The organism is Natronoglycomyces albus (assembly GCF_016925535.1).
GTDB lineage: Bacteria > Actinomycetota > Actinomycetes > Mycobacteriales > Micromonosporaceae > Natronoglycomyces > Natronoglycomyces albus.
Map to the genome: position 1 here is coordinate 3111661 of NZ_CP070496.1, position 461373 is coordinate 3573033.

A 461373-nucleotide genomic window follows, 5' to 3' on the forward strand; every position below is an offset into this window, starting at 1 on the left:
CTCAAGGAATCGCGCTCGGCCGCGCTGGCCAGTTCGGCATTGGCCAAAGTGCGTTCGGTGTATTCGTGGGCGACCGAAACCAATTCCTGTACGTTCTCGATCCGGCCTTCGTCGCGAGGGTCGCGGCTGTCGGCCAGCCCTTCGAGATAGCCGGTGTCGGCGATGATCTTCTCAAGCACTACTTCCGGTGGATGATCCGCCGCCAGAGCGGACGCCTCGGACAGCAAGGCGTTGAACTTCTGGATACTTCCCTTGGCCCGGGGGCTCACACCGATGGCCTCTTCGACGCGGCGCAGCGCGGCGGGGAAAGAGATGCTTTCCCGGTCGGCTAGGACGTCAACACACGAGACCGCCTTGTCACCGATACCGCGCTTGGGAACGTTGATAACGCGCCGGGCGGCGACGGTGTCGTCTTCGTTGACGGTCAGCTTGAGATAGGCCAGCAGGTCGCGTACTTCCTTGCGTTCGTAAAAGCGCACTCCGCCGACGACCTTGTACGGTATGCCACGGCGTACGAACACCTCCTCGAACGCGCGGGACTGGGCGTTGGTGCGGTAAAAGATCGCCATTTGCGAAAACGTCGCCTTACCGGAGTCGGTAAGGTCGTCAATCTGTTTGGCAATCCATCCGGCTTCATCGTGTTCGTTTTCGGCCGCGTAGCCGAGGATGCGGCTGCCGTCGTCCTGGGCAGTCCACAGGTTCTTTTCGCGTCCTCGGTCTCCGTTGTGCCGGATGACCTTGTTGGCGGCTTCGAGAATCGTCTGAGTCGATCGGTAGTTCTGTTCCAGCAGAATGCACTTGGCGTCCGGGAAGTCGCGTTCGAATTCCAGGATGTTGCGAATCGTCGCGCCGCGGAAGGCGTAGATGGATTGGTCGGCGTCGCCGACCACACAGAGCTCGGCCGGTTCGACTTCTCCGCCGCTGTGGCCTACTAGCTCGCGAATGAGCATGTATTGGGCGTGGTTGGTGTCCTGGTACTCGTCGACGAGGACGTGTCGGAAGCGACGCCGATAGAACTGGGCCACGGCGGGGAAGGCACGGAAAAGGTGGACGGTCTCGACAATGAGGTCATCGAAGTCGACAGCTTCGGCTTGGCGCAGCCGCTGTTGGTATTGCGAATAGATATCGGCCACGAGCGTCGCCTTGGCGCCGTCTGCTTTGGCGATTGCCTGTTCGGGGTCGATCAGCTCGTTTTTGAGGTTGGAGATCTCGGCGGCCAGCCAGCGAGGGCTGTTCTTTTTCGCGTCGAGGCCCGCGTCCTTCACGATCTGGCTGAGCAGGCGGCGCGCGTCGTCGGAGTCGTAGATGGTGAAGTTGGTCTTCCAGCCCAAGTGGGCGGCCTCCCGCCGGAGGATACGCACGCAAGCGGAGTGGAATGTGGACACCCACATGACGCGAGAGCGGGGGCCAACCAGCGTTTCCACTCGTTCGCGCATTTCGGCGGCGGCTTTATTGGTGAAGGTGATGGCGAGTATTTCGCCCGGGTGGGCGTGACGCTCGTCGAGAAGGTAGGCGATGCGGTGGGTCAGAACCCGAGTCTTGCCCGAACCGGCGCCAGCCACGATCAAAAGCGGTGAGCCCGCGTGGGTGACGGCTTGGCGTTGGGGCTCGTTTAGCCCCTCTAGCAGGGCGTGGGGCCCGCTGCCGGGTGCGCCATCGGCGAACCTTGTCCGTGCGGTGTGGTCTGGTCCAGCGTCGAATTCAAGCCCAAAAGTCATAGCCCTTCGATTATGCCCGGTGCCGGTGACCTTATTCGTTTGGCATGCCCGATGCGAGCGCGACTGTGGCCACCGGCGTTGGTGGGATGGCCGTGACTCAAGGCCGTGCCTGCGCCCAGCGTGCTGTATGGCGCAGGCTCTCAACGTCGTCGGCTGGACCTGGACTTGGCTGGCGCGGCTCCTGGTCTAGAGCGGTCCGCGCCCGGCGCGCAGCAGCAGCATGGCCACTTGGGAGCCGTCTTCGCCCAAAGCGGTGCGGAATTTCGACATGATGGCGCGTTCGCGGTCAAGCACGAGGCGGGTTCCGCCTGAGGCCATGCGGAGCTGGCCGATGCGCTTGGAAAGTTCGGCCCGCCGGTTCCACATCTCGATGAGTTGGGTGTCGAGGGTGTCGATTTCCTCGCGCAGATTGTCCAGTTCGGCGGCGGCGTCCCCCGGAGAGATTCCGGCGGGGTTGGTCGACTCAGATGCGGTGGATGTCGCGGTGCTCACGGCTGTTCTCCCAATGGTGTGGTGGTTCGTTCCCCTCTGGTCAGCCCGTGGCATAGAAAAAGCCCCAGGCTTGGCGCCCGGGGCAGTAGGTCTGGAGGCTAGCGCGACCTACGGCCCGGACGTCCGGTGCCGTAGTAAAAGTAAAATCGCGCGGTTAGCTTCACGGGGTTAAGTATGCCATAGATTCGTCTTGGCGCAAGCACCTGGTGGGCCGAGACACAACATTTTGTTAATTCAGTGGCTTCCACGCAGTGGGAGACTAGGCAATATGTCAACTCAACGAGTCCGAGAATGCAGATTGGCGAGACGAACGCGAAGCGTTTGTCTCGCCAATCTGGCGCTGCGGGCTAACCGGTGGGGTCTGAGCCCGCAGCAATCGCGATATGTTCGGCGACCGCCCACGAGGCGGAAATGCCGTGTTATGGCTGGGCGGTGCCTAATTGTTTAGGCGTCGCCCCAGCTGGCAGCGGCCTTGCGGCGGCGCAGCATCACCATGGCGATCGCACCGGCGGCGAGCAGAGCCGCACCGGAGGTGGCCGCGATGGTCAGGCTGGTACCGGTGACGGGCAGCTTGGGAGCGGGCTCCTCCGGGGTCACTTCGAGTTCGAACTTGAACTCTTCGGAAACATCCTTTTGAACCGGCTCAGCCAGGATCAGCTTTTGACTGCGGGGTTCGTCACTCATGGTGCTAAACCCGCCATTGACGTGTTCCCAGTGGGGTTCCGGGTGGAAGGCGCGACCGATGGGGGTCACGAGCTTTCCCTCACCGCTGAGCTTGACGAGCTCGACACCTTCGTCGACCTGGATGTAGAACTGGTCGCCGTTGTACAGCGTCGTGGTCTCCTCGCCCTCGGAGTTGAGGATGACGCCGCCTTCGATTTCGAAGGTGATCTCACCGGAGTTGGTGTTGAGCTGGAACGGGCCGGCAATGTCGCCGTCCAGTTCGTCAGACTCACGCAGGTCTTCGATCTCCAGGAAGAGTTCCGAAGGGGGCTCTGGGAGGTCTTCGGCGTTCTCAACCAGGTAGTTGTAGACCGCGAAGACGTAGGCGCTCTCTTCGTCACTACCGTTGACGACCGCGTCCTGGTGGAGACGGAAACCGTCGGTGAAGTGCCAGATGGCGGCCTGGGTGCCCTTGTAGGCATTAACCTGGTTTTCCCGTTCCGTCCAGTCGCCGAGCTCGACGTCAGCGGCTTCGCCTAGGGCGACAGCATCGACATTGGGGTAACCGTTGTGCAGGATCCACAGGACCTTGCCCAGTTCGTCGACCCCGACCTCTTCCCAGCTCTGCTCGTACTGCCAGTACTTGGTCTCAAGGCCGGTACCGATGTCGATGCAGTAAATGACGTGCTCGTCGTCGCTGCCTTCGAGAGTGAAGGTTAGGTAGGAGCTCCGACCGTTGTCGTTGTCATCGCCAGTGGCGCTCTTTAGATTAACGCGCTCATGGGTTTCGACACTGCCCCGAGCCTTGTCATCGTGGTCATCAGCAATCGCCACCCCGGAAGATCCGAGGGCAAGCGCGGTACCGGCAACTGCCGCTACCGCGAACTTTAGTGATTTCTTCATGGAATAAAGCCGTCCCTAAGGAGATTTAGAGGGATTGACGTGTTTGCTCTACAGGAAGACACGTTACTCAGCCGCAAATGGTTGCGGTCGAGCACTGAGTTTCCATGAGCAGTCGCCAAGCTGGGATTTCGTTGTCGCGCAGGCAAGTTGATCTCCACGCCCCAGCGCAGACCGGGGGTAACAATTTGGCCACAAAGCCAACCCGGTGGCCACACTGGTTCACAGCGGTATCGATTATCTCAAAGCTTGCGACTGTGCGACGGGTTCAACCCATTGCCACAAGCGTGCTGTGGGGCTTAGCAAGCGTGACTTGACTGCGTTTTCGCTGTTCAATTGGGCTTGGAACTGCGTGCTCTTTCTTCTCGCAGTGGCGTCATCTTAGCGCGAGGCCTGATATCGCTTCGCGGTGCACGACTGGTGTCGCATTGTTTCCGCGACCCGCCCCAGTCGCGAAAACTCCACCCAGGTGTGGAATCACTCGCATATGGACGATCACGTGGTGCGGTTCACGAGGTGGCATCACGAATATTCCCAACCCCATGCCATTGCCCCATGGCAATGACGCTCAGTGTCGACGGTGTCTCCATGGATGGGTTCCGCCTGGGCCGTGGCGACTGCGCCTCTTCAGGCACCACGTTGGGGGCTAACCGAAAGTCTCCGGTTAGCCCCCAACGCCAGTTCGTCCTCTGCGGCAGAAATCGATGAGGAGGACATTCCACATTCAGTTCTCGGTTCTGTTTCGCCAGCGGGGCGAACACAAAAAGATGTTCGGTTGACAGGTCGGTAACCGTGACCTGTCAACCGAACATTGTGGCCCCTGACCGAGACAGCACCATCTCGGCCGACCTACTGCACCTACTCTTGCATCCGGGTCACGCACACGGCCCTCGCCTCGGCGGCCAGAACTTCACCCGCGTGGATAGTCGGGTCAGCGAAGTGGCTCGGGTATCTCCTATGGGTTGGGCGACAACCGTATGCGCGGGGCCTTCACCTGAGAATCAGGCTTTGGCGGCGTGGAAGCCGTTAGGAATTTTGCTCGGTCCTCGCCTCGTCCTCGGTACGCCGACGCATGACTACCAGCGCCACAATCCCACCGAGCAGCAATAGAGTTCCGGCGGTGAACAGCCACGTCAGGCTGGTACCAGTCACCGGCAGACGCGGGGCGGGCTCCTCGTCGGGCAGTTCCAACTTGAAGGCCCACTCGGCCGGAAGCTCACCTTCGCGCGGCTGAGCGAGGATGAGTTTCTGCGAAGCATCGCGAGCGGCGCTGACCTGCGGGTGATTACTGCTGGCCGCTTCCTCCGGCGTGATCGCCATGAAGACCCGACCAATGGGCAAATCAAACGAGGCATGGCCGTGGATGACGATCTCGGTCGCACCTTCCTGGAGCGTGATGTAGAAGCGCTCGCCGTCATCGACTGTCACCGCAGAGTCGCCATTCTCGGTCTCTAGCGAACCACCATCGGCTTCCAAGGTGACCGGCCCGGCCGTGGAGTTGATCCAGTAGGGCCCGAAGCGGCCGTCCTCGTAGACGGCCTCGTCGAAGCCGTCGAGCTCAATGAAGTAGTCGGACGGGTCCGGCAGTGGAGCGGCATTGTCGAGCAGGTACTCATAGATGCCAACGATCGCTTCGGCCACGTCTTCGGCACCGTCGCGTACCGGGTCCTCGGTGTTGAGCTCGAAGTCGTCGGTCAGGTTCCACACAGCTGCTTGAGTTCCCGCGTAGGCGACCTTCACAGAGGTTTCGTTGTCCCAGTCGGTGGGGGCGTCGAAGTCGGCGTGGTCGAACAACGACTCAACGCTCGCATTGGGGTATCCGTTGAAGAGCACCCAGCGCACCAACTCGAGGTTGGGCACCTCAGACTCCTCCCAGGTGCCCTCCATGTAGTCGAGGTCTTCATTGAGGAGGGTGTGAATGTCGATGCAGTAGGTCAGGAGCATGTCATTGCCAGAGGAGCCTTCGGGGAAGAGTCCGATGATCTTGGCTTCGAGGGAGAACGGACCATCGCCGGTGTCGCCGCGCAAGGTATAGCCCGGCTTGGTTTCCACCTCACCGGTGATGGGCTCCACGTTGTTGGTGCGCACTGCGTCGTCACCGTTCTGGGCAGCGGCGTCTCCCGCTCCCATGAGCACGAGCGCTCCGGCCGCCATCGCGGCCACTGCGCCTTTGAATCCTGTGCTCGTGAACATTTGTCGTTTCATTACGTCTGCCCCCTGGCAGGAGTCGGGTCGTCGTTATCTCCTTGCATCGGGGAAAACGAGCCGCTCCTGGCCCCGGCTCGGCCATTCATCCGAACATTTTTTTGAATCAACCGAAAGTACGATGCCAAAGCACCCCAAAACCGGAAATAACTTTCATGTTTCTCAACCGTAAACGCCGGGAAGCGCGATAACCGACGTATTCCGCGCTACCGGGCGCTTTCCACTGCGTGGCATATGTTTCCGCAGGTGAAAAAGCAAGCGCTTGCGCTAGCTGAGTTCGGCTCAGGCTGGGAGGTTGGGAGATTCACAATCCTCGCCGAGCCAGGACACACGCATAGGGCGCAGAGGCCATATAGTCGGTCGTATGTCAATCTCTAACGCCGCCGTTCGCGGCATCGTCGATGAATTCAGCCGCCGCACCGGCCCCAAGACCGGCCTGGTCGTCGGGGCAAGCTGGGGACATCCCGTCTTGACTGCGGCGTTGGAAACGCTCATGGGTTCGGACCACCTCACGGTCGTTGTCAACCCCGAAGACGTCAACTCCACCAAGGAAGGCATCGCCTCAGAGTGGCCGTGGACCTCCACCGGGGAAGAGGACGGCGCTGAGGCGGGCGGAATCCTATCGGGCAACGTGGAGGTGGTCGGTTCCCTAGCCGATGCGACCGCCGCCGATTTCGTCATGTTGGCCGCTCCTGTCACCAGCGAGGCCGAGGAATTTCTCAAAGATCTGGAACTGTTGCGGGACAAGGTCGCTCCCGGCGGCATCATCACCCTCGCCGCCACCCTCACCGCACCGGCTCGCGAAGAGATAGCCGAGCTGGTTTCCGAATACGGGGTCGGCACTGACTTGGTGGTGCGTTCATGGCCACCGTTGAAGATTCACCGCTTGCGCATGGGCACGGCCAAACCCGTCACCGCCGAACAGGTGGCACCAGGCTGGCGGCCCTCCTCGGTGCCGCTGACGAGCACCATGCACATCGACTCCAACGGAGTCATCGCCGCCGGGCTATGTCTGAGCGCGGCCGCACTGGTCAAGAAGGTCCGTCCACGTTCGAAAGCTTGGATGCTTCCCGCCGCCGCCGCGCTGCCAGTCGCCGCGTTCTTCCGCGACCCGGTGCGCGACGCCGATTATTGGCCCTGTGATGACGACCCGACCGCGGTGCTCGCGGCCTCCGATGGCAAGGTTCTGGGTATCGAGCACGTCGTTGACGAACGCTTCGGTGCCGCCACGGGTGCCGCAGGTGAGGAATGGCTGCGTATCTCGGTGTTCCTATCGGTGCTCGACGTCCACGTCAACCGGTCTCCCGTCGCCGGTCAAGTCGTGGACGTCTTCCGCGAGAAGGGTGGCTACGCCCCCGCGATGAAACCAGACGCCGAACACAATGTCGCCTGCTACACAGTCCTAGAGACCGCACGGGGCCGGGTGGCTGTCGCGCAACGCACCGGATTGGTGGCACGCCGCATCGTCAACCGGACCAAGGTCGGGGCAACGCTGGCCAAAGGAGAACGCTACGGGCTGATCCGCTTTGGTTCCCGCACCGACATTTACTTGCCGACCGACGCGGCCGAAGCCCTCGTCGCCCCCGGTGAAATCGTGCGAGGTGGCGAGACAGTCCTCGCCCGCTGGAACAGTTAGAGCCCAACGTTGAGGGCCGCGTCTCCCATCTGGGAGGCGCGGCCCTCAACGTGCGCTAGGGGACAATTCAGATCGACAGTGGCGACCCTTGGTGACGGCGGTGATGCAGCCACAGCAGGGGGCCGCTGGCCAGATAGACGCAGATGATCACCGTAAACGTCAGCTCGGCGTCGAGCCAGAAACCAACGATCGGCAAGCTCCACAAATACACTGGCAGCCGTGCCAAGTGCCCGACCTTCGCGTAAGGAAAGCCCGAGACCATAAACAGCGCGAGTCCGGCAACCATCAAGAACGCGGCAGGCTGCGGATTCGGCGAGATCAAGATCGCCAACGCCAGCACCATCGCGGCCAAGGTCGTTGGCACTCCTGAGAAGTAGCGCCCGTCCTTGGGAGAGATATTGAACCTGGCCAGGCGAATGGCCGCGCAGGCGGCGAGCAACGCGCAGGCGGGGGCGGCCACCCACACTGGTGTGTCTCCGTGCAGCCACAGCAAAGCCACCACAGGGGCCGCGACACCAAAGGAACACATGTCGGCCAGTGAGTCCATTTGCGCGCCGAAAGGACTGGCGACGCCGAGACGGCGCGCCAGTGGGCCGTCGATGCCGTCCATGATGACGCATCCGAGCAAAACGGTGGCCGCCCACGTGATGTGACCTTGGGAGGCCAGCAGGATGGCACTGACTCCAAGACCGATGGAAATGACGGTGCACAGGTTGGCCAACGCGAAGTAGAGGCGGCGGCGCAATGTCTGCCGACCGGGCAGAAGTGGGATGGGGGTGGGCGGGGCTTCGTCATCGGCCAGGGCGAAGTCGATGTCGGCGGCGGCCGGTGGGGAGGGCTGGGTGGCGATGGGGGCGGGACTGATGGGGGCGGCGGTGGGCGTTGTGGCCCAAGGGGGCCCCTCGTCAGGGTCGTGTCTGCGGCGTTTGACGCGGATACGGCGGGCGAGGGCGCGCGAACGGTGGCCGCGGGCGAAGCGGCCTTGCGTGCGGGGCCGTTTGGTGGCTCGTTCGTCGGTGCGGTGACGTCGCCAAGGGGCTGGACGCACTCTTCCTCCTTCGTGATCCAGCGGGAGGGCCATACTCCCGGCGGGGAGGCTTTGACCGGTCTGGGCACTATCTGCCCGGCCACTTAGGGTCCTACTGGATCGTCATTGCGCTGCGGGAACGCTTGTCTGCGCCTAATGGCGCCTTGGGCACGGGTTCGTGCGCCAGCGATGTTAGGCATGGGCGCGAACGAAAGACTCGCTGGAGATTTTTGGTCTCCTCGCGAAGTCTTCGTCCAGCCATGTGTGCAGGTTGTGGTTTGGATGGGTCGTGTCTTACCTGTCTATCTCCACAAACTACCCGACAAATCGTATGGGCGATAGCGCTGGAATGTGCGCTGGGTCTAACGGATGTGCCCTACAGCCTGTTGCGCGTGCGGATGACCGGTTGTGGCCGCTTGCCGGTTTTGGGCTGGTGATGATTGGCAACGGTGGCGTGGTTCGGGTGCTTGGGCCGATGCCGACTTACAATCGGCGATGCGGCGCGTTTGTGCTATTGGTCAGATTTCACTTCTTGTTCCTGGCTGGTGTGCGGCGCCGAATCGGCGGCCTTTTTCGCGTCGACTACTTTGAGGGCGTCAACGACCGCGGCGGTGAGTTCTTGCCGGTCCAGTTCACCGCGAGTGAACCAACGGGAGTCAGAGGTCGAGCCGCCAGCGGCCTCGACAACCTGAGCCGTCGACGGTTCGCTGACCGTGGCCTGATAGATGGCGCGGACACCATGCCAATCGAGAGGGTATCCCTCAGGGCCGATGGCGCGGCGGTGTCGAAACGACGTCACGTCGAGCAATTGGCCGATGATGGCGTGCTGACCAGTCTCTTCGAAAATTTCACGGGCAACGGCACGCCGGGGCTGTTCAGAGAAGTCCACGCCACCGCCAGGCAGGTGCCACCCGCCCGCTCCCGGGTAGCCGGTGGCGATACGGGCCAGGAGAAACATCTCGCCGGTCGGGTCAGTGACCAGTCCGTAGGCACCAAAGCGTTGGCCGCGTTTGCGGCGGCCTTTGCGCGCTTTGGTGGGTGGGGTGGGGCGTGGTTGTTGTGGCGCTTTGGGCTGGGCGACATCTGCCAGTCGCAGATCCTTGGTGCCCAATACGGCGGCGACGAAAGGCGAATGATCTTCAGCTGATGCCTGTTCGGGCGTAACCCATTGGCAGTTGCGGCGGGCCCGGCCCCCCTTAGGGTCGCTCGCGTTGTCGGCATTGGGTTCATCGAGCAGACGGACACGGTAAATGATGGCATTGGTGTGCACGTCGCGGCGCACCGTCGACACCGCCTGCAGCGGTGTTTCGGCAGCTACGGTGAAGCCAGTGTCGCGATTGAATTGGCGTACGACGGCGTCGAACGGGGCTTCTCCGTGTTCGAGGACCCCGCCCGGCAGGTGCCAGGGGCCGACCGACCCGTCTTTGCGGGTCGCGCGCGTCAAGAGCAGACGGCCGGCTTCATCTCGCGCTTCCCCGTATGCGGCTATGCGGAAGCTGGAAAACATTCTTCAAGCTTACGCGGCGCTTCCTAGTGGGGTCGGCAGGAAAAGCCCAGATGTGAACCACGATGGGGGCACTGTTCGCAAAGGGCACGTTGGGGTTCATATGCGGCAGCCCTGACGGCGTCTCGATCGAGGCACGCCGTCAGGGCTAAGCCACGCAGGCGATATGTCGGGGTCAGCGCGCGCCTGCCCCAGTTGTCCACATGTGGCCAACGTCGCCCCCTACGACGTTGACGCTGCGCGCGCGAGCTGCGGTGGACACGGCTGCCACCTAAAAACTCATCGCGACCGTGACGCCGGTGAGAACTGGTTCACGCGACGAGGCCGACTACTCCCATTCGATGGTTCCCGGGGGCTTGGAGGTGATGTCGAGCGTGACCCGGTTGACCTCGCGGACTTCGTTGGTGATCCGGGTGGAGATCCTGCTCAGCAGGTCGTAGGGCAGGCGTGACCAGTCGGCGGTCATCGCGTCTTCGGACGAGACTGGGCGCAGCACGATCGGGTGACCATAGGTGCGGCCATCGCCTTGGACTCCCACAGAGCGCACATCGCCCAACAGCACCACGGGGAACTGCCACACGTCCCGCTCCAGACCGGCCGCGGTCAATTCAGCGCGGGCAATGGCATCGGCGGCTCGTAGAGTCTCCAGCCGCTCCCGGTTGACCTCACCAATGATGCGGATGCCCAGACCCGGACCCGGGAAGGGGTGCCGCCACACGAGCGATTCGGGCAGGCCCAATTGCAAGCCAATCGTTCGCACCTCGTCTTTGAACAAGGTGCGTAGCGGCTCGACCAGGTCGAACTTGAGGTCCTCGGGCAGCCCGCCAACGTTGTGGTGGGATTTGATGTTTGCCGTGCCGGTGCCTCCGCCCGACTCGACGACATCCGGGTACAGCGTCCCTTGCACGAGGAACTCGATGTCTTTCTCAGCGCTGAGATCACGGGCGGCCTTTTCGAAGGTGCGGATGAACTCGCGACCGATGATCTTACGTTTTTGTTCGGGGTCGGTGACTCCCGCCAGCGCGCTCAGGAACTGCTCGGAGGCGTCGACGGTGCGCACGTCAATGCCGGTTATGGAGGCGTAGTCTTTTTCGACCTGTTCGCGCTCGCCCGCGCGCAGGAGCCCGTGGTCAACGAAGACGCAGGTGAGCTGGTCGCCTACGGCTTTGTGAACGAGAGCGGCGGCGACCGAGGAGTCCACTCCGCCTGAGAGGGCGCACAGGACCTTCTTGTCTCCCACTTGCTGGCGAATCTTCGCGACCTGCTCGTCAATGATGCTGTCGGCGGTCCAAGACGGGGCTAGGCCCGCGATGTCGTACAGGAAGTGACTCAGAATTTCCTGCCCGAAGTCGGTGTGGCCGACCTCGGGGTGGAATTGGACTCCGGCGAGGCGACGGGTGGTGTCTTCAAACGCCGCGACGGTGGCGCCGGCGCTGGAGGCGGTGACGGTGAAGCCGTCGGGAGCCACAGTGACGGAGTCGTTGTGACTCATCCACACTGACTGGGCCTGTGGGGTCTGGCCGAACAGGACCGATGGGCCACTGCGGTCTAGTTGGGTGCCACCGAACTCCGAGAGTCCGGTTTGTTCGACGGTTCCGCCGAGGGCTTTGGCCATGGCTTGAAAGCCGTAGCACATGCCGAACACTGGCACGCCCGCCTCGAAGATGGCCTTGTCAACCTGTGGAGCTCCCTGGGCATAGACCGAGGCGGGTCCGCCGGAGAGGATGATCGCCGCCGGTTCACGCGAGAGCATGTGCGCGGCCGACATGTCACTGGGCACTACTTCGGAATACACCTTGGCCTCACGGACCCGGCGGGCAATGAGCTGGGCGTACTGGGCGCCGAAATCAACGACGAGAACCGGATTCTTCATAACTCCCAGCTTAACCGCTGCGTAGTGGTGATTCGCCGTCACAATCCGCGGGGTGTGTCCGACCTTGCTTTCTGAATGGGTCCCCGTCGGGTTCGGCAAACCTCGATGAGCGAATTCCCTGGTGAAATGGGGTGACGTGAGGCGTGCCAAACCGTCTCATAACGCTGGTTTGGCTTCGCTGGTGGACGTATCATTTCAAGCGTGAGAACTACTGGGCTGCCTACTACGTACGCGAGTATGGATGTGGCTTGTGCCTTTGGTTCCCACCACATCGCCTCCGGTGCTGCGCGGGCAGACACTACCGATCGCGGCGGATTCGTTCTCACCTCTCCGTCGCAGGCTCGCCTCCGCGACGAAGGACGAGGCGATGGCTGAGCGCGGCATCGGGGATTCACCACCGGACCCTGCTCGAGGTCCTGGTGCCCCGGAACCTAGCCGGAGCCAGCGGCCAGCGGAGGCGGATGCGCGCCGCGACCGGGCCCCAACGGCATGGGGCGGCTCGGTGAAGAACCGTTCCAAACGCAATCAAAACCCTTCGTCCTCTGGCTTTGGGACGAAGCGCCGCAGAGAGAAGGTTCGCCGTGCCGCAACTCGGCATAAAATCTCTGAGCCCGAACCGGGCCATTCTCTCACCGGGCAGGGTTGGCAACGCTCCACTCTCATCGGCATCCGTCGCGACCTGACCGCCTGGTCCACTCGCGAGTTCCAGCCCGCGCTGGTGGCGCGTACTGCCCTTGGCATGGTCATCGTCGCTGCCTCGCTGCCGCTTTTTGACGGGGCGGGCTGGGTTATGGCCGCCATCCTCGGCGCGTGGGTGGCGGGCATGGGACTGCTGACACCGGGCACTCGCACCAGCGCTGGAGTGCCTTTGCTTATCGGCTTGGGCGCGGCCTTGAGCCTGCTGGCCGGGTCGGTCGAACCCAATTGGGTCTTTATTGTCGTCACCGCGGTATACGCCCTCGTTTTGACCTACATCAGCTCGGTGAGTAAAGCCGTTGGCATCATCGCCACCATTTGCGGTGTCCTTTTCTTCTTCGCCGACCAACTCACCGTCACCGCCACTCCCGGCCAAGCCGCGCTGGCGGTGTTGGCGGGGGCTGGCGTCCAGGCAGTGTTGACCCTTCTGCCGCCGTATTTTCGATACGCGGATGACCGCAAGTGTCTTTCCACGGCTTGGCGAGTTCTCGCCGCCGACGCGGAGTCGTTGAGCACAAATCACCACATCGCGCTGCAAACGAACCGCTTGCATAATGCTGTGGCGGAGCTGGATTCGCGTCGACGCCTCCCTCCTGCTTTGCGTGAGGCCCGTAACGACGTCTACGAGGTCTCGGGTGCGTTGACTCAGGTCAGTGCCGCCCGGCTGCGGGCGCAATTGGAAGGTGATGCGGCCTCGGCTGAGCTTTATGCCGAAGCGCTGAGTCTCGCCGGTCGTCTCCTGCTGTACCTGGCCAATACTGTGACCGCGCCCCGAGGGCGCCCGGTTGACTGGTCGAGTCTGCTCGATGAGCTCGGTGAGCGGGCCATCGCGACCCCGACTGGCACCATTCCTGGCGAGGTCACCGGTCTGCTGCGGATTTTGCATCGTTGCGACCAGTACGCCGAACGCATTACGAGGGGCGAATCGGGCATCGCCACGTCCAGCCCTTGGCGTCACTCCTACGCTCAGTTGCGGGCGGGGGCACGTCAGCTGGCCCGCAACCTCAAGTGGAGTAATCCGGCTGTGCGGTTCAGCTTGCGGCGCTCGCTAATCGTGGCCGGGGCCGTGTGGGCGGGAATCCTATGGCCGGGTAACTACGGCTACTGGATTCCACTTACTGCCTGGCTGGTGCTGCAAGTGGACTTCTACGGCACGATCACGAAGGGGTCGACTCGAGCCGTCGGCACGATCGCGGGCGTGGTGGTGGTCTCTGGGGTCGCCATTGTCTTGCCACATAGCCTGTGGGTTTTGACCGCCGCCATTATCGTGTTCGCGTCGCTGGCCTACCTCACCCAACCGGTTTCGTTGGCGGTCTTTTCCGCCGCGACGGCCGGGCTGACGGTGATGCTGGCCGACTTGGTGGGGGATGACGCGGTGACCGCGGCCTGGGAACGGGGGCTGGCTAGCACCGCTGGCGCTGTAGCCGCCATCGCCCTGTATGTGGTGGTACCGACCTGGCAGACCAGGCGGCTTCCGACGTTGTTGGCAGATCTGATCGACGCTTATTCTGACTATGCGCGGCTGGTGCTCGACCACCAAGCGCACCCGGCCGATCACAGCGCTAAGCGGATGCGTTTGGCGGTGGACGCGGTGCGCAGCAAGCGACTGGCATTGACCAACGCCGCCGAGCAGGCCGAGGCGGAGCCTTTGCTGTTGCGGCCCAAGGCCAGTGAGGCGATGGGTACCGAGGCTGCGCTCGCGCGAGCGGCGCGGGCTTTGATTTCGGTGAACGCGAGTGTGAAAGACGATGACACGGTCGAGCTTCCCGCCGTCGACGTGTGGGCCCAGGCTATTGACGCCTACTATGCTCGCTTGGCCGCCCTAGTGCGTGACGAGGGCGACCCACCGCCGCCGGTGGATTTGGAGGCGGCTTCGCGCGAGTTCGAGATGGCTGTGGCGACAGGGCCGCCCGAGACGAGGTCGCGGCGCAAGATCTTGCGGTGGGAGGCCGACCAGGTCGCCGATGCCTTGCAGGACGCCAGCTTGATCGTCAACCACTGGCGCAACGACGAGCGAGCTTCGTCGCTTGATCAACCTGGAGGGCACAGTCCGCACAGCTAGGTATCAATCTAGGTTTTGGGTCAGCCGCGCGCACGGTCTGGTCACCGTGCCGCTTGTGTCGGCTAGTACTCAACGGTGATGGTTTTGCGTTCCAGATCGAGGCGAATGGTTCCTCCGTAGGGGATCACCAATTGCGGGTCGGTGTGGCCAAGGTCGACATCCAGCACGACGGGAGCGTGTGGTGCGTACTCCCCCATTGCGGCCAGGACTGCCTTGTGTTGAGCTGCTCGATACTTGTTGCTTTGGGTGTGCGACAGGGTCCTCACAAAGCTCCATGTCTTGGGCCGCCCCATGATTAGCGCCGCGCACTGCTGTAGAAAGCCTCGTTCCCCGAGGTTGCGCAACGTACGGTAGACGGTCTTGTCGTCTGGCAGTTCCTCGGAGGTTTCGAAAAAGAGCACCCGGCCCGACAGTTCCTCAGGTTCGGGCAGGTACCGGTTGGCCATGGCCAACCACGAGACTATTTCCAGGTTCCCGCCCCAGCTGCGGCCTTCGATCAGTGGTGACTGGCGTTGTTCGGGGTTGGCGTTGTGCCACTGCCATCCGCCGCTGACAAACATTGAGGGTGGCTCGTCAAAGGTGCTCTCATCGCCCCAATCGCGGTCGCGGTCGTTGACCTCCTCGGCTGCGGTCAAGGCGAAGGCCCCGCCGGTGAACATCGCGGCGCGCAGTGATTCCTCGGTCATCGGGTGCATGGCTCCGGGGCGGCCAAACGCTGTCATCACTGTTGCCCCGTGGTAGCCGACTATGCCGAGCCGCTCCAAGTAGACCAGCAAGTTTGTGCAGTCGGAAAAACCGTAGAACTGTTTGGGGTTGGCCTGCAACAACTCCCCGACCAGGTGCGGCAAGACCGTGATCTGGTCGTCTCCGCCGATACTGGCGATGACTCCGGCGATATCGGGATCGGCGAAGGCCGCATGGATGTCGGCCGCGCGTTCCTGGGCAGACGAGCCCATTTTGCGGGTGGTGGGGTACTCGACCGGTTCCAGGTCGAAGTCCTCCCGCAGGCGCTTGAGCCCCAGCTCGAACGGGAGGGGCAACGCCCCTGGCAGTCCCTGGGATGGCGAGATGACGGCTATGCGATCTCCGGGGCGGAGACGGTTCGCAATGATGGGACTGGGCGGGGTAGCGGTGCTCATCACCGCAGACTAGTGCAAGAGCGGGCGCGCGTCACCCTGCAATCATCTCGCTAGGACTCACCGGGGCATCCACATAGATGAAACTTTCTCACCTGGGGCCCCTGATTTTATTGTTGCAACAGTGCGGTTTCGCCGTCAAGTTCCGATTCACCGCCTGTGGATAACTTCGCAAACGGTCGCACTCTACTAGTGATGGGGGACCGGCCTTTGGCCGGTCCCCCATCACTAGTAGCCTCGTTTAACTACCCAGAGCAGTTAGCGCAGCAGCGTGATGCCCGCGCGCTGGAATTCCTTCACGGTGGTGTAGCCGCACTTGGCCATGGAACGGCGCAACCCGCCAAACAAGTTCTGCGAACCATCGGGAACCTCAGACGGCCCGTACAGCAACGACTCCATGTCCGTGACGTGTTCGGTCTCCACCGGCGCCGGGCGGTAGTGGCCACGCGGCAACTTCGGGTGACTTGCCGCCGAATGCCACCAAGCACCACTGGCTGGTGCCTCTTCTGCGTCAGCCAGCGCCGCGCCGAGCATGGTCGCGTCGGCTCCGCAGGCGATCGCCTTGGCGATCGCGCCAGAGGTGGTGATGCCGCCGTCGGCGATGAGGTGAACGTAGCGTCCCCCGGTCTCGTCGAGGTAGTCGCGGCGGGCTGCGGCGGCTTCGGCAACGGCCGAGGCCATGGGAACGTCGATGCCAAGCACGGAATCGGTGGTGGACCAGTCGTCGGCTCCGACCCCGACGATGACTCCAGCGGCCCCCGTGCGCATGAGGTGCAGAGCCGTTTTGTAGTTGGTGCAGCCTCCGGCCACGACGGGGACGTCAAGGTCGGCGATGAACTGTTTGAGGTTCAAGGCTCCGTCGGTTGAGGAAACGTGTTCGGCCGAAACGATGGTGCCTTGGATGACCAGTAGGTCAACCCCGGCGTTGAGCACGGCTTCGGAGTAGGTCTGGGTGTGTTGGGGCGACAGTCGCACGGCCACGGTGACGCCCGCGTCGCGGATCTCGGCAATGCGTTCCGAGATGAGCTCGGGTTTCACGGCCTCGGCGTACATCTGTTGCAGCCGAGCGGTCGCCGTTTCTGGAGACAGCGTCGCCAGTTCCTTCAACAGTGGCGTGGGGTCGGTGTAGCGACACCACAGGCCCTCCCCGTTGAGCACGCCCAATCCGCCGAGTCTTCCCAACTCGATTGCGGTCGCAGGGCTCATGGTCGCATCCGACGGATGCGCCACAGCCGGGATCTCGAACCGGTAGGCGTCCATTTGCCATTCGGTTGAGACGTCGTCGATGTCGCGTGTTCGTCGGCCTGGCGCTAGTGCCACGTCTTGCAGTCGCCAGCCGCGCTGTGCGATCTTGCCTGGGCCGATCTCCACCATGTCCCGCAACGTTTGCTCCTCATCCCCGGTTCTGGTTCCGCTTCTAACGCGTGTGGTAGTTGGGTGCTTCGACGGTCATCTGGATGTCGTGCGGGTGGCTTTCCTTAAGCCCTGCCGCGGTGATGCGCACCAGACGTCCGCGTTCGTGCATCGCCTCGATCGTAGCCGCACCGGTGTATCCCATGGCAATACGCAGCCCGCCGACGAGCTGGTACACGACCTGGGCGAGGGTGCCCCGGTAGGGCACTTGACCTTCGACGCCTTCGGGCACGAGTTTTTCGTTGGAGGAGATGTCCTGCTGGAAGTAGCGGTCTTTGGAGAAGGACTTGTCCTGTCCGCGCGACTGCATCGCCCCCAGCGAGCCCATGCCCCGGTAGGTCTTGAACTGTTTGCCGTTCATGAAGATGAGGTCGCCGGGACTTTCGGCACAGCCGGCGAACAGCTGGCCCATCATGACGGTGGAGGCACCGGCGACGATGGCTTTGGCGACATCGCCGGAGTATTGGATGCCACCGTCGGCGATGACGGGGACGCCTTCGCGTCGAGCCACGGAGACGGTGTCCATGATCGCGCTGATTTGCGGCGCACCGACGCCGGCTACGACCCGGGTCGTACAGATCGCGCCGGGGCCAACGCCGACTTTGATTCCCGAGACTCCGGCGTCGATGAGCGCGCGGGCGGCCTCGGCGGTGACGATGTTGCCGCCGATGACGTCAGCTTTATCGCCGAAGTCTTTGACCACCGAGGAGATCATGTTGAGAACTCCTCGGGAGTGGCCGTGGGAGGAGTCGACTATGAGCACGTCGGCTCCGGCTTCGACTAGCTGCCCGGCCCGGTTGTATTGGTCTTCGCCCACCCCGATGGCCGCACCCACGCGCAGGCGACCTGAGTCGTCCTTCGTCGCGTCCGGGTACTGTTCGCGCTTGGCGAAGTCTTTGACGGTGATGAGGCCCTTGAGCCGCCCATCGGCGTCGACGATGGGAAGCTTCTCGATCTTGTTGGTCTTAAGCAGGTGTAGCGCCTCGTCGGATGAGACGCCCTGCGGCGCGGTGACCAGGTTGCGCGAGGTCATGACCTGGGAGACGGGGATCGAGAAGTCGTTTTCGAACCGCATGTCGCGGTTGGTGATGATGCCGACCAATATCCCGTCTTCGTCAGTGACCGGAAGGCCGGAGACGCGGTAACGAGCGCATGTCTTATCGACCTGTTCGAGCGTGTCGCCCGGGGCGCAGGTGATCGGGTCGGCGACCATGCCGGACTCGGAGCGTTTCACGAGGTCGACCTGTTCGGCCTGGTCTTCGGGCGACAGGTTGCGGTGCAGGATGCCCAGGCCACCCAGCCGAGCCATCGCGATGGCCATACGCGCTTCGGTGACGGTGTCCATCGGAGCCGTCAGCAGCGGTGTCGCGAGTCGAATGTTGCGGGTCAGTTGGGAGGCGGTCGCCACCTCGCCGGGGACGATGTCGCTTTCGCCCGGCAGTAGTAGTACGTCGTCGAAGGTGAGACCGAGCGGGATCGGGCCCGCCGAGCCCAGCGGTGTCGACGGTGCGACGCTGCCGGAAATTTCCCCACCTGAAAGTTCATTTACCCCTGTGTCACCTGAAAACGCCATATACCGATACTAGCCCCCGTCGTGGGGCACCTACCGGGCCGCACAAGGGGTGCGACTGGAATCGCACCCAGGCTGAGACGGGGGTCTCCTCCCAGCTCATGGGCGCGCGGATCGGCTGTGAAAGCGACGGGACCCGCTGGGGGCTAGCGCAACGCACGCGGGGAGCGGGCGCGGCATTCGCGCGGCTACTTGCGGCGAGCGCTACCCTAGAAGGGTGTCAGAGGAGCCTCGCGATCCATTTGCCGATGAGCCTGGAAACTTCGACGACGACTCGTGGCGAGACGACCCGGACGGAGAGTCCGAGATGCCTCTCAACGACGTCGAGCGCGCGGAGTTGCAGGAAGACATGGAACAGTTGCGCCTGTTCGAGCAGGTACTACAGCCGCGCGGCATGCGCGGGCTGGTAGTTGACTGTGCCGATTGCGACCAGCCGCACTATTTCGCCTGGGGTCTGCTGCTGTCGAACTTGAAGCACCTGCTGGACCACAATGCGACCCGGGTCCACGAACCGGCGTTTGATCCCAACCCCGACGAGTACGTCTCGTGGGATTACGCCAAGGGATACACCGACGCGTGGGATCACCTCAACTCCGAGGCCGAGGAATAGCCCTCTCCCACTTGCGAGGGAAGGGCTTATTCAAGGTGAGGCGACCAACCGGAGACCTTCCCAGCTCGGACCCAGTAACTCGCCTTTTGCTCACCTTGAATAAGCCCAGTGCCGTCCCTGGGCCGAAGGCCGCGCCAGCGTCATAGCCTCCGTTGTGCTTCTCCCAGGGGCAGCCCGACACCGCGTTAGGTCACCGGATCGTCCCGGCGGCCAACACGCGGTTGGCCAGCACGGCCCATCAGTGCACAATCCCCGCGCGAAACGCCTCGGCGACCGCGTGGGCTCGGTCTCGCGCACCAAGCTTGCGAAACATACGTCTGGCATGGGTTTTCACCGTGTCTTCGGAGACAAATAGGTCCCGCCCAATCTCGGCGTTGCTTTTTCCTTCACTCATGCCGCGCAACACCTGCATTTCCCGGGTCGTCAGATTTGAGCGGCTAGCCATCGCCGCGCGTTGACGCGGTAGGCCCTGAGCGGCTACCTGCGGGCAGACAAGCATGATCGCCTGGGTGAGGGCGACCAGTAGGTCATCGTTGTCGGCGCTGGCGGAGCGGATGACGCCTCGTGCCCCGGCCGCTACCACCATGGCAGCGGTGCGCGGGTCGGTCGGGCCCGCCATCACCACTGCGGTGCCGCGCGAACGCTGCCGCACTTCCCGGGTGAAGTGCACCGGGTCCGGGGTGGCTAGATTGACGTCGACGAGAACGACATCGATGGGGCGTCGACGCAGTTCCTCGTAGACGTCGTGGGTGTTGGCGACGGCGCGCACGGCCTGCGCCAAGCCCATGCGTGTCGCGCAGGCGGCGATCTTGTTTCCGGCCTGGGGAGTCTTCACGCACACTAGTACTGTTTTCACGGTTCCTAACCCTTCATGCCCTTAGGTGGAAAGTGGTCCTTACTGGTGACACGCAGCAGGGTGATTCGCATGACGCGGAAGGATGACTTTTTTCAAATAATTTTTCTCCCGGCGTTTTAGCTGCTAGTCATCCATTCGAGTGGACCTCACGTCACAAGCCGAAGAATTTTTCGCCACCGGAGAGCGCACACTCTGTTCGCGTCGCCGCAACACCAGGCCCCAACTAGTGCGACACTTCGGGAATGAGACGCTCTCCGCACCAACAGAAGCATCAGCGTTCCCGTCACGGAATGAAACGGTCCGACCGCCATTCTGATCACCGCTCATATCCACCTCGTCATAATCTGGATAACGAGCTAGTAGGTATGGACGGTACGTCCTATGGCCGATATAAATCTCTCCGCGGCACCTGGGTAACCGACGAGTACGAGCTCCTTATCCAGCGGGTGCAGTCCGACCCATTCGCGCCACCGAGCCGGGTCGCGGTGCGGTTGGACCCCGACCAGGCCGACCTGCTCCCCGAATGGTTCTCCACCGACCACCGCCGCCGCGCCATCGCCACCGTGCTGGTCAAGCGCGCCAAACAAGCCATGCGCGGCCTGCGGGACCTGCGGCTCGACGCGGGCGGACAAGAAATCTTGGACCGCTCCTCCTGCCAAGTGGGCACAGACGGCTCGGTGATCTTTCGTTTGGGGGCCCAGCTACCCGGAAAAGGCCGCCGCATCGATGGTCACCAAGCCAAACGGGTGCTGTGCGAACACATTCCCTCAATGGTCGACTTCGCGTTGGACCTCGAGGAGGATGAAGCGAAGCGATGGACCGACACCGCCGACGACACCGCAGCACTACGCTCGGCCCTGGTCGACCGTGACCTCATCGCATTCGTCGCCGACGGGGCCATGTTGGCGCGGCACTCCGGAGTCGATGACCGCCCCCTGGGCGAGGGAGTCCCGTTCACCGCGCCCGACTCTCTGGCCATGACTGTCGACCTGCCGCACGCGGGGTCCGTACGCGGCATGGGGATCAAACCGGGCGTCACTCTCATCGTCGGCGGCGGTTTCCACGGCAAATCCACCCTGCTACGCGCGCTCGAACGCGGCGTATACGACCACGTTCCTGGAGACGGGCGGGAACTGGTCGTCGCCAACCTCGACGCGGTTAAGATTCGGGCCGAGGACGGCCGCTCTGTGAGCAGCGTCGACGTCCACGCCTTTGTGGACCACCTCCCCAGCGGAGCTGACACCGCCACCTTCACCACCGAAAACGCCTCCGGCTCAACCTCGCAGGCGGCCGCGATCGTCGAAGCGCTCGAAGCCGGGTCACGCCTGCTCCTCATCGATGAGGACACCGCTGCCACCAACTTGATGATCCGCGACGCTCGCATGCAAGCACTCGTGGCTAAGGACCGCGAACCACTCACCCCGTTGGTGGACCGAATACGGTCGCTCTACACCGACCACGGTGTCTCCACCGTGCTGGTGATGGGTGGGTCCGGCGACTATATGGATGTAGCCGACCGGGTCATCATGATGGACTCCTATGTACCCCTCGACGTGACGGCCAAGGCGAAGGAACTGGCCGCGAACCCAACCGGGCGCCAGGTCGAGGGCGCGGCGTTCACCATGCCCCGGGACCGCATCATCGAACCCTCCAGCATCAACGCTGAGGTACGCGGCAAACAAAAGGTCAAGGCCAAGGGCACCGACGGGATTCAATACGGCGAACAAGACGTCGACTTGCGTTCGGTCGAGCAGCTGACGGACCTGTCGATGACCATGGGGGTGGCGTTGGCGATACAGGCGGCTAGCCAGCAAGGCTTTATCGATGGAACCGCGACGGTTTCGCAGGTGTTGGACCGTCTGGAGTCGGCTCTGGAAGCCGATGGCGTGGAAATGCTGGCGAAAATTCGCACCATCGACTTTGCGTTGCCGCGCAGGCACGAGATCGCCGCGGCGCTGAACCGAATGCGGGACATACGGATTCGACAGGCCACCTCGCAGTGACCAAGCACCGGTGTACTCCATGCTTCCTTTGCGGTAGCTGCGGGCCTCTCCCATTACTCGGCGGCGATCGGCATGGCTTGGACGCAGTGGTGGTTACCAGTCATCATCGGCCGGTACCCGCCGCTGTGTTACTCGGCGCGCTGGGCGGTCAATGTCGGTCACCGACGCAGAAAGGCAGCTCATCGGCTATCGAATGATGGCGAGGTCGATCGGTTTGGCCACGGCATGCCACCGTGGCTACTGGACGCAGAACTCGTTTCCCTCCGGGTCGGTCAACGTGTAGTGGTACTCGGGGAATAGTCCCCACTGTGTGTCCACCTTGCCGATGAGGGTGGCTCCCAGGGCGACGATTCGCTCCACCTCGCTCTCGACTTCCTCCCTGGTGGGAATACGCCCGGGAGTGGCGCTGATATCCAGATGAATGCGGTTCTTGGCGTCCTTGCCCTCGGGAACTTTCTGGAAGAAAAGTCGTGGACCCTCCCCCTTGGGGTCTTCGGCAATCGATCGCTGTAGCAGATCCTCTTCGGTGAGGCCGTTGGCCAATAGTTGCTCCCGCAGCTGGGGCGGGTATTCGGCTCGGGGGTAACCCAGCACGTCCGACCAAAAGTGCGACAGAGACCGTGGGTTGGCACAGTCGAATGTTATGTTGCCGATCTTCATGTCGACCTCCAAATAAGATGTGTGGGAGCGTGCTTGCCTGATATCAACGACGGCATGGCCGCATGAAAGGTCACGGGTACCCGCGCCGATCCATTTGGCGGCACCACTATTCGCAGTTCAGCGTGGTGCGGGATTGAATTGACGTTCGCAGATAACCCTACGATGCGCCTGTGACATTGCGGGCGGGATGTTGCTGCCGCCGGAGAGGGCGTGCGGCCTCACATCGGGGTTTGTGTGTCGCTGACACCGGATAGCCATCGCGGCCCCATCCTCCGCCCAGCAGCAAACGGAAGGGGTCTGCACCGGCCGCACATACGATGCGATCAGTCACGGAACGTGTGTGGACGGTAGGGCAATGAGCGGATGATCCCTAGACCCTGAGCCCCTTGGGATCGAAGGCCGGAGCAAGATCACGCGGTGGTTTGCGTGATCCAAACCGGCTTCAGGGCATAGTAAAGCCTTCGCGGCACCGATCCCCTTAGACCGCGAAGGCTCTTGCACCTTATCTAGAAACCAAGCGAGACTCTCACATTTGTCAGGTTTCTGACACTATAAAACCACAGTGTGAAACCGCAAGATCACTTTCAGCGCCCAGCCCGCTGGTTCCGTTGCCCCTCAATCCAAATGCCAACGACCTCGGTCCCAGATCCGGTTTTCCCCTAGCTAGACGACATCACTGGCTGACTCACTTTGACATCGACACCGACAAACGGTGGTGGCCCCCAAGCAAAGCTTGGGGGCCACCACCGTTGCTACGGCGAGTCAACCGCCGCCGGTGCGATCCAGCGCGCGGGTGTCGACCGCATTGAGTTAATTTCACAGAGCTAGAAGCCCGGTCCGTGCTGATGCGCGTGGCCATGTCCTCCGTGGGAGTGGCCATGAGCGTCTTCGTCGTCGTCCTCGGGCTTGTCAACCACAAGAGTCTCGGTCGTCAGCAGCATGCTGACAATCGAGCCCGCGTTGAGCAGCGCGTTACGCGTTACCTTCACGGGGTCGATGACACCGGCCGAAACCAGGTCCTCGTACACACCAGTGGTCGCGTTCCAGCCCTCGCGCCAACCCAGTTTCGCGACCTCGTTGGCAACTACGTCACCGGACTCGCCAGCGTTGAGCGCGATGCGGCTCACTGGAGCAGACAGGGCACGCGAGACGATCTCGACGCCGAACTGCTCGTCGGCAGCCACCTCAAGGTCCTCCAGCACTGAGCGGGCGTGCAGCAGAGCCGCTCCCCCACCGGGAACAATGCCTTCCTCCACGGCGGCCTTGGTCGCGTTGATCGCGTCCTCGATGCGGTGCTTGCGCTCCCGCATTTCCACCTCGGTGGCCGCGCCGACCTCGATGACGGCTACGCCGCCCCCGAGCTTCGACAGCCGCTCCTGCAGTTTCTCTTGGTCCCAGCTGGAGTCGGTCTGTTCCAGCTGTGTACGCAGCTGACGCATCCGCGCCTGCACGTCCTCGTCCGATCCAGCCCCATCCACAATGGTGGTCGAGTCTTTCGTGACGACGATGCGCCGGGCCCGGCCCAGGTGTGACAGGTCCAGGTCGCTCAGACCCAGACCAACCTCGTCGGAGACGACCTGTGCGCCAGTTTGCACGGCCAGGTCTTCCAAGATCGCCTTGCGGCGGTCGCCGAAGGCCGGAGCCTTGATGGCGCAGACCTTGAGAGTCTTGCGCAACGCGTTGACCGTGAGGGTCGACAGAGCCTGGCCCTCGACGTCCTCAGCGATGATCAGCAGCGGCTTGCCCGACTCGATGACCTTTTCCAGCAACGGAAGCAGGTCCTCGATCGCCGAGATCTTGCCGTTGGTCAGCAGGATGTGGGCGTCCTCGAACACGACTTCGCGCGACTCGGCGTCGGTCACGAAGCTGGGCGAGATGTAGCCCTTCTCCAGCTGCATACCTTCGGTGACGTTGAGCTCGGTGTGCAGGGTTGAACCCTCTTCCACCGTGATCACACCGTCGGTGCCAACCTTGTCCATCGCATCGGCGATGAGTTCACCGATCTTGGCGTCCTGCGCCGAGATGGTCGCCACTTGGGCGATCTCGGCGTGGCCGGTCACGTCGGTGGCCTTGTTCAACAGTTCATTCGAGACAGCCTCCACCGCGGCGGTGATGCCGGCGCGAATGGCGATCGGGCTGTTCCCGGCCGTCACCGCCCGTACACCCGCGTGGCTCATGGCCTGCGCGAGCACGGTGGCGGTCGTGGTTCCGTCTCCGGCCACGTCGTTGGTCTTGGTCGCGACTTCCTTCACCAGCTGGGCGCCCAGGTTGTGATAGGGCTCCTCCAGCTCCACTTCCTTGGCGATCGTGACGCCGTCGTTGGTGATGACGGGCGCGCCGAAGGAGCGGTCCAGCACCACGTTGCGGCCCTTGGGCCCCAACGTCACCTTGACGGTGTCGGCCAGGCGGTCCACACCGTGCAGCAGGTTCTGGCGGGCGTCGTCGGAGAAGCTGAGAATTTTCGGCATTTAATGTCCTTTCTCTCGGGCCTCGTTCGCCAGGTTTCACCGCTTGCGAACGAACGAAGGTCCCGCCTCCCGTCAAGGAGGCTCATTCACGTGGGTTCCCACAGGGCCGAAGGAGGAGACGTCTACCGATGGCAAACGGCCCGACCAGGGCCCGGCAGGTGTTGCCCTGAATGAGACTCGGGGAGGGCGAGACCTTACGTGAGGCTTACTTCTCGACGACCGCGAGCACGTCGCGCGAGGAAAGCACCAGGTACTCTTCTCCGGCGTACTTGACTTCGGTTCCGCCGTACTTGGAGTAGATGACGACGTCGCCGACGTTGACGTCGACCGGGATGCGGTTGCCCTTGTCGTCGACGTTGCCCGGACCGACAGCCAGGACGGTGCCCTCTTGCGGCTTCTCCTTGGCGGTGTCGGGGATAACGATTCCGGAGGCGGTGGTGGTCTCGGCCTCGTTGGCCTGGACTACGATGCGGTCGCCCAGTGGCTTGATTGCAGCCTTGCTCACTTTAACTCTCCAACGTTGATGTGTGGTTAGTTCGCCACCGATGCCTGGTGCGGCCGGGTCCGTCGTCGCGGGTGTCGAAACCGGCTGTGCGCAGGCGCGGTGAGCGCTCACATGTTCGCTTAATTAGCACTCTCGCACCGAGAGCGCTAATGACTATTGTAGCGCTTAGCAATCTCGGACTGCGAGTGCTAAGCCTAAGAGTAATACGCCTGGTAGAAAGCGTCAACGCCGCGTGCTGAACGTCGCACTCATCACTGCGTAGCCCTCCGGGGGGCGACCGATTCATTCCGGTTTGGGAGGGTACCTCGCCCTGCCTGATCGTCAGGGATGATGAAGAGGTGGACGAAGATCTCTTGGCGGCCGCCTCCCAAGCCTTGGCCGCTCATGGCAACCGCGCGGCCCTAGAGCTGCGAAAGAGCGTGACCGACCCACAGCTCGTGGCACAGGCACTCACATTCGCGCAACTGCGACAGCGAGCCGAGGGCAAATTCGCTCCCGCCGACGCGAAGCGGCTGCTATTCACCCGGGCGGGACTCGAGCAGGCAACCCGTGCCGTGGTAGCCACCCGGCGAGCCGAACGCTTTGCGCAGCTGGGAGCCACCCGGGTCGCCGACCTCGGCTGTGGGATAGGAGCCGACGCCTACGCTTTCGCGCGAGCGGGAATCGACGTGATGGCAGTGGAGGCAGACGCCCACACAGCCCAGCTCGTGCAACACAATGCCCACGCCCTAGGCCTGGAAGACCGCATCGAAGTGCGCCACGCTGACGCGATGGAGGTCGACCTCACCGGCTGCGACGCCGTCTTTAGCGACCCGGCCCGCAGAGGCGGAAAAGGCCGCGTCTTCGACCCCTCCCAGTACTCGCCACCCCTGGACGCCCTCCTCGAACGCTTGCGCCCCACCAGTGCTTTTAGCGGCGGTGTCGCCTTGAAACTCAGCCCTGGCGTGGATCATCGGTGGCTCCCACCGGAGGCCGAAGCCGAATGGGTGGCGGTCGAACGCGACGTCGTGGAGGCGTGTCTGTGGTTGGAACCGCCCACGTCCACCCAACGCAGAGCCGCCGCGTTCGTGGATGGGCGTTGGCATGAACTGACCGGAACCGGCCGCGATAGCGCCGAAGTCGGCCCCGTGGCTCGGTACCTATACGAACCCAACGGAGCAGTCCTGCGCTCGGGTCTAGTCGCCCAGTTGGCCCAGATCCTCAAGGCCCACCTGGCGCATCCGGACATCGCCTACATGTACGCCGATCAGGCACGGCGACATCCCTTGGCGCGAGTGTGGGAAGTCGAAGAAGTGTGGCCCTTGCAGCCTCGTAAACTGCGTCCGCTTTTGGCCCAGCGCGGAATTGGGCGGTTGACCATTAAACAGCGTGGCACCGGGATCGTGCCCGATGAATTCCGCAAGCAGCTACATCTGCGCGGGTCCAAGGAAGCCACTTTGGTGGCAACGCGCGTCGACCAACAACATGTGGCGCTGCTGTGCCGTGAGGTGTACTCACCGAAGGATCAGGGGCAAATGTACGCACCGGATGCGGCCCAGCCGGATCGTTAGACACGCCATTGCGGGGGCGCACCGTTATTCACACCCCGGTAGGGGTCGTCGTGACCGCTGCCTTGGCACCTATCGCCGGTGGTCTTCCAGCAACATGGTCCAGCCCTCCATTGCCCGCCGATACTCCTCCGGGCAATACTCCGCTCGTTCCTCGGTGAGAGCCTCGGCCTCAATGAGGTTCTGGCCCTTCTCACGGTCCGACCCATATAGATAGCACGCGTAGTTATAGGCGCGTTGGGAATCCAGCGAGTGGGTGTCGGCCAGCGCGTCGGTGTCGATCTGAGCATGCTCGCCATAGTGCAAGTATTGGTCGATGACATCCAGCAGAATGTCGCGATGGTCTTCCTCGGAGGCAAGGAGCTGGTAGGCGACGAACTGGTCGGCCACGTCTTCCTCATTGCCGGTGATGGGCAATTCCAGCTGGTCGATGAGCGCGTGCGCGATCTCATGATAGGTCGTCTCGGTGACTAGCGAGTGTACGAAACGATCAGTCGGCCGCTGATGGATGTCGGCACTGAGCCGGTATTCCTCGATGAGTTCGTAGCAGATGGTGACTTGACTGACTTGGGGGTCATAGTAGGCGTTGTTCGTGTCGCAGTCGGTGGCAAGCAAATGGAGGTCGTCGACCAGCCACAGTTCGGCGGCGAGCTCTTCGGCCGCGGTGTCCATGACCGCGCCCTCCACAAGTAGGTCTCGCGCTTGTGGATGCTTTTGTGTGGGTTCGTATTCGACGGTGATCGTGCCGGACTGGGCCGGGCCGCCGGGAGCGGCCGAACAGCCGGTGAGTACGACCGCGGCTAGAATCATCGCCACGGCGGCATGGCTAACCGTCTCGGTGGCGTGAGTCTTGTTCCCAGTTGCGGCCCGCAATGCCTCCGCCTTTCAGTGTTTTGATAGTGACAGTAGCGGCATTGTGCGAGCGGGGCCCAGTTGAGGCTTCCTCGCCTCGGGCCTGTGCCACCCGATGGACCACATGGGCCCTTGGCCGCCTCGGCTGAGATCTATTCGTCGGTTGCGGCTTTCTTGGTGGACTTCTTGGCCGCTTTCTTCGCCGTCTTCTTCGCGGCGGCTTTCTTCGCGGTTTTTTTGGCTGTCTTCTTCACAGCCTTCTTGGCGGCTTTCTTGGCGGCTTTCTTCGCGGTTTTCTTAGCCGCCTTCTTCACGGTCTTCTTGCCCACATCGCCCGAGGCGACCTTTTCGCGCCGTTCGGCTAGAAGTTCGGCGGCTCGGTCAATCGTCATCGCCTCGATGGTGTCGGTCTTACGCAGCGACGCGTTGGTTTCGCCGTCGGTGGCGTAGGGTCCGAAGCGCCCGTCTTTAATGACGACGTCCTTGCCGGTGACTGGGTCTGCGCCAAGTTCCTTCAACGGCGGGCGGGCGGTGCGACGTCCACGCTGTTTCGGTTCGGCCAGTAGCTTTTTCGCCTGTTCGAGAGTGAGGCTAAAGAGCTGCTCTTCCTCGGCCAAGGATCGGTAGTCGCGCTTCTTGACCACGTAGGGTCCGTGCGGCCCCAGGCCGGTGCGGATCTCCTCACCGTCCTCGTCGTGCCCGACCAGGCGCGGCAGGGTGAGAAGTTTAAGGGCGTCTTCCAAGGTGATCTCGGAGAGCTTCTGCCCGGTCAAGAGCGAGGAGGTTTTCTCCCCACTGGTGACATAGGGGCCGTAGCGACCAGTCTTGGCGTGAACGGGTTCGCCGGTCTCAGGATGGGTGCCCAGTTCCTGTTCCCCCGAACCGATCTCGTAGAGCTCCTCGACCTTGGCTCGGGTGAGCTCGTCCGGGGCAACGGAGGCGGGTACGGAGACGCGCTCTCCGGCCTCGCCGGGCTCCGCGTCGGCTCTCGTACGTTCCAGATAGGGCCCGTAGCGACCGACGCGCACCACGACGCGGCGATTTTCCTCATCGGTGTACAGCGGAATGGAGTTGACGCCCCTGGCGTCGATGCGCCCTAGTTCCTCATCGACCAGGTTTTTCAAACCGCCGGAGGAGGCCACGGAGCCTTCCTCGCCCTCTCCACCGAAGTAGAAGGAGCGCAAGAAGTTGATCGAGGCGGCGTTGCCGGTGGCGATCTCGTCGAGTTCCTGTTCCATCCCGGCGGTGAAGCCATAGTCGACCAGGCGCGGGAAGTGCTTCTCCATCAGACCAATAACGGCGAATGCCAGGAACGAGGGCACCAATGCTTGGCCGCGTTTGAAGACGTAGCCACGGTCCTGGATGGTCTGCATGATCGAGGCGTAGGTGGATGGGCGGCCAATGCCGCGCTCTTCGAGACCCTTGACCAGGGTTGCCTCGGTGTAACGCGCCGGCGGCTGGGTGGTGTGACCGTTGGGTTCGAGGCCGCGCTCGACCAGGGGCTGTTTGGCCTGCATCTCGGGCAGGCGGCGCTCAGCGTCGTCGGCTTCTCCCGAGGCGTCGTCGAGCGATTCGACATAGGCCTTGAGGAACCCGGGGTTGGTGATGGTCTTACCGGAGGCGGCGAAGTCACAAGCCTCCTCGGACAACGACACGGCCCGAATGCGCACCGACGTCGAGTTTCCGGTCGCGTCGATCATTTGGGAAGCGAGCGTACGCCGCCAGATCAACTCGTAGAGGCGGTGTTCTTCCGGCGTGAGGTGGGCGGCGACTTCCTTGGGGGTGCGGAAGTCGTCGCCTGCGGGTCGGATGGCCTCGTGCGCCTCTTGGGCGTTCTTGACCTTACGCGCGTAGCTGCGCGGTTCGGCGGGCAGATATTGTTCCCCGAAAAGCTGTGCGGCTTGTCTTCTGGCGGCCGCCACGGCTGTCTGGGACAGGTTTGTGGAGTCGGTACGCATATAGGTGATGTACCCGTTTTCGTACAGCCGCTGGGCTACCCGCATAGTTTGCGCCGAGGACAGGCGCAGCTTGCGCGAGGCCTCCTGTTGCAGCGTCGAGGTGATGAACGGGGCATAGGGGCGACGCCGGTAGGGCTTGGAATCAACCTTGGTGACAACGAAGTCGGTCCCGGCCAGGCGATCAGCCAGCCCGCGGGCTCCGGCCTCATCCAGCTGGACCACGGAGGACTTGGCCCGGCCGGTAGCCGCGTCGAAGTCCTTGCCAGTGGCGATGCGGTCGCCGTCAATGGCAATGAGGGTCGCCTCGAAGTTCGCGCCCTCGCCAGTGGCCAGACGGGCCTTGATGTCCCAGTAGTCAGCGGTCACGAACGCCATGCGAGAACGTTCCCGCTCCACGACAATGCGGGTGGCCACCGATTGAACCCGGCCAGCCGACAACTTCGGCATGACCTTCTTCCACAGCACCGGAGACACTTCGTAGCCGTAGAGACGGTCGAGGATGCGACGAGCCTCCTGGGCGTTGACCATGTCGGAGTTCAACTCACGCGGGTTGGCCACGGCCTCGGCGATGGCCTGTTCGGTGATCTCGTGGAACACCATGCGCTTGACCGGCACTTTCGGGTTGAGGGTTTCGAGAAGGTGCCAGGCGATGGCTTCCCCTTCGCGGTCCTCATCAGTGGCCAGGAGAAGTTCGTCGCTCTCCTTCAACGCGGCCTTGAGCTTCTTGACATGGTCCTTGCGGTCGGGGTTGACGATATAGAGCGGCTCGAAATTATCGTCGACGTTCACGCCCAACCGCGACCATGCCTTGTCCTTATATTTAGGCGGGATTTCCTTCGCCGAGCGCGGCAGGTCGCGGATGTGACCGAGGGAGGAGTCTACGGTGTAGCCCGCGCCCAGGTAACTGGCGATGGTCTTGGCCTTCGCCGGAGACTCGACGATGACCAGACGCTTCACGTCACTGGACTGCGGCACGTTTCATTCCCCACTTGGTCGGTTTATGCGTTCTCAACGCTAGCCATCGAGACTAGCTGTCACACCCTCACAACGTAGCTCAGCGGCAAAAACATTCTCACCTGCCGCCCGGCTTCGCCCGGTTTAGGCTTAGTTTGGGCCTTTGGCCAGCGCCTGTGCGGCGGCCGCGAGCCCCTTGGTGGGGCGTTTCGGTCTCTGTGTGGCGGGCTTGGAGCGTCCCGTTTGTCGCCCGCCCCTGGTTTCAGGAGTGTTGCGAGGGATGCCACAGGCATTGTCACAGGCCGGGCTGCACGCCGGTCGCACCGGGTTGCCGGTCGGCTCGGCGCGGTAAGGGTGCGGCCGGTTCCGGCCATCATCCTTGTCGCGTGGTCGGCTCGGACTGAGGCGAATCGGCAGGAGAGATGTGTTCACTTTGCATGAGTGTGAGCGATCCACAGGGGGTGACGGGCGCATGTTCGTTTCGACTCCCCCGCCAGCCAGAATGCTCTACTGCTGCCTCAGACACCAAATAGCTGGCCACCTAATGTGATGCATAACACGAACTTTCGAGCATTCTGGGGCTGAGGGGACGCAACGTCGGCTTTGAGGCGGTGCTGCTGCCCTTGATGTGGTCACCGCGCCGGTCTCAGCTGTTGGCCATTCCCGTGCGCGAGACCTCCCACACCGGTTCGGGGGTCTCGGCGACCTCGCCATCACCGGAGAACACCACGAATCGGTCAAAGCCGCGAGTGAACCAACGGTCGTGGGTCACGGCCACCACAGTGCCGTCGAATGCTCTCAACCCCACCTCTAGAGCCTCGGCCGAGGCTAGGTCAAGGTTGTCTGTGGGCTCATCCAGCAGCAAACACGTAGCCCCTGATAGTTCCAGCAGCAGGGCCATAAACCGGGCTTGCTGACCGCCCGACAAGGTGGCGAACTTCTGTTCGGACTGGCCGGTCAGTTCGTAGCGGTTGAGGGCGCTCATCGCTCGCCCTTGGTCGAGGGAGTCGCGGCGCACGTCGCCTTGCCACAAGATCTCTCGCAAGGTCTTATCGGCCAACTCCGGATGTTCGTGCGTTTGCGAGAAGTGGCCGGGAATGACCCGGGCGCCCAGGCGGGCCCGCCCTGAATGTCTTACGGCCGATAGCGAACGATCGGGTTGCCAACCTGGATCGGGGTCGCTGCCTCCGAGGGCCAGCAGGCGCAAAAAGTGGCTCTTGCCGGTTCCGTTCGCTCCCAGAACGGCGACCCGGTCGCCGTACCAGATCTCTAGGTCGAACGGGAAGGTCAGATCCTCCAACTCCAGTTGTTCGCACATGATCGCCCGTTTGCCAGTCCGTGAGCCACCCAGGTTGACTTTGATGTTCTGATCGCGTGGAGGCAACGGCGGCGGGCCAGCCGCCTCGAACTTGTGCAACCGGGTCTGCGCGGCCCGATAGCGTGAGGCCATATCGGAGTTGTAGGCGGCCTTGTTCTTGTACATCAGCACGAGTTCACGCAGTTTCTGATGGTCCTCGTCCCACCGGCGGCGTAGTTCCTCCAGTCGTTCGTGGCGAGCCAGTCGGGCCTCATGCCAGGTGGCGAATCCGCCCCCGTGGGTCCAGGTCTCGCCTGCCTCCAGCGTCACGATGGCCGAGGCGGTGTTGGCGAGGACTTCCCGGTCGTGGGAGACGAACAAGATCGACTTGGGTGACTCGCGCAGGCGTTGCTCCAGGCGACGTTTGGCTGGTACGTCAAGGAAGTTGTCGGGCTCGTCGAGAACCAGCACTTCGTCGGGCCCCTGGAGGAGCAGCTCCAAGGCGAAGCGTTTCTGTTCTCCGCCGGAGAGGGTCCGCAGCGGTCGAGACTTCGCCTCGTCCCAGGTTTGACGCAGCACCTCGACTGAGACGGTGTCACACAGGACATCGAACTCAAAGCCACCGGATTCGGCCCAATCGGCCAGAGCGTGAGCGTATTTCAACTGTGCCTTCTCGGCGGCAGTGGAGAATTTGCCGCGTTTCTCAGCCTGGTGCATCTGTGCTTCGGCTGCGACAAAGGTGGTGCCAATATCGCGCAGGGTGGGCGGAGCCAGCGAAAGCGCAAGCTGACTGAGCGTCTGCTCGCCCTCGCGCATGCCTACGATCTGGCGCATGACGCCCATGCCGCCAGAATGATTGATGACGCCTCGATCAGGGCTTAGCTCCCCGGTGATCATGCGCAGCAAGGTGGTCTTGCCGGTTCCATTGGCACCGATGAGGGCAACCTTTTCGCCTTCGGCGACCCGGAAACTGGCGTCGGCCAGTAGTTGGTGGCCGTCGTTGAGCGCATAGGCGACTCCGGCTACATCAATGAAACCCATGGCCACATTGTGGTGGTGGGCGATGCGTGGCGTCAAAAGGTTTTCGCACCCGGCGGTCTTGGTCGAGTCCGCTCTTTGGCGCAGACGAAACGTCGGTGGCCCCAGCCTGGCTGGAGACCACCGACGCTTTACCTACACGTCCGAGGCGCTACTTGGCGTCCGCGCTGGCTTTCTCGCCGTCTTTTTCAGACGTCGACTTAGCCGCGGAGTCCTCGTTGGCGCCATCGGTGTTGTCATCACCGGAGGTCTGAGCCGGAACCTCGCTGGCGTCAACGACGACCGGGCGACGCTTGCTCCAGATAATGGCGGCCACCAAGATGGCCAGGGCCACACCGGCAATGGTGTAACGCACCGGGTCAGAGGCCTCGTCGCCCAGGGTGTACATGACGATCGCCGGAGCGATGATCAGGCTGACCAGGTTCATGACCTTCAACAGCGGGTTGATCGCCGGACCAGCGGTGTCCTTGAACGGGTCACCAACGGTGTCACCGATGATCGATGCCTCATGTGCCGGGGAGTTCTTGCCCCCGTGGGCACCGTCCTCGATGTCCTTCTTCGCGTTGTCCCAGGCTCCACCGGAGTTGGCCAGGAAGATCGCCATGAGTACACCGACGGCGATCGCGCCGACTAGGTAGGAGGCCAGGGCCCCGATGCCGAGGCCGAAGCCCACGGCGATCGGGCTGAGGATGGCCAGCAGACCGGGTGTGGCCAGTTCACGCTGGCTGTCGCGGGTGCAGATGTCGACGACGCGCCCGTATTCGGGTCGCTGAGTGCCGTCCATGATGCCGGGGAATTGCGCGAATTGACGGCGCACTTCCTGCACGACCGATCCGGCCGAGCGGGCCACGGCGTTGATGGCCAGGCCTGAGAACAGGAAGACCACGGCGGCACCGATGATGAAGCCGACAATGTTGCGTGGGTCGGCCAGGTAGAGCAGCTCACCGATTTGGGCGGTGGCTGAGGCGAGGCTGTCTGCCGCGCCGCTGGAGACCAGCGCTGTGCGCACCGAGTCGGTGTAGGCGCCGAATAGCGCGGTCGCCGCCAGGACGGCGGTGGCGATCGCGATGCCCTTGGTGACGGCCTTGGTGGTGTTGCCCACGGCGTCCAAGTCCGTCAGGGTCTGGGCGGCTTCTTCGTCGACCTCTTCGCTCATTTCGGCGATGCCTTGGGCGTTGTCGGAGATAGGTCCGAAGGTGTCCATGGCGACGATGACACCGACTGTGGTGAGCAGACCGCAGCCCGCCAGCGCCACGGCGAACAGTGACACGATCATGACGCCGCCGCCTAGTAGATAGGCGCCGTAGACGCCGGAGGCGATGAGTAGCCCGGCCCAGACGGCGCTTTCGAGCCCGAGGCTCACGCCGGAGAGGACGACGGTGGCGGCACCGGTGCGGGTGGTCGCGGAGACATCCTTGGTGGGCTTGAAGCGTGCGTCGGTGTAGTAGCCGGTCAGGGTCATGATTCCGGCGGCTAGGGCGATGCCGAGGCAGACGGCGACGATGGCCAGTATTTGTGGTTCGACTGGGATCGAGGCGGTGTCGAAGTCGACGCCGAGTTCTGCCCAGGTGGCGGGCAGGTAGGCGAAGGCGGCGATGGCCGTGAGGACCGCTCCGATGAGCGCGGAGATGTAGAAGGCGCGGTTGATCGCGGTGAGCCCGGATTTATCGGAGGCGCGCATGCGGGTGATGACCACACCGATGATGGCGCAGACGATACCGATGCCGCCGACGATGAGCGGCAGGATCAGGCCGGGTTCGCCAAAGGCGGCGCGTCCGAGGATGAGCGAGGCCACCAGGACCACTGCGTAGGACTCGAAGAGGTCGGCTGCCATGCCAGCGCAGTCGCCGACGTTGTCTCCGACGTTGTCGGCGATGGTGGCGGCGTTGCGCGGGTCGTCTTCGGGGATATTGTTCTCCACCTTGCCGACGAGGTCGGCGCCGACGTCGGCTGCCTTGGTGAAGATTCCTCCGCCCACACGCATGAACATGGCCAGCAGGGCGGCTCCGAAGCCGAAGCCTTCTAGGACGATGGCGGCGTTGTCGGTGTAGAGCATGACGACGACGGATGCTCCGAGCAGGCCGAGGCCGACGGTGAGGAATCCGACGATTCCACCGGTGCGGAAGGCCAGGTGCATGGCGTTGTTCTTTTCGCCTTCACGGGCGGCGGCGGCAACGCGTACGTTGGCGCGGGTCGCCATATACATTCCTGCCCAGCCGATGAAGGCGGAGAAGGCTGCTCCGATGACGAAGAAGACGCTGCGTCCGATTCGCACGTCCATCCCGGCTTCGCCTACCGGTAGGAGCCACAAGAGCCCCATGGCGATGACGACGAAGACGGCGAGGGTGCGGAATTGTCGCCTCAGGTAGGCCGAGGCGCCTTCTTGGACGGCTTCGGCGATTTCTTCCATCCGAGCGGTGCCGGTCCGGGCGGACAAGACAGTCTTTACGAGGGCTGCGGCGAAGCCGAGCGCCACGAGGGCGATGACGGCTACAACGATGACAATGCTCAGGTTTGAGCTTGTCAGCGAGCCGGCGTTGCCTTCACCAAAGGCGAGCAACGTAGGTGGCATTCTTTCTCCTGCGATCGGGAGGCTTCGGCAAGAGGGTGGTGTTGGTCAGCTTCGGCTGGTGCGGTGGGATGTGGTGGGGTCCGGCCTCGTCGGTCGGTTTACTCCCGTGTGTTTCGTCCCGCTCGCATGTGCGTTGGCTGCCACGCTCTTGGTTTGGCCTCGTCGGTTCGCACCCAGGGGGTCGAATGGTGGGCAGTGTGCGGTGAGTGCCACGTGGCGAAGACTGCAAGCTAGTTCACACAACTTGTATGGGCGTCTTCGTCGCACTGTCCATATTCGTAACCTCTGTTGTGAATGTGAATCATCTTGTCGACTGCTAATCCGAGTGATGACTCATATTCGCCGCAAAGGCGTGCCGGGGGCGCGATATCTATAACGAGCGGAGTTTAGCGATCCGGCGTGTGTTCTAGCGCACGGCATATTCACCTTTTAGGTGGGTGTGGCGAACACTTTTGTGGGGCTGGAGTGACTACAGGGGCGACTTGTCACTGCTGCGGGACAGGGGCCAAGACATCGCGATCGTGGTCCCCACGCCGGTAGCCGACGGTGTCACTACCAGGTCCTCCACTAGGCCCGCGAGGACTACGAGAGTCACTTCTTCGGGGTGCTCCTCGGCTTCGTCGATAATTTCGGTTCGCTGCTGAGAAGATGGCATATTCGCCCGCAGTTCGCCTCCGGCACCGCCTACGGATTTCGATGCGCGCACATCATGCGCGCTATCTGTCACTTTCGCAATGAAACGATCACTAATCGAAAATTCTATGCGCACTTGCGCGTCTATGGCGTTTTCCTTATGCCGCAGAACAGCCCGCGAACATGCTTCACCGATCGCCTGCCGAATTTCGTCAAGCGCGTTCGAGGCCACCCCCGCCTTTTCCGCCACGTCGGCAGCCACCAGACGCGCCGCCCGCACATACGCGGCGGACGGGCTAAAAGAGAACCGAACAACGGTGGGATCGGTGGACGTGAAAGCATTATCGTTCCCCATACGTGCCATGAGCCTGACTAATTCGGTTTCGGACAGTTCATCTCGAATCGTGAGCACCTGGTCGAGCCCAGTCAGGCGCAAGAGCTTCATGATTCCGCTGTTGCTACACAGCACCACCAGATCGCCGCCCGATTCCTGCAGGCGTTTACGGGCCCCAATCAACACGCCCAAGCCAGTCGAGTCGCAAAACTCGACCTCGTTCATGTCCACCGCAATCGTCGGATGCCCCTCAGAAGCAAGCTGCTGGGTCACCTCACGCAGGCGCGGGGCCGTGTACACATCAATCTCACCACTGACCGCCACGACCGGGATCGACCCGACCTGCCGACGGCGCAGCTGCAGTTCCGGGCCCACCGCACCGGTATCCACGTCCCGTTTCACCACGCCCCCTCAGAGCCTGAGTAGTTAGCTGAAGCACGGACACTCCTCGCCGCCACTTGGACGACGCCGCACGCGCCACGTCGTGGCCGCTTCGAATCTGTCGCGAACCGGCCGATGACATCTCACCCTGGTCGGTCTTAACCTTAACGCCTTACGATCGGGCCATGCACCGCCTAAAGGTTAGACATCACCCAGACCATCAGGTGCGTCCGGGCCCACCACTCGGACACCGAACCTACTTCACTGTGGCGCAACCGCGCGCACGTCACAGTCATTCGGCATTATTAAAAGGTGCCACTTTCCCGCCTCCCGGTGCCGCTGGCACACCGACACCGGCCAAACCACAGGAGACATCCCTGAAACCCAGGCCCGCGCGCAATCGGCGAACCCACCTGAGCGCCGCAGCGCTCAGCCCGCGACAACTGGCGCAATCGCTGGCCCAGGACGCCCGGGCCGACAGCATGCGGCACGTCCACACGCTGCCCGCCCGTAGCGCCGTCACCGGGACCTGGCCCGACTGGGTCGAAGCCGACGTACGCGAACTGCTGGCCGACCAAGGCATCACGACTCCGTGGCCCCACCAAGCCCAGGCGGCCTCCTCGGCGTGGAACGGCCACGACACCATCATCTCCACCGGCACCGCCTCGGGCAAAAGCCTCGCCTACCACCTGCCGATCCTCGCCGAAGCCTCCCGCGCGGCCACGACTGACAGCGCCGGCGGCACCACCTTGTACCTCTCCCCCACCAAAGCGCTGGCCGTCGACCAGGCCCGAGCCCTGCGCGAACTAAACTCCCCGCACGTGGTCGACGCCGTCGTCGACGGAGACACCCCCTATTCGCACCGGCAATGGGCCGCCGCGCACGCCGGAGTCATCCTCACCAACCCCGACCTCCTCCACGCCTCCCTCCTGCCCAGGCACGCGCGGTGGCGCTCCTTCCTGTCACGCCTGCGCTTCATCGTCATCGACGAAGCACACCTGTACCGTGGCGTCTTCGGATCACACGTGGCCCTGGTAATGCGCCGCCTGCTACGCCTAGCGACCCACTACGGAGCCAACCCCACCGTCATCGCCGCCTCAGCCACCACCGGCGACCCCGCCGGATCTCTTCGCACCCTCACCGGGCGCGACGCCGTGGCCATAAGCGAAGACACCTCCCCCCACCCCGGCGCGACCGTGGTGTTGTGGGAACCGCCCATGATCGACGAACCCGAACCGCACCGCCTCTCCGCCCTCGCCGAAACCTCCAAACTGCTCGCCGACCTCGTGTCCGCCGGAGTACGCACCCTGGCCTTCGTGCCCTCACGCAGAGGAGCCGAGATCGTCGCCTCCGAGGCACGCGGCCGCCTCGGGGCCCACCCCAACGCCCACCGCATCGCCGCCTATCGGGCCGGTTACCTGCGCGAACATCGCCGCGACCTGGAAGCGAAACTACGGCGAGGGCAACTTCTCGGAGCCGCCACCACCAACGCTTTGGAACTGGGCATCGACATCACCGGACTAGACGCGGTGATTGTGTGCGGATACCCAGGCCGACTAGCGTCGTTTTGGCAACAAATCGGGCGCGCCGGACGCGGCACCGACGAAGCGTTGGCAATCATGGTCGCCAAAGACGACCCACTTGACACCTACCTGCTGGCCCACCCGGAGACGGTGTTCGAACGCAGCATGGAAGTCTCGGTATGCGACCCGTCCAACCCGTATGTCCTGGCCGGGCACGTGTGCCTAGCGGCAATCGAGAAGCCACTGACAGAGGAAGAGCTGGCCGGGTTCGACGGCTGGCAACCAGTTGTCGAACAACTGTGCGAAGACCGTCTGTTGCGTAAGCGGCCCGGCAACCGTTACTACTGGGTGGGCCGCTCCGAGCCAGTAGTGGGCCTACGCGGAGGGCTCGACACCATAGACATCGTCGAAACCGAATCCGGTGAACTCATCGGCACCGTCGATCGCTCCAGCGCCGACAAAATCGTCCACCCCGGTGCGCTTTACGTCCACCAAGGCGACACCTACCTGGTCGACGAACTGGACTTCGACGAACATCTAGCCCTGGTACACCGGGCGGCACCACCGTGGACGACCCAAGTCCGCGAAGACCACAGCGTCGCGATCGTCTCCGTGAGCGACCACGCCTGGTTTGGGCCCGTGTCCATCAACCTGGGCACCGTCGACGTCACCCGTCAAGTCACCGGATACCAACGCCGCCGCGCCGGCTCCGGCGAAGTACTGGGTAACTACACCCTCGATATGCCGCCGCAGCATTTGCGCACCGTGGCAGTGTGGTGGACTGTCGACGACTCCGCCCTCAACGGCATCGACGCCACCATCGACGCCAAGCGCATAGCCGGGGCGCTGCACGCGGCCGAGCACGCCTCCATCGGTATCCTGCCGCTCTTGGCCACCTGCGACCGCTGGGACCTCGGCGGCCTGTCCACCCCAGACCACCCCGACACGACCCTGCCCACAGTGTTCGTCTACGACGGCTACCCAGGCGGAGCCGGATTTGCCGAACAGGGGTTCCAACGCTGGCGCTCCTGGCTGCACGCCACCCTGGAGGCCATCGCCGATTGCCCCTGCCCGTCAGGATGTCCCTCCTGTGTGGTCTCCCCCAAGTGCGGAAACGGCAACGAGCCGCTGGACAAGGCCGGGGCAATCCAGGTGCTTAACATCCTGCTGCGCAGCTAACCCCCGCTGCTATCGCCAACGCACGCCCTACGAAGAGGAGAAAGCTATGGAAGGCCTCGCTGGCAAAGTCGGCATCGTTACCGGAGCGGCTTCGGGCATCGGTCGCGCGACCGCCCGGAAGCTCGCGGCCTGTGGGGTGTCGGTGGTCGTCTCCGACATCAATCTCGCCGGTGCCGAAGAGACCGTTCAGCTCATTGTCGAGGCGAAAGGGACCGCGATCGCCCAGCAGACCGATGTGGGCAGCGAACCAGCGCTGGCCGCCATGGTCGAAAAGGCAGTGGCTACCTACGGTGCGCTTCATCTGCTGCATAGCAACGCCGCGAACACTGAACTAGTCGAGCACGAAACCAAGGTCGCCCAGGCGGACGCGGACCTGTGGGACCTGACATTTGACGTCAACGCGCGCAGTGCGCTGCTGGGTGCCAAGTACGCCATTGGGCACATGATTACCGCCGGAGGCGGCTCTATTGTCAACACCTCATCGGCCACCGGTCAGTTCGGTGAACCGCACACCCGAACGGCCTATGCCGCATCGAAGGCGGCCGTCGATCAGCTCACCAGAACGATCGCCACCCAATATGGCAAGCAGGGCATCCGGGCCAACGCCGTAGCTCCCGGCGCAGTGAGAACCCCTAACTTTGACGATGGGATATCTGAGGAAGTTCTCGATCTGTGGAGGCGCAACCACCTCACCCCGGACGTGGGGAAACCGGAGGACGTCGCCAATGCCGTGGCGTTCCTTCTTAGCGACCTGGCGGGCTTCATCACCGGGCAGGTGCTCAACGTCGACGGGGGCCTTACCATCCACTCGCCGTTGTACTCCGAAATGCTGCTGGGGCGCGAGGCCTAGCAGCGGCCGCGCGGTGAACCCATGATTAGCCGGTGCCGCAGGTTGAGGTGGAAATTCTCGCGGCAACGCAATTCCTCGGCGGGCACCCGACGTCGCGAATCGGGCGCAGTCCCAACACCGTGTGGTGCTACCTCGCTGACGGCTCACAGCCCGGTCAACGGGATCGGCGCCACCAAAATCGCACGATAGAATGGCAAGCTGTGTCTGTTGTAAATCTGGTCAACCTCGAAGCCGTCTCCAAGTCCTACCCCAACCACCCCGTGCTCGACGCCGTTTCCCTCGGTGTCTCCGAAGGTCAACGTATCGGCGTGGTGGGTCGCAACGGTGACGGCAAGTCGACCCTGCTGCGGCTGCTGGCCAAAGACGACCAACCCGACTCAGGTCGCGTCGTCCACACCGGCGGCACCTCCATCGCCATGTTGGGGCAGCGCGACAGCCTCCGCGACGACGACACCGTGCACACTGCCCTAGTCGGCCAGCTCGACGAGCACGAATGGGCCGGTTCGGCCCACATCCGCGACTTGTTCGACGGCCTCTTCGGAGGCCTTCACGCCCCGGGGCTGCCCGAGGGACTGCACAGCCGTATCGGCGACCTCTCCGGCGGTGAACGCCGCCGAGTTGACCTGGCACGCGTGCTCATGTCCGACGCCGACCTGGTGATCATGGACGAGCCGACCAACCACCTGGATGTGGAGGGTATCGCTTGGCTGGCCTCCCACGTCAACGCCTCCCGGGGCGCCCTGGTGGTCGTCACCCACGACCGGTGGTTCCTCGACGAGGTGTGTAGCCGGATTTGGGACGTCCAACGGGGCAACGTCTTCGAATACGAGGGTGGCTATTCGGCCTATGTCTTGGCGCGCGCCGAACGCGAGCGCCAAGAGGCAATCGCAGAGGACAAACGACAAAACCTCGTCCGCAAGGAACTCGCGTGGCTGCGCCGGGGTGCCCCCGCCCGCACCTCAAAGGCCAAGTATCGGGTGGACGCGGCCAACGAGCTCATCGCCACCGAACCGCCTCCGCGTGATGACACCGAGCTGGTCACCTTCGCCACGGCGCGACTGGGCAAGACCGTGTTCGACCTCAATGGAGTCACGATCAAGGCTGGCCCGCATACGATCTTGGAAGACTTGGATTGGGTGCTAGCTCCGGGCCAACGCATTGGCCTGGTCGGAGTCAATGGGGCGGGCAAGACCTCGTTGTTGCGGGCCTTGGGTGAGGCCACTGAAGACAAGCAGCCAGCGGCGGGGCGAATCAAGGTCGGTAAGACGGTGCGTTTGGCCTGGCTGAGCCAGCACATCACTGAGTTGGACGGCAGTTTGCGGGTCTTGGAGGCTGTGCAGCAAATCGCCAGTCACGTGCAAGTGGGCAAGAAGGAAATGTCGGCCTCGCAGGTATGTGAGAAGCTCGGATTCGTCGGAGGTCGGCAGTGGACGCATGTGCGCGACCTCTCCGGCGGACAGCGCCGCAGGCTGCAACTGGCTCGTCTGCTTATGGCCGAACCGAACGTGTTGTTCCTCGATGAGCCGACCAACGACCTCGATATTGAGACGTTGACTCAATTGGAGGACTTGTTGGACGGCTGGCCCGGCACGTTGATCGTGGTCAGCCACGACCGGTTCTTCACTGAACGGGTGTGCGATCACACGTATGCGCTGCTGGGGAATAAGCAATTGTTGATGCTGCCCGGTGGTATCGAGGAGTACTTGCGGCGGCGCGCCCAGCAGCGTGTGGACACCCCGGATTCGACGGCGGTCTCGGAGTCCAAGCAGGTCAGTCAGGCCACGATTGACCGGGCCACGTCCAAAGAACTGGCCAAGATTGAGCGACAGGTCGAGAAGTTGGAGAAGAAGATCGCCGATGTGCACGCCGATATGGCCTCGGCGGCGATGGACCCGCAGAAGTTGACTGATTTGCAGTCAAAACTCGATGTGTTGCAGGCGGACTTGGACCAGAAGGAAGAACGCTGGATGGAGCTGGCGGGTTTAGAGCTCCAGGCGCAGGTTCTGATAGTCGGCCAGACTGGTGCCTACGTTGAGGGTGTCGGCATCGAAAAAAGTGGTGACGGCGACGACGTGAGTCCCGGCGGCCTTTGCGGCGGCGATTCCCGCTGGGGCGTCTTCGAAGACGACACATTCGGAGGGTTGGTAACCCAGCGCGGCGGCGGCCATGAGGTAGCCCTGTGGGTCGGGTTTGGAGCGCGGAACGTCATCGGCACTGTAGAGGGTGGCCGGTTCGGGGAGGTCCGCGATACCGATGCGCATGCGGGCCAGGTCATTCCAGCATGAGGTGACGATGGCCCAGCGTTGCGCAGGTATGGCTTGGAGGATGGCCTTGGCTCCGGGGATCGCGGTTATTCCTTCGCGACAGTTTTCTTCGGCCTCAACCATCCAGGCTAGTTCTTCGGGGGTGTTGAGGCGCGGGTCGATGGCGTTGATGGCGTCGTGGTTCTGACGGCCATGGGCGGTGGCGATGACGGCGTCCCCGTCCAGGCCATGCCGGGCGGCCCAGGCCCGCCAGGTGCGTTCGACGCAGAGGTGGGAGTCCACCAGGGTTCCATCGAGGTCAAACAGGGCCGCTTCGCATTCCAGCGTCCAAGAGTTACCTGCTGTGGTGTGGTGGAGTTTCATCGTTCCTCCGCATCTGTGGTGGTGCGCGTGCATCTGAGGCTACTTGCCACGTGGATCACCGTCACCCGCTGAGAAGTTTTCCCTTCTCGTGCGGCCCGCCCATATTCTCCATGGGGGCTGGGCGGGCCGGTCGGTTGTTCACCGAAATTTCGACACGAGTTTGAAGAGCAGCTGATGCGGAAGGCTGCGGGTGTGCATCTGATTGACGGAGCCGCATACATACAGGTCGTAGTCGCGTACGTAGTACAGCACGGTGCCGAACGCCCCGGAATGGCCGATCATGTCGGGAATCGAGGTGATCGGCGAGAGAAGACGCGGCACGCTACAGCGCATGATGCCTATGCCATAGGAGATGGGCACCAGAGGGGAAAACACCGAATTCCACCGCGCGGTCATCTCCTCCAAGTATTGCCTGGGAAAGAGGTCGCCACCGATAAAGGCGCGCAGAAACCGTAGCTGGTCGGCAGCGGTGGACACGATAGCTCCGTCGGGCGGGAACGAGGCGATTGTCTTGGGGGCGCGCAGAGGCCGGTTGCGATACCAGGTTTCGCTGACTTCCTCGTAGCGGTGCAGGTTTTGTGGGGTGAGAAGCCAGGTGTCACGCAAGTTGTGTGGTTGCAAAATTCGACTGTGCAGGGCCTGTTCGAAAGTGCCCGAGGTCAGCACTTCGATAATGCGGCCCACTAGCTGATAGTTGGTATCGCAGTATTGGGCTTTACCGGGCTTCGCTGGGGTGAATTGGCTTGGCAGCGCCCGAGCCATGGCGAGGAAGTCTTCAAAGGAGTAGGCGTCGTCACTGTTGAGCAGTGTGTCGAGGAAGGTGCTGCCGTCGGCGCGTTTCTGCTCGAAGTAGTCGGGCACTCCCGATGTCTGTGCCAGCAGCTGGCGCACGGTGACGAGCGATCCATAGTCGCGACCGTTGTGGACCACCAGGCCAGACATCGTCTCTTCTCCCAGAATCCGCGCGGCAGGCGTATCAAGGGTGAGTGCTCCTTCGTCGCGCAATTGCATAAGGAGGGCGACGGTGTAGAGCTTCGTAATGCTGGCCAGGAAGTACGGCTGGTCAGTATCGCCATAGCTCCAGGTGAAGCCCGTCGAAGGCTGTTCGATGGCAAAGCTCATGCTCGGCACGTTGGCCTTAGCCGCAACGGTGGAGGCGAGCCGGTCGAGGGTGGCGGGGGCGGGCTGTTTCATGGGTAGATCCGTTCTACGTCTCGTTTGGTGTTTTCTATCCAGGCGAGCTCGGCTTTGGCGTGGGTGATGCCGTTGGCCAGCGTGGCCATCCGCAGCACGTGCCCGAGGTCGCCGGGTTGGTCTGGAACATTGATCGCCTCTAGTACGGCGAGCCGTTGGAGTACTTCTTGGTGGTGCGCCTCCAGCAGTTCGGCGATGTCGGCCGCTGGTAGCCGGTCGGCGAAGAACAGCCGAGCCAGGAATGGTTCTCGCGATGGCCCCATCTGGATTGGTGAGCGCAGCCATTGCTCCAGCTCGGCTAGTCCGAGATCGGTCGGGCGGTGTATGTGCTGGTTGGGCCGCTCCTCCTGGACGACAGTGCGGCGGGTAGCCAGATTGTCTTCGACCAAGGCGTTGAGCGTGCGATAGATCTGCGATTGATCGGCGCTCCAGAAGTGGCCGACGCTTTCGTCGATGACTTTCTTCAGGTCGTAGCCGCTCATCGGCTCAATGGACAAGATCCCAAGGATGGCGTGACGCAAGGACATGAATAAAGGATAGCTCAGATATATGCATCGTCCTATAATGGGTGCCACATATATGCGCTACCTGCGCTTACGACACGCAAAAAGCCCGCAGTAGCTCCACTGGAGCTACTGCGGGCCTAAAATAGTCAGATCCGGCAATCCCCGGACAACGGGCCGACCGAAGCGCTACCCCTCGATGCGTTCCAGCCGGGCCGACAAGTGCGGCGTCATCGGCTTACCCTCAGCGGCCATCTCAATCGCGTACATCAACGCGCCCTCGACCAGGCCATAGAGCCGCTGCGAGGCCGTGACCTCCTTGGCGTGCGGGCTGCGCATGACCGCGTCGGTCGCCAACTCGATCTTCGTGCCGTCCACATGTCCGTAATACAGCTCCATGATCCCCGTCGGCTGCGCCAACAGCAGCTCCACCTCGGGACGCTTGGGGTTCTTCGACGAAATCGGCCGCCACCAACCGACTTCCTGCGCCGCCGGACGCACCGCCGTACCGTCAGGCTCAATGATCCAGCTGCGCGCCCGGTAGTACAGGAACGGACGCCCATCATGGGCGAACTCCAGCTCCTGGGCATACATAAAGTCATCGATATCCGGATAGCCGCCCTGGCCGCGCCCGCGCCACCGGCCCACCAACGGCAACAGCGGCAACAAGTCCGGGTGCAGGTCCGGGCCGTGACGCAAATTGCGCGTCTGTTCAAACGGATACTCCCCCACGCCCTGGAACGTCGAGGCGAACTCCGGCGGAACCTCGGAGCTCTCGTGTGCGGTCTCGCCCTCGTGCTGCGGTGAATCTGTCACTGATGCTTCCCTACCCGTATCATCCAATATCCCAGCCAGCCAGCCAACGCCCCACATGCGGCCACGATGACTGCCACTACTGCTGTTTCCATACCTGACAGCTTAAGGTGTTGTCATGACTGAATCGACAAATGCGAACCTGGTTGTGAAAGTTACCGCCGGAGCCGACGCGCCCGAACGCTGTGCGCAGGCATTCACCGTCGCCGCCACCGCCGTGGCCGCCGGAAAAACCGTGTCGCTGTGGCTGACGGGCGAATCGGCCTGGTTCGCCTTGCCCGGCAAGGCCGCCCAGTTCGACCTACCGCACTCGGCACCACTAGAAGAGCTACTGGAATCCATCCTCGAAGCCGGACAAGTCACGCTGTGCACCCAATGCGCCGTGCGACGAGACATCGAACAGACCGACCTGATCGACGGCGTGCGCATCGCCGGAGCGGCCGTATTCGTCGACGAAATCATGCGACCGCACACCCAGGCCCTCGTCTACTAGAGACCACCAGTTTGCGCGGGCACCTGGTTTCTCGACCTACGAGGTGGCACACTAGCTGCCATGAGTGAGCGCACATCATTTGAAAGCTGGCTGTCGGACATGGACGGCGTACTCGTCCACGAAGGCATCCCAGTGCCAGGGGCGAACAAGTTCATCGAACGCCTACAGGAAACCGGGAAACGGTTCCTCGTGCTGACGAACAACTCGATATACACCCCACGTGACCTGCACGTGCGCCTGAGCAATTCCGGGTTGAAGATCCCAGAGAGCGCCATCTACACCTCGGCGCTGGCCACCGCCGACTTTTTGAACAATCAGCGCCCCGGCGGCAGCGCGTACGTGATCGGGGAGTCGGGTCTGACCACGGCGCTGCACGATATTGGTTACGTGCTCACCGACTATCAGCCCGACTATGTCATTTTGGGCGAAACGCGGCGCTATGACTTCGTCGGCTTGACCACGGCGATCCGCCTCATCAAGGATGGGGCGCGCTTTATCGCGACGAATCCGGACGCGACCGGGCCCTCCCGCGATGGCATTTTGCCGGCCACCGGGTCGGTCGCGGCTTTGATCAGCGAGGCTACCGGCAGGAAGCCGTACTTCGTCGGTAAGCCCAATCCGCTGATGATGCGCCATGCGCTGCGCAAGATCGGGGCGCACTCGGAGTCATCGGTCATGATCGGCGACCGGATGGACACCGACGTGCTGTCGGGGCTGGAAGCGGGGCTGGAAACGGTCCTGGTTTTGTCGGGGTTGACTGCGACAATGGACGAAGTAGCGCAGCACCCCTTCCGCCCCAATCATGTCCTCAACTCCGTGGCCGACCTGATCGAATGGATCGATGACTGACCCCGCAGTAACCACCCACGCCGCCAACGACGACCCATATCCCCAGCCTGACGCAACTGAGGCGGAGGGCTCGGCGAATGCTGCCAGAGGCCAGTACTCAGGCGAGGCGTCCGAAACCACCACTCAGGGCGAGTGCGACCCTCCAGCGCGATCCGGTCAGGGCCGCGCAGGCGGTGTGGGCCAGCCCAGTGCGCCCGCCCAAAGCCGCGGGTATGACTCGCCCGAGGAGGCTGCGCCCGCTCGACGGACCACCCTCTCCCAGCTGCACCGGCGCGTTCTCGCCTTCGAGGCGCGACCGTGGAAATCCGAAGGTGCCAAGGCCAAAGCCATCGCGGAGGAATTCGACTGGTCTGTCAATCAGTACTATTTCCAGTTGAGCGCTCTACTGGATCAACCGGAGGCGGCCGCTGAGCAACCCGCTCTGATTCGACGGCTACGCGCGGTCAGGGACGAACGGCGAGACGTGCGCACTCGCCGGTGAAGCAAGATTGAACCCACTCTGGCATCTACGAAGGTGCGGGTTCCTCGCCGCAGGAGGCGCGGTTTGGGCTGCTAAACGCACCGAGGAGAAGCTGACGTGGCCTTCTGCGTCAGTCTCACAGCTTGGGCGCCACCGGTGAGCCATCTGGCCACCGCTGGCGTAGTCGCTGCTCGTCTGGCTCGATCGGGGCATACGAGGAGCGGAAAAACTCCCGGTAGGTCGCCGGAGGTATCCCAAGGATCTTGTTCTCGGGTTCCAGCCACGCCAGCGCCGGTGGGAATCGCATCGTCGCCCAGTTGATGCGCAAGATGAACCGCAGGATGAGGAAGCCGATGAAGATTCCGGCTGGCACATCGGAGACCCAGTGCCACGACAGCACGATCATGGCCACGGTGGCGATGATGGGTGGTGTCCAGCGGAGTGCGTGCCGCTGCCAGGACCTCATGTGTGAACCCACCAGGAGCACGATGAACCCGAACCAGACGATCGTGTTGAGCACATGCCCGGAGGGATAGGACATCGACGGTTCCAGGTTTGAGAACAAGAGTGCCTGGTCGACGTCGGCGAAGGGAAGGGTCGGGTCTGACTCGTCTTCCTTCCAGCGCGGGGCCACCCGATCCGATATGACTTTGAGGATCAGGATTCCGCCGGTGATCAGGTAGGTGACGATGAGGGCCAACAGTGGGCGGATGGTTCGCGACCGGTAGGCCACGATCGAGGCTAGGGCCAGGGCGACGACTCCCAGTAGCCCGAACTGGCCCGAAAAGATGAGGACCCGGGAGACATAGTAGGCCCAGGCGGGGCGGTGGGCTTCGACGAACTCGCGCATCCACACGTCGAATTCGACGACAAATGTGGGCCACACCAAAAGTGCTGAGAAGGCCAGGAAGGCCACGAGCAACCACAGGTCGGGCCACCATGATTTGGGCACGACGCGATAGGGCTTCCACGGCTTGGTGGAGGCACTCCGGTTCGCTGTGGACACACTCGTCACGGGAACTAAGCCTAGCTTCAATTCATTAAGACACCGGCAGCGCACGACCATGTTGAATCGTGCGCTGCCACAATCTAGCGATGATGACGCTGCTTGACGCACCTTAGGGGTGCGGCGAGTGTTTAGAGTCCAGCTACGTCGGCTTGCTTGGAGCGGACGGCTTCGGCGGCCTCTTTGAGACCGGCGAGTTCGTCGTCGGTCAGTTTGGTCTCGATGACCTTCTTGACGCCGGTGGCACCAATTTCAGCTTCGACGCCCAGGTAGACGCCTTCGATGCCGTATTCGCCATCGACCCAGGCACACACGGGCATGACGGCACCGGAGTCTTCGGCGACCGCTTTGGCCATGCGCGCGGCCGCGGCCGAGGGGGCGTAGTAGGCCGAACCGGTCTTCAGCAGACCCACGATCTCGGCGCCGCCCTTGCGGGTGCGCTCCACGAGTTCGTCGATCTTGGCCTGGTCGAGCAGGTCGCCCAGCGGCTTGCCGTCAACGGTGCAGTGGCTGGGTACGGGGACCATGGTGTCGCCGTGTGAGCCCAGGGTGAGGGTGGTGACCGACCCGACTTTGACGTCCAGCGCCTCGGCCACGAAGGTGGTGAAGCGGGCGGTGTCGAGCATGCCAGCCTGGCCCATGACCTGGTTCTTGGGGAGCTTGGAGGCGATCTGAGCCAGTGCGGTCATTTCGTCAAGCGGGTTGGAGACGACGATGATGACGGCGTTGGGCGAGGAGGCGACGATGGCCTCGGTGACGCCACGCACGATCCCGGCGTTGACTTCCAGCAGGTCCATGCGGCTCATGCCGGGTTTACGGGGAAGGCCCGCGGTGATGACGACGATGTCAGAGTTGGCGGTGGCCTCGTAGCCAGAACCGTCGGTGCCGGTGGTAGCCCCGGTGACCTTGGTTTCAAAACCTTCAATGGAGCGGGACTGGTTCATGTCCAGCGCCAATCCCTCGGCTTTGCCCTCCACGATGTCGGTGAGAACAACTTCGTCGAAGATGTTGTACTCAGCCAGACGCTGCGCGGTGGTCGAGCCGTAGAAACCAGCTCCTACAACGGTGACTTTCTTAGCCATGACGTGCTCCTCTTCACTGAGTAGATCTGTCACCGACCGTATGGGGTTCCTCAGAACAGCAGCGTAGGGGGTCGGCACTTTTGTGAGATGCTATCCACAACGGCACCACCGGTTAGGGCCGAGTTCCCCGCAGTTGCGTGGCTTGGAGGCTGGTTGCACGCTGCGCCACTTTCGGCGTGTCGTCACCCTGGCGGCGGCTCGTTTTCCAGCGACTATTCAGGCAGCGTGTCGCCTTGCCAGAAGTACCAGCTATATCCCCAGGGGTCGGTGACTCCGAAGGTGCGCGGACCATAGTCGGTGTCGCGAGGTGGGTCGGCCTCGACGCCGTTGGCCTTAACTGACTCATAGAGTGCATCGACGTCGTCGACGTGGACGATGAACAGCGAACCCTGGCCGTTACCGGGCTCGGGCTCGGCTGCGGTGAGGAGCATTCGCGTTGCTCCGGCATAGATGTCGGCGTATCCGATCGATCCGTCTTCCTCCCGATAGAAGCGGACGTCGCCAAAGCCCAACTTTTCGGTCAACCAGGAGGTGGCGGCCTGAATATCGCCATAGTTGATGAAGGGTGTGACTGCCTGAAAACTCATGCTGTGTCCTCTCGCCTGGGTGAAGTGCCGCCGAAGAGCCTGAATATGCCGCTACCCAGCGTTGAGAACAGTATGGGCGTCACCTACGACAATCCGCAGAAGTTCGGAGCGGGCGCTCGCAGGAACCTGCGGCGTCGTCATCTACTCGAGAATGAGGTACTCGGTAACTGATGTAGGGCACGTGTGCCCACAGCGGCCAGAGACAACACAGTTAGCGAGTGAAAAAGACTTCTAAGCGCCCGCTTGCGGGTTTAGTATTCAGAGCACGAAAACCCATGGCCGCGCAGAGGAGGACTCTCGACGTAAATACGTCGGGAAAGTTCGATACGTGATTTTGCTAGTCGCCAATAGCTAGCGATCGCAACTTTTCCAGTAGTTCATCACCACTGCTAGAGTTTCGCGCCAGCTCCACCAAAACATCTCGCTCCCACTCACTGACCACTACCTGGTCATCCACAACGGTGTAGACGAGATCTTCTAGAGCAACTTCTAGTTCCCCGCCAGCCAGCGTCCCCTCGAACCCGCTGGCGTACTTGTCGGGTATACGCGGCAACAGTGCACGCACGATCGCCTCGGTACGTTCGTCGAACTCTCGGTTGTCCATGAATCTAAGCCTCACCTTGGGTTTCGTTTTACGCCTGGGCCTTCTAGAGGCCATCCTGCCTCAATGCTTCCATTTGAGCGGACCACTGCCCGTATGGTGACACCTCGATGTTGGCCGTCGGCAAACCAGTTTCCACGGGGTCTTTCGTGAGTAACCGCCGGTGAAGTGGCTACGGCGCGAAGAGCCTGAGCTATATCCTCTTCATCCCAGCTGGCGGGGAATTCCGTCTTCCCAGGGCGGCCGGTGCCGTGCATGTGGCCGCCCTTGCGCTCGTTATCGGGGTCGCCGTGGACAATGTGCAGCAGGTCAGACCAGCTAACGTTATGGGGTTTGTTCACCGGGTAGCCTTGCGCGGGCCAAGTTTGGGGGTGCACTGGTGGTGGGCCCGACGATGCTGATGGGCCGCTATCGGAGCGGTTGCTAGGTCATGTCAATAGGTGACAGCCAAGCCCCGCCTCAAGCGATACGTTCCGCTCCTGCTCGCAGCTGTGCCATCTCTTCGGGGGTGGATTGGCGGGCGATGAAGGCGATCTCGCACATGTACTCACGTTGGTCCGGGGTGAAACGAGCGGCAATCTGGGCCGGGTCGTTCCTCAGCAGGCGATAGATCTTTGCACCCTCAGCGAAGAAGAGATCGACTAGCTTGAACTGGCCAGAGGCGTCTTTCATAACATTGTTCCGGTTAAGGTCCAGACCACCCCAGTACGGAATAGCTGACGCCGCTTCGGCGTCGAGTCGTTCGGCCTCTACACGCACCTGGGTGATCGGGTCGCCCGAGCAAACGGTGTCCCAGCGCTGAATAACCGCAGCGGCCTCCTCCCGCTCAACCGGCAGCAGGAATTCCATTGCCGTCAAACGGCCGCCGCCCCGCAACGGGACATCCACATCGACGCGGGGCAATAGGGGATGCCCCTCGAGGCGTCGACACAGTTCAACGAAGACCCCATAAGCCAGCTCGAATGGGCTCACCCGGGCTACTTGCGCGCCATCGGGCGAACGCCACACCGTCGCCCAGTCCCCAACGCCACACACATTCCAGCCATCGGCCAGCAACCGCCCGGCCGCTTCGCGATGGGATAGACCTTGAACAGCATCCAATACGCTCACGTTCCACAGCCTAGGTTCACGCTGCACACAGCGGTAGCGAATATCTGGGGGCAACCAGCTAAGCAATATGACCGACCGCAGTGCGACCGGCGCGAAGCCGCTGGCATCAAGCCGCAGCCAAAACGCAAACCGCGTTCTATGGACCGCGAGCTGGCAGCCGATAAGAGCCAACTCCAGTAGCGGAAGCGAGGTTCCCGTGGTTTCCACTAGCGGAGCTAGTGGAAACCCTGCCCACTCTTCTTCCACTAGCTCCGCTAGAGGAAACCACGCCCACTCTTCTTCCACCAGCTCCGCTAGTGGAAGAAGTGCCTCGTGCCCGTCACGTACATCGCCACGCCTGCCGCCTCGGCCGCCGCCATGACCTCCGAGTCGCGCATCGAACCGCCTGGCTGCACGACCGCTTTAACGCCCGCGTCGAGCAATACTTGCAGGCCATCGGCGAAGGGGAAGAATGCGTCCGAAGCCGCCACCGAGCCGTTCGCCCGCTCACCAGCGCGCTCGACGGCCAGTTTGGCCGAGTCGACCCGGTTGACCTGGCCCATGCCCACGCCCACCGAAGCACCGTCGGCGGCAAGCAGGATCGCGTTCGACTTCACGCTGCGGCAGGCCCTCCACGCGAAGGCGAGGTCCGCCAGCGTGGCTTCGTCGACGGCCTCACCGGCGGCTAGTTCCCAGGTGGCCGGGTCGTCTCCGGCCGCGTCGATGCCGTCGGGCTGCTGAGTTAGCGCACCGCCGGAGATAAAGCGCGTCTCGGCTTGCGTAGCGACCCATTCAGGGGCCCGCAGCAAGCGGACGTTTTTGCGTTTGGTGAGGGTCTCCACCGCTTCATCTGTATACGAGGGCGCGACAATGACCTCGGTGAAAATGTCCGCGATTTGTTTGGCGGCCTCGGCGTCGATGGCGCGGTTGGCGGCGATGACTCCGCCGAAGGCGCTGACCGGGTCGCATTCGTGCGCTTTGCGGTGTGCCTGCGCGATAGTGGCACCCACGGCGATTCCGCACGGGTTGGCGTGTTTGATGATGGCCACGGCCGCTTCGGGGAAGTCGTGCGCCGCCCGCCACGCCGCGTCGGCGTCAACATAGTTGTTGTAGGACATGGCTTTGCCGTGCAGTTGCTCAGCTTGAGCGAGTCCGGCTGGTGCCAGCGGGTTGACGTACAGCGCCGCCGCCTGGTGCGGGTTTTCGCCATAGCGAAGGTCGGCTTGTTTGGCCAAAGGTGCGGAGGAGAAGTCCGCCATGCCATCGCTGTCGGCCTGTTCGGCCAACCAGGTGGCCACTGTGGAGTCGTAGGTGGCTAGGTGGGCGAAGGCTTTGGCGGCGAACGCGAGCCGCTGAGCATGGGTGGTGCCGCCGGATCGCACAGCGTCCCGCAGCTGGTCGTAGTCGGCTGGGTTCACCACCACGGTGACGTTGGCGTGGTTTTTCGCCGCGCCGCGCACCATGCTGGGGCCGCCCACGTCGATTTTCTCGACGATCGCGTCATAGTCGGCACCGCTGGCAACTGTGTCGGCGAAGGGATAGAGGTTGCCAATCAGGAGGTCAAAGGGCGCGATGTCGAACTGTTCGAGTTCAGCTCGATGCTTTTCGCGGCGCACATCAGCGAGCAAACCGGCGTGAACCTTCGGGTGCAACGTCTTGACGCGGTCGTCGAGGCATTCGGGAAAACCGGTGATGTCTTCGACCTTGGTCACGGGCGTACCGGTTTCGGCGATGCGTTTCGCGGTCGAACCGGTGGAGACCAGCTCTACTCCGGCGCGATGCAAGTCGGCGGCGAGTTCGGTGATACCGGTCTTGTCGAACACGCTGATCAGCGCGCGACGAATCGGACGTACAGTGTTATCGGCGTTGGCCATTGGGCGCACTGCTCCTTTGAATCGGATTCAGCAGCCCAGGCGTTCGACTGGCACCGGACAGACGGTGCTCATTGTTCGTGTCGCTCCCCGGTGGTGCTCCACCTCAGGCTCGCCTCAGACGGGCCCGTTCGCCAGTTGCGACGCATCCGATCCTACATCAGCGCGGTCTTTCAACCCAGAACCCGAGCATCGACGGTGACTTGCGTCGGTCCTCAGCTGCCGGAGCGGATGGTCACCCGCTTGCCCTCAACGTCCCAGCCGTGGCGCAGCATGTCCCCCACCGCTTGAACCAACTGCCGCCGTTCGGCCACCTTGATGCGCTCGGTGAGGTCGTCGACAGTATCGCCATCCAGCACTGGGACCGTCGTTTGCGCGATGATCGGCCCCGTGTCCACGCCCGCGTCGCAGATGAACAGCGTCGCCCCGGCCACCTTGACCCCTGCGGCCAGCGCCTCGGCGGGGCCGTTCATGCCAGGAAAGGCCGGTAGCAGCGAGTTGTGGGTGTTGACGTAGCGGCCCGGGAATGCCTCCAGGAACCGCTTGCCCAGCAGCTTGAGGAACCCGGCGGACACCACTAGGTCGGGCCGATATGCCGATACGGCCTCGGCCATGGCTTGGTCCCACGCTTCCCGGTCGGCGAAGTCGCGCACGCGGTGTACGAAGGTGGGGATGTTGGCTTTGTGGGCGCGGTCGAGCCCGCCGATGCCGTCGCGGTCGGCTCCCACGGCGACAATGTCGACTCCGTAGTCTTCCTCGGCGCAAGCGTCGATAAGGGCTTGCAGGTTGGAGCCTGATCCGGACAGCAGAACTACGATGCGCGAGGTCACGACGTCACCTTAGCGCTGTTCGGGACTGTCGGCGGGGCTGGGGATGACGACCGTGTCGCGCCTGACTGCCTCGGCCTCTTCGGCGCGGCGGTGCACGGCGAACAAGCGGGCCACTAGCGCTGCGGCGAGAACGGCGAGCGCCATTTCGGCGGTGACTATTCCGGCCGCGTGCCATGGGTGCGGCCCCAGTTGGGCTAGCAGGCCTGTACCGGTGGAGCCGGAGGCGGCCCAGCTGAGTACGGCGATGAGCGCCCCGGTGGTGAGCGCGGCGATGAGGGCGGCGGTAATGACACGCGGAAGACGCAGGTCCGGTGAACGGTAGGTGAGCAGAATGCCCAACAGGGCACCGATGACCAGCGGTAGGCCCAGTAGGGCGGTTCCGTATTCGTGCAGGGGTTCGGCCGGCAGGGCGGCGAACCAGGGCAGCGGCGGCAGCGGGTTGAGGGTCACGTCGGTGACCTGCACGATCGTGCCGTCTCCGACGGCGAACCCGGGTCCGATGATGTAGGTGGCCGACCAGATGGCGATGTTGGGCAGGTACAGCAGGCACAACAGCCCGACGGCCCACTCCCCGTTTTCGTATCCGGTTAGCGATTCGCCGACCGAGCCGCCGTTGACGGCGACCGATACTCCGGCCACAGCCGCGCCGCAGGCGATGAGCGCGATGGCGGCTAGTGATCCGGTGCGCAGGCCGCGCCGCAACCACAGGGAGGCGCGCATCCAGCCCTCGTGCAGTACTCCGGATTCGTTGGCCGCGCCCCACCAGAGGCTGAGGATCGCCAATGGCACCGCGTAGGCCAGGGCGGGCAGGATCTCGATAGTGAACGGTTCGCGGTTGGAGTAGGCGACGACGGCGGCAAATACGGCTATGTATAGCAGCGAGGTGGCTAGGACGACGGCGCGGACGGCGGCGGCGTCGCGTCCGCCGATGGCGCGGATGGTGTGGGCTCCGACGCGGGAGAGCCGCCACGCGATCACGAGGGTCAGCAGTAGTGGGGTGAGGGAGATGGGGAGTTCGTCGATGACCACTGGTGCGCCGTGACCGGCGATCCAGATGGTTCCGGCGGTAGCGATAACGGTGTCTACTTCGGCCATACGTTCTGTGAGCCACCAGGCGAGGACGATCAGCAGCAATAGTGGTGCGGCGACGACGGCGAGATTCCAGCCCAGAGTGGCGGCAGCGGCGGAGAACAGGCTGCGGGCGCGGTTGCCCCCGCGTTTGGGTCCGCCTTTGCGCGAGGGTTTACTCCTGGCGCTGACTCCGCCGATGGCGACTGTCTCTTGCTGGGTGCCCGTGTCTTCTGGCTTTGCTGTATCCACACCTCGCTCCTTCACCGACTTAGTCTTGCACGTGTGAGCCTCAGAGGGGATCGACACGGTCACTCCAAAGTGGGTTGCTTCGCCCTCGGCGCTCGGGGAGGGATAGACCAAGGTGGCCACCTCTAGCGCCCCACTCTAGGAGCCACACCTCCCCGTCGATCTCATCGGCCGTCGTTGCTGGCGCATTGGTGCTGGGTTGACCAGCACAATCGCTTGCCTCGCAAGGGTTTGCCCTCGCCTGGCTTGGTCGCCCACTGCTTTGACACCCCTAGTACAGTAATCAGCAGTAACACTCCCATCGTTGAATGCGAAAAGAGATCACCGAATGTCCAACCCCCAGCAGCCCGGTGCCGGGCACGAGGATGAAGATGGCGGTACCTTCAAGCTGCGGCCTGCAGGTGGCTCGGCGGGTCAAACGCCCAACCAGCCCTCGCAGCCTGGTCAAGAGGCCATTGACTCCACGATGAAGATTTCCCGCGTCGGCCAAGGTGGCGCTCCACCGCCGCCGCAGACGCAAACTCCCCAAGCGCCGCAGGGTAATTTCCCCGGCGCTGGTGTGCCCGCCGCTCCCGGCCAGCCCCCGCAGGGCCAGCAGCCGGGTTATCCGCCGCAAGGGCAGCACATGCCGCCTGCGGCGCAACCGACCACGGCGATTCCGCCCCAACACCAGACCGGTTTCGCCGGTCAGCCCCCACAGCCGGGTCAGCCCGCCTTTCCTGGGCAGCCGGGCCCAGGCCAGCAGCCGGGCCACCCGGGTCAGCCTCCGCAGGGTCAACAGCCGGGCTACCCGATGCCGGGTCAGCCTCCGGCGGGCCAGGGGGGCATGCCGGAGAAAGTTAAGTTGCTGAGCTACCTGTGTTATGGAGCGGCAGCCAGCGCGGTGCTGACGATCCTGATGCTGGTGATGTGGCAGTCGCAAATCATTTCCAATATTGAACGCGAGTTTGAGGGCTTCGTCGTTGGTATGCCCTCGGCCTGGGACATTGGGGTCAATGCCTGGGTTTATCTGCTGCTCGGCCTCTCCTCGGCCGCGATCGGTTTTGTCATGACCAAACCGAGCATTAAGATTCCGAAGTTCAACCAGTATTCGATCGGTTTCTTCGGGGTTCTGGGTCTGTGGAGCCTGGTTAATATCTTCACGTCCGCCTCTACCCCAGATGAACTGCGTGACCCCGCGGTCAACCACCTAGTTCCCGGCTGGTTCCTCTTCTTGGGCCCCTTGTTGTTCGTCATCACCACCGCGCTGGTGGCCTACGGCATGTTTATTATCTTCAAGAATGAGGATGTGAAGAACTGGCTGGACAGCCACGGTGGCGACCCGTCCCCCGCGCAGATGCAGGGCGGCGCGGTTCCTCCTCCCGGCCAGCCGCAACCCGGCCAGCAGCCTGGTTTCCCCCCACCGGGCGGCCACCCGGGCCAACAGGGTTACCCACCCCACAACCAGCCGCCGTACCAGCGTTAAGACGTAAAGGTTAGGCTCAAATGGATGTTGGCCCCGGCATACTGGCCGGGGCCTTTGTGAGGGAGGTTCCATGGACGCGCCGGTTCGCATTGTGGTCGCGAAGGTCGGCCTTGACGGGCATGACCGCGGTGCCAAGGTTGTCGCGCGTGCCCTGCGTGACGCCGGAGTGGAAGTGATCTACACGGGTTTGCACCAGACCCCGGAGCAGGTGGTGGCCACGGCTTTGGCCGAGGACGCCGACTGTATCGGTCTGAGCATTCTCTCGGGTGCCCATATGACGTTGTTCAAGCAGCTGCGCGAGCTGCTGGTGGAGCAAGACGCGGGTGACATCCTGGTCTTCGGCGGGGGGATCATTCCCGACGAGGATATTCCGAAGCTCAAGCAGATGGGGGTCTCGGAGGTTTTCGGTCCGGGTGCGAGTACGCACGCGATCGTGGACTGGGTCGAACAGAACGTGGCCAACCGCTCCAACAGCTAAAACGCGAGACAGTACCCCAGGTTGCGACCTGGGGTAGTTTTTTGCCAACTTTTTTTCTGCGGTCCCGTAACTACCCTCAGACAGGCTCGTTTCTATAAGTGTCGGACAAACTACAGAACAACCGCACAGATAACCCTCTAGCGGACATTCTGGCCGACACTATGAACTTTACCCAGAAATTGTGAGGACGCCGAGGTCAGCTTGGTATTCGTCCTCCAATTACTGCCGATGTCCTGTCGATAAAGGGGTGGCGATAGGGCATCGTGCCTAAGGGGATCGAGCGTCTGAGGGGTGCGCTCGATCCCCATTTTCGCGTCTACGACCCGTTGCGTCACCGGCCCGCCGGGCTTAGCCGGCGTGACCGGCCCCGACCCACCTCGTCGTCCGCAGTTCGACCTCGCTGGTGAGCTGGGAATTCGCTTGAATCACCACATTCGGCTCTAGTCAACGCCAACCGTGTCACAGCAGACGTACCCTCCGCCGCATTGAGGTGGCCAATGGCGTTACGCTGCGAGAACGAGCCCAAAATGCCAGCGCACGCTCGCTGGGAGCACCGGGTTCGGTCAATGAAGACTAGGCTAGTGGAGCGGACTCTACAGTGGATCTGTACGAATACCAGGGCCGCGCACTGTTCGCCCGGCACGATGTGCCGGTGCTGGACGGCGGCGTCGCCACCACCTCAGCGGAAGCCGTGGAGCTCGCCGAGCGCCTCGGTGACCGGGTGGTTGTCAAAGCGCAAGTAAAAGTGGGTGGCCGTGGAAAGGCCGGTGGCGTTAAGCTCGCCGACTCGGTCGACGAGGTCAAGACTCACGCATCGAACATTCTCGGCATGGACATCAAGGGGCACGTGGTCGAAAAGATCATGCTCACTGTCACCGCCGACATCGACTCCGAATACTACTTCTCCTACTTGCTGGACCGTGCCAACCGCACGTTCCTGTCGATCGCCTCCACCGAAGGTGGCGTGGACATCGAAGAGGTCGCTGACAAGACCCCGGAGAAGGTCGTCAAGACCCCCATCGACGCCAATGTCGGTGTGACCGAGGAAATCGCCGCCCAGATCGTTGATCAGGCTGGCTTCCCCGCAGACCTACGCGACCAGCTCATCGACGTGTTCGTCAAGCTGTGGCACGCCTTCGTCGCCGAAGACGCCACGCTGGTCGAGGTCAACCCGCTAGTTCGCACCCCCGAAGGCAAGGTTTTGGCGCTGGACGCCAAGGTCACCCTCGACGAGAACGCGAACTTCCGTCACCCGGAAAACGCCGCGGACTTCGAGGACAAGAACGCCGTGGACCCGCTCGAACAGCGGGCCAAGGAAGCTGACCTCAACTACGTCAAGCTAGACGGACAGGTCGGCATCATCGGCAACGGCGCGGGTCTGGTCATGTCGACCCTCGACGTGGTCGCCTACGCCGGTGAGAACCACGGCAATGTCAAGCCCGCCAACTTCCTCGACATCGGCGGCGGAGCCTCGGCCGAGGTCATGGCCAACGGCCTCGAAGTCGTGTTGTCCGACCCGGACGTACGCAGCGTCTTCGTCAACGTCTTCGGCGGCATCACCGCTTGCGACGCTGTCGCCAACGGCATCATCGGCGCGCTGAAGGTCCTGGCCGACCGTGGCGAAACCGTCGACAAGCCGCTCGTTGTCCGCCTCGACGGCAACAACGCCGAGCTGGGTCGCAAGATCCTCTCCGACGCTGGGCACCCGCTGGTGACCCAGGTCGACACCATGGACTCCGCAGCCGACAAGGCCGCCGAACTCGCTCACCAGGGGGCCTAACATGGCGATCTTCCTTACCGAGAATTCCAAGGTCATCGTTCAGGGCATGACCGGCTCTGAGGGCATGAAGCACACCAAGCGCATGCTCGCGGCCGGAACTGACATCGTCGGTGGCGTCAACCCGCGCAAGGCTGGCCAGAAAGTCGACGTGGACGGCACCTCGCTGCCGATCTTCGGCTCCGTAGCCGAGGCCATGTCCGAGACCGGCGCTGACGTATCGGTCGTTTTCGTTCCCCCGGCTTTCTGCAAGGCCGCTGTGGTCGAAGCTATCGACGCCGAGATCGGCGTCGTCGTGGTCATCACCGAGGGCATCCCGGTGCATGACTCGGTGGCCTTCTGGGCACACAACGAGGCCAAGGGTTCCAAGACCCGCATCGTCGGGCCGAACTGCCCGGGTATCGCCAGCCCCGAAAAGTCCAACGCCGGTATTACGCCCGCCGACATTTCCGGCGCGGGCCCCATCGGTCTGGTCTCGAAGTCGGGAACGCTGACCTACCAGCTGATGTACGAGCTGCGTGACATTGGCTTCTCCACCTCCGTTGGCATCGGTGGCGACCCGGTCATCGGTACCACTCACATCGACTGCCTGAAGGCATTCGAGGAGGACCCGGAGACGAAGGCCATTGTCATGATCGGCGAAATCGGTGGAGACGCTGAAGAGCGGGCCGCCGAGTACATCCGCGACCACGTCACCAAGCCGGTCGTCGGTTACATTGCCGGGTTCACCGCTCCTCCCGGAAAGACGATGGGCCACGCCGGCGCCATCATCTCCGGTTCGGCCGGTACCGCTGACGCTAAGAAGGAGGCCCTGGAGGCCGCTGGCGTCAAGGTCGGCAAGACCCCCTCGGAGACTGCCCGTCTCATGCGCGAGGTCATTAAGAACCTGTAGGGCCGCAAAGGCGCTAGTTTCATTGGTTGTGGGGCATCTGCTCAGTGCAGATGCCCCACAACCATGTCCGGGCTCAGGTTGACCGTCTGTCTTTGCCCCGATACGCCACCTGGCCAGGTGGCGCTCGGATCTTCTCACCTAAGTGACCGTGTTTGGGTCAGTGAGTTGGCATCCGTGAATCACTGCGTCTGCGATGTGACCGCATCTTGGGGCCGCAGTTGTCCCCGGTGCTCAATTGTGGGTTGAGCGAAACGTTGTTCATGGGTTTAAAATCACCATTTCGATGTGAGTGATAGATAATTTCCCATTCTGCGAAAACCCCTATTCGGCATTGAGGCTTATGAAAAAGTGCGAACCCAAGGCCGCAGGAGCGAAGTTTACGCAGGTAAACGAGCAGACGAGATCACCGAATGCACCTTTTGCATAAGCCTCGTTATTTGTTCCCCTAGTCGTTGCCGAATATCCACACCGTTTTCCACCAGCTTTTACGTTCCGGCAGATATTGGAACTTCTTGCACGAGCGGCATCGCAAACAACGAAGGCGGAGTTTACCCAGGTAAACAAACCCAGGAGTACACAGAAGCCTCTTTATACACAAGCCTGTGGGAAAATTGTGCCCTTGCGGCTCTTAACAGCGCAATCCTCGTAAGTTACATTGATCGCTGTATTCAGATAGCTGCAATTGCGGCGGACAGCCAATTGGGGTATGTATTGGCAGGTGCCGACTACGGCGTTCGGGAGGTAAGTTCTCAATCTCGGACACTCGGGACATCACCCCTTATTGGCGATAATTGCACAAGGAACTGCCATGAGAACGCTAAGCATTGCCACCGTGTGCGCGACAGGTCTTTTCCTACTGGCCGCGTGCGGAGACGAAGATCAAGAGGCCCAGCAAGATAGTGCGGCTGACCATATTCAACAGGCCTGGAACAGTCATGTCTCGACATTGGCGGACATCCACAAACTCACCGCCAGGCTCGAAGACGAGTGTGCTCAGGCTCGCGGCGTGGACAATTCCCACGCCGCAGATGCCGCCAACGCGGTCTCTCGCGAGCTCACTCGTGAGGCGCTGATGGGCGTCGCCCAGCCCCGCATCGACCCCGAAACCGCCGACACGGTGGGCTATCAGCACATTCACCGTGAATTGTGGGCGGCGTTCAACCCCGTTGATGACTCCGCCGCGCCGCAGGTGCCCGACCATAATCAGGTGGCGGTCATGTTTGGGGAAGAATTCGCCACGGCCTATGTCGCGGCCGCAGACGCCGGGGGGCCGCTGGAGATAAACGGCGATACTCCCGGCATAGAGAATGTTCACCTTGATGGCGCGGCGACCTATATCGAATACTTCACCGACGGCTGTGCGGGCGCGGTGGCCAATGAACTATATGAAAACGACCCAGAGTCGTATTTCATTCAAGCGTTGGAGGTCGCCCCGAATTTGAATCCGTACTTGCTCACAAATGCGAAGTATCTCGCCATTGAGCAGGAATGGGCGGAATGTATGCGCCACGACGGCTATGACCTCAGCTATTTTGGGCGTGAATCTCACCTCCTCGCCGAATATTACGCAGATGATCCCACTACTTTTGAGGAGCGACAAAAGGAACTGGCCGCAGCGGACGCCAGTTGTGTCCGGCGTAAAGACGTCAACAAACGCAACCGGGAGCTGTTCGAATCTGTGGTGGTGGACTATTTTGAGTCCCACGAGCTCGAATCGAAGCTGGCCGACATGCGCGACGTCAACGAGGCCGTGCTTCAACGCGGCAATGCGATCGTCGGCGATAGCCTCCGATGGCAATAGCATTGTGGCTCGAATTAGGGCCGTCGGATGCGAAGAGAGGCGAAAAGGTGCCCTCCTTTTCGCCTCTTTCGACCGGCTGAATTCACTTCGTTCCTAGGCTGGCTCTAGCCACGGCGGGGCCGACCCGGGTGAGCCCATCGCTAATTCCGTTGACCTAACCGGTGCGCTTCATCGAGGATGATGGCCACGGCGAGTATCAAACTTAGAGCTCCTATCAGGTTTGTTTCCGTGGCGAGGATGGTGTGCTGTCAGTGCGTGGGGAGGCGGAGGCCCTTGTTCATACCCAGCGGGTATGGGCAAGGGCCGACAACGCGGCCAGGCGCGACAGCACACCACCGCAGTAGGAAGAGAAACCTGATAGGAGCTCTTAGTAGGCCGGCCTCGCCTTCCCGCCAACGGAAACGCATGAACACTATGGACGCAGCAAATCGCCGTAAGCTTGCCCTTCAGGCGCTCAAAGGCTATGTGCATGGCCCGGAAGCCTCAACCAAGGCCACGGCTCTTGCCATGGCTAAGGTCGACAGCGCCGCAGCGGTGGTGCTCGTTGAAGGCATCAGCGACCGCATCGCGGTGGAGACTGCCGCCATGGGCTTGGGTCGGGACCTTGAGGCCGAGCGGGTTGTCATCGCCCCCATAGGTGGGGCCCACGCCATCGGCCGCGTCCTGACCAGGCTGCGCCCGCTCGGACCACAGGTGCGACTAGCTGGCCTGTGCGATCAGAACGAGGAGGAGGTTTTCCGACGCGGGCTGATCGCCTCCGGCCTCGGCGCACCGCACACCCGCGCCCAGTTGGAACAGCTTGGGTTCCACGTCTGCGTCGCCGACCTAGAGGACGAGCTGCTTCGGGCCGTAGGCACCGCGCACGTCGAGGCGCTCTTCGACTCTCAGGGCGATGGCGATTCGTTCCGTTCGCTGCAAAAGCAGCCCGCCTGGCGCGGGCACGAAACCCAGGCGCAAATGCGACGGTTTCTAGGCAGCGGCTCGCGCCGCAAGCTGCGCTATGCCCGGTTGCTCGTCGAGGCGGCACTGGGCACGGGCACGTTGCCGCGCCCCCTCTCCGCATTGCTCCACGCCGTTTTATCTGCCGCGATCTCCTGGTCCCACGCGCCGATCGCGCAGGACCAGGAGATCGTTACGAGAACACCGGCAACCTCAGGGCTGGATCAGACCTTCGCCTGCCGGTGCACAATCTGTCCATCCTTCATCGACAAGGTGAGGTCGGTTTTGGCCGCCAAGCCCCGGTCGTGGGTGACGACTATGACCGTGGTGCCCTCCTCGACCAGCTGACGCAACAGACTCACGATGCGTTTGGAGTTGCGACTATCCAGGTTTCCGGTCGGCTCGTCGGCCAGAATCAACGCGGGTTGGTTTGCCAGTGCCCGGGCAATTGATACCCGCTGTTGTTCTCCTCCGGAGAGCTTGCCGGGTAGGCGATCTTGTTTGTCTCCATGCAAACCGACCCGATCCAGGAGGGACACGGCGTGTTCGCGGCGCTGTGAGCGGGAGGCCCCGGCGAATTCCATCGGCAACATGACGTTGCCGATGGCGCTGAGGTTGGAAACCAGGTGATAGTTCTGGAACACGAAGCCGATCCGGTCGCGCCGGTATATGACCTGTTTGCGAGCCGAGAGACCCGCCACGTCGACGCCGTCGAGGTGGATGCTGCCCGAGGTGGGCGAGTCCAGAGCTCCCAGTAGCGCCAGCAACGTGCTTTTGCCGCTGCCGCTGCGTCCCACGATCGCGCAGAATGTCCCGGTCTCGACGTCGAAACTCACGCCGTCGACGGCTTTCACCTGGCCCGCACCGGTGGAGAAGTGTCTGGTTACTTCGGATACGTGCAACATGGTTACTCTCCTTTGAGAACTTCGGCGGGGCGGACGCGGGCAATCAGCCAGGCGGGTGCCGCGCTGCCCAGCAGCGCGATTCCCAGGGCAACCAGTGCCCCGACACCTAGGGTGTCCAGGCCGACTGAGGCGGTGATCGAGCCGACCAGGTCAGAGGTGGCACTGGGGGCATCGCCTATCTGCGAGATGCCGTCGCTACTGCCTTGAACGACCGTGCTGTGCGCAATGGCCTCATCTTCTCCGGTGTCGCTGACGTTGGTGGCCACAAGCGCATCGGCGGTGAATCCCGATGACACGGCAGCAACCCCGAGGCCCAAAATCGCGGCCAGGAACACCAGCACGACTGCTTCGGTCGCGAATTGGGTGATGACCCCGCGATTGGTGCCGCCGATGGCTTTGATGACCCCGATTTCCTTGCGACGTTCCCGCACTGTCATGGCTAGGGTGAAGAAGACGACCAGCGCGGCGGCCGTGAGCGCGACCCAGAAGCCAATCGTCGTAATGTCGGCGACCGTGGTGAGCCCGGCGGAGACTGCCAGGAGCGATTGGGAGTCCGACCGGACGTCGAACGCCGCACCGAGGTCGGCGACGATGGAGTCGACGGCCGCCTCAATGTCGTCCACGTCGCGCACGTCGGCCACAATCGCGTCGTAGCCATCGTTTTCACTGATTTCTTGCACTGCTGGCACGGTCATGACCACGCCCACGGCATCGAATTCCCCAGCGGATGCGGCGATACCGACGATGGTGAAGTCCTCGTCATTGGCGCTGAAGGTGTCACCGATGCCGAGGTCATTGGCTTTCGCGATCTGTTCGCTGATCACCGCTTCCCTATCGCCGGTGGGCAGCTGCCCCTCAGTGAGCCGGTAGCGGGCCCCGGTGGCGTCGCGATCACCGGTTGTGCCGGTCACCGAGATGGGAAACGAGAACCCTTCTGGTAGGTCTAGGGCCTCACCGTCGAAGCCCGGTTCCAGGTCGGTCTGGGCAGGCTCGGCACCTGCGCCCAGTGGGGAACCAATCTGGAATTCGTCTTCGAAGTCGGGGTCTTGCCTCGGCTGCAACAGTGCTGACACGGTCGCGGTGGCGTCGGCGATCAGGGGGTTGCCGCTGACCTTGTCAAGCTCTTCTTCGGTCAAGCGTGGGATGTCTTCGAACTGGGTGCCCGGTTCAAAGCCGGGCCAGATGGAGACCGTGGCGTCCATGTCGGCGCGCAGCGTGTCCAGTTTGCCGCGCACGGCCTCACCGGCGACCAGCATCGACAGGGTCAGTCCGATCGCGACGGCCAGGACGAGGACTACCGCGCCAGTCCTGGCCTTGTTGCGTAGTGCGTTTCGCGCGCCCCGGGCGATAACGCTCATTGGGAACCTCACAGTGGGTTGGGGGAAGATGGGCGCCGAAGCGGTTGCCCGCTCTGGCCTGGCTAACCCAACCACCGAAAACACCGCTGTGGTAGGTCAGAGGGCACTTTCCCAGGCAACTCTGATGAGCAGCCCAGCGCTTCCTCACGAAAGCCGGGCATGATGATGGTTGTGTCACTTTCTTCTGAGCCCACGCTGATGACTTCGCGTCACGCCGACGGCAGCCCAATCCGGGTCTTGATCGCTGAGGACGAGGAGCTGCTTGCGGGCATGCTTGAGGACGCTCTCAACTTCGCTGGCTATGACGTGCGCGTCGCGCATACCGGCACCAAGGCCATGGGCGCGGTGGACCAGCATCGTCCGAACGTGATCTTGCTGGATGTCAACCTGCCTGACTTCAGTGGTTTCGCGATTGCCCAGCGGCTGCGCAATCGCCGTGATTCCACGCCGATCATTTTCCTGACCGCCCGGGACACGCCCAAGGATGTGCGGGATGGGTTCCTCGCTGGTGGCGACGACTATCTGACGAAGCCGTTTCGGCTTGAGGAGCTGCGTTTGCGCATGGAGGCGGTGTTGCGGCGGACGCTGGCCGGGCGGGCCGAGGACGCCCATCTGTTGCGCATTGGCGATTTGACGATTGACACGGATGCGCATCAGGTGTGGGTGGATGATTCTGAGGTGACGTTGTCTCCCACCGAGTTTCGGTTGCTGTCGCATTTGGCGGGCAACCCCGACCGGGTATGGTCGCGAGCCGACCTGTTGCGGCTGGTGTGGGGCTTCGCAGTCGACACCGATACTTCCCTTGTGGAGACGTATATTTCCTACTTGCGACGCAAACTCAACTCGAACCTGATTCAGACGGTGCGTGGCGTTGGCTACGTGGTGCGGACACCTAGGCCCTCATGACGATCAAGGTTCGGCTCATCGCGTCCATGGCGCTGTTGTTGTGTATCGCGGCGGTGGCTATCGGGGCGATCGCCATCAGCGCGGTCACGAACAGCATGACCGACCGGGCCGATGAACAACTGCGCGAGTATCTGGAACAGCCGGCAGTACAAACTACGGTGATTATTGGCGAAATGGAGCCGGTGCCGACCTCACCGGCCTCGCCCTATACCCCGGTTGCTCTCTTGGCGGTCACCGAAAGTGGCCAGGTCGTTGGCGAATTCTTGGCCGGTTATTCCACCGATCGGCTGGCGCGGCCGGAGGTGCCTGATCCGCTACCGACTCCCGGCCAGATCATCACAGTGCCAGCGGCGGACAAGTCGGTGGATTACCGGCTGATGTCGCTGGCCGGGACGCATACGTTGTCTTCGAACATGCACGAGGAACCCTTGCAACTAGTCGCGGCCTATCCGCTGACGGAGCTGGCGGCCATCCGCAACAATCTGGTGACAACGATGGTCACGGCCGTCGTCCTGGTCCTGCTGGCCAGCGCGGCGGCGAGTTGGTGGATTACACGCCGGGGCCTGCAACCGGTGGAGGCCATGATCGATACTGCTGCCGCTATTGCCGATGGAGACCTCAAGCGGCGGGCCGATGCGCCTGGGCACACCGAGATGGGGCGATTGGCGACGTCGCTGAATCGGATGGTTGGCACGCTGGTGAACACGATTGGCCAGCGGGAGGCCGAGCAGGCGAAGCTTCGCCGGTTTATCGCCGATGCCTCTCATGAGCTGCGAACCCCGTTGGCGACGGTGAGCGGTTACGCAGAGTTGTATGAGTCCGGTGGGGCCCAATCGGGGCCGGAGTTGGATCGGGCGATGAGTCGTATCCGGGTGGAAAATCAGCGGATGGCACGTCTGGTGGACGACTTGTTGTTGTTGGCCAGATTGGACGAGGACGCCGATGACGTGTGGGAGCCGTGCGACCTTGGCGACCTAGCTCGGGACGTGGTCGAGGATGCCACGGCGGCACACCCGGAACATCCGGTGACCGTATCGGTGCCGGACGATCCGGTCATGGTGCGCGGCGATGGTTTCCGGCTGCGGCAAGTGCTGGGGAACCTGCTCAACAATGCCCGGCAGCACACGCCGGAGGGCACGCCCGCGCGCCTCAAGGTGCGTCACGACGGCGCTGAAGCTGTGGTGACGGTGAGCGATGACGGGCCGGGGATACCGCTGGAGCATCGCCGAAGAGTTTTCGAGCGGCTGTACCGGGTGGACGAGTCGCGCTCGCGCGCCACGGGCGGGGCCGGACTGGGTTTGGCCATTGTGGAATCCATTGTGAGCGCCCATGATGGCACTGTGTCGTTGGCTGACACCTACCCGGATGCCCGGGCATCCCGATCACCCGAAGCACCGGGAACGAAGGTAACGATTCGCCTTCCCTTGGCACGGTGAGTTATTCGACCTGCCTCAACTTCGGGGAGGCCCGGCGCCAGCAACACTACTGGCTTCGAAAGCAGCGTCTAGTCAGGTACGCAGCAGTAAAGCAAGGCGGTCATGGTGGTCCCTGAGGTGATATCGCCAGCGTCGATGAGTCGGCGGTCCAGGTGGCGTCCGTCGGGCAGCTCAATATCAGCCGTGCGCCCGTGGACCCATTGGTCTTGGTACAAAGTTCGCTTGGAGTTGACCCGCCAGCGCACTACGCTCCCAACTCAGCTAGTTGGGAACCGGCCCGGTTCTGCCAGTCACGATTCACCACACGATCAAACCATCCGCGCGGCACATCTACGCCGCCTCGGCCACTTCCCCACCGGTGGCAGCGGTGAGGAACTGATTACTACCTCAGTCGTAGATGCGCTGGTAACACCACCCCTTCGCCGGCGATTCCTCCCAGTACAGGTTTGAACGCCTAAGTACACCCGGAAGCGGCATCAGCTCTAAATTGGGTCATCCAGTGTCGTGTGTACGACATTCGACACGGCGGAGGTGCGCCGGTCAGAGAATTGCTCGAAATAGGCTATATATGCCCTCATAAAGCAGTAACCCCGGGACATGCCGTAACAGAGGTCTACCGGGGCCTTCGGGAGGAATTTTACATGCCCCTGCCGAGGGGGCGCAAGTAACCATGCTGTCGAGAAAGAAAGGCATGGCTCACGGCCGTGCTTCCGCAGATAAATCCAGAATCCTCACCTCACCTCGACACTTTGTACCAACGTCTGTCACTCCCGCGCCTTAAAAGCTATTCAACGGCAGCTCAGAGCCCTATTGAGACTATGCGGCTGTACGACTGGAACATTGCAGCGTCGGCGGCCTTCTTCGCCGACCTACACAGATTCGAGGTCGTCCTACGAAACGCCCTACACTCCCATGCCGCCCGAGTCTTTTCAGAGAACTGGTTCGACCGCCCGGACTTGCTCACTGAAAGGGGTCGTGCGGATGTCAATAAGGTCAAGACCCGAATCCGAGGCCCAATCTCGTCGGACGCGATCGTGTCCGAATTGAGCTTCGGGTTCTGGAGGTACTTGCTGTCGCATCGCTACGAGCAGACGCTGTGGACCCCGGCACTAAGACATGGGTTTCCCCACCTCCATCCACAAGCACGCAAGGAAGTCGAGCGGCGGGTTAAGTACCTCAACGAGCTGCGCAACCGGATCGCCCATTGCGAACCGATACTCCGGCGCGATCTTGAGCAAGACCGAAACGATCTCCTCTTGGTGGTTGGCTGGATTTGCCCCGAAGCCCGATCATGGATCGAATCGACCAGCGTCGTCCGGCAGTGTCTTCAAGCGAGGCCCGGACGGCTTTGGACCAAGCGTTAGTCCACATCGGCCCGGTTCTGCCAGTCAGGATTCACCACACGATCAATCGTCCACGCGGCACATCTACGCCACCTCGGCCACTTCCCCACCGGCGGCAGCGGTGAGGAACTGATTACTACCTCGGTCGTAGATGCGCTGGTAACACCACCCCTTCGCCGGTGACCCCTCCCGTACCTCACTGGTACTGTCGGCGGTTAAATAAAGAGGCAACACGGACGTTCCCCGCGCGGGGATGACCCCGTCGTCGCGGGCACTTTGGCGGCGGGCAGGCAGGGCACACATCTTCGATAAGGACAATCGCACAGAATGTTTCGTCGCTTCCCCCCCAAACTGCTGTACGTACTGAGCACCTCCAGCTTGGCCGTACTGGGTCTCGCCGTGGCCCTCACCACGGCCCAGGCGTGGCTGGCCATCGCATTCGCGCTGGCCGCCCTGGTCCTGTCCTGGACGCAGCACCGCTGGGACGGTCTGGGAGAAAACCTCACCCCACGCTGCCTCGCGGTCGCGGCGCTCTTGACGACCACGCTGAGAACCTCCGACTCCGTCGACCTCCCGCTGCTGGTCACCGGCGTGATGCTGCTGGGAATCATCGCGCTGGAACAAGTTCTCTATGTCGCCGTCACGACCAATAACTTGCATACGTTGCGGTTGCCCATTGAGCGCACGGTGATGAGCCGCGTCATCGGCCCCCGTAACACCTACCGTCTCGTCACCGCGCTGACTGGGGTGGTCGCCGCCGCCACCATCGCGTCCTTGACTATCGGCTCGACGGCTCTTTCGCTAGCGGCCGGGGCCCTCGTGCTCGCCTCCGGGGTAGCGTTCCTCGCCTGCATGGCGCTGGCTTGGAAGCAGCGACGCAGCGCCGCCCACGCCGGGGATGCCGCCGTGTACCAGGCTGTGGCCGACTATCGCCCGCGGTTCGCCATCCACTTCGCCGGACCGGCCGGTTCGGAGTATCAGTTGCTCATGTGGCTGCCCTATTTCGACCAGTTGGGTGACAACTACCTGATCATCATGCGCGACCTGGTTTTGTTTGACCGCATCTCAAAAGCCACCGATGCGCCGATTGTCATCGCTCCGGGTATTTCCCAGGTCGAGAAGTTGCTGTGCCCGAGCGTGAAGTCGGTTTTCTACGTCAACCACGCGATGCAAAATTCGCAGTTGATTCGCTTCGGGCACTTGACGCATATTCAGCTCATGCACGGCGATTCCGATAAGGCGGTCAGCCGTAACCCGGTATCGGCCATGTATGACCAGGTGTTCGTCGCCGGGCAGGCCGGGATCGACCGCTATCACAACCACGGCGTGGATATCCCTGAGCGCAAGTTCCGCATCGTGGGCCGTCCCCAACTGCACCCGATCACTGTCGGGCCCCGCGCCCGGGCCGAGGGCGAGAAGCCCATCGTGTTGTATACGCCCACGTGGACGGGCCTGTCTGCGGACGCGAACTATTCGTCGTTGCATATCAGCCGTCACATCATCAAGGAGCTGTTGAGCCGCGATGTGGTGGTGTGGTTGCGCAACCACCCTTATACGACCTACAACGCCGCCTCGGCGCGGCAGCTGACCGAAATTGAGGAAATGCTGGAGGCTGACGCGGCCGCGACGGGCCGAGCGCACCGCTGGGGTGAGGCGACCTCAGGTGCGGTGTCGTTGGCCGATTGCATCAATGCCGCTGATGTGGCCATCTCCGATATCAGTGGTGCGGCCTCGGACTGGATGTATTCCAATAAGCCGTTTGCGCTGACCGACCCGTTGAATAAAGGGGATGACTACGAGAAGGACTTCCCCATAAGTCGCGCCGCCTATGTGATCGATTCGCAAGCGAGCAATATCGCCGCTGTCGTCACCGAGCTGTTGGAAACCGATTCGCTAGCCCAGGTTCGCAGCGAGACGCGGCTGTACTACTTGGGCGACATTGACCCCAACAAGTGCGTCGAGCATTTCCTTGACCACGCCCGGGCCACCTACGCAGCGGAGGCGACGCCTCGGTGATCGCTGAGGCCCCTCCTCGGGGTGGGCTTTAGGTGTCGCATTCGCGGTAGGCCAGGCCCGACCGGGACACGGTGATCTGGCACCGCGTAGGCGCATAGTGGCCCACGAGTACCATCAGGGATTACCTCACCTCCCCCTCGCCACACAACTAAGAGGGCTACTAGCTGCATAAACAGCCCATACTTTCGCAAATTTGTGGCAAACGGCGCTCTACGGGCACGTGACGAAACACCACCATCGCGCGGTAGGATCAATCCGGAACGTTCACACCATGGCGGTGTCACTCCGCGACCCCTTTGGGCGCGGACTCATTGACGTTATGGAGTAACCACAGTCAAGAGGAACCGCAGGACGGCGCTGCTAACCCGCTCCCACCTGGCCTGGCCTCCGATTGCGCGACTCCACCCAGAAGCAGGCCCACAAGGCCACATGCTGCGACTTCGCAAGCTGAGGAGCATAAGTTGTCCACGAAACCGACTGTCTATGTCGGGATGAGCGCCGACCTCATCCACCCCGGCCACATGAACATTCTCGCCAAGGCCGCACAACTGGGTGATGTCACGATCGGCCTGCTCACTGACGCCGCCATCGCCAGCTACAAACGACTCCCCCACATGACGTTCGACCAGCGCCGCGCCGTAGTCGAAAACATCAAAGGCGTCGAGCGCGTCATCGCACAAGAAACGCTGGACTACGTTCCCAATCTCAAGCAAATTCGGCCCGACTACGTCGTCCACGGCGACGACTGGAAGACCGGTGTCCAGAAGAAAACCCGCCAAAGGGTCATCGACACCCTGGCCGAATGGGGCGGCGAACTAGTCGAAATTCCCTACACCGAGGGCATCTCCTCCACCCAACTCAACGCCTCGGTCAAGCAAATCGGCACGACTCCGAACGTGCGCATGGCGCGGCTACGCCGCCTTATCGACTCCAAACCGATCGTGCGAGTCCTGGAGACCCACTCCGGTATCAGCGGCCTCATCGCCGAAACCGCCAGCACGCAACGCGACGGGCAGACCGTGGAGTTCGACGGCATGTGGTCCTCCTCGCTGACCGACTCGACCTCGCGCGGCAAGCCCGACATCGAAGCGGTCGACATCACCTCGCGTCTAAACACGATCAACGAAATCTTCGAAGTCACCACGAAGCCGCTGATCTTCGACGGTGACACCGGAGGCAAGCCCGAACACCTCGGGTTCACGGTGCGGTCGCTGGAACGCCTCGGCGTCTCGGCGATCATCATCGAGGACAAAGAAGGCCTCAAGCGCAACTCGCTGTACGGCAACGATGTGGCGCAGACCCAATCGAGCATTGACGACTTCTGCCACCGCCTCAAAGTCGCGAAGAACTCCCAAGTCACCCGCGACTTCATGGTGATCGCGCGGATTGAGTCGCTCATCCTCGAACAGGGCCTCGACGACGCGCTAGAGCGCGCGAAGGCATACATCGAGATCGGCGGAGCCGACGGGATCATGATCCACTCGCGGCAAAACGACCCACAAGAAGTCTTCGACTTCTGCGACGCCTACGCCAAGTTCGAAAACCGCAAGCCGCTAGTAGTCGTGCCCACCTCATTCCGGCAAGCCACCGAAGAGGAACTGGCCGCCCGGGGAGTCAACGTCGTCATCTACGCCAACCACATGATGCGGGCCGCCTACCCAGCCATGTCCAAAGTCGCCCACACCATCCTGGAAGCGGGCCGAGCCCTCGAGGCCGACCCGTACATCGCCAACATCAAAGACGCGCTGGCGATCATCCCGGAGAATGAGGCGTAATGATCGAACCGTACGCATTCGTTGACCAGCTGACGCGGCGCGGGGTGTCCCTGTACACGGGCGTGCCGGACAGCTTGTTGAAGCAGCTGGGCAGCCACATTCAGGCAACATTGCCGCGCGAACAACATGTCATCTGCGCCAACGAGGGCGCGGCGGTGGGCCTAGCGATCGGGCACTACTTGCAAACGTCCACCCCAGCGATGGTCTATTTGCAAAACTCCGGCTTTGGCAACCTGGTCAACCCGGTGTTGTCGCTAGCCGACCCGGACGTGTACGGCGTGCCAATGGTGATCGTGGTCGGGTGGCGCGGCCAACCCGGGGTCAAGGACGAGCCCCAGCACGTCAAACAAGGCAAAGTACAAGAAGCGCTGCTGGAGGCGTTGGATCTGCCATGGGCGATGCTGCCCAAGGACCCGGCCGAGGCGGAGAAGGCCGTCGACCTGGCCTATGACACGGCCATGGAGCACTCGACCCCGTATTTCCTGCTGGTGGAAAAGGGCACCTTTAGCGACGGAATCCAGGTCGAGCAGGCCACCCCGGAGCTACCCAGCCGAGAAGACGCACTCATCGCCGCAGCCGACGCGGTCGGCACCGAGTCCGCCATCATCTCCACCACCGGCATGCTCAGCCGCGAGCTGTTCGAGTACCGCGAGCGCGCCGGAGAATCCGCCGACCGTGACTTCCTCACCGTTGGCGGAATGGGCCACGCCTCATCAATCGCCCTGGGGGTGGCCAAAGCCGCCCCAGAACGCGAAACCTGGTGTTTCGACGGAGATGGGGCACTGCTGATGCACATGGGGTCGCTACCGGTGATCGCCGACCACGCGGGCGAGAACTATTTCCACCTGGTGTTCAACAATGGGGTCCACGATTCCGTTGGCGGGCAACCGACCTCAGCGGCCGCGATGGACATGGCTCAGACGGCGCTGGCGGTGGGTTACCGTTGGGCTCAGACCACCTCTGAGCTGTCACAACTCCCGAGACTGATCGCCCAAATGCGCGCCGCTGGAGGCCCCGCACTGCTGGAACTACAGGTAAAGCCGGGTAACCGCGCGGGTATTGGACGTCCCACGAGGACCCCACGCCAGACAAAGACCGCTTTCATGCAAGCTTTGCGTGACCATTGAGTCTGAGATGACCCCTACGACCATGATCGGGAAGTGACCTATGTCTGCCTTGGCCGACCGCGATATTCGCTTCGGAGACAACACGATTGCCATGGCCCCCAATGTGGTGCGTCAGCTTGGGGCGACCCGGGTGCTGGTTGTGTGTGGGAAGAATTCCTTCACCGCCTCGGGCGCGGAGGCGATCGTGCCGGAGCTGGAGAACGTGGCGCAGGTGCGGCGCTGGAACGACTTCCGAGCCAACACCGACGCCGCCGACCTCATCGTGGGTTTGCGCATCGTGGAAGAGTTCCAGCCCGATGCCATTCTCGCCGTCGGCGGCGGTTCGGCAATGGACATGGCGAAACTGCTGTGCGGATACCGTGGCGTGACCGATAAGAAGTTGCTTGAGGACGCGATCCGCGCCGGAGGCACGGTTAGTCGGACCAATACCGCGCTCATTCTCGCCCCCACCACCAGCGGCTCTGGGGCCGAAGCGACGCACTTTGGCGTGGTCTACATCGGCGCGGACAAGTACTCCATCGGCGGGCCCACGATTCTGCCCGATGTGGTGTTGCTGGACCCGTCATTGACCTTGAGCGGTTCGGATTACCAGCGAGCCACCTCGGGCGTGGACGCTCTGGCGCAGGCGATCGAGGCCCTTTGGGCGGTCGACGCGACCGACGAAAGCCACGCGTTCGCGCTCCAGGCGCTACCGTTGCTGGCTGGCTCGCTGGAAGCCTACGTGAAAAGCCCCTCGGCAAAGGCCGCCCGTGACATGGCCTTGGGATCGTACCTGGCTGGGCGAGCGATCGACATCGCCAAAACCACTGCGGCACACGCGCTCTCGTACGGAATCACGAAAACCTACGGGCTCAGCCACGGACACGCCGTCGCCGTCACTCTGGGGTCCTTTATCGAACAGCATGCCGAGGCTTCGGCCTCCCGGCTGCAAGACGCGGTGGACCCCATGGCACACCGCCAGGCGATGGATGAGGTCTTGGCGGCCCTAGGCGCGGCAAACGCCGCCGAGGCCAAGGAGTCGTGGGCGGAACTGTTGCAGCGCATCGGCTTGGACGCCAGCCTCACCAACGCCGGGGCACGCCGAACCGAGGACCGCCACAAACTGGCGAACTCGGTAAACCTAGACCGGCTGGGCAATAACCCGGTGAAGTTCACTCTCGATGAACTGGCCGAGCTGCTGATCGACCTGCCGTGACATCCACGGCCTCGATCCAACACTGAGCGACGCTGCGGTTTGAGCTCGGCTCGACAATCCGCAAAAGGGCTGAGCCCGTCGATGACGCAGTCACTTCGCAGGGTCCCGAATGCCAAGCACCGAGGCCGCACAACACATGCGGCCTCGGTCAAGTCTCCAGGCTTATGTAAAAGGGCGGCTTCATGACCGCAGGAGGCGACGTTTACTCAGGTAAACGAGCCGACGAGAACACCGAAAGCCCATTTGCATAAGCCTCGTCGTAGTCGCTCGGCCAGGACCGACCGATACCTATTCCTCTGAGGAAGACTTCTCGCTTAGTTCGGAACGAATCACGCCTACCAGCTCGGCCAGGATGATCTCGTCCTTGACGACCTCGCCGCCGAAGTTCGGCGGGCCCGGCCAGTCCGCGTCAACCCACGGTCGACCGAACGCATCCTTTGTGTACTCGTAGCGCGGCAAGACGTGAAAGTGAACGATGGGGTCCTTCATCATCAGGCATACCGCGTTGATGCGCACGGCTCCGAACAGTTCTTTTGCCACGTGCTCGGCCTCAGCCAGCATCGTGCCCATCTCCTCGGAGTCCTGCGAGTCCAGCTCCGCGAAAGTCTCATGCCCCAGTTTCGAACTGAGCACCATCGACCCGAGCGTGATCTGAGCGGGCCGCACCGACAGAATCCAGCGCTCGGATTCGTAAACGGTCAACTCATCGAGACGAAAGGCGCTACGGAAGGCATCAAGTTCTTTACTCATGTGCGGAGAATACCTTGCACATCTGGTTCAGAACGAGCCGTCGGCTCCAGCCATCACGCGAGTAATCCTCAATGGAGTTCGCGGGGGCCCAACGCGACGGGCCCGGTTTACTCCCCTGCGAGCAGCTTACGGCGCAGGGTGGAAGAGACGCCCTGCGTGTAGGGAAGGAACACGCAGTTCACGCCAACGTCCATAAGCTGTTTGCGGTAACCCTGGTACTTGTCGGAATCGAACCAGTCGTCGCCAACCACCCAAGTGTCAAACTGCAAACGCTCCCACATCTCGAACTTGTCTTGGGTGCGCTGCGGAATCGCCAGGTCCACGCCCTGGATATTGTTGACGATCTCCAACCGCTCTTCAAAGGGAATCGTGGGCCGGATGTTCTTGTAGCTCTCCACCAGCTCATCGGTGCTCACCCCGACGATCAGCGTCTCACCCAGTTCGGCGGCACTTTTGAGGATGCGTAGATGCCCGACGTGAAACAGGTCGAAAGTGCCAGCGGTGTAGACGACTGGGCGCTTCATAGATCAGGTCCCATCTGAGTTCGAGGTGGACGGCAGGAGCCAGATTATCACTGCGGCCATACGCAGTTGAGAAATAATTTCGATCCTTTAGGTGGGCCGAGAGCGCCACTGGTGACGGGTGCGAAGCACAAAGCCCCAGTTAAGGTGGCTGGTGCCAGCCCGGTGGCGGGGCGGCGGCTAGCGCTGGGACCTCGGTGTCCCGACCATCTACGTTACCGGGACGTAAGCCTTGAGGGAACGTAAGGTGTCGCTCTCCACGTTACCTGGGTCAAGATGGGGGCGAGCGCAGTCGCGAAACGACGTGACGCCGCACGCCCCAACCGTGCCATTACCGCCCGAAACTGCCCCTTTTCACCCATTCTCACAGCCGAGACAACCAGTCGCCCTCACCCTTGGCTTTCAACAACCGCCCATAGCGTTCGGTTTTGGCCCGCCAGCCATGGGCAATCGACTTCAACAGCTCGAAGTACAGAAGAGTGTCGAGAAAATCCGGGTCAGTGACCTCGACATTCGGGGCGTCGATTCGCGCGTCGAAGTTCGCATTGGGGGTATGCCAGTCGCCATAGTTGTCGTCCAAGTACATCTGGGGCACCGAAGGAACGTACTGACGCTGGCCCAAGAACTCCACCTCGGACAGTTCAAAGGGCCGGTTCCACCAGCGCGTGGAGGTCCCGTCATGCCAGATGCGCCCGTCTTCGCGGTAGTGCGGGAACAGGTCAACCGAGGTGCCGTTGCGGTGATCCAGGCGCAGTCGTTCAGAGTTGAAGTCGAGCCGTTTTACCAGGAAATGGTCGTTCCTTTCGAACGCGGCGGTGAGGTCGGCGGCGCTGATCTCATCAGTGAAAAAGCCCAGGTCAATGTCCTTGTCCCAGGCGATGAATCGACCCGAGCGAACGTATCCCAGTAGCGTTCCCGAAATGAGAAAGCCGCGCACGCCCAGGTCGTCTAGCTGGGAGTTCAGGTCAATGAGCGCCTCGGTGGCGCGCCGGGAGAACGGGTCACCGTGCCCCGGAATGAGCAGCTGTGAACGGGTGAACACCTTCTTGCCAGCCCGTTTGATCTGCACGGACGGTCGTCGCTGATGCCCGGCCGCCCGCAGGATCGCCTTCCGCAGCAAGTTCCGCGAATCGTCGTGCTCGCCAGCCACGCTGGCCGCCCGCGCCACCGTGCGCAGCAGCGGCACCCGATGATGGCACTTCTTGGGGCTCTCCAACCAGAGGTCTTTGATCTTCTCGTAATCGGACGGCTGCCGCATCAGAGACCACAGCTGCCCCCACATGCGGCGCGAGCCCCATTTACCTGAACGCAGACTGTCGACGGCAATGGCGAAAGCATCCGCCGATTTTCCCTGGCGGCGCGCCTGGCGCACAGCCTCCAACCATTCCTCGACAGTTGCCATAAACCACCCACAGATCTGGCCAATTCGTCTTCTTCGGCCATCGTCAACTCATCGCGCGCACCAACCATGTCACCCTCGACAAGGCACCGATACGCCCTTCGCAAAAAGTGTAGGCGCAGGTAGACCGGGTCAGTGGTCTCAACATTGGGCGCGTCGGCACCAATGAACGCGTCGAAGCCCGGATAGGGGGTACGCCAGTCGCCATAGTTCTCGGTCAAATAGGTCTCATGGTCCGAGGGGATGGGAAGGTCGGTGCCTTGGGCTCGTATCGTGTCGATGTCGAAGGCGGAGTTACGCCACCGCACGAATACCCCGTCATGGAAGTAGGAGCCGTCTTCCTCATAGAAGCGGAAGATATCGATGGGGGAGCCACCCCGGTGCCGGAGCCCGACTTTCTCGGTCAAAGGGTGGGTGACGATCTCAAAGCGCGGGTGGGCGCGGAATATCTCACTGAGCTTGTCCCGGTCGTAGTCGGCCTCGAAAACTCCCAGGTCGATATCGCCGTCGGCTGAGAGTGGGCGTCCCTCGCGCACCAAACCTAGCGCCGTTCCGGCCGCGAAAAAGTGCGGCACGCCTGCCTTGGACAAGGTCTCGTGCAAATCGATGATGGCGCTCCAGGCTCCCCGGCCACCCAGTTTGACCGGCGGCGACAGCTTCGGCGGGATATGCCCGTCCAGGACTAGGCGGATGCCGCTGCGGTAGGTCTCGATGGCCTGCTCAGTGAGACCCGCGCGGGCTGCGGCGGTGGCCAAGGGGCGGATCGTGCGCAAGAGATCCCCTGGCTCAGTGGTGGCGTGTTCCCACGCCGCGTAGATGCGCTTGTACTGTTCGGGAGTGTGACTCATGCGAGCGGCGGCACCGACGACCGTGTTATTGCGCGGCATGCGCCCCACGGCGGCTACGGCGACCTCATCGGCCTGGGCGATGTCAAGAGCCTGGTAGGCGGCTTGCACTTCCCGCGCCAACGCGCGCGCGGAGGAGGGTTGCAGCATCCGCGCCTGGCGGGCCAGTTCCAATGATTTCTGGTAGTCGCCGTGGTACCCAAGGAATTCCGAGTACAGGCAACGCGGCTCGACGTGTTCGGGGAAGCGGTCGATCAGCTGCAAGAGCGCCTCACGGGCGGCTTCATCGGCCCCGGCTAGGAACATCGACCGGGTGGCGCTCATAGCCACCGAGTAGTAGCGCAGCGGCACGCCACCAATGGAATCGATGTAGTCGGCCATTTCCTGGGCGGTGAGGCGCTCGGATTGGTATTTCAGCGCGGCGTAGGTGCGCAGCCCTCCGGGGGGTAGCACCTTGTAAGCGGGGAGCTTCGTTACCGCTCTTGCCACGACCTGTTTCAACTTCATACCCATCCTCTGCGTGCGCCGAGACCTGCTGCGTCGTCTCTCATGCGATCACGTGCCCACTGAGGCCAATCGGCCTGGGGTGGGCACGGCGTGAAGATGGAATTCTAGCTGGCCGGCGAAATATAAATGGTTTCACCTTAGCGGGAATTTCCCATAAAAGCACCCAACTGTCTAGAAACGCTCGACCATGCTCTTTTCTCATTAATTGTCCGAAAACTGGCACCGTCCTCATCGTCAGTCACCCGGCGGCCACAGACCGCACCACCTGCGGCGATGGCGACCTCCACCGGACAAAGCCAGCGCCGCGTCCGGCCGGTGACCTGCCCAACCGACGTGGTCTGGCCACCGGCGGGGCGTGTAAGATTCCAGCCGCACGCCAAAACCGTATGCTGCTCTCATTGCACCCGCGTTACCCGCATGTCACCACTGACTTCTCCACCGTCTGCCAGTGGCATCGCGACCGCGCCGCGGCGTTTGCGTCTTTGTTTCGCACCGGAGGGGCCAGCCGCGACGTCACCCGTTCCTCGCCATGGATCGATTCGGGCATTGCGCAGCAGCGACGGCCGCCGGTGCATCTCAGTAGCAGCCACCTTCCGCGCAGCATGGAGTCGTCCGTTGGTCAACTACCGAAAAGTCACCGCCAAGCTTAAGAGCGGCTCGGACAAGCTCAAATGGTCCTCAGCCGCCGCCGCCAGCGCCCTAGTGCGGCCGCTCAGCCGCGATAAGGCCGCTTGGTTTGCTCGACAGGGTGCCGCCGAGGCGCGTATGCGGCGTTGGGATGTCGCCGCAGAACACTACCGGCAGGCGCTCGCTGTGGAGAATCCGCAGGCGGTGTGGCATTTTCAGTTGGGGTATTGCCTTTTGAAGTCGGGGAATCTGGCGAGTGCGCGGGATTCGTTGCAGGCGGCGTGTGCGGCCCAGAAGCAACCTTCGTGGCTGATTCAGTTGGCGTTGGCCTCGTACGCGCTGGGCGATATTGAGGCAGCGATTGCGGCTTTGGACGAGTTGGGTACGGGTGTCGAGGTCCAGGAGGTGGAGACCGGCATCGAGCTGGCGGAGTTGTATGCCTCGATTGGCCGTTGGTTCGATGCGCAGGCGACTTTGAGTCGCCTGGTGGCTTCTCACCCCAAGCACGCTAATTTGCATCGTCGCCTGTCAGGGCATTTGGGCAAACTGGCGTTGTGGGGCGGCTCGTTTACCGAGGTGTCGGCAGACCGGGCGCAAGCGCTGTTTCAGTTCGGCAAGGGCGCGAAGGTGGCGAAGCCAGCAGCGGCGCGGCAGGTCATCGAGCGGGCGGTCAAGCTGGATCCGCGCCATGCGACGTGGCTGGCTCCGTTGGGCGATGCCCGCTTCGATGACGGTGACGTCGAGGGCGCGATCAGCGCCTATGAGTCGGCGGTGGAGGAGTGCGACCGCTCCGATGCGATGTGGGCGATCACCGCCAAGCACCGTTGGCAGTTCCGGCTGGAGCGAATGCGCTTTCTGCAAGGCCGACCACAGGCTGAGGATCCGTTGTTCGCCGCTACTACCGTCCCCAAGCTGGCAGCGTCCGTCAGCGCCGAGCCGGAGCCGGTGGTGGGCCTGTACGACCTACGGCCTTCGTTCTTGGGCCTGGTCGTGGACGGTTTCCTGGCCTCCTCGGACGCCGACCAGGTGGAGATCTGGCTCAACGGTGAGAACATTCGCACGGTGAATGTGTCCACCGACGGGTTCTTCGGGCAGTTTCGGTTCCATTTCCGCCGTAGCTCGGTGGAGATCATGCCCCAGGAGTTCACTCTCGAAGTGCGTACGCCCCAAGGTGAGTCGCTGTTGACGCGCACCGGTGGCACCGAGTATGAGGTTCGGTTGCCCAATAGCACCGGCCAGTTGGCGGCGGCTTTGGCTGAGGGTTCCAAGATTGACAAGAAGGGTGAGATTTCCAAGTCGCTGGCTGAGACGCGCGAGCGCCAGCAGGAATATCTGCGCATTTACGAGCAAGTGCGGGACTTTTTCGAGCAGCGGTTTGACCGTTCGCTGTTCCTTATGTATGGCACCTTGTTGGGTTATTATCGCGGCGGTGACTTCATCCCGACCGATGATGACTTTGACGCGGGTTACGTGTCGTATCGGACCAACCCGGCTGAGGTGAAGGCCGAGGCGCAAGACTTGGTCGTGGAGTTGGTGAAGGCCGGTTTCACGGTGAGCATCAACCGGCGCGGCAAACTGTTTCGGGTGCAGTTGGAACGTGGCGCGACCGACGGTTTCCACCTCGATTTGCGTCCACTGTGGTTCCAAGATGGGAAGTTGTGGGTGCATAACCACTGTTCCTATCCGTCGACTCCCGAGAAGTTCGTGCCGGTCGTTGACGGCCAGTTGCGCGGGACCCGAGTTTCGACCCCCGCCGACACCGAGGACTTTCTGCGCAATCACTACGGCCCGGGTTGGAAGACGCCCGACCCCGGGTTCATCTACTACGGTGACGAGGTAGATCCGCTGGTGCGCAAGAACTTGGAAGCCGCCTTCATCACCCCGGCCGAGTATCGCAAGCTGGAGGCGCGCGTGGCCAAGGAGATCGCGGGGGTTCCCGGCGCGGGTCGGCTAGTGTCAATTGGCGCGCAGAGCCTGTACCCGCTGGAAGACTGCATCAGCTAGGAGTAGCCGTGCCACAGAAGAAACGAACTGACTCGTTGTGGAAGCCGCTCAAGCGATCCCGGTTGTATCCGATGGTGTGGCGTTCGCAGCGTCGACGGTGGCGGCGATCCGACGATGTGGCGTCACGCTTGCACTTGCTGTACTGGCAGCGGCGCGACGACATGCTCCCGGCCTACTTCGCGAAGTTTGACCAATACGAGTGTCCACAGGGGTTCAAGGCGGCACTGCGATGGTACGCGTTGGACGTCGGCCTGGATTCGCTGCGGCAGGTCAAACGCTATGGTTCCCTGATTCGCACCCGCACCGGTATGTCGCGATTGCGTCAGCTGTGGCAGGTTTTGTGGTGGTCGGCCAAGGTTCCGATGACGCCGAAGACTTACTACCACAACGAGATGTACCGGCCCGAGGTTCGCCAACGCTACAACGAGTTTTTGCACCGCCATGAACTCAAAGGGGTCCTGTATTTGCTAGCAGCCCCGCAAGAGAACCTGGCCGACATCGCTCCGTTGAACGACAAGTCGGCTTTTGCCGACAAGGCCCAGGCCGACGGTCTACCGGTCGTGGGTACCGTGGCGCTCATTGCCGAGGGTGACATCACCAAGGCCCCCGACCAGATACCGCGAGCGGACTTGTTTGTCAAACCACGAGGAGCCAAGGGCGGCAAGGGCGCGCAGCTATGGATATACCAAGAAGCACCGGACTCCTTCACCAATTCCAAGCAACAACTGACTGTTGAACGCTCACAGCTACTGGAGCATCTCAGCCAAGACGACGCTGACTGTGTGGTGCAACGACGGCTCATCGCACACCCCGAACTAGCCGACCTGACCTTGGACGCGGTGCCGACCCTGCGCCTGATCACCTTCACCAACGAATCGGGAGACTCCGAAGTGGTCGCCGGCGCGTTCCGTATGCCCGCCAAGAAAGGCGCAGTCGTCGACAACTTCCACGCCGGAGGAATCGCCGCGCCCATCGATGTGGACACTGGCACTCTCGGCCCAGCCATATCGATGAAGCTCGACCCCGCCGGTAAGCACTCCGCGCACCCGGTCACCGGGGCGGCCATCGACGGACGGGTCCTGCCCGGTTGGGAGGACATCCTTGAGGTGACTCACCGGGCTCACCAAGCTTTCGCACCCCGGGTCCTCGTCGGCTGGGACATTTGCATGAGCAAAGACGGTCCCATCCTGGTGGAGGGCAACGAACAGCCCGGCATCGACCTCGTACAGCGTCTTTCCGGGCAGCCACTGGGGACCAGTCGTTTCGGGCAGCTGTTGGCTCACCACATCGACGCACACCTCGCCGCCACCAAGTCGGCCTAAGCCCCACCGCGAAAGGATTCCGCCGTGACAGCAGCCGCTCGACCCACGCCCGGCAGCACTGCCGAGGAGTTGCGGATCGACAGAGTCAGCCTCATCCAGTACTCCGGGCTGTCGATCCACGCCCGAGTATTGAACCCGCCGCTAGGGTTCCTCCTCGGCATCAAGGGCACACGAGGCGGCGAGGAATTCGAAGCCTGGGGCGAGGCCGCGGTTCCCGGGCGCGTCACGGCCCAGACCTGGCGAGCGCTGCACGAGACCGCCGCCGAGCTGGAAGGGTCGACGATCTCACTGGGCACGTGGGCAAAGCAGCCCCGCCAGCACGCACGCTTCTCCCCGTGGTGGACGAAGCATCGCTTCAGCAACCGCAACGCATACCGCTTCGCAAACCTGTTGATCGAATCGCTGGCGCTGGAGGTACTGGACCAGACCGGAATCCTTGCCTCCCAAGGCTGGGCGGTTGACGTGGACGAGGTGGCGGCGCAGCGCCGCCACCTGATCAAACTCCCCACTAAACCCACCGAGGCCCACCGCCAACGGCTGCACGGCCTCCTAGGCCCCACCGACGAGGAGTCCGACGAAACGCGTGCCCCAATCTATCGGGTCGAATGCACCGGCAATGTTGACGCCGACCTCGCCTTGCTCGCCCACATGGCCGACACCGACACCCTGCCAGCGCAGCGCCCGACGCTGTGGCTGACGTTCACCAATCCACTCGCCACCGCCACCGCCGAAGCCTATGTGGACAAGCTTTCGGCACTGCAAGTCAGCACTCCTTTGACCGGGCGCGTCATCGTTGAAGACGTGTTGCCCGGTCGCCGTCCCGCCCAGCTGGTGCGACTCCAGAAGCGCGCCGACGCGGCCTTGAGCCACTCCGAGGCAACCTTGAGCATTGCCGCTCGGCGCGACATCAACAGCGCCGCCGCCCTCAAGAAGCTACTGCGCTCAGGCCACATCGATGTCATCGTCCTCGACCCCAACGAATGGGGTTCCTTTACCGCCTTGCGCGACGCCGCTACCTCGACCAAGGAAGCCAGCGCTAACGTGCAAGTTTGGCTCAACGGCTCCGGCTTCGGCTGCGTCCTCACCCGACGGCGCGAGGCACAGCTTTTCGCCTCCACCGCCCAACTGGACGGTTACTGCCTCGACGACACCGCCGACAAATGGTCCACATTCCAACCCGGATGGGACCCAGAGAAAGCAATCGCGCCCCGAGTCGGACCCCAACAGCGCATCGACCTGCTACAGCTGGCCCCAAAAATCGACAAGTACCTGTCACTACCCGCCGCCGGGCCCAGTAAACAACCGCAAGCCAACGACTTCTCCTCAGATTTCATGCCGGGCCTACCCACCGGCATGGCCAAACAATGGCACCTGGAAATGTCCGCCATGCAAGCCGGACTCTCCACCCGCCGGCTGGGCCGCCACCTCTTCCTCATCGAACAAGCAGGTCGCGAACCAGTCGGGTTCACCGAATCCCAGCCCAGCACCACCTCGATGGCCTCTCGCGCGATCGCCCGGGAAAAAGGCATCACCCGAGCCCTATTGGACCATCACGACCTGCCCATCGCCCCAGGTTTCCTGCACCCGGCCGGCGACCCCGACGGAGCCGAAAAACGCGCCCTGGAAATGGGGTTTCCACTGGTGGTCAAACCCGAAGGCGGCAGTCAAGGGATGGGCATCACCACCGGCATCAACAATGTCGAACAGCTTCGGCGCGCCTTCGAGGCGGTCGAAAACTCCCGCTACGCGGGCGCGGACCTCATCATCGAACGCCATGTCACCGGAGCCGACTACCGCATCATCGCCACGCCCGATGAGGCGCTGGCCGTGATTCGTCGCGACAATGCCCGGGTATGGGGTGACGGGCGGCGCACGATCGAAGAGCTGATCCTGGAGGCGAACACGCTACGGCGGCGCAACCCGAACCTGTGTCGTCGCTTGATCGACCCCGATCAGCACCTGTTCGACACCTTGGAGAAGCAGGGCTACACGATCGATGAGATCCCTGCGGCCGACGTCGAAGTGGAACTGTCCACGTTGGCTAACCTTTCGCAGGGGGGCACGAGCACTGAAGTGTTCGAGGAAACCCATCCGACGATTCTAGACCTGGCAGTGCGTGCCACCCGTAGTCTCGGCCTGCCCTTCGCCGGGGTCGACCTGCTCATTCCCGACCATCGTGTGTCCGTGCACGACCAGAGCCTCACCATCACCGAGATGAACCACAACGCCGCCGTGCTGCTGCGTTACCCGATGTATGGGCCGCCACGCGATGTGTGCGAAGCGCTGGTACGTCAGGCCGGTAAGCGCGCGGGCATGGATATGACGCCACGGCAAGAGACTCTCAACATCACCGTCACCATCACCGGGCACCTAGCCGATACTGGCTATGGCACGTGGTTTGCCAAAGCTGCGCGCGCGTTGGCGCTCAACGGTTCAGTGCGCGAGGCGGGTGACACCGTGTCCGCCCACCTTCACGGCGAAGCGATGCGTGTCACCGGGATGCTGTGCCTGGCGCACAAGGGCTCCAAACGGTCGCTGCCGGTGGAAATACACACCCAGCCCACACCCAGCGCCCCGCCACGTGGATTCACAATCGACCGATAAGGACGACATTGCCCATGTCAGAGACCGTAACCGGACCGACCGATTCCACCACGACACTCTCGGCGCTATTGGAGAATGTCGCCAGGAGTCAACAGCGCCCCAATTGGCGACTGCAACATGACTTGCTGGTGGTTGCCAGTGGCGAGGCCGAACTGATTTTCGCTGGGCTGTCGGGTCCAAGCGTGACAACATTCAATGTGCGGCTCAGCTCGAACCCGGCCTGGATGGCCCGCCATGTGAGTAACCACGGCATTGACGCCGTTCCGGCCATTCAGATCCCCGTCGGAGGCTTCGACCATCTGGCCCGTTTCTCCGAGCAGCATCCAGGGAATCTGGCCGCGCACTGGGAGATGTTTCCTCAGATGAACCACCAGCTGGGAGCGGACACGCTGTACCGGGATTGGGAAGCCTTCACGGCGACGCAGCCGGAATACTCCGGCGACGTGGTGGTTCAACTCGCGCCCACGACAACGACGGTGACCGTCGCCGTCGCGTTCGACTCCGCGATCATCGACCCCCAAGCCAGGGTGGACGACGACCAGGCTGCCCAACTGGTGGAGGTGGCACGTCGCGCCATCGACACCTTTCCGCACGCGGCCTATGGCCTCGTGGTGATGGAAAACATCGACCAGCCTCGGGTGCGCGGAGTGGACCTACAGTTCGCCGCTTGGGCCGAAGAGGCCCCAACCCCATGGGCGAGTGACATTGCCCAAGCGCTGCTCGAAGGGGAAATCAGTCAAGCTAAAGCTGGTTAGTGTCCTGCCGCTGAGGTTTCGCAGGCCCTACTGAGGGGCGCGCAGCTGGTGGACCAGGTGCCAACCAATCTCGTCTTCGGCGTGGCCGAAGTCGGCCGCGAACGAGTCGGGCTCGTTGCAACGCTGGGTCAGTTGTTTGACCACGTCCTTGAACTCCCCGGGATGGACCGGACGGGTCTGGTAGTTCGAACGACGGTTGTCCAACATGATGGGATACAGCCGCAACAGCGCGCTCCCATAGGAGAAAGTCAGCCGCGCGGCTAGACCGTAGGGTGGAACCTCCAGCTTCCGGTAGCGACCTGGGCTATTGAACACGAAGTTACCAATGCCGTGGATCACCCATGAGCCGTGAATCTTTTCGATTTCCTGCATCATGTGACTGCCGTGTCCAATGATGAGGTCGGCTCCGGCGTTCATCAGCTGTGCTGCCGCGGTAGCTTGTTTCTCCGATCGCCACTGATAGTCCCGCCGCCAATGTGGACATACCACGACGAATTCGTGGGGGTGGCTGTCTTTGAGGTTGTGGATTCGTCGAGCTAGAGAACCGGCCTTGAGCGGGGCCGAGCCGGGCCGGTCAGTGTCAGCGTGCTCGAATACCGTCTCAGTGAACTGGCGACCGCCCTGATAGGCGTTAAAGAGCCGCATCCGAAACTTTTCCGGCTCGCCCTCCCCCGCAGGTGGTTTCAGTCGGGCCTGGACTTGGAGAGGTTCCTGAGCTTCCTTAAGCGTACGTCCCGCGCCCACGGCCGGTATACCGTTGGCGGCCAAGGCGTTCAGAGTATCGAGCAGCCCCTCCTCGCCATAGTCAGCCGAGTGGTTGTTGGCTAGCTTGACCGCGCCGACTTTGTGGGCACTCAGGTGTTTGATCGTCTGGGTTGGGTCAGACTTGTGCAACCAGGGCCGCATTCCCTCCAATGGCGACTTCTCCCGCGTCGTCAGCGGTGTCTCGAGATTGGCCACGACAAGGTCGACCTTGTCCATGAGAGGTGCGACGGCCTCGAGGCAGTACTCATAGCCACGGTCCTTGAGAATATTGGTACGTCCCTTAAGCTCCCGGGACTCCTGATAGTTCTCGCCAAATGATGTGTCTCCGACGATCAAGAGATCCAACGACTCCCGCTCGCCCGCATACTTGATCGTCTTTGAGCTGGTGCTGGCCGAGGACGACGTCGAGCCGAGCAGCCTGCGTTTGATTCTGCCCGCAACCTGGCGCGGCAGCCCGACCAGTCTCTTTGTCGCCGATGGTTTCTTCGCCACGAGTACTCCCTCGCAAACTAATGGGTATGAAAAACCGACCGTCTCCCTGCTCTACTTCGCGGGCAACATAGCGGGGAACGGTCGGGCGAATCACTGCCATTGAGCGATCCGCCCGAGCACGACGATCGGCGAAAGTATAAGGACTCTTCGTCAGCGACGTGCAGTCGTTGTGAACATGCCCGTACATAACCGGACCGGCAGTCTCCTACCAGATGATCTCGAAGCCAGTTCCCTCGAACCGGTCGACATGGGTCGCGTCCACCGACGTCGGTATGGCATTGCGGCTACCTCGTGAGGCGAGGTAAACCAGCGCTGATACTGGGTCGGCTGGGCCGTCCAGATAGATAGTCACCTGGTTTTCCTCAGTGTTTTCCACCGTACCGTTGACACCGAACTCGGTGGCGTACTTGCGTATCCATCGACGGTAGCCAACGCCCTTGACCTTGCCTTCGACCACAAGCTTGAGAGAGAGATGGTCCAATTGTTTCTCTGGCAGCTCGATGCCATATTCCTTGGCGCACTGCTCAAAGAATAGCTTCGCGACCGGGGTCGGCACCCCCCACATCGGGTACTGGGCACTGCCGATAGCCGCGTGCGCGTTCAGTTCGATGACGGTGGCTTGCTGCTGGCTGATGGGCTTCTTGTGGTCCTCGATCAACATGTCCAAGCCACAGAAGCCCAAGCCGGGGACAGCGTCGACCGCCTTAATAGCGGTCTCCACAATGGATGGGTGAAGTTCGTGGGCCACCTCAAAGCTATCGCCGCCTTGAGACAGGTTGGCCGAGTTCGCCAACGTCACTACCTGGCCCTTGTCCGGAATGGAGCCAAAGGTGAGACCCTGTTGCTCCAGCTGGAACTTCATCGCATCGGAGAACACGATCGGGCGGCTGCGCAGGTGCGGGTTGAGCTTGCGGAGGCGGTTCTTGTATTCAGCAAGGTCGATGACGGTGTGGATACCGTCGCCGGTCACGGCGGCAGCTTCGCGGACCACCGCAGCGACGACTTCGCCGCCGATGACGACAATCCGATAGTCCTCGCCAGCCACATGCTGCTCGATGACGAAGTCATCGTCGCCCAACTGGCTCTTCGAGTACAGCTCGAACGCCCGCACCAGTTCTTCGCGGCTGCCAATGTTGGCAATGACACCGATGCCGCGCAGACCGGCCACCGGCTTACACACCACTGGGTAGCCAATACGGTCGGCGTAATCGAGGGCCTTCTCAAACTCACCAGCGGCAAAAACGCGGCCCCGTGGAACGGGAACGTCGACCCGCTCCAGCAGGCGGCGGGTGGCCTCCTTGTACGTACAGATTGACAACGAAACTCCGCTGGCGATCGGCGAGCGACCCCACTTGAAGTTCAACTGGTTGCCATTCTCGTCGCTGGCGATGAAGGTGCCGTTGGGGAAGCGAGCGGAATTCATTCCGTAACGCAATGCCTCCCGCTCCAGCAGGTGCCCCTTGGTGCCATCCTTGGGTAGGTGGCCAATGAACTCAACGTCGTCGAACGAGTTGGCAACGTCGCCATTGATCTGCGGCAACGGCGGTTGCGGCGAGCACGCGTAGTGAGCAAAGTGCTCGATGTGCTTTTCGTAGAAGTCATTGAGGTCGCCCGTGTACCACTGACCCGCGTTGGACTCACCGGACTTTGCGCCTGCGGCCAATTCGACAAGCCCAGTCAGGGCTGCCCGGATGGCGCTGATCCCGACGAGCTTTTCCGGGTGCAAGTGCGGGTCCAGCTGCGCGCGAATGCGCAACAGCGAGTTCACCGAGTCGCGGGCGGCGCGGCGAATCTTCTCATAAGCGCTGCGAGGTTGGCCCGGTAGGTCGTGTGAGGCCTGCTGAGCCTGCCTCTTAAGCCGCGCCAGCGCTGGTTCGACAATCGCATCGATACTGTTCGCGTTGCCAGCTGTCAGCTGCTTGCCAATAAGCTCGTCGAGCATCGACTGGACAACGTCCCACGACTGGCGGCTGTAGTGGAAGGCATGCAGAGGTAGACGCAGCGGGGCCTGACCAAAAGCGAGCAAATCGCCCTCGGACGTGACAGCCTGGAGGTTCGCCACCGCTATGGGGGTGCCTTCATTTTCGGGGTCAGAGATGAGCATTGCCCGGGCGGCGACGATCTCGATGCCGCCTTCGTTCAGGTTCTTGGAGTTCACTTCGGCCAGCCTCAGTTACTTGTTTGGGTCTCGACACAGTAGGCGCGGTCCTCTAGCAGCAGGCCCGCCATGAGCGATTCGGTGAGGCGCGCGACTCCCGCTGGGGTCCCTTGGGCTGTCGCGTCGATCAGCCCCTCGAGGTCGTCGGCGACTTCCGCCGAGCCAGTGACGTCGAATTGCGAAGCCACGGTGGCGAATTGTTCGGCGATCTTGCCGGGTTCACGGAGGCCTTCGATACGCATCCGCACCTCGACGGCGTCAGCCGCGGGGGCGAGCGTTAGGCGCGCTTTGCCAGCTTGGAACGCGACGAGTGCATCACCGATGCGGTCGCCCAGTCCGGCTGCGGCTTCGTCATAGGTTTCGGAGCGGATACGTTCGGAGACGTCGACGACGGCCCAGGCCTGATTGTCGACGGGCTTCCTGTGGTCGGTGATGACGATATCGACCGAACCTACGGCGAGACCTGGGATGCTGTCGACAGCCTGCAACGCTGCCTTGTGCAAGCTGGGGTCGATTGATTCGGAGATATCGGCCGAGCCTAGCCCGGTTTCCGGGTCGAGCAGGACGGCTATGGGGTCACTGCCGGGGCAGGCAAAGACTCGGACGTGTTCACCTTCGAGGTGTTTCTCCACCAGGATGCGGCTCTTGGCGGGGGCGATCTGATTACCCTCGTCATCGAGTTCAAAACCAAAGCGGGTGGTGGCGTAGCCGGACACGCGCGGATTGGATCCGGGAGACCGGTCCGTGGCGTCACGGCGGCGCAACGTGTTCACCGCGGCGTGAAACTGTTCGACCGAAGCGATGCCAGCGACAGCTTCGGCGGGGTTTTCGCCCTGCATTTCTTTGAGGACAACAGGGAAGCCCAGTTCTCCGGAGGCCCACTCAATAGCGCGATCGAGGCGGCGGTAGCTGAAAGTCTGCCCGGTGGGGACGGGGATTCCGGCGCGGCTGAGCAGGGCGCGACGCAGGCGGCGGTCGTGAGCGAAGGTCACCGCGGAGACAGTCGAGGCTTCGGGGACACCGTGGGTAAACGACATCGAGGAGGGGACGACCGTGGTCTCACCGGTCAGTAGCACCTGTCGCGGAAGCGCCAGGATGTTGAGGCCATGGGCGAGCGCGGCCCGATGGACCTGGTAGCCATCATGCAAATAATCTGGCATAGGCGCAGTGGCCTGGAGTTGCGTCATCTTTTTCCCTGGTATCAACGGATAACTGGTGTCAAAGGTTATAGAGAGCCCACAAAGCGAGGTTGGACTGCGAAACCAGTTCGACCGGGGGCCGAACCAAACTTATCAGGCTCAGACCGCTAGCCCGCACAAGCATAGTCAGGACTGAATCTTTCTCATAGTGACGGTTCAACAGGCCTATTTTCGCTGCTCACCTGTGTTTCTTTAGCCTGTTTTCCGCCCACATTTGAGCCGGTGCCCTTCCGCCTCCTCGCCGAGAGTGCCATGCCGAACCACGCATGACCGACCGTGGGATTTCAACCTATTTCACCGTATTTGACGGCTCGGCATTTTGAGGGCGTCTATCGAGCTCCGCTGCGAGGATGGCCTCAGCGACCCGGCGAAGGTGCTCACCATCGACTTGTTTGGCCCATTCGACAAACGTGACATCGAGACCCACAATGCCCACGTCGCATGCGTGGGCACTTTGGTCCACGAATGCCACGGTGAGGACGCCACTGGCGAGGCCGGGCAGAACTCTGATCGCCTGTGGAAGGAGAACATGAATCCGGTCGACCACGGAAGCCGGCAGATGTGACAACGGGGCGATGACCGTTCCCGCTACGACCGGTATTCGTTCTGTGGGCCACGGGTTGCCCTCGCCGACGGGCGGCGGGGTCATGGCCGGGATTTCGCGACTGGAGAGGAACCGTCGCAGCCACTCGGGGTTGCGGGCCATTTTCCGAGCCACAGTGCTGGTGGAGACGCCAGCGAATCCGTTAAATATGAGGCTGGCATCCCGATCGCATCGTATGAGGACAGAATCGAGACGTTCAACGTCGAGACCTCGGTCTCGGGCTGCCTGTTGGAGACTGCGCGACAAAACCTGCCGTATTTCCTTGTCGGATACGTTCGTCACAATGCCTCCTTACGGCTCGTGCGAGAAAGTACTCATCTGGGATTGCCAAGAGCCCTCAGAAGGCTCCATTTCACGGTGCGGCCGAGGACCGGTCACGATTTTCGAATCCAGGAGGTACGACGGTGCTGACAGGTTGAGTCACGATCTCCTCGGGCCGCCCTTTCGCAGGCCCTTTGAAAGACAGCTTGAGCAGGTTAAGGACCTTCATCTGCGGGCCGCTGACCACAGCGGCTATGTCATCCCCCGTCGAGAACACCCATCCGTCCAGCCCAAGTTCGGTGGCGACCTTTGTCAACCATTCACAGAACCCGACGTTACGAACATGGCCCGAAATTCGCATTTCGACCGTCATATCGCCGCTGACGGCTTCGGTCACCTCGATGCCCGAACGTTGCGCGGTCAATGCCACCAGCTCGGCGACCACATCGACGCCACGCCCAAACATGGGATACAAGTGACCCAACGTGCCAGGGGCATTGTTGACCTCGATGACAGATGACTCCTGCGATTCCAGAGGCTTACGGTGGTCCTCCAGAAAGAAATCAATGCCCGCATACGGCATCCCGACAGCCTGCACGGCACTGACACTGGCGTCCAAGATCGACTGGTGTGTCTGGTCCAACAGCTCGGTCGACACGCCCCCTTGGCTAATGCTGTCGGAGCGGGCCAACCAGACCTCCTGGCCGGATTTGGGGACCGACGAGAAGTCGAGTCCTTGCTCAGCTAGAACGTTGGCGACAACGTCGAACTTGAACCGGATACGTGACAGGTTGGGGTTGGAACGGCGGATCGCACCGGCCCACACCATGAGCTCGGCAACAGTGTGTCGACCGTTGCCGATGACAGCGGCTCGGGTGCGTTTCATGACGCACAAGACCTTTTGGTCGGTCGCGAACACTCGGTAATCGGAACCTTTGACGTGGCGCTCCACGATAATGCGCCCGCTGCCGTATTCGGACTCGGCTATGCGGTCGATCGCCTGGTGAAGTTGCCCCATGCTCGTGATGTTCGCAGTTACGCCGTAGCCCATGTGCCCGCGAGCCGGCTTGGCCACCAACGGAAAACCCAGCTTCTGCACCTGGCGCTCGAACGCGTCCACGTCGGCACGCAGTTGTCTAGCGGTGAGGGTGAACCCTTGGGGGACCGGAACGCCAGCCGCGCCCAAGATTGCCTTGGCCACGAGCTTGTCTTTGACGACCGTGCAGCTAGGAATGCTGACGTGGGTGGAGTCTGCTGCGGAGAACCCAATGGATGCTTCGTTTCCCGGCTGCTCGGCTAGCAGGAAACGGTTCGAGTAACGGCGGGTGGTGAGCCCATATCGCAGCGCCGCCAATTCAAAGTAGTACAGCTGCGGCAACCCGTGCGGAGCTCCAGGCATACGGTGGCCGCTATAGGTGTTGCGCGGCGCCGGGTAGGGCTCCTCAGCCGGTGGGTAAACCTCGAACCAATCGGTGACTTGAGCCAATGTCTTGAAGTCGATTTCACTCGACGCGGTGCCAGCGGCGATGACCGTCGGCCATTTTGCCCCGGCTCGATCGCGTAGCGTCGCTGGCTCTTTAGCCTCACCACAGGCGCGTGCCACCAACCGTTCAATAGCTTGGCCCACAGCGGCACCGGCTGGGCCGTCACCTGCCAGTTCATTCCTTTGGAGGAGGTTGCGCCCTCGTCTGGTCCACAGAATGTCGCGCAGGCCACGACGCAATGTCAGTTCCCCGCCCTCCAGCTGAGAAGCCGCTTTCCGCAACCGTTCCCACTCTTTCTCACGGTGAACAGGGGACACCATGGCTTCCCCGAATGACTCCACCGAGGAACGGCCTGATTTATCTTCACGATGGCCGCGCAATCGTATGAGTAGACCGAGTGGTGGGGAAAGCCCGTTATACCCGCTTTTGGGCCCGTCGTATCCGTATAGCTGCACTTCATCGATTCGCAGCGAATCAGCGTGCTTCCGACTTATCGACATCACCAAATGGTAACTCAGATATCTGTTCGATAAATTAAGGGTTTATTTCACAACTAATGCCCTGCTCGACGCTTTACCCTTCGGCCCGATGGATCGACTCCGTTAGGCTGATTCGACTTCGCACAGCCCGACCACCTCGAACGAAGTTGCCCAACCGGAGAACGGAGGCCGCCGGTACCCATGACCACAAGAATCACCCTCATTAGGATGGCGGGCCCCGCGCTTTCCGACGGCCAAGCAGCGCCCGTGATCTTCCTCGTGGGAACAGGTGATTCATGGGCAACAGTGCGCATATGCGACCCCGATGCCGCCGGAGAGGAAGAACGCAGCGGCAACCGCTGGCGGCATCTCAACCAGGTGGCGCGTCAGCTGACGGCTACCCGAAATGAATCGGACCCCGGCACTAAGGCACGACCGGGGACAAACTGCGGCCAGACCGCGCCTTTCGCCCAGTTCAACGCCCACGAGAACGACCCGCTGGCCATCTCACTACGCCGCAACCGAACAGCCACGCTGGTCTCCATAGCCACCGACGTGACCGGCTTCGCTCTCTGGCCCGCCCCCACCCGCGCCATCGAGCCGACACCGAACACGTTTGCCGATCCGCTATTGCCCGACCCTCGGTTCGCCTCCAAGCAGGCCACGCTGCGCGAACTGGCGGCCCTGCGGTTGGGATTCTCCACCCAGAAGTTCCACAACATTTGTCTACTCGCCTGGCAACCCACCACCGGAGCAGGCGTCAGCTACAGGGGTTTTTATAGTTCCGGCACCAATGTTCCCGCCGATGCGATCGCCCGCGACAAGGACACCTCGCGCAGATTCGCGCAACACCATGGCCTGCCCGTACCGGCCGGGGTCGCCTTGGATGAAAAGACAGACCCCGTCCAAGCCACCAAGCGGCTACGTTCCCCATTGGTAGTCAAACCCGCCCAGGGAAGTTTGGGAACGGACGTAACACTCGCGGTTCGAGACTCCACGCAGTTGCAAGCGGCGATTAAGCGAGTGCGGGAGGGCGCGTACGCCGCAAGCGGCGTCATCGTCGAAGAGCAGGTCGAAGGCAATGACTACCGTGTACTCGCCACCGCCGAAGAATGCGTGTCGGTCACCCGCCGCATCGCCGCTGAAGTCGTTGGCGATGGGAGCAGCAACATCGTGGAGTTGATCCTCGCGGCCAACGCTGTGCGCTCAGCCAACCCTAGACTGCGCGACTTTCCTCTCCGACCCAACGCCGAAATGGACTCGTTTCTGGCAACTCAGGGACACACCATGGAAACCGTTCCAGCTGTGAATGAGACCGTACGTCTTCTTCGAGTGGCCAATATCGGGCGTGGAGGAAGCAATATCGAGGTCATCGAGGAAGCCCACCCCTCGCTGGGCGAACTGGCCATGCGAGTCTGCCGCCTACTCACGTTGCCGCTCGTCGGGCTGGACGTGATCCTCAACGACCATCGACGCGACCTAGCAGAACAACGCCACAGCATCATAGAAATCAATAGCTCACCGGGGATGCTGATGCACCCCTTCCCGCTATATGGTCCCGCCTGCGACCCTTACGCGGTCGAATTGGCACGCCTCCTCGACCACGTTCCACCTAAGCAAAGCGGCGATCAGCTCACCACCCGTCTCAGCATCCGTGGACACGTTCAGCAAGTCGGGTACCGGGCGTGGTTTCTCAACCGCGCCCGAGACGCCAAACTGACCGGATGGGTCCGCAACACCCATGACCCCGACCAGGTTGAAGCCCTCATCAGCGGCCCGGCCCAAGCCGTGGCGTACATGGCTGGCTTGGCACTGCGAGGCCCCGCACCGTCCTACCCCAACGAAGTGATCACTCGCCCGGTCACACAGACGCCCCCAACCGACTTTCGCATCCTAGCGACCGGCCCCTGAGGTGGCGATATACGACAACACTGCTGCCAGTTCAGCCAACTCGGCGGCAATCGGCTCACCACAAAATGGCGATGGCCTGGAAGCCAGCCAAAGTATTGGGTACGCTCGCCGGTGCTCCGCGCCGAACGCGGAGCCCGACGGTCCTCCTCCATACCCGTCACACCTGCGCCCCTCCGAAACGGACGCAAATACGCCCTCGCGACGGCGAGAGAAGTTACATTCTCATAAAGCCGTGAACCTCGCACGGCACATAAACACACCACGCGCATCGAACGACGAACCACACCACAACAAAACCGGTGGCATCTCCTCGGGCGACTTCGTCGGCACCACCTGCGTAGTCACGCGCGAGGAAAGCCACCTAGCGCAACGTCGCGCCAGCCTCATCACAAACGTCCTAGCCGCCGCACCACCTGCTAGTTGCCTCGCTCCGGACGCAAACGCACCCATCCGATCGCGCCGTGGCTCCGAACCTAAAGCGAAGCCTCACCTCATCTGACGATCAGGAAGGACCTCCGAGTGCTATTGCAACGCACTTCACAGGCACAGCTGCATATCGAGATTGGCAAAGTCACCGTGGCCAGGGAGCCCATTGAGGCACAGCAGCATAGCTTCCATCGGCCTCGGCAGCGCCTCCTTACTGCCATCCACCTCTGTCTCGACGGAGTCACGCACAAATTTTGGGGCAGCGCGAACGTGGAACCAGACAGCGCCGACCGGGCATGGAACGAACTTGCCACAGCCGCCCAGCGGCTACCGGGCCAACAGATTGACCTACTGAGTTGGAAAGCCACTTCAACCCATCCGGCAGTTGCCGAAGCCATCAACAACGCGCTGGCGGCTTTCATAGAGGAACATCATCCAAAGCTGCGGCGAAAGGCTGCCGTCGGTAAGACTCGCGATCCGCTGGAGGTCAATGAACGAGCCCTGGCCACGTCGGCCACAGAGTACTTTCTCTATCCTCCGATGCGCGCTCTCGACGGGCCCGATCAAAACAACTTCTCGGCCCATTTGCTGCCCGGGGCGTGGAACGGACCGAACGGCAGCGCATTGCGGGAGATGACGGCCCTGCAAATGGGGTTGAATGTGTTGCGCCTGTCGAAAAATGTGGTCGTTATTTCCGCTCCCGACCATAACTTCACTCTCATGTTCGATCACGGACGTTCGCCGCTAGTTGGGCACGGGGCCTCAACGGTCGCAGTCAACAAGGGTTTGACCCGCAAGCTACTGATTCGGCGTGGCCTTCCCGTCGCTCCAGGTTTCACCATCTCCACCAACCGCATGGACGATGCTGTGCGCAAGGCCGAAGAGCTGGGTTTTCCCTTGGTGGTGAAACCAGCTAAAGGCTCCAAGGGTGACGGCATCACCACCCGCATCAACAATTGGGACGCCTTTCACAGGGCTTTGAAAGTCGCGTTGGACTCTGGCTTTAAGGGCAACCGAGTGGTCGTGGAACGGCATATCGAGGGGTCCGATTTTCGTTTCCTCTCCACCGGAGAAAAAGTGCTGTCGGTGGCGCGGCGTGACCGGGCCGCAGTGGTCGGTAACGGCGAGCACACGATTTTGGAACTGATCACTGAGCACAACGCGGGCCGTAAACGGGTCCCCTCTTGCCAGGGCATGTTGGTCAACCTGACTGCGGAACTGGAATCGTGGCTGTTCAAGCAGGGCCATAGTTTGGATTCGGTTCCGGAACGAAACGAGCGGGTCTATTTGGCGGGCGTGAACAATGTCAGTCACGGCGGCGTCAGCGTGGAGGTGCTCGACCAGACCCATCCGTCACTGATCGAGGCCGCGAACGAGGCGGTACGGGCCTCGGGGTTGAAGCTGGGCGGGGTTGACATGATCATCCCCGATCACCGGCTCGGAATCGATGAGCAGGAGCTGGCGATTACAGAGGTGAACGGGACACCCAGCTTTATCGGCCATTATTTCCCTAACTTTGGGCCAGGCCGTGACGTGTTCGAACACGAATTGCGTGCTCATCTGAGCGAGGCCGGGCTTGAAGCTCAAGCCCCCACCGAGAAGCTGTGCGTGCGGACCGCCGTCGGCGGCACTGTCACCGGTGTGGGGTTCCGTGAATGGTTGGCTGATATGGCCCGCCAGCTGGGAGTCGACGGCTGGGTGCGCCACGATGAATCACGACGAGGAATCGAGGCCGTTCTCTACGGTGACGCGACCGCTGTGTCGGTCTTGGTCAGGCGAAGCATCGAGGGACCTCAGGAGGCGACCGTGTTGGAAGTGTTCACCCAACAGCATTCAGAGCTCCCCAAGCCTGGATTTGCCGTCCTGGACACCTACTCGGTTTGATTGTCTGGCAGAGAGGCACCCCGTGACAACGACCGACGAGTTTCTTTCCCAACGCATGGAGGCACTTGCCACACAGCGCGGTCTTGCCGTGTGGCGGGCGGCCTCTGATGTCATCGAGGTGAGCGTCGATGGGCAACGTTTGTACTTTCGAGGTGCCATTGGGCCGGGAAACAGCCAGGCGAGCGCCCGTATCTGCGAGCGTCCCTTTGCTTTGCGCCGGGTGTTGCAACAGGCTGGGGTCGCCACAGTCCCCACTACGGAACTACCAGCGCGGGCGACCTCAACGGCCCGCCACTTTGTGCGGCGACTCGGTACGGATGCGCGGTTGAGGCTGGTCGACCACCCTAGCGTCGAGAAAGTGGTGGCCGGTGAAGAGTTCGACCGGAAATGGGGCGCTTTTGTTGATGCCGCGCCGCAGCAACAGCCACTCATTCGGCTAGAACCGGCTGACCTGGGCCGGCAATGCTGCCACACAGTCGCTTTCGGGCAGGTCATTGGATCGGGCCCGGATCTGGCGCGTGCTGCGGTCGCGGCGTTGCCAGGTATCGAGGTGGCCGATGTCCTCCTCGGCCACGGAGCACATGAGGACCCCTGGGTTATTGGGGTGGACCCCGGCTTGCGCCGTCTAGCCGACTCCGCAACCCCCGCACCACATCGCGATCACGTTCTGAATTCGATCCTTGCGGGCGAAATTGCCCGATTGTCGCGTCCAGAGGTGAGCCGGTGAATTCACCACGTCATAGGAAGCTACAGGGATGTCTTTGATCATCAATAACGCCACTGATATTTGCGAATCCACAAACGCTACGCCGCTGTCGGCTCTGCTCGAAGCTACGTGCCGTGCGCGCGATCTTCGGGTGGATCGGCTGCGGTCAAACCTCGTGTCTGTGGCAGTGGGAGAGCATCAGCTGATCTTTGCTGGCTGTAGTGGCCCTTCCACTAGCCGTGTCGCCATCACGCTGGGCAAGGACATCGCGTGGCTACGACGAACGTTGGAGATCAAGGGTGTACCGGTGCCGCTGACGGTGAAGATTCCCGAGAAGGCCAGGGCGGTAGCCCGTACCTACCTGGAGGACTTGGGCGAGCCGGCCCGGGCCTGGTGGATCGACCAGCCACAGACGTCGGTGACGCTCACTGTTGAGGACTTCAAGACGGGTTGGAAGGAACTGCTCGAACACCGCCCCGAGGACCCGAAGGCACAAATCGTGTTCGAGCCCGCCGATCTGGGGCCGACCGAACCGGTCACGGTGGTTTTCGGTTCCGTGGTCAACGCCAGCGGCGATCTCACGAACGACGAGCGAGATCTAGCCATGCGGACCGTCAGCATTATTCCTGGTGCCGAGGTCGCTGAGGTTCATCTCACCCGCCTCCCAAAGGCGGGCACTTTGGTGTCTCATGTCGACATCAAGTTGGATTCTTGGAACGTCACGCCATACCGCGAGGGCAGCGAAAAAATCATCACCGCCATAGTGGACGGCGAATTCTCTCGTATCAACTAAAGGAGCCAATGGGCAATAGAGAGTAGGGGCGATATACCTAGAAATGTCGGAAATTTCGCAAATTAGGATATTACTACGCAAAGCATTGATGGCCTTTTGGTAACTGACGCCTGCCTAGCACGCGATGTCTAATCGGATAAGATGGCAACCCCACCCTCTCCGTAGCGCCACCCACATGCCTTCGGAGTACTTCCGCTCTGGAGATGCATCTTGGCTTTCCCTTTGCGCCTGCCCAGGCACGAGATCCACATCCAAAAAACCACGATCGCCCGTCACACCGGTGTCAAGCCAAGCCACGATACGTTCTACCCGTCTACCGGGTACCTACTTCGCATTGATGGCACGCTACGTAGGCGGGACGTGACATCCTGGGGAGAATGGATCGTCCCAGAAGATCGTTCGGGTGAACTGTGGCCCCATCTGGAAACATTGGCAGCAACGCTGGTCGGAAAAACTCTTCCATTGCGGATATGGGCTAATTCCGGTTCTATTCCCGGAATTAGCGATCCTAATACAGGGCCTAATCCAGCATTGCCGGTACTTGAGTCGGCTTTGTTTAACACATTGCCCAAACAGCTCAAAAAGCGTGACCGTACCATCCCCCACTACAATAAGCAACGGGTCCGCCTACCTCGCGACATAGCTGAACTCACCTCACGATCTGCACAAAAGCGTTATTCAAAACTTCTTGCAAAACATAACGCAGAGCTGTTGCACATACGCCCACAAGGTGACATTAAAGTAGACGTTGCTCGCTTGCGGTTTGCCCTCGACACATCTGCCAGTGGAAAGACTCTGTGGTTCGAAGGTCGATACCTTGATGTATCTGACGCCGCGCAGCTCGTACAAACTGCTGTCGACCACATTGGCCCAGATACAGCCCGCATAGTGTTCTGCGACCTCGTACCAGGACACCAGGCGCTGTCCAAACTTCAAACGATCATCTCTGGAGAGCCCGGTACGTCGCACGATAAAGTCTCGATCGCTACCCGCAAAGATGTCAACTCATCCGAACAATTCAGCCGCATCCGAAGTGAACACCCAGACCTCTGCGTTATCGTTGATCCACTAAAGTGGCGCTCACTCGCTGAATTCACCACTGAGACCCGCCTCTGGAATTCACGGGGGAAGAACATTTTCCTGTGGGCAGAGGCTATTCCATTTGATTCAGAGAGCGCTAGACGAATAGAGAGTCAACTCCTGAGGGCTGCTACGAAGGTAGACGCGACCATATCTAGCACCCGTGCCAAGAGTTGGCCTCGTCTAGAAAAGGCCGGGGCCGTAGATCTAAAGACATTGGCCAAGTACGCCGATCGATTCCAGACATTCCCGGTGCCCCCAAGGCCTAACGCAGTGTCTCCGACGGAGTACCTCGAAGAGTTCGTTCCTGGCGGCAGCCAAACACTCAAATCGGTATCGCTGCGGGAGGCACGCGCGCTCCAAATGGGTCTATCGGTTCGTACCTACGATGCCGAGATGATGATGCTCGAACAGCCCGGCTACGCAGCGCGAGCCGGATTCTACAAACTCACCGATCAAACTGTGGGCCGATCCAACGTGACTCTCACCGGCGATAAAGGCATTACCCGGGACCAACTCCAGCTCCACGGACTGCCGATCGCCCGTGGCATGACCTTCGGCGTCAACGATAAAGACGCGATGCTTAAACAAGCCCCTGAGCTGGGGTACCCGCTCGTGGTCAAACCCTCCAATGGCTCGAAGGGCCAAGACATCACCACTGGTATCACTTCCGTGGACGAGCTCGGGCGTGCTTTTGATCTCGCCGCTGCGGGAGCAAAGGCCCGCAATGGGGTTGTGGTCGAACAACACATAGACGGAGACGACTACCGCCTCCTTACTCTTGATGGCATCGTCGTTTCGGTCCTGCGCCGCGAACCTGGCTCAACATACGGAGACGGTGTCAGCACTGTCCTTGAACTTGTCATCGCCGCCAACGCGGCCCGGCAACGCAATCCGCACTTGCGCGGACGCCTGGTGAAGATCGACGCCAATCTCGACCGTGTGCTCGCCAAGCAGGGCCTCAACCTACAGTCGGTTCCATCGTTTGACCAAGCCGTGACACTGGTGCAAGTGGCGAACATCAGTCAAGGTGGCAGTAGCACCGAGGTCTTGCATGAAACCCATTCCTCGGTGCTAGAGCTAGCGGGCCAGGCCGCCCGAGTCCTGGGAATGCCCCAGGCAGGTGTCGACATCCTCATGCCCGATCACCGTAGACCTGTGGACGAACAGCGTCTCACAATCACCGAGGTCAACAGCAACTCTGATCTCAATATGCATACCTTCCCCTGTTTTGGGAAGGCTGTGGAGATAAGCGAACCAGTCGTACGTAACGCGGCGCGCGGAGCAGGTATGCGGCCGACGGAGTTGCAACCAGACCCTGCGGTCCGCCTGACCATTTTCGGACACGTCCAAGGGGTCGGATTCCAGGCTTGGCTTAAGAACTGCGCGCGAGAGCTTGACTTGCGCGGATGGGCGGAGAATCGGGACTACGATACGGTCACCGTGCATCTAGAGGGCCCCATCAAACGGATTGTCCATCTGGCAGCAATGGCCCGCCGTGGCCCAGCCAAGGCGGTAGTCGCAGAGTTGCTGACTGAACCAGTGCCCAGCGAGGGCTTCACTGAGTTCACTGCACTTTGACCTGACGGTCCCTACGAATAGAGGCAGACGCCCATGTTTCCTCGACCAAACCAAATCCAAGGTCACAATGTCACCATCGCCCGATTTGTGAATGCTGCCGGACCACGCCGCTTTTTGCCCGTAACGCATCTCGTCACAGGCCTTTCTGGAAGGTTTGCAAGCCGCCCGATGGAATTTTGGGGCGAACACGTCGACGTTGAGGAGTTCAATGATGGGCACTGGGCCAATGCCAAGAAACTTGCCGCGGAGCTGGTCGGCAACGTGCTTCCTATTTCGTCATGTAGCCCATTCGCTTCGCAGTTGACGGGCAAATTCCCCACCTCGAACCAGGAGATCCGCATATGAGCATCACTAGTATCGCCGTGGCTATTGCCCAAGACACAAAGGCAAGACCATTGTCCGCGCTCTTGGAGGCAGCCTGCCGTGTAAGCGGAGTCGAGAGCCACCGGCTACGGCCCACGATGGTCGCGGTGACACGCGGAGACGATCAACTGATCTTCTCCGGCGGTAGCGGGCCATCCAACAGCCGTGTGGCCCATGCGGTAGTACGCGACCCGTCATGGTTGCATCGATTGCTGCGAGCCGATGGCATCCCATCGGTCGAGGCCCTCAAAGTTCCCATCCGAAGTGTCGACGCTGCCTACGATTTTCTCCAGCGGTTGGGGGAACCAGCCGAAGCATGGTTCCGAGGAGAACCCTCAAACAAGCGCATCGTTGACGCAGACTCAGTCAAGCGGGAATGGGATGCGATCAAAGCTCTTCAGCCCAAAACGAAACCGGCTGACATTATTCTTAGGCCGGCGAATCTTGGCGACCCAAAGCGGGCCACGGTAGCCTTCGGAACTGTCATTGCCAGTGATAAAGGCGTCAGCCACGAAGAAAAGGCTCTTGCGGTTCGCGCATTGGGTGCGTTGCCAGCTGCGGCGGTGGCAGAGGTGACGTATGTTCAACGCCCCGAAGAATCGTCGAGAATTGCCAGTATTGACCTGTCGTTGAACAACTGGGACGTACAGCCGTACCGAGAGCAAGCGGGAGCTATCGCGCTAGCATCCCTGGAGGGTGAGATAGAGGCGGGCTGACCAGTCAGTTGACAGCAGGCTACCGAATAAGAAGTGGCATTTAGTAAGCCAGCTAAAACGTTACGGTCTACCAAACGCCTCCGGATTTACAGTGGACCAAACCGAACTCAATGTAGCCAAGGCTAAGGCGGCCATCCTCGGTTTCCCGCTCGTTGTGAAGCCCGCCAACGGTCATCACGGCACGGAGTAACCACGAATATTGGCAAGCATCGAGCTCCTCGACGTTGCATTTCCAACGGCGAATGACAGTGGATTCGCACATGACGGTATTGTGGTCGAGCGCCACATCATCGGAGATGACTACGGTTTTCTGACCATCGCTGACAAGGTTCCCTCAGTAGTCCGACGTTAGCCCGCGTCGGTACACGGCAACGGGGTGAACGCCATCTTGGAACTGGTCATCGCTGAAAACGCGGGCCGACATCTCAATCCGCATCCCATGAATCGACTGGTGGCAGTAGACGACCGGCTCGTGAAGTTCCTTAAGAAGAGTGGACGGACCCTAGACACTGTCCCCGATTTGGACGAGGACGTTGAGATCTCACAGGTCAAAAGCGTGAGCCAAGGCGGCAGGAACGTTGAGGTCATTCGCGAGACCCACGTCTCCATCATCGAGCTGACCATGAAGGCTGGCGCTGCTCTGGGTGTAATTCGGGCCGGAATCGATATCATCGACATGAACTTGGCGAACTGGAATGTTCTGCCGTATCGGGAGCAGGCCGAGCAACTGGCCATCACCTCACTGGAGGGCGAACTAGCCCGCATCAACCGGTGACCGGGTCCCCACGAAACCGCCGAGACCACGAAACACATGAGGCAGTGAACTATCATCGTTGTTCACATGCCCAACAATGTCCACTCAGACGATAGGTACGACCACTTAGAGTGATGACCACCTGGACAACCAGGGTCGCAACTGGTAAAAACAGCATAAGAGTCTATTAGCAGTCGCGGGCTTTCCGGCTCGAAATCGACCGCTGAGGGTACATCTTCACCCATCTGGCGAGCCTTCAGCTGGCCCAGGTTCAACGGCGGCACTCGGTGATGTCGAAGCTCCGTCGACCTGTGGCGCTATAAGCGCGAACAGTCAGAACGCACTGCCTGCAAGCCATCGGTCGTCCACGATCCCCCCTTTCTCACCGAGCTTCACGGTGATCACGCCCCTCTAACTAAATCCGCCGGAACCCGGGACTGGTTGCGTCAGCCCCCGGTTTCGGGAACTGGACGACAAGAAAGGTCACCTGTGCTTTGGTTGCCACGAAGAGAGCTCCACGTCGACAAAGTCACCCTTCTGCGGCACGTCGGCGTTAAACCCTCCGCCCTGAACCTGCAACCCACCCGGGGATACCTAGTCGGTCTCCAAGGCCGGTTCCGCAACCAGCCGCTCACAACCTGGGGCGAATGGATCAAAGGACTCGACAACTCAGAGGAAGACTGGGACACTCTTCGCAAAATCGCCCAGACCCTACCTGGCACCTCCATCTCGTTGAAAAAATGGGCCGCTGACCGCGAAAATCGACTCCCCTGGACCACCTCACTCGACGGAGTCGCGAACCTAGCGGTCGAAAGCGCCCTGTTCAACGGCCTCTGGGACACAAATATGATGTACAGCCCGCTGGCGAACACCGGACGGCTGCGAGCCCGAGTGCTGAGCACCCGCATCAAAGTCCCCCACTCCCCCACCGCTTTGAAGTCACGCACCCAACGGGAGAAACTGGCCGACAAACTCGCCCATTGCAACGCGAAAGTCCTGTTCGTTCGCGGAGTCGGCGACGTCGAATTGGACCGACTGCGGCTACGTTTCGCAGCCCGCGCGGCCGCTAGCGTCGCCCGAGGCCTCACCGTATGGCTGGAGCCTGCCGGACACTACAGTGTGGCCGACGCCCACTATCTGGTGTTGAAATCGGTGCGACTGATCAACAAGCTTCAGGACGGCCCGCGCGTCGTCATCGACCAGCCCTTGGAACGCACTTCCTTGCGCGAACAGCTAAAACTGCAAGAGGCCGCCGACGAGCATTCTGGCCCCACCGGCCAAAAACTATTCATCGCCTCCAATGCCGCCTCGGTTGAGGAGGTTGCCCAGTTCCGCCGTCACGCGCCTACCGTGAGTCTCATCTTCGACCCCGACGAGTGGGGTTCACTAGCCGCGATGGTGCCCGCCGCCCGCATGTACAAAAAGCATTCCGACATGGCCGGAACAATTTGGCTGCGGTCCTCTCGCTTCGATGACGGCCGAGTGGCCGCGGCGGAAAACCTGCTGATGTCATCGGCACCGGGAATCGACTTTTGTCTGCAACCGGAACGCCGCAAGGACTGGCCCGCCCTACACATCGCGGGTCAACCAGAATCAGAACTGGACCTGGCGGAAGTAGCCCCACTCGTTGACGCCTTCGAGACATACCCCCAGCCAGTGAAGTTGACCGTCAGCAAGCCCAATGACTATGCCGAAGAGGTATTGCCGGGCCGCCGCATCGCCGCCATGAACGACGCCCGCCGCGAACGGGCCGCATTGCAGCTAGGATTCTCCACCCAGCGATTCCGTAAAAATAACCTCATCATCACCCATCCAGGCAGCGGCGAAACCATCTCCTATCAAGGGTTCTCGACCTCGGAGAGCGCGGCTGCGTTCGAGGAATTCGCCGATGAACGCACCGCCGTGGAATCTGTGGCCTCACAGGTGGGCTTGCAAGCGTGCGAGCCACACCAAAGTACGACGACGTTGTTCCGGGTCCTGTCGACGCCGCAGGAGGTGCTGTCGGTGATCCGCATTGACCGCCCGCAGGTGGTCGCCGACGGGCACAGCACCATCGCCGAGCTAGTTCTGGCCGTCAACGCGGCCCGCAGCCGCAACCCGTGCCTGCAAGCCAGCCCCATCCCCTTGGACGACACGGTCACGGCTTATTTGCGCGAACTAGACCTGCGGCTAGACTCGATTCCGCCCCAAGACACGGTCGTTCCCCTAGCGTCGACGGCGCGTATCAGCCACGGAGCGATCACCACTGAGGTGCTCGACGAATGCCACCACACGGTCGCGAAGGTGGCCAAGCGAGTTATGGCTACCCTGCGCATACCCTTGGGCAGCATCGACCTGCTACTCGACGACCACCGGAAGTCCCTTGAGGAGCAAGAGGCGGCGCTGATGGAGATCAACAGCGCGCCCAACCTGCTGTCCCACAACTATCCGATGTATGGCCCCTCCCGCGATCAGTATCTGGCCGAACTACGACACTTCATCGGCCGACGCGAACTCGCTCAACCACCGTCCCGAGACACAGTGGCAGTGCACGTCACCGTACGCGGATTGGTGCAAAAGGTTGGGTACCGGCGTTGGTTCGCATCCCGAGCCGAGGAGTTGGGTCTCAGTGGCTGGGTCACCAACCGTGACGACCCAACGCAAGTCCAGGCGCACCTCAGCGGACCAGTGGAGGCCGTGGCTAGTTTGACGCGGCTGGCCATCTACGGTTCACGAGCCTCCTACCCCAGCGAGGTCCTCACAGAGCCAATCGACCCTGCGGAAATCGACCTCAACGGGGCCCAGTTTGAGATACGGCAATAGAGCTCAATATAGGGAAGTACGCCGAGGAAAGTCGGCAATACAATGTGCCGGACGCACCATATGCGTCCGGCACATTTACGTCACGGTGAGTTTGGGAATTCTACGCAAACGTGTGAGTTCAAGGCCGCAGGAGGCGAAGTTTACGCACGCAAACGAGCCGACGAGAACGCCGAAAGCGCCTTTTGCCTCGGCCTCTAGGTAAAGAACTTGTTGGCCTCGTCGAGGTCCTCGGCGAAATCGACTTCGATGACCTGGTGCTGCGAAATGTCGACAGCCTCCATTTGCACCCCATCGCGTTCGATGGCCAACTCGATGCCACGTTCGAAATAGTCTTGGTCCTCGCACTCTTCGAGCCGCTTGGCCAGCAAAGTGCGGTCGGTGGAGGAAATATAGTTGATGCCGACAGCCTCTCCGAGCGCTCCTTCGGAGACGGTCTTGGACAGCTGATTGATAAAGCCCTCGCTGTCCAACGTGTACTTGACCTCTTCCTCGGCGACCGAGGATGTGTTCACGGCGACAAAAGAGCGGTCCATGGCGATGTGCGGGAGCAGCTGGTCGAGAACCATGTCATCGAAGACGACGTCACCGTTCATCCACAAAACTCCCCCCGGTCCAAGAATCGTGAGGGCTTTGAGGAGACTCTTACAAGTGTTGGTGTCGCCGTATGCCTGGTTGTAGATGAAACCAACGTCAGGCACTTCCTCCATGATCATCTCTTTTTTGAAGCCGACGACCAGGTGGATCGAGTGGCGGTTGAAGCGAGAAGTCAGCTGGCTCAGCGCCCGGTGCAGAATCGTCTGGCCGCTGGTCAAGGGAGTCAGCGGTTTCGGATGGGGTTTCCCAAGTCGGGAACCGACTCCGGCGGCGAGGATGACGATATTGGTCGACATAGAGCCGACGAGGGGACTCGAACCCCTAACCTACGGTTTACAAGACCGTTGCGCTGCCAATTGCGCCACGTCGGCGGGCTGTGTTCAGTTGTGAGACGCGAGGGCGCACCTCGGGTGCGTCATAGCCGCTCAAGGCCACTATCCGCAGGTCAAGCCCGCGCGACGCCACGTTAGTGTACCCGTTTGCCAACGGCCACATGCGGGCGGTGGGGGCCGCCTGTGGCGCGGCTAAAACCGGCTGGAGACGGCCCGCCGATCGCGCTTCTCCTAAGCTTTTCCACTGGATCGACCACCCTCGCGCCGGCACTACCGCTAGGCCGCTCAAGAGCCGGATCTCCCGGCTAAGGGATGTCGCGGTAGGCATATACGCGCGGCCCCGCCTCAGTGAAACAGGCAATGCGCGTGTCGCTATAGGCACAAGGGTGATAGGCCTCAATGGTGCCAAACGGCTGCCGCGACCCATCGACCCCCAGCCCGACAAACTGGCCTTCAAAGGGGCTGGAGCCAAACGATGATGAGCCTTGAAACGGACGACTCAACAGGCTGGCTCCGTCGACCGACCAGAACTGACCGTCGACGTTCGTCACCTCACGGAAGTCGCTGTCGACCACCCGGGTGCGAAAGCTATCGCTGGTGCCCTCGTGAAACTGCATCGCTAGGTGCGTACCGACGGGGAAGACGTGTTGTACATCGTGGTTTTCATCGGAAGTGTGGACGAACTTTTCCTCATTGACGTCGAAGACGCGGAAGCTGGCAGTGCCATCTTCGTTCTCCTCCCGCACACATACCCGCGCCGAACCGCACGCGGTGATGCCGGTGACTTCCCCGGCGAAGTCCCGCACTCGTTCCTGCGCCACCGGGTCTAGCGTTTCCAGGTCATAGACGTTCAGCGTGTAGTCGGCGTCGCCGGAGGCGACGAACAGGTGGTCCTCAAACGCGAAGTACACATCGTGCGGAGCCTCGACTCGCGCCGAGGTGATCTCCTCGCCGGAGTTGATGTCATTGATGTGGATCGTGCCGTCCTCGGTCAAGACCCAAAATCGCGGGTCGTCGACCTCAACGGGGTTGCGGGGCATCACTTCGGTGTCCCAAATGTTCACACCGCCATAGGAGTGATACCCCTTGTCCTCGTCTGGGTACACCCATTGGGCGGCGACGTTGCCGCGCGCATCGTGGGCGGTGAGTCCACTGTCGTCGCTATCGACCGAGACACGGTACTCACCAACGCGCAATGACTGCCCATAGTCACGACGCTGCCGAGTGATTTCCGAACCGTCTTCCAGGTCAACGAACATGGCGACATAGCCACCGGAAATGGCGTTGTCACGCACCAACACGTACAGGTCTTCCCCGGCCACTGTTTCGTTGACCCAGCCATCGCCGTCAAACTCCGAGGACCATTCCAGTTCCCCCGTGTCAACATTGAGCGCTTGCACATACAGTTTCGGACTGGTCACCAATGGATCGTACTCATCGTCCACGTAGGCAAAGATCGCCAAGTCGCCACGGATACGGATGTCGGAAAAGGAATTCAGCGCCAATTGTTCGGGGTCGGTTGCGTAGGGAACCTGGTTATTGCCCACCGCCACTAGGTCTTCGAAGGGGCGCTGATCGTAGCGCTCACCGGTAAACCAGACGATGATCAATGGAATCGCGATGGCCAGCACGGCTGCGACCGCGCCCAGAGCGAATAGTTTGCGCCGGTCCTTCTTTGGTTGACCCAGCGGCACCGTGTGGTCGTAGGGCGGCTGGCCATGTGGATACAACTGGATGCCTTGCGGACCAGACTGCATCTGTTGCGGAGGCAAGCCCTGTTGCGGGGAGGAGGAGACGGGAGCCATGGGTGAGGTCCCGCCGGCATAGGGCGCACCCGAATGCGGCGAACCACCAAAACCCAGCGGCGGGGTAGTCGTCGGGGGTGGAGCCGTGGGCGGGGCAACAGCCTTCAGCGCTCCCTCGGCGACCGGTATCTCCGGCTGTTCGAGCACGGTGGGCGCGACCCCGAGTTGCGCATGCAAGAGTTTCGCGACCAACGGCATCCGGCTGGAACCACCGACGAGAAAAATCCCGGCCAAGTTCTTCGCGTCCAGACCCGACTGGCCGATCACGCGTTCGGTTTCAGCCACCGCCCTAGCCAATAGCGGCTTAGACACCTCCTCGAGTTCCGCGCGCGTCAAATGCAACGACACGTCAAGACCGGGCACCGTCACCGGAGCCACCGACGTGCGCGACAGCATCTCCTTGGCCCCACGCGCGTCATCCCACAACGACCGCCGCAGACGCAACTCGACCGGGCTAGAAGGCTGGTTGAGTCGCCGCCACGCCACTTCGTCGTGACTGGCGATCGTAGTGCCAAGGTGTTCGACCAGGGCACCGTCGATGTCGAGGCCGCCCAGGTCGTCTAGGCCGCCATCGGCTTTGACCGTCAGGCTTCCGTCATTGAGACGGGCGACAACGGCGATATCGAGCGTGCCGCCGCCAAAGTCAAACACGGCCAGCGCCTGTCCGGCGGGGAGTTGGTTGTTCAGGGATGTCGTGTAGTAGGTCGCGGCGGCGACAGGTTCGGTGACGAGCTGAGGGGGCCGGTATCCGGCCTGTGCTGCGGCGTCGAGGAGCACCGAGCGGCGCTGTTCGCCCCAGGCGGCCGGGCAGGTGAGCACGGCATCGGGCAGGCCACCGACGGCTTCCACCGCGTGGCGAGCCACACGGCTGAGGATGGCGGCGAAGGCTGTCGCCACAGTGATTTCCCGGTCGCCCAGCAGCAGCGTGCCTTCGTCGATGCGCTGTTTGGGGTTGGGTTCGAAGCGGCTGGGGTCTGAGGTGGCAAGGCGATGGGCGTCTTTACCCACGTGAATGGTGCCCGCGTCGTCGAGATAGATCCCGGAGGGCAGCACGGGGGAGCCGTCGAACAGCAGTGGGCGGCTGCGGCCGTCCGGCCAGTGCACGATGGCAACGGTATGTGACGTGCCGAGGTCAACACTGAGCAGGTAACCGGAGCTCATGGGGGTGCGTTCTCCCAGCGTGGGCGGTCGGGTTTTTCATGGGCTGGCGAGTGGGTGCCTCTGAGGTGTCGAAAGATTGCCGCCCGTGGTTCCTCGGGCGGCGCTGGAGACATGGAGACTCGCCGCTCGCTCTACCCTAGGTTAATCGCCCTTTGCCTCCTGATCTCTGAGAGGGCGACCGAGGCGGCCACGGAGGCGTTGAGCGACTCGGTCTCCGAGGCGATCGGGATGCGCACCCGGAAGTCGACCGTCTCGCTGACCAGGCGGGACACACCTCGTCCTTCATCGCCGACGACCAGAAGGATCGGGTCGGACGCGACGGGAAGGTCGTATAGTTCGGTGTCTCCCTCACCGTCGAGAGCGACGGTCATGATGCCTGCTTGCTGGGCGTCTTTGACTGCGCGGGTCATGTTGACCACTCGGGCGATGGGGAGGCGGGCGGCAGCTCCGGCGGAGCTGCGCCAGGCCACGGCGGTCATTCCGGAGGCGCGGCGGGTGGGAATGGCGAGGCCGTGTCCACCGAACGCGGCGGTGGATCGGACGATCGCTCCCAGGTTGCGCGGGTCGGTGACGCCGTCGAGGGCGACCAGTAGCGCCGGCTCGGGGGCGGCGGTGGCTTCCTCGATGAGGTCGGGCAGCTCCAGGTATTCGAACGGTTCGACTTCCAGGCCTAGGCCCTGGTGCATCGCACCTTTGGTGCGGCGGTCGAGTTCGGCTCGCGGCACCTCTCGTACTTCAAGTCCCCGGTTGTGGGCGACGCGGACGGCTTCGGCGACCCGGTCGTCGGAGTCGATTCCTTCGGCGACGAATAGGGTCGCGGAGGGCACTGAGGCGCGCAGCGCCTCGACCACGGGGTTGCGACCAACGAGCAATTCCAGGGCATCGTGGCTGCGTTTGCGCCGGTCGTTGCGGGGTTTAGCTTTGCCGATGTGGCTGACGCGGCCCTCTTCGGCGGCTTTGCGGCGTTCCTTCTCCTGCTTCCATTGGGTTCGCTGCGGCTTGTCCTCACCGGTGTATGACTTGTGCCATGGCCGGTCTTCGGCTTTGAGGCTGCGGCCTTGCGGTTGCAGGCCTTTCTTCTGCCCGCCGGAGCCCTTCTTGCTGCCTGCTTTGGATTGTTTGCGCTTACCTGGACGCTCGGAGTTGCCCTTGGCCATAATCGTTTCCTGTCTGTGGTCCCGGCCGCCGGTGCGGCGGTGGACGCGAAGTGCTGTTGTGTCCGCATTGTCAACGCGGGGCAAGCAATGCCTGTGTTTTCGCCAACCCCGCGCGGCTGCACAGACCACGAGGCCGGTGATGTGGCTAGGTGGAGGTGTCGCGCTGATTGGGCGGGTGTCGGTGCGGTTAGCCGACCGTCCAGCGCGGCCCCTGTGGGGTGTCCTTGACCTGGACTCCGGCTGCTGCGAGTTCGTCGCGGATGCGGTCGGCGGCCTCGAAGTCGCGGCGCGCGCGAGCGGCTTGGCGCTGTTCCAGTGCCAACGCTACCAGCGCATCCACCACTCCAGTTAGCTCTGTGTCCGATTCGGAGGCGGACCACTGCGGCGAGAGCGGGTCGAGGCCGAGGACGTCGAGCATGCTACGGGTGGTCGCGGCGGCGTGGGCGGCCGCGTCCCGGTCGCCATTGCCCGAGGCGATCGCGTCGAGGGCGGTGTTGCCTTCGCGGGCGCGTTCGTGGATGGCGGCGATGGCCATCGGTGTGTTGAGGTCGTCGTCCATCGCGCTTGTGAATTCTTCGGGCAGCTTGCCGCCGTTGACGGCGTCGGCTCCGAGGGTTTCGATGGCGCGCTTGAGGAAGTTCGTCAGGCGTCCGTAGGCGGCTTGGGCCTCGCCGAGGGCTTGCTCGGAGAAGTCGATGGCCGAGCGGTAGTGCGCGCTGACTAGGTAGTAGCGGATGTCGACGGGTCGGAAGCCCTTTTCGCCCAACGATTCGACGCTGAGCACGTTGCCCAGGGACTTCGCCATCTTGGTTCCGGCGAGGTTGAGCATGCCGTTGTGGACCCAGAAGTTGGTGAAGTCGAGCCCGGCTCCTCGCGACTGAGCGAGTTCGTTCTCGTGGTGGGGGAACATGATATCGGTGCCGCCGCCGTGGATGTCGAAGCCGTCGCCGAGGTAGCGGCGGGACATGGCGGAGCATTCGATGTGCCAGCCGGGGCGGCCGCGTCCCCATGGGGAGTTCCAAGCGGCGTCGAGCGGTTCGTTTGGTTTGGCGGCCTTCCACAGGCCGAAGTCGTGGGCGGCGCGCTTGTCGCCCGGTGCGCCGTCGCCGGCCGAGAGCATGTCTTCGGGTTTGCGGTGTGAGAGCGCTCCGTAGGCGGGGAAGGATTCCACGGAGAAGTACACGTCGCCGGAGTCGGTGACGTAGGCGTGCCCGGCATCGATCAGCTCGCTGATGAGGTCGATCATGTCGGGGATGTGCCCGGTGGCGCGTGGCTCATAGGTGGGCGGCTCGACGCCAAGGGCGGCGTAGGCGCGGCTGAGGACGCGCTCGTTCTCGTAGGCGATCGACCACCAGGGGCGGCCCTGTTCTTCGCCGCGCACCATGATCTTGTCGTCCACGTCGGTGACATTGCGGACGTAGGTGACGTGGTAGCCGCTGTGGCGCAGCCACTTGATCAGCACGTCGTAGGAGACGCCGGAGCGTAGGTGACCGATGTGTGGCGGGCCTTGCACGGTGAGCCCACACAGGTAGATGCCGACCTCGCCCTCTTTACGGGAGCGAAATTCGCGGACGGATCGGGTACCGGTGTCATAAAGTCGCAAGCTCACTCCCCCAGGATACAAAGACGGCCTGTTCAGGACACGGCAGGCGCGACGGGAGACCTGGGGTTCGCGCGTCTGGGCTTGCAAGAAGTGCCTACGGCCGGTGCCAGAGTCGACTGTGGTGACGCCCGGGACTACGGCAAACGTTTTAGCTGGGGTTTCACGTGCGGCGAGACGGCGAGAAGTCTCCGGCAAATGTGCAGCGGATGTGCGGCTCCGATGCGCTCACCGCGACGTCGGCATGGCCCGCATGGCTAGTTCCACGATGCCGAGGAGGTCCTCGGTCGTCGCGCCGTCGCGCGCTTGGGTGGACATGCCTTGAATGACCGCGGCGACGTAGGTGCCCAGTGCTTCGGCGTCGACATCGGCGGCGAGTAGGCCCGCGTCGATATCGGCTTGAATCCGGGCGATGAGCCCCTGTCTTGCCGCTTGCCGGATTCCCCGTAGCCGCTGTTCGACGTCGGCCGAGGCGGGCGCGCAGTTCACGGCGGCGGTGATGACGAGACAGCCAGGCGGGTGGCTCGGGTCGGCGTATTCCACGGTTAGGGCGCGCAGGTACGACTCGATCGCCTCATATGCGTTTGCGGCCCTGTCGAATGCCTGGTCGGCCACGTGCTGCCCGTATGTCTGGTAGCGCTCCAGGATGGTCTCGAAGAGCTGGCGTTTGTCGCCGAAGGAGGCGTACAGGCTGGAGGTGCGAATGCCCAATGCTTCGGTGAGCGCCTTGACTGACGTGGCGTCGTATCCGTGCCGCCAGAACAGTTCGGTGGCCTTCTGTAGGACGTGCTCGGAATCGAACGAGCGCGGGCGGCGTTCGATAAGGCACTCGGCGCACTCGGCGGCGCCCCCAGTGAGAACTCCGAAGCCACCGACGAAAACGGCCCCCGCAAGCTGGACATTCTCGTCAACAACGCCGGAGCGACGAGCGGGGGTGCCTTCACAGACACGACACCGACCGCGCTGGAAGAGGTGTTCGCCCTGAACGTGGGCGCGCCCTACTTCATCACCCAGCTGGCGCTGGATCGCCTGCGCTCAGGCGGGCGCGTCATCAACATCTCGTCGGGAGCCTCCCAAGTTCCCTGGACACCCGACCCGTCCTATGCCATGACCAAGGCATCGCTGGACTCACTCACCCGGTCGCTGGCCAGGGAGCTGGCTCCCCGGAACATCACCGTCAACTCGGTCGCCCCCGGAGTCGTCGACCCGGACATCAACGCCGCCTGGCTGCATGCGAGCCCGGAGGCGGAGGCCCAGGCGGCCGCGTGGTCAGTGTTCAACCGGGTTGGCCAGGTTGACGACATCGCCGACGCAGTCGGTTTTATCGCCTCGCCGCAGGGCCGGTGGGTCACCGGCCAGTTCATTGACGCCACCGGAGGATCGATGCTGTTCGGGGCTTAAGCCCGGTCATCGGGAAAAGCGCGGCCCTAGAACCCACGCCGGTTCCAAAGTCGAGAGGTTGCGACAAACCGAACATCTGAAACACAAACAGGGTCGCCGAACGCTGTTCTCATGAACACCGTTCGGCGACCCTGTTCTTCTTCAGCTCATACGAAGCGTTACTTCTTGGCCAGCTCCTGGGCCACCAGCACTGCCGTCTGGTGCGAGTTCTCGGCCGCGCCCTTCATGATGTTGTCGGCGACGACGAAGAAGTCCAGCGAACGCGGGAAGTCCAACGACTGGCGAATCCGGCCAATCTGGGTGCCCTTGGCTCCCACCGAGTCGATGGGCATCGGGAAGACCATGTTCTCCGGGTCGTCCACCACATCCACTCCCGGCGCGTTGCGCAGCACCTCGTGGGCGGCCTCAACCGTGACATCCTTGGCGAACGTGGCGTTCACCGCCTGCGAGTGACCGATGGCCACCGGCACCCGCACGCAGGTGGAAGACACAGCCAGGTCGGGCAGGCCGAGGATCTTGCGCGACTCATTGCGCACTTTCAGTTCCTCGGAGGTCCAGCCGCCGTCCTTCCAGCCTCCGACCTTGGGGACCACGTTCATCACCAGCGGCGCGCCAAAGGGAGCATTGAAGTCCTCCCCCAGCACCTCGCGCACCTCATGCCCGACCGTGCCCAGCCCGGTCAGCCCAGCGACCTTCCCGGCCTGCTCGTACAGGGCCTCCAGCCCTTCCTTGCCCGAGCCCGAGGCGGCCTGGTAGGAGGCCACCCGCATTTCCTTGAGCCCGAACGCCTCGTTCAAGGCGGCCAGAGACGGAATCAACGCCAAGGTAGTGCAGTTGGCGTTGGCGATGATGTTCTTCGGCCGATGCGACACATCCTGCGGGTTCGACTCCGGACACACCAACGGCACATCCGGGTCCATGCGGAAGTGGGCGCTCTTGTCGATGACAACGACGCCCTTCGCGGCGGCCACCGGCACCCATTCGGCGCTGACCTCATCGGGCAGGTCAAAGTGAGCGATGTCGACGCCGTCGAACGCTTCAGCGGACAGGGCCTGCACCACGATCGTCTCGTCGCCGACCTTCAGCTCTTTACCGGCCGAGCGAGGCGAGGCGAGCAGGCTGATCTTGCCCCAGCGGTCGCGGTCTTCAGCCAGCAGGTTTCGCATGATCGAGCCGACCACTCCGGTGGCTCCGACGATGGCTACATTTGGCTTACTCATATGTCCTAACTCTCTTAGTCTCCTGGGCCGCCCGGCCTCCGGTCACTCGCCACAACAGCGCACAGTCGCGGGCCTGGGCGGCCAGATGGCTCAACATCCACACGGATGGAGCCGCTTTTGCATCGGTTCGGCTAGCGGCCGGTTCCGGCGTACACAACGGCCTCTTCATCGCCGCCCAGTTCGAAGGCGTCGTGAACCGCTCGCACAGCCGTGTCCAATTCGGTGTCGCGGCAGACCACCGAGATCCGGATCTCCGAGGTGGAGATGATCTCGATGTTGACGCCCGCCTCGGCCAGCGCCCGGCAGAATGTCGCCGTCACACCGGGGTGGGAACGCATTCCGGCTCCGATGAGGGACACCTTGCCGATGTGCTCGTCATAGATGACCTTCTCGAAACCGACGCGGTCCTTGGCTTTCTTGAGCGCGGCGGTGGCGGTGTGTCCGTCCTTCTTTGGCAAGGAGAAGGAGATGTCGGTGTGTCCGTTTCCGGCGGTGGCGACGTTTTGGACGATCATGTCGATGTCGATCTCGTTGTCGGCGATGATCTGGAAGATCGCCGCGGCCGCACCCGGCTTGTCGGGCACGTTCGTCAGCGTGATCTTGGCTTCACTGCGGTCGTGGGCCACGCCGGAGATGAGTGCTTGCTCCACGGTTAGGTCCTCCATGTACCCGGCAACCATGGTGCCGGTCTTGTTTGAGTACGACGAGCGGACATGCAGGGGCATGTTGTAGCGCCGGGCGTATTCGACCGAACGCAGGTGCAGGATCTTCGCGCCGCAGGCGGCCATTTCCAACGTCTCTTCGAACGTGATGTTCTGAATGTGTTTGGCGTTGGGGACGATGCGCGGGTCGGCGGTGTAGACGCCGTCGACATCGGTGTAGATCTCACACACGTCGGCTTCGAGGGCAGCTGCGAGGGCGACCGCTGTGGTGTCGGAGCCTCCGCGTCCGAGGGTGGTGATGTCCTTGGTGTCTTGGCTGATTCCTTGGAAGCCTTGGACGATGGTGATGTAACCCTCGTCGATGGCGGTGCGGATACGTCCGGGGGTGACGTCGATGATGCGAGCGTCGCCGTGGGCGGACGTGGTGATCACGCCTGCCTGGGAACCGGTGTAGGAGCGGGCCTGGAATCCGAGGTTGTCGATGGCCATGGCCAGTACGGCCATGGAGATGCGCTCGCCCGAGGACACCAGCATGTCGAGTTCTCGGGGGTCGGGCACGGGAGTGATTTCGGCGGCTAGGTCGAGCAGCTCGTCTGTCGTGTCTCCCATTGCTGAGACCACGACGACGACGTCGTTTCCTGCCTTCCGGGTGGCCACAATGCGTTCGGCGACGCGCTTGACGCGCTCCGCGTTCTCCACTGAGGAACCACCGTATTTTTGAACGACGAGCGCCACGGGTTTACCACCTCTTACGTTTTTTCGGTGCTGTCGTGCCAGTGCGCGTGAGCGCGCGGCCCCCTAAGAGTAACGATCAACTTCGGCGAGTCTGGCAGGTGGAGGCGTCTTTGAGACGCACAATATGCCGATGCACCTGCGAATTTGGATTCCCGTCGCTATTTTGGCGACTCTCGCGGCCTGTGGGACATCTCACCCTACCCCGGCTGAGGAGCGTTCTCCGCGCCCAGTTAGCGCCGCTCAGGCGTTGACTGGCTTCGCGGCCTCGGCGATGGACGCTTCATTCACGGCGACCTATGAGTGGTCAGAGGGGGGCGAGGTGACAGTGTGGCGCGCCATGGACCGGACCTGGCGGGTCGACGTTCAGGGGTGGGCGCATGGGGGCGAGGTTGACGTGACGGTGGCGTGGACCGCCGAGGGGTTTTTCCAGTGTGCGCAGGATGAGTGTGTGCGCCTGGCGGGTATCACTGGAGAGATTCCGCGCCGATTCGATCCGCTGGTACAACGCCCGTTTACCGAGTGGCTGCCGGTCTTGCTCGACCGGCAGACGCCTTTTGCGGTCTCCTACACCGATGACGAGGTGGAGGCCGCGCAGGAGGCGCAGTGTTTCCGGCTCACCCCGAACACGGTGGTGGTGGAACCGCCGATTCCTCCGGGTCGCTGGTGCCTGTCGCCCTCCGGTGAGGTGGCGTCGGTGTCGAATGCCCAGGTGGGAACGTTGACGTTGGCCGAGGAGCCGCGCGCTGCGGTGGGGTCGGTGCGTTTGCCCGGAGAGATTGTCGAGGGTGAGGCGCTGGGCCGTTCGGCTCCAGAGCCAGAGGCCGACGAGGAGGAGGAAGAAGACGACGAAAGTGGCGAACGGGACAGTAGCGGCGCGGAAAATGAGTAAGGTACCACTACCTGTGCGTTCTCATGACGACGAGCGGCGTGTTTCATGGCATCCTGGATTGATGAGTTCCATCGACAGACACGCCTCCACAGCGGTGCCCATTCACCCGTTGTTGGCTTCTCGACACTCCACGCGCGCCTTCCAGCGCGACGTGAGCCTCACCGAACAGCAAACCACCGCGTTGCTGGAGGCGGCCCGCTGGTCGCCTTCCTGCTCGAACACGCAGCCGTGGCGGTTCCTCCTGGCTCATCGCGACACCCCGGACTTTAAGCGCGTCTTGGATTGCCTCGACCCGGGTAACGCGGCGTGGGCGCAACATGCCTCGGCGCTGATGATCGCGGTGCGCGCCAAGACCAACGCCAAGGGCGACATGCCGTGGGGGGCCTATGACCTGGGCCAGTCGGTCGCGCACCTGACGTTCCAGGCCGCAGCCGAAGGCCTGACCCTGCGACAGATGGCGGGTTTCGACCCTGAGGCGGTGTCCTCGGAGTTCCAGCTGGACGACAATCTGGCTCCGACGGCTGCGATCGCCATCGGGGTGCCCGGCGACCCGAACCAGTTGGACGAGGCCGTGCGCGGCCCGGACTTCTCGCCCCGCGAGCGCTTGGCGATCGAGGACATCATCCTGAACTAACGTCCACGTCGGATACCATTTCTGACTCGAAATCATGTGTTCGTCCCATGCTATGAATCCATTCATACATGGGACGAATTGTTTAAGAGAATAGCTCGTTTTATCTCACATCGTGAAAAGCGGCGAGGCCCCTTTTCATTCCCCATAACACGCTGTATTGTCTTTTCCAGTATGCGATTCTTCAGCATTATGCTTCCCTGCCGCTGCGGGGCCAATTAGTCGGCTCCCCGCTGCGGGGTTTCGTGTTGCGCCGGCTGAAGTAGAAATCCACCGGCGAATGACATGAGGAGCAGCATGGCTGTCAACGAACACGCCGCCCCAGTTGGAAGCACTTCGCAATCCGCGACATCATCTCAATCCAACTCCGGTTCCACCTGTGAGAACCCATCTGATTTCGCGCGCAAAGCGCGCCGCTACCAGCCTTACCATCAGCAGTTTCGCGTAAATCTGCCTGACCGGCAGTGGCCTGATCGCTATATCGAGACCGCTCCGGCATGGTGCGCGGTCGACCTGCGCGACGGCAATCAGGCGCTCATCGACCCCATGACCACCGAGCGCAAGAAGCGAATGTTTCAACTGCTGGTCGACATGGGGTACAAGGAAATTGAGGTCGGTTTTCCCGCCGCAAGTCAAACCGATTACGACTTCGTACGCTCCCTGATCGAAGAAGACCTCATCCCCGATGACGTCTCCATTCAGGTACTCGTGCAGTGCCGCGAACACTTGATTGAGAGAACATTCCAGTCTCTACGTGGAGCCAAACAGGCCATCGTTCACTTCTACAATTCGACCTCCACTTTGCAGCGTGAGGTCGTCTTTGGACTGGACAAGGACGGCATCACCGACATCGCCACGCAAGGGGCCCGGTTGTGCCTGAAATACGCCGCTGACCTCACACCCGAGACCGCGATCCGCTACGAGTACTCCCCCGAGTCGTACTCGGGCACCGAGCTGGAATACGCGCTCGAAGTGTGCTCGGCGGTAGCCGAGGTCATCAAACCCACACCCGAATGGCCGCTGATCATCAATCTACCGGCCACCGTCGAAATGGCCGGACCGAATGTTTACGCCGACTCCATCGAATGGATGCACCGGCACCTGCCCAACCGCGAATCGCTCGTGCTGAGTGTGCACCCGCACAACGACCGCGGGTGCGCCGTGGCCGCCACTGAACTCGCCGTGCAAGCGGGAGCCGACCGAGTCGAAGGCTGCCTGTTCGGCAACGGGGAACGCACCGGTAATGTCTGCCTGGTCACGCTGGGACTGAACCTCTTTAGCCAGGGCATCGATCCAGGCATCGACTTCTCCGACATCGACGAGATCAAACGCACCGTCGAACACTGCAACCAACTGCCAGTACACGAGCGGCACCCCTACGCGGGAGACCTGGTGTACACGGCGTTCTCCGGATCGCACCAGGATGCGATCAAGAAGGGCCTGGAGCACCTGGAACGCAAGGCCGCCGACGCGGGCCAGCCCGTGGACGACACAACGTGGGCCGTGCCGTATCTGCCGGTGGACCCACGCGACCTGGGCCGCTCCTACGAGGCGGTCATCCGCGTGAACTCTCAATCCGGAAAGGGTGGCGTGGCATATGTCTTGAAGACCGAATACGGCTTCGACTTGCCACGCCGAATGCAGCTGGAATTCAGCCACGTCATTCAACAACACACCGATGCTGTGGGCACAGAGGTTTCGGCCGAAGCGATTCACGACATCTTCCGCACCGAGTATCACCCCGATTACCAGCGTCAACAGCGTCTCGTGATCGGAGCCCAGTCAGCTTCATCCAACCGGGACGGCACAGTCGTGGTCGACGTGGACGTGACCGTGAACGGCAAGGAGCAAAAAATTAGCGGCTCCGGCAATGGGCCACTCTCGGCTTTCGTCGACGCCTTGACCGGCATCGGCATCAATATCGACGTACGCGACTACACCGAGCACGCCCTGTCGGCCGGGCACACCGCCCAGGCCGCGGCCTACGTGGAATGCGCCATTGACGGCCAGACCGTCTGGGGCGCAGGGGTACACCCCGACATCGTGCGAGCCACGATGCGAGCGGTGGCCAGCGCCCTCAACCGGGCCTGACAACCCGACAGCGTCTAAGAGGGGGAGGCATCATTCGATGCCTCCCCCTCTTCATGTCTAGGATCAATGATGCGCTAGGCCGCTGAAGTCCTGATGAGGGCTCGGAGGTCACTCCCGGTCATGGTCAGCAGCGGTGATCCGTCAGCAAGCTTCGAGTCGCGCACCTGGAAAACGCCGTCGTTGATCCGGGCTTCAACACACTGACCTTGATTGCCGCTGCGGCTGGCAATTGATCCCTGAGTTGTCATCACAGATATTCCAGCAAGGGCACTGCCCGGTCCTTAACGTTCTCAAATGCCCACTCATAGCGATACACCGCTTCAGCGCCTTCGACATAGCGGCAGCCGTCCAGAGCATCAATACTGACAATCGGCGGAAGTCCATCTGGCAGAGTGAACAGACAGAAGCCACCGGCCATTGCCGCGTGCTTTCTACTGATCACATAGATGTCGACGTTGGGCCTCGCCTGGGCACTCTTTAGGCTTGCGATCTGCTCGTCACGCTCCGGTGGGTCTAGGTCATCGAGCAACTCAATCGCCTTCGACCCTAGTATGAACTCGGTCTTCGGGGCTTCAGACCTGGCAAAGTAAGTCTCTCGGCGTAGCCGACGAAGATCCCGGACAAGCTTTCGGACCTCCTCCGGAGCTGGCAATTCCGCTTCCTGCAAGGCACGGACATAGGCGGGCGTTTGCAGCAGTCCTGGGATCAGCTCAATCTCCAGCGAACGCAGGTGTACTGTGTCCTGTTCTGCCTCTAGGAAGACTTGCAGGCTAGGCACGCTGACCTCTTGGCCGCCTGAGATGAGGTAGCCCTCCCACCAACCGCGTTCGTTGCCCCGAATTCGTAGAGAGTGCAATTGAGCGCGCACCTCGTCAGTTACTGCGAAGTGGGCACAGAGGCCATCGAGCTGCAAAAACTTCGTACCTTGTTGGCCCTTCTCAATACGCTCAATCGCCTTGTACTTGTACCCAATAGCTTCGGCAACCTGGGCGCACGTTTCACCACGGTCAATGCGAAGTTTTCGAAGCTTCGCGCCCAATGCACGCCTTGCCAGAGAGGGTCGTGGAAGCGCAGACATGCGGAAAGTATGCCATACCACCACTCCTAGTCGTTTTCACTCCGGTCGTTCCGACTGTAGTCAGAACGACTGTAGCGTTTCGGCTTCACTTTTGCGCGGCAGTACACCTATCGTCGGGTTACGTCCGAGTTCGTGCGACGGACGGGCCCTCGTGCCTGTGCTGGACGGCATGGGCTCACGTCTAGGCAACTGGCCGACTGGTTTCCTCCACAGAAACGCAGGCTGGCAATGACTTGTGACGTGCCGGGCGCGAATGCTGGCTTTGCGTCAGGCTCTCGATGGCCGCATGGCGCTGACCGGTAGCAACTCTCAAAAGGGTGGGGCAGCTACCGCGATGCGGCTGTCCAGTTGGGAACCAGCCAGCAAAAAGAGGTAGCCGGTCCGTCGACTCGCAATTGCCGGGACCGGCTACCTCTCCACAAACCACCAGAACGCTTGGAGCAATTCCCATGGCAGGACTCACTCTACGGGCTCAACCACCTCAAGAGCAGCAACCAATCAAGGTCAGCGCAAAGGGCTACTTTAGCGAATACACCGTCATTGACCGGCCCGTGCGATTCACCACTAACCCATCCGAATCCACTGTGCGCGTGACGATCACGACCGCCGACGAGTTCACTGTGACGATCGGGACGCTAACTAGAGCTGGCACGTCTCGCCCTCTCATGCGGATCGTTCCCGAGTTCAGCATTGAATACGGCTCCGAGGCGACCCGCAAGTTCCTGCGGTCGTTCGCCATCAACTTGTGGAGCCAGGTTCAAGAACTGGGGAAGGTGGGTCAGCCATCATGACGTACCGGCCGCTCGCCACCAGCCTTCAGAAACACGAAAGCGACCTCATCGGTCACCTCACAGACTGCCTCCGTTGCCGCAGCAGTTGGTCCATCCGCTGGTGCGGCATAGGGCGGATGCTCTCTCAACAAGTGAAAAAGGCACGAGCAGACATCATCCGACAGGCCTGAGATGCTTCTGGCATGCGAAGGGGCCAGCTGGCGCTGTGGCTACAAGATGGCCGCGCACGGCGTGCGGCGGCCCCAGCGGGCCCGCCCCAGGGTGACCTCGTCGGCGTACTCCAAGTGGCTACCCACCGGCGGGCCGCTGGCCAGGCGCGATGCCGTCAGTCCCGTCAGCCGCACCATCATCGACTAGCTTGCGCCACAGGCACGCACGGGGCCATTACCTTAGAGCTCCTATCAGGTTTCTCTTCCTACTGCGGTGGCGTGCTGTCGCGCCTGGCCGCGTTGTCGGCCCTTGCCCATACCCGCTGGGTATGAACAACAACCTCCGCCTCCCCACGCACTGACAGCACACCATCCTCGCCACGGAAACAAACCTGATAGGAGCTCTTAAGACATATGACGGGGAAGGTATCGACAGATACCTCCGTCCTCTGGTACACAGTGGATATCCTAGGCAATCGCCCCACCTCCCAGGAAGTTCCATCATGGTCAACCTAGTTGATACCGACCTCGCTGTTCTGCAACAGGCCTCCCACCGAACCCTCGCCGCCCACCAGACATTGCGCCGGGACACATCCAGCATCGACGCCATGTTGGCCTCTCTCGAAGACGCCTTCGAGGGGGACGCGGCCAACGAGTTGAAACATTGTCGCCAAGTACTGGCGCAAGAAATGAGCACGGTCAGCGAACGACTCAACCTGATCGGGAAGGCCCTACAAACTACGCGGGACGAATACGCCGCCACCGACGCGGCCAACGCGAACAACATCAACGGCCAACCGTCTTTGCTGGACTCCCTCCGAGGAGCAACCGTGAGCGTTAGTGGCGTTTCCGACGGCATCGGCGCCAACGCCACCAACGAGGCAGCAGTACCGGCCTGGAACGACGAGCGGCAGACCGGCAGCAGCGGTGAAGTGCCCGGAGTGTCAGGCGATACGCCGCAGCATCTCATCGACCACCCGGCGGTGCACGAAGGAGAGCGCCTCGCCAACGGTTTCGGAAGCGTTGTGGCCGAGCCGGTCCCCGACGGTCGGCGTTACCGGGCCGAGTGGGCAGCACTTAATCCCATCGCCGCCGCCAAGATGTTTATATCCATCGAGCCCGCCGTGCAAGAGGTCGCCGCAGAGTGGGTCGGCGAAAACGGGCAAGGCTGGCAGCTGGAGGACGGAACCGCGCATCCGGACCACACGGGGAAGTCGAACGCGTTCCGACACGCCTTGCTCTACGCCGCGATGACGGCGGACGGGATCGACGAGTCGACATCGATCGAGCTCGGCGTCGCCCACGAAATGGACGGCGACACTCCAGGCGAGGAGTGGGGCACCCACGACTCCTACTCTGACCTGGTTAACAACAAGGCCGGTGCCGCCATCGGTTTGGAACACCAGGGAAAGAGCGTCGAGGAGCTAGCGCCGATCATCGCCGAGATCGTCGAAAACGACGGCCACAACCCGTATGGAACGGACCTGGATCTCACCAGCCCGCGCGGCTGACCACAGGTCCGGAGTCAGCGTGGTTAATCCATGGTGCGGCGGCCAGAGAAGGCACGTCCGAGGGTGACCTCATCGGCGTACTCCAGGTCGCCGCCCACCGGTAGTCCGCTAGCCAGACGCGACACCGTCAGACCCATTGGCCGCAGCATCATCGACAAGTAGGTGGCCGTGGCCTCGCCCTCGGTATTGGGGTCGGTGGCGAGGATGATCTCTTTCGTCTCGCCCTTTTGCAACCGGGTCATCAGCTGCCGTATCCGCAGGTCATCCGGCCCGACACCTTCAAGTGGGTTAATGGCTCCACCAAGCACGTGGTAGCGGCCTCTGTATTCGCCCGTGCGCTCGATGGCGAGGACATCCTTGGGTTCCTCAACCACACATATTTGTTCTTCGGACCGACGCGGGTCCTGGCAGAGCCGACAGGTGTCCGTCTGGGCCACGTTGCCGCAGTTATCGCAAAAACGTACCTGCTCTTGGACGCTACGAAGCGCCTCAATCAGTCTCTCCACCTCGGGCTTGTCGGCCGCGAGCAAATGAAAGGCGAGCCGCTGGGCACTTTTCGGCCCGATGCCAGGCAGTTGCCCCAGCTCTTCGATGAGATCGCCCAGCGCCCCGTCATACATGTCTGTTCCTCACTACATTCCCGGCAGGCCCATGCCGCCGCCCATGCCGCCCAACGCCTCCGAAATGGGGCCAAGTTTCTCCTCGGCCACCTTCTTCGCCTCGTTGTTCGCCGCCTGCACGGCCGCTAGGACCAAGTCTTCGAGGGCCTCGACATCGTCGGGGTCCACTGCCTTCGGATCGATCTTGACGCCGAGAAGCTCGCCCGCACCCGAGACGGTGGCACTGACCAGGCCGCCCCCGGCCGAAGCCGTCACCTCTGACTCGTTTAGCTCCTGCTGAGCCTGCACATAGTCCTCTTGCATCTTCTGGGCTTGCTTAAGCAGGCTCTGCATGTCGCCGCCTGGAAACATTTCTCGCTCCTCGATCACTTTTGCACTTAGTACCAATGGAATCACGAAGCAGCTTCGGATGTGTTCGCGCACGAGTGGCGCCGACGTCCGAAGCGCCGAGGGGCCAGCCTACATCGGTCGCGCCCCGAAGGCGTTTCGCAACATCTGCACCGCCTGGTCATGACTCGTGCCTACTTTTCCTGGCAGATAGGCGTCCGCAGGGGAAGGCTCGTCCTCCGGCGGCGGCACGTCACCTCCCGAGGGTGAACCCTGCGCTTGCGGGGCCCCGGGTGGGGCGGCTGACGTGCCCTCCCAAGGGTCATAGTCGGCCTCGGCCGGGGGCGGGGAGGTGTGAGTGGGCGCGGCGGGCGGGCCGGTCGGCTGAGCGGGGGCAGGCGGGGCCGGGTTGGAGGTGGGGGCGGGCCGCTTGCGAGCAGCCGCCGCTTCAGCGACATCGCATTCGATTTTCCAGTTGCCGCCCAATACCTCGGCCAGCGCGTCCTCGACGACCTTCATCGCGCCTTTTTGCTGGATCGCGGTCGCGTGGAAGGCGTGTTTGAATGCCAGGGTGACCCGGCCGGGGGCCGCGTCAATCACAGTGCCCTCGACCAAGAGGGCCGCAACCGACCGTTTGCGCCCTTTGACCGCTTGCATGATGCGGTCCCATGAACGGCGGATGCCAGCCGCGTCCATCCCTTCCGATTGCCCCGACACCGCCGGCGCTGGGGCGGAGGCAGCGGCCGGGCTAGGGGCGGCGCTAGCTGGACTTTCTGACGGACTGGACGGGGCCGTGGCCACTGGCGGGGTCGCAGCAGGCGGCACCGATGCGGCCGCAGGCTGGGCCTTGGGTTGCTCCGTCGCTGCGGCGGGCGCGCTGGTCGGCTTTACCGCAGGCGTCGGGGTGGGCGCGGGTGATGAGGCTGCGGGCGAAGCAAAGCTGACGGCTCCGCTTTCCAGCCGGTCCAGCCGCTGCAACAGCCCGGGCAGGCTTTCTTCGCTGCCGGGCAGGATCGCCCGCACGCACGCCACCTCGAGCAGTAGTCGTGGCGCGGTGGCACCGCGCATCTTATCCAATCCGGTGCCAATGACCTCGGCCATGCGGGTCAGGGTGGAGGTGCCCATACGGGTGGCTTGGCTGGTCATCTTCGAAAGTTGTTCGGCCGGGACATCGATGAGCCCGGAGGTTCCCGCGTCGGGAACCTGGTTGAGGATCACCAAGTCGCGCAGACGTTCCAGCAGGTCGGCGGTGAAACGGCGCGGGTCATGGCCAGCCTCGATCACGCGATCGATCGTGGTGAGTACCCCTGCGCCATCGGCGGCGGCGAAGGACTCACACATTTCGTCAAGCAGGTTCGCGTCGGTCACGCCAAGGAGGCCCACCGCTTGCTCGTAGGTCACTCCCTCGTCGCCGGAACCGGCAATGAGCTGGTCGAGCACCGACAATGTGTCACGGATGGAACCGTCTCCCGCCCGGACCACCAGCGGGAATACTTCAGCGGCGACGGTGACGCCCTCTTTGTCGCACAACTTTTCGCACAGTTGGCGCATCGGCTGCGGAGGCACGAGCCGGAACGGGTAGTGGTGGGTGCGCGAGCGGATCGTGGGCAGGACTTTTTCGGGCTCGGTGGTGGCGAAGATGAACTTCACATACTCCGGCGGTTCTTCGACCAGCTTGAGCAAAGCGTTGAAACCCGCCGAGGAGACCATGTGGGCCTCGTCGATGATATAGATCTTGAAACGTGACTCCACTGGCGCGAAAACAGCCCGTTCGCGCAGTTCACGGGCGTCGTCAACCCCACCGTGGGAGGCGGCGTCGATCTCAATGACGTCGACCGAGCCGTGGCCGGTGGCCGAGAGGGCCTCACACGGGCCGCACTCGCCGCACGGCTCGGGCGTCGGCCCCTGGGCACAGTTAAGCGAGCGAGCCAGGATGCGGGCCGAGGATGTCTTACCGCAACCACGCGGACCGGAAAATAGGTATGCGTGGTTGAGGCGCTCGTTGCGAATCGCCTGGATCAACGGTGCGGTGACGTGTTCTTGGCCCACGACGTCGGCGAACGTCTGCGGCCGGTACTTACGATAGAGAGCTAGCGCCAAGGCTCCTGCCTTTCCCACTATCGACGAAATTTATGGCCCACCAGCTACGATACGGGCCGAGAGTGACAGCGGTGCGTCAACCCTGGCGCGGGTGAGACGCGACTTCTTTACGCATATTGGCGACCTGGCGTGCAGATGATTCCATTTCGACGGCAAACGCTGCGCGACTATGCCAATCGGGGAGGAAACGCGGCCAGCTTCCCATCCTCACCCACGCACCGGTCGCCTGCGGTATTTCACAACCGGACTCGGCGACATCACACGCATGAGCGTGCTTCATGTGGCAAATGCTCCCACAGCTGATCTGCGTGCCGCTGGTGACGCACCGCCACCTCTGGGAGACCCAGCTGCGCGGCAGCCAGCGACAGACCCCGATGCGCGCGGACCTCTTCGAACCGAAACGTGATCTGGGAGGCCAATTGCAACGCCTTCTCGAACAGCGCGCGTGCCTCGTGGGGCGCACCTAGCCGCAGTTGCCGAAACGCCAGCACGTTCCACACCGACACCTGCCAGATCGCAGAGTTATTCGCATTGGCCAAATGCAAGGCGCGCCTAGCGTAGCTCTCAGAGCGGTCCGCCTCCCCCACCTGATCCCAGATCGCGGCGGCATAGGCCAAAGCCAGCGACGTCATCTCGGTGGGCTGTTCGGTGTCGCACAAGGTAAGCGCTTGCTCGATCGCCTGCTTGGCTTGATCCAGGTTGTTCAGGCAAAAGTGCGCATTAGCCAGATAGACAAGGGCGTCAACCGGCATGGTGCCCCCTCGTCGGTGTCGCTCAAGAGACTCAGTCGCCCAGACAATCGCCTCCTCGAGGCGTCCCACGTGAATGTCGAGCATGGCCATATCCGCCAGCGACTTTGCCTCGGCTTGAACCATGGCGAACTCGCGTTTGAGCTCAATCGACCTCATCAGGTAAGGCCGGGCGAGGTCGTAGCGTCCCGCGTGCGCTGTCAGCAAACCAAAGACACCGGTGACATGAGCTTCGGACAACCGGTCGTCTTGGGCGCGACTGATCTCAAGGCTCTCAGAGCACACCTGAATTCCCCGGTCGAATTGTCCGACCTTCCAATAGGCAATACCGAGGTTGGACAGGTTGGCGCCCAGGTAGTCGACCTGGCCGATGCGGCGGGCGGAATCCACCGCATACTCGCCAATCTCCAGAAACTGCCGATGGAAACCGCGCGTCGTCAGATAGCAGAGGATATTGCGCGACAACAACATCGCATGCCAGGCCAGCCCCTCCCGATCGGCCAGGAAGATCGCGCCAATGACCGACTGATGATGGTCACCCAACCACGCCAGCGCCGAACAGTTGTCCGAGACCTCCGGCAACACCACTTCGGGCAGATTCAGCGGGTGGCCAAAGGAACGGCGACCGGGGAACATGACCCGGCTGACGTTGTCCGAGGCGGCCACATAGTAGTCCAACAACCGCACGATGCCCTCACGCAGACGCAACGGGTCATGTCCGCGGCGCACCTCGTGGGCAAAGCAGCGCACTAGGTCGTGAAAAGAGTAGGTGCCGGCCTTGTGTTGTTGCAGCAACTGCATGTCAAGTAGATGTTCAAGCAGCTCTTCGGCCGCGTGGGCATCTGTGCCCAGCAACGCTGCGGCCGAGGCCAGGTCGATGTCGTTGCTGGGGTGCAAGGACAAAAGCTGGAAGGCTTCCCGCTGGGACGAGGAAAGCACCTGGTAGGACATGTCGATGGTGTTGGTGACGGAGCGCATCTCGGAGGAAAGTTCGGCGATGCGGCGTTCGTCGTTGCGGAGCCGATCGACCAGGTATTCGAGGCTCCAGCGGGGACGGTTGCGCAGACGGGCGGTGGCCAGACGCAAAGCCAAGGGCAAACGTACGCACAAGTCGGCCAGTTCCGCGGCGGCAATGGGCTCGGCCGCAACTCGTTCTTGTCCTAGAACGCGGATAAGGAGGGTACGGCTTTCCTCAGTGCTCATGGCCCCCAGCGAAACCCAACTCGCCCCATCAATGTCGATCAGCCGCATTCGGCTGGTGACGAGGACCAGGCATTCGGTCGAGCCGGGCAACAGTGGCTGCACTTGCGCCGAGTTCGCGGCGTTGTCCAACAAGATGAGAATCTTGCGACCTGCCAGGGCGGCACGCCACGTGCCAGCTTTAGCTTCGAGGCCGTTGGGGATTTGCACACTGTCAAGTCCGATGTCGCGCAAGAGGCGGTCTAGGGCGGCCTCGGCAGACAGGGCGTCTTTATCGGGCGTGAAGCCTTGCAAGTCTATGTAGACCTGGCCATCGGGGTAGTGCTTGGCCAACTGATGGGCGGCGTGAACCGCCAAGGAGGTCTTTCCGCTGCCGCCCATGCCATCGATGGCGACGATGCGGGTGCCACAGTTGGGCTTTTGTGCCAGTTGGCGGATGCGGTCCAACTCCTCGCTACGGCCGGTGAAGTCGGCCAACGAGTACGGCAGGGAGGTGCGGATGGGCGTCGGAGAGGTTAGCTCACTTTGCCGCGAGCTTCCCCCGACCGACGTGGTTGCCGACGGGGCACTCAACGTGGGACTTTCTCGCAGGATGTCCTCGTGCAGCTTCTTCAGTCGCACAGAGGGGTCGATTCCCAGTTGTTCGGCCAACAGCTCCCGTACGTCCCGGAATTCATCGAGTGCTTCGGCTTGGCGTCCACAGCGGTACAGCGCGACCATCAAATGGGCGCGCAGGTTCTCCCGCAGCGGATGCGCGGTGATTTCTTCGCGCAGGTCACTGATGATCTCGCTTCCCTCGCCAAGCTGGAGGCGCAGATCGAAAAGTTGTTCCTTCGCGGCCAGATGTCTCTCGTCCCAGGCGATCGCGGCGGCGGTGATCACCTTGCCGCCTTGGTGGGCCAGTATCGGCCCGCGCCATAGGTTTAGCCCCTGTTGCAGCAGTTCGGCGGCGCGGCCGATGTCCCCTTCGTCGCTGGCGCGCCGGGATGAACGTAGCCAGTTGCGAAATTCGGCCAGATCCAATTCGTCGTCGTCGATGCGAATGCGGTAGCCGGGACCGGCCGTATAGATGACTTCGCCTTGCTTGGGGATGCGTTGGCGCAGGTCCGAGATCGCTTTGCGTACTTGGTGGCCAGCCGAGGAGGGAGGTTCGTTGTCCCAGGCCGCCTCGACCAGCCGCGAGACCGGGATGATCTTTCCGGGCTCCAGCAGCAGCATGGTCAGGACCCGTTCCTGAATTGTTCCCCCCAGCCGCAGCGGGTGTGAGCCATTCCAAGCCTCAATGGGGCCCAGGATGTTGAATCTGAGGGAATGCGCGCCTGAATTGTTCATTTTCATAGAGTTTCCTTGTGCGGGATGAGCACGGAGCACGGTCTCAATGAGGTTCACCTTGTGAGTGCAAGCGCATTCGCTGATGCGGAACCGATCCGGGAACGGCGTGGGAAGTCCTCGATGGATTCTCGGTTTGACAGGTAAATGCGACCGAGAGCCCGTCTGAAGCCATTTGATGCCGCTTTGGACGCATTGATTATATGGAAATTCATGTCCCTTTTCAAGCGGGCTCTCTTCCCAGCACATTCTCCACCCGACGTACCGACCGGTAATAGTCTTACTCAGAAATTCAAATAAAGTGACGTACGCAACATTGATTTGTTGGGATTGCCTTGATGTGGTCGCGAGAGATTTCTACCCGGCGGAGCAACCGTGAGAACCGCACACCCCAAAGAAAATACCCCACAGATTCAGCTGCGATCGGCCCTACCAGACCTCCTACGTGCACAAGTGCAACTACGAGGCGAATCAATAGTGGTTTCCGATGACCAGAAATCGCTTACTTATATTGAACTCGAACGGGCTTGTTCGCAATTGTCGTCTCACTTGAAAAGACTCGGCGTCAAACCTGACGACTGCGTTGGAATCTACGCTGATCCTTCGACCGACCTCATGACTGGCGTCTGGGGGATTCTCTTTTCCGGGGCGGCCTACCTACCCCTGTCCCCGGACTACCCGGTGATGCGCCTGCGCTACATGATTGAGGACAGCAAAACCCGGGTCATCCTTACGCAAAGCCACTTGCGCGAGCAACTATCCAATTTCATACCAAACGATACCATTGTTGTTGATATCTCCACAGTAGAAGAACTGGATAATGCGGACATTCCACTTAAGCCGGGGTCGGTCGACAGCCCCGTCATGCGCCAACTAGCCGCAGGCAGCACCCACCCAAAGAACCGAACCCCTTCCACAGTGGCCCGTGGATCGGCAGGTGCGACTCGCGATGGCCTTAGCCGTTCCCGTCTCGATACCGCTCGCGCTCGCAACCTGGCGTATGTGATCTATACATCCGGGAGCACTGGAAAACCGAAAGGTGTCGGTATCGAAAACCGCAGCATCGTCTCACAAATGCGCTGGATGGAATCATGCGGCTATGTAGGCTCATCCACCACAGTGCTACAAAAAACTCCCATGAGTTTCGATGCCGCTCAGTGGGAGATTCTCTCCCCGGCTATGGGAAGTCAGGTGGTCATGGGATCACCCGGCATGTACCGCGATCCTGAAGCAATCATTTCCGCCATTGTGAAAAACGAGGTCACCACTGTTCAATGCGTGCCTACGCTACTCCAGGCACTTATCGACACTGGTCAATTCCATTCCTGCGGCTCGCTCTCGCGCGTATTCTCTGGCGGAGAGGCACTCTCAAAGAAACTCGCGCGCACCATTTTGACTGAGCTTCCCTGGGTGTCGCTGGTTAACTTGTATGGGCCAACCGAATGCACCATTAACTCCACTTTCCACGCCATCGACAGCCTCGATGAACTCGATGGCCCCGGATCAGTCCCCATTGGGATTCCCGTCGATAACACACAGTGCTACATCCTGGACCACAACATGGCCCCAGTGGACGTGGGCGAAACTGGCGAGTTGTACATCGGTGGCGCACAGCTGGCGCGAGGCTACCTACATCGCGATCAACAAACTCGCGAGAAGTTCGTCCCCTCCCCGTTCGTCCCCTCCGAACGCCTCTACCGCACCAATGACCTGGCCTATTGGAACCCCGATGGAACCATCCAGTTCGTCGGACGTAGCGACAACCAGATCAAGCTACGCGGTTACCGAGTCGAACTGGACGAAATCTCCCTGGCCATCGAAGAACACACCTGGGTGCGCCGCGCCGCGGCCATCATCACCGACGACCCTCGGACAGGCCACCACAACCTGACCGCGTGCATCGAACTCAACCCGGCCGAAGCGGCCCTCATGGACCAGGGCAACCACGGCTCACATCATCAATCAAAAGAAAACAAGCTCCAGGTCAAAGCACAACTGTCGAACCCGGGGCTGCGTGAGGCCTCATCCTTGGCGACCAAGCCCGTTATAGCCCTACCTGGCAAAGAGGAATCACCTGAGCAGCGCAGCGCGGCATTCGGACGCAAGACCTACCGTTTCTACGAAGGCGGCGACGTCACCCGCGCCGATATCGAAGCCCTCCTGCAACCGCCTCCAGTCAACCCATACTCGCGAGACCTAGCGGACCTATCGTTGGCCGAATGTGGTGAGATATGGCGCTGGTTCGGCCAATTTCACTCCGAACAGCGGCTACTGGCCAAATACTCCTATGCCTCCCCCGGATCGCTATACGCTACACAGATGTACGTCGAGGTCAACGGCATTGCGGGACTACAGGCAGGCATCTACTACTATCACCCGGCCGATCACACCTTTGTAAAAATCGCTCCAGTTGACCGGTGCACCGGCAAAGGAAACGACAAACGATTGTCAGTGCACTTCATCGGCAAGAGGAGCGCCATCGAGCCGGTCTATAAGAACAACATCCTGGAAGTGCTGGAGTTCGAGACCGGACACATGGTCGGCGTCTTCGAGGAAATCCTGCCGCCACTAGGTTTGACAATTCGCCCAGGGTCGTTTCAACCCCAGGTCAAAGACGTCCTCGACGTCGCCGCCGAAGACTACTACCTAGGCACCTTCGACATCGATTCCAACGATGGAGCCGCGCACAACGACTTCACCGACGTGTTCGTGCAATCGCACCCCGGCCGCATCGCAGACCTGCCAGCAGGCCACTACCGTTACGTGGCTGGACAACTGCAATACCTAACCGAGGAGATCATCCAAGCCCGCCACGTCATCGCGATCAACCAGCAAGTGTGGAAGCGGGCAGCCTTCGGCATCTCGGCGATCTCGCGCGCCCCTCAACCGTGGCTGGAATACATCAGCCTCGGCACGAAACTGCACCACCTGCAACGACGCGGGCTCACTCGACCAGGCCTATCACTGGGCTTTATGTCCTCTGGTTACAGCTCCAAGACCGGCAATCCACTCCCTGCCTCACAACGCATCGACGACATCCTCGGTCGAGTCGACATCGACAGTGGAGCGTCATACTTCTTCGTGGGCGGCAAAGTGTCCGCAATGCAAATCGCCTCCGAGGGAATGCGGGAGGACACCGTCCACATGCAGGGACCCGCCGAGGTCATCCGGGAAGATCTGGCCAACGCGCTGCCCGACTACATGATTCCCAACCGAGTCATGGTGCTCGACGCCCTACCGCAAACCGACAACGGAAAAGTCGATGCCAAGGCGCTCACCCAGACCGTCACAAAAATGCAGCCCAAGGCAGCTGAGCATGTGGAGCCATCGACCCCGACCGAGCAATGGTTGGCCCGCATCTGGGCAGAAGCGCTCAAATACGATGAGGTGTCGATCGAGGACAACTTCTTCACCGTCGGAGGCAACTCACTCATCGCGGTGTCCATGGTCAACCGGATCAACCGCGAACGAAACACCACATTGCCATTGCAGGTGCTCTTCGACTGCCCTAAACTGCGTCAACTGGCAGCCCACCTCGATACCGAAGGTCCACAAACCTCGTCCCGGCTGATACGGCTCAACGATCTCCACGAGGGCAACCCCGTATTCTGCTGGCCCGGTCTCGGCGGCTACCCCATGAACTTGCGGACACTTGCCCAGCGCTGGAATGGGAATGGCCCATTCTTTGGTGTCGCGGCGCACGGAATCAATCCCAACGAGACGCCCTACGCCACCATCGGCCAGATGGCCGCGGCCGACATCGCCGAACTGCGAGGCGTGCAACCTGAAGGGCCCTACAAGCTATGGGGTTATTCGTTCGGGGCCCGCGTCGCGTTCGAAGCCGCATGGCAACTGGAACAAGCCGGGGAGCATGTCGAAGAAGTACTGCTGCTGTGCCCTGGCAACCCCCGCGTTGGGGATGGTGAACCACCAACCCGGCGCGAGTCCAGTTGGGACAACCGCACCTATGTGACGATCCTGCTCTCCGTGTTCACCGGCGCCATAACAGGTCCTCAGGTGGAACGCTGTATTTCGTCGGTCCACGATGAGGAGTCGTTCGCCCAGTTCGTGCATGAGCTGCTGCCGGAACTAGACCTCGCCCTCATCCACCGCATCCGGGCGATCGTGGCCGAGACATTTGAGTTCGAGTATTCCTTTCGGGAATTGAACGAGCGCTCGCTCAACGCCCCGGTACGGATCTTCAAGGCCCAGGGAGACGACTACTCCTTTATCGAAGGCGCTACTGGCTACTCGGCAACCCCGCCGCAGGTGTTCGAGCTGGAAAGCGACCACTATCAGGTGTTGAAGCCCGCCGGTGTCGACCAACTAATCGCGGCAATCGGCCAAAGTCAAAGCGGTTAAGACACGGCCACCCTCGCTCGGAGGGCATCATCCCCTTGGCTGTCCCCCCAACGCGAAGGGAGACCCACTAAAGGTGTGGGCGACTCGCGGTTAACCGCGAGTCGCCCACACCCGAAAATCTCGGCTCGACCGAAGCCGTGACCTCAACGGTGACCTTCGGCGGACATCGGTTCGATAACCACCTCAGCTTCGAAGCGATCCCCCAGCTGGCGCAGACGCCGTTCGCATTCCACTCGACTGGGAGCCGAGGCCACCGCCGCAATCAGGAAATCCGACGAAATGGCAGCGTCGCCCAACACCTGGCCGGGTTCGGCGAACAGACCACAAAATTCCACCCAATCCTCTGCCGGATACTGAGGCATCGCCACCACCCGCCCCGGCCGTTTCATCATCAATGCCTGGCCCGACATCTGCCGTGGGGCCATCCGCCCCTGCGCCGGTACGCCCGGCAAGTCCAGACCCACATGGGCCCGGGCCGCGTACTCCGCCGGGTTCACCCCAAACACCGCCGTCTGCGCCTCCCGAATTCGCGCCCCACCCGGACGACACGCCACCTCGCAAAACACCAATCTGTCATCGGGAGTATGGAAAATCTCGGCATGGAACGGATACGTCTGTGGCCCCTGAAGCGCCGTCAAAGCCTCATCGCACAGGGCCAACAAACGCGGCGTCAACGGGTCGTCCTCATCCAACGTCACGTCGATGCGCGCTTTCGGATCCTGCTGGAATGAGGCCAGATCATATTGATACTGCGAAGGCCACGCCATGACCGTGCGTCCTTGCGCCACCAATCCGTCCACATGACACATCTTGCCGGGGACGAACGCCTCCATCAACAAATCTTGGCGCCGCACCGCGCCGGTGGGATACTCCTGGCGCAATAGCTCGTCAAGTTCGTCCGAAGAGCGAACTATCCGCAACCCGATCGACCCATAACCGTCCCGACTCTTGAACACCAGCGGCAGACCGTGACGGTCGCCAAACGCCCGCACTCGCTCGACATCGGTGGCCAGTTCATGAGGCGCTACCTCAATCCCGGCCGCCCGCAAACGGCGCTTCATGAGCACCTTGTCTCGCCAACGCGGCACATCCGCCGGTTTCTGCCCCTCCAGCCCCAACTGGTCGCGCAGGCGAGCCGCCCTGATCAAGTCCGCCTCATGATAGGCGAGCACGTGCGTGACCTGGTACTTCTCGGCTAGTTCGAGGGCCCGAGAGTACACCGAGGCGCTGTCGAAATCGTCAAAGGCCTCAAAGTGCGCATACCCAGGTAGGGACACAGGGCACTCTTCACCTGCGGCAAGAATCTTATTCCGGTCAGCCAAGAGAACGACATCGCCGTCTGCATCGGCAACCCATGTCGCATAGTGAAACGGCTCCAGACCAAAACGGTGTAGAACAAGCAGACTCATCGGCGGGCCTCCACTGTGAAGCGCTCTGACTCATGTGGCACCGAGTGTGTCCGGACAGTGCTAGCGGCCAACTCAGGTCGGTGGGGTGCCTCAGCAGCGACTTCCGGAGCCGGTCGCAATAGCAACTCCGCCCGGGGACGAGTGCGGACCTCAAGCGTCTGGTTGACCAACTTCTCGCACAATGTGATGGCCGAGGCCGTATCCACATCACGCACCGCCACGTACCCGAGGCGGTCCCAATTGTCCGCCAAGGGCCTGACCGGGTCCCCGACTTCAACAGTGAGCTCAGAGGAAATCAGGTTCGGGTGGGCAGCCACGTCCTGACGGCCCTCGACGAGGGAGACAACTCCGCTGGGCCGCACAATAAAGCGCGTACAGGTCCCACCGGTGGGCACGGGCGCTTCGCGCAGCGGCGCGATGAGACCCATCGGCCAAGCCAACCCATAGGTGGTCAAGTCAATGCCATAGGCCTCTTCGACCAAGTCGGCAATAGTGCCCCCGCCGATGCGGTTGTGGGTTTCGATAATGACCGGCCCATCCGGGCCAACCCGCAGCTCAGTGTGCGTCGGTCCGTCTCTTACCTGCAACAAGTCAAGCAGACCGGTGACTGTGGCACGGATGTCAGATTCGGTTTGAGCCTCCAGCCGTGCCGGCAGCGCGTGCCCTAGTTCGGCGAAATGGTCCTCGTCGACGAGTTTTTCGGTGATGGCGACAATGACGTGTTGGCCATGGAAGCTCAACGCCTCAACCGAGTATTCGGGTCCGTCGATGTATCCCTCCATGAGGAACTGCTCGACGGTGAACAAAGTCGAACCGCGGTCAGTGCGAGTACCGGTCAACTCACATATGCGGTCCCATACGGGTCCCACGTCGGCGGGGCCCGAGACCTTCATGAGCCCGAACCCGGCCGTGGTCGCAGTCGGTTTGACGATGAATGGATACCCGGCGCTGGCTCCAAAGCGCAATAGCGAGTCGCGGTCGGTGGCGAGCTGGGCGGCAACCGTACGGAAATCGTTGGCGGCCAAATACTGTCGCATCTGCCACTTGTCGCGCATGCGGCGGATGGTCTCAACGCTAGTGCCATCGTGGCCGAATTCGGCGTTGAGTCGCGCCGCTGTCTCTAGGCCGCCTTCGGTCAAGGACAGGATCGTGGTCACGTCCCATACCCGCATCGCGGCGGCGGCGATGGGTTGGGTTTGTGCGTAGTCGGTGTAGTCGAGCACGAGAAGCACATCGGCTGCCTGGACTTGGTAGGGGTTGATCTTGTCTGGGTGCTGGATGAGGATCAGATGCGCTCCCAACTCCTTGGCTCGCCGTATATGTTGGTCGACGCCGCCGATAAGGAGCAGTGATCCTGCTGGTTTGGGGAGGTGTTGTGTCATTGTTCTGCCTCAGTGGGTCTGTTGCCGGGTGCGGTTGTGCTGGTGAGGTCGAGGATGGCCATCGCGGGATGTGCCTTAATGGCCGCTGGGAGTCAACCGAGCGATGTGGCCGGTCACTCCGGTGCGCCCTCCGGGTTGGTTCTGGTGTGGACTCCCAGGTGGGCCGTGACGGTCGCTATGCGTTCTTTGACCTCCTGTGGTGTGTCCCCTCCGACGACGACGTGGCCGTGGCGGGTCCCTGAATGCACAGCCGCTGGCAGCACCTCACCGGCAGTGAAGGGGAATTTCAACTCCCGTACCCACGGCCACGCCACGGCCGCTTCCCGATCGGGTTCGGCCGTGAGTTCCCCGGGCGGGAAACGAAAGAATCCGACCGCGCCATACTGGTAGGCCTTGATCTGGGGCAGCGGACGATGTGCCAATGACCTGAATATCGCGGCTTCGATGTCGAAACCGGTGGCAGTCTCGATGACGGCCGGAAGTCGGTCGCCGCCAAGCCGGGCCTGTGATTCGACAATCCGCACCCCGCGCTCGGTCAGGATGGCTTCGGTGTGGGCGGGCCCGAAGGTGTACCCGGCCAGGTCAAGTAGCGCAAAGGCGGCGTCTTTAAGCCGCGAGGTGTCTGCGGACGATAGCGGAGCGGGGTGGATATGCCCAGTCTCCACAAATGTGGGCGCGCCGGTGGTTTCCTTGGCCGTCACACCAATCAAATGGTGACGGCCTTCCACGGTGAGTGTCTCGATGGAGTATTCGGGCCCTGAGAGAAACTCCTCGACCACGAAGGGCCCGGTGATCTCGGCTGCTTCAACTCGGTGACGCCACTGTTCCAGGTCATCCATATCCCCGATGAGGCCAACCCCTCGCGAGCCCGAGGAGAGGGCGGGTTTGACGATGACGGGTGCCAATGTGGCCTGTTCGATGTCGCCCAACCCCTGGGAACATACCGCCACGGCCGCCTCAACGGTGTCGACCTGCTGGTAGACGACGCGATGCTCGGGGTGTTCGTTGAGGGTGGCTCTCATGGTGGCCTTGTCGTTGAGGATGCGTAGCGACTGCGGCCTATTGAGCGCGACCGACCCAGCGGCCTCAGCGGCTGCGACCATTGTCGCCTCAGCCCCCACATGTACAACCGCGTCAATATCGTGCCGCGTGACCACGTCTCGAATCAGGTCGGCAAGCCCCTCGAGGTCGGAAAAGTCCGCCAGATAGAGGCTGGCGTGTTCCTCCACCTGGAGCAAATAATCCTGGCTTTGCAAAGCCGGGTCCCAAATGGCCCATACCTCGAATCCCGTTTCGACGGCTTTGCGGGCCAGCTGGTGATAGGGCATGACCATGAGTAGGCGTTTGATATCGGTTGGCACAGTTCCCCCTATGTGGCAACAAGGTTGGATTCCCGCGCCGCGCGTTGTTCGCGGATGCGCAGAAGCGAGCGGTAGAAGGCGATGGCACCGATCCCACATAGTCCGTAGAGGATTGCCATCGTGTACGAAGGGACGAAGGCGCCCAGGATGACGCAGCCGGAGCCGATCAGCAACCCAATGCGCGCGTTGAGCCCATAGGCGGCAAGGTACTTGGTGCGCGCGTTCGGATCGACCAAGTCGGCCAACAACACCTGCTTGATCGGCACGTTGGAGATCTCACCGATGGTGAGCACCACGGCCGCGACTATGAGCAACCAGCCGGAATTACTGACGGCCCAAACCATGTAGCCAGCGGTGAAAAGCGTGATGCCGCCGTAGAGACGCCACCGGTCGGATAGCTTCCCAAACAAAACCCCGGCGAACAGTGCCAGCACGACGATGAGCACCGTATTGACCGCACGCAGGATTCCCAGCATCTCCACACCGCCGATGGCGGCCTTCCACTCCCCCCAAGAGACGAGCGTCTGGCGCGGGAATTCCTCAGCCAAACGCACTGCGATGTAGTAGCCAATCTGCACCTCGATCGCGCGGGTGAGAACGGCGGCGAGCATCAGCCGGAGGAAAACCGTGTCGCGCGCGACTTCGACGTAACCGCGCACCATGCCCAGGATGCCTCGGCGCGCGGCCTCGGTGATCTGCGGCATCGTCTCGGTGAGCCAAATCCAGGAAATGATCAACGTGACCAGGCAGAGAACCGCCGAACCGGCCAATAGCCACATAAAGAAGTTGCCGTAGAGGAAACCACCGGTGAGCGCGCCGCCGGTGAAGGCAAGGTTGATCGACCAATAGTTGATCGTGTAGACGAGCTTGCGGTTCTCCGGCGAGGAGGCGTCGATGAGCATCGACTCCCCCGCCGGGATCGCCACATTGCACACGACCTGGTTGAGCAGGAAGAATCCAAACACGGCCACACCGGAGTCCCACCAAGGTGAGACAGCCACAGTAAGGCCGACAAATGTGACCAGGGCACCCACTTCACCAAAGAGAAACAGCGGGCGGCGGCCGTGAATGTCGGCCAGGTGTCCGCCGACAAAGTTACTCACAATCGCCGCGGCGGCGACGATGAGAGAGAGCACGCCCGCGGTGGCAATACCGTACAGGCCGGTCAGATAGATGACCATGAGCGGCATCAGCATGATGGCAAGGAAGCGCTGCACGAATCCGACGCCAATGCGGATACGCAAGGTGGGGTCGAGGCTGCTCCAACTCATGATGACGTCCACATGGACAGGTACCGCTCACCAGTGTCAGGCAGGATCGTCACTATTGTCTTGTCCGCGTATTCGGGCTTAGCCGACAATTCACCACACACATGCGCGGCGGCCCCGGATGAGACGCCCGCGAGGATGCCCGCGTTTCGAGCCAGTGACCGCGTGGCCGCGGCGGCGTCCTCATCGGTGACGGTGACGATCTGATCTATCAACGAGGTGTCAGTGGTATCGGCAACGAACCCTCCATTGTAGCCGGGGATCTTATGCGATCCGGCTTCCCCGCCCGACAACACAGGGGAGCCAGCGGGCTCCACGGCGACAACATGCATCGTCGGCTGGTGCTGCTTGAGAAAGCCAGCGACTCCAGTGAGCGTGCCCCCGGTGCCCACCCCACACACCAACACGTCGATGTGGCCGCCTAGAGAGGAAATCGCTCCCCAAATTTCGGGCCCCGTCGTCTCGAAGTGAGCCCGCACGTTATCGCGATTCTCATGCTGGCAGGGAAACCACGAGCCCTCAGTGTCGCGATGAATCTCCACAGCCTTGTCGATCGCCCCCTGATAGCGCAGTTCAGCAGGCGTTTGCACAACCTGGGCACCCAAGGTCTTCAACAGCGCCACCCGCTCGGCCGTAGCATTGTCAGGCAGCACGACGACACACCGGTGCCCACGCGACGCAGCCAGCGCCGCCAACGAAATCCCGGTGTTGCCAGAAGTGGCCTCGACGATGACGCCGCCAGTGGGTGGCAGGTCGCCGCGTTTCTCGGCCTCCCGCAGCATGTACCAGGCGGCGCGATCTTTGATACTGGAGAGTGGGTTGGCCGCTTCCAATTTGGCGAAGACGGCCGTGCGCGGGGAAATGTGGGGCAACCGTAGCCGTATCAGCGGAGTGGAGCCCACCAGATCTTCGATGCCGTCGACGACCGGGAGAGCGGTATCGAGTGAGGGGTTGACCATGGCGTTTCTCCTTTAGGAACGCGATGCGTCGCTAGTGGCAGCCATGTGGACCAGGTGCGGCGCATCCTTGTGGTTAGCTTCGGCCTCGGGTGGAAGGTCAGTTCGATAGGGATGACTAGGGGGCTGCTCTGGGCTCGGGTGAGCGCTTCGGTAGATTTCCGCGTCGCCACTGTGGTCACCAGATTGGGCTGAGCCTGCGGCGATTTCGGTGCAAGGAGTCTGTTGTGGGCCAAAAGAGGTGTCGATGCTCTTGCCTTCTCCCACCGGGGCCAACACCCGCCACCGAGCCGGGATGTCGGTCACGACCAGCGCTTGAGCCCCCACGACGGCACCTTCGCCAATGGTGATGGGCCCGAGCACAGTGGAATTGGCCCCGAGAATCACTCCGTTGTGGACAACCGGATGCCTTCGTTCGCCGTCAGGGCGCGCGCAATCCCGCCACCAGCCGACAGCCCCAAGCGTCACCTGGTGGTAAATAGTGACATCGTCGCCGACGGTGGCCGTTTCCCCAATGACGACGGCAGCGCCATGGTCTATGAGAACTCGTCGCCCCAAGTGCGCCCCGGGGTGTATCTCAACGCCGGTTTGCGAGCGGGCACTACGGGCTAGCGCGCGAGCGATAAGTCTGAGGCCGCAACGGTATAGCGGATGGGCGATGCGGTGAGTCCACAATGCGGGTAGAGCCGGGTGGGTGAAGGCTTCGAAGATGTTACGCACCGACGGGTCTCGTTGCACGATGGTGCGGACATCCTCCCTAAGTACTGAGAAGAATCCCCCTGGCCTGAACATGGTGTCCTTTCCGGTGACGGTGCGGTTCTAGGCGACTGGGGCCGGAACTGGCTGACGCGAGCCACAGGGCTCCGGCGAGGGCAACGCGGCCAGAGTCGCGGCAACGAGACGGTCAAGTCGGGAGCGGACCTCCGGGTCGGTAAAGCACCCGCCGCTGCGTTCCAGAGCGAAAGCACCACCAATAGCCACCGGGTCGCACTCCACGACCCGAGCCCCACAGTTGGTGAGGACCTCCCGCAAACGGGGTTGAACATTTTCGCCTCCGGCCCGGCCCGGAGAGGCGCTGGCGATGGCGACGGGGAGGCCGGTCAGTGGGGAGTTCCCGCCGGGGCGGGAGAGCCAATCGAGGGCGTTTTTCAACACTCCGGGTGGGAAGCCGTTGTAGGCCGGGGAGGAGATGACGAGGGCGTCAGCGTGGCCAACGGTGTCTTTGAGAGCTTGCACATCAGTACCGATTCCAGCGGACTCGATGTCTTCGCTGAAGTGTGGGAACTGAGCGATGGGGACATTCACGACGGCAAGATCGCGGTGGTGGCGAGTGATGATGTCGGTGATCGTGGCAATCACGGCGGAATTGACCGATTCACGGCGGATGCTGCCTGACATCACGGCAATGGTGGCCATTTAGGTCGCTCCTCGGCTTGGTGATGGGAGGGCCTCGGCCAGTCCTAAGCGGCGTGGTCTAGCCCAGTGGCTGAGGTCTTCGGGTCTGGGCCAAGGATGATGCAGCGAGTTCCTGGACAGTTCCCAACCAATTCCCTTAGGCGAGGGTGGCCCGGCCGGGCACCGGGATTGTTTGGGAGGCAAAACCGGCTCATCGGCTCCCCGGCAACGCGAGTCGATGTAACCTTTAGTAATGAAAGAGCTACTTTCCGCCAATTGGCCTCTAGTGGTGGCCCGTGGTTTCCTCGCTGTGCTCTTCGGGGTGATGGCTGTCGTCTGGCCGGGAATCACGTTGCTGTCGCTGGTGTTCCTGTTCGGCATTTACGCCCTTATCGACGGTTTCACCAGCGTTTTCGTCGGCTTGTCTCGTCTCAGCGGTGAACGGTGGATTCCGCTGGCTTCAGGTGGCCTGGGAATTCTCACCGGTATCCTCGTGCTGGCCTGGCCGGGCATCTCCGCCGTGGTCCTGCTGGTATTCGTGGCCATTTGGGCCTTGATCATCGGCTTTAGTCAATTGTGGTCAGCGCTGCGATTGCACGGTGACTTCACCGGTCGCGCCCTCATGGCATTGAGCGGAGTGGCCATCGTGGCGCTGGCCGTCTATATGTTGGCGCAGCCGGGGCAAGGCGCGGTCGCGCTGGTGTTCGGCATCGGGTTCTTGGCCATCGTGTGGGGTCTGTTCACGGTCGCGCTGGGCTTCCGGATGCGTTCAGTGGCTCGGCAGTTGGAGCAAGTCGATACCACTGAGAGCTCGCCGGTCTTGTGAGAGTTCGGCCCTGTCGCATCGCGTTGGGGTCGAACTGCTGTACCGAGCTCTATAGCTCTTGGTCGTCCTCGTCCACAGATTCACGCTCAATGTCAGCGATGGCGCTATCGCGTCGTTTCAGGATCGAGGCCTGTTTGTCTCGCAGCCAATCGGCGCGCTCGCTGGCGCGCTGGATCGAATCGTCGGGTTCTGCGGGCTCAATCGGTACCCCGCGCCGCCCGGTCTCGCGCTGGAAGAGCTGATCCAGTTCGGGAATCAGCACCATGACCGGGCCGGTGAACCACCCCGTTTGGGCTTCCTTGGTGCGAATCCATCCCTTGTACTCGATTTCGCACAGCACCTGCTGCTGCCCTGCCTCGTCCTCGTCCATTGCCCGCTGGGCGGTCAAAGCCCAGATGGTGAACAGTGCCCCAACGGCTTTCTTCGACACCCACGCCCGCCCTGGTACTGGCGGAAGAGCCCCGCGCATGGACTCGGCGCAGCCATCGGTGATGAGGCGCGACACGATTTCGTCTATCGACCGGGTACGTAGAGCCTTAACTTTGTCCCACTTGGCAGTCCGGCCGTCGAAACCGATGAAGTCGGGACCAATATCGATGCGGCCGAAGCGATCGAGTTGATTGAGGAGGACGCCCGTACCACGACGCGGCTTTTCACCAGCGGTGATGAGCTGGCCCAGGCTCCAGTGCCAAGGCTCGGAAACCGGGTATGGGGGCAGCTGGACCCGCTGTAGCGTCGCTTTGACGTCCATTTCGTCGTAGGCGTTCTTAGCCGAAGCCCACGCCTGGGACACCGAAACACGGCTGTGTGCGGCAGTCTCGCGGGCACGCACGGAGGCCGACTGGGTCGAAGACACCACCGAGCCTGTGGCCGAGGTGGTCACGTCAGTTACTTTTTCGCCATAGGACTTTGAGGCTTCCCCAGCTTGCTTGGCCGCGTTCGAAAGCCGGTCCTTAAAACTCATGCAAGAAATATACCCATCTAAGGCAAGGACTTTTCCCAGCGCAAGACCTATTTGACGAGGGCGGGCGCTTCCACTGGCTCGGTGGGAATGTGCTTCATGTTCCGCAGCGGGGAGAAGAACACTCCCAGAAACGCCACGCTCAAACCCGCCCCGCCGATCCACATGGTCGTCTGTACCCCGAATGCCTGACCGAGGATTCCTCCGGTCAATCCACCGATGGGCATGGTTCCCCAGGCGATGAAACGGATCGTGGCATTCATCCGCCCCAGCAGAGCATCAGGGGTGATTGCCTGCCGGAAACTGACCTGCGTGACGTTGTAAATAACGATGGTGGCCGAGGAGATCGTCATCCCGGCGACAGCCAGCCAAAGTTTCCATCCTGGTTCGGCCCACGCCATCAACAGCATCATGGGGCCACCGACGAGGCACGATATCCAAATAATGCGCCCTTGGCCTATGAGAGCGGCCAGCCGCCGGACACTCAACGCGCCGAGTATGCCACCTAGACCGACTACGGAGGAGATGAGTCCGATCATCGCCGGGCTGAGGCCGAGATTTTCGGTGTAGTACAGCATGATGATGGACATGACCATGGACGAGGAAAAAACGAAACTGGCAATGGTGATGACCACGGCCCGCAAGATCGGATTTCCCACCACGAAGAAGAGACCCTCTCGAATCTCCCGGATCAGGTTTGCGTCAGGTTTTGGTTCCGGCTTAGGTTCCCGCTTGCGAATCCCCGCTACCGCCAGGGCCGAGCAGGCGATTCCCACTGCCGATACGGCCAGTGCGAACGGGGCGGTCAGGAGGGCGACGAGCTGACCACCTAGGCCGGGGCTGGCCACTTCGGATACAGCCCGCATCGACTCGAGTTTGGCGTTGCCTTCTGGCAAGTTTCTTCGCCCCACCAGGTGTGGCAGATAACTTTGGTAGGCCACGTCGAAGAAGACGGTCGCGCAGCCGAGGGTGAAGGCGACCGCGTACAGCTGCCACATGGTGAGTAGGTCGAGGGCCCACGCGGCGGGCACTGTCAGCAGGGCACCGGCCCGGATGAGGTCACAGGTGATGAGGACGCGGCGGCGGCGCATCCGGTCGACCCAAGCTCCGGCTGGCAGGCCGATGAGGAGAAACGCGGCTGTTTGGCAGGCGGCCAAGAATCCCATTTGCAATGGTGAGGCGTCCAGGGCGATGACCGCAGTCAGGGGGAGGGCGATCAGAGTGGTGGCGAGGCCGAAGTGGCTGGCCGAGGTCGATATGAACAGGCCACGGTAGTCGTGGTCGCGCAGGAGCCCGAGGCGGGTTCGGATGCTCATGGAGCCTCACTATCGGAGATTGAGAAATAATGTCAGCTTGACATCACAATAGCATCATTGCGGCGCTGAATATAGTGTCAGCATGATGCTTTCTGACGCGGAACGCTGCCACCTAAGGCTCAACGTGCGCCTACCGGCACCTTCAGCCGCTTTGGCGCGGCGAGCTTTTCTGCGGCTATTCCACTGACAGCCGCCAACGGACCCTCATGAGCGCACACGCAAAAACGCCCACCTAACAGTGTTTTAACTGCTAGATGGGCGCATATTGACTGTAGTCAGTGGAGCCGCCTGACGGAATCGAACCGTCGACCTATTCATTACGAGTGAATCGCTCTGCCGACTGAGCTAAGGCGGCTGGGCCCCTCGCGCACCCGCTAGAGCTCACTTATCCTTGCTGCCTTCCGGCCCTGGGGAGGTTCATAAGGTAACGCCGCACGAGGGACTCAAAAAGGGTACCTCACCGACAGCGCCCGCCACCGCCGGGGAGTAGCGACCCAGCTCACATTTTTGGGGCAACTTTGACGGTTTGGGGGGCCTCGCGGCCGCCGAGACCCATCCGGTAAAGTCTCTGGCGGAGGATTCGCCTAGTGGCCTATGGCGCTCGCTTGGAAAGCGGGTTGGGTGCAAGCCCTCAGGGGTTCGAATCCCCTATCCTCCGCCAACATTTGCAGGTTCACCTGCACGAAGAAGCCGGTCGACCTCGATGAGGTCGACCGGCTTCTTTCATATCTTGACCCGATGTAATCCGGTATTGTCCTTTGCTTAGGGCACGCAAGGGGCACACCTTGGGGACGCCATCACCTCAATCCCGGACGTTCTCCCGTTCCCCTCGCGACTGCTCTAGACCAAAAGCATGGCCGATGAAGGCCCGGATTCGTTTGGGCTGCTCGGCTTCCTCGCGGGTGGGTCCAGGCTTGGGGATCGTGTACGGCGGTTCGATCAGCTCATGGCGCAACGGCTTCACCGGCTCAATCCACGGATCCGCCGCGTCGCCGTCAGGGTTGGCTTTCCACTTACGGCCAGACTTCGGAATCCCGATGGGGTAGACGGTGACACCGTCCCGGTTAACCTTCAGCCGCAGAAAACACTTGGAATCGATGACGGACAGCCCGGCGAACAGTTCATTGGCGTTGACCCCATATCGGTTGGCCAAGAGCAGATACGCGCCAACCAGCCACACAGCGATCAGGCCCGCCAGACCTATATAGGCGATATAGGCGAGCGTGCCGGTGTAGTCCAGCCATCTCCACACTTGCACCCCGCCAAAGGCCAGGCCGATATGGGCCGCGCCGTGCCCTAGTCCCAAGACCCAATGCTTGATCATGCGCCCTCCGGCCACCGGCTGCGCGAACAGGGTTGCGATTCCCAACAGCCCAGCGCAGGCGGTCACCCCCGGCCCGGTCCCTTGTAGCAGGGAGACCAAGGCGATGAGATGAACGATGCCGAGGAAGGTCACGAATCCGGGGTTACGCCACGGCAACCGGTGGAAAATTCCGAAGCCGTAACGCCAGGACTTCGAACGGCTCGGGTAGGTTTCCACCAGCTGATAGTCACTGGAGGATTCCCCCACCTTGGAGACAGAGTCCTTCGGTGGCGCGGTGAGTTGAGTGGGCAGGTTGTGCGTCGGTGACGTGTAGGCCCCGCCACCCCCAGCCGTGACGAGTTGACGATCGCCATCGATCTCGGCATAGCGCGCATAGTGGTGACGGTCCCCGGTCAGAATCAGGGGAACGGTGGCTTCGCGAGGCTTGACGATCTTCTCTATGAAATAGTCGATGCGGTCGAAGGAGCGACGATCAAGCTCGGTCCACACCCACGATGGCTGCGGCACACACAGAATGACCTTTTCCCTGGGAAGCATCCGTTGGGCCGCTTCGCGGAAGTACTCTAGCTGAGGCTCATCCAAGTAGGCGTCGAATTCGGCGTCGATGGCGAATAGCCACCAATCGTGCGGAAGCTTCAGCGCAAAGTAGGAGCGCCGTTGTTTGGTCCGGAACCCGCCGAACTCACGGCGTTGCATGAAGAGGCGACTAAACGCGGTCAGTCCGTCATACCAGTCGTGGTTGCCCGGTATCGCGTACAAATCGGTGGGCCGCTGCGGGTTGGCCGCCTGGTAGGGGCCTTTGGTGCGGTTTTCGTATTCGCGCCAGTTGGCACTGGGATACACCTCGTCGCCGCCCATGACGAGGACTTCGCCACGCGGCAGAGTTTCGCCGTCGATGTCAAGTTGGCTCTGCGCCATCGTGTGGGCGACCGAATAGGTCGCGTTAAACCCATCGCCGAGGTCGGCGACATAGTCGATCCACAACTCGTCTTTTTGCGAATGGTCGAAAACCTCTTGAGGATAGAACCCCAACAGTTCGCGTTTGTCCAGATAGGCTCCGAGCGCGCGGGCAAGCCCGAGGCGGGCGGCGGTGTCGGCCAGAACGCGAGGCGACAGCCATTTGACTGATCGCTGGGGAAAAAAGCGAAGCTGGCTTGGGCTCATGTCTGAGGGGCGATCTCGCATAAGGGCATACTGGCACATACCGCGCGATGAGGGAAGAGTCAATTAACGTTGTGCCCCACGATCATTACGGTGTGCGACGAGATGTTCTACCCAAAACCGCTGGTACTCCACGTTTGGGCCCCGTGCGCTCCGCAGAGGATTGTTTCGCTCTTGATACCTCGGGCGCAGAAGCCTCGATGGGGATTTCTGCGGTCGCCTGTTGGGTGGCCGTACGAGGTTGATCGTTGCGCTTTGGCACCACAATGGCGGCGATGGCTGGTTCGGCTCCCACCGCTGGTGGAGGGTCGTATCGGGGCGGGTGTTTTAGTCTCGTGCGCGACTCGTCGTATATGGCGGCCGCGCGCGCGGCGATGTCACTGATGCGACCCGCATAGGGATTCCACAAGGCCGTCAGGTCCGGTTCCTTGGGCCTCCACAGCTGCACTGGGGTGTTGATCCATTGACGTAGCTCGTCGTTGGCTTGTTTGACTTGCCGCTGATGCTCGGCCACGGCTAGTTGTCGGGCCTGGTGCCATTCCTGCAAAACTTGGGCGATCTCAGCGCGCGCCCAGGCGGCGGTATCACACACTCGCTGCCAGGCCGATGCGTTTTCACGGGCCGCCTCCGAGGCTTGCCGCAATGCTCGCCCCATGCGGTCTAGTTCGGCGCACTGTTGCTGCGCAGCTTGACCCGACCACGACTCTTCCAAGCGTTGTCGAAGTTCTTGGGCACGCGCCAGTTTCTGCTCGCACGTTTGCGCGACTTTAACCCAGGCGTCGGCTTGCTGTTGCAACAGAGACTCATCTGCCATGGTGACCCCGTAGGTTGGTCAAATATTCGTTGGAACCGCCTTGCTCGGCTATCACTTCCGTGGCCCGCTTGATGGCCTGTGCCTGCTGCTCATCGAGCTCGCCAAGCGAACGCAATGAGTGCTCCATAATGGCACCAACCCGCCGAAAACCAACCTCGACCTCTGCCAAAAGCTGAACGGTGTCTTGGGCGAGGGTGCCATGGGCACGAACGATCGCCTGCTCGGCAGTGGTCGCCTGCGGAGTACCAAAATCCGCCTCGGAGGGCTCCCGCAAGAGAAACTGACCGACGCGCTCTCGTTGTTGGGCAACATCGCCAGCCTCGGCAGCCAGGGCATCACAAATCTGTGACACAGCCGTGACATCTACTTCGCTTCCGCGCCGATTATTGGTGGGAACAGCCATGCACCCAGTGTATGAGGACTCTGCCGCTGCGTCGTCGGACAAACGGACCAGTATTACAGCATTGTGGACGTCTGATTGCCACGACTTCGGCATAGGACCTGGTCGCCCACGACTATGCCCGTGCGTAATCGGCCGCCGCTGAACTGACGGGGCATGCGCGGCCATGAGAGGGGATGCATCCGTTGGCTACGATGAAACCTCTCCCCGCACCGAATTCTTAGGACGCATCCATGGCGACTACCCACCTCACCGGTTTGGCGCGCATCACGGTGGCGGCCCCGCAACGCCGCCTTGACCTGATGGTGCCCGAACACGTGACCGTAGCCGAACTCCTACCATCGGTCACCAAACACCTGCCGCCAGAGGCCCTAGCCCTGTTTCACCAGGCCGGAGGATACGAGCTACGCCGCCTGGACGGCACGCGACTGGCCGCTGAGAAGCCGCTGGCCGCCCACGACATCAAAGATGGCACGATTCTTCGCCTGGTGCCGATGGGGGCCAAGTGGGACGAGCCGGACTATGACGACATTGTGGAGACCATTGCCGACGGCTCCCGCAAGCTAAATCCACACTGGAATAAGATCCATACTCGCCTCACGGGTCTCGTCTTGACGATCACCACCGCCGTGATCGCGATGCTAGTTCTCATCTTCGGCAATGCCGAGTGGTTCACCATCGGAGTCACGAGCCTAGGGTTGGCCACGCTCCTGCTCGGCGTGGGCACCGCGCTCTCCCGTGCCCTGGGAGACTCGGTCGCCGGAGCCAGCCTGGGAATTCTGTGTTTGCCGTTTGCGGCCTTTGGCGGTTTCACGTTGCTGGGCGGGCACTACCCGCTCTTGCAACAGGGTGCCCCCCAAATCTTGCTGGGATCGGCCTGTCTTTTTGCCTTTGCCATCGGCGCGCTCATCGGCGTGGCTGACCTCCAGCGCTATTTCATTGGCTCGGCACTGGCCGGACTCGTCGGCATCGCTAGTGCGGGCCTGGCAATGTGGGGAGTGCCGACCGACGGGGTCGCGGCGGCCAGCGTCGCGATCGCGGTGGGCCTGATTCCCTTTATGCCCTTGCTGTCACTGCGCATTGGCCGCATGCCGCTTCCCGCAATTCCGATGGAGACCGACGACGTTCTAGAGGACTATCCGCAACCGAAGCGCGATACGGTATTCACCTCGGTGGAGCGCACCGACGAGTTGCTCAGCGGCCTAGCTCTCGGGGTGTCCATTGTCGCCACGGTAGCGCTGACGGCCGTGGCAATCGTGGGAAATCCTCCGGCAGGGTTCCTGCTTGTCATCGCCGGAACCGGAGTGTTCTTGCTGCGCTCACGTATGCTCCCCTCGCTGCGCCAGCGGATGCCCTTCCTGATCACCGGATATTGGGGTCTCACCGTCATCACCACTGGCGTGATCGTGGATCTCATCGACACTCAACATGTCGTCGTCACCCTCTTGATCCCAGTCGTGCTGATGACCTTGGCGATGGGATTGGGACTGCTCTACAGCCGAAAGACCCCGCACCCGATCTGGGGCCGGTTCGGCGACATTCTCGACATCGTCTGCATCGTAGCCGTAGTGCCGTTGGTGTGCTGGGCTCTGGGGCTCTTCGGCTACTTCTACGGCATGTTCGGATAGGCGACCGTCCATACTAGATCATGTGTCTACTTAAGAGTAATTAAGGCGTTTTCCCTTTTGACGCAACAGATTTGGCTAACCGTTATTGAACCGTGATCCGTAGTGGCACAAAATGGGGAGACAACGTTTGCCAAATCTGGCCTATGGTGTACACAACACAAACAAATATCTCACTCCTAATCCCAAGCCCCCGGGAACCCTCCGGGCAACCACTCATGAGGAGGCAAGGCTGTGGCACGCGTAGATGCAGAGCTCGCAGAACTCCACAACGCAGGAAACCAAACCCAGTCGACCGCTGGCGAGGTTCGCTCCAGCACGCAATCGGTACTGAGCGGAATCGAGCCCCTGAGCACGGGACTAGTCGGCGATGCCGGCGACGCCTTCAAGCTCTGGGTCTCCACCGTCCAAAGCGAAATGACCACCGTCGAGCAGAAGCTCGAGAAAATCGGTGACGCGATCAACCAGAGCGCCGAGAAGTACCAGTCGTCCGACTCCGAATCCGGTTCCAGCATCCGGGGCGTCGGTTCTGGCATGGACGGCATCGCCAGCCAACTGCGTTAAGCGAAAAGGAGACTATTGATGAGCAAGCTTACTTACGACTACGCCTCGATTGAACAGGCCGTGCAGTCGATGATCGAGTTCGTTTCGAGGCTGCGGTCTAACCTGCAAGAACTCGAAGGCATCCTCAACAAGCTCCAAGGAGTCTGGGAAGCCGAAGCGCAAATCGCATACCAGGAAGCCCAGGTCGCCTGGAACGAAGCCACCGAAACCATCGCGCAGGTGACCGAGAAGGTCCACCAGGCTGTGGCCGACGCAGAGGCGAGCATGAAGAGCACCGACAGCGCCAACGCGGCTCTGTTCTAAGCACAAACCGACTCCCTCGGAGTCGACTCCTTTGCTTACGCATTCGGGTTCCCTCGCCGGTCGCGAGGGGACCCATCGCCGTTTAGACCCAAGAGATTTACCCGCACTCGTGGCTCATCGTCCCAGAGCCGATCTCTCTTTCCCTCCAAGACCGAGCGTGGCCCTTATGAAAGCGCTTCCTGCGCCCCAAGCGCGCCACGGGAGACAGAGAGCGACCAACGACCTACCATTCCATAATGGACACGCAGTGGCACCTTTTGTACTTTCTGTTTTCCCTAGCACCCTCCAAGGAGTCTTGTCTTGAGTGACTGGGTTGACCTCGAGGAGATGGCCCTCATTGGAGGCTAGCTCTTTGCAGCGATCACCCTCACTGATTCCGACTCGCGACCGGAAACACCCATCCCGGTCCCCTAAACCCGCACAGCCCCACGAACACCATCGTAAAGGGACTCGCCATGGCTAACAAAGTAGACGCCGACCTCGAACAGATGCGTAACGCCGCCGACGAAACCGACAACGTCATATCCGAGCTTCGCAAGGATTCACAAAGCATCGACGTGGGGCTTTTCAACCTCGCCCAGAACTTCGAGGGCGACGCTGCGGACAACCTGATGGGCTTCCGAAACAGCTTTGCGATGGAGGCGGGAATGGTTCAGGCGCGGCTCGGGGACATCGTGATGGCGTTGCGCCAGAACATCGCCAACTATAGCGAGACCGACTCGGCCAACGCGGAGGGAATCACAGGAGCCAGTGGCGGCAGCGGGTCGCTGGCCGACGCCTTGCGCGACGGGGGCGCGGCTCGCGAAGGCGGAGGCTTCCACTCGCGGGGAGAAGTCGGAGGCGGAATCGATAGCCCAGGAGCCGCCCGGCCCGACGGCGAGGGCTTCCTCTCTCGAGCGGAAGCCAACAACGAGGCTCCAAGACGCGGCGCGGAGCCAGAAGAGGTCACCGAATGGTGGGACAACCTCTCCGAGGAGCAACAACAACACATCCTGGAGAACCGCCCCGAGAACATCGCGGAGCTTGACGGCATCCCCTTCGATGTCCGAAACGAGGCCAACACGGCACTGTTGGAATCCGAGCTGTCCGACATAGACACAAGGTTGTCCGATATTCGTTCCCAAATGGACGCGATGCAACCGCCAGAGGGCCAGATGGACGCCGCCCGCTACCGAGAGCTCGCCCAAGAGGGCCGCGAGTTGACCCAACGACAAGACGCGTTGGAGAACCTCCAATCGAAACTGGACTCCAGTACTCAATTGACCGATCAACCACATCTATTGCTGGCTTTCGATACTGAGGCTGACAACGTCATCATGTCCGTCGGAGATCCCGGCACGTCCGCATATATCGCCACATACGTACCGGGCACCGGAATGTCCATGTTGGACACCGATCGCTTTAATACCGAGCTGGGACGCTCCCGCAGCCTGGTGGACAGCGCCGAGCTGGAATACGGGGTAGGTAACGACACCGCAGTAATCATGTACGCCAACTTCGAAAACCCTCAGACCGTTTTCGATATCACCAACGTGACAGGTGGCTTTACGGGAGAGGCTGGCGAAGCCCACTACGTGACCAACGGAGCCGAGGGTCTGGCCACCTTTACCGAGGGCCTGGCATCAACCAGCGACTACCAGTCCCATACTGCGATCGGCCACTCCGCCGGAGGGGCCGCAGTCGGCACTGCGGCAGCCCTGGACAATTTTCAGGCCGACAATCTCATTTATGTCGGCTCCGCCGGAGCTGGCGACGGCGTCTACAATGCATCGGACCTGTCAGTGGACAACGTTTTCTCCACCGCCGCGCCTTCTGACTTCATAAACGTGCCCGGTCTTGGTTCAATCGGTGAAACTCACGTTCATGGCGGCAACGTCGTCAACCCGTCTTTTGGGGCCGATTTTTTCGGCAGCGATAACCGAGGAAATCGCTTTCAGATGGGCGAAAACCACCGCGGATACTTCGACTTCTCCCCCGACGGCGCCGATGGTGATCACAACCGAGGACTGGAAGGAATGACCGGAGTCATGGTCCACAACGATCCGCGCCATCCTGGTTCCAACTAAGGACCCCAGTTCCGATGCGACATTCGACAGAGCCCGGGGGCTCCCAATGATCAACCCGATCTCCGCGCAGCTGCGCCGAACTGACTACGACGCCTTTGCCATGGCCGAGGAAACTATCTCCGACGTGATCGCCCTCCTTTCGAATTTTGTGGGATTCCAGCGGCGGATGTGGATAGCGCACCCATGCGCTCACGACGGCCAGGTAAAACCCGACTCCGTCCATGCCGAAGTGACGTATGTGTTCGGCCCGGACGACTCGGCCTCTCCTGTTACCCGCAAGACATATGTGGAGATCCTTCGGCAAGCCTTGGCCACTGACGGACGCACCCTGTTTCGCGACGAGGCCACCAACCAAGGAACTCACCATTCGCTGGAAGCCACAACCGCCGAAGGCCTCAACCTGTACTACCGGGTCGCGCACTACGTTTACGTGCGAGTCCATTCCGGATGTGTCGTGCGTACCGACAGGCTCCCCAACCTTCCAGCCCTCGGCGGAGTAACACTCGACAACGACAAGGCACAGGCACTTATTCATCCCGACCGTTAAACCGTGATCGGGTAGCCGCCCGGTCCCCGCTCTCGCTAAGCCCCACGAGCACGACCTCGAAGGACCCACCATGGCCAACAAAGTTGACACCGACCTCGAACAGATGCGCAGCGCCGCCGACGAAACCGACCAGGTCCTAGCCGAAATACGTACTGACTCCCAAAGTGTCGATTCGACGCTATTCAACCTCATGCAGACCTTCAAAGGCCAGACCGCCGACGACCTCTCCGCCTTCCGCTTCACCTTCAGCATAGAATCAGCCCTCATCACAGGCCGTCTCAATGACATCGCCATGGCACTACGCCACAACATCCGAAATTACGGAGAAACCGACCAGGCCAACGCCCAAGGCATCACCGGCGCCAGCGGCGGCAGCGGCTCGCTAGCCGAGTCCTTGCGCGGTCCTGATGGGGCGGCCCGGCCCGACGGAAATGGTTTCCTATCGCAAGCTGAGGCCAACAACGAGGCACCGCCTGGCGGTGCCTCACCACAGGAAGTCGCCGACTGGTGGGACAGCCTCTCCGAAGATCAGCAACAACACATCCTGGAGAATAGCCCCGAAAACGTCGCCGATGTCAACGGCGTGCCCGCATCGGCGCGCGACATCGCCAACCGTGCGATTCTGGACGATAAGCTCACTCAGAACGCCATTGACTTGGAGGCGGTCAACCTCGACATTGCACAGCAGGACGAGGGGACCTTCCTCAATCCGAACCGGGAATTGGACGCGCTGATCGTGAAACGGGAGCAGCTGCAAAGCGAACTGGTGCGCATGGATAACTTGAAAAGCGAGATCGCAGAGCCCTACCTGGGCCTCGACCACCTCCTGCTTGGATTTGACGAATCCTCTGAATCGGGACGTCCCATTGTCTTCCTAGGCGATCCCGGCACCTCCGACCATCTGTCGGTTCACGTCACCGGCACGGACTCGAATCTTGATCCCGACAGCTTCAATGAGCTGATGGACCGTACCCGCAATCTGGCGGAAGACGCCATCAATGATAGTGGCGACAGTGTCGCAGTGGCGCTGTGGTTCGACTACGACGCGCCCCAGGGCATATCCAACGCGATCTCAGAACAACCAGCCTCAGAAGGTGCTCCCGGCCTGACCGCGTTCAGCGACGGGATGCGGGCGACCTCAGGATCGGACAGTGTCTCGTACCTGGGACACTCGTACGGAAGTACGATCATCGGCCATGCTGCCGCTTCTAGCGACGGCCTAAACACCGACCGGATTATGCTCATCGGTTCGCCGGGAGCCGGGGCCATACATGCCAGCGAATTCGGAATCGGGGCGGAGAACGTGTATGCCACCACCGCTTCCGGGGACATCATCGGATGGGCAGGCCTGCCTGGCGACAACGACGTCTTGGTTCATGGAACCGACCCGGTCCATGAAAACTTCGGGGCCCACGTCCTCGAGTCAGACAACCGGACAGGCGACGCAAAGAGTAAGGGAAACCACTCCGGATACTACGATCCCGGCAATCAATTCCGCGAAAACTCTTCCAATGTCATCACGGACAACGTGGGCAACTGAAAGTAGCCTCATTGGCCCGCCCGAAGGAGCTAAATGACTGACATCATTCACCCACCAAGGGAATTCGACCAGGAAGCTGCCTATCTGAGGGCCGAGACCGCGATCGGGCAGACCATCGCCGCGCTTCCAGAATTCCCAGGCTTTGCCACCCGAAACTGGCGCACAGCCCCTTGTTCACACGGAAACGAGGCAGAAGACACCGGCTTCGTCCAGGTTGAGGTGCTTTACACTTTCTCGCCCGTTTGGTCGGCCGAACCGCTAGTGCGCCAGACATATCTGTCGTCACTGCGTCAGAACTGGATGCCGCCTGAGTGGGAACTGCACCGTGATGAGGCGGGAGTGAACGGTATCCACTCGCTGGAGGCCATCCGCAAGGACGGAGTGAACCTCTACTATCGAGTGGCAAAGCTTGTAACTCTGCATGGACAGACAGGATGTGTAGAGCGAGCTGACGTGCCTTCGCTGGTCGCACCGCTTGGTGGTGTGGAAACCGAAAACGATTACGCACCCGACCATCTCCGGCGCCTCGCACGGCGAGCAGAGGCAGTTAGCTCAAAGCGCTAAAGGATCGGGCCCGCGCTTCGCGCGGGCCCTTAACACGTCTATTCCGGATCCATCGTTTATACCCGTTTGGCCAGGTATTGCCCTCGAAGGAGTCCTACTCCTCCGGCGGCAACCAGGCCATCTGTACCAACTGTGTGGCTTTGCGAGTGATGAACATGCCGCGGCCGGGCGGGTAGAGTCCAGCCTTAGTCAGCAGGTCGCCCTCTGAGCGAGGCACCGATCCCTGGAAGCCGGGCGTTCCTAGGTTCTTCATTCCGCCTATGAATCCGTCAAACAGCGACTTCGCCGCGCCACCACTACGGCGGGTGACGACGATGTGAAGTCCGATGTCACGTCCCTGCGGAATGAACTCCACCAATGGGGTCAGGGGGTTGTCGAAGCCGGAGGCGACGAGGTCGTAGTCGTCGATGATAATGAACATCTCCGGGCCCGACCACCAGCTACGCTCCCGCAGCTGCTGGGGTGTCACGTTGTCGGGAGGGAGCCGCTCACGCGAGACCTCCGTAACTGCCGACACCACCTCTTTGACGTGGCTCGCTGTCGAGCAGTGTTTTACCAGCTGCCGCGAGTTGACCGCGCCAAGCAGGGAGCGCCGGTAGTCGATGAGGATGAACTTCGCCTCCCGCTCCCCGGTGCGAGCTTGCACCGACGTCACGAGCTGGCGCAGGAAGGAGCTCTTGCCCGTCTCGGTGTCGGAGAACATCATAAAGTGCGGCTCGTTCGCGAAGTCTACATAGACCGGTTCGAGGTCGGCCTCGGCCAACCCCACTGGAATCCGCCACTTGTCCCGCTTGCCTTGGTACTCCTCCACGGGCAGGTCGGCGTATGCCAGTTCGTCGGGCAGCAGCCGCACTTTCGGCGCCGAGGCTTTCTTCCATCCGCCCTTAACCTTGGCGACCACGTCCTTGACCCCTTCAAGGAGGCTCTCAGGATCACTGTCGGAATCCACCCGCGGCAGCGCCGCCAAATACTGCAACTCGTCGGGGGTGACCCCGCGCCCGGGCTGACCGGCATTGACCAGTTTGGCCACTTCCCGTTTGACATAGGAGTCAAATGGATCGCCGACCTTTAGTTCCAGTTTGGAGCCAAAGAGTTCCTTAATCTGGACCTTGATTTCCGGCCATCGGGAGGCGGCTGCCAAGACGTGGATGCCGTAGGCAAGTCCACGCTGGACTATGTGCGCTATGACGGAGTGGACCGGATCGAACTCGTCGCGCAAAACCGACCAGCCGTCAACAACGAGAAAGACGTCTCCATAGGGGTCGTCGGTGACTGTGCCGTCGGCACGCATCTTGCGGTAGGTCGCCATCGAATCGATGCCCAGCTCAGAGAAGCGGCGTTCACGAGCCTCTAGGACGTTGACGACCTCGGCGACCGTACGCCGCACCTGGTCGGCGTCCAGGCGCTGGTAGACGCCGCCGACATGCGGTAGCTCTCGCAGGCTCGACAGGGCACCGCCGCCAAAGTCAAGGCAATAGAACTGAGCTTCCTCAGGCGTGTGGGTAAGGGCGAGGCTGGTGATGATGGTACGCAGCAGAGTGGATTTTCCTGACCGGGAGCCACCTGCGATAGCAAGGTTTCCGGCCGAACCGGTGAAGTCAATCCAATGGACGTCGCGCCGCTGCTCAAACGGCTTGTCCACGATGGCTACCGGGACACGGAGTTTGCCCCACAGTTCGGGCGAGTTGGCCATGTATCCACGCTTGTCGACCACTTCCAACGGCGGGAGAAGCTCGTCCATAGTGGGTGATTCATTGAGCGGGTCGAGCCACACCTGGTGGGCGGGCATTCCCTTGCCCTCCATTTTGCCCACCAGCAGGTCCAGCAAGGTCTCGGTGTCGGCTTCGTCGTCATCAGAGTCGTCCTCTGAGGGCTTGGGTTTGGGTTTGACGAAGTTGGAGGTGTAGGTCATGACCGGGTCGGAGTCGTCCGATTCGAGAACGAGCGGCCCGCTGGATCGCTTATAGGGCCCCGAAACATAGGAGGCCCGGAAGCGTTGCATGTCGTCCCCGGCAAAGGACAGATAGCCGTGACCGGGTTCCGAAGGCAGGTTGAAAGCGTCGGGCACTCCCAGCACGGTGCGAGACTCGGCGGCGGAGAAGGTTCGTAGCCCCACCCGATAGGAAAGGTGGTCTTGCAGGCCTCGCAATTTGGACTCTTCAAGTCGCTGGCTGGCCAGCAAGAGATGCACGCCCAGGGACCGGCCGACTCGTCCGATCTGGCCAAACATCTCGATGAAGTCTGGCTTGGCTTCGAGTAGTTCGGAGAATTCGTCGCAGATGATCAACAGAGTTGGCAAGGGTTCTAGGTCCTTGCCGGAGTTGCGGGCCTTCTCGTAGTCCTTCAGCGAGGCATAGTTGCCCGCTGAGCGCAGCAGCTCTTGGCGGCGGCGGGTCTCTCCAGCGATCGCGTCTTTCATGCGGTCGACGAGGACCAGCTCGTCGGAGAGGTTGGTGATGACCGCGGACGTGTGCGGAAGTTTGTCCAGTTTGGTGAACGTGGCACCGCCTTTGAAGTCCACGAGCACAAAGTTGAGGTATTCCGGGGAGTGGACGGCGGCTAGCGCCAAGGTCATGGTGCGTAGAACTTCGGATTTTCCGGAGCCAGTGGCACCAATGAGGAGGCCGTGGGGACCCATCCCGTTTTGGGCGGCTTCTTTGAAGTCCAGTTCGACGGGCAGCCCGGAAGGATCGACGCCAATGGGAACCCGCAGCATGTTGCGTTCAGACCGTTTACGCCAAGCATGGTCGGGGTCGTAACGCAAGGCATCGCCGATGGCGAGCAACTCGCAGAATCCGGGAGTGGCGCGGGAAGAGTCGTCGTCGACATCGGCGGTGTCCGCGGTTCCGCCAGAGAGTCGCACGGGCGCAAGCTCACGGGAAAGGGTTTCGGCTTCAGGCACCGACAGAGTGTCGGCGTTACCGATGTGGCCGGTGAGTTCGGCGCTGGTGAGGCGAAGAGTGCCATCCTCATTGAGGTCAATGACAGCCTCGCCGGGGTCGAGTACTGCCGGGGGCGTGTCGCCCAGAGTCAACATGGTGACGCCCTGAAGGTCGCCCGGCCCAGTGAACTGGCTGTCGCCGGAGTCTCCAGCCTTATCGGTGATGACCAGGAAGTGCGGGCCCTCAAACGGGGAGGCGTCGGGATTAAAGCGGGGCCGAGGTTCGAGTAGATCGTGCGCACGTTTGTCTATTTCGGAATAGGAGTTCCCAAACAGGCGGACCGCGCCCAAGGCGTCGGTGCGGTCGGGGTGAAGGTTATGAGGCAGCCACTTGACCCACTCCCAGGCAATGCGAGTGCGCTTATTGGCGACAACGCCGATCAGGAGGTCGTCGGGAGTGTGCCAGGTGGCGGCTTGAGCCAGGATCGCGCGGGCCAGTGACTTCTGTTGCTCATGGTCGCCATAGAAGTAGATGCGGCTATATCCGCGCAGATCCACGGCGATGGGGAGACCTTTGACGATGCCATACGTTTCGACGAACTTACGCAGCGCCAGCGCGCAGCCCGGTTCTAGGTCTGCCACGGGTTTGCTGGCCGGTAGCTTGAGTGGGGTGGCCAGTTCTTGTTCACCGGTGCCGATGCGCACGGTGGCGAAGTCGTCGTCTCCGGAGCGTCGTTCCCATAGTCGTGGTCCACTCACCACGGTCCACAGCGAGGAGGGATCGGGGTGGGTGTGGGTCATGTGGGCGTGTTGTTTGGTGGCGTTGTCTCGCACTTCTTGCCGGTGGCGGGAGAGAGTGCGCAGATATTTGCGCCTGAGGGCAAGCTGTTCGCGTTTGGAGCCGCCTTTTCCAGACCGGGAGATGGTCATGAGGACCATGGCGAGCATGCCGACCATGAAGACGGCGCCGACGATGATGCGCAGCGTGACGCGCGTGGAGTCGCCTCCGGTCGAGGTGAAGGCGAACATCATCATCATGCCGCCCACGCCCGCCATCATGGGGATGACCATGACGGCTCGCGACCAGTCTTTTCCGGTTGCGTCGGGAAGCTCGGGCGGCTCCTGTAGCTCGAGTTCGCCCTCGGGAAGGGCAGGTGGGCTTAGCCGGGGACGCCGCTTGAAAACTCGCAGGCCCAAAGTATCCTCCCGGGTTGGTCCGTGTGGGGTACGCGAACGCGATTCATCATCGGCACACGCTGGGGTGTGGATGATTCGGGCACTGTGGTGCCCCTCGCCTTGTGGAGTGTCCGCTCGCGTCAACGTCGCCTTTCGAACCGCTTTGAGCCGCGACCTGAAAGAGCTTTCTTGACGAACCCTTCTATCGTAGAGGCCAAGGCAAATTTTCCTCACCTGGCGATCTCTGTCAGCCCGGGAGCATATCCCCTGCTCACGTGCTGCTTCCTCCCCTGACGTGGCACTCGGGCAGCTAGGGGGAGAAAAACAGTTTGCCGCCAACTTGTAATACCGTCGGCAAAACTGTCCATAATGTTGCGACACCCACCCGTTAGGACACCATGGTTTCCAGGCGCGATCAGCTACTGAGCTATCAATTCACCATGCAAAGGGTCATCTCCGCCCTGGTGTACCGGCGTACCGATTCCCACTCCTCCCCCTTCCGCAAAGCCGGTGGCGCTTACATGGCTGGCGCGGCCCTAACCGTCCTTGTCCTCGGCATCACCACCCTCATCGGCTGGTTCGGCGGCGGTGGATCCACCAGTTGGCAAGAAGGCGGCACTGTCGTGGTGGAGAAGGAAACCGGAGCCGTATACGTGGTCTTGCAATACGGCGAGAATGACTTCGTTCTCCACCCGGCAGTCAACTACACCTCCGCAGTACTGGCCGCTGGTTCCAACAACACCACCAGCGTTAAAGCCAGTTCCTTTGTCGACATTGAGCGCGGAACCCCCATCGGTATCTACGGCGCTCCGGAATTCCTCGTCGAGGACGAACAACTCCTTGAAGGCGCCTGGTCAGCCTGCTCCACCGAAGTTCCGACCGCCCGCGCCAGCAGCATCGACACCTTCGTGTACGTCTCCGAAACTCCCACCGGCACCAACCTGGGAGAAACCTCGACGCTGGTGATCACCGAAGAAGACAACGTCTATTTGCTGTGGAACGGCTACCGCCACCACATCCCCAACCCCGAAACAGTGCTCGACGTCTTGCTAGTTGGTTCCGAACCGCGCCCCACCACCGAAGCTTTCCTGCAAAGCATTCCCTCCGGAGTGCCAGTACAGATGCCATGGGTGCCCGACATCGGCGACGAAAGCCCCATCGATGAGGTGCCGGTTGGCCAAGTCCTCGTCCGCTCCACTCAAGCCGGGGACGACCAGCACTTCGTTGTCATGAGCGACGGGGTCGCCGAAGTCACCACCTGGCAAGCCGAGCTGCTGCTCAATAACTCCGATATTCGCGACGACGCCTACGTCGGGGAAACCCCACAGGTCATCGCCTATCCACCCGGAGCGCCAACCGACTCCTCCTCACGCACCCTCATCCCCGGCACCGAGAACGCTCCCGGCGTGGATACCGAACGAATCCCGCCCGTGGCCAACGCCGACACCGACACTGTGTGCGCCAGTTACAGTTCCGGCTCCTCGGTACCCACCATCTCCGTAGACAACAACGTCGACGTGGAGGCGGGAATGCCAACTCGGGCCCAGACTGCGGCGAACACGGCTCTGGCCGACCGGATCATCGTGCCACCTGGGCAAGCGGCCGTCGTCCGAGTCGCCATCACTCCAGAGGCCGGGATGGGGGCGCTCTATTTGGTGACCGATGTGGGGGAGGCCTACCCGATCGCGCATCCCGACGTCGCCGCGACCTTGGGCTACACCAACCCGTCGAGTTTTGTCGCCATGCCCGCCGGACTGGTTGGTCTCATCCCGGTAGGGCCAAACCTTGACCCGAGCCAGGCCCGCCAACCGGCCGCGCTGGGCGGCTGAGGGTCATGAGCTCACGAAAGCCGAAATTCGCTCGACTCGCGCTGGTGGTTGCGCTGGCAGCGGGTTTGACGGTGGCGTTGCCGCAGCCAGCGCAGGCCGCCAATTGCCGCAATAACGCCGCGACCGGGGTCAGTGCCGAAAGCATTCCCGCCGAGATTCCTTGGAATCAGGCGCTGCTGGGAGCTGACCGGGCGTGGCCGCATGTCAACGGCTCGACCGTGACCGTCGCGTTGTTGGATACCGGGGTGGACGCGAGTCATCCGCAGTTGGCCGATCGCATCGAGGATGGAGCGAACTACGTTACCGATGACTCACTCGGTCTCCGTGGGGGCGGCAATGAGCCGGGCAACTTCGATTGTGAGGGGACGGGAACGTCGAATGCGGGCATCATCGCTGCCCGTACTTCCGATCTCAGCGCGGTTTCCGGCATCGCGGGGAACAAGGCTCGTGTCTTGCCGCTGCGGGTGGATACGATTCGTGGCGACGCCGACGGTGACGTGAGCGATCTGAGGCCCGACGATTTTTCCCCCGACGACTTCGCCGCCGCGCTGCGCTTCGCGGCGGCCCAGGGCGCGGAGGTCATCAGTGTCTCGATGCAGTACCGGGGGGACTATCCTGCTATTGAGAACGCCATTAACGAGGTGTTGGGCCAGGACATTGTGGTCATCGCGGCGGCAGGGGATGCGGGAAACGAATGGGAGTTCACCTATCCGGCGGCTTATGACGGGGTGGTTGCGGTGGGGGCGGTCGACCGAGGCATGGTCCGCGACCCACAATCCTCTACCGGGCACTGGATCGACCTCATGGCTCCGGGTAGTGACTTGGTGGCACTTCATCGGGCGCAGACGTGGCGGGCCAACCATGAGGGCTCGGCAGCGGCGGCAGCCCACGTGGCGGCCGCAGCGGCCCTATTGCGTTCGCAAAATTCCGACTGGAGCGCGCAAGAGGTGACCGAACAGCTCTTCAAGACCGCGGCCGGGGCGCCGGGCGGGCGCTATAGCCCGCAATATGGGCACGGCATCGTGGACCCGTACCGGGCAGTGACCAATCAGGTACATCCTGAGCGCGACAGGATCGAACTGCCGCAGATGGAACACCCGGTTCCGCATCCTGACGAGGTGGCTAGGGGACAGTTCCTCAGCCGCACCGGGGCCATAGCAGTGGCGGCCACGACGTCGATGATTATGGGCGGGGTGGCCCTCATGGTGGCGGTGGCGGCGATCAAGCGGGCCAACCGCCGCCGATGGGCGGCTCAGCGCCATCGGCCGAAGCTCAAAGAGGTGCAGGATAACCCGGCCACGGCCCGACTCTTCGACAACCTCTGGAAAGACCCAGGCTAAACCCGCTGTGAACCTGCCTCAATCAGAAGACAGTCTGGTTGACGGTGCTGAGGTCGCACGGCTTCAAGTGGACGTGGCGGAGCATAATGACATATGGACGGTGATGAACTTTTCATTCGGGGATTCGCGGTGGCGCTGATGGTCCTGCCATCCCTCTTCGCCGCGATCATGTGGATAAAGCACCGCAAGTGGATACGGGTGGTGGCGACCGTCCAGTCGTTGCGGAAACGAAAGAACCCTCAGGGCAGCCCGGACACTGTCGTTCACTACAAGTACACCGATCTCCATGGTCGCAACCACCGGGGTAGCTCCACTGGTTTTTTCCTGAAACCGAAGATCGGCGCAGAGACGCGGGTGATGTACCACCCAGAGGACCCCGGCGTGAGTGATCCCGCCTCCACCCAAGATCGCATTCTCTTCCTGGGCATAATCGTGGCCATGTTCGCCGCTGGCCTCTTCTTCCTCCTTATGCCCATGCGTATGGTCTAGGCTCCTCAATTTTGGTTCTTCGCCGAGGCAACGGGTAGGTGTTCGACTCAGGGCTGGAGACGTTGCCAGTTCCACTCCCGCGTCTGGTCGGTCGGCCGGTTGAAACGCAGACGCCGATGCATCCGGTCGGGACTGCCGTACCAGAACTCGACACTGTGCGGCACCAAGCGATACGCCACCCATGTCTCCGGGCGCGCAATCGGCCGGCCGCTCTCGATCAATGCCGAAACCCGCTTGCGCATCGCCTCCTCGTCATCCAGCGGCGCGCTCTGATGCGACACGGCCGCCGCAGCCTGCGCGGCCCGCGGCCGAGCCGCAAAATACTCATCGCATACGGAATCACTCAGCACCTCGACCTTGCCCGCAGCCGTAAGCTGCTGCAACGTCTCGCGCCAGAAGAATGTCAGCGAGGCCCACGGGTTGGCCTCCAGCTCACGCCCCTTGCGGCTGTTGGTCGAACTGTTGAAGATGAGGCCCCGCTCATCGACCTCCTTGATCATGAGCGTGCGCGTCGATGGATGCCCCTCGGCATCGACTGTCGCCAACGTCGCAGCGCGCGGCTCGCGCACCGACCGCTCATCGGCGATCGTCAACCATTTCCGCACCAGGGCCAACGGTGCTACCGGCGGGTGGTCGAACTCCGGTAGCTCCAGCGAGGTGTCTCCAGTCAGCGTCGGACGCCCCTGGCTCACTTACCCTCCTCAACCGGCACGTCGGCGTCCGGGTGCGGCTCCATGAAGTCATAGTCCAGCACGTAACGCATCGTGCCCTCGTCATTGGTGATCCGGAAGGTGCCGGTGATGTTTTGCAAGCCGTCGAGACCGGAGTCGGGCACTATGACCGCGTCAATGGTCTCGACATCGCGATTGACAATGCCGCGCTGCAGGCAGGCGAAAGAGCCCTTGTGCCCATCGATAGTGCCGTCAAAAACCTCCACCGCGACATATCCTGCGGAACCGGGCAACTGGGTGACCGTCTCCACCGTCAACACGGAGCTCTTTCCCTCTATGTCGCCCTTCCACACCTTGTTGACATCGCCTTGAATCACGCGAACCGTGATGAGGTCGACCTGCGGAATCGACTTCTTCTCGAAGGTGTAGGTGCCGGTTGCCTGTGGCATGGAGTCTCCTTAATGCGGTTGCGCCCAGCTTATCCACCAGGTTCCAGCTCGACATCGGCCACGGCGAACCTGCCGATGCGCCCTGCGCTCACTGGCGAGAAAAAGAAGTCGGCCCGAACCTCACACGGTGACACACACGAGGTTCGGGCCGGCATATCGGCACATCAGTCAGTGTGCCGACCTGCGGGTGAGGTTGACTCCACCTACGACAGTGAAGTCAGATTAAGGTCTAGCGTGCTGTGTTGCAGGTGGAAATCCACCACGTCAGAAAGCGGGTCGTTCGTGGTCAAGGTCGGGTGATTGGTGACCAGAGCCAAACCGATGCGATGCCCGTCGGGAATGATCACATCGCGTGGTTCCAGCTGGAAGTTCATCGCATATGTCTGGCCGGGTACCAGCGGCTGCTGGGCCGACAGCGACTCATAGTTTTTCCCATCGGCACCGTTATAGGTGATGAACTCGGCGTTTCCCGCCGGATCATAGGAGACCAACACCGCGCTGAGGGCCGTGGAGGAAGTCGACGACGTGAAAGTCAGGTCGACCTCCACAATCCCTGATAGATGCTGCGGTCCTTGGACCGGTTCGCTGAGGAACACCCGACGATTGTCACGGATTTCGGCCGGGTTGGAGACGATCTGCGCCTCAGTCGACACACTGCCGGAAACCGTGTGTGTGCCGGTGGCCGAGGGTTCGATGCCGAGGGTGCCCACCCCGTCCGCGCCCTCACCTAGGTAGAAGGTGATGTCCTCACCGGCCGGGTTCGGCCAATTGTCGTATGGATCCGATTGATTGCCACGGTCGACAATGACGTCCGGCTCATCCAAAATTCCATTGTCGATGCCTTTGAGGAAGTGGTCGAACCAGGCGTGGACCAGCTCTCGCCCAGCGGCGGACCCGGTCGGGTCGACGTGCGCGCCCGGGTGCAACCACAGCTTTTGTTCCACGTCGTGCTGGGCCAATTCTTCCCACCAACGGCCAGTGTGTGTGGTGTTGACGTTGAAGTCAGATTGGCCATGCACGTGCAAGACTCCGGCGTGGACCTGATGGGCGGTGTTGAGATAGTCCCGCTCGGCCCAGAAATCGTTGTAGTCGTAGGTGACATCATCGGCGTCTTCGACCATGTGGTCCCACAGGCCTTGACAGGCCTGTCGAGCTTCGGGGTTCGCCACATAGTTGGCCAACCACTTGACGTAGCCGGAGTCCCAGCCGCGTAGACCAATGCCTTCGGCGCGGGTGTAGTCATACCAGCTGGAGATCGCGGCGACCGGCACGATCGCCTTGACCTCGTCGATCCCGGTGGCGGCCACGGCGTTGGGCAACGTTCCGTTGTAGGAGGTTCCGATCATGCCGACCGACGGTTCGGCCCAATCGGCAACGGCCTCGCTGCCATCGGCATAGGTGGCGCTCGTGCGACCGGCTAGCCAGTCCACGACAGCCACTATGCTTTCGGTGTCCTCTACGCCACCGGTCGTCGGGCAGCCGTCGGACTGCGCCGTGCCCTGCATTTCCGGTTCGATGTAGGCGTAGCCTCGGGGGACGAAATAGTCATGGAACCAGCCAGAGAAATGGCGTGGGTCCATATTGGGGTCTATGGGGATGTTGTATTCGCTAGCCATCGCGATTTGCGCCGTGCTCAGGTCGTAGTACGGGCTCGGCTGCGCGATGACGGGGACTTCGAGTCCCTGCTCGGTTGCCGCGGGACGGACTATTTCCACCGCGATGCGGTCCAGTTGTCCGTCACCATCGGAATCCATGCTGGACTCCACAAACACGGTCTCGTAAATAGCGTCATCCATCGAGTGAGTAGGCTCGCTGGCGAGGTTCTCCGGGTTTGGCTGCTCGTGCGGCTGTGCCAGCGCGTTGGCTGTCCAACCGGTGACAACAAGAGAACCTGCGAGCGCGGCCGCCAGCAGGCTCCGAGACTTCCGGGGTGTCATTGAGTTCCTCCAAGTGGGTCGGGGTTCCCACTAGATTCCGCTGCGAAGAATTGACAGATGTCTCTTCTTTCATCTGTACGATATCGGCTCAAACTCGGTCAGCCCACATTCTTGGTTCGGCTTTAATTCACTGAATGCGGTTCTCGTCACCATGGCCGCACTATCCGTATACGTCACTGTGAACTCGCCTGCCACGCTAGGAGCATGACGGCGAACGGCCCGAACCTCGCGCTAGCGGCGCATGAGGTTCGGGCCGTTACTTCGACGCCAAGTGCGGCGCCGACCTGCGGGTGAGGTGAGTGAAGCCCTCAGGCTTCACGGGGAATAAAGACGTGAGGCGGCCTCAGGCCGCTAGCTTGATTCTAGCCCACCGGTGGAGGCCGAATATGGCCCGCACGGCTTTCCTAAAGGGAGGTCAAGGGGTGAGGTTGGGAAGATACCGCTTTCTTGGTCCGCATAGGTCCGCATTCCCGCGAATAATCGCGCTGGTGTTCGATTGCCGCTTGTTGGACGAGACATGTGCGACTGACGCCGCGACTAGTAGCTATCTGAAAGGCGACGAATGGGTAGCCAAGTGGCCTGGACTCCGGTACTTGTTATTGATAGCCCCCTATAAGCGGAGCCCTCACATGTCATTGATGCACCAGGCAACTACCTGTATTAGAGCCGACTGTGAGTCTGTGCGAAATGTCGCGGCCCGCGTTGAGGCATCAAAGAATTCCGTAGATGAGGTCATCCTCCGGTTTCAGAGACTCGGTGCCGTGTCTCAAGCTTCAGCGGCCGTGCGGATCGGCGAGGGACTTCATGAAGTCCTGCGCACGCTCACCACCATTTCCTCTGATTTGGAAGCTCTCGAAAAGCGGGCACACGCGTTGATCGACCATGGAATCACCAGATCTACCTCAGGATCGGTCCCACTTCCCAGGTCGCCTCTGTTTGCGCGTGGTGCCGCCAGAAGAGGCAATTCCAGTGGCAAAGTCGAGAAGCAACGGAGTCTTCGGCGCCAGAGTGAATCGGCCAATGTGCTCTCCACTGCTGGTTACGACGTTGATCAGAGTCCACCGACCAACCCGGCTGGGAAGAACCCTGACTTCAATATTGAAGGACGTGACTGGGACTGCTATGCCCCTTCGAGCGGAAAATTGGCCACCATCCGCCGGAAAATTCGGACGAAAGTGAAGACGGAGCAAGCGGACTCGATCATAGTCAACCTGAGCGACAGCGAGGTCTCCTCGTTGGAGCTACAGCAAAAATTGCGGCAAGATCCTGTCACCGGGCTTCGTGAAGTCAAAGCCATTGAAAACGGTCGCGTCGTTGACCTCGACATCACATCGAACAAGGAATCATAATGGCTCTACCTGCCTACTACCTCGAATACGCGACGTCGGTATCGGCGCGGGAGGCCATCGAGTTTTTCGCGGGCCGGCTAGGCGCGGACATTGTCGATGAGGGCGACCACGAGCCCGATCGTGCGTTGGAGGAGACAGCGCTTCGGTGCGTGCGCGGCGATCTTAGTGTCTATGCCTATGAGGACCCGCCGCAGGAGTTCAGCGACTATATCGTGGCGTTGGGCCTCGATATTGAAAAGATCCTCGTGGTGTCGTTCGATCCGGAAAAGCAGCTGACCCGCAGCCGGTCCCACCTGGCCATGGACGCAGAGATTGTCGACGCGGTCAAGCACTTTGTCACTGCCAACGAAGGCACCGGCTATTTCACAATGGACTTCACGTTCATGTTGGGTGACTTCACCGGCGATCGACCGGCCTTCGATGTTTCCCTTATGGAGAGAAGTGATTTCAACGCCGAGGGCGACTTCGATTCGATCTTGTCCGACGTCGAGGTGCGGCCACTGGAGAAATTGGAATGAGTCGCCTTGGGCGAGGATATCCCCGCTCCCGCAACACGCACGTGACGCCGTGCGCGCTTTGGGACTTGGAAGAACTCTACAGCGCTCCTCCGCGACCGGCGTCAAGGACAGATGCAGCGGCCTGTCACCCAGACGAAAAACGACCGCGTCGGACAAGGGAACGATATGGGCCAGTACCGCGCTGAGCGCTGTTGAGGCAGTGGTGGTGCTGAACCACACCTCAGATTCACCGTCGAGCCCATTCTCGGCATATCGTCCGGGAGTCCAGCAATCTTTTCGCCCCAAGCGCGTCATATGTCCCCTATTCCCGCGTCTAGTAAGTGTCCGATGCGTTTACATCGTCTACGTCTTCCACGCGGGAGTGATTGCCATGCAAAGCAGTAGGGACCTGCCCGGGATCGCGGGTCATCATCCTGATCGGGCCAAGGAGTACTGCACGACGTGCTCCGAAGGCAAGAACAAGTGCCCGTGGCCGTGTCCGACCGCTTTGGGGCAGCATGCCAATCGCAAGAGCCAGCGTTCGGGGTAAAACGGTGGCACGCGAGGGCGCCCTTTCGATGCCCCGGTGCTCGCCTCATCGACACTGATCTCATAACAGTGTGGCCACCACGGAAACTGTGGCGGCCACACTGTCTATATTCATTGTCCCGCAGGACTGTGCTCGTTTAGCGCGATTCCGGTTAAGAGACCGGGGTCAGGTGCAGGTTCAACACGCTGTCGCCCAAGTGGAAGTCCACGACATCCGAGAGCGGGTCATGCGTGGTCATGGTCGGGTGGTTCGTGACCAAGGCCAGGCCGATCCGGTTGCCGTCGGGGATGATGACGTCGCGCGGCTCCAGCGGAATATTCATCGTGTATTCCTGGCCGGGAACCAGTGCCTCCTCGGCCCACAGCGATTCATGATTCTTAGCGTCAGCACCAGCGTGGGTGATGAACGTGACCAGACCTTCGCCTGGGTAGTAGTGCACCAGCACTGCTGAGAGCGCCGTCGAACTACTGGAGGAGGTGAAGGTGAGGTCCAGGTCAACAATGCCTGACAGGTGCTGGTCGCCCTCGACCGGATCGGTCAAGAACACGGCGCGTTCGTCAATCTGCGTACCCGGATCGACCACGATCGTGTCGTAGTCGGGCACATCACCGCTGACAGTGTGTACGCCCGTGGACGAGTCGTCACCACTGAGAGTTCCAAAGCCATCGGCGTCCTCTCCCAAGTAGAGCTGCTGGTGCTCTCCGTTGGGGTTCGGCCAGTCCTCATAGAAATCGGCGGTGTCGGCGTCACGAGTGACTATCACGCTCGGTGCCTCGGCAACACCGTTGTCAACGCCTTTGAGGTAGTGGTCAAACCAGGAGTGGTACAGCGCGCGCCCTTCCAACGCCCACGGGCTGGCCGCGTTCGTGGTGGGGTCGGCGTGCGCCCCGGGGAATAGCCACATCGACTGGTCGACGTCGTGCTCCCCCAGAGCTTCCCACCAACGTCCAGTATGGGTGGTCTTAACGTTGTGGTCGTTTTGACCGTGCACGTGCAATACGGCGGCGTGAACCTGGTCGGCGTCGGTGGTGTAGTCACGCTCGGCCCAGAAGTCGTTGTAGTCGAACGTGACGTCGTCGGCGTCTAGGTCCATTTGCTTCCACAGATCGCGGCAGACCTCACGGGCGTTCTCGTTGGCGACGAACTCAGCCAGGTAGCTGACGTATTCGTCATCCCACCACCGCAGGCCAATGCCTTCGGCGCGGGTGTAGTCGTACCAACTGGAGATCGCGGCGATCGGAATGATGGCCTTGACTTCCTCGATGCCAGTGGCGGCCACGGCGTTGGGCAGCGTGCCGTTATAGGACGTACCGAGCATGCCCACGGACGGCTCGGCCCAGTCAGCGACAGCTTCGGTGCCGTCCTCGTAGGTGGCGGTCGTACGCCCGGCCAGCCAGTCGACCACGGCGGTGATGCTCTGGGTGTCCTCGACCCCTCCGGTGGTGGGGCAACCGTCCGATTGGGCGGTCCCCTGCATTTCCGGTTCGATGTAGGCGTAACCGTGCTCCACAAAATGGGTGTACTTCCAGTCCATGAAGTGGCGTGGCACGGTGTTGGGGTCGATGGGGATCTGTCGCCCGTCCTCTCCCTGGGAGAAAAGCTCCGGGATCGGAATGAGGTCGTAATAGGGGCTCGGCTGCGCGATGACCGGCACCTTAACGCCCTCATCGGTGGCGGGGCGAACGATTTCGACGGCGATCTTGTCCAGTTCACCGTCTCCGTCGGAGTCGAAGTCGCTTTGGACCCAGACCGTCTCCCAAACCGCGTCGTCGAGGTCGTACTCGGCTTCGGGAATGGGGTCAAGGAAGTCGAACGGCGCTTCGGGAGTTTCTTGGGTATTGGGGTCGGCGGCTGCGGTTGCCGCCCAACCCGTGATGGCGACGGCTCCGGCCAGGGAGGCGGCCAGAAGCCTTCGGGGTTTCCGGGGATTCATGTATTCCTCCAAGTGGGTTGGGGTTCCCACGAGATCTCATGTGAAGTATCGACATATGTCGCTCCGTTCCCCGAACCGTAGCCGAATTGTCCTTTGTGGTTCAAGAAGAAATTAGAACAAATCAGTGAATAACGTTGTGACTCTTCACATTCAGCACTTGATTGACTTCACAAGATCAATGCATTATGGCGTATCGGAGGGCGAAAAACGTCGCTGTGAACTGCCGCCAGGACTCCAGAGCAAGCCCAGTGATCCCTGTACAGGGCGCTACTTCGACTGGGGATCTTCATACCTTTCACAGGCCATCGAATGCCTGCTACGCCCGAGCGCCGAGGGTGGCTAGCGCGTCGCGTCTTCACCTCAGCGATGAGCCCGCTGCGTGGCCTGAGCACGGCCCGAGGGCCGCCATGGTCGTGGCGGCCCTCGGCATCGATACCCGCTATGTGAATACCGAGCTTCCGAGGTCTAGGCGGGAGTCAAGTGCAAGTTGAGCGCACTAGCTCCCAAATGGAAGTCGACTGTTCGCGAGTTCGAGTCGAATGTGGTCAGTGTGGGGTGGTTCATCACCAAGACGACGCCTATCCGGTGGCCGTCGGGGATGATGACATCGCGCGGTTGCAGCTCGAAGTTCATCTCATAGGTTGCGCCAGGTGTGAGCGCCTGCTGATTCCACAACGACTGGTAGTTCTTTCCATCGGCGCCATTGCGGGTGATGAACGTGGCGTTTCCGGCTGGATCGTATGACACCAGCACTGCCCCCAGCGCCGCCGAGGAGGTGGCCGAGGAGAACGTCACATCAATGTCCACAATGCCCGAAAGCTGCTGCGCGCCTCGCATCGGTTCGCTCAGGAAGACCCTTCGGTCGTTGCGCAGCTGCGTCGGGTTCGACAGCATCGTGCTCTCGTTTGGCGGGTTGGCGGTCACTCGATGCGTACCCCACGACGACGGGTTGGTCGACAACGTTCCCACACCCCGAGCGTCTTCGCCCAGGTAGTAGGTGACGTCGCTACCGGCCGGATTGGGCCAATGGTCGTAGTGGTCGGTTCCCGAGGCGCGATCGACGATCACGTCTGGTCCATCAAGGACGCCATTGTCAATACCTTTCAGGAAGTGGTCAAACCAGTTGTGCACCAGCTGCCGGTATGGCCCGGTGTTCGGCGGCTCGGAGTGCGCGCCTGGGTGCAGGTACAGCTTCTGGTCCACATCGTGCTGGGCCAGCGCCTCCCACCAGCGTCCGGTGTGGGTGGTCTTCACGTTGTGGTCGTTCTGGCCGTGGACGTGGAGTACTGCGGCTTGGACTTGGTCGGCGTCTGTGCGGTAGTTGCGTTCGTCCCAGAAGCGGTTGTAGTCGTGTGTGGCGTCGTCGGCGTCGGCGACCATTTGGTTCCACACGTCCTGGCACAGACTGCGGGCTCGTGGGTTGGCGACGAAGTCGGCCAAATAGCGTACGTATGCCCGGTCCCAGCCACGTAGACCGACGCCTTCGGCGCGGGTGTAGTCGTACCAGCTGGAGATGGCGACGACCGGGACGATCGCTTTGACTTCTTCGATGCCGGTGGCGGCCACGGCGTTGGGCAGCGTGCCGTTATAGGAGCCGCCGATCATGCCCACGGCTGGCTCGGCCCAGTCGGCGACGGCTTCGGTGCCGTCGGCGTAGGTGGCGGTGGTGCGCCCGGCTAGCCAGTCGACCACGGCGGTGACGCTTTGGGTGTCCTCGACTCCACCGGTGGTGGGGCAGCCTTCGGAGCTGGCCGTACCTTGCATTTCTGGTTCGATGTAGGCGTATCCGCGTGGTACGAAGTAGTTTCCGTACCAGCTGGAGAAGTGCCGAGGCTCGAATCCGTCGGCTAGGGGTATGTGGAAGTCGCTCTGTGCGCTCATGGAGCTGGAGCTGAGGTTGTAGTAAGGGCTGGGTTGGGCGATGACGGGAACTTTCGCGCCGTGGTCAGTTTCGGCCGGGCGCATGATGGCCACACCGATGCGGTCGGGTCGCCCGTCGCCATCGGAGTCCATGTCGGATTGGACGTATACGAATTCGGTGATGGCGTTGTCGATGTCGTAGGTCGGCTCGATGTCTGCGACATCATCGAAGGGGGTTGGTTCTGGAGTGGTTTCGGCGTTGGCGGCCACTGCGGAAGAGGCGATGATGATCGGGCCCGCCAGCGCGGCGGCTAGGAGGCGTTTGAGATTCCGGGGTTTCATGTGTTCCTCCATGTGGGTCGGGGTATCCCACGGGATTCTTATCGAAGAATCGACATGCGTCGTTCCTTGAGAAACACGATACCGAGGTTGGTAAGCGCCATACCAGCGTTGATGCGGGGGCACAATTCACTGAATACCGCCTGGGTGCTCGGTTGACTACTGTGTGCCAACAATGGGGAATCAGTTATCACTGTGGACACTTCCGTCGCGTTGTGGAGCACGCCGCGTAATAGGTGAGCGGCCGCCCCTTTAGAGGACGACCGCTTCTCACCTATGGAAACCGGCGGCTCTTTGACAACCCAGCGAACCGCGCGGCAAGGTCTAAGGCTTCCGCAAACAACGCCTTCGGCGTTGGGTTTAGCTCATTTTCCAATATGGGTCTCGCCTCGTACGGCTTTGAAAAAGCGCTCTTGCGTCATTCGCGCCGTAGAGCCAACCGTCGTTAGACGAAGACCTCCCCGATAGCTCCCAGTAGCTGGCGGGCGATGACGATGCGCTGCACCTCGTTGGTGCCCTCGTAGATCTGGGTGATCTTGGCATCACGCATCATGCGCTCAACCGGGTAGTCACGGGTGTAACCGTATCCGCCGAGGATCTGCACGGCCTCCACGGTGACTTGCATAGCCGTGTCGGAGGCAAAGCACTTGGCAGTCGCGCCGAAGTATGTCACGTCGTCGTCCCCACGTTCCGACTTGGCGGCCGCGGCATAGGTCAGTTGACGGGCGGCGGTGATGTTCATGGCCGCGTCGGCCATCTTGAACTGCAGCCCTTGGAACGAGGAGATTGGCTTGCCGAACTGCTGCCGCTCGGTGGAGTAGCCAGCCGCGTAGTCGAGCGCGCCCTGTGCGATGCCCAGCGCCTGTGCCGCGATCGTGACCCGCGTGTGGTCGAGCGTGCGCATGGCTAGCTTGAATCCCTCACCCTCGGCCCCGATCAGTCGATCGGCGGGGATGCGCACCTGGTCGAAGTACACCTCGCGGGTGGGGGACGCTTTAATGCCCAATTTGTGTTCGGGAGCCCCAAAGCTGACGCCTTGGTCGTTTTTTTCGACCACGAAGGCGCTAATTCCCTTACTGCCCTTGCCGGGATCGGTTACGGCAAAGACCGTGTAGTAGTCGGAGGTTCCAGCGTTGGTGATCCAGCGCTTGACCCCGTTGAGGACCCACTCCTCACCGTCACGCACGGCTTTGGTCGTCATGGATCCCGCGTCGGAACCAGCCTCGGGCTCAGACAGACAGTAGGAGAACATCGCCTCGCCAGCGGCGACTTTTGGCAGGTACTTCTGCTTAAGCTCTTCGCTTCCGCCCAGCATGATCGGCATGGTGCCGAGCTTGTTGACCGCTGGAATAAGGGAAGAGGAGGCGCAGGCACGGGCTATTTCCTCGATCACGATAGCCGTGCCCAAGGCGTCGAGCCCCGCACCGCCATATTGCTCGGGGATGTGGGGGGCATGTAGATCGGCCGCGCGCAAGGCTTCATAGGATTTTTGCGGGAACTGCGCCGACTCGTCAGCTTCCGTTGCCCGTGGAGCCACCTCGGCATCGCATACTTCCCGAGTTGCCTGCCGAATGACCGTATAGTCCTCCGGCAGTTGATAGAGGTCAAAGTCCTTGTTCGCGGTCATGGTGCTCCCATACTTATCCTGATTCCACTTGCGCACGACGCTCAAGGCGGCGGGCGCGTCCAGGCAACGTAGTTGGTGTCTGCTCGATCGCTACCGATCCTACCAACCGGTAACATAGGGCGGACGTTAGCTAGAACACATTCTCCATCACAGATGGCGTCCGCGCAGGCATCGACCGGTTGCGTGAGTCGCTGTTGCAACCGCTCCCACCACGTGGGCGTGTAAGGGGTGAGATAATGGAACGAAGACTCCCACCAGAACCGGGCACAGCACAAGGCACGCAGTCAGGAGCTTTACCCAGGTGAATCGCCTTTGCGAACCCGCAGGCAGCCACCTAGTCAAGCTTGAAACCTGCCGCAGGAGTCTCATGGAAGCCTCTCGCATCCATCCTGACCTCAGCCCGCCTATATCGGTCGAAACCCGCCGCACACCTTGAGGCTGACTCAGGTTGGCTGCCGAAACGCTCCTGCCGGGCCGTCCACCAACGTAGACTTCCCGAACCGGAGTTTGAGCCGACCCGACAACCTCCTTGTAATGAAAGGGACACGTCTTGACGACCTCGACAGACTCCCACTTGACGTCCACCCCCCGCCCCCGCCTGTCCTTCATAGGCTGCGGCTACCTCGGCGCCACCTACGCCATCTGTTTCGCCGAGCTCGGTTACGAGGTCATCGGCTTCGATATCGACAAGAACAAAATCGAAGACTTCTCATCGGGAACCGTGCCCTTCCACGAACCCGGCCTGCCTGACCTGCTTAAGAAGAACCTCGACTCGGGCCGTCTGCGCTTCACCACCGACAGCGGCGAAATCGCCGACTTCGCCGACGTGCACTTCATCTGCGTCGGCACTCCCCAGCGCCCCGGAGAAGCCGGAGCCGACCTCTCCTACATCGAGTCCTCCGTCTCCGACCTGGCCCGCAAGCTCACCCGTAAATGCCTCATCGTCGGCAAGTCGACCGTCCCGGTCGGCACCGCCACATGGGTGCAGGAAATCGTCGACGCCAACGCCCCCGCTGGGCTCGACGTCGAGGTCGGCTGGTCTCCTGAGTTCCTGCAAGAGTCCAACGCCATGCACGACGTGCTGCGACCCAACCGCATCGTCGCCGCCACGCAAAGCGAATGGGCCCGCAACCTGCTGCGCGCCGCGCACAAAGGCGTCATGGACCTAGCCGCGCTCGAAGATCGCGAAGTGCCCGTGGTCGAAACCGACCTGGCCACCGCCGAACTGGTCAAGGTCGCCGCCAACGCGTTCCTCTCCACCAAAATCTCCTTCATCAACTCGATGTCCGACCTATGCGAGACCACCGGCGGCAACATCACCGACCTGGCTCGCGCGATCGGCTATGACGCGCGTATTGGCAATAAGTTCCTCCGCGCCGGTATCGGCTTCGGCGGAGGCTGCCTACCCAAGGACCTGCGAGCACTGGCCGCGCGCGCCGAAGAGCTGGGAGCGGGCGACTCCTTCCGCTTCCTGCACGAAGTCGACCTCATCAACACACGCCGTCGGATTCGCGCCGTGCGCTCTATCGCGGAGCTGGTGGACCGGCCCGCCGGACCCGCTGGCCCCAACCTCGAAGGCATCAAGATCACCTGCCTGGGGGCGACGTTCAAAGCCGACACCGACGACATTCGCGACTCGCCCGCGCTGGACATCGCCCGCAAACTACACGCCGCGCGTGCCGACGTCACCGTCTATGACCCAAAGGGCCTAGACAACGCTGAAAAGGCGGCCCCGGAGCTCAACTACGTCAAGAGCCTGGCCGACGCGCTCAAAGACGCTGACGCGGTGTGCATCTTGACTCCGTGGGAGGAGTTCCGCAACCTCAACCCGGAGGCAGTCGCCTCCGAGGTATCGAAGCAGCGAGTCTTCGACGGGATGAACATCCTCGACGGGGCCACCTGGGTGGCCTATGGCTGGACCTATCGCGGAGTCGGGCACGACCTTTCGGTCACCGAATAACCTCATCGCCGATGGTGGGGCCGACGCTTCGCGTCGGCCCCACCATCGGCGTATCCCTATCATCGCGAACAGGCACCTTTCAGCCCACGCTCATCAGTAATCACTGACATAACACAGAATTACTCTCATCCCTTTCGACTCAGCTGGCCTGGCCGCGCAGAGCTGAACGAACGATTAAGTGAATTCAGAGTCACGAAATATCAGCAACTCGCTACTTAAGCTATTTCAACAGGGAAATTGTTCGCGCTAGGTGTACATAGGTTGGTATGTGCGCCCTTGTGAAACAACTCAATAGGCAAGCTCACAACAATTAATTGCCCAGGTGGTCCCGTCATGGGTGTTCAATTCCCGCCCGAGCTTCTACGCTTCATCTATGAACCGACGCCTCCTGATCCTCGGGGGCGCGACGGTCCTCCTCCTGGGTCTCGTGTTCAACCTCCCATTGACGAGCTCCCCCAGCGACGGCACAGGCTCCGACCACCCCGAGGTTGCCGCTACCCATAGGCCGGCCGAACCAACTCCGAGCGACGAAGACGACCAGCCAGATCACGAGCCTGAGGATGACTTCGACCAGGTTGAACCGCCCCGCCCCGATCTCAACGAGGTATACGGCGGAATATTCAACACCCGCAAGCTCACCGGGAGCGACAGCGTCGCCTTGACCTTCGACGACGGCCCACACCCAGAGTGGACGCCGCAAGTTCTCGCACAGCTGCGCCAACATGACATCAAGGCCACCTTTTGCCTCATTGGCAAATACGCCGAGAACCACCCAGACCTGGTCGCACAAATTCATGCCGACGGGCACACCCTGTGCAACCACAGTTGGTTGCACGAAATGGATCTTGGCGAGCAATCTCCCAACGTCATCCGCGAGAACCTGGAACGAACCAACGACGCCATTCGCGCGGCCGTCCCCGATGCCGAAATCCCCTACTTCCGGCACGCGGGCGGCAACTGGACCCTGCGGGTCGTACACATTTCCGAGCAGATGGGTATGGAGTCGATCCACTGGGACGTCGACCCACGAGACTGGGACGTCGAACACGAACGTGACGACATTTATGACGATCTGGTCGCGGCCACGGAGCCGGGCTCGATCGTGCTTCTCCACGACGGAGCCAGTAACCAAGAGGAGATGTACGAGGCCCTTCGCAAGGTCCTGCCGTATTGGATCTCCCACGGTCTTGACTTCACCGAACTGTGAGCGAGCGTGCGGTGTGCTGGCGACGTACGTTGTGAGAGAACATGTCTAACCCGAACATGCCTCGACAATGACAGCTTCGCCACCACCTGAACACCCAGGAGAGACCCCACCATGCTCCCCCACTACGCCGTCGACGAATCACAACGTGGATCCGACGCTGACACGATCGTGCTGGGAAACCCGTTGGGATGCACACTCGACATTTGGGATCAGCACATCGGCGACCTCACCGAAAAATTTCGGGTCGTCCGCTTCGATCTGCGTGGACACGGAGGATCAATCCAGAAAACTGGCAACTGGACGATTGCCGACCTCGCCTCTGATGTCCTAGCCGTCCTCGATGAGCTAGGAATCGACAGCGCCCATTACGCCGGAATGTCGCTGGGCGGAGCGCTGGGCATGCACGTGGCGATTCACCAACCGCACCGCATCAAGAAACTCGCCCTCATCTGCACCGCTGCCCAGATCGCCACACCTGAGTACTGGTATGCGCAAGCCCAAACCGTCCGCAACCATGGCCTAGCCGAGACCGCGGAGCGTTCCATGAAGTACTGGTTCTCGGAAAGCTTCATGCTCACTCACGCCACCCGTGTGGCTCAGGCGCAAAACATGCTGGCCAACATCGACCCGCCCGGCTACGCGGCTTGCTGCGAGGCCATCGCCCAACTGGACCTACGGCCCGATCTGCCCCGCATCGACGCCCCTACCCTCGTCGCAATAGCCAGCGCCGACCGGGTCACGACACTTAGCGATGCCGAGACACTGCTAGCGCGGATCGGGAACTCGGAGATGGAGGTTATCTCCGGGGCCGCTCACTTGGCCAACGTGGAACGCCCGGAGGCGGTCACGGACCTCTTGCTGTATCACTTCCTGTCCTGAGCCTCAGGCTGCGCTGCTGAACAAGCGGCGGTGGCAAATATGGAGGTTAGGGTGGAGAGATGAACCGACTCGCCGAGGCCATGTCTCCTTACTTGCAACAGCACGCCAACAACCCCGTCCATTGGTGGCCGTGGTCGGCCGAGGCTCTAGCACAGGCACAGACGCGCGACCTGCCGTTGCTGATCTCAGTCGGATACTCCACCTGTCACTGGTGCCATGTGATGGCGCGGGAGTCATTCGCAGACGCCGAGGTCGCCGCCATCATCAACGAGAACACGGTACCGATCAAGGTTGACCGGGAGGAACGTCCCGATGTCGATGCGATCTACATGCAGGCCACCATCGCGCTCACCGGTCAAGGCGGCTGGCCAATGACTGTGTTCGCTCTGCCAGACGGGACACCGTTTTTCGCGGGCACGTACTTCCCAAAGCCACAATTCATGCGCCTGCTGGGCGGCGTGAAGGAAGCGTGGGCGACGAAGCGTTCCGAGCTTACCCAGCAAGGCAACATCATTGTCGAGGCCTGTTCCTCGGCGGGACCCGATTTCGCGGACGTGACGGTTGCCTGCCCGCTGGAGGGACCGTGCCCTCCAGCTCCACCGATCGATGAACAGCTGCTGGACTCGGCCGCAGCGGAGCTAGTGGCCGCGGCGGACTGGGAACACGGCGGGTTCGGACACGCCCCGAAGTTCCCGACCACCCCAGCCTTGAACTTCCTGCTGGACCATTACCAGCGCACAGGGTCGAGGGATTCGGCTTCGGTGGTCGAACTGTCGTTGCACGGTATGGCACGCGGCGGTATCTACGATCAGCTCGCCGGCGGCTTCGCACGCTATAGCGTCGACGAGGCTTGGGTGGTGCCACACTTCGAAAAAATGCTGTATGACAACGCGGAGCTGTTGGCCCTGTGCGTGCGGATGGGGTCCGACCCCATCGCGCGCCGGGTCGCCGGGGAAACCGCCCGGTTCTTGGCCAGCGCGTTCGCCACCGATGAGGGCGGGTTCGCGGCGGCCTTCGACGCTGACACCGATGGCGAAGAAGGACTGACCTACGTGTGGACGCGCCGCCAGCTCATCGAGGTACTGGGCGAGGAGGACGGCACGTGGGCGGCGGATCTGTTCGCCGTCAACGACCACGTTCCCTCGTTCGAACATGGCACTTCGGTACTGCGACGGCTCACCGAACCCGATGACCCCGCCCGGTTCGAGACGGTGCGACAGCGGTTGCTGGAGGTACGCGACGGGCGACCACAGCCGCACCGTGACGACAAGGTGGTGGCGGCGTGGAATGCGCTGGCCATTACCGCCTTGACCGACTACGCGATCGACCAAGACGACTTGGAAGCGGCGGCGTTCGCCGACGAGGCGGCCCAGACGGCCGCGCAGTTGCTGGCGCAACGTCATATGAGCGAGGATGGGCGGCTGCTGCGGGTGTCGCGCGCAGGCGCGGTTTCCGACGCGGCTGGTGTGTTGGAGGACTACGGGGCGGTGGCGCTGGCGTTTTTGGCGCGATACCGGTCGGGCGCGGACGAGGTGTGGTTGCATCGGGCCTCGCGGCTGATCGCGTCGGCTCGGCAGTACTTTAGCGACGGCGAAGGCGGATTCTTCGACACTGCCTCAGATGCGGAGCAGCTGGTCAATCGTCCGGCGGACCCCCATGATGGTCCGACACCTTCGGGCTGGGCGTTGATGGCAAAGGCTCTGTTGGCCATGTATGAGGCTAGCCAGGATGAGAGTTATAAAGACGACGCGTGGAGGGCTGTGAAACGAGTCGAGCCGTTGATCGCGGCGAATCCACGCTTCACGGGGGGATTGGCTTCGGCGGCGGAGACGCTGCTGCGTTTGCAAACCTCCTCGTAGTCGTGGCACGGAAAACCGCGAGCCCCACACTGAAGCTAGTGCGGGGCTCGCGGTTTATGCAGGGGTTAGGCGCTTTGCGCTTCTCTTTGTCGGAACTGTTCTGGGGTTGGCCAGATGAGCACCAGCGCACCCATGACGCAGACGCCGACGATGCCCCACAAGCCCACAGCGGTCGGTACCGAGATTCCCGCTGAGACGACTAGGCCCACGCCGACCACCGACAGACCTTGGATGAGCGACATTCCGCCCATCATGATCGTGTTCGTGCGTCCTCGATATCCGTCCGGGACGGCTCGGTTGAACGTGGCGTTGAGTGAGGCCAGTACCCCGATCATGAGGTTGCACACGATCGCGATGCAGATGACGACAGCCGCTGGCGGGTCCAGCAGTGCGGGCACGAGCGACAAGGGGGCGATGAAGAGCATCGGCTTCATCATCTTTCGCCGGGTCGCTGGCTTGATGAACCGTGTGAACACCACCGCTGAGATGATCGCCGCTAGTGGAGAACCCGCCATGATGGAGCCTTGGAGGATCGCGCCACCGTCGAGGTGATCGGCCCACAGTACCGCCGCGCCTTCGGGCACGATGGTGAATGCCACGAGGAAGAACACCGCTAGCGCGATGGCGCATAGCATTTTGTCCGTGAAGACGAGTTTGAATCCGTCGACGGTTTCTATCAGGAGGTTCTTGCGTTCTTTCGGGATCGTGGCCGGTCGGTGGTCAACCAGCAATAGTACGACTATCGCCGCGACGGCGAACGCTGCGGCGTTGATGCCGAGGGCGATGTGTGGGTTCAGGGCGGCCAGCACTCCGCCCAGGAAGTATCCGGTCAGCTGGGAAGCTTGGCTGACACTCATGTTGAGGGCGATTGCGGTGGAGAGCTTTTCGCCTTTGAGGATTTGCGGCAGCATCGCGGTACGTGCCGCGTGGTAGGCGGGCAGCAGCATCGACGACAGGAAGACGATGATTATCAGCAGCGGGATCGGGATACCGGGGATGGCGGCGAAGCCAATGAGGATCGCCCGCACCACGTCCGCGGTGATCATGACCCTCTTATACGGGAAGCGGTCGGTGAACGCCCCGAGGACCTGCGCGAAACCCAGATATGGGGCGTAGGTGATACCGAAGGCGAGGGTGGCCAGAATGGCCGAGTCGGTGGCATTGAAGACGAGAAACGTCAATGCCACTCGCATCAGCATGGAGCCAGCGGTGGAAAGGCTGAAGGCCGCAAGCAAACCGGCGGCTTCTCGGTTGCCGAGGACTTCAGAGAACTTCGCGGCCTCTTCTTCATCGCTACCGGGGCTCTTGCCGACATCGCCGCTTTCAGCTCCGCCGTTCTTAGCGTGGGTGTCCGACACGAGGAGTGTGTCCTTTCTAGGGCGTGACACGGAGTCGGTCACGCCTGAGACTATCCGGAATGGGGTGTTTTGGGAAGGGAACCACAAGAGGGATATCGGGAACTCTTACCGCAAAGTGCCATCCGGTTTTGTTCGGGCCTGGTCGCTGCCAGGCAGTGGTTCGTTACCTCTTGTGTGTCTCTTCTCGACTATCGCGTGGCTCGTAGCGAGATCGGGTCCTCAAGTTCGTTTCAGGTTCTCGTTTCTGCCGCGGAGGCGACATGTCGCGCCTGGGCGACCTGGGTGGCTCGCCCACGCCCGTTGAGCGTGAGCTAGCGCCGCCGCCTGGCCAGGCACTGGCATCCCACCGTCCTCGTTGCGGGCCAAACCTGAACCGGGCTTTTGAGAGACGTTCAATCTCCTGATTAGAGACAAATCTATCGTCTTACTGTAGTGATCTAACGCGCTGATGTCATCTTTTCAGATGCCACCGCGCCGACTCTCGACGATACCCCCTCCCCCCATTGGCATCCCCCGGTGCGTCATCCCGCACATGGGGCGCTCGCGCCGTTACCGTATTGAAATGGCGACAGCAAGGACAGTGAGAACCATTCTGGCCCTGGGTTGCGTGGCGGCGCTTGGCGCTGGATGCGCTAGTGAGACCTCAACGTGGGAGCGCGCTCAGGCCGAGGAACACGGCGGCCAAGAACTCGACCGGCTTTACTACCTACAAGCGGGTGAGGACCTGTTCGAGCCGTGGAAGGTGCCTGAGGGGACCGAAGTCGCCTGGGTTGACGCCCATAACGACTTCTCCGAAGCCGTCGGGATCGTCACCGGCGACGCCTACGGTGTACTCCGCGACATGTGGGTGCAGTTGCTTGACTACGGTTATGGCCCGGCCGTAGCCGAAGCCCAAGAACACGTATGCCTGGTTGAGGCCGATGCGCTTGACTGCACCATCATGGGCGTCAACGAGTTCGACAACATGACCGTGTCATTTCGGCTCCGGGTCCAAGAAGTCGCCGAGCCTGGAGAGCCCGCCGCGCTCATGTCCCTGTACTCACTACCGAGCGAGCACGCCTCGCCGCTGAGGCCAATCGAGGGAATCACCCTCAACGCCGAGCTGCAAGACATGCTCGACGCCTATGAGGCCGCTGGAGTCACGGTCCCCGGCCCCGAAGAGTCCGCCCCGGTGAACACTCCGATGATAGAGACTGGGTTGCTCGATCCGCCCAGTCTCCCCCACGACCTCATCACTCGATAGGGGCCGCGTGGCGACGAATGCCTGGGCATAACGCGCCCGGACATCGGCTCCTTCACCAGCATCACCGTTCCGCATCACGGGATAAAAGGGGCGGTGCGCGGTGACGGAAGCTCTGAAAAGGGATTTTGCCGCACGCACGTGACCTCCACTCCCGCCAAGAGGCGAGACTCCCTGTCCCCACCTGCGATTTTGCCAACAGCCTGCCGTCTAGGATGTGGCAGGAGATCCACAACGCTGCCACAATGGTTACCATCCGTGGTCGCCCGTGTGGGCGGTTCAACGCCGTTGAGGATCAAAGCCACCACATACTGACGTTCGCCGCCACATCCACGCCCTTTGAGGAACTGCCCCGAGACACCCTCGCCCAGAGATGAGAGAAACCCAATGACTGCCACAGTCGACACGGCCACCGCTGAAGAACTGATCGAAAACCGCGCCCGCATCATCGATGTGCGTTCGCCCGGCGAGTTCACCGCCAAGCGCATCCCCGGCTCGCATAACGTCCCGCTCGATCTTTTGCAAAGGGAAAAGGCCAACCTGGCCGCTTCCCATGACGACACCGTAGTCCTGACGTGCGCCGCTGGGCCCCGCTCTCACCAGGCTCGCGAGATCCTGGTGGCACATGGCTGGCGCAATGTCGTGGTCCTCGATGGTGGCCTCCACGCCTGGGCTTCGGCCGGGAATCCAGTCGAAGAGTCGAAGGGTGGCACCTGGGACCTCGAACGCCAAGTCCGATTCACCGCTGGCCTTATCGTCTTGCTCTTCGTGTTGGGAAGCCTGGCGTTCGAACCGTTGAAGTGGGGCGCTGCCTTTATCGGGGCGGGCCTGGTCTTTGCGGCCATCAGCAACTTCTGCGGTATGGGCATCCTGCTGTCTAAAGCTCCCTGGAATCGACCGCGAGCCAACGCGGAGGCTCCGTCTTTGGAACCACTGACCAAAAGCGCCTAGCCACTCATCCCTCCTGTCGTAGCAGTAAGAGGCGGTCCCCACTCATCTGAACTGGTCCCCAGAAGTCGGAACTCATTTCTCAGTCCAACTTCCGGGGACCAGTTCACATCGTGGAGGACCGCCTCTTACCACTTGGCCTACATATGCGCAGTTTAGGGCGCCTGGGACTCGGGGCCTCTGGGAGCGACGATCGCGAACTACTCGCCCCCTCCACCTCCACCGTCGCCCGAACCGCTGTCGGAACTTCCATGGTCATGGGACTTCTCACGCTGCCCGCTCATTCCGGCCGCCGCACCATCGCCGCCCGAACCACGTTGCGGCCTTTGGTAGAACAGGTAGAAAACGATGCCCAGGACCGCCAGAATAAACAAAAGGGGCGCATACTCGTTCATACAAAACTCCTGCCAGGAACAGGGATTATAGGGATACCTGCAGCGTATCTGAGAAAAACTCTGAGGGCGATAGTCACATCACCCTCAGTTATCAAGAAAGCGATATCAGGTCCCTCCGCGAAGCTGTGCGCTGGGACGATCACTTAGAAAAATCTCAGTCCCGCCGAACCATTTCGGCTGAGGGCAAGATTCACCTAAGGCTCACAACATGTACGCCTCCGGCGGCGAGGCCTAGCGGACCCACTGTTGGACCGGCTCAACCACAGATGCGCAAGATCCTGCGACGTCCTCGACCCGTTATCGAGCGCCCTGAAGCCTCACAACCAGGTATGAAAGTCGTCTCTATAGGGTTCAAGAGGAACCCGGCCCTCGCCTGGCATCGGTCTCAACTGGCCGCCAACGACAATCGCTAAACCCACGTACCAAACGCGCCCCTGATATTGCTATCCAGCTGCTCACACCAGGCAGCCAGGCCAATGTCTAGCTGCTCGGCCAAGAACATGGCCGTATATGCGACCAACTGCGGCGTATTACTGACCCCACGCACCGGCACCGGGGCCATAAACGGCGCATCAGTCTCCACCAGGATCAATTCACGCGGCGCGGCAGCGACAGCCTGACGCAGCATCGCCGCGTTCTTGAACGTCACATTCCCCGCGAACGACATGTAAAAACCACGCCGACCACATTCGCGCGCGAAATCCGCATCGCCCGAAAAGCAGTGCATGACGACCCGCTCCGGAGCCCCCATCTCATCGAGTACCCGCAAAACATCCTCGTGCGCGTCACGATCGTGAATCACCAAGGTCTTGTCGCGACTCTTCGCGATCTCAATATGGGCGCGGAACGACTCCTCTTGTTGGGCCCGGCCCTGCGGCTCAGTGCGATAGAAGTCCATACCGGTCTCCCCGATGGCAACCACCCGAGAAAGCGAGGCGAGCTTATCGATCGCCGCCAAGTCTGAGGCAAGGTCCGAACTCAAGGGAGCCTCATTGGGGTGCAACGCGGCCGCCGCGACCACCCGCGAATCGAGCTCGGCCAGTTCAGCAGCCCACTGGGAGGAAGCAACCCCCGTACCCACCTGCACGGCCCCCTTCACACCCACCGACTCAGCGGCGTCGAGGAAACCCGTGATAGCCGGATTATTCGGCGCCGGAATGTCCTCGTGGCGCGGCGGCCACCCGGGCACCACCAGGTCGAGGTGAGTATGGCTGTCGACAATCGGCGCCGGTAGAGGCGGAGGTGGAGTAATCGTGCGCGGCTTCTTGGCTTTGGACATGACTCAACTGTGCCATGTGCGCCCCAGCCGGTCGAACGAATACTGGCCGCATGAGACCGGCAGCCAGGAAACAACGAAGAGGCTGGTGCAAAAGTGCGTATTCAAGGCCACAGGAGGCGAAGTTTGCGTTCCTAAGCGAGCTGGCGAGAACACCGAAAGCGGCTTTTGCATAAGCCTCTATGGTCCAGTGTCTCTCGAGGCAACGTTGTTCCTACGGTGTGGCATCCAGCCCCAGACACAACGTCGACATCTACTCAGATTGCGAGGCCGGACGCCAGCCGCATAGTTTGGCTGGCGTCCGGCCTCGCACAGGCTTAGAGCTCTTAGGCCAGACGCTCCAGCTCTTCGTCCACGATCGACGGGTCGAGTTTCGTGAACAGAGGCGTCGGTTTGCGCAATGGCGTGCCAACCGTGATAGGTACTGACTCCCACGCGGGGACATCAGAGTAGTCGCCGGTCAGGATCGAATACCGGCCGTCGTTGCCGACCGCACCGCCCTCATCCAAGTCCGTGACCTCCTCGATGCGCGGCATCGGGGCAAAAGTGCCCTCACCACCGAGCATTTCGTACACAACCTGCGACGAATGCGGCAAGAACGGGCTAAGGAGCGTCTTCAGATCCGAAACCGCCTGCAAGACGGTGTGCAAAACGGTACCCATCCGCTCTTTGTCATCCTTGAGCTTCCACGGAGTCGTGTCAGCCAGATACTTATTCGCCGTCGCGACTGTGCGCATGGCCTCACCGATCGCCGCCTTAATGCGATTGGACGCGATCAGGTCGCCGATGCGCTCAAAAGCCGCAGCAGTCGTGTCCAACAGCTCCCGGTCGATTTGCTCAAGCTCGCCAGGTTGCGGTATCTCACCGAAGTTCTTCGCAGCCATAGCCACCGAACGGTTAACCAGGTTGCCCCAGCTGGCGACCAACTCGTCATTATTACGCCGCAAGAATTCCGTCCACGTGAAGTCGGTGTCCTGATTTTCAGGGCCCGCCACGCAAATGAAGTAACGCAACGCGTCAGCTGAATAGCGCTCCAGGAAATCCCGAACGTAGATGACGATGCTGCGCGAAGAGGAGAACTTCTTGCCCTCCATGGTCAAGAACTCCGAAGAGACGACCTCAGTGGGCAACTCCAGTTCGCCGAGTTCTTCGGAAGCGGTGCCGCCATGCGCGCCCTTGCCGTTAGCGCCCAGCAGCATCGCCGGCCAGATCTCCGAGTGAAAGACGATATTGTCCTTACCCATGAAGTAATAGGCCAGCGACTCAGGGTTGTTCCACCATTTGCGCCACGCATCGGGGTCTCCCGAACGGCGCGCCCACTCGATGGAAGCGCTCAAGTAGCCGATGACAGCGTCGAACCACACATACAGTCGCTTATCGCTGCGGTCGGCCCACTCAGGCAACGGCACCGGCACACCCCAGTCCAGATCGCGCGAAATCGCGCGCGGCTGAAGGTCCTCCAGCAGATTCTTCGTAAACCGCACCACGTTGGGCCGCCAACCATCCCGCGTGTCAAGCCAGGAGTTCAGCACATCGGCGAACGCGCTCAAGTCGAGGAACAGATGTTCGGTCTCGATGAACTTCGGCGTCTCCCCGTTGATCTTGGATCGCGGGTCGATCAGATCAGTCGGGTCAAGCTGACGTCCGCAGTTGTCGCACTGGTCACCGCGGGCAGAATCGTACTCACAGTGCGGGCACGTGCCCTCGATATACCGGTCAGGCAGCGTACGACCCGTGGACGGGGAAATCGCTCCCTCGGTCACCTTCTGGGTGATGTAGCCGTTGTCCCACAACGCACCGAATAGCTTCTGCACGACCGCGTAATGGTTGCCAGTGGTCGTGCGGGTGAACAAGTCATAGGAGAGACCCAAAGCGTGCAGGTCCTCCACGATCACCCGGTTGTACTTGCTGGCCGCCTCTTGCGCGGAAATGCCCTCCGCGTCGGCCTGCACCAGGATCGGCGTCCCGTGCTCGTCGGTTCCCGACACCATGAGCACATCATGACCGCGCATTCGCATGTAGCGGGAAAAGACGTCGGCGGGAACTCCGAATCCGGCTACATGTCCGATGTGGCGCGGGCCATTCGCATAGGGCCACGCCAGCGCAGTCAATACATTGGTCATGGGATTAATCCTATAGGTAGGGACCTGATCTAATTTCAAGGCCGCAGCTTAGACCACATGCATGCCATCATGTGAGAAGGTCGCGCCCGTGGATACCCACGGTAGCCACGGGCGACGCTGCGTAGCGAAAAACACCGCGGATTCTATCGGCGACGATCGAGGGCGGGCCCGAGAAATATCCGCTATTTGAGGCATAGCCGGGCGATTTCCCTCCAAACAGGCATAGACAATGGTGCAATACCTATATGTCTGAAACCCGCCACACTCCCCCAGTCGAGGTCGCCGCACAACGACGGATCGGCGATCAGACCGACAGTCTGGACGCCATCCGGTCGGTGTGGGAGCGGGCGGGAGACAAAAACACTTTCAAACCGCCAAAGACCCCCAAGCCCACCGAACAGCGCATGCGCCGACCCCTTCTGGCCCTGCCGGGGCTGATCGTGATCGGGTGCCTCATGGTGTTCTTCGCCGTGGTCTCGGCCGAACCATTCTGGCTGGGCGTGGGCAAGTCTGAGTCCGGCACCGTCACGGTGGACAGGTGCGAAGGAGGCGACTTCGCCCCCCGCTGTATCGGCACATTCGACTCCGCCGAATCCGACCTGGCACTCGAACGAGTGAGGTTGACGGGAAACCCGACGTTGCCGGACGGTTCCGCCCTGGATGCCGGGGATGAGATCCAGGCAGTCGTGACGGGCTCCTCGGCCACCACCGCGTACAACGGCGACACCCTGGGTCTGCACTTGCGGTGGATTCCCGGGTTCACGCTGGTGTTGTTGGGGGGCTTGCTACTGGTGCCGATGATGGGGGCGTGGCGGCTGGACAAGCCCCGGCGCGCGCTAGCGGTGTTGTCGTGTTTTGCGGCCCCGGTCGTCCTCCTACTGGCAACGCTCGCCGTGACGTGGTGACCTCACCCACCTGCTCGGGCGCAATCGCGCGTGGCACGGCCCGCTAGCGTAAAGTTAGACCAGCTTCTCGTTGAGTCATGCGGAACTCGACAATCAATTCTTGGCGCCGTTGCCAGTAGCTTTGCCGAAGTGAGGATAACTCCATATCCCTGGGCAAAATACGAGGCTTTTCAAGTGAGCTCCTGTCGGCGGACTTCGGCAGAGCAAACGAGCTGATGGGAACGTCGCAAGTTTCCTCATGGAGCAGCCTCAAGTACTGCGACGTGCGGACAAGGCCGACGCGAACGCCGGTGTTGTTCACCGGCAAGCATGCACACCCACCGGCATGCGCCTCGACGAGGCCACACCACTCCTTGACATCACCTGTGAGCGACAGACTTGTGGGATCGAATTAAACCATTGGGGGCAGCAATGGGGGCAGCACGCACGACCACCTACACGACCGGACGTTGGCCCGGTCCTTCCACTCCTGCGCAGCGCCGAGCCCTGATGAAATTGGTTCCGTTGTCGATCACCTTCGGTCTAATCGCCGCCCTGGGCATCATGCCGGTCATCGTCACCGTCGGGTTCTTGGGCAAGGCCAGTGCTGAGGAGGTGCTGGAGCTGCCCGAGGACATGGTTTTGCCACCAGCGCCTAAGTCCTCGACTCTGTATGCCTCCGACGGGGTCACGGAGTTGGCCACATTTGGCGACCAATACCGCGTCGAGCTGGAGTATGAGGATCTGCCGGATGTGTTCGTGGAGGCGCTACTGGCCACGGAGGACGCGCGGTTTTGGGAGCATAACGGGATCGACGCGACCGGTGTTTTGCGCGCTGCGGTGTCAAACTATTCGGCCGGAGGTGTCTCACAGGGCGCTTCGACTATCACCATGCAGTATGTGCGACAGGTGTTGGCCTACAACGCCTTGACTCCCGAGGAGCTGGACCAGGCCACGGAGGACACTCCGGCGCGCAAGATTCGCGAAATGGCGTATGCGATGGCCGTGGAGGATGCGATGGAGAAGGAGGAGATCCTTCTCAACTACGTCAACACGGTGTACTTCGGCAATGGCGCCTACGGTTTGGGAGCCGCGGCTCAGCTCTATATCGGCAAAGACCCGCAAGAGTTGGATTTGAACGAGGCGGCTCTGCTGGCGGGACTGGTGCAGTCGCCCAGTGAGTACGACCCGATCAATGGGTCCTCGGAGGCGGCGAAAAACCGTCGCGACCATGTCGTGAATCGGATGGTCTCGGCTGGGGTGATCACTAGGGCGCAGGCCCAACAGGTCATTGATGAGGACCTGTCGTTGAATCCTCAACCGCGCCCGGCTGTCGGCGGCGGGGCTGCCGACTCCTCCAATTGGGGTTTCTTCACCGATTACTTCGAGAAATGGTGGTCCCAGCAGGAAGCCTTCGGTGCTTCTCCGGAGGAGCGTTTGGCTCGTCTGAACCGGGGCGGCTACGAGATCGTCTCCACGCTGGATGCGGATTTGCAGGCACGGGCGCAAACGGCGATTGAGGACCAGTTGGCGGTGGATTCGCCCTATGCGCTGGGTTCGGTGGTCGTGGAGCCGGGAACGGGCCGTATCGAGGTGATGGCGGTCAACCGGGTGTATTCGACGAACACGACGAACAACGGGCCGAACACGTCGGTGGACGGCGAGCTGGGCTCCTACCCCAATACGACGAATCCACTGCTGACCAGCGGGCCGGGTCTGCCCGGTTATCAGGCGGGGTCGACTTTCAAGCTGTACACGATGATCGCGGCCCTGGAGCGGGACATGCCGCTGTCGACTAACTACAACTCCCCCAATCAGTATCGGTCGCAGTACCCCATCAGCGGGGACCCCAATTGTGGAGGCATGTGGTGCCCGAGCAACGCCAATGAGTCGATGGCGGGCAACCACGATATGCGTTCGGGTTTCGGCGGCTCGGTGAATACGTACTTCGTGCAGCTAGTGGAGGCTGTGGGGGCGGATCGCGCCGTTGAGGTGGCCGAGCGGATGGGAATTTCGTGGCGGACGGCCGAGGACTTGGGCCATGCGGCGAACGCCCAGGGTTGGGGAACGTTCACCTTGGGCGTGACCAGTAACCACCCGTTGGAGGTGGCGAACAGCTATTCGGTGCTGCCAGCTGACGGCGTTTTGTGTGATCCTTTGCCGGTGGACGTGGTGAAGACAAATGATCGCGACATCGAGTTTGAGTCTGACTGCGAGCAGGTGATCGACGCTGAGGTGGCGCGCGCGGCGACCGATGCTTCTCGCTGCACAACCGGCTATGGGGCCGATTCGGGTGACTGTGGTTCGGCCACCGCTTCGTATATCGCGCCGATGGTGGGCGGCCCAGTGGCGGGCAAGACCGGTACGTCGGACAACTTCTCGACTGGCTGGTTCGCGGGCTTCACTCCCAATCACGCGATCGCGACGTTTATCGCCGACCCGGATTCTCCGCAGAACAACGTGGGGTCCTCGCGGACGCCGCTACCTGCGCAGGCTTCGGCGGAGATCTTGAAAGCGGCGTGGGAGTCGAATCCGACCGGTTCGTTCGCTCCGCCGCCGGCGGCGCTTCGCTAGTGGATCGAGAACGGCGGCGGGTTTTCGGGGAAGTTGACCATCAGACATGGGAATACTTCGATGTGGGGACCCCCGCTTTAATCCTCCCAAGTTGCCATAAACTACGCAAGCTACTCGTTGTGGCCTGTGGATAACTCTGTGGAAAACCGGCGGCCGCCCTCTGGTTCGGTCGTGACGCGCCGCTGCGGCACGTGGGAATCACGCCTTCGCGCCCAGCCGATAGCATGTGCGCAGTGAACACAGCCCACCGAAGCCACCTCAGCGACGCGCCGGTTCGTGCCCTCATCCCGCCGCGCGACTGGGAACCCATGCGCCCAGCTGGGCCCTCGACGCTCTTGCGGCGCAAACTCCAACCGTCTATCCCGCGCGGAGGATGGCTACTCACAGGGCTGATCACCGGCGTCGCCTTCCTGCTGCGACGTATCGGCATCTCCCACCCTCCCGGCCTCATGTTCGATGAGGTCTATTACGCCCAAAACGCCCATGAAATGTTGCAACATGGAGTTGAGTGGAACGCGCCCGAAGGCATGTCCGCCTATGTGGCACATCCTCCGCTGGGCAAATGGTTCATTGCCCTTGGCGAGGCGGTCTTTGGCTACAACGAACTGGGGTGGCGCATCAGCGCCGCCGTCGCGGGAACCCTCATGGTTCTCGTCCTCATCCGCCTGGCCTACCGCCTGACCGGTTCGCTCCTGCTTGGACTCACCGCCGGGCTGCTGCTCGCTGTCGAAGGCAGCCACCTGGTGCTGTCACGGGCGGCCCTGCTCGACATCTTTCTGGCGCTATTGATCCTACTGGCGTTCTACTGCCTGGTCCGGGACCGCGAATGGCAGCGGCAACGCTGGCTACGAGCGCTCGACAGCGGGCTCAACCCGTTGCGCAGACGCCCGGCCTTCGCCTGGCCATACTGGCGCATCCTCACCGCCGTCTGCCTGGGCGCGGCGCTGAGCGTCAAATGGTCTGCCGTGTGGTTCCTCCTCATCTTCGCCGCGCTCCTATGCTTGTGGGAATGGCGGCTGCGTGTGCACGTCGGTACCCGCAAGCCAATACGTGACACCCTCATCAACACCTATGGGCACCTCGTTTCGTTTTTCACCCTCGCCGGATTGACCTACCTGGCCACCTGGGCCGGTTGGTTCGCCAATTCGCAGGGCGCGTTCCGCCACTGGCTGGCCGATAACGGGCACAGTGAACCGCCGGTGATCGGCGCACTGATCAACTGGTTCCAGTACCACCTGGACATCCTGCGGTTCCACTCGAACCTGTCCACCGAGCACAGCTACCAGTCGACGGTCACCGAGTGGCTGTTCAATCTGCGGCCCGTGGTCTTCTACTGGTCATCGGATGTCGAATGCGAGGCCGAAAACTGCGCCGCCGAAGTTCTGCTGCTGGGTACGCCAGTCCTGTGGTGGTCGTTCGTCCCCGCCATGATCACGCTCGCCCTGTGGGGGCTGGCCAAGCGGGATTGGCGCGCCGGAGCGATCCTCGCCTCCGCTGCCGCCGGCATCGCTCCGTGGCTGTTGTATCCCGAACGCACGATGTTCTTCTTCTACACAGCCCCGGCTGTACCGTTCATGATTCTCGCGGTCGTCGTCTGCCTAGGGCTGATACTGGGTTCACCGACCGCTTCGATGGAACGCCGCCTCACCGGCGCGCTCACAGTGGGAGCTTACGTGGCCATCGTCGTTTTGTGCTTCACGTACTTCTGGCCCATCTACACCGGGACCCCGCTGCCATATGAGGACTGGCAAGCCAGAATGTGGCTGGGCTCCCGCTGGATCTGACCTTTGATCGACGAACTGGTCATCTCGACCACATTAGGGCCTGGCCGCGCCCTGGCAGGGCCGCCCGGTGTGTTAAAGTTGGCGCCGTTGCGTTGCTCGCAACCACAATCTAGGGGCTATGGCGCAGTTGGTAGCGCGTCTCGTTCGCAATGAGAAGGTCAGGAGTTCGAATCTCCTTAGCTCCACCAAAAAGTTCTTATCCGAACTTCGACCTTGATAGAGAACTTCCAGGGTTTACGCTTTGCTGGGCCGTCCATCGTGGCGGCCCTGATGTGTGTCCGCTCCTTGTCTCCTGCGGTCAACAACCTCGTCTTGATCCTGGCGAATTTGGTGTTGTTAGAACCAAACATCGCGGTCGGGGTAACGACATCGTCCTCAGCGATGTGCTAGGCGTTGCGATGCTCGGATGAGTTTCAGGGGAACAATGAGTTCGCTCTCGATGCGCCGGGCCGCCCCCTGACTGCCTGATTTGTCGAGTTCGGTGATGGCTGCCGCCACCAGTCCCGAAAGGCGGGCTACTTCGCCTCGAAGCTCAGCCAGTTCATCGTGTCGTGCTTGGGCCTCGGCACCACACCAACTTCGTAGCATCTCCCATTGGGGCGCGTACTTGCGACCTACCTCGATGCAGATTTCAGGCTCGAAGTGCTGGGTTCCTGAGCGTGAGGAGTAAAGCTGGCCGTAGAAACGAATGATGGCCGCGATGCTGTGTGCTCGGTTCCGAAACCGCGCTATCACGAGCGGAGATATGGGCTTGGCTTCCAACCACAGGCTCAAGCCGTGGATGTCGACATCAGTTCGGGCTCGGGACTTCTCGCTAGGGCCAGTCAAGACTGAAAAGTGATAAATCGGGATCGACATCAGCGTGCCGCTACATTGTGTGATGCGATGCGCCGCTTGGTGCGAATACACGTCTTCACCGAATGCTTTAGTTGCTTGTTTAGCTGGCGGCCCCGTGCGCATCGCGTGAACGCTGCGCACAGCCGGTTGGTCATTGCGGCCCGGTTGCAACGGCTGCAACGGTCCACATGCTTGGAGAAGGCGTGCCGTAGCCGGTCTGGCAAGAGTGCCGTCTCGGATTCGCTCATCGTTCACCCCATTGGTCTGTCTCAGCGTTCCCGTTCCCATGCCTATGCATGAGTGCGATCCATGTCATACGATCTAGATTCCTAGCGAATGGGCTGGTTGTCACCGTTGCGTCGTTGCGGCAACAAATTTCGGCAGGCAACCCCATGACAGTGAGGACCGGTTGATGGACGATCGAGGTTCACGCTTGAGAGCTGCGCGGCGCGAAGCGGGGATCGGTCTTGACACGATGGCGCGGCGGACGGGTCTGAGTAAGGGGCACTTGTCGCGGATCGAGACTGGGCAACGAGTGGCCACACCATCTGTTCTCTTGGCTTATCGTCAGGTCTGTCCAGACCTAGAGATCCCCACGAACTGGGACGACGTGAATCGACGGAAACTTGTCAGTAGCGGGCTCATCGCAATGGTGGGGGCGACGCTACCCAAGAGTGTGGACACCTCTGCGCTGGGCGAGGTCCCACGATCAGTTTCAGAAGCCGATATTCGCGATCTTGAAATCGCGATCTCGTCGTGGACAAACCAGGAACTCAGCGGCGGAGGTCGAACTGTATTGGCAGCCGGGACGGCTCTGTTGAACTGGGCTACCTCGTTGGTTCAAACCACCCGTACCGAGGCGGCTCGCACGCAGCTTCTCAGCCTCGCGGCGTACATGGCGGACCGCTGTGGCTGGGCAACGTTCAATGTGGGCCTTCACGACCACGCCACGGCGTTCTTCCAACAGGGACTTTCGCTGGCAACGGAAGCCGGGGACCCACACGTAACCGCTCAACTGCTCTCCGACATGGCCGGACACGCCGTTTACCGCCGGAGGCCCGCCGAAGCACTGGCTTGCGTAGAGGCAGCCCGTGATCTTGAGGTTGTTCCTACCCTCCGCGCGGCGCTCTACGCGGTTCGTGCCGAGGCATACGGAGTTCTCGGAGAACAGTCCCTAGTTGAACGCTGGACAGAACGAGCCGTCGCCGAAGCCACCGAGTCGCGGCCAGACCTTCCGCACCCGACCTGGCTACCGTCTTTCCGTGGGCCGGAAAGCCTCGATGCCTCGATTGGATTCGCCCACTACCTCACGTACCTCCGTAGCGGCGGAACTGACGCAGCAAACAACGCCCTCGAACACATGACCCGCGCCGCGCACGCGGGTGCCCCTTACCGCAGCCGCTCGACCGCGCTGTCAGCGCTGCGGGCCGCCGTCATCCAAATGAGCTTGGATAACGCGGACCTGGAGGCCGGTTTCGACTTGGCCTGGTCGACCTGCAACGAACTACCCGACGCCCGTTCGGTTCGCATCGGCAGGGAGCTAAAGTCCCTCGATGAGGCATCTTCGCAAGCTGGGCACCACGACGGTGTCCACGAGCTGCGGTCGACCATTGCCACACTTCGAGGCGGACCTGAGCCAGTCTGACCCGCCTTACGTTCCTCTATCGCTTAGGCAGGTTGATGAGACTTCACAGTGAAGGCTCGGCGGGCTCGGACGGCATCTTGTCGCGCTCAGCGTTCATCGCAGTTGGGGCGCTGTCCAGTCGCGTCACCGGATTCGTTCGCACGGCCGCCATCGGGGCGGCGCTGGGAGCGGGCATTGCCGGTGACGCCTACGCCACGGCAACAATGCTGCCAACGGTCGTCTACGAGATCGTCCTAGGCGGAATCGGTACGGCGATTCTCGTGCCATACCTCATGAAGGCGTTTGCGTCGGGCCAAACGAACGGCGCTCGGTTTGCCCAACGCCTTTTGACAACGACGGCGGCAGGCTTCGTCATTCTCGCCGCAGTAGCAACATTGACCGTCCCGTTCATCGTGCCGCTGTTGGGGGGCTCGGCGACCGAAGGCCGCAGCGCAGACCTGACGGTTGCTTTGGCGCTGTTCACCGTGCCCGCAATGGCTGCCTATGGCATCGGTGCGGTCGCCACTGCCATCTTGAACAGCCGGGGCTCGTTCGCACTCCCCGCATGGTCTCCTGCCGTCAACAACGTTGTGCTCATCGTGGCCGCTCTGGTCCTGCTGGCCACGGGTGTTTCTGACAACGACTCCGTCCTCATTGCGGTGCTCGGCAGTGCCCTCCTACTGGGAGCTATTGGGCAGTGTGGCCTGCTCATCGCGGCACTTCGACGGGTCGGTGTGCCGTGGCGCTGGCAGATCCAGCTGCGAGGCTTGGGACTGCGTCCCCTGGCAGGAACGATCGGGTGGATGGTCGTATACGTCACGGTTGGCCAGGCCGCGACCATTGCTGTCATCGCGATTACACGCGCCAACGCTGCCGCTGGCGGCCCGGGAACGTTGATTTACCACAACGCCTGGCTGTTGCTGATGATGGCGTTCGGAGTGGTCGCGCTCCCCGTGATCACCGCGCTCACCCCCGCAATGTCGAACAACGCCAACAACAACCCGCACGGAACGCTCGGGGCCTATAGTCGCGCGCTGAGATACATCACGGTCGCGGGCTTGCCGGTGACCGCAGGGATGCTGGTTCTCGGCATTCCCGGGGCCGTGACCTTGTTCGGCTGGGGAAACTACAGCCTCGAAGCCGCTGCCGACACCGGACTCGTGGTGGCTGTGGCCGCTTTGGCATTGATCCCATACGCCTTTAGCCACCTCCAACTCTTCGCCTGGCTGGCCCTCGGCGACCCGAAAACGCCAACCGTTGTTGTTTCTGTCTCTTCGGCGGTCAGACTTGCCGGTTGTGGACTCGTGTTCTGGCTAGCGCCTCTTGCATGGGTGCCAGCCGGACTGATGGCCGTCAACGCCGCAGGCTTCGTGCTCTCGGCGATCGTTGGCCACCTCATCCTGCGCCAACGCCTCGAGACTAGGCCCGTGTGGAAACCTGCCGTCATCGTCAAACTCCTCGGAGCCACTGTCCTCGCAGCGTTGGCCGCAGCCGTCGCCTCAACCGCATGCCAGCACCTTCTCGGCACCGGAAAGGCCGGAATGGCCGCCGCACTCATAGCTGGCGGAATAGTTCTCCTGGCCGTCTACGGCCTAGCAGTCTCCCGCATTCGACCCGATGTCTCCGACCACCACACCCAGCAAACCAGCCAAAGCCGGAACACCTAACTAGACCCGGTTTACCGACATTGGCAACAAGCAGCGCTTCAAAACAACGCAACGACGCAACGGTGACACGGGGCCAACTTCCCAGGAACCTAAACGGTGTTAGGCACGCGGCACTCATATCGAAAGTGCCTCGTGAGAGACCGCTACGGCACCAATCTGGAGGTCGTCATCATGCACCCCAACACCGTCGATTCCATCACGCCGTCCACCCGTCATGATCTAGCATTCGTGTGGTTGGAGATCACTGGCAAGTGCCAGTTGGCCTGCACACATTGCTATGCCGACTCCGGCCCCGACGGCACTCACGGTCCGATGAGGCGTGACGACTGGCTTGGCGTCATCGACCAAGTCGCCGATCTGGGAGCGGGAATGGTGCAGTTCATCGGAGGCGAGCCCACGCTTAACCCCGATCTGCCTGCTCTCATCGAACACGCCACGGCGCGGGGCTTGGAGGTAGAGGTCTTCTCTAACCTGGTCCACGTCAGTGACCAGTTGTGGTCCTCGTTCGGCCGTGAGGGTGTGCGCCTGGCCTGCTCCTACTACTCCGACAGGTCCAGCCAGCATGCCAGGGTCACTGGACGCAATACTCACGCCCGTACCAAGAACAATATCGCCGAAGCGTTGCGTCGTGAGATTCCGCTGCGCGTGGGTATCGTCAACCTCACCGACGATCAACGCACCAACCAGGCACACGAAGAACTAGCAGCGCTGGGAGTGACCGACATTGGTCACGACCACCTACGCGGAGTCGGACGCGGCGTATCGAACGGGAAGGCGGGCATTGACCAGTTGTGCGGTAACTGCACCAACGACGTCCTCGCCATCAGCGCCACCGGGGAGATGTGGCCGTGCGTTTTCTCCCGCTGGCTTGCCGTAGGAAACGTCCTGGAAGCTCCGTTGGGCGATATCCTCACCGGTAGGGATTACGCCCGGGTCCGCAACGAACTCGATGCCCACTTTGAGGCCAGGGGATCGCATCAGGCTCCGTGTGTACCCAACATGTGCAACCCGCAGTGCGGACCCAGCTGTTCACCGGCATGTCGGCCCACGGCGAACTGCCGCCCGGTGGGCACCTGTGCTCCCTCGTACCGACCCTGATCAAGAGAGGTCATCTGTGCTGGTAGAACGCGCATTCGTATCCGAAGCGCTCCTAGAGGGCCAGGACGTCGACGCCTGGCCCTTCACCGTGCCGTGCGTATCGCAACTCGTATCCGAGGGCATGGCGTTCTCTGCCCCGGTGACGTTCCTGGTCGGAGAGAACGGCTCGGGCAAGTCCACCCTGGTCGAGGCCATCGCCGAAGCCTTCGGACTCGACGCCTACGGCGGGCGAGCAGGCCGCAAGTACGGCAACGACCGGCCAAAGACGGCCCTGGGTGAGGTCATGAAACTCGACTACACCTCAGCCGGTTCCCGAATGCAACGCGGGCCCCGCAACAAGAAGAAGGGATTCTTCTTGCGCGCCGAAACTGCCTTCGGACTCCTCGCCACCGTCTCGGGGATGCCCGGCTACTGGGAAGAAGACGTCACAGCGCAAAGCCACGGAGAGGGTTTCTTGACCGTCTTCGCCGCACAATTTGGCGAACCGGGGCTGTTTGTGCTGGACGAGCCAGAAGGCGCACTGTCCTTTACTTCATGCCTCCAGCTAGTGGCGCTCATGCACGACTTGGCTAAAACCGGGGCGCAGGTGATCTGCTCGACCCACTCACCCATCCTGGCCGCTACCCCGGGGGCCGACATCATCGAAATCGGCGAGCACGGCTTCCACACCACCACCTGGGAAGAACTAGAACTGGTCGACCACTGGCGCAGATACCTCAACAACCCCAACGCCTACCTGCGCCACCTCACCACCGACGAGGAGGAGTAATCGGCATGAATTCCCAACTCGACACTGATGCGGCCGATGAGAACCACCAGGCTCTCATGCGATCAAGCCTCAACCACGCCGCCGAACACTTCGGACTCAACCTCAGCGGCGAACCGGTCTACGGTTGGCGGCTACGCACCATCGGAGCCGCCGCAACCGGTCCCCGACACGGAACATGCTGGCTACGTGTCGTCTCTGAATTCCCACAGTGGGCACACGGAGACACCTGGACGGGCAATAGCGACGCCAACACCCTCACCAACATCAGCAAGCCCCGCGTCCTGGACACGCACACATGGAACGAACATTGGAAAGTCATGCGAGCCGAGGTAATGACGTTGGTCAAGGATGCACCGTGCTCGCAAACTGAAGAACCACCAGCGGAACTCAACCTACCTAGCAAATGGTGGGAAACGCTGAGACGCAACCTTGACAGCCTCGCCAGCCAACCAACCCCCCGCAGCAGAGTCACCCAAGAAGAAGCGACCCGACGACTACAAGTGTTCTTCGGCGATCGCATCGACCCCACCATCACCCACTGGACTACCGCCCACGGTGACCTTCACTGGGCCAACCTCACCGCACCCGACCTGGCCATCATGGACTGGGAACACTGGGGAACCGCCCCCGCAGGATACGACGCGGCCACCCTGCTGTGCTACAGCCTCACCAACCCCGACCTAATCGCACAGATACGCCGACACTTCGCACACATCCTCGACACACCCACAGGCCACCTCGCACAACTACTAGTGATAACCCGCCTGCTACTCCGCATCGAAACAGGCGACCACCCCCACCTAGCGATCCCCCTCCACCACCACGCCAAAGACCTACTAGCTCGAGAAGCCCACTTAGTGATCCAAGCGCTCTACCGGTGCGTTTTAGGGCCTCCAGACGGATAGGTTTAAGAGTTCGTCCGAATCGAGTGAGTAAGCGGGATTTGAAGGGTTTACAGCAGATCAAGTCTCGACGCTGTGCCTCCCTGGAGTCGGGACGTGCCGATGAGAAATTTTGCCACATTGCCAACAGTGTAGATCGGGATACACAACCATGTTTCTCTGCTTGTATTCAGAGTTCTATGGTGACATCAATTGCTTTCCGACCCGATAGTCTCAACGTCGCCACCCGGATGCGGAACGTCTCGAAGCAATGGCCGTTCGTAGGAAAGACGAATCAGGTTGAAGGTTTGAGTAACTTCTCGATCGAGATTTGGAATACCGTTGTCTGCCACGAGGATTTGCATAGCGGGTGAGATTCCAGCAAGAGTATACAACCTCTGAGGCTTATGCAAAACGGTTTGTTGTTTGTTTAAGGAAGTGGGGTGTTTTGGTGGCTTGGAGTGTGTGGTTCCAGGTGTGGGGTGGGCGGCGGTAGTTGGTGTGGAGGATGCGTCAGTTTTTTGGTTGGGCGATGGCACGTTCAACGGGGGCGCGGAGTTTATTGATCTGGGAGTTCACCTGTTGTTGTGCGGTGGTGAGTGGCTGGTTTCGATAGTTCTTGTACGGGGTTAGGCATGGTGTTGCTTGGTAGCCTTTGTCTCCGATGGCAGTGTGCACTTTCCAGAATTGAGGCGACGTCGGGCCTGGTCGAGGCGGTTTTGTCGTGGGTGGCTCCGGGTTAGGAGTCGCAGATATACACTGTTTGGCCTTCGAGTGTGGAGATGACAGTCAGGGTGTGACCGGTGCGGTGGTGTTTGCCGTTGTACTTTTCTTTCTTTCCGCGCTATGACCGGGTCGGACACAGGGTTCCGTTGATGAGAACGACGGTGCCGTGTGCGGTTGATCGGGCTTCTTCCTTGGTGGGGATCATGGGGGTGAGTGCCTCGGCGATGGGGGGTGTGAGTGTGGTGATGGTGCCAAAGATGGTGGCTTGATGAACGTTGAACGTGGAGGCTAGAAAGCGTTGGGTGAGGTTATGGCGAAGGTAGGCGAGCGTGATCGCTACTGCTGCTGGTAGGTCTAGGGACCTCTGTCGTCCTGATGTCGCCTCCCACTGATGTTCCAGATGAATCGCCACTTCTTCCACCACCAGGTAAAACACTGATTCTTCAAGGCCCGTGATACCGTGAACCTGCAACGGTTTGCTTCTTGTTTTTTGCTTCACACTTAAAACAACGAACCGTTGCTTTTTTATGCTCGACCAGTCACCCGATCAGGGGCTTATGCATAAGCCTCTATATTAGAAAGCGTCCCTGTTCCATGCCTATAGATCCGCAGCTGACCGGATCATCGGGGAATAGCCTAAAACCTAGTTTGCATCAGCGCAGGGGCTTCGGCGAGGGTATCGCTGATGCAGTAGTAGCATCTTGATTCCGATTTTTGATCGGGGAATCGTCACTCTAAGTTTGAACTACGAATGCTCGACTAGCCATGCGGTCCTTATTGACTCTGGCGGTCTACTGGCCGTGTCCGCTGACGCACCAATGGCTGGCAACCGGAACGGCCGCAAGCGTCGAACGACTCTGGCACAGTGCATACTTGCCGGAGAGTTGATCTCATCGGCCGCCGTGCACCCTGAGTATTGGTTTCACGCCGCTTAGGCTGATCACGAACTGGTGTGCCAGGGCCGTCTGCGTTGTTCCTCGGGTGAATCGTTCGGCCAAGCTCTCTAGCTGTTCAGCGCTCAGCCGCCTCTTGATGGCATGTGGTGTGGTGGGATGCATGTGGGATTCGGGCGGCAAGGGGTCAGGTTTCTTCCTGGTCCGAAATTGGAGGTAATTGAGCTGACCGAGCAACGTCACTAGCTGCGGTTTTACGTTCGGAGAAGCTCTCTTTAGCTCCACCAAACCAGGGTGTTACCGCAGTTCAGGCGGTAGCGCCTTTCTTTTTGTCCGCAATTGGGCTGCTTCGAGTACGGATCTTGTACACATGGGATTCGCCTCCAGCCGCCAACTTCCAGTCACGCTTGCCTGCGGCTTCATCAAACCCCGGCGGGCATTGGCCCGCATACACCGAAGATGACCGACGCCGTCGATCGATATTGCCACCAACGGCCGCCAGAAACATTGGCACATCCTGTATCCAGCGCACACGCTGTGTGCGACTTCGCCCGATGTCGCACGCCTTTGCGTACGCCCCTCTCATGAGGTAGACCTAGGAACGAGCAACGTTTCTGTGTCTCGACAATTTATGTGGTGAATTAGTGAATACCCGCAGTAGGGAAAATACCCGGCAAGAAATCGCGAATGACGGCAAGTGGTCGACCCTTGCATTCGGCATCGTGGCCGTCGTCGGAATTGGGTTTATTGCCCCGTTTATCGGAATAGTCCTGACCATATTCCTAGTACTGCACATGTTCAACAAGACCCACAAAACAAAGTGGGTGTTCTTGACCAGCGCACTGGTCTTTAATCTGACCTTGCTTATAGCCAGGTATGTGACTGAAGAATGGATCCTCTGGTTCCGTTGACATTAAGTGGCCGCGTTGTGCGACGTTCTCCCCCAGCTCCTGGCCTTGCCCTTTGCCCGGTTAGACGTCCGCCGCTGCCTATCCGCTCAAGAAGGGTTTCGCCGCTGTGGAGCCAATCGGCTAGGTTCAAACGAAAGCAGTGCGCCCGCATCCAGCGGCATCCATGGTGAACGCATACGAGCGAGGAGGGCCCAGTTATGACCACTGCCGATGAAATGGCCACCTTGAGGAGACGAACCAGCGAAAAGTGGGCTGCCTACCCGGACGACGTTCTGCCCATGTTCGTGGCCGAAATGGACTTCCCCCTCGCCCCCGCCATCAAAACCACCCTGCAAGCGGCACTCGAGCGAGGCGACACCGGATATGTCAACGCGCGTGACGCTAGCGCCGCCGAAGCCTTCGCGCGCTTCGCCGCCGATACTTGGGGATGGTCCCCCTCCCCACAGCGCATGGGCTACACGACCGATGTCAGCGTCGTCATCGTCGAAGCCCTGCGCCGACTGATAGGCCCCGGCGACGGCGTCATCATCAACCCGCCGACGTACCCACCATTCTTCGACCTGGTGCCCGAAGCTGGCGGCACCGTGGTCGAGGTTCCGCTTCGCGACGACGAGCAAACCTACAGTTTGGACCTAGAGGGAATCGACCAGGCATTGGCCGCCGGTGCCCGCGCGGTGCTGCTGTGCAGCCCTCACAACCCGGTCGGCCTCGTCCACTCACGCCAGAGGCTTCTCGAGCTCTCCCGCATCGTCGCCCGGCATGATGCTGTCGTGGTCAGCGACGAGATTCATGCTCCCCTGACCCATCACGGCGTCACGTTCACCCCATACCTGACCGTGTCTGACGAAGCACGTGCGCACGGCATCGCGGCTGAGTCTGGAAGTAAGGCCTTCAACCTAGCCGGACTCAAAGGCGCGCTGTTCGTCGCCGAGTCGGACCGCATGACCCAGCTGATCCGTTCCCTGCCTGAAGAAGTCACCGCCCGGGCGGGCCTTTTCGGTCTCATGGCCACACGTGAAGGTTTCGACCACGGGCGCGAATGGCTCGCTGCCACGCTCGCGACCATCGAGAACAACTTTGCCCTTCTACAAAAGGAACTAGCGACCAAGCTGCCCCAGGCGCGGCTTCGTTCCGCTTCGGCCACCTACTTGGCTTGGCTCGACCTGCGTGGGGTCGGTTGGGGTGAGGACCCGGCCGCCTTCGCACTCGAACACGCCAAGGTCGCCCTATTGCCCGGGCATGCCTTCGGAGCCGAAGGCGCCGGGTATGCCCGCATGAATCTGGCCTGCGCGCCTGAGACGATCACCGAGGCGATCGATCGAATGGCGCGGGCTCACAACAGCCAAGGCTGATCGACTTATCCCTTACCGGGGACCGAGGCTATCGACGTACCGGATACCGAAGGTGAAGGGCCCGCTTTCCTTGAACGACAATCGGATCTTCAAGCAGTAGGTGGCCATCGTCAAGGCGGGAAAAATAGGGGATGCCCTCGCCAAAGAGCACCGGCACTAGACTGACGCAAACCTCGTCCACCGCCCCGAGCGCGAGTGCCTGCTGCGCCACGTTGGCACTGGCGATGACAACGTCTTTGCCACCAGCGAGCTCCTTCGCCTGCGCAATCGCTGGCGCGATGCCATCCACGAAGGTGGTGTTCGGCCATTTTTCGGCCTCGTCATCAGGCCGATGCGTGACCACGATAACGGGGGCCCCAACTGGATGCTGATCGTTCCATCCCTGGGCAATATCGAACAGTCGCCGGCCGGTGATGAGCGCCCCGGTGTTGCCGATCAGGTCGCTCAATACCTCCGCCCCTGCCGCATCGACGCGGAAGGAGTTGGCTTCGTCGCCCCCCGGCACGACCACCTCTCCGGCCTCATACCATTCGAAGAGCTCACCCACCTGGTCGTCTGGCTGCGCGATGTAGCCATCGAGAGACATCGTCATGTGAGTAAAGACTTTGGGCATCGTGCTTCCCTCCTAGGCAGTGCGCCAAATGACGTTGACGTTCGGAAGTATGACGAGCTGACAGCACGAAACTCATCGCCCCACTCCGGTGGCGATCGCCACCGAACCCACAGAGAGCGCGATATAAAGGGGCACATCGAGCCCCGCGACGCCAAAGGGCCCGATGCCGGAGGCCCCAGGGCCAGTTCGCGCTGGTAAACGAACAAAAAAGCAGCTTATGGGTGGCTTACGAGAGGGCCTTTTCGATCAGGAAGACTGAGGCCATGTTCTACTTCGACCGCCTCGACGCGCACACCCTTCGACCCACCGAGCATGTCAGCGGGGCATGGGCGGTCAAGGACCAACACATCGCGCCAGCTTTGGGCCTGATGGCCCACGAGGTGGAAACCGACCGCGACCGACGCCGCGACGACGGGCTTCGCCTCTCCAGGTTGTCCTACGACATCCTCGGCCCCCTGCCCATGGAGCAGTTCACCATTGACACGAAAGTGCTTCGGCCCGGGCGCACCATCGAACTTGTCGAATGCACCATCACGCACGCGGGCCGCCCGACAGTCGTATTGCGGGCGTGGCTCATGTCGACCAGCGACACTTCCATACTGGAGGGCACTGCGTACCCGCGTCTGCGCGCTCCCCTCGAAATGCCCACCTGGGACCCGGCCTCGATCTGGCAGGGTGGCTTTATCGCCTCAGCCCAGGTGCGCCGCGAACAGATCGAACCGGGTCGGGCCCAGTTCTGGGTCAACACCGACGTGCCCTTGCTCGCCGAACCCGTTAGCCCGCTGGCACGCGCCGCAGGCATGTTCGACGTCGCCAATGGTTTGACGGTGCGTGTCTCTCCCGAAGAGGTCGCCTTTCCCAATGTCGACCTGACCGCGCACCTGTTCCGTAGCCCCATGGATGGGTGGATCGGTTACGACACCACCGTGTCATTCGGGCCACAGGGTCACGGCCTAACCCACAGCACGATGCACGACGAGGCGGGGCCGTTCGGGGTCGTCTCGCAAAGCCTGACGGTACGGCCCCTTAACCCCTAGGGTGGGCGAGTCACGGTATTTCAGCGCGGCGGAGCATACTCCCCGTTTAGCCCCTCCACAATCTCGCGCAATGTCTGTTCGAAGACCGGTTCGACGTCAGTGAAGGCGAAGTCGAGCTGGCCCAGGGCCTCCATGCACAGCAGCCCGTATAGACGGGTCCAGCAGGTGAGGAACACGTGCGCCGCTGCTACGGGCAGGCAATCTCCGCGCTCGGCGACATAGACGGCCAGCTGTTCTCGCACCGACGCGTCCAAGCCCTCTAGTTCAGGCACGGGAAAGGGCGCCTCGCGCCATATCTGCACGAACAGGTCCAGGAATACGCCTTCGAATCGCGCCCCGGCCCGTTCGCGCTCGGAATCGTCCAGGGTACTGGGCACTGGCTTGGTAAAGATCCAGTTGAACTCGGCGGGATGCGCCACCACCCAGGTCCGCATGGCCCGGCAGACTTCCAGCAGCCTGGCGACTGGCGTCTCGGACGCCCTCTGGTCGCGCGCCTGGATCAAAGCACTGGTCAGTTCGCCATAGAACTGGGCCACCAGCGCTTCAACTAGCTCCTCATGCCCCGCGTAGTAGTGATATAGCGCTGGTCCGCTCAGGCCCATGTCCCGGGCGACGGCGTTGATGGTGACGGCGTTTGCGCCGCGTTCGACCAGCAATCGCCGCGCGGTGGTGCGTATTTCGTCCATCGTGGCTTGCCGCAGGCGCTGCTTGCGTTGGTCTGATCGCGTTGCCATTGAGTTGGGCTCCTCACCACTTCGTTTCCGGACGTCCGATTGATTGTATAGTGGTTCTCGAACCATTTATAGGATATAAATAAATTAAGTACCTATTGAACCTTAGTTCGACGCCACGATCCAGGAGGCAACCGTGAATAGCCGACCATCCACCCGCACCGCAACCCGCCGCAACCCGCTGGCGCGGCTGCTGTCCGACCACTACGCTCAGGGAACCGTCACCGAGGTCGACATGGTGACCGCGACCATGGTGCGGGTCCGCATTCATTCTGAGGAGGTGCCCAACTGGGATTACACCCCTGGCCAACATGTGCGGGTGCAGATCAACGACCCGCTGTCGCTCTACGGGATCTTTCGCCCCGGCGAGACGCTACGCACCTACACGATCTGGGACCGGTCGGTAGAAAAGTGCGAGTTCGAGCTACGCGCGCACCTGTACGGTGGCGACGGAATCGGCCTATCGTGGCTGCGCAATGTCGCTGTGGGCGATGAACTCACCTACTGGGGGCCGCAGGGAGACTTTGCGGTCAAGAACGCGCAGTTCCACCTCTTCGCGGTCGAGGAAACCGGCGCCTGCGGAATCGCTCCGCTGTTGCGCGAACTACCCGCCCAGGCACAGGTGTACGGCGTCATCGAAAGTGCTTCCCCAGACGATGAGCCTCCGGTTCCAGGGCCGCACCGCCTAGGCCGTGCTTACCGAGGAACGGCGTCGGCCGCCTCCTCAGAAGTGCTGCTAGCGGCGGTGAAGCAACTTGACCTCCCCACCGATGGAGGGGCCGCCTACCTGGTGGGAGAGGCACGAACCTGTCAGGCCATCCGCTCCCACTTGCTCAATGACCGCGGCTGGGACCGCAAAGCCATCATTGTCAAACCATTCTGGACCCCAGGCAAACGCGGCTTGCACCATTGAGGGAAGGCCAACGGTGCCCCCAGCCGGTGTGAACGGTCAGTCCGCGAGTCCAGCGCGGGCGAAGGCCAGTAGGTCTTCAGTCCGGCGGCTAGGGGCACGCCAGGTCAGGCTCGATATTGCTGTCACGACGGCATTGACGTGGCTCCAGCGCAGCAACCGGGCCGGGTCGATCTCCGTCAGCTGGGCTAGGCGGTGCGCGCGGGCTGTCATTTCGGTGGGGCCGCCTTCGGCGGCCACGAAATCGACCATGTCGAAGCATCGGTCACCGACGCACATTTTCGGGTCGATCGCGACCAGTCCTCGCTTCCCACCATGCAGAACGTTACCCAGATGTAGATCTCCGTGGATCACGACCTTTTCGCGGTCGGTTCGCAGCAATTCCCGACATGCCTCGACAATGCGGTTCCAAAGCTTGTCGGGCACGTGGTCGCGCACCGATGGCTTGCGCTGTCGGTCTGAGATGCGTTCGATCATGTCTTCGCAGCGGGCCCGAAGGGTGTCGGTGACCCCGGCCGTGGGCGCGCCGTGTAGGTCGCGCAGCAGGCTCGCCCAGTCCTCCAAAGTGGGGCGGGGTTGAGTCGAGCCGACTTCGTCCCCCGGGATGATGCGCTCCATCAGCACCCCACCGGCGCTCGGGTCGTGGGCAAAGATCTGTGGAACTCGCCCAGTGTCAGCGAGGTGGCGCAGCATAGTGACCTGTCGCGCCAGGAATTCCGTGTCCGGGCTGAGTTTGAGGACGGCGAGGCCGTGCTCCTGCGAGCTGACCGCTAGTGCGATCGAGGTCGCGCCAGAGGAATACAACGACTCGATTTGAACTCTCCAGCCTCTGGTGAGGTCGTCCACCAGGGCTGGGAGCGCCTGGCCGAAGGCATCGGCGCGTTCGGTTCCGAATCGGTCGTGCAGGGCGCTTCCCTGTTTCACAAGTTCTTCAGCGGTTATCACCGCTGAAAGTTAGCAGTTTCCGATCTGGATTGAACAGCTATTTTCGTTGATGACCGGGCCGAGTAGGCATTGTCGCCGTGATGCGCTGTTCCTCCGAGTTGGGAAAGATGTCGCCCGCTCGTGGGACCATGTCGCCATGAAGATCAATCACCAAGTTGTGGTATTCGACGCTGCTAATCTCGCCGAGGAGAGTGCGTTTTGGGCTGGCGTGCTGGGCGGCACTGTCGATGCCGAGGATGACTGGCATATGGTGCTCGTCGAGGGCAAGGCGCGCGTGGGCGTGCAGTTGGCGAGGGATCACTTGCCTCCCCAGTGGCCCGATGGGGAACGCAAACAGCAAGTGCATCTGGATTTGTGGGTGGAGGATTTTGAGGCCGCGCACGCGCAGGTGATGTCGTTGGGTGCGACGTTGTTGCAGGAGGCCGCCGATAGCCCCGAGCCCGACAGGTTTCAGGTGTATGCCGATCCAGCCGGGCACCCGTTTTGTCTGTGTTGGATCGCGCGGTCTCCGCTGGGGAGCTAGGCGCAAAGACGGCGAGTAAAAGCGCTGGAAGATGCGCTTTGGCGGCCGTAGGCTCTGGTCATGAGCACTATCGATGAACAAGGTCGGCCTGAGCCGCCTCCGAATGCTGATGAGCGGGCCACTTTGCTCGGTTTCCTCGACTTCCAGCGCGCCACTTTCGCCTGGAAGACTCAGGGGCTGGACTCATCTGGCTTGAGTGTCTCGGTCGGGGATTCGTCCATGACCCTTGGGGGAATGCTGAAGTACCTGGCCTGGGTGGAGCAGTATTGGTTTGCGTACTTTCTCCACGACCGTACCCCAGAAGCTCCTTGGAAAGATGTGGATTGGGAGGCCGATCGCGACTGGGATTGGAATTCCGCGGCTGAGGACTCGCCCGATCAGCTGTATGCGCTGTGGAATGAGGCGGTCGCACGCTCGGGCCAACTGGTGGATGAGGCCCTTGCCGATGGCGGGGTGTCAACCATGTCCGCCAAGGCGTGGCCGGATGGGACCCAGATTAGCTTGCGCTGGATGTTGTGCCACATGATCGAGGAAGACGCGCGGCATAACGGCCATGCTGATCTCATCCGCGAGACCATCGATGGGTTGACCGGGGAGTAGACGCGGTGGGGCCTCTTGTTGGGTCCCACTTCCCCTGGGCGAGTTCGCCGGGCTTTGGCCTGGTTCATCTGCGGCTAGCTTCTCTTGCGGGGTGGGCCAGAGACAGTCTTTGCTGAAAAATGTTCGAGTGGGATCAACCTATGCTAATCTACAACCAAATGGTTGTAGATGAATTGACCGACGAGGTCGTTGACGAGCTTTTCCACGCGCTAGCCGATGCCACCCGGCGTGACATCCTGCGCCGCTGCCTCGCCGGAGAGATGTCGGTGTCAGGACTGGCCGCGCAATATCCGATGAGTTTCGCCGCCGTACAAAAACACGTGGTCGTGCTCGAACGCGCCGGCCTGGTCACCAAGGAACGACATGGACGGGAGCAACGGGTGCGCACCGACCCCGAGGCCCTGCGCAAAGCCAAACTGGCCCTCGATCAGCTGGAGGCGACATGGCGCGGTCGCATCGACCGCATGTCGGCCCTCCTGGCTGAGGACTCAGGCCACAATCCACCGAAAGGGACGAAATCATGACTGTGACCAGTGTCGAGAAAGATCTCGACTCCTGCACGTTGACGGTGACCGCCGAGTTCACCGCTCCGATTGAAAAAGTCTGGGAGCTGTGGGCCAACCCGCGCAAACTGGAGAAATGGTGGGGACCGCCGACCTATCCGGCGACGGTCACCGAGCACGATTTCTCCCCTGGCGGCGATGTCGCCTACCATATGACCGGCCCCGAGGGAGATAAAATCCCTGGCCGTTGGCGCATCACCGAGGTTGACCGGCCGACCTCGCTGGAGTTCGTCGACAGCTTCGCGGACCAAGAAGGCCAGGAGGTCGAATCCCTTCCCCAATCAGCGACCCGGGTGAACTTCGAAGAACACAACGGCGTCACGTACATGCAGATGGTCTCCTCGTACGACACCCGCGAGCAGCTGGAGCAAATCGTCGCCATGGGGGCGATGGAGGGCATTAAACAAGCGATGGGCCAAATGGACGCCCTCTTGGACGAATAGAGGGAGACCGAACATGCGCACTTTCAAACTGCAAACCCAGGTCAGCGCCGACGGATACATGGCCGGTCCCAACGGCGAAATGGACTGGGTCTCGCACCCGTGGTCAAGCGACCTTAGTTCCTATGTCGACGCTTTGACCAAGCCCGTCGATTGCATTGTCTTGGGCCGTAAGCTCGCCGAGGGGTTCATTCCCCATTGGGCTTCGCAGCCGGAAGGCGAGCAACAGTCCACTATCGACAAATTCAATACGACGCCCAAGGTTGTCATTTCCGATAGCTTGACCGAATCGCCCTGGGAAAACGCCACGGTCAAGGGCGGGGACCTGGTGGAGACGATCAATCAGCTCAAGGACCAGCCCGGAGGCGACATCATCGCCTATGGAGGGGGAACGCTCGTCTCGGCGCTGCTGGCGGCGAACCTGGTTGACGACATTCACCTCTTCGTCAACCCGACGGCCATCGGCAAAGGCATGCCCGTGTTCACACCGCAGGGATATCAGCAGCTCGAACTGGTTACCGCCACCTCATTTGCCTGCGGTATGGCGGTGGTGAACTATCGTCCGCGACCGTGATCCACAGATTCCCTCGATGCCTTTAGCAACCGCTGGCGGCCTCATATCCACGCTTCGACACTGGGGCGCCTCGGCGGCATTCCTCATATTTGGGACGCCGCCGAGGGCTCGGGTTAATCAACTTGTGCCCCTAGCGGTCGCCGCCCTAGGCTGAACCGCATGTCTGTCATTGAAATCCACGGGTTCACCGTGGAGTATCTCGAGCCCACCGGGGAGCCGATCACAGCTGGAGGAGCCATCATCGACCTGATCGGCAATGCCTCGTTCAGTGGGGTGGACGTGATCGCGATACCTGTTTCCCGCCTCCACCAGGATTTTTTCGACCTCTCGACACGGACGGCCGGTGAGATCATGCTCAAGGGGGCCAATTACGGCGTAGCCCTGGCCGTGCTGGGCGATATCGAACCATGGCGACACGGCAGCGCGGCCTTCGACGACTTCGTACGCGAATCCAATCGCGGCACCAACATGTGGTTCCAGACCAACCGGGAAGAATTCGAAGCGCGCCTGGCCACCCGCCCAGCGCGACGCTAAGTCGCGGGCGGCCTCAAAGAATCAGGGCATCTGCTCTGGATGTGATACCTCGCCTCGCCGCAGCTGAGCGACAATGTCTCGCAACCGAACGCCGAGAACGACGCTCAGCACTCCCCATGCCACCGCGAAGACACCGAAGGTCGTCGCCACCGTCGCGAATGGAGCATCGGGGCGTACGGCCAACAACAACGCCAAGACCACTGTGATGAGACCGATCGCGCCGAACAAACTCATTGAGGCGCCCTCGCCCTTAGATCGATAGGCCAGCACCATGTATCCGATACCGGAGGTGAGGGCCCACGCCGCAGCCGTCCACAACAGTAGTGCAGTCGTTTTGTCCGGCCACGCGAGGATGAAGACCGCGATCAGGATTCCAACCCAACCTAGGACCAGCGGAATCCAACGATCCTCGCTGCGGCGCGTAAAACTGATGAAGATGGTGATGAGCCCATCGGCCAGCGCATAGCTCCCGAACAGGACGATCGCGGTGACGAGTGAGAGGTCGGGCCATGCGATCAGAAGCAAACCAATGACTACTGCCAGCAGGCCCCGGGCGACGATGAGTCGCCATTTGACGGTCAGTACGGTGTCCATTTCTCGAACGTAACCCGAGTGCGCCTGGCGCGGAGCCGAATCGCCCACATCGCGAGCGTTTGTCGCGATGTGGGCGATTCTCGGGTGTGCCAGGTTCCGCGCTGGTGTCAGGTGTTCGGTCAGGTCAGGGCTGGAACGTCCAAGACGAGGGTTCCCGCGTCGGCGTCGAGGGTGGCGGAAACGCCTAGGGGGATGGTCCAGGAGGGGCGGCAGTGCCCAAAGCGAAATTCCTCCACTATGGGCACGTTGTAGTCACCGAGGCGGTCGATCAGGACCGCGCGGATCTGCTCGTAAGAGGGACGACAGTCCGTCCACGAACCCGCGACGACGCCCGCGAGGTTGTCAAGCCAGCCAGTGCGCCGCAATTGGGTGAGGATGCGGTCGAGCCGATAGTCTTCCTCTTCCAGGTCTTCGATGATGAGGATGCCGCCCTCGGCGCGAGCGCGGGTTTCGGGCGTTCCGATGCCGGAGGACAACAGGCTGACGCAGCCACCGAAAGTTACGCCTGTGGCCCGTCCCGGCACCAAGGTGCGGGCGGTGGTTGGGGCGATTTTCTGGACGCTTTCGGGTTCGAACAAGGTCTGGCGTAGGTGTTCTTGGGTTTCGCCGTCTTCGATAAACACTGTCCAGGCGGGCATGGGGCCGTGAATCGTGGCGACTCCTAGCCGTACGTTGATCGCCTCGTGCAATGGGGTGGCGTCGCTGAACCCCACATATGCCTTCGGCTCGAGCTGTCGCAACGCCTGCCAGTCAACGTGTTCGAGCATCCGTTGAGTGCCATAGCCTCCGCGGGCGGAAATGACCGCCGCGAAGGTGGGGTCGCTCCAGGCGGCTTGAAAGTCTCGGCCTCGGTCGGCGTCGGTCCCGGCCAGATAGGAGAACTGAGGGTGAGTGTCGAGTGTGTGGTCCAACAGGACTGGCTCAAGTCCCCAGGAGCGCATGACGTCCAGACCCGCCTGGAGTTTGTCGGGCGGGAACGGGCCGCTGGGGCTGATGATCGCCACCCGGTCGCCGGCTACGAGGCGGCGCGGTCGTCTCAAGGAAGTCATGGTTGTAGTTTCACCTCGGTTCCGGTGGGGCCGTCGAAGCCGAATGTCTGGGCGTACAGCGAGTGTTCGGTCTCGATGGCGCTCTTGATGGTGGAGGCTCGCCGGAAGCCATGCTGTTCGCCCTCATAGGTGAGGTAGGCATGGGGTATGCCTTTACCCGCGATGCTTTCGAGGAGCTTTTCGCTTTGGATTGGTGGACAGATCGCGTCTTCGAGCCCTTGCAGGAGAACGAATGGTGCTGTGATTCGCTCGGCGTGGTTGACCGGGGAGCGGTCCCGGTAGCGGTCGGGCACCTCCGAGTAGGGCCCAATCAGGGTGTGCAGGTATTGGGACTCGAAGTCGTGGGTCTCATCGCCCATCCAGCCCGAGAGGTCGAGGATGGGGTATTGAATGGTCGCGCAGGCGTATAGCCCTGCGGCCGCTGGCGATGCCAATGACGCCGCCGATGTCCAGCCGCCGGCGCTGCCGCCGCGAATGGCGAGGCGATCGGGGTCGGCCTCTCCTTCTTGGGCCAGTTGTCGGGCCACTGACGCGCAGTCTTCGACATCGACGATGCCCCATTGGTGACGCAGCCGGTTGCGGTATTCGCGTCCGTAGCTGGTGGAGCCTCCGTAGTTGACGTTGACCACGCCAATGCCTCGGGAGGTGAAGTAGGCCAATTCTAGGTCGAGTGTGGCCCGCACGTTGCTTGTTGGTCCACCATGGACCCACACTACGTATGGGGGAAGCTCACCTTCTCGAGCGGTACAGCGCGGGTTGCGGGGTGGATAGACGTGGGCGTGGACTTCGCGCCCGTCGACCCCGGCGAAGGTGCGTGACTGTGGCTGCGGATAGTACGCCGGGTCGACCTGATCAGCGTGATGGTTGCCGATGACCTGCGCGGCTGTGGTTGTGGCGTCGACGGAGACGATCTCATAGCTAGTGGCCGGGCTGGCGGCGAGGCCGATGATGTCGTTTCTGTGCGCGGCGAGGGTGGGTGCCCACTCGGTCCAGGGGCCCTCGATGTTCTCGATCGTGCCCGTGGCGGGGTCCAAGATACCGAGTTTGCCTTCGCCTTTTCCGTGAATGGTGGCGATGCGCCCATCCTGGAGAATCTCGAACCAGCGCATACCAATGCTCCATAGTGGCCCGGCGTATTCTCGCTCGTCTTCGTAGAGGTTGACCGCCTTTCCTGTGTCCTCATCGAGGCGGTACAGGTTCCACCAACCGGTGCGGTCGCTCGCGTAGACGAGCGTGCCGTCGGGGGCCCACTGGGCTTGGGAAATGGATTCGTCCCCGCCTCCTGCCACCGTGCGGATATTGGCGAAGACGCCCTTATCTGACACTTCTGCCACCTTCAACTCGGTGGCGTCCCAAGGCATGTCGGGGTGATTCCAGGAGATCCACGCGGCGCGGCTGCTGTCGTGATTAAGGCGCGGTCCCGTGGTGAAGCGGTCCGTATCGTCGGTCAGTTCCCGAATCGCCGAGCGATCGGCGGCGGCCGAACCGTCCAAGGGAATGGCGACGATGAGGCGCCGCAAGTCGGTGGGTTTGGGGCTGGTGAACTCTTCGAGAACGGCCCACACTTCACCCAGTTCGGGCCGAATGACCATGTCGCACCAGCGCAGGCCCGCCGCAATGGCCGGATCTGGCGTCAGCGGACGCGGTTGCCCTCCCAGATCAGGTTCGAACACGTAGAGGCGCTGGTCGTCATAGTGGGTGAAGACCAGCAGGGGGCCGCCAGTGGGACGGGCGTGTCCCGCCCAAGGCTGGCCGCCGTATTCGTGGACCCGGTTGCGTACGTTCCACGGCGCGGGCACGACCGTCTTAGTGTCTCCCGTCGCGTCACGCCGCACCAGAGCGCGGCGTCCGCCTTCGCTGGGGCGCGGGACGGTCCACCAGACCTCGGAGCCCACCATGCCGAGGAAACCGGGGCGTCCGTCGCCCTCGGCGACCATGTCTACGGTGATCGGGGATGGCCAGGAACCGTATGGAAGCTCGGTGGTCATTGGTTTCGCCTCTCCTTAGCCGTGTATTGGCGTCGTCGCCGGGCGCGACGTCGCGCCGCAGCGTGGGCCTGGTGGCCCCATTGGCTGGGCGTTAGGCGCCTCGCAGCACATCTTCGAGCACCCGCACCCCAAAGTGCAAGCCCTCAACTGGCACTCGCTCGTCTACTCCGTGGAACATCGCCCCATAGTCGTAGCCGGGAGGTAGCAGCAACGGCGAAAAGCCATAGCCGATGATGCCCAGGCGGGAAAACTGCTTGGCGTCGGTTCCACCGGACATGCAGACCGGCACCGGGTGAGCCTCAGGGTCGAACGCTTTCAGCGAAGCACGCATCCGGTCGAATAGTGGCGCGTCCACTGGCGCGGACAAAGGCACCTCCCGATGGTGGAAGTCCCATGAGACAAGGTCCCCCGTCAGCGCGTTCATCGTTTCGATGAACTCCTCTTCGGTCCCGGGCAGCATCCGGCCGTCTACCTGAGCCGTGGCGAGTTCGGGAATCACATTGACCTTGTATCCGGCGTGGAACACGGTGGGATTGGAGCTATTGCGCACTGTGGATTCGACTAGTTGCGCCGCCGAGCCCAACTGGGCCAGCAGCGCGTCGATGTCGAAATCGGGTTCATCGAAGTTGGCCTCCACGCCATAGAGGGAGGCGATCTCGGTCAACGCCGCCCGCACGGTCGGAACCAGCCGCACCGGCCAGCGATACTCGCCAATGCGGGTGATGGCTGCGGCAAGGTGGGACACGGCGTTGTCCGCGTTGACTTTCGAGCCATGCCCGGCCCTGCCACGGGCCGACAGGTCAAGCCAAGCTGTGCCCCGCTCGCCAGCGCCGATGGGGTAGATACGCAGCCCCTCCTCGGCGTGGAAGGTATAGGCCCCAGATTCGCTGATGCCCTCGGTACAGCCCTCGAAGAGGTCGCGGTGTTGATCGGCCAGGAAACCGGCGCCGTATTCGGCCGAGGCTTCCTCATCGGCGGTGAAGGCCAGCACGATGTCTCGGCGGGGGCGTTGGCCGCTGCGCTGCCAATACCGGGCCACCGCCAGAATCATCGAGTCCATGTTTTTCATGTCGATCGCTCCGCGGCCCCACACGACGTCGTCGCGGATCTCCCCACAGAAGGGGTGGACCGACCAGTCGGCGGCCTCGGCCGGCACTACGTCGAGATGTCCATGGACCAGCAGGGCCTCGGCGCTGGGGTCGGAGCCGGCGATACGGGCCACGACATTGGAGCGGTTGGGGGCCATTTCGAGGATGGTCGCCTCGATTCCGGCCTCGGCCAGTTGCTCGGCCACGTATTCGGCGGCGGGCCTTTCGTTGCCGTCGCCACCGCCGCGATTGGTTGTGTCGAAGCGGATCAAGTCGGAGGTGAATCGGACAACCTCGTCCAAGGCGCGCTGGTCGACATTGCCGGTAGCGGGTTCGAGGTCAGCCATATTCTTCCTCCATCGCTGCGGATACCACTGTGGTCACTGCTTTGAAGCTGCGGATTGTCTCGTACATGGTCGCTGCGGTGTAGCCGATGCGCCGCTCCTGAGTTTGTTCCACCCCGGGGATGACGGTGGCGGCCCCGACTAGGTGGCTGGCGTCGAATTCGACTTCCATGGTGAAGGGGCCGCCGTTGATCGGCTCGTGCCGTACGGCCAGTGCCGCCGAGAGGCGCGCGGCATCGCTGATGTCGGCCGCGGTGCGTTCGGGAGGTCGGCACAGGGCCGCGTAGCGGGACACACAGTCTTTGACGGCGACGCCTAGTGCCGAGGCCGCGTAGCCTTTGGCGTCGTGGAGTGTCCTGTCGTCGCCGGTGATCAGGATGACCGGCACGCCGTATTCGGCCGCGAGGTGGGCGTTGAGGTGCCCTTCGGAGGCTCGGACGCCATTGAGCCATACCCCGGTGATGGAGTTGGCCAGGTAGGTATGCGCGAGGACGCCTTCGGTCCCCGCGCCGGTGTGATAGCCCAAGAAGACGACGCCGTCTATGTCCGGCCGCTGAATGCCCTCCATCATGGAGAGTTCCTTGTGGCGGCCGGTGATCATCTGCGCGCGCTCGTCTAGCTGTTCTAGCAGCAGGTTACGCATTGTCCAGTGGGCCTCATTGATAAGCACCTCGTCGGCTCCGCCGTCCATGAGGCCCCGAATGGCCGCGTTGACGTCGGAGGTGAACACCGGTCGCAGCCGCTCCCACTGTGGGCCGCCCGGCAGCACGTCGGCCGGGCACGTCACTCCGGTGGCGCCCTCCATGTCGGCGCTGATTAGGACTTTCACGACCGCACCTGTTGTTGGCGCAGAGCGTGCAAGTGGCAAGCGACCGCGTGCTCGGTGGAATCTGGCGACAGAATCGGCAGGTCCCGGCCCCGGCAGGAATCGATCACCGGTTGGGCCCGGCCCGAGGCCACTTCTTGGCAGCGTGGGTTGTACCGGCAGCCACCCGGCACGCTCGTGGCGTCAGGTAGTTCCCCAGCCAGCACGATCGGTTCGGGCAGGGGCGACTCGGGCAACACCGAGACCAACGCTTGCGTGTAGGGATGTTGTGGGTCGGTGAGAACCTGCTCGACCGGTCCTTGCTCCACAATGCGCCCCAAATACATGATGGCGATGCGGTCGGCGATGCTCCAAGCTAGCCCCAGGTCGTGCGTGATGACCAGAGCGCCAAGGTTCATCTCCTCCCGCAGCCGCAGCAGGAGGGCCAGGATCTCACCTCGCACCGAAGCGTCCAGTGAGGCGACGGGTTCATCGGCGATGATGATCTTCGGGTCCAGCACTAGCGCCCCGGCGATCACCGCGCGCTGCCGCTGCCCACCGGAGAGCTCGTGTGGGTATGACAAGAAGAAGTTTTCCGCCGGGCGTAGGCCAGCCCTCGCCAGCGCGTCGGCGACCCGTTCGGTCTCGTTGTCGGTGATGCCATGGATGCGCAGGCCCTCGGCCACCGCGTCATAGATGGTGTGGCGCGGGTTCAAGGCTCCGGAAGGGTCTTGCAAAATCAACTGCACCTTGCGCCGGTAGGCCTTCATGGCCCGCGTCGAGTGCCGCAACGGTATCTCTCCAAAGGAGACAGTGCCGCCGGTGGCTTTCTCCAACCCCAACAAGGTGCGGGCCAAAGTCGTCTTACCGCAGCCGGACTCACCGGCCAAGGCGACGATCTCTCCCGGGGCGACATCAAGGTTCACCCCGGCCACCGCCCGGGCCGTCCGGCCACCGGGAAGTCCGAACTCCACTCGAAGATCCCGGGCCGACAATAGCTCAGAGGTCACGATGTCTCCTTTATCCGCGTCGGCACGATACTGTCTCCGGCCTGGGAGACAAAACAGGCACTGAGCCGCTGGGCAGTCGTATCGGACGACTGGGATACCGGCTCCAGAAGGGGCGACTCGGTGGCGCACTTGTCGATGGCCACCGGGCAACGCGGCTGGAACGAGCAGCCGGCGGGCAGGTTCGCCGGGTTGGGCGGATCGCCTGCCAAGCCACCGGGACGTTTACGAGCCGACAGATCCCCGATAATCGGGAAAGCCGACCCTAGCGCCGCCGAATAAGGATGGCGGGCACTGGTGAACAGGTCATGAGCGTCGCCTTGCTCGACCACGCGCCCGGCATACATGACCGCGACGCGATCACACGTTTGTGAAAGCACCGACAAGTCGTGACTGATCATGATCATCCCAACATTGCGTTGCGCAATCAGCTGGGAGATCAATTGCAGCACCTGGGCTTGCACCATGACGTCCAAGGCCGTGGTCGCCTCGTCGGCGACAATCAAGTCTGGGTTACAGGCCAACGCCATCGCGATCATGACCCGCTGACGTTGTCCCCCCGATAGCTCATGGGGAAAGTTGCGGGCCCGCCACGCGGGCAGACCAACTTGTTCAAGCAGCTCTTGGGCTCGACGATGAGCCTCGGCGCGCGAGACGTCTTCATGCAACAAGATGGGTTCGGCCACTTGGCCGCCCACCCGCTGCACCGCGTTGAGCGAGTGCATGGCGCCTTGGAAGACGATGGACGCGCCCACCCAACGCACCGCCCGCAGTCGACCCCAACCCATGGTGAGGATGTCTTCACCATCGAGCAGAATCTCGCCGGTGATCTCGGTGCTCTTGGGCAGCAAACGCAACAGCGCCATTGCCATAGTGGACTTGCCACAGCCGGATTCGCCAGCGACGCCCAGAGTCTGACCAGCCTCAAGAGTGATATCAACCCCGCGCACCGCCGGGACCGTGCCACGTGAGCTGCGATAGGTCACGTTGAGATCGCGAATTTCCAAGAGTGTCATCGGCCTTCACCTCGCAGTCGGGGGTTGAAGACGGCTTCCAGTGCCCGCCCACACATCATGAACGCCGAGACAACAATCAGGATCGCCATCCCCGGAGGCAGCAAATACCACCACGCTTGGGCCGAGACGGCACCATTTCTCCAGGCGCGGTTGAGGATTGAGCCCCACGAGACAACATTGGGGTCACCCAAACCCAGCCACGCTAGCGACGACTCCAGCAGAATCGCCGAGGGCACCAGCAGGGTGGCGCTGGCCAGAACCAGCGGCATCACATTGGGAAGGATGTGCCGGGTCATCTGGTGCCAGTGTCCGCCGCCGAGCGCGCGAGCGCGCTCCAAATAGGGCCGGGCTTGCACCGACAGAGTTTGGGCGCGAATGAGTCGCGCGGTCCCCGCCCAGGAGACAATGGCGATGACGATGATGGTCGTCGTCGCGCTGCGCCCCAACACCGCCAGCAAAGCGATGGCCACCACCAGGCTAGGCAGAACCATGAACCAGTCGGAGATACGCAGCGCGATCCAGCCATACCAGCCACCAATGTGGCCGCTGGTCACCCCGATGAGCGTGCCGATGAAAATCGCCGCGACAGTGGCGGTCAGACCGATCAGCAGCGACAAGCGCGTACCCCACAGCGTCAAGGCCAGAATGGAGCGACCCGTCTCATCGGTCCCCAACAGAAAGTCCGAGTTGGGCGGCTCCATCCTGCCACCCGTGGCTTGGGTGACGCTCAATTGTGAACTGTCGATAAACAACGGGACGGCCACCGCGACCAGAACGATAACGCCCAACAGGATGAGGCCAACCATGCCTCCACGCTGCTGCCGGTAGCTGCGCCACGTGCGCTTCAGGGCCTCGCGGCGGCGCAGCCAAGTGACAGCGCGGCGCGAGGCGGGTTTCTCGAGTGCGCTCATGACTTCCGGACTCTCGGATCGATGAACCAATACAGAATCTCCGCGAACAACACCGCGATAATCGTGGCGCTGGAGAACAAGACGAACAGTGCCTGCAGCATCGGACGGTCAGGATAGAAGATCGACTGCACGAACAACCGCCCCAAACCTGGCCAGCTAAACACCGTCTCAGTGACGATCGCGCCATTGACGATGTTGCCAATAGCCAAGAACACCAGGGTGATAGTCGGCAGCAAGGCGTTGGGGATGGCGTGTTTACGCCGCACCTTATCGTCGCGCAGCCCTTTGGCCCGCGCCGTAGTCAGGTAGTCGCTACCGACCTCATCAAGAATCGAGGAGCGCATCACCATCAGGTAACCGGCATAGACCACCGCCGTGTACGTCAACACCGGCAAGACCAAGTGGTGACCGATATCCAAAGCCTGGGAGAAGAAATCGTCCGGAGTGTTCGGCGATCTCATTCCGTTGACGGGGAACCAACCCAAGTAGCGGGCGAAGACCAAAATGGCGAGCATGCCCAGCCAGAACGTCGGAGCCGAGTACAGCAACAGCCCAGTCGTCACCTGAGTGCGATCAAAGCGGCTGCCTTGTCTCCATCCGGCCTTCGTGCCCACGAGGAACCCCAGCGCCACCGCCAAGACCAATCCGGTGCCCGACAACAACAAGGTCGCCGGAAGCCGCTCCAAAATGAGTTCCAAGATAGGGCGGCGAAATTGCAACGAAATGCCGAAATCCCCGGTCAGCATGCCCGTTATGTAGTCGATGAACTGCGTGAACAACGGGTCGTTGAGACCCATTTCCTCGCGCATCGTCTCCCGTTGTTCGGGCGTGACGGGACGCTCCCGCGTCAATTGGTCGATCGGGTCCCCGGCGATGAGCCGGAAGATGAAGAACGACGAGAACAACACCAGCAGCAACGACACAATCGCGCCACTGACGTGCTTGAACAGATAACGGCCGAACCCGGTAGTCACCCGACCGGATTGGTCGATGCTCGCTTCCCGGGGCTGGTCGTCACGTTCCTCGCCCTCAACTTCCAGCGGCGAGGGCGGGTGCTCCGCGGACAGGTCTCGGTCAGGATTCCCGTCCGCGGAGTTGGATCTATCCCTCATGTGTGAGCGTCACTCCCGCTCATCGGCGGTGCTCCTGCGACGCAGGAGATAGAACGCTCCACCGGCGATCACAACGAGGATCGCGGCACCAATGGCGACCAGGACCCCAGTCGAGGTACCGTCGCCAGCCGTCTCACCGGTGGGAGTGGCCGAGTGATATGCCCACAAGAACCCCTGCTGACCAGTGATCATGCCGTTTTCGGACGGTTGCAGCGTCATGCCACTGATCTTGTCGCTGTTGTAGGCCTCCACGACATTCTGGTAGTACAACCAGATGACCGGGGCCTCCTCGTAGAGGATGCGCTGCTGCTGGTGGATCAGGTCGGCCCGGACATCCGGGTCAGACTCAACTTGCTGCGCACGGTGCAGCTGGTCGTAGTCCTCATTGCAAAAGAAGTTCTCGTGCGAACGCTCCGAACCGTCGGTGGTCTCCGGCAGCACGTCACAGGTGTGCTGGCCCAGAATGCTCGTCGGGTTCGGTCCCACACCCCAGCCGGAGAACGAAACATCGTACTCACCTAGGTAGACCAGGTCGTTGAGCGAACCTTGCTCAATCGGCTCAGGCAACGCCTCGACTCCGATCTCAGCCCACCACTCGGTGACGAACTGGACCACAGTGGCGTAGTCGGTGCTGTCGGCGTGGTGGTAGAAGCGGAAGCTCAGCTCCTCATCGCCATCGGGCATCGTGCGGATACCGTCGTCGCCCAACTCGTAACCGGCCTCGTCCAGGATGCGGTTGGCCTCATCGAGGTCGAACTGAACCAGCTCGTCGCCACCGTCCCAGTGGAAGTTCTCAAAAATCCTCGGCACAATTCCCACACCGGGGTCACCGTTGCCATCGAGAACAGTCTCAACCAGAACCTCTTTGTCAATCGCATGGTGCAGGGCCTGTCGCACGGCCTGGTCTTGCAAGGCTGGGTGGCCGTCACCGTAGCTGTCGCCGTCGGCGGTCCGGGCCCCATGGTTGAGAACCAGGGAAACCCAACGCCGGTTCTGGGCATTGTTGACGGTGATCCCGTCTTGGCCTTCCAAGGCGGCCGCCTGCGCCGGGTTGAGGTTATTGACAATGTCGACTTCGCCAGTCTCCAGCGCGGCCACGGCAGCGTCGGGCTCGTTGTAGTAGACGTAGACGACTTCGTCGAAGCCCGGAGCGCCATCCCAGTAATTCTCATTGGCTTCCAGGCGAATGAACTCGTCGGTGCGGTATTCGCTCACCTGGAACGGACCGGAACCCACTAGCGGCAGCTCGTCGTTGATGTTGTCATCGGCCGGGTCATCGTAGTTCTCCCAGATGTGCTTGGGAACGATGTAGGTGCCGGAGTTAAGGACCTCAGCCGGGGCGGGCTGGTTGAGGGTGAGAACGAAGGTGGTGTCATCGGGAGCTTCGGCGCTGGCTAGATTGCCCGCGAAGTCGATGTTCCAGCTGCGAACTCCTTCGTCTTCGATCAGCAGCTGGTAAGTGTAGGCGACGTCGTGGGCGGTAAGCGGTTCGCCGTCGGACCATTCAACGCCTTCGCGGATGGAGAAAGTCCAGGTCAGTCCGTCGTCGGATTCATCCCAATCCGTGGCGAGACCGGGCTCTGGTTCGTAGTCGACGGCGCTGGCGCGCACCAGGGTGTCATACGTCATCAGGTTCGTGTTGTACGTGATGATGAAACGCGATTTGAATGGGTTGAACGTGTCGACTTCCTGACCGGCGGCCACCAGCAGGCTATTTTTATCGTCGTTGTCGGCTTCAGCTGCGGCCTGCGTGGCCGTTGTGGCGAGAATGCTGGCGGTCATGACAGCCGCCGCCCCCGCAGCAACTAGCCGCCGCTTCATAGATCTCGTTTTCACGGGGAGTCCGTCCCTCACAATTGATTCCAAATTTCGCCGGGCCAGCGTCGGGAAGCCGCTTTCACGCAGCGCCGTGGGCCTGTTGTAAAGATCACTATGGGGTAAACCTTCGTCAAATGTCAACCAAATGAAGAGAATTTTCACGGTCGACACACAAATGCAATCAAGCCTCATCACAGCTGCGACCTGACTACTCCCCTTGCAGGAATCATCGCAGGTAAAGCCTGCTATTTGTCGTTGCGACGCGGATGGGGCGACCACAAAGCCAACGCGCGAGCGCCACCTGGCAGACCCCAGCGCACAAGTGAAATGGCAGCACATCGGGTGCTTCTGAGCCATTGTGGATGAAATAGGAGGAGGCAAGCCCCGGGAGGAGTTGGGGCTTGCCTCCGCTCTTAGCGGCGCCCTCTGCACTCCCCGTCAGGTCGCAACGCGGGAGGGCCGCCGCCACGTTTACTACAACTGTCCGGCTACGTCGGCGCGCATCGCCTCAAGGCTGATAGACGCCGGGTCGATCTTGCCGGTGGTGCTGGATTCGCGATGCCCGCGCGCATGTTCAGCATCGCGACCCAGCTGGCGCAGCACTGCGGCAGTGGCCCTCACCGATGCCAAGTACTGCGCGGCCGACACCTCTGGGGATACACCGTTGTAGTCGATTTCCCACCCGACCAGCATCGTGTTGCCGTCCCCAGTGAAAATGGGGCCAATGCCGCCGCTAACCCCGGCGTGATTGCACCGGCCTGCGGAGACGACGTGAAAGACGCCGTTGTAGTCGACCAGAGCGTGCGACAGCCGGCCCGGGAGCACTCACTTCAAAGACAAGGGCTTACCACCGCGCCAAGGGATCAGACTCTTGAGGCGCGGGCCAATAGATGCCCCCAATCGGTAGCCGCCCTGCCGCTTTAAGCCTTTTGGCCGCTGTGCCCTCATTAGTGGGTGCTGCTTCGCTCAAGCCCGTCGAGGATCAACTCAAGGCCGAACTCAAATTCCTGGCTGAAGTCATAGCCGGGCCGCAGCACGTGTTCGCGCGTGAGTTCGGCCAAATGCGGGTATTCGTCTTCGGGGAAACCGTCCATGATCCGCTCCGCAAAAGCGGCGGCCTCTTCGCCAGTCTCAAAGGGCAACGTCGCTTCTTGGATGGCGAAACCATAGATATAGCTGTCGATGAGGGCGAAGGCATGCGCGGCCATCGCGGGCGAGAAACCGCCTGCTCGCAAGCAACCAAGCACGGCGTCGTGATGACGCAGTGTTGCTGGCCCCGGTTCCTGGCGGTGATTCATCAGCGCCGCCGCCCACCGATGCCGGGCGAGTGCCAAACGGCAAGAGTGGGCTCGCCGGCGCATCGCCTCTGCCCAATCCTCACCGGTTGGCATATCTATTTCGCTGAAAACTAGGTCGACCATGCCATCGAACAAGTCGGTCTTGTTGGCCACATGGTTGTACAGCGACATGGCCTCAACCCCTAGAGCTTCGCCGACTTTGCGCATCGTGACCGCAGCGATGCCCTCACGGTCGGCGAGGGCTACGGCGGCGTGGAGGACACGGTCGCGGTTGAGCGGCTCGCGGGGTATGTCGTCGGAATCGTTGGCAGTTCCATTTGCCGAGGGCATATGGCTCCATTCGCAGATTGGCGGACCTGGAGGCGTCCGCTTGATCTTGACGTACTTACAACGTAAGCGTAATCTACTTACATCGTAAGTACTAAGTGACCGATCAAGGCAGCTTCACTCGCCGCGCACGGCCACGGGAAGCAGGACGACCATGACCGACCACACCATGCGCGCGATTGTGCAAGACCGCTACGGCACCTCAGCTAAGGAACTTCTTCGCCTCGCTCATATTGAGCGTCCCCAGCCCGAAGAAGATCAGGTCCTCGTCCGCGTTCACGCCGCCGGAGTCAGCCGCGCCACGTGGCACCTCATGACCGGACGGCCCTACCTGGTGCGCGCGGTCGGTTTCGGTCTGCGCGGCCCCAAACGAAGCACCCCAGGCGGCGATCTGTCCGGAGTGGTCACAGCAGTCGGCTCGCAGGTAACCGAGTTCTCCCCCGGCGACGAGGTATTCGGCTCGGCCGTCGGTGCCTTCGCCGAGTACGCCGTGGCTCGGACGCGCCACTTGGCGCTCAAGCCCGACAGCCTGAACTTCGTCGAATCCTCGGTCGTACCAGACTCAGCGTTGACGGCCCTGCAAGCCGTACGCGATCACGCCCGCATTCGCTCCGGCGAGAAACTACTAGTCATAGGGGCCTCGGGAGGAGTGGGTACCTACGCGGTGCAAATCGCGAACCATCTGGGAGCCGAGGTCACCGGAATGTGTAGTGGGCCCAAGGCTGACCTCGTGCGGTCACTGGGAGCCAGCGAAGTCATCGACTACGCCGATGAGTCTCCCCTGCCCTCAGCGGCATTTGACGCAATCATCGACATGGGAGGGAACCGACACCTCAGGGTGCTGAGACGGGCCCTGAAGCCCCAGGGGCGTCTCGTTTTGGTGGGCGGAGAGGAAAGCGGGCCGTGGTTGGGCGGAATCCAACGCAACGTGTGGGCCGCGCTGTGGAGCCCATTCATCGGCCAGCAGCTGACGGCGTTTATTGCCTCGGTGAACGCCAAGGACCTGCGCGAACTGCGAGAACTGATCGACTCCGGGGCGGTAAAACCGGCCCTGGAACGTACCTTCGAGCTGGAAGAGGCGGCCGAGGCACTCGATTATCTGGCCGCTGGACGAGTCCGAGGCAAGGTCAGCCTCACCGTGACCTAGGCGTCGATTCTCAACGAGGACACTAGGTCACGGGCAAAGTCCTCCAGTGGCGGAAACTGTTCGGGTTCGTTCAGGAAAGCCTCGAAGAAGCCTCGCTGAAAACACGCCCCCAGCAAAAGGGCGGCCACCGCCTCGGCGTCGATCTGGCTGGGCAGTCGCCCGCGTTCTTGCTCTGCGGTCAGGTAGCTGGCCAAGAGCCGGTTGGCCGCCATCGGCCCGGCTTCCCGTTGCCGCAACCCATCCCGATGGCGCTGCAACATCACCGGCTCGCTGAACAAGGACCCCAACATGGGCGAACCGTGGCGATAGAACGCGACCGCGTCGACGGACAAGGCCACCAAGTGATCATGAACGCTTCCTTGACCGACCTGATCTTGCATCGCGATCAACGAAGAGATGAACGGCGGGAAACGGTGCGCCAGCACAGCCAATAGCAACTCAGTCTTATCGGCAAAGTGCTTATAGAGCGTCGCCTCGGAATACCCCGCCACCCGGGCAATTTCCTTGGTCGTCGCGTGCGCCATGCCCTTGGCGTGCATGACTTCGGCGGCGGCATCGAGAATCGTGGCTCGGGTGCGCTCAGACCGGGTGGGTTCACTCATGGATTCGTTCGACCTCTCCGGCGACGCAACATGCGGTGACTGCGCACGATATCGCCAATGGCGTAAGAACCAACATAGAAAATAGTGATGACGACTCCGAAGGATACCCACACCAGCGTCACGACCCCGTCCTCGGCAATACCTTCTGCCCGGGCCCGTATCCACAAGGCGGAAACTGCGAGCCCAAACGCGGTGATGGCCAGTGTCCACAGCCTGGCTTGCCCCAAAGTGGCAACCGTATAGAGCGCCACCATCGGTGGAAGGAACATCCCCAATTCGTAATCGCGCAGCATGAAAGCCCCGTACATGACCATCGTCACCACCATCACTGGCACTGGACGATCACGTCGCCACACCAACGCCAGGCATCCGAGTGTGACGATAGTGAAAGCAAGCCAGTCGGTTGATGTTGTCTGCCCCCATCCCGGTACCAGGTTCAGCGGTTCAGACATGGCGGTCGCGGCCAGCTCAACGACCAATACCAATCCGGCTATCACCAGATCTGAGGCCCTGATGCCGGTGCGGCGCAGCATCGAGTGCGACTCGGTCGCGGTCAATGTGGACATACGCTTCCTCCAATTCTATGGTTAGTAAGTACTCACTAACCATATCATCGAGCCGAAACCCACCCTCTAGGTCGCCGCGACCGGAGCTCTCAGCCGCTTCGGCTCCCGTTGCCGCGCGGTACCCATCTGCGCCAAGACCGCCGCCGTGAGCACCACCGCTGCCCCCACCACCTGCCACAGCGTCAAGCTCTGCCCCAACACAACCCACCCCAGGCCCGTAGCCACCAGTGGGCTAAGCAGGCCCAGAAAGCTGACGTTGGCGGGAGGCAACTGCCTGATTCCTTGAAACCACACCGCATATGCCACCGCGCCACCGATGATGGCCAGATAGGCGTATCCGGCCACGTGTGTCGTCGTCAATGTCGGCGGCATCCCCTCATAGGTCAACATCAACGGCAGCATCAACAGCCCGCCCGCCAACAGCTGCCACGCGGCCAACGCCACGGGCGGCACGTCGGCGGCCCAACGCTTGCTCAACACCACCCCGCAAGCCATGGAGACAGCGCTGGCAAAGGCCGCCCCCACGCCAATGGGGTCAATGGCAGCCTCCGCCCGCAGCACCAAGAGCGCGACGCCAGCCATTCCCGCCAGCCCGAGAAAAATCGTCCGCAGACGCAGACGCTGCGACAACAGGCCTACGGCCAGGCCTGCCACTAGGAGCGGCTGGACAGATGCCACGGTGGCGGCGACTCCGCCCGGTAGCCGATACGCGGCGATGAACAACAACGTGAAGAACATGCCGATATTGAGGGCTCCGAGGACGGTCGCCTTGAACCACCACGAGCCCTGGGGCAGGCGACGCGCAATCACTAGGAGCAACAGACCTGCCGGGAGGGCCCGCAATACCGCAGCCAGAAGGGGGCGATCGGGAGGCAGGTATTCGGTCGTGACGAGATAGGTGGACCCCCACACGATCGGCGCGAAGGCCGTTGTGGCCACAATGTCCCAATTTTTACTTAGCACTAAGCTAATATATCTTAGTGCTAAATTATTTACAAATCTCACCGCTAAGATATAGTGCGCACATGGCAGATCACGTAGACCGAGTACTGACCCAATGGGCGCAAGAACGGCCCGACCTAGACGTCTCCCCCATGGGCGTCATCGGGCGACTATCGCGACTGTCACTCATAGTCAACGCCGAGCTTCGACGCACCTTCGAGGACCACGGCCTCGACGCGGCCTCCTTCGACGTCTTGGCCACCCTGCGGCGCAACGGCCTTGACAAACCACTGACCCCGGCCGCCCTCATGCGCTCATCAATGGTCACCTCGGGAGCCATCACACAGCGGCTCGACAAGCTGGAGTCACGAGGCCTCATCACTCGCTCCCGCAACCAGATAGACGGACGCAGCCAACTCATCCGCCTGACCGAGGCTGGTAGCGCGCTCATCGACCGGGCCTTGCCCGACCACCTCAACACGGAGGATCAGCTGCTCATCGCCCTGGATGCCGAACAGCGCGAACAACTGGCCGACTTGCTACGCACCGTCTTGGAATCCCACGGCGACGCAGACCCGACCGTCCCAGCCCAGCCCACAGCGCGGTAAGTCACCAACTGGCCACCACCAGCTACCCAAAGGACGCCCAGACCAACCCCTGAGGAGGAGCCGCGGCCAACCAACCCGCGATACGGTGTTTTTCCCCTTACGCGACTCATCGGGGTGGTTAATATGTTCGCGGTATTCGACCTGGAAACAACCGGTTTTTCCGCCCGAGACCGGGTCATCGAAATAGCAATAGCGCACCTAGACGCCGAGGGCAACCTCACCGATCAATGGGAGACGCTCCTCAACCCACGGCGCGACCTGGGCTCACAAAGCATTCACGGTATCCGGGCCCGCGATGTCCGACACGCACCGACCTTCGCCCAAGTCGCTGGAGACGTAGCCGCCCAGTTGGCAGGGCGGATTCCCGTGGCACACAACGCGAACTTCGACCTTCGCATGCTCAACCAGGAATACGCTCGCCTCGGGGTGACTATCCCCCACCTGAACGAGTACGCGATCTGCACGATGTTGTGGGCCACCCATTTTCTTCCCGGCGTCAAACGCAGCCTCACCGAATGCTGCAAAGCAGCCGGAATATCCAACGACCGCCCCCACGAGGCGATGTCAGATGTCATGGCCACAGCGCAACTGCTGAGCTTCTATCTGGACAACCTGCCCGCTGACTTTCCCTTGGAGCAACGGCACCACGAGGTCTCGCGATGGCCCTGGCCGACCTTCGCACCCAGTAACCGAACTCTGCGCCGTAGCGACGAATCCGAGCCTGGACAATTCCTCGACCGACTGGACCCACGCTCACCACATGCCCCAGGCCCCGAACAAGCACAGACGTATCTATCTGCCCTAGGCCAAGCTCTTGTCGATCTGCACATCTCGGCCACCGAGGCAGACCAACTGGTCGCGCTGGCCCAACGCTTGCGCATCGGGCAAGCAGAGGCCGCCGATCTTCACCTCAGATATCTGCGAGCGCTCCAGGCCGCGGCAATGCGACCCGGACCCATCAGCAAGACCCAGCGCGAAGAACTGAGACATGTGGCCGCGATGCTCGCGCTGCCACAGCAGGTTGTCGACGCGGAAATGGACTCAGTCGCGGAGGCCGAACCTACCGAGCAGATAGTGCCCTACCGCCTACGCCGAGGGAATATCGTCGTCTTGACCGGCTCGTTCGCAGAAACCAAGGAACACTGGGCCCAACGCTGCCGCCAGGCCGGACTCGTCGTAGCCGGGAACGTCACCAAGAAAACCCGCCTCGTCGTCGCGGCCGACCCCGACACGCTCTCAGGCAAAGCCAGGACCGCGCGCGGCTACGGCATCCCCGTCATAAGTGCCCAGACCATCGACGTGGTTCTCAGCCGCATGGAGCCCTGAGTGCCGATTCCAGCATGGTCGCCGCTGGCTCAAACACACGTGGAGCTGAACGGATGTCACTGCCAACGCAATGTCCCAGGCAGAGTCTAAAATCGCTGACCAAGCATCGCCAATTCGCTGGTCGCATAGCCCCGACCGGCCCAAGCCGCCATGGACATTGACATGACTACTAAGGCCCACCTACGTAAGAGCGCACTTTCCAACCCTGAGGTTGTCGAAGGCTCCCACAACGGGACCCCGATCTTTACCATCGCAGGCACCGAGTTCGTCTCACTGGACTCGGATTCGTCCGTTCGGCTAAGTCTGAGGCGAGCCGAGGCCGAGGAGTTGATCGCCCAGTTCCCGACCGCGCAATGGGACGGAAATGTGGCGCTGCTACCCATCGCTGACATCGACGGCCAAGCGCTCAACTACTGGATACGGCGCGCCTGGTTCACCTGTGCCCCAGATGAACTCGCGGCCCGAGCTTCCGCTGCCGATGAAGCCACACCAGGCACGGTCGGTGATTTGCCCAAGGCCATCGGGCGACCAGCCACTCAGGCACTAGCCAATGCGGGCATTACCACGCTCGAACAGGTAGCCCGCCTCACGGACGCGCAGCTAAAGGCCCTGCATGGGGTCGGACCAAAAGCAGTGAGAATCTTGCGAGAGAGCATCGACGGCCACTGACAAGTGCCAAATGCGCACCCAAGCTGTCCGATGTCCCGGACCTCTGCGGGTCGGGTTGGCCGGTGGCCGATCCCGAAGCACTAGGAGGCGGTGCGCCGGGTCGGGTTGAAGGGGTCGGCCGTCCAGATAGCCCAGATGATCGACCCCCAGCCAAACCGCATGTCACAAGCAATTGGGCAATGCTTTGAATTCGTATCCTTGCTCGATCATGTGTGGCACCACGATACTGACCGCTTCGACCGTTTGCGGGCGATCGCCTCCCGCGTCATGTAGGAGGACGTTGACGATGTGGTCGGCTCCGGCCACAAAGCCGAATGAACGCTTCTTCGGCGCGTGATTCTGTTGTGACACTATGGAAATAGTGAGCCTGGTCAGGTTTCGCACTGCGACTTTGGAGCACCAAAAATCCACTTTAGATACTGCATGCGGGTATCCGTTGGCCGCACTCGCCCCTTGATCTGGAACCCCTGCGACGAGGTTATGCACAAGTGCGAATTAAAGGCCGCAGGAGGCGAAGTTTGCGCTCCTCAACGAGCCGACGAGAACCCCGAAAGTGCCTTTTGCGCAATCCTCAATCCACGGGCAATGTCGGGGTGCGCCACTAGGCTGCACGGTCATGACACAACGACACCGGGTCATCGTGGAGGCCCATCTCATCTTGCGCCGGCGCAGCGCTGACGGAGTTGGCCGCGAGATCCTCTTTGGCCTCAGACACAACACCGGCTATGCCGACGGCCGCTTTCATTTGCCCTCTGGCCACCTTGAGGCCGGTGAGTCGATTGAGGAGGCTCTCATTCGCGAAGCGCGCGAAGAGGTGTGCCTCGACCTCACACCGCACGATGTGCGTTTCAGTCACGTGACTCACCGTTCCTGCGAAGGCGGCCGCATCGGCTACTTCTTCACCGTCGACTCCTATCAGGGCAAGCCCACCAATGGCGAGCCCGACAAGTGTCGCGAACTGGCCTGGTTTCGCGAAGACGCGCTACCTGGGTCACTGCTGGACTACTGCCGCCAAGCCCTGGCGCACATTAGTGAGGACCGCCTCTTCTCAACCTTCACCTGTCATTGCTGTTTAGGAATATGGCGTCACCACCGCCTCGCCCTCGGCTTGCGCCCCATCAACGGTGGTGATATCGAAGGCGAAAGTCCACTCCCCCTCCTCGGGGAGGGTGATCTCTCCTCCGAGAATGCCTCCGCGCAACTCCACGAGACGAATCGTCCGCATTTGGTCGCCTGACTGGCCGAACGATGCTTCCCACTCCTCCAGCGGCATCAAGTCGCCAGAGTCGGCCTCGTTGATGAGAATGCGAATCGAATTATTGCCCACCCGTCCGGGGTCCAAGGTGATCGTCGCGGTGAACTCATCGGTGTTGACGATCGTCGATAGTTCGGTCACCGCAGCCTGGTCGGCCTCATAGTTGGCCACTCGCGCGGGGACCGTCTGCACCAGCACCACCACGACCATGAGCACAGCCAGCGCGAGTGCCACCTCGATGGCGATCAGTCGACGCAGGAGAGTGCGCGCCTGGCCGCTTTGTTTGCGTACCACTCGGCGGGAGAAGAAAGCGACGAAGACAATCAGGCTTAGGCCTGCCGCCTTGGCCAGGATCATCTGTCCATATGAGGTGTTGAAAAGCGAGGTGATGCTGTCGATCTCGACAAACGAGTTTGCCACGCCGGCGGCGAACAGCGTGGCGATGAGGTATCCGGCCCAGGTGGACCAGGAGGTCACAACATTGTGGTCTCCTGGGCCGGCATATCGCAGCACGATCACCAGCAGCACGATGAGCCCGCCGAGCCACGCGGTCGCGGCTGCCAGGTGCAGGGTGTCGGCGCTAATGGCGGTGACGGGGTGGCCCGAAGCGATCGCGTGACCGGTCATGGGCCAGGTCGCGGACAGGGCTAGGGCAAAAGCGCCAAGTCCTAGTTTCATTGGCACAGGCTGGTCGGTCTCGGAGACGATGAAGGTGCGCAGTAGTGGCAATGCCATGAGCACGACTAGTAGCCGCAGCATGTGCCCGACCCCGACCCAGGACAGGAGGAACGCCTCCAGTGCCTCCCCAGTAACCCCACCTAGTGAGACACCGTTGGTGTAGGCGGTTTGGAAATAGATCCCGGCCATGGCGGTGGCGGCGACGGCGGCTAGGCCGGTGGCGATGAGTTTTCCGGCCAGCGCGCGTTGGCGCAGGTTACAGCCGACTAGGAGCACTCCCGTACCGAGTGCCAGTGCTAGGCCCAGGTAGCCGATATAGCGGTTGAGGTAGACGAACGCTTGGGTTGTGGGGTCGCCGTCGAGGCTGAGGGCGTCGGAGTCGGGTATGTCGCTGGTGTCGTTGATGGAGAAGGTGAAGGTTCCAGCGATGGGGTGCCCGTCGTCGGAGACGACTCGGTAGGACACGAGGTAGGTGCCGTCGGGCAGGTCTTCGCGAAGGGCGATGGACAGGGCGGTTCCGTTGTCTGTCGATAGGTCGCCATCGGCTAGGTCGGCCCGTTCTCCAGTGGGGGCAACGACGCCGGTCGCGGCGGCGATGGGGGTGACCTTCTCGTTGAATTGAATGTGGACGGCTTCGGGGACGTCGGTGACGACTTCGCTGGCTGCGGGGGTGGTGGTGGTGACAACGGCGTGGGCGGAGGCGGGGCTGGCGGGGAGGAAGGAAAGTATTCCGGCAAGAATCAACGCGCCAAGCGCATACGCCGCGAGGGGGACGAAACGGTGTACTTGGGGAGATCTCATATTTACGAAACTAACCTAACTATTAGACGGATGTCTATACGTTGTCGGCGGCCAACCCCGCCTGACGGCGGATTCGTTCCCCGAATGTCTATGGCACGACGCGCGAGGGGGACCCCGGCGCATGGCTCAGGTTCGTCACCCATAATGACGGGTAGCTAACCTGAGGCGCAGACTGACCGCTCCGGCAGTGAACCAAGAAGTGACTGCCGCCGCCGTCACGAACAATGAGCGCTTTGAGCAGGGAAAAGAGGGGACCCTACTCAATTAGCTCTTCCCCGGCGACAAGCGAGGCATCGTCTCGAAAGGTATTCGACGCCGGGAAGCACCAGGATGGCAGCCGAGACCACACTTCTACTCGGACGGCCCTGCGCCACCTCCACAGTCGACGCGGGGCCACCGGCCGCTACCGGGCGACCGAGCAAGAGCTCGGGTAGCGTGGCGGGCGGGCCGAGGCCCGCTCCGCCGGGTACGTCCAGGCTCGCGGAAGCGTAGTTTCTGGATGACCCTCTCTGACCCGCACATACCGTCCGGGTCATCAACGTCGAGTCGATATCGAGGAGCGACGCACAGCATGGGGAAGAAATCGGAACGCCGTGAGGCCGCGATGGCGATGCGCAAGCACCAAGAGGCGGAAGCGCGTCGCAAGAAGATCCTGTTCGGTGGGGCGATTGGGGCAGCCGTGCTGCTGATCGGTGGCCTCATTGTGGCAGGCATCTGGATGAACACCGAGGATGAGCGCGACGTGGTACAACCGGCTGCCTCCCACAGCGATGATGGTGGTTTGGTCCTCGGAAACGGGGAGACTGAACTGACCGTCTACCTGGACTTCAGCTGCCCGGGTTGCCAGTACTTCGAACTCACTTATGGCGAACAGATCAAAGAGTGGGTGAACAACGACCAGATCACGTTGAACTACCACCCGGTCAACTTCCTCACTCGGGTCGGCGACCAGTTCTCGCTGCGAGCGGGAGCGGCCTCGGTATGCGCCGCCGATGAAGGCGAGCAAGAATACCTCGACTTCACTTTGGCAATGTTCCAAAACCAGCCGGAAAGCGCCTCACAGAACGTGACAGACTCTGAAATCATCACGATCGGCGAAGGCGTCGGCCTGGGCCAGAGCTTTGCCGACTGTGTCAATGACGGTCGCTACCTGGGTTGGATTAGCGAAGGTTCGCAAGAGGCACGTGACGCGGGTATCGAGGGGACGCCGAGCGTCATCGTCAATGGCAACACCATTGGCAACGATGACGTGGTCGCCGAAGTGGAAGCCGCGATCGCCGAGGCCGGTGGCGAAGAGCCCACCGATGGCGAGGACACCTAATCACCGGCTGGGCACTCCTCAGAGTGACGCTTTAGTCCAGCTCCCAGTTTACGCCGTCACGAGGTCGTTGGGGCGGCAAAGGCTGGTAACACCAAGCGCGGGTTCATACCTAGTGGGTATGAACCCGCGCTTGGTGCTTCGGGAGGAGCTGGGCGAACATTGACTAGATCGAGCCCACTGGAAGTGGCGTCTAAGCAGGTAGACCAACCAGCTATAGCCTGGAACGTTTCGTATGCGCACGTTTCGATTTGCCACTCCTTTCGCAGGCCATCGGTAGGCGAAGCCATAGGCGTACAGCCGGGCTGAGGAATGCCTCGGACTCCACCATCCCCAATGGGCTTTTTAACCGAAGGCACTTCTGCCTTCCTCAATGGAGACAACAAGCCAATGTGGATTTTAGTAGTCGAGCACATCTCCACCCACATTGATAGCCAAGTGGCACAACGGATGGTAAAGAACTGTCCGTTCTCGCATAGGCGAGTATCCTGTTAGTAGGAATCCCCAACCCACCCAGTTAGAGACCAACCCCAGACTTCCACGCAGCAAAGGGAAACCATGAGCACCCCAGATTCCCCTGCCCAATTTGTCCTAAACGCTGACGACCTTGCCGCCTCGGGTGTGGTCGTGGACCTAGCTGAGCTCGACCTTTTCAACCAAAAGATGGGTGAGCTGCTGTCAGTACTCAGACAGGTAGACCACGCGCTGGAGAAACGGGACCTCTCCGTGCTGCCCGGATTCGCCTCACGGGCGGTGAATGCCGACATGACATCGCTACCAATCGGCACCTTCGAGGACGCGGTGGAGGTCAACCGCCGCTATCGCGAGTCCGTCTTCGCCCAGCGCAGAGACGAGATCGGCCGCATATTGTGGGGCACCGAGGTATGCGGGCATGTAGCCAAGAACTCCCGCGAACGCTATGCGGCTACCGAAGACCATTTGCGTGCCGAGCACCAAAACATCGAGCATGAGATCGACGCGATCAGGCGAGGAAAGAAACGCCAGATCACCTCGACGGCCCCCAGCGAAGTGGAGCCAACCCCGTGAGCAGTCCCCAGGGCAGCGGAAAAGGCTACGAGCACTACCGCAAGCTGCCGCACGAGAAGCTATTCGCGTCGATCATGTCCGCCGACCCAGACGCGGTGGAGACTATCGCCGATGGGTGGAAAGTGTCCGCAGAAGTCCTCGCGCAAGCGGAGTCCGATATGTCGATGGCACTGGATCGACTGATGGGCCAATGGAAAGGCGCGGCGGCCTCGGAGTTTCAGCGCCGCGTCGGCCTGTTGCGCGAGTACATGGCCGCCACTCAAGCCGAAATGCGCCATACCGACGACACCCTTAAATACATCGCATCCACCGCCCGCTGGGCGAAAGAGGAAGCGGCGAACAAGGCCGACCCCAACGACAACCTCGACCCCTCCGAATATCTGCGCGAGTTTGGGAACGACCCATTCGGGACGGCCCGTGAATTGCTGGAATCACACAACAAGCCCCGACACGATCGGCTAGCTCAGATCGTGGCCAAAGCTGCCGACGACTACCAGTACTGGATGGACGGCGAGAAGCCACCGCGCGTGCCGAGCCAGGAAATGCCAGGCGCGCCAAGCTATCCGGGGGCGGGGCAGTCTCCAGCCGCCGAGGACATCGTCGGTGGGCCCTACCTTGTCGACAGTGTGCCGCCAGCGATCGCCGACCGGTTCGAGAACCCGCCCACGCCAGGGGTAACTCCGGTTTATCCCGACGGTGGGCCTTATCCCGGTTCGCCCCCGGACCGCATTGGCAATTGGTTGCCGGTGGATGACCGAGGGATATGGGGCGGACCAGAACCGGCTTCGCCCCCACCCGGGATCGGTTTTGACAATCCGACCCCACCCGTGAGCCAGCAGCCGCCTCGCCCCGACCAAGGAATCATCGGCGGGCCCGCTCCAGGGGCGAGTTCACCGGGTTTTGGGACGAATCCGGTATCCCCGGGCCCATCGTCCCCGTCTCCTCAGCCGTCACCCGGATGGCCGACCCCAGGCCCCGCTGCGCCCTCAGGAGACGCTGCGGCTCCCCCGCCAACGGAGTCGCCCAATTGGTCATTCCCTTCGCCCTCCGAAGACCCACGAGACCGCCCTCGTTACTCCGACGGCCTCGCCTCAGGCACACCAGGGACAGGCGCGGCGCTCCCAGGCAGTGGTCCCAGTGGTGCCACAACCGCACCGGCTCCAGGTACCACCGCATCCGGTGCGAGCTCCGCCTTCGGCGGTTCGTCCCGCATGGGGGGCAGTTCCTCATCCAGCGGGAGCTCCCCGAATGCGGCGGGGCGCAGCAGCGTGCCCGGTTCGGCTTTCGGCAGTTCCGGCACGTCCTCTGGCAACTCTGGCACTGGGACAGCTGGGGGATCTCGCGGCACGTCCGGCCTGTCCAGCAATGCCGGGTCCGGTGGTTCTACTGGTGCCCGTGGCACCGGCGGGGGCATGATGCCCATGATGGCCGGAGCTGGAACCCAGGGCGGGTCAGCCGGGGGTGCGAAAAAAGGCCGTGGCGGCAAAGCGAAGTCCACATCCACCGATACGAAGACTCCCAAGTCCGTCGAGGCCAGTAAGAAAGCCGATGGTCTCACCAACGCCAAAGGCAATCCGTCGGGCAAGGGCAGCTCCAGCCTTAGTCTTCTCAACCACGGTGGTTCCAAGCAGAAATCCGAGGAAAAGAAGGCCGACAAGGCACGTGGAGCGGCTGCGGCTCAGGTGCCAGACATCAGACCGGACGACGGTATGAACAGTGGCGTCGACCTGATGGAGACTGAGTTCAACTGGATGGAATTCGACCCCGACGTTGGACCCGATTCGAACGACCCAAAGGACGTACTTATTTGGGAAATGAAGTATGACCTCTGGCTCGAAGAACAAAAGCAGGCAGATATCGACCAGCGCTGGAGCCAGAAGCAATGGCGAGACAGGTAGGGGTTCGTGTGAACCTCGATTTCGTCCGCGCACAAGTGACATTCTTATCTGGGGTGAGGCGGCTTATTTCCCGCCTTCCTGGAACTTAATTACCAGTGCTGAGCCCAAATCCCGAACACACGCTGTTTCGAGCAGCAATGGCCACACCCGCCCTTGAATGGAAACCCGGAGGCGAGTTCCGAAGGCTTGCTCCACTTCCCCCTATTCACCAGCATGTAGAAACCAGGAGACCGATGAGCGACGACGGCTATGACTACCCGATTGAGGAGATGCGCAAGGTTGCACGCGAGAACCTTCCTGACATCTCCGAGACGATATATGACGCGACAAATCAACTACAGGCCGTGCATAGATACACCGGCGCAGCGTTTCACTCCAAAGAGAGCACAGTTCTTGGAGTGCCCAATCCAAGAGGTCCAGCTCCCTCTTTTGCCGAAGTGCAGGAGAAATGGAGTACCGCGTTGCGGGAATTCACCAACACCAGCCTCACGTCTATGACCCGAATTGGTGGGGCTGCCACTGAGCTAAAGCGGCAAGCTGATGCCTATGACGAAGACGATGTCGAAGTCAGCAACGCCCTCCGTAAGATCACCGAACGCTTTGATCCGAAGTAGTGGAGGAGACACCACATGCCTACCAACGATGAGCTTTTTTACTCCGACACTGAAAACGCCTACGATCAGTTTCGGGAGGCTACCGAGGACAACCTCGGCTGGTCGGTAATCCACGGAATTCGCACTGAGGAATCCGAACTGCTCCTCCGTCGCTTTAACTGGTACTACGACTACTTCCGGGAGCTGGGAGCGATCTCCAACGGGACGCGTCCTATCTTGCGAGAGTTGCGAAACGAAGTCATGGTCACCATGAATGATTTCGTTCTTTCGGAGCGATTCAGTCCGACCGGCATTATCGATGACGAACTCACCGACTGGCGGGGACCTACTGGCAACAAGTTCCGCAACGAATATCTGAGGGACCTCAATAAGGCCTTGCTGACCAGATACGAGGCGGTCGGCTCATTGGCCACCATTATCGAAGTACACGAAGCCGTCATCAATCAAGCTCGGAAGAAATATCTCGACCTTCTCGATAGCACCATCGAAGCGATTGAGGGTATAACGGCCTCCCGGCAGTCCAATAGCGCCAAGCTGGTCGCGATCATAGCCGAAAACGCGATTCTTGCCCTCACTGCCGCGATTCCAGGGGGCACGCTGATTATCGCCGCACGCATCCTGATAGCAGTGAAGACTGCGGGCCAGCTCATCGACGCGGTCAGTACCGATGTGTCCGGGGACAACTGGTGGGACGTCATGGAACAGACTGTCGAGAAATGTTCCGACATCAAGAAAGCCGTCGAGGAGGCGACATCTGATGTTGCCGAAGACCTCGACCGAGCGCTGCTGTTCTTGGAGGGCCAACACATCGAGGAGGTTCTGCCACCGCTAGTGGCTCCAGAAGCAGATGAAGATATCACCGATGTGATCGAGGACCCAGCCACAAACTCAGCCGAAGGCGCTCAAAGCAACGTGGAGAATTCCGCTCCAAACACACCGGCTTCGATGCCGGTCCCCACGGCCCCGCAATAAAGCAAGCCACTTTGCAACCCAGCCGTAGACACTTCTCAGGCTCTTGCCAGGAACAGGCGAGCAAACTACCAGCTAGAGGCGGTAGAGTACGTAACCGTGAGTATTAAGCTGCAAGAGGGGGACGCGGCCCCTGAATTCACCCTGCCGACCGACACCGGTGATGAGCTGGCACTGTCGAGCCTGCGGGGACGCAAAGTGATCCTGTACGCCTACCCGAAGGCCATGACGCCCGGCTGCACCAAGCAGGCCTGCGACTTCCGTGACTCGCTGGCTTCGCTGCAGAAGGAGGGCTACGTCGTCCTGGGTATTTCTCCTGACTCCCCTGAGTCGTTGGCTAAGTTCGTCGAGCGAGACGCGCTGACGTTCCCGCTGCTGGCAGACGTGGACAAGAAAGTCCTCGCAGCCTATGGCGCGTTCGGGGAGAAAAAGAACTATGGCCGAGTAGTGCAAGGAGTCATCCGTTCCACCTTCGTCATCGATGAGGACGGCAAGATCGAGAAGGCTCTCTACAACGTCAAGGCCACCGGCCATGTCGAGCGACTGCGCAAGGAACTCAACGTCGCCTAAGGTGACACTATTCAGAAGCGTTGCGGTGCCCTATCGGGGCCCGCAACGCTTTTCTTTTCGCAAATGGGGCATTCGAGACGTAGTGCCACCTGCGGATTCACCGTCCGACACCGGGCGCGTTCGAGATTTGAGCCACCCGCGACAACGTTGGGTAGCCATATGACGGCCGCAAGCTGGGGTTTCATTTCGGATACGCCCGATAAACATGCGGTCTCAATCAGCGCCAGCGGCGGTCTTTGCTTGTACTCTTCGGTAGTGATCCTTTCAGGGGTGACGCGCGATCGTTTGGTTGTCCGCAGCGCGGCGGGCACTCACGCGCACCACCGGACTGCCGGGGTTGCCCTGGGCCGAAACTAGCGGCTCGCGGAGTCCTCCTCCTCGCCCGCTGCCTGCGTCCCACCCCTCTGACCCACACCGTGCGAGAGACAACCATAATGCGCGACCAGCACAACGACCTTCCACTTCCGCCAGAGAAGATCCGCCCTGGCGGACGCAAGAGCGTGAATAAGTGGTATTCCGATCGCGACCACGTGCGCCGGTTCGCCCCTCACTACTCCCCCATCAGCAATGAGATCATCGCGCTGTCCACTACCTTGTCCGCCGCGGTCACCGGTCCAGATGAGCTGGCGAAGGACCGTTCGAGCCGCCTGGAGCCGGACACGTCCAACCGCGAACGCGATGCCGTTCTCGACGTGATCCTCCTGCCCTCATCGGGTTTGCCGCTGCTGTTGGTCAACGGCGAGGTGGTCTCGCTGGGGCGCGGGCGCGCCGAAGTGATTCTGCCCGCCGGGCGGCACGTGGTGGAGGTGCAGGACAACCACAGTCACAGCATTGTGGTGGACCTGAAGTCAGGCTGCCGCGAGTTCATCGGCTACCGCTATGACTCAGATGACGAATCGGTCCTAGGGCGTTCTCCCAGCCTCGATGAGGCAATTCCCCCCTCCACGTGGCATGCCCGTTTCCGCTATTGGGCGGCCATTGGGGTGCTGGTCAGCTTGATCGGTTCGGCCGTCACGGGAGTCATCGGGCACAGCCTTGCGGTCTATTTGCTCGGCCTGGCCGGGGCACTCGCCCTCGTGGTCGGCCTGGAGGTGCTGGGTTCGTGGGCGATGAACCGGTCTAAGCCCGCATTGCATGCGGCATGGGAACGCCCCGCCCCACAACCATTCCCCTGGGGAACCGTTGACAGTCAGGCTCCGGTCTTCCTGGGCGGCGACCATCAGGGGCCAAAGAACACGCCGGGCGTCATTATCGACTTTCACTTGGATCGGCACGTAGCGACCGTTCCCTTTCACAAGTTCGTGCCGCCGCGCTGGGACGAACTGGCCGCGCAATCGGCCTTGCCTCCGCAATTGTGGATCGACGGCACCCCGAAGCCCGCTTCCTGGGGCCGGTGGTGGTACCCGCTTACGCCCGGAGAACACCAAATACAAGTCGTGGTGGACGGACGTCCCGGTCCCGATGTTGATACAGACCAGGATGACGCCGAGGACGTCATCAGCCGCTTTGAGACGGTTACGGTGCCAGTAGATGGCTGCGCGTCGCTGTCGGTGCGGGGCAGTGTCTACTTCGTCCGCAAGATTGCTTCGGAGGAAATGACGCACTTTCAGCCGCGCCTATGGATCGAGCAGAATTGACCCTGCGCGACCTCGGGCAGCTTGCGCGCCAAATGAGGCCGTTGAGGCTTATTTAGAGCTCCTATCAGGTTTGTTTCCTTGGCGAGGACGGTGTGCTGTCAGTGCGTGGGGAGGCGGAGGTTCTTGTTCATACCCAACGGGTATGGGCAAGGGCTGACAACGCGGCCAGGCGCGGCAGCACACCACCGCAGTAGGAAGAGAAACCTGATAGAAGCTCTACGGTAGCGCCATTGGCATGATGCTCGGGTCAGATGTCCGGCTCTTGCCTTGCGTGGCATACATGTCGCGTCGAGATCCTTGCCTGGGAGTTTCGAAACCATCAGCAGCACAGTAGACGCAAAGATACAGATTTGAGGCCATGTTGCCTGTCGAGCGGTGAACTACGTTGCGTACCCGGCGATACTAGTGCCTGGCCCGCAATTCCCGTGTTGGGAAACGACACCTCGACTTTCGGAGAGAACATGTTGCTAGCCGCTATCGCGGTCGCCCTCATCGCAGCGTTGGCGTGGTGGCTCTTTGCCCGCCGACGCCGAGCCGAGGTACCGCGCCCGAGTGGGCCGACGCCCTCGGCTCCGAAGCCCCCTGGTGAGGCGCGACCGAAGCAAATCTGGTGGGCTGATGTTCCCTTCTCCGACGGAACCGATTCGAAAATCCGGCCGTGCCTGGTGTTGGGCTACAACTCGCGCAACTACCGGATTCTCAAGATCACCAGCCAGGATTATTCCCACCGTGACGACCATGTCGAGATTCCGACGAAGGACTGGGACCCCAAGGCCGAATCCAATAGCTTCTTGGATTTGCGACCAATCCTCTTGAGTCCCAAGATGTTCAAGAACCAGGCTGGAACGCTGGATGCGAAAGCGTGGAATGCTGTTCGCGCTTATCACGACGAACGCTCGTGAAACGTTCCGAGCCGATTAGCTCGGCCTTTCACCGCATTGGCCCTAAATTGACTGTCCGCCGCACGTCTAGACCCGTGCGGCGGACATTTCATTATTGATCGAGGAAGTCCGGGCTCTCAGCGGTAATGGCTTGCTTAATCCATTCATCAAGCCTTTGCAAGTCGGTGCATTCGCGGACGCTCTGCGTCTGACTCTCGCTTAGCGTGAGACCCCGGCTGGCCAGGAGCAATAGCAAGGAATCAGCCTTTCCGCGAGCCTCCCCGCGAGCCTCGATTTCGTTGGCGGCATCTCCGAGGAGTTCACGGTGGTAGTCGAACTGTTCCAGTTTCACAATCCCCTCCATTACCATGCGTGCGGCCTCCGGCAAGATGCGAAGTGCATTACTAGCGTACTCAACGGCGCGATCATTAGGTAGTCCTCCGAATTCATGGTCCAAAATAGGAATGATGGTTGCCGCATGTGCGGGGTCATGCCCGTGCATGAGTGCCGACAAAAAGGTCAGCGCCAAGGCATCGGACCCCGCCAACGATTCAGTCGTCACCGGAACCTCGTCGGGGCCGATTACCCAAGGCGCAAAAACCAAATCTTGGTGCCCTATAGACAGAGGAGTCTTGGCCCACGCAGCCGTTGCCCGATCGAAACACAGCACGATCACATGGGTGGGGACCTGGTGACGACGCCATTGATTGGCCAAATAGCTCAGCCACGCGCCCGGTTTAAACCGGTCACGCCTCAGCTGCACCTCAACGATGACCGCTGCGACGGCTTCCCCTGCGGAGTCGTAGCAGACGTTAACCGCATCGCAAGTGAGCTCCGCAGGGTTCATTGTGGTCAAGGCCTCTGAAGCAGCTTTGACTGAGGTGTACTGGGGAAGGTCGATTTTCAATAGCCGCTGAACCAACGCGGGCCCCATAGCGGGGTCATCGCGCAAGAAGCTCAGGGGCATCTCGTGTTTGTACGTGACCATGATTCGAAATTACGCGAAACTCTATAAAGTTCGCGGCGACACGCAATCGCCCCAACCATAAACTAGAGTCACATTCACGACAGAATTCACGTTTGTCAATCTTTCAGTTCTCGCGAGAAAGGCCGCCCTGAGCACTGGATCCGACCACTCGTGACGCTCACGCTCGGGAGGCAGCCCGGCCCATCCAGTTCGCAATGATTCCGATTCCCGCTATCGCACTGGCGGGAACCCACAATGGGCTCGTTCCGACCTCGGCGGACCACGAGTGCCCTCCAATCATGATCGTGAGTATGGAAACCCCTAGCGCCCCTCCCAACAAGTTGGCAATGAACAGGGTGCTGCTGCCGGAGGGGACCAGTCTCGCCGGAAGGACGCGGAACAGCTCCGCCGCAGTGGGGCTGGCAATTGCGCCGACCCCGAGGCCAAGGAGAAAGGAGGAGCCCAACAGCGCGATAGTCGAAGCTTGCGGGCCGGCCACGAGCAGCGCAACGAGCCCCAGGAGAGTTGAGGCAGTGCCCGACCAAACCAGGTGCCGAACATCGATCATGTCGCTGAGCCGGCCTGCCAGCGGCATGGCGATAAGATTTCCGATCCCATAGGGAATCATCAAAGCTCCCGCTGTCATCGCACTGACTCCCATGACTTCCTGGTAGAGCTGCGGCAGACCAAAAAACAGCGGATAGACCGTAGCGCCGGTCATAGTCATGATCAGGATGGCCGGAGTGAAGCCGGGAACGCGAAAAGTCGAAATATCAACGATCGCTCGGTCACGTTGTCGACGTGCCCACTGCACGAACGCCATGAGCGCGATCCCGGCGGCGGCGATGAGGCAGACAGCCCAGATATCGAATCCGGCGGGGGTTGAAGCCCGGCTAAAGCCAAGCATTCCCAGCATTGTCATCGCTGCCACGAGAACCAAGCCTGGAAGGTCTAGTTTGATGGCCTTGGTTGGTTCTTCGCTGAGAACTATCACCGAACCGATCGCAATCGCGACTCCCGCCACTGCTGATGCGACAAAGATCCAACGCCAGCCCAGGGTACTCATGCCGAGTCCACCCAACGCCGGGCCTGCCAGCGGCCCGATGGACATGACGGCGGCCGCCATCCCCATGACACGACCCATGCGTTGGGGACCAGCCGCTCGCGCCAAAACGGTCAACATGATCGGCTCCAGCGCTCCCCCTCCAAATCCCTGAATGGCGCGGGCGATCACAAAGGTTTCGATCGTGGGAGCCACAGCGCTGCCGAGAGCGCCCAGCACGAACAATCCCAACGCCGCCATCCAGGTTGTGCGCACCCCGAATCGCACGCTAGCCCATGCGCTAATGGCGATTCCTAGCCCCGCTGCCAAGAGATATGCGGTAACTACCCACTGAGCTGAGGAGATGTTGGTGTCGAGGTCGGAAATAACGTCGGGGATCGTCACTCCGACGACCGTTGTGCTCAACAGCGCGAGCAACCCGCCGGGGATGAGGACCGACGCGGTTCGCATGAGGGTGGGTTCCGGTGAAACCACCTTAGTGAACTCATGGGTTTTGTTATTTGAACTCATGGGTAAAATATACACGCGAGTTCAAGTCTGCCAACTGACCAGTACAATTAGCCCATGACCGTGTCTTCTCGCACCCAGCCCGACAAGGCAGAACGGATTCTGATTGCGGCTCTGGAAGTGTTTGCACAGCAAGGTTTTGATAACGGCAAAATCGAGGAGATCGCACACCGAGCCGGAGTAGCCAAACCCACGATCTACAACCGGTTTGGCGACAAACGGACCTTGTTCACCGAAGCGGTCAACCGTGGAATCAGACGCTCGGGGGCCCGGGTGCTTGCGGCAATCGACTCTTTCGACCTAGAACCCAGTAATCTTCGCGCCGAACTCGAACACGTCGGACGCCAGCTCGTCGGCTGTTTCGCACATGAAGAGGGATCCAAAGTCATGCGCCTGCAAATGACCGAAGGACATCGCTTCCCCGAACTCGTCGACGGCAGCACTAACCATTCCCGGAACGTCGACGCCCTAGCGGGGAAGCTGGCCCAACTGGCGACCACTGGCTACCTGCGACTGTCGAATCCACAAAGGGCAGCCCGGCAACTCATTGCCCTCGTCACCTCAGACGCGCCAGTACTCAGCGGATTCGGCCGTCGGGTGCTCAGCGATGAGGAACTGGACGATCCGGTTAAAGACGCCGTCGACACCTTTCTGGCCGCCTTCGGCGTGCCCGCTGAGGCACAACGGCCGACCACATCCTTACCTGCCACCACCGCGCCCTCGTCCGCATAGAGCGGTGTGAGGTGGTGATGGCGGGGAGGTTCCCAGCTGCGGTGGTGTGATGCCCGGCGGGATACCGGTCGCATCGCCCGCCAGGTGATGTTGGGGGCCCGCCGCCCACGATCTTCCGAGCTGGCTCCAGCGCCCCCTTTATTCTTGGCGCGAACAAGCCAGCCGTCTAGACACACCGCCTGCGGCTTGATCACCCCTCCCCCATGGTGTTCGACCCGCAACATCACCTTGAGCCGGTCCCAGACCCCGACCTCACTAGCCCGCCAGATGTCGCTGTGTGTGCGTTGCTGATCGTGCTATTCGGTCGAGCGAACCCGCTTGCGGTGGGCACGGACCTTGGCGATGCTGCCGCATGAGCGACCGTCAGGTCCGCCCGCGGTCATCTTGCACCAGCGCTTGCTAGCGTTGCGACTGTGGTCGTAAAAGATCCAACGGCAATCGGGACAGGCTTTGAGTCGGTGCCAGTGCCGGCTCGCGACTGCCTCCAATACCGCGCAAACCAGATCTCCGGCCAGGCCGGCTTCGTGGCCGAAGTTCAGTTCTTCCTCCGCCACGCGCGGTTGAATCGCCAATCGCTCGACCCATGGGTTCACGACCTCGGCGGTTGGACCCGCTCGTTCGACTGCCATACGAAGGTCATCTCGCAGCGCCTTAAGTTGACTAAGTTGTGAGCGCGGCACGCTTGAACGCTCAACATATGCGTCGAGATGATCCTCGGGTTCGCGGGTGTCATTGGGGATCAGCCAGGTATTGAGCAGGAGGCGCACCGCCTCGAGGTCCCCTGGAGCTGCTTGGCCATTCGATCTGTTAACCACTGTACGATCATACCGCCAACCTGTTAACCTATGTAAATGATAGATGGTTACGCACTCACGGAACTCCATGCTCAGGGTCCTCACCCCGACCTCGAACCCGGATTGTCGCTTTTTGGCCAGTTCATCGGAACCTGGACCCTGCGGGTCCGCTTCTTCGACGCGGCGGGCGAGGTGTCCGTCGACGAATCTGGCACCTGGTCGTTTGGCTGGGTACTTGATGGCCGGGCCATCCAGGACGTCCTCACCTACCCGCGTGCCGGTAGCGCGCACCCAGGCGAACGGGGCATCGGCACATCCCTGCGGCACTACGACGCCACGACCGAGACTTGGAGCGTCTTCTGGCTCGGCGCGGTGTCGGGCACCCGGATCTTCCTGACCGCCAAGGCAACCGACGAGGGTATCCGCCTCGAGGGTCGCGACGTTGACGGCAGCCCATTGAACTGGGCCTTCACTGACATCACTCCCGACAGTTTCCACTGGCAGGGCCGAATCCAAGACCCTGAGGGCACCTGGCGCCTGGAACAGGACATGCTTGCCCGTCGCATAAAGGACCACTGATGAACCGTCAAGTAATGTGGACTGCCCGCGAGTGGCCGGGCTGCGAGCATCTAGATCTTCGCTTCAGCGCCGGCCAGATCATCGCCGACGGCGTTATCCTCGCCGCGCTAAAAGGAAGACCGATCCGGCTGGCCTATCGAATCGAAGCCGACCCGAGCTGGCGCACCAAATCACTCGCTGTGGATGTCCACGGACACCACCGCCGTACGCTCACCCACGACGAACACGGAGACTGGTTTGAAAACGGCAGTGCGCGCCCCGACTTGACCAACTGCACCGACGTCGACATCTCCCTGACGCCATTCACCAACACACTCCCCATCCGTCGCCTCGACCTCGCGGTAGGAGCCACAGCTCAGATTCGGGCCATCTATCTACGGTTCACACCCGAGCTGGACTTCACCGTCTCCAAACAGCGCTACACCCGCCTCGAAACCGGCTACCGCTACGAGTCCGAAGGCTTTCGCGCCGACCTGGACGTCGACCACGACGGCCTCGTCATCAACTATCCCCATCTGTGGGCCATGGAGTGACACGGCAACCATAAAGGCCCTGTCGGCAGGGCCTTCACTCTGTGCGTAAGAGGGACTTACCGAACCCCAGCTGGCCCACGTCCGTTAATCGGACACCAGCACCGAAACTCGCGTGGGCAACCATGCGGCCAACAACCACACCCCGGGCACGAAAAAACCTGTCGGGCTACCCGACAGGTTTTCCGTCTGTGCGCGAGGAGGGACTTGAACCCTCACGTCCGTAGACACAGGAACCTAAATCCTGCGCGTCTGCCAATTCCGCCACTCGCGCGAGCAAAGACTTCACCAAAGCGGTGCGGCAAAATCCGCTCATAAGTGTGCCATACCCGGGTGACCCCCGCACAGCTGGCTCTGTCCCCGGTGGCCGGGGTCAATGTCGCCGTTTACGCTTATGGGGATGACTCGAAGTGATAAACGCGCCGCCGACCAGCTGCGCCCAGTGAAGTTCACCCGTTCCTGGACCGACCACCCGGAAGGCTCCGTCCTGGTCGAGTTCGGCCGCACCCGCGTGCTGTGCACCGCCAGCGTCAACACCGGCGTACCGCGCTGGCGGCGAGGCTCCGGCGAAGGATGGGTGACGGCCGAATACTCCATGCTTCCCCGCTCCACCCACTCCCGTTCCGACCGCGAGTCGATCCGAGGCAAGATCGGTGGGCGCACACACGAGATCTCGCGCCTCATCGGCCGTTCCCTGCGCGCCTGCGTCGACTTCAAAGCCCTCGGTGAAAACACGATCACTCTGGACTGCGACGTGCTCCAGGCAGACGGCGGGACGCGCACCGCGGCCATCACCGGCGCCTATGTCGCGTTGCATGACGCTGTCACATGGCTGGGCGAAAAGAAGATCGCCCGCAAGCCCGACAAGGTTCTGGTCGACTCGGTGTCGGCCATCAGCGTTGGAGTCGTCGGTGAGGCTCCCCTGCTCGACTTGTGTTACGAGGAGGATGTGGCCGCCGCAGTGGACATGAACGTCGTCATGACCGGTGACGGCTCGTTCGTGGAGATCCAAGGCACTGGAGAGGAGCGTTCCTACACTCGGGACGAACTCAACCAGATGCTGGACCTGGCCGAGAAGGGTTGCAAGGAGCTTATGAGCCTCCAGGCCCGCACGTTCATGGAGCAGCTGACATGAAGATCCTGCTGGCATCCGGCAACCGTGGCAAGGTCACGGAGTTGCGCGCCATTCTCAGCGAGGTCGTGCCTGGCATTGAGATCGTCGGTTTGAAAGATATCCCCGCCTATCCGGAGACGCCGGAAACCGAGCTGACTTTCGCGGGCAATGCCCTGTTGAAGGCCCGTGACGGGGCTAAGCAGTCTGGCTTGCCATGTGTGGCCGACGATTCGGGTCTAGCGGTGGAGGCGCTCAACGGAATGCCCGGGGTGCTCTCCGCCCGTTGGTCGGGGCTGCCTAAGGACGACGAGCGCAACAACCGACTGCTGTTGGACCAGCTGGCGGATGTGCCAGAGGGCAAGCGGCAGGCGAAGTTCGTGTGCGCCGCGGCCATTGTGTGGCCCGACGGCAGGCACGAGGTAGTCGAGGCCGATATGCCCGGTCGGATCGGCTTTGACGAACACGGTGAGAACGGATTCGGGTATGACCCCCTGTTCGTGGCAGATGGCCAGGAGGTCACCAACGCCCAGCTGACGCCCGAGGTCAAGAACCGGTTGTCGCACCGGGGCCAAGCGTTTCGGAAGCTAGCCCGGCATATAGCCGGAACCTAAGCGATAAAGCGGCTCCTCACATCACGCTGAGGAGCCGCTTTATCATGTGGGCAGAAACTATGAGGTGCCCTCGCCCTGCGCGCGTTCGCGCAGGACTTCCAGGGCTCGGTCGGCGTGCACGCTCATGCGCATCTCGCTCTTGATCACTTCGATGACTGTCCGGTCGGTGTCGATCACGAACGTCCAGCGCCGAGTAGGGAGCGGACCGAATGAACGACGCACGTCAAAAAGTTCGGCCACCTCGCCATCCTCATCGGAAAGCAGCGGATAGCCCAGCGTGTTCTTGTCGGCAAACTGATATTGCTTGTCGACCGGGTCGGTGCTGATGCCGACGGGTCGGGCGCCCACGTTCGCGAAGTCCACAGACAAGTCGCGGAAGTGGCACGCTTCGACGGTGCATCCCCCACTCATGGCGACGGGATAGAAGAACAACACGACGGGCCCCGAGCTGACCAGCTCGGACAGGGTTCGATCCTCTCCTTTCTCGTCGGGCAAAGTGAAATCGGGGGCGATATCTCCGGTTCGCATACTTTTCACTTTAGCTCCCTCGAAACCAGGCAGTTGGGATACTGAGGGCAGTGAAATATCCGCGGAAGGAGGAACGATGTCAGCGCCTTCCATCGCCGCACCGACTGAGGCTTCGCACTCCCAAAAAGCCGGGGATCTGGTGCTGCAATACATGAGTCACAACATCGACATGCTCAACGGCGCTCTGGCGCGGGCTCAGCGGGCCGAAGCGGGCTCAGTGGGGCAAACTCGTGAGTCCACTCGTCGCATCCTCACCGCCACCGAAGGTTTCGGCCATCTTTTCACGGGAATGCCCGAAGCCGACCCGCAAATGCATCAGCTCATCGACTCGCTGCGGCGGGCCCACCATTTGGAAAGTTTGCAGGAGTATTTTGCCGACCGGTTCGACCAGCTGGGGTTGCTGGAACCGGAGTACCCAAGCTGGTATGCGCGGCTAGGAGAACAGACAAAGCTGGCGTATTTGGAAGTGGAGCGTCTGGCGACGCAGACGTGGGTGGCGAGGATGATCGCCCGCATCCGTTACTACACCGAGCACCCGCACTTGACCAAGGAGGGCAATCAGCCAGCCGCGACCTTGGCGGCCGTGTTGACGGCGGCGCGGATGCGACTGATGGATTCCTATCGGCGTCTCAACGCCGCTGCGGATGTTGATTTGGCCCGCGATCAAACTCGACAGATTGCGCGCCGGGCCCGGTACTTGGCCGAGGCCACGCAACCGACCTTGGCGTGGGCTGCCCGCGACATCATCATTCCCGCCGGGCAGATGCAACATTTGCTGGGGCAATATCGCAATGCGATTGCCGCCCGCAATTGGCTGTTGAGGCTGCCGGGGGCTGACCGGGCCAAGTCGTTGACGATCTCGCTGGCGCAGCTGGAACGCGAACATCAGCGGCAACTGGCCGCTGAGATCGACGCGGTCGCCAAAGAGATCTTCGAACGTTGGTGACAAACGGCTGGGGCTCGCCATTAACGCGAGCCCCAGCCGCTGTTACGGGAGATACTAGGCGCGTTCCTTGAGAATCCTGCGCAAGTTGTCCAGGCCGATGGGGCCCAGGTTGAGTGCTTTGGTGTGCCAGTCCTTCAGGTTGAAGGAAGCCCCGTCGCGGCTCTTGGCATCTTCGCGCGCGGCCAGCCAGGCCCGTTCGCCCATCTTGTAGCAGATGGCCTGGGAGGGCCAACCGAAGTAGCGCACGATCTCGGCTTCGGCTCGGTGCCCGGCGATGCGGCCACGCTGTTGCAAAACATCGAGCGCGACGTCGAAGTTCCACTTCGCGCCGTGACGCTTCGCCTCCTGCGCGGGAAGCGGCAAGTCAAGGTGGGTTCCGATGTCGATGACGACTCGGGCGGCGCGCATAGCTGAGGCCTTCAGTTGCCCCAGGCGCGCTCCTTCGGCTCGTTCGAACCAGCCCAGCTCGTCAGCAAGCCGCTCGGCGTACAACGCCCAGCCCTCGCCATAACCCGACAGGCTGCCGCTGGACTTCGCGAAACGGCTGAGCTTGTCGCCCACGACCTTGGTCTGCCCGATCTGCAAGTGGTGTCCGGGCACGCCCTCGTGGTAGACGGTCGTGTACTCGCCCCACTTGGCGAACTTCTCGCGCGGACCAACGGGCCACCAGGTGCGGCCCTTGCGCGATAGGTCCTCACTGGGGCCGGTGTAATAGGGCGACCCGGCCGAGGAACCATGCACAAGCTGCACGTCCACGCTCATCAATCGCTCGTCGATGTCGAAGTGCACTCCGTTGAGCTCATCGAGCGCCCACTGGTGTTCGGCGGTGAGCCACGCGAGGTATTCCTCGGGAGTGTCGATGAGGTTGGTCGAGTCCAGGTGCGCGATGACCTCGTCGAGGGACTTGCCGGGGAGGATTTTGGAGGCTTCGGTGGCCATTTCCTCCTCGATGCGATACAGCTCGGCCCAGCCCCACTCGTAGGCTTCTTGCGGGTCGAGATCGGCACCGAGCATCTGGCGAGCGTGGGCTTTGTACAAGTCAGCGCCCACCCCGTCGGCTTCACGGGCGTCAGGAGCGTATTCGCGCTGCAGATAGTTGGCCAGTTCCTCAAACGCCGCGTAGGCCTCCTGAGCGGCCCTTTCTAGCTCGGGGCGCAACGGGCCGTCGCCGTAAGCTTCAGCGTGCTGGTCGAAGACGCGCTTGTTGGCGTTGAGACGGGCCTGTTCGGCTCCCTTGAGAACCTGGAGGCGAGCCACGGTCGTGCCGTCGGCTCGGCCCACTTCAAGGGTGGCCCGCATACCGGATACCGTGCCCGGGATGGCCTTGATGCGCTCCAGCAGGTGAGCCCAGTCGTCCTCGCTCTTGCGCGGGGCTAGGTCAACGTACGTGCACATGTTTTGGATCAGGCCATAGGGCACGCGCAGGATGCGCTTCCAGTCGCCAGTTTCGTGCAGCTGGGTGCTCGCCTCCAGCCGCTCCCTCATGTGCAGTTTGGCTAGCTCATCGTCCGAGCCAGTCGGCTCCATCGCCTCGAGGCGGCGCAGGAAACTCACCTGGTGTTCGTGGCGTGCCGCTATCCCGTCGGGACTGTAGTCGGTGGCGACACCATAGTCGCCTTCGATGCCGACCATATGACCGAAGGCGGGGTCGACTTCGGCGCGGGTGCGGATGTATTCATCGGCAAGTGCAAAAATGGGTGTGGTCATGCCCCATAGCTTACCGGCCGGCTAGTCAACACGTTTACGGGTTCCCTGCGTTGCGATCATCACCGAACCAATCAGGGCACTCAGGAGCAACAGGGACAACAGTTCAAACGGCAACACCCAGTGGGCGAAGATCTGCTCACCCAACACCGCCGGAGAGCCCGGCTCGACACCTGCCAAGTCCACCCGGCTCCAGCCAATCGCGCCGGTGAAAACCGCCCCTAGGCCCAGGCCGACCCCGGCGGCGATGATCACGCCCGGCCAACGGTTGCGGTCCATCTGCGCCGAGGCGTCCGTCGGAGCCTGCGTCAACATCGTGGCAAACAACAACAGCACCACAATCGCGCCCACATAGATCAGCACCAACACCCAGGCGAGCAACTCGGCGGTCATCACCAACACCGAGGCGGCCACGCCAGCGAACGACACCGCCAGCCACAACCCGGCCCGCACAATACGGCTGGTGGTGACGACCGCCAGCGCGGCGCCGATGGCGATGAGGCCGAAGGCGATCAGCAGGATGTCGGCTATGGTCACGACTGGTCGTCCTCCGCGCTGGGCGTGTCAGTTTGGCCTGAGGCATCGCTTGGTTCGGTTGTTTTCTGGTTGGGGCGAGTGTTCTTGGCCGCTGGGTCGGTGGCTTCGGGTTCGAGAGTCTTGGCCACAGGCTTGTTCGCGGCTTTCTTGGCGGCGCGTTTGGGCGCGGCTTTGTCTTCTTTGGGCGCTGGCAGGTTGGCTTCGGGGACGGTGTCCATCCACTTGTTCAAGCCCTCTTTGTTGTGCAGGAGGTTGCGGATGTCGCCTTCGGCGTATTCGAATTCAGGGGACCAAAACAGCGCGTCGAAGGGGCACACGTCAATGCAGATGCCGCAGTACATGCACAGGGAGAAGTCGATGTCGAATTGGTCGAGCACGTTGACTTGGCGGGGGCGTGCCGCGCCTTCCTCTTGCACTGTTTCCTTGTGCGAGTCGATGTAGATGCACCAGTCGGGGCATTCGCGCGCGCACAGCATGCAGGAGGTGCAGTTGTCGATGGAGAGCGCGATGACGCCGCGGGTACGATCGGGTAGGTCGGGCTTGTTTTCTGGGTACTGTTCCGTGACGGCTCGCCGCGTGGCCGTCTTTGCGGTGGTGGCCAAGCCTTTCAGCAGGCCGGAACCCGGGAATGACATGTCACTCATACTGGCACATGAGGTGCCCTTGAAGCTAGATGTCTGGCCTGTGTGGGTGTGAGGAAATGGCTGGGCCGATCTGGCTAGATGTATTCCTCGGCGATGTCGCGGACCTCTGAGCGGGGGGCCCAGATTTGGTAGACGCCGCTGTCGTAGGGCTCTAGGCCCAGTTGCGCGGCGATGTCGGCGCGTCCGCCTTGGTATTCGAGGCGGAGCCAGTCTCCTGATTCTCCGAGGATCAGGAATGGGTTGTCGCGCCAGTAACAAACGGTGCGGACGTAGAAGAAGTCGTCGAGTTCGTCTGCGGGGACGCCTCGGCGGTAGCGGCCTTCGGAGACGGGGACGAACCCGGCCCCGGGGGTGGGTGAGTACAGGCGCACGTGGGCGCCGTCGGGGCTGGCGTCGTATTCGGCTCCGCGCCAACGAGCTACGTATCCGTCGCGCATGGTTTAGGCTCCTGTCCATTCGCGAGAGGTGAGGTGTGAGGACGAGTAGTCGCCTTCGCTTTGGCGGGGGATCACCGGGTTGGAGTCGAGGGAGGCTGGCCCTGACCCGATAGACGGACTCTCTCCTCTCCACGAGCGGGTGTCGGCGTCGTAGGAGGCTACGTGTGTGACGGCACCGTCGGCGGAGAGTTTGATCATTTGCGCGCCGTGTGGGAGGCGGGCGGAGTCGACCTTGTATTCGGGGATGTTGCTGTCGGGGTCTTCGGAGGCGGCGAATCCGTCGCCGCGGAATGGTGGGGCTTCGATGACCCAGCCTCCGCTGGCTTCCAGGTCTTGGAAGTTGTTGCCACCAAGGGCGGGTTGGTAGAGGTCGGCGCGGTAGCCCATCCAGCGGATGACGTGGACATCTGCGTCGGTGGGCATGAAGTTGTCGCTGCCGCGCAGGAGTCCCAGCGCCAGGTACAGCTGTGCGGGGGTGCGTAGTCGTTCGACGTCGGCGACGGGGTGGACGAATCCGGCGATGCGGTCGTAGCCGCGTTCGAGGAAGAATCCGACCTGGTGGTGGGGCACGACTTTCTGCCACATTTGCGGGGGTCGGCGACGGCTGGCTTCGCGGGCGGCGGCTTCGGCCGCGGCTTGGCGCTTTTCGAGTTCGGCGGCGAATTCGAGCAGTCCGTGGGCTTCGGCCCAGGTCAGCAGGGGCTTGATTTCGGGGCCGGACATGTTCGCGCCGACTTCGGTGCCGGGGTTGACGTAGAGGGCGTAGAGCTGTCCGGGCCAGTGTTGGCATAGCCAGCCGAAGGGGACGCGCACGTACGGCACGTCGCCTTGGCGGCTTTGGAGGCGTTCCACGGTGGTGTAGACGGTGATGCCGTGGTGTCCGTCGACCACATCGGAGGCCCAGCGGAAGGCGGGGTCTCCCACGCGGATGTCAACGGCGTTGACGTCGGCCACTGGTAGGTACACGAAGGTGCGTAGCAGCGTGTGCAGGAAGACGGCGGTGTCGCCTTGGCTGGCCGCGTGGGCCAGGGTGGCTTCGGCGTCTTCTTCGCTCAGCTCGGTGAGGTTTTCTCCGGCGTGGCTGGTGACTTCGGCGGGAGCCGGGGGGCGCTCGTAGGAAGGCCGGTCGTAGGTGGGGCTTTCGTAGCCGGGGGTGTCGCGGTAGGAACCGGGGCTTTCGTAACCCCCGCCGCCGTAGGCGCCTTGGTCGGCATGGCCGTAGGCGTCGAAGCCGGTGTCGGTGGGCTGGTATCGGCTGTCGTCTTCGTATCCGGAGGCGAATTCCCCGGCCTCGGAGTGGTAGTTGTCCTCAACGGTCGGGTAGGTGTCGCTGGAATATCCGCTGCGATCGTAGTTGGCGGTCTCTTCCGCCGGAGGCGGGACTTCGCCGCCGAGGTGGTAGTTCGCTCCCGGGGCGCGTTGTGGGAGGCCGCCTTCGGTGGTTCCGGAGCTGACTGGGGTCTGGCTGGGGCCCACTGGTGCGGCGGCGTCGGCGGGGTTGGGAGCCGAGGAACGCTTACCGAAGGCTCCGGCGAGACCGCCCCCACGTTCGGGGCGGCGTGGGGAGCTGGGGACGTCGGGCACGTCTGGGGCGGGCGGCATGAAGCTGCCGCGCTGCTGGTCGGTGGGGTATCCCTGGGAGCGAGCGGCTTGCTCGTAGGCGGTGCCGTCGCTGGGGGCGGGGGGCTGTCCGTAGAAGTCCTCGGGGCTGGAGTCGGCGTATTCGCCGCCGGTGTTCTCCTCGGGTACGGAGGTGTCGCCGTGGGCGACTTGGGCGACGAACCAGGCGGGCAGGTAGCCCTCGATGGGAAGGCCGGGGTTGACGGCGAGCCACCAGTCTTCGTTGGGCCAGGCGGAGGCGAGCTGGTCGTATCGCACCCGGCGGGCTGGGCCGGCGTTACCTCGCAGGCAGGCTTGCATCGCCGATTCGGAGGTGAACGACAGCACGTGGGTGCGTTCGTTGTCGGTCCAGGTGGCCCAGGTGTCGGTGGACCCGGAGGGGTGCGAGTCGTCCTGCGACAGCGGCAGGATCAACTCCATTTGCGACAAGATCTGGAAATAAGCGTCCTGGTCTTCGGCGCGCAAGGCTTCCCGAAGATGGTGCTCAGTTTCGTTACTTGGCTCCCACATCGATCCCACTAATCCTTTGCCTGCTCATACGTGATGCGCCTGGCGCGTTGAGCATCGTTGATGGTGCGCTTCCCCCACGGTGGGTCTTTCGAAAACATAGCGGCCGGGGGTGGTCGTGTCCACCTCTTGCGGCCACAGGCCGATACATTCTCGTATTTGCGCGCGTCGACAACGGTAACGCGCTAACCCGCATCACAAACGGTCAGCCGGGCAAAAATAACGAAATTGTAAAGGCGAAAGTGTGTCATTGGGCCAAAAGGGCGTGGGAACTATGGAACTATCACCAACTGATGGGCGCAATAGTACTTATATACAAGTCGTCTACCCGTTTCGGTTGGTTCTTGCTCGTCGCCATTCTCGCTGTGGCGACGATGGGCTTTGCCCCAGCTCACGCCCACCAACACCAATACTCTTGGCACATGCGGACCTTGGATGTGCCCGCGGCGTGGGAATTGAGCACCGGCCAAGGCATCACCGTCGCCGTGATCGATTCCGGAATCGACGCAACTCACCCCGACTTGATCAACGTCGTCCACCCCGGACGCAATTTCGTGCCCGATACTGCCCCACTAGAGGCCGAAGCGGGACTACATGAAGCCGCCCACACAGACCCAGCCGGACACGGCACCGCCATCGCTGGCCTTATCGCCGGAAACGGGACCACGACCGGATCAATCGGGATCGCCCCCGACGCGAGACTATTGCCGGTACGGGTCCTCGACGAACACAACCGCTACCACGACTCCACCGTCGTCGCCGACGCCCTCACCTGGGCCGTCGACGAAGGTGCCGACATCATCAACTTGTCGTTGGGGGGCGCGAACGACAACCGCGCTGTGGCCGAAGCCCTCGAATACGCCCGAAAGAATGACGTGCTCGTGATCGCCTGCACCGGCAACGTCCGCCAAGGCCGCGACAACCAAACCATCTGGTTTCCCGCCCGCAACGACAACACCCTGGCCGTGACCGGCACCGGCCGCGACGGACGACTATGGCCCTCCGCCCTCACCGGACCCGAAACCCAGCTAGCCGCCCCGGCCGCCGAGTTGCCCGCCGCCATCCCCGGCGGAGGACGCGGACACGTCACCGGGACGTCCTTCGCCACCGCCCTCGTCTCCGGTACAGCCGCCCTTTTGCGTTCAGCCAACCCCGACCTCGACGCGGCGGCCATAGCCACCCTCATGACCGAAACCGCCAGCTCCCCCACTTGGTCGACAGATCAGCTAGGAGCGGGAATCATCGACCCGGTCGCCGCATTGAGCGAGGACCCGGGTCGGTTCTCAGCCCCCGGTGAGGACCTGGGTTTGACGCTGGCGACCGACTCGGTGCCAGTGGCGATCTACGGGTGGCTCTCAGTTGTGGCCATCGCCGCTTTGGCGTGGTGGGGGATACGGCCACGATTGCGTAAACTAGCTCCATGGCCACCTCCAGGCAACCTCGCGTCCCCGCTGAACCACACCACGTTTCCGCCGACGGCTCCTCACCTTCGGAACCCGCGCGCAAAGGAGCTGGCAAAAGCTCCGCGACCCCGGTGAGGGCAAGCCGCCACGCTCGCATCGGCAAGGAGGAGTCGGCGCTGGCCAAGAAGCGTCGGGCCCGCAAGATTTCTCGGATTCTGGCCGAGGCCCACCCTGACGCGCACTGCGAACTGGATTATTCCAACCCCCTCGAGCTGGCTATTGCGACGATCCTGTCGGCACAGTGCACAGACGTGCGTGTCAACGCCACCACTCCGGCCTTGTTCGCCCGCTATAAGACCGCCGCGGACTATGCCGAGGCTGCCGCGGCCGACGTCGAGGAGATCGTCCGCCCCACCGGTTTCTACCGCAACAAGGCGAATTCGATAATCCGCTTGGGTCAGCAGCTCATACTCAAGCATGGGGGCGAACTTCCCGACACGCTCGAAGAGCTGGTGAAGCTGCCCGGTATCGGCCGCAAAACCGCCAACGTGATCCTCGGTAACGCCTTCGCGGTGCCTGGTCTCACCGTCGACACTCACATGATGCGCCTGGCCAATCGGTGGGGGCTGGTTGACGGCACCGACGCGGCCAGGAAAGACGCCGTCAGGATCGAATTTCAGCTCGCCGAGCTCATCGAGCGACGCGACTGGACCATGTTCAGTCATCGGGTCATCTTTCATGGCCGCCGCGTGTGTTCAGCTCGTAAACCCGCGTGCGGGGCCTGCCCGATCGCACGCCTGTGTCCTTCATACGGTGCGGGCCCGACCGAGCCAGACGAGGCCCGCAAGCTGCTCAAAGGCGATCGTGTCGCCGAGCTCATCGCGTTGGCTGAGGCCCAAGCATGAGGCGTTGGTCGACAGTGCTGGCCGCCGCCTGTGTCGCGGTCCTGGCCGCTAGCTGTGCTTCCGAGGCCGACACCGGCCAGACGACGGACGATGTGCTGGATACCGACTGGGCCGTGGCCTGCGCACCGGGCGAGGTTGACGCGGTCATCGACAACATCGGAGATATCGAATTGGCGTGCCTTGCCGATGGGGCCGACGTTCCTGTGGGCGTGCGCGATGGGCAGCCGCTTCTCATCGCGATTTGGGCTTCGTGGTGCCCGCCTTGCCACGAGGAAGCGCCGCATGTGGAGGCTTTCGCTCAGCTCGCCCAGGGCCAGGTGGCGGTGTTGGGCGTGGATTCGGAGGATGTTCTCTCCCACGGCCGGGCGTTCGCCGGTGAGTACGACTGGACTTTCCCCTCGGTTTTCGACCCTTCTGGCCAGGTACGCAAGTCATTGGGGGTGACTGGCGTTCCCGGATTCGCGTTTGTCGATGAGTCGGGGTCTGTAGTTCACTTGATTGGCCAGCAGGGCATTACGACGTCCGACCTGATCGAGGCGGCAAACGCACACCTCGATGTCGACCTGAAGGAGTAACCGCGCATGCGCGAGACGCTAAGGCCGAACCCGTCCGACGAGACCGCGCCGTTGCCTGGTTGGTTCAACCCGCTGTTGGGTGAACTGGACGGACTGGCCGAGTCAGACGTCCGGCCGGGGGTGCTACCGGTGCCACCACGGGAGGGCGAACCGAACAACTGGCATTCACAACCGGCTCGTCCCTCAGCGGTGTTGATTTTGCTTCAAGAGGGCGCCAATGGGGCCGGACCTCAGGTGCTTTTGCAGCGCCGCGCGGCCGGTCTGCGCCATCATGCTGGGGAGATCGCCTTTCCCGGGGGCATGATGGACTCCACCGACTCTGGTGCCGCTCAGTGCGCGCTGCGCGAAGCCTCCGAGGAACTTGGGGTGCGACGCGAATCGGTACAGGTCGTGGCGCAGCTGCCCAAACTGTGGATTCCGGTGTCAAACTTCGCCGTGACCCCGGTGTTGGGTTGGTGGCATTCCCCTCACGACGTGCGCCCCATGGGAGAGACCGAGGTGGCCTCCGCCCTGCACGTGCCATTGTCGACATTGGCCAACCCGGCGATTCGGGTGAGGGTGAAGTTTCCCTCTGGGCACTTCGGGCCCGGCTTCCAAACTGATGTTGGCCTCGTGTGGGGGTTCACCGGCGGAGTCCTGGCCTGGCTACTGGAGCTGGGAGGGTGGGCTCAGGAATGGGACACTTCGCGGCTGGTGGAGCTGCCAGCGCGGCCGCGCCCAAATCCTGTTTAGGGGCGCGAGGCGTCCTTTGGGCGTCCGTTCACCCTGGCGGGTCGAGCGCGCCGAGGGCGACAATCGCCGTGGCCATCGTCGATGCCGGGCCCTTCCGTAGGGTGAGATGTTCCCCTGAATTGCCTGATTCTTCCCCCACGTGGGGCTGGATGAGGACACAATCGGCTACTACCCTTGGGTGACCGACGCGCACCGCCGGGGCACAGCTGCGCAATCACGACTCGGGACGAGAACCAGGTCAGTTTGCTCAACCGCCACGGCACGCTCCGGTGCCAGGTGCGCAAAGCTTCGTCGGGCCATCGTCTGACAGCCGCTGCCAGGGGGAACTGGCCGTCGGCCATCACGCCGACCGACAAGCAGCAGTGTGCGCCATTATCGGCCTCACGGAAGAGAGGTACGGCTGTGACGATCACCAGCGGTGGACTCGTCGTCGATGTCATCATCATCGTCCTCGCGCTGCTGTTCGCCATCCACGGATACCGCCAAGGCTTCATCGTCTCGGCCGCGACTTTCCTGGGTTTCCTTGGAGGGGCGCTCTTGGGGGTGCAAATCGCCCCCCTGGCCGTAGACCTCTATGTCGATCCGCTGGCTAAACTCATCGTCGCGCTCTTGGTCGTCTTCACGCTGGCTCTTCTGGGGCAGGCGGTGGCGACCTTCGTCGGCTTGAAGCTGCGTAAGAAACTGCCGGGCAAGAACACCAAACGCCTCGATCAGCTTGGCGGTCCGCTGGTTTCGGTGGCCACGGTGTTGTTGGTGACGTGGATGGTCGCGGCTCCGCTGGCCATGTCGGGGATGCCCGCGGTCGCCAGCGCGGTGCGTCATTCGTTCCTGGTCGGCGGGATTGACCAGCACATGCCCTCGGAGGTGCGCGGGGTTTACGACGCGATGCGCGAATCGCTCAATACCTCCGATATTCCCGATGTGTTTGGTGGGGTGCATCCGACGCAGGTCAGGGACGTGGACCCGCCAAATGGGGAGTTGGCCGATGACCCGGCCGCGATTGAGGCGCAATCCTCGGTGTTGAAGGTGCTGGGTTCGGCCCCCTCCTGTGAGCGGCACATTGAGGGCTCCAGCTTTGTGTATGGGCCCGAGCTGGTGGCGACGAACGCGCATGTGGTTGCGGGGACGGACGCGGTTCAGGTGGAGTATGGGGACCGCCGCTGGTCCGCCGAGGTGGTCGTGTTCGATTCGAATCGGGACTTGGCGGTGTTGCATGTGCCGGGTTTGCCCGCGAATTCGCTGCCTTTGGCGTCGAGCACGGTGTCGTCGGGGGATGACGCGATCGTGGTCGGCTACCCGGGAGGGGGCGGCTATACGGCTTCTCCGGCGCGAGTTCGAGACGCGCAGACGGTGTCGGGGCCGGACATCTATAGCGCTTCGGACGTCACGCGCGAGGTATACCAGCTGTACGCGAACATCATTGGTGGAAATTCCGGTGGCCCGCTGTTGAACCCGGATGGTGAAGTGGTCGGAGTGATCTTCGCGGCGGCGGTGGATGACCCCAATACCGGTTACGCACTGACGTTGGAGGAGTCGCGTCCGATTCTGGACGAGGGACTCAATACGACCTCGCCGGTGTCTACAGGGGCATGTACTCAATGACCCTCTTTCAGGTGAAACCCTTCGGTGCCATTTTTGGTTCTTTTTTACGTCGTTGGCGTTTTTGCCGCGTTGTTCAATCCACTTGAGTGGATTGCGACAGTGAGTTGGAGCCTGGTTACGCTCACTATCGCCGGGGCTCATCGGGGAAACTGTGTGAAACTGGCGCATGTCTTATTTGTCGCGTACTCTGGTGATGCGTCAACTTTGAGCAGGGCATTTGGGGTAAATACCCAGTTGGAGGCGTGAGTCCTTGATCACCGTTTCTGAGAGAAAATAACGTACGCCACACTCGCGCACGCGGAACAATGTGCCTTCCACACCACAATGCCCCGTTTCAGCGTTAACGCCGAAGGCTGGAAATATGGGGGTCTGCCTCCCGCAATGCGGCAAAAGACCTACACTCAGAAGTTGCACGAGGTGTGCGTTAACGGAAAGGTGCCAGCGGACATGGAAGATGTATTGGCCAGGGCCGCCCTATTCAAGGGTGTCGACCCTGAAGCCGTCGAGTCTCTCATCAAAGAGATGGAGTACATCGACGTAAATAAGGGCCAGACCGTCTTCACCGAGAACGAGCCCGGCGACAGTCTCTATATCGTCATGTCCGGCAAGGTGAAGCTCGGCCGCCGTTCAGCGGATGGACGCCAGAATTTGATCGCGGTCATGGGGCCGTCGGACATGGTTGGTGAACTGGCCCTGTTTGATCCCGGGCCTCGCACCGCGACCGCCACGGCGCTGACCGACACTCGTTTGGCTCGCCTGTCCAAGACCGCGTTGCGGCCCTGGCTGGCCAACCGGCCCGAAATTGCCGAGCAGCTGCTGCGCGTGATCGCGCGCCGCCTGCGCCGGACCAACGACTCGATGGCTGACCTCATCTTCACTGATGTACCCGGTCGGGTCGCTAAGGCGCTTCTGCACATGGCTAGCCGGTTTGGCACCCGCGATGGCGGCGTGCTGCGCGTGACCCACGACTTGACGCAGGAGGAACTGGCGCAACTTGTCGGTGCCTCACGCGAAACGGTGAACAAGGCCTTGGCTGATTTCGCCGGTCGCGGTTGGCTGCGTCTGGATGGAAAGAGCGTCATCATCATGGACCCCGAGCGGTTGGCTCGCCGGGCCCGCGTCTGAGGCACGCGCTCTCCATCTCATCCGAGAACCTAATTCAGCTCCCCTCCGCATCAGCGGTGGGGAGCTGAATTAATGAAGTTACCTTTTTTGGACGTTTCCGGATAAACACCACCACGGGGTGCGGTCGGGGAGTGATGTCGGCCGCCTGCCAGGTGGTGCTGGTGTGTACGGCATGCCAACTGGTGTTTAGACTCGTCTGCATAGTCTCTCTTCGCCAGAAGCGAGGCCTTTCCCCCGGGAGAAGCCCGGGAGAGTACCGACGGGTCGCGACCCGGAAGTTATCGATATTCGAGGAGCGCTGTGGCAAACCTGCTGAACGTCGAGCTTGTGGCCGTGGAAGAGAAAGTCTGGTCCGGCCAGGCGACTTCGGTCTATGCTCGCACCACTGAAGGCGAACTGGGTGTTCTGCCTGGTCACATCCCCATGCTGGGCGAGCTGGCGTGTCCCGGTGACGTGCGGATCAACACCGAAGACGGTCAAACTCTGACGTACAAGGTCAACGGTGGTTTCCTGTCGGTGACCACCGAAGGTGTCACGGTACTGGCCGAGACCGCCGAGGTGTACGACGGCGCGACTGCCGCCGCCTAATCGGCTGACTCCCCTTGCGCGGGACGTGGCCTTCATACAAGATCTAGTGAGCTCGCCCCCTCAGGGCGGGCTCTCACGCCCAGGTAGTCCCTACCAATGGGCGATGTGAATGGAAAGGAGCGGGCCTGCAATGGTTACAGCGCTTATTATCGCTGCGTCGCTGGCGGCTGCGGTCGCTGCTTTCCTCATCTTGGTTTACGCGCGGCGTTACTGGCTGACCCGTTCGGGTTCGGTGGTGATGGCACTACGACTGTCGCGGCGTAGCGCTGGCCGCGGTTGGGCTCCGGGCTATGCGATCTACAACCAGGGCGAGCTGTGCTGGTATCGCATGTTTTCCCTGTCTTTTGGGCCGCGCGAAAAACTGAACCGCAACCGACTTGAGGTTTCGAACCGGCGCGACCCCATCGGGTTCGAAGCCCAGATTTTTCCCGCCGGGGTGCAGATTTTGCAGTGTCAGACGCAAAAGGGCACGATTGCCGAACTTGCGATGACATCGTCTGCCGTAACCGGCTTTCTTTCTTGGCTAGAGGCCGCGCCACCTGGCGCGGCCTCTTCTTATTACGACCGTTGAGCGGTGTTGACCGCTAGCGCTCCCGCAGCTTGCTACTGGGCCTTCTCGTCGCGGTCGAACCCGCCGCCGGGTTTCCATAGGATCTCCGAGCCGCCTTGGTTGGCGTAGCGGGACAGCACGAAGAGCAGGTCTGATAGACGGTTGAGATACGTCGCTGGCAGCTCGTGGGTGTTCTCGGCGTCCACTTCTAGGAGTCCCCAGGTGGATCGTTCGGCACGGCGGGCGATGGTGCACGCTTGGTGCAACAGCGCGGCGGCCGGGGTTCCGCCCCGGAGGATGAACGACTTTAGCGGCTCCAACTCGGCGTTGTATTCGTCGATCCAGTTTTCCAGCCGCGTGATGTAGTCCTGCGTGATCCGCAAAGGCGGATACTTCGGGTCTTCGGCGACAGGGGTGGACAGGTCCGCGCCCACGTCGAAGAGGTCGTTTTGCAGCTGTTGGATGACCTCGATGAGTTTCTCGTCTAGGTCCCCCAGCGCCACGGCCACGCCAAGGGCGGCATTGGTCTCATCGGCGTCCGCGTAGGCGGTGATGCGCGGGTGAGTTTTGGGGATGCGGCTGAAGTCGGCGAGCCCGGTGGTGCCGTCGTCGCCTGTCTTGGTGTAAATCTTGGTGAGTCGTACCGACATGACTCCACCCTAGTGCCACGCTCCCAAGTGAGGCTATGGCGGTAACCGCGCCCGGGCGGAAAATTGGTGGTCCTCAGCTGTGCAGCATTCGTCTGATTGGCTGGGCGGGGTAGCCCTTTACCTAACGAGCGTTTAGGCTCGTGAGTGCTCTCAACTTAAGCCAGGTACGAGGAGGTACTGCTGCATGTCGGGTCGTCTCATGGTCATCGGCTCCGGTCTGATGGGATCGGGGATCGCACAGGTCGCCGCCACCGCCGGGTGGAACGTCACCCTGTATGACAACAACGAGGAAGCCTTTGGTCGCGCTCGCGCCGGTATCGCGAAGTCGCTGGACCGCTTCATCAAGAAGGAAAAGCTGACGGCCGAGGAAGCCGCCGCGATCGAAGACCGCATCACCACCTCCACCAAGCTCGAGGACGCCAAGGGCTCCGACATAGTCGTGGAGGCCGTCTTCGAGCAGCTAGACATCAAGCAGGAGATCTTCCAGAAGTTGGATGTCATCTGTGGCCCCGAGACGGTGCTCGCCACGAACACTTCGGCCATTCCGATCACCCAAATCGCCGCCGCGACCTCTAGCCCGGAGCGGGTGGTCGGAACGCATTTCTTCTCCCCGGTGCCGATGATGAAGCTGTGCGAGCTGGTGCGCGGACTCAAGACTTCCGATGAAACCTTGGAGAAGGCCCGCAACTTCGCTGAGGCGGTTGGCAAGACCTGCGTCGTAGTGAAGCGCGACGTGGCTGGGTTCGTCACGACCAGGCTTATCACCGCGTTGGTCATGGAGTCGATCCGCCTGGTTGAGAACGGTGTTATCTCGGCCGAGGACTTGGACACCGCGTGCAAGCTCGGATTCGGGCACGCGATGGGGCCGCTGGCCACGTGTGACTTGACCGGGGCGGACATCCTCAAGCACGCCACTGAGAACATTTACAACGACACCGCCGACGAGAAGTACTTCCCGCCGGAGCTACTGGCCCGCATGGTCGAGGCCGGAGACTACGGACGCAAGACCGGTAAAGGCTTCTACGAGTACGACAAGTAGTCCCGCGCCTAAATTCTTTGCCAGTGTGGCCCTGGATCGTCCGATCCGGGGCCACACTCTTTTTGTGGAGTTGACGGGTTGTGTGGCAGCTCTTGGGGACTTGAATGTTCTTCATTCTTGTTAGGGTTAAGGGCGAGCAGCCGCGTGCTTTGGAGCCGTGTAGTCGCCATTTTTTGTAGTCCCATCCCCCGCTAGTCCCCTCTTGAGCCCTCACTAGTTTGTTAGGAACTCCTTTGCGTGTCATTGATAGACGCGGTGATCTCCCGCCTTGATACCAACGCCGAGGCCGTGCGCGAATGCGCCACCCAGGTTGCCGGTACCAAGTCCACCCTGGAAGACATCGCCACCCAGTTTGCATCCCTAGCCGCCCACGGCAAAACCACCCAAACTAACGCGGCCATCGCCCAATGCGACCACATCCTAGCCACCCTAGAAACCATCGCCACCCAACTAGAACAGACCCAAACCAAAGCCCACACACTCAAAACCACCGGCGGCGCGGCCGCTAGCTCCGCGAACCACGAGGCGCAGTCAAAGTTTGAGGTCACCACTGGTCTAGAGCGAAGACCTACACCGCTTGAGGCAGCACCGACCCATCTCAGGGAACCAGCCGCCAAGGTCGCAGACCCAGTCAAGCCAGTAGAAACCGAGCCAGGCAAGGACATCGGCATGTCTCGCGCAAGGAGGCTTGGCAGGAAGTCAGTTCGAGGTATGGACGATCTTAAGGAATTTGCCGAAGAGGTCGCACATCCCTACAGCGAACCATTGCTGGACAACTTCGATCCATGGGGTAAGGATTCACGTACGGAATCACATCTAACTGCGGCTCCCGCTCAGCTCCACAGTCCCCAGCACCAGGAATCGAGCACTCCCGACATCATTGGAACTATGGTGTTCGTAACGGCAGCTGGTATCGAAGCTAGCTCCCGAATATGGGACCGTTTCCGTCAGAGCCGCCGAGCATCGAAGGAGACGACAAATGACTGACCTCAACCCGTTCCAGCAAGCTGTCAAGGCACTAGCCCTCGGCAAGCCAGATGCCAACGAGCTTGCCCGGCCCTTGCTAGTCAACGAGACCGAACGATTCGCCCTTTACGTAACGGCTGTATTCGTCGGTATTGTCGAGCGTCATTTCAAAGACGACCACTCGCCCGCGGCCATTACGGGTTTCATGGAGGAGCTTCGTTACGCCTTTCGAGATGCGAACCCACCGCTGAAACCTCTCGCAACCGAGGCACTCATCAAAGCAGTCTGGGACGAAAATCATCCCATTGACGAAATCAGTTCCAAAGACCAGCATCTAAGCCAGCTCTCCGTCATTCGAATGATCACGCATGAGTCCGAAGAGATCCGTCACGACCTCGACGGATACTTGAGCGACGCGGAAACCTTGGCACAGGCGTGGATCAATGAGATCGAGGAAGAAAACAAAATCTAGTCCTGGTTGGTAGCGTACGCCAGGTTCAGCTTAAGAAAGCTCTTCTCCGAAGGCGGTGTGATCACCGCTGACCCCAGCAGCCAGTGGCGCAACGAAGTAGGCGAACCGCTCAAAGACCCCGAGGACCTGACAGAACCACGAGACGTTGGACGGGGAAAGCTAAGCAAGCTCGGCCGCAACATCGTTCGCAATAGCAGCGGGCTGAAGGGGCAAGCAGAGAAGTCAGCTAGCCATTCGACATCATTCACGATCAGTGATACTTATGACCCACTCCAAGGGTCATCAAGCCACTCGTTGGTCGACACCCGACCGCCAACATCAACCTCAACCACTACACCCGAAGTTCCGGTATCTGACATTGTTGGTACGGGTTTCATCGTCGCGGCCGTAATCGTAGAGGGAGCAAGCCGCTTGCGGGAAGGCGAACGTGGCTCGATTCTCTGAGGAGATCTCCACCTGCGAATGAGTGGAATCCGCTTGGGCTCGACTTGCCTACACGCATGCGTCGCGACTGCTTGCCTGCGTGCATGCAATTTCGTATACTGACTGTATGCGAACCGGAGCCGACGAAACGACCATACGTGTCACGAAGAAGAACCGTGATGCGCTCGCCTCCATTGCCCAAACTGAATTGGGTGGAGCAAGCCTAGACGAGGCATTGAGATCGGTGATTTTCGAGCACCAGACCCGTGCGGCCTTTGCCCGGATGAACGCCAGCCAATTGGCCGATTATCAGGCCGAAGCCCAGCAACTAGCCGACATTGACCCACAGGTCACCGAGTGAGCAAGGGCGATTTGTCACGAAAGGTGGCACCATGGCAGATTTGGTGGGTAAATTTCGATCCTCATGTCGGCCATGAACAACGAGGGCAACGCCCCGCGATCATTGTTGGCAGCCTGCTGTCCTGCGACCTTCCAAACGGGCTGATAACTGCCGTCCCCTGCACCTCCACTGACCGCCAACTGCCCATACACCCAGAAGTCATGCTCGGCAGGACCCGCAGCTTCGCCATGTGTGACCAGCTGAAATCCATCAGCACCAACCGGTTGATCTCTCCACACCGAGCAAAGCTAACCGAGGACGAAATCGAAGCCATCAGATTCGTCCTCAAACAGCTCATTGACATCTGAACAAACCTGGCTGTCGTAGTTGCGGATTAAAGATCGAATTCGTTGTCCTTGACACCTTCGATGAACGCGACCCACTCTTGCGGGGTGTAGACGATTAAGTCGCCCTCAGGGGTAGCGCGACACGAGGGTTGCTCTTGGCGGCTGGGGTTGAATTAGGCAGCCGCGTGGTTCACCCTGGTGTAGCTTCCCCTATGCGCATCACCCCTTCTTCGGTAAGGAAGTCCTGGCGTGTCATTGGTAGACGCGGTGATCTCCCGCCTTAATACCAACGTGGAGGCCGTGCGCGAATGTGCCACCCAGGTTGCAGCGTGATCCTGTCACGAGATTGCGTGAAGTCAAAGTAATCCACAACGACCGCATCTACGACCTTGACCTCAACGCGAACAGGAAACCGTAATGGCCGCACCTTCCTACCACCTTGAGTATGCAACGTCCGTAACGCCCAGGGAAGCCATCGAGTTCTTTGCCCGAGAACTCAACATGGAAATAGTCCCCATACCCGATGAGAGGGAAAGCTGCACCCGTCGCGAGCTCGACATCTACGCCTACGACGACCCGCCGAACGAATTCACCGAGTGGATGGAGGCGCTGGAGCTTGGAGTCGACAAAGTCCTCATCGTCTCGTTTTTCCCTGCGAAGTTCATGCCCGAGGGACACACCGAGTCAACCGTGGTCGCCAAGATTGTGGCTGCCTTGAAGCGCTTCGTCAGCGAAAACGACGGCCAAGGCTACTTCACCATGAACTTCGAAATTATGCTCGGTGACTTCACCGGCGAGCGCCCGGCTTTCGACCCCTACCTCCGAGACGAAATCGACTACAACTCAAGCGGCGACTTCGACACTGTCTTGTCCGACGTCGATGTACGGCCACTGATGAAACTGCCATGATCACATGGCACTACGACCGTCTACATGAAGGGCGGACCCGCGATGCGGGTCCGCCCTTAACGCTTGTGTTCGGTTGCTAGAAGTCGAATTCGCCGTCCTTGACGCCTTCGATGAACGCCACCCACTCTTGCGGGGTGTAGACGATCAGATCGCCATCGGGGGCGTGCGAGTGGCGGACAACCACCCGGCCCGAACCGTCCGCCAGCTGGCCGACCTCAACACAATTGCTGTTATTGTCACCGGTACTCTGAGTGCTCTTCTGCCACTTGATCCCGGCGATCTCGGCGGCCGTCAGATCTTGGTCAGTCTTCGGGAAAGTCATCAAGGCTCCTTAAAACAGGTCCGGGGATCGGATCAGTCTCTAGAAGTCGAACTCGCCGTCCTTGACGCCTTCGATGAACGCCTTCCACTCTTGGGGGGTGTAAACGATCAAGTCACCGTCGGGGTGGTGCGAATGACGGACAGCAACCCGGCCCGAACCGTCCATGAGCGGGCCAGCCTCGACACACTGGCCACCTTGGCTCTGACTCCGTGTGCTGGTCTGCCACCGGATTCCTGTCAGTTGCTCGCTAGACAGATTTCGGTTGGTTGTACCGCTCATCAGATTCTCTCCGCATACATCTGGATCAGGGATATCGAGTCAGCCTCTGAGAGTGCTTCCTCTTCCAAATCTTCCCATATTGACAGTACTCTGCCGATGGCGTCACCTTCGAGGTACAAGGCCCCGCCGATGGTTTCGACGTTTGCGACATCTGGATACGGTGACGGCATCCGGTAAAACACGAAGCTTCCTGTATGGGCGGCGTGAGAACCAGACTCAGTTTTGACAACACGTACCGTAATGTTGGGTTGCTGGGCCCGCTTGATGAGGTGCTCAAACTGATCTATCATCGTCTGTCGTCCGCCGACTGGCCGCTGAAGTACGGACTCTTCGATGATGCTGGCAACCTCAAGAGGTGTCTCACCGGCGAGAGCTCTTTGGCGTTCAAGTCTGAGGTCGACCCACCTCCTCATCTGTTCAGAGGTTGTACCAGGAGCTGCACGCTTCTTCACCAGTGCTTCGGCGTAGTCGCGCGTTTGAAGCAGGCCGTGTACGACCATATGCTCATAGTTGTTCACGCAATGGGCACGGCTTTCAATCCATGGAACATTGATGAAGTTTTGTCCCAGATCTTCACGGTGCTGGTCCCACCAGCCCTTTTGCCAGGACTCTTCGCAGAGCTGAATCAATTCATTACGTTCCTTCTCTTCCGACACGCCGAAGAGAGACAGCAAGGCCAACAGGTCCCCGCGTCTGACAGGGAAATGCCCAGCCTCGTACCTGCTGATAGTGCCAGCGTCTCGCTGGAGATAGTCCCCAACGAATTTCAAGGACATCTTGTTGCGTTTTCGCAGTTCTCGTAGCCGGTCTCCGACCCACTGCGTGCGAAGACTCGGGCCAGGGCCTGGGTAATTTGGCATATCTCATCCACAATTCTGTCAGCTAGACGACAAAGAAACCTGGCGAAACTTGCCTAAGCAAGATTGCGTAGACCATTTCCGTGTGTCATGCTATCAATCATCGTGAGAGTGACGCTACTGTCTGTGGCGGGATGTTCTGAAGGGCACCTCTTGCGAAGTTCACATAAGCCGACCGGGGCGGCACTGAAGTTGGTAGCTCGTTTCCGCCCCGGTCTCTAAATTCGGAGGTAGAACATGTCTACGCCCGACCCTGTCATTATCGCCCACGATGGCGATAAACCCAAACCCGATGCGCCCGAAGACAGGGCGCAATCTGTCCACGAGGAGCAACAGCCCTCGCAGACGATCTCCCTTACTGGAGGTCGCCATGAGTGAGGCACCGGTCTTTACCACCGTCAGCCCAGATACTGATCTGGAACGTTCTGTGTCTGCGTCTGGGCCGAAGACAACGCCGCAGGCGGTGGTGGAGTTTCCCTTCGACAATGCGCGGTTTATGATCTCGCCACACCCAGACCAGGGCTCGGCCCTGGCGTTGCGGATGCAGGGGCAGTGCATGGCCATCAACGTGGCCACCATCTGCTTTAGACGCGGCAAAATCACCCACACCCAATGGGAAACGCCTTTCTCCGGCCGCCCACCCGCATGGCAAGAAGCACTCCTGACCCATGTGGTCGCCAACGCCGACCCGGCCCTGCGGGAGGTGGGCTAGGCATGGAACCAGTGCGATTCAACCGGCCCATCATCAACATGCTTAACGGGCGCATCGCCCCAGCGGGCATACACATCGCAAACGGCCCTTCCGTTCTCGACCAGTGGGGAGCGCACATGGAACCCGGAAAATACTACGGACGTTTCTTGTCCGAGGGGACCTACTTCTACCTATACGGCTCCTGGAGAGGTGACTCGATCTCCATCCACCGCGAGGACAACCGCGACGCGGAACCCTACGCCCGCGTCTACCTCACCCCCCGGGGTGGATGGTGGATGCAACCCTACGTATGGGGCGCCAAAGCCGTCGGCCTAACCAGGCTAAATGACAACTTCCAAGCCTATATCAGCCAACACCCAGAACTAGGCAACCTGTAGCGCGCACAGGCAGCCATAAACCACAACGAAGCCACAATCGAATTCAAGAATTCAATCGCACAACCGCATAGCCACACAACTAAACAGCCTCACAACCACGAGGCTTCTGCGAAAAAACACTTTTCGGCGTTCTTGTCGGCTCGTTTAGGAGCGTAAACTTCGCCTCCTGCGGCCTTGAAAATACACTCTTGCAGAAGCCTCCACATAACTACACTTTTGGCTGTAGTGGGGGTGGCCCTGGCGCGGCAGCTGCGCGTCGGTCTAGATGGCCCTCACCCAACGGCACCGATCCCCGTTGGCGTGGAGACGACGAGACCCCCAACGAGTGCGATGTATCTAGAGCATCCGCACCATCGGGATTCCTCGACGGAGCGCACCGCAGCACCACCAGGCGCGCGGCAGCCACTCCACGACCAACGGGTCACAACTTCCTTAACTACTAAAAGGAAGACACCTTCGGCGACAGTTGCCGAAGGTGTCTTCCTATATCTAAACAGCCTCGTTGCCACTTCCGGGGAAACTGTCTACCTCTAGGGAAGCTAGGTAGTTACTTCTTGTCTGGAAAGAAGTCCCGCAAAGCGTCCGGGTTGGCAAGCGAATCCATCGACACCGCTTCCTCGGGTGGCGTGCCCAGCAGAATCTTCTTCACCGGAACCTCGACCTTCTTGCCCGAGAGCGTGCGCGGAATCGCGTTCACCTGCTCAATGCGGTCCGGCAAGTGGCGCGGAGACAGGTTGTTCTTAAGGTTCGCCCGAATCGACTTCTCCAAGTCGTCGGTCAACGTCGCCCCATCAGCCAACGCCACGAACAACACCAAGTCGTCGGCGTCGTCCTCGGTGAAGTGAACGACCAGCGAATCGGCGACCTCGTCGATGTTCTCCACCACCGCATAGAACTCTGCGGTGCCCATCCGCACGCCGCCCCGGTTGAGGGTGGCATCGGATCGGCCACTGATGACGCAGCTGCCGCGCTCGGTGATGGTGATCCAGTCCCCGTGCCGCCAGATACCGGGGAAGTCCAGGTAGTAGGTCGTCTCGTACATGAGCCCCTGCGCGTCGCCCCACAGCCCGACCGGCATACACGGCATGGGCTTGGTGATGACCAGTTCGCCTTCGCGCCCGATGCCGGGGTCTCCTACGGAGTCATAGGATTCGACGCGGGCGCCCAGGCAGCGGGCCGAGATCTCGCCGCGCCAGACGGGCACCGTGGGCGCACCGCCAACGAAGCCAGTGCACAGGTCGGTTCCGCCGGAGATGGATTGCAATTGCGCGGTCTGCGTGATGTGTGAATACACGTAGTCGAAACCGTCAGCCGGCAGCGGGGCACCGGTGGAGCCAATGCCATGCAGTTTGGACAGATCGGCAATGTCCTTGGGGGTGACCTCAGCTTTACGGCACGCCATGAGGTAGGGGGCCGAGGTACCGAAAAAAGTGGTGCCGGATTCTTCGACCAGCTCCCACATGTTCGTGACCGTGGGCGCTCCATCGAACATGACCATCCCGGAGCCGACCAGCAGGCTGGAGACTTGATAGTTCCACATCATCCACCCGGTGGTGGTGAACCAGAAGAACAAGTCCCCAGGCCCGAGGTTGTGATGCAGCCCCAAGGCCTTGGCGTGTTCGAGGATGATGCCACCGTGCGAGTGAATGATGGCTTTGGGAAGTCCAGTGGTGCCCGAGGAGAACAGCACATACAGCGGGTGCTCGAACGTCAATTCGGCGAACTCCAGCGGCCCGGCTTCGCTTAGCAACTGGTCCCAGGTGGAGCCGCCATCGGGAACCTCTGAGGTCAGGTAGGGCAGGTGGACGACGTGTTGCAGACCGGGCAGTCCGGCTTTGACCTCCGCGACCTGGTCGACGCGGCTGATGTCCTTGCGTCCGTAGCGGTATCCGTCGACGGTAACGAGGACCTTCGGTTCGATCTGCTGGATGCGGTCGAGCACCGCCCGCGGCCCGAACTCGGGCGCACAACTGGAGAACACAGCTCCCAGCGACGCCGAGGCTAGCAGCAAAACGAGAGTTTCGGGGATGTTGGGCATCCAGGCGGCCACGCGGTCGCCACGGTCGACGCCCAATTTCTTGAGGCCGGTGCGGCAGCGGGCGACGGCGTCGCGCAGCTCGGCAAGCGTCCACTCTTCTGCTTCGCGGGTGTCGGAGTAGGACTTGATGATGACGTCGTCATCGGCGACACCAGGTGCGGCGAGCATGTTCTTGGCGTAATTGACCGACTGGTCGGGAAACCACACGGGGAAGGGCATAGTTTCGTCGGTGAGGACGCGGTGATCGGCGACTGGCTCACCAATATGGAAGTACTCCCAAATGGAGCCCCAGAACGGGCCGATCTGGTCGACAGAGTATTGCCACAGGGCCGGGTAGCTGGTGAGGTCTGTACCAGCTCGCTTCGAGAGCCATTGGCTATATCTGCCAATGTTTGTGGTTTCGGCTGCATCGGATGGCGGTATCCACAGAACCTCAGTAGTCACTTTGCCTCCCATATCTCTCCACTCCGCTGTGGCATATAGCACTCATCGTGCCCTATCTAGGGGTGCGATTCGGCGGCAGGGTCAGGGGTTTTCCAATCGATCACACGCCCGAGAGTGAGCTGCGTTTGCCGCCAGCACCGTCGCACGAGCCCTGCCCCATGCCACCATCGACACCTGGTAATCAAACGCATACTTTCCCTTGCCGCCCAGTGGCAATACCAAGGGGCCGGAGAGCAAGGCCCGATTTCTGCCCGTTATTGCCTTTTAATCCAAGGATCTTGCGCTAGCTGGAATGTCTATCTCATGATGTGGAATAAGGAGGGCGCAGATGCACTACCGGCCCCCACGGCAAAAAATTGACACCCTCTGAGGTCGCCCGCTCACCAGCGCCCTCCCTTGGGATCGTCCCACCACCCTCGGGGACTCCTGAATATTTCCCCACCAACTGCGGACGACATGAATACTGGCATCCATTCGCATCGACCTTCATCAATGTCGCCAGATCAGCGCCATCAATGCCCTGCGCCAACCCTTGCCTTCTATTTTAATCCCCACGGCACATTTCCTCACCTTTAAAAAGTTGGGACATAAGACCAATTTTAATGTTTACTCCTCCTGATCTGACTCATAAACTTCCGCAGAGATTCATAAACGTGAATCTGGTTCAACAAAGACACTGCTGCCGTAACCCCTATTTTGAGGCGTGGCCAACTTTGCAAACCGACTTCGGCGGAGACCATTCTCTGATCCCCGCCGTTGGGCAAAGACAACCCCGCCTCGCCCGATAACCCACGGCCGCAGGACATTTAGAGGAGAACCCAGCACATGAGTAACAAAACATCCCTCCGCCAGCGGCTGCTAGCCGTCGGCTCGGCCGGGGCAATAGCGGCGGGCGCATTCGCCCTCGCGACCTCGCCAGCCCACGCCGAGGGCAACATCCTCGGCACCGACAACCCCGATGCCATCGAAGGCAGCTACATCGTCGTCCTCAACGAGAGCGAATTCTCCGCCCAGAGCGTCAACTCTCTGGCCACCAGCTACGACGCGACCGTCACTGCCGAGTGGGACCTCATCGACGGCTTTGCCGCCGAACTATCCGAGGCCGACGCCAAGAAACTGGCAGCCGACCCGGCGGTCAAGTACGTGGAACAAAACGCCGAAGTCAGTATCACCCAGGCAGGCGAGCAGCCAAACCCGCCAGCCTGGGGCATCGACCGCATCGACCAGCGCTCACTTCCGCTGGACGATCTGTATGCCTACCCCAACACCGGCGCAGGCGTCACCATCTACGTGCTCGACACCGGCATCAACCTGACTCACGAAGAGTTCACCGGACGCCTAGTACAAGGGCACGATGTGATCTCCCCCGGTGGCAACGCCAACGACTGCCACGGTCACGGCACCCACGTGGCAGGTTCGGCGGCTGGCACCCGCACCGGCGTGGCAAAGGAAGCCAGCCTGTCGCCGGTCCGCGTTCTCGACTGCAACGGTTCAGGCGCATGGGACGGCATCATCAGTGGCATCCAGTGGGCCACCGACGACATGAGCGGTCCGTCCGTGGCGAACATGAGCCTCGGCGGCGGCTACATTCAGTCGGTCAACGACGCGGTCAACGCCTCGTCCCGCGCCGGATTGACCCACGTGGTCGCCTCCGGCAACAACAACGCCGACGCCTGTAACTACTCTCCAGCCTCGGCCTCGGGAGCCATCACCGTCAACTCTTCGAATAGCCGCGACGCCAAGTCCAGCTTCTCGAACTTTGGAAGCCGCTGCACCGACCTGTACGCCCCCGGTGAGGCAATCTACGGGCCCTGGATCGGCGGCAACAACCGCTACAACTCCATTAGCGGCACGTCGATGGCCTCCCCGCACGTAGCGGGAGCGGCTGCTCTTTACTTGGCCGCCAACAACGGAGCGAGCCCCGAGCAGATTCGCAATGCCATCAACGGTAACGCCACCGAAGGTGTCATCTCGAACCCCAATGGAGACAACCTGCTGCTATACGTTGGCTTTATTGGCGGCGGCGACCCGGTCGACGGTTTCCGCGTCTCGGTGAGCCCCGATAGCGGCCATGTCGACGCTGGTGAATCCATTAGCGCGACCGTTCAGACCGAAACCACCTCTGGCGACGCTCAGGAAGTCACCTTGTCGTACTCCGGTGCCGGTGAGGATGTCACGGTCGAATTCGCCGAGGACACCCTCACCACTGGTGAATCCACTGAGGTCACCTTTAGCGCCTCGGCCGATGCCGCTGACGCCGTCTATGACATCACCGTCACCGCATCGGGAAGCGTGGACCGCAGCGCGAGCTACACCCTCAGCGTGGGCGATGAGCCGGAACCTCCGGCTTGCTACGGCGAGAACAACTCGGCCCAGCCCATCCAGTTCGGCTGGATGACCACGTCGAACCTGAGTGTCGAATGTGGCGACAAGTCCGGATCGGTGACCGTTGAGATCGACGTGAACCACAGCCAGTCGGCGGACTTGTGGTACATGCTGGTGGCTCCCAACGGCCAGACCTACACCCTGAAGAACGTCGGTCAACCCGACTCGGGTTCATACACGGTGAACGTCGGTGGAATCTCGGGCAACTACACGTTGCAGATTTTCAACCTGAGCTTCAGCGATGGAACTCTCAACGGCTGGTCCGTAGAAGGTTAGCCTTCCGCTCTGCGGGAGAAGCGCCCCTCACCTCTGGGTTGCTTCGCACCAAAGTGTGAAGCAACCCAGAGCGCTGAGGTTTCTCCACAGAGTTGAGGCCAGCGTAAGAGACGAGAGATCAAGCCCACGGCCAACACCGGGGTCCGGTGTATTCCGCGTGGCTACAGTGTCAAGACCGTCTAGTCGCCAGACCACCGGTAATTTTGCCGACGGCCAACTCTGACTCGTTTCAGGGGCCCGGCAATGGGAGGTTCCGGTGGTAGGTCGATTCGATAATGCGGTGTCATCGCCGGCCTTCGGAGGAATGGCCAGATACGCACTGTCTTGTCTCATAACGGCCTTGTGTCGCCACCGACCACGCGAGAACGTATCGGGTTGACCCACCGGCAGGATCTCTTCTGGCCCCCATCACCTACAGACGCGGGTGATGGGGGCTTCATCATGCCCAAGATTCGTACGAGCGCTCGTGCATACTTTCCCTTGCCACCCCCGCGAACCGTGCGGGGCTGGCCCCATGCGGGCCATTTCTCCCCCATATTTACCTTGTGATCGAAGGCGCATGAGAATCGAAGGACAAACGCCAAAACCTTCATTCCAGCCGAAGAAAACGGCTGACACCCTATCTGCGTCCATCGGATTTTGGCCGCACCACTGGACCCTATGACCTTTCTTTCAAAGGCTAGAACTTTTGGCAGCGCCTGAAAGTTAGTTTTGTCAGTACGCACATCGAAACATTTACATTTCGCCGTATCGAGGCTTATGGTTCCGCACAGATTCACAGTCATGAATCTAATTCATATAAATTCCCTGTCGCCGTACCCCGATCGGTCGACTAAAGCTGGTTCGCCAACCCCGGTCATCTCCGAATGACAAGGGCGGACCCACTTGAAGCGACACGGTGGCAGGACATTCAAGGGAGCACCTCTCTATGAGTAAGAAAACAACCCTGGGAAGGCGGCTGCTCGCAGTCGCCGCCACCGGGGCGCTCGCGGCGGGCTCATTCGCCCTCATCACCTCACCCGCGCACGCCGAGGGAAATATCCTCGGCACCGACAACCCCGAGGCCATCGAAGGCAGCTACATCGTCACCCTCAAGGACGGCGCCAGCACTGCCAGCGCCGGTTCGCTCAGCTCCACCTACGATGCGGAAATCACCGCTGAGCTGCCCATCATCAACGGGTTCGCCGCCGAAATGAGTGAGGCTGACGCCAAGCGTCTGGCCGCGGACTCCTCGGTGGACTTCGTGGAGCAAGACGCTATAGCGTCGGTGACATCGGCGGGCGTGCAACCGAACCCGCCGTCGTGGGGCCTGGACCGTATCGACCAGGTCAACTTGCCGCTGGACAACAGCTACTCCTATCCCAACCAGGGATCGGGAGTCACCGCCTACATCTTCGACAGTGGCATGAACCTGGGCCACGAGGAGTTCACCGGCCGTATCGCTGGTAGCCGTGACTACATCAGCTCTGGTGGAAACGGTGCCGACTGTAATGGTCACGGCACTCACGTGGCCGGAACCGTTGGTGGCACCCGTACTGGTGTGGCCAAGAACGTCGACTTCTTCAACATCAAGGTGCTCGACTGCGAGGGAAACGGTCCGTGGAGCGGCACCATCAATGGGCTGCAATGGGTGGCCAACAATGCCTCCGGTCCCTCGGTGGTGAACATGAGCCTCGGTGGCGGCTTCAACCAGTCGGTCAACAACGCTGTCAACAACACGGTGGCCGCTGGGGTGCCGGTGGTCGTGGCCTCTGGTAACAGCAACGCCAACGCCTGCAACTACTCGCCGGCCTCGGCCCAGAACGCCCTGACGGTCAATAACTCGACGTCTTCGGACGCTCGCCGCTTCGACTCCAACTTCGGTAGCTGCACCGATCTGTTCGCCCCCGGCGACCGGATCTACGCTCCGTGGATTGGTGGTAGCAACCGCTACAACACCATCGGTGGCACCTCGATGGCTTCCCCGCACGTGGCGGGCGCGGCTGCCATGTATTTGGCCGAGAACCCGAGTGCGACTCCGTCTCAGGTCTACAGTGCGATTACCAGCAATGCCAGCACTGGCTTGGTCTCGAACCCGGGTTCGGGTTCGCCCAACCGCTTGTTGAACATCGACTTCATTGGTGGTTCCGATCCCGGTGATCCAGAGGATGAGTTCTCGATCTCCTTGAGCCCCAGCAGTGGCACGATTTCAGCTGGAGAGTCGGTCACCGCGACCCTTTCGAGCGAAACCACCTCTGGTGACGCTCAAGAAGTGACGTTGTCTCACTCCGGTGCCGGAAGCGGAGTCACCGTCGAATTCGCCAACGACACGCTGACCACTGGCAACTCCACCGAGGTGACCTTCACCGCCAGCACCAATGCTCCGGCTGGGTCGCACTCGATCACCGTGACCGCAGCTGGTTCGGTTGAGCGCACCGCGGGCTACAGCTTGACGGTGGAAGGTGACAGCACGCCGCCGGAGTGCCGTGGCGAGAATTCCTCGTCACAGACCATTCACGCTGGATGGATCGCGGCTTCGAATATTCGCCTCGACTGCGGAAGCGCTAGGGGTTCGGTGACCGTGACGGTCGACGTGTCGCACGCCAGCAAGGGTGAATTGTGGTACCGACTTGTCGGGCCCAATGGCGCGAGCTATGACCTGAAGCCGTTTGGCTCAGCCGACCGTGGCACCTACACGGTCAATGTCGGTGGTAAGTCAGGTACCTACACCCTGGAGGTGTGGAACTTCTCTAACCGCAACGGAACTCTCAACGGCTGGTCCGTGGCCGGTTAGTCCACCTTGGGCAGGGGCTTGAGCCTCTGCCCAAGGAAACATTTTCTGGCAAGAGCGTTAGGTTCGCGGCGGTTACCGAGTTCGGTTCGGGGCCGCCGCGAATTCGGGCCTGTAGACGGGCTCTATGAGTTCGGGGCCGTGCCTAGCTCTGGGGAACTGTGTATTGCACGTGTTTCATTTCTAGCCGCACGTTTGAGCCCAGGTGCGGGTGTGTGGCCGATGGACCGGTTTCTCCTTCGGGTTCCTCGGCGGCACACGTCCGAAACTAGGTGGAATCGCAGAGGGTTGATTTGTGGCACGGTCGCTTTGCCGCCCCCATCACTGGAGTCCAATGGTGATGGGGGCTTTTTCGTGGCTTTGGCGATGGCCGAACTTGGGTAGCTAGGAATGGGTGCGATGAGCATGGAGGGCAAGGCTTGGGTTCGCCTAAGTGGACTTCGATGGGTACCTTGTGCGACAGTCAAAGGCGCCCGAGCCATGTGGAATTTTTCTTCACTCCAGGGTCAGACTTGGTGGAAAACTATTCACTGAATGCGGTTGAAACGTCAACAATCTCAACACAAATAGACAACCGCTCAATAAGTTCGGACGACGCGCCCATTTCAATATTTACAGGCGTGGATATGGCTCATAGGCTTCCGCATAGATTCATAAACGTGAATCTATTGCAAACCGAATCCGCAGCAGCCTTCCTCCTCCTTTGTTTGGCCACCACCAACCTGAACGCCCCATAGGCACCAACTAGCACTTGGTCATAAGTCCCTTGCGCGTGAGATCGGTTCCCGGTGCGCCACATGCCTCCGGTAGGGCTGCCGCCAAGATAGGGAGCATCCACCATGAAGACGAAGAAGACCCTTCGTGTACTTACCGCCCTAGGTTCCGCCGGCGCCATCGCCATCGGAACTCTGGCGCTATCGGCCACACCCGCGCAAGCCGAAGGAACCATCCTCGGCGCGGACAACCCCGACGCCATCGAGAATAGCTATCTCGTCACGCTCGAGAGCGAATTGTCCACACCGGAGATCGGCAGCTTCGCCGAATCCTTCAACGGCACCGTCACCTCCGAATGGGACGTCATCGACGGCTTCGCCGTCGAAATGACTGAGGACGACGCCAAACTGATGGCGGGGCACCCCGACGTCAAGATGGTCGAGCAAGACGCCGAAGTCAGCATCACCTCACCGGGCCAGCAACCGAACCCACCTTCGTGGGGCCTCGACCGAGTAGACCAGCGCAACCTGCCGCTAGACAACAGCTACTCCTGGCCTAACTCCGGCACCGGAGTGACGGTCTACGTTCTCGACACCGGCATCAACCTCACCCACCAGGAGTTCACCGGCCGCCTCGCCCGCGGATACGACGCTGTTACCCCCGGTGGCAACGCCAATGACTGTCAGGGACACGGGACCCACGTCGCTGGCACCATCGGTGGCACGCGGACCGGCGTGGCCAAGAACGTCACCCTCGTACCGGTGCGCGTCCTCAACTGCGCCGGCTCGGGAACCTGGGGACAGGTCATTGACGGCATCAACTGGTCGACCAATAACTTCTCCGGTCCTTCGGTGGCTAACATGAGCCTCGGCGGCGGCTCCAACGCCACCCTCGACGCGGCTGTCAACGCCTCGGTCAACGCTGGTTTGACCCACGTGGTCGCCTCCGGCAACAGCAATGCCAACGCCTGCAACTTCTCCCCCGCCGGAGCCGCCGGAGCTATTTCGGTGAACTCCTCCAACAGTGCCGACAGCCGTTCGTTCTTCTCCAACTGGGGAACCTGCACGGACCTGTTCGCCCCTGGTGAATCCATCTTCGGCCCCTGGATTGGTGGCAACAGCTCGTACAACACCATTAGCGGCACCTCGATGGCTTCCCCCCACGTGGCTGGCGGAGCCGCACAGTACCTCTCCTCCAACCCTGGCGCTTCCCCCGCGCAGGTACGTAACGCACTGACCAGCAACGCTACCCCTGGCGTCATCTCCAACCCCGGACCTGGTTCCCCGAACCTGCTGTTGTACGTGAGCAACTTCTAAACCTCAATCGCCACACAATGCGATAAGGCAGTGTCACCTTTGTGTCACAGGGCCCCGCTCAGGGAATTACATCCCCGGCGGGGCCCGTTGTCGTTAGTCGGCCAGATCCACAAACGTCAATCAGCGCGACCAGGCCCCTAGAACTTGCCCCAAAGCCATCTTCAGTAACACAACTGAACACTTACTCAATTTGTTCGCACTATTCATCCATTTCAATCTTTACAACCGAGGTCTTTCCTCTTACGCTTCCGCATAGATTCATGAACGTGAATCAATGCATACCGCATCCGCAGCAGTCCTCACCCCGACATTTGGCCGACGCCACCCTGGAAGCGCACCCGGCTCGCACCCTCACAATGCCCATGCCCATGCGCGAAGGCCGAACCCCGGCGCCACCTGTCGACGGCGTGCCTGCCGCAAAGATTGGGAGCACCCGAAATGAATACGAAAAAGACCCTCCGGCGACTCATAGCCCTCGGCTCCGCTGGCGCCATTGCCATCGGCACCCTGGCACTTTCCGCCTCGCCCGCCCAAGCCGAGGGAACCATCCTCGGCACAAATAGCCCCGGCACCATCGAAAACAGCTACCTCGTCACGCTCGAAGACGAACTGTCCACCTCCGAAATCAACGGGTTCGCCCGTTCGTTTCGTGGCACCATCACCTCGGAGTGGGAAGCCCTCAACGGCTTTGCCATCGACATGACCGAGCGCGAAGCCAAGCGCATGGCCGCCCACCCCAACGTCAAGATGGTCGAACAAAACGCCGAAGTCAGCATCGCCTCCGCAGGTGAGCAACCCAACCCGCCCTCATGGGGCCTCGACCGAGTAGATCAGCGCAACCTGCCGCTGGACAACAGCTACTCGTGGCCCAACTCTGGCACCGGAGTGACGGTCTACGTCATCGACACCGGCATCAACCTCAAACACGAGGAGTTCACCGGACGCCTCGCCCCCGGATACGACGCCGTGAACCCCGGCCGCAGTGCCAATGACTGCAATGGCCACGGCACCCACGTCGCCGGCACCATCGGCGGCACGGAAACCGGCGTAGCCAAGAACGTCACCCTTGTGCCCGTGCGGGTTCTCAACTGTTCTGGCTCGGGAACCTGGGAACAAGTTATCGACGGCATCAACTGGGCCACCGACAACTTCTCCGGTCCCTCGGTGGCCAACATGAGCCTCGGCGGCGGCGCCAACGCCACCCTCGACGCGGCCGTCAACGCATCAGTGGAGGCTGGCCTCACCCAAGTAGTGGCCTCCGGCAACAGCAACGCCAACGCCTGCAACTATTCGCCGGCTCGGGCCTCAGGCGCGATCACGGTGAACTCATCCAACAGCTCGGATGCCCGGTCATCCTTCTCCAACTGGGGAAGCTGCACCGACCTCTTCGCGCCAGGAGAGGCGATCTATGGCCCCTGGTCTGGCGGAAGTAAGGGCTACCGGACCATTAGCGGCACCTCGATGGCCGCCCCGCACGTGGCCGGAGGTGCGGCCCTGTACCTATCGTCGAACCCAAACGCCTCTCCCAGCCAAGTCCGCAACGCCCTGACCAACACCGCCACCACTGGCGTCATCTCCAACCCCGGAACCGGTTCTTCGAACCTGCTGTTGTACGTGAGCGACTTCTAATCGCGCATCTAAAAACTAGATAGGTCGTCGGCGTCGCTGCCATCACCTGGCATCGAATCCAGTGGCCCGGCACTGTGAGGTAGCTCTGTGAGACTGCCTCACCTAAGAGCTCCTATCAGGTTTCTCTTCCTACTGCGGTGGAGTGATGTCGCGCCTGGCCGCGTTGTCGGCCCTTGCCCATACCCGCTGGGTATGAACAAGGGCCTCCGCCTCCCCACGCACTGACAGCACACCATCCTCGCCACGGAAACAAACCTGATAGGAGCTCTAAAGATCTCGCCCTGGGCCCCATTGAGGTGACCCAGGGCGAGATTCATTGTGGGGCGAATGTGCCAGAGCAACCCCTGTCAGTAGGCAGTTCCATTCGTGGGTCGACCCGTAATGACACCGGGTGCGGCGACTCGGGCTATATATCCTCGCCCTGTGGCGCCGCCACCAAAGCCCGCCCACAACGATCTCGCGCCCGCAGCTTTACGGTGCCCAGAAACCTCCACTGTGCGATCACCCCGGTTTCGCACAGTAGGAATACAGAAAATCCGATTTATATACGCACATCCGTCAATGCTTGCTTTGAAAAGACGTCACAGAGTTCGTGGGCCCAATGCAGGGATTTCACCTCATCGTCCCCTATGTCAACTCGACTTAACACCCGCTAAATAAGTTGGATCTGTAAACGTATTTTATTGTTTACATTCATGGATTTGACTCTTAGGCTTCCGCTTAGATTCATGAATGTGAATCTGGTTCAACCGCGAATCTCATGCATTCACGGAGAAAAACGGCCGTTCGAGCACGCTCAATGCCCGAGCGACCAACGTGTCCCAACCTGAACTGAACAGGCGACTCTCCCCCGGTCGTCGCCGCCACACCTACACACGATCGCCCCGGTCTTGTGAGTCACCCTTTCAGCGGCGTCAGACAGAAAACGAGTCTTGCCATTCAGCACAGGCGGAAACGACCACTCCGTAACGCATGCGATTCACACCCCGCCGTCACTGCCCACCCCGAATTGGCCACAGCCAGCATCGAGCACTCACCGCCCCTGTGCCGACCATCGACTGAAACGGCTTCCAGGGTCGCCTGAGCATTCGAAGCTGTCCTGCCCAATGCAAATCCGGCAGTCGCTGCGGGAAACCCTGAAGGAGAACCCAGCACATGAGTACAAAGAAATCCCTCCGGCGCAGCGTTATAGCTGTCGCCTCGGCAGGGGCAATCGCGGTGGGCACCATAGCCCTCGCCACCTCTCCGGCCCAAGCCGAGGGAAACATCCTCGGCACCGACCACCCCAATGCCATCGAAGGCAGCTACCTAGTCACCCTCGAAAGTGACGTCTCCATCCAAAGCGTCGACACCTTCGCCGACACCTACGGCGCCGAAGTCACCTCAGAGTGGACATCCTTTAACGGATTCGCCGCCGAGATGACCGAGGCGGAAGCCAAGAAACTGGCCGCCGACCCGGCCGTCAAGTTCGTCGAACAAGACGCCGAAGTACACCTAGCCAGCGCTGGTGTGCAACCCAACCCGCCCGCCTGGGGCATCGACCGCGTCGACCAGCGCAATCTTCCGCTCGATGGGCAATACGCCTATCCCAACCAAGGCACTGGTGTCACGCAGTACATCCTCGACACCGGCGTCTATTTGAGCCACTCCGAATTCACCGGCCGTATGGTGCAGGGATTTGACGCGATCAACCCCGGCGGCAACGCCAACGACTGTCACGGACACGGTACGCACGTGGCCGGATCAGCGGCGGGAACTTTGACCGGCGTCGCGAAGAACTCCTACATTTCCCCGGTTCGGGTTCTCAACTGCCAGGGCTCAGGGTCGTTCGCTGGCATCATTGACGGAATTAACTGGGTTTCCAACAACGCCTCCGGTCCGTCGGTGGCCAACATGAGCCTGGGCGGCGGCTACAACGCCACCCTCAACCAGGCCGTGGCCTCCGGTGTCGCCGCTGGTGTCACGTACGTGGTTGCCTCCGGCAACAGCAACGCCAACGCTTGTAACTACTCGCCAGCCAGTGAAGCTACTGCCATTACCGTTAACTCCTCGACTCGCACCGATGCCCGTTCGGGATTCTCCAACTGGGGAACCTGCTCGGACATCTTCGCTCCGGGATCTGACATCTATGGACCTTGGATCGGAGGCAACAACGCCTTCCGTACCATTAGCGGCACCTCGATGGCTTCCCCGCACGTGTCCGGGGCCGCGGCTCTGTACTTGGCTTCCAACCCCAGCGCCACCCCGGCGCAGGTGAAGCAGGCTTTGACCTCGAACGCCACCCAGGGTGTCATTTCCAACCCCGGCAGTGGATCGCCCAACCGCCTGCTTTACGTCGGATTCATCGACGGTGGCCCGGGCGAGCCCGAGGACGAGTTCTCGGTTTCGGTCTCTCCCGACAGCGCCGAAATTGAGCCCGGTGACTCTGTCACCGCGACGTTGAGCACCGAGACGACCTCCGGCGACGCGCAAGAGGTCACCCTGTCGCACTCCGGAGCCGGTTCGGACGTGACTGTGGACTTTGCCGACAGCACCTTGACCACTGGTGAATCCACGCAGGTGACGTTCTCTGCCAGCTCCAACGCCAGCGACGCGACGCACTCGATCACGTTGACCGCCTCTGGAAACAACGACGAATCGACCACCTTCACTCTGACGGTGGGCGATGAGCCGGTTGAGCCTCCGCCGGGCGACTGCGTCGAGGAGAACAACAACTCGCAGACAATCCATGCTGGCTGGTTGGTCTCGTCGAACATTCTGATGGTCTGTGATGACGCTGGCTCGACGGCGACGATCAATGTGGACGTAACCCACTCGGCCACGCAGAACCTCGAATACTACGTGTTCGACCCTGCCGGTCAAGTGCACCTCATTAAGCCTCGGGGTCAGACCGACTCGGGCACCTACACGATCAACGCGGGCTCTGCTGGATGGGGCTACTACACACTCATCATCTTCAACTACGGCAATTCCGGCACGCTGAACGGTTGGTCGGTCGAAGTCTAGTGACTACGTCACGACATTGAATAGTTACCTACCGGTACAACAATTGAACAATGTGTATTCACTACTAAACTCAATGTGAATTAAAGGCCCACTGGCAACTTTATTGCCAGTGGGCCTTTAATTCACTGAATTACCGCTCAGTAATGTCTTACTCACTGCGCCAAATTACGCCGTGAGCAGGGAATACATCGAAGATGTGACCAATAGGGCCACCGTCAGAACAAATTGTTAATTCAGACATATATATTGTTCTGTTATCACATTTCACTGCCCGCACTAAATCCAAACTTGCTTATATTTACAGTTCTCGCCTATTCGAGTTAAGGTGCGACGTATGCCTCAAAAGATGAGGCAGGTTCGCCAAGAACCCTTCGGGCGCTGCTCCCCAGCCCACCCGGACTTTGAATACCGACCCTCCTCCGCGTCTATTCATAAGACGAAGAAGAGCTCACCCGCATAGGACACGATGCGCATTCGAAGTTGGGCTGGACACTCCAGTTGCGGCGTTCGTTGCAGACCTTCAGAGGAGAACTGCACATGCAAAAGAAATCCCTCCGTCGCGCAGCAATAGCCGTCGCTTCGGCCGGCGCACTAGCCGCGGGCTCCTTCGCACTCGTTTCGGCACCGGCCAGCGCCGACAACACAGCACCCACCGGCGACGTACTGGGCGTCGACAACACCGACAAGATCCACGGCGAATACATTGTGGTGCTCAACTCCGAGCTATCCACTATGAACACCGGCGCATACGACGTGGATATCACCGCCCAGTGGGAGTTCATGAACGGCTTTGCCGCTCAGATGACTTACGCTCAGGCGCAGAAGATCGCCGCCGACCCCAACGTCAAGTTCGTCGAGCAAAACGCCGTGGTCACGATCCAAGACGCTGGCAGCCAGCCGAACCCACCTTCGTGGGGGCTGGACCGTATCGACCAAGCGGACCTTCCTCTTGACGAGACCTACAACTACCCCAACACCGCATCAGACGTCACCGCCTACATCCTCGACACAGGTGTCAACTTGACCCACGAAGACTTCGCCGGACGCATGGTCGAAGGCTACGACGCCGTAACCCCAGGTGGCGACGCCGACGACTGTCAGGGGCACGGCACGCACGTGGCCGGCACCGTGGCGGGTACTGAATACGGAGTGGCCAAGGGCGCCAGCATCTCTCCAGTGCGGGTCCTCGACTGCAATGGTTCGGGCTCCTACGCTGGCATCATCGACGGCATCGAATGGGCCACCGAGAACGCCTCGGGTCCCTCGGTAGCCAACATGAGCCTCGGTGGACCGTCTGACGCTTCGCTTAACGCGGCCGTCGACGCCTCCTCGGCCGCTGGCCTGACCCACGTCGTGGCCGCAGGAAACAGCGGTGACAACGCCTGCAACTACTCCCCGGCCGGTGCGGACAGCGCCATCACCGTTGGTTCGACGACCAGCACCGATGCTCGCTCATCGTTCTCCAGCCTGGGCGAATGTGTTGACTTGTTCGCTCCTGGTTCGGACATCACCGCGCCTTGGATCGGAAGCGACACCGCCACCAACACCATTAGCGGAACCTCGATGGCTTCGCCGCACGTGGCCGGTGCCGCCGCCTTGTTCCTACAGGACAACCCGGACGCCTCCCCTGAGGACGTTCGCGCTCACCTGACCTCCACCGCTTCGGAAGGCAAGGTCGGCAACCCGGGCACCGGAAGCCCGAACCTGCTGCTCTTCGTCGGATAGCAGCGGTGCCTCACCAGGGGCCACCGAATTCTCGATAAACAAACGCACACCTTTCACAGTGGGGCCCGCCTGCGGCGGGCCCCACTTATGTATGCGCACAATTTCGGTGGACAGCTCAGTTACCCGAGGGCCTCGCCAAAGCTGGGGCAGGTGCACCGTCACCGTTCAATCGGCCCCTGTGGACTGCTGCGATCGGTACGCTAAGAGGATGCGATGCGTGGTGTTCGGGGGAACTGGTTATATCGGCGGGCGGCTCGTACCAGAGCTCTTGCACAATGGTTACAACGTGTGTGTCGTCGCTCGGCACCCCGAGAAACTGCGCGAAACGCCGTGGGCGTCATTGGTCGAGGTGGTACAGGGCGACGTGACCGACGCCGACAGTATCCGCACGGTCCTGGCCCCCGGCGATGTCATCTACTACCTCGTGCATTCTCTCAATCGGTCCGACTTTGTCTCACTGGACCGCGAAGCGGCTCGAAATGTGGCCCGCGCCGCTGAGGAAGCAAACGCCAAGCGCATCATATATTTGGGCGGCATCATGCCCGAAGGCAATGACTTCTCCGCTCATTTGGCCTCCCGTAATGAGGTCGGACGCACCTTTGTGGATAGCGGTGTGCCCACCACCGTATTGCAGGCGGCCGTCATCATCGGGTCTGGATCGGCCAGCTTTGAGATGCTGCGCTACCTGACCGAACGACTACCCGCGATGATTACCCCCCGCTGGGTCCACAATCGCATCCAACCCATCGCGGTGCGCGATGTGCTGCACTACCTGGTCGCCAGCGCTGTCTCCCCCGCGCGGGGGTCGCACGTGTTCGACATCGGCGGCCCCGAAGTGCTTTCCTACCTAGACATGATGCGGCGATATGCGCGCATCGCCGGCCTGCGTCGACGGATCATTGTTCCCGTGCCGCTGCTGTCGCCGTGGCTCTCAGCGCAGTGGGTGAACTTGGTGACTCCGGTGCCGCGCAGTATCGCGGTGCCCCTGATCGAGTCGCTAGTTCATGAGCTGGTGTGTCGGCAAGGCGAGGTGTCGGCTCATATTCCACCACCGGAAGCCGGTTTGACCTCATATGAGGATGCGGTGCGGTTGGCGCTGGATAAGATCCGCGCTTTGGACGTGGCGTCGCGCTGGTCGGACGCGGCCTGGCCGCAAGCCCCCTCCGATCCACTACCAACAGACCCTCAGTGGTCCGGTGGTTCGATCTACGAAGATGTGCGGCAGCGGCAGACCACTGCCGACCCACAGGTCTTGTGGGAGGTCATCGAGTCGATCGGCGGCGAGTCGGGTTGGTATTCGTTTCCCCTGGCATGGTCGGTGCGGGGCTGGGCAGATCGGGTGGTGGGCGGAGTGGGGTTGCGCCGAGGTCGAAGGCACCCGCACCGTCTGACTGTGGGTGAGGCTCTGGACTGGTGGCGGGTGGAAAGTCTCGAGCGTGGACGCCTGTTGCGGTTGCGAGCCGAAATGAAGCTGCCGGGCCGGGCCTGGTTGGAGTTGAGCGTGGAGACCGCTGAGGGAGCGGACACCGTATATCGCCAGCGCGCGATTTTCGAACCGCGAGGTTTCGGTGGTCACTTCTATTGGAAGGCAGTCTCGCCCTTCCATGGAATTGTTTTTGGCGGGATGCTGCGCAATATCACGTCTGCGGCGGAGGAGTCTCCGTAACAACCTGTGGATTGGGGCTGGCAAGGACCTGTGGGTTCCTTTCTTCACGTCCAGCCATTAAGAGCTCCTGTCAGGTTTGACGGCTCATCGCATTGGATGGAGTAAAGACGATGTGGCGGCTTTGGTAGCGGGCCGCCACATCGTCTTTGCTTTAGTTCATCTCGGGGCTTCGCACGGCGCTAGGTGATGTCGATAAAGCTCCGGTAAGTATCTATATTCGGCTTAATTCGATTGGGTAAGCGTTCTCAATCGGGCTAACTGGCGAATTTTCCCGTTGGCGGGCTTCACCTTTTTCTTTCCGCGACCAGGAGGTCCCCCATTAAGTGAGACCCGGGGTTACCCTGCTGCGCGTTCGCTCTTGGAACTGAGGTGAAAGACGTCGCCTGAATTCCTGTCGATTGCTTGACCATCTCAACTAAGAGCTCCTATCAGGTTTGTTTCCGTGGCGAGGATGGTGTGCTGTCAGTGCGTGGGGAGGCGGAGGCCCTTGTTCATACCCAGCGGATATGGGCAAGGGCCGACAACGCGGCCAGGCGCGACATCACTCCACCGCAGTAGGAAGAGAAACCTGATAGGAGCTCTAAGGAGGCTTACGCACAAGTGCACATTCAAGGCCGCAGGAGGCGAAGTTTACGACGGCAGACGAGTCGACGAGAACACCGAAAGCACCTCTTTCACGAGCCTCAATGATTCCTGTGACCACGGATGCGCTCTGCCCCATACGATTCCATGCCATCCATGAGTCATTTACATTCATCTATTTGTTGCTATGATTGGACAACGGCTACCCTGCCCAGCCTTCCCCATTGACCCCAGGAATGACCGGAATCGGCACGCCTTTTGCCACGAGACTGACCGCCAAAAGGAAAGGGTTAACGCTGCTGATACGAACGACGCGATAATGGCGTCGTCGCCACACATCTCAAGGCAGCTCGTAGCGAAAGAGCGACCCGATCGACGGCTCTCCGCAAACACTGGAGACCCCAACATGGCAGCAATATCTCTGCGGCGCACCAGCCTCGCTCTGGTTTCGGCCAGTGCGCTCCTCATCGGCGCGATGACCTTGGCCCCCACGATGGCTACCGCCGATGTATCCCAGGACCGAGCGCAAGTGCTCGGCATCGACGATCCCGACAAGATCCCCGGCAGTTACATAGTCGGTTTGCACAGTGAGCTTTCCACCACCAGTGTCGATCAGCTCGCCCTCCAATATGAAGCGACTGTATCCGCTCAGTGGAGTGTCATTGACGGATTCGCCGCCCAGATGTCTCACGCCCAAGCCGAACGGCTCGCGGCACACCCCGATGTCGAGTTTGTCGAACAGGACGCTCGCGTACACATTCCCGTCGGTGTCAAACCCACTCCGCCTGGCTGGAACCTCGATCGCATCGACCAGCGGTACCTTCCGCTGGATGGCATATACGATCCGTTGAACAACGGCGCCGGGGTTGACATCTATATCCTCGATACCGGCATCTTCGCGGGCCACAACGACTTTGGAGGACGAGTCGGTGCCGGATACGACGCTGTCGGCGGCGGCACCGACGACTGCCAAGGCCACGGCACCTTCATAGCCGGGATTGCCGGAGGCACCCACTATGGAGTAGCCGCCGAGGCCAACCTGATTCCCGTGCGGGTGCTCAATTGCCACGGCTCGGGCTCGGTCGCGGGCATCATCGACGGTATCGACTGGATCGTCAACGACGCTTCCTCAACTGTGATCGCCAATGCGAGCATTGGCGGCATGTTGAACACCTCCCTCAACAATGCGGTGGACGCGGCCTTCGCCGCAGGGGTGTTCTTCGTGACTGGAGCTGGCAGCTCCAACGCCAACGCCTGCAACTTCTCCCCCGCTAGCGCCCAGGGCGCATACGTGGCGGCGGCGACTAACATCAACGACACGGTTCCGCCGCAGTCGAACTGGGGCCCCTGCGTTGACATTTACGCGCCCGGAGTGAACATCACTGGGCCGGGTATCGGTGGACCCAATGACACGATAACCATGAGTGGTGGCTCATTCGCCGCGCCGCACGTGGCTGGGGCGGGGGCGATCGTGCTGCATGACAACCCTGGTTTCTCGGCCGCGGACATCGCCAGCTGGCTAAGCCAGAACTGCACCAGCGGCGTGATCGTGAATCCGAACGGCCCGGACTGCCTCCTGTATGTCGGCCAAGACTAACGACAGCGCCCCGTGAGGAGTAAGGGGTAGTCGGTGCGGCTGCCCCTCTTTTATTGCGCTCCTTAGAGCTCCTAGGTGGTAGCCGCCTTCTTTTCAACAGGCCGGTCGAGTTCATCCTCCACGTAGATATCACGCACGATGTGTCGACCGACGATGCTGAAGATGACGATAAGCGCGAACATGAAGATCATCGGCGCGTTCCATCCTCCGGTAACGCTGTAGAGGACGCCAACGACGAACGGTCCCAGCCCGGAGATGAGGTATCCGCCCGATTGTGAGAATGCCGAAAGCGCGGCGGTGCCCTCGTGAGTGCGGGCGCGCAGCCCGAACAGGGTCAGGCACAGCGGGAAAGATCCCATGCCGACGACGATGAGGGTAAGCCACACCAGGGTGAGCCAGCCGGGCGGTCCGGCCCAGAGCCCGGCCAGACCGATTGGCAACGCGGCGATGATGAAGTAATACAAGAGTCTCTGGTCGCGGGTACGTGAGGCGAGCATGGGGATGACCATGTAGATCGGCACGGACATGAAGGTCAGATAGCCGAACAGGAATCCCGCTTCGGCGGGTGTGAAACCGTTGTCGCGCAAGATTTGCGGCAACCAACCGAACATGATGTAGGCGAAGGCCGATTGCAGCCCGAAGAACAGCATCATGTTGCGCGCCAGCTTCGAGCGCCACAGGCTGCTCACGGAGCGGGCGGTCGACGGTGAGTCCTCGTGGCCTCCACTGGTGTCTTTCCACCACATCCAAGGAATGATCGCCAGCAGGGCGGGAATGGCCCATACGGCGATTGCGGGCCGCCATGAGCCGAACAGTTCGGCGAAGGGAACGGTCCCGGCCGCCGAGACAGTGGTTCCCAGCGCCAGGGCTGCGGAGTAGACCATCATGAGCGCACCGATGCGGTCGGGAAAGTGTTTCTTGATGACGCCAGGAATGGCGACGTTTCCGATGGCTCCGAAGGACAGGGCGACGGCGCTGAAGATGAGGAAGGTGACGGGGCCCTCGGCTACCGAGCGGGCGAAGAGCCCGATACTCATGATCACCAACGCGATCGAGATGACGTAGCGGTGGCCCCAGCGCCGGATGAGGGCCGGGGCGGTGATGCCGAACCCGGCAAAGGCCAGGACGGGCAAGGTGGTGAGGAGGCCAGCGGCAATAGGCGACATGCCCAGCCCGGTCTGCACTTCTTCCAAGACCGCACCGATGGAGGTGACGGCGGTACGCAGGTTGAGCGCGGCGAGGGCGATTCCGGCGATGAGCAGCCAGGCGGTGAAGGGGATGGTGCGGTTGCGCGGCCCAGCGATGGGGTTGGTGGCGGCTTTGATCGCCATATGGGCCTCCTTAGCGTGAAGTCAGTATGCCTAACTCAATCGATTCATAGAATCATGGGATGAATTTGGCCTAGCCGTACAGAATAACACTTGTGCTGTGAATTTTGATCTCGTCTGTGACTAGAGGCACCGGACAAGCTCCCATACTGTGGGAGAAACCCCAGCTAACAGAGATCAGAGAGGTGGGACTCTGCGGGAGCCCCACCACTAACGCCCCGCTGCTACAACGTCCAGGCGTTCACGCGCTGAGCCCAACGAAACCGCATCAGTCTTGGCATTCTGCCCACTAGCCGGGTGCTGATTGATTCTTTCGACCTCGGCTGAGGGACCGGTTCGATCAGGCGCGATTTGGTCCTCAATGAAGTTGGGCCGCAAGAGGTACCGACCGGTCAACAACTGGCCGAACACCAACAGCAGGATGATCGCAAACGGCACGGCCCAGCCGTCGGTCACCCCATAGCTCCAGCCCACCAGAAAGGGAGCCCCCGCCGCCAGCAGATAACCACTGGGTTGAGCGAATCCCGACAGTGCCGCCGTCCCATGGTGAGTGCGAGCCCGGGCGTTGAAAAACGTCAATGTCATCGGGAAGGTGCCCATGCCGATCCCCAGCAACGTCACCCACAGCCACATTTCCGGCCCCGTCAAACCAGCCAGAATCGCCACTAGCGCGATCGGGTAGCAGCTGATCATTACGTAGAAGACCCGCCGCGCCATCGTGGCGCGCAACGACAGCGCGGGCGTGGCCAGAAATACCGGGATGGTGACAAACACGAAGAACCCAAACATCGCCCCGGCTTCGGCCGGGCTGAACCCCGCGTCACGCAGCACTTGCGCCAACCACCCAAGCAGAATGTAGGAAGCTCCGTACTGACAGGCGCAAAAGAGCAAGATCATCTTGCCAATGGGGGTGCGCCATATCGAGGTGAACCGCAGGCCACCACGGGCGTTCCGGTTGGCTCCGGTATCGCTCTCAGGCCGCGGGTTCCACAGCAGCCACGGAACAATGGCCAGCATGGAGGGAATGGCCCACACCGCCAGCGCCGGTCGCCAATCCCCCATCAGCTGTTCGGCTGGAACGGTCAAGAACGCGGCGAGTGCCCCGCCCAGGGCCAGCGAAACGGAGTAGGCGGTGGTGATGGAACCGGCCCGGTGCGGGAAATATTTCTTGATGATGCCGGGTAGGGCCACGTTGCCGACGGCCCCAGCGGCCAGCGACATGAGGCTAAAGAAAAGGAAGAGGCCCGCGTCCTCGCTCATGGCGCGCAGTATCAAACCGGCGCTCATGGCCACCAGCGCGCCGGACATGACGCTGCGGTGTCCCCACCGACGGGTCATGACCGGGGTGATGGCCCCGAAAGCGGCGAAGGCGAGCACCGGCAAGGTGGTGAGCAGGCCGGTGAGTGCCTCGGGCATGGCTAGGCCCGTCCGAATCTCTTCCAGAATGACGCCGGTCGAGGTGACAGCGGTGCGGAGGTTCAGCGCGGCCAGGATGATGCCGGTGGCGAGCATCCAGAGGATGAACGAGGTACGGGCCGGGGAGTGACCGGAGGTGGGGTCGTCCTCGGGGATGTGGTGGGTCATGGTGCGGTCAAAGTTCTGCTGCGTCACTGTTTGTGAGGCCATTGCCGAGGTTCACCTCCGATTCACTTAGTCTGACGGGGAAGATCCTGCCTAAACATTGGATCTTGCGGGCACGTTAAGACTAACGCCGGAGTAGTGGCGCGGTAGACAATTTGTGATGTAAAAGACCGCTTGAACTTAGTGATGTGGCCCCTATGTCGCCACTTGTTTATACAGTTCGCAAATCATTGTATGAATATTCAGAACAATTTGCTAACTCAAGTTTACGTTTGGCTGGCGCGCTGGCGAACCACGTCCGAGGTCCGCCCATTGAGGTGGGCCAACTCATCTTCCAAGAACCGGTCTGAAGTGGCATACCAACCGGCAAGCAGCTGCCCCAGGCCCGCAGCCAGCAAAATCAACATGGGTACGCCCCAAGAGCCAGTCGCACCATATGCGGCGCCAATGACCAGCGGCGAGATCGCCGCCACCAGGTACCCGCCGGACTGGGCGAAGGCGGACAGCGCCGCAGTGCCCTCATGAGTGCGAGTCCGCAAGGCAAACAGCACCAAAATCAGCGAGAAAGTCGTCATTGACACGCCCAACAGGCCTACCCACACCCAGGTCAGCCAGCTCGGGCCCCCCGCGAACCACAGCCCGGCCAAGCTAAGCGGGAACAGGGACATGAGCGCGCACAGAATGCCGCGCTGGTTGCGGTGGCGAGCCGCTAGGACGGGAATGACCAGAAACATCGGAATCGCGATCACGTTGTAGAACCCGAACATGGCCCCGGCAGTCGCTGGCGAAATTCCCTGGTCTCGCAACAGCTGAGCCAGCCAGCCGAACAAGGCGAACGCGCCCCCGGATTGCAAGCCGAAGAAGATCATCATCATCCACGCCAGCTTGGAACGCCACAGCCCGCGCAAACGTTCGCCAGGCGGCTGCTCGGTCGTGGACACAGACTCTCGCCACAACAGCCACGGGATGGCAGCCAGTAGCGCCGGTAGCGCCCACACCGCAATGCCAAAGCGCCAGCCTCCCAACACATCACCAAAGGGGACGGTCAAGGCCGCGCCCAAGGTGGCACCCACCGTCAGAGCCGTCGAATAGGCAGTGGTCATGAGCCCGATATGGCCAGGGAAATGCTTCTTAACCACGCCAGGAATGGCCACGTTGCCGATCGCACCCGCCGCTAGCGCGACGGCACTGAACAACAGGAACCACCCGATGTGGCTCACAAAGGCGCGCGCCAACAGGCCGGCACTCATCAGCAGCAGCGACACCGATATCAGGAGGCGGTAACCACAGCGGCGCAGCAGGGCCGGGACGATCGCGCCTAGGGCCGCGAAGGCGAGGACGGGGAGGGTGGCGAGCACCCCCGCCATTAGCTCAGAGATGCCCAGGGCTGCCTGGACGTCCCCCATCACCGCCCCAACGGATGTCACCGCAGTGCGCAAATTGAGCGAGGCGAGCACGATTCCCGCCGCCAGCATGAAAGCAAATGTGGGAATCCCGTGACCCGATGTATGACGTTTTCCCGCAATAGGGGATATTCCGGTAACGTCTGAAGAAGCTGTCGTTGCCGTGGTAGCCACCTGCAACCCCCATTCTGGCCGATCCCGACACTCAGCAGCTCATAGAATGATGGGATGAATAGTAGACTAGCTTTACTGGCCTTCACATCACCAGCATGTCCAGCCACATGCTGCCTCAGCCGTAACTGACCCCTTGCTCAAGACGACCCCGGAGAGGTGTTCAACGTGGCACTCCGATCCGCCCGCAAATCGGCCCTGGTTGACCAGGTCATCGAGCAATTGCGAGCCCAGATTTCCAGCGGCGAGTGGCCGATGGGATCAAAGATTCCGACCGAAGCCCAACTGGTTGAACAGTTGGGAGTGGGACGAAACACCGTCCGCGAAGGTGTTCGGGCACTCGCCCACGCCGGGCTACTCCAAATACGCCAAGGCGCGGGCACCTTTGTGGTGGGCAACTCCGAGGTGGCCGGGGCGATGCGACGCCGGGTCGCCCGAGGGCGTTCCGGCGAAGCCATGGAAGTGCGGCGCGGACTGGAAATAGAGTCCAGCCGCCTCGCGGCCATGCGCCGCACCGACGAGGACATCGTCGAACTGCGCAAATACCTCGACATGCGAGAAGACGCCTGGAAGCGCAAGGACCGTGCGGCTTTTATCGCCGCCGACCTGCACCTACACCAGGCCGTCGCTGCGGCCAGCCACAATAAATTGCTGCATGACCTCTACTTGCACCTGGGCGACGCGATCGGCGACTCGGTCGAAGCGGCGCTAGGCGAGCGGATGGAAGAAGTGCCACATCTGGATCACACCGGTCTCGTCCAAGCCATCATCGACGGCGACCCGGTCGCCGCGGCCAACGAAGCCAGCGGATACCTGCACGAACTCATGGGAGACAACTAGGCGGGCCCGCTCTACCCCCTCCCGAATCAAAGCGCGTCTCATCTAGACGGTGACCTCACCGCAGGTGGCGGGCAGGACTGTGGGCCACCTGCGGTGAGGCTGTCACAATGGGCATATGCGTCTCTCAGCTCGGGTCGACTATGCACTGCGCGCCGCCATCTGTCTAGCAGATGCCGGTCAGGCCTGGACGCGTGCCGAACGCATCTCCGCAGGCCAGAACATCCCCTTGAAGTTTCTCGAATCCATCTTGCTGCAACTGCGCCACGGCGGACTGGCCGAGTCGCGCCGGGGGCCAGATGGTGGACACCGTTTGTTGAAGAACCCCGCTCAGGTGAGTTTGGCCGATGTCATTCGCATCGTTGACGGTCCGCTGGTGGGCGTGCGGGGTCAGCGCCCCGAACACGTCGACTATTCGGGCCCCGCCGAGGCGCTCTCGCAAGTGTGGGTGGCGCTGCGAGTCAACGAACGCAACATCCTCGAAGAGGTCAAGCTGGCCGATGTCGCCCAAGGGAAGCTGCCGGAGTCGATCACGCGACTATTGGCCGACCCCGAAGCCTGGACCAGCCGGTCACCGCACTGAGACCACCGCGTGACAAACCGATACGGTGTTGGGCCCCACATTCGTTTCCGCCTAGCCCGCAGCGGCGACCAGAATCGAATCACAGCATTCACAAAGCTGGCGGGCGGGCACCGGGCTTGCGTTCCTAACCGCCGACGCTGGCCACTAGGAAGTCATGTCCAGGAGCACCCATGATCGTCGTCATCATGCTCGCGGCCTTCGCCGCACAAGGGCTAGGTGGCAGTGTGGGTATCGGAGCGGATTCCATGCTGGCTTGCGCGCTGTTTGGCCTGGGGCTCACGCCCGCCGTCGCCATCACCACCCTTCACTTGAGCAAAGCCGGGGTCGGTTTGGGGGCCACGGTTGCCCACACACGCGCGGGCAATGTGCATTGGCCCACCGTTGCTCGACTCGCCATCCCCGGCAGTATCGCCGCTGGAATCACCGCCGCCGCCCTTGCCGCCGCGATCTCACACTCCGCCTCGACGGTGACGTGCTTGGCTTTGGCCGCATTGGGAGGAATCGTCCTGTTCCGGTTCGGTTTCGGGCCGCTTCCCTCCTTCAACCCGGCGCCGTCAGGCTGGGTGGCGCCCGCCGGTCTCATCGGAGGAGCCTTTAGTGTCACCAGCGGCCTGGGATGGGCCTCAGCCCCTGTGTCTGTCCTGCTGAGCACTACCCGGGCCGAACCACGACATGTCCTAGGCTCGACGGCGGCGGCCGGAACGATGGTGTCGTTCACTGCCGCCATAGTCCTATTTTGGAGGCTTCCGCAAGCGGGCATCGTGTGGCCGCTGGTGGCTGGCATCACCGTGGCCGGAGTGCTCGTCGCCCCATTCGTGGCTTGGATTGTCCGCAGGCTGCCTCCGGCCGTTCTCGGTGTCTCATCCGGTGCCGCGCTCATGGCGCTCAATCTGCTCTACCTGCGTCCGTCGATACCGGCGTGGGCGGCCCTGGCCGGGCTACTGGCCATCGCCGGCCTGTGGATGGTCGCTCTCGCCCACGCGATCAGGACTCATCGGCGAGTAGGGGGCGTTCAGGCCGCTCTCACCCCTGGCCACAGCTCAGAGAACGAGACCGACACCGGGCCACCGCGGCAGCGCGAAACCATTCCGTCGCTCAGAGTCGCCGGCCCTGAGCCATCCGAGGAATCGCACGAGCCTTCGCCGGCTCTACGGCGCAACGAGATCGGAAACCAGACCGGGTACGGTGACGATCCGCCTATGGTGGAAGGTAGTGGCCACAGGCACGTCACCAAGACCGGCTCCACGACGATCTAAGGATGTGGCACTTATGACGCCCGACCGCACGCGCGTCCGCTCGCTCCTGGCCTCGGTCGCCACCGGCGAGACCGAAGCGACCCAGGCACACGCCCAATCTTTGAAGAAAACCGAGCGCGCCTACTACTACCAGCTGGCCACGGCTTTGTTCACCGAAGCCTTGGCCGTTTACTTTCGGCGCGACCACTCGCTGGACGCCGTACAGGAATTTTCAATCCAGCTAGAGCGCGACGAGCGCGGTGGTGAACCGGCGATTTCCCGGCAGGACATCGAGGGGCTCATTCGGGCGATGATGGGTGAGGAGGAGCGCTTTGGCGACCTTACCCCCGAAAAGCAGTTCCGGGTGCAGCTGCTGACCATCAAGAAGGTCACCAGTGATTCAAAGACGTTCTGGACGCGGTTTGACTTCCACTTGGACGAGGCCGAAACCATCGTCCGCGAATGGTACGAGGACATGGGTCGCTCATGAGGCGAACGTAGTCGAGTCCAAGACCGTCAGCACACCGTAAGCAAAACGCAATGCGCTGTGCGGACACTGGTCTCCACACCGAATTCTCCCGCTTAGACGGGCAGAAAAGCTGGATAAGGAGACCACCATGACCGCTACCGACCGCCGCGCCTTCGAACGCCCCTACGGCTGGGACTCCCATTTGCTCGACCTGGGAGCCTATCTGCGCCGCATCGGCTATGAAGGTTCACTCGATCCGACCTTGGACACGTTGCGAGCGCTCAACACCGCGCACGCGGTCACCTTCCCGTTCGAAAACCTCGACGTCATGGCCGGGCTAGAGCCGCGGCTCGACCTCGAAGGACTTCAAGACAAAATGGTCAGACGCAGACGCGGCGGCTACTGCTACGAACAGAACACGCTCTTCGCCGCAGTACTGGAGCGATTGGGCTTCAATGTCACCGGTCTCAACGCGCGCGTCATGGACAGCCCCGATAGCTCCCTGTTGCGCGCCACCGGCCACGCCGCGATCAAGGTGGATCTCGATGGACGCGAGTGGTTCACCGATGTGGGCGTGGGCGACATGGGGCCACTGGAGCCGCTGGAACTGGTCGACGGCTATCACGCCGTCTTCGGAGCGGGCTGGCGCTACCAGATCAAGAAACTCGACTTCCAGATGTGGGCGATGCGCGAATGGAACGCCACCGAACAGCACTGGGTCAACATCCACCGTTTCGCCCTAGCGCCATCTTTTCGGGTTGACTACGTGGACGCGAACTACATCGCCGCGCATCACCCACGTTCACCGTTTAGAAAGAGCTACGTTTTGGCCCGCAATGGCCAAAGCGCCAAGCACGGGCTGACCGGCCTACAGCTGAAGACCAAGCGGCCAGATGGGACGGTCCAGAATAGGACCCTAGAACCGAAGGAAGTCCCCGACGCCATGGGCGACTTGTTCGACCTCCAGCTCAACGCCGCCGAGCGCTCAGAGGTCATCGCCCGCGTCAAGCCCATGGAGCCCGAAGAACTCACCGCCGACTAACCACCACCCACACAAGTGGGCCCCGAAGCTACGCTTCGGGGCCCACCTTCGTCAAGAGTGACTACTACTTGTTGTCCTGCTTGTCCTTGATCGAGTCCGACGGAAGCATCTTCCAGTCCGGGTTGGCGAAGAAGTTCTTCGTCTCCTTGACCAAAACCGGCGTCAGGATCAACAGACCGATCAGGTTCGGCAGCGCCATCAGACCGTTGAACGTGTCGGAGATGTCCCACACCAGGTCCAGGCTAGCCACCGCGCCCACATAGATCATGGCGACGAAGAGACCTCGATAGGCCAACGAGGCCTTGAAGCCGAACAGTCTTTCCAGGCAACGCTCGCCGTAGTAGGCCCAGCCGACCAGCGTCGACACAGCGAACACGATCAAGCCCAGCGTGACAATGATGCCAGCGCCGGCGTTACCCCACAGTCCTTCGACAAAGGCGACCCGAGTCAGCTCGGCGGCGGCATAGGACTCGCCTTCGCCGTCGACCATGCCCAAGGCGCCGGTGACGATGATGACCATACCGGTCAGCGTCACGACCACGATCGTGTCGATGAAGGTCTGGGTCATGGCCACCATGCCCTGTCGAACCGGCTGGTCGGTCTTGGCCGCGGCCGAAGAGATACCGGCCGTTCCCAGGCCCGCCTCGTTGGAGAACATGCCACGGGCGATGCCCTGTCGAACCACCGTCAGGATCGCCGCACCCGCGAAACCACCCACGGCGGCCGAGCCGGTGAAGGCTTGGCTGAAGATCGCGCCGAAGGCGGCGGGCAGGTCGGCGACATTGATCACCAGGACGAACAGCGCCGCCGAAATGTATCCGACGATCATGACCGGCACCAGCGCCGCCGAGAAGCGGCCGATGGCCTTGATGCCGCCCAGGATGACCAGACCGGCGATCACCATCACGACTAGGCCAGTCCACTGCGGAGCGATGTCCCACTGTCCCTCGACAGCGGCGGCCACCGAGTTGGATTGCGCCATGTTGCCGATACCGAAGCTGGCGATCACGCCGAAGACGGCGAAGGAAATCGCCAGTACCTTGCCGAGGTTGTTCTTGATACCCGACGATAGGTAGTACATCGGGCCGCCGGTGCGCAGACCCTTTTCGTTGACTTCTCGGTACTTGACACCGAGTACCGCCTCGGAGTACTTGGTGGCCATACCGATGACACCGCTGACCCACATCCAGAACAGGGCTCCGGGTCCGCCAATGGCGATCGCGGACCCAACGCCCGCGATATTTCCGACGCCGACCGTGGCGGCCAACGCGATGGCAAGGGATTGATAGTGGCTGATGTCGCCGTCTTCGCTGGCCGGTTCGTTACGTTTCACGATTCCCATATAGAGCCCGTAGCCGAGCTTGCGGAATTGAATTCCACTCAGGCTCGCGGTCAGCCAGACACCCACGATGAGAATGAGCGGAATAATGAGGAAGGGACCCCAAACAAAGCTGTTTGTGGTGTCGACAGCCGGTCTTATCGTGTCTTCGAAATTGTCAAAAGCGTTGGCGAGAATCATCGGGTCCTCCCAGTGGGGTGGTGTAGCGCCGTGTGGGCCAGGCGGCCCGGAGATGTCGCCACGAGCGGCCCAGACGCACAGTGATGGGGTCGTTCACGTGTAGGAACGACCCCAGTTGGCGTTTGTCCAGACGGCACTTGGCAAGACCTCCTTAGTGCGGACCGAGGGCGATCTGGTCGCCTCGGGCCATGCGTTCGCAGCGGACAAAGCGGAGCGCCTGAGCGTGAAGGGTGGGCAATGCCACGGTTAGTGGGATTAGTCAGCACGCCGACGACTGTTCCCTCCGTTGTGACAAATACCCGGCAAATCCGCTAGCAGGGTGCGCAAGCACGAACGCGGCAGTCGGTGCTCGACAAACCGCGTCTTTTAGCCTCGTGCGCAATGGACACTTGCGCACTGTGACTGATGTTACGCATTCCTGAACGGGAGTCTAGAACTTTTTTGGCCAATTATTAAGAGACACCGAAAAGCTTTACCGTTTTGTGAGTAACGCCCGCCACCTCACCGCCTCGGTGAGCTCATGCCACACTGCGCAAATGAGGGCAACCACCGGCGATGTCGGGGGCATCTCGTATCGTGCGAAGTATGAACGAGATTACGTGGTGTGAGGGTCCCTTGATTGGCTTCGACACCGAGACGACCGGAGTGCGCACGGACAGTGATCGCATCGTGACGGCGGCACTGACCCAAGACGCGGGCGCGCGCACGTGGCTGATCAACCCTGGCGTTCCCATCCCACCCGGTGCCTCAGCCGTCCACGGCATCACCGACGACATCGCCCAACGCGACGGCGTCGCCCCAGAGAAGGCCCTAGCCGAAATCAGTGAGCATCTCAACGCGGCCGCCGAGGACGGGACCCCTATCGTGGCGTTTCGGGCTGGGTTTGACTTGACGATGCTCTCCTATGAGCTAGACCGCCACGGCCTAGCTCAACTGCCCTGGGACCAACTGCGGGTCATTGACCCGTCAGTGCTGGATAAACAAGCAGATCGGTTCCGGCGAGGCAAACGCAAGCTGGAAAACGTCTGCGAACACTACGCGGTGAGCTTGCAAGACTGGCACACTGCCGAAGCCGACGCACAGGCAGCGGTGGCCCTCGCACGCGCGATCGGCCGCACCTTCCCTGACCTGGCCCGCCTGGCCCCGGCTGATCTTCATGCGGCCCAAGTGGGCTGGTTTGCCGAAGACGCGGCCTCCCTCGAAGCGTTCTTCCGGTCAAAAGGACGCGACGAGACAGTCGACCGGCGTTGGCCGCTAAGCCGCTGAGTAGATCTTCCCAGCACAAAGGTGGACCCCGACCGATCCGGTCGGGGTCCACCTTGCGTGTTTGGCGCGCTTAGCGCGGCGCGCTGCGCGAACGTCTCACCGCTTGTGGCTCGCGTGGGCCAGAGACGACCTAGGCCGACTCTCCGTTGTATTCCTCTTCGATCTCGAAGGGGTACAGGCACTCGTATTCGTCTTCGTGGAATCGTGGCACGTCGATGCAGTCGCGGTTCTGGGTTTCCAAGGGCTGACCCATGGGCACTCGCATTGTCACCGACTCGCCCGAGGCAAACGTGAATTCGAGGGTCAACAGCTGCCCGGAGGTGAAGTCCTCGTGGAGACCCTCCACTTGCAGGAAGAATTCGTTCTGTTCCAGGAGTGCTAGACGGCCAGAGGGGCCGATCTCCAGCGAGAAGTCGGACTCACCGGAGACGCTGTCGGCCTCGGTGGTCTCTGTTTCCTCACTGGCCTCGTCCTCGGTTGACTCCTGCTCACCGTTGTCGGTGCCGTTGTCCTCGCCCTCTTCGGGACCATTCTCCGTGCCGTTGTCCTCGTCGCCTTCGGCGTCGTCTTCCTCGGCCGGGTCTTCGTCGGGCTCGGGGGCCGAACCGGTCACGAGCGTGACGGCGTCGGCGTCGGGAGAGGTGACGTCAACCAGGCTGTCGCTCTCCTGCCCCCGGTTGGCGATGAACACGCGCAGGGGGGCATTGTCACCGGCCTGATAGCCCTCCAGCCCCGGGTACTCGACCTGGACGTCACGCAGGAACATCTCGCCAGCTTCGGCGTCCGCGCCCGCGATGGCCGGAGGTTTGGTGTCAGTCCAGGTAACCTGGCCCGCGCCGCAGGCGGACAGGGCCATTGCCGCTACGGCTCCTACCGCAATTGCAGATACCCGCGTCATGGAGTTTGCCGTAGCCACAGCACACCCTTTCTCGTTCGTTGGCACACGATGCGACGTCGATGACGTCGCAACCCGCGCTTGAAGGCAAGAATCCTCATTCGACCGACCACATTCGCACACCATCGCGGTGAACTATTCGATGCGGTCGCCGGAGGCTCTAGGCCGAATGGGGCTCAAGGTCTCTTCCTCCACGCGCGCGGAGGAGTTCAGGCATAGCCTAATAGAAGCCCTCGCCCCCTAGTAGGCAACCCGGACACCCCGCGTGGTCGCGGTCACTGAAAGCGCACGTGACGCGGTCGCGGGACTGCAATCTACGCCTCAATGCGGCGATCTGAGAACGATTCATACTCGCGCCTGCCGTAGAGTAATTGATCACATACGGGCTGACCTGCGGATTCGATGCACTGCGGTTACCCGATCCGGAGCGCTTACGTGTTACTCTAGACACAGCGAAAGGGGTTTCGATCCTATGGGTTTTAGTGTCGGCGAGACCGTTGTCTACCCCCACCACGGGGCCGCACTCATTGAAGCTGTCGAAACTCGCAACATCGGCGGTGTCGAACAAGACTACCTAGTGCTGCGAGTGGAACAAGGCGACCTGACGGTGAAAGTGCCAGCCAAGAACGTGGAAATGGTTGGCGTCCGCGAGGTAGTCGGTTCCGAAGGGCTCAATGAGGTCTTTGAAGTACTGCGTGCTCCGCACACAGAAGAACCAACGAACTGGTCGCGGCGTTACAAGGCGAACGTGGAAAAGCTCGCCTCTGGTAACCCGCTCAAGATTGCCGAGGTCGTCCGCGATCTCTGGCGTCGCGATAAGGAACGCGGTCTATCAGCCGGCGAAAAGCGCATGCTGACCAAGGCTCGCGAAATCCTCGTCGGGGAAATTGCGCTGGCAGAAGACAGCACAAAAGACGAAGCCGAGTCCCTGTTGGACAAGGTACTTCTGTCTGAAGCCCCGGTTGCATAGAGTAACTCCGGCGCCACTGTTCGCCATAACCGTGTATTGACCACACGGCGTTTCCCGTTGCGTAAAAGTAGCGAACGCCAGGCCAGAGCACACTGCGCCAGGTACGACGAACAGCGACAAGACCGGGTTCATCACTACAACGGCTACGGAACATCGGCTACAAGATGATGCCTACAAACGACGAGGACCGTGACTCACTTCAAGGTGATGTCACGGTCCTCATTCCTGCCGCTGGGCAGGGCCTGCGCTTGGGAGGAACCCTCCCCAAGGCCCTACGACTCCTGCGCGGACGCACCCTCCTTCAACACGCCGTTGACCGTGCCGCAGCAGCACCCTCGGTGTCCGCGATCATCGTCGCGGCACCACCCGGATGGGAGGAGCAGGTTCGCCAACAGCTCTCCTGGTGCCCACTAGTCACTGTCACCACCGGAGCGCAGAATCGCCAAGCCTCGGTGGCAAAGGCCCTCGCGTTGGCCCCCAGGGCCGATATCGTGCTCGTTCACGACGCGGCCCGGGCCCTCACCCCGCCAGCCATCTTCGAAGCAGTCGCCGCGGCGATCCGATCCGGAGCCGACGCCGCCGTCCCCGCACTGGCGGTAACGGACACCATCAAGGTCGTCGACGCCGAAGGCATCGTCACTGCCACCCCACAACGTGAAAACCTGCGTGCCATCCAGACGCCGCAGGGCTGTCGCGCCGACCTTCTGGCCCGAGCACACGCGGCCTCCTTCGATGTGGCGACCGATGACGCCGGCCTCATCGAACGACTCGGAGGCCGGGTTAAAACTGTCCCCGGCTCCCATATGGCCATGAAGATCACTCATCCGGCGGATATGGAATGGGCCCAACACCTACTCGATACAGTGGGGGACGCGAACCAAGGAGGCTAATTCACGTGGGCGACAACAGGGCAGAATCCCCTCAACCGCGCTTGGGCCGACCCGATCCGCACCAGCCTTCGCAAGCGGCCTCGTTCGGGGAAGCCGCCCCATTCGCCATCGGCCACGGCACCGATGTGCATCGTTTCGATGCGGACAGCGAGTGTTGGGTCGCCGGTCTCAAATGGGACGACACGCTCGGCCTCTCAGGGCATTCGGATGGAGACGTCGCCGCCCATGCCGCCTGCGATGCCCTATTCTCGGCCGCTGGCATCGGCGATTTGGGGTCTAACTTCGGCACAGCCCGACCCGAATGGGCCAACGCCGCCGGAGTCACCCTGCTCTCCGAAGCGGCCCGCCGCGTACGCGACCATGGCTGGGCCATCGGGAACGTGAGCATACAAATCATCGGCAATCGACCCAAGATCGGTACCAGGCGCGAGGAGGCGCAAGCCATCCTGGCCCAAGCAGTAGGGGCCCCGGTACGGTTGAGTGCCACGACCACCGACGGGCTCGGCTTCACCGGCCGAGGCGAGGGGCTGGCGGCAACCGCCGTAGCTCTTCTGTACCGCTAGATTCCGTGATGCGAGCGTATTGGGCCACATGACTGACGACGACTTCACCGGACTGACGATTCCCGAGCGCCTAGAACGCGCCGAACTCATGTATGACCTCGGCCAGCTGCCCGACGCCAAGCACGAGGTCGAGGCCGCGCTCCACATCGACCCGTTCCATACCGATGCCAACGCGATGAAAGCCGTCGTCGAACTGGCCGATGGCGACGCCGACAACGCCTTGGCCTCTGCCGGAACAGCGCTCCAGCTCGACCCGTACCACTCTCGCGCGATGATCACTCGTGGTTACGCCCTCGCCGCTCTCAAACGCCGCGACGAGGCCATGCAGGCCGCGGCCAACATCCTAGACACCGACCACTCTTCGTGGCTATATCAAGTGCACTATGCCCTCATCACTCGCCAAGTGAAGAACGGACAGCACACCATCGACGCGGCATGGAATGCGGTCCATCTTGCGCCCGATGAGCCCCGCGCGCATCTGGCGCTAGCGGTGGTCGCCGCCGATTTGGGCTTGGACGACCTGTCGAAGCGGGCCCTCGCAGCCGCGCAACGGCTTGACCCGGAAGCCATCACCAAGGTTGAGGACCTCGCCGAAGGACGCACGATCTCCTCGCGGGGCGCGGTCTCGGCTGACGGCACTGCCCAGTCGGCCGATGATGTCGCTGAGTCCTCCAGCGGTAAACGTCTGGGGAAGGGGGTGGCGCGGTTCTACGGCAATGCCCTCGGCACTGGCCAAGGCGCGGCGCATGATCCGCGGCAAGAACGCCGCCCGGCCGGCCGGCACAACCTGTTCACCGGGCCGATGTTGCCGCCGATCCTATTGGGCATCGGCTCAATCTTCGGTGTGGTCTTTCTGTTCTCCCTGGTGGGCCCCGACGAGTTGACAGGCGGGCGCATTTTCATGGGGGTTATCGCCGCAGCGGCGCTGATCGGCTGGTATTTCAAGCGCGAACCCCAGTCGGGCGATAGTTCCGAGCGCTGACTCCGTGGCCGAGGCTCCGGGGCCACAACAAGTGTCCTGAACCCGACTCAAGTACACCTTTGCGACCTAGTGTGTCGCATGAGAATTATGAGAATTTATACGTAGTTTTGCTCGTATGGTGACATACGAACACGAAATGCCGCTGACTCTACTGCGGCACCATCCCGAGAGCGGGCCAGCTCTTGTCACTCGGCTGCTAGGCCTCGAGCTACCGGCCTACACCTCGGTACAGCCTGCCTCAGAGGCGCTGACCACCACCTATCCTCCCGAGCTGAACTGTGACGGGGCCGGGGTCCTCTACGACGACGAGGGTAGGGCTGTAGCGGCGCTCATAGTCGAGATGCAGATGAGCCACGATCCCGACAAGCAATACACCTGGTTCGCCTACTTGGCGAACCTGTGGAGAAGAGTCAAGTGCCCCACTCACCTCATCGTGATCTGTCCGGGGAGAGGCACGGCCAAACGAGCCCGCGAAGCAGTGACAATCGGGCACCACGGCATGTGCTTCGCGCCAACTGTACTGGGACCAGACAACATCCCCGAGGTGATCGAACCGGTCACAGGGCCAGACAGCCTCCTGCTCACCTTCCTGTCGGCATTGGTACACCCCGACAGCGCTGCGCGGGAGGAAATCGGAAAGAACCTCAACGACGAATTCGGAGAACTCAGTGTTGACCAGGCAGTCGAGTATGCTAAATGTGCGCTCGCAACGTTCAAGGAACCGATGCGCATGGTTATGGAGGGGCTGATGAAAACGGAGAAGTACGACTATCATCGCGCGCTGCTGGGTGACTCAGCCGACACCTACCTGGCACGCGGCAAGGCTGAAGGCATTGCCGAGGGCAAAGTCGAGGGCAAAGTCGAGGGCAAGGCCGAGCTGATATTCGTCCTCATCGCATCGCGCGGAATCACGGTGACCGAAGAGCAACGGCAACGTGTTAGCCAATGCCGCGACAGCGAACTACTCGATTCCTGGGCAGTCAAGGCCATGAACGCCACCGAAGCCGCCGACATCTTCGGCTAATCTCCACATAGCATTCGCGGTGGTGGGTAGGCAATGAAATCGAAGTTGTCTCCCACTACCGATCACCTAAGCGGCCATTGGCTGACATGAGATCGTCATCAGCCTCGACCTGTGGCTTCATCCGCAGCCATTGATATGCCGGGACCTATAACGAGGCTCATGCGAAAGTGCACATTCAAGGCCGCAGGAGGCGAAGTCTAGGCAGGTAGACGAGCCGACGAGGACCCCGAGAGTGTTTTTGTGCGAACCTCGACCTGTGAAGTTCCCGATCTCAACCTCAGGCTCGGCATCCCTTTCCAAGAATTCGGTGAGCTGATCATCAAAGCGGCCAGGGCCGAAACGATCGCCCTCTGCGTTGAGGCTCGCAGCGCTCTCCCACTTCGCTGACCCATCGTCCACAGTGTTGCTAATCACTGTCACGAAGGAGACTCGTCTCTGTCGGTGAGCGCGCTGAAGTCATACCGTGGAGAAGTCTCGTCCATCGACTCGGGCAGCATGTGGACTTCGTATTTCGTAGGCATCGCCTCCAGCGGTTGGATCAACCGTTCACCTCGGAAACGGATTACAGCCCGACCTGGAGTCACACGAGGTTGGCATCGTCGCCGGTCTCGCATTGCCACGCCAACATTTCGGGAGCGACATGCCCTTGCCGCTGATCGTCCTCGCCATCGGTGCCTTCGGCATCGGGATGACCGAATTCGTCGTCATGGGCATCCTCCCCAACGTCGCCGAATCCCTCGATGTCTCCCTGCCCAGCGCCGGGTTGCTCATCTCCGCCTACGCCCTGGGGGTCGTGGTTGGCGCGCCCATGATCACCATGGTCGCCACCAAAATGGAACGCAAAAAGTTCCTACTCATCCTCATGGGCTGCTTTACCGCCGCCAACATGTTGTCGGTGATCGCACCCGACTACTGGACGTTGCTGGGCTCACGTTTCCTCTCCGGCCTGCCGCACGGGGCCTACTTCGGCGCCGCCGCCGTTGTCGGGGCGGGGATGGTCTCCTTCGACCGCCGCGCCCGCGCCATAGCCGTGATCATGTCCGGCCTGACCCTGGCCACCGTATTCGGCGTTCCGCTCGGGACGCTCGTAGCCCAGCAGACCAGCTGGCGCTTTACCTTCCTCATCGTCACCGCGATCGGCCTGATCACCATGATCGCCATCCATCGCACCGTCCCCAATCAGGCTGACCTGATTGCCCCGACCAGCCCGCAGGCCGAAGTCAGAGCGTTGGGAAACCGTCGGGTCGTCATGACACTGTTGACCGGAACAATCGGGTTTGGTGGCCTGTTCGCCTGCTACGCCTACATCACGCCGATCCTGACCGACGTCACCGGCTTCCGGCCCACGACCGTGGCGTTCATTCTCGCGCTGACCGGCATCGGATTCACCGCCGGAAACTTCATTGGCGGGCATGTGGCCGACCTATATCCGCAAAAGGGCCTATACGTCGCCTTTAGCAGCCTCGCGGTCGCCCTGACGGCGATGTATTTCAGCGTCGAAACCCCCGTGGCCGCCGTCGTCGCGGCGTACATCATGGCCAACACGGCCGGAATGATCAGCCCGATTCTGCAACGGCTCCTCCTCGACGCCGCACACGAAGCACCGTCGCTGGCCTCGGCCTTGCACCACTCGGCGTTCAACCTCGCCAACGCTCACGGCGCGTGGCTGGGTGGCATGGCCATCAGCCTCGGGTTCGGGCTAGCTTCCCCGATCCTGGTGGGCACCGCTTTGGCCCTGACGGGACTGCTGCTATCGGTCGGTGTCGCCTGGGCCCACCGCGATAAACCACCGCTGGGTGCCGCTCCAGCCACCTCGGAAGTCACTGCCGAGGCACAGCTCAAGGGCTGATACGAGCGCTCCTGTCCGGGGAAAGGTCGAGCCGCCGCAGCAGCTGCGCGTTCAGCGCCACCACGATGGTCGATGCCGACATCAGCATGGCCCCGATCGACATGGGCAGCACAAAACCCACCGACGCCAGCGCTCCCGCTGCCAGCGGCACCGACACCAGGTTGTACCCGGCGGCCCACCATAGGTTCTGTTTCATCTTTCGGTAGCTGGCGCGCGAGAGCTCGATGACCGACAGGACCGACCGTGGATCGTCGCTGGCGAGAATGACTCCGGCGGAGGCAATCGCCACGTCGGTTCCCGCGCCAATGGCGATGCCGACGTCAGCTTGCGCGAGTGCGGGCGCGTCATTGACGCCGTCGCCGACCATGGCGACCTTTCGTTTCTCCTCTTGAAGTTCCTTGACCTTTCCGGACTTGTCCTCGGGGCGCACTCGGGCGAACACGCGGTCAATGCCCAACTGCGCGGCGACAGACTGGGCAACGGCTTCGGCGTCACCGGTGATCATGACAACCTGGACGCCTCGCTCATGCAATGCCGAGACTGCCGCTTGCGATTCGGGCCGGATCTCATCGGCGAGTTTCACAGCCGCGATAAGCTCCCCATCGGCAAGGACGTGCAGGATGATCGCCCCGTCAGATCGCCACTGTTGGGCAATCGCCAGTTCAGATTGGCCTTGCTCTTCCAATAGGTAGGGCCCGCCGACGCGAACTTGTTGCCCAGCAACGGTTGCCGTGACTCCAACGGCTGGGGCGGACGTGAAGTCGGTGGCGGCGGGTATGGACAGGCCACGGCCTCGAGCGGCTTTGACGATCGCGACGGCCAGCGGGTGTTCACTGTCCATTTCGGCCGCTGCGGCAAGGGTGAGAACGTCGTCCTCTCGCCAGTCGCCCACGGTCTCAATGGCAGTCACGGTTGGTTCACCTTTGGTGAGCGTGCCTGTCTTGTCGAAAAGTACCGTGTCGACGGTACGCATGCGCTCCAGCGCGAGGCGGTCCTTGACCAGGATTCCGCCGCGGGCGGCGCGTTCGGTGGCAATGGAGACGACCAAGGGAATCGCGAGCCCCAGCGCGTGCGGGCAGGCGATTACGAGCACGGTGATGGTGCGAACTACGGCGGCATCGGGCACTCCCAATACCGTCCAGATCACGGCGGTGATGGCGGCGGCACTCAGCGCGAACCAGAACAACCATCCGGCTGCGATGTCGGCTAGCCTTTGCGCTCGCGAAGAGGAGTTTTGAGCGTCGGTGACGAGACGCTGAATCCCTGCCAGCGCCGTGTCGTCGCCGATCGCGGTCACTTCCACGCGAACGCCAGAGTCTGCCGCGACGGTCCCGGCTACCACGTGGTCGCCGACATCGCGGCGCACTGGGCGCGACTCGCCGGTGACCATCGATTCGTCCATGCTGGCCGAGCCGTCGATAATGCGGCCGTCGGCGGGCACCGTTCCACCCGGACGCACGACGATGACGTCACCGAGCTGGATGTCTGCCGGAGAGATGGTGACGATGTGGCTTCCTTCGACCCGTTCGGCTTCGTCGGGCAGTAGTGCCGCCAGGGAGTCGAGTGCCGAGGTGGTTCGGGCGAGCGAACGCATTTCGATCCAGTGGCCCAGCAGCATGATGATCACTAGTAGCGCCAGTTCCCACCAGAAGTTCAGTTGCCCATCGAGGATTTTGAGGCTGGCTCCCCATGAGGCGACGAAGGCGACGGTGATGGCTAGGCCGATGAGCAGCATCATGCCTGGTGCGCGGTTCTTGATCTCTCCGATCGCCCCGGTGAGGAATGGCTGACCGCCCCAGAGGTAGACGACGGTGCCTAGCAGGGGCGAGACCCAGGGCACCCAGGCCAGGTCGGGAAGTTGGTAGCCCAGGAGCATGGCGAACATGTCGTTGAATATGACCACGGGTATGCCCAGGGCCAGCATGATCCAAAAGAGGCGGCGAAACTGTCCTACGTGGTCTCCGTGTCCGCCTTGTGCGTGGTCGTGGTGGGAGTGGGAGGCGCCGGGCTGGTCGTCCGGGGCGCTGTGCCCCTGGTCGGGGTCGAGGTGACTGGCGTGCTGGGCCAGACCCGGGCCCGAGCGCGCTGAGTCGTGGTGGTGTGGCTGCTCCATAGGTACTCCCCCGTTCGATCGTACGGATCGGTTGAGCGCTGGTGGTGGTTTCGGTGTTTGTGGCCCGTGGCGAACCCTGGTTGTCCGCCACGGGCTAGTGGGTTAAGCCAACAGTGGCGTAGGCGGCGGGGTCTTCGTCGAACATTGGGCCGCAGGTTTCGCAGCACAGCCAGTACCGCTGTCCCAGGTAGTCGCGGTAGAGGCCTGCTGCTTCGGCTTCGCTTTTGATGACGGTGCTGCCGGGCATGACCGGGCAGTCGACGATGTCCTCGGCCTTGGTGGCGGCCAGCGTTTCGGCCGACGGGTGGTGGCAGCCGCTGGGGGCTGGTTGGTCGGGTTCGTGTGATGCCATAAGTTATTCCTCCTCCATATACCCACTAGGGGTATCCTTAAGACCTGTATACCCCATGTGGGTATTACCGACAAGGGGCTCGGCTAAGAATTCTGGTTGCCAGGTGCCGAAGTGAGTTCAGTTTCCTCTCGTGCCACACTCCCCGTCGGGGGGATATGCCGCAAGCGCGTGGCAGCGATGATCGATGCCACGACGGCGATACCAGCGGCCACCGCCGAGGCCACATTAAGACCACTAGCAAAGGCGGCCCGAGCTGCTTCCAGCAGCGAGACGCTGATGTCTGCCGACACTTGCCCAGCCCCGGCGATGGCACCGTCGAGGCTGTCTTCCGCTGCGGCCCGCACTTGGGCCGGCGTCTCAGAGGGAAGCGTGTCGGCTATCTCGGAGCGATAGGCCGCGACACCTATGCTGCCCACGACGGCGACACCCAACGAAATGCCTAGGTCGTTCGCGGTTGTGGCGAGGCCAGAAGCAGCGCCTGCCTTCTCTGGCTTCACTGATCCGACCACAAGATCAGTCGTCAATGCCATCGACGGGGCCACGGCCGGATAGAGAATGATGAAGCCTGCTAGAACCAGCGGCAGCCCAGAGGTGCTGTTCACTTGCGTCAACAACAGATAGCCAATGACTTGGACGGCCAAGCCCGTAGCGATCACATTTCCGGGCCGGACTCGCCGCGCCAGCATGGGCGAAGACACCGCCACCACGATGAGCAGAAGCGCCGCTGGCAATATCGCCAGCCCAGTCTGAAGCGGCGACAAGCCCATAACAAGCTGCAAGTGCTGTGTGAGCAGGAAATAGACCCCTCCCAGGGCTGCCGCCGACAGGATGAACACACTCAGGGCCCCGCTAACGGTGGGGTTGGCGAACAGTCGCACATCCAGCAAGGGCGCTGGCAGCCGCAGCTGGCGGGCCACGAACCAAATCCCGAAGGCCACCCCCATGGCGATCGCCGCAGCAGCTATCGCTACCGAACCGTCCCCAGCTAGGCGTTTAACGCCATAGATTGCGGGTAGCAAAGTCGCCAGCAAAATTGCGGCGCTCATAACGTCAAGTTTTCCCGCGTTCGGATCCCTATGTTCAGGCAGCAACAGCGGCGCGGCGATAAAGACCAGCGCCATTACTGGAACGGCCACCAGGAACGTCGAGCGCCATGAAAACAACTCCAGCAATACGCCGCTGAGCAATGGCCCGAGTGCAACTCCGGCCGAAATACCCGCCGCCCAAAGCCCGATGGCGACACCGCGCTGCTTGACGTCATTGAACATAGCGAAGATCAGCCCGAGGGTCGCGGGCATTTGGGCTGCGGCGGCAATACCGAGCACGGCCCGCCACAGGATCATCATCGACGGGTCGTTGGTGAAGGCGGCGAGGACTGACACCAGTCCGAACACCGCCGCCCCCGCCATGAGCAGCATCCGTCGCCCCACTTTGTCGCCCAGTACGCCCATGGCGACTAGGAAGCCAGCCATGAGAAACCCGTAAATGTCGAGAATCCACAGCAACTGGGTGCTGCTCGGGTGCAGGTCTGCGGCCATATGGGGTGCGGCCAGAAACAGGATCGTGAGCATCATGAACAGGAGCATCGAGGGAAGTATCAGTAGAGCGAGCCCCATCCATTCACGTCGCCCCGCTGTGTGGCCGGTCGCCAGATTCACATCAGACATCAGGTGCCACCTCGGTTTCACACCGTCGGTAAGTCATTGTTTCTCCTCAATTGAGATATACCCCTGGGGGGTAATGGCGAATTCATTTATACCCCCTATGGGTATATGACGCAAGGGCCCCAGGCATATCAGCGCCGCCGCCCAGACGGAGGGCGGCGGCGCTGATATGCCTCATTCAATTGCGGATGAAGGGCTGTCGAAGGTTCCTTAGGCGACTGCGCGGGCGAAACGGCGGCCAGACCAAACCACCATCAGCAGCGTGAATGCCCCAAGGATCACTCCGGCCTGCCAGACGACTGGGTCGTCATAGCTGCCAACGAAAAGGGCCCGGGCCGCGTTGACCGCGTAGGCGAACGGGTTGAAGGCGGCAAGCGTCTGCAACCAGCCCGGGGCCAATGCCATGGGCAACATGATGCCCGACAACAAAATCACCGGCTGCGTCACTGTGTTCAATAGCGGAGCGAGCGCATCTTCGCTCTTTGTCATCAAGGCAAGGCCGTAGGAAATCGCCGAGAGCATGATCGTGATCAGGACGACCAGGCCCATGAGCATAAAGAGACCTTCCCAGTAGATGGTGGTGCCAGCCAACGGAACACTGAGCAAGATCAACAGGGCCACTTGGAAGATCATGCCAACCACGATCGATCCACAACGCCCCAAGAGGAGCGCGAAGCGGGATACGGGCGTGACCCGCATCCGTTCGATGACGCCTTCGCGCAGCTCGGCTATGAGCGCAAACCCCACGGAGATGGAACCAAATAGCGCCATCATGATGAGCAGACCTGGGAGGAATGTCTCCATGACGCCGCGTTCGAAACCGGGCATGTCCTGCATGCCGTTCAGCAGGGGCCCGAAGAGGACGAGGTAATACAGCGGTTGGATGAGCATGACGAACAGCCATATGGGCTGTTTGATTTGCAAGAGGATTCGCCGCTCGAAGACCAAATAAGTGTCGCGGAAGAATTTCATTGGGTGTTACTCCTGAGTTGCTGCGCTTCCTCTAGAGGCGCAGGTGAAAGAGCGCGGTTCGTCTTCTGGCCTCGCGATGCGAAACATGACGCATGGGGCAACTCGACGTTCGCCCCCTGGGCAAAAGAGAGACCGCACCAGGGAATCGGCGCGACTACTCGTCGCGGAGGGACCGGCCGGTCTGCTTCAAGAAAACGTCATCCAAGCTGGGGCGATGCAACTCGATCGAAATCGGGGAAATGTCGGCGGCGTCGAGTTCACGCAGCAAGAGCGGGACTGCGGAGCCCCCCTCGTCCACATAGAGCCGCAGCGTGACGATGCCGGCGGGATCAGGTTCACTTGATTCGATTTCTCGCACAAAGGAGCGCTGCCGCAATAGTTCTTCGGCTCGGGGCGCATCGCCATTGACTCCAATAAGGACGAGGTCGCCCGAGACCTCTTGTTTGAGCTGGGCAGGGGTGCCTTCGATCACGACCGCCCCTTCGTCCACAATCACCAGGCGGTCGCATAGGGCGTCGGCCTCGTCCAGATAGTGCGTGGTGAGGACGACGGACGTACCCCAATCCCGGAGCCTGCGTACTTCCTCCCACATGTGGGCGCGCGATTGCGGGTCAAGCCCGGTTGTCGGTTCGTCCAGGAACAGCAACTGCGGCTCATGCATGATGCCCAGCGCGATGTCGAGCCGACGGCGCTGACCACCCGAGTAGGTCTTCGAAGGCCGATCGGCGAAGTCAGCCAGTTGGAAGGCCTGGAGGACCTCCCCGGCTCGCTGGGCGGCGTCTTTTTTACGCATGCCGTAGAGGCGCCCCTGGTGGACGAGCTCGGCTCGGGCGCTGACCTCGCCCCAGGTGCCGCCTGCTTGGCCGACGTAGCCGATGGATTGCCGCACTTTAGCGGGTGCGGCGAGTAGATCGTGTCCGCATACGGTCGCTTCGCCTGCGGAGGGCTCGATCAAAGTGGCCAGCATCCGCAGCGTCGTGGTTTTTCCGGCGCCGTTGGTGCCAAGTAGGCCGAAGATCTCGCCTTCCTTGACTGACAGATCGACGCCGCGAACGGCCTCGACACTCTTACCGCGGGTGGTGAAGGTCTTTTTTAGACCTTTGGTCTGGATCAACATGGAAACCTCAAGGGTGAACGATTCTGTTGGTGGGTGTTGGGCGGTGATGCCGTGCAGTGCCATGGCCTGCCTGGAGCGTTTCGAGCAAAGACACAAGTACATCCGTTGGGTACGGCATACACGACCACCATCATAGTCAACGTTGACTATAGCGGAGCGCTGCCTTTACCCGCAACCCATTTACCACTGGCGCGCCGATGGGAACACGGGCACGCAGGCAGCCAGCTGGACACTGATAGCTCTTTGTTCAGCTACGACAGCTGTTTTTCCATCACATCAATCCCAGCGGCAGCCAGGTCGCCCTACCTAACGCACCCACGCCGATAATCGCGACCAACAGACCATTTATGGATAAATTTGACTAAGATTCTCTAGTCCAAACAGGCATATAGACACCGGTAATCGCGTGGCAGAGCTGGACCCGCATAAGCGCGCCTCCCACACTGGCGAAAGCTACTCAAGCTTGACGTAAGCTGCGGCATATGTGGAGCACTCGACTTTTCGTTCTCGGCCTCGTACGGTGGCTGGGGCCCATACACGGCTACGACGTGCATCAAGAACTGACCAGCTGGAGCGTCCCCGGCCTCCACGAGATCAAGCCCGGCTCGATCTACCACGCACTCAAGAAACTCACCGGTGAAGGACTGCTCGAGGTCGACTCCACCGAGCAGGACCCCGGCCGCCCGGCCCGCACCACCTACCGCATCACAGCGGCCGGAGAATCCACATTTCACTCGATCCTGCGCCAACGGCTATGGGATGAAAACACCAACATGCACGACTTCGGCGTCGTATGGGCCTTCGCCCCAGCCCTGGCCGACTCCGAGGCCATCGCCGCCCTGCAACGGCGCGCCGAGTACCTCCAGACGCAGATGGATACGCTCACCGCCGATATCGCCGCTCGCTCCACCACATCCGACAAGTCCCGCTCGGATTACCTACCCCCACACGTGCGCTCTATGCTGCGACTAGTGATCCAGCAATTGGCCGTGGCCGCCGATTGGTGTGACGAAACGGCGGCGCGGATCGAAGCGGGTGAGCTTGATATCGGAACAGACCCTAGCGTGGAAGAGGCTCGTCTATGGCGTGAGAGCATCAGGCGAGAGAGAATGAAAAAATTCGACAAGGGAAACTAGCCACTAGCTACAAACCTTGTCCCCTAATGTCGGCTTTTGGGCACTTGCAGTAACCCTGTGTGGTGCCACTCACCCGATGCGGCCATTAGACTCCAGGCCGGACCCTCAGGAGGAAAAAGTGCGCAAGGTGCTCATCGCCAACCGTGGCGAAATCGCAATCAGAGTAATCCGCGCCTGCAATGATGCAGGCATCGCCAGTGTCGCCGTGTACGCGGATTCCGACCGCGATGCCCCGCACTCCCTGCTGGCCGACGAAGCCTACGCCCTCGACGGTCTCACCGCCGTCGACACCTACTTGCGCATCGACAAGCTGATCAGCATCGCCCAGCGCGCCGAAGTTGACGCCGTCCACCCCGGCTACGGCTTCCTCAGCGAAAACGCCGACTTCGCCCAAGCGGTCATCGACGCGGGACTCACTTGGATCGGACCCACCCCGCAGGCGATTCGCGATCTGGGCGACAAGGTCACCGCCCGCCACATCGCCGCCCGAGCGGGCGCGCCACTCGTACCCGGCACCAAGGACCCCGTCACAGGCTCCGATGAAGTCAAGGCCTTCGCCGAAGAGCACGGGCTACCCGTAGCGATCAAAGCCGCCTTCGGCGGCGGTGGACGTGGCCTCAAGGTCGCCCGCGAAATGGGCGAGATCGCCGACCTGTACGACTCTGCTGTACGCGAGGCCGAGGCCGCCTTTGGCAACGGGCAGTGTTTCGTCGAGCGCTACCTCGACCGCCCCCGCCACGTGGAAGCTCAGGTCCTGGCCGACACCCACGGCAATGTCGTGGTCGTCGGTACCCGCGACTGCTCGCTACAGCGTCGTCACCAAAAGCTAGTCGAAGAAGCACCCGCCCCGTTTCTGACTGATGAACAGCGGGAACGCATTCACGCTTCCTCCAAGGCCATCTGTCTGGAGGCCAACTACCACGGTGCCGGTACCGTCGAATTCCTCGTCGGCCAAGACGGCACCATCTCCTTCCTCGAAGTCAACACCCGCCTCCAAGTCGAACACCCGGTTTCCGAAGAAACCACCGGGCTGGACCTGGTGCGCGAACAGTTCCGGATCGCCGCAGGCGAGAAGCTGGCCTTCACCGAGGACCCCACGCCTCGTGGCCACTCGATCGAATTCCGTATCAACGGCGAAGACCCCGGACGTAATTTCCTGCCCGCCCCCGGCACGGTCACTAAACTGCGTCTGCCCTCAGGGCCGGGTGTCCGGGTTGACACCGGCATCGAAGAGGGATCGGTTGTCGACGGCAACTTTGACTCTTTGCTGGCCAAGGTCATCATCACCGGCGCCACTCGTGAAGAGGCGCTGCGCCGCTCCGCTCGCGCGCTGGGCGAGATGGAGGTGGAGGGCCTAGCCACCGCGCTCACCTTCCACCGCGCCATCGTCAAGGACCCGGCGTTCACCTCCGAGCCCTTCAGCGTCTACACCCGTTGGATCGAAACCGAATGGGCGGGCGTGGAGCCTACCGAGGTCACTCCCGTGGCCGCGCCGGAGGCTGAGGAACACACCAACGTGGTCCTCGAAGTCGGCGGCAAACGCATCGAAGTCAAACTGCCCGCCAGTTTCGCCGCCGCAGCCCCTGCCCCAGCGGCGAAGAAAGAGCGCCGTCAGCGTAAGAAGACGGGCGGCTCCGGTGGCGGCGCGGCCGTCGGCGGCGACGCGCTGCCCTCGCCGATGCAAGGAACGATCGTGAAGGTCGCCGCCGACGATGGACAATCGGTCGAAGCCGGTGACACAATTGTGGTGCTAGAAGCGATGAAGATGGAGCAGCCCATCGAAGCGCACAAGTCCGGCACGGTCACCAATCTCAACGTCACAGTGGGAGACGTGGTCTCGGCCGGAGTGGCGTTGTGCCAAATCGTCGACTAAGCACTCTCGCCCGTTAGGGCAAGTGCGGCGAACTGGCTGGTAGAGCCGCAACACGCAGCCCTACGATCCAACCCATGAGCTTGACTAGCAGCCTGGCGGTAACCACCCCAGGCTGCTTTTATGTGCAAAGCTCCCCACTTTGGGACAAGCGCGCCAGAGGCCATCGCTGTAGGGCACAATGGCACCGCAGCCGAACGACAACCACGGCCGATGGCCGTCGGAACTGGGGATTATCCATGCGATTCATCCACGATGTTCAACCCGAACACGACTTGACCTACGCGGACGTGTTCATGGTCCCCAACAAATCCGCCGTCAAGTCGCGTCTCGCGGTCGACTTGAGCACGTCGGACGGGACCGGTAACACCGTGCCGATCGTGGCCGCGAACATGACCGCGGTCTCGGGACGACGCATGGCCGAAACCCTGGCTCGTCGAGGCGGCATCGCCGTGATTCCGCAGGACATCCCACTCGATGTCGTCGCCGAAAACATCTCCTGGGTCAAGCAACGACCGCTCGAATGCGATACGGCGATCACGCTGCGACCCTCCTCGACCGTCGGTGACGCTCTAGCGCTCATCCCGAAACGCTCCCACGGGGCCGTCGTCGTCATTGACGAGGAGAATCGGCCCGTGGGCGTGGTGACCGAGGCCGACTGTAGTGGTGTTGATCGATTCACGCAGGTGTCCGAGGTCGCCTCGACCGACCTCACCACGATCGAGGCGGGGACGAAGGACGAGGAAGCCTTCGACACCCTCGACACCGCCAACCATCGCCTGGCTCCCGTCATTGACGCCAACGGTCGCCTGCAAGGCGTACTCACCCGCTCAGGTGCCCTGCGAAACACTCTCTACACGCCCAACACCGACGCGGCGAACCGACTGCGCATCGCGGTGGCCATCGGGATCAACGGCGACGTTGAGACCAAAGCCCGCCGCCTCGTCGAGGCCGGGGCTGACGTGCTGGTCGTCGATACCGCCCACGGCCATCAAGACCGCATGGTGGAAGCCCTCAAGCTGGTTCGCGGCGCGGCACCAAACGTGCCGATCGCAGCGGGAAACGTTGTCACCACCGACGGGGTGCGCGAACTTGTCAAAGCGGGTGCCGACATCGTCAAGGTAGGGGTCGGCCCCGGCGCGATGTGCACCACCCGCATGATGACCGGCGTGGGCCGCCCACAGTTCTCCGCGGTCATGGAGTGCGCGGCCACGGCCCGCAAGCTCGGCAAACACGCCTGGGCTGACGGCGGCATCCGCCATCCGCGCGATGTGGCGCTGGCGTTGGCGGCTGGGGCGTCCAACGTCATGGTCGGCTCGTGGCTGGCGGGAACCTATGAGTCGCCTGGGGACCTCAATCACGATGCTGACGGTAAGCCGTACAAGGAGAATTTCGGCATGGCCTCCGCCCGCGCCGTTCGGCTCCGCACTAGTGGTGACACCCCATACGAACAGGCACGAAAGGCCTTGTTCGAGGAGGGTATCTCCACGTCCCGCATGTATCTGGATCGCCAGCGCCCTAGCGTGGAGGACCTGCTTGATTCGATCGTCGCCGGTGTCCGTTCCGCGGCAACCTATGCTGGCGCGTCGAATCTGGAGGAGTTCCATGAGCGGGCGACGGTGGGTGTGCAGTCAGCTGCCGGGTTTACCGAAGGCGCGCCGTTGTCGACTTGGTAGCGCCGGAGGGTTTCTACTCTCCTGTGGTGCCATCGATTTTCTCTCGCAGTAGGTCAGCGTGTCCATTGTGGCGCGCGTATTCCTGGATCACGTGTACATAGATCCACCGCAAGGTGCTGTTTCCCTTTCCGAAGGGGAACGGAAACTGGTCGTCGAGTTCGTGGGCGGAGGCCCGCTGGCGGGAGATGGTCACCGACTCGGTGAAGTTGGCGAAGTCTGTGCCCGCGTCTGCCTGCGCGACGCCTTCGAAGCAGGCATCTGGTCGTTCCATGGTGTGGTAGTAGCCGGGTACCTGTTCGCCGTCGAGGTTGAACCGAAACCAAAACAGTTCCACGTCGGCTAGGTGTCGCACGAGGCCCAGCAGGGAAATGCCGGTGTGGTCGAGCGGGGTTCGCTTGAGTTCGGCGGCGTTGAGTCCGGCGCATTTCATCATGAGAGTGTCGCGCTGCCAGTCGAGCATGTTCTCCAGCACAGCGCGTTCGCCCCCGGAAAAGTTGATGGCGACGCGCTGGGCCTGCGGCGCCGTCCAATTGTGTTCGCTCATGGTTCTCCTCTAAGGCTTCTTGGTGGCGACAGGGTGACGATTTGGGCATCGATCGACGCGATGCCGTGGCCGGGCGATGCTTCCACATCCGGTGACACTCACCGTATGGCATGGACACACTCGAAGCTGTCGCCGATCCCACGCGACGCCATATCGACGAGCTGGTCGCCACCGGGCCATTCTCGGCCGGGATATCGCCAAACAATTCCCCATCAGTCGGCCCGCTGCCTCGCAGCATCCAAAAGTACTGGTTGAAGCAGAGGTATTGCATCGGCGGCATGCGGGCACACGCCGCCTCTACTCACTACGACCCCAGGCGCTGGAGGAGGTCTCCGACTGGCTGGAGGCGCCAAGGCAACGATGGAACCGCACGTTGGACGCGCTGGAACAAGCCCTGGACGACCAAGCCACCTCTGATCGCAACTCGCCCGAAGCCATCACGAAGGAAACCCATACGGAGAAGGGCTCGTCATAAACGATTTGGGCCCGCATTACGGCACTTTGGGAGTCGACCCGAACGGAGCGTTCCGGCCACACTTCCAACGCCAGCTAAACCACTCGGTCGCAGATGTTTGGAAGGCCATCACCAACCCGGTTGCGCTGGAGACGTGGATGCCTGGGTGCACATTGGAGACCAAAACCGGCGGCAATTTCCGGTTCGACTTCGGGGAAGAGGGCGTGGCCACGGGCGAAGTCATCGAAGCCACCGCGCCCGGTGACAGCGGCACCATCGTCCATTCGTGGAACTGGGAGGGCACTGCGACCTCCCACGTCACCTGGCATCTAGTTGCGTCTGACACGGGCAGCACATTGACCGTGGAGCACCTGGAGTTGCCAAGAGAACCGCGGTTGACTTCGCCACCGGCTGGCACGCCATCCTCGACACGATTGAGCTCAGCCTCGCGGGCAAGCCACTCGATGAGGCCTGGTCATCCGTCGACACTCACTTCGCGGCGTATCAGGCCCAAGCGGACCAACACTAAGCCACCGGCCACGGTGCCTCGTGGCGACTCACTGTGACGTCGCGGCAATGTCATGACGAAGCGGTTGGCGACTAGGCAGGTTGACCGGGCCGATATCAGTTCTCGTACTCGACCAGCTGCCGCGCCGCTTCCGCGATCGAACCAGAGAGCGAGGGGTAGATCGTCAGGGTGCGCGCCACCTGCTCGACCGTGAGGCGTTGCTCCACAGCCAATGCGATGGGCGTTATCAGTTCGCTGGCACGCGGCGCGACGATCACCCCGCCAGCTACCAGCCCCGAGCCAGCCCGACAGATGAGCTTGACGAAACCCTCGGTGCGTTCGGACATCTTCGCCCTAGCGTTGCTGGCCAAGGGCAGCATGACAACGGTGGCGTCAAGCTTTCCGTCGTCGACTGCCTTTTGGCTGACGCCCACCGAGGCCAATTCCGGGTCAGTGAAGACGTTCGCGGCCACATTCGAAAGTTTGAGGGGCCGAACTGCCTCGCCCAGGGCGTGCCACATGGCGATGCGCCCCTGCATCGCGGCGACCGAGGCGAGGGCTTGCACCCCGGTGACGTCACCGGCGGCGTAAATGCCAGGCAGATTTGTTCGCGACACCTTGTCGACGGTGATGTAACCGTATTCGTTGACGTGAACCCCGGCGGCTTCGAGATTCATATCGCGGCTGTTGGGAATGGACCCCACCGTAATGAGGGCGTGGCTGCCACGAACGATCGTGCCGTCGGTCAACTCGACCTCGACTCCGGAGTCGGTGCGACGCACCGCCTCGGCGCGGGAACGGGAACGGATGTCCATGCCCCGGTTTTGGAACACGGTCTCAATAGCTTGTGCGGCGTCGGCGTCCTCATGCGGCATCACATGTTCACGAGAGGAGATCAACGTCACCTCCGAACCCATCGCCAAGTACGCGGAGGCAAATTCGGCACCGGTGACACCCGAGCCGACCACGACTAGCCGTTCAGGCAGCTCATCGAGGTCATAGACTTGCCTCCACGTCAGAATGCGTTCGCCATCGGGCTTGGCCGAGGGAAGCTCACGCGGAGTCGAACCAGTCGCCAACAACACCACGTCGACATCGATCGTGTAGCCATCGCCGCTGGAAGGCTGCACCGACACGCGGTGCGTGAAGTGCGATCCGGTCGCATCGGCGGCATCGCGCATGGACTCGCACAACGAGGCCCGGCCATCGACCACCGTCACCCCGGCCGCCAAAACCTTCGCGGCGATGTCAGTGGATTGCTGCCGAGCCAATCGCTTCACACGGTTGTACAAGACGGTCGCGTCTACCTGCGGTTTCTCAACCATCACTCCCAGATCGGACGCCTCATGAATCTCAGTGAGAACATTCGAGGACGCAATGAAGGTCTTGGAAGGGACACAGTCGGACACAACGCAAGCGCCGCCGACTCCGGTCTCCTCAATGAGGGTGACCTCGGCATCAAGCTGGGCCGCCACAAGAGCCGCCTCGTAGCCTGCCGGTCCGCCGCCAATAATCGCTACCCGTGTCACGCGCGACCTCTCTTGGTATTGCCTGCTGTATAAATGGCCGCTTTCAGGGTATCGTCATGATGTGCTGCTTTACGCCGCGTATGGCTCGAATCTAGACCCAGCTCGCATGCAGGCGACCTGTCCGCGATCACCCTTGGTCGGGACTGGTTGGCTAGAGGGCTGGAGACTGACCTTTGCCGGGGCTGATTTGGGGTGGGAATCGGCGGTCGCGACCGTCGTGGAATCCCCCGGGGAACGCACCTTCGTATCTTTGTACGAGCTACACCAGCTCGACAAGTCGGTACTGGACGACCTCGAAGGGTGCAATTCGGGACTGTATCGAAAGATCCAGACCCAAGCGGCCACGCTCGAAGGCAACCGTGCGGTATGGATGTACGTCTTCGATGGATTTGAAGACGGCCTACCCAGCGCCTGGTATCTCCAGGAGCTGGCACAGGCGGCCGAAAAGGCGGGTGCCCCGTCGGACTATGTGGCGTCGCTGTTGAAGCGTCCCACCACGCCCGACGAAAACGGCTAAATCTCCGCCCAGTGCCTCACGTCCGCACGCCCGCTGATGTGACATCAGCAAGCCTGGCTTCCCGCATGCCCACAAACCGCTGAGCCCGACCAGGGGGCGTTTCCCGCCCGCGCCCTACTCAGCACACCCCATAGGCCACGCTGTCCGACAGGCTCAAAAGTCCCCCGGCGCCACCTGCAAACATGTGAGCCCAAGCTCACGCCACATCGCGACTATGGCGTCTCGATCATCCAGCACACACTCGACCCGAAAACGCCCCCGCACTTTACGCTGGTAAATCTCCCGCTTCACCTCAACGTCAGCTCTGTTATCACCGTCGCCACGCATATGGAGCTGGCTGATCTGAGCGTTGACGTGCGCATGTAGCCAAAAGTCCGTTGCCGGGCGGCAGACCTCACTGCGTCCCGACACGCACACAATCGCGTACCCGGCCGCCGCCAGCGCCTCCACCACCGCGATGACTGGCCGGTTTGGGGTGTCCTCCCCGACTCGAGACCAATCGTAGGGGCTGCGGTCGGCGCGCAACGCGACCGTGCCATCAATATCGACAATGACAGCATCGGGTAGCGGGTCGGTCATGAAGAACACCATCCTCAGGATCACGGTTAGAGGCCCCTACACGCCTCGACACTGGGTAGGTACCTCAATGGGTGGGCACGGCGAAGCAAAGCCTACGAGCAATCGTCTAGCCGGCCGAGAGGGCCATACGCACCGTCGGCCCTCGCCCCGAGGAACCTCAAACGCAGCAGGCTGCCCATCCGCAGCCACTCCGAGCGAAGGCAGCCACTCTTCATCCAATATCAACGCACGGTGAGGCGTTTTTTCGCACAAATGTCAGAGTCGGCATCTAGCATTCTCGGCATAGAGGAGTACGGCCCACCGAAGCCGAATGCGGGCCTATCTGCCGTGGATGGGTCTGGGCCAACGGGACCGAAAGTCACCGCTATGGCCCGCGCGGCACGACAGACGTGCCCGCGCAACCTGCCTTCGAACCGTCCGAGCATCAAGGCACCGGGCTGCTCCATCCAAGTCGACCACATTGCGAGGAGTCAACCGATGAACGATCTCACCGACAAGTACAGCCACGCCAGCGAAGGACTCATCGCGGTGGCGAACGGGGTGGCCGACGACCAACTGTCCGCGCCTACCCCGTGTTCGGAGTACACCGTGCGAGAGTTGCTCAACCACCTGTTCTATGTCACCGATCTGATGGAAAAGGGGGTCGCCGGCGAGGACATGGAAATGACCGACACGCCGCCGGATTTCATGAGCCCTGAACAGACCTGGCGGAATCGTTTTACCCAGGCGATCGAAAAGTGCGGCGCCACGTTTTCGAATCCGGCCGTTCTCCAGGGCGATCCTCTGTTGGGGCTTCCCCGTTCACAGGCCGCGCTGCTTCCGTTGTTCGACTTCGTCATCCATTCTTGGGACCTTGCCCGCGCCACCGGCCAGGAGTATCACCCGTATCCGCCTGCGGTCGACCTGCTGGACCAGCTTTCGAAAGAGGTCGTGCCAGGCGGTCGTGAATTTGGGGTATTCGCCGAAGCGGTCGAGGTCCCCCAGGACGCCTCGGAGTTTGCACGGCTCCTGGCCTTTACCGGGCGGGATCCTCACTGGAGGCCTTAGGGCTGCTTGTTGATCGAGGATTGTGCAAGAGTGCGAATCCTAGGCCGCAGAAGGCGAAGGTAGCCGAGCCGACACGAACGTCGAAAGTGTCTCTTACATACGTCTCATTCCTCTTCCTACTGCGGTGGTGGGCGGTGTGGCATCTGGCGGCGTCGTCGGCATGTTGCCCCTACCCGCTAGCTATGGCCAAGCACCTCCGCCTTCTCCCACGCTGGCAGCGCCCCATTCCCGCATCGGTTCGCAGCTGTGGGAGTCAATGTGGGCGGCCGGAAGTGGCTTTCGGCGCGCCCGCCTTCCTTTGCGCCCCATTCGGATTGATATGTTTCTCATCCGCACCTAGTGATGTGACCACCGTCCCAGCCCCGGCGGGGAAATCTCTCGACCGCAGCGAGCCTCCCCGATATTCGTCTACCCCGCCTCCTCCCCACTGTGTACCCGACACCGACTGCGAAACTTGTCCGTCGCGCCAGCTACCGGCGCTTGAGCACCGCCGCGTCCACGGCGAGAAGGGCTCTCACCATGCACGACATGTGCGATAAAGTCGCCGATGACACCGTGGCGGTCGTCAACGGCATTGACGATTCCCAACTGAGCGACCCGACCCCTTGCGCCGAGTTTGACGTCCGTGGCTTGGTCAATCACCTTTTTCACATTGCCGGCGAACTGCACAAGGGCGTCAACGGAGAGCACATCGCCCCCTTGGCACAACCGCAGGACCATATTGGCCAAGGCGGCGACTGGCGGGCCCGCTACGCGGACACCGCGAAGGAACTCGCCGCCACGCTTGCCGACCCACGCAGCGCCGAGGGCAAAGCCGTGGCGGGAATCCCCCGTCATGTGTTCGTGAAGATGCCGCTGATAGACCTGCTGGTACACGGGTGGGACTTGGCGCAGGCCACCGGGCAAAGCTATCGGCCCGACCAGGCTTCGGTGGAAGTCCTTTACGAACTCACCCGTGACTTGGCCGCCCTTGGCCGTGCCACCGGCGCCTTCCAGTCAGTGCACCCCGTGCCCGAGGACGCTGAGACGTTTGACAAGCTGCTCGGCCTCACCGGCCGCAACCCGGAATGGACGCCATAGGGCACCTGCCGCAGCGGCAACGTTGGGCGGGACTCACCAAGACCATAGGAGGGCTCGCTTGAGCGCGAACAGTGGTTGCGTGAGCTTTCGGATCAACGTGAGCTAATTCGAACATGGAACGCGATGCGTTCATCGGGATCAAACGGGGTCGTGTGGCACTGCCTGGGACGACAGCGCGTGGTCGTCCCTATGCCTGCCTAGACCGGGGGCTGATGCCGTTGGACTATGAGTTCGGGCGACAACCCCGGCGGCAGATCTCCATAGTTCAGGCCCCGTTGGGGCCCTAGCCGCGATGCGCAAAACGCATCGGCCACGGGCGCTGGTGAGTACCGCACCAATAGCGAGGCTTGCAACGCCAACGCCAGATCTTCGCTCAGCCGCCTGGCCTGGCTCATCTCGGGCCGACGCATGCGCTCTCCCAAGCCGACCAGGTGGGCATCGAGGAACTTGTTGGCGCCCAATGCTTGCGTGACCTCGTCAAGGAAGGCATCGGCGGTCTCCGGGGCGGTGACCAACGCGCGCAACACGTCCAGACACATGACATTGCCCGACCCTTCCCATATGGACATCAACGGCTGCTCCCGATAGCGGCGGGCTAGCGGCGCTTCCTCCACATATCCGTTGCCGCCCAAGCATTCGAGCGCCTCCGCCGCGTGCGCGGGGCCTCGCTTGCAAACCCAATACTTCGATACCGCCGTAGCCAGACGGCGGAATGCCTGTTGATTGGGGTCGTCGTAGGCCGCTGCCAGACGCATCGCGGTGAAGGTGGCGGCCTCGGACTCCACACTCAAGTCCGCCAGCACCGAGGCCATGAGCGGCTGATCGATCAGCCGGTGGCCGAACGCGGAACGATGTGCGGCATGCCAGGTCGCTTCCGCGACGCTCTGCCGCATCCCGGCGGCCGAGGCGATGACGCAATCGAGCCGAGTGTGATTGACCATCTCGATGATGGTTCGCACTCCGCGCCCCTCCTCCCCGACCAATTGAGCCCAGGCGTCATCGAACTCGACTTCGGCCGAGGCGTTGGAACGGTTGCCGAGCTTGTCTTTCAGCCGCAGCAATTGCATCGCGTTCTTCGCGCCGTCCGGCAGCACCCGGGGAAGCAGAAAGCACGAAAGGCCGCCTGGCGCCTGCGCCAGAACGAGGAAGGCGTCATTCATAGGTGCCGAACAGAACCACTTATGGCCGGTGAGACGCCAAGCCTCACCGTCACGTTGCGCAAATGTCGTGTTCGCCCGCACGTCGGAGCCGCCTTGTTTTTCCGTCATGGCCATGCCGATGAGCGCACCGTGTTTCTGGGCGACGGGCCGCAGCTGCGGCTCATAGGTGTTGGACGTGATGACTGGCTCCCACTCCTTGGCCAGATCCCGATTGGCGCGCAAGGTGGGGATGGACGCGTAGGTCATGGAGATCGGGCAGCCGTGCCCGGGCTCAACTTGCGCGGCCAGCAGGAACTGAGCCGCCCGGGCCGCATGCGCGCCCTCCGTAGGTTTACTCCACGGCAAGGCGTGCAGGCCGTGCGAGACGGCGATGTCCATAAAGTAGTGCCAGGCCGGGTTGAATTCGACTTCGTCGAGGCGGTGGCCATAACGGTCATGGGTACGCAGGCGAGGAGGATCGCGGTGGGCCTCATCGGCGTTGCGAGCCGCTTCGGCGCTGCCCAGGATGGTGCCAAGTTGGTGGGCGCGGCTAGCGGCCCAGCCCGAGCCGCTCCATTCCAGCGCTTCGGAGAGCGGAAGGTTGTCGGCCAGGAGGTCGCGGCCAGTCAGAGGAGGCGGCTGATTGACGACGTTGTGGCCTCTGCCACTGTCAGAATTGGTCATTACTCAACCGTAGGCAAGATGAGGCGGCAGTCAAGCCCCATTTCTCTTTGAACGGCAGTCGGGGTCAACCGAGCGGAGGAACTGGTACATCGTAGAGGACGGGTTGTCGGCGGGGAAATCTCGTCTTGCTTCTCGGTGACGTTTCTCCAGCTCCAACGATCTACGAATCGCTTCCAAACGATAGGGGACGATGTCCTCAGCACAGATGGCCTTACCCTTCACCCCCGTTTGTGCGGCACATAGCTTGCTGGCCTGTTTCGTATCGAGGCTTGCGAATTGGTCGGCATGATGCAGCGCGATCCATAGTTCGAAGCATGGATTGCTAACGGCGAGGCTGATGTCGTTGTTTTCGGCGAGTGCAACCGCTTCCCGTAGGTTCGCGTGAGGTTGTGGGGCTTCGACGTCGAAGACGCACCAGTACTCATCGATGTCGGCAGCTTCCCGATTCTTCTGATCAACAGCCCGTTTCACCAGCGGGAGTGGCTGTCCCAGTCCACTCACAGTCTCAATCCGGATCGCGGTGTTCGAACGCACTGAAGGTAGCCGTTTAATCCCGTCTATGTAGGCGGGCTCGGTGACCTTTCCTTCACAAAAGACATAGATCGTCTTGCGAGCGCGTCTGGTACCTGGTTTACGCCTGAGATCTTTGGCTTTAGTTCTCCGTTTGCCCATTCGCTTCAACCGATGAGGCCCAAGGCCCGGAGGAAATCTTGATCACTCACATCCGGCACCGCACCGAATCGGCCACTGAGATATGCCTTCTCCAAGTTGCTACCTTTTCGTACGTATTCTTCGGCGAAGTCGGCGAGCGAACCCAATTGAGTGGAACCGTCGTCATTTTTTTCTGTTAGCCAAACCTCATCGCGATTGAGGTGCTTGAGCAGGCTGGTGTCATGCGAAGTGAAAATCAACTGAGCCCCATACGGATTGGTGTCAGCTCGATGAAACATATCGATTAGCTGGGCCGAGAGGGTCGGGTGCAGGCTGGAGTCTAGCTCGTCCACGGCTAGGACCTTTCCTTGGTCGAGCGCTTCAAGAACCGGACCAATTAGGTTGAACCATGTGCGTGTTCCATCAGATACTGAATGATTGAAGTCCAGACTGGCGCTCCCAGAATGGGTCCTGTAAATCAGGTGTGGCCTCTGATGATCCCCTAGACGTTCAAAGGCGTATTTCATCCACTTGGGGTGGTCGTCAGAGCCCGACTTGAGTACAGCTTCAATGTCGGGGTCTGGCTTGAACTCCACGTCCTCGATGGACCGGTCCGCCATACGCAACATCGCGAGCGCACGAAGGCGACGCTCCAGGACGTCAGCCACAGGCCGCCCCTCATCCTGCTTCTCAGCCTTCGCCGTCGACTGCGATGGATCAAACAGCTTACGACTCATGCGACTGGCGGACCCACACCGCCGGAGGTTTGAAAACGAGTCGGCTCCATATAGGTCCATTCCCAGTATTTTGCGAAGAAGGCCCGAGACAAGAGGGTCATCGAATCGCCGAACTGCCGTCAGAGCGAGCACTCGGGGTGCAAGCAGTTTCCTGGTTCCGGACAGGTGTCCCAGCCCTCGTTGCAACTTGAATTCGTCTGCTCCATGTCGTTCAAACAGCAGCCGCTGCTTCCTATTCGGGTAGTGAAACAGAGCTTCATAGTGAACCGAGCTGGCATCCAACGAAAGGACGTACTGGAAGCGGACACCCTCGATGGCAAGTTCTATTTCGAACGATGTCTCTCGTCCCTCAGGCAAAGCGAAAGCGAAAGGCTCGACTGAAATGCCGTCATCCCATGAAACCAACGAAGTTCTAATCGCTTCTTGCAACCAACCCAGAGCTCGTAGAAGGTTTGACTTTCCCGAGGCGTTTGGACCGTAGATGCCCGCAGTCGTAAGGAGGCTGTGCCCAAGGGGCTCTTGGGCACGTGCTGCCGGACGGTCTTCGTCGATCGCCACCATCGACAGCTCAACCGGGTCGAGGATGGAGCGAAAATTCGAGACTTCAAATCTGATCAACATGGGCGGCCTATCGTCGGGTGTATTGCAATGATACGTTGTTTCTCGCAATTTTTCGACGAAAAAATGTCTCAAATCGTAGCTATGTGCAGCTAATCTCTCTGAGGACGGAGTTATCGACCCGTTTATACCTCAGAGCCCAATGAACCGATCGCTTCAGCCACGGCCTCTACTGTCAGGCTGCGGACCACGTCTATGTTGGCCTCGACCTCGCCGGTCGCGGCCGCGACGAAGGCATCCCCGTCGAAGCGGGTATGCGTGGGCGCTACCGCCTGAGCCAGCCCGTCGTGAGCGCCTTGCGCCAGCAGGTGGCAGCCGACCTTGTCCAGCGCCGCGTTGGTCGCGACCAGGCCGATGGTGGTGTTGGTACCAAAGCCCTCGGCCCCGCCTTCGCTTTCCCACCTCTGCTTGTCGACCGTGGCCACATCAAAGTCGACTGTCGTCTCGGCGCTTCCCTGCTCGGACTCGCCCTCGGGGTCACGGCGAAAACGCTGACTCTGAAACATGATCGGAAAGCCCTGTGGCCGCAATAGCTCGCGGCGCAGCGGACCCGGCTCGCCAAAGGCGTTCAACGCGATCAGCACCGAGACCACGACCTCGCCGCACGTCAGGGTGGCCGATACCAACCCGGCGTCAATGCTGGTACCGCGCCACTGCCCGTAGGTGCAGCCTGCCCCAGCCCCAACCGGCCCGGTGAGCACGGCATCGAGTGAGGCGTCCTGACACGCGGCATAGCCTTCGTCTGGCCCGGGTCGCACGCCTCGCCCCTGCGGCAAGTCGAACAGTCCCAGGGTCGGCACAATGGGCACGGGCCCGGCCGGAGTGGGCACGCCGCGCCCCTGCTCCTCCAGCCAGCGCATGACGCCATCAGCTGAAGCCAACCCGAAGGCCGAACCTCCGGTCAACAGCACCGCGTCGATCCCGGCGTTGGCGCGGGTGGGGTCCAGTAGATCGGTTTCGCGACTGGCCGGGGCTCCGCCGCGCACTTCGCCCGAGGCGACCGTGGAGCGGGGAAAGATCGCCACCGTACAGCCTGTACGCGCCTGGGCGTTAGTCCAGTGGCCGACGCTAACTCCCAATTGGTCCATGTTTCTCCTGAGGCGAGCCCTACCGGAGGGCTTTGTTGGCGAAATGGCTGCCGGTCGGCGCGCCAGAGACGACTTCGTAGACCGTCACCTGGAAGTGAGTGTTTCCGACCATGCCTTGTACCAGGACCTTATATTCTCCTTTCCCTCGCCGGAGGATGGTGCGTTCGCGGTGGGTCATGAGCGAACCGGGCTTGTATTCCTCGGCCAGCCGCTTTGCTTCGTTTTCGGCCTCCCATTCGTGATGAAAGGTCGCCGGGTGAATAGTGAGGTGGACGCCCTGGGTGGTGGAAGGCTTGTTCTCCTCGATGATGATGCGCCACGTTTGGGCCATGTCTGGTCTCCTCGACGGGGTCTGATCTCTGGTGAATGTTTTCGATGATTGTGCTCTAGTGCGGGCGGACAGCACGAAAGCGGGCCACCCGCTGTATGCGAGTGGCCCGAGTAACTGATGGCTATGGTGCTCTGTGCGCACCGCATCGGCCAAGGTGGCTTAGCCGATGCGGTGGCAACGACTAGTTGGCGTGCCAGCCGGGGATGGGGAAGCTGCCGCAGAACTCACGCACTTCACCGGCGATGGCATCGAGCGCGTCTTCCTTTTCGTCGCGGGCGGCCAGAACGGCGCGGTCGATCCATTCGGCGATCTTGTCCATGTCTTGGGTTCCCATGCCGCGCGTGGTCACCGCGGACGTGCCGATCCGCAGTCCGGAGGGGTCGAAGGGCTTGCGCGTGTCGTAGGGAACGGTGTTGAAGTTCAGCTCGATTCCCGCCCGGTCCAGCGCCTTCGCGGCGGGTTTGCCGCCGATGTCCTTCTTGGTCAGGTCGGCCAAGATCAAGTGGTTGTCGGTGCCACCACTGACCAGGTCGAAACCACGGGAGGACAGGCCCTCGGCCAGCGCCTTCGCGTTGGCCACGATCTGGTGGGCGTAGGTCTTGAACGTCTCTTGGGCCGCTTCCTTCAGCGCCACGGCGATCGCGGCTGTGGTGTGGTTGTGCGGTCCACCTTGGAGGCCGGGGAAGACGGCCTTGTCGATGGCTTTGGCGTGTTCGGCGTTGCTGAGGATCATCGCTCCACGCGGACCGCGCAGCGTCTTGTGCGTGGTGGTGGTGACGACTTCGGCGTGCCCGATGGGGCTGGGGTGGGCGCCACCGGCGACGAGGCCAGCGATGTGGGCGATGTCGGCCACGAGCACCGCGTCGTTGTCCTTGGCGATTTGCGCGAATCCGGCGAAGTCGACGGTGCGCGGGATGGCGGTGCCACCGCAGAAGATGAGTTTCGGCTTGTGTTCGGCGGCCAGTTGGGCGACCTCGTCGAGGTCAACGCGCCCACTTTCCTTGCCGACGCCATAGTGGACGGCGTTGAACCACTTGCCGGTAGCCGAGACTGACCAGCCGTGGGTCAGGTGCCCGCCCATCGGCAATCCCATGCCCATGACAGTGTCGCCGGGTTTGAGGAAGGCCAAGTACACGGCCAGGTTGGCTGGGGAGCCCGAATAGGGCTGGACGTTGGCGTGGTCGGCTCCAAAGAGGGTCTTGGCACGCTGGACGGCGATTTCTTCCACCTGGTCGATGACCTGCTGGCCCTCGTAGTAACGGCGGCCCGCGTAGCCTTCGGAGTACTTGTTGGTCAGCAGGGTCCCGGTGGCTTCCAGGACCGCCTCGGAAACGTAGTTCTCCGAGGCGATGAGGCGAATCTTCTCTGACTGACGGCGTCCCTCGGCGTCGATGAGTCGTTCGATCTGTGGATCGACGGATGCGAGGTCGGCGGTGAGTTCGGTGTAGGCGTCGGTCATTGGCTATCCCCTCAAATTTCTTCGTGCAGCAGGTCGAGCGGTGTGCGTACGTCGAGCTTATAGACCGGCTCAGAGCCGATACTAGGGTCTTCTCACGCTGTGACGCCTCTGCCTCGCCTCCGTCCCGCATCGCGGTCTGCTACGAGCCCACTACCAGCAGCGATATTTGCGGGGTGAGGTTTACGTCATAGTTTTATAGCGCTACGTTCGAGAGCATGTCCCCACATAAATCCCTAAGTTCACTAGATTCGGCGAAGGCCGTCGGCGTTGCGTTCGTCGTCGCCGCCACTGCGGCCCTCGCGCAGCTGGGATTGGCATTCGGGCTCGACATCTTGTCGTGGCACGAGTTCAGCCCCACTGATGGAACCACCGAGTCGGTGCTCGACATGCGGCTGTCGGCGAATCTGGCCTGGGTGGCCTGGTTCGCGGCCGTGTCGACCGTCATCGGCGGCTTTATCGGCGGCCGCTCCGCAGAACACCCCTTCTGGCGCCTAGGCTGCGGGCTCGGTGCCAGCCTGGGGGCGTTCGTGGTCGGGCCCCTCGTGGCCCTTCCTGCCGCCGGAAACATCACCACCGACATCCCGATGCAACCGTTGGCCGCCTCCGCGATCGGCGCGCTCGCCGGTCTGGTGGTGGCGCTGATCAGTTTGTCCTCCATGGCTGTGGCCGCCAACGTCGGTGCCTCGGTCGTGGTCGTGTGGTTTTTCGCCGTGATGGCGACATTTACCGACATCGGCCAAGCGGTCTCCCCAGTCACCGAGGTGGCGGTGTGGGGGTCGTGGGCCGAGGCGGATACGGCGCTGGGCAGGCGTGGCCTGTCGATCGCTTTGCCGTTCGTGTTGGCTTCGCTGTTGATCGGTATTGTCGTGGCCTTTGCCGCGCGTGGCAAGTCCGTCAACGCCTCGGGTTATCGCCTCGTCGCGGCGAGCGGTATCGCTGGCCCGTTGCTGGTCACCGTCGCGCACTTGGTGGGCGGCCCGACCAGCACTTCCGATATGGAGTCGATGGCCGTCGCGCTGGTGGGTCCCTATGCGGTTATTGCGGGCCTGCTCGGTTCGTTGCTGGTCTCGGCCCTTCCGCGTGTCGGTGGGGCGGTGGACGACACGCTTCCGGAGCGCTCCCCTGCCGAGCCAGCCACGGAGCCTGCGCGCGAGACGGTTCCGGCCGCCGCGGCGAGTTCGGGCGGCACGTATTGGTCGAGTTCGACCGAATCGGGCGAGACGGTGCAGACGTTGCCTGGCAGCCCCGCCGAGGAATCCTCGGAGCCGATCGTGGGATCGAGCGAACCTCTCGAGGTCAGCGAAGCTGATGTCGACGCCGCAGAGGTCTCATCGGCCGACGAGACCGAGGATTGGGTTAGTGGCCTCAAGGAAGACGACGAGCCCAAACCGAAGGGCCGCAAGCCGCGTAAGAAGCCGAAGAAGAAAAAGTCCGACGACGAACAGTTAGGCCCCAGGCTTTTTCCAGATTGCGTGGTGGGACGGAAGCGTCCTTCCGTCCCACCACATTCACAGTTTTCTACAGCGCCCATTCGTGGACCGGCAGGCCGGTCGAGGATTGGGCGATGTAGTCAAGCATCATGGCGCGCAACGCGTCGTGACGCTCCAACCGGTCACGATGTTCCGCCATCGCCACCCGGGCTACTTGCCACGACGCGCCATTGACTCCACGTCGACACCTCTGTTCGATGATTCCCAGGTAACGAGCGCTGTCTTCAGCTGCCACACCCATGGCGCTGAGTCCTTGCTCGGCGGCGGGCAGCAACGTCTCCAATAGCAGCTTGCGACCCGGCTGCCACCCGAATTCGGGCCAGTATTGGTCCGCGTTGATCCCGTGGCGGGCGGCGATTTGAAAGTTGCGAGAGGCTAGCTGGAAGTCCATTCGCTTCCAGACAGGGTTGTCCTCATGCACCAGGTAGTGCACTAGTCCGTGGTACAGCGCCATATTGGCGCAGACATCGGCAGTGGTGGGGCCAGCCGGTACCACGCGGTTCTCGACCCGCAGATGGGGTACACCTGCGTGAATGTCGTAGATGGGGCGATTCCAACGGTAGATGGTGCCGTTGTGGAATCGCAGTTCCTTGAGCTCGGGCACTCGACCGTCTCGCAGATCGGCGAGGGGGTCGTCGTCCGAGCAATGTGGTAAAAGCGGGTGGAAGTGATAGTTGTTCTCTCTATAGAGGTCAATGATGTTATTGACCCATTCGCGACCGAACCAGACTCGGGGGATCGCCCCACTGGCGCGCTCGGATGCGATTCGGGTGTCAGTTCCCTGTTCGAACAGCTTGATGCGGGTCTCCGCCCATAGATGTCGTCCGAACAGGTATGGCGAATTGGCACCGACGACCAGTTGGAGGCCCGCGATGGCTTGCGAGGCGTTCCAGTAGCGCGCGAAGTCCTCGGGCGTCGTTTGGATATGGAATTGAACGCTGGTGTTCGCCGCTTCAGGGGCTATCGTGTCGAACCTACGCCGAATTGCTTCGGCTCCAACGATATCGATAAGGATCTGCTCTCCGCGCGAGCTCATGATCGCTTCGTCGAGAAGTCGGTAACGTTCGCCTTGCGAGAGGATGTTTTCGCGTAGGTGGTCGACGAATAGGGTCGGCAGGGTGCCTATCGCGCAGGCAAGACTATCGGTTTTGGCGGCACATTCACGCACCGCTTTGACCGCCTGTTGAATATCGGCCTCGTATTCGGTCAAGCCACGCCCGGAGATGCCGCGCGGGGGCATATTGATCTCCAGATTGAAGCTTCCCAGTTCCTGTTGCGCGCTAAAGGGTGCGGCATGTTCGCCGTGAGGGGCGACGGCCTCTTTCAGATGGTGCAGAACCGCTAGAGAGGTGTAGGCCGGATGACCGTAGCGGTCGACTAGGTCGAGTTCTAGCTCTAGTCCGGTCATCGGACGATGGTCACTAAATCGGTGCGTGTCGTACTGCATCTCCTCCAGCGCTTGTAGGGACACTTTCAGTTTGCGTCGATATTCGTCGACGTCGCAGCGCGTCTTGACATCGCTGTCAATTTCTTCGCCCATATGGCCCTCCCGGTCCACTGCGGCGTTGTGTGCCAACGCAAGCAGACATGCCTTGTGAATGCGGTGTCCTGGGTGGGACAACGTCGCCCAGGGAAAGCCTCTTCGCGAGTGAGGACTGAGCGGGCTTTGCTGCCGCGGTCCGTCGCCTAGACGCCATTGTGTGGACGTTGTCCCTCGTTGTGCGGCACTTTGAGGTGGGAACTCCTCAGAAATGCCTTTTGCGACACTGCCCCTGTGAAGGCAAAGTCACCCGTGGATGACCACTGGGTGACATGTCAGTCCGAATTGGCTTAATTTCAGCTGATATTACGACTGACCCAACACGGTAAGTGTCAGAAGATTGACAAACTATCGTCCGCGAATCGTCGCTATAGAAGCGTTTTCAGGCCGTGAGGCAATAGAAATGCAGGGTGTTGGGCATATTGCGAAGCGGCACGGATCTGAAAAAAATTCAACCGAACGCAGTCGATTCACCACCTAAAGCGATGGTCATCAATATTACGTCGGGCTTTGCACTTGCGGCACCCTCAATCCGGCACAGGGCAGCCGCCCCGTCAGGATCGCCATTCGCAGCATCTGCGTGGTCACCATCAAGTCAAAGATGAAGAGCGCATCGTCCAACGCGCTCGTAAACGTCGCGGGCAACGGCATCGCGAACGTGATCCGGCCTGACCACATCCACGGCCAAGCCGATGAACTTCACGAACGCACAGGATCGATCTGACAACACCAGCGCCGCTTGCCTCCTCGCCGAACTCATCCGACATTCCCAGGGCCGCCAGATCCGCCCGCTGGTGAGTATCCGCCACTACTGTGTTCTCAGTCTTGGGTGGGCGCGCCTCGGATCGGCCAGCGGCCGCGGCCACCAGATACGCCACGGGCGCTCTGTCCCCTCACCAGGCGCGCCGCACCTTCGGCCTTGAATCATCCTCCCGCCAGCGCAAGACCCGTCCTTTGATGCACCGGCTACGAAGCAAGAAAGAGAACTCCACGACCACTCACAAACCCGAAGGGCTCTCGTGGCTAGAAAACTAGACCCCAAAGCTCACGTCGTCACCATCGAAAAGATCTCCCTCGCCAGAAAGCACGCCCAGCCACCGGCGCACAACTTTGACCGCCCTGGCCAGCAAATACTAGTCGGCGTTCACGCCCGGGACGACAGTTCCGAGCAGGTCACCCATTGGGGCCAAGTAGACATAGATGCCCTTGAGACCGACATGGTGTGGGAAGAACTCACGTCGTTGGCCAAAGCGCTCCCCGGCACTGCTATCAACCGCACGTCATGGAAGGTCACTTCCGGCGTTCCGGCCGCGGCAGAGGCGATCAATGGCGCGCTGGCATCCCTGGTGAGGTCGCAAGACCCACCGAGCTTGAGCAGTCTTCGGAGATTGGTTCACCGCCCGCTCAAAGAAGTCGACGAGGTTGAACTTGCCACCTCGGCGCAAGAGTATGCGGTATATCCCGAAACCAGACCTGACATTGGCGCCGCGCAAAACGACTATTCGCACTACCTGATTCCCGGGGCGATGGAAGGCCCCAATGGGACCTCGCTGCGCGAGGAGACAGCCCTGCGGATGGGGCTGGAGGTCTTGAGGTTGTCACGAAACACTGTGGCCGTATCGGTCCCAGGCGAGGATGTGACCTTGCTGTTTGAGCAAGGTCGCGCTCCCTTGATGAGTCACGGGGCAACCAGCCTAGTGGCAGACAAGGGAATAACCCGAAAAATACTAAAGCGGCATCGGATACCGGTCGCGCCCGGCTTCACCACCTCACAAACCAGGCTTTCAAACTTTAAGGACAAAGTTTCAAAACTTGGGTTTCCGCTGGTCGTCAAACCAGCACGCGGATCGAAAGGCGAAGGAATCACCACCGGCATCGAGCAATGGGACGACCTTGAAAAAGCAGTCGGAGCCGCTCACGATTCACGATTCCGAGGAAACAAGATTGTGGTCGAACGTCATATGCAGGGCGAAGATTACCGATTCTTGTGCACTCAAAATTCCGCTCTCTCCATTACTCGTCGGCAACGCGCATCAGTTCTGGGAAACGGACACAATTCGGTCCTAGAGCTCATCACGCTCCACAATGTTGGAAGACGAAAGGTGCCCTCGTGCCGAGGAACACTGATTCACCCCAATGAGGAGGTGCGATCATGGATAACCTCGCAAGGCCATGACCTCAATTCGATTCCGCGCTCCGGAGAACGGGTGTTCTTGGCCGGAGTCAACAACGTCAGCCAAGGCGGGGTGGGGGTCGAGGTGCTCGACGAAACACACCCGACATTGACCGCGCTGGCGATAAAGTCCTTGCGAGCGACCGGGCTGAATTTCGGGGGCGTCGACATGATCATTCCCAATCACCGGCTGCCCGCTGACGAACAAGCCATTGCCGTGACGGAGGTAAACACCTCCCCCAGCCTGACCGGTCATTTCTTTCCCAACTTCGGCCCAGGGCGGGACGTGTTCGCCGAATTCCTACGTCAGCATCTAGCGCGGCACGACATTGACGTACCACCAATGCAGGAGAAGCTCTGTGTCCAGGTCAGCATTCGGGGGCATGTAGCTGGCGTCGGCTACGGGTCGTGGATGGCCGCGGCTGCCACGGAGCTCGATGTCGACGGCAGCATCCGTGTGGATGACCTCGGCCACCGGGCCGAGGCGATTCTCTACGGCGAGGCGAGGGCCGTCTCCACCATCGTCAGACGCAGCATTGAGGGCCCTCCGGAAGCCTCACCAGCGGAGGTGTTCACCCGCAGGTTCGCCACGGTCCCCGAACGCGGGTTTTCAGTCATAGGGCACTAAATGACGTTGCCGAGACCTGGCGGGTTATTGCTGGCTTTAGTGGCTTCACACTTGCGCAGGTGCCTGTTGGTGGGCCCAGGCCCGCACAATGTCGCGCACGGACAAGATCCCGACGGGAGTCGAGTCGTCCATGACGATCAAGTGGCGGAAACCGCCCCGCAGCATGGCCTCGGCCGCTTTCAGCAACGTCCAGTCGGGGCCCGCGTAGACCAAATCGCTGGTCAAATGAGCCGCCGCGTGTTCGACATCCGGGTCCAAGCCCGCCCCTATGGCATTGAGAATGTCGCGTTCGGTCAAGATCCCGTGCCCGACCGCATCGGGGTCCACCACCACCGCTGAGCCCACTCGGCGCCTGGCCATAAGCGCCGAAGCCTGCCTCAGTGTATGAGCCGGTCCGATTGACAAGACGATTTCACTCATCGCATCCGCTACCCGCATGTCATACCTCCCACCGCACAGTCATATCGATTGATGTGAATGACCCAATTGTCCCTGTTGCGCGGCCGTAATGAAACCGTTAACCAGAGAAAGGCTCGAAATTGACACCGTCAGCGCCCACGCCCGCCACGACCGCCCCACCGACCTCGACTGCACCGGGCCCATGTTCCGGATAGGGCTGCACTGGCGCCCGATAAGATGCGCTCGTGACGACGCGACCCACACTCACCACCGCCGATTTCCACTCCCACTTGCGCGGAGGTGGCCTGTTCACCATGGCCAACCAGCGCGGCGCGGCCTACTTCTCCCTGGCCGCCTACCGCCTGGGGTGGGCACCCACGCACCTCACCCTCATCAATTTGTTCCTTGGCCTGTCGGCTTCGGCACTGGTCATCGGATACGCCGGCCCGGCCGCCGAAAGCGGTTGGGCCTGGTGGCCTATCGCCCTCGCCGTGACGCTGATGTGGCAGGTCGCATACATGTTCGACTGCGCCGACGGGCAGTTGGCTCGCGCCACCGGCACCGGCTCAGCGGCAGGGGCTCGCGTCGACATCCTGTGCGACGTGGCCATCCAGGCCTCATTCGTCGCCGCCATCGTCACAGTTGTCCACGCCTACTGGCCCCACACCCCGGTGTGGATCTCGGCGGCGTTCGCCGCCTTGTGGATGGTCAACCTCGTGACGTCGGTCCTGGCTTCCTCCGACACCCACGACTCGCTCATTAATAACGACAGCTTGCCCATTCGCATCGCGAAACTTATCCGCGACTTCAGCTTCATCATCATTGTCGTGGGCGTGGCATTGGCCTTGTGGCCCGAATCGCTCCTGGGCATCATGATCTTCTTCGGAGCCGTCAACGGCCTCTTCCTTCTAGCCAGCATCGCCGTCGCCGCCCGCAAGGCGCTACGCCCCGCCGCAGTAGCCAGCCACGACACCGGCGAGTAGCCGCAACAACCTGGGGGGCCCATTTCGGCACCGTCACCCGCGCCGTTGGTAGCCCTCGATCACGTCGCGATATATGTCCAAAAGCTGTTCAAAGACCACTGTCGGTGAAAACACCCGCTCATAGCGATCCCGAGCATTGGCCGCGAAGCTAGCCTGGTCACGCCACATTGTGCGCAGCGCGGCGAGGAGCTCCTCCGCCTCGGGCCTCACTGCGATCCCAGCTGGCCGCTCGGTGTCGACCCCGGCGATGAACGGGGCCCCGCCCAACGTGGTGGCCAGGATCGCGCGTCCTGTGGCGAGCGCCTCCAAACAGGTCGTGGGCAAGACGTCCTCCCATTCGGAGGGCACCGTCATGATCGAACTGGCCGCCATCGCCTTTTGCATCCCGTCGCGGTCCAGCGCTCCCAGATACTCGACATCGCTACGGTCGGCCGCAGCCCTCTCGACCTCGGATCGCAACGGCCCATCCCCCGCGATCCGCAAAATTCCGTTACTGCCAGGTTCAAGCCTGCGCCAAGCCGAAAGCAACGTAGCGATACCTTTTTCAGGCACCAGCCGGGCGGCGAAAAGGAACCCCGAGCCCAGCTTCGGTGGAGTCCCCGGGTCTGGGATGGCGTTGGGCTTGACGCGGATCTGTTCATCACTCATGCCGATGGACCGCAGATAGGAGGCTATGCCGTCGGTCAAGGCTATGAAACGGTCAACCGAACGCCACGTGTCGCGGTGAGCCCCCAGCGAGGTGGCCATGACCGCCGACTGGGCCCGCGAACCCCGGTAGCAACCATGCACGAGACCGGGGATGTTCCACCGTTTTCCATGGCAGTCATAACAGAGTGCGCCATCTCGGAAGTACAGGCCATTCATGCAATCGTGGCGATAGTTGTGGATCGTCTGCACCACTGGGATGCCGCTGGCATGCGCGGTGCGAACCACGGCTGGCGACAACAAAGGATAGGAATTGTGCAGATGCATGAGGTCGGGTTTCTCGGCCCGAATCGTCTCGGCCAGTTCCCTTTGCGCGCCGCGCGCGTAGATGGGCTTGCCAACGAGCGCGAGCTTGCCCGCCGGGGTAAAGGAGGCGATGTCGTCGGAGTCACGCTGAAAATCGACCACCTCCACCCCCGCCTGGCGCAATTGCCCGATTTCGGCATCGACGATGATGTTCTCGCCCGAAGGCTGGGCAGAGGAATACCGGTTGTGGGCAATGAGGACTTTCAATCTCGCTCCCGCATACATTGCGCAACGGATTGATAAACAAAGATCAATACGCTGCATGACTTGACCGACACAAGCGGTTGTTCCGACCGCCTGGAGGTGGAGGACACATATTCCACACAGGCCAATTGATGGTCGGGTAAATATACTCTTCGGAGCGGACCAGTGTAAGTTGTCCTATATTGCGACAGCGGGGATGGCGTAGCATCTGCAACAGATGGGCTGTCAAGTCGCAAGTCAGCACCGCAAATAACGCCTCGACGGCTGTGGTGGCACGATACTCACAGCCAGTGCCTTAAGCTTGGTTTCGACTCGCCATTGTGTGCGTCCCAACGGTTATCGGCACGTGCGTTTGAGTTGAGACAACAGGGATGTGCAGTGGCGACAAGCCTGGAACGCCCAGCAGTGGAAGGCGAACGGACGGGGACACAGGTGAGTGCAAAGCGGCAGCTGGTCACCAACGGCGTGACACGCTCGGCCTGGAACCGCTTTACCTCCAAATCGACTTGGCACCGCCCCTTCCAACTGGCGCTAGTGTTCACCGACCTCGCGGCCGTCCTCCTGGCCACGGCGATCGCGGTGAACTTCACCTCCGTACCCGACGCGGGCTTTCACCTGCCCACCCCACCGCGCCACGCCGAGCCCAACATTGACCCTTGGTACTACGTGACCGCGTGGGTGATGTTGCCCGCCATGTGGATGCTCGTGTTGTGGGGAGCCGCAGCCTACGACCGCCGCTATCTGGGGTTGGGAACCGACGAATTCAAACGCGTCGTCCGCGCGTTCCTCATCATGGTCGCCCTAGTGTCGTTCATGGCGTTGACCTTGAAAGCCGACCTTTCCCGTGTCGCCGTGGCGACCGTGCTGGCCTCGGCGCTGGTGCTGCTCGTGAGCTTCCGCGCCATCGCCCGGGCTATCTTGCACCATTTGCGCGCACAGGGCAAAGGCACCCAACAGGTCCTCCTAGTGGGCACCTACCCCGAAGCCCTCGAGGTCTACCGGGTCATGCGCCGGTCCAAGGCCGCCGGGCTCGTCCCCGTGGGCATCTACGTCACCGAAGGGGTCTCAGCTGTGCGCGGCCTGGAAACCCCAGTGCCGACCTTCGCCGGACGTGACGTGGTCGAACTCGCCGCCGAGCTCAAGGCCGACACCCTCGCGGTGTGCGGCACCTCCTCAGCCAAACCCGGCGACCTGCGCCGCCTCGCCTGGCAACTGGAGGGAACCGGCCGCGACCTCGTCGTAGCCCCACAGCTGACCGATATCGCCGGACCCCGCGTACACATCCGGCCAGTGGAGGGCTTGCCGCTACTGCACGTCGAAGAGCCCACCATCTCAGGTGTCAGCCTCCTGGCCAAAAACGTGCTCGACTTCCTCTCCTCGCTGTTCTTGCTCATCGTGCTCTCACCTCTCTTCGCGGTGATCGCGCTGGCCATCAAGCTCGACAGCCCCGGGCCGGTGTTCTTCCGGCAACGACGAGTGGGACGCGACGGCGAAATGTTCCGCTGCTGGAAGTTCCGCACCATGTACATCGACGCCGAGGAACGCAAGGCGGCGCTGATGATGGAAAACGAAACCGACGGCCTACTTTTCAAGATCAAACAAGATCCGCGCGTGACTCGAGTCGGGGCGTTCCTACGCCGCACCTCACTGGACGAACTGCCCCAACTGATCAATGTCCTGCGCGGCGAAATGTCCCTCGTCGGACCCAGGCCACTGCCCGCCGAAGACGGCGACTTCCTCGGTGATGTCCGTCGCCGCCTACTAGTGCGCCCCGGAATCACCGGCCTGTGGCAAGTGTCGGGACGATCGGATTTGTCCTGGGATGACGCGGTCCGGTTGGATTTGTACTATGTCGACAACTGGTCGCTCACCACCGACTTGCAGATCCTCTTCCGCACCATTGGGGTAGTCTTGCGCAGCAAAGGTGCCTACTAGGCACTCTTCGCCCTGGCAGTGAGCACACCCCGCCTCGCGAGACGCCCTGAGGCGACACCGAGGACAAAATAGGGCATCGACCTGCGGATATTGTCGCTTACAGCCAGGTGAATTCCCTCCAAATCCTGCTAAAATTGGGGCTTGTGACAATGAATCTGGGTAACAACAGTCGAGTACTGATCACCGGTGGGGCGGGCCTCGTCGGCTCGCACCTAGTGGACGCATGCCTCGAGCGCGGCGCCGAGGTGGTCGTCATCGACAACTTTGTCACCGGCACCCGCACCAACCTGGCCGACAACGAGCGGCTTAGCGTCCTCGACCTCGACATCTGCGACGGAATCCCCAGCGAACAACCGGCACTGTCGGAAAAATTCGACGCGATTCTGCACTTCGCCTGCCCAGCCTCCCCCGTCGACTTCGCCACCATCCCGCTGGAAATCCTGCGGGTGGACTCCATCGGAACATTGCACGCCCTCGAACGGGCCAAGACCGACCGCGCACGGTTTCTCGTCGCCTCCACCTCCGAGGTGTACGGCGACCCACTGATCCACCCCCAAGAAGAGTCGTACTGGGGCAACGTCAACCCCATCGGGGTGCGCTCCTGCTACGACGAGGCCAAACGATTCTCGGAGGCCGCCACCGTCGCCTACGCCCGCAACGAAGGCGTCAACGCCGCGATCGTGCGCATCTTCAACACCTACGGCCCCCGCATGCGCCCCGACGACGGACGAGTGGTCCCGAACTTCATCAACCAGGCGCTGGCAAACCAGCCGTTGACCGTCCATGGAGACGGCAGCCAGACGCGCTCCCTGTGCTACATCGACGACCTCGTCCGCGGCCTCATGTTGCTGCTGGAATCCAACGAGCCTGGCCCCATCAACCTGGGAGCGGAGTACGAACTAAGCGTGCGGGAGATGGCCGAGATCATCATCCGCCTCACCGGCTCCACCTCCAGCATCGAGTTCACCGACCGGCCCGCCGACGACCCCGAACGCCGCCGCCCCGACCTCACCCGCGCCAAAGAACTCCTGGGCTACGAACCTCACGTCAACTACGAACAAGGACTCAAGGCGACCATCGACTACTTCGCCACTAGCTGACATGCCGCACCGCGCCATCATCACCAGCCGCCCTGGCCGTATGCCGATATGCTGAGCACATGACTGATAAAGGTGGAAACTACTACCGCGGCCGCGCCTCGATCCCCTCGGGCAACGAAGGCGCTCGGGTCGTCAGCCCCCGTTCCCCTGCCTCAGGCTCAGGCCAGGCCGCTTCAGTGAGCCGCCGCGGTTTTGTGTTGTCCCTGCTAGGGCTAGGAGCCTCCGTGGCCGCCCTCGGAGCCGGGACCGCCACCTGGGTCTTCGCCAAAGACGTCAACGAAAGCATGAACAAGGCATTCGACCTCGACGGCATTCCCGACCGGCCCGACAAAGTCGTCGAGGGCGCCATGAACATCCTCATCCTGGGCACCGACGCCCGCGACGAAGACCAGGACGGTCGCTCCGACTCCTCAATGCTCATGCATGTCGACGCCGCAGGCGAAAACGCCTACGTGATCTCCATCCCGCGCGACCTGTGGGTGCACATCCCCCACAACGAACACGCCACCCACTCGGACACCATGGCGAAATTCAACGCCGCCTACGCCTGGGGCGGTGCCGCGCTCTCCATCCAGACGCTGGAGGCCTACACCGGAGTCCGCGTCGACCACGTCGTCGAAATCAACTTCCCCGGCCTGGTCAAAGTCGTTGACGCGCTCGACGGCGTCGACATGTACATCGAGAAGACCATCACCTCGATCCACCCACCAAGGCGCACCTTCGAACAAGGCTGGAACCGGCTCAACGGCGAAGAAGCCCTGGACTACATCCGCCAGCGCTATCAGTTCTCCGACGGCGACTACACACGCATGCGCAACCAGCAGCAACTCATTACCGCGATCCTGGACCGCGCGGCCTCGGCCGGAGTCTTGCGCAGCCAAAGCACCGTCACCGAGTTCGTCGAGTCAACCGCTGGCGCGTTGAGCGTGGATACGCAGTTCAACGCGGTGGGCACGGCACTGGCGTTCATGCATTTGCGTTCCGATGACATCCAGTTCATGACTAGCCCGAACCTGGGGACCGGATACGAGGGCGGCGAGAGCGTCATCTACTCCGACGACGCGCTGGCGGAGGACTTGTTCGCGCATGTGCGTGACGACCAGGTCGACCAGTGGGTGGCCAACAATCCCGACGCACTCAATGAGCCGACCTCGGGCGAGGGGGAAGACTCCGAAGAGGGCGAGTGATCGCACACTGCGATTGTGGCATCGTGAGCGGTCGAGATAAGCGCCCGTCACCGGCTGTTTACTCTCTATAATTGAGTATCCCTAACAAGCGGTGGCGGCCAACTGGCGATACAGTTGTCTGTGGACCCTTCTCACCCTCGTTGAGGTCCCAGGTTCAAGCAGCTGCCTGTGCGACGATGAACCCCCGCCCCAAGCTTCTCCAGATCGATCGTCGACTGGCTGCCCCGCAACCTTTTAGGCGCCCCGGAGCGTCTATATATGTATACGCAAACCTCGGCACATCGGTATCCGTAGGAGCCCCATGAGCACATCGGCAAGCAAACACCGTAAGGAAGCCTCCACCCGTCGTTCGCCGTGGTGGGCGCACGCCATGGTGGTATTTGGAGCTATGGTGATGGTCATCTCCGGTGGGGCGGCGGTAGTGGGCCAGGTCGCGATCAACACGGTCAATCATTCGGTGGGCTCAGAGGATCTACTCGGCGAAGACCGGCTCGAGATCGGTAGCAACGTCGAAGGGCCGCTCAACTTCCTGATTCTCGGAGTTGACCAACGGGTTCAATCCGATAAACCCGGTATGGCCAACGCGATCATGATCTTCCACATCGACGAAGATCTCGAAAACGCCTATCTCACCTCCATCCCCCGCGACCTGTATGTGTCGATTCCCGACTGTGGGCCAGCGTGGAACCACAATCGATGCGACAACAAGATCAATCACTCCTCGTCGATCAGCCTCGACCTTGCGACCGGATTCGCGAATACCTCCTCAACTGTCACCGAGCTGACCGGGGTGCGCTTCCACGGCGGGGCCATCATCAACTTTGAGGGCTTCCTGGACCTGATTGACGAACTGGGGACCATCGAGCTGTGCCTGGAGCAAGACATCACCTCCATTCACGGCGATAGGAACTTCTACCCCGAAGGCTGCGGACGATACAACCAAGAGCAGGCTCTCGACCTGGTCCGACAGCGCTACCAGTACGCCGACGGCGACTACGGCCGTCAGCGCATGCAGCAAGAGGCGCTCAAGCAGATTCTGGTGGAGGCACGCAACCAGGGCTACCACACCAACCCGGGCAAGATCGGAACCCTCGTGGAGGGAATCGGCGAGCAGGTCACCGTCGACTTTGGCGACACGTCACTGACTGACTTGGTGGTGGCGCTGCGCCACATCGACCCCGAGAGTTTTCAGACGATGACGGTGCCCTCCGAGCCATGGGACTACGCGGGAACCTCCTACGTTCGCACCATGGAGGGTGAACAGGAAATAGCCGCTCAGGCACTGTACGAAGCCATCCGCAACGATAGGCTGGACGAATGGGTGGCCCAGCACCCTGAGTGGACAAACAACGACGATTCCGATGACGAGGACGAGTCTGACGACGAGCTAGCCGACGGAGGGCAAGGCGCTGGCGAGGGCTGATGGGTTCGCAGTTTCCGGCTGGATGAGCCGGAGGCGGCAAACCTTGCCAACGGTGCAACTGGGGCCCACTTTTAAACGTGTCTGTGGGTAACTTACTTTGACTTGATCCGTCCGTGAGGAAGCGTATGAGTACCGAAGCCGAAAAGCGCCGTAAGGACCCCTCGGCGTCTCAGCGTTCGCCGTGGTGGGCCCATGCCATGGTTGTTTTTGGCGCGCTGCTGATGGTTGTCGCGGGCGGGGCCGCCGTGGCCGGTCAGGTTGCCATCAACACGGTGAACGACTCGGTTCGCTCCGATGACCTCTTGGGTGATGAGCGGGCCCAAATCGATGTGAACAACATCGAGGGCCCTTTGAACTTTTTGATTCTTGGCTCGGATCAGCGCCCCGACGACACTGACCCGTCGTTGACCGACGCAATCATGATTATGCAGGTCAACGAGGATCTAGATCGAGCCACGTTGGTGTCGGTCCCCCGTGATCTGTGGGTGCCGATCGCCCCGAATTGGTATGAGGGGAAGATCAACTCGGCTTTCGCGGTGAGTGCGGATTGGTCGGTGGGTTTCGCGAATTCGGCAGCGACGCTCAGTGAATTGACTGGGGTGAAGTTTCACGGTGGGGCGATCGTCAACTTCGACGGTTTCACTACTTTGGTCGGCGAGTTGGGCGAGATTGAGGTCTGTCCCTGGACTGACGTCTACTCGGAGCATTCGAAGGTGACCTACCCGGAGGGCTGCGCCCGCTACGCGGAGGAGCAGGTGCTCGACATTGTGCGGCAACGCAAAACTTACTCGGGCGACCTTTATGGCGACTTCGGCCGCCAGCAAATGCAGCAACACGTGTTGAAGCAGATCCTGATCGAGGCGAAGGATCAGGGTTACCACACCAACCCCAATAAGGCCGTCGACCTTCTCAATAGCCTGGGCGACAACATCACGATGGACATGGCGGAGGACTTGCGGCCGCTGGACTTGATCGTGGCGCTGCGCGATATTGACCCCGAGCAGTTCCGCACCGTCCGTATTCCCTCGGAATCGTGTCAAACCGCCGGTGGTTCTTCGGTGTGTATCGCCACGTATGAACAACAGCAGATGGCTGAGGAGTTGTTTGTGGCTTTGCAGAACGCCAGCTTGGGTGACTGGATGACGCGGTACCCCGAGTTCGTTAATGACGACGCTTAGGGCGGGGCGATGACGGTCCTTAACCTGCTATCGCCCCGCCCTATGGCTCATCGCTGTATGGGGTTACAGGATCTGCTTGATGCGTTGCGCGCCACCGAGTCGCAACCAGGTTGCGAAGTCGGTCAAGCCCGGGTAGGTGCGGCGCAGGGCCGGGATGTCGGCGCTCCACAAGTCGCCGGCACGACCAGCAGCACTCAGGCGTTCCCCGGCTTGCTGTAGCACCTGTTCGGAGGCGGGGTCCACCCCAATGGGATCGCCTGGCTGCCACTGTCGATAGGTGATGGTGTGCCCCACCGCTTCGCTGATCTGCGTGACGGCCTCGTGCGATGTCACTTCGTCCCCGGCCAGTTCGATGGTTGCGCCAAGGTAGCGCTCGGGGTCGGCGAACGCCAGCGCGGCGAATGCGCCGATGTCGTCGACGGCGACCAGTTGGACGGGGTCATCGGCCGCGAAGAGGAAGACGAGGGTTTCGTCCACGATGCCACCCATGGGGGATGTGGTGGCATGGTTCTCCATGAATCTCACGGGCCGCAGAATCGTAACTGGTAGTCCACTGTGTTCTAGTCGCTCTTCGATGACTCTCTTCGTGTCCCAATCGGGTACCCCGGAGTCCCGGATCGATCCGAGCACGGAGGAAAACACCACATGCCGTGAGTGTGCGCTGTGCGCGGCGGCGATGATGTTTTCTCCCCAGGCGATTTCGCGGGCGGGGCTGCTTTCGATCGGGGTCACGGCGAAGATGCCGTAGGTGCCTTGGGCCGCGTGTTCGAGGGATGCGCGGTCGTCAAGGTCGCCAACGACGAGTTCGACTCCGGATTCGGCTAGTGCGGCCGAGGAGGGTGCGTTTGGGTCGCGGACGAAGGCGCGGACGTTCCATCCGCCTCGGCGCAGATGATGAATGACTGCGGCACCTTGCTGGCCGGTTGCGCCGGTGACCAGGATTGGAGCGGTCTTGGGAATCATGTGGTTCTCCTTGTCGCTTACATAGAATGAGCCTCTTCACGCTCGGGCGATCGGGGCGCGGGTTAGGGTCTCGACCAGACACACCTAAACGGAGGGTTCCTCCGAATACTAACTGGAGGCGACCTCCGTTTCAAGGGGTATGCTTTCAACTTGGACTCAGAAAGGACCACGACGTGCAGGACAGGCCACGGCTGCGAGCCGACGCGCGACGAAATCGCGACCGCATACTCGCTTGCGCGCACACAGTCTTCTCCGAGCAAGGGTCGGACGTCGCCCTAGAGGACGTCGCGAAAGAGGCTGGAGTCGGCATCGGTACCCTTTACCGCCATTTCCCGAATCGGGCCGCTCTCTTGGAAGGGCTACTTCATCAGCGCCTCTCACAACTGGACACATTCGCCAATCAACTACTGGCCGAGGAGAAATCCCCCGGTGAAAGCCTGATCGCATGGCATCTGCGCGTCCTGGAGCACCTGTCGACCTATCGAGGCTTGGCCGCCAGCCTCACCGGCCCCGGCACCACTCCTTCGCCCTTGCACGTGGCGTGCCATACCGCACAGCAAAGCGGTGCGGCGCTGTTGGCCAAGGCGCAAGCGGCAAAACAGGCCCGCCCAGACGTCACCGCGGCCGAACTGTTTTTGCTAACCGCTGGGGCGGCGTGGGCCGCCGAACAGGGATTGGACGACAGCGTCACTGGAGAGCAGCTACTGCGTCTGGCGTTCCGAGGGGTTCTCCATTGAGCGACTCGGCCCCTCTCATCGGTGGTGACAATGACGCTATCCGGACTCCCTGTTGCCAACGGCCCCCTGGAAACGATGTTGGTAGCGTGGCCGCCTTCGTCCACCCGGGAGTATCGACACGATGCCAGCACCAATTCCACGCTGCATCAAAGACATGAAGCCACTGTGGATGCGGGAACGACTCAGGGGTGGCGACACGAATCCGATCGGTTCGGGCACCGCCACCTCACCCATAACTAGCCCCCTCACCCTAAAAGGGGCGTAGCTGCCAGCTGGCGTGGGCGTCCACATCGTTCGAAGGCGCGGGACCTTGGTACGTTCGCCGGTGTGAACCACAACCAAGGCCAGCTGCGCCGCACACTTGGCTTGCCCGATGCCGTCCTCATTGGGTTGGGCGCGATGATCGGGGCGGGAATCTTCGCCGCATTGGGGCCCGCCGCCCAAGCCGCGGGGTCCGGCCTTCTCCTCGGGTTGGGCCTAGCGGCCATCGTCGCCTACTGCAATGCGATGACCTCGGCCAGCCTGGCGACCTTGTACCCCATGTCTGGGGGCACCTATGTGTACGGACAAAAGCGACTTGGCCAGTACTGGGGTTACTTGGCCGGGTGGGGTTTTCTCGCCGGGAAGACCGCCTCGTGTGCCGCCATGGCGCTAACCGTTGGATGGTATCTGTGGCCCGAGCATGCCAATGTGATCGCCGCAGCGACGACCGCCGCCCTGACTGCGCTCAACTACACGGGAATCCAGAAAGCCGCCTGGCTGACTAGAGGCATCATCGCGGTCGTACTCACTACCCTGGTCGCGCTCGTCGTTTCCTCGTTGACATCTGAAGCTTCCGACTTCTCCCGCATCGACTTCACGGTCGACCTCACCTGGACCGGTGCGCTCCAGGCCGCCGGGTTGCTCTTTTTCGCCTTTGCCGGTTACGCACGCATCGCCACCTTGGCCGAGGAGGTCCGCGACCCCCAGCGCACCCTACGCCGCGCTATCGGCATCTCGCTGGGAATCACCTTGGCCGTCTACACCGCCGTGGCCATTGCCGTCTTGACGGTGCTCGACGCAGATCAGCTCGCTGCGGCGACCGCGCCGTTGACGGCGGCATCCGAAGCCGCCGGAGTCACCTGGTTGACGCCAGTCATCGCCGTTGCTGCGGCCGTAGCGGCCCTCGGCGCGCTCCTGGCTTTGATACTGGGAGTCTCCCGCACGATGTTCGCCATGGCGCGCGACGGCCATCTTCCCACTGGGCTAGCCGCCATCCATCCGCGCTTCAACGTTCCCCACCGCGCGGAACTGCTCGTGGGATCAGTGGTGGTGATTCTGGTGCTCACCCTGGACCTGCGGGAAGCAATCGGGTTCTCCTCGTTCTGTGTGTTGGTCTACTACGCCATTGCGAATGCCTCGGCATTGACCCTCAACGCAGACGAAGGACGGCCCGCGCGAGTCATCCCGCTGGTCGGTTTCGCCGGTTGCGCGGCGCTCATGTTCGCTCTTCCTGCCACATCCATCATCGCCGGGCTTCTGGTGCTCGCCGGTGCGACGATCCTCTACTTCATTCAATCGGCGATACGGCGTACAACACGACAGTAAAGTGCCGCGCTAAATACGATCCGGACAAGGTATGTCGAGGAGATTAGGGCCCTGGTAGGGCCCGACGCTGATTCTGAACCCTCAGGGGCCGCAGCGCCCCAGAGCATCTGGGCGCATAACCTGGTCATCTAGCTGCGAAGACGTTATTAAGCTGGCGGAGGAGGTGGGATTCGAACCCACGGAACGAGTCACCCCGCTCGCCGGTTTTCAAGACCGGTGCACTAGTCCACTATGCGACTCCTCCATGCCCCACGATGCGAATTCACCAGCGTTGAACCTGGCGCTAGGGCCCAGCTTCAACACCACGGCACAGACTCTCATCGATACGAGGCTCGGATAATCTACCAAACGCTAACTTAGAGACGAAAATCGCGTCGGGGCTCGGTCGTTTGCGCTAGCCGCAGGCGGACTGGCCGGCCTCGGGCAGACAGCAGGTACTGCACACATTTCGCCCTTCCAGGGTGAAGGCTAGGCAGCAGGTGTGACGACGGTAGGTCAGCTTGCCGAACTCATCGCTGGATATGTCGACCAGGTGGGCTACGTCAAAAGCCTCCAGGAGCTCCGCCGCGATAGCCTCGGAGCTGACGTGGCTGGCTTCCGCGCAACAGGCCACGGCGTAACAGATGCCTGAGGCCAGCGAACCCAACAAGTTACGTCGGCCGATGCGAGCCTGTTGCCGCAGCGCCGACATCACCACTTCCAGGTGACCATCAAACAGGGTGGCCCGCATCGCATCTAGCAATTCTTGGTGGTCTTTCATGACCACGGCGGCGGGGTGAGAGGCCAGCGGGTCGTCAGCCAAGACCGCGAACTTCGGGTCGCCCAAGTGCAGGGAGAACAGCGGGCTTTCCCGTCCGATGACGAAATGGGCTTCCTCAGGGTTCCACAGCGGTACCCGGTGAGCCGACACAAAGCCCAAGACCGATGGCAAGACCGACCAGTAACAGTAGGTTTTCCAGGCCAAGGCCACCGACACATGGTCGGCGGCGCCCCACAGTTGTGAGGAATGTTCGATCAGCGCGGCGGTAACCTCACCACCGGCGGCCAGATCACCGGAGTTAACGATCGTTCCCTGCGGCACGTCTCCGTGCTCCAGCCAGGGCTTGATGCCAGCAAGAGGGTGAGGGCCGACGTGGTTCTCCAGGTAGTACGCTGCCTCGCGCATCGGGGCGCGCATATCGCCCGAGGCATCCGAGCTCCGGTGTGGCAGCTCGCCTGGGTGCGTCGGAGTCGAAGATACGGCTAGGGAGGAGATGAGCGTCACGCGCCATCCCTCGCAGACGAATATCCGGTCCGCACCGCTGACATGAACCCGGCCTCCAAGCTACGCCGCAATATGATTAGGTACGCCTAACCTTACCCGAGGCGGAACTGCAACTGTCAAGTATGCGACAGCTGCGCGGAGGAGTGAAACCTGAGCTTAGAACAGCCAGAAGGCGAAGCGCTGCGATTTTGGGAAGAGCGACGCCGTGTGTTATTAGTCTCGCAACGCCTCGCCTTGTGGTGCAGACTCAGTGTGGGTGACTGGGGGTACGGCGCGTCGCACCCGGTGTGCGGCACATAGAAAAATAGTGCCCATGTCAGCCCAACCTACCGCGACCGCCCAACCCCGACAAACCCTGTACCGCGAAATCATCATCCTGCTGGCGCTCTCGCTGGGTGCCTCCGCAATCTGGTCGGTATTCAACTTCATCGAACTACTGGCCCAACCTGGCACACTGTCCGACCAGACAATCGCCATGAACCGAGCTCGGGCGGCCGAAGATCTCCCCTGGCTAGACCTGGCCCGCCAACTGACGGCCATCGCCATATCGCTGGCCCCTGCGGCCTTGGCTCTGCATTTTCTTCACAGTGACCGCGGCAATCCATTTCGGCTACTCGGCATGGACTCTCGTCGGGCCTGGTTTGACAACCTCACCGGCGTGGGCCTGGCGGCGCTCATCGGCATCCCCGGATTGGGCCTGTATCTGGTCGCTCGCGAACTGGGTTTCAACACCACAATCCAGACCGCCGCGCTTTACGAACACTGGTGGACCATCCCCGTCCTGATCCTTTTGGCCTTGAAGAATTCGCTGCTGGAGGAGATTATCGTCGTGGGGTACCTGGCGACACGACTCAAGCAACTGTCATGGTCCCCAGTGGCCATCATCGTCGCCAGCGCTCTCTTGCGGGGCTTCTACCATCTGTATCAAGGCATAGGCGGCTTTATCGGGAACGTGGTCATGGGAGCGGTCTTCGCGGCGTTCTACCTGCGTTATGGGCGAATCATGCCGCTGATCATCGCGCATTTCATCTTGGACATCGTGGCGTTCGTGGGTTATGCGCTGTTGGTGGACCACCTCAGCTGGCTCTAGCCACCCGGCCACCGATCGCACGCAGCGCTGGCCCAAAATTGTCCACAGGGTTATCCACAGCCGAAAAGAAACTTCTTTGCCCACCGACATTCCTGAAATAACCTGGAACAGGGGCCCCAGAAGTGAGAAATACTCACCTCAACGGGCTGTCCCCGCGATCAACCGGCGAACGCCCGCCCATCGTGCTGCGACCCGCTTGCCGCTATTTCTGGGCAGCCGGTATGCTCAACTGTCGGTGGCCCCATTCGGTCTTTGACTGTTTTGTCATGTCGCACGACAGTTGCCCATGTCTGGCAGCCACCAAGGAGGATTCGCCTAGTGGCCTATGGCGCCCGCCTGCTAAGCGGGTTTCGGGTTACCCCCGATCGAGGGTTCGAATCCCTCATCCTCCGCCACATAACTGCCCTGTGCAGCAAGAACGCGGTCATACTTCAGTATTGAGAGTGTGGCCGCGTTTGTCGTGTTGGCCCCTAAGCTGCCGTTTTATCCACGGCTTATTGCATATAGGTCGCACATCCGCCTGTACGGTATGCCGACCTCACTGGGTGCGGATGTCCACCACGGCCGCAATTCCAGCACCGTTGACCCCAACCCGGCAGATCCTTCCACCCACCAGGCGAGGAACGTACGCAATGATATGGCCCGCAATGGACTTCTAGAGCGAGGGCGACCCGGATACGGTAAAGACATGGACGTTCGCACCGACCTCGCCGAGACCGACCTACAGTGGATTGCCGAGGCCAACCAGGCCAGCCTGGAATCCGACGGCATTGAACCGCTCGGTGAGCACACGCTCTTGCAGCTCAAACTCACCGACCGCCCAGAAAACCAGCTGCATTTTCTCCTGACCGAGGCAGACAAACCGGTGAGCTACGCGTTCCTGGAAATCACCAGTGGCGAAGCTAGCGGGGAAATGTTCACGCATCCCGAATATCGGCGGCTGGGCTATGGCCGCGCCCTACTCGCCCGTGTGCGGGCCGCCGCTGGCACTGCCGGAGGGCAACAGCTACGCCTGTGGGCGCACGGCGACTTCGACGGGGCGAGTGCATTGGCCAAGCGCGACGGCTTCAAGCGGGAGCGAGTGCTCTTCCAGCTAGGTCGCACACTGCAGGGGCTGGTCACCGAGGCTCCCCCGCTACCGGAGGACGTGGAGCTACGGGCATTCGTCCGCGATCAGGACGAAGCGGAGTTGCTGCGCGTAAACGCGGCCGCGTTCGTCGACCATCCCGAACAAGGTCGACTCAGTCTCGACGACCTGCGACAGCGGATGGACTCAACCTGGTTCGACCCCGCGGGCCTCATCACAGCCTGGAAAGATGGTCACATGGTGGGGTTCCACTGGACCAAGACCCACCCGGACGGCAATGGTGAGGTGTACGTGCTGGCCGTGGACCCGCAGGCGCAGGGGATGCGGTTGGGAAAGATCCTGACCCAGGCAGGGCTGGCGCATCTGGCCTCACGCGGCCTGGAGTCGGTGATCCTCTATGTCGATGAGTCCAACACCAAAGCCGTACAGCTCTATCGCGGGCAGGGGTTTACCCAGCGGCGCGTGGACGTCCAGTACGCAACCCAGCTCTCGCACTAGGCTCGTACCTCGGTCGGATAGTTCGGTTCGCCCGGCAAGACGAACTCCGGCACTGAGGCGTCCAGCACCACCCGTGGCAGGATCGGCGTCATATCGCGCTGTTCGGCGGCGGCGAAAATTTCGCCGACCGTGGTGAAGCGCGACAGCTCCAGCAACGTCGAGGCCGTCGGCAGCATCATCTGTTCGCCGTAACGGCTCAAGGCTTGTTCGGGACCGATCCAGGTCGCGAACTCGCATTCGCTCGAGGCCGCGCGCGGCTGATAACCCTCCGACAACGTCGCCATATAAAACCAAGTATCGAACCGCACCGGCTCAAATTCCGGAGTCTGCCAGCGCGACCAGGCCCGTTGCAAGGCCACATGAGCGCCGGTCTCCTCCATGACTTCGCGGATACCGCAACTGGCCACGTCCGCGTCTTGGGGTTCGAGACCTCCGCCGGGGAACGCAAACAGACCCCCGGCGAATCTCATGGTGGCAGCGCGGCGAATCAAGTAGACACGCAAGGGGGCTTCCCGCAGCAGCACGCACGTGGCTGCCCGGCGCAAAGGGGCGGGGGAGGCACCATTCTTGTAGAAGGTTCGGGCGCTCTCCAGTCGTTTGGGATCCAGCTGGCGCAGGTTTAGTCTCCCGAAATGCCTAGCCATCGACACGGACTATCACCGCCATTCCTTGTCCCGCCGCGACGTTGGTCGCCGCCACGCCATAGCCGCCGCCGCGACGGCGCAGCACCGTGCACAGGTTAATGAGGGAGCGGAGAGCAGATGCCGGCCCGGCATGGCCGTAGCTAATGGTGCTCCCCGCCGTATTGACGAGTTTCTTTCCCAGCTCAGGCATCTGTGCCAGGCAGACGAGCGTAGCAGCCGCATAGCGTTCCTCGATCTCCCAGGCTGCGATGTCGGAGGCTTTGAGGTTATGGCGGGCCAGAACTTTACGGATGGCCGCGGCAGAGGCCAAGGGGTATTCGTTGGGCGCCACACCGACAGTCTCGCCGCCAATGAACCGCGCCATCGGATCCGGACCAGGAAACGAGCTAACCAGCAACGCCGCCGCCCCATCGGCGTCAACCGCGGAGTTTCCCACAGTGATGGTCCCATCGGTGGTGAACAAGGGCGGCTGGGCGCCCATGGTCCGACTATCGATTTCGGTGAGAATGCATTCGTCACTGCAATGCCCATCGACCACGGACATGTGGTCTTGCGGAATGCCATCTTGCCAAGCCTGGTGCGCCAGCGAATGGCTGTGTAGGGCCCATCCGTCCTGCGCCGCCCGATCGATGTCGTACTGATAGGCGGCCAATTGCGCGAACCAACCTGGGCCGTGCCGCCACGCTGAGGGCAGGAGCTGGCCGACGTGTTCTTCGCTGCCGGAAGGGAAGAGTCGCAGGTGAGTGGGGTAGGCGGTGTCGGGGGTGTTGAGTTGGAACCCGACGCGGGATGCCGAACCCACTGCTGCGGCCACAGCCGAGTGAGAGTCTTCGAGACGCACCGCCCGGGCTGCCAGGATCAGGGCATCAAGGCCAGAGGATTCGCGGCGGTCGATGGTGATGGCCGGGAAGTGCTCGCTGAGACCGGAGATCAGGGCCGCCGACCGCGCCAGGTTGGGACCCGACTCGGCCGTGATGTCTGCGCCAAGGTAGATCTCGGTGTGGTCGACGTCAGCCAACAAGGGGTTTCGCAACAGCAACTGTTGCAGCGGAATGGCGGCTAGCTGGGCCACATGCAGACGCGCTACGACGCCTCCGCGACGCCCAAAGGGCGTCCGCGCCGCATCTGCCAGATAGACGTCCATGAAAAGAGGCTAACGGAAGCCCTCGGCGTGGCGTCTTGTTTCGACTGAGTCCATGACGTAGGCGAGAAGCTATTTTATGGTGTGCTCTCGGTTCGACCGCTGAGCGTTGCCGCCCCAATAAGTGCGGGGCGGCAACGCGTAACACTTCATCTCTAAAGCATGATCCAGCTGATCGGGTAAAACAGCAGGGCTCCGACTATCGCCGCAGCGGGGAATGTGAGAATCCAGGCGATAACGATCGTGCGTGCCACGCCCCAGCGCACCGCGCGCTTCCCGCCAGTCGAACCGACGCCCATGATGGCGGCGGTAATGGTGTGGGTCGTGGAGATGGGCGCGCCCAGCCACCACGTGTTGACGTACAGCACCGAGGAGGCCACGGTCTCGGCGGCGAAGCCCTGGGGAGGACGCAAGTCGATGATGCGGCGACCCAGGGTGCGTATGATGCGCCAGCCACCGGCATACGTGCCGCCAGCCAGGGCGGCGGCCGAAGCGAAGTACACCCAGTGCGGGATTTCCAAAGCCGAGTCCTGGAATCCACCAACGTGCAAGGCCAGCACGATGATGCCCATGGTCTTGGCCGCGTCCTGCATACCGTGACCAACCGCCATTGCCGCAGCCGAGACGGATTGGGCCTGGCGAAAGCGAACCGTCAGCTTGCGCGGCGTGCCGTTGCGGAATACCCAGAACACGGCCAGCATGAAGAGGAATCCGAGCGCAAAACCAACTAGTGGCGAGAAAATCGTGGGCAGGACGATTTTTTCCCAAATACCGCTCCAGTAGACGACGCCGCCGCCGACCAGGGTCGCCCCGACGACGCCACCGAACAGGGAGTGCGAGGCGGAGATGGGCCAGCCTTTCCACCACGTCAAGTAGTTCCAGGCGACAGAGCCGAGCACGCCGGCCATGACAATGGCCAGACCAGCCATACCCAGTTGGGGTGAAACCAGCCCTTCGGCGACAGTCGCGGCGACTTTAGCGCCCAGATATGCGCCAACGAAGTTGCCGATGGCGGCCATACCCAGAGCTACCCGGGGGGTAAGGGCACGAGTCGAGATCGAGGTCGCGATAGCGTTGGCGGCGTCGTGGAAGCCATTGGTGTAGGCAAACAACAGCGCCACCGCGACCACCAGGATCACGCTGATGAGAAGGGGATCCACGCCTAGGATTCCTTCACGTAGATGGTCTCGATGACGTTGGCGATGTTCTCAAACCCGTCACAGGCCTTCTCGAGCATGTCGGCGACCTCTTTGAGCTTCATAACCGTCAACGGGTCGTATTCGCCAGAGTAAAGACGCACAACGCACATGCGGTAGTTGCGGTCCCCGTCGTTCTCCAACCGGTTGCATTCGATCCAGTAGTCCTTCATGCGCTCGTCGAGGCCCTTAAGTTTGGGCATAGCCTCGGCGGTGGCATCGGCCTGCTGCGACAAAACGGCTACGATTTCCAGCATTTCGCGGGGGATCGCGGGCAATTCGGAGAGTCCGTAGAGGTAGATGAGGTTAGCGGCGGCCTCGATGTAGTCGAGCACATCGTCCAGGCAGCTAGCCAAACGCACCATGTCCTGACGGTCCATGGGCGTGACGAACGATGAATTGATCTTTTGAAACAGCTGGTGGGTGAGCTTGTCGTTGTCATGCTCGACGTCAACGAGTCGCTCAGAAATGGACTGGTGATCGGCATCGTCGTCACCGAGCTCTTCTAGAATCTTCACTCCGCGCTGAATGTTCTCAGCCGCTTGCGTGAAAAAAGAATAGAAGGCATCGTCCTGAGGTTTCAATGAAAACCGCACAGGCACACCTCATGGTCTATCGGTACAATTGGCAAAATCACTCTACCCAGCACGCATAAGTCGACATTGAGTTTCGGCGAGCTGGTGTCACCGCTGACACAGCTGAACCCGAATGCGTGTCGATTCAACTACCAGCGGCAACATTGATGCCCGCTGCTATTTGGGCATGTGAGGCTAGTGTGCCATTTACTTCTCGTTCACCTCGCCACAGGGCCACGCTCGCCGTAAAGCTCTCAAGGAAACCTGAGGAGAAACCGCCACCGGGTCACGACACTGGGTTCGCTCCCAGACGCCCCAAGGCCCCCGCCACCTTGTCCGCATCGGTGGTGTACCACAACTCAGGCAGCGAGCGCCGCAAGAACGGGCCATAGGACCGCGCCGTGTGCAGGCGGGAATCCAGGATCGCCACTACGCCCTTGTCGTCGACTCGGCGAATGAGCCGGCCCGCTCCTTGCGCGAGACGCACCGCCGCATGCGGCACACTCACCTCAGCGAAGCCAGACTTCCCCGCCGCCTCAGCCGCGTCGTTGCGGGCAGCGGTCAAAGGCTCATTCGGGCGCGGAAACGGAATCCGGTCAATCACCACCAGCTGACAGGCATCGCCCGGCACGTCCACGCCCTGCCACAGGCTCATAACCCCCAGCAGACACGTCTGCGGCTCACTGCGGAATCGTTTCACCAACGCGGCAAGGGTCTCCTCCCCCTGCAACAAGATCGGCAAATCCGTGTGCTCACGCAGCAAATCCGCGGCGGACTCGGCGGCCTTGCGAGAGGAGAACAGACCCAACGTCCGTCCACCAATGGCCTCGACCAGGCGGCGCAGTTCCTTGGCCGCATCGTCGGCCAAACCCGAGGCCCGTGGACGCGGTAGATGCGACGCCACGTAGAGAATTCCCTGTTTAGGGTAGTTAAACGGGCTACCCACATCCAACGTGTCGTAGTCGAGGACGTCCTCATCCGCCGCGTGTCGAGCCGGGTCAAGCCCCAGCGACCTCGCCACCGTGTCGAAGGTCCCTCCCAAGGTCAACGTCGCCGACGTCGCCACCACCACCCGGTCCGGGTACAGCTGCTCGGTCAACAAACCCGCCACCGCGAATGGGGCTACCGACAACTGCGGGTTGCGCGGATTGGAGTCCTTCCACACCACGTCGGTGGGGCCCGGCGACTGAAGCCGACCGGCCGTCTCCCGCGCCGCCGTCATCGCCTCGCGCAGCTGCGCGGCCGCCAAATCGCCTTTGTCCTTCTCCCCCGAACCGGCCAAGATCGTCGTCGCCTCGGCACACGCCGAATCGATCAAACCCAAAGCCGCGCTGACCGGAGCAGGCAGCTCGACCAGTCGCTCGGTTCCCGTCGCGTCGAGCGCATCTGCCAGCGCCCGTGAGGCGTCCTGGAACTTCTCAGAAATGTCGACGCCCAGTTTTTTACGGCTGCGCTGCGCCAACCACGTCAGCTGGGCCGGTGAAAGGTCGGCGGCGGCCGCGGAGGTGACGCGGTCGGCCAGTTCATGGGCCTCGTCCACGATCACGACCGAATGCTGCGGCAGGATCTCGCGGCCCTTCATCATGTCGATGGACAATAGGGCGTGGTTGGTGACGATGATGTCCGCGGCGTGCGCGCGCTGTTTGGCCGTCTCGGCGAAACAGTCAGCGCCTTGCCCGCAGTTACTGGCGCCGACGCATTCGCGGGAATTGACTGACACTTGCCGCCAAGCCCAGTCGCTCACGCCCGGGTCGAGGTCGTCTCGATCCCCAGTGTCGGTGTCGTTGGCCCAGTCGTACAGGCGGGCCACTTGCGCGGCATAGGAATTGCCACCGGTGAAGCGTTGCTTTGACATCTCCGGCAGGGCTTCGGCCTCGCCGTCTTCTTCGTCGACGGACATCTTGTGACGGCACACGTAATGATGCCGTCCCTTCAGAAGCGCGAAAGTGGGGCGTCTCCCCATCACCGGCTGCACCGCCTCCACCAGGCGCGGCAGGTCAACGGTGACCAACTGGTGTTGCAGGGCAAGGGTCGCGGTGGAGACGACGACCGTTCGGCCCGAGGCCAATGCCGCGCACAAATACGCCAAGGATTTCCCGGTGCCGGTCCCGGCCTGTACCAGCAAATGCCGCTCGTTGGTGATCGCGTCGGCGACGGCCTCGGTCATCGTGATCTGGCCTTCTCTGGCCTGCCCACCTGGGGTCGCGGAGACGGCGGCTTCGAGAAGATCGCTTGCGAGGGACACGTCGCTCTTTTCCTGGTTGGCCAGCGCGAAGTATGGCTACGCGGTGGTGTAGCGCCGCCGCATTCATTCCATAGCGGGCCGGACGCGGCGGCGACATGTATAGGGCCGAGAAGGGCGGTTACAAACTGCCCTGTGGCTTGGCCGCCATCGTCTCCGGATCGAGATCGGGTTTGTCGTCAGGTTTGTCCGACGAGCCTGCCTTCGGCGGCGGATCGCTCTTGCTGTGTGCCTTGTTGTAGGCGATCACAGCCCGGACACCGGCGTTGATGATTGCCAGGATCGGAACGGCGATCAAGGCTCCCACAATACCCGCCTGGATACCGCCGACGGTAATGGCCAGCACGATTGCCAACGGGTGCAATTTCACGGCCCGGCTCATGAGCAACGGCTGCAAAACGTTGGACTCTAGCTGCTGGACCAGCAGCACCAGACCCAAGACCAGCAAGGCGTTGATGAGTCCGTTCTCGGTGCCGACCAAGGCGACCAATACCGCGACCGCTCCTGAGACCGTCGCACCGACGATGGGGATGAAGCCGCCGAGGAACACTAGCGTCGCCAGCGGCAATGCTAGTGGGATGTCCAGAATCCACAGCCCCAACCCGATACCGATCGCATCGACTAGCGCCACCACCACCGTGGTGCGCATGAACTGCACCAGGCTCTTCCAGGAGGCGAGTCCGGCGAACCGCAGCGGGGCGCGGGAGGGAACGGGGAGCAGGCCGGTCAGGAAGTGCCAGATCTTGTCGCCGTCGCGCATAAAGAAGAACATGCAAAACAGCACGAGGAAGAATCCGGTGAAGAAGTAGACCAGGGCTCCGGCTGCGGTGCCGAATATCGTCAGTGCCTGCCCGCCGATGTCGCTAGCGTTATCGGTCGCCCAACTCTGAATTTCGTCACCGGCGTCGGAGAGTAGGCCTTCGATCATGTCCGGTTCCAGGCCATAGGGGCCCGAACGCAGCCACTCTTCAAGGCGAGTGATGCCAGCGTTGATCTGGTCGGCGAAGTCGGGAATACCGGCGATAAACTGCTGTACCACAAAAGTGAATACCGCGAAGACGGTGGTCAAACCACCGACCAACACCACGGCGGCAGCTAGCGAACGGTTCCAGCCTCTGCGGACTAGCCAGCCCACGATCGGCTGGAACAATGCGGCCAGAAGGAACGAAACCGCCACTGGGATGACGACGACCGCGAGCAAACTGAACAGATACAAGACCGCGATGATCGCAACGGCGAGCACGATGATGCGCCACGCCCACGCGGCGGCAATGGCCATCGCGTCCGCCAAGTGGCGGCGTTCCGGAGGCTGCATTGCCTCTGCAAACGACGGGTCTCGGCCATTGCCGTCATTACCGTCGTCGCCTCCACCGCCAGTGGTGGCGGGGGTCTCGTCCTCAGAATCCGGTTTGCTGTCTATGGCCAAGGGATTGGCGTGTTCCCGGCGGCGCGCACGCGCCGACTCCATCCGCTCCGTGTATGGATTCGTGCGGACACCTACCCACATCTGGCGGGCCTTGGCAGCGGCTTTACGCATGCGGCTCACTGTTCCTCCGATACCGACCGACGAAGATCACGGGCGATTGGGGTGTTCTGTGTATGTATCGCTACGGACACAGTAGCCGGTCACAGCGACACAGACGAGGCCGATTCGACCCAAGTGCGCGCGGTATCGTGTGTAGTGTGACTTCCACACCGCTCGACTACGAAACTGGCCTGGCCATACGCCTGCTACATGACCGCCTGCTCGTCCGCCAAGACGCGGATTCCGAGCGCCGTTCCTCTGGGGGCATCGTGATCCCGGCAACCGCTTCCATGGGGCACCGCTTGGCGTGGGCCGAAGCCGTGGGCGTAGGACCGCTGGTGCGCTCCGTGGAAGTGAATGACCGAGTGCTGTTCGACCCTGACGAAAAAAGTGAGGTCGAGCTGCACGGGGAGACGTTCATTCTGCTGCGCGAACGCGACGTGCACGCGGTGGCCGCAAAGCGGGTCGACTCCGACGGTTCGGGACTGTATCTCTAAGACAAAGCCGACACCCCTACGCCACCTGCCGTTAAGGCCTAGCTGGTGCGTTAACCTGCTCGAATGCGTATCGGAGTAGCGGGTTTGGGGCTCATTGGCGGGTCCGTGGCATTGGCGCTAGCCGAGGCGGGCCATGAGGTAAGGGGTTTTGACCCCGTCGCCAAACCCGTCGACGTCCCGTTTCCTCTCCTAAAGGACGCAACTCAGCTATGCGATAGCGATCTGGTCATCCTCGCGGTCCCCTTTCCTGCTCTAGCGGACCTCCTTCCCACTTTTGCTCAGTGGGAAGGGCTATTGAGCGACGTCACCTCTGTTAAGCAACCGGTGCTTGAGCTAGTCGCCGCGTTGGCCCCGCAGGTGCGATTTGTCGGCGGCCACCCGATGGCGGGCAAGGAAACAGCCGGGTTCGCTGCGGCGGAGGCGGGCTTGTTTCGGAATCGACCGTGGGTGTTGACCACCGATGGCACCAGCGAGGACGACCTAGACGTGCTGCGGGTCCTGCTGATGTCGTTGGGAGCCGACCCGGTTCTCACCACGGCCGCGCGGCATGACCAAGCGGTTGCCAGGATCTCGCATCTTCCCCACCTGTTGGCTGTCACGTTGAGGCGCTGTGGCGAGGCCGATGAGCTCGCCCTGGACCTGGCGGCAGGGTCCTTTCGCGATGGAACGCGGGTCGCTTCCAGCCCGGTCGACCTCATAGCCGCCATGTGCGGCGGAAACGCCGCTGCGCTGCGCGACGTCCTCGATGAGGCGATCGCCGATCTACAACAGGCACGACTCGCCTTGGACGCACCGAAGCCGCAACCTGAGGTTAAGAAATGGATCATGCGCACATAGTGCCCAACTCTCGGCCCCGCTAATGGCACATCATGTCGCAAACCGAGGCCATGCGAAGCAATCTGGACACTATCGGGGCGGAAATCGGTTACGCATTTGAGATTGTGAGCCAGTAAAGTACCCGCATGAGCAAAATTGATGACATTGCCAATGACTTCGTCGAAGAATTCATTGCCAATAGCCCTACCACTGCGACATATTTGGGCCACCCAGGTCACGACGACAAGTGGGATGACCTCTCCCCAGCTGGCTACGCGAAGGACATAGACCTGCACCGTCGGGTTCTGGCCGAGATCAAAGCGGTCGAGCCAGCCGATTCGAGTGAGCGTGCCGCCAAGGAAGCCATGATCGAGCGCTTCGAGCTTAAAATCGAGCGATACGACGCTGGCGACACCCATTTGGATCTCAACGTGCTGACTTCTTCGGTACACGGGATGCGCCAAATCTTCGACCTCATGCCGCACGAAGGCGAAGAGGCGGCCCGCAACATCGCTCGCCGCCTCCAGGCGTTCCCCACCGCCGTCGACCAATACATCGAGACGCTGCGGGGCGAAGCCAAAGCTGGCCGGGTGGCGGCCCACCGTCAGGTGACTGAAGTGGCCCGCCACTGCGACAACTGGAACGGCGCCAACGGCGACAACTTCTGGGAAAACCTCACCACCAAGACGGTCACCGTTGACGGCGAGCCGGCTACAGGCGCCTTGGCTGCGGAGCTGGCCGAGGGCGCCCAAGCGGCCCACCGTGCCACGGCGGCGTTCGCGACGTTCCTGCGCGACGAACTAGCCGGGCAAGCACCGCAAGAGGACGCCATCGGCGAAGACGCCTATTCGCGTGCGTCCCGCTACTTCATCGGTGCCAAAGTCGACCTGCGGGAAACCTACGAATGGGGCTGGGCCGAGCTGGCGCGCATCGAAGAGGAAATGCGTGAGGTCGCCGACCGCATCAAGCCTGGCGCGACTGTCGACGAGGCTGTCGAATACCTTGACTCCAGTGACGACGACCGGATGACCGACAAGTATGCCTTCCGCGACTGGATGCAAGAGCTATCTGATCGCACCGTGGAGGAAATGCAGGAGTACTTCGATATTCCCGAGCCGGTGCGCAAACTAGAGTGCATGCTCGCTCCAGCTGAAGACGGAGCGATCTACTACACCGGCCCCAGCGAGGACTTCTCCCGCCCGGGTCGCATGTGGTGGTCGGTGCCCTCCAGCCAGACTCATTTCTCGAAGTGGCGGGAGATGACCACGGTCTTCCACGAGGGTATTCCGGGGCACCACTTGCAGATCGGGCAGACGGCGTACCGCTCCGAGCTTTTGAACCGCTACCAACGCCAGCTCCTGTTCTGCTCCGGTCACGCCGAGGGCTGGGCGCTGTACTCCGAACGGCTCATGGATGAGCTGGGCTACTACAAGGACTACCCGGCTGGAAAGCTCGGGATGCTCGACGGCCAAGCCATGCGCGCGGCCCGAGTCATTGTGGATATTGGACTGCACTGTCAGTTCGAGATCCCCGAAGACAACCCGTTCGGGTTCCGTCCAGGTGAAAAGTGGGACCATGCCCGCGTCTGGGAATTCATGCGCGCGCACTGCCGTGTACCGGACCCGATGCTTGACTTCGAGGTCAATCGTTACCTCGGCTGGCCGGGACAAGCTCCCTCGTACAAGGTTGGAGAGCGACTGTGGAAGCAGGCGCGGGACGACTACAAGGAACGTAAGGGTGCTGATTTCAGCCTGACTCAGTTCCACTCCGATTCGCTAAATCTAGGCCCCATGGGCCTCGACCCGTTCGCGGCGGCGCTCAAGCGGCTCTAGCTGGCCTGAGTTGACACCTGTTGGGGGGCCGACGAGTTCTCGTCCTAGGGCCCCCCAACAGGTTGATATGAAGGTGTCCCACCTAACCGTCTGAAGTGGAACTAGACCTAGTCGCTATCAACTGCCCTAGAGAACTCATCATCAAGTATCAAGTCGGCCCCATTGCATGCTGTCAGGCAAACCCAGGGTCGCGTGTTGAACATTTAAGGCCGACTGAGGTCCGCAACGATCGCCCAGAGGCCAAACGACAATGTCATCTTCCTCTCGGCCGGTACTCTCTCAGCATGTGCGTCTGATCAGGGCCGCCCAACAGTGGAATCGAAGAGGGGGCGTGCGCTTCGCGCACGCCCCCTCTAATTTGCTTATGCTGTAATTTTCCGGCTATGCGTACTGTTCGAAGTCGGGGTTGTTGATGCCCCATACATCGTCGTCTTCAACGAGCCAGTTGTTGCCTTCTTTTTCTTCGTCTTCTCCAGTGCCAGCGCCACGGCCACCGGCTCCACCCATCATGGAGCCTCCACCGCCCATGCGACCGGCTCCGCTTCCGGCACCGCCACGGCCACCGGCACCCATGCCCTGGCCCATACCCGCGCCGCCGCGTCCAGCACCGGCACCCGCGCCGCCACCGCCGCGAGCGCTGGAGAGACCAGCCCCACCAGCACCGGCAGCCGAACGCGCCGGGCCCATACCGGCGCCCGCGCCAGCACCAACACCCATACCGCCACCGCCAGGAGCTGCACCCGTACCGACACCAGGTCCGGTACCGAGTCCAGCCGGAGCGGTCGCAGGTGGCGCACCAGCGTAGAGACCATCGCTGATCGTTCCGCCCTCATTGTCTGGGTCGGCAGGCAACGCCCAATTCGGGTTTCCTCCGCCGGAGCCACCAGGCCCACCAATCTCACCCGGGTTCGATCCCGGCGTCGAGGCGAGAGCCTCGGGTGTGGTGGGGGCCTCCGGTGGCGGCGACGGGCTGACAGCCGTCTGGTTGGACGGCGGGCTCAACGTCGAGGCGGGGCCCGCGCTCGGGCTTCCCATCCCGCCGGGCGCTCCGGGCGTCATTCCCCCAAGGTTCATGTCATCGGGGTCAGTGTCGATCGGCGGCTGTTTGCGGTCACTCGGAAGCGAGATCGACTGGATCTCCTCGTTGGCCATCTGCTTACGCTCGGTGATGTCTTCCCGAATCGTGGTCGCACGAGCGTCATAGTCCGACATGCTTTCCGCCACAGTCTCCGTAGCGGTCTGATCGGCATCGATTTGAGCCATCTCGCGGGCGTCCTGACGCGTAAAGGGGTCACGCGTCGGGTGTTCCTCTTCGGTGGTGTAACGCTGGAAGTAGACGTCCTCGCGAGTCTGGCGGTACGTCTCGACCTCTTCGGCCTTTTCCTCGTCAATACCGGCCAGCTTCAGGGCTTCTCGAGCCTGGTTGCACTTCTTGGTTTCGCAGTGACCGTCCCAGAACGCAGGGCGAATGTGGATGGTCGAGTTCATCCCGCCCCACTTCTTGTGGGTCCAGAACTGCGGCGGGGGATACGGGACCTCTCCCGAGTCGCCCCCTTGCAGTGCGTACAGGGTCTCCTTTTTGTTAGTCAGGTGCGTGTGCGCCTCCTGGACGTCTTCCAGGATCTCTTCGATCATGTTCGCGGTCTTGGTACAGGCTTGCTCGAATGCGTCGAAGTCGGTGCCTTCCCAACCGCCAGCCAAAGCCTTGAGTTTGGACTTCAGCGCGTTAGGGGTATCCTCTAGCTGCTCGTAAACCTGCTCTTGCCATGCTTCGGCAATTCGTTCAATTGCATGCAAACTTGGGTTGTCAGGCCGGACATGGTTGACGATTTCCCTCAGCTCCGAGACAGAGGGTAGAGCAATGTTTCCGTCGTTTTTAGGGCGAATATCCTGGAATTGGACCGGCACCGCTGACATCAAGGCAATCCACGCGTCTTCAGAAGCGTTGTGCCCGTTAGTGCAATCGCCTTCGCCGCAACCGCCCTTGTACGAGAGAGCGTCAGGGCCATCCTGAGTTTCAAGCCCCTCATGGGAATCGGCAGTGAATTCTTCGTCAGTCTCACCCATGAGCTAACTCTCCTGTTCTATCTTCTCAAGGACTGCAGAATGCACCTGTGAAAGGTAGGTGTTAACGATCCAGTCTTCAACGTCTTCAGGTGTGAAATCGTAGATGGCGTACTCGAACGGATCGACGTCTTCATCGACCAGGCCATGCCCCTGCAAGGTCTCAATTCTCCGCGGGCCCGGATCACCCTGGTACTCGACTTGCACCTTCATGTTTATGTTGGCGTAGCGCATCCAGACAATATGGAAAAAACGGCTCGTATCCTCCAAAAAGAAGTAACGACCTTCATCCCAGCTGCCTTCGACGTCATACTGCTGGTCGAATCCGAATTCAGTGGTTTCTTCAAAGCTGTATTCCAGCCATTCAGTGGCCTGTTCGACGTCTTCCCATGGTTCGAAGGTGACATTGACTCGGCCATTCGCCTCAACATCGATTTCGGCACCATGTTCGCCAATTTCCATGTCCAAACTGCCATAGGTAACCTCGCCATGGCATTCTGCGGCGGCGTAATTGGGTGCTCCGCCAACGGGATTGAGGTGCGGGCCCCCGTCATCCTCGCCTATCCCAAAGTGGTCGATATCGAGAAACTCTACAAGCACAGCCAAGTCATCATAGATTTCACAGGAATCCCACTCCTGGAGCACTTCGAGCGGGATACCAACATCGTTATTGCCACCACCACCGGTATCGTCGTCCGCATTGTCGGAGCACGCCCCAGTTGCAAGGGCCATCACAGCCACCGCTGATATGCCCAAGGCCCGGTTGTTCGCAAACTTCATATCGTCATCAGCGCCTAGGCCGTCATCTGACCGTCGATGTTGGTGGTATCGGCGGTGTTCGCCGTCTCGGACTCGTCATGAGCGCCGAGCGCGCCGTTCAACTGCTTAAGCATCGCCTTGTACACCCCGCGAAGCTGCTGGACATTGTCCCAAGTGGCCCCAAAGAAGTCGTTGTAGACCCGGGCTGCCTGTACTGAGGAGTCCAACCGGCCAAACGCGGGCGCGTACGAGAGAGTCCCCGACTCCATCGAGGGCACAACGACGTTGTCGAGATGGTCCAACTGCGCCTGAATGTACTGTTGAAAATCTTGAATAGCTTCGGGATCTAGGACGCGATCGCCTTTGGCCATGAGGTGTCCTCCGGGGGCGTGTGAAACTCTTAGTTCCTTCTAGATTAGCAACCCCTGTCCACCCGCGCTGACCTCAACTAGCCGGATATCAGACCCGATACACTCCGTTGCCCTTCGGCCACCACAATCAAGTAGAGCTTCATCTTGAAACAATCCCGAACCGGCTTCTACCTGCGGAATCACAAGGTTCAAATGTTGAGTATTAGCTTTGTGGACACACATGTGCGCACAGAACTTACATTCTGTGCGCACACATTCGGCGATTCGATGTGGTTGCAGTGACATCTATGACTTCCGCGCCTTCTCCGATCACTCAGCGCAGGTGCCCGAGACCGCTCACATCGATTCGAGTTCAATTATCGCTTGGCAAGAATTCACCGCTCGGTCACATCGTTGCCGTCGATAAACGCCGTCTCCACCCGCGAGTAAATGTCAAGCGGGTCCCCGCTCCACACGCACAGGTCGGCGTCCTTGCCCACCTCAAGCGAGCCGACGCGGTCATCGACCCCCATGATGCGAGCCGGGTTGATCGTTACCGTCGCCAGCGCGTTCTCCCTGCTGAGACCCTCCTTCACGGCCAGTACCACCTGGGTGATGAGGTGTCCGATGGGCACGACCGGGCTGTCGGTGGTGATCGCGATCGTCACCCCTGCGCGTTCCAGCCGGCCGGGGTTGGCGATCGAGCGGTTCTGTAGCTCCACCTTGCTGCGAGAGGTCACGAGCGGCCCGATGATGACTGGGATGTTTTTCTCGGCCACGATGTCGGCCAATAGGTGGGCTTCAGTGCCGTGGTCCAGTACCAGTGTGTAACCGAATTCCTCGGCCACTCGCATGGCGGTGGCGATGTCGTCGGCGCGGTGGCAGTGCTGCCGCCACGGGATCTCTCCTTTGAGGACCTTGACCAACGATTCCATTTTCAGGTCTCGTTCGGCTGGCTTCTCTGGGGTGGCTGCGGCGTGCTTGGCCATGTAGTTCTGAGCGTCCACAAAGGCGCTTCGGAGGACGGCGGCGATGCCGAGGCGAGTGGAGGGGGTTTTCTTTTGATCGCCGTATACGCGCTTGGGGTTCTCCCCCAGTGCGGACTTCACGCCGGAGGGGGAGCGTAGCGCCATCTCATCCACGGTACGCCCGTGGGCCTTGATGGCCACGGTTTCGCCGCCGATGACATTGCCCGAGCCGGGGTTGATGTTGAGGGTGAGTACCCCGCCTTCGATGGCGTCTCGGAAGCCTCGTTCGGCTGGGTTGATCGCATCCAGGGCCCGCACGTGGGAGGTTACGGGGTCAGTCAGTTCGTTGACATCGTTGCCCGCCCAACCCATGCCTTCTTCGGATACTCCCACGTGAGCGTGGGCGTCGATGAGACCGGGCACGACCCATTTGCCGGACACATCCGTGGTTTCAATCCCGGAGGGAATGGCCGTGTCTGCGCCGCCGACTGCGGTGATCTTGCCGTCTTGCACGACGACCACGCCGTTTTCGATGGCCTCGGAGGTAATGGGGAGGACTGTCGCCCCAGTCAGCGCGAAGGACGCCTTTGTCATTTGTGCACCTCTAGTTCGTGTCGTTAAGTCCATTTGGACCTTGAGGTCCACGCACGTGGGCGCTTACGCTAAGTCGTTGGCGACCTGCGGGTTCAGCGTGTCCACCTTGCTTGGACCTCCATGACTCTCCTCGAACACTAGTGTTGTTTACCATTGTCGGCAACGAAGCTGGTCAGAGTCTCGCATTTAACTTTCGCCACTGTGGCAACTCGGTGGTGGCCAGATGGCAGCGATGAGGAACCCGCGGGCATGGGACGCCACGGCGGTGCCAGTGGCGTCGATATGGTCTGCGCATAGTTGTGCCCCGGCCCGAGGCCGGGGCACAAGTGGGTCTTACACGCCAGCGTAGGAGTGCAAACCAGGGAAGATCAGGTTGACCGCCGAAAGGTTGAACAGCACCACGGCGAAGCCGATGATCGCCAACCAAGGCGCCCACATACGGGTTCCTTTACCGGAGACCCGGGAGTGCAGGTATGCGGCGTAGATGACCCAGGCGATGAAAGCCCACACTTCCTTGGGGTCCCAGGCCCAGTAGCGGCCCCAAGCCAGGTGTGCCCACAACGAGCCCGCCAAGATAGAGAAGGTCCACAGTGGGAAGGCCAACACGTGCATTTTAAAGGTGAGGCGTTCCAGTCGTTCGGAGTCGGCCATGTCTTTGGCCAGCTTGATAAGGAAACCTGGGCTCTTACCGTCGCTGATGAGTCGGTCGTAACGACGTTTCATCAAGTGCATGACGGCGAAGACGAAGCCGACGAGGAAGATACCGGAGGCGATCACGGCCGCCGATACGTGGATGGCGATCCAGTAGGAGTCCAGGGCCGGTTCAATGGGCCCGGCCTCGGTGTAGACACGCACTGACAAGCCCAGCGTAATGGTCACCGCGAAGGTCGCAAAGAGGCTGTGACGGCGGGCCACTTGGTCACGGGCCACGAGGATCAGCCAGGTGATCATGCCGACGAGCGCCATACCGATGGTGAATTCAAACATGTTGCCCCACGGCCAGCGCCCGGAGGCCGCGGTGCGCACCACGATCGACGCTAGAAGCGCGATCGTGGCAATGTGGGTCATGACCAGCCCGACGAACCCAGCTCGGCTCGCTCCGTTGGGAGTGATCGGTACGGAGGGCGTTTCGCTGGACGGGTTCGGTTTCTCCTCTGCGCCGCCAACGGTTGCCATTTCCTTGGCCTCGACCGGCTCCTCGGCGCGCTTTCCGAATGAGTATTCGAGTGCGAAGCCGAACATGGCGAGGGCGTAGAGGATGATGCAGCCGACGAACAGGACGTTGGCGAAATCAGCCCAATCTGATGCGGTCATGGTGTGCTCCGGTCAGTGTTTTCGGTCGTAGCGGGCGGCTCATCGGAGCCGGTGGCCTTGTCGACATCTCGCAGGTCACCGATGTGGTCTGTGAGGTCGTCGGCGAGCGCGTCGCATTCGGCGGTGAACTGGTCGTATTCGGTGCGGTTAAGTCCGGCGACTTCGACGGTGTGATCGGGGTTGAAGCGGACCCAGAAGCGGCGGCGGCGCACGTGCAGCATCGGGTATAGGGCGCCCAGTAGCAAAATCGAGCCCATGAGCAGAATCCAGTGTCCGGGTTCGTGGCGAATTTCCAGCACGATGTAGCGCTGGTAGTCGACGAATTCGATCACCGAGCCGTCGTCGAGTTCCCAGGTGTCGCCCATTTGTAGGAGCGCGGCTTCGGGTAGTTCATCAACGGCGGGGTCATTGTTGGAGGCTTCGGTGTCGGGGTCGGCTCCGGCGGCGCGCACCCCGGGGGTGTCGCGGAATGGGATGCCTTCGAGGAATCCGTCTTCGACTTGTCTGGGGTCGATCTCGTAGACGGAGCGAGGCATGCCGTCGTCGAATCCTAGGTCGCCTCGGTAGAGCCACATCATGAGGGCTGGGTTGGTCGGTTCGGGTCGTTCCGAGAGCAGCATGGGGGTGGTGGGGTCGAAGGAGGGGATGAATAGCCCTTCGAATCCGACCTGGGAGTTGGGGTCGACGCGGCCGGTTTCGGGGTTGACGTTGGCATCGGGGTAGAGGGCGACGCCTTCGGAGTTCAGCGCGTTGTCCACGGGCAGGAACGGCATGGTCGAGGTTTGGGTGACTCCGTACTTGTCGGTGTATTCGAGTACGGGAGCGAAACCGTGGCCTAGGAGGAAGACGTTGGCTCCGTCGAGGCCGAGGGGGTGGTTGACGCGCAGGTCGTATTGCGAGTCGAATTCTCCGGCCGCTTCGGTGTAGGCGAGGTCGGCTTCGTATCTGAGGGCTTGGCCGCGTTCGGTGAATTCGGCTTCAAAGCCGTCCAGCCGCAGACAAAACGGGGGGAGTTTGGTTTCGTCCACCCAGGGCCCAAGCCCGTATTCGTGGTATTGCTGCAGGTTATTGCAGAAGGCGTGCTCTTCGCCTTCGACGAGGAGCCGGTTGCCGTACCAACCATAGACGCTGCCGAGGGCGGCTCCGACGAGGATGACGATCAGGCTGACGTGGAAGAGGAGGTTGCCGGTCTCTCGCAGGTAACCTTTCTCCCCGGCTACGGAGACCGAACCGTCGGCTTGGGTGTGTATTTGGGAGCGGAAGCGGTGTTTCTTCATCCATGTAGCCACGGCCTCGGGTTCAGCTTTGGCGCTGGTGCCCAGTTGGCGGTGGTATGGCATGAGGTCGAGCCGTTGGGGGGCGGCGGGGGGCTTCTGCCGCATCGCGTTGAGATGGGCTTTGGTGCGGGGGAGGATGCAACCGATGAGGCTGATCATCAGTAGCAGATAGATCGCGGCGAACCAGGGGGAATTGTAGACGTCGAACAGCCACAGCCGGTCGAGGATGGGCGCGAGGTCGGGGTTGTCGGCGAAGTAGGTGGCGACGGTTTCGGGGTTGATGTCGCGTTGAGGAAGCAGTGACCCGGGGATGGCGGCCATGGCTAGCACCAGTAGCAGCATGAGCGCGGTGCGCATGCTGGTTAGCTGGTGCCACCAGCGACGGGCGAAGGTCAGGGTGGCTTTGGCGAGGCGTTTCATATGCCGACAGCTCCGGTTCCTACGGTGGCGCGCAGCCAGTTGGCAAAGTGCATCCACGCGCCGCTGACCATGAGAATGCCCAGGAGGATGAGCATGACGCCTCCGGCGGCGGCGATTTTTTGCGAATGGCGGCGGAAGAAGTGGAAGACTCCCATGAGGTGGCGCATGCCCACGGCGAAGACGATGAATGGCAGACCCAGCGCGAAGCTGTAGATGATAATGAGGGCCACGCCGCGTCCGGTGCCACCTTGAGTCCAGCTCATCGCCGTGATGGCGGCGAGCATGGGCGAGAAGCAGGGGGCCCAGCTGAGCGCGAACACTGCCCCGAACAGGGGTGCGCCGACTAGTCCTGTGGAGGGTCGCTGTTTGAGTTGGAGGGTGCGGCCGCCGGGGACGGCCCCCATGAAGATTAGACCCAGCCCGATAATGAGCACTCCGCTGATGCGCATTAGCCATTCTTCGGAGGAGAAGATGGTGAGCACGACGCTGGAGGCCGCGAAGGTGATGGTGGCGAAAACGGCGGTGAATCCCGCTACGAAGAGGGAGGAGCCCAGCAGTACCCGGCCACGCGAGCTACCGCGTTGCAGGTCGTCGCCCGCTAGCCCGGTCACATAGGACACGTAGCCGGGAACGAGTGGGAGTGTGCAGGGGGTGAAGAACGACAGGAGCCCGGCCAGGGCGGCCACTCCCATCGCCGCTAGCAGCGGCCCGTTGTTGGCCAGCTCCTCCACACCGGTCATCGTTCCAGCTCCGCGTCAATCTCCGAGATGAGGACGTCGGAGGTGATGGGTTGGCGCCATACGCTGGCCACGCGGCCCTCGCGGTCGATGATGAGTGTGGTCGGGAAAGTGTTGGGTGAGACGCCCACGTCGAGGAACTTGTGGACCAGCCGCCCGGGTGGGTCCTCGATGGAGGGGTAGGGCTTGCCGTGACGTTTCTCGAAGGCTTGGGCCTTGGAGTTGGTGTCCATGACGTTGATGCCCAGGAATTGCACGCCTGTCTCATAGTGTTCGGCCGCCTCGACCAGATCGGGGGCTTCCTCCCGACAGGGGGCGCACCACTGGGCCCAGAAGTTGAGGACGATGACTTCCCCCGCCCAGTCTTGGGTTGTCACCTCGTCACCTTGCAGTGTCGTCCCGCTCAGGTGGGGCGCGTGTGGCCTGTCGTCGATGTCCGTGTAGCGAATCGTGGACCCATCCCCGGTGACGTAACGGTTCTTGTTGACGTCGCGCGCGGGGTTGACAGACGGTTCGTTGCTTGTCGCGGCACAGGCGGACAAGACCGCTGCGAGGGGGGCGGCAGCCGAGACCGCCAAGAAACGGCGGCGGGGGAACATGGCGAGCTAGGCTCCTTTGGCGGTTTTCGCGGTCGCGGATTTGAGGACTAGGTGGGCGGCGGGTTCGACGTAGTCGACTCCCACCAGCTTCGCGCCGACGAACGACAGCGATGTGAGTGAAGCGAGGCCGCATTCGCGGCGGCGCGGGTCGTGGTAGAGGCGTTTGCGCTCCACAAAGCGACGTAGCGTCCAAATCGGGAGCTGATGGCTGACCAGTACGGCTTCGTGGCCGAGGGCGGTCTGTCGCGCCCGGCTGACCGCGTTCATCATGCGGCGGGCGATGTCGACATACGGCTCACCCCAGGAGGGGGTGAACGGGTCTCGCAGCTGCCACCAGTAGGAGGGGTTGCGCAGTACCCCATCGCCCACGGAGACTCGCTTGCCTTCGAAGAAGTTGTCCGACTCGATGAGGCCCTCGTCGGTGGCGGTGTCGATGCGGTGGCTGGCCGCGATCGGCTCGGCGGTCTGTTGCGCGCGCACCAGCGGGGAGGCGACAACATGGGAGATGTCGCGCCCGGACAGGTGTTCGGCGGCCGCTAGGGCCATTTCGTGGCCTAGGTCGGAGAGGACAAAGCCGGGCAGCCGGCCGTATAGGATGCCCTCGGGGTTGTAGACCTCACCGTGACGTAGCAGGTGAACCGTGGTTTTTTCGCCGCTCATGATTGCACCTTAGCTGCGGCCTGGGCCGCCTTGGGTAGCGCCTTGGCTATGTGTGACAGGGCTTTATCGTCTAGCGCCACGGAGACGAACCAGCATTCGAACGCCGAGGGTGGCAGGTATACGCCCTGTTCCAGCATGGATTGGAAGAACGCGGCGAACGCGTTCGTGTCTTGTTTGGAGGCGTCGTCGAAGTTGCGTACCTCTCCTTGGGCGAAGAAGACGCTGAAGAGGTTGGTCGGCGCGCTGATGTGGTGCGCCACGCCAGCTTTGGTTAGTTCTTCGCCAACGACAGCCTGCAGTTGGCGGGAGATCTCATTGAGTTGCTGATAGACCGAGTCGGTGCATTGGCGCAGCGTGGCAAGGCCAGCGGCGACCGCGAGCGGGTTTCCCGAGAGAGTTCCGGCCTGGTAGACGGGCCCGGAGGGACTGATCTGGTCCATGAGGTCGGCTCGTCCACCGAATGCGGCGGCGGGAAGCCCGCCCCCCATGACTTTGCCGTATGTGTAGAGGTCGGCGGGGGCGGCTAGCCCGCCGCGCCCGACCCGGAAACCGGTCATGACTTCGTCAGAGATGAGAAGTGCACCGTGTTTATGGGTGATGTGGTGCAACGCCTCGTTGAAGTTGTCACGCGGGGCGACGGCTCCCATGTTGCCCGGGTGCGCCTCGGTGATAACGGCGGCGATACGGCCGGGGTGGGCGTCGAAGGCCGCGTTGACCGCGGCGATGTCGTTGTATGGCAGCACAAGTGTGTCGGCGGCTGCCGAGGCGGGTACGCCTGGGGAGTCGGGGTGACCAAGTGTGGCCACGCCGGACCCGGCGGCGGCGAGAAAGTAGTCGGCGTGGCCGTGGTAGCAGCCAGCGAACTTGATGATGAGGTCGCGGCCGGTGGCGGCGCGCGCCAAGCGGGTGGCGCTCATCGTCGCCTCAGTACCAGAGGAAACGAGCCGAACCTTTTCGCACGGGGTGCGAGCGGTGATCTCTTCGGCTAGCTCTACCTCGCCCGGGGACGGGGTGCCGTAGGAGGTGCCGGCGGCAGCGGCTTGCGTCAGCGCGTCGACCACGGCCGGGTGGGCGTGGCCGAGAATCAGCGGGCCCCAGGAGCCGACAAGGTCTATATAGGTGTTGCCGTCGACGTCACGCATGCGGCAACCGGTGGCATGCTCGATGAAGACGGGCTCACCGCCCACCCCACGAAATGCTCGGACCGGGGAGTTCACTCCGCCGGGAATGACTTTCCCGGCTCGCTCGAACAGCACGTGGGAATTGTGGGTGCTGCGCTGCGGTTCTGGCTGGCTGGCGGCATCGCTCTGGGAATAGTTCTTCGAGTCCACACCGCCAGCCTCCCACATTCCTCAACCGTCTTGTCCGAGGAGCTCGCTCTGAGACGTGGCTTACTGGGGCTTAACCGCCATGATGGAGCCTCGACCAACCGGGAAGGTAGTTGATGCAACGGATGCATGGTCAGGCGCGGCAAGTGCCGTTGTAGGTGCCACTTGACTGGATTTGGCAGACGATAACTTGCCTCACCGCTGGCGGAGTTGACCCGCACCAGGCACGCGTCGACTAGTTCGATGAGCGCGTCCAAGGTCGAGTCGGAGACATCGGCAAGTTCCTCGATTTGTTCGACCGCTGCTCCGGCCGGGTAGGCCGACAAGCTGCGCAGTAGCTTGCGGGCTTCGGCCGACAGCGCCGCGATCGTCGCCTCCATCTCCTTTTCGAAGGCTCCGTTGTAGTTGATCGTCTTGTACGGGTTGCGGGCCAGCGATCGGGCTACCGATACCGCCCCACGCATGGCCACCGGTTTGGCCAAGGGAAGTAGCGCGGGCAGGAATCCGTCGAGCTGTTCGACGATGGGAGCGCAGTCGCCTACCTGCCGCCCTCCTACGTAATGCCCACTGTAGTGACATAGCACCTCGGTGGCGGTGCGGTCATCAAGCGGCGGAAGCGCCCACTTGACCTCGCCGGTCACCCCAATGGGTTTGGCCGCAGTGGCCAAAATCTTGATGTTGGGCGCGGTGCGCAGCAGGTAGGAGATCTCCCCTACCCATTCCTTGGGCGCGGCGTCGATCAGCAACAAAGCACTTCGGCGGCGCAGCAGATCGAATTCCATTCCGGTCGCCCGAACCCACTGTTCCTCGAGCGAACGGTCACCCTGGCCAGCCAATAGCCACACTCCGTCGGGCCATAGGGCCAACTGTTGACGCGCCCACGACATGGCCACGGTGGATTTACCGGAGCCCGACAGGCCGGTGATCGTGACCATTCGGTGGCCGTTGAACAGCTGGCTGAGCTCGGCATAGTCGGCTGGGCGTTCCATAACAGCGTCCATTTCCGCAGGTAGGTTGTGCGTGATGCGATGTAGGGGGCTGGGGGGAAATTCCTTTCTCATGCCTGCGGCCGATATTTGGAAGATTTCGGTCGGTTCGCAGAAGCCTCGCAGCTCGCACAGGCCTATCCGCGCAAGGTGAATGTCAAAGCCTTCGGCGGCCACGTCACCAGCCGTTCCAATCCCCGGCACAAGCGGGCGGTCAGCATATATGCCAGCTGCCCGCAACGTCGAACGTGAGCAGAGGACTTGATCGCCATGGGCGGCCGAGGAGATACGGGCGGTTCGGTGAACTTCAGCCGTGGCGTAGCCCTGAGCGGTTGGCGTCGCTGGCCCGGTGTGCAAGCCCATCCGCACTTTGGGACGATGCTGCCACCCGTAGGCCTTCATTTGTTGTTGTGCGGCCAGCGCGGCGCGGATCGCATCGCGTGCATCGGAAAAGACCACGAAGAATGAGTCGCCTTCTGTGCCCAAGGCGCATCCTCGATGAGCGGCAAATACGGCTCGGAGGATTTCGCGATGGTTTTCCAGCAACTGGCGGTAGCCGCGTGGGCCTAGGCTATTGGCGAGCCTTGTCGACCCTTCGATGTCGGTGAAGAGAAAAGTCACGCGGCCCTGGGGGAGTCGCACCAGTTCCTGGGCCGCGCCGAGGTGCATGGTCGTATCCATGTATTAATCAACCTTTCAAACCCCCGTAAATGTGAGCAGGGAATCCCACTCGTAGCGGACAATATCGAGGCTTTCGCAAAAGTGACGGTTCCTGTCAGCTAAGCGCGTTACCTGTGCAAACGGCGCGAAAAGCAACTCGATCCGCCCATTCTTGCCAAAGCCTGGTGATACCTATCCCAACGGGTCAAACATGATCTTGGCAAGTGGCGGCCGCTAAAAATCTCTGCCCTAAGTAGCAACGATTGCACCACCAGTTAAGTTGCTATCAAAGTTGCGAGATTTCACCTGGTGAAATAACCGCAGGTAGCGAATACTCGACTTCGGCTATGCAAAGTGCATTAACGCGCCAGCTTTGTAAATGTGGCAATGTCTATGTCCCTGGGTGAGCTTCAGTGCGATATTATTGCCACTTTGTCCAGTATTTGCGCAGGTTGCTACGACATTTGATGCCCCGTGCTGCCGGGCGGGGGCGACATTGCATACCTACCGGATGCGCCGACCGACTTTGGTTAACAATTGCGCATCTTTGCGTAAGTCATTGATACTGCCCAACCCTTCTTGGCAATGCGCACAACGCAGTACGTCACGAACACGACAAGGGGGCTGGTTAGGGCTCACATCGGGCAGGAAGCCCTATAGCCCCTGCCCGGTTCCCATATTTTGGTACACGCCGGAGGGAAGGCGGGCTGAAAATTTGAGACCGGCAGAGCCGTCGGGCCCCACTCACGGTTGAGTCGCCGGCGCGAATAAGGAATACTCATCTTTGTGTGGACCCACAAGAACCCCATCGTGCGTCCGGTGACGTCATCCCTCCAGGCCATCGCCCGCGCTAGCGCCGCCTCCGGCCGCGCCCTCACCACGGGTGCCCAAGCCACCCGTGCGGGACTAACCAGCCGCGCCGGGCGAGTCAGCCTGCAAGCCACCTTCACCGCCGCCCTCGTGGCGGGATTCTTGGCAATCGGGCACATCCTCGCGCCCCACTCCGGTCCCGACTGGGCGTATGGCGACCTCCCCGAACCGATAGAGGCCTCCGAGCGGCGCGCTCTGGCTCTCACACCCGAAGAGGCCGCCTACCTTGACATCCCCGCCCCCGGATCGACCGGTGGGTTTGAAGAGTTGAACTTCGACGAATTCGACGGACCCACCCGAGCCGACCCCATCGACGAGTCAAACCCAGTCGACAGCGTCTCAGACCTGGATAGCTGGGCCAGCAGCCTCTCTAGCCTCGGCATCCCCCAGCGTGCCCTAGTCGCCTATGGGCGCGCTGAACTGATCTCGGCGGTGCACAACCCCCAGTGCAACCTCTCTTGGACGACCTTGGCGGCAATCGGACAGGTCGAGTCCAACCACGGAACGGTCGGCGGCAACCGCATCAAACCCGATGGCGACACTCTGCGCCCGATCATCGGCCCCGACTATGACGAAGAGGGCCCCATGCAGTTCCTGCCCTCGACGTGGGCTGAGTGGGGCACCTCCGCCGACGGCTCCGCGGAGGCCAACCCGCACAACATCGACGACGCGACGGTCTCGGCGGCGAACTTCCTCTGCTCGGGCGGCCGGGATCTGACCGACCCCGCTGACTGGTACGCGGCGGTCTACGGTTACAACCCCATCGAGACCTACGTGCGTAACGTGTTCGCCCGCGCCGACGACTACGGACAGCGCAGCCACCAGTAACGCCAGCCAAATCAGCTAGCAAACACTGCGTTGGCCCCATGCCTCGCGCCAGGAACGCGCGTAACAATATGATGACGTGAGCGAACCTCACGCCTGGCAGGAGTCACCCGAGGAAACCCACGTCCCCGTTGTCCCCCATAGAACCCACCCAGTGCCTTAGGCTGCAAGACTGAGGAACAAACGCGCGCTGGCCGCTCGGATGCGGACCAGCCAGCCCATCAACACCAAGCAACGGGCGGCAGCGGCGGGCCACAGACCCGACCGGGTCCGCACCTGCGGCCCACAGCCACCGATGGGCTCACACCATCACACGGAAAACCAGGCACGCCGTGGAGATCGGAGCGAACTTCACGCGATTACGTGGCGCTTCGCGCAGATCACAAGGCGTGACTTGGGGTTTCTATCGCCATGAGAATCGGGTAAGGATTAATACATGCCCCTGAAGCAGCTGACCCCCGCCAACCTGTCAACGCAGGATCTGCAGGATTGGTGCTCCGTCCTCAACGAGATGACCAGCACCGACATGCCGAACGAACCACGTTGGCAGCCCGAACGGCTGCGCGACTATCTGGCCGAGAACATGGCGGACGAATACCGGCAGGCCTTCATTTACCGCGATGAGTCCTCAGGCGACATGCTCGGGCACGCCAACCTGTTGATCTTTGGCGGAAAGCACCGTGACACAGGAGTTCTGGAACTATTCACGCGCCCGTCCGCTCGCGGCAAAGGGGTCGGCAAAGCACTGCTACAGGCGGTAGCCGAATGCGCAAAACAACGAGAATGCGAGAACTTGGCCGTCGAGGTCATCGCCACGACACCGGCAGTGGGCTTCTATGACCAACTGGGGTTCAGGCGTGACGTAGTCGAACAACGGCACTTGTTGCGCTGGGACGAAGTCGACTGGGACAAGGTGCAAGAAGCTGCCGGACGAGTCGCGGCCGGTTATCGACTGGAATATTACTCGGAATCACTACCCGAGGAGCTACTAGAGCCTTACGCGCAATTGAAGGCGTACTTGCGCGGGTCGGCCGAACCGATCGCCCTGACGACCGACCGACGCGGGTCGACCGACGTCGATCGCCTCCGCGACTCGCTGCAAACGCTACGACGGCGCGGAATGCGCTCACACGTCATGGTCGCGATCTCAGAACCCTACGAAAAGGTCGTGGGATTGACTGAACTGGTCGTCAGCGAACAACGGCCCACTCGCGCCGACCAATACGACACAGTGGTCGCCCCTGAGCACAAGTCCTATGGACTAGCTCTGACAATGAAGGCCCGCCTGCTCACCGAACTGCGGGGAGCCGAACCACAGCTAGTAGACGTGCAGACGTGGACCGCCGAAGACGCCCGCGACATCAAATGGGTCAATAGCCAGTTGGGATTCGTGCACGACGTGGACTGGTATGAATACGAAACCTCTGTAGAGGACCTGTTGCACAACCTGGCCCAGTAACGCCTCGGGCAAAGTTAGCGAGCATGGGCAGGGCAACACGAATGCCCATGCTCTCTCAACAACACAACACCAGTGGGCGAAAATCCCCTGTTCAGGGCTTCGCGCCGGTAGCTCTAGGAGCCGTGGATCAGGCTCATCGCCTCCGCGCGGGTCCGCGCGTCAGCCTGGAGCGTCCCGCGCACAGCCGAAGTGACCGTCTTGGCCCCTGGCTTGCGGATGCCACGCATCGACATACACGTGTGCTCGCACTCGACCACGACGATCACGCCGCTGGCCTTCAGCGAATCCTGCAGCTGGTCGGCAATTTGCGACGTGAGTCTCTCCTGCACCTGCGGACGTCGCGCATAGACCTCCACCAGGCGCGCCAGCTTCGACAAACCCGCCACTCGACCGTCCGCGCCCGGAATGTAGCCCACATGAGCCACACCCAAAAACGGCAGCAAATGATGCTCACAAAAGCTTTGGACCTCAATGTCTCGAACCAGCACCAACTCGTTGTGGTCCTCGGCGAAAGACGACTTCATAACCTGCGCCGGGTCCACCCGCAGCCCGGCGAACAACTCGGCATAAGCCCGTGCCACCCGCCCCGGCGTGCGCTGTAGCCCCTCACGGTCGGGGTTCTCCCCCACCGCGATGAGGATCTCGCGCACAGCCTCCTCAATACGCTTAAGGTCAACGGAGTCACCAATAGGTCCGCCATTGATACGACCATCCACCAGACGAGCCGCTAGGGCATCCAAAGGAGAATCGCCGTCTTCTCTTGGGGTGTCGTCGACGCTCATCACTCTTCCCGCGAGTCGTCTTTTCGCACCTCGCCGGTGCCGGTCTCAGACGCCGAAGGGTAGTTCGACGGGCCAGGTTTGACATCCGACTCAGCCGGGGGCCGAGAACCGTTGTTGCCCGCAGAACTGGGCGCGGGCTCCTCACTGTCACCATTGACGTACTCCACCGGCGGCAGGTCCGACAGCTTGCGGTGCGTAGTCAGCTTGTACGGCGACATAGGCGGACGCTTCTCAACCCGAGCGGCGATACGTTCCAAGTCCTCACGGTTCAGCGTCTCCTTCTCGAGCAGCTCCACCACCATCTCGTCAAGCACGTCCCGGTAATGGGTGAGAATCTCGTACGCCTCGTCGTGAGCCGTCTCGATGAGCGCCCGCACTTCGGAGTCGATCGTCGCGGCGACCTCATCGGAATAGTCACGTTGAGACGAATAATCGCGACCCAAGAACGGCTCCGAACTCGACGAACCGTACTTGACCGCACCCAGCTTGGTCGACATACCGAACTCGGTCACCATCGCGCGGGCCATCTTCGTGGCCTTCTCGATGTCATTTTGCGCACCTGTGGTCGGGTCGTGGTAGACCAGCTCCTCAGCAGCGCGACCGCCCAGGGCGTAAGCCAAGGTGTCAATCATCTCCGAGCGAGTCTGCGTGTACTTGTCCTCCGTTGGCAACACCAGAGTGTGCCCCAGGGAACGGCCACGCGGAAGAATCGTCAACTTGTGTACCGGTGAGGCATGCGGCAACGCCAAAGCCACCAACGCATGCCCACCTTCGTGGTAGGCGGTGACCTTCTTCTCGTCGTCTCCCATGACCCGGCCCTTGCGTTCGGGCCCGGCCGTCACCCGGTCGATGGATTCTTCCAAACTTTCGTTGGTAATGACCTTCTCGTTATGGCGCGCGGTCAGCAACGCGGCCTCGTTAATGACGTTTTGCAGGTCAGCACCCGAGAATCCAGGCGTGCGACGCGCGATGGTCTCCAGGTCAACATCGGGGCGGAACGGCTTGCCCTTGGCATGCACCTGCAAAATCGCCTTACGGCCCTCCATATCGGGGGCGTCGACGGGAATTTGTCGATCGAAGCGCCCCGGACGCAGCAGCGCCGGGTCGAGAATGTCGGGCCGGTTCGTGGCCGCGATAAGAATCACGCCGCCCTTGGTGTCGAAACCGTCCATCTCCACCAAAAGCTGATTCAACGTCTGTTCACGCTCATCGTGTCCACCGCCCATACCCGCTCCACGGTGACGGCCCACCGCGTCAATCTCGTCGACAAACACGATCGCAGGCGCGTTCTCCTTCGCCTGCGTGAACAGGTCACGCACTCGCGAAGCACCCACACCGACGAACATTTCGACGAAGTCGGAACCGGAAATGGTGTAGAAGGGGACACCAGCCTCACCGGCGACAGCACGGGCCAGCAATGTCTTACCGGTACCGGGCGGGCCAAACAACAAGACACCCTTGGGGATCTTCGCGCCCAACTCCTGGTACTTCGAGGGGTCCTGTAGGAAGTCCTTGATCTCTTCGAGTTCGACGATCGCCTCGTCGGCCCCGGCCACATCCTCGAACGTCGTCTTCGGGGTGTCTTTCGTCAGGAGCTTGGCCTTGGACTTGCCAAACTGGAGGACCCGCGAGCCGCCGCCTTGCATCTGCGTCATGAAGAAGATCAGCAACAACACGATGATGGCGATGGGCAGCAGGCTGATCAGGAATGACACAAACAGCGAAGTCTCATTGACCTCGGTGTTGAACTCGGTATTGGAAGCCTCTAGGTCGCGGGCGGCGTCCCCAATCAGATCGGCGGGCAAATACGCCTCAATCTTCGAGCCGCCGGAAAGTTCCAGCTGAACCAGCTGTTCCTTGTCGAGAACGTTGGCGCTGGCAACGTTGTTGTTGTCAATCTCGGTGAGGACTTCGGAGGTGGATACCCCCCGGTAGTCGCTTCCGCCCGAAAAGAGCGTGCCGATAAGCACAGCAGCCAGGGCGATGAGCACGATCCACACCAGCGGCCTACGGAAGAAGCGCTTACGGTCCGTGGTTTTACCGGTGTCGGACACCCGGTCCTCCTGCAAGGTCAAAGATAAATCGACGTCGTCGGGCTGTGGGGCCACCTGAAGTGGAGTTGCGGACTTGGCAAGGTAGACCCGAATGCGTTTTCGACTCACGACCTCACTGCCTCGCAACACAGCCCTCACTCGACATTACACGGTACCCCTTGGCAAACACGTATCCGACTAACGGCGGTCCAGGCGGTCACAGGCGTCAGCTTCGTCACGTCACGCACGCGCATGACCTCGGCGAAGACCGGTGTCGAATGAACACGATGTCGGTTTTCGCGCCCGTGGGCTCCAGGCGTGAGTGTGAGCAATGGCGGTCAACCGACGCACCTCGGGTGACATACCTGGGAAGTAAGTGGCACTCTAGGTACATGACGCCGGAGCTCACCAGCCCTACGGAGACAAACAACAGCATGGATGCCAATGCCTGGTACGCCGACCAGATCGATCGCGTGATCATCGACGAGGCCGAACTGGCCGCAAAGGTGAAGGAGTTGGCCAAGGAGATCTCGGCGGACTTCGCCGACGTTGACGGGGTGCTCCTGGTTGGGGTGTTCAAAGGAGCGGTCATGTTCATGGCCGACCTGGCCCGCGCCCTGACCGTTCCTGTGGAGATGGAGTTCATGGCCCTGTCCTCATATGGGAACGCGGCCACCTCGTCGGGAACGGTGCGGATCATGAAGGATCTGGACACCGATCTCAAAGGTAAGCACGTCATTGTCGTGGAGGACATCATCGACTCCGGGCTGACGCTGTCGTGGTTGCTGAAGTACCTCGGTAGCCGGAGCCCTGAGTCGGTATCGGTGGTGTCGATGCTGCGTAAACCGGACGCTCAGAAAATCGACGTGCCCGTCCGTTATCTGGGTTTCGATATTCCCAACGAATTCGTCGTTGGCTACGGTCTGGACTTTGCCGAGCGCTATCGCGAGCTGCCCTTCATCGGCGTGGTGAAACCCGAGGTCTATCAGAAGTAGCCTCCTCGGCCACAGAGAACCGAAGTTCCCCAGGTAGCGACACGCTTATCCACAAGTGGGGAATATCGCCGTGCCCGAAAAGCCAGATTCCTGGGACAATCAATTCGGGGGCAGCTCACTGAAGAAATTTCACATAAGCCCGTGATCTGCGCATTCGCCCCAGCCGCATCGCAGACCAAGTTATCCACAGGAGTCAACGTCTTCCTTGCCCGAAAAACACCAACTTGCGAACATAAAGGTAGGGGCTTACAGACATCGACAGGTGCCGATACCTAGGCACGCGGCCCCCATTTAACCCACCTTAGGCAGGCCCTCAGCGGCATAGACTGCCAGCAAGTGCCGCCCCTTTCGCTGCACAAAAATCCTTCCGGGCATGGCCGCGTCCCCTTGGCCCTTCCAGTCAGTGATCAAAGCGTCGACCGCAGCCACATGCTTATGCGCCAACGCGCCGCCGGGAACCCCGACCTCCCGCAGCCACACATGAATCACGCGCGTCCGCAGCGCCTCCGGCAGCTCCTCCATGACCGTGACCGACAGCCCGAAAGGCACAATCACCGCCTTTTCCACCATCGCCGCGGCCTGCTCGTCGAGATAGCTGTTGTCCGATGCGATCAACCGAGCCGAACGGGCCAAGTTATCAACCAGGCCCTCCCCCAACGTCTGTGTCAACGTGTCCATAACCCCACGCAGGCGCGACCGGCGAAAACGCGGATCAGAATTATGCGGGTCCTCCCACGCCTCCAGCCCACTACGCGCACAAGCATCGACCGTATCCGCCCGGGGAATGTCCAACAGCGGACGTCGGTAGACCCCTGAAATGGCGGGCATCCCCGCCAAGCCCCGAGGCCCCGCCCCGCGAGCCAGCGCCAACAGCACCGTCTCGGCCTGGTCGTCACGGGTATGCCCGAGGAGAATTGCCTTGGCATGGTGTCGGCGTCCCGAGTCGGTGAGCGCCGCGTACCGAGCGTCGCGCGCCGCCGCCTCCGGCCCACCTGCACGCCCCACGTCAACCGTCTCCACTTCGACCGGGTCCATGCCCTGCTCATGCGCCCATTCAGCTACCCGCTTGGCCCGTACGTCTGAGCCCTCTTGCAACTGATGGTCGACTGTCACCAGCCCAAGCCGCATCTGAAGTTTCCCCGTCACAAAGACGGCGGCGTCGGCCAAAGCCAACGAATCGGGCCCGCCCGAGCAGGCAACCAAGACCAGATCCCCAGCGGCGCAATCGGCCAGGGACGCGCGGACAGCATTGCGAAGCCTCGCCACTGAGGCGGGGAGTCGTCCCGATTTAGCATTCATTGGCTGGTCGCCTGCTCTTTCTCGGCCCGCGCATGGCGTGGCCCTGTGGTCAGTATGCGGCGCGGGTGGGTACGCGAGGATTAGAGCATTGATGCGGCGGCGGAGGCGACTTTCACGCAGTCACGGCCGCTCATCACGGGTTTATCCGTTGCAACCATTGTTGCGGACGACCGATTTCATCCTCTGTAGGAAGATTGTCGGGCGTGTTCCAAATTCGGTTGAATCCGTCGATCCCGGCCTCCGCGATCGCGTGGTCGACAAAGGCGCGACCCCGCGCGTATTGCTGAATTTTCCCATCCATGCCCAACAGCTGCCTAATGAGGCGCTGAACCGGTCCCGGATGGTGTCGCCGGTGGTCGAATCGACGGCGCAGCAGGTCAAGGTTGCGAATGTGCGTCTGTGCGACGGCATCCATCGTGGCCTCGGCATGCCCTTCCAACACCGTCATGAGATTTTGCAATTGGTTGAGCGCATCACGCTGTTCATCGGTAACCACCGCCTGCAACAGGGAAGTACCGCTGGAATTGCGGCCGCGGACGCCATCGGCGGCGGTGGCCAAGGCCCGCCTCATCTGCGATACCGACCTATCGCTTTCATCGTCAGCGGCGAAGAAGTTGTCGATGAGGTGCAAAAAGTGCGAACGCAACCAATTCACACCCGAGAACTGGGCCAGGTGGGTCGACTCATGAATGGCGATCCACAGCCGGAAATCGGTGGTGGGAAGGCGTAGTTTGCGTTCAGTCTCCACCACGTTTGGGGCCACGAGCAACAAACGGCCCGATTCGGTCGCGAATGGCTCCAACTGCCCCAGCACCTTTGAAGACACATAGGACAAAACGACTCCAGCTTGCGCGCCGGCCAAACGGGAAGCCGCCGTGATCGGGTTGCTGCCCTCGCCTCCCTCGGCTGGTTTCTCGTAACGTCGCAGCAGAGCCGACAAGCCATCGACATTGGCCTCAACCCACCGGTATCGATCGACCACCTCTATGGGCACCAATGGGTTGCACTCTAGGCGTGTGTACTCCGAGACCATCCCGACCGATTCCGCAGCGACCTCTCGCAGTTCGGTGACGGCGGCCGTGGCCGTGGCCATGGGCACGGACGGCCCGCCGCGCCCCAGCACTCGCGCGCACGCCAGCGCGGTGTTCCAATCGAGGGCCGGGATCGCCGCGCGCGACGGAATAATTGCCGTAGTGGCTTCTGTCATGTCCCCAACACTAACGGCTATTGGCCCTGAGAGCTAGGGATGTCCTCGCGTGTGCCGCCGTGCGTTGGCGTCGAGACGCCAACGCACGGACTACTCGTTCCGGTGAGGGCAACTGCGGGTTAGGAGCATCCGCACCCGGACATCGCCCCCACGACATTGTCGAGTGCTTCCTGGGCGCCGAAAATCCAATCCCGTTCATTGAGCACCAGTGAGAACACCAACTGACGTCCTTCCTCGGTCACGACGGTTCCCGTCAGGGACGAGACCTCGTTGAGCGCACCGGTCTTGGCTTTGGCGTTTCCCACGGCGTCTACGGCCGGGCTGGTGTAAAAGCGGTTGGTGAGAGTGCCGTTGTATCCGGCGACTGGCATGGTGTCCAACACGGGTGTGAACAGCGGGTTCTCAATCGACAGCACCAGCATGCGGGTAAAGACTTCCGCAGAGATCAGGGTGTCGCGCGACAGTCCCGAACCATCCATGATGTTTAGCCCGGCGGTGTCGATGCCGAGGTCTTCGAGGCTGGCCGTCAGGGCTCGCTGCACGGCCGGGTAGCTCCCCTCGTTCTCGGTAGCGAGAGCGACCTGGAACGCCACGGCATCAGCAAGCACGTTGTCTGACATTCGCATGACGTGCTCAAGAAGGCGATGCATAGGCGCGGAATGGACGACGCCCAGCTGTTCGGCCCCCTCAGCCGCGGTTCCTTCTTCGATCTCTTCGATTCCCAGCAGATCGGCGAACGCTTCGGCGGCCGCCTCTCCTGGGTGATCGAACCGCGTCGTCGGGCTGCCGTCGCCGGGGGTGAAGACGGATCGCCCGCCATTTGTCATCACCGGGTACATGCGAGCCGTCTGGCCCTCGGCGTAGTCCAGGTTGGTGGTACCGGGGGCTTGGATGTCGCCGGTAAAGAGGCTGAGGTCGTACACCAGATGAGAGGGCTCGGTGCCATTGAGCGCTTCCAAGACCTGGTCGGCCAGGTCGGACAACGTGCCAGCTCCTGGGTAGAAGCCCTCGTCGTCATCGACGGCCAACGTGATGTCGCCCCCGCCGATGAGCACCACGGTGCCTTCTTCTTCCCCGGCGACAACAGTGGTGGGGATGCGATATTCGGGACCGAGGTGGGCCAGGGCAGCCATTGTGGTGACAGCTTTGGTGGAGGAAGCCGGAGTGAGCGGCTCGTCTCCGTTGAGGTTGAGCAGAACATCGCCACTGAGCGCATCGGCGACGGTGAAGCCGAGAACCCCACTCATGCGCGGATCTGCCAGCAACGGTGACAGTGTCTCCTCCAGTAGGTCGGGGTCCGGTACGGGGGCCTCGTGGCTGAGGTTCGCCCATACCGGCGCCGCTTCGGCCGGTATGGCTCGTTCCTGCCATCTGAAAGAGCCCTGTTCTGGTGATTGGGTGTGCATGAATCCCCACACCCCCACCAGCGCGACGACCATGATGACAACGAGCCCCAGGGAGGCCAGCACCGGTATGGCCGAGCGCCTTTTTGGTTCTTGCGCGGCTGGTTCGGCTGCCGGTGCCTGGGATGGCTCGCTGTCCGGAGGCGAGGTTGCCTCCGGTTCAGCAGGGGTCACGCTGGGAGAGGTCGGCGTAGCTTCTACCTCTGCCGATGACGCAGTGGGTGGTTCTGGCGCGGGCTCCGGTACGGGCTGTGGCTGTGGGGATGGCTGCGGGTCGGGGCGGGCGGGTGCCTGGTTTGGGGGTGCCGGTTGCGTTTTTGCCGGGGTGGCCGGGGTGGGCCACCCTTTTGCGGGCCCAGTGTGGGTGGGCCACTGCCGGCGAGGAGGCGGCGGGCCTTGTGGTTCGGAGGAGGTCGTATCCGGCGCCTCGGTTTCGCTTTGGTCGGAGGTTTTGGTTGGAGCCTTGGAAAACTCCATCTGTATTGGGGAGACTTCGTCCTCAGCTGTCGCATCCGCTTCGGCGGGCACACCGGAGGCGGAGCTGTCGGTAGCGGAGTCGGCGTTGGAGGACGCGGACCTGAACTCAATCTTGGGAGGCGAGAACCCACGGTCGGATTCGGCTTCTGCTCCGTCGGCTCGGGGCTCGTCAGAGCCAGCCGCAGGGGGATCAGAATGTGAATTCTGTGACTCTTGAGGCTCAGAGGTTGGGGATTCGGCAGCTGCTTCCCCGGTAGTCTGGTCAGAGTCGTCCTGTGGTGTATTACTCCCGCTCTGGGGGCTGTTTTCATCACGGGTGGTCACTGGGCCAGACTAACGTATCGTGCGCAGAGCTCAAGCCGCGCGCGAACTAATGCACTATTCGTCCCAATCCCTGAGGAGTCTCGGCCGATGGAGTTCGACGTCACCATTGAAATCCCCCAGGGGAGCCGTAACAAGTACGAAGTGGACCACGAATCGGGCCGCTTGCGTCTCGACCGGACCCTCTTCACCGCCACGGTATACCCGGCCGACTACGGGTTCATCGAAGACACCTTGGGTCAAGACGGCGACCCGCTCGACGCCCTAGTTCTGGTGCAGCCGACGTTCCCCGGCTGTTTGATCAAGGCGCGCGCGATCGGCATGTTCCGCATGAAGGACGAGTCTGGCATCGACGACAAGGTCCTGTGCGTACCCGCGGACGACCCGCGACAGGACCGTCTCCAGGACATCGACGACGTGGCCGAGTTCCACCGCCTGGAAATGCAGCACTTCTTCACCGTCTACAAGGACCTCGAGCCTGGCAAGAGCGTCGAAGGCGCGACCTGGGTGGGCCGAGAGGAAGCCGAAGCAGAAGTGAAGCGTTCCTTCGAGCGAGCCCAAGAGGCTGGCTATACCACGCGCCACTAAGCAGCAACGGTTCTCAGCACCAAGAGCCAAAGTCCGGTGGGCCCCGAATCGAAAGGTTCGGGGCCCACCGGACTTTTAATCCGTAGGTGATGGGATCAAGTCCTACGCGATCGTTCTCTACCCTGCTGACCTCGGCGCCTGGCCTCAGCGCCATATCAAGCCGCGACGACAACCTCGAATGCCGGTGCGCGCCCACGTCGAGCCACGTGGATCAATTCGCTCACCCCTGAATGACGATGGTCATCGTCCAGGTCTTGCGCGCGTCTGCGGGTTCGGTCAGTTCCACCTGGTAGCCGTGACCAGTCAAAAACTCAGCCAGTTCCTGCGCCGACTGCGGTTGACAGCCTTCGCGCACGATCAGGTTGGCCACTTCACCCCGAATCGCCTTCGCCATGTGGGTAATGGGCTTTCGTTTGCCGTTCTCCTCGCGGTAAGCCTGAAGAGAAATGCCCCGATTCCCCGGCTTCCAAGTGGAGGCATAGTCAGCCGACCGCATATCGAGAACTAGTTCCCCCGCATGCGCGCTGTCGAACACTTCGCTCATGCCCTCGCGCCAAAAACGCGAAATTCCGGCTGTGCCCATAAAACCGGGGAGCTTCGCCTTCATATTCATGCGATAGGGCGGAACCCGGTCCTCAGGACGCAGCACGCCCCATACGGCCGAGAAGATATAGATACCGCTGGTGTCAGGCAGGGTCGCAATCTGCAAGTTCTCGTACAACACACCGGTGTACAGCTGCGCGGCAGTGGCTGTGGGCGACTCCCACAGGCGCTGATTCGGCCCCAGCCATTCGGCACCGATCTTGCGGGTAATGCCAAGGAAACTTTCAGCGCCATCCAGCCCACTGACAACTTGCAGCGCATCGACGATCTTGCGGCGCTGGTCGGTGAGCTCTTCGGCAAAACACAACTGGCGCAGATCCACGGGCGGACCATCGGCGGCCGCAGCGGCTTTTCCTTCGGAGGGAGGCAGCAAGATCAACATGGTGTCCAAGTCTATCGGTCGCTAAACACCAAACTTGAGTCCGACGTCCACACCCCGACTAACGTCACGTTGACCACTACCGTCACAAGGGTCACCGGTTGCGAACTCATCCCCGTTGATTCATAGGCACGGGCTGAGGTAACGGAACTCTCATGGGGCAGCGCCCTCTACCCGCCAAGGACCAATCCATAAGGTAAGCTACTCCACGACTCGCTAGCTCAATTGGCAGAGCTGCGGACTTTTAATCCGTAGGTTGTGGGTTCGAGTCCCACGCGAGTCACAGCTAATACAGGTCAGGGCGGCTTATGCCGCCCTGACCTGTATGCGTTTGAGGCGTAGAACCGATATGGCCAGCCCACCGGCTGCACGTTGGGCACATCCGATGCGGCCACGGCCAGTTTGTGGCCGGCCAGTGTGGTGTTCCGGCCCGAGCCAACCGGCTCAATCTCACGGCGCTCAGACGATCCATCGAAGCGTTCGACACCCATAGGCGCCGAGGCGGGGCCTAGCCAAACTTTCGGCTCGTACTCACAACGAGGTCGTCCCTATTTCCTCCACTGATCGGAACCAGACGTTCAACGACCGTGGTGTCGGGGCTATCACAATCATGTATACGCGAAACCAGGCCGCGCCTAAAGCACTTAGGGCCAGTGAGCAACTACACTGGTTTGTCACAAGGTGTAGCCGCTCACTGGCTTGCTAAGCGTTCGTCCTGGAATGGCCAGGCAGAGTCTTCTCTATGTCAACTCCGCTCGCCAGTATCCTGGTTCAATCGTTCCGAGCAAAGCTTGGAACCATTGGTGTCCGGTTCACTTCATAGTCCTGACTACCGTCGGCCTGTCTTGGCCTGCTCTGGCAAAGCTCGGCGAAGACGAGGTCATCCACTCAATTCCGTACCCAAGCCTGCAGTACAAGGGTTTGGGGAGCCAATGACACTGCCGATGGCTTCTCTGTTGGAGCAGAGTGCACATCGCGTCCGCGTTATTCGACCAGGCCATACCGATATGGCGATCGGTCTCCTGGGCGACGGATGTCATTGCGGTGGTTTCCTCTCCAGTGATGGCAGTCAGTTCTGTTCTGTGCGGTGTTCTTTCGTTTGTCAACGGTGCCATTCGCTGTTCGACGGCTAGCGACTGCCGCAGGCCAGCTGATGTTGGCGTATGAGATGCCGATCCTGGCGGGATCGAACTGGGCGCCCTTCGCGTGCATCGGGTTCCGATTGGCAGTCGGGCCCAGGCGTTGGGCATCCGATTCGGCTCAGGTATCGCATTGCGGTTTCTTTCGTATTTGTGGCGGTTGGGACTGGCGAATGTGGCGGTAGCGACTCCGCCGTATTCACCAGGGCTTGATGCCTCGGAGGACCGTCAAGTGTCGTCGTAACCGGCGTCTAGCGGGAAACCTGTGGAAGCAGGTGGCCCATGGGACACTCGGCACATGTTCACTTGTTGCGGCCTCGCTAAGTGAGGCGTAACCGGATGGGTTCTAGGTGGATTGGTAGTTCATCGCGGTCCAGAACTGAGACGAGCGTTGGTTCACCTCCCGCTTGAGCACGTGTTCCGGTGTCAGGTCCTCGAAACCACGCCGGGCACCAATCAGCGTCATGATCGCGCTGGCCTGCTTCCGGTCAACCGTGGCTGGCCTTCCGGCTAGGTGTTCGGAGTGGTTCGAGTCCTGCTCGGATGAGATCTTATTACCGCACAGATCCCGGGTCGCTGCGTCGACAATTGCGGCTGCGTCGCGAACGATTGACGCGCTGCCGTCGGGCCCGGCCAGCGATGTGGGTCCGACGCTGGGAAATCTGTCCACCGATTCCCCGCTAGTCGACGTCCCAGACCGGCTGGCCAGGTCACAACGTATCCCCTCTGGTGTGCACAGACCGGAGAAATCGCGAGAATCGCCGTGGAACTGCTCAGCGGAGCCGAGGGCGTCGATGGGACGAGACTCGTGATGTCCGGTCGCAGAGAGAAGGCGGTGCAGGTGGGAGACAACACCGGCTTTCCACTGACCCACGCTGGTTGTCATGGTGGTGAAGAAATGTGTGGTGCGCATGTTCTGCTTCCTTCTCTCCCGCTGGTTGAAACTCTGCCTTGGGCTGGTGATGCGGCCATCCGTTCCGTTGAGCAAAACTCAGCGGTCCGTCCTGACGCAACGCTCATCCCGGGTGGGAAGAATTTCTTTGATGGTTGCTGACCTGTGGCTAAGTTGGCCGCGGCTTGATCGAGGCACAACTGCCAACTCAGCCACAGGATCGGCGATGAACTGATCTAAAGGGAAGAACTTGGTTCTGAGTTCCGAAGTTCTCTGACCTATCCGCATGCCTAAGTGCGGGTCATGGGTGCGATCCAGGAGATCATTGCGGAAGAAAGCTCCATGTGGTGAACAATGGACGCGCTTTCACAATCCCACTCCGCGACTTAGGCGCAGAGTAGGTCTAATCAGGGGCTATGGACAGCTCGGCGGTGCGGTCCAAGGGTTGCCCCACACTCCCCGTCGCCGGACGGACGCATGACACCTGCGTCACGTGGTGCGACTGGGAGAGGCAGACTGCCGATGGTGCGGAGTCTGCGGAGTTACCGGTAGAGGAAGCAGGTGCCCCACCGGGGAAAATACTCAGGTCGCCCAGTTTGCCCACGGGAGCCGGACCAGCCGGGCTTGTCTCGTGAACGTCTCGGACGGTGACGGTGTTATTCATGGATTCGGCGGCCGATGCCGCAGCCGACTCGCTGATCCACTCAGCGAAACTGCTGTCATCGGTACCCCACGTTCCACGGGTCGGCCAAGAACCGGCGATGACGTCCTCGCGCGGATTTGACCCCACATTTACCCCATCGGCAAATGCGCCGGGACCGGCTGCCGCAACAGCCTGGTGCCAACCAGTGAAATCATCCCAGCCACTACCGTTGCCACCATAAAACGTGGCAGATGCGGTATCGACGCTCAACGGCGAGGTAAGTTCAGCCGCCAATGTGGTCAGTGGTTCCGCAGCCCACGATGCCAACGGCACCGCGGTCAGAGTCGATGCTGGCTCAGCCGCAAGAGCCTGTAGCGTTTCATCCCCTGCAGCCGGAAGCTGAATCGAAGCCAGCACGTGCCGGACCGGCCGGTCCTGCACAAGGCTTCCCACTTTTCCATCCACGCTCGACAATTGCCCTTGGATATCCCGCAGCGGCGCTGCCACATGGGTCAGCGCACTTGGCTGGGTTGAGCTGTTCTGAGTTGCGCTGCTCAGCGATGAGTCCTGAGCGTGGACGAGTGGCGATAGCGACTGTGTCACCTCGGTGACGTTCTCCACCAGGGGAGAGACAGTCTCCCCAAGTGGGTTCATCACATCAGAGAGCAAGGCGTTCCCGGACACGTTGCCCGTGGAACCATTACTGCTGGCGACAGCATCAACGGAGGCGCCCTGCGCAGTCACGCTGTCATCTTGAGAACTGGGTTCGTCCCCGCCTGCGCGGGTAGCGCGATCGTCAGTCACGCTGTGTTTTTGCGCCGTGTTGACACCGGCATCGTCTGCGGTCTGGTTTTCACCGGCCAGTGATGCGAACTGCTGCGTAGCCCCGTCAACGAGCTCATCGACTCCGTGCGTCAGATCCGACACCAGTCGCTCGGTGACGTAGTCTCCCGATGCCTCACCGAGGCCCAGCTGGTCTTGCTGGACCGCCCGCATGGCCAGATGCGATATGTCGGCAAGTTCATCGGAGAGCGAATCCGTCACGGCAACAAGATCGACGTCTGAGTCAATTTCTTCAGCTGCCGAGGCTGAAGCAGTCAAGCCGAAGGCCCAGACCGCTCCTGCCAGCGCGCCGATCAACATGGACCCAGCAACCAAGCCAGCGTTGGCCATGGAGCGCACAGCTCCACGGATACGCTGCCAACCGAGGCATAGACCCCGGTCGCGGTTGCTGTCGAACATCGTCCACACTTTCTGTCGGCGTGTTTGCTGTCAGGGTTTGTACAACGATGACGGCTAAGTGACTCCGAATGGAATCGCCGTCGCGTCGCCATTGACCTGAGTTGGGACGAGTTGACTCGCCCGCTATTGGGGTAACGATGAGTGGTGCACGGGGATACGGGCAAGTGCCATAAATTTCGACAATTGGTCGATCAAGCCCATTGGCACCATTCGCCCCACGGCTAGCTTCTCGCCGCTTTGTCAATAAACGCGCACGTCACGCCCGGCAGCGCTTGCGACCATGCGATAGATCACAGGCGTAACGGTCGTTACAGGGTACGAAGCGGTGGCACCAATATTTGGTCCCCAACAAGTAAACTTTGCTCGAGCACCATTCGCGTTTCGACGGAAAGAGACCTCTTCTCCGCGAACGTGAAGCTCAATAACGTAGAACGAACGCCGGCACAGGCCATAGCGAAAAGCCGCTGACCAGCGGTGTCACCGCATGCATCGCAACCTGACACCATATAAACACGTGTCTAGTTCAGAAATTCAATCCAGGACCGTGCCGTTGCGACTCTCCAGTTCAACACCGCGACAACGGCAGCTCGCCGACTAACCGCATAGCGCACCAACAACCCTGACAACACTCCACTACAAAGGTAGGCACTGTGTACAGCCTTGTACTCCTCAACGGCGGCATCGGCCAACGCGTACGCGCCGAAGCGCCCAAACAGTTCCTCCGTGTGGACGGCCGCCCCATCGTCGTGTTCAGTCTCGTGGCCGCGGACGAAGTCGCCGACATCGACGAAATCATCCTCAACTATCCCCACGGATGGCTCGAAGAACTGCGTCAACTGGTCTCCGACTTCGCCATCAAAACCCCGATACGCTACGTTCAGGCAGGTCAGACCCGGCATGAATCCGTCTGGGAAATGCTGGGCCATTGTCGCAACGAAAACGTGATCCTCCATGAATCGGCCCGTCCCATGGTCACCGCCGAGGACTTCCGCGCCATCATTGCCGACCAACGCAGCAACGTCAGCTACATGCTGCCCATCCCCTTTACTGTCGCCCCGGTCGAACCGCAGACCCAGTCCGTAACCGGATATCTCGAACGCGACCGGCTTCGCAACGTGCAGCTGCCGCAGAAGTTCGCCAAAGCGGACTTGGTCTCCGCGCATGAGCAGGCGCGCCGTAGCGGACGCACCTTCACCGAAGACGCCACTCTGTGCGCCGAGGCCGGGCACAAAGTCTTCTACCTGGAAGGAAGCGACAGCAACATCAAGGTCACCACTCCCCTCGACGTCAAACTCGCGACCTATCTCCTCAGCTCCGGCGGTAATGATGACGAATAAAACCCTGCTCCTCACTGGCGCTTCACGCGGAATCGGTGCCGCAACCGTGCGCCGCTTCGTTTCCGCCGACAACGGTTACGGCCAACTAGCTCTCCTGGCTCGTGCCTCCGATGACTTCGACCAACTCATCAAGACGCTCGAAGCGGACAACCCCCACAACAAGACCTTGCTGCCGTTCGAGGTCGATCTAGGAGACACCGAGGCCCTCATCGACACCGTTGCCGCCGTCCACCGGGCCACCGGCGGTGTGGACATGCTGGTCAACAACGCCGGATACACCGCCCCGGCCGCTATCCAACAAAGCGAACTGGCCGACTTCGAGCGCACCATGTCCGTCAACTTGTACGCCCCGTTTATCCTGGTCCGGGAACTTCTACGCGCGGGCAATCACTTCGACTTGATCGTCAATATCGCCTCGACTGCCGGTTTGCACGGACGTGCTGGCTGGTTGACCTACTCCGCGTCCAAAGCGGCGCTCATTAACATGAGTGAGGTCATGAAAGAGGAACTCAAGATCTACGGAACCCGAGTGGCCTGCCTGGCTCCCGGGCGCTGTGCCACCGCACTACGGTCCAAGCTTGCTCCCGAAGAGGACCCCAGCACGATCATGCAGCCCGAACACGTCGCGCAGATCGTGGAGTTCCTGACTACCGACGCAAGTCGACTCATCGACAGCGAACGGCTCGTCGTGAAACTTTGAAGGGCTCGCATGCGCCCGACAATTAAATGGTGTCGAACCGAACGTCACGTGAGGATCCCCGTCGGTCTGAAATCACTTACCGATGCCTTAGCGCCGACAACGACCGTGACCGAGCGCCCGATCCCTACCACCTGTAGAGCCATTTGAGCAAAGAGAGCCCACTCTATGATGCGAACTGCGATTCAGACGTTGTTCTGGCGCACCATGCCGGTTGGCTTGCCAGGTATCGCCGTCATCGCTTTCGCCGCAACCGAGGGGGCATGGATCGGGTGGGCCCTGTGTTTGGTTGGGCTCCTCTTCCTGTGGCGCAAAGGTAAGCCAGCCCATTTCGCTTCGCAGACATCGGGAATTGTGGCTCTCGTTCTCACCGTCCTCGTTGGCGCTTCCGCGACTGGCCATCTCGATCTTGGTCTGGCTGTGGCGGCCACGTTGCTGGCATTCCTCGCCACCCAGCACGACCTACTAGTCAAACCGTTCGATTCCTCGCAGCTGACCACTGCCAATTTGAGCTTTTCCGCTTATCGCCCGCGGATCTCCCCACATGTTCCCGCGTTCCTATGCACCGCGTTGCTCACGGGGCTCATCGCCACTGCTGCCTTTAAATTCCCGGGTTGGCCAATCGGCATCCTCGCTGGCGTCGGAACGTTGAGCCTGTTGGGAGTAGTGATTGGCGAATGGCGACGACGTAGGCAAGACGCGAACTATTACGATGCTGCGGTTCATCGGGCGCTGAACGAATTTCAGCCGCAATTTGCCGTGCACTTCACCGCGCCTGAAGGCGCCGAATATCAACTCGCCATGTGGTTGCCGTATCTGGAAGCTCTCGGTGATCGGTTTATCGTGATTTTGCGCGACCCTCAGCCCGTAGCCAAATTGTCGGCATTGACCTCTTCACCGATTGTCGTCGCGCCTCGTATCGTTGATCTCGAAAGATGCCTTGTGCCGTCGGTCCGCAGCGTTTTCTATGTAAACAACGGCATGATGAACACTCACGCCGTCCGTTTCTCGGACCTTAACCACGTGCAGCTACTACATGGCGACTCCGATAAGCCGTCGAGCTATAGTCCCGTCACCGCGATGTATAGCCACATTTTCGTCGCAGGACAAGCTGGCATCGACCGCTATCGCGATCACGGTGTCAACATCCCCCACGAAAAATTTCACATAGTCGGACGGCCTCAAGTCGCCGATATCGAAGTCGATACAACCCCTATTGACAAGAAAGACCGTTTGACGGTGCTTTATGCCCCGACATGGACGGGCAACTCCAGTGACGTCAATTACTGTTCGTTGCCTTACGGGCACAAGATTATTGATTCTCTCATTGCCCATGACGTCGACATCATTTTGCGACCCCACCCATTTTCCCGCCGCAACCTTGCCTCCGCTGGGCTGCTAGCTCAGCTGGAGGACCTGCTTGCGCACGATTCGCGGCATAGCGACCGAAACCATACGTGGGGACCCAAAGCCAGCAATGAGATGAGTTTGACCGATTGCTTCAACGCTTCGGACGCCCTCGTTTGCGATGTCAGCGCCGTGGCTCCCGACTGGTTGTATTCTCAAAAACCCTTCGCGATCACTGATGTAGTGGCACTTGGCGACACGTTCGCACAACAGTTCCCACTCGCACGCGCCTCCTACCTTCTCAATCTGAACGAAGCAGCCACCAAAGCCGATGATTCGGATGTTCATCACATACTCGGGCAAATGCTCACCGTGGATCCGCTAAAGAGCGTCCGAGCTGAAACTAAGGCATACTACTTGGGGAACGTGCCCCCCGAACGGTACAAGGACACCTTTCTTGATGCCGCTCGCGCGACCTATGCAAAGGAACGCAAACAATGTCCTGCCCCGACGTCAGCGTGATCGTCGGTGTCTATAACACCGAAGCGCATATTGCCCAATGTGTGCAGTCCGTCCTCGACCAAACCTTGCACAAAAGCAAGCGTGAACTAATTGTCGTCGATGACGGATCAACCGACAACACCGGAGAAGAGCTCAAGGAGCTCGCCAACCGCCACAGCGAAATCACTGTCCTACACCAACCCAACTCCGGGGGACCAGCATCTCCGCGCAACGCCGGGCTCGACGTGGCAAGTGGCCGCTATGTTTTCTTCCTGGACGCGGACGACTGGCTGGCACCCGAAGCGCTCGAACGCATGGTCGCCATGGCCGATACCAATCGCACTGACGTAGTGGTCGGTAAATATGTCAGTGTCGACGGACGCAAAGTCCCCGCCAGCATGTTTACACACGACCAACCCCGCACGGACATTTTCAATTCTCGCGCGTACTGGACCCTGAACCCGCTCAAACTGTTTCGTCGCAGCCTCATCGACGACGCAAAGCTGCGTTTCCCCACCGAACTACCTGTCGGACAAGACCAGCCGTTCACCGCGCAAGCGTACTTCCGCGCCCGCAGCATCTCGATCCTAGCTAGCTACGACTGCTACCACTATCGACTGCGCAGCGACGGTGGAAACAACACCGAACGTGTCGACAGCGCCCGACTGTGGTTGCGGATCTTTGCCCACATGTTGCCCCTCGTCGCCGAAAATGTTCCGGCCGGCCCCCGCCGTGATCTGCTACTGCGCCGGCATTTTCAAACGGAACAACGCGACTTCCTCCGCCACCTGAGCAAAGTCGATGCATCAGTGCAGAAGGAACTCTATGCGGAGTTCACTCAGTTCGTAAAACAGTGGTGTTCCCCCGAAGTGTCCACGCCGTTGCCCGCGATCGATCGCCTGCAACTTGAGCTGGCACGACGCGACGAACTCACAGCGGCCCTAGCGGTAGCCGCCGCCGAGGCCGCACCGGAACCCACGTCGCTGGTCATCGAAGGGAAACGCGCCTTCGCCCGTTACCCCGGATTTAGAAGTTCCGACCTTGCGGTCGACGATGAGTACTTCGACGTCTCCGCCGAGGTGAAACCCCAACACGACCTCACGCACTTCGAACACAGGCAGTGGCACTACCAACTGGCTGGAACTGTGGATCTGCCACCGGCCACCGTCAACAACGTCACAAGCGATCGCCGCCAAGTACATAGCAAAGACATCACTATCGTGCTCCACAAACGTGGTACCGACGAAGAACAACGGTTCGCTGCCACCATCGACACGGCCGAGGGCGCACCCACCATCAGTTACGAAGCCTCCTGTGACATCCATAAGCTGCTCGCACAAGGAAACAACGTGTGCGGAGTGTGGGACTTCTACATTGAGGTAAAACTCGACGACTTCCGTTGCCGCCGCCGGATCGGCATCCCCACCGGCCGCCCCACCATCCCCAAACAACGACAGCCCGCGAATGCTCCTGCCGCACAGAGTCGTTCACTACCCACCGTGTCCCACTACGTCACGCCATTTAGCAATCTGAGCATCCGCATTAGTGAGACCAGTTACATCGGGAATTTCCATCGATGGCCACTTCGCGTTAAATCGCTGGTAAAAGGGATGCGTAGGTATATCGCACCGTGGGTTCACAGGCAGCGAGGTTGACCCCATGACGATAGAATGGTCATGCTCATCCTTTTGAAGCAAACAGAAACCTTATATCTGTTCGCTGTCCCCTGGAAAGATCACCTCGATTGAGAACCCCTACGCGCGCGCCCGCTCCCGACTGGGACGCAACGCAGCAACTCCCCGTCGTTAAGCGAACAGCGACGCTGCCTAGAGGTGGTTCGCCACACTACTACCGCCCAGAGCTGGACGGTCTGCGAGCGGTCGCCGTCTTGCTAGTTGCCGCCTACCATATTTGGCTAGGCCGCATCTCCGGCGGAGTCGACGTTTTCTTGCTCCTCACCGGCTTCCTCATCACGGCTTCACTGTTGCGCATGGCCGAGAGGGACCGCAAAATTCACTTGGGTGTCTATTTCGGTCGGTTGTCGAGCAGACTGATCCCCACCGCAGCGACAGTGCTGCTGGCAAGCCTGCTCATCACCATGTTCATCGTGCCCATGACGCGGTGGAAGTCAAGTGTCGGGGAGATCCTGGCCTCGGCTCTATACTTCCAAAACTGGAAACTGGCGATCAGTTCCACGGACTACCTCCAACAAGATCAGCCCGCAAGCGTCGTGCAACACTTCTGGTCACTGTCCATCCAGGGCCAGTTTTACGTAGTATGGGCTCTTCTCCTCATCGGGGTCTTCGCCCTGGCCGCCCGCGATATGCGGCGAATGCGCCTCCTAGCCGGAACGGCCTTTGGCCTCATCTTCGCCGTATCGTTGGCCTATTCGATCTATGGGACCGCGAACAACCAAGTCTGGACTTACTTCGATACCGGCGCCCGCATGTGGGAATTCGCACTCGGTGCCCTATTCGCGCTTTTCATCGGGTCTATTAGCTTGCCACGACAAGCACGACTCGTTCTTGGTTGGGTTGGGCTCCTCGCCCTGGTCAGCTGCGGAATGCTCGTGCCCGACTCGACTATGTTCCCTGGCTATATCGCTTTGTGGCCTACCGCTGCCGCGCTGTTGGTGATCATCGCTGGCACCACTCATTACCAATACGGTGTGGATCGCTTCCTGACGTGGGCTCCCATCGCCACGCTAGGCACGCTCGGCTACGGCATCTTCCTATGGCATTGGCCTCTCTTTATCGCCTTCAGGGAGATCTCGGGAGAGCAAACAGCGGGGCTATTTGACGGACTTGGGATTATCGCCCTGTCCATCATTCTCGCCTACATCACAAAGAAAGCCTTCGACGACGGTCTGAGAAGCCTCATCCCCAAACGTACTGTGGCGCAAGCCCGCTGGGGTCTCGTCATCGGTATTTCGTTCATAGTGCCTGTTCTGGCGGTAAGCCTGACTTGGACGCAAGCCATAGCCCTAGATGAGCAACCAATGGCCCGCATAACCAGCGCGGACCCCGAGGACATAGGCACTCACCCCGGGGCACTGGCACTGCGGTACCCCGATTCAGCGGCCGAGATTGGGCAGGTTCCGATTACTCCGAGCCCGATGGCAGTGCGGGACGACCTACCGAAAATGTATGAGGATGATTGCCACGTCGGCATTGACGGAGACCGGGCCCGGATTTGCGAATATGGTTCAGATACTCCGGATGTCACGCTGGCCGTTGTGGGGGCGTCACGAAGCGCTCACTGGTTTCCCGCCATCGAGGCACGTGCGGAAGCGAATAATTGGCGAGTCCTAACTATTACCAAAAGCGCCTGTCTGTTTACTACGGGAACATCAACATACCAAGGCAATACCTATCATGACTGCATGGCTTGGCGTGACGATGTAGTGTCAATTCTCAAAGATATACAGCCTGACTTGGTCGTCACGTCCTCGACTCGCACCGAGTCAGATCAAGAATACGTGCCATCCGGATACATCGAGCGATGGGAAGAGCTCGACGAATTGGGGCTGACGGTCTTTGGCATTCGTGACACCCCCATCGTCGATAATGACGTCGTCGATTGCGTCGCTCGAGGTGACAGCTGCGTATACGACACCTCGCACATACCAGCCGAAGATCCGATGATCGATAACGGCCGCGTGCCAGACAATGTCATCGCTGCGGACTTCACTCCATACATTTGCCCCGAACAGCAATGTTATGCCGTTATCGGCAATGTCCTCGTCTATCGCGATAGCCGCCACATATCGGCCACGTATGCGGCAACACTCGCGGCCATGATGGAAGAGCAACTGCTTGCGGCACTCGCCACATTGGAGACCGACTAGTAGGTCACGCGCAATTGGGTTTGCTCGTAGAGTCAGTTTGCGCCAATGGTTTATGCCTGCTCCCATAGGCAGAAAACCAAACACTCGCTAACCGTCTAAGCCGGTCTAACATGGCCGTAGTTTTAGCACTGCTGATGGCGAAACTTAGGCTGGTGACGCACCGGAGGAGAACACAGAACGTATCTCTTGCTCAAGTTTCCGCGGATCAACCGTTCTTGGAACGGGCCAACTCAGCCTGTGCGATCTCGCGTCGCTGTGACTCGATAGCGGCCAACGTCGTATGCTGCAGATTTTCCAGCCGGGACAGACGATTAGTCGTCGACACATACTTAGCCGACGTGAACTCGGCACGTACAGCGCTATGCAGCCATACCAACTGCACTGCCACCTGCGCTCCAAGTAGGGCGAGGGCAATCAGAGCTATCGAAAGTGCCTCAAAAATCACCGCGAGAGCGACGACCCCCACTAGTGTCACAGTCGATGCCACGATCGCCTGGTGAAAGGAGGAAAGCGATCGTAGCTTTGCGACAATTCTCTTCATGGAATACAGCTCAATTTCTCGTCCGTTGGTTTTACTGCAACGGGATTTCCAAACTCTTCTGCACGTCATGGCATGCGTCATGAATTGCAGCGCGTTCTTCCTGCCACTGGCACGTCACCTGGACCATGACCGGCCCTTTGAAAACAAAAGTGTTGCGCTGCTGGAGGTGCTGGTTTCGGCTATCCCGAGTCTGAATGAAGCGGAAGACCCCTTGTTCCCCGTTGGTCAACGCCAAGGAATGGTTGTGGTCCGCGCTCTCGGTGTTGGTCAGATCATCGTACTCGCGAACGATGTTAAGCCGTTCCGGGTAGCTGCTCGCCGCAACCTGGTCGGGAAGCAGGTAGGAAGTGATATAGATCCGCTCGCCAGAGGACGCACCGTCCAGCTGTAGCGCTGTAGCCGTGTACTCGAAGCCGAGAATGTCTCGGTTTTCCTCACCTATCTGCGAAAACCCGCCCGGAACGTCAATGACCGGATCGATGGGGGCTGTGATCTCTGGGAAATCAGCCTCCTCACCGGTTTCGTCATCGCCGTCCTCCGGCTCGTCGTCATCATTGTCAATCACGATGACATCGAAGCCGCCTTCGCGCGCGTCAACATCGTCCGTTTCAACCACGGCAGAGGACGATTCCGCGGCACACGCACCGGAAAGCAGGAGAGTGGCGGCAGCGAGGGCAGCAATAGACTTGTGTCGCATGAGGCTAACCTAACGGCTTTGAGCCAGAGGGTCCGATGACCAGATTCATCGCGTCCCTGGGGTGGGCATTTGACAACGGAGCTGCAGATTCAGCTATCGCCATTCTACAACAGCGGCGCACATTCGTTGCTCCTCGATTCGACGGGCGCCGCCAGCTAGAGTGCTAACTCACCTGCGCGGCCGACCACATACCAAGGCTCAACCGCAACTTCGCGACGCGCCCCAAATCGGGCAATCATCATTGAATGGAAAATTCTCGGTACAGAATTGTTGCGCCCGTAGCGACTGCGCGCTCTTCCGCACCGAATCGGCACTGACTTCGTCAATGAGAGATTTAACGTTCGCCGGATCAGCATACAGGGCCGCGTGGCCGAAAATTGGTTCGTATCTTTCAGGCAAAATGACTACGACGCCTGCTGCGAGCGCCTCCGTAATCTCTCGTTCCACCTGGACTGGACGGCGTTGACTAGGGAACCAAACCCAGAAGTCCAACGGGAAGAGAAAGTCGGCAACGCCAAGCATCTCGTGGCCGAAATCAACCCAGTTGTCCGGTAGGTGGTCCACGCCCCGCAGCGCCCGAGCCGTGTCGAGACCTCCAAGGTTTCGGAAGTCTATGTCATGTGCTTCTGGGTAAACAGCCGCCAGCGTCTCAGCGTCGTCAGGCCAGAAGTCCTCCTGGTCAAGAGAATGCCGGCCCACGATGGATCGACCAGTCCACAAGCGAGACGCCGCACGGTTCTCACCGGTCACCTGCACAATCCAAGGAATGTTCTCTGCTGAGAGTTTGAGTTGCGTGGCGATGCCGCCCTGATCAAACGCGAGACCTTCCAAGCGGCTGCGTACCACGTCGTTTCGAGGCACCCAGACTGGTTCGATGTCGAAAGCTTCTCGCGCGTTGAGGTCACACTTTGGTGCGGTGTAGGTGATGGGGCTGCCCGGCCACGGCTCGTCCTCAGCAAAAATAAACAGCTGCTCGGCACTAATGCGAAAATGGTTGTCTCGCAGGCTAAACTGCACGACTGCCGGGTCCCGGACGATGAGGGTACCTACGCGCGTCCGCTGGGTCGGGTCAAGCTGTTCGCATTCCCCGGAATTGATGAGCTCTTGTAGCGGCTCACAAAGATATTGCCGCTTCGCGGCCATCTGGTGTAGCGCGTCAACCTGCACGATCCCGACTTCGCGCCCGCTGCGTACGGTCGCGGCGATTTCGTCAATACCCGAACGAACGTCCCTGGTCAGGAATCGCCAATCCCCCACAAAGATGACGTCCTTAGTTTTGACATCGAACTCGTCGACGTGGCCATTGGTATGCAAGTGGTCCGGAGCTGGGATCAGGCGCACATTATCTTCGCGCGGAAGATAGCCATCGGCCTGCCCCTGCCGGATACGCCGATGCCACAGTGATTGGGCGGACTTATAAGCCACCCGGGCCGGGTGCATCCAGCCCGGACCGAAGTCACTACGAGAAAGTGACCCTTCGTTCTGCCTCATAAGCTGATAGGCACGCCCGGCGAGATTCGCGGCACACTTGTCGCCATAGGTGGCCTTGATTCGGTCTACGAACTCAGTATCGGCGGATTTGCGAATACTGTGGAAGTATCCAATGCGCTCCCTAACCGCGGCCAACTTAAACATCATTGAGGGCAAGCTGTATTCGATAGCCCGCCGGCCCAGCCGCCGCACCACCAAGTCCTCGCTGATCTTGAGGGCATCACTGGTGACAACCTGAACACTAGACGATCCAAACAGGATCTTCGCTTGGTCTTCCAGGCGCTTAGGATGGCTGAAATCGTCGGAGTCTTGGAACGTGACCGCGTCTCCGTTCGCCAGATCGAGCGCCGCATTTCGCGCTACATAAGTACCGCCGTTGGCGGGCATCTTGATCAACCGGATGCGTTCGTCTAGCGCCTCACACTCTTTAAGGAGAGCGTCAAAGTCCGACGGTGAGGCGTCGTCAACCACCAGGATCTCGAAGTTCTGCCAAGTCTGGGCCAGAATCGACTTGATAGCTGTCTTCAGCTCATGGTTGGGTTTAAAGCACGTGATAACCACGCTTATGAGAGCAGAGTCTGAGCTAGCAGGCTGTGCTTGGGCTCGCAGACGGTCAAAGAGCGGCTCATCACCAGCTGCAATTTCGAAACGGGCGCCGTCAGGGCTGAGAGCCTCCAACGCGGCCACCAATCCATCGTTGCCCCTGCTGGAGTTGTGCATGGGGTTGCCCAAATTGAGCTCGAGGCTCAGGCGTATGTCCTCCGGGAGATTCGCATAAGTCCGAAGAAGCTTGGACGTGGCTTTGAGATCTCCCAGTTCGTACGCCAGTTGAGCATGGACGGCCTGGTGCCCAGGGATGATCGGGCTGGGGCCGTACTGATGCAATGCCACGTCGAATAGCGCTTTTGCCTCCTCCATGTCACTTGGTCGAGCCGCCTGGAGTGCCAAGAGGCGTGCCAGTGACGTCACGCGCGTGGGCTTCCATGTCTCCAACGATGTCAACGAACGACCAAATCGCCCAGAGCGCGCGTCTTTGAGGATGTCCGACAACGAAGCGTGCTCACCGGCAAGCAAGTAAGCGACAACGTCGCGAGCTTCAGTGAGCCTCTGCCGCAGGATCGTGTTCGTCAGCGACGCGGCGGGCGCGCTCTCATGGAGATGGGCGTAATGGCGAAATAGCCGGTCTCGCGACACGGTTCATCACTTTCTGGGATGCTGAGGGCCGCCGGAGTACCACAGTGGCGGGGCGTCATCGACACGATATTTCATCGTATCAACCGGTCACAGGTAGAGATATTCCGACATTTCATCCTCGATCCGCCGAATCGCGTCACGGTTCGGGAAGTCCTTGAACAAGCCGACGTTGTGGGCGGAGTCCCCAGGTTTGTACCCCTTTTCACCGGGGTCCACCGTTTCGGGATCGATGCCGAGTGAGGAGACTATTTGGTCCCGGTACCCTTCATCCAAGACAAGCCGTTCGAACTGCACAATGTCGATGCGGTCGGCGATGCGGGAATCGGCTTGGGCCTGTTCCAGCCGGGCGTTGTTGGACTTTTGCGCGGAGATGAAACGGTCGACCGACATGCGCTTGGTCGAATCCTGTTCCCGTTGGCGAGCCACGTACTGATCGCGCGGGTCGCGGATGACAACCGTGGCCCGAGCACCTGGCACGAAACGGAGCTGCCAAGAAGCATGTCCGTGGACGATGTTGTTGTAAAAGTTCAGTGACCTGTTACCGATGCCGGAGAAGAGCCCGCCGTAATAGTCACAGAACAGGTCTTCGAGCATCCGCGAGTCAATTTCTTTAGGCAGGCCCGCCAGCCGATGGTAAAAGTGGAGGGTACGATCCACAAGCGTGTTTACGTCGGTGGCGCTGTCTTTCAACAAGCTGAGCAGTGAACCTTCGGCCACTTTCAGCGGTGCCATATAGGGCCTGGTTCCCACGCCAGCAACACAGCGCAAGATCATATCCACCAGACGGTCGCGCTCAACGAACTGCTCTCGTTCGCATTGAGCGGCTATATCACTGACCGAATCGCCACGCCCGCTAAACAGCTTTGCTTCGATTCGGCCGAATGGGGTACTCACCATGGGTGATTGGACAATGTAGTCGAACAGTGCCCCTGATCCAGACCATCCCATGCCGCAGACGAAACGTGACTGGCTCTGCGGTAGCGTGTCCAGCCGCGAGTTGCGCCGCCGTAGAGCACGCCGTTGCGCCCATGACATCGACACCATTCCAGTCAAAAGTCGACTCAGCGGCCCCGGGTCACCGTCACGGGCTCCCCGAGTTTCGAGCACGAACTTGGCCCGATCGCCAAGATCAGATCGAGAGACCCCCGCCTTCAACCCAGCGATGAACCTGTCACCGACCTGAGTGTGCAGGATGGCATTCGACAGTTCGCGAACCCGCGATTCCTCGTTCGTATACGAACGCAAGCGCTGGCGCCGAGGCGATACGTTTCTCAGGCTGTTGAACGCCTGGATCGGGTTGCCGAGCATCCGATGGGCCCGGGAAAGTTCAATCCACGCCTCGTCACGGAAATCCGATTCTTCTCCCACCAACTCCCGCCAGCGCACCAAGGCAACATCCCAGTTTTTCCGCTGGGAAGCGGCGCGAGCGTAGAGATAGCGCGCACGGAGATCGTTTGGGTGATCAAGCAGGTACTTCTCAATATCGGCTTCAATTCGTACGACCACACTCATGCGCTGTGACATGGTCATCTCTGCGTGCCAACGGCCCTGGGACTTCTTGGCCCAGGACAGTTGTTCTTCCCAGTGGTCAAGTGAGGACTCGGGGGGTTCAGTCATCGTCATAATTTCTACGTTCAATCCGTTCAGACACTTGAAAAGGTGAGTGCGACCTGACCGCTTCGCGCTATGCCGATCAGCTCGGTCAAACCCGGCTGCGCCGCCTGGGCAAGGCCGACCGGTTCGGTTGCTGGCCCGCGAGGAGCCCTGGATCGGTCGGCGGTCTTCGCCTCTCCTGGGATACCGTCGAGGTCGTAGGCGTCCAATGCCCAGCTCATCCGACCCTCCAATAGCGACTGAGCGAGGCTGTAAACTCGTTCGCCGCTGAGCAGGACCGAGCGGTTGACTCGCTTGGGGTCCTCATCAACTGCGGTGAACCGCGAGAGTGGAGTGGTGGAACCGTCGAGGAGGTCCTGTAGGCCGAAGAGGCCATAATCAACGGCCTTGTTCGACGCGAAACGAAGGAGGACGCGGTCTGCGTCCGCGTCCACGGACACGGCAGTGGTTGCTGGAGAGCTGCTGAGCTTGAACACTCGCGCTGCGGCGTCCCCAAACGTCAGGCTTCCGTTGGCCCGGTAGTGGAAGCGGCTCACGGCTCGGTCGAAACCCGAGTCTTTAGTGCTACGCGAGGAGATCCACACCGCCGGGCCGATCGTGGTCGGCTCGATGCACAGGCTCGTGCCGGTACCGAATCCGTACAGGTACATAAAATCCATCGCCGTGCCGTGGCGCGCCCATTTAGAGAGGATCAGGTGCCCCTGCTGTTCTCCCCCTCGGCGGCGCTGAAGCGTATAGATGCTGCCGCTGTTGGGGTCTACCGCCGCTGCCACCACCGGTTCCGGGGAGCGCAGGGCGACCTTCACCCGACGTGTGGTCGTTTGGTCGTTCGCCATGTCATTGCCTCCCATTCAGGCCCATGTCTAGGGTATGGAGCTCGCCACTTCTGTTCTTCGCGTGATTCATGACGACCCGTTTCCCTCGGGCCTGGTGCCGACGGCCCAATATGGCCGGATGCCGTCGTGGGCGGTGAACTGCTGTTTGACCGCGAACCGCTCCCCACCGCGCACCTCGTCGCGGTTCGGATGATCGACCTTCGCCAAGTGGGCGAGGACACGGGTGCGTTCGGGATCGAACGGCTGCACCTGCTCGTAAGGCCATTCTTTGGTCGCGCGGTCAAGAATCCATGCGATTCCTCGTCCTAGGCCCGATCCTTCTGGGGTCTCGTAGACCCACAGGTTATGTCCGAGCCGGGTCGAAAAGTCGGCGAGAGTCATCCAGGCCTGGATGTTGTAGTGGCAATAGTGCTGTGTGACAGTGCGGTGCAATTCCTCCGGTTGTCGGCCGTCAAGCGGGTCGAAGTGTTGGCCGACCCGTTCATGGACTCGGCGGAACGTCTCAAGCAGCCCTCGCACATCGTCAAGGTACGCATCGATACCGGCAAGCTGGACGTCGTACCACGTGGCGTGGTTATTCAGACTCGAACGTTCTCGGACCCCCAAGTCGCCCTCACTCAGCCAGCGCCGGTATTCGACGAACCAGCGGCGGAACTCAGAGCGATCGGTCTCGCCGAAGGCACCAGAGCGTTCGATGAGGCGGGCTGCATCCAGCAGGAAGTAGAAGTCCTTTGTCTCGATGATTCCGGTACTGTTGCCGCGATTTTTCTTGTGGCCCATGCGTACCTGGCTGTATTCCAGGTGCGGGTTCATGCGGGTAGCCGGGTCGGTGAACCAGCCTCGCAACAGTCGGGCACCTCGATCGAAGAACTTTTGCTCGCCTGTGAAGTAGCCAGCTAGGGCGGCGCGCCAGGTCTCTTCGATCATTAGTTGCAGCGAAGTACGGTCGTATTGCTCGCTGCCTTCCTCTCCCAGAATGCTTCCCGGTACACGGATACCGTCGCGATTGACATAGGGCAGGCCGTCAGCGGTGTCAGGGTTCGGCCACCAGTACGGTGCGGGGTGCCAGTAGTCGTGAATGTCGCCGCTGGGCGCCAGGGTGGTCTTGGTCGTCACCGAGTAGACCGGGTTGGTCAGGTCAGCTGTGGCTCGGCTGATGATGTCGTCGAGGACACCGCTGAGGAGTTTGTCGCCCCCGTCGCGGTACAGAGAGCGCTGAGCATCGAGTACGTGGTCGTCCAATGTGAATAGTGCCCCGGAGTCGAATCCCCGGCGCACCGCCTGCTCGTCCAACTGGTCAAGGTGCAGGCGGATACCGATCCCGCGCTGCTCTCCGCGCAAGCTGGTGTTGCTCTCCTGGGTGGCTTCGCCCGAAAACAGGCGTGCCACCCAGCTCGCATGCGCCCAGCGGCCGGACTCCCGCGCCAAATCGGCTCGGGGCGGGTCCCATTCGAGAGCGGGCCACTGGTCCCAGCGCCCCGGCACGCCAAGGCGATAGAACAGCTCAACCTTGGGGCGATGGCCATAGCGGGCGTTGGGGTCGAAGGACTCTTCGGCGTCGCGGTGGAACACCACCTGTGGTTCTTCCTCGGCAGGTGGCTTGAACCCTGCTTGGCGTAGCAATGCGTTGTCGGTCAGGCGGGCCATGGGAACGATGAAGTATCGCAAGTGCCGGTGTTCCCGGATCTCACGCCTAAGTTCCTGGAATGCCTCACGAGTTAGGAAGCAGTTGCCGTCCCACGGCAGGACCCAGGTCGCCCGTTGGCGGCCGTGTTCCAAAGCGGTATTGCGCGCACCGTTGTTGTTGATCGCGTACAAGTTCTTGTAGTGATAGGGGTGTTCCTTCGCCCGCAGCTGGCTGCTGGACTTGATATTTGAGAACGTGGGCCGATAGCTACGGTGTTCGTTGGTCATTCCCGAAAAGTTCCACTCAGCGGCAGCGTACTCGTCGAGGTCGAACGGAATGCGAATATAGCTGGCTCCGTGTTCGTCCAGCAGGGCGATAATGTCGGCTTCCGTGGCTGGGTCGGCAATGCGGTTGACGATCCAGTGTTTCTGGCAGTTCTCGAATTCCTCCTCGTTTTCGAGGATGAACCCGATGTTCTCCAGCGTCTGGTTTTCCTTGTGTCGCGGCGGCAGATCGTTGCCGATGATGCGGTACAGCGCGAACGTGTCGGGCTCGACCGGCTCGTGGTAGGCGCCGCTGGTGAGATGGTGCCAGTACCAGTCGGCCTCGTTGTGGCATGCCTCGCCGGGGGGCACGCGCAGGCGGCCCGTCCGTTGGTCCCACAAGAACACCGAGAGTGGGTCGGACTGGGTACCTATGCGGGCGGCGACTTCGTCGCTGCGGAAGCCGGGGCCAGGGCGGTAGCCGCGCTTCCATCCCACCGTCAGATAGTGCAGGAACGGAGGCAGTCCGGTGGCGTCGGGCTCATACTCGGCTAGGTACCATTCGGCGTCGAAGAATGGGTTGGGGTTGAGGTGGGAACGGTCGCCTTGCTGGACGTAGTGAAGCGCGGCGGTCACGTCAGGCTCGATTCCGGGCACCTGGCCCAGATACCAGCGGCTGTCAAAGGCCGGGTGCGGGTCGATATCCGCATTGCGGCCTTGGGCGATGAAGTGCGCCAGGGGCGTGCGGAACGTGGCCAGGCAGGTTGGCTGTTGTTCCAGGTACCACACCGGGTCGAATAGCGGGTGGGGGCTGAAGTCGCGCAGCGCACCCTCCTCGACATAGTGCCGCACCGGGTCGGCGGGCATCTCCCCCGCCTGAGTGCGGTACCAGTCCTCATCGAAGAATTTCGAACGGCGGATGGCGTCGGTCTCGGCATCCAGATCCGGTTCGATTGCCAACGCTGACATGCTTCGCATGCGGTCGGCAATGTCCCAGGCCCGGGCCGCTCGACTACTGCGCACCAGTTCGTCGTCATGGACCCCGGAGAATGTTCCGCGAGTGGAGGATTCCTCGCGCACTTCTCGCAGGGAGGCAAGCTCTTTGGTCACAAGGCTCTTATGGCCCTGGACGCTACTGGAGATCTCCCTCAGTTCTCTGCGTAGAACGGCGACCGTGTTTCGCTCTTGCTCTCGGAGGTCACTATTGAGACTGAGATGCAGAGTCGCGAACTGGCCATGGAGAGAGGTGATCTCTTGCTCGATCCAATCTCGCTGGGATTTCTCAAACCGCCGAAGTTTGAGAAAAAGCGCAATGGAGGTCGCCAGGAGCAAGACCGAACCGAAGCCGACCACAGCGATTCCGACGGAGATCGGAAATATAGTGATAATTGCCGTGAACAGTGCGATACCGAAGAGGAGGACACCGAGCGCGTGGGCTTTGGGCGAACGTGAAAACTGAGTAAGAAGCTGTTTCATAAGCAATCTGTGGGGCGTTGATGAAAGGGCATGAGCGAGCTCGCGCGTAGACCGAGACTCGTCTCAGGTCACTACGCTGCGACAACAGGTTCAGCGGCAGTTTACCACTCAGGACATTTGCACAAATGTCACGCGGTGTGGGCACCGCATGTTGCACTCGCGCGAAGTCCGGTCGCCCCACTATTGAGCGCGTTGCATTCCGGGAACCCTGGTACCCATTTGCCCGGATAGTGCCTAATAGGCCACCAGCAATCACTTCACACTATTCGCACGTTTTCCCATCCATATGCGACACTTGAAGATCACTTTTCAGGTGGTAACTTGATTCGCCAGTAACGTGCTAGAGAAGGCACACTGATATGAATTCTCAATCACCCCACATCACCTTCCGTACTCGGCCATACGTCTGCGGTGCTATCGGGCAATGGAAACAGCCCCTGATCGACGCGCTAGTAGCCGCCTCACCAGCTCCCGTCTCGGTCGTGCACTCCAGCCCCAACGCTATTCTGCTCGCGTCAAGCCCGCCCGCCACCTGGTCGAACGGAGCGGCCGAGGGCTTCTATTGGGGGGAATTGGCAGCAGGGCACCCGCCCTCGGATTGGAAATCAGCCTCCGAGGGCCGCATGGCAGCAGGGTTGCAGCGGGAGGACTACCGGGCCATCCTGCACACGGACGCCTTGGGATTCCAAGACATGTTCGTGCGCGATGAGGGCACGGCCGCGTACTTCTCCAACCGGATCGATGCACTAGTGACCTCGGCACCACACAAATTGTCGGTGAACTGGGATGCCTGGGCCTGTACGTTCGCCTTCACAGCTCCCCTCCACTCCGATACCCCGTTTACCGAGATCACCCGGATCGCGCCGGGCACAGCGGTCTACTACTACGGAGATCGCACCCGGGTGATTCCGGCCGCAGCGTCGTGGCTCAGCGATGGCGACACCGCCCCGGCCTCGGCCGCCGACGTGGTTGAGGCGATCAAGGCGGCCATCGTCCCGACCCGCAAAACCGCCCTGCCTCTCAGCGGGGGTTGGGATTCACGTCTACTCGGGTCGCTGATCGGCAGCGGAATTCGACGCCGGAGAGCCTGGACGACCAGTAACGACGATGGATGGGATCGCGACGTCAACATGGCTCCGGCTGTGGCGAGCGTCTTGGGGTTCCGGCACCGCTTTGTCATACCGGGCGACGACGCTTGGGTACGCGAGTACGCGGCCGTCCGACACCGGACTGGTTTCCAGACCACCCACCATGTTTGGGCGATGCCGCTGTACAGGGAGCTGCATCGCCAAGGCGGCGACTATCTTGACGGGCTGGCCGGTGGCGTGTTGTTCAAGAACTTCCTCATCTCCCCCGCCGTCGCAAATGACCCGACGCTGTCGAAAGGAAGCGGCAAACTACTGCGGAATATGCAGCAGCGGAGGCTAGGCGAAGGCGGGTACCTGCGGGCCTCCGTGATCGAGGAGTACCGTGAACGCGCTGAAGCTCGCTTCGCGGCGGCGATCAAACCGCTGGCAGGCCATCCTGCGGCCGCAATGTTCGCCGTCCTGCACACCCGCACGGCACGGGCGATCGCCTCCAACCCGCTGTCTCTGCTGGCTCCGGAGGTGCGCATCCAAGCACCATTCGCCCACCCGGACGTGATTCGGCTGGCAATGCGAGTGCCGCTGGCCGACAAGGCCGACGGCCAGTTCTACCGGCAGATGCTGCGCATCGCGAACCCACAGGCTGCCGCCCTGCCGTCAACTCACGACGAGAAACCCCAAGACCCAGCACCGCTGCCGACACGCCACTACAACCAGCACGGGTTGCAGGTCATGGCCCAACACATCACTGCATCCGATGCGGTCATGTCACTATTCACCGACGACGCCGCTAAATCCCTCACGTACGACGGTGGAACAGACCTAGCGGAAACCCCAATCGGCCGAAGAACCCTCACCTGGGCCAGCCTGTTCGGGCACTGGCTAGACGAGCACAGAAAATTTCTAAGGGAATAGCCTGGAATCGTACAGTGATACTCACTAGGTATACAATTCCACAGGCGGCGGCCAGGGTTTGAAACCAGGGTAAGCGTCAACAGGTCTAATCCTCTTGTTTCGCAAGATCAGGAATTCAAGTGCTTCCTGCAGCGAGCCACCGAGGTGAAAATACATATTGTTGTACTGGGCGCACACCAATTCTCGGTTCACTTCTACGAAAACTGAAAAAGTCTCAAGCGCACAACCAATGGGAAACCATTCACCACCAATGTCATCCTTAACCCATTGCTCTCCAAGCCCGCCTTCACTTGCACTAGGCGGATCGATTAGAAATTCATCTTCATCGGGAAATCCGCATTCAACGTTGACAAAGGGTTCCACTGACAAACCCCACAATGACTCCAAGAAACTGATCGAGTTGTCAGGCAAGCTGCCGTATAGGTCACGGCGAAGATTATCCAACAACTGCTCAAGATCCGCCTGCCGCCCCGGATACCATCCAGCCTTCTCAAGCTGACCCAACACTTGCGGCGAACACTTCCTCACATCAAACATCGATTTTCCAAGACTAATCCGCTCCGTCAGGGCATTCAATACTCCAACGTATCCAATCGTCATGCCGTGCTTCTTTGAACGCCACGTTAATCTGTTAAAGCACACGAACTCGCTGTTGCTCCATAAATCCGGATTGACAATCGAAAGGTCGTACCCACTGGTTTGCCCTCGGCCCTCCACAACCAGACTTGAGCCGCAAACCTACAGTGGGCAAGAGTATCGGAACATATGCGCAGGGTTACGCAAACTGCTCCTCTAATAGTCAAGGACACCTGAGACCTTAAGATTCTGGGGTGATTACCTCAATCCTCTTATTGAAGTGGGTAGTGCGAGATCATATTCTCCCTGTTCACGGGCCTCTAACAGTGCAACATGCCGACACTCGTAAGACCGTCCACGCGGTTCCAACCGAGGCAACTAAACGTCCTCACGAACGCTGATTGCCCTGCAACCGACAGTCGGCCGCGCACAGCACCAAGCATGGCCGCTAAAGGAGGTGGGCACAACCTCAACCTTGACCGAGATACTGCCTTTTCAACTCAGTTGCTCCCGGTAGCCCTTTCTCGCGAGGGGGAACAAGGAAACTTGGTCGATTGGTCCACAACACTACCGGTGTCAATATGAGCAAGAACACCACTATAAAGACCAGCGAAATCAGTCCTAGCGACACAACAAGCCAAACACTCATCTCCAGTCCCATTATCGACGCAGCTGAAAAACTGAGCAGTAGGGCAGCCCCTGGCGTTCCGCCTATCGCAATAGGGAGAGCCGTTCTATGAACGCAGTCACGTATCCAAAGCTTTTTATTGCGACCCCAGTTTCGCTTGTATCTAGCGATGAATTTTTCGTCTCCCTTCATTACCTTAATTGCCATCCACCAATTAGCAATAAGAAGCGCCCCAATCACGAACCCACCGAGCTCTGCTATTACACTGGCACCTTCGTCCTGCACCCTCTCTCCTCAATTTCAGAATCCCAAATGAGTAAGTTCGAATTCCAGTCTATGGTCGGCGCCCAATGTTACCAGCCGAGTCTGTCGTTAATCCATCTTGAGACTCGAGATCCGGCGGAACCTCCAACCATACCGCCGCCTACTCCCCCTATTGCCGCACAGATCGGCCCACAAATAGCGAGCCCATACTTGGCTCCATAAAATCCGGTCAAGAGCGCTCCACCTGCTCCTCCCAAAACACGGTTGCAGCAGCTTTCTTTGACATCCTATCGTTCTTAATATTGTCGTACGCACCAGCCGCTTCGCTCAATACTGTGAGGGCTCCAGCTGCACGGGCAAAGAACTGGTTATTGTCAAATTTTTCATAAGCGTCGATAGCCACACCTGCGTACTCGAAAGCTCTAGAGAGACTGAAGTCAACACCCGTTCCGCTTACGCCACAAGAAGTAGATTGTATTGACTGGTGAAGGAGGCTTCGATTGCACTGTGCCAGCTGTTCAGCATACTGCGCAGCGGCACGCTGAATATCCTCTATTCGTTGCTCGACGTCATATATGACGAGACCATTGGGTCCGATCGTCGAGACGCTATTGGCGTAGTCGATTGACTTTATGGTGACTCGCACAGTCATCTGACCGGAATTGTTTTGGTATTGACCATTCGCCCCCATTGACTGAGAACACGCGGTTTTGTTCCAATTACACCATTCATAGTCGATAACGTCGGCGATAATGATGTGACGCTCATCAAGCAGGAAGTACTGCGTATCAAGCCCGGTTGCTTGCGGGTAAAGCCATTCGTTGCCATGCGGTTCCCCCATCGGCTCGAATGGTGCGAAGTGAAAATCGTCGAGTACCCATCCGTACGGGCTCAGCCCGGAAGCATCGCTAAACGAGATCGGGTTGTTGTTCGAATAGTTATAGCCGTTGATTTGCTGCGAGTCCAAGAAATTAGCTACCGGGTCGCGGGAGATGAAGCGGCCTGTCAGTGGGCCATAGGAGCGAGCTCCCATCTGGACCAATCCAGTCGGGTCTTCAATACCAGTGTGGAAACCACGCTGAGTAGCCTTCCAGTCCTCACCGCCCTCGCCCCGGGTATTGCCGAAGGGGTCCTGGCGACGGAACGTCACTGCCAGGCTTCCAGCAGCGAGCGCCCACATGGCCGTCCCGTGATGGTCCGCGCCAATCCAGGTCACGCCCTCGCTGGTAGAGCGGGTGGCGATGGTGGTGCCATTGTGCGCATACGTACGTACCGCGCTCACCCCACCCAGCTGAGACGACGTAGTCTCATGCCCACCCACGAACAGGTACGCATCAACCGTTTCTGCGCCACGTGACCAAACGTTCCCGCAAGCGCTGACGGGCCCACCCGCAAATCACAATTGAGATCGGTAAGCACCAAGTATGATCGACAAAAACCGAGCATAGCCTCATCCTCGACTGAGGTACTGCCTTGTCAACTCGGTTGCCCCCGGCAGTCCTCACTAACCAGGTTGCACTAGAAAACCGGGCAGAATCATGATCCGTATTCTCGTGATTTTCTAAGACCTTTCACCTTTCGCATAATGAATTGGAATGCAAAATAAACAGTAAGAAGTACAGCAGAGAAAAGTGCTGTATAGATCGCCGCAAAAAACAGATGGGCTACATCGTCAGCCAGATAGAAGGCAGCAAATGCAAGTGGCAGATATCCTATTGACTCAACTACTCGGCTTCGGTCGTTTGATCGTTCTTTGTGCGTCATTTTTACCACTCTATTCCAGCGTGGTTAGCTACTCCGGTAGTACAGCCAAGCGCGAAAGACTTATAGAATTCGAAACAATAGCTTTAATTTATTGTGCCTACTTCCTAAATTTGTTCACATTTTCCCAGACGATGTCGCCTGCAGTAAGCGACATTCTAATCTCTTGAACCAATGCGAAGAGTCCTGCGATCCACACGCTCAATCTAAAATCTCGTGTCGGCACTGCCAGCGAAAACGCTTCATACTTTGCAAACAAAGCGACGATCGGCATGAACACTACAAGGTAAGCTATCCAGAGGTAAGATTCTATACCATGGGATTTATATATCACAAAAAGAAAGGACAGTGGAAGAGACAGCACGACGGCAGCCCATACCATGATTACTGACTCTTTGTGAAGCCGCTCTCGGTCTATTTCTTCAGGCATTCCGGACCTCAATCACAACATCAGTGGCTTCCAATATTCATCCAGGAGTATTGGAAGCGTCATGGTTCGGCCTCAACTTACGATGAGGAACTCCAAGGCCCTACCTCATTATCAATACACCACTACAACGGACAAACGCTACGTGTCATGGCCCGCCTCATCACGAACTCAGACAAGGTCAGGTCCCAATTCTCCGACGACGCAGCCAAATCCCTCACATACGACGGCGGGCGCGACCTGGCGGAAACCCCAATCGGCCGAAGAACCCTCACCTGGGCCAGCCTGTTCGGACACTAGCTAGAAACTCATAGGCCCTACTTGGGTGGATAATAATGCTGTTTTTCGTAAATACGCTTACCATTTTCAATCGATGTCTTGAACCAAAGACCATCATCATAGGGGGGTGCTGGCGCTGTACCTGGTCTCAAGTTGAGACATCTCAGCGGGCGATGCAACCGGACAGCTAGCTCTAGTGACTCCTCAATGCTGGGCCCAAGAAACCAATGCCACCCAAGCCCAGTACAGACAACTGCACCGGTAGAGTCAATGTATAGTGCCATCTTGGAATTCCACTCGCCTACAGGGTACCAATGTCCCCCTAGCTCCCGATTTAGCCATTTTGTATCAGCTGAATCGCCGTGTGCACCAAGGTAAACATCAACAATAAGCGGGTCACAATATTGAAGCCCCGGGTCACTTGTCGGCAATGGCTCCACTTCGATTCCATGAAATGCCTCAAGAAATTCTCTGGCGTAGGGATGCAAATTGTATCCCTGTGTCCGATTGAATTCAAACTCTGTAGCCAGGTCAACGCGGCGGCCGGGATACCAGCCCGCGCTTTCAAGAGACGACGTCAGTTCGCCCGAAAATGACTGATAGTCGATGTACATAGCTTTCACCATACCGCGATCATCAAGTCGCCTAGCACAGCTTTGCATACCCTACATGGACTTGCAACGTGTCCATGACCTGATCGCTGCTGGGAATATTGGTTGTTAGTGGTGTGGACGACCCTTATGTTTCCCCCTTGCACACTATCTCCACTATTCAAAGCATTCGATACACAATGCATCTCAGCGCACCCCTTTTCATAGGCAGGAAGATGCTTTTCCTGTGCCGCACGAACATCAGGGTGGAGCGGATCGTTATTGTTTCGTCCGTAATAGGTGTTCCCGCTGGGTGACGTAAACTCTGCTGCAAACCTGTTTCCTTCTTCATTCCGGACGCTCTCTGCATAACTCTGTAGTGGGTCGTCACAGCCACCACTGCTACCTTGGTTATGGGTTAGAAGTTCGGCTTGTTCCGACTGGACGAAGTAGGTGTGTACTCCGGCCACGGTGAGGTTGTGGGTAGTGACCGTCTCACTGCGGTGCTCGACCGCCTCGACCTGGGCCCAAGTGCCCGAGGACGTCTGCAGCCACGAACCTGCTTCCAGGTTGCGGGCGGGCACCCACTCGTCAACATCCGGCGCCCAGAACGGGTGCCCGACCGTCGCCGTGATCGTCTCCGACGCCCCAGAAGCACCGCTTTGCTCCTCATCAAGCGGAGCCACCGTGATGTCAACCAGGTCGCGTTCCTGATCAGGCGTCGTGTGTGTCACCGAGACTGAGCCCGCTGTCAGCTCGCCCGTCACCGGGTCCACCGCCAAGACCTGCTCGCCAGGGGCGATGTCCTCAATTGGCTTCGTCGCGCCATCGGCCGTCACCACCAGGGTGCCCGGCAGGAACGACTTGCGTCCCGTCGAGCACGACGCCGGGCCACCAGAGCCGCCCGTTCCGCCGCCGTCGGTGGCTTTCGGCCCACGTCTGCCGCCCGGTATGAATTCCGAAGCACAGTCAGCCGCCGACCCCGTCGCGCAAGTAAACGCTTTGCTACCCACGTCGGTGGCTGTGCGCACGCCCGGCACCATCGAGGCCGCGCCCATCGCGCACCCCACCGTGTCGCCACTGGAACACGACTGAGCCGTCTCGATCGCACCGGCTCCGATGGCCACGGCGCCAGCGGCTGCCGCGACCACCTGCCCGCCGGGCACGAACGCCGCAACTGTCGCTACCGTGCCCGCAACCTGCGCAATCGTTCCCGCGTTGTCCTGGACCCAGTTGGACGCCGAGGTAGCCGCGTCCGTGACCGTATTGGCGACGTTCTTGCCCACGGACTTGGCCTTGTCCACCAGCCCTAGGAACATGCCGGTGGGGTCGGCGAAGGTGATAGGACTGTGGTTGGCATAGGCGTAGCCGTTGATCTGCTGGTCATCGAGGATATTGATAACCTCGTCAACCGACATGAAACGGCCGAACAGCGGGTCGTAGTCTCGAGCCCCGAGCAAGGTCAGGCCCGTGGGGTCCTGAATTCCGCCAACGAAACCGCGTTGGCCCACCCAGTCGACCTTCTCGCCCCGCTGATTGCCAAACGGGTCGAAATAGCGCACCCGAGCGTCATTGTGGTTTTGCGCATTGATCATGTGCGTGGCCGTACCGGCGGGATCGACGCCGTAGAACGTCCATTCGCTGCGTTGCGAGGACTTCGAAGAAGCGACCAGGTGCCCCGCGTGGGTGTAGAAGCGGGTGGCCTCCAGCGAACCAGTGACCTTGTCCCATACGACCTCGGTGTCCGGCAAGAAAAGTGTCGCCGTCTCACCGTCATCGCGGATTAGCCGCTCGCCGTCGATGTCATACACCGAGCGGGTGAGATTGTCGCCCTCATGAACGGCGACGACGTTGCCCTCGGCGTCATAGTCGAAGATCTGCACATCGCCGTCGATGTCACGCGAGGTCGTGTTGCCAGCCTCGTCGTAGCCGAAGACCGCCTTGCCATCCTCGTTGATGTCCACATGCGTCGGAGCGTGCGGCTGAGATTCACCCGCGCTCGGGTAGTGGAATGCCCGCTCCTCGACGTCCCGGCCCGGCAGACGCAGAGTGTCGCTGGTGCGGTTACCGGCGGAGTCGTAGTGGTAGTTGTTCCAGTACGGAGCCGGTCCACCGAGTGTGGCCTGTGCGCCAGACTCAGCGCACTCGGTCAGGTCCTCCTGCGCCCACGCCTCGACCAGCCGTTGCTGGGAGTCGTATTCGAAGCACTGGCGTTCCCATCGTTCGGGCGCGCTCTCGGCGTGCTCGGCGATAGACAACACGTTGCCGTAGTCGTCGTAGGTGTAGCGAGAATCGCCGATGACGGGCTTGTTCGTGTCATGCCCGAAGCCGATGCGCTCGATACGGCGTGTCGTCTCGTCATAGACGAAGCCATGCCACATTTGTTTACCGGCATTGGAACCGATGCGGCGGGTCAGCACTTCACCGTACGGAGACCACCTGGCGTGGTCAATGACGACGTTGTATTGGCCCTCCATCACCGAGTTCATCCAGACGACGTTGCCGACTGGGTCATGGGCGTACTGCAATCCCTCGTTGGGAAACTGCGCCACCGCGCCATATCCACGGAACTGCATCTGTCCGTTGTCGAAGAACATTTGCGTCGTCAGATACGTGCCGGCCAGCGCCCCCTCTTCGGCAGGGATGACCATCTCCACCTGGGTCGCGCGCCCGCCAGCGTCATAATTGAGCACGCGTTCGGCGTATTCGGCACCGTCGACATAGCGGGTATTGGTTCCGGGCAGGCCGATCCCTCCAGGGACCGTGTCGAACTCCCAGCTGGCGAGGAGCTCTCCCTCTCCGTCCCGGCGCTCAATGAGTCGGCCGAGTTCGTCGTACTGGTAGTGCAGGCTGATACCGCGCGCGTCGGTAACGGAGGTGGTCTGTCCGGCGGCGTCATATGCGGTCACCGACTCCCCGGCATCGGGGTCGACACTGGAGATCTGGCGACCACGCAAGTCGTAGCCCCAGGTCCAGGCGTTCCCAGCCGGGTCGTTCATCTCGACCAGGTCGCCGGCCGTGTTGTAGGAGTAGGTGAGGGCGTCGAAATCACCTGTCGGCGTGCGCGAGTGGTAGGTGCGGCTTTCGAGCAGCTGGCCGATGGCGTTTTCGATCGTCGCGGTGGCACTGCCGCCTTCGGGTGGGGTGGTGGCGACGCGGAATCCGCTGTTGTCACCGCCGTAGGTGGTGGTGGTGCGCCACTTTTCGACGTGCCGGTTGTAGAGCACCTCGTCGGTGATGCGCCCGGCAGCGTCGTAGTGGTAGGTGACGCGTTTGCGCGACGCACCAGGTTCGACGCGGACGAGAGTGTCGGTGGGCGGTGAAGCGTTGTGGTTGGGTCCCAGTTCCTCTTCGACGCGGCCGTGACTGTCGTACCAGATTTCAGTGAGGACACGACCGTTATCGGCGGTGTGCGTCTGGGTTTGACGCAGGCGCAGTAGCGAGTCATAGAGCTCTACGGAGGTGACGTACTGGTTGCCGGTGTTGAGTTCGCGGGTGATGACGGCCGACGGGGCGTCGTCGCGTAGTCGGTACTCGAACCGCAGCGACGGGGAGCGGGAGGAGGAGCGACCTGGCAGCCACACGTCTGCCGTGCGACCGAAGGCGTCATATGCGATGACGGTCTCGCGGCCGTTGGCGTCGACGATCTTGGTCGCTTGGCCCCAGGCGGGATCGAAGTGGGTTTGGCTGGTGTGTCCGGCGGCGTTGGTGTCGTCGGTGCGGGTCACTGGGCCGGGCCCGCTGGGGGTGAAAGCGGTGGCGGTGGTGCGGCCCATCGCGTCGGTGACGGACAGGACGCGGCCTACGGAGTCGTATTCGGTTGCCTCGGTGGTGACATAGCTGGCCGAACCGTCCTCGGGCCATTCGTCGAGCACGTCATACCGGGTCGGCAGTCCCTTGGTCGGGGCGGCACTGAGGGAGTTGCTTTCGTCGTAGTAGTGCCGGGTGGAGGCGAGGACGTCGCCGGGTTTTTGCGGCGTGGCATCGCAGCCGACGGCGACCTTTTCCTCGGTGCGAGGTAGATCAAAGATGTTGGCCGAGGGGTTGTCGGCGTATGTCAGGCGCACGCAGGTGTGGGCCGATTCGCTCAGGTCGCCGTAGTCGTGGATCGAGGCCGGGCGTCCCAGGGAGTCATAAGTCGTGTCGACGCGGGAACGCTGCCAGTTGCTGCCTGTCAGCCAGCGACGTGACTCTTCCCGGTTGGGCCCGGAGCGCCAGGCGGCGTACGACCCGCCGTCGTGGTCTTGCTCGGCAACTTTACTGGTCCAGAAACGGGTGGTGTGACCGTCGATGATCTGGCCGCCGTTGTAGGTCAGCGACTCGAACAGCTGCCCGCCGAGGGCCCGGTGGTCACGGACGGAGTTGCCTTCGGCGTCGGTCACGTTGACGCTGCGAGTGCCACTGGGCAGGTTGTCGCCGTGCAAGCCGCGGTAGTAGCGGGCCCTGGTGCGCTGACGATCGCCTTCCTGTGGATCGCCAACATAGGTCGTGACCTGGGAATATCCTTTCCACACGCCCCAGGTGCGATCGTCGTCGTCGGTGAAGGCCGAGTCGTCCCAGCCCCATAGAACACTCGTGCCGCCGCCTGAGGTGGAGTACTCGTAAGCGGTGTATACGGCGACGTTCTCGGTTGTCTGATCGGCTTCGGTGATGTCGGTGACGACGTATTTGTGGAAGTAGTCCTCTTCGGGTTCGGAGAACTCCGGCGGTGTCCACTTGACCGGGTAGCAGCGCATGCTGTTGTTGTGCGCCGAGCTGGGCCGGTTGTTGGAGGTGCATTGGGGCTCCGAGTAGTTCACCGAGATGACGGCCCCGGTCTCGGTTTTGATGTCAGTGAGTCGCCAGCGCCAGATCTGAGGCGCGCCATCGATGGCGTCGACGCGGTTGGGCAGCGCCATGCCTCCGAATTCCAGCGGTGGCATGTCGTTTGACCCGGCGGTCTGCTGGATCGATTTCAGCCACAGGACGACCTGCTCTTCGTCTCCGTAGTCTTTGAATTCGTGTTCGAGTTTCCAGGTGGTGATGTCGCGGTATGAGCTGCCTTCGCGCACTTGGGTAGTGATGGTGTCGAGTTTCTTGGTGCTGAAGAAAGCCGGGGACAGCTGAGTGGTGCAGGGGCTCTCAAAACAGTTGAGGTCCCAGGGCACTTCGGGCCAGTTGTCTTCGTTTGGCCGCCCGGAGTTGGTGCAGCTGGATTCACAGCGGTCGGAGACATCGAAGACGATGCGGCCGGTGGCCGGGACGGACGAGTCGTCGGCACGTAGGCCGTAGTCGATGCGGGTCAACCACGACTCGCGCACGTACGAGGTGCGGTTATCCGCGTCGCCTGCGGCTCCATAGTGGCCAGTCCGGGTCGAGTAGCGGTATTCGATCTTGTTCTCAAGGGTGTCGACGCCGCTGTCGAGCAACCAGCGGTAGGTCTGGGCGCACGAGGAATTCTCGAACTGGGAGGCGTGGCACGGTTCGCCCGGGTGGTTGCCGAAGACGGGCATGGTGAGACGGGAGGAGGAGCGGAAACCGAATTCGAACTGGGAGCCGTCGTCGGTGGTGATACGCCAGCGCTCGGTGGTGGAGCTGCTGTTGCTGGCGGGACTGCCGAGGAGTTCGATCTTCCAGGGCACTCCGCTGTCGACGTACCAGTCGCCGCTGTCGTCGTCCTTGAGGATCGTGGCGTTGGTGCCGTTAAGGGAGACGGTCAGATGGTTGCTGTCGCCATCCCAGCACTGGTCGCCGGTGAAGTCAGTTTCGTCATTGTTGGCGTTGCCCTCGTGGTCGCTGGCGCATGCGGTGTAGGAGCGTTCGATATACCCGGGGTCGTACGACCAGCCGTCGCCGATCCAGGAGGCCTGGTTGTTACGGCCCGAGGTACGTCCATCGTGGGAGGCCGAGGAATACCCCAAGGAGATCTGCGGCTCGGGGCCGTCGGCTGGCGGGACACTAATAGGAATCGAGTAGCCAAACGAGCCGTCGTTGCCACCGGCTTCCCAAGAACCGATCGGGTCGAGGTCAGTGGCGGCATAGTCGCCCGTCTCAGTACCGTTAGACGTTGTCGTGACGGCGAAAGTCGCCGTTTCACCCTCGGCGAGGTCGATGTCGGCGGAGACGGTCCGTTCCACAACGTCGTTACGAGTTGGCACCACTTCGGCCCGGCAGCGGTCATCGGTGGTGGCCGGATCGCAGTCGGCCAACTCAGTCAGTTGCAGCCGCGAGCCCCAGCCAGCACCGTAGGCGCGCGAGAAGTCTCCGTAGGCGACGCTGAGCTCGACCGAGGCATCGGCGGAGCCCTCGACTTGCACCACCAAGCCGTTAATTCCCGCGTTCCGCGACACCGCTTGCGAGTGGACGTCAACCGTGACATCGCCGCTTCCGGCCTGGGAAGCACGTAGACCTACCACGGAATTCTCAGGCCATTGCATGCCATCGCTATCGAGCCCAAAGGTGTGCCGTTCAGCCTCGGGCCACGCCGAATCCTGTTCCGTCCACACTTGATCGGCGGAAGGATCGGAGAATTCGACGCCACCGGGGTCCACGTCTGTGACGCCAACCGCGTCATCGGAGGTGAAGTCGTCGATGCCGACCCCATACTGTGGAACGGCGTCACCAGCCACCATAAGACCCAACGGCATCAGGATCGTAGCGACCATGGTGACGATGCGCCGGTACCAGATCCCGGCAGTGTCGGGCCGGGGAGCCAACGCCACTGGGCTAGGTGCTGACTCGGGGGTGGGCTGCGAAGGCTTAGCAGTCACGGTTTCGTACCTTCTGTTCAGTTAACGGGGCGAGGTAGTCGGGGGCGGGCGGGTTTGGGTTGGCCCTACCAGTCGGGGCGGGTTCGGGCCATGTCGGCGATGCGGTCGGGGTCGACTGTCGAGGTCCACATCTGGGCGGTGTCGATAGCCCCACGCAGCCGCTGGATCGGCGTGGTGTGCTCACGATAGACCGCTCCGATGAGTACTTTCCCGTTCGACCGCCATGGTGAGGACGGTCCATCGGCAGTGTTCTCCAGCTGTCCATCCACGTACAACCTCATCTCTGAGGCAGCCACGTCATAGACGACCGCGAGGTGATACCAGACGCCAACCTCTGGGTTCGTTTCCGAATCGACCCGGTGCCAGCTACTCGATATCGAGTCGGCTCCGAGCATTTGGAAGCGCCAGGCGTCTGCTTCTTCACTGTGGTCGAGTTGGAAGCCGAACATGTTTTCGGCGTCTTGAGAGAGCACGGTCTGTACACCATTGATGTCGTCCAATTTGGCCCACGCCGCGATCGTGAACGACTCGTCGGTTGCGACAACCGGGCCATCCGTGGCCGCGTATCCTCCGCTGAGCCCCAGGGCGTTACGGGGGAATCCGATCCGGTCAGTGACCCAGTCGAAGTCCGTGGTCTCGTCTCCGTGCAGATCCAACGGGAAACTGCCATGCGCATCGTTTGTATTGCCGGAGAGGGACCAGTTCGCCTGCTGTTCGGCGGCTGGGTTTCCGCCGTAGACCTCGGCCGCTTGTTTCGGGCCAAGCGGCCCGCGCCAGACGGCTACGTCGGAAACGGCACCGTGAAGCGGGCCTTCGATAGATCCATCGGTTCTCTCGCCTCGGCATCCAATAAGGACAGAGCCGTTTCCGGCAACCTGTTCGATGCCATCGGCATCGTAACGGCTCCCGGCCAGCTCCCCATTGACATAGAGGTGCATTTCGCCTGCAAGGGCGTCATAGACGCCGACCAGGTGCGTCCAGGTGCCTAGGGTCGTGTACTCGGCTGGGGCGTGGGCGTTGAACCAATCCACCTCGTCCAACGGTCCTTCGTGGGAAACCATCTGGAATCCCCAGCGGCCGTTGGGGTCAAGCCGTAGTTTGAACTTGCTGCGTGGGCCGATTTGCTCAGCTACGACTACTTGCTCATCATCAGTGCGAATCTCGTCTATGTGTGCCCAGGCGGAAACACTGAATGAACGATCAGTGTCCAAAGTGCGAGCTTCCGTTGCCAGGCAGCCCGCTGGGTCACTTTCGAGCGCGGAGGCGCGTCGCCCCCACTGGTCATCGACCCACTGCGTGTTCTCGGGAGTGACCAGCGGATTGGAATGCAGCGTTGAATCCTCGCCGGTGCCTCGCATGAGCCATTCCCCAGCCTTGCCAGCAGGGAGGTTGCCGCCCATGACGTCTTGAATCTGTGCGTCTGTTAGTAGACCCTGCCAGATTCCGACATGCTGCACTCCGCCGATTAGGCGATTGCTACCACGATGGCCGCTCTCGACCTTGCCACATCCAACTGTGACCGGTCCTGCACCATTCCACGTTTCGATATCGAAATTGCGATCACCTTGGTGTTCGCCGTCAACCCACAGGCTCATTACCTGAATCGCAGGGTCAACAGTCATGGCGAGGTGGTACCACTGCCCGTATTGAATGGGATCGTTGGCACGCAGGTTCACGAACCCTTCAGGGTTTGCTTGGTCCTGCCACGGCAACATAACCTGCCACGTGCCATGTGGATAGGCGTATCTCAAATCGAACGCACGACGGAAGTTACCTGCCTGAGCAACTACCGTTTGATAGCGTCCCACCGACTCATCTACCTTCGCCCAAGCCGCTACGGTGTACGGCATATCCGTCCGTACCGCTGATCCGGCGGTGGCGACACAGTCAGAACCATCGAAGCTCATGGCCTGGCCGGGTGGCGTGCTCTGTCCAGAGTCTACCCATTCGCCAGCGCGTCCAGCGGTCAGCTCATTGCCTGCTCCGGAGTCATCCAACCCGTCTCCGTCGAGTCTCCAAGCACCCGCCGGAGTCGCCTCGACCAGGCGCGCCGCGAAGAAGTCGTACACGACCCTGTTCGAGGTGTTGCCCGCGTGATCTTCGGCCCAGATGTAAACCCACTCGAATCCGCCGCCCGCGGGCGCTTCAAATTCGATAATGGCCTCTCCAGAGGACGATACGAACTCCCGCTGGACTTCCTCACCGATCCCGTAATGGAATCCTTTAACGCCGGAATGGGCATCGGTTGATGTCAGGCGCAATTTGACGGTATCCCCAGCGGTCGGTTGACCGCTGGGCTCTATCTGCTCGATCTTTGGCGGCGTCGGAGCGGTGACGTCCACTTTGAAATGACACCAGTTCGACCACGCCGAATTGGTCCCGTTTGAGTGGTTGTCGATAGACCGCATGCGCCACCGGTACTCGCCGCCGCTCAGCGACTGCGCGGCCGGAATCCGCCAGGTGACCCGACTATCGTGGCTGACCTGCGACGGCGTCGACCAGGTCCGCAAGTTGCTGGTCGAACCGCGCTGACGCACCTCGATACGCGCGCCAACCCGGCCATCGGGGTCCCGCGGCTGCCCCGACAATGTCGGGCGCGGCTCCGACGACCACGGCGCTGCCGCAGCCGAAGTAACGCAGGCTGCGCCGTTCGTGCGCAGGAGACGCGGCACCTGAGCCGGAGAGTTGTACTCCACTTCGAGCCGCAATGACGCGGTGCTCAGGCGTCGCCACTGGCTCGCATTGGTTTCACTTGAGGAGCGAAACCCAAACGAAATGGTTCGGTGGTTCTGGTTCGCGTGGTTCTGAACCCGGTTGCGAACCGCGTTCGAGGAGTAGGTGACTCCTCGATTTGGGTGCCCGCAACTGCTGTTGGAGGAGGCTACCTGCTGTGTTTGCAGTGGGGAGCCATGCATCCACTTGCCCGACATGCCGTTCCAGGATGTCCCGGAGGTGAACGCGTTCACCTGCCACAGCTGCAGCCCGTAGGTTCCGCAGCCACCCGTGTGGGTCTGGGTGGCTTTAACCTGGGCGCTGACGATGTCCTTGCCACGAATTCCCGAGGTGTTAAAACGCACCATGGAACGCCAGAGTCCACATGCGTCGGGCGCGCATCCGGCCCATGTCAAGTTACCGACCCGCATTCCGCCTCTCCGAGGCCAGCTGTTGTCGTCGGTCCAGCCTCGACCGGCCGCTGATTGGAGAACCGTCGCCCAGTGCAAACGGCTTCCGACGAACGGCGGGTCGATGACGATCGGGTATTCGGCGTCAGGGTCGGTGAGGATGGTCTGGTCGGTTTCGACGGTCACGGTGTTGCCGTCGAATTGGATCGGCATCTCCGCATAACGGCCGGGGTTGCCGTCATCGGGACCAATCGGGGAGCTCCCTCCTTCGTCGGTGGCATTGATTCCATCGCCATCGGAGATTTCGCCGTCGTCGATCGACGAGTCCCACATATAGGCAGAGATCGCGGCGAAGGCGACATCACCCGCAGCGTCGACTGCGTTCAGTCCACCGGTTTCGGGGTCAGCCACGAGTTCCAAACCGTCAACGTCAATACCGACGGAGATTTGGGCAAGTTCTGGGTTGGCCGCAGCGGCGGGTGTCTTGACGACAAAGGCATATGAAAAGCCATCGATGCCTGCCTTGACCTGCAAGTCGACATCGTCCAAGACGTCGGCGAAGGTCGCCTTGGCTCCGTCCAGGGAAGGTTCGGGCAGCGGCTCGGGCCAGATGAGGGACACGGAACCACCGTCAGGCGAAGTCGCGGTGACAAAGGCGTCACCGCCACCGGTCGAGACCTGGATATCGGACACTGCGGCGGCAGTGATAACCGTTCCGTCGTCACGAGTGGTGAAGTCCGTGTCGATCTCGGCCCATTCGCCATCGGAGCCCACGGCCCACGCTGGAACAGTTGATACCTCGGCAACTAGGGTGCCGTCTGGGTCGGCCATTACTTGGGAGTCGAAGTCGCGCTCGTTACGAACCTCGACCTGCGCCTGACAGGCTTCGGCCAAGAAGAGAGCGCCGCCTTCGGAGAAGGAACTCAATCCCTCGGCCACTTCCTCAGGGTTGTGCGGGCACGTCAGCGCACCCCACTCGTCTTCAATCACGTCGTCGAGCGAGTGATCAACGGTGAAGGAGCACCACGAGGTGACCCGTGATCTCGCGCTGTCGTCAGGAGAATGCGATTGCACGCGCCACTCGTACGTTCCTTCCGGAAGCTCATTCGGGCCCTCCCAGGACCAAGTCTCACCTGCTGTCACAGGCTCGGCAGTGCGATAGTCGATGATGGCATCGTCAGTTCCGATTTCACGGACCACAATTTGCACGTCAACGATATTGTCCGACGAAAAGGGCATGGCTGAGAATGTCGGTTTTGATCCCGAGTAGCGAGCGCCTTCGGGTGCCAGGCAACCAATATCGTTGACGGCAAGCTGGCTGGGTGCTCCCATATGCGGCCGGTAGTCTACTTCCAACTTCATTGCTCCGGCGTCGGTACGCCACCACTGTTGGAGGTCGGTCTCATCGTCCGCACGCAGGCCGAAAGTAATCGAATCGTGCGGCTGGTTCACGTGCCGCGACACATGATGTGTTAGATCTTCAGACTCAAACGTCACTTCCTGATCAGGATGGGACTCCGGACAGCCACCGGCGCTGTTCGCGCTTGGAACGGTTTGCGTATCCAGCGGCGCCTCGTGCATCCAACGTCCGGAGGTCGAATTCCATGAAGTCGGTACAGCGTGTTTGGCGATGTATTGCGTCTGCCACAGGTGCAACGGATACTCGCCGCATCCCCCTGTATGCGAGACGTTGAGATTGACACGCGCCTCATCAACTCGGGACCTCAAAATCGGCCGCAAGTCGAATCGCACCATGGACCGCCAGATCCCGTGCCCGGTCTGGCCTTCAGCAACCCACCCATTGAAGCCAACCCGCATGCCACCTTCACGGGGGAACTCATTGTCATCCCACCAGGTGTCATTCGCATACTGTCCACTACCTACAGTCGCCCATGCCCACTCCGGGGCGGTAAACGCCGGGTCGATCGTGACCGGGTACTCCGTGTTCGCGTCAGCGAGAAACTCATCGTCGGCGACAACGGTCAGGAGATCGTTGTTTAGTTCGACATCAAGACCGACTATCTTGCCCGGATCAACTGCGGCGTCCTCTTCGCTTGCAGCGGCGGACATCGCACTCGGGCCAGCATCGTTGGACACCGCTTGCGAGGAGTCCCACATCATCGCGCCGCTCGAGGCGAGTACGACCGTATCGGTATCAGGATTGGTCACGGTGACAACACCAGTGCCGCCATCTTGGTCCACACTTGTCGTCCCTGCCAGCTGCACCGCGAATGTGTCGAGAGCCGCAGCTGCCTCAGGCGTGTGAACCTCCAATTTATAAGAGAAACCGGTTGCCTCAACCGTTACAACCAGGTCGATATCGTCCGTGACATTCACGTATCGCGCCGAACTGTCGACCAGTTCTGGCTCAGGCAATGGCTCGGGCCACCACAGCTGCATTTCTCCCCCGGCCCCATCGCCGTAGGTCACCAGCGGAGTGCCCTCGCCTCCAGCGGAAAGGACCATGTCACCGATGGTTGCTCGCGGAACGACACCCGTATCCCCATCGAGGACCAAACTTGGGTCGATGTCAACCCACTCCCCCGCTTCCTCCTGAGTCCATTGTGGCTGTACGTAAAGCTCAGCGGTAAGACTTCCGTCGGGTTTAGCAGTCACTTTGGTCGTGGGCGATCGCAGTCCATCGACCTCAACGGGCCTGTCGCACTCTGCGGAGAACTCCACACCTTCGCCGTCAGATTCCACGAAATGGTCGGGGCTGGACAACACCGAGCAGTCGATATCGCTCGGACTGGCATGGGCAGTACCTGCTACGACGAGCGAACCAAGCATCAACGCGCTGGAAGCGAACACGAATGCGGTACGCAGCCTCCCGGCTGCACGAGAAGAAGGGGGCTTCATAAAAATGGGCGACTCTCTCGATATTGGGCTTTAGAGGCCGACGCTCGGGGCGTGAGCAGAAGGCACAGAGACTGTAACAACAGGAATAGCGTCAGCTCTCATTTTCACGGCCCGAAAAATCGGAAATCGAGACATCATTAGTAACTAAAATGGACAGTTTGTTTAGAACACTCGCCAATTTTTGTTCGCCCAGATTCGATCGAACTTGAGTCACGGTTCAGGCACAACCAGCGAATGCAATCCACGCCTCCCTTCTGGCAATTTTTGTATGACAAGCATCACGCCCATATGGCAAGAAGTGGCCTGAAAACGCTCACAATTTATGGTTCCCATACCGTTTGATCGCATCTCAACCGGCTTAGCCCACATTGTTGTCACGTCGAAGCCAACGGCTGACGTCACCATTCAGAGAATTCCCACCGTGCCGGAACCCGATTTCTGCTCTGCCTTGCTCGAGGACTCCGCACCACCTGAATCGATGTGTACCAGGGAGCGCGACATTAGGAGCTCGAGCAAGAACTTCAATTATTTTTCGGGTGGATCACGATCCATGGATATGTTTACTGCGCTTATTCTGTCTTTTCTCAAGAACGAAAAGCACTATGATTGCACCGAGGCTGCTAACAATCGCAGTTTCTATCACTGAGCTAAACATAAGCAAACGAGGGGCAATCCAATACAGCGTAACTGCAGCACAGTATGCAGTCAAACGAAATACCATACGCGCTTTCTGTCCTATATCGCTAGACCCGACACGCGAGAAAGGAAGAAGAACAAATATTGCTATCGGAACAGTGACGATTCCTGCGTAGGAAGCCACAGCTAGCAGTGTGGTTAGCAAGATTGTGGCATCTAGCTCAGTTTCAATATATGCATAACCGAGCTGAAGTCCCATCAACATGGAACCAACGAGAAAAAGATTGTAGAAAAAGAATACGATCGTTCCCCGAACCCAAAGGCTGAACTCTTCACCTACCATTGCTCAATTTTTCCTTTTCCAGCTTTCAGAACGACCGGAACCCACCTCAGCAGTAGACGCACTAAGAGCTCCTATCAGGTTTCTCTTCCTACTGCGGTGGTGTGATGTCGCGCCTGGCCGCGTTGTCGGCCCTTGCCCATACCCGCTGGGTATGAACAAGGGCCTCCGCCTCCCCACGCACTGACAGCACACCATCCTCGCCACGGAAACAAACCTGATAGGAGCTCTAATGAGCGCCATTCTCATCAGATCTAACACGAAACTCTGTACCGGATTTAGCCGGGCCACTAGGCGTGCCACAGCCGTGGCAGACATCAAAGTCATAATCATTGATTTGCCGCGGGTCCTCCAAAAACAGACTTAATCCGGATACCTGCTTTAGGCAAGGGCTTCGGGTCATACATTTGCGGCTGCTCAAAGTGCCAGGCCAAAAGCTAAAGATGCCTGGCCTTGGGATCCTGGTGCCATCACCTCAATTTTCTCTATCGAGGCAGTTTGCGCAAGATACGCTACACCTTTGCTTTAGGGGGAGGAGCTGTATCACAGAGACAACCTCAGCCGAGACGATACGCTACCAGAGAGTTGGGAAAATGGTCGTATCTACTTTGATCACAAATCTCTAACATAGTCGCACGCCAATGCACATCAAACGGACTCAGTTTCGCGTCACCAGGCTTTCCCTCAAGCACTGATGCCCCTGCAAATTACAGTTAGGTTTCGCAAAACACCAAGTATGGCCGGCAGAAAGGACCGAGCACAGCCTCATCCTTAACCGAGATACTGCCTTTTCAACTCAGCTGACCCCGGTAGGCCCCGTTCGTGGGGCGGCACGAGAAAGTCGGGCCGATTGTATCTGACAACTATGAAAGATAGTACAACCTGGATAGCGAGAATAGAAACAAATCCAATTGCCCCAAGAATCAAAATTGCCCACAACGCCCATTGGGGAGGTTCTATATCGCCGATATCCAGAATTGCCACAATAGCTATAGCTATAAAAAATGGGGTGCCCCCTAGAGCGCTCGGAAAGTAGGCTCTATGCAAACAATCCCGAAACCAGGGAGCTCGATAACCTTTCCATTTCTTCCGAATCCGCTCTTTAGGCCATTCTTCTCCCCGCATAACCATGATCGCAATATACCAATTTCCAATAAAGGCTCCTATCAGAAGTAGCAAACTGAGTACGAACATTTTTCTCCCATGAGTGGATGCTATATCTAGAGGCTTATGCAAAACGGTTTGTTGTTTGTTTAAGGAAGTGGAGTGCTTTGGTGGCTTGGAGTGTGTGGTTCCAGGTGTGGAGTGGGCGGCGGTAGTTGGTGTGGGGGGGGATGCGTCAGGTTTTTAGTTGGGCGGTGGCACGTTCAACGGGGGCGCGGAGTTTATTGATCTGGGAGTTCACCTGTTGTTGTGCGGTGGTGAGTGGCTGGTTTCGATGGTTCTTGTACGGGGTTAGGCATGGTGTTGCTTGGTAGCCGTTGTCTCCGATGGCAGTGTGTGAATTTTCCAGAGTTGAGGAGACGTCGGGCCTGGTCGAGGCGGTTTTGTCGTGGGTAGCTCCGGGGTAGGAATCGCAGATATACACTGTTTGGCCTTCGAGTGTGGAGATGACAGTCAGGGTGTGACCGGTGCGGTGGTGTTTGCCGTTGTACATTTCTTTCTTTCCTCGCCATGACCAGGTCGGACACAGGGTCCCGTCGATAAGAACGACGGTGCCGTGTGCGGTTGATCGGGCTTCTTCCTTGAGCCTTATGCATAAGCCTCTATGCTGCTCCCTTTCTATACCATGCAACAAAGAGGAAACACACGATAACAAAATACACAGACAACAGGGCGACATTTGTCCAAACAATCTTGTTCGCATCAATCAGCGAAATCCTGAGCTCTTGCACTAGGGAAAGAAAGCCCGCGATCCATAGGCCCGTTCTAAAACCTAGCTTAGAGATTTTTTTGGGGCAGGACCTCATACTTCGCAAAAAGAGCTACCAGCGGCGTAAATATAGCTACATAGAGTATCCAGAGGTAAGTTTCCGGACCATATGACTTATATATCGCCAGAACGAAGGGCAACGGTAGGGACAGCACAATGGCAGTCACAAGCGTAATTGCTGCCATCTTTTGATGCTGCTTGCGTTCGGAATCTTCAGACACTCTGCTTCCTAATCTACTGCCTGAGAAGTGACTGATGATTTTCCGGGATTATTGGGGCTAACATGATTCGCTTTGTACTTAGCTAGACTCTTCCCAAGGACAACACCAAGAGTCGATATAGCAAAAGAATTCAGAAGAACGTAGCCACATTCACTAGTACCAGGATTCTGCGAGCAAGTCTTTACGGAGTTCACCATGGCCCCGCCAGCCACCCCAATTCCACATACCACTATGCCGGGAGAAAAACAGGAAACGGTGACAATCGACGTATTCAGCGCACCCAGTATTCCTTAGCTGGCCTCAGGCTTTCGATATGCCGATTTCATGTGTATGACTATGCCGTCATGCCTGCATATCGGTTTAAGTCGCATCGTTTTCGCAGCAGTGGCTGCCTATACACGGATTGGGATCGAAGGCGTACAGGCAGCCACTCGTATCGACTAGTTAGACAGTTGTGCGGTTGTCGCTGGCTTGCACCAGCTGACGGCGCTGGGCAGCGTTAGCAACAGAATCAGCGTCGCGGCGACCGCGAGGTCAACTATCGAGAACAGGTCCTGTAGGAAGATCACCTGGGCGGCAGCGGACGCAGCCGCGATGGCGTAGAGGACCAACAACCCAATACGGCCTGCCTTGACGCCCTGGTTGAGCTTCACGACGAACACCCCCACGAGGATGATGATCGCCGTGTGAAACAGCATCATGAGGCCGAACAGCAGCGACAGTTGGCCGCCGCTTCCCAGCTGCGAGTCGGAGTCGAGGAAAACGATCCAGCCCAAGCAGGCAAAGATGCTGTTGATGACGATAAAGATCCAGGTGATGACGACGACCGCCGTCACCGTTCCCGGTCGTTTACGCGGCGCGGCGAGCGGCGGGGGACGCTTAAGAGCTGGCGGCTGTGGATTAACGCCGGGCTGGTTTTGGGCAGGGGTGGGTTCGGAATTGGGCACAGTGATCTCCAGGGTCGGCACTCAAGGCGCTATTAGGGGTATGGACACGTTGCCGCGGGCAGCAGACAACGTGTCAGATCATAGCGTCTCACATTTGAGTGGTTCATGTGGACTGTCATGTCCTAAATGGAGAATGGTCCATTTGTGCACGGACGCTTCGCTATTGGAGCCCTTGACCCAATTAGGTGTTTTTTCGGAATGGCTATCTCATGACTGTTCAGTCCACTTGTGCTCAGGCTTTGGTGCCGCCGCTATAGAGCTTTGAGAACTTTGGGTTCCACCTGATAGAAGATCCAGCGCCCATAGAAGAGCAGGATGATCGCCAATCCAACGGTGCCGCCGAGTTGCCACAGTTCCGGTGCCAGCTGGGGAATCCAGGCCGCCCGATACATTCCGAACAGCCCCACCATGGGGTTCGAAAGATAGATGTAGACCGCCCACTGGTGTGGCTCCAAAGTGTCAACTACCCGCGCGATGGGGTAGATGATCGGCGAGGAGTAGAACAGCAGCCGAGTGAAGAGAGAAAGGAATCGCTTGACGTCACGATAGAGAACGTTCAGCGCGGCAACGATGAAAACCAGTCCAGTCAACATGACCGCTTGGGTGACCATGGCAGGAAGTAGCCACATGAGATTCCATCCAAACGTGCCGCCGAAAAGCACCGCTACCCCGACCAAGATAGGGAAACCCAGCACGAAGTCCGCGTAGCGGGCCAGCACTTTGCCAACGGGAAATATCTCGCGTGGCACATTCATGACCGTGATGAGGCGGCTTTGCCCCGTCAGCGCGTTGGCCCCTTCGCTGACGGACTGTTGAAACCATTGCCACGCAAAGATTCCCGAGACGATATACAGCGCATATTCGACCTCGCCGAGGCCGAGGTCGCGTTTGAAGACCACGCCGAAGATGAACCAGAAAATCAGCGCCAAGCCCAACGGTTCGGCCAGCGACCAAAAGTAGCCCATCGCCGTGGACTGGTACTTGATCGCCAAGTCTCGTCGAATCAAAACGCTCAGCGGCTGGCGGTAACGAAAAAGCGCCGCCATGCCGGTGGTCTTGGGAAAGACACGGGCCGCGACCGGGGTCGTCATGAGTGAGGGCACTCCAGGGGTCTCTTGCGGACATAAGGTCCTCTTCAGGTTGACACACCAAAGATTAGTGCCCCACCCTGAAGAGGACCTGAAAGCACATCCAGTTAGGACAGCGCCGGTTTGATCGTTCCGGAGACCTCGCCCAGTTCAATGACGGAGCCATCGGGGCCGGGAGCGGTTGCCTTAAGGACGACGGTGTCGCCGTCTTCAAGGAACGTGCGCGTCGAGCCGTCGTCCAACTTGACGGGCTCCTTACCAGCCCACGAAAGCTCAAGGAACGATCCACGCTGCTCCTTCTCGGGCCCGGAGACCGTCCCCGAAGCGTAAAAGTCGCCACTGCGCACGCTGGCACCGTTGACGGTCAGGTGCGCCAGCTGCTGGGCTGGTGTCCAATACATGCTGGCAAACGGCGGGTTGGCCACCGTAGTGCCGTTCCACTCCACCGAGATCGACAGGTCGTAGGCGTAGCGGTTCGCCTCGGCCAGGTACGGCTGCACCTGCGGGTCTTGGGTCGGCGCGGGAACCTGGGCGGCGGACAGCGCGGCCAGTGGCGTCACCCAGGAGCCAATGGAGGTGGCGAAGGACTTGCCGAGGAACGGGCCGAGCGGCTGGTACTCCCAAGCCTGAATGTCGCGGGCCGACCAGTCGTTGACTAGGACGGTTCCAAACACGACATCGGCAAAGTCGTCAACGCTGACGCGCTGGCCACGTTGGGAGGGCACGCCGACGACGAAGCCCACTTCGGCCTCGATGTCGAGCCGGACGCTAGCGCCAAAAATAATGTCCCCGTCGGGGGTGCGGCGTTGCCCGGTGGGGCGCACAATGTCGCTACCTGAGGGAATCAAGGTGCCAGAGCGCCCGTGGTAGCCGATCGGGATGTGCTTCCAGTTGGGCATCAACGCGTCGCCGTCGGGCCGGAACATGCGGCCGACGTTGGTGGCGTGGTGTTCCGAAGAGTAGAAGTCGACATAGTCGGCCGGGTCAAACGGCATGTGAAGGCTCACGTCACCGACGGGTGTGAGCAGCGGCGACACATCGGTTTGGAAGGTCGCATCAGTGAGGATCTCCTGGAGGCGAGAGCGGGTGGCATCCCAGGCGCTGCGACCAAGCGACATGAAGGCGTTGAGGGTTTCGGTCGACAGCGCGGCGGCCACTGCGGTGTCAACGAGGCCGTTGGCGGCTAGTTTGCGCAGGTCGAGCACGTGGTCCCCGATGCGCACGCCCAGGCGCACGGAGGTGTCGTCGGTGGTGGAGAAGGCTCCGTATGGGAGGTGGTGTACTCCGAAACCGCCCTCGGCGGCATCTACCCAAGTCACGTCTTTTGTACTCCTATGGTGTGGGCCCCCGGTTCAGGGCTTGACTAGCGACAGTTCAGTGAGGTCTTCGAGAGGTTCCAGCACGCTGCATGATCCGAAGCCGACCCATAGGGGGCGGTCCTGGTTAAGGTGGGGGCGGATCGCGGCGGCGAGTTTGTCGGGTGTGGAGGTGTGGAGGATGTCGGCCACGTCGGGGATGTCGGCTCCGTCGATGGCGGCGTAGACGCCAGCGAGCACGTTGGCGAAGCCGTGGTGGGCCGCTCCGGTGGCGGGGTCGATGTGGCGTATTGCGTGGTGGAGCCCGGCGGTGAGTTTGAAGTTTAGGCCTAGCTGGGCGCAGCTTATGATGACCCGGGCGAGGACGTCGGGGGTCGGGAGTAGGTCGGCGGGGATACCGCCAGTGCGAAATTTCGGGCTGATGTTGGTTTCAGCCAGGATTTCTAGGTGTTTGGTGAGGTCGTCGACGGGGCTGATTTCGGCGTAGGCGGGAACTCCCCAGTTCTTCGCGGCACCAATGAGCTGGTGGAGCGCGGCTGTGTCGGCGGCGCGGGTTTCAACTTGGGCGACTTCGATGTGGTCGGGCAGGGAGTCTAGGGCCCCGGCCACGCCGTCGATGCCGGTGTCACCGATGAGGCCGATGCGCAGGCGTTCGTTGCTCTTCCACAACTCCAGCAGGCGCGGCAGCTTCGTTGCGGGCAGCAGCAGCGGCCCGACCAGCGGCTCGTACCAGCTGGCTCGGTAGTCGCGGTGGTTGTTGAGGGCATCCTCCAGTTCGGCGTTGCCCGGTGGGAACACGGCCGCGTCGTCAATGAAGCCGAGGAGGGCGGGAGGGATCTGGTTTTCGTCGTGAACAGCCACGGTTCCGACGATACAGGATTCACTCGGGCACTAAAAGGGTCCAATACTATTCAGAATGTATAGGGGTTTCTAGGTTGACTAGACGCTTTCGCACCGATGGGCGCTCTGGGCGACTCAACCGTGCGGTTGTCTCCTGCCATCTAGAGGGCTTTGAGGACCTTCGGCTCGACCCGGTGGAAGATCCAACGTCCGAAGAACAGCAGGACCACCGAGAACGTCACCGTTGAGGTGATTTGCCACCACGACGGGGTCAGTTCGGGTATCCAAGCGGCGCGGTGCATAAGGAATAGCCCCACCATGGGGTTGGCCAGATAGGCGTAGAGGACCCAGGTGTGCTCTTGCAGGGCTTCGGTGACGCGGCTGATCGGGTAGATGATCGGCGAGGAGTAGAACAGCAGCCGGGTGAAGAGGGTGAGGAAGCGTTGCACGTCGCGGTAGAGCACGTTGATCGCCGAGACGATGAACGCCATACCGGTGAGCATGATGGCTTGGGTGATCAGGGCGGGAATCAGCCACAGCATGTTCCAGCCGAACGTACCGCCGAAGAGGATGGCGACGCCGACGAGGATGGGGAAACCCATCGCGTAGTCGGCGAATCGGGCGAACACCTTGCCCACGGGGAAGATTTCACGCGGGACTTTCATGACGGTGATGAGGCGACTTTGCCCGGTGAGGGACTTAGAGCCTTCGTTGACCGCCGATGAGAACCATTGCCAGGCGAAAATTCCCGAGACGATGTAGATCGGGTAGCCCACGCCCGGAGGCAAGTCTCCTTCGCGGCCGAAGACGACCCCAAAGATGAACCAGAAGATCAGGGCCAGGCCCAGCGGCTCGATCATCGACCAGAAGTAGCCCATGGTGGTGGACTGGTATTTGACCGCCAAATCGCGACGCACCAGCACGCTCAATGGCTGGCGGTAGCGAAACAGCGCCATGATTCCCGTGGTTTTGGGGAAGATGCGTTTCGCTTCTGGCGCGGGAGATGGAGAAGTCATCGGTATGGCACTCCGGGGTCGGTCGGCCGGCGGTTCGAGTATTGATAATAGGAGGTCACGGCGCGGCCCCATGCGGCGCACGCGCCCCTTCGAAGCGGTGTCACAGGGCGCGCGACCGGGCGATTTCGCTCTAGTTCGCGCTTGTTACCCAATGTTTCAGGCCAGTTCGCCTTCGATGTCGGCCAGCAGGCCGGTGATGGTGTCGCGTTCGAGCGATTTATGTTCCAAGATGGTGTAGCGGCCCGGCCGGGTCATGGGCGCGTGGAGTACCACATCGGTGAACTGTTCGCTGGTGAGCCCGATGTCGGAAGGCAGACGTGGCAGACCGAATCGGCCTAGGCCATCGGCCAGTTCGCTAAAAAGATTGGCGTCGCCGCGCAGGTAGGTGCAAAAGAGCGCCCCCAATGCGCCTTGTTCGCCGTGGAGGGCACATCCCGGATGCAGGGTTTCCAGGGCGTGGGCGATCTCGTGGCAGCCCCCAGAACAAGGGCGGGACGACCCGGCGATGGCCATGGCCAAGCCACCTTGAATCAGACCGTTGGCCAAGGTGGCCAGGAAGTCTTCGGGGTTGTGCTGAGGGTTGCCCGAGAGAGCGTCGGCTCCGAGCGGATGCCGCAGGACCGCTTCAGCTCCGGTGCGGGCCAAGGAAAGCGCGAGTCCGTCGAGCGCTTCACCTTTGACGGCGGCCGCAAGCTGCCAGTCGGCGGTGGCCGAAAGGTTGGACAGGGCGTCTCCAGCTCCTGCCCGCAACTGGGCGATGGGTGCGGTGCGCACGAGGTCTAGGTCAACCAGAACGGCCAGCGGTATGTGCACACCGTAGGAGACCGAGTGGCCTTCTCTCTCCAGGGAAGCCGTCGGGGAAGCGATGCCGTCGTGGGCGAGACTGGTCGCCACAGCGACCATGGGTAGGCCCAACTGGGTGGCGGCGTATTTAGCGGTGTCGATGAGACGTCCGCCGCCGATACCGACCAGAGCGTCTACCCCGCGGCCGACTTGATCGGATTCGCGCAGCTTCACCGACAGCATGCTCGCCGCCTCGATGGAGCCAGGGACGATATGGAGAATGACGGCGTCGGGAAAGGTCGTGCGCAGCTGCTCATCCAGGCGTTTGCCCAGTCCGGGGCCAAGGACGATGGCGACCCGGCCGCCGGAGGAGATGCGCGTGTCGACGAGGAGGTCCGGGAGGGTTTGCAACGCTCCGGCGCTCACCTCCACGGCGATGGGCGCGAGGATGGTGCGGGCTAGGAGCGGCATGCCAGCTGCCGGGCCTTCGCCAGGTCGGCGTGGTCGTCGACTTCGACCCAGTCCACGGCCCCGATGGGGGCGGGGAGCAGGAGCCCGTCGGCAGCCAGGAGCTGATAGGCGTCTTCGTAGTAGAGGTCCGGCTGGTTCCGCCAGATCTCGGCCAGCGCTGTGGTGACGGCAGCGGAGGTGTCGGCGTTAATGCGGCTGATGCCGATGAATTCGCCGTAGCTTCCGTCGATGGGCATTTCTTTGGTGATGCGGTTGACGGAGCCGTCGTCGGCCAGGCGCACCTTCATGGCTTCGTCGGTGAGGTCTTTGACGTTGTCGATAGCCAGGTTGATGCCGTGCTGGCTGGTGTCGAGGATGACGCGCTCGACCGAGGAGGGGTGGAGGGTGTCGCCGTTGACGATGAGGGCGCCGTCGGCGAAGTATTCGCGGGCGCACCACAGCGAGTAGGCGTTGTTCCAGTCCGGGCGGTCGTTGGCGACGAGGGTCGGGTTGACGCCGTAGCGGGACTTGAGGATGGGTGCGTGGGCTTCGAGTGCTTCGGCGGCGTGGCCGGTGACGAGCGCGATGTCGGTGATGCCGACTTCGGCGAGGTTGGCGACGATGGTGTCCAAGAGGGTGTCATCGTCGGACACGCTCAGGAGGGTTTTGGGCAGGTTGTCGGTGTCGGGCCGCAGCCGCACTCCTTGCCCGGCAGCGAGAATTACGCCTTGCATGTGTCCCTTTCGGCGGATGTGAATGCGACCTTGCCATCCTACCTGTGGGGCGGGGCGTGTCGAGGGTGCCTGATGGGCGTCACATTGGGGCTGCGGTGGTTTGGCTCAATATCTAACCGAATCTGAAAGCCTCTGCCTAGATGGTCCCATTGGCGGAGATTTTGGGTCAGTGGATGAGACGGCCGCAGTTCTTTTGGCGACGGTTATTGCCCACCGCAATAGCAGACTGATAGGGGCCGTCGAACCGCTTCGTGGATTCGCCTTCCGGCCCCGACCCGGCGCGGCCGGACCTGAGAACCTCCTACGCGAAGATGTCGTGAACGCTTTCCGCCTTTAGGACGTTTTCGGCCCACCTCGTTAGCTGATCTTCATCGGTACACTCAGCAATCAATTGCCGTTGCGCTTCGGTGAGATCGAACCCGCGCGCCTTGATCAGCGATAGCAGGAGAGAGGCCGCACCTTCTGCCTTGCCCTTCTCAATTCCCTTCTCAACGCCTTGTGCGAGGAAAACATCGGCCGAGTCGCCGAGCAACTCCCGGTGGTAGTCGAATTTCTCAGTTCTCATCAGCGCCTCCATCGTCATACGGACCGCCTTGGGAAAGATGGTGAGAGCACATTTAGCGTACTCGATTGCCTGTTCACGCGGTAGATCTCCAAGTTCTCGGTCAAAGGTGTTGGCAATGTGTTCGGCGTGCGGGCCCTCTCCATGGACGAGTCCGGACAGGAACGTCAGAAGCAGACTGTCGTCCCCTTCTAGGCGCTCCGTCACAATGGGAATCTCATCGGGGCCGAGCACCAGCGGCACAAAGGTCGTGCCCGGGTGGCCGGGGCCCGTCACGGTTCGTGCCCAACCAGCCGTGGCCCGGTCGGGACAGAAGACGATGATGAAGGTCGGCCGGTTGGTGCGCTTCCACATCTGGGCCAGATACGTGAACCAGGTAGGAGGCCGATCGGGTTTCCGCTTACGCTGCACTTCAATAATGAGCGTGCAGGAGATTTCTCCCTCGCTGTCATAGCAGACTTCAACGTTATCGCAGGTGAGTTCGGGCGGGTTGGTATTGGTCAGCGCCTCTGAGCCCGATCGCACGGTGACGTACTCGGGTAGCTCCAGATCAAAGAGGCGCTTGGCAAGTGCCGGGGCGCTGGCCGGATGGTCCCGGAGCAATCTCAGCGGCACTTCGTGTTCGTAGGTGACCATGGAGTCAACGTTATGGCGAGACGCCGATATTCAACTGCGGACATGCCCGGGGTTAGATCTCGTGTTAAGTCGTATTCCCGACATTTCTGCATATGCATATCGGCTCGACACGTTTCCTCCGAGGCGGAAAGCGCACCCCGATTGCTCGCGTTAGGTCACCTTAGTTGAGCGTCGAGAAGCCACCGATGCACAAGCGAGGCGGAGCTCGAAAAAGGACGTAGACAGAGGGGGAGGCCCTAGCGTTAACGATGGGAGCCAGGGCCTCCAACTGGGAAGGGACGGCGAGCTCCTCCGCGCGTGACACTCCCCCGATTGGGTGAGGCAGTCTGGAATTGCGTGCCGCAACCGATATAACGAGCCGACAATTCCCAAGTTACGGGTATGCCCCTTATCGGCACCTTATGCGGTTTTAGAGTTTCTATCACGTATTTTGGGCCCGATGGGGCCATTCCACAAACATCAACGCCGCCCGCTGGCAACTCCCCACTCCCCCACGCCCGACCCCATGCGCCAAGAAGCCCGGCGCACCAAAGGTGCGCCGGGCTTCCACACGCTAAAACCAGCCGGGCGGGCTCTCAGCTAGCCCCGCTTCGAATCAGCAACCCAGCGCGAGCGACCCTAAGCCCGCTCGCGCCCTGGCCGCCGCTGCTCGAACCACGGCTGACACGAGGCCTATCGTTCGTGGACACGCCACATTTAGCGCATCCATACCGAATCCCTAGTTCATGGCCTTCGCCAAATTGACATTTAGCGCATCCATGAACTCATCAGTGGTCAGCCACGGGGCATCCGCGCCGACCAGCAGGGCGAGGTCCTTCGTCATCTGACCGCCCTCGACAGTGTCGATGATGACCTGCTCCAGCTTCTGCGCGAACTCCGTCACCTCAGGGGTGTTGTCGAGCTTGCCACGGTGGGCCAGCCCACGGGTCCAGGCGAAGATCGAGGCGATCGGGTTCGTAGAGGTCTTCTTGCCCTCTTGCCACTGGCGGTAGTGACGGGTCACGGTCCCGTGCGCGGCCTCAGCCTCGACGGTCTTTCCGTCGGGGGTCATCAGCACAGAGGTCATGAGGCCCAGCGAGCCGAAGCCCTGCGCCACAGTGTCCGACTGCACGTCGCCGTCATAGTTCTTGCAGGCCCAGACGTATCCGCCTTCCCACTTCAACGCCGCCGCGACCATGTCGTCGATGAGGCGGTGCTCGTAGGTGAGGCCCTTGGCGTCGAAGTCAGCCTTGAACTCGGCGTCGAAGATCTCCTGGAAGATGTCCTTGAACATGCCGTCGTAGGCTTTCAAGATGGTGTTCTTGGTCGACATGTAGACCGGGTAGTTGCGCGCTAGGCCGTAGCGGAACGACGCACGGGCGAAGTCTTCGATCGACTTGCGGTAGTTGTACATGCTCATCGCGACGCCGCCGCCCTCTGGATAGCGAGCGACCTCGAACTCCATCGGCTCGGAGCCGTCGTCGGGCTGGAAGGTCACGGTCAGGGTTCCGGGCTTGTCGACCTTGAAGTCCGTTGCCTTGTACTGGTCACCGTGGGCGTGACGGCCGATAATGATCGGCTGGGTCCAGCCGGGCACCAGGCGCGGCACGTTGCTCATGATGATCGGCTCACGGAAGACCACGCCGCCGAGGATGTTACGGATGGTCCCGTTGGGCGAGCGCCACATCTTCTTGAGGCCGAATTCCTCCACGCGCGCTTCGTCGGGGGTGATGGTGGCACACTTGACGCCGACGTTGTGCTCTTTAATGGCATTGGCGGCATCGACGGTGACCTGGTCATCGGTCGCGTCGCGGTTTTCCACCGAGAGGTCAAAGTACTTCAGATCCACGTCAAGGTAGGGGTGGATGAGCTCATCTTTGATCTTTTTCCAGATGATGCGGGTCATTTCGTCGCCGTCAAGCTCGACGACCGGGTTGACTACCTTGATTTTCTTCGCCATGCGCCTTACCTCTCTCCTCTTACTGAGTCTGTGTTGCGAGTCTGTGCTGGCTGGACTCTTCGTTGTTGTGGCCGTGAGTATGGCTCAGCGCCCGACTGTGAAGGCGGCCGCGGGCTGGGCCGAGCCGTAGATGTCAAGACTGTCAAGCGGGTGGCCCTCGCCGGAGTCTCGGCGAGCTGTTCTGGTTGTGCGCACTGCCCTCGTTCGTGCCAGGCAGGCGTTCGGCGATCTCCCGATGGTGCGGGGACCGCGCTCCCAGACAATTAACAGTACGAGCGTACTGCACGGCGCGTTGCGGCACTAATTCCCAGCCCTAGCTTATGACGATGCCAACTCTCCGGCTCAGCGGTGCGATGCCGCCGTATGGCGGCCGGGCGCGCAAGCTGATGTCGTTCTCCACGCCGCGTCATCGGTGGCCTATTGAGCACTCTTCGTGTTTTTTATCCACTTTTGCATGAGGTGACCCATCCGGCACCTCCGGGTTATCTCTCTGGACATTCTCGGGTTACTAGGCGGTACGAGCTGGGATAACATTCAGCTAGCGATAATTAGTCAAGAAAGATAACGATTTGGCTGCGAGGCTAGCGTGGGACGCATCACGCCGGTACGTTACTAGAAACATTCTTTTTTATTTTTGTCAGCGAAACTGAAGGAGTGCCAGTGACAGCTGAGACGGTCGCACCGCCTCCCCGAGCGGGTACGAAAGGAACACCCCCGCCTCGGCCACTCGCCGTGCGCATCTGGCGCAATTACGCCTTCAAACGCATACGACAAGCCATATTCACCATATGGTTCGTCGCCACCGGCACCTTCTTTCTCGCCCGCCTCATGCCCGGCGACCCCATCGACATCATGGCTGGCCGCCTCACCGAATCGGGCATGACCCACGCCCAGGCGCGCGGCATCGCCGAAGCGATCGTCCCCTACGACCCGCACGCCTCCTGGTACGTCCAGTACCTGGAGTTCATGACCGGCGTGGTCACCTTCAACTACGGCAACATGATGACCCGGCCCTCCACAGAGGTCACCGACTACATCATGCAGTACCTGCCGTGGACCCTCTTCTCCGTCGGCCTCGGCGTCCTCATCGCCGTCTTCGTCGGCCTGGGCGTCGGCATGATCATGGCCTACCGGCGTAACGGCACCTTCGACCACATCATGACCCCCATCGCCTCATTCCTCGCCGGAGTTCCCAACTACCTGCTCGCCGCAGCCGTCGTGGTCATCGGATCGACCTGGCTGGGCCTATTCAGCTTCGCCAACATGCGAGGCAGGCTCTCCCCCGGCGTCGAAACCGGCTTCAACATGGTCTTCATCGGAGACGCGCTCTACCACGCCATCCTGCCGGTATTCGCCTACGCGGTCACCATCACCGGCGGCTGGATGCTCACCATGAAAGCCGCCACCACCGAAATCATGACCGAGGACTACGTCATGGTCGCCCGCGCTCGCGGGCTCAAAGGATGGCGTATCGGCTCCAACTACATCGGCCGCAACGCGATCCTGCCGCTCATGCCACAAATCGCCCTCGCGCTGGGAACGCTCATCGGCGGAGCGGTCCTCGTCGAGCGCATCCTCAACTACCCGGGCATCGGCGGAATGTTCCTCGAATCGATCAACCAACGCGACTACCCAGTCATTCAGGCAACCACCATCATTCTCGCCTCGACGGTTGTCATCGCCAACCTCATCTGCGACCTCTTGGCCTCCCGCCTCGACCCCCGCATTCGACTCGACGACACGGAGGCGTAACTCATGACGAAAGCGCTCCTCGACGCCCCACCGGAATTCGACAAGCCCGCCAGCACCGGGCGCTTGATCTGGAACGGGCTCACCCGATCGCCCTCCGGATTCGCCGGTGGCATGATCGTCCTGTTCATCGTCCTGCTGTCCTTCGTCGGCCCCTTCTTTGTGGACTCGACCCTGCCCACCGACACCTCCAAGATCTGGAACGGCCCCTCAGCCGAACACTGGCTAGGCACCCAATATCAGGGCAAGGACACCTTCACGATCCTCATCCTCTCCGGGGCCCAGCCGATCTGGATCGGGACACTCGCCGCGTTCACCGCGATCTTCATCGCCGTCTTCCTCGGAGCCATCGCTGGCTACTTCCGCGGCTCACTGGACAACCGGCTATTGCAGCTGACCGACACCGTCATCACCATCCCGCAGTTCCTGCTGATGCTGGCCATCGTCGCGTTCTTCCGCAACCTGCCCGCGGTGGCCGTGGCGCTCATCGTCGGATTCACCACCTGGCCAGTCCTCATGCGTTCCATCCGCATGCAAGTCATGTCCCTGAAAGAACGCGAATTCGTCGAGGCCGCCAAGCTGCAACAACTCGGCGCCGCCCGCATCATCTTCCGGGAGATCCTGCCCAACATGGCCGGGTTCATCTTCGTGAGCTTCATTCTGGCCATCAACAACGCCATCTACGCCGTCGTGGGCCTCTACCTGCTGGGACTGTTGCCCATCACCGACTACAACTGGGGCCTCATGATCCAAGAGGCGTGGTCCCAAAACGCCTACCTCAACTCCAACGCACTCCCCTACGTGCTCGCACCACTGACGATGATCATCTTGTTCCAAATCGGACTAGTCACACTGGGACGATCACTCGAACAGGCGCTTAACCCACGGCTGCGGGAAAGGTAAGCATCCATGAGCAACGAACCCATTCTTTCGGTCCGCGATCTCAGCATCGCCTACCAGACTGGAAAAAACGAGGAAGTCACGGCAGTCTCCGGAGTCAACCTCGACCTGTACGCAGGGCAGTCGCTTGCCCTGGTCGGTGAGTCCGGTTGCGGCAAGACCACTCTCGGGCTTGGTCTGTTGCGGTTGCTGCCCACCATGGGCCAGATCCGCTCCGGCGAGTTGAACTTTCGACGCAAAGACGGCTCCATTGTAGACCTCATGCAGCTCAAGCGCGAGCCCATGCGACGCTTTCGCTGGTCCGAAGCCGCCATCGTCTTCCAGGGCGCGATGAACGCCTTCAACCCGGTACGCCGCATCCAAGACCATTTTGCCGACACCTTGATTGACCACGCCCACCAGCAAAAGTGGACCAAAAAGGAAATAGAAGAACGCTCCGCCGAACTGCTGGAAATGGTGCGACTCGAACCGGCGCGCGTGCTCCCTGCATTCCCGCACGAACTCTCCGGCGGCATGAAACAGCGCGCGCTCATCGCCTTGGCGATGGCACTAAACCCGCAACTGCTCATTTTGGATGAGCCGACCACGGCCCTGGACCTGTTGACACAGCGGGGAATCGTGCAGCAACTGCACGAGATCAGGGAAAAGTTCGGCTTCACCATGGTGTTCATCACCCACGACCTTGGCCTGGCCGCCGAACTGTCCGACCGGGTGGCGACCATGTACGCCGGACGGATCATCGAAACCGGAACCTCGCGTGACATCTTCTACAACCCGCAACACCCCTACACGGCCGGACTGATCAACGCGGTCATGCCCGTCAAGGGTGACCTGCCGGCTCTCGAATCGATTCCCGGCTCCCCGCCGAGTCTGTCCTCGCTGCCCTCCGGCTGCGCCTTCGAGCCACGATGCAGCCTGGCCTTGGGCGAATGCTCCGTCAAGCCGATCCCGTTGCAGACCATCACCAAGCGGTACATGGGCCGCTCCCACGCCGCCGCGTGCGTCCGACCCGGCGAGGTTGACTTTGATCGTCGCCTCACCCACGACGACCCGGCCCCGGTGCCGCTACCGAACACCGTCGAACATCGCCCCGCCAGCACAACTAGGCCTGTCCGCGGAGCCCAGCCCGAAACAAAAGGAGCCGCCAATGTCTGAGACTGAGCTGCTGCGCCTAGACAACATCGAGCAGGTCTTCTCCACCAAAGGAGGGGACGTTCCCGCTGTGGGGGGTGTGGACCTCAAGGTCGAGCGGGGCAAAGTGCTGTGCTTGGTCGGAGAGTCCGGCTGTGGCAAAACCACCACCGCTCGCGCCGCCGCCGGGCTGATTCGGCCCACCTCGGGCCACATTGCCTATGAGGGTCAGGATGTCAAACACATGACCCGCAAGGAGCGCTTTGACTTCCGTCGGGCCGTGCAGTACATCCACCAAGACCCGTACGCGGCGCTCAACCCGACCCGCACGATCTATTCCACATTGACCGCTGGTTTGCGTAAACACCGGATCGTCACCGGCCGTGCCCGCTCGCGCGCGCGGGCCGTCGAACTGCTCGAACGAGTCGACCTCACCCCGGCCGAAAGCTACCTGGACAAGTATCCGCACCAGCTCTCCGGCGGCCAGCGCCAGCGGGTCAACGTGGCCCGATCCTTGGCGATGGACCCCGAGGTGCTCATCTGTGATGAGTCGACTTCGATGCTGGATGTGTCGATCCGGGTCAGCATTCTCAACACGCTGGGGAAGCTACGTGACGAGTTGAATGTGGGGTTCTTGTTCATCACTCATGACTTGGCCGTGGCGAAGTATTTCGCCTGGGATGGGGAGATCGCGGTCATGTACTTGGGGAAGGTCGTTGAGCACGGCCCGACTCCGCAGGTGATCAATGATCCGCAGCATCCGTACACGAAGGCGTTGATCGCGGCGGTGTGCGAGCCGGATCCGGATTCGGCTCGGCGCGTGGACGCGACGGCTGGGCTGCGGTCAGCCAACATCCCCAGTTTGACCAACCTGCCTTCAGGATGCACTTTCCATCCGCGTTGCCCGCTGTTCGCGGCGGGTACTTGCGATGCGACCGAACCGCCGCTGGTCCGTCTGGACGGTCGACGGCGGCTGGCCTGCCATGTGGTGGCACGTGACCACAAGCAGGCGCAGGCGGTGGGGTGATGCGATGTTCACCTTGATCGCCCGCACTGGGCTTTTCATTGGGATCTTCCTGGTGATTAGTGCCGGTGCCTTGGCCCTAGCACTACCTACGGACACCGACGAGTTCGTCATCAGCGTGCTGACGGTCGGAATCGGAGTGTTCCTATCGCTCTTTTCCACCTTTGCCCTATTCATAGAAAGGAAGAGGCAGTGACCTCTCAGCGAAAGACTTCACGTTCCATGGAGATGTCCCGGCGGCGCCTATTGCAGGCCGCGGGAATGGGTACGGTCGGCGTGGCCGGCGCTAGCGCGCTCGGCGCTTGCGCGGCGGATTCGAGCAGTAACGGCGAGGGCGGCGGGACTTTTGTCGGTTCCTACGACTTCGACGTGACGGCGTCTCACTTCAACGCCTTCGCCGACGACAACGCTCTCCTTCTCGACAGTGTTTACAGCGAGCTGTTCACCCCCCGTGGCGCTTTGCGCGTCTGGGGTACCGGCGAGTGGGAATTGCAGCTTATCGAAAGCTATGAGCTGGGCGATGACCATTCATTGGAAATCAAGATCCGCCCCGGAGTGGAGTGGACCGACGGCACTGAGGTGACCTCGAAGGACTTTGAGGGCACGTACTATCTTGCCAAGCTGACCTCGGCACCTGACGACATCGGATACCCGGACGTGGAAGAAATCCACGTTGCGGATGACTACACCTTGCACGTGCAGTTCCGTAACAGCTTTGACGGTATCGAATACAACGTCATGCGCGAGCGCATCTTGCCGCACTCTCGCTTTGGCGAGTTCATGGACCGCGCCAAGGAGCTGGTACTCGACGGCGTCAGCTTCGGTGACGACGAAGAGCAAGACCTCACCGGTGAGATCTCGACCCTGGAATTCCAGGACGAGGGCTACCTTACTTGCGGGCCTTTCAAGATCGAGCCCAGCGACATCAGCGACAACATCGTGGTGATGAAGAAGCACGACAAGGGCCTCTTCACCGACCAGGTGAAGTTCGACGAGGTGCGCATCCAGAAGGCCGACAACGCCACGGCTGCTCAACTGCTGCTGGAACGCGAAATCGACTACGCCACGCACGTGTTGAACCCCTCGGACCGCGACGTCGTCGCGGGTGTGGAGGGCCTAAAGCAGCTGCCAATGGCCGCCTCGCCCGATGGGGTTGGCGTCATGCTGAACTGGGGCCGCCACGAGGAGTTCCAGGATGTGCGGGTACGTCAGGCTCTGATGCACGTGATCAACCGCGAAGAGGTCGGCATCATCGCCCAGGGCGAGGACGGCTCCTACCCGACGCAGTACGTGACGGGTCTAGCCGATGGAATCGCCGAGCGCCTGTTCACCTCCGAGGAACTTGAGGACTTCAACCACTACGAGCACGACACCGACCAGGCCACGGCGCTGCTGGAAGATGCGGGCTGGACCCTGGATGGCGACAACTGGCTCAAGCCCAATGGCGACCGCGCCAGCTACGAGCTGATCGGTGTTTCGGGTTGGGACGACTTCGTGCAGTCCGCCACGCAGATCGGTGAGCAGCTGAACAACTTCGGCTTCGACATCGAAGTGTTGAACGTGCCCGAGGACAACCCTTGGGGCATCTGGGGAACTGGCGACTTCGACATGGCGATCCGCCAATGGGGCAACCCGTTCAACCCCGACTACTGGGGCGCCTGGCAGATGGGCTGGTACGTCGACAACGAGCGCACCGGAACCAACCCGGGCATGGGGGTGCCGACCGACGATGTTGACGACCAGTACGAGATCGCCCGTGACTCCTTCGACGAGGAGGAGCGAGAAGAGGCTAACCGGGAGCTGGCACGAGAGTTCAACGAAACGCTGCCGCGACTGCCGGTGTGGGGCTTCGTGCGTCTGACGCACGGAATCGAGGGTGTGCGGGTGAAGAGCCTGGACTTCCCCTCCGAGTGGGCGGAGAACCACCCGCACGAGGACAACCCGGTGATGATGGGAATCCTCTCTGGCGACATCGAACCTGCCTAGTCGGTATGGCGGCTCTGTCTAGGGCGCTGCACCGCTTAGACAGAGCCCCGACCACTGGGCAACCTGATGGGCCTCTGGCGAAGCCACTACGACGCAAGCTCGCCAGATCAAGGCATATCCAAGGACTTTGCCTCGCTCGACTCGTGGTGGCTGGAGGATTGCAATTACTGCCACGGGGCGGGCTCTATCCCCCCGGATAGCGGCGGGATCGTCAGGGGTTACCCGTGACGATCCCGCCGTCGACTTTGGCCCGCTCGCGCGACGCTGGGGGTGTGCGAGCGAAGTGCCTGGGCCGCACGGCCACTGGGCCTATGCGGCCTGATTGACCGCGATGTCACGTCGATATCGCTCAACAGCAGGACCGATGACAGTTTCATCGTCTGCATTGGTTCAGTTTCGTCGCGGTCCGGGGTCCGCGTCGAGACACAAGAGGGTGGATCTGGCTCACGAGGCCACGGTCCACCCTGTTGTTTGCAACGAATTGCCTCCCACACCCCGACACGTGTCTGCAGAAGATTATCCGGATGAGGATTATCCTCATCCGGATAATCTTCTGTTCACTTGATACTTTGCTACTCTCCAGCCGTATCAGCAGGTTACGGCTGCCCTCCTTGAACCGGTTGACTCCCTCCGGTTGCCAATGCCGTCGGATGAGACGACTACGGCGTCGCCTGAGGCACGATCACGTGCCTCAGGCGACGCCGCCTTGTCATCGTTATTTATATGCCTAGGCTATTTCTCCCCGTTCACGAATTTTGCAACCGGGTGGATTAAATCCAGTCTTTGATCTCCGCCAAGATCTGGTCAGCGCTCACTCCGGAGTTGGGGCATCCGCCGAAGTGATGCAGCGCCACCACTTCGTGAGTGTGGGCGTTGAGCACAGGTGAACCCGATGAACCAAATTCGGTGTCGCACATGTAGGCGATGTCGGTTCCAGCCACATAACCGTCATACACCGCGTGGGAGACCACGCAGTTGCCGTTGTCGGGAATTGAGGTGATCGCCAGTTCGCTGGGGCGGCCCGCCGGGTGCTGCGGGATGTAGATCTCGTCGCCCTGGGAGGCACGCTGGTCCGACAGCCTCAAGTGCCCAAAGTGCTCCACCGCCTCGAAGTCGTCCACAGTAAACAACGTGTAGTCCAAGCTACGGTTGGTGGCGATGACCTGCTCGCCCCGCACCTTCACCGGCTGCGTCGTCGCCCTGCTGCCGCATGAGACGCAGTGGTAGTCAAACCACAGCTCTGCTCGCTGGGCCTCGGAGGTCTGGGTGAAGCAGTGGTTGTTCGTCAACAGGCGATTGTCCTCGCTCACACGGAAGGCAGTACACAATACGGTGCCGTCCAGCAGCAGTCGCGCCACCGGCTCGGTGCTGGCGAACGCCTCCGGGTGGCTCTCCTGGTAACAAACCGCCGGGGCCTTGTCGTCACCGCCACAAATGGATTCCTCGATGTGCTCACGACCCATCTGTTGCATCCGATCCCCGATGACGGACTCGGGCAGGCCGTAGGCGACCTGGTCGACAACAACACCCATTTGGTCGAGACTGTCGGTCACATCAGCCAGACCCGTCCGCGGGTGCAGTTCGACAATCGCGGTGTCTCCGGTGATGGACATAGCCCAGTTGTCCACGTTGGAGGAATCCATCACGTACTTCTCTTCGCCATCAGGGCTGGAGACGGTCACGTAGTCGTCACCAAGAAGTTCCATTTCTTGGAAGTGCACCTTGACATAGGAGGCATCGCTTTGGTGAAAGACGAGGTTCGGTGCCTCAAGGACGTCGGCCAAGTCTAGGGCCGCAGCATCGGATTCGCCCTCGTAGCTCTCGGTCAGATTCGTATCGAGGCTATTGCCGTCGAGCACACCGTTACCAGTGAGGTGATCGAGTGTCAGGTTGTCGACAATGCTGCCAGCGATCAGCGAAGGGTCAATCCCCGTGTTCGCGAACACATCCGCCACATCCACATAGGAGATGGTCTCGGTGACATCCTCGATGTCTCCGATTTCTAGTAGGCCAGGGGCGCGGTCCTCGACCAAACCGGCGCTCTCACCCGGGGGCGTCGACTCTTCGGCCCGCTCCGCCAGCGCGCTGGGCACGACGAATGCGCCGGTGACCACGACCGCGGCCCCCACTGAGGCAGCGACCAGGTGGCGGCGGCGACGCCCCGGCGCGTTCACGCGCTCAGTCTCGGCCTCGCCGGGGAGGCTGGGGCCGTTGGTGGCGCCGAGGTGTTCGATGCTGCTCTGTGAGATTCCGCTGACGTGGTCGTGGGCACCCAGACTGTCTTGGTAGCGAAAGTCACCTCCCCCAGTTGCCTTGTCGCCGTTGGGCCCTTGCCCCTTTGACATCGTCACTACGCGCTCCTTCCCAGGATGTTCCGTTTCCTGTGTAACGAGCGAGGCGGGTTTTGGTTCCTTGGTCAACAAATCCCGCACCAGGGGCGAATTTCGGCGTTTTCGCAGCTAACGGACATGTGCGGCACGGAGAAGCAGAACCGTCCGAGCGGACAGAATGTGTGACCGCTCGTCGGAGTGTCGGTGTTTGCGTTCGATCCCCATCAATGCTGTCGGCCACGGAGTTTGGCAGTAGGTCTAGCTAATGGCCGCTGGGCTAATCCATGACCGAAGCCGAACCCCGGCTTTGGGATAGCAGGTGATTGAGTCCCTGTTTCGACGCAAGCACCAGCAAAGTTTGCCCCATTCGCAGCGGCTGCCCTTTGGAGAAGGCGGGATTGGCCATCGGGTCCCAATGTTCCTTGCCGGTGGGTTGGCGGATCGCCAACAGCCGCGTGTATTCGACCTCGCTGACATCGGCGGCGTAAGCACCGTCGAGGGCGGAACCACCTTGGATCTTCACCTGGCAAATGTAGATCGCCTGATGACGTACCGGGATCGTCTCCAGGATCGTGTCTTCGGTCATCGTCGCGGCGAAGGCACCGGCCACCACGCGCGGCACGCTGTATGAGGAACGAATGTTGAGTTCTTCGCGCAGCGAGCGCGCCATTTCCGACTCGTAGATGCGCAAGGCCACATGCAGGTCCTCTTTGAGCTGCATGCCGTTGAGTGCCGCCTCCAGGTTCGCCTCGTCGGTGGAGGTCAAGGCCGCCAGGGACTTGCAGCTTTGGATGTGCGCCGCCTCCAAGATTTCGGGCTGCCCAGCTTCGCCGAACAGAACGTGCGCCCCGCATTGACGTGCGGCCCTCACTCCTGTGGCTTCCCGGTTGCGGTCAATGGCGACGACTTGGACGCCTTGTTCGCGCAGTTGCTGCACCACGCGGGTACCCACGTTGCCCAGTCCGACGACGATCACGTGGCCCCGGATCGGGTACACCAGTTGGCCTTCGTCCAGCGACATCCGGCGGGTCACGAGCGCCTGGACAATGGCGCCGGTGACGACGGGGATCAAGAGGGCACCGGACATCGCCACAACTCCGTGGGCGAGCTTGGTCCATTTGGAGGCCTCAATGTCGGGGTCGATGCCGCCGGCTGCGGTCAACGTGACGATGTAGAGGGCGTCCCACCAGTTTTCGGGTTCGGCCTCGGTGGCGTCGAAGTGGTTGAGCATCCACACGCCGCCGATGACGATCACCAACAAGATCACGGCGGTGAGGCGTAGCTTCATGTCAAAGACGCGCCGCGCCATTTCCCACGACCGGATGAGGAACTGCCGAGCCGAGGACTGCCGCGACCGCCACCAGGGGATTTTCGTCTCCCGTTCCAGGCGCAGGACGCGGATGCAATCTTCAAAGTCGTCCGGTAGCAACGAAAGGTGGTCATCGCGGCGGCTGGCGATGGGCCATTCTCCCGACGGACTCCCTTCGGCCTCACGCTCGCGTGACTGGGTCATGCGACGGCCCCAGATGGTGATGTCGCCGGGCGGCAATCCTCCCAGCGCCGCTGTCACGAAGGTGGGCGCGGCTAGGTCGGCATCGGACATGATCACGGTGTCGCCGCCGATGAGGGCCTTGATCCGGTCGGTGAGGTTCTGGTTGTACATCCGGATGATGATCTTGGGTCCCGGTACGGTCTCCTTGCTTCGTTGGGAGGCCGCGGAGCCGTTGCGTTGTTTGGGTATCTCCCCCAGGCTGCGGGAGACCTCACGGATACGCATCGCCATGTTGATATTGCCGATGTCGTCTTGGTTCATGAGCGCGACCGCCGTGGCATCCTGTAGCCCGGCCTCTTGCAACGACACGTCGGTTATTCCATTGCGCTCCGAAATCGTCACCAGTGAGGAGGTTTGGGAGTATTCGCGGATTTCCCGGCGGCGGCTGCCGTGGGCGGAGGGCAGCAACACGGTCACGGGGATGCCGTGGCGCTCGGTGAGCTCCTCTATCAAGAGATACGCCAGCCCGGAATCTCCGCAGACGATCACCTTTTGCGAAGCTGCGGCTAGTTCGGGATGGTTTATGCCGGGGTTCATTTTCTCAGTGTATTTGTCCGGCCAAACTTCCGCTCGCCCAAAGATGTCGCCTCCAGGCATTCGACGTTGGGCCCTTGGTGGAGATGCCCGCCATATTGGCGCCACACCTCTGGGATAGCCGTCGGAAGTCGATAGCCTGGGAAGCGTGATCCCACTAGACCTCAAAATCTTCCGCGTCGTCGCCATCGCCGAGGCCTGCTCGTGGGCGGGTCTGCTCATCGGCATGTACTTCAAGTACCTCGGGGGAGGCAATGACATTGGAGTCGCGATCTTCGGCCCGATTCACGGCGCGCTGTTCATGGCCTACCTTCTGGCGGTGCTTGTCAGCGCCCGCCTACACTCGTGGCCGCTGAAGGAACTTCTCATTGGTGGCATCTGTTCGGTGCCCCCGTTCGCCACCTTGTGGTTCGACCATCGCGTCATGAAACGATTCCGAGCTCAGCGCGACGCCGATGTGCCCGCCCCCGGGGAGGAACCAAAACGTGCCACGGCTGACGTCTAAGCCTGGGTGTGTCGCGAAAAGTCACCGATATGACTGGTCGACCTCGGAATTGGTGGACGAGAGTGGCATCGACGGGCCACACTTAGAAACATGTCACTCCCAGAGGTAGTTCTTCACTTGTCAACGGAGGTCCTAGCGGACCTCAACGACGACGAGTCGTTGGCGTTTGCCTTTGCGCACGGGCCCGCCGTAGCCGAATTCGGGCAAGGCGCGGAGCTGTTGTGTGTCTGGGACCTGCCAGAGGCGCCTTCCGAACTCAACGGCGTGGCAAGCCATATCACCGTGGGCCAGTTCCATAGCCACCTCGACGAGCTCTATGCCGGGCGCGGCTGGTACGAGCCTGGCACCACGGCTTTGACCTTGGCGGCGCAGTTCAGCCACGGCACGCTCTTGGCCGATGATTCGGAGCTGGGCAGCGAGGCGCGCGGGCGCATCACTGATTTTCCGGACAAGTTGATCGAGGCTTCCGCGCAGCTTCTGCAGGAGAATGCGGAGGCTTTGGCCAAGACGCTCATCGAGATGCCCAATGATCCGTGGCACAGAGCCCATCTGCTTGATGTGGGCCTGCACCGGGCATATGTGGCGTTTTTTGCCGCTTCCGAGGAGTTCTTTCCCGGTATTG

The 461373-nt window shown here is 61.4% G+C and carries 368 protein-coding genes, 8 tRNA genes, 1 other RNA gene, 5 pseudogenes and 1 riboswitch (2 of these 383 cut by a window edge); of the genes and pseudogenes, 184 read left to right on the forward strand and 198 right to left on the reverse strand.

The window, feature by feature from the left end; all coding sequences use genetic code 11:
- From pcrA to JQS30_RS13400, 4 genes are all read right to left on the reverse strand, one after another.
- On the reverse strand, nucleotides 1-1718 hold the 5' portion of the coding sequence (gene pcrA / locus JQS30_RS13385) for a DNA helicase PcrA (RefSeq protein WP_213170744.1). Its footprint begins 679 nt before the window's first position; only the first 1718 of its 2397 coding nucleotides appear in the window; its start codon is at nucleotides 1716-1718; its stop codon lies beyond the left edge, outside the window.
- Between the two features lie 186 nt (nucleotides 1719-1904).
- The gene (locus JQS30_RS13390) at nucleotides 1905-2210 is read right to left on the reverse strand and encodes a chorismate mutase (RefSeq protein ID WP_246497924.1); all 306 of its coding nucleotides are present in this window, start codon (nucleotides 2208-2210) and stop codon (nucleotides 1905-1907) included.
- 444 nt (nucleotides 2211-2654) lie between these two features.
- Complete coding sequence (locus JQS30_RS13395) at nucleotides 2655-3776, reverse strand: thioester domain-containing protein (RefSeq protein ID WP_213170746.1); 1122 nt, start codon at nucleotides 3774-3776, stop codon at nucleotides 2655-2657.
- Nucleotides 3777-4799: 1023 nt separating this feature from the next.
- Nucleotides 4800-5978: a Cys-Gln thioester bond-forming surface protein gene (locus JQS30_RS13400; protein ID WP_213170747.1), complete on the reverse strand. Its 1179-nt coding sequence runs from the start codon at nucleotides 5976-5978 to the stop codon at nucleotides 4800-4802.
- A gap of 364 nt (nucleotides 5979-6342) precedes the next feature.
- On the opposite strand from JQS30_RS13400, the gene JQS30_RS13405 reads away from it, so the two are divergent.
- Nucleotides 6343-7614, forward strand: coding sequence for a phosphatidylserine decarboxylase (locus JQS30_RS13405; RefSeq protein ID WP_213170748.1), 1272 nt, complete (start codon nucleotides 6343-6345; stop codon nucleotides 7612-7614).
- Nucleotides 7615-7681: 67 nt separating this feature from the next.
- On the opposite strand, the gene JQS30_RS13410 is transcribed toward JQS30_RS13405, so the two are convergent.
- The 3 genes from JQS30_RS13410 to guaA form a co-directional block, all read right to left on the reverse strand.
- A complete protein-coding gene (locus JQS30_RS13410; protein ID WP_246497925.1) occupies nucleotides 7682-8662 on the reverse strand; it encodes a CDP-alcohol phosphatidyltransferase family protein in 981 nt (326 codons plus the stop codon).
- 490 nt (nucleotides 8663-9152) lie between these two features.
- Entirely contained in the window at nucleotides 9153-10148 is a 996-nt protein-coding gene (locus tag JQS30_RS13415) for an NUDIX hydrolase (RefSeq protein WP_213170750.1), read from the reverse strand.
- A 325-nt stretch (nucleotides 10149-10473) separates the two neighbouring features.
- Nucleotides 10474-12018: a glutamine-hydrolyzing GMP synthase gene (guaA, locus tag JQS30_RS13420; RefSeq protein WP_213170751.1), complete on the reverse strand. Its 1545-nt coding sequence runs from the start codon at nucleotides 12016-12018 to the stop codon at nucleotides 10474-10476.
- Nucleotides 12019-12268: 250 nt separating this feature from the next.
- Here guaA and JQS30_RS13425 point away from each other — a divergent pair, with 250 nt between their 5' ends.
- Complete coding sequence (locus JQS30_RS13425) at nucleotides 12269-14776, forward strand: FUSC family protein (RefSeq protein ID WP_213170752.1); 2508 nt, start codon at nucleotides 12269-12271, stop codon at nucleotides 14774-14776.
- Between the two features lie 62 nt (nucleotides 14777-14838).
- On the opposite strand, the gene JQS30_RS13430 is transcribed toward JQS30_RS13425, so the two are convergent.
- The 3 genes from JQS30_RS13430 to guaB form a co-directional block, all read right to left on the reverse strand.
- Nucleotides 14839-15915, reverse strand: coding sequence for a S66 family peptidase (locus JQS30_RS13430; protein WP_213170753.1), 1077 nt, complete (start codon nucleotides 15913-15915; stop codon nucleotides 14839-14841).
- Nucleotides 15916-16170: 255 nt separating this feature from the next.
- Nucleotides 16171-17295, reverse strand: a complete 1125-nt coding sequence (locus tag JQS30_RS13435) for a GuaB3 family IMP dehydrogenase-related protein (RefSeq protein WP_213170754.1) — start codon at nucleotides 17293-17295, stop codon at nucleotides 16171-16173.
- A gap of 34 nt (nucleotides 17296-17329) precedes the next feature.
- On the reverse strand, nucleotides 17330-18898 hold the full coding sequence (guaB, locus tag JQS30_RS13440) for an IMP dehydrogenase (RefSeq protein WP_213170755.1): 1569 nt from the start codon (nucleotides 18896-18898) through the stop codon (nucleotides 17330-17332).
- Nucleotides 18899-19112: 214 nt separating this feature from the next.
- On the opposite strand from guaB, the gene JQS30_RS13445 reads away from it, so the two are divergent.
- Nucleotides 19113-19505: a DUF5319 family protein gene (locus JQS30_RS13445; protein WP_213170756.1), complete on the forward strand. Its 393-nt coding sequence runs from the start codon at nucleotides 19113-19115 to the stop codon at nucleotides 19503-19505.
- Between the two features lie 238 nt (nucleotides 19506-19743).
- Here JQS30_RS13445 and JQS30_RS13450 read toward each other — a convergent pair whose 3' ends face one another.
- Nucleotides 19744-20361 (reverse strand): response regulator transcription factor, encoded by a 618-nt coding sequence (locus tag JQS30_RS13450; RefSeq protein WP_213170757.1) that lies wholly within the window; start codon nucleotides 20359-20361, stop codon nucleotides 19744-19746.
- 290 nt (nucleotides 20362-20651) lie between these two features.
- Between JQS30_RS13450 and JQS30_RS13455 the strand changes: the two genes are divergently transcribed.
- Nucleotides 20652-22364, forward strand: coding sequence for an ABC-ATPase domain-containing protein (locus JQS30_RS13455; RefSeq protein WP_213170758.1), 1713 nt, complete (start codon nucleotides 20652-20654; stop codon nucleotides 22362-22364).
- 237 nt (nucleotides 22365-22601) lie between these two features.
- Here the strand turns inward: JQS30_RS13455 and JQS30_RS13460 are convergent, their stop codons facing one another.
- From JQS30_RS13460 to groES, 3 genes are all read right to left on the reverse strand, one after another.
- A complete protein-coding gene (locus JQS30_RS13460) occupies nucleotides 22602-23024 on the reverse strand; it encodes a VOC family protein (RefSeq protein WP_213170759.1) in 423 nt (140 codons plus the stop codon).
- 824 nt (nucleotides 23025-23848) lie between these two features.
- Nucleotides 23849-25492 (reverse strand): chaperonin GroEL, encoded by a 1644-nt coding sequence (gene groL / locus JQS30_RS13465; RefSeq protein WP_213170760.1) that lies wholly within the window; start codon nucleotides 25490-25492, stop codon nucleotides 23849-23851.
- Between the two features lie 205 nt (nucleotides 25493-25697).
- Entirely contained in the window at nucleotides 25698-25997 is a 300-nt protein-coding gene (gene groES, locus JQS30_RS13470) for a co-chaperone GroES (RefSeq protein ID WP_213170761.1), read from the reverse strand.
- A 338-nt stretch (nucleotides 25998-26335) separates the two neighbouring features.
- Here groES and JQS30_RS13475 point away from each other — a divergent pair, with 338 nt between their 5' ends.
- On the forward strand, nucleotides 26336-27547 hold the full coding sequence (locus tag JQS30_RS13475) for a class I SAM-dependent methyltransferase (RefSeq protein WP_246497926.1): 1212 nt from the start codon (nucleotides 26336-26338) through the stop codon (nucleotides 27545-27547).
- Between the two features lie 69 nt (nucleotides 27548-27616).
- Here JQS30_RS13475 and JQS30_RS13480 read toward each other — a convergent pair whose 3' ends face one another.
- The 5 genes from JQS30_RS13480 to JQS30_RS13500 form a co-directional block, all read right to left on the reverse strand.
- Complete coding sequence (locus tag JQS30_RS13480) at nucleotides 27617-28417, reverse strand: DUF4344 domain-containing metallopeptidase (RefSeq protein WP_213170762.1); 801 nt, start codon at nucleotides 28415-28417, stop codon at nucleotides 27617-27619.
- Nucleotides 28418-28548: 131 nt separating this feature from the next.
- Entirely contained in the window at nucleotides 28549-31329 is a 2781-nt protein-coding gene (topA, locus tag JQS30_RS13485) for a type I DNA topoisomerase (protein ID WP_213170763.1), read from the reverse strand.
- Between the two features lie 625 nt (nucleotides 31330-31954).
- Nucleotides 31955-33646, reverse strand: coding sequence for an ABC-F family ATP-binding cassette domain-containing protein (locus tag JQS30_RS13490; RefSeq protein WP_213170764.1), 1692 nt, complete (start codon nucleotides 33644-33646; stop codon nucleotides 31955-31957).
- A gap of 148 nt (nucleotides 33647-33794) precedes the next feature.
- Nucleotides 33795-36215: a sodium-translocating pyrophosphatase gene (locus tag JQS30_RS13495; RefSeq protein ID WP_213170765.1), complete on the reverse strand. Its 2421-nt coding sequence runs from the start codon at nucleotides 36213-36215 to the stop codon at nucleotides 33795-33797.
- A 469-nt stretch (nucleotides 36216-36684) separates the two neighbouring features.
- Entirely contained in the window at nucleotides 36685-37584 is a 900-nt protein-coding gene (locus JQS30_RS13500) for an anti-sigma factor antagonist (RefSeq protein WP_213170766.1), read from the reverse strand.
- A 461-nt stretch (nucleotides 37585-38045) separates the two neighbouring features.
- Between JQS30_RS13500 and JQS30_RS13505 the strand changes: the two genes are divergently transcribed.
- The 3 genes and pseudogenes from JQS30_RS13505 to JQS30_RS13515 all read left to right on the forward strand — a co-directional run.
- A complete protein-coding gene (locus tag JQS30_RS13505) occupies nucleotides 38046-40265 on the forward strand; it encodes a DEAD/DEAH box helicase (RefSeq protein ID WP_213170767.1) in 2220 nt (739 codons plus the stop codon).
- 46 nt (nucleotides 40266-40311) lie between these two features.
- Complete coding sequence (locus JQS30_RS13510) at nucleotides 40312-41115, forward strand: SDR family NAD(P)-dependent oxidoreductase (RefSeq protein WP_213170768.1); 804 nt, start codon at nucleotides 40312-40314, stop codon at nucleotides 41113-41115.
- 200 nt (nucleotides 41116-41315) lie between these two features.
- A pseudogene (locus tag JQS30_RS13515) lies at nucleotides 41316-43094 on the forward strand (ABC-F family ATP-binding cassette domain-containing protein); the annotation flags it as partial.
- 3 nt (nucleotides 43095-43097) lie between these two features.
- Here the strand turns inward: JQS30_RS13515 and JQS30_RS17870 are convergent.
- Entirely contained in the window at nucleotides 43098-43661 is a 564-nt protein-coding gene (locus tag JQS30_RS17870) for an HAD-IA family hydrolase (protein ID WP_425498873.1), read from the reverse strand.
- On the opposite strand from JQS30_RS17870, the gene JQS30_RS17415 reads away from it, so the two are divergent.
- Complete coding sequence (locus tag JQS30_RS17415) at nucleotides 43557-43814, forward strand: hypothetical protein (protein WP_246497928.1); 258 nt, start codon at nucleotides 43557-43559, stop codon at nucleotides 43812-43814. The genes JQS30_RS17870 and JQS30_RS17415 overlap by 105 nt on opposite strands.
- A gap of 66 nt (nucleotides 43815-43880) precedes the next feature.
- On the opposite strand, the gene JQS30_RS13525 is transcribed toward JQS30_RS17415, so the two are convergent.
- The 3 genes from JQS30_RS13525 to JQS30_RS13535 all read right to left on the reverse strand — a co-directional run bounded on the left by JQS30_RS13525 (nucleotide 43881) and on the right by JQS30_RS13535 (nucleotide 46171).
- Nucleotides 43881-44936: a serine hydrolase domain-containing protein gene (locus JQS30_RS13525; protein ID WP_213170770.1), complete on the reverse strand. Its 1056-nt coding sequence runs from the start codon at nucleotides 44934-44936 to the stop codon at nucleotides 43881-43883.
- The gene (locus JQS30_RS13530) at nucleotides 44933-45463 is read right to left on the reverse strand and encodes a PadR family transcriptional regulator (RefSeq protein ID WP_213170771.1); all 531 of its coding nucleotides are present in this window, start codon (nucleotides 45461-45463) and stop codon (nucleotides 44933-44935) included. Before JQS30_RS13530 ends, JQS30_RS13525 begins: the two co-directional genes overlap by 4 nt.
- 165 nt (nucleotides 45464-45628) lie before the next feature.
- Nucleotides 45629-46171, reverse strand: coding sequence for a heme-binding beta-barrel domain-containing protein (locus JQS30_RS13535; RefSeq protein WP_343076223.1), 543 nt, complete (start codon nucleotides 46169-46171; stop codon nucleotides 45629-45631).
- A 199-nt stretch (nucleotides 46172-46370) separates the two neighbouring features.
- Here JQS30_RS13535 and JQS30_RS13540 point away from each other — a divergent pair, with 199 nt between their 5' ends.
- Genes JQS30_RS13540 through JQS30_RS13550 form a run of 3 tightly spaced genes read left to right on the forward strand, consistent with a single transcriptional unit; the run spans nucleotide 46371 to nucleotide 48075 of the window.
- The gene (locus tag JQS30_RS13540; protein WP_213170773.1) at nucleotides 46371-46745 is read left to right on the forward strand and encodes a DsrE family protein; all 375 of its coding nucleotides are present in this window, start codon (nucleotides 46371-46373) and stop codon (nucleotides 46743-46745) included.
- Between the two features lie 60 nt (nucleotides 46746-46805).
- Nucleotides 46806-47594, forward strand: coding sequence for an HAD-IIA family hydrolase (locus JQS30_RS13545; RefSeq protein ID WP_213170774.1), 789 nt, complete (start codon nucleotides 46806-46808; stop codon nucleotides 47592-47594).
- Nucleotides 47587-48075, forward strand: coding sequence for a DUF3263 domain-containing protein (locus tag JQS30_RS13550; protein WP_213170775.1), 489 nt, complete (start codon nucleotides 47587-47589; stop codon nucleotides 48073-48075). The genes JQS30_RS13545 and JQS30_RS13550 overlap by 8 nt, the downstream gene beginning before the upstream one ends.
- A 115-nt stretch (nucleotides 48076-48190) precedes the next feature.
- Here JQS30_RS13550 and JQS30_RS13555 read toward each other — a convergent pair whose 3' ends face one another.
- The 3 genes from JQS30_RS13555 to JQS30_RS13565 form a co-directional block, all read right to left on the reverse strand.
- Nucleotides 48191-49069 (reverse strand): phosphatase PAP2 family protein, encoded by an 879-nt coding sequence (locus JQS30_RS13555; RefSeq protein WP_213170776.1) that lies wholly within the window; start codon nucleotides 49067-49069, stop codon nucleotides 48191-48193.
- A gap of 122 nt (nucleotides 49070-49191) precedes the next feature.
- Nucleotides 49192-50142: a malate dehydrogenase gene (gene mdh / locus JQS30_RS13560; RefSeq protein ID WP_213170777.1), complete on the reverse strand. Its 951-nt coding sequence runs from the start codon at nucleotides 50140-50142 to the stop codon at nucleotides 49192-49194.
- A 212-nt stretch (nucleotides 50143-50354) separates the two neighbouring features.
- Nucleotides 50355-50729 carry a VOC family protein gene (locus JQS30_RS13565; protein WP_213170778.1) on the reverse strand — a complete coding sequence of 125 codons (375 nt, stop codon included), beginning with the start codon at nucleotides 50727-50729 and terminating at the stop codon, nucleotides 50355-50357.
- A gap of 3 nt (nucleotides 50730-50732) precedes the next feature.
- On the opposite strand from JQS30_RS13565, the gene JQS30_RS13570 reads away from it, so the two are divergent.
- Nucleotides 50733-50900 (forward strand): hypothetical protein, encoded by a 168-nt coding sequence (locus tag JQS30_RS13570; RefSeq protein WP_213170779.1) that lies wholly within the window; start codon nucleotides 50733-50735, stop codon nucleotides 50898-50900.
- Between the two features lie 166 nt (nucleotides 50901-51066).
- Here JQS30_RS13570 and JQS30_RS13575 read toward each other — a convergent pair whose 3' ends face one another.
- The 6 genes from JQS30_RS13575 to JQS30_RS13600 form a co-directional block, all read right to left on the reverse strand.
- Nucleotides 51067-51333 (reverse strand): hypothetical protein, encoded by a 267-nt coding sequence (locus JQS30_RS13575; RefSeq protein WP_213170780.1) that lies wholly within the window; start codon nucleotides 51331-51333, stop codon nucleotides 51067-51069.
- A gap of 11 nt (nucleotides 51334-51344) precedes the next feature.
- A complete protein-coding gene (locus tag JQS30_RS17875) occupies nucleotides 51345-51587 on the reverse strand; it encodes an EndoU domain-containing protein (protein WP_425498874.1) in 243 nt (80 codons plus the stop codon).
- A 202-nt stretch (nucleotides 51588-51789) separates the two neighbouring features.
- Nucleotides 51790-52440, reverse strand: coding sequence for a hypothetical protein (locus JQS30_RS13585; protein ID WP_213170782.1), 651 nt, complete (start codon nucleotides 52438-52440; stop codon nucleotides 51790-51792).
- A gap of 293 nt (nucleotides 52441-52733) precedes the next feature.
- Nucleotides 52734-54293 (reverse strand): bifunctional phosphoribosylaminoimidazolecarboxamide formyltransferase/IMP cyclohydrolase, encoded by a 1560-nt coding sequence (gene purH / locus JQS30_RS13590; RefSeq protein ID WP_213170783.1) that lies wholly within the window; start codon nucleotides 54291-54293, stop codon nucleotides 52734-52736.
- A 26-nt stretch (nucleotides 54294-54319) separates the two neighbouring features.
- A riboswitch (ZMP/ZTP riboswitch) is annotated at nucleotides 54320-54442 on the reverse strand.
- Between the two features lie 63 nt (nucleotides 54443-54505).
- Nucleotides 54506-55120 carry a phosphoribosylglycinamide formyltransferase gene (gene purN, locus JQS30_RS13595; protein ID WP_213170784.1) on the reverse strand — a complete coding sequence of 205 codons (615 nt, stop codon included), beginning with the start codon at nucleotides 55118-55120 and terminating at the stop codon, nucleotides 54506-54508.
- A gap of 9 nt (nucleotides 55121-55129) precedes the next feature.
- Nucleotides 55130-56440, reverse strand: a complete 1311-nt coding sequence (locus tag JQS30_RS13600; RefSeq protein ID WP_213170785.1) for a cell division protein PerM — start codon at nucleotides 56438-56440, stop codon at nucleotides 55130-55132.
- 325 nt (nucleotides 56441-56765) lie between these two features.
- Between JQS30_RS13600 and JQS30_RS13605 the strand changes: the two genes are divergently transcribed.
- From JQS30_RS13605 to JQS30_RS17880, 6 genes and pseudogenes are all read left to right on the forward strand, one after another.
- A complete protein-coding gene (locus JQS30_RS13605) occupies nucleotides 56766-57902 on the forward strand; it encodes a hypothetical protein (protein WP_213170786.1) in 1137 nt (378 codons plus the stop codon).
- Nucleotides 57903-57972: 70 nt separating this feature from the next.
- Nucleotides 57973-58380, forward strand: a complete 408-nt coding sequence (gene icmB, locus JQS30_RS13610; RefSeq protein WP_213170787.1) for a coenzyme B12-dependent isobutyryl CoA mutase small subunit — start codon at nucleotides 57973-57975, stop codon at nucleotides 58378-58380.
- 598 nt (nucleotides 58381-58978) lie between these two features.
- Nucleotides 58979-60160, forward strand: a complete 1182-nt coding sequence (sucC, locus tag JQS30_RS13615) for an ADP-forming succinate--CoA ligase subunit beta (protein WP_213170788.1) — start codon at nucleotides 58979-58981, stop codon at nucleotides 60158-60160.
- A gap of 1 nt (nucleotide 60161) precedes the next feature.
- On the forward strand, nucleotides 60162-61049 hold the full coding sequence (sucD, locus tag JQS30_RS13620; RefSeq protein ID WP_213170789.1) for a succinate--CoA ligase subunit alpha: 888 nt from the start codon (nucleotides 60162-60164) through the stop codon (nucleotides 61047-61049).
- Between the two features lie 808 nt (nucleotides 61050-61857).
- Complete coding sequence (locus JQS30_RS13625) at nucleotides 61858-62850, forward strand: hypothetical protein (RefSeq protein ID WP_213170790.1); 993 nt, start codon at nucleotides 61858-61860, stop codon at nucleotides 62848-62850.
- Nucleotides 62851-63357: 507 nt separating this feature from the next.
- Nucleotides 63358-63525: pseudogene (locus tag JQS30_RS17880) on the forward strand (TOPRIM nucleotidyl transferase/hydrolase domain-containing protein); the annotation flags it as partial.
- A gap of 488 nt (nucleotides 63526-64013) precedes the next feature.
- Here the strand turns inward: JQS30_RS17880 and JQS30_RS13630 are convergent.
- Nucleotides 64014-64694: an ABC transporter ATP-binding protein gene (locus JQS30_RS13630; RefSeq protein WP_213170791.1), complete on the reverse strand. Its 681-nt coding sequence runs from the start codon at nucleotides 64692-64694 to the stop codon at nucleotides 64014-64016.
- A 2-nt stretch (nucleotides 64695-64696) separates the two neighbouring features.
- Nucleotides 64697-66052, reverse strand: coding sequence for an ABC transporter permease (locus tag JQS30_RS13635; RefSeq protein ID WP_213170792.1), 1356 nt, complete (start codon nucleotides 66050-66052; stop codon nucleotides 64697-64699).
- A gap of 198 nt (nucleotides 66053-66250) precedes the next feature.
- Here JQS30_RS13635 and JQS30_RS13640 point away from each other — a divergent pair, with 198 nt between their 5' ends.
- A complete protein-coding gene (locus tag JQS30_RS13640; RefSeq protein ID WP_246497930.1) occupies nucleotides 66251-66958 on the forward strand; it encodes a response regulator transcription factor in 708 nt (235 codons plus the stop codon).
- On the forward strand, nucleotides 66955-68394 hold the full coding sequence (locus tag JQS30_RS13645; protein WP_213170794.1) for a sensor histidine kinase: 1440 nt from the start codon (nucleotides 66955-66957) through the stop codon (nucleotides 68392-68394). Before JQS30_RS13640 ends, JQS30_RS13645 begins: the two co-directional genes overlap by 4 nt.
- A gap of 68 nt (nucleotides 68395-68462) precedes the next feature.
- Here JQS30_RS13645 and JQS30_RS13650 read toward each other — a convergent pair whose 3' ends face one another.
- Nucleotides 68463-68639 (reverse strand): hypothetical protein, encoded by a 177-nt coding sequence (locus JQS30_RS13650; protein ID WP_213170795.1) that lies wholly within the window; start codon nucleotides 68637-68639, stop codon nucleotides 68463-68465.
- Nucleotides 68640-69212: 573 nt separating this feature from the next.
- On the opposite strand from JQS30_RS13650, the gene JQS30_RS13655 reads away from it, so the two are divergent.
- From JQS30_RS13655 to JQS30_RS13675, 5 genes are all read left to right on the forward strand, one after another.
- Complete coding sequence (locus JQS30_RS13655; RefSeq protein WP_213170796.1) at nucleotides 69213-69758, forward strand: hypothetical protein; 546 nt, start codon at nucleotides 69213-69215, stop codon at nucleotides 69756-69758.
- A gap of 306 nt (nucleotides 69759-70064) precedes the next feature.
- The gene (locus tag JQS30_RS13660; RefSeq protein WP_213170797.1) at nucleotides 70065-71753 is read left to right on the forward strand and encodes a CDP-glycerol glycerophosphotransferase family protein; all 1689 of its coding nucleotides are present in this window, start codon (nucleotides 70065-70067) and stop codon (nucleotides 71751-71753) included.
- A gap of 491 nt (nucleotides 71754-72244) precedes the next feature.
- Nucleotides 72245-73528, forward strand: a complete 1284-nt coding sequence (gene aepX / locus JQS30_RS13665) for a phosphoenolpyruvate mutase (protein WP_425498875.1) — start codon at nucleotides 72245-72247, stop codon at nucleotides 73526-73528.
- On the forward strand, nucleotides 73528-74655 hold the full coding sequence (aepY, locus tag JQS30_RS13670) for a phosphonopyruvate decarboxylase (RefSeq protein WP_213170799.1): 1128 nt from the start codon (nucleotides 73528-73530) through the stop codon (nucleotides 74653-74655). Before aepX ends, aepY begins: the two co-directional genes overlap by 1 nt.
- A 40-nt stretch (nucleotides 74656-74695) precedes the next feature.
- Nucleotides 74696-75850 (forward strand): phosphonoacetaldehyde reductase, encoded by a 1155-nt coding sequence (locus tag JQS30_RS13675; protein ID WP_213170800.1) that lies wholly within the window; start codon nucleotides 74696-74698, stop codon nucleotides 75848-75850.
- A 288-nt stretch (nucleotides 75851-76138) separates the two neighbouring features.
- On the opposite strand, the gene JQS30_RS13680 is transcribed toward JQS30_RS13675, so the two are convergent.
- From JQS30_RS13680 to JQS30_RS13695, 4 genes are all read right to left on the reverse strand, one after another.
- The gene (locus tag JQS30_RS13680; RefSeq protein ID WP_213170801.1) at nucleotides 76139-76600 is read right to left on the reverse strand and encodes an HIT family protein; all 462 of its coding nucleotides are present in this window, start codon (nucleotides 76598-76600) and stop codon (nucleotides 76139-76141) included.
- A gap of 107 nt (nucleotides 76601-76707) precedes the next feature.
- Nucleotides 76708-77124, reverse strand: a complete 417-nt coding sequence (locus tag JQS30_RS13685) for an FAD synthase family protein (protein WP_213170802.1) — start codon at nucleotides 77122-77124, stop codon at nucleotides 76708-76710.
- A 361-nt stretch (nucleotides 77125-77485) separates the two neighbouring features.
- Nucleotides 77486-78379 (reverse strand): LicD family protein, encoded by an 894-nt coding sequence (locus tag JQS30_RS13690; protein ID WP_213170803.1) that lies wholly within the window; start codon nucleotides 78377-78379, stop codon nucleotides 77486-77488.
- The gene (locus JQS30_RS13695; protein ID WP_213170804.1) at nucleotides 78379-79872 is read right to left on the reverse strand and encodes a hypothetical protein; all 1494 of its coding nucleotides are present in this window, start codon (nucleotides 79870-79872) and stop codon (nucleotides 78379-78381) included. Before JQS30_RS13695 ends, JQS30_RS13690 begins: the two co-directional genes overlap by 1 nt.
- Before the next feature lie 615 nt (nucleotides 79873-80487).
- Here JQS30_RS13695 and JQS30_RS13700 point away from each other — a divergent pair.
- Genes JQS30_RS13700 through JQS30_RS13715 form a run of 4 tightly spaced genes read left to right on the forward strand, consistent with a single transcriptional unit; the run spans nucleotide 80488 to nucleotide 87184 of the window.
- Complete coding sequence (locus JQS30_RS13700; RefSeq protein ID WP_213170805.1) at nucleotides 80488-82503, forward strand: tetratricopeptide repeat protein; 2016 nt, start codon at nucleotides 80488-80490, stop codon at nucleotides 82501-82503.
- Between the two features lie 8 nt (nucleotides 82504-82511).
- A complete protein-coding gene (locus tag JQS30_RS13705) occupies nucleotides 82512-83825 on the forward strand; it encodes a sugar-transfer associated ATP-grasp domain-containing protein (protein WP_213170806.1) in 1314 nt (437 codons plus the stop codon).
- A gap of 24 nt (nucleotides 83826-83849) precedes the next feature.
- Entirely contained in the window at nucleotides 83850-86429 is a 2580-nt protein-coding gene (locus JQS30_RS13710; RefSeq protein ID WP_213170807.1) for an ATP-binding protein, read from the forward strand.
- A 14-nt stretch (nucleotides 86430-86443) separates the two neighbouring features.
- Nucleotides 86444-87184, forward strand: coding sequence for a hypothetical protein (locus JQS30_RS13715; RefSeq protein WP_213170808.1), 741 nt, complete (start codon nucleotides 86444-86446; stop codon nucleotides 87182-87184).
- A 27-nt stretch (nucleotides 87185-87211) separates the two neighbouring features.
- On the opposite strand, the gene JQS30_RS13720 is transcribed toward JQS30_RS13715, so the two are convergent.
- The 5 genes from JQS30_RS13720 to JQS30_RS13740 all read right to left on the reverse strand — a co-directional run bounded on the left by JQS30_RS13720 (nucleotide 87212) and on the right by JQS30_RS13740 (nucleotide 94647).
- A complete protein-coding gene (locus JQS30_RS13720) occupies nucleotides 87212-88441 on the reverse strand; it encodes a CapA family protein (protein ID WP_213170809.1) in 1230 nt (409 codons plus the stop codon).
- A gap of 205 nt (nucleotides 88442-88646) precedes the next feature.
- Nucleotides 88647-90599 carry an acylphosphatase gene (locus tag JQS30_RS13725; RefSeq protein ID WP_213170810.1) on the reverse strand — a complete coding sequence of 651 codons (1953 nt, stop codon included), beginning with the start codon at nucleotides 90597-90599 and terminating at the stop codon, nucleotides 88647-88649.
- Between the two features lie 11 nt (nucleotides 90600-90610).
- Nucleotides 90611-91786: an ATP-grasp domain-containing protein gene (locus JQS30_RS13730; RefSeq protein ID WP_213170811.1), complete on the reverse strand. Its 1176-nt coding sequence runs from the start codon at nucleotides 91784-91786 to the stop codon at nucleotides 90611-90613.
- 301 nt (nucleotides 91787-92087) lie between these two features.
- Complete coding sequence (locus tag JQS30_RS13735) at nucleotides 92088-92684, reverse strand: hypothetical protein (RefSeq protein WP_213170812.1); 597 nt, start codon at nucleotides 92682-92684, stop codon at nucleotides 92088-92090.
- Between the two features lie 70 nt (nucleotides 92685-92754).
- Nucleotides 92755-94647 carry an acylphosphatase gene (locus JQS30_RS13740; RefSeq protein ID WP_213170813.1) on the reverse strand — a complete coding sequence of 631 codons (1893 nt, stop codon included), beginning with the start codon at nucleotides 94645-94647 and terminating at the stop codon, nucleotides 92755-92757.
- Nucleotides 94648-94827: 180 nt separating this feature from the next.
- On the opposite strand from JQS30_RS13740, the gene JQS30_RS13745 reads away from it, so the two are divergent.
- From JQS30_RS13745 to JQS30_RS13785, 9 genes are all read left to right on the forward strand, one after another.
- Nucleotides 94828-96537 carry an acylphosphatase gene (locus JQS30_RS13745; protein WP_213170814.1) on the forward strand — a complete coding sequence of 570 codons (1710 nt, stop codon included), beginning with the start codon at nucleotides 94828-94830 and terminating at the stop codon, nucleotides 96535-96537.
- 525 nt (nucleotides 96538-97062) lie between these two features.
- Nucleotides 97063-98847 (forward strand): acylphosphatase, encoded by a 1785-nt coding sequence (locus JQS30_RS13750; RefSeq protein ID WP_213170815.1) that lies wholly within the window; start codon nucleotides 97063-97065, stop codon nucleotides 98845-98847.
- A gap of 22 nt (nucleotides 98848-98869) precedes the next feature.
- The gene (locus JQS30_RS13755) at nucleotides 98870-99574 is read left to right on the forward strand and encodes a hypothetical protein (protein ID WP_213170816.1); all 705 of its coding nucleotides are present in this window, start codon (nucleotides 98870-98872) and stop codon (nucleotides 99572-99574) included.
- 28 nt (nucleotides 99575-99602) lie between these two features.
- Nucleotides 99603-100346: a hypothetical protein gene (locus JQS30_RS13760; protein ID WP_213170817.1), complete on the forward strand. Its 744-nt coding sequence runs from the start codon at nucleotides 99603-99605 to the stop codon at nucleotides 100344-100346.
- A 1353-nt stretch (nucleotides 100347-101699) separates the two neighbouring features.
- Nucleotides 101700-103007, forward strand: coding sequence for an acylphosphatase (locus tag JQS30_RS13765; protein ID WP_213170818.1), 1308 nt, complete (start codon nucleotides 101700-101702; stop codon nucleotides 103005-103007).
- Nucleotides 103008-103175: 168 nt separating this feature from the next.
- Nucleotides 103176-103352: a hypothetical protein gene (locus JQS30_RS13770; protein ID WP_213170819.1), complete on the forward strand. Its 177-nt coding sequence runs from the start codon at nucleotides 103176-103178 to the stop codon at nucleotides 103350-103352.
- Nucleotides 103349-104086, forward strand: a complete 738-nt coding sequence (locus JQS30_RS13775) for a hypothetical protein (protein ID WP_213170820.1) — start codon at nucleotides 103349-103351, stop codon at nucleotides 104084-104086. The genes JQS30_RS13770 and JQS30_RS13775 overlap by 4 nt, the downstream gene beginning before the upstream one ends.
- Before the next feature lie 376 nt (nucleotides 104087-104462).
- Nucleotides 104463-104861: a hypothetical protein gene (locus JQS30_RS13780; protein WP_213170821.1), complete on the forward strand. Its 399-nt coding sequence runs from the start codon at nucleotides 104463-104465 to the stop codon at nucleotides 104859-104861.
- 477 nt (nucleotides 104862-105338) lie between these two features.
- Nucleotides 105339-107642, forward strand: coding sequence for an acylphosphatase (locus tag JQS30_RS13785; protein ID WP_213170822.1), 2304 nt, complete (start codon nucleotides 105339-105341; stop codon nucleotides 107640-107642).
- A 194-nt stretch (nucleotides 107643-107836) separates the two neighbouring features.
- On the opposite strand, the gene JQS30_RS13790 is transcribed toward JQS30_RS13785, so the two are convergent.
- The 6 genes from JQS30_RS13790 to JQS30_RS13815 all read right to left on the reverse strand — a co-directional run bounded on the left by JQS30_RS13790 (nucleotide 107837) and on the right by JQS30_RS13815 (nucleotide 115113).
- Nucleotides 107837-108532 (reverse strand): phosphocholine cytidylyltransferase family protein, encoded by a 696-nt coding sequence (locus JQS30_RS13790; protein ID WP_213170823.1) that lies wholly within the window; start codon nucleotides 108530-108532, stop codon nucleotides 107837-107839.
- Between the two features lie 2 nt (nucleotides 108533-108534).
- Nucleotides 108535-108607, reverse strand: a tRNA-Thr gene (locus tag JQS30_RS13795).
- A gap of 266 nt (nucleotides 108608-108873) precedes the next feature.
- Entirely contained in the window at nucleotides 108874-111534 is a 2661-nt protein-coding gene (locus JQS30_RS13800; RefSeq protein ID WP_213170824.1) for an Hsp70 family protein, read from the reverse strand.
- A gap of 131 nt (nucleotides 111535-111665) precedes the next feature.
- Nucleotides 111666-112691, reverse strand: coding sequence for a 23S rRNA (guanosine(2251)-2'-O)-methyltransferase RlmB (gene rlmB / locus JQS30_RS13805; RefSeq protein WP_213170825.1), 1026 nt, complete (start codon nucleotides 112689-112691; stop codon nucleotides 111666-111668).
- A gap of 187 nt (nucleotides 112692-112878) precedes the next feature.
- The gene (cysS, locus tag JQS30_RS13810; RefSeq protein ID WP_213170826.1) at nucleotides 112879-114300 is read right to left on the reverse strand and encodes a cysteine--tRNA ligase; all 1422 of its coding nucleotides are present in this window, start codon (nucleotides 114298-114300) and stop codon (nucleotides 112879-112881) included.
- Between the two features lie 219 nt (nucleotides 114301-114519).
- Complete coding sequence (locus JQS30_RS13815) at nucleotides 114520-115113, reverse strand: TetR/AcrR family transcriptional regulator (RefSeq protein WP_213173091.1); 594 nt, start codon at nucleotides 115111-115113, stop codon at nucleotides 114520-114522.
- On the opposite strand from JQS30_RS13815, the gene JQS30_RS13820 reads away from it, so the two are divergent.
- Nucleotides 115078-115692, forward strand: coding sequence for an SDR family NAD(P)-dependent oxidoreductase (locus JQS30_RS13820; RefSeq protein WP_213170827.1), 615 nt, complete (start codon nucleotides 115078-115080; stop codon nucleotides 115690-115692). The two genes, JQS30_RS13815 and JQS30_RS13820, sit on opposite strands and share 36 nt — an antisense overlap.
- Before the next feature lie 158 nt (nucleotides 115693-115850).
- Here the strand turns inward: JQS30_RS13820 and JQS30_RS13825 are convergent, their stop codons facing one another.
- Both JQS30_RS13825 and JQS30_RS13830 read right to left on the reverse strand, forming a co-directional pair.
- On the reverse strand, nucleotides 115851-116912 hold the full coding sequence (locus JQS30_RS13825; protein WP_213170828.1) for an aspartate-semialdehyde dehydrogenase: 1062 nt from the start codon (nucleotides 116910-116912) through the stop codon (nucleotides 115851-115853).
- Between the two features lie 131 nt (nucleotides 116913-117043).
- On the reverse strand, nucleotides 117044-118309 hold the full coding sequence (locus tag JQS30_RS13830) for an aspartate kinase (protein ID WP_213170829.1): 1266 nt from the start codon (nucleotides 118307-118309) through the stop codon (nucleotides 117044-117046).
- 130 nt (nucleotides 118310-118439) lie between these two features.
- Here JQS30_RS13830 and JQS30_RS13835 point away from each other — a divergent pair, with 130 nt between their 5' ends.
- The 3 genes from JQS30_RS13835 (at nucleotide 118440) to leuA (ending at nucleotide 121920) form a co-directional block, all read left to right on the forward strand.
- On the forward strand, nucleotides 118440-119198 hold the full coding sequence (locus JQS30_RS13835) for a hypothetical protein (RefSeq protein ID WP_213170830.1): 759 nt from the start codon (nucleotides 118440-118442) through the stop codon (nucleotides 119196-119198).
- A gap of 61 nt (nucleotides 119199-119259) precedes the next feature.
- Nucleotides 119260-119832, forward strand: a complete 573-nt coding sequence (locus JQS30_RS13840; protein ID WP_213170831.1) for a nitroreductase family protein — start codon at nucleotides 119260-119262, stop codon at nucleotides 119830-119832.
- A 294-nt stretch (nucleotides 119833-120126) separates the two neighbouring features.
- On the forward strand, nucleotides 120127-121920 hold the full coding sequence (gene leuA, locus JQS30_RS13845; protein WP_213170832.1) for a 2-isopropylmalate synthase: 1794 nt from the start codon (nucleotides 120127-120129) through the stop codon (nucleotides 121918-121920).
- Nucleotides 121921-121994: 74 nt separating this feature from the next.
- On the opposite strand, the gene JQS30_RS13850 is transcribed toward leuA, so the two are convergent.
- Together JQS30_RS13850 and JQS30_RS13855 are read right to left on the reverse strand one after the other, a co-directional pair.
- Nucleotides 121995-122168: a DUF397 domain-containing protein gene (locus tag JQS30_RS13850; RefSeq protein WP_213170833.1), complete on the reverse strand. Its 174-nt coding sequence runs from the start codon at nucleotides 122166-122168 to the stop codon at nucleotides 121995-121997.
- Nucleotides 122168-122998 (reverse strand): Scr1 family TA system antitoxin-like transcriptional regulator, encoded by an 831-nt coding sequence (locus JQS30_RS13855; protein ID WP_213170834.1) that lies wholly within the window; start codon nucleotides 122996-122998, stop codon nucleotides 122168-122170. Before JQS30_RS13855 ends, JQS30_RS13850 begins: the two co-directional genes overlap by 1 nt.
- Before the next feature lie 449 nt (nucleotides 122999-123447).
- Here JQS30_RS13855 and JQS30_RS13860 point away from each other — a divergent pair, with 449 nt between their 5' ends.
- On the forward strand, nucleotides 123448-123789 hold the full coding sequence (locus JQS30_RS13860; protein WP_213170835.1) for a hypothetical protein: 342 nt from the start codon (nucleotides 123448-123450) through the stop codon (nucleotides 123787-123789).
- Between the two features lie 209 nt (nucleotides 123790-123998).
- On the opposite strand, the pseudogene JQS30_RS13865 reads toward JQS30_RS13860, so the two are convergent.
- Nucleotides 123999-124115 (reverse strand): annotated as a pseudogene (locus JQS30_RS13865) (hypothetical protein); the annotation flags it as partial.
- A gap of 326 nt (nucleotides 124116-124441) precedes the next feature.
- On the opposite strand from JQS30_RS13865, the gene JQS30_RS13870 reads away from it, so the two are divergent.
- On the forward strand, nucleotides 124442-125449 hold the full coding sequence (locus JQS30_RS13870) for a WXG100 family type VII secretion target (protein ID WP_213170837.1): 1008 nt from the start codon (nucleotides 124442-124444) through the stop codon (nucleotides 125447-125449).
- 23 nt (nucleotides 125450-125472) lie between these two features.
- On the opposite strand, the gene recR is transcribed toward JQS30_RS13870, so the two are convergent.
- The 4 genes from recR to JQS30_RS13890 form a co-directional block, all read right to left on the reverse strand.
- Nucleotides 125473-126069, reverse strand: coding sequence for a recombination mediator RecR (recR, locus tag JQS30_RS13875; RefSeq protein ID WP_213170838.1), 597 nt, complete (start codon nucleotides 126067-126069; stop codon nucleotides 125473-125475).
- A gap of 12 nt (nucleotides 126070-126081) precedes the next feature.
- Nucleotides 126082-126420 (reverse strand): YbaB/EbfC family nucleoid-associated protein, encoded by a 339-nt coding sequence (locus tag JQS30_RS13880; protein WP_213170839.1) that lies wholly within the window; start codon nucleotides 126418-126420, stop codon nucleotides 126082-126084.
- A 108-nt stretch (nucleotides 126421-126528) separates the two neighbouring features.
- On the reverse strand, nucleotides 126529-128496 hold the full coding sequence (locus JQS30_RS13885) for a DNA polymerase III subunit gamma and tau (RefSeq protein ID WP_213173092.1): 1968 nt from the start codon (nucleotides 128494-128496) through the stop codon (nucleotides 126529-126531).
- A gap of 257 nt (nucleotides 128497-128753) precedes the next feature.
- On the reverse strand, nucleotides 128754-131783 hold the full coding sequence (locus JQS30_RS13890) for an AfsR/SARP family transcriptional regulator (RefSeq protein WP_213170840.1): 3030 nt from the start codon (nucleotides 131781-131783) through the stop codon (nucleotides 128754-128756).
- A 366-nt stretch (nucleotides 131784-132149) separates the two neighbouring features.
- Here JQS30_RS13890 and JQS30_RS13895 point away from each other — a divergent pair, with 366 nt between their 5' ends.
- Nucleotides 132150-136136 (forward strand): amino acid adenylation domain-containing protein, encoded by a 3987-nt coding sequence (locus JQS30_RS13895; protein ID WP_213170841.1) that lies wholly within the window; start codon nucleotides 132150-132152, stop codon nucleotides 136134-136136.
- Between the two features lie 143 nt (nucleotides 136137-136279).
- Here the strand turns inward: JQS30_RS13895 and JQS30_RS13900 are convergent, their stop codons facing one another.
- The 7 genes and pseudogenes from JQS30_RS13900 to JQS30_RS13930 form a co-directional block, all read right to left on the reverse strand.
- Entirely contained in the window at nucleotides 136280-137545 is a 1266-nt protein-coding gene (locus JQS30_RS13900) for an ATP-grasp domain-containing protein (RefSeq protein WP_213170842.1), read from the reverse strand.
- Nucleotides 137542-138927 carry an ATP-grasp domain-containing protein gene (locus JQS30_RS13905; protein ID WP_213170843.1) on the reverse strand — a complete coding sequence of 462 codons (1386 nt, stop codon included), beginning with the start codon at nucleotides 138925-138927 and terminating at the stop codon, nucleotides 137542-137544. Before JQS30_RS13905 ends, JQS30_RS13900 begins: the two co-directional genes overlap by 4 nt.
- 113 nt (nucleotides 138928-139040) lie before the next feature.
- Nucleotides 139041-140288 carry an ATP-grasp domain-containing protein gene (locus tag JQS30_RS13910; protein ID WP_213170844.1) on the reverse strand — a complete coding sequence of 416 codons (1248 nt, stop codon included), beginning with the start codon at nucleotides 140286-140288 and terminating at the stop codon, nucleotides 139041-139043.
- A gap of 8 nt (nucleotides 140289-140296) precedes the next feature.
- Complete coding sequence (locus tag JQS30_RS13915; protein ID WP_213170845.1) at nucleotides 140297-141559, reverse strand: MFS transporter; 1263 nt, start codon at nucleotides 141557-141559, stop codon at nucleotides 140297-140299.
- Nucleotides 141556-142515, reverse strand: a complete 960-nt coding sequence (locus JQS30_RS13920) for a PLP-dependent cysteine synthase family protein (protein WP_213170846.1) — start codon at nucleotides 142513-142515, stop codon at nucleotides 141556-141558. Before JQS30_RS13920 ends, JQS30_RS13915 begins: the two co-directional genes overlap by 4 nt.
- A gap of 264 nt (nucleotides 142516-142779) precedes the next feature.
- Nucleotides 142780-143304: pseudogene (gene epsC / locus JQS30_RS13925) on the reverse strand (serine O-acetyltransferase EpsC); the annotation flags it as partial.
- Between the two features lie 27 nt (nucleotides 143305-143331).
- Nucleotides 143332-143928: an NADPH-dependent FMN reductase gene (locus JQS30_RS13930; RefSeq protein ID WP_213170848.1), complete on the reverse strand. Its 597-nt coding sequence runs from the start codon at nucleotides 143926-143928 to the stop codon at nucleotides 143332-143334.
- Nucleotides 143929-144160: 232 nt separating this feature from the next.
- Here JQS30_RS13930 and JQS30_RS13935 point away from each other — a divergent pair, with 232 nt between their 5' ends.
- On the forward strand, nucleotides 144161-144733 hold the full coding sequence (locus tag JQS30_RS13935; protein WP_213170849.1) for an HdeD family acid-resistance protein: 573 nt from the start codon (nucleotides 144161-144163) through the stop codon (nucleotides 144731-144733).
- 49 nt (nucleotides 144734-144782) lie between these two features.
- On the opposite strand, the gene JQS30_RS13940 is transcribed toward JQS30_RS13935, so the two are convergent.
- The 4 genes from JQS30_RS13940 to ffs form a co-directional block, all read right to left on the reverse strand.
- Nucleotides 144783-145697: a hypothetical protein gene (locus JQS30_RS13940; RefSeq protein WP_213170850.1), complete on the reverse strand. Its 915-nt coding sequence runs from the start codon at nucleotides 145695-145697 to the stop codon at nucleotides 144783-144785.
- A 47-nt stretch (nucleotides 145698-145744) separates the two neighbouring features.
- Nucleotides 145745-147010 carry an MFS transporter gene (locus JQS30_RS13945; RefSeq protein WP_213170851.1) on the reverse strand — a complete coding sequence of 422 codons (1266 nt, stop codon included), beginning with the start codon at nucleotides 147008-147010 and terminating at the stop codon, nucleotides 145745-145747.
- A gap of 279 nt (nucleotides 147011-147289) precedes the next feature.
- Nucleotides 147290-147365, reverse strand: a tRNA-Thr gene (locus tag JQS30_RS13950).
- Nucleotides 147363-147456: signal recognition particle sRNA small type (gene ffs / locus JQS30_RS13955), an RNA gene on the reverse strand. Before ffs ends, JQS30_RS13950 begins: the two co-directional genes overlap by 3 nt.
- Before the next feature lie 127 nt (nucleotides 147457-147583).
- Between ffs and JQS30_RS13960 the strand changes: the two genes are divergently transcribed.
- Nucleotides 147584-147671, forward strand: a tRNA-Ser gene (locus JQS30_RS13960).
- Between the two features lie 141 nt (nucleotides 147672-147812).
- Here the strand turns inward: JQS30_RS13960 and JQS30_RS13965 are convergent.
- From JQS30_RS13965 to JQS30_RS13975, 3 genes are all read right to left on the reverse strand, one after another.
- On the reverse strand, nucleotides 147813-149519 hold the full coding sequence (locus JQS30_RS13965) for a metallophosphoesterase family protein (RefSeq protein WP_213170852.1): 1707 nt from the start codon (nucleotides 149517-149519) through the stop codon (nucleotides 147813-147815).
- A 64-nt stretch (nucleotides 149520-149583) separates the two neighbouring features.
- Nucleotides 149584-150309: a hypothetical protein gene (locus JQS30_RS13970; protein ID WP_213170853.1), complete on the reverse strand. Its 726-nt coding sequence runs from the start codon at nucleotides 150307-150309 to the stop codon at nucleotides 149584-149586.
- On the reverse strand, nucleotides 150299-150712 hold the full coding sequence (locus tag JQS30_RS13975) for a hypothetical protein (protein ID WP_213170854.1): 414 nt from the start codon (nucleotides 150710-150712) through the stop codon (nucleotides 150299-150301). Before JQS30_RS13975 ends, JQS30_RS13970 begins: the two co-directional genes overlap by 11 nt.
- A gap of 230 nt (nucleotides 150713-150942) precedes the next feature.
- Here JQS30_RS13975 and eccD point away from each other — a divergent pair, with 230 nt between their 5' ends.
- The 7 genes from eccD to JQS30_RS14010 all read left to right on the forward strand — a co-directional run bounded on the left by eccD (nucleotide 150943) and on the right by JQS30_RS14010 (nucleotide 157918).
- Nucleotides 150943-152337: a type VII secretion integral membrane protein EccD gene (gene eccD, locus JQS30_RS13980; protein WP_213170855.1), complete on the forward strand. Its 1395-nt coding sequence runs from the start codon at nucleotides 150943-150945 to the stop codon at nucleotides 152335-152337.
- 231 nt (nucleotides 152338-152568) lie between these two features.
- On the forward strand, nucleotides 152569-152898 hold the full coding sequence (locus JQS30_RS13985) for a WXG100 family type VII secretion target (RefSeq protein WP_213170856.1): 330 nt from the start codon (nucleotides 152569-152571) through the stop codon (nucleotides 152896-152898).
- An 18-nt stretch (nucleotides 152899-152916) separates the two neighbouring features.
- On the forward strand, nucleotides 152917-153201 hold the full coding sequence (locus tag JQS30_RS13990) for a WXG100 family type VII secretion target (protein WP_213170857.1): 285 nt from the start codon (nucleotides 152917-152919) through the stop codon (nucleotides 153199-153201).
- A gap of 455 nt (nucleotides 153202-153656) precedes the next feature.
- Nucleotides 153657-155267: an alpha/beta hydrolase gene (locus JQS30_RS13995; protein ID WP_213170858.1), complete on the forward strand. Its 1611-nt coding sequence runs from the start codon at nucleotides 153657-153659 to the stop codon at nucleotides 155265-155267.
- A 46-nt stretch (nucleotides 155268-155313) separates the two neighbouring features.
- The gene (locus JQS30_RS14000) at nucleotides 155314-155814 is read left to right on the forward strand and encodes a hypothetical protein (protein WP_213170859.1); all 501 of its coding nucleotides are present in this window, start codon (nucleotides 155314-155316) and stop codon (nucleotides 155812-155814) included.
- A 70-nt stretch (nucleotides 155815-155884) separates the two neighbouring features.
- Entirely contained in the window at nucleotides 155885-157354 is a 1470-nt protein-coding gene (locus JQS30_RS14005) for an alpha/beta hydrolase (protein ID WP_213170860.1), read from the forward strand.
- Nucleotides 157355-157387: 33 nt separating this feature from the next.
- Nucleotides 157388-157918: a hypothetical protein gene (locus JQS30_RS14010; protein WP_213170861.1), complete on the forward strand. Its 531-nt coding sequence runs from the start codon at nucleotides 157388-157390 to the stop codon at nucleotides 157916-157918.
- Between the two features lie 94 nt (nucleotides 157919-158012).
- Here JQS30_RS14010 and eccCa read toward each other — a convergent pair whose 3' ends face one another.
- Nucleotides 158013-161996 (reverse strand): type VII secretion protein EccCa, encoded by a 3984-nt coding sequence (gene eccCa, locus JQS30_RS14015; RefSeq protein ID WP_213173093.1) that lies wholly within the window; start codon nucleotides 161994-161996, stop codon nucleotides 158013-158015.
- 377 nt (nucleotides 161997-162373) lie between these two features.
- On the opposite strand from eccCa, the gene eccB reads away from it, so the two are divergent.
- The 3 genes from eccB to JQS30_RS14030 all read left to right on the forward strand — a co-directional run bounded on the left by eccB (nucleotide 162374) and on the right by JQS30_RS14030 (nucleotide 165633).
- The gene (eccB, locus tag JQS30_RS14020) at nucleotides 162374-163804 is read left to right on the forward strand and encodes a type VII secretion protein EccB (RefSeq protein ID WP_213170862.1); all 1431 of its coding nucleotides are present in this window, start codon (nucleotides 162374-162376) and stop codon (nucleotides 163802-163804) included.
- 5 nt (nucleotides 163805-163809) lie between these two features.
- Nucleotides 163810-165144: a S8 family serine peptidase gene (locus JQS30_RS14025; protein ID WP_213170863.1), complete on the forward strand. Its 1335-nt coding sequence runs from the start codon at nucleotides 163810-163812 to the stop codon at nucleotides 165142-165144.
- A gap of 93 nt (nucleotides 165145-165237) precedes the next feature.
- Entirely contained in the window at nucleotides 165238-165633 is a 396-nt protein-coding gene (locus JQS30_RS14030; RefSeq protein ID WP_213170864.1) for a DUF3592 domain-containing protein, read from the forward strand.
- Nucleotides 165634-165680: 47 nt separating this feature from the next.
- Here the strand turns inward: JQS30_RS14030 and phzG are convergent, their stop codons facing one another.
- From phzG to JQS30_RS14045, 3 genes are all read right to left on the reverse strand, one after another.
- Nucleotides 165681-166325 (reverse strand): phenazine biosynthesis FMN-dependent oxidase PhzG, encoded by a 645-nt coding sequence (gene phzG, locus JQS30_RS14035; protein ID WP_213170865.1) that lies wholly within the window; start codon nucleotides 166323-166325, stop codon nucleotides 165681-165683.
- Entirely contained in the window at nucleotides 166322-166753 is a 432-nt protein-coding gene (locus JQS30_RS14040; RefSeq protein WP_213170866.1) for a DUF3224 domain-containing protein, read from the reverse strand. Before JQS30_RS14040 ends, phzG begins: the two co-directional genes overlap by 4 nt.
- A gap of 203 nt (nucleotides 166754-166956) precedes the next feature.
- Nucleotides 166957-168690 carry a CocE/NonD family hydrolase gene (locus tag JQS30_RS14045; RefSeq protein ID WP_213170867.1) on the reverse strand — a complete coding sequence of 578 codons (1734 nt, stop codon included), beginning with the start codon at nucleotides 168688-168690 and terminating at the stop codon, nucleotides 166957-166959.
- A 761-nt stretch (nucleotides 168691-169451) separates the two neighbouring features.
- On the opposite strand from JQS30_RS14045, the gene JQS30_RS14050 reads away from it, so the two are divergent.
- Both JQS30_RS14050 and JQS30_RS14055 read left to right on the forward strand, forming a co-directional pair.
- Nucleotides 169452-170039: a CdiA C-terminal domain-containing protein gene (locus JQS30_RS14050; protein WP_213170868.1), complete on the forward strand. Its 588-nt coding sequence runs from the start codon at nucleotides 169452-169454 to the stop codon at nucleotides 170037-170039.
- On the forward strand, nucleotides 170039-170557 hold the full coding sequence (locus tag JQS30_RS14055; protein ID WP_213170869.1) for a hypothetical protein: 519 nt from the start codon (nucleotides 170039-170041) through the stop codon (nucleotides 170555-170557). Before JQS30_RS14050 ends, JQS30_RS14055 begins: the two co-directional genes overlap by 1 nt.
- Nucleotides 170558-171237: 680 nt before the next feature.
- Here the strand turns inward: JQS30_RS14055 and JQS30_RS14060 are convergent.
- The 3 genes from JQS30_RS14060 to JQS30_RS14070 all read right to left on the reverse strand — a co-directional run bounded on the left by JQS30_RS14060 (nucleotide 171238) and on the right by JQS30_RS14070 (nucleotide 176845).
- Nucleotides 171238-173019: a CocE/NonD family hydrolase gene (locus JQS30_RS14060; protein WP_213170870.1), complete on the reverse strand. Its 1782-nt coding sequence runs from the start codon at nucleotides 173017-173019 to the stop codon at nucleotides 171238-171240.
- A 465-nt stretch (nucleotides 173020-173484) separates the two neighbouring features.
- Nucleotides 173485-175221, reverse strand: a complete 1737-nt coding sequence (locus tag JQS30_RS14065; RefSeq protein ID WP_213170871.1) for a CocE/NonD family hydrolase — start codon at nucleotides 175219-175221, stop codon at nucleotides 173485-173487.
- Between the two features lie 442 nt (nucleotides 175222-175663).
- Entirely contained in the window at nucleotides 175664-176845 is a 1182-nt protein-coding gene (locus JQS30_RS14070; RefSeq protein ID WP_213170872.1) for an acyl-CoA dehydrogenase family protein, read from the reverse strand.
- 550 nt (nucleotides 176846-177395) lie between these two features.
- Here JQS30_RS14070 and JQS30_RS14075 point away from each other — a divergent pair.
- The 4 genes from JQS30_RS14075 to JQS30_RS14090 all read left to right on the forward strand — a co-directional run bounded on the left by JQS30_RS14075 (nucleotide 177396) and on the right by JQS30_RS14090 (nucleotide 182750).
- Nucleotides 177396-178805: a UDP-glucose dehydrogenase family protein gene (locus JQS30_RS14075; RefSeq protein WP_213170873.1), complete on the forward strand. Its 1410-nt coding sequence runs from the start codon at nucleotides 177396-177398 to the stop codon at nucleotides 178803-178805.
- Between the two features lie 373 nt (nucleotides 178806-179178).
- Nucleotides 179179-180012, forward strand: a complete 834-nt coding sequence (locus JQS30_RS14080; protein ID WP_213170874.1) for a polysaccharide deacetylase family protein — start codon at nucleotides 179179-179181, stop codon at nucleotides 180010-180012.
- Nucleotides 180013-180123: 111 nt separating this feature from the next.
- Nucleotides 180124-180891: an alpha/beta fold hydrolase gene (locus tag JQS30_RS14085; RefSeq protein ID WP_213170875.1), complete on the forward strand. Its 768-nt coding sequence runs from the start codon at nucleotides 180124-180126 to the stop codon at nucleotides 180889-180891.
- Nucleotides 180892-180950: 59 nt separating this feature from the next.
- Nucleotides 180951-182750, forward strand: a complete 1800-nt coding sequence (locus tag JQS30_RS14090; RefSeq protein WP_213170876.1) for a thioredoxin domain-containing protein — start codon at nucleotides 180951-180953, stop codon at nucleotides 182748-182750.
- A gap of 65 nt (nucleotides 182751-182815) precedes the next feature.
- On the opposite strand, the gene JQS30_RS14095 is transcribed toward JQS30_RS14090, so the two are convergent.
- Entirely contained in the window at nucleotides 182816-184108 is a 1293-nt protein-coding gene (locus JQS30_RS14095) for an MFS transporter (RefSeq protein WP_213170877.1), read from the reverse strand.
- Between the two features lie 580 nt (nucleotides 184109-184688).
- On the opposite strand from JQS30_RS14095, the gene JQS30_RS14100 reads away from it, so the two are divergent.
- Together JQS30_RS14100 and JQS30_RS14105 are read left to right on the forward strand one after the other, a co-directional pair.
- A complete protein-coding gene (locus JQS30_RS14100) occupies nucleotides 184689-185351 on the forward strand; it encodes a hypothetical protein (protein ID WP_213170878.1) in 663 nt (220 codons plus the stop codon).
- A gap of 384 nt (nucleotides 185352-185735) precedes the next feature.
- Nucleotides 185736-186299, forward strand: coding sequence for a rhodanese-like domain-containing protein (locus JQS30_RS14105; protein WP_213170879.1), 564 nt, complete (start codon nucleotides 185736-185738; stop codon nucleotides 186297-186299).
- A 197-nt stretch (nucleotides 186300-186496) separates the two neighbouring features.
- On the opposite strand, the gene JQS30_RS14110 is transcribed toward JQS30_RS14105, so the two are convergent.
- From JQS30_RS14110 to metG, 3 genes are all read right to left on the reverse strand, one after another.
- Nucleotides 186497-186691 (reverse strand): hypothetical protein, encoded by a 195-nt coding sequence (locus JQS30_RS14110; RefSeq protein ID WP_213170880.1) that lies wholly within the window; start codon nucleotides 186689-186691, stop codon nucleotides 186497-186499.
- Nucleotides 186692-187100: 409 nt separating this feature from the next.
- Complete coding sequence (locus JQS30_RS14115) at nucleotides 187101-187970, reverse strand: TatD family hydrolase (protein ID WP_213170881.1); 870 nt, start codon at nucleotides 187968-187970, stop codon at nucleotides 187101-187103.
- Between the two features lie 323 nt (nucleotides 187971-188293).
- Entirely contained in the window at nucleotides 188294-190090 is a 1797-nt protein-coding gene (gene metG / locus JQS30_RS14120) for a methionine--tRNA ligase (protein ID WP_213170882.1), read from the reverse strand.
- A gap of 245 nt (nucleotides 190091-190335) precedes the next feature.
- On the opposite strand from metG, the gene JQS30_RS14125 reads away from it, so the two are divergent.
- From JQS30_RS14125 to JQS30_RS14140, 4 genes are all read left to right on the forward strand, one after another.
- Nucleotides 190336-190995, forward strand: coding sequence for a hypothetical protein (locus JQS30_RS14125; protein ID WP_213170883.1), 660 nt, complete (start codon nucleotides 190336-190338; stop codon nucleotides 190993-190995).
- A 411-nt stretch (nucleotides 190996-191406) separates the two neighbouring features.
- Nucleotides 191407-193548 (forward strand): transglycosylase domain-containing protein, encoded by a 2142-nt coding sequence (locus JQS30_RS14130; protein ID WP_213170884.1) that lies wholly within the window; start codon nucleotides 191407-191409, stop codon nucleotides 193546-193548.
- A gap of 233 nt (nucleotides 193549-193781) precedes the next feature.
- On the forward strand, nucleotides 193782-195332 hold the full coding sequence (locus JQS30_RS14135) for a dolichyl-phosphate-mannose--protein mannosyltransferase (RefSeq protein WP_213170885.1): 1551 nt from the start codon (nucleotides 193782-193784) through the stop codon (nucleotides 195330-195332).
- A 112-nt stretch (nucleotides 195333-195444) separates the two neighbouring features.
- Nucleotides 195445-195520 (forward strand) — tRNA-Ala (locus JQS30_RS14140).
- 187 nt (nucleotides 195521-195707) lie between these two features.
- On the opposite strand, the gene JQS30_RS14145 is transcribed toward JQS30_RS14140, so the two are convergent.
- Entirely contained in the window at nucleotides 195708-196424 is a 717-nt protein-coding gene (locus JQS30_RS14145) for a hypothetical protein (RefSeq protein ID WP_213170886.1), read from the reverse strand.
- A 157-nt stretch (nucleotides 196425-196581) separates the two neighbouring features.
- Between JQS30_RS14145 and JQS30_RS14150 the strand changes: the two genes are divergently transcribed.
- From JQS30_RS14150 to JQS30_RS14170, 5 genes are all read left to right on the forward strand, one after another.
- A complete protein-coding gene (locus JQS30_RS14150; protein WP_213170887.1) occupies nucleotides 196582-197814 on the forward strand; it encodes a helix-turn-helix domain-containing protein in 1233 nt (410 codons plus the stop codon).
- A 35-nt stretch (nucleotides 197815-197849) separates the two neighbouring features.
- Nucleotides 197850-199460 (forward strand): murein biosynthesis integral membrane protein MurJ, encoded by a 1611-nt coding sequence (gene murJ, locus JQS30_RS14155; protein ID WP_213170888.1) that lies wholly within the window; start codon nucleotides 197850-197852, stop codon nucleotides 199458-199460.
- Nucleotides 199461-199592: 132 nt separating this feature from the next.
- Nucleotides 199593-200558, forward strand: coding sequence for a radical SAM/SPASM domain-containing protein (locus tag JQS30_RS14160; protein WP_213170889.1), 966 nt, complete (start codon nucleotides 199593-199595; stop codon nucleotides 200556-200558).
- Nucleotides 200559-200574: 16 nt separating this feature from the next.
- Nucleotides 200575-201327, forward strand: coding sequence for an AAA family ATPase (locus JQS30_RS14165; RefSeq protein ID WP_213170890.1), 753 nt, complete (start codon nucleotides 200575-200577; stop codon nucleotides 201325-201327).
- A 5-nt stretch (nucleotides 201328-201332) separates the two neighbouring features.
- Nucleotides 201333-202232, forward strand: a complete 900-nt coding sequence (locus JQS30_RS14170) for a hypothetical protein (RefSeq protein ID WP_213170891.1) — start codon at nucleotides 201333-201335, stop codon at nucleotides 202230-202232.
- A 489-nt stretch (nucleotides 202233-202721) separates the two neighbouring features.
- On the opposite strand, the gene JQS30_RS17885 is transcribed toward JQS30_RS14170, so the two are convergent.
- The gene (locus JQS30_RS17885; protein ID WP_213170892.1) at nucleotides 202722-202886 is read right to left on the reverse strand and encodes a transposase family protein; all 165 of its coding nucleotides are present in this window, start codon (nucleotides 202884-202886) and stop codon (nucleotides 202722-202724) included.
- Nucleotides 202887-203052: 166 nt separating this feature from the next.
- The gene (locus tag JQS30_RS14180; protein ID WP_213170893.1) at nucleotides 203053-203406 is read right to left on the reverse strand and encodes a transposase family protein; all 354 of its coding nucleotides are present in this window, start codon (nucleotides 203404-203406) and stop codon (nucleotides 203053-203055) included.
- A gap of 1065 nt (nucleotides 203407-204471) precedes the next feature.
- Here JQS30_RS14180 and JQS30_RS14185 point away from each other — a divergent pair.
- Both JQS30_RS14185 and JQS30_RS14190 read left to right on the forward strand, forming a co-directional pair.
- A complete protein-coding gene (locus JQS30_RS14185) occupies nucleotides 204472-204738 on the forward strand; it encodes a hypothetical protein (protein WP_213170894.1) in 267 nt (88 codons plus the stop codon).
- A 197-nt stretch (nucleotides 204739-204935) separates the two neighbouring features.
- Nucleotides 204936-206090 (forward strand): MalY/PatB family protein, encoded by a 1155-nt coding sequence (locus JQS30_RS14190; RefSeq protein WP_213170895.1) that lies wholly within the window; start codon nucleotides 204936-204938, stop codon nucleotides 206088-206090.
- A gap of 28 nt (nucleotides 206091-206118) precedes the next feature.
- Here the strand turns inward: JQS30_RS14190 and JQS30_RS14195 are convergent, their stop codons facing one another.
- A complete protein-coding gene (locus tag JQS30_RS14195; protein WP_213170896.1) occupies nucleotides 206119-206703 on the reverse strand; it encodes a dihydrofolate reductase family protein in 585 nt (194 codons plus the stop codon).
- 263 nt (nucleotides 206704-206966) lie between these two features.
- Between JQS30_RS14195 and JQS30_RS14200 the strand changes: the two genes are divergently transcribed.
- Nucleotides 206967-207740: a thioesterase family protein gene (locus tag JQS30_RS14200; RefSeq protein ID WP_213170897.1), complete on the forward strand. Its 774-nt coding sequence runs from the start codon at nucleotides 206967-206969 to the stop codon at nucleotides 207738-207740.
- Between the two features lie 20 nt (nucleotides 207741-207760).
- On the opposite strand, the gene JQS30_RS14205 is transcribed toward JQS30_RS14200, so the two are convergent.
- Nucleotides 207761-208474, reverse strand: a complete 714-nt coding sequence (locus JQS30_RS14205) for a TetR/AcrR family transcriptional regulator (protein WP_213170898.1) — start codon at nucleotides 208472-208474, stop codon at nucleotides 207761-207763.
- Between the two features lie 133 nt (nucleotides 208475-208607).
- Here JQS30_RS14205 and JQS30_RS14210 point away from each other — a divergent pair, with 133 nt between their 5' ends.
- Nucleotides 208608-209384 (forward strand): siderophore-interacting protein, encoded by a 777-nt coding sequence (locus JQS30_RS14210; RefSeq protein WP_213170899.1) that lies wholly within the window; start codon nucleotides 208608-208610, stop codon nucleotides 209382-209384.
- A 36-nt stretch (nucleotides 209385-209420) separates the two neighbouring features.
- Here the strand turns inward: JQS30_RS14210 and JQS30_RS14215 are convergent, their stop codons facing one another.
- Nucleotides 209421-210326 carry an aminoglycoside phosphotransferase family protein gene (locus JQS30_RS14215; protein WP_213170900.1) on the reverse strand — a complete coding sequence of 302 codons (906 nt, stop codon included), beginning with the start codon at nucleotides 210324-210326 and terminating at the stop codon, nucleotides 209421-209423.
- A 136-nt stretch (nucleotides 210327-210462) separates the two neighbouring features.
- Here JQS30_RS14215 and JQS30_RS14220 point away from each other — a divergent pair, with 136 nt between their 5' ends.
- The 6 genes from JQS30_RS14220 to JQS30_RS14245 all read left to right on the forward strand — a co-directional run bounded on the left by JQS30_RS14220 (nucleotide 210463) and on the right by JQS30_RS14245 (nucleotide 213560).
- The gene (locus JQS30_RS14220) at nucleotides 210463-210849 is read left to right on the forward strand and encodes a VOC family protein (RefSeq protein WP_213170901.1); all 387 of its coding nucleotides are present in this window, start codon (nucleotides 210463-210465) and stop codon (nucleotides 210847-210849) included.
- A gap of 60 nt (nucleotides 210850-210909) precedes the next feature.
- Nucleotides 210910-211449, forward strand: a complete 540-nt coding sequence (locus JQS30_RS14225) for a DinB family protein (protein ID WP_213170902.1) — start codon at nucleotides 210910-210912, stop codon at nucleotides 211447-211449.
- Nucleotides 211450-211607: 158 nt separating this feature from the next.
- Nucleotides 211608-211973: an ArsR/SmtB family transcription factor gene (locus tag JQS30_RS14230; RefSeq protein ID WP_213170903.1), complete on the forward strand. Its 366-nt coding sequence runs from the start codon at nucleotides 211608-211610 to the stop codon at nucleotides 211971-211973.
- Nucleotides 211970-212455 carry an SRPBCC family protein gene (locus tag JQS30_RS14235; protein WP_213170904.1) on the forward strand — a complete coding sequence of 162 codons (486 nt, stop codon included), beginning with the start codon at nucleotides 211970-211972 and terminating at the stop codon, nucleotides 212453-212455. Before JQS30_RS14230 ends, JQS30_RS14235 begins: the two co-directional genes overlap by 4 nt.
- Nucleotides 212456-212468: 13 nt before the next feature.
- Nucleotides 212469-213026 (forward strand): dihydrofolate reductase family protein, encoded by a 558-nt coding sequence (locus JQS30_RS14240; protein WP_213170905.1) that lies wholly within the window; start codon nucleotides 212469-212471, stop codon nucleotides 213024-213026.
- Between the two features lie 159 nt (nucleotides 213027-213185).
- The gene (locus JQS30_RS14245) at nucleotides 213186-213560 is read left to right on the forward strand and encodes a DUF4180 domain-containing protein (protein WP_213170906.1); all 375 of its coding nucleotides are present in this window, start codon (nucleotides 213186-213188) and stop codon (nucleotides 213558-213560) included.
- A gap of 21 nt (nucleotides 213561-213581) precedes the next feature.
- Here JQS30_RS14245 and JQS30_RS14250 read toward each other — a convergent pair whose 3' ends face one another.
- From JQS30_RS14250 to JQS30_RS14305, 12 genes are all read right to left on the reverse strand, one after another.
- Nucleotides 213582-214154: an HdeD family acid-resistance protein gene (locus JQS30_RS14250; RefSeq protein WP_213170907.1), complete on the reverse strand. Its 573-nt coding sequence runs from the start codon at nucleotides 214152-214154 to the stop codon at nucleotides 213582-213584.
- Between the two features lie 119 nt (nucleotides 214155-214273).
- Nucleotides 214274-215203 carry a S66 peptidase family protein gene (locus JQS30_RS14255; protein WP_213170908.1) on the reverse strand — a complete coding sequence of 310 codons (930 nt, stop codon included), beginning with the start codon at nucleotides 215201-215203 and terminating at the stop codon, nucleotides 214274-214276.
- Nucleotides 215200-217191 (reverse strand): prolyl oligopeptidase family serine peptidase, encoded by a 1992-nt coding sequence (locus JQS30_RS14260; RefSeq protein WP_213170909.1) that lies wholly within the window; start codon nucleotides 217189-217191, stop codon nucleotides 215200-215202. The genes JQS30_RS14255 and JQS30_RS14260 overlap by 4 nt, the downstream gene beginning before the upstream one ends.
- Nucleotides 217192-217282: 91 nt before the next feature.
- Nucleotides 217283-218626 carry a M20/M25/M40 family metallo-hydrolase gene (locus tag JQS30_RS14265; RefSeq protein WP_213170910.1) on the reverse strand — a complete coding sequence of 448 codons (1344 nt, stop codon included), beginning with the start codon at nucleotides 218624-218626 and terminating at the stop codon, nucleotides 217283-217285.
- A complete protein-coding gene (locus JQS30_RS14270; RefSeq protein ID WP_213170911.1) occupies nucleotides 218619-219452 on the reverse strand; it encodes a M55 family metallopeptidase in 834 nt (277 codons plus the stop codon). Before JQS30_RS14270 ends, JQS30_RS14265 begins: the two co-directional genes overlap by 8 nt.
- Entirely contained in the window at nucleotides 219449-220441 is a 993-nt protein-coding gene (locus tag JQS30_RS14275; RefSeq protein ID WP_425498876.1) for an ABC transporter ATP-binding protein, read from the reverse strand. The genes JQS30_RS14270 and JQS30_RS14275 overlap by 4 nt, the downstream gene beginning before the upstream one ends.
- Entirely contained in the window at nucleotides 220435-221451 is a 1017-nt protein-coding gene (locus JQS30_RS14280; RefSeq protein ID WP_213170913.1) for an ABC transporter ATP-binding protein, read from the reverse strand. The genes JQS30_RS14275 and JQS30_RS14280 overlap by 7 nt, the downstream gene beginning before the upstream one ends.
- Nucleotides 221448-222362 (reverse strand): ABC transporter permease, encoded by a 915-nt coding sequence (locus JQS30_RS14285; RefSeq protein ID WP_213170914.1) that lies wholly within the window; start codon nucleotides 222360-222362, stop codon nucleotides 221448-221450. Before JQS30_RS14285 ends, JQS30_RS14280 begins: the two co-directional genes overlap by 4 nt.
- Complete coding sequence (locus tag JQS30_RS14290) at nucleotides 222359-223474, reverse strand: ABC transporter permease (RefSeq protein ID WP_213170915.1); 1116 nt, start codon at nucleotides 223472-223474, stop codon at nucleotides 222359-222361. The genes JQS30_RS14285 and JQS30_RS14290 overlap by 4 nt, the downstream gene beginning before the upstream one ends.
- Before the next feature lie 9 nt (nucleotides 223475-223483).
- Complete coding sequence (locus JQS30_RS14295; RefSeq protein ID WP_213170916.1) at nucleotides 223484-225310, reverse strand: ABC transporter substrate-binding protein; 1827 nt, start codon at nucleotides 225308-225310, stop codon at nucleotides 223484-223486.
- 456 nt (nucleotides 225311-225766) lie between these two features.
- Entirely contained in the window at nucleotides 225767-226117 is a 351-nt protein-coding gene (locus JQS30_RS14300; protein WP_213170917.1) for a peptidoglycan recognition protein family protein, read from the reverse strand.
- A gap of 122 nt (nucleotides 226118-226239) precedes the next feature.
- Nucleotides 226240-226920, reverse strand: coding sequence for a TetR/AcrR family transcriptional regulator (locus JQS30_RS14305; RefSeq protein WP_213170918.1), 681 nt, complete (start codon nucleotides 226918-226920; stop codon nucleotides 226240-226242).
- Between the two features lie 151 nt (nucleotides 226921-227071).
- Here JQS30_RS14305 and JQS30_RS14310 point away from each other — a divergent pair, with 151 nt between their 5' ends.
- A complete protein-coding gene (locus JQS30_RS14310; protein WP_213170919.1) occupies nucleotides 227072-228064 on the forward strand; it encodes an NAD(P)-dependent alcohol dehydrogenase in 993 nt (330 codons plus the stop codon).
- Here JQS30_RS14310 and JQS30_RS14315 read toward each other — a convergent pair.
- The 3 genes from JQS30_RS14315 to JQS30_RS14325 all read right to left on the reverse strand — a co-directional run bounded on the left by JQS30_RS14315 (nucleotide 228061) and on the right by JQS30_RS14325 (nucleotide 230195).
- A complete protein-coding gene (locus JQS30_RS14315) occupies nucleotides 228061-228666 on the reverse strand; it encodes a TetR/AcrR family transcriptional regulator (RefSeq protein ID WP_213170920.1) in 606 nt (201 codons plus the stop codon). The two genes, JQS30_RS14310 and JQS30_RS14315, sit on opposite strands and share 4 nt — an antisense overlap.
- A complete protein-coding gene (locus JQS30_RS14320; RefSeq protein WP_213170921.1) occupies nucleotides 228663-229232 on the reverse strand; it encodes a DUF7134 domain-containing protein in 570 nt (189 codons plus the stop codon). The genes JQS30_RS14315 and JQS30_RS14320 overlap by 4 nt, the downstream gene beginning before the upstream one ends.
- Nucleotides 229233-229298: 66 nt before the next feature.
- Nucleotides 229299-230195 (reverse strand): EamA family transporter, encoded by an 897-nt coding sequence (locus JQS30_RS14325; RefSeq protein ID WP_213170922.1) that lies wholly within the window; start codon nucleotides 230193-230195, stop codon nucleotides 229299-229301.
- 62 nt (nucleotides 230196-230257) lie between these two features.
- On the opposite strand from JQS30_RS14325, the gene JQS30_RS14330 reads away from it, so the two are divergent.
- The 3 genes from JQS30_RS14330 to JQS30_RS14340 all read left to right on the forward strand — a co-directional run bounded on the left by JQS30_RS14330 (nucleotide 230258) and on the right by JQS30_RS14340 (nucleotide 232777).
- Nucleotides 230258-230782, forward strand: a complete 525-nt coding sequence (locus JQS30_RS14330; RefSeq protein ID WP_213170923.1) for a MarR family winged helix-turn-helix transcriptional regulator — start codon at nucleotides 230258-230260, stop codon at nucleotides 230780-230782.
- A 123-nt stretch (nucleotides 230783-230905) separates the two neighbouring features.
- Nucleotides 230906-232108: an exonuclease domain-containing protein gene (locus JQS30_RS14335; protein WP_213170924.1), complete on the forward strand. Its 1203-nt coding sequence runs from the start codon at nucleotides 230906-230908 to the stop codon at nucleotides 232106-232108.
- A gap of 162 nt (nucleotides 232109-232270) precedes the next feature.
- On the forward strand, nucleotides 232271-232777 hold the full coding sequence (locus JQS30_RS14340) for a helix-hairpin-helix domain-containing protein (protein ID WP_213170925.1): 507 nt from the start codon (nucleotides 232271-232273) through the stop codon (nucleotides 232775-232777).
- A 162-nt stretch (nucleotides 232778-232939) separates the two neighbouring features.
- Here the strand turns inward: JQS30_RS14340 and JQS30_RS14345 are convergent, their stop codons facing one another.
- Both JQS30_RS14345 and JQS30_RS14350 read right to left on the reverse strand, forming a co-directional pair.
- The gene (locus tag JQS30_RS14345; RefSeq protein WP_213170926.1) at nucleotides 232940-233128 is read right to left on the reverse strand and encodes a hypothetical protein; all 189 of its coding nucleotides are present in this window, start codon (nucleotides 233126-233128) and stop codon (nucleotides 232940-232942) included.
- 250 nt (nucleotides 233129-233378) lie between these two features.
- A complete protein-coding gene (locus JQS30_RS14350) occupies nucleotides 233379-233633 on the reverse strand; it encodes a hypothetical protein (RefSeq protein ID WP_213173119.1) in 255 nt (84 codons plus the stop codon).
- Here JQS30_RS14350 and JQS30_RS17730 point away from each other — a divergent pair.
- Complete coding sequence (locus JQS30_RS17730) at nucleotides 233523-234014, forward strand: NUDIX domain-containing protein (protein ID WP_343076224.1); 492 nt, start codon at nucleotides 233523-233525, stop codon at nucleotides 234012-234014. The two genes, JQS30_RS14350 and JQS30_RS17730, sit on opposite strands and share 111 nt — an antisense overlap.
- Before the next feature lie 222 nt (nucleotides 234015-234236).
- Here the strand turns inward: JQS30_RS17730 and JQS30_RS14355 are convergent.
- Nucleotides 234237-235511: pseudogene (locus JQS30_RS14355) on the reverse strand (copper resistance CopC/CopD family protein); the annotation flags it as partial.
- Nucleotides 235512-236082: 571 nt separating this feature from the next.
- Here JQS30_RS14355 and JQS30_RS14360 point away from each other — a divergent pair.
- The 8 genes from JQS30_RS14360 (at nucleotide 236083) to JQS30_RS14395 (ending at nucleotide 244466) form a co-directional block, all read left to right on the forward strand.
- Nucleotides 236083-236832: a DsbA family protein gene (locus JQS30_RS14360; protein ID WP_213170928.1), complete on the forward strand. Its 750-nt coding sequence runs from the start codon at nucleotides 236083-236085 to the stop codon at nucleotides 236830-236832.
- A gap of 555 nt (nucleotides 236833-237387) precedes the next feature.
- Nucleotides 237388-237876, forward strand: a complete 489-nt coding sequence (locus JQS30_RS14365; RefSeq protein WP_213170929.1) for a hypothetical protein — start codon at nucleotides 237388-237390, stop codon at nucleotides 237874-237876.
- Nucleotides 237873-239774 (forward strand): WXG100 family type VII secretion target, encoded by a 1902-nt coding sequence (locus JQS30_RS14370; protein WP_213170930.1) that lies wholly within the window; start codon nucleotides 237873-237875, stop codon nucleotides 239772-239774. Before JQS30_RS14365 ends, JQS30_RS14370 begins: the two co-directional genes overlap by 4 nt.
- A 233-nt stretch (nucleotides 239775-240007) precedes the next feature.
- Nucleotides 240008-240388, forward strand: coding sequence for a hypothetical protein (locus JQS30_RS14375; RefSeq protein ID WP_213170931.1), 381 nt, complete (start codon nucleotides 240008-240010; stop codon nucleotides 240386-240388).
- Nucleotides 240389-240403: 15 nt separating this feature from the next.
- On the forward strand, nucleotides 240404-241360 hold the full coding sequence (locus JQS30_RS14380) for a hypothetical protein (RefSeq protein WP_213170932.1): 957 nt from the start codon (nucleotides 240404-240406) through the stop codon (nucleotides 241358-241360).
- Nucleotides 241361-241456: 96 nt separating this feature from the next.
- On the forward strand, nucleotides 241457-241927 hold the full coding sequence (bcp, locus tag JQS30_RS14385; RefSeq protein WP_213170933.1) for a thioredoxin-dependent thiol peroxidase: 471 nt from the start codon (nucleotides 241457-241459) through the stop codon (nucleotides 241925-241927).
- Nucleotides 241928-242361: 434 nt separating this feature from the next.
- On the forward strand, nucleotides 242362-243564 hold the full coding sequence (locus JQS30_RS14390) for a hypothetical protein (protein ID WP_213170934.1): 1203 nt from the start codon (nucleotides 242362-242364) through the stop codon (nucleotides 243562-243564).
- Nucleotides 243565-244025: 461 nt separating this feature from the next.
- The gene (locus JQS30_RS14395) at nucleotides 244026-244466 is read left to right on the forward strand and encodes a type II toxin-antitoxin system PemK/MazF family toxin (protein WP_213170935.1); all 441 of its coding nucleotides are present in this window, start codon (nucleotides 244026-244028) and stop codon (nucleotides 244464-244466) included.
- A gap of 91 nt (nucleotides 244467-244557) precedes the next feature.
- On the opposite strand, the gene JQS30_RS14400 is transcribed toward JQS30_RS14395, so the two are convergent.
- Both JQS30_RS14400 and JQS30_RS14405 read right to left on the reverse strand, forming a co-directional pair.
- Nucleotides 244558-245433 (reverse strand): hypothetical protein, encoded by an 876-nt coding sequence (locus JQS30_RS14400; RefSeq protein ID WP_213170936.1) that lies wholly within the window; start codon nucleotides 245431-245433, stop codon nucleotides 244558-244560.
- A 157-nt stretch (nucleotides 245434-245590) separates the two neighbouring features.
- A complete protein-coding gene (locus tag JQS30_RS14405; protein WP_213170937.1) occupies nucleotides 245591-246985 on the reverse strand; it encodes a DHA2 family efflux MFS transporter permease subunit in 1395 nt (464 codons plus the stop codon).
- A gap of 54 nt (nucleotides 246986-247039) precedes the next feature.
- On the opposite strand from JQS30_RS14405, the gene JQS30_RS14410 reads away from it, so the two are divergent.
- The gene (locus JQS30_RS14410; protein WP_213170938.1) at nucleotides 247040-247714 is read left to right on the forward strand and encodes a TetR/AcrR family transcriptional regulator; all 675 of its coding nucleotides are present in this window, start codon (nucleotides 247040-247042) and stop codon (nucleotides 247712-247714) included.
- 296 nt (nucleotides 247715-248010) lie between these two features.
- On the opposite strand, the gene JQS30_RS14415 is transcribed toward JQS30_RS14410, so the two are convergent.
- Nucleotides 248011-248529 (reverse strand): CGNR zinc finger domain-containing protein, encoded by a 519-nt coding sequence (locus tag JQS30_RS14415; RefSeq protein WP_213170939.1) that lies wholly within the window; start codon nucleotides 248527-248529, stop codon nucleotides 248011-248013.
- A gap of 36 nt (nucleotides 248530-248565) precedes the next feature.
- Here JQS30_RS14415 and JQS30_RS14420 point away from each other — a divergent pair, with 36 nt between their 5' ends.
- Complete coding sequence (locus JQS30_RS14420; protein WP_213170940.1) at nucleotides 248566-249087, forward strand: hypothetical protein; 522 nt, start codon at nucleotides 248566-248568, stop codon at nucleotides 249085-249087.
- On the forward strand, nucleotides 249087-249620 hold the full coding sequence (locus JQS30_RS14425) for a putative glycolipid-binding domain-containing protein (RefSeq protein WP_213170941.1): 534 nt from the start codon (nucleotides 249087-249089) through the stop codon (nucleotides 249618-249620). Before JQS30_RS14420 ends, JQS30_RS14425 begins: the two co-directional genes overlap by 1 nt.
- 189 nt (nucleotides 249621-249809) lie before the next feature.
- Here the strand turns inward: JQS30_RS14425 and JQS30_RS14430 are convergent.
- Nucleotides 249810-249891 (reverse strand) — tRNA-Leu (locus JQS30_RS14430).
- Nucleotides 249892-250017: 126 nt separating this feature from the next.
- Between JQS30_RS14430 and rph the strand changes: the two genes are divergently transcribed.
- Together rph and rdgB are read left to right on the forward strand one after the other, a co-directional pair.
- Nucleotides 250018-250752, forward strand: coding sequence for a ribonuclease PH (gene rph / locus JQS30_RS14435; RefSeq protein ID WP_213170942.1), 735 nt, complete (start codon nucleotides 250018-250020; stop codon nucleotides 250750-250752).
- Complete coding sequence (rdgB, locus tag JQS30_RS14440) at nucleotides 250749-251342, forward strand: RdgB/HAM1 family non-canonical purine NTP pyrophosphatase (RefSeq protein WP_213170943.1); 594 nt, start codon at nucleotides 250749-250751, stop codon at nucleotides 251340-251342. The genes rph and rdgB overlap by 4 nt, the downstream gene beginning before the upstream one ends.
- 57 nt (nucleotides 251343-251399) lie before the next feature.
- Here the strand turns inward: rdgB and JQS30_RS14445 are convergent, their stop codons facing one another.
- Entirely contained in the window at nucleotides 251400-251870 is a 471-nt protein-coding gene (locus tag JQS30_RS14445; protein WP_213170944.1) for a peroxiredoxin, read from the reverse strand.
- Between the two features lie 76 nt (nucleotides 251871-251946).
- On the opposite strand from JQS30_RS14445, the gene JQS30_RS14450 reads away from it, so the two are divergent.
- Complete coding sequence (locus tag JQS30_RS14450; RefSeq protein ID WP_213170945.1) at nucleotides 251947-252816, forward strand: CHAD domain-containing protein; 870 nt, start codon at nucleotides 251947-251949, stop codon at nucleotides 252814-252816.
- A gap of 54 nt (nucleotides 252817-252870) precedes the next feature.
- Here the strand turns inward: JQS30_RS14450 and JQS30_RS14455 are convergent, their stop codons facing one another.
- From JQS30_RS14455 to JQS30_RS14475, 5 genes are all read right to left on the reverse strand, one after another.
- Nucleotides 252871-254523: a DUF885 domain-containing protein gene (locus JQS30_RS14455; protein ID WP_213170946.1), complete on the reverse strand. Its 1653-nt coding sequence runs from the start codon at nucleotides 254521-254523 to the stop codon at nucleotides 252871-252873.
- 21 nt (nucleotides 254524-254544) lie between these two features.
- On the reverse strand, nucleotides 254545-255057 hold the full coding sequence (locus JQS30_RS14460; RefSeq protein WP_213170947.1) for an NADH-quinone oxidoreductase subunit J family protein: 513 nt from the start codon (nucleotides 255055-255057) through the stop codon (nucleotides 254545-254547).
- Nucleotides 255054-255701, reverse strand: coding sequence for a NuoI/complex I 23 kDa subunit family protein (locus JQS30_RS14465; protein ID WP_343076138.1), 648 nt, complete (start codon nucleotides 255699-255701; stop codon nucleotides 255054-255056). The genes JQS30_RS14460 and JQS30_RS14465 overlap by 4 nt, the downstream gene beginning before the upstream one ends.
- A 74-nt stretch (nucleotides 255702-255775) precedes the next feature.
- Nucleotides 255776-256138 carry a hypothetical protein gene (locus JQS30_RS14470; RefSeq protein WP_213170949.1) on the reverse strand — a complete coding sequence of 121 codons (363 nt, stop codon included), beginning with the start codon at nucleotides 256136-256138 and terminating at the stop codon, nucleotides 255776-255778.
- Between the two features lie 3 nt (nucleotides 256139-256141).
- Nucleotides 256142-258268: an SseB family protein gene (locus JQS30_RS14475; RefSeq protein WP_213170950.1), complete on the reverse strand. Its 2127-nt coding sequence runs from the start codon at nucleotides 258266-258268 to the stop codon at nucleotides 256142-256144.
- A 290-nt stretch (nucleotides 258269-258558) separates the two neighbouring features.
- Between JQS30_RS14475 and JQS30_RS14480 the strand changes: the two genes are divergently transcribed.
- The 8 genes from JQS30_RS14480 (at nucleotide 258559) to JQS30_RS14515 (ending at nucleotide 265766) form a co-directional block, all read left to right on the forward strand.
- Nucleotides 258559-259803, forward strand: coding sequence for a S8 family serine peptidase (locus tag JQS30_RS14480; protein WP_213170951.1), 1245 nt, complete (start codon nucleotides 258559-258561; stop codon nucleotides 259801-259803).
- Nucleotides 259800-260573, forward strand: coding sequence for an endonuclease III (gene nth, locus JQS30_RS14485; protein ID WP_246497933.1), 774 nt, complete (start codon nucleotides 259800-259802; stop codon nucleotides 260571-260573). The genes JQS30_RS14480 and nth overlap by 4 nt, the downstream gene beginning before the upstream one ends.
- On the forward strand, nucleotides 260570-261148 hold the full coding sequence (locus tag JQS30_RS14490; protein ID WP_213170952.1) for a TlpA family protein disulfide reductase: 579 nt from the start codon (nucleotides 260570-260572) through the stop codon (nucleotides 261146-261148). Before nth ends, JQS30_RS14490 begins: the two co-directional genes overlap by 4 nt.
- A 6-nt stretch (nucleotides 261149-261154) precedes the next feature.
- Nucleotides 261155-261880, forward strand: a complete 726-nt coding sequence (locus JQS30_RS14495; RefSeq protein ID WP_213170953.1) for an NUDIX hydrolase — start codon at nucleotides 261155-261157, stop codon at nucleotides 261878-261880.
- A 402-nt stretch (nucleotides 261881-262282) separates the two neighbouring features.
- Nucleotides 262283-263482, forward strand: coding sequence for a MarP family serine protease (locus JQS30_RS14500; RefSeq protein WP_246497934.1), 1200 nt, complete (start codon nucleotides 262283-262285; stop codon nucleotides 263480-263482).
- Nucleotides 263483-263929: 447 nt separating this feature from the next.
- A complete protein-coding gene (locus JQS30_RS14505; RefSeq protein WP_030144656.1) occupies nucleotides 263930-264607 on the forward strand; it encodes a Crp/Fnr family transcriptional regulator in 678 nt (225 codons plus the stop codon).
- 300 nt (nucleotides 264608-264907) lie between these two features.
- Nucleotides 264908-265195 (forward strand): F0F1 ATP synthase subunit epsilon, encoded by a 288-nt coding sequence (locus JQS30_RS14510; protein ID WP_213170954.1) that lies wholly within the window; start codon nucleotides 264908-264910, stop codon nucleotides 265193-265195.
- A gap of 130 nt (nucleotides 265196-265325) precedes the next feature.
- A complete protein-coding gene (locus JQS30_RS14515) occupies nucleotides 265326-265766 on the forward strand; it encodes a DUF2550 domain-containing protein (protein ID WP_213170955.1) in 441 nt (146 codons plus the stop codon).
- A gap of 32 nt (nucleotides 265767-265798) precedes the next feature.
- On the opposite strand, the gene JQS30_RS14520 is transcribed toward JQS30_RS14515, so the two are convergent.
- Nucleotides 265799-266395 (reverse strand): cob(I)yrinic acid a,c-diamide adenosyltransferase, encoded by a 597-nt coding sequence (locus JQS30_RS14520; protein ID WP_213170956.1) that lies wholly within the window; start codon nucleotides 266393-266395, stop codon nucleotides 265799-265801.
- Nucleotides 266396-266579: 184 nt separating this feature from the next.
- Between JQS30_RS14520 and JQS30_RS14525 the strand changes: the two genes are divergently transcribed.
- From JQS30_RS14525 to JQS30_RS14550, 6 genes are all read left to right on the forward strand, one after another.
- Complete coding sequence (locus JQS30_RS14525; RefSeq protein ID WP_213170957.1) at nucleotides 266580-267434, forward strand: 3-hydroxyacyl-CoA dehydrogenase family protein; 855 nt, start codon at nucleotides 266580-266582, stop codon at nucleotides 267432-267434.
- A gap of 237 nt (nucleotides 267435-267671) precedes the next feature.
- Nucleotides 267672-268421: a hypothetical protein gene (locus JQS30_RS14530; RefSeq protein ID WP_213170958.1), complete on the forward strand. Its 750-nt coding sequence runs from the start codon at nucleotides 267672-267674 to the stop codon at nucleotides 268419-268421.
- The gene (locus tag JQS30_RS14535) at nucleotides 268414-268872 is read left to right on the forward strand and encodes a hypothetical protein (protein ID WP_213170959.1); all 459 of its coding nucleotides are present in this window, start codon (nucleotides 268414-268416) and stop codon (nucleotides 268870-268872) included. Before JQS30_RS14530 ends, JQS30_RS14535 begins: the two co-directional genes overlap by 8 nt.
- Before the next feature lie 550 nt (nucleotides 268873-269422).
- Complete coding sequence (locus JQS30_RS14540) at nucleotides 269423-269656, forward strand: hypothetical protein (protein WP_213170960.1); 234 nt, start codon at nucleotides 269423-269425, stop codon at nucleotides 269654-269656.
- Nucleotides 269657-269679: 23 nt separating this feature from the next.
- Nucleotides 269680-270003, forward strand: coding sequence for a type II toxin-antitoxin system PemK/MazF family toxin (locus tag JQS30_RS14545; protein ID WP_246498165.1), 324 nt, complete (start codon nucleotides 269680-269682; stop codon nucleotides 270001-270003).
- A gap of 396 nt (nucleotides 270004-270399) precedes the next feature.
- Nucleotides 270400-270891: a hypothetical protein gene (locus JQS30_RS14550; protein ID WP_213170962.1), complete on the forward strand. Its 492-nt coding sequence runs from the start codon at nucleotides 270400-270402 to the stop codon at nucleotides 270889-270891.
- 76 nt (nucleotides 270892-270967) lie between these two features.
- Here the strand turns inward: JQS30_RS14550 and JQS30_RS14555 are convergent, their stop codons facing one another.
- The 3 genes from JQS30_RS14555 to JQS30_RS14565 are packed head-to-tail and all read right to left on the reverse strand — an operon-like array spanning nucleotide 270968 to nucleotide 272352.
- On the reverse strand, nucleotides 270968-271213 hold the full coding sequence (locus JQS30_RS14555; RefSeq protein WP_213170963.1) for a DUF397 domain-containing protein: 246 nt from the start codon (nucleotides 271211-271213) through the stop codon (nucleotides 270968-270970).
- Between the two features lie 39 nt (nucleotides 271214-271252).
- Nucleotides 271253-271492: a DUF397 domain-containing protein gene (locus tag JQS30_RS14560; RefSeq protein WP_213170964.1), complete on the reverse strand. Its 240-nt coding sequence runs from the start codon at nucleotides 271490-271492 to the stop codon at nucleotides 271253-271255.
- Nucleotides 271492-272352, reverse strand: coding sequence for a helix-turn-helix domain-containing protein (locus JQS30_RS14565; RefSeq protein WP_281398377.1), 861 nt, complete (start codon nucleotides 272350-272352; stop codon nucleotides 271492-271494). Before JQS30_RS14565 ends, JQS30_RS14560 begins: the two co-directional genes overlap by 1 nt.
- 234 nt (nucleotides 272353-272586) lie before the next feature.
- On the opposite strand from JQS30_RS14565, the gene JQS30_RS14570 reads away from it, so the two are divergent.
- The 3 genes from JQS30_RS14570 to JQS30_RS14580 are packed head-to-tail and all read left to right on the forward strand — an operon-like array spanning nucleotide 272587 to nucleotide 273438.
- Nucleotides 272587-272727 carry a hypothetical protein gene (locus tag JQS30_RS14570; protein ID WP_213170966.1) on the forward strand — a complete coding sequence of 47 codons (141 nt, stop codon included), beginning with the start codon at nucleotides 272587-272589 and terminating at the stop codon, nucleotides 272725-272727.
- On the forward strand, nucleotides 272720-273061 hold the full coding sequence (locus JQS30_RS14575) for a hypothetical protein (protein ID WP_213170967.1): 342 nt from the start codon (nucleotides 272720-272722) through the stop codon (nucleotides 273059-273061). The genes JQS30_RS14570 and JQS30_RS14575 overlap by 8 nt, the downstream gene beginning before the upstream one ends.
- A gap of 2 nt (nucleotides 273062-273063) precedes the next feature.
- Nucleotides 273064-273438 carry a hypothetical protein gene (locus JQS30_RS14580; RefSeq protein ID WP_213170968.1) on the forward strand — a complete coding sequence of 125 codons (375 nt, stop codon included), beginning with the start codon at nucleotides 273064-273066 and terminating at the stop codon, nucleotides 273436-273438.
- Nucleotides 273439-273985: 547 nt separating this feature from the next.
- Here the strand turns inward: JQS30_RS14580 and JQS30_RS14585 are convergent.
- Nucleotides 273986-275920: an acetoacetate--CoA ligase gene (locus JQS30_RS14585; RefSeq protein WP_246497936.1), complete on the reverse strand. Its 1935-nt coding sequence runs from the start codon at nucleotides 275918-275920 to the stop codon at nucleotides 273986-273988.
- 825 nt (nucleotides 275921-276745) lie between these two features.
- Between JQS30_RS14585 and JQS30_RS14590 the strand changes: the two genes are divergently transcribed.
- The 8 genes from JQS30_RS14590 to JQS30_RS14625 all read left to right on the forward strand — a co-directional run bounded on the left by JQS30_RS14590 (nucleotide 276746) and on the right by JQS30_RS14625 (nucleotide 293586).
- Complete coding sequence (locus JQS30_RS14590; RefSeq protein WP_213170970.1) at nucleotides 276746-278581, forward strand: S8 family peptidase; 1836 nt, start codon at nucleotides 276746-276748, stop codon at nucleotides 278579-278581.
- Nucleotides 278582-279509: 928 nt separating this feature from the next.
- Nucleotides 279510-281354 (forward strand): S8 family peptidase, encoded by a 1845-nt coding sequence (locus JQS30_RS14595; protein ID WP_213170971.1) that lies wholly within the window; start codon nucleotides 279510-279512, stop codon nucleotides 281352-281354.
- An 836-nt stretch (nucleotides 281355-282190) separates the two neighbouring features.
- Entirely contained in the window at nucleotides 282191-283381 is a 1191-nt protein-coding gene (locus JQS30_RS14600; RefSeq protein ID WP_213170972.1) for a S8 family peptidase, read from the forward strand.
- A 438-nt stretch (nucleotides 283382-283819) separates the two neighbouring features.
- Nucleotides 283820-285010 (forward strand): S8 family peptidase, encoded by a 1191-nt coding sequence (locus JQS30_RS14605; RefSeq protein ID WP_213170973.1) that lies wholly within the window; start codon nucleotides 283820-283822, stop codon nucleotides 285008-285010.
- 1155 nt (nucleotides 285011-286165) lie between these two features.
- Nucleotides 286166-288016, forward strand: a complete 1851-nt coding sequence (locus JQS30_RS14610; protein ID WP_213170974.1) for a S8 family peptidase — start codon at nucleotides 286166-286168, stop codon at nucleotides 288014-288016.
- A 537-nt stretch (nucleotides 288017-288553) separates the two neighbouring features.
- Nucleotides 288554-289741 carry a S8 family peptidase gene (locus tag JQS30_RS14615; RefSeq protein ID WP_213170975.1) on the forward strand — a complete coding sequence of 396 codons (1188 nt, stop codon included), beginning with the start codon at nucleotides 288554-288556 and terminating at the stop codon, nucleotides 289739-289741.
- Nucleotides 289742-289949: 208 nt separating this feature from the next.
- On the forward strand, nucleotides 289950-291407 hold the full coding sequence (locus JQS30_RS14620; RefSeq protein WP_343076139.1) for an SDR family oxidoreductase: 1458 nt from the start codon (nucleotides 289950-289952) through the stop codon (nucleotides 291405-291407).
- Nucleotides 291408-292395: 988 nt separating this feature from the next.
- A complete protein-coding gene (locus tag JQS30_RS14625) occupies nucleotides 292396-293586 on the forward strand; it encodes a S8 family peptidase (protein ID WP_213170977.1) in 1191 nt (396 codons plus the stop codon).
- A 71-nt stretch (nucleotides 293587-293657) separates the two neighbouring features.
- Here the strand turns inward: JQS30_RS14625 and JQS30_RS14630 are convergent, their stop codons facing one another.
- The 3 genes from JQS30_RS14630 to JQS30_RS14640 all read right to left on the reverse strand — a co-directional run bounded on the left by JQS30_RS14630 (nucleotide 293658) and on the right by JQS30_RS14640 (nucleotide 297970).
- Nucleotides 293658-294917 carry a CynX/NimT family MFS transporter gene (locus JQS30_RS14630; protein ID WP_213170978.1) on the reverse strand — a complete coding sequence of 420 codons (1260 nt, stop codon included), beginning with the start codon at nucleotides 294915-294917 and terminating at the stop codon, nucleotides 293658-293660.
- Between the two features lie 207 nt (nucleotides 294918-295124).
- Nucleotides 295125-296540 carry an MFS transporter gene (locus tag JQS30_RS14635; protein ID WP_213170979.1) on the reverse strand — a complete coding sequence of 472 codons (1416 nt, stop codon included), beginning with the start codon at nucleotides 296538-296540 and terminating at the stop codon, nucleotides 295125-295127.
- Between the two features lie 221 nt (nucleotides 296541-296761).
- Nucleotides 296762-297970: an MFS transporter gene (locus JQS30_RS14640; protein ID WP_213170980.1), complete on the reverse strand. Its 1209-nt coding sequence runs from the start codon at nucleotides 297968-297970 to the stop codon at nucleotides 296762-296764.
- A 267-nt stretch (nucleotides 297971-298237) separates the two neighbouring features.
- Here JQS30_RS14640 and JQS30_RS14645 point away from each other — a divergent pair, with 267 nt between their 5' ends.
- From JQS30_RS14645 to JQS30_RS14665, 5 genes are all read left to right on the forward strand, one after another.
- Nucleotides 298238-298909 carry a FadR/GntR family transcriptional regulator gene (locus JQS30_RS14645; RefSeq protein WP_213170981.1) on the forward strand — a complete coding sequence of 224 codons (672 nt, stop codon included), beginning with the start codon at nucleotides 298238-298240 and terminating at the stop codon, nucleotides 298907-298909.
- Between the two features lie 115 nt (nucleotides 298910-299024).
- Nucleotides 299025-299489: an RrF2 family transcriptional regulator gene (locus JQS30_RS14650; protein WP_213170982.1), complete on the forward strand. Its 465-nt coding sequence runs from the start codon at nucleotides 299025-299027 to the stop codon at nucleotides 299487-299489.
- Between the two features lie 170 nt (nucleotides 299490-299659).
- Entirely contained in the window at nucleotides 299660-300745 is a 1086-nt protein-coding gene (locus JQS30_RS14655; RefSeq protein WP_213170983.1) for a sulfite exporter TauE/SafE family protein, read from the forward strand.
- Nucleotides 300746-300758: 13 nt separating this feature from the next.
- Nucleotides 300759-301214, forward strand: a complete 456-nt coding sequence (locus JQS30_RS14660; protein ID WP_213170984.1) for a hypothetical protein — start codon at nucleotides 300759-300761, stop codon at nucleotides 301212-301214.
- 127 nt (nucleotides 301215-301341) lie between these two features.
- On the forward strand, nucleotides 301342-302235 hold the full coding sequence (locus tag JQS30_RS14665; RefSeq protein WP_213170985.1) for an arylamine N-acetyltransferase family protein: 894 nt from the start codon (nucleotides 301342-301344) through the stop codon (nucleotides 302233-302235).
- A gap of 64 nt (nucleotides 302236-302299) precedes the next feature.
- On the opposite strand, the gene JQS30_RS14670 is transcribed toward JQS30_RS14665, so the two are convergent.
- Complete coding sequence (locus JQS30_RS14670; protein ID WP_213170986.1) at nucleotides 302300-303754, reverse strand: alanine/glycine:cation symporter family protein; 1455 nt, start codon at nucleotides 303752-303754, stop codon at nucleotides 302300-302302.
- Nucleotides 303755-304339: 585 nt separating this feature from the next.
- On the opposite strand from JQS30_RS14670, the gene JQS30_RS14675 reads away from it, so the two are divergent.
- The gene (locus JQS30_RS14675) at nucleotides 304340-305020 is read left to right on the forward strand and encodes an exonuclease domain-containing protein (RefSeq protein ID WP_213170987.1); all 681 of its coding nucleotides are present in this window, start codon (nucleotides 304340-304342) and stop codon (nucleotides 305018-305020) included.
- Between the two features lie 130 nt (nucleotides 305021-305150).
- Here the strand turns inward: JQS30_RS14675 and JQS30_RS14680 are convergent, their stop codons facing one another.
- The gene (locus JQS30_RS14680) at nucleotides 305151-305918 is read right to left on the reverse strand and encodes a hypothetical protein (protein WP_213170988.1); all 768 of its coding nucleotides are present in this window, start codon (nucleotides 305916-305918) and stop codon (nucleotides 305151-305153) included.
- 469 nt (nucleotides 305919-306387) lie between these two features.
- Between JQS30_RS14680 and JQS30_RS14685 the strand changes: the two genes are divergently transcribed.
- From JQS30_RS14685 to JQS30_RS14710, 6 genes are all read left to right on the forward strand, one after another.
- Nucleotides 306388-306885 carry a CarD family transcriptional regulator gene (locus tag JQS30_RS14685; protein WP_213170989.1) on the forward strand — a complete coding sequence of 166 codons (498 nt, stop codon included), beginning with the start codon at nucleotides 306388-306390 and terminating at the stop codon, nucleotides 306883-306885.
- A gap of 167 nt (nucleotides 306886-307052) precedes the next feature.
- A complete protein-coding gene (ispD, locus tag JQS30_RS14690) occupies nucleotides 307053-307775 on the forward strand; it encodes a 2-C-methyl-D-erythritol 4-phosphate cytidylyltransferase (RefSeq protein WP_425498878.1) in 723 nt (240 codons plus the stop codon).
- Nucleotides 307776-307882: 107 nt separating this feature from the next.
- Nucleotides 307883-308338, forward strand: a complete 456-nt coding sequence (gene ispF, locus JQS30_RS14695; RefSeq protein WP_343076225.1) for a 2-C-methyl-D-erythritol 2,4-cyclodiphosphate synthase — start codon at nucleotides 307883-307885, stop codon at nucleotides 308336-308338.
- 28 nt (nucleotides 308339-308366) lie between these two features.
- On the forward strand, nucleotides 308367-309320 hold the full coding sequence (locus JQS30_RS14700) for a tetratricopeptide repeat protein (RefSeq protein ID WP_213170992.1): 954 nt from the start codon (nucleotides 308367-308369) through the stop codon (nucleotides 309318-309320).
- A 115-nt stretch (nucleotides 309321-309435) separates the two neighbouring features.
- Complete coding sequence (locus tag JQS30_RS14705; RefSeq protein ID WP_213170993.1) at nucleotides 309436-310344, forward strand: RpnC/YadD family protein; 909 nt, start codon at nucleotides 309436-309438, stop codon at nucleotides 310342-310344.
- Nucleotides 310345-310984: 640 nt separating this feature from the next.
- Nucleotides 310985-312193 carry an MFS transporter gene (locus JQS30_RS14710; protein ID WP_213170994.1) on the forward strand — a complete coding sequence of 403 codons (1209 nt, stop codon included), beginning with the start codon at nucleotides 310985-310987 and terminating at the stop codon, nucleotides 312191-312193.
- Here JQS30_RS14710 and JQS30_RS14715 read toward each other — a convergent pair.
- From JQS30_RS14715 to JQS30_RS14735, 5 genes are all read right to left on the reverse strand, one after another.
- On the reverse strand, nucleotides 312183-314306 hold the full coding sequence (locus tag JQS30_RS14715; RefSeq protein ID WP_213170995.1) for a heavy metal translocating P-type ATPase: 2124 nt from the start codon (nucleotides 314304-314306) through the stop codon (nucleotides 312183-312185). The genes JQS30_RS14710 and JQS30_RS14715 overlap by 11 nt on opposite strands.
- 94 nt (nucleotides 314307-314400) lie before the next feature.
- Nucleotides 314401-314658 (reverse strand): hypothetical protein, encoded by a 258-nt coding sequence (locus JQS30_RS14720; RefSeq protein ID WP_213170996.1) that lies wholly within the window; start codon nucleotides 314656-314658, stop codon nucleotides 314401-314403.
- 83 nt (nucleotides 314659-314741) lie between these two features.
- Nucleotides 314742-316325, reverse strand: a complete 1584-nt coding sequence (locus JQS30_RS14725; protein WP_213170997.1) for an MFS transporter — start codon at nucleotides 316323-316325, stop codon at nucleotides 314742-314744.
- A gap of 207 nt (nucleotides 316326-316532) precedes the next feature.
- Nucleotides 316533-317294: an ABC transporter permease gene (locus tag JQS30_RS14730; RefSeq protein WP_213170998.1), complete on the reverse strand. Its 762-nt coding sequence runs from the start codon at nucleotides 317292-317294 to the stop codon at nucleotides 316533-316535.
- 154 nt (nucleotides 317295-317448) lie between these two features.
- Nucleotides 317449-318408: an ABC transporter ATP-binding protein gene (locus tag JQS30_RS14735; protein ID WP_343076226.1), complete on the reverse strand. Its 960-nt coding sequence runs from the start codon at nucleotides 318406-318408 to the stop codon at nucleotides 317449-317451.
- Nucleotides 318409-318893: 485 nt separating this feature from the next.
- On the opposite strand from JQS30_RS14735, the gene JQS30_RS14740 reads away from it, so the two are divergent.
- The 3 genes from JQS30_RS14740 (at nucleotide 318894) to JQS30_RS14750 (ending at nucleotide 323093) form a co-directional block, all read left to right on the forward strand.
- Nucleotides 318894-319547, forward strand: a complete 654-nt coding sequence (locus JQS30_RS14740) for a PadR family transcriptional regulator (protein WP_213171000.1) — start codon at nucleotides 318894-318896, stop codon at nucleotides 319545-319547.
- Between the two features lie 118 nt (nucleotides 319548-319665).
- Nucleotides 319666-321420, forward strand: a complete 1755-nt coding sequence (locus tag JQS30_RS14745; protein ID WP_213171001.1) for an acetyl/propionyl/methylcrotonyl-CoA carboxylase subunit alpha — start codon at nucleotides 319666-319668, stop codon at nucleotides 321418-321420.
- 236 nt (nucleotides 321421-321656) lie between these two features.
- Entirely contained in the window at nucleotides 321657-323093 is a 1437-nt protein-coding gene (locus JQS30_RS14750; RefSeq protein WP_213171002.1) for a GuaB1 family IMP dehydrogenase-related protein, read from the forward strand.
- Between the two features lie 13 nt (nucleotides 323094-323106).
- On the opposite strand, the gene JQS30_RS14755 is transcribed toward JQS30_RS14750, so the two are convergent.
- Nucleotides 323107-323637: a DinB family protein gene (locus tag JQS30_RS14755; protein ID WP_213171003.1), complete on the reverse strand. Its 531-nt coding sequence runs from the start codon at nucleotides 323635-323637 to the stop codon at nucleotides 323107-323109.
- Nucleotides 323638-323713: 76 nt separating this feature from the next.
- Here JQS30_RS14755 and JQS30_RS14760 point away from each other — a divergent pair, with 76 nt between their 5' ends.
- Entirely contained in the window at nucleotides 323714-324112 is a 399-nt protein-coding gene (locus JQS30_RS14760) for an ArsR/SmtB family transcription factor (RefSeq protein WP_213171004.1), read from the forward strand.
- 26 nt (nucleotides 324113-324138) lie between these two features.
- Complete coding sequence (locus JQS30_RS17890) at nucleotides 324139-324657, forward strand: SRPBCC domain-containing protein (protein WP_213171005.1); 519 nt, start codon at nucleotides 324139-324141, stop codon at nucleotides 324655-324657.
- A 58-nt stretch (nucleotides 324658-324715) separates the two neighbouring features.
- Here JQS30_RS17890 and JQS30_RS14770 read toward each other — a convergent pair whose 3' ends face one another.
- Nucleotides 324716-326128 (reverse strand): NAD(P)H-quinone dehydrogenase, encoded by a 1413-nt coding sequence (locus JQS30_RS14770; protein WP_213171006.1) that lies wholly within the window; start codon nucleotides 326126-326128, stop codon nucleotides 324716-324718.
- Nucleotides 326129-326189: 61 nt separating this feature from the next.
- On the opposite strand from JQS30_RS14770, the gene JQS30_RS14775 reads away from it, so the two are divergent.
- Complete coding sequence (locus JQS30_RS14775) at nucleotides 326190-326645, forward strand: gamma-glutamylcyclotransferase family protein (protein WP_213171007.1); 456 nt, start codon at nucleotides 326190-326192, stop codon at nucleotides 326643-326645.
- Between the two features lie 153 nt (nucleotides 326646-326798).
- On the opposite strand, the gene JQS30_RS14780 is transcribed toward JQS30_RS14775, so the two are convergent.
- A complete protein-coding gene (locus JQS30_RS14780; RefSeq protein WP_213171008.1) occupies nucleotides 326799-327224 on the reverse strand; it encodes a phosphatase domain-containing protein in 426 nt (141 codons plus the stop codon).
- Nucleotides 327225-327701: 477 nt separating this feature from the next.
- Here JQS30_RS14780 and JQS30_RS14785 point away from each other — a divergent pair, with 477 nt between their 5' ends.
- Nucleotides 327702-328271: a TIGR03086 family metal-binding protein gene (locus JQS30_RS14785; RefSeq protein ID WP_213171009.1), complete on the forward strand. Its 570-nt coding sequence runs from the start codon at nucleotides 327702-327704 to the stop codon at nucleotides 328269-328271.
- 528 nt (nucleotides 328272-328799) lie between these two features.
- Entirely contained in the window at nucleotides 328800-329351 is a 552-nt protein-coding gene (locus JQS30_RS14790; protein ID WP_213171010.1) for a TIGR03086 family metal-binding protein, read from the forward strand.
- A gap of 197 nt (nucleotides 329352-329548) precedes the next feature.
- Here the strand turns inward: JQS30_RS14790 and JQS30_RS14795 are convergent, their stop codons facing one another.
- The 7 genes from JQS30_RS14795 to JQS30_RS14825 form a co-directional block, all read right to left on the reverse strand.
- Nucleotides 329549-331174 (reverse strand): acyl-CoA dehydrogenase family protein, encoded by a 1626-nt coding sequence (locus tag JQS30_RS14795; RefSeq protein ID WP_213171011.1) that lies wholly within the window; start codon nucleotides 331172-331174, stop codon nucleotides 329549-329551.
- A 30-nt stretch (nucleotides 331175-331204) separates the two neighbouring features.
- A complete protein-coding gene (locus JQS30_RS14800) occupies nucleotides 331205-331846 on the reverse strand; it encodes an RloB family protein (RefSeq protein ID WP_213171012.1) in 642 nt (213 codons plus the stop codon).
- Nucleotides 331847-331851: 5 nt separating this feature from the next.
- Nucleotides 331852-333183, reverse strand: coding sequence for an AAA family ATPase (locus JQS30_RS14805; RefSeq protein WP_213171013.1), 1332 nt, complete (start codon nucleotides 333181-333183; stop codon nucleotides 331852-331854).
- A gap of 122 nt (nucleotides 333184-333305) precedes the next feature.
- Nucleotides 333306-334268: a P1 family peptidase gene (locus JQS30_RS14810; protein WP_213171014.1), complete on the reverse strand. Its 963-nt coding sequence runs from the start codon at nucleotides 334266-334268 to the stop codon at nucleotides 333306-333308.
- Nucleotides 334269-334287: 19 nt separating this feature from the next.
- Complete coding sequence (locus tag JQS30_RS14815; RefSeq protein WP_213171015.1) at nucleotides 334288-334599, reverse strand: hypothetical protein; 312 nt, start codon at nucleotides 334597-334599, stop codon at nucleotides 334288-334290.
- 181 nt (nucleotides 334600-334780) lie between these two features.
- Complete coding sequence (locus JQS30_RS14820; protein ID WP_213171016.1) at nucleotides 334781-336058, reverse strand: serine hydroxymethyltransferase; 1278 nt, start codon at nucleotides 336056-336058, stop codon at nucleotides 334781-334783.
- Between the two features lie 1518 nt (nucleotides 336059-337576).
- Nucleotides 337577-339088: a glutamate-cysteine ligase family protein gene (locus tag JQS30_RS14825; RefSeq protein ID WP_213171017.1), complete on the reverse strand. Its 1512-nt coding sequence runs from the start codon at nucleotides 339086-339088 to the stop codon at nucleotides 337577-337579.
- Between the two features lie 601 nt (nucleotides 339089-339689).
- Between JQS30_RS14825 and JQS30_RS17585 the strand changes: the two genes are divergently transcribed.
- Complete coding sequence (locus JQS30_RS17585) at nucleotides 339690-339812, forward strand: hypothetical protein (RefSeq protein WP_281398379.1); 123 nt, start codon at nucleotides 339690-339692, stop codon at nucleotides 339810-339812.
- A 295-nt stretch (nucleotides 339813-340107) separates the two neighbouring features.
- Complete coding sequence (locus JQS30_RS14830; RefSeq protein WP_213171018.1) at nucleotides 340108-341889, forward strand: ATP-binding protein; 1782 nt, start codon at nucleotides 340108-340110, stop codon at nucleotides 341887-341889.
- A gap of 45 nt (nucleotides 341890-341934) precedes the next feature.
- Here the strand turns inward: JQS30_RS14830 and JQS30_RS14835 are convergent, their stop codons facing one another.
- Entirely contained in the window at nucleotides 341935-342327 is a 393-nt protein-coding gene (locus tag JQS30_RS14835) for a CBS domain-containing protein (protein ID WP_213171019.1), read from the reverse strand.
- Between the two features lie 206 nt (nucleotides 342328-342533).
- Here JQS30_RS14835 and JQS30_RS14840 point away from each other — a divergent pair, with 206 nt between their 5' ends.
- Nucleotides 342534-343271: a CDP-alcohol phosphatidyltransferase family protein gene (locus JQS30_RS14840; RefSeq protein ID WP_246497938.1), complete on the forward strand. Its 738-nt coding sequence runs from the start codon at nucleotides 342534-342536 to the stop codon at nucleotides 343269-343271.
- A 33-nt stretch (nucleotides 343272-343304) separates the two neighbouring features.
- Here JQS30_RS14840 and JQS30_RS14845 read toward each other — a convergent pair whose 3' ends face one another.
- Nucleotides 343305-344489, reverse strand: a complete 1185-nt coding sequence (locus JQS30_RS14845) for a glycosyltransferase family 4 protein (RefSeq protein ID WP_213171020.1) — start codon at nucleotides 344487-344489, stop codon at nucleotides 343305-343307.
- 429 nt (nucleotides 344490-344918) lie between these two features.
- Between JQS30_RS14845 and JQS30_RS14850 the strand changes: the two genes are divergently transcribed.
- From JQS30_RS14850 to JQS30_RS14870, 5 genes are all read left to right on the forward strand, one after another.
- On the forward strand, nucleotides 344919-346421 hold the full coding sequence (locus JQS30_RS14850; protein WP_246497939.1) for a sugar transferase: 1503 nt from the start codon (nucleotides 344919-344921) through the stop codon (nucleotides 346419-346421).
- A 149-nt stretch (nucleotides 346422-346570) separates the two neighbouring features.
- Entirely contained in the window at nucleotides 346571-347521 is a 951-nt protein-coding gene (locus tag JQS30_RS14855; RefSeq protein WP_246498166.1) for an NAD-dependent epimerase/dehydratase family protein, read from the forward strand.
- Between the two features lie 59 nt (nucleotides 347522-347580).
- Nucleotides 347581-348708, forward strand: a complete 1128-nt coding sequence (locus JQS30_RS14860; RefSeq protein ID WP_213171023.1) for an LCP family protein — start codon at nucleotides 347581-347583, stop codon at nucleotides 348706-348708.
- Between the two features lie 301 nt (nucleotides 348709-349009).
- Nucleotides 349010-350131: an LCP family protein gene (locus JQS30_RS14865; protein WP_213171024.1), complete on the forward strand. Its 1122-nt coding sequence runs from the start codon at nucleotides 349010-349012 to the stop codon at nucleotides 350129-350131.
- Between the two features lie 125 nt (nucleotides 350132-350256).
- Nucleotides 350257-351309: an LCP family protein gene (locus JQS30_RS14870; protein ID WP_213171025.1), complete on the forward strand. Its 1053-nt coding sequence runs from the start codon at nucleotides 350257-350259 to the stop codon at nucleotides 351307-351309.
- Between the two features lie 63 nt (nucleotides 351310-351372).
- Here the strand turns inward: JQS30_RS14870 and JQS30_RS14875 are convergent, their stop codons facing one another.
- Entirely contained in the window at nucleotides 351373-352272 is a 900-nt protein-coding gene (locus JQS30_RS14875; protein ID WP_213171026.1) for an NmrA/HSCARG family protein, read from the reverse strand.
- Nucleotides 352273-352445: 173 nt separating this feature from the next.
- On the opposite strand from JQS30_RS14875, the gene JQS30_RS14880 reads away from it, so the two are divergent.
- The gene (locus JQS30_RS14880; RefSeq protein WP_213171027.1) at nucleotides 352446-353009 is read left to right on the forward strand and encodes a TetR/AcrR family transcriptional regulator; all 564 of its coding nucleotides are present in this window, start codon (nucleotides 352446-352448) and stop codon (nucleotides 353007-353009) included.
- A 327-nt stretch (nucleotides 353010-353336) separates the two neighbouring features.
- Nucleotides 353337-354596, forward strand: coding sequence for an APC family permease (locus JQS30_RS14885; protein WP_246497940.1), 1260 nt, complete (start codon nucleotides 353337-353339; stop codon nucleotides 354594-354596).
- Nucleotides 354597-354748: 152 nt separating this feature from the next.
- On the opposite strand, the gene JQS30_RS14890 is transcribed toward JQS30_RS14885, so the two are convergent.
- Nucleotides 354749-354840 (reverse strand) — tRNA-Ser (locus tag JQS30_RS14890).
- Between the two features lie 150 nt (nucleotides 354841-354990).
- Nucleotides 354991-355860, reverse strand: coding sequence for a hypothetical protein (locus JQS30_RS14895; protein WP_213171028.1), 870 nt, complete (start codon nucleotides 355858-355860; stop codon nucleotides 354991-354993).
- Nucleotides 355861-356167: 307 nt separating this feature from the next.
- Here JQS30_RS14895 and JQS30_RS14900 point away from each other — a divergent pair, with 307 nt between their 5' ends.
- The 3 genes from JQS30_RS14900 to mshD all read left to right on the forward strand — a co-directional run bounded on the left by JQS30_RS14900 (nucleotide 356168) and on the right by mshD (nucleotide 358535).
- Nucleotides 356168-356950: a CPBP family intramembrane glutamic endopeptidase gene (locus tag JQS30_RS14900; RefSeq protein WP_425498826.1), complete on the forward strand. Its 783-nt coding sequence runs from the start codon at nucleotides 356168-356170 to the stop codon at nucleotides 356948-356950.
- A gap of 304 nt (nucleotides 356951-357254) precedes the next feature.
- Nucleotides 357255-357345: transfer RNA gene (locus tag JQS30_RS14905), tRNA-Ser, on the forward strand.
- A 134-nt stretch (nucleotides 357346-357479) separates the two neighbouring features.
- A complete protein-coding gene (gene mshD / locus JQS30_RS14910; protein WP_213171030.1) occupies nucleotides 357480-358535 on the forward strand; it encodes a mycothiol synthase in 1056 nt (351 codons plus the stop codon).
- Here mshD and JQS30_RS14915 read toward each other — a convergent pair.
- The 6 genes from JQS30_RS14915 to JQS30_RS14940 form a co-directional block, all read right to left on the reverse strand.
- A complete protein-coding gene (locus tag JQS30_RS14915) occupies nucleotides 358532-359179 on the reverse strand; it encodes an NUDIX hydrolase (protein ID WP_213171031.1) in 648 nt (215 codons plus the stop codon). The genes mshD and JQS30_RS14915 overlap by 4 nt on opposite strands.
- Nucleotides 359172-360323: a thiolase family protein gene (locus tag JQS30_RS14920; RefSeq protein WP_213171032.1), complete on the reverse strand. Its 1152-nt coding sequence runs from the start codon at nucleotides 360321-360323 to the stop codon at nucleotides 359172-359174. Before JQS30_RS14920 ends, JQS30_RS14915 begins: the two co-directional genes overlap by 8 nt.
- A 152-nt stretch (nucleotides 360324-360475) precedes the next feature.
- Nucleotides 360476-361480, reverse strand: coding sequence for an inorganic phosphate transporter (locus JQS30_RS14925; protein WP_213171033.1), 1005 nt, complete (start codon nucleotides 361478-361480; stop codon nucleotides 360476-360478).
- Nucleotides 361481-361482: 2 nt separating this feature from the next.
- Nucleotides 361483-362112 (reverse strand): DUF47 domain-containing protein, encoded by a 630-nt coding sequence (locus JQS30_RS14930; RefSeq protein ID WP_213171034.1) that lies wholly within the window; start codon nucleotides 362110-362112, stop codon nucleotides 361483-361485.
- A gap of 265 nt (nucleotides 362113-362377) precedes the next feature.
- Entirely contained in the window at nucleotides 362378-364336 is a 1959-nt protein-coding gene (locus tag JQS30_RS14935; protein WP_246497941.1) for an ATP-dependent DNA helicase, read from the reverse strand.
- 118 nt (nucleotides 364337-364454) lie between these two features.
- Nucleotides 364455-365870 (reverse strand): AI-2E family transporter, encoded by a 1416-nt coding sequence (locus JQS30_RS14940; protein WP_213171035.1) that lies wholly within the window; start codon nucleotides 365868-365870, stop codon nucleotides 364455-364457.
- A 146-nt stretch (nucleotides 365871-366016) separates the two neighbouring features.
- On the opposite strand from JQS30_RS14940, the gene JQS30_RS14945 reads away from it, so the two are divergent.
- From JQS30_RS14945 to JQS30_RS14955, 3 genes are all read left to right on the forward strand, one after another.
- The gene (locus JQS30_RS14945) at nucleotides 366017-366355 is read left to right on the forward strand and encodes a GroES family chaperonin (RefSeq protein ID WP_246497942.1); all 339 of its coding nucleotides are present in this window, start codon (nucleotides 366017-366019) and stop codon (nucleotides 366353-366355) included.
- Between the two features lie 63 nt (nucleotides 366356-366418).
- Nucleotides 366419-367192, forward strand: coding sequence for a prephenate dehydrogenase (locus JQS30_RS14950; RefSeq protein WP_213171037.1), 774 nt, complete (start codon nucleotides 366419-366421; stop codon nucleotides 367190-367192).
- Nucleotides 367193-367317: 125 nt separating this feature from the next.
- On the forward strand, nucleotides 367318-369003 hold the full coding sequence (locus JQS30_RS14955; protein ID WP_213171038.1) for a DUF885 domain-containing protein: 1686 nt from the start codon (nucleotides 367318-367320) through the stop codon (nucleotides 369001-369003).
- 381 nt (nucleotides 369004-369384) lie between these two features.
- Here JQS30_RS14955 and JQS30_RS14960 read toward each other — a convergent pair whose 3' ends face one another.
- The 11 genes from JQS30_RS14960 to JQS30_RS17420 all read right to left on the reverse strand — a co-directional run bounded on the left by JQS30_RS14960 (nucleotide 369385) and on the right by JQS30_RS17420 (nucleotide 381740).
- A complete protein-coding gene (locus tag JQS30_RS14960) occupies nucleotides 369385-371070 on the reverse strand; it encodes a WXG100 family type VII secretion target (RefSeq protein ID WP_213171039.1) in 1686 nt (561 codons plus the stop codon).
- A gap of 3 nt (nucleotides 371071-371073) precedes the next feature.
- The gene (locus JQS30_RS14965) at nucleotides 371074-371847 is read right to left on the reverse strand and encodes a hypothetical protein (protein ID WP_213171040.1); all 774 of its coding nucleotides are present in this window, start codon (nucleotides 371845-371847) and stop codon (nucleotides 371074-371076) included.
- A 14-nt stretch (nucleotides 371848-371861) separates the two neighbouring features.
- Nucleotides 371862-372197, reverse strand: coding sequence for a hypothetical protein (locus JQS30_RS14970; RefSeq protein WP_213171041.1), 336 nt, complete (start codon nucleotides 372195-372197; stop codon nucleotides 371862-371864).
- Nucleotides 372198-372571: 374 nt separating this feature from the next.
- Nucleotides 372572-373738, reverse strand: a complete 1167-nt coding sequence (locus JQS30_RS14975; protein WP_213171042.1) for an amidohydrolase — start codon at nucleotides 373736-373738, stop codon at nucleotides 372572-372574.
- Nucleotides 373739-374071: 333 nt separating this feature from the next.
- Nucleotides 374072-375052, reverse strand: coding sequence for a c-type cytochrome biogenesis protein CcsB (gene ccsB / locus JQS30_RS14980; RefSeq protein WP_213171043.1), 981 nt, complete (start codon nucleotides 375050-375052; stop codon nucleotides 374072-374074).
- Nucleotides 375049-376749, reverse strand: a complete 1701-nt coding sequence (gene resB, locus JQS30_RS14985) for a cytochrome c biogenesis protein ResB (RefSeq protein ID WP_213171044.1) — start codon at nucleotides 376747-376749, stop codon at nucleotides 375049-375051. Before resB ends, ccsB begins: the two co-directional genes overlap by 4 nt.
- Complete coding sequence (locus JQS30_RS14990; protein WP_213171045.1) at nucleotides 376746-377489, reverse strand: cytochrome c biogenesis CcdA family protein; 744 nt, start codon at nucleotides 377487-377489, stop codon at nucleotides 376746-376748. The genes resB and JQS30_RS14990 overlap by 4 nt, the downstream gene beginning before the upstream one ends.
- Nucleotides 377486-378085 (reverse strand): TlpA family protein disulfide reductase, encoded by a 600-nt coding sequence (locus JQS30_RS14995; protein ID WP_213171046.1) that lies wholly within the window; start codon nucleotides 378083-378085, stop codon nucleotides 377486-377488. The genes JQS30_RS14990 and JQS30_RS14995 overlap by 4 nt, the downstream gene beginning before the upstream one ends.
- Before the next feature lie 6 nt (nucleotides 378086-378091).
- Nucleotides 378092-378745: a histidine phosphatase family protein gene (locus JQS30_RS15000; protein ID WP_213171047.1), complete on the reverse strand. Its 654-nt coding sequence runs from the start codon at nucleotides 378743-378745 to the stop codon at nucleotides 378092-378094.
- The gene (gene hemL, locus JQS30_RS15005; protein WP_246497943.1) at nucleotides 378742-380001 is read right to left on the reverse strand and encodes a glutamate-1-semialdehyde 2,1-aminomutase; all 1260 of its coding nucleotides are present in this window, start codon (nucleotides 379999-380001) and stop codon (nucleotides 378742-378744) included. Before hemL ends, JQS30_RS15000 begins: the two co-directional genes overlap by 4 nt.
- On the reverse strand, nucleotides 379959-381740 hold the full coding sequence (locus tag JQS30_RS17420; RefSeq protein WP_246497944.1) for an adenylate/guanylate cyclase domain-containing protein: 1782 nt from the start codon (nucleotides 381738-381740) through the stop codon (nucleotides 379959-379961). The genes hemL and JQS30_RS17420 overlap by 43 nt, the downstream gene beginning before the upstream one ends.
- Before the next feature lie 765 nt (nucleotides 381741-382505).
- Here JQS30_RS17420 and JQS30_RS15010 point away from each other — a divergent pair.
- Nucleotides 382506-383417 (forward strand): lytic transglycosylase domain-containing protein, encoded by a 912-nt coding sequence (locus JQS30_RS15010; protein ID WP_213171049.1) that lies wholly within the window; start codon nucleotides 382506-382508, stop codon nucleotides 383415-383417.
- Between the two features lie 433 nt (nucleotides 383418-383850).
- Nucleotides 383851-384873 carry a GNAT family N-acetyltransferase gene (locus JQS30_RS15015; RefSeq protein WP_213171050.1) on the forward strand — a complete coding sequence of 341 codons (1023 nt, stop codon included), beginning with the start codon at nucleotides 383851-383853 and terminating at the stop codon, nucleotides 384871-384873.
- 113 nt (nucleotides 384874-384986) lie between these two features.
- Here JQS30_RS15015 and folE read toward each other — a convergent pair whose 3' ends face one another.
- Both folE and ftsH read right to left on the reverse strand, forming a co-directional pair.
- Nucleotides 384987-385655, reverse strand: a complete 669-nt coding sequence (gene folE, locus JQS30_RS15020) for a GTP cyclohydrolase I FolE (RefSeq protein ID WP_213171051.1) — start codon at nucleotides 385653-385655, stop codon at nucleotides 384987-384989.
- The gene (gene ftsH / locus JQS30_RS15025; RefSeq protein ID WP_343076228.1) at nucleotides 385655-387709 is read right to left on the reverse strand and encodes an ATP-dependent zinc metalloprotease FtsH; all 2055 of its coding nucleotides are present in this window, start codon (nucleotides 387707-387709) and stop codon (nucleotides 385655-385657) included. Before ftsH ends, folE begins: the two co-directional genes overlap by 1 nt.
- A gap of 413 nt (nucleotides 387710-388122) precedes the next feature.
- Here ftsH and hpt point away from each other — a divergent pair, with 413 nt between their 5' ends.
- Entirely contained in the window at nucleotides 388123-388683 is a 561-nt protein-coding gene (gene hpt / locus JQS30_RS15030; protein WP_213173100.1) for a hypoxanthine phosphoribosyltransferase, read from the forward strand.
- Nucleotides 388684-388974: 291 nt separating this feature from the next.
- On the opposite strand, the gene tilS is transcribed toward hpt, so the two are convergent.
- From tilS to dacB, 3 genes are all read right to left on the reverse strand, one after another.
- Complete coding sequence (tilS, locus tag JQS30_RS15035) at nucleotides 388975-389982, reverse strand: tRNA lysidine(34) synthetase TilS (protein ID WP_213171052.1); 1008 nt, start codon at nucleotides 389980-389982, stop codon at nucleotides 388975-388977.
- A 133-nt stretch (nucleotides 389983-390115) separates the two neighbouring features.
- On the reverse strand, nucleotides 390116-391189 hold the full coding sequence (locus tag JQS30_RS15040; protein WP_213171053.1) for a zinc-dependent metalloprotease: 1074 nt from the start codon (nucleotides 391187-391189) through the stop codon (nucleotides 390116-390118).
- Nucleotides 391190-391308: 119 nt separating this feature from the next.
- Complete coding sequence (gene dacB / locus JQS30_RS15045; protein WP_213171054.1) at nucleotides 391309-393393, reverse strand: D-alanyl-D-alanine carboxypeptidase/D-alanyl-D-alanine endopeptidase; 2085 nt, start codon at nucleotides 393391-393393, stop codon at nucleotides 391309-391311.
- 87 nt (nucleotides 393394-393480) lie between these two features.
- Between dacB and JQS30_RS15050 the strand changes: the two genes are divergently transcribed.
- Nucleotides 393481-393978 carry an inorganic diphosphatase gene (locus JQS30_RS15050; protein WP_213171055.1) on the forward strand — a complete coding sequence of 166 codons (498 nt, stop codon included), beginning with the start codon at nucleotides 393481-393483 and terminating at the stop codon, nucleotides 393976-393978.
- 220 nt (nucleotides 393979-394198) lie between these two features.
- On the opposite strand, the gene JQS30_RS15055 is transcribed toward JQS30_RS15050, so the two are convergent.
- The gene (locus tag JQS30_RS15055; RefSeq protein ID WP_213171056.1) at nucleotides 394199-394963 is read right to left on the reverse strand and encodes a YaaA family protein; all 765 of its coding nucleotides are present in this window, start codon (nucleotides 394961-394963) and stop codon (nucleotides 394199-394201) included.
- A gap of 207 nt (nucleotides 394964-395170) precedes the next feature.
- On the opposite strand from JQS30_RS15055, the gene JQS30_RS15060 reads away from it, so the two are divergent.
- A tRNA-Lys gene (locus JQS30_RS15060) sits at nucleotides 395171-395243 on the forward strand.
- A gap of 1202 nt (nucleotides 395244-396445) precedes the next feature.
- Here the strand turns inward: JQS30_RS15060 and JQS30_RS15065 are convergent.
- On the reverse strand, nucleotides 396446-397012 hold the full coding sequence (locus tag JQS30_RS15065) for a hypothetical protein (RefSeq protein ID WP_213171057.1): 567 nt from the start codon (nucleotides 397010-397012) through the stop codon (nucleotides 396446-396448).
- 382 nt (nucleotides 397013-397394) lie between these two features.
- Nucleotides 397395-398876, reverse strand: a complete 1482-nt coding sequence (locus JQS30_RS15070; RefSeq protein WP_213171058.1) for a hypothetical protein — start codon at nucleotides 398874-398876, stop codon at nucleotides 397395-397397.
- 650 nt (nucleotides 398877-399526) lie between these two features.
- Between JQS30_RS15070 and JQS30_RS15075 the strand changes: the two genes are divergently transcribed.
- The 5 genes from JQS30_RS15075 (at nucleotide 399527) to JQS30_RS15095 (ending at nucleotide 406605) form a co-directional block, all read left to right on the forward strand.
- Nucleotides 399527-400213: an IspD/TarI family cytidylyltransferase gene (locus JQS30_RS15075; protein WP_213171059.1), complete on the forward strand. Its 687-nt coding sequence runs from the start codon at nucleotides 399527-399529 to the stop codon at nucleotides 400211-400213.
- Nucleotides 400200-400913: an SDR family NAD(P)-dependent oxidoreductase gene (locus JQS30_RS15080; RefSeq protein WP_213171060.1), complete on the forward strand. Its 714-nt coding sequence runs from the start codon at nucleotides 400200-400202 to the stop codon at nucleotides 400911-400913. The genes JQS30_RS15075 and JQS30_RS15080 overlap by 14 nt, the downstream gene beginning before the upstream one ends.
- 165 nt (nucleotides 400914-401078) lie before the next feature.
- A complete protein-coding gene (locus tag JQS30_RS15085) occupies nucleotides 401079-402779 on the forward strand; it encodes a CDP-glycerol glycerophosphotransferase family protein (protein ID WP_213171061.1) in 1701 nt (566 codons plus the stop codon).
- Nucleotides 402755-404413, forward strand: coding sequence for a glycosyltransferase (locus tag JQS30_RS15090; RefSeq protein ID WP_213171062.1), 1659 nt, complete (start codon nucleotides 402755-402757; stop codon nucleotides 404411-404413). Before JQS30_RS15085 ends, JQS30_RS15090 begins: the two co-directional genes overlap by 25 nt.
- A gap of 89 nt (nucleotides 404414-404502) precedes the next feature.
- Nucleotides 404503-406605 carry an acyltransferase family protein gene (locus JQS30_RS15095; protein WP_213171063.1) on the forward strand — a complete coding sequence of 701 codons (2103 nt, stop codon included), beginning with the start codon at nucleotides 404503-404505 and terminating at the stop codon, nucleotides 406603-406605.
- A gap of 205 nt (nucleotides 406606-406810) precedes the next feature.
- Here the strand turns inward: JQS30_RS15095 and JQS30_RS15100 are convergent, their stop codons facing one another.
- The 6 genes from JQS30_RS15100 to JQS30_RS15125 form a co-directional block, all read right to left on the reverse strand.
- Nucleotides 406811-407146 carry a hypothetical protein gene (locus JQS30_RS15100; protein ID WP_213171064.1) on the reverse strand — a complete coding sequence of 112 codons (336 nt, stop codon included), beginning with the start codon at nucleotides 407144-407146 and terminating at the stop codon, nucleotides 406811-406813.
- 31 nt (nucleotides 407147-407177) lie between these two features.
- Nucleotides 407178-407843, reverse strand: coding sequence for a hypothetical protein (locus JQS30_RS15105; RefSeq protein ID WP_213171065.1), 666 nt, complete (start codon nucleotides 407841-407843; stop codon nucleotides 407178-407180).
- Between the two features lie 198 nt (nucleotides 407844-408041).
- The gene (locus JQS30_RS15110) at nucleotides 408042-410528 is read right to left on the reverse strand and encodes a glycosyltransferase family 2 protein (protein WP_213171066.1); all 2487 of its coding nucleotides are present in this window, start codon (nucleotides 410526-410528) and stop codon (nucleotides 408042-408044) included.
- Nucleotides 410529-410615: 87 nt separating this feature from the next.
- Nucleotides 410616-412145 carry a tetratricopeptide repeat protein gene (locus JQS30_RS15115; RefSeq protein WP_213171067.1) on the reverse strand — a complete coding sequence of 510 codons (1530 nt, stop codon included), beginning with the start codon at nucleotides 412143-412145 and terminating at the stop codon, nucleotides 410616-410618.
- Between the two features lie 26 nt (nucleotides 412146-412171).
- Entirely contained in the window at nucleotides 412172-412978 is an 807-nt protein-coding gene (locus JQS30_RS15120; protein WP_213171068.1) for a hypothetical protein, read from the reverse strand.
- 66 nt (nucleotides 412979-413044) lie between these two features.
- A complete protein-coding gene (locus tag JQS30_RS15125; RefSeq protein WP_213171069.1) occupies nucleotides 413045-416344 on the reverse strand; it encodes an alginate lyase family protein in 3300 nt (1099 codons plus the stop codon).
- Nucleotides 416345-416703: 359 nt separating this feature from the next.
- Between JQS30_RS15125 and JQS30_RS15130 the strand changes: the two genes are divergently transcribed.
- Nucleotides 416704-418344 (forward strand): asparagine synthase-related protein, encoded by a 1641-nt coding sequence (locus JQS30_RS15130; RefSeq protein WP_213171070.1) that lies wholly within the window; start codon nucleotides 416704-416706, stop codon nucleotides 418342-418344.
- Between the two features lie 24 nt (nucleotides 418345-418368).
- Here JQS30_RS15130 and JQS30_RS15135 read toward each other — a convergent pair whose 3' ends face one another.
- The 17 genes from JQS30_RS15135 to JQS30_RS15215 form a co-directional block, all read right to left on the reverse strand.
- Nucleotides 418369-418944: an SUKH-3 domain-containing protein gene (locus JQS30_RS15135; RefSeq protein WP_213171071.1), complete on the reverse strand. Its 576-nt coding sequence runs from the start codon at nucleotides 418942-418944 to the stop codon at nucleotides 418369-418371.
- 1097 nt (nucleotides 418945-420041) lie between these two features.
- A complete protein-coding gene (locus JQS30_RS15140) occupies nucleotides 420042-421094 on the reverse strand; it encodes an RHS repeat-associated core domain-containing protein (protein ID WP_213171072.1) in 1053 nt (350 codons plus the stop codon).
- Between the two features lie 1223 nt (nucleotides 421095-422317).
- Nucleotides 422318-422893, reverse strand: coding sequence for an SUKH-3 domain-containing protein (locus JQS30_RS15145; protein ID WP_213171073.1), 576 nt, complete (start codon nucleotides 422891-422893; stop codon nucleotides 422318-422320).
- A 5-nt stretch (nucleotides 422894-422898) separates the two neighbouring features.
- Nucleotides 422899-429618: a polymorphic toxin-type HINT domain-containing protein gene (locus tag JQS30_RS15150; RefSeq protein WP_213171074.1), complete on the reverse strand. Its 6720-nt coding sequence runs from the start codon at nucleotides 429616-429618 to the stop codon at nucleotides 422899-422901.
- Nucleotides 429619-429683: 65 nt separating this feature from the next.
- Entirely contained in the window at nucleotides 429684-435599 is a 5916-nt protein-coding gene (locus tag JQS30_RS15155; protein ID WP_213171075.1) for a LamG domain-containing protein, read from the reverse strand.
- A 541-nt stretch (nucleotides 435600-436140) separates the two neighbouring features.
- Nucleotides 436141-436578, reverse strand: coding sequence for a hypothetical protein (locus tag JQS30_RS15160; RefSeq protein ID WP_213171076.1), 438 nt, complete (start codon nucleotides 436576-436578; stop codon nucleotides 436141-436143).
- Nucleotides 436579-437914: 1336 nt separating this feature from the next.
- The gene (locus JQS30_RS17895; RefSeq protein WP_425498827.1) at nucleotides 437915-438442 is read right to left on the reverse strand and encodes a transposase family protein; all 528 of its coding nucleotides are present in this window, start codon (nucleotides 438440-438442) and stop codon (nucleotides 437915-437917) included.
- A 74-nt stretch (nucleotides 438443-438516) separates the two neighbouring features.
- Nucleotides 438517-438729, reverse strand: coding sequence for a hypothetical protein (locus tag JQS30_RS15170; protein ID WP_213171078.1), 213 nt, complete (start codon nucleotides 438727-438729; stop codon nucleotides 438517-438519).
- 440 nt (nucleotides 438730-439169) lie between these two features.
- Nucleotides 439170-439676, reverse strand: a complete 507-nt coding sequence (locus JQS30_RS15175) for a hypothetical protein (RefSeq protein ID WP_213171079.1) — start codon at nucleotides 439674-439676, stop codon at nucleotides 439170-439172.
- Between the two features lie 251 nt (nucleotides 439677-439927).
- A complete protein-coding gene (locus JQS30_RS15180; protein ID WP_213171080.1) occupies nucleotides 439928-440767 on the reverse strand; it encodes an ABC transporter permease in 840 nt (279 codons plus the stop codon).
- A gap of 104 nt (nucleotides 440768-440871) precedes the next feature.
- Entirely contained in the window at nucleotides 440872-442083 is a 1212-nt protein-coding gene (gene fahA / locus JQS30_RS15185; RefSeq protein WP_213171081.1) for a fumarylacetoacetase, read from the reverse strand.
- Between the two features lie 33 nt (nucleotides 442084-442116).
- Nucleotides 442117-442941 carry a hypothetical protein gene (locus JQS30_RS15190; protein ID WP_213171082.1) on the reverse strand — a complete coding sequence of 275 codons (825 nt, stop codon included), beginning with the start codon at nucleotides 442939-442941 and terminating at the stop codon, nucleotides 442117-442119.
- Nucleotides 442942-443081: 140 nt separating this feature from the next.
- On the reverse strand, nucleotides 443082-443936 hold the full coding sequence (locus tag JQS30_RS15195) for an ABC transporter permease (RefSeq protein WP_213171083.1): 855 nt from the start codon (nucleotides 443934-443936) through the stop codon (nucleotides 443082-443084).
- Between the two features lie 156 nt (nucleotides 443937-444092).
- On the reverse strand, nucleotides 444093-445190 hold the full coding sequence (locus JQS30_RS15200) for an iron-containing alcohol dehydrogenase family protein (RefSeq protein ID WP_213171084.1): 1098 nt from the start codon (nucleotides 445188-445190) through the stop codon (nucleotides 444093-444095).
- Nucleotides 445178-445903 (reverse strand): phosphocholine cytidylyltransferase family protein, encoded by a 726-nt coding sequence (locus tag JQS30_RS15205; RefSeq protein WP_213171085.1) that lies wholly within the window; start codon nucleotides 445901-445903, stop codon nucleotides 445178-445180. The genes JQS30_RS15200 and JQS30_RS15205 overlap by 13 nt, the downstream gene beginning before the upstream one ends.
- Before the next feature lie 301 nt (nucleotides 445904-446204).
- Entirely contained in the window at nucleotides 446205-447101 is an 897-nt protein-coding gene (locus JQS30_RS15210) for a hypothetical protein (protein WP_213171086.1), read from the reverse strand.
- Between the two features lie 718 nt (nucleotides 447102-447819).
- A complete protein-coding gene (locus tag JQS30_RS15215; RefSeq protein ID WP_213171087.1) occupies nucleotides 447820-449040 on the reverse strand; it encodes an NADP-dependent isocitrate dehydrogenase in 1221 nt (406 codons plus the stop codon).
- Nucleotides 449041-449700: 660 nt separating this feature from the next.
- Between JQS30_RS15215 and JQS30_RS15220 the strand changes: the two genes are divergently transcribed.
- Genes JQS30_RS15220 through JQS30_RS15245 form a run of 6 tightly spaced genes read left to right on the forward strand, consistent with a single transcriptional unit; the run spans nucleotide 449701 to nucleotide 455830 of the window.
- Nucleotides 449701-450792, forward strand: coding sequence for an ABC transporter permease (locus JQS30_RS15220; protein WP_213171088.1), 1092 nt, complete (start codon nucleotides 449701-449703; stop codon nucleotides 450790-450792).
- Nucleotides 450793-450795: 3 nt separating this feature from the next.
- On the forward strand, nucleotides 450796-451692 hold the full coding sequence (locus JQS30_RS15225; protein ID WP_213171089.1) for an ABC transporter permease: 897 nt from the start codon (nucleotides 450796-450798) through the stop codon (nucleotides 451690-451692).
- A 6-nt stretch (nucleotides 451693-451698) separates the two neighbouring features.
- Nucleotides 451699-452844, forward strand: coding sequence for an ABC transporter ATP-binding protein (locus JQS30_RS15230; RefSeq protein ID WP_213171090.1), 1146 nt, complete (start codon nucleotides 451699-451701; stop codon nucleotides 452842-452844).
- On the forward strand, nucleotides 452837-453847 hold the full coding sequence (locus JQS30_RS15235; protein ID WP_213171091.1) for an ABC transporter ATP-binding protein: 1011 nt from the start codon (nucleotides 452837-452839) through the stop codon (nucleotides 453845-453847). The genes JQS30_RS15230 and JQS30_RS15235 overlap by 8 nt, the downstream gene beginning before the upstream one ends.
- Before the next feature lie 4 nt (nucleotides 453848-453851).
- Entirely contained in the window at nucleotides 453852-454040 is a 189-nt protein-coding gene (locus JQS30_RS15240) for a hypothetical protein (protein ID WP_213171092.1), read from the forward strand.
- Nucleotides 454037-455830, forward strand: a complete 1794-nt coding sequence (locus JQS30_RS15245) for an ABC transporter substrate-binding protein (protein ID WP_213171093.1) — start codon at nucleotides 454037-454039, stop codon at nucleotides 455828-455830. The genes JQS30_RS15240 and JQS30_RS15245 overlap by 4 nt, the downstream gene beginning before the upstream one ends.
- 770 nt (nucleotides 455831-456600) lie before the next feature.
- Here the strand turns inward: JQS30_RS15245 and JQS30_RS15250 are convergent.
- Together JQS30_RS15250 and JQS30_RS15255 are read right to left on the reverse strand one after the other, a co-directional pair.
- A complete protein-coding gene (locus JQS30_RS15250; RefSeq protein ID WP_246498167.1) occupies nucleotides 456601-458175 on the reverse strand; it encodes a trypsin-like serine peptidase in 1575 nt (524 codons plus the stop codon).
- A gap of 262 nt (nucleotides 458176-458437) precedes the next feature.
- Nucleotides 458438-460249: an NAD-binding protein gene (locus JQS30_RS15255; protein WP_213171095.1), complete on the reverse strand. Its 1812-nt coding sequence runs from the start codon at nucleotides 460247-460249 to the stop codon at nucleotides 458438-458440.
- Between the two features lie 145 nt (nucleotides 460250-460394).
- On the opposite strand from JQS30_RS15255, the gene JQS30_RS15260 reads away from it, so the two are divergent.
- A complete protein-coding gene (locus JQS30_RS15260) occupies nucleotides 460395-460751 on the forward strand; it encodes a DUF3817 domain-containing protein (protein ID WP_246497948.1) in 357 nt (118 codons plus the stop codon).
- 90 nt (nucleotides 460752-460841) lie between these two features.
- Nucleotides 460842-461373 carry the 5' portion of a hypothetical protein gene (locus JQS30_RS15265; RefSeq protein WP_213171096.1) on the forward strand. 146 nt of this gene lie beyond the right edge of the window, so the window shows 532 of its 678 coding nt (coding positions 1-532); its start codon is at nucleotides 460842-460844; its stop codon lies off the right edge, out of view.

Coding starts and splice junctions, on each gene's coding strand:
- JQS30_RS13395 (WP_213170746.1), bottom strand. CDS start 3,776: ATGAAGAAATCACTAAAGTTCGCGGTAGCGGCAGTTGCCGGTACCGCG.
- JQS30_RS13400 (WP_213170747.1), bottom strand. CDS start 5,978: ATGAAACGACAAATGTTCACGAGCACAGGATTCAAAGGCGCAGTGGCC.
- JQS30_RS13405 (WP_213170748.1), top strand. CDS start 6,343: ATGTCAATCTCTAACGCCGCCGTTCGCGGCATCGTCGATGAATTCAGC.
- JQS30_RS13415 (WP_213170750.1), bottom strand. CDS start 10,148: ATGTTTTCCAGCTTCCGCATAGCCGCATACGGGGAAGCGCGAGATGAA.
- guaA (WP_213170751.1), bottom strand. CDS start 12,018: ATGAAGAATCCGGTTCTCGTCGTTGATTTCGGCGCCCAGTACGCCCAG.
- JQS30_RS13430 (WP_213170753.1), bottom strand. CDS start 15,915: ATGAGCACCGCTACCCCGCCCAGTCCCATCATTGCGAACCGTCTCCGC.
- guaB (WP_213170755.1), bottom strand. CDS start 18,898: ATGGCGTTTTCAGGTGACACAGGGGTAAATGAACTTTCAGGTGGGGAA.
- JQS30_RS13455 (WP_213170758.1), top strand. CDS start 20,652: ATGAAACGGTCCGACCGCCATTCTGATCACCGCTCATATCCACCTCGT.
- JQS30_RS13460 (WP_213170759.1), bottom strand. CDS start 23,024: ATGAAGATCGGCAACATAACATTCGACTGTGCCAACCCACGGTCTCTG.
- groL (WP_213170760.1), bottom strand. CDS start 25,492: ATGCCGAAAATTCTCAGCTTCTCCGACGACGCCCGCCAGAACCTGCTG.
- JQS30_RS13490 (WP_213170764.1), bottom strand. CDS start 33,646: ATGGGTTTCATTGATGTAGCCGGAGTCGCCTATGCGCTCAACGACGGC.
- JQS30_RS13495 (WP_213170765.1), bottom strand. CDS start 36,215: ATGCCACCTACGTTGCTCGCCTTTGGTGAAGGCAACGCCGGCTCGCTG.
- JQS30_RS13505 (WP_213170767.1), top strand. CDS start 38,046: ATGCGGCACGTCCACACGCTGCCCGCCCGTAGCGCCGTCACCGGGACC.
- JQS30_RS13510 (WP_213170768.1), top strand. CDS start 40,312: ATGGAAGGCCTCGCTGGCAAAGTCGGCATCGTTACCGGAGCGGCTTCG.
- JQS30_RS13525 (WP_213170770.1), bottom strand. CDS start 44,936: ATGAAACAGCCCGCCCCCGCCACCCTCGACCGGCTCGCCTCCACCGTT.
- JQS30_RS13530 (WP_213170771.1), bottom strand. CDS start 45,463: ATGTCCTTGCGTCACGCCATCCTTGGGATCTTGTCCATTGAGCCGATG.
- JQS30_RS13540 (WP_213170773.1), top strand. CDS start 46,371: ATGACTGAATCGACAAATGCGAACCTGGTTGTGAAAGTTACCGCCGGA.
- JQS30_RS13545 (WP_213170774.1), top strand. CDS start 46,806: ATGAGTGAGCGCACATCATTTGAAAGCTGGCTGTCGGACATGGACGGC.
- JQS30_RS13550 (WP_213170775.1), top strand. CDS start 47,587: ATGACTGACCCCGCAGTAACCACCCACGCCGCCAACGACGACCCATAT.
- mdh (WP_213170777.1), bottom strand. CDS start 50,142: ATGGCTAAGAAAGTCACCGTTGTAGGAGCTGGTTTCTACGGCTCGACC.
- JQS30_RS13565 (WP_213170778.1), bottom strand. CDS start 50,729: ATGAGTTTTCAGGCAGTCACACCCTTCATCAACTATGGCGATATTCAG.
- JQS30_RS13575 (WP_213170780.1), bottom strand. CDS start 51,333: ATGGACAACCGAGAGTTCGACGAACGTACCGAGGCGATCGTGCGTGCA.
- JQS30_RS17875 (WP_425498874.1), bottom strand. CDS start 51,587: ATGCACGGCACCGGCCGCCCTGGGAAGACGGAATTCCCCGCCAGCTGG.
- purH (WP_213170783.1), bottom strand. CDS start 54,293: ATGGCCAACGCCGATAACACTGTACGTCCGATTCGTCGCGCGCTGATC.
- JQS30_RS13605 (WP_213170786.1), top strand. CDS start 56,766: ATGTCCAACCCCCAGCAGCCCGGTGCCGGGCACGAGGATGAAGATGGC.
- icmB (WP_213170787.1), top strand. CDS start 57,973: ATGGACGCGCCGGTTCGCATTGTGGTCGCGAAGGTCGGCCTTGACGGG.
- sucD (WP_213170789.1), top strand. CDS start 60,162: ATGGCGATCTTCCTTACCGAGAATTCCAAGGTCATCGTTCAGGGCATG.
- JQS30_RS13625 (WP_213170790.1), top strand. CDS start 61,858: ATGAGAACGCTAAGCATTGCCACCGTGTGCGCGACAGGTCTTTTCCTA.
- JQS30_RS13630 (WP_213170791.1), bottom strand. CDS start 64,694: ATGTTGCACGTATCCGAAGTAACCAGACACTTCTCCACCGGTGCGGGC.
- JQS30_RS13635 (WP_213170792.1), bottom strand. CDS start 66,052: ATGAGCGTTATCGCCCGGGGCGCGCGAAACGCACTACGCAACAAGGCC.
- JQS30_RS13640 (WP_246497930.1), top strand. CDS start 66,251: ATGACTTCGCGTCACGCCGACGGCAGCCCAATCCGGGTCTTGATCGCT.
- JQS30_RS13645 (WP_213170794.1), top strand. CDS start 66,955: ATGACGATCAAGGTTCGGCTCATCGCGTCCATGGCGCTGTTGTTGTGT.
- JQS30_RS13655 (WP_213170796.1), top strand. CDS start 69,213: ATGCGGCTGTACGACTGGAACATTGCAGCGTCGGCGGCCTTCTTCGCC.
- JQS30_RS13660 (WP_213170797.1), top strand. CDS start 70,065: ATGTTTCGTCGCTTCCCCCCCAAACTGCTGTACGTACTGAGCACCTCC.
- aepX (WP_425498875.1), top strand. CDS start 72,245: ATGAGCGCCGACCTCATCCACCCCGGCCACATGAACATTCTCGCCAAG.
- aepY (WP_213170799.1), top strand. CDS start 73,528: ATGATCGAACCGTACGCATTCGTTGACCAGCTGACGCGGCGCGGGGTG.
- JQS30_RS13675 (WP_213170800.1), top strand. CDS start 74,696: ATGTCTGCCTTGGCCGACCGCGATATTCGCTTCGGAGACAACACGATT.
- JQS30_RS13680 (WP_213170801.1), bottom strand. CDS start 76,600: ATGAGTAAAGAACTTGATGCCTTCCGTAGCGCCTTTCGTCTCGATGAG.
- JQS30_RS13685 (WP_213170802.1), bottom strand. CDS start 77,124: ATGAAGCGCCCAGTCGTCTACACCGCTGGCACTTTCGACCTGTTTCAC.
- JQS30_RS13690 (WP_213170803.1), bottom strand. CDS start 78,379: ATGCGGCAGCCGTCCGATTACGAGAAGATCAAAGACCTCTGGTTGGAG.
- JQS30_RS13695 (WP_213170804.1), bottom strand. CDS start 79,872: ATGAAGTTGAAACAGGTCGTGGCAAGAGCGGTAACGAAGCTCCCCGCT.
- JQS30_RS13715 (WP_213170808.1), top strand. CDS start 86,444: ATGTCAGAGACCGTAACCGGACCGACCGATTCCACCACGACACTCTCG.
- JQS30_RS13730 (WP_213170811.1), bottom strand. CDS start 91,786: ATGACGCAACTCCAGGCCACTGCGCCTATGCCAGATTATTTGCATGAT.
- JQS30_RS13740 (WP_213170813.1), bottom strand. CDS start 94,647: ATGTCGATAAGTCGGAAGCACGCTGATTCGCTGCGAATCGATGAAGTG.
- JQS30_RS13745 (WP_213170814.1), top strand. CDS start 94,828: ATGACCACAAGAATCACCCTCATTAGGATGGCGGGCCCCGCGCTTTCC.
- JQS30_RS13760 (WP_213170817.1), top strand. CDS start 99,603: ATGTCTTTGATCATCAATAACGCCACTGATATTTGCGAATCCACAAAC.
- JQS30_RS13770 (WP_213170819.1), top strand. CDS start 103,176: ATGGAATTTTGGGGCGAACACGTCGACGTTGAGGAGTTCAATGATGGG.
- JQS30_RS13775 (WP_213170820.1), top strand. CDS start 103,349: ATGAGCATCACTAGTATCGCCGTGGCTATTGCCCAAGACACAAAGGCA.
- JQS30_RS13790 (WP_213170823.1), bottom strand. CDS start 108,532: ATGTCGACCAATATCGTCATCCTCGCCGCCGGAGTCGGTTCCCGACTT.
- JQS30_RS13800 (WP_213170824.1), bottom strand. CDS start 111,534: ATGAGCTCCGGTTACCTGCTCAGTGTTGACCTCGGCACGTCACATACC.
- rlmB (WP_213170825.1), bottom strand. CDS start 112,691: ATGGCCAAGGGCAACTCCGAGCGTCCAGGTAAGCGCAAACAATCCAAA.
- JQS30_RS13825 (WP_213170828.1), bottom strand. CDS start 116,912: ATGAGTAAGCCAAATGTAGCCATCGTCGGAGCCACCGGAGTGGTCGGC.
- JQS30_RS13835 (WP_213170830.1), top strand. CDS start 118,440: ATGCACCTGCGAATTTGGATTCCCGTCGCTATTTTGGCGACTCTCGCG.
- JQS30_RS13840 (WP_213170831.1), top strand. CDS start 119,260: ATGAGTTCCATCGACAGACACGCCTCCACAGCGGTGCCCATTCACCCG.
- leuA (WP_213170832.1), top strand. CDS start 120,127: ATGGCTGTCAACGAACACGCCGCCCCAGTTGGAAGCACTTCGCAATCC.
- JQS30_RS13850 (WP_213170833.1), bottom strand. CDS start 122,168: ATGACAACTCAGGGATCAATTGCCAGCCGCAGCGGCAATCAAGGTCAG.
- JQS30_RS13855 (WP_213170834.1), bottom strand. CDS start 122,998: ATGTCTGCGCTTCCACGACCCTCTCTGGCAAGGCGTGCATTGGGCGCG.
- JQS30_RS13860 (WP_213170835.1), top strand. CDS start 123,448: ATGGCAGGACTCACTCTACGGGCTCAACCACCTCAAGAGCAGCAACCA.
- JQS30_RS13870 (WP_213170837.1), top strand. CDS start 124,442: ATGGTCAACCTAGTTGATACCGACCTCGCTGTTCTGCAACAGGCCTCC.
- recR (WP_213170838.1), bottom strand. CDS start 126,069: ATGTATGACGGGGCGCTGGGCGATCTCATCGAAGAGCTGGGGCAACTG.
- JQS30_RS13880 (WP_213170839.1), bottom strand. CDS start 126,420: ATGTTTCCAGGCGGCGACATGCAGAGCCTGCTTAAGCAAGCCCAGAAG.
- JQS30_RS13890 (WP_213170840.1), bottom strand. CDS start 131,783: ATGAAAATGAACAATTCAGGCGCGCATTCCCTCAGATTCAACATCCTG.
- JQS30_RS13900 (WP_213170842.1), bottom strand. CDS start 137,545: ATGAGTCTGCTTGTTCTACACCGTTTTGGTCTGGAGCCGTTTCACTAT.
- JQS30_RS13905 (WP_213170843.1), bottom strand. CDS start 138,927: ATGACACAACACCTCCCCAAACCAGCAGGATCACTGCTCCTTATCGGC.
- JQS30_RS13915 (WP_213170845.1), bottom strand. CDS start 141,559: ATGAGTTGGAGCAGCCTCGACCCCACCTTGCGTATCCGCATTGGCGTC.
- JQS30_RS13920 (WP_213170846.1), bottom strand. CDS start 142,515: ATGGTCAACCCCTCACTCGATACCGCTCTCCCGGTCGTCGACGGCATC.
- JQS30_RS13930 (WP_213170848.1), bottom strand. CDS start 143,928: ATGGCCACCATTGCCGTGATGTCAGGCAGCATCCGCCGTGAATCGGTC.
- JQS30_RS13935 (WP_213170849.1), top strand. CDS start 144,161: ATGAAAGAGCTACTTTCCGCCAATTGGCCTCTAGTGGTGGCCCGTGGT.
- JQS30_RS13940 (WP_213170850.1), bottom strand. CDS start 145,697: ATGAGTTTTAAGGACCGGCTTTCGAACGCGGCCAAGCAAGCTGGGGAA.
- JQS30_RS13945 (WP_213170851.1), bottom strand. CDS start 147,010: ATGAGCATCCGAACCCGCCTCGGGCTCCTGCGCGACCACGACTACCGT.
- JQS30_RS13965 (WP_213170852.1), bottom strand. CDS start 149,519: ATGCGAGATCGCCCCTCAGACATGAGCCCAAGCCAGCTTCGCTTTTTT.
- JQS30_RS13970 (WP_213170853.1), bottom strand. CDS start 150,309: ATGGCAGATGAGTCTCTGTTGCAACAGCAAGCCGACGCCTGGGTTAAA.
- JQS30_RS13975 (WP_213170854.1), bottom strand. CDS start 150,712: ATGGCTGTTCCCACCAATAATCGGCGCGGAAGCGAAGTAGATGTCACG.
- eccD (WP_213170855.1), top strand. CDS start 150,943: ATGGCGACTACCCACCTCACCGGTTTGGCGCGCATCACGGTGGCGGCC.
- JQS30_RS13990 (WP_213170857.1), top strand. CDS start 152,917: ATGAGCAAGCTTACTTACGACTACGCCTCGATTGAACAGGCCGTGCAG.
- JQS30_RS13995 (WP_213170858.1), top strand. CDS start 153,657: ATGGCTAACAAAGTAGACGCCGACCTCGAACAGATGCGTAACGCCGCC.
- JQS30_RS14000 (WP_213170859.1), top strand. CDS start 155,314: ATGATCAACCCGATCTCCGCGCAGCTGCGCCGAACTGACTACGACGCC.
- JQS30_RS14005 (WP_213170860.1), top strand. CDS start 155,885: ATGGCCAACAAAGTTGACACCGACCTCGAACAGATGCGCAGCGCCGCC.
- JQS30_RS14010 (WP_213170861.1), top strand. CDS start 157,388: ATGACTGACATCATTCACCCACCAAGGGAATTCGACCAGGAAGCTGCC.
- eccB (WP_213170862.1), top strand. CDS start 162,374: ATGGTTTCCAGGCGCGATCAGCTACTGAGCTATCAATTCACCATGCAA.
- JQS30_RS14025 (WP_213170863.1), top strand. CDS start 163,810: ATGAGCTCACGAAAGCCGAAATTCGCTCGACTCGCGCTGGTGGTTGCG.
- JQS30_RS14030 (WP_213170864.1), top strand. CDS start 165,238: ATGGACGGTGATGAACTTTTCATTCGGGGATTCGCGGTGGCGCTGATG.
- JQS30_RS14040 (WP_213170866.1), bottom strand. CDS start 166,753: ATGCCACAGGCAACCGGCACCTACACCTTCGAGAAGAAGTCGATTCCG.
- JQS30_RS14045 (WP_213170867.1), bottom strand. CDS start 168,690: ATGACACCCCGGAAGTCTCGGAGCCTGCTGGCGGCCGCGCTCGCAGGT.
- JQS30_RS14055 (WP_213170869.1), top strand. CDS start 170,039: ATGGCTCTACCTGCCTACTACCTCGAATACGCGACGTCGGTATCGGCG.
- JQS30_RS14060 (WP_213170870.1), bottom strand. CDS start 173,019: ATGAATCCCCGGAAACCCCGAAGGCTTCTGGCCGCCTCCCTGGCCGGA.
- JQS30_RS14065 (WP_213170871.1), bottom strand. CDS start 175,221: ATGAAACCCCGGAATCTCAAACGCCTCCTAGCCGCCGCGCTGGCGGGC.
- JQS30_RS14070 (WP_213170872.1), bottom strand. CDS start 176,845: ATGACCGCGAACAAGGACTTTGACCTCTATCAACTGCCGGAGGACTAT.
- JQS30_RS14080 (WP_213170874.1), top strand. CDS start 179,179: ATGAACCGACGCCTCCTGATCCTCGGGGGCGCGACGGTCCTCCTCCTG.
- JQS30_RS14085 (WP_213170875.1), top strand. CDS start 180,124: ATGCTCCCCCACTACGCCGTCGACGAATCACAACGTGGATCCGACGCT.
- JQS30_RS14090 (WP_213170876.1), top strand. CDS start 180,951: ATGAACCGACTCGCCGAGGCCATGTCTCCTTACTTGCAACAGCACGCC.
- JQS30_RS14105 (WP_213170879.1), top strand. CDS start 185,736: ATGACTGCCACAGTCGACACGGCCACCGCTGAAGAACTGATCGAAAAC.
- JQS30_RS14110 (WP_213170880.1), bottom strand. CDS start 186,691: ATGAACGAGTATGCGCCCCTTTTGTTTATTCTGGCGGTCCTGGGCATC.
- JQS30_RS14115 (WP_213170881.1), bottom strand. CDS start 187,970: ATGTCCAAAGCCAAGAAGCCGCGCACGATTACTCCACCTCCGCCTCTA.
- metG (WP_213170882.1), bottom strand. CDS start 190,090: ATGACCAATGTATTGACTGCGCTGGCGTGGCCCTATGCGAATGGCCCG.
- JQS30_RS14125 (WP_213170883.1), top strand. CDS start 190,336: ATGTCTGAAACCCGCCACACTCCCCCAGTCGAGGTCGCCGCACAACGA.
- JQS30_RS14130 (WP_213170884.1), top strand. CDS start 191,407: ATGGGGGCAGCACGCACGACCACCTACACGACCGGACGTTGGCCCGGT.
- JQS30_RS14150 (WP_213170887.1), top strand. CDS start 196,582: ATGGACGATCGAGGTTCACGCTTGAGAGCTGCGCGGCGCGAAGCGGGG.
- murJ (WP_213170888.1), top strand. CDS start 197,850: ATGAGACTTCACAGTGAAGGCTCGGCGGGCTCGGACGGCATCTTGTCG.
- JQS30_RS14170 (WP_213170891.1), top strand. CDS start 201,333: ATGAATTCCCAACTCGACACTGATGCGGCCGATGAGAACCACCAGGCT.
- JQS30_RS14190 (WP_213170895.1), top strand. CDS start 204,936: ATGACCACTGCCGATGAAATGGCCACCTTGAGGAGACGAACCAGCGAA.
- JQS30_RS14195 (WP_213170896.1), bottom strand. CDS start 206,703: ATGCCCAAAGTCTTTACTCACATGACGATGTCTCTCGATGGCTACATC.
- JQS30_RS14200 (WP_213170897.1), top strand. CDS start 206,967: ATGTTCTACTTCGACCGCCTCGACGCGCACACCCTTCGACCCACCGAG.
- JQS30_RS14205 (WP_213170898.1), bottom strand. CDS start 208,474: ATGGCAACGCGATCAGACCAACGCAAGCAGCGCCTGCGGCAAGCCACG.
- JQS30_RS14220 (WP_213170901.1), top strand. CDS start 210,463: ATGAAGATCAATCACCAAGTTGTGGTATTCGACGCTGCTAATCTCGCC.
- JQS30_RS14225 (WP_213170902.1), top strand. CDS start 210,910: ATGAGCACTATCGATGAACAAGGTCGGCCTGAGCCGCCTCCGAATGCT.
- JQS30_RS14230 (WP_213170903.1), top strand. CDS start 211,608: ATGGTTGTAGATGAATTGACCGACGAGGTCGTTGACGAGCTTTTCCAC.
- JQS30_RS14235 (WP_213170904.1), top strand. CDS start 211,970: ATGACTGTGACCAGTGTCGAGAAAGATCTCGACTCCTGCACGTTGACG.
- JQS30_RS14240 (WP_213170905.1), top strand. CDS start 212,469: ATGCGCACTTTCAAACTGCAAACCCAGGTCAGCGCCGACGGATACATG.
- JQS30_RS14245 (WP_213170906.1), top strand. CDS start 213,186: ATGTCTGTCATTGAAATCCACGGGTTCACCGTGGAGTATCTCGAGCCC.
- JQS30_RS14250 (WP_213170907.1), bottom strand. CDS start 214,154: ATGGACACCGTACTGACCGTCAAATGGCGACTCATCGTCGCCCGGGGC.
- JQS30_RS14255 (WP_213170908.1), bottom strand. CDS start 215,203: ATGACTTCCTTGAGACGACCGCGCCGCCTCGTAGCCGGCGACCGGGTG.
- JQS30_RS14260 (WP_213170909.1), bottom strand. CDS start 217,191: ATGACCACCGAGCTTCCATACGGTTCCTGGCCATCCCCGATCACCGTA.
- JQS30_RS14265 (WP_213170910.1), bottom strand. CDS start 218,626: ATGGCTGACCTCGAACCCGCTACCGGCAATGTCGACCAGCGCGCCTTG.
- JQS30_RS14280 (WP_213170913.1), bottom strand. CDS start 221,451: ATGACACTCTTGGAAATTCGCGATCTCAACGTGACCTATCGCAGCTCA.
- JQS30_RS14285 (WP_213170914.1), bottom strand. CDS start 222,362: ATGAGCGCACTCGAGAAACCCGCCTCGCGCCGCGCTGTCACTTGGCTG.
- JQS30_RS14290 (WP_213170915.1), bottom strand. CDS start 223,474: ATGAGGGATAGATCCAACTCCGCGGACGGGAATCCTGACCGAGACCTG.
- JQS30_RS14305 (WP_213170918.1), bottom strand. CDS start 226,920: ATGCCCTCGGCAAATGGAACTGCCAACGATTCCGACGACATACCCCGC.
- JQS30_RS14310 (WP_213170919.1), top strand. CDS start 227,072: ATGACCGACCACACCATGCGCGCGATTGTGCAAGACCGCTACGGCACC.
- JQS30_RS14315 (WP_213170920.1), bottom strand. CDS start 228,666: ATGAGTGAACCCACCCGGTCTGAGCGCACCCGAGCCACGATTCTCGAT.
- JQS30_RS14320 (WP_213170921.1), bottom strand. CDS start 229,232: ATGTCCACATTGACCGCGACCGAGTCGCACTCGATGCTGCGCCGCACC.
- JQS30_RS14330 (WP_213170923.1), top strand. CDS start 230,258: ATGGCAGATCACGTAGACCGAGTACTGACCCAATGGGCGCAAGAACGG.
- JQS30_RS14335 (WP_213170924.1), top strand. CDS start 230,906: ATGTTCGCGGTATTCGACCTGGAAACAACCGGTTTTTCCGCCCGAGAC.
- JQS30_RS14340 (WP_213170925.1), top strand. CDS start 232,271: ATGACTACTAAGGCCCACCTACGTAAGAGCGCACTTTCCAACCCTGAG.
- JQS30_RS14360 (WP_213170928.1), top strand. CDS start 236,083: ATGGGGAAGAAATCGGAACGCCGTGAGGCCGCGATGGCGATGCGCAAG.
- JQS30_RS14365 (WP_213170929.1), top strand. CDS start 237,388: ATGAGCACCCCAGATTCCCCTGCCCAATTTGTCCTAAACGCTGACGAC.
- JQS30_RS14375 (WP_213170931.1), top strand. CDS start 240,008: ATGAGCGACGACGGCTATGACTACCCGATTGAGGAGATGCGCAAGGTT.
- JQS30_RS14380 (WP_213170932.1), top strand. CDS start 240,404: ATGCCTACCAACGATGAGCTTTTTTACTCCGACACTGAAAACGCCTAC.
- JQS30_RS14390 (WP_213170934.1), top strand. CDS start 242,362: ATGCGCGACCAGCACAACGACCTTCCACTTCCGCCAGAGAAGATCCGC.
- JQS30_RS14395 (WP_213170935.1), top strand. CDS start 244,026: ATGTTGCTAGCCGCTATCGCGGTCGCCCTCATCGCAGCGTTGGCGTGG.
- JQS30_RS14400 (WP_213170936.1), bottom strand. CDS start 245,433: ATGGTCACGTACAAACACGAGATGCCCCTGAGCTTCTTGCGCGATGAC.
- JQS30_RS14405 (WP_213170937.1), bottom strand. CDS start 246,985: ATGAGTTCAAATAACAAAACCCATGAGTTCACTAAGGTGGTTTCACCG.
- JQS30_RS14410 (WP_213170938.1), top strand. CDS start 247,040: ATGACCGTGTCTTCTCGCACCCAGCCCGACAAGGCAGAACGGATTCTG.
- JQS30_RS14420 (WP_213170940.1), top strand. CDS start 248,566: ATGATAGATGGTTACGCACTCACGGAACTCCATGCTCAGGGTCCTCAC.
- JQS30_RS14425 (WP_213170941.1), top strand. CDS start 249,087: ATGAACCGTCAAGTAATGTGGACTGCCCGCGAGTGGCCGGGCTGCGAG.
- rph (WP_213170942.1), top strand. CDS start 250,018: ATGACTCGAAGTGATAAACGCGCCGCCGACCAGCTGCGCCCAGTGAAG.
- rdgB (WP_213170943.1), top strand. CDS start 250,749: ATGAAGATCCTGCTGGCATCCGGCAACCGTGGCAAGGTCACGGAGTTG.
- JQS30_RS14445 (WP_213170944.1), bottom strand. CDS start 251,870: ATGCGAACCGGAGATATCGCCCCCGATTTCACTTTGCCCGACGAGAAA.
- JQS30_RS14450 (WP_213170945.1), top strand. CDS start 251,947: ATGTCAGCGCCTTCCATCGCCGCACCGACTGAGGCTTCGCACTCCCAA.
- JQS30_RS14455 (WP_213170946.1), bottom strand. CDS start 254,523: ATGACCACACCCATTTTTGCACTTGCCGATGAATACATCCGCACCCGC.
- JQS30_RS14465 (WP_343076138.1), bottom strand. CDS start 255,701: ATGAGTGACATGTCATTCCCGGGTTCCGGCCTGCTGAAAGGCTTGGCC.
- JQS30_RS14470 (WP_213170949.1), bottom strand. CDS start 256,138: ATGCGCGACGGATACGTAGCTCGTTGGCGCGGAGCCGAATACGACGCC.
- JQS30_RS14475 (WP_213170950.1), bottom strand. CDS start 258,268: ATGTGGGAGCCAAGTAACGAAACTGAGCACCATCTTCGGGAAGCCTTG.
- JQS30_RS14480 (WP_213170951.1), top strand. CDS start 258,559: ATGGGCGCAATAGTACTTATATACAAGTCGTCTACCCGTTTCGGTTGG.
- JQS30_RS14490 (WP_213170952.1), top strand. CDS start 260,570: ATGAGGCGTTGGTCGACAGTGCTGGCCGCCGCCTGTGTCGCGGTCCTG.
- JQS30_RS14495 (WP_213170953.1), top strand. CDS start 261,155: ATGCGCGAGACGCTAAGGCCGAACCCGTCCGACGAGACCGCGCCGTTG.
- JQS30_RS14505 (WP_030144656.1), top strand. CDS start 263,930: ATGGAAGATGTATTGGCCAGGGCCGCCCTATTCAAGGGTGTCGACCCT.
- JQS30_RS14515 (WP_213170955.1), top strand. CDS start 265,326: ATGGTTACAGCGCTTATTATCGCTGCGTCGCTGGCGGCTGCGGTCGCT.
- JQS30_RS14520 (WP_213170956.1), bottom strand. CDS start 266,395: ATGTCGGTACGACTCACCAAGATTTACACCAAGACAGGCGACGACGGC.
- JQS30_RS14525 (WP_213170957.1), top strand. CDS start 266,580: ATGTCGGGTCGTCTCATGGTCATCGGCTCCGGTCTGATGGGATCGGGG.
- JQS30_RS14535 (WP_213170959.1), top strand. CDS start 268,414: ATGACTGACCTCAACCCGTTCCAGCAAGCTGTCAAGGCACTAGCCCTC.
- JQS30_RS14540 (WP_213170960.1), top strand. CDS start 269,423: ATGCGAACCGGAGCCGACGAAACGACCATACGTGTCACGAAGAAGAAC.
- JQS30_RS14550 (WP_213170962.1), top strand. CDS start 270,400: ATGGCCGCACCTTCCTACCACCTTGAGTATGCAACGTCCGTAACGCCC.
- JQS30_RS14555 (WP_213170963.1), bottom strand. CDS start 271,213: ATGACTTTCCCGAAGACTGACCAAGATCTGACGGCCGCCGAGATCGCC.
- JQS30_RS14560 (WP_213170964.1), bottom strand. CDS start 271,492: ATGAGCGGTACAACCAACCGAAATCTGTCTAGCGAGCAACTGACAGGA.
- JQS30_RS14565 (WP_281398377.1), bottom strand. CDS start 272,352: ATGCCAAATTACCCAGGCCCTGGCCCGAGTCTTCGCACGCAGTGGGTC.
- JQS30_RS14570 (WP_213170966.1), top strand. CDS start 272,587: ATGTCTACGCCCGACCCTGTCATTATCGCCCACGATGGCGATAAACCC.
- JQS30_RS14575 (WP_213170967.1), top strand. CDS start 272,720: ATGAGTGAGGCACCGGTCTTTACCACCGTCAGCCCAGATACTGATCTG.
- JQS30_RS14580 (WP_213170968.1), top strand. CDS start 273,064: ATGGAACCAGTGCGATTCAACCGGCCCATCATCAACATGCTTAACGGG.
- JQS30_RS14590 (WP_213170970.1), top strand. CDS start 276,746: ATGAGTAACAAAACATCCCTCCGCCAGCGGCTGCTAGCCGTCGGCTCG.
- JQS30_RS14595 (WP_213170971.1), top strand. CDS start 279,510: ATGAGTAAGAAAACAACCCTGGGAAGGCGGCTGCTCGCAGTCGCCGCC.
- JQS30_RS14600 (WP_213170972.1), top strand. CDS start 282,191: ATGAAGACGAAGAAGACCCTTCGTGTACTTACCGCCCTAGGTTCCGCC.
- JQS30_RS14605 (WP_213170973.1), top strand. CDS start 283,820: ATGAATACGAAAAAGACCCTCCGGCGACTCATAGCCCTCGGCTCCGCT.
- JQS30_RS14610 (WP_213170974.1), top strand. CDS start 286,166: ATGAGTACAAAGAAATCCCTCCGGCGCAGCGTTATAGCTGTCGCCTCG.
- JQS30_RS14615 (WP_213170975.1), top strand. CDS start 288,554: ATGCAAAAGAAATCCCTCCGTCGCGCAGCAATAGCCGTCGCTTCGGCC.
- JQS30_RS14620 (WP_343076139.1), top strand. CDS start 289,950: ATGCGATGCGTGGTGTTCGGGGGAACTGGTTATATCGGCGGGCGGCTC.
- JQS30_RS14625 (WP_213170977.1), top strand. CDS start 292,396: ATGGCAGCAATATCTCTGCGGCGCACCAGCCTCGCTCTGGTTTCGGCC.
- JQS30_RS14630 (WP_213170978.1), bottom strand. CDS start 294,917: ATGGCGATCAAAGCCGCCACCAACCCCATCGCTGGGCCGCGCAACCGC.
- JQS30_RS14635 (WP_213170979.1), bottom strand. CDS start 296,540: ATGGCCTCACAAACAGTGACGCAGCAGAACTTTGACCGCACCATGACC.
- JQS30_RS14640 (WP_213170980.1), bottom strand. CDS start 297,970: ATGCTGGCGGCGGGAATCGTGCTCGCCTCGCTCAATTTGCGCACTGCG.
- JQS30_RS14650 (WP_213170982.1), top strand. CDS start 299,025: ATGCGTCTCTCAGCTCGGGTCGACTATGCACTGCGCGCCGCCATCTGT.
- JQS30_RS14655 (WP_213170983.1), top strand. CDS start 299,660: ATGATCGTCGTCATCATGCTCGCGGCCTTCGCCGCACAAGGGCTAGGT.
- JQS30_RS14660 (WP_213170984.1), top strand. CDS start 300,759: ATGACGCCCGACCGCACGCGCGTCCGCTCGCTCCTGGCCTCGGTCGCC.
- JQS30_RS14665 (WP_213170985.1), top strand. CDS start 301,342: ATGACCGCTACCGACCGCCGCGCCTTCGAACGCCCCTACGGCTGGGAC.
- JQS30_RS14670 (WP_213170986.1), bottom strand. CDS start 303,754: ATGATTCTCGCCAACGCTTTTGACAATTTCGAAGACACGATAAGACCG.
- JQS30_RS14675 (WP_213170987.1), top strand. CDS start 304,340: ATGAACGAGATTACGTGGTGTGAGGGTCCCTTGATTGGCTTCGACACC.
- JQS30_RS14680 (WP_213170988.1), bottom strand. CDS start 305,918: ATGACGCGGGTATCTGCAATTGCGGTAGGAGCCGTAGCGGCAATGGCC.
- JQS30_RS14685 (WP_213170989.1), top strand. CDS start 306,388: ATGGGTTTTAGTGTCGGCGAGACCGTTGTCTACCCCCACCACGGGGCC.
- ispD (WP_425498878.1), top strand. CDS start 307,053: ATGCCTACAAACGACGAGGACCGTGACTCACTTCAAGGTGATGTCACG.
- JQS30_RS14700 (WP_213170992.1), top strand. CDS start 308,367: ATGACTGACGACGACTTCACCGGACTGACGATTCCCGAGCGCCTAGAA.
- JQS30_RS14705 (WP_213170993.1), top strand. CDS start 309,436: ATGGTGACATACGAACACGAAATGCCGCTGACTCTACTGCGGCACCAT.
- JQS30_RS14710 (WP_213170994.1), top strand. CDS start 310,985: ATGCCCTTGCCGCTGATCGTCCTCGCCATCGGTGCCTTCGGCATCGGG.
- JQS30_RS14715 (WP_213170995.1), bottom strand. CDS start 314,306: ATGGAGCAGCCACACCACCACGACTCAGCGCGCTCGGGCCCGGGTCTG.
- JQS30_RS14720 (WP_213170996.1), bottom strand. CDS start 314,658: ATGGCATCACACGAACCCGACCAACCAGCCCCCAGCGGCTGCCACCAC.
- JQS30_RS14725 (WP_213170997.1), bottom strand. CDS start 316,325: ATGTCTGATGTGAATCTGGCGACCGGCCACACAGCGGGGCGACGTGAA.
- JQS30_RS14730 (WP_213170998.1), bottom strand. CDS start 317,294: ATGAAATTCTTCCGCGACACTTATTTGGTCTTCGAGCGGCGAATCCTC.
- JQS30_RS14740 (WP_213171000.1), top strand. CDS start 318,894: ATGTGGAGCACTCGACTTTTCGTTCTCGGCCTCGTACGGTGGCTGGGG.
- JQS30_RS14750 (WP_213171002.1), top strand. CDS start 321,657: ATGCGATTCATCCACGATGTTCAACCCGAACACGACTTGACCTACGCG.
- JQS30_RS14755 (WP_213171003.1), bottom strand. CDS start 323,637: ATGAGCGAACACAATTGGACGGCGCCGCAGGCCCAGCGCGTCGCCATC.
- JQS30_RS14760 (WP_213171004.1), top strand. CDS start 323,714: ATGCTTCCACATCCGGTGACACTCACCGTATGGCATGGACACACTCGA.
- JQS30_RS14780 (WP_213171008.1), bottom strand. CDS start 327,224: ATGACCGACCCGCTACCCGATGCTGTCATTGTCGATATTGATGGCACG.
- JQS30_RS14785 (WP_213171009.1), top strand. CDS start 327,702: ATGAACGATCTCACCGACAAGTACAGCCACGCCAGCGAAGGACTCATC.
- JQS30_RS14790 (WP_213171010.1), top strand. CDS start 328,800: ATGTGCGATAAAGTCGCCGATGACACCGTGGCGGTCGTCAACGGCATT.
- JQS30_RS14795 (WP_213171011.1), bottom strand. CDS start 331,174: ATGACCAATTCTGACAGTGGCAGAGGCCACAACGTCGTCAATCAGCCG.
- JQS30_RS14800 (WP_213171012.1), bottom strand. CDS start 331,846: ATGGGCAAACGGAGAACTAAAGCCAAAGATCTCAGGCGTAAACCAGGT.
- JQS30_RS14805 (WP_213171013.1), bottom strand. CDS start 333,183: ATGTTGATCAGATTTGAAGTCTCGAATTTTCGCTCCATCCTCGACCCG.
- JQS30_RS14810 (WP_213171014.1), bottom strand. CDS start 334,268: ATGGACCAATTGGGAGTTAGCGTCGGCCACTGGACTAACGCCCAGGCG.
- JQS30_RS14815 (WP_213171015.1), bottom strand. CDS start 334,599: ATGGCCCAAACGTGGCGCATCATCATCGAGGAGAACAAGCCTTCCACC.
- JQS30_RS14820 (WP_213171016.1), bottom strand. CDS start 336,058: ATGACCGACGCCTACACCGAACTCACCGCCGACCTCGCATCCGTCGAT.
- JQS30_RS14825 (WP_213171017.1), bottom strand. CDS start 339,088: ATGGGCGAAGAAATTGACAGCGATGTCAAGACGCGCTGCGACGTCGAC.
- JQS30_RS17585 (WP_281398379.1), top strand. CDS start 339,690: ATGAAGAGCGCATCGTCCAACGCGCTCGTAAACGTCGCGGGCAACGGC.
- JQS30_RS14835 (WP_213171019.1), bottom strand. CDS start 342,327: ATGCGGGTAGCGGATGCGATGAGTGAAATCGTCTTGTCAATCGGACCG.
- JQS30_RS14855 (WP_246498166.1), top strand. CDS start 346,571: ATGAATCTGGGTAACAACAGTCGAGTACTGATCACCGGTGGGGCGGGC.
- JQS30_RS14860 (WP_213171023.1), top strand. CDS start 347,581: ATGACTGATAAAGGTGGAAACTACTACCGCGGCCGCGCCTCGATCCCC.
- JQS30_RS14865 (WP_213171024.1), top strand. CDS start 349,010: ATGAGCACATCGGCAAGCAAACACCGTAAGGAAGCCTCCACCCGTCGT.
- JQS30_RS14870 (WP_213171025.1), top strand. CDS start 350,257: ATGAGTACCGAAGCCGAAAAGCGCCGTAAGGACCCCTCGGCGTCTCAG.
- JQS30_RS14875 (WP_213171026.1), bottom strand. CDS start 352,272: ATGATTCCCAAGACCGCTCCAATCCTGGTCACCGGCGCAACCGGCCAG.
- mshD (WP_213171030.1), top strand. CDS start 357,480: ATGCCGACCTCACTGGGTGCGGATGTCCACCACGGCCGCAATTCCAGC.
- JQS30_RS14915 (WP_213171031.1), bottom strand. CDS start 359,179: ATGGCTAGGCATTTCGGGAGACTAAACCTGCGCCAGCTGGATCCCAAA.
- JQS30_RS14920 (WP_213171032.1), bottom strand. CDS start 360,323: ATGGACGTCTATCTGGCAGATGCGGCGCGGACGCCCTTTGGGCGTCGC.
- JQS30_RS14940 (WP_213171035.1), bottom strand. CDS start 365,870: ATGCGTAAAGCCGCTGCCAAGGCCCGCCAGATGTGGGTAGGTGTCCGC.
- JQS30_RS14950 (WP_213171037.1), top strand. CDS start 366,419: ATGCGTATCGGAGTAGCGGGTTTGGGGCTCATTGGCGGGTCCGTGGCA.
- JQS30_RS14955 (WP_213171038.1), top strand. CDS start 367,318: ATGAGCAAAATTGATGACATTGCCAATGACTTCGTCGAAGAATTCATT.
- JQS30_RS14960 (WP_213171039.1), bottom strand. CDS start 371,070: ATGGGTGAGACTGACGAAGAATTCACTGCCGATTCCCATGAGGGGCTT.
- JQS30_RS14965 (WP_213171040.1), bottom strand. CDS start 371,847: ATGAAGTTTGCGAACAACCGGGCCTTGGGCATATCAGCGGTGGCTGTG.
- JQS30_RS14970 (WP_213171041.1), bottom strand. CDS start 372,197: ATGGCCAAAGGCGATCGCGTCCTAGATCCCGAAGCTATTCAAGATTTT.
- JQS30_RS14975 (WP_213171042.1), bottom strand. CDS start 373,738: ATGACAAAGGCGTCCTTCGCGCTGACTGGGGCGACAGTCCTCCCCATT.
- ccsB (WP_213171043.1), bottom strand. CDS start 375,052: ATGACCGCATCAGATTGGGCTGATTTCGCCAACGTCCTGTTCGTCGGC.
- resB (WP_213171044.1), bottom strand. CDS start 376,749: ATGAAACGCCTCGCCAAAGCCACCCTGACCTTCGCCCGTCGCTGGTGG.
- JQS30_RS14990 (WP_213171045.1), bottom strand. CDS start 377,489: ATGACCGGTGTGGAGGAGCTGGCCAACAACGGGCCGCTGCTAGCGGCG.
- JQS30_RS14995 (WP_213171046.1), bottom strand. CDS start 378,085: ATGTTCCCCCGCCGCCGTTTCTTGGCGGTCTCGGCTGCCGCCCCCCTC.
- JQS30_RS15000 (WP_213171047.1), bottom strand. CDS start 378,745: ATGAGCGGCGAAAAAACCACGGTTCACCTGCTACGTCACGGTGAGGTC.
- JQS30_RS17420 (WP_246497944.1), bottom strand. CDS start 381,740: ATGGATACGACCATGCACCTCGGCGCGGCCCAGGAACTGGTGCGACTC.
- JQS30_RS15015 (WP_213171050.1), top strand. CDS start 383,851: ATGCCCCTGAAGCAGCTGACCCCCGCCAACCTGTCAACGCAGGATCTG.
- folE (WP_213171051.1), bottom strand. CDS start 385,655: ATGAGCGTCGACGACACCCCAAGAGAAGACGGCGATTCTCCTTTGGAT.
- hpt (WP_213173100.1), top strand. CDS start 388,123: ATGGATGCCAATGCCTGGTACGCCGACCAGATCGATCGCGTGATCATC.
- tilS (WP_213171052.1), bottom strand. CDS start 389,982: ATGAATGCTAAATCGGGACGACTCCCCGCCTCAGTGGCGAGGCTTCGC.
- JQS30_RS15040 (WP_213171053.1), bottom strand. CDS start 391,189: ATGACAGAAGCCACTACGGCAATTATTCCGTCGCGCGCGGCGATCCCG.
- JQS30_RS15050 (WP_213171055.1), top strand. CDS start 393,481: ATGGAGTTCGACGTCACCATTGAAATCCCCCAGGGGAGCCGTAACAAG.
- JQS30_RS15055 (WP_213171056.1), bottom strand. CDS start 394,963: ATGTTGATCTTGCTGCCTCCCTCCGAAGGAAAAGCCGCTGCGGCCGCC.
- JQS30_RS15065 (WP_213171057.1), bottom strand. CDS start 397,012: ATGCGCACCACACATTTCTTCACCACCATGACAACCAGCGTGGGTCAG.
- JQS30_RS15070 (WP_213171058.1), bottom strand. CDS start 398,876: ATGTTCGACAGCAACCGCGACCGGGGTCTATGCCTCGGTTGGCAGCGT.
- JQS30_RS15080 (WP_213171060.1), top strand. CDS start 400,200: ATGATGACGAATAAAACCCTGCTCCTCACTGGCGCTTCACGCGGAATC.
- JQS30_RS15085 (WP_213171061.1), top strand. CDS start 401,079: ATGATGCGAACTGCGATTCAGACGTTGTTCTGGCGCACCATGCCGGTT.
- JQS30_RS15090 (WP_213171062.1), top strand. CDS start 402,755: ATGTCCTGCCCCGACGTCAGCGTGATCGTCGGTGTCTATAACACCGAA.
- JQS30_RS15100 (WP_213171064.1), bottom strand. CDS start 407,146: ATGAAGAGAATTGTCGCAAAGCTACGATCGCTTTCCTCCTTTCACCAG.
- JQS30_RS15105 (WP_213171065.1), bottom strand. CDS start 407,843: ATGCGACACAAGTCTATTGCTGCCCTCGCTGCCGCCACTCTCCTGCTT.
- JQS30_RS15115 (WP_213171067.1), bottom strand. CDS start 412,145: ATGACTGAACCCCCCGAGTCCTCACTTGACCACTGGGAAGAACAACTG.
- JQS30_RS15120 (WP_213171068.1), bottom strand. CDS start 412,978: ATGGCGAACGACCAAACGACCACACGTCGGGTGAAGGTCGCCCTGCGC.
- JQS30_RS15125 (WP_213171069.1), bottom strand. CDS start 416,344: ATGAAACAGCTTCTTACTCAGTTTTCACGTTCGCCCAAAGCCCACGCG.
- JQS30_RS15130 (WP_213171070.1), top strand. CDS start 416,704: ATGAATTCTCAATCACCCCACATCACCTTCCGTACTCGGCCATACGTC.
- JQS30_RS15135 (WP_213171071.1), bottom strand. CDS start 418,944: ATGACGATTGGATACGTTGGAGTATTGAATGCCCTGACGGAGCGGATT.
- JQS30_RS15145 (WP_213171073.1), bottom strand. CDS start 422,893: ATGTACATCGACTATCAGTCATTTTCGGGCGAACTGACGTCGTCTCTT.
- JQS30_RS15155 (WP_213171075.1), bottom strand. CDS start 435,599: ATGAAGCCCCCTTCTTCTCGTGCAGCCGGGAGGCTGCGTACCGCATTC.
- JQS30_RS15160 (WP_213171076.1), bottom strand. CDS start 436,578: ATGGTAGGTGAAGAGTTCAGCCTTTGGGTTCGGGGAACGATCGTATTC.
- JQS30_RS17895 (WP_425498827.1), bottom strand. CDS start 438,442: ATGCGAACAAGATTGTTTGGACAAATGTCGCCCTGTTGTCTGTGTATT.
- JQS30_RS15180 (WP_213171080.1), bottom strand. CDS start 440,767: ATGACGACCCCGGTCGCGGCCCGTGTCTTTCCCAAGACCACCGGCATG.
- JQS30_RS15195 (WP_213171083.1), bottom strand. CDS start 443,936: ATGACTTCTCCATCTCCCGCGCCAGAAGCGAAACGCATCTTCCCCAAA.
- JQS30_RS15200 (WP_213171084.1), bottom strand. CDS start 445,190: ATGCCGCTCCTAGCCCGCACCATCCTCGCGCCCATCGCCGTGGAGGTG.
- JQS30_RS15205 (WP_213171085.1), bottom strand. CDS start 445,903: ATGCAAGGCGTAATTCTCGCTGCCGGGCAAGGAGTGCGGCTGCGGCCC.
- JQS30_RS15210 (WP_213171086.1), bottom strand. CDS start 447,101: ATGGTCACCTACGAACACGAAGTGCCGCTGAGATTGCTCCGGGACCAT.
- JQS30_RS15215 (WP_213171087.1), bottom strand. CDS start 449,040: ATGGCGAAGAAAATCAAGGTAGTCAACCCGGTCGTCGAGCTTGACGGC.
- JQS30_RS15225 (WP_213171089.1), top strand. CDS start 450,796: ATGACGAAAGCGCTCCTCGACGCCCCACCGGAATTCGACAAGCCCGCC.
- JQS30_RS15230 (WP_213171090.1), top strand. CDS start 451,699: ATGAGCAACGAACCCATTCTTTCGGTCCGCGATCTCAGCATCGCCTAC.
- JQS30_RS15235 (WP_213171091.1), top strand. CDS start 452,837: ATGTCTGAGACTGAGCTGCTGCGCCTAGACAACATCGAGCAGGTCTTC.
- JQS30_RS15240 (WP_213171092.1), top strand. CDS start 453,852: ATGTTCACCTTGATCGCCCGCACTGGGCTTTTCATTGGGATCTTCCTG.
- JQS30_RS15250 (WP_246498167.1), bottom strand. CDS start 458,175: ATGTCAAAGGGGCAAGGGCCCAACGGCGACAAGGCAACTGGGGGAGGT.
- JQS30_RS15255 (WP_213171095.1), bottom strand. CDS start 460,249: ATGAACCCCGGCATAAACCATCCCGAACTAGCCGCAGCTTCGCAAAAG.